General features: G+C 63.4%; 415 protein-coding genes, 1 tRNA gene, 26 pseudogenes and 1 riboswitch (2 of these 443 cut by a window edge). Of the genes and pseudogenes, 223 read left to right on the top strand and 219 right to left on the bottom strand.

From position 1 onward, the window contains the following. The 3 genes in view from RX327_RS09370 to RX327_RS09360 are tightly spaced (at most 11 nt apart) and all read left to right on the top strand, a layout consistent with a single transcriptional unit that may run on beyond the window. On the top strand, positions 1 to 2,518 hold the 3' portion of the coding sequence (locus RX327_RS09370; RefSeq protein ID WP_317250104.1) for an AAA family ATPase. The gene continues 1,370 nt to the left of window position 1, outside the view; the window shows 2,518 of its 3,888 coding nt (coding positions 1,371-3,888); its start codon lies off the left edge, out of view; the stop codon is at positions 2,516 to 2,518. After that, entirely contained in the window at positions 2,515 to 4,731 is a 2,217-nt protein-coding gene (locus RX327_RS09365; protein ID WP_317250103.1) for an NAD(P)-binding protein, read from the top strand. The genes RX327_RS09370 and RX327_RS09365 overlap by 4 nt, the downstream gene beginning before the upstream one ends. 11 nt (positions 4,732 to 4,742) lie before the next feature. Further along, entirely contained in the window at positions 4,743 to 7,796 is a 3,054-nt protein-coding gene (locus RX327_RS09360) for an NAD(P)-binding protein (protein WP_202814571.1), read from the top strand. Positions 7,797 to 8,265: 469 nt separating this feature from the next. On the opposite strand, the gene RX327_RS09355 is transcribed toward RX327_RS09360, so the two are convergent. Beyond that, positions 8,266 to 9,333: a reverse transcriptase domain-containing protein gene (locus tag RX327_RS09355; protein WP_317250102.1), complete on the bottom strand. Its 1,068-nt coding sequence runs from the start codon at positions 9,331 to 9,333 to the stop codon at positions 8,266 to 8,268. Positions 9,334 to 11,316: 1,983 nt separating this feature from the next. Between RX327_RS09355 and RX327_RS09350 the strand changes: the two genes are divergently transcribed. From RX327_RS09350 to RX327_RS09325, 6 genes and pseudogenes are all read left to right on the top strand, one after another. Then, a complete protein-coding gene (locus RX327_RS09350; protein ID WP_317250101.1) occupies positions 11,317 to 11,601 on the top strand; it encodes a hypothetical protein in 285 nt (94 codons plus the stop codon). Between the two features lie 402 nt (positions 11,602 to 12,003). After that, positions 12,004 to 12,186 (top strand): hypothetical protein, encoded by a 183-nt coding sequence (locus RX327_RS09345; RefSeq protein WP_028332771.1) that lies wholly within the window; start codon positions 12,004 to 12,006, stop codon positions 12,184 to 12,186. Between the two features lie 311 nt (positions 12,187 to 12,497). Next, complete coding sequence (locus RX327_RS09340; protein WP_317250100.1) at positions 12,498 to 12,761, top strand: hypothetical protein; 264 nt, start codon at positions 12,498 to 12,500, stop codon at positions 12,759 to 12,761. 230 nt (positions 12,762 to 12,991) lie between these two features. Beyond that, positions 12,992 to 13,528 (top strand): hypothetical protein, encoded by a 537-nt coding sequence (locus RX327_RS09335; protein WP_283089672.1) that lies wholly within the window; start codon positions 12,992 to 12,994, stop codon positions 13,526 to 13,528. Positions 13,529 to 13,735: 207 nt separating this feature from the next. Beyond that, positions 13,736 to 14,260, top strand: a pseudogene (locus RX327_RS09330) (SOS response-associated peptidase family protein). Positions 14,261 to 14,612: 352 nt separating this feature from the next. Further along, on the top strand, positions 14,613 to 14,810 hold the full coding sequence (locus RX327_RS09325) for a hypothetical protein (RefSeq protein WP_283089671.1): 198 nt from the start codon (positions 14,613 to 14,615) through the stop codon (positions 14,808 to 14,810). A gap of 1,707 nt (positions 14,811 to 16,517) precedes the next feature. Here the strand turns inward: RX327_RS09325 and RX327_RS09320 are convergent. After that, positions 16,518 to 16,730 (bottom strand): hypothetical protein, encoded by a 213-nt coding sequence (locus RX327_RS09320; protein ID WP_317250099.1) that lies wholly within the window; start codon positions 16,728 to 16,730, stop codon positions 16,518 to 16,520. A 732-nt stretch (positions 16,731 to 17,462) separates the two neighbouring features. Between RX327_RS09320 and RX327_RS09315 the strand changes: the two genes are divergently transcribed. Beyond that, positions 17,463 to 18,155, top strand: coding sequence for a Crp/Fnr family transcriptional regulator (locus tag RX327_RS09315; RefSeq protein WP_317250098.1), 693 nt, complete (start codon positions 17,463 to 17,465; stop codon positions 18,153 to 18,155). Here RX327_RS09315 and RX327_RS09310 read toward each other — a convergent pair. Next, positions 18,152 to 18,379 carry a DUF6894 family protein gene (locus tag RX327_RS09310; RefSeq protein ID WP_038378059.1) on the bottom strand — a complete coding sequence of 76 codons (228 nt, stop codon included), beginning with the start codon at positions 18,377 to 18,379 and terminating at the stop codon, positions 18,152 to 18,154. The genes RX327_RS09315 and RX327_RS09310 overlap by 4 nt on opposite strands. 214 nt (positions 18,380 to 18,593) lie before the next feature. Here RX327_RS09310 and RX327_RS09305 point away from each other — a divergent pair, with 214 nt between their 5' ends. Together RX327_RS09305 and RX327_RS09300 are read left to right on the top strand one after the other, a co-directional pair. Beyond that, complete coding sequence (locus tag RX327_RS09305; RefSeq protein WP_317250097.1) at positions 18,594 to 20,384, top strand: thiamine pyrophosphate-requiring protein; 1,791 nt, start codon at positions 18,594 to 18,596, stop codon at positions 20,382 to 20,384. 24 nt (positions 20,385 to 20,408) lie between these two features. Then, a complete protein-coding gene (locus RX327_RS09300; RefSeq protein WP_317250096.1) occupies positions 20,409 to 21,185 on the top strand; it encodes an SCO family protein in 777 nt (258 codons plus the stop codon). Here the strand turns inward: RX327_RS09300 and RX327_RS09295 are convergent. The 7 genes and pseudogenes from RX327_RS09295 to RX327_RS09270 form a co-directional block, all read right to left on the bottom strand. Continuing rightward, the gene (locus tag RX327_RS09295) at positions 21,139 to 22,224 is read right to left on the bottom strand and encodes a hypothetical protein (RefSeq protein ID WP_317250095.1); all 1,086 of its coding nucleotides are present in this window, start codon (positions 22,222 to 22,224) and stop codon (positions 21,139 to 21,141) included. The genes RX327_RS09300 and RX327_RS09295 overlap by 47 nt on opposite strands. Next, entirely contained in the window at positions 22,221 to 22,748 is a 528-nt protein-coding gene (locus RX327_RS09290) for a cytochrome c (RefSeq protein WP_317250094.1), read from the bottom strand. Before RX327_RS09290 ends, RX327_RS09295 begins: the two co-directional genes overlap by 4 nt. Further along, the gene (locus RX327_RS09285) at positions 22,748 to 23,275 is read right to left on the bottom strand and encodes a DUF3341 domain-containing protein (RefSeq protein WP_317250093.1); all 528 of its coding nucleotides are present in this window, start codon (positions 23,273 to 23,275) and stop codon (positions 22,748 to 22,750) included. The genes RX327_RS09290 and RX327_RS09285 overlap by 1 nt, the downstream gene beginning before the upstream one ends. Further along, positions 23,268 to 24,623, bottom strand: coding sequence for an NrfD/PsrC family molybdoenzyme membrane anchor subunit (nrfD, locus tag RX327_RS09280; protein ID WP_317250092.1), 1,356 nt, complete (start codon positions 24,621 to 24,623; stop codon positions 23,268 to 23,270). The genes RX327_RS09285 and nrfD overlap by 8 nt, the downstream gene beginning before the upstream one ends. Then, complete coding sequence (locus RX327_RS09275; protein WP_410712181.1) at positions 24,620 to 27,343, bottom strand: 4Fe-4S dicluster domain-containing protein; 2,724 nt, start codon at positions 27,341 to 27,343, stop codon at positions 24,620 to 24,622. The genes nrfD and RX327_RS09275 overlap by 4 nt, the downstream gene beginning before the upstream one ends. Before the next feature lie 15 nt (positions 27,344 to 27,358). Then, positions 27,359 to 27,505 (bottom strand): annotated as a pseudogene (locus tag RX327_RS39240) (TAT-variant-translocated molybdopterin oxidoreductase); the annotation flags it as partial. Continuing rightward, entirely contained in the window at positions 27,502 to 28,158 is a 657-nt protein-coding gene (locus RX327_RS09270; RefSeq protein ID WP_317250090.1) for a cytochrome c3 family protein, read from the bottom strand. The gene RX327_RS09270 and the pseudogene RX327_RS39240, both read right to left, overlap by 4 nt. A 120-nt stretch (positions 28,159 to 28,278) precedes the next feature. On the opposite strand from RX327_RS09270, the gene RX327_RS09265 reads away from it, so the two are divergent. The 5 genes from RX327_RS09265 (at position 28,279) to RX327_RS09245 (ending at position 32,115) form a co-directional block, all read left to right on the top strand. Then, positions 28,279 to 28,632 carry a hypothetical protein gene (locus tag RX327_RS09265; protein ID WP_317250089.1) on the top strand — a complete coding sequence of 118 codons (354 nt, stop codon included), beginning with the start codon at positions 28,279 to 28,281 and terminating at the stop codon, positions 28,630 to 28,632. A gap of 22 nt (positions 28,633 to 28,654) precedes the next feature. Continuing rightward, positions 28,655 to 29,596: a cytochrome c oxidase subunit II gene (gene coxB / locus RX327_RS09260; protein ID WP_317250088.1), complete on the top strand. Its 942-nt coding sequence runs from the start codon at positions 28,655 to 28,657 to the stop codon at positions 29,594 to 29,596. Further along, positions 29,593 to 31,200 (top strand): cytochrome c oxidase subunit I, encoded by a 1,608-nt coding sequence (gene ctaD, locus RX327_RS09255; RefSeq protein ID WP_317250087.1) that lies wholly within the window; start codon positions 29,593 to 29,595, stop codon positions 31,198 to 31,200. Before coxB ends, ctaD begins: the two co-directional genes overlap by 4 nt. Positions 31,201 to 31,288: 88 nt before the next feature. Further along, positions 31,289 to 31,837: a cytochrome c oxidase subunit 3 gene (locus RX327_RS09250; protein WP_317250086.1), complete on the top strand. Its 549-nt coding sequence runs from the start codon at positions 31,289 to 31,291 to the stop codon at positions 31,835 to 31,837. Further along, positions 31,834 to 32,115 carry a cytochrome C oxidase subunit IV family protein gene (locus tag RX327_RS09245; RefSeq protein ID WP_317250085.1) on the top strand — a complete coding sequence of 94 codons (282 nt, stop codon included), beginning with the start codon at positions 31,834 to 31,836 and terminating at the stop codon, positions 32,113 to 32,115. The genes RX327_RS09250 and RX327_RS09245 overlap by 4 nt, the downstream gene beginning before the upstream one ends. Positions 32,116 to 32,137: 22 nt before the next feature. Here RX327_RS09245 and RX327_RS09240 read toward each other — a convergent pair whose 3' ends face one another. Further along, entirely contained in the window at positions 32,138 to 32,290 is a 153-nt protein-coding gene (locus RX327_RS09240) for a hypothetical protein (RefSeq protein ID WP_283089654.1), read from the bottom strand. A gap of 11 nt (positions 32,291 to 32,301) precedes the next feature. Continuing rightward, positions 32,302 to 34,626 (bottom strand): FdhF/YdeP family oxidoreductase, encoded by a 2,325-nt coding sequence (locus RX327_RS09235; RefSeq protein WP_317250084.1) that lies wholly within the window; start codon positions 34,624 to 34,626, stop codon positions 32,302 to 32,304. A gap of 120 nt (positions 34,627 to 34,746) precedes the next feature. On the opposite strand from RX327_RS09235, the gene fdhD reads away from it, so the two are divergent. The 5 genes and pseudogenes from fdhD (at position 34,747) to RX327_RS09210 (ending at position 38,616) form a co-directional block, all read left to right on the top strand. Continuing rightward, positions 34,747 to 35,556 (top strand): formate dehydrogenase accessory sulfurtransferase FdhD, encoded by an 810-nt coding sequence (gene fdhD / locus RX327_RS09230; RefSeq protein WP_410712180.1) that lies wholly within the window; start codon positions 34,747 to 34,749, stop codon positions 35,554 to 35,556. Positions 35,557 to 35,742: 186 nt separating this feature from the next. Further along, positions 35,743 to 35,997: pseudogene (locus tag RX327_RS09225) on the top strand (SOS response-associated peptidase); the annotation flags it as partial. 55 nt (positions 35,998 to 36,052) lie between these two features. Beyond that, positions 36,053 to 36,250, top strand: a complete 198-nt coding sequence (locus RX327_RS09220; RefSeq protein ID WP_317250082.1) for a hypothetical protein — start codon at positions 36,053 to 36,055, stop codon at positions 36,248 to 36,250. A 258-nt stretch (positions 36,251 to 36,508) separates the two neighbouring features. Continuing rightward, the gene (locus tag RX327_RS09215; RefSeq protein WP_317250081.1) at positions 36,509 to 36,700 is read left to right on the top strand and encodes a hypothetical protein; all 192 of its coding nucleotides are present in this window, start codon (positions 36,509 to 36,511) and stop codon (positions 36,698 to 36,700) included. A gap of 1,769 nt (positions 36,701 to 38,469) precedes the next feature. After that, a complete protein-coding gene (locus tag RX327_RS09210) occupies positions 38,470 to 38,616 on the top strand; it encodes a hypothetical protein (RefSeq protein WP_244481699.1) in 147 nt (48 codons plus the stop codon). Positions 38,617 to 38,772: 156 nt separating this feature from the next. Here the strand turns inward: RX327_RS09210 and RX327_RS09205 are convergent. Together RX327_RS09205 and RX327_RS09200 are read right to left on the bottom strand one after the other, a co-directional pair. Continuing rightward, positions 38,773 to 38,958, bottom strand: a pseudogene (locus RX327_RS09205) (DUF3606 domain-containing protein); the annotation flags it as partial. A 267-nt stretch (positions 38,959 to 39,225) separates the two neighbouring features. Continuing rightward, the gene (locus RX327_RS09200) at positions 39,226 to 39,408 is read right to left on the bottom strand and encodes a hypothetical protein (RefSeq protein ID WP_028337866.1); all 183 of its coding nucleotides are present in this window, start codon (positions 39,406 to 39,408) and stop codon (positions 39,226 to 39,228) included. A 68-nt stretch (positions 39,409 to 39,476) separates the two neighbouring features. Here RX327_RS09200 and RX327_RS09195 point away from each other — a divergent pair, with 68 nt between their 5' ends. Then, positions 39,477 to 39,623: a hypothetical protein gene (locus RX327_RS09195; protein WP_317250079.1), complete on the top strand. Its 147-nt coding sequence runs from the start codon at positions 39,477 to 39,479 to the stop codon at positions 39,621 to 39,623. Between the two features lie 96 nt (positions 39,624 to 39,719). Here RX327_RS09195 and RX327_RS09190 read toward each other — a convergent pair whose 3' ends face one another. Together RX327_RS09190 and RX327_RS09185 are read right to left on the bottom strand one after the other, a co-directional pair. After that, positions 39,720 to 40,043 carry a hypothetical protein gene (locus RX327_RS09190; RefSeq protein WP_283089651.1) on the bottom strand — a complete coding sequence of 108 codons (324 nt, stop codon included), beginning with the start codon at positions 40,041 to 40,043 and terminating at the stop codon, positions 39,720 to 39,722. A 79-nt stretch (positions 40,044 to 40,122) separates the two neighbouring features. After that, on the bottom strand, positions 40,123 to 40,578 hold the full coding sequence (locus RX327_RS09185; RefSeq protein WP_283089650.1) for an Hsp20 family protein: 456 nt from the start codon (positions 40,576 to 40,578) through the stop codon (positions 40,123 to 40,125). Between the two features lie 887 nt (positions 40,579 to 41,465). On the opposite strand from RX327_RS09185, the gene RX327_RS09180 reads away from it, so the two are divergent. From RX327_RS09180 to RX327_RS09170, 3 genes are all read left to right on the top strand, one after another. Then, positions 41,466 to 41,603 carry a hypothetical protein gene (locus RX327_RS09180; RefSeq protein ID WP_244481700.1) on the top strand — a complete coding sequence of 46 codons (138 nt, stop codon included), beginning with the start codon at positions 41,466 to 41,468 and terminating at the stop codon, positions 41,601 to 41,603. A 1,347-nt stretch (positions 41,604 to 42,950) separates the two neighbouring features. Next, a complete protein-coding gene (locus tag RX327_RS09175) occupies positions 42,951 to 43,235 on the top strand; it encodes a hypothetical protein (RefSeq protein WP_283089649.1) in 285 nt (94 codons plus the stop codon). 321 nt (positions 43,236 to 43,556) lie between these two features. Beyond that, entirely contained in the window at positions 43,557 to 43,742 is a 186-nt protein-coding gene (locus tag RX327_RS09170; RefSeq protein ID WP_317250077.1) for a hypothetical protein, read from the top strand. An 8-nt stretch (positions 43,743 to 43,750) separates the two neighbouring features. Here RX327_RS09170 and RX327_RS09165 read toward each other — a convergent pair whose 3' ends face one another. Beyond that, on the bottom strand, positions 43,751 to 44,293 hold the full coding sequence (locus tag RX327_RS09165) for a hypothetical protein (protein WP_283089648.1): 543 nt from the start codon (positions 44,291 to 44,293) through the stop codon (positions 43,751 to 43,753). A gap of 770 nt (positions 44,294 to 45,063) precedes the next feature. Between RX327_RS09165 and RX327_RS09160 the strand changes: the two genes are divergently transcribed. From RX327_RS09160 to RX327_RS09150, 3 genes are all read left to right on the top strand, one after another. Further along, positions 45,064 to 45,246: a hypothetical protein gene (locus RX327_RS09160; RefSeq protein ID WP_283089647.1), complete on the top strand. Its 183-nt coding sequence runs from the start codon at positions 45,064 to 45,066 to the stop codon at positions 45,244 to 45,246. Beyond that, positions 45,246 to 45,431: a hypothetical protein gene (locus RX327_RS09155; protein ID WP_283089646.1), complete on the top strand. Its 186-nt coding sequence runs from the start codon at positions 45,246 to 45,248 to the stop codon at positions 45,429 to 45,431. The genes RX327_RS09160 and RX327_RS09155 overlap by 1 nt, the downstream gene beginning before the upstream one ends. A gap of 703 nt (positions 45,432 to 46,134) precedes the next feature. Beyond that, complete coding sequence (locus tag RX327_RS09150) at positions 46,135 to 47,172, top strand: PAS domain S-box protein (RefSeq protein WP_317250076.1); 1,038 nt, start codon at positions 46,135 to 46,137, stop codon at positions 47,170 to 47,172. 1,390 nt (positions 47,173 to 48,562) lie between these two features. On the opposite strand, the pseudogene RX327_RS09145 reads toward RX327_RS09150, so the two are convergent. The 8 genes and pseudogenes from RX327_RS09145 to RX327_RS09110 all read right to left on the bottom strand — a co-directional run. Continuing rightward, positions 48,563 to 48,733, bottom strand: a pseudogene (locus RX327_RS09145) (DUF3606 domain-containing protein); the annotation flags it as partial. Between the two features lie 1,487 nt (positions 48,734 to 50,220). Beyond that, positions 50,221 to 50,442 (bottom strand): hypothetical protein, encoded by a 222-nt coding sequence (locus RX327_RS09140; protein WP_028337184.1) that lies wholly within the window; start codon positions 50,440 to 50,442, stop codon positions 50,221 to 50,223. Positions 50,443 to 50,629: 187 nt separating this feature from the next. Continuing rightward, on the bottom strand, positions 50,630 to 50,821 hold the full coding sequence (locus RX327_RS09135) for a hypothetical protein (RefSeq protein ID WP_317250075.1): 192 nt from the start codon (positions 50,819 to 50,821) through the stop codon (positions 50,630 to 50,632). 20 nt (positions 50,822 to 50,841) lie between these two features. Then, positions 50,842 to 51,018 (bottom strand): hypothetical protein, encoded by a 177-nt coding sequence (locus RX327_RS09130; protein ID WP_283089644.1) that lies wholly within the window; start codon positions 51,016 to 51,018, stop codon positions 50,842 to 50,844. After that, positions 51,015 to 51,332, bottom strand: a complete 318-nt coding sequence (locus tag RX327_RS09125; protein WP_317250074.1) for a hypothetical protein — start codon at positions 51,330 to 51,332, stop codon at positions 51,015 to 51,017. Before RX327_RS09125 ends, RX327_RS09130 begins: the two co-directional genes overlap by 4 nt. A gap of 213 nt (positions 51,333 to 51,545) precedes the next feature. Beyond that, positions 51,546 to 52,001 (bottom strand): Hsp20 family protein, encoded by a 456-nt coding sequence (locus tag RX327_RS09120; RefSeq protein ID WP_283089642.1) that lies wholly within the window; start codon positions 51,999 to 52,001, stop codon positions 51,546 to 51,548. Positions 52,002 to 53,288: 1,287 nt separating this feature from the next. Then, positions 53,289 to 54,914: a chaperonin GroEL gene (gene groL / locus RX327_RS09115; RefSeq protein ID WP_028337190.1), complete on the bottom strand. Its 1,626-nt coding sequence runs from the start codon at positions 54,912 to 54,914 to the stop codon at positions 53,289 to 53,291. Between the two features lie 48 nt (positions 54,915 to 54,962). Continuing rightward, positions 54,963 to 55,272, bottom strand: a pseudogene (locus RX327_RS09110) (co-chaperone GroES). Between the two features lie 1,156 nt (positions 55,273 to 56,428). Here RX327_RS09110 and RX327_RS09105 point away from each other — a divergent pair. Beyond that, on the top strand, positions 56,429 to 56,899 hold the full coding sequence (locus tag RX327_RS09105) for a hypothetical protein (RefSeq protein ID WP_244481703.1): 471 nt from the start codon (positions 56,429 to 56,431) through the stop codon (positions 56,897 to 56,899). A gap of 129 nt (positions 56,900 to 57,028) precedes the next feature. Here RX327_RS09105 and RX327_RS09100 read toward each other — a convergent pair whose 3' ends face one another. The 5 genes from RX327_RS09100 to RX327_RS09080 all read right to left on the bottom strand — a co-directional run bounded on the left by RX327_RS09100 (position 57,029) and on the right by RX327_RS09080 (position 62,509). Continuing rightward, the gene (locus tag RX327_RS09100; RefSeq protein ID WP_283089641.1) at positions 57,029 to 57,385 is read right to left on the bottom strand and encodes a PRC-barrel domain-containing protein; all 357 of its coding nucleotides are present in this window, start codon (positions 57,383 to 57,385) and stop codon (positions 57,029 to 57,031) included. A 212-nt stretch (positions 57,386 to 57,597) separates the two neighbouring features. Beyond that, complete coding sequence (greA, locus tag RX327_RS09095; RefSeq protein WP_050382885.1) at positions 57,598 to 58,092, bottom strand: transcription elongation factor GreA; 495 nt, start codon at positions 58,090 to 58,092, stop codon at positions 57,598 to 57,600. 290 nt (positions 58,093 to 58,382) lie between these two features. After that, complete coding sequence (gene groL, locus RX327_RS09090) at positions 58,383 to 60,008, bottom strand: chaperonin GroEL (RefSeq protein WP_317250073.1); 1,626 nt, start codon at positions 60,006 to 60,008, stop codon at positions 58,383 to 58,385. A 520-nt stretch (positions 60,009 to 60,528) separates the two neighbouring features. Beyond that, positions 60,529 to 61,422 (bottom strand): RNA polymerase sigma factor RpoH, encoded by an 894-nt coding sequence (rpoH, locus tag RX327_RS09085; protein ID WP_317250072.1) that lies wholly within the window; start codon positions 61,420 to 61,422, stop codon positions 60,529 to 60,531. A gap of 736 nt (positions 61,423 to 62,158) precedes the next feature. Beyond that, positions 62,159 to 62,509 carry a response regulator gene (locus RX327_RS09080; RefSeq protein ID WP_283089638.1) on the bottom strand — a complete coding sequence of 117 codons (351 nt, stop codon included), beginning with the start codon at positions 62,507 to 62,509 and terminating at the stop codon, positions 62,159 to 62,161. A gap of 322 nt (positions 62,510 to 62,831) precedes the next feature. Here RX327_RS09080 and RX327_RS09075 point away from each other — a divergent pair, with 322 nt between their 5' ends. The 4 genes from RX327_RS09075 (at position 62,832) to RX327_RS39235 (ending at position 65,697) form a co-directional block, all read left to right on the top strand. Continuing rightward, positions 62,832 to 63,026 carry a hypothetical protein gene (locus tag RX327_RS09075; protein WP_028337198.1) on the top strand — a complete coding sequence of 65 codons (195 nt, stop codon included), beginning with the start codon at positions 62,832 to 62,834 and terminating at the stop codon, positions 63,024 to 63,026. Positions 63,027 to 63,432: 406 nt separating this feature from the next. Further along, positions 63,433 to 63,729, top strand: a complete 297-nt coding sequence (locus RX327_RS09070) for an NADH dehydrogenase ubiquinone Fe-S protein 4 (protein ID WP_317250071.1) — start codon at positions 63,433 to 63,435, stop codon at positions 63,727 to 63,729. A gap of 437 nt (positions 63,730 to 64,166) precedes the next feature. After that, on the top strand, positions 64,167 to 64,802 hold the full coding sequence (locus tag RX327_RS09065) for a MarC family protein (RefSeq protein WP_283089637.1): 636 nt from the start codon (positions 64,167 to 64,169) through the stop codon (positions 64,800 to 64,802). A 247-nt stretch (positions 64,803 to 65,049) separates the two neighbouring features. Beyond that, positions 65,050 to 65,697 (top strand): HWE histidine kinase domain-containing protein, encoded by a 648-nt coding sequence (locus RX327_RS39235; RefSeq protein WP_080667258.1) that lies wholly within the window; start codon positions 65,050 to 65,052, stop codon positions 65,695 to 65,697. 224 nt (positions 65,698 to 65,921) lie between these two features. Here RX327_RS39235 and RX327_RS09060 read toward each other — a convergent pair whose 3' ends face one another. Further along, positions 65,922 to 66,143, bottom strand: a complete 222-nt coding sequence (locus RX327_RS09060) for a hypothetical protein (RefSeq protein WP_082190450.1) — start codon at positions 66,141 to 66,143, stop codon at positions 65,922 to 65,924. 356 nt (positions 66,144 to 66,499) lie between these two features. Between RX327_RS09060 and RX327_RS09055 the strand changes: the two genes are divergently transcribed. From RX327_RS09055 to RX327_RS09045, 3 genes are all read left to right on the top strand, one after another. Next, positions 66,500 to 66,961, top strand: coding sequence for an Hsp20 family protein (locus tag RX327_RS09055; protein WP_317250070.1), 462 nt, complete (start codon positions 66,500 to 66,502; stop codon positions 66,959 to 66,961). 101 nt (positions 66,962 to 67,062) lie between these two features. Then, entirely contained in the window at positions 67,063 to 67,554 is a 492-nt protein-coding gene (locus RX327_RS09050) for an Hsp20/alpha crystallin family protein (RefSeq protein ID WP_317250069.1), read from the top strand. Positions 67,555 to 67,638: 84 nt separating this feature from the next. After that, entirely contained in the window at positions 67,639 to 67,968 is a 330-nt protein-coding gene (locus RX327_RS09045) for a hypothetical protein (protein WP_317250068.1), read from the top strand. A 111-nt stretch (positions 67,969 to 68,079) separates the two neighbouring features. Here RX327_RS09045 and RX327_RS09040 read toward each other — a convergent pair whose 3' ends face one another. The 3 genes and pseudogenes from RX327_RS09040 to RX327_RS09030 all read right to left on the bottom strand — a co-directional run. Continuing rightward, positions 68,080 to 68,244 carry a hypothetical protein gene (locus RX327_RS09040; RefSeq protein ID WP_160321696.1) on the bottom strand — a complete coding sequence of 55 codons (165 nt, stop codon included), beginning with the start codon at positions 68,242 to 68,244 and terminating at the stop codon, positions 68,080 to 68,082. A gap of 30 nt (positions 68,245 to 68,274) precedes the next feature. Next, the gene (locus tag RX327_RS09035; protein WP_410712179.1) at positions 68,275 to 69,015 is read right to left on the bottom strand and encodes an IS110 family transposase; all 741 of its coding nucleotides are present in this window, start codon (positions 69,013 to 69,015) and stop codon (positions 68,275 to 68,277) included. 39 nt (positions 69,016 to 69,054) lie between these two features. Continuing rightward, positions 69,055 to 69,790: pseudogene (locus RX327_RS09030) on the bottom strand (IS5 family transposase); the annotation flags it as partial. Between the two features lie 200 nt (positions 69,791 to 69,990). Between RX327_RS09030 and RX327_RS09025 the strand changes: the two are divergent. After that, a pseudogene (locus RX327_RS09025) lies at positions 69,991 to 71,428 on the top strand (IS1182 family transposase). Between the two features lie 116 nt (positions 71,429 to 71,544). Here RX327_RS09025 and RX327_RS09020 read toward each other — a convergent pair. Next, positions 71,545 to 71,622, bottom strand: a pseudogene (locus RX327_RS09020) (isoprenylcysteine carboxylmethyltransferase family protein); the annotation flags it as partial. A 925-nt stretch (positions 71,623 to 72,547) separates the two neighbouring features. Between RX327_RS09020 and RX327_RS09015 the strand changes: the two are divergent. Continuing rightward, positions 72,548 to 73,108 (top strand): DUF4142 domain-containing protein, encoded by a 561-nt coding sequence (locus tag RX327_RS09015; protein WP_283089631.1) that lies wholly within the window; start codon positions 72,548 to 72,550, stop codon positions 73,106 to 73,108. Between the two features lie 391 nt (positions 73,109 to 73,499). Here the strand turns inward: RX327_RS09015 and RX327_RS09010 are convergent, their stop codons facing one another. The 3 genes and pseudogenes from RX327_RS09010 to RX327_RS09000 form a co-directional block, all read right to left on the bottom strand. Then, the gene (locus RX327_RS09010) at positions 73,500 to 73,994 is read right to left on the bottom strand and encodes a ferritin-like domain-containing protein (protein WP_283089630.1); all 495 of its coding nucleotides are present in this window, start codon (positions 73,992 to 73,994) and stop codon (positions 73,500 to 73,502) included. 212 nt (positions 73,995 to 74,206) lie between these two features. Continuing rightward, positions 74,207 to 75,752, bottom strand: a pseudogene (locus tag RX327_RS09005) (FAD-dependent oxidoreductase). A gap of 273 nt (positions 75,753 to 76,025) precedes the next feature. Further along, entirely contained in the window at positions 76,026 to 76,418 is a 393-nt protein-coding gene (locus RX327_RS09000; RefSeq protein WP_244481709.1) for a hypothetical protein, read from the bottom strand. Between the two features lie 161 nt (positions 76,419 to 76,579). On the opposite strand from RX327_RS09000, the gene RX327_RS08995 reads away from it, so the two are divergent. Further along, a complete protein-coding gene (locus RX327_RS08995; protein WP_283089629.1) occupies positions 76,580 to 76,954 on the top strand; it encodes a hypothetical protein in 375 nt (124 codons plus the stop codon). On the opposite strand, the pseudogene RX327_RS08990 reads toward RX327_RS08995, so the two are convergent. Beyond that, positions 76,898 to 77,329, bottom strand: a pseudogene (locus RX327_RS08990) (alpha-amylase family glycosyl hydrolase). The gene RX327_RS08995 and the pseudogene RX327_RS08990 overlap by 57 nt on opposite strands. Positions 77,330 to 77,869: 540 nt before the next feature. Between RX327_RS08990 and RX327_RS08985 the strand changes: the two are divergent. Further along, positions 77,870 to 78,094 carry a hypothetical protein gene (locus RX327_RS08985; protein ID WP_283089628.1) on the top strand — a complete coding sequence of 75 codons (225 nt, stop codon included), beginning with the start codon at positions 77,870 to 77,872 and terminating at the stop codon, positions 78,092 to 78,094. 66 nt (positions 78,095 to 78,160) lie between these two features. Here the strand turns inward: RX327_RS08985 and RX327_RS08980 are convergent, their stop codons facing one another. From RX327_RS08980 to RX327_RS08930, 11 genes are all read right to left on the bottom strand, one after another. Then, positions 78,161 to 78,685, bottom strand: a complete 525-nt coding sequence (locus tag RX327_RS08980) for a DUF2269 domain-containing protein (RefSeq protein WP_317250067.1) — start codon at positions 78,683 to 78,685, stop codon at positions 78,161 to 78,163. Next, on the bottom strand, positions 78,685 to 79,269 hold the full coding sequence (locus RX327_RS08975; RefSeq protein WP_317250066.1) for a DoxX-like family protein: 585 nt from the start codon (positions 79,267 to 79,269) through the stop codon (positions 78,685 to 78,687). The genes RX327_RS08980 and RX327_RS08975 overlap by 1 nt, the downstream gene beginning before the upstream one ends. 41 nt (positions 79,270 to 79,310) lie before the next feature. Further along, on the bottom strand, positions 79,311 to 79,916 hold the full coding sequence (locus RX327_RS08970) for an NAD(P)H-binding protein (protein WP_317250065.1): 606 nt from the start codon (positions 79,914 to 79,916) through the stop codon (positions 79,311 to 79,313). Between the two features lie 213 nt (positions 79,917 to 80,129). Next, the gene (locus RX327_RS08965; RefSeq protein ID WP_283089626.1) at positions 80,130 to 80,537 is read right to left on the bottom strand and encodes a hypothetical protein; all 408 of its coding nucleotides are present in this window, start codon (positions 80,535 to 80,537) and stop codon (positions 80,130 to 80,132) included. 23 nt (positions 80,538 to 80,560) lie between these two features. Beyond that, positions 80,561 to 80,722 (bottom strand): DUF2934 domain-containing protein, encoded by a 162-nt coding sequence (locus RX327_RS08960; protein WP_080667266.1) that lies wholly within the window; start codon positions 80,720 to 80,722, stop codon positions 80,561 to 80,563. Positions 80,723 to 81,055: 333 nt separating this feature from the next. Then, the gene (locus tag RX327_RS08955) at positions 81,056 to 81,232 is read right to left on the bottom strand and encodes a hypothetical protein (RefSeq protein WP_283089625.1); all 177 of its coding nucleotides are present in this window, start codon (positions 81,230 to 81,232) and stop codon (positions 81,056 to 81,058) included. A gap of 147 nt (positions 81,233 to 81,379) precedes the next feature. Then, entirely contained in the window at positions 81,380 to 82,441 is a 1,062-nt protein-coding gene (locus RX327_RS08950) for an ROK family protein (protein WP_317250063.1), read from the bottom strand. A 157-nt stretch (positions 82,442 to 82,598) separates the two neighbouring features. Continuing rightward, a complete protein-coding gene (locus tag RX327_RS08945; protein ID WP_283089623.1) occupies positions 82,599 to 83,081 on the bottom strand; it encodes a hypothetical protein in 483 nt (160 codons plus the stop codon). Further along, entirely contained in the window at positions 83,078 to 83,425 is a 348-nt protein-coding gene (locus tag RX327_RS08940) for a DUF3147 family protein (protein WP_028337215.1), read from the bottom strand. Before RX327_RS08940 ends, RX327_RS08945 begins: the two co-directional genes overlap by 4 nt. Further along, positions 83,422 to 84,027 carry a cupin domain-containing protein gene (locus RX327_RS08935; protein ID WP_283089622.1) on the bottom strand — a complete coding sequence of 202 codons (606 nt, stop codon included), beginning with the start codon at positions 84,025 to 84,027 and terminating at the stop codon, positions 83,422 to 83,424. The genes RX327_RS08940 and RX327_RS08935 overlap by 4 nt, the downstream gene beginning before the upstream one ends. Beyond that, complete coding sequence (locus RX327_RS08930; protein WP_317250062.1) at positions 84,014 to 84,646, bottom strand: phosphatase PAP2 family protein; 633 nt, start codon at positions 84,644 to 84,646, stop codon at positions 84,014 to 84,016. Before RX327_RS08930 ends, RX327_RS08935 begins: the two co-directional genes overlap by 14 nt. Before the next feature lie 165 nt (positions 84,647 to 84,811). Between RX327_RS08930 and RX327_RS08925 the strand changes: the two genes are divergently transcribed. From RX327_RS08925 to RX327_RS39225, 3 genes and pseudogenes are all read left to right on the top strand, one after another. Then, positions 84,812 to 85,027: a hypothetical protein gene (locus tag RX327_RS08925; RefSeq protein WP_283089621.1), complete on the top strand. Its 216-nt coding sequence runs from the start codon at positions 84,812 to 84,814 to the stop codon at positions 85,025 to 85,027. 310 nt (positions 85,028 to 85,337) lie between these two features. Continuing rightward, positions 85,338 to 85,664: pseudogene (locus RX327_RS39230) on the top strand (hypothetical protein); the annotation flags it as partial. A gap of 40 nt (positions 85,665 to 85,704) precedes the next feature. Beyond that, a pseudogene (locus RX327_RS39225) lies at positions 85,705 to 85,902 on the top strand (YhjD/YihY/BrkB family envelope integrity protein); the annotation flags it as partial. A gap of 209 nt (positions 85,903 to 86,111) precedes the next feature. Here the strand turns inward: RX327_RS39225 and RX327_RS08915 are convergent. After that, positions 86,112 to 86,264 carry a hypothetical protein gene (locus RX327_RS08915; RefSeq protein WP_160321700.1) on the bottom strand — a complete coding sequence of 51 codons (153 nt, stop codon included), beginning with the start codon at positions 86,262 to 86,264 and terminating at the stop codon, positions 86,112 to 86,114. 370 nt (positions 86,265 to 86,634) lie between these two features. On the opposite strand from RX327_RS08915, the gene RX327_RS08910 reads away from it, so the two are divergent. Continuing rightward, the gene (locus tag RX327_RS08910) at positions 86,635 to 87,903 is read left to right on the top strand and encodes a DUF892 family protein (RefSeq protein WP_317250061.1); all 1,269 of its coding nucleotides are present in this window, start codon (positions 86,635 to 86,637) and stop codon (positions 87,901 to 87,903) included. A gap of 40 nt (positions 87,904 to 87,943) precedes the next feature. Here the strand turns inward: RX327_RS08910 and RX327_RS08905 are convergent, their stop codons facing one another. From RX327_RS08905 to RX327_RS08875, 7 genes are read right to left on the bottom strand one after another with little or no spacing between them, the layout of a single operon-like run. After that, positions 87,944 to 88,831, bottom strand: a complete 888-nt coding sequence (locus RX327_RS08905) for an NAD(P)/FAD-dependent oxidoreductase (RefSeq protein WP_317251226.1) — start codon at positions 88,829 to 88,831, stop codon at positions 87,944 to 87,946. Positions 88,832 to 88,860: 29 nt separating this feature from the next. After that, a complete protein-coding gene (locus RX327_RS08900) occupies positions 88,861 to 89,121 on the bottom strand; it encodes a GlsB/YeaQ/YmgE family stress response membrane protein (RefSeq protein ID WP_028337221.1) in 261 nt (86 codons plus the stop codon). 27 nt (positions 89,122 to 89,148) lie between these two features. Then, positions 89,149 to 89,613 (bottom strand): YidB family protein, encoded by a 465-nt coding sequence (locus tag RX327_RS08895; RefSeq protein WP_283089618.1) that lies wholly within the window; start codon positions 89,611 to 89,613, stop codon positions 89,149 to 89,151. Between the two features lie 25 nt (positions 89,614 to 89,638). Beyond that, entirely contained in the window at positions 89,639 to 90,409 is a 771-nt protein-coding gene (locus tag RX327_RS08890; protein WP_283089617.1) for a hypothetical protein, read from the bottom strand. Next, the gene (locus RX327_RS08885; RefSeq protein ID WP_283089616.1) at positions 90,406 to 90,801 is read right to left on the bottom strand and encodes a phage holin family protein; all 396 of its coding nucleotides are present in this window, start codon (positions 90,799 to 90,801) and stop codon (positions 90,406 to 90,408) included. Before RX327_RS08885 ends, RX327_RS08890 begins: the two co-directional genes overlap by 4 nt. Next, positions 90,798 to 91,340, bottom strand: coding sequence for a hypothetical protein (locus RX327_RS08880; protein WP_283089615.1), 543 nt, complete (start codon positions 91,338 to 91,340; stop codon positions 90,798 to 90,800). The genes RX327_RS08885 and RX327_RS08880 overlap by 4 nt, the downstream gene beginning before the upstream one ends. Further along, positions 91,337 to 92,305, bottom strand: a complete 969-nt coding sequence (locus RX327_RS08875; RefSeq protein WP_283089614.1) for a DUF3618 domain-containing protein — start codon at positions 92,303 to 92,305, stop codon at positions 91,337 to 91,339. The genes RX327_RS08880 and RX327_RS08875 overlap by 4 nt, the downstream gene beginning before the upstream one ends. A 1,242-nt stretch (positions 92,306 to 93,547) precedes the next feature. On the opposite strand from RX327_RS08875, the gene RX327_RS08870 reads away from it, so the two are divergent. The 9 genes from RX327_RS08870 to RX327_RS08830 all read left to right on the top strand — a co-directional run bounded on the left by RX327_RS08870 (position 93,548) and on the right by RX327_RS08830 (position 102,620). Then, complete coding sequence (locus RX327_RS08870; protein WP_028337226.1) at positions 93,548 to 93,907, top strand: PRC-barrel domain-containing protein; 360 nt, start codon at positions 93,548 to 93,550, stop codon at positions 93,905 to 93,907. Positions 93,908 to 94,125: 218 nt separating this feature from the next. Next, positions 94,126 to 95,217 (top strand): glycosyltransferase family 4 protein, encoded by a 1,092-nt coding sequence (locus RX327_RS08865; RefSeq protein WP_028337227.1) that lies wholly within the window; start codon positions 94,126 to 94,128, stop codon positions 95,215 to 95,217. A 48-nt stretch (positions 95,218 to 95,265) separates the two neighbouring features. Beyond that, positions 95,266 to 95,709 carry a low affinity iron permease family protein gene (locus RX327_RS08860; protein ID WP_028337228.1) on the top strand — a complete coding sequence of 148 codons (444 nt, stop codon included), beginning with the start codon at positions 95,266 to 95,268 and terminating at the stop codon, positions 95,707 to 95,709. A 106-nt stretch (positions 95,710 to 95,815) separates the two neighbouring features. After that, positions 95,816 to 96,112, top strand: coding sequence for a hypothetical protein (locus RX327_RS08855; protein WP_283089613.1), 297 nt, complete (start codon positions 95,816 to 95,818; stop codon positions 96,110 to 96,112). 521 nt (positions 96,113 to 96,633) lie between these two features. After that, positions 96,634 to 96,927, top strand: coding sequence for a hypothetical protein (locus tag RX327_RS08850; RefSeq protein ID WP_283089612.1), 294 nt, complete (start codon positions 96,634 to 96,636; stop codon positions 96,925 to 96,927). Positions 96,928 to 97,260: 333 nt separating this feature from the next. Next, positions 97,261 to 97,611 (top strand): hypothetical protein, encoded by a 351-nt coding sequence (locus RX327_RS08845; protein WP_317250060.1) that lies wholly within the window; start codon positions 97,261 to 97,263, stop codon positions 97,609 to 97,611. A 340-nt stretch (positions 97,612 to 97,951) separates the two neighbouring features. Next, complete coding sequence (locus tag RX327_RS08840; RefSeq protein WP_283089611.1) at positions 97,952 to 98,137, top strand: hypothetical protein; 186 nt, start codon at positions 97,952 to 97,954, stop codon at positions 98,135 to 98,137. Positions 98,138 to 100,166: 2,029 nt separating this feature from the next. Then, positions 100,167 to 101,126, top strand: coding sequence for a sensor histidine kinase (locus RX327_RS08835; protein ID WP_317250059.1), 960 nt, complete (start codon positions 100,167 to 100,169; stop codon positions 101,124 to 101,126). Between the two features lie 1,212 nt (positions 101,127 to 102,338). Then, complete coding sequence (locus tag RX327_RS08830) at positions 102,339 to 102,620, top strand: hypothetical protein (protein WP_317250058.1); 282 nt, start codon at positions 102,339 to 102,341, stop codon at positions 102,618 to 102,620. On the opposite strand, the gene RX327_RS08825 is transcribed toward RX327_RS08830, so the two are convergent. Both RX327_RS08825 and RX327_RS08820 read right to left on the bottom strand, forming a co-directional pair. After that, positions 102,617 to 102,823, bottom strand: coding sequence for a hypothetical protein (locus tag RX327_RS08825; RefSeq protein WP_283089608.1), 207 nt, complete (start codon positions 102,821 to 102,823; stop codon positions 102,617 to 102,619). The genes RX327_RS08830 and RX327_RS08825 overlap by 4 nt on opposite strands. After that, a complete protein-coding gene (locus RX327_RS08820) occupies positions 102,820 to 103,035 on the bottom strand; it encodes a hypothetical protein (protein WP_317250057.1) in 216 nt (71 codons plus the stop codon). The genes RX327_RS08825 and RX327_RS08820 overlap by 4 nt, the downstream gene beginning before the upstream one ends. A 570-nt stretch (positions 103,036 to 103,605) precedes the next feature. On the opposite strand from RX327_RS08820, the gene RX327_RS08815 reads away from it, so the two are divergent. Further along, positions 103,606 to 104,463, top strand: coding sequence for an SDR family oxidoreductase (locus tag RX327_RS08815; RefSeq protein ID WP_317250056.1), 858 nt, complete (start codon positions 103,606 to 103,608; stop codon positions 104,461 to 104,463). Positions 104,464 to 104,482: 19 nt separating this feature from the next. On the opposite strand, the gene RX327_RS08810 is transcribed toward RX327_RS08815, so the two are convergent. The 3 genes from RX327_RS08810 to RX327_RS08800 form a co-directional block, all read right to left on the bottom strand. Further along, positions 104,483 to 104,692: a formate dehydrogenase accessory sulfurtransferase FdhD gene (locus tag RX327_RS08810; RefSeq protein WP_283089605.1), complete on the bottom strand. Its 210-nt coding sequence runs from the start codon at positions 104,690 to 104,692 to the stop codon at positions 104,483 to 104,485. Between the two features lie 58 nt (positions 104,693 to 104,750). Next, positions 104,751 to 105,167, bottom strand: coding sequence for a hypothetical protein (locus RX327_RS08805; RefSeq protein WP_283089604.1), 417 nt, complete (start codon positions 105,165 to 105,167; stop codon positions 104,751 to 104,753). 883 nt (positions 105,168 to 106,050) lie between these two features. After that, complete coding sequence (locus RX327_RS08800; protein ID WP_317250055.1) at positions 106,051 to 107,322, bottom strand: hypothetical protein; 1,272 nt, start codon at positions 107,320 to 107,322, stop codon at positions 106,051 to 106,053. Positions 107,323 to 107,489: 167 nt separating this feature from the next. On the opposite strand from RX327_RS08800, the gene RX327_RS08795 reads away from it, so the two are divergent. The 4 genes from RX327_RS08795 (at position 107,490) to RX327_RS08780 (ending at position 110,158) form a co-directional block, all read left to right on the top strand. After that, positions 107,490 to 107,627, top strand: a complete 138-nt coding sequence (locus RX327_RS08795; RefSeq protein WP_160321702.1) for a hypothetical protein — start codon at positions 107,490 to 107,492, stop codon at positions 107,625 to 107,627. 1,160 nt (positions 107,628 to 108,787) lie between these two features. Then, complete coding sequence (locus RX327_RS08790) at positions 108,788 to 109,108, top strand: hypothetical protein (RefSeq protein WP_283089602.1); 321 nt, start codon at positions 108,788 to 108,790, stop codon at positions 109,106 to 109,108. Positions 109,109 to 109,122: 14 nt separating this feature from the next. Further along, entirely contained in the window at positions 109,123 to 109,752 is a 630-nt protein-coding gene (locus tag RX327_RS08785; RefSeq protein WP_283089601.1) for a hypothetical protein, read from the top strand. A 148-nt stretch (positions 109,753 to 109,900) separates the two neighbouring features. Continuing rightward, positions 109,901 to 110,158, top strand: a complete 258-nt coding sequence (locus RX327_RS08780; protein WP_283089600.1) for a hypothetical protein — start codon at positions 109,901 to 109,903, stop codon at positions 110,156 to 110,158. 159 nt (positions 110,159 to 110,317) lie between these two features. On the opposite strand, the pseudogene RX327_RS08775 reads toward RX327_RS08780, so the two are convergent. Continuing rightward, a pseudogene (locus tag RX327_RS08775) lies at positions 110,318 to 110,461 on the bottom strand (MgtC/SapB family protein); the annotation flags it as partial. A gap of 515 nt (positions 110,462 to 110,976) precedes the next feature. Between RX327_RS08775 and RX327_RS08770 the strand changes: the two are divergent. Beyond that, positions 110,977 to 111,414 (top strand): hypothetical protein, encoded by a 438-nt coding sequence (locus RX327_RS08770; protein ID WP_283089598.1) that lies wholly within the window; start codon positions 110,977 to 110,979, stop codon positions 111,412 to 111,414. A gap of 494 nt (positions 111,415 to 111,908) precedes the next feature. Here RX327_RS08770 and RX327_RS08765 read toward each other — a convergent pair whose 3' ends face one another. Both RX327_RS08765 and RX327_RS08760 read right to left on the bottom strand, forming a co-directional pair. After that, on the bottom strand, positions 111,909 to 112,190 hold the full coding sequence (locus RX327_RS08765) for a hypothetical protein (RefSeq protein ID WP_317250053.1): 282 nt from the start codon (positions 112,188 to 112,190) through the stop codon (positions 111,909 to 111,911). A 384-nt stretch (positions 112,191 to 112,574) separates the two neighbouring features. Beyond that, entirely contained in the window at positions 112,575 to 113,018 is a 444-nt protein-coding gene (locus RX327_RS08760) for a hypothetical protein (RefSeq protein ID WP_283089596.1), read from the bottom strand. A gap of 232 nt (positions 113,019 to 113,250) precedes the next feature. Here RX327_RS08760 and RX327_RS08755 point away from each other — a divergent pair, with 232 nt between their 5' ends. Both RX327_RS08755 and RX327_RS08750 read left to right on the top strand, forming a co-directional pair. Next, complete coding sequence (locus tag RX327_RS08755) at positions 113,251 to 113,511, top strand: hypothetical protein (RefSeq protein WP_410712149.1); 261 nt, start codon at positions 113,251 to 113,253, stop codon at positions 113,509 to 113,511. Positions 113,512 to 113,574: 63 nt separating this feature from the next. After that, positions 113,575 to 114,681, top strand: a complete 1,107-nt coding sequence (locus RX327_RS08750) for a DNA topoisomerase IB (protein WP_283089595.1) — start codon at positions 113,575 to 113,577, stop codon at positions 114,679 to 114,681. 298 nt (positions 114,682 to 114,979) lie between these two features. Here the strand turns inward: RX327_RS08750 and RX327_RS08740 are convergent, their stop codons facing one another. Together RX327_RS08740 and RX327_RS08735 are read right to left on the bottom strand one after the other, a co-directional pair. Continuing rightward, positions 114,980 to 117,499, bottom strand: a complete 2,520-nt coding sequence (locus tag RX327_RS08740) for an excinuclease ABC subunit UvrA (RefSeq protein WP_317250052.1) — start codon at positions 117,497 to 117,499, stop codon at positions 114,980 to 114,982. Between the two features lie 322 nt (positions 117,500 to 117,821). Further along, positions 117,822 to 118,619: an SDR family NAD(P)-dependent oxidoreductase gene (locus RX327_RS08735; RefSeq protein ID WP_317250051.1), complete on the bottom strand. Its 798-nt coding sequence runs from the start codon at positions 118,617 to 118,619 to the stop codon at positions 117,822 to 117,824. 120 nt (positions 118,620 to 118,739) lie between these two features. Here RX327_RS08735 and RX327_RS08730 point away from each other — a divergent pair, with 120 nt between their 5' ends. From RX327_RS08730 to RX327_RS08710, 5 genes are all read left to right on the top strand, one after another. Further along, positions 118,740 to 119,918 carry a zinc-dependent alcohol dehydrogenase gene (locus RX327_RS08730; protein ID WP_317250050.1) on the top strand — a complete coding sequence of 393 codons (1,179 nt, stop codon included), beginning with the start codon at positions 118,740 to 118,742 and terminating at the stop codon, positions 119,916 to 119,918. Further along, positions 119,915 to 121,018, top strand: a complete 1,104-nt coding sequence (locus RX327_RS08725; protein WP_317250049.1) for a DUF305 domain-containing protein — start codon at positions 119,915 to 119,917, stop codon at positions 121,016 to 121,018. The genes RX327_RS08730 and RX327_RS08725 overlap by 4 nt, the downstream gene beginning before the upstream one ends. A 93-nt stretch (positions 121,019 to 121,111) precedes the next feature. Further along, positions 121,112 to 121,390: a hypothetical protein gene (locus tag RX327_RS08720; RefSeq protein WP_317250048.1), complete on the top strand. Its 279-nt coding sequence runs from the start codon at positions 121,112 to 121,114 to the stop codon at positions 121,388 to 121,390. A gap of 80 nt (positions 121,391 to 121,470) precedes the next feature. Beyond that, positions 121,471 to 122,232, top strand: coding sequence for a DUF72 domain-containing protein (locus tag RX327_RS08715; RefSeq protein ID WP_317250047.1), 762 nt, complete (start codon positions 121,471 to 121,473; stop codon positions 122,230 to 122,232). Positions 122,233 to 122,935: 703 nt separating this feature from the next. After that, positions 122,936 to 123,340 (top strand): hypothetical protein, encoded by a 405-nt coding sequence (locus tag RX327_RS08710; protein WP_317250046.1) that lies wholly within the window; start codon positions 122,936 to 122,938, stop codon positions 123,338 to 123,340. A gap of 171 nt (positions 123,341 to 123,511) precedes the next feature. Here the strand turns inward: RX327_RS08710 and RX327_RS08705 are convergent, their stop codons facing one another. After that, positions 123,512 to 123,835: a hypothetical protein gene (locus tag RX327_RS08705; RefSeq protein WP_317250045.1), complete on the bottom strand. Its 324-nt coding sequence runs from the start codon at positions 123,833 to 123,835 to the stop codon at positions 123,512 to 123,514. A 452-nt stretch (positions 123,836 to 124,287) separates the two neighbouring features. Here RX327_RS08705 and RX327_RS08700 point away from each other — a divergent pair, with 452 nt between their 5' ends. Beyond that, entirely contained in the window at positions 124,288 to 124,758 is a 471-nt protein-coding gene (locus RX327_RS08700) for a hypothetical protein (protein WP_283089589.1), read from the top strand. Between the two features lie 47 nt (positions 124,759 to 124,805). Then, complete coding sequence (locus RX327_RS08695; protein ID WP_283089588.1) at positions 124,806 to 125,114, top strand: hypothetical protein; 309 nt, start codon at positions 124,806 to 124,808, stop codon at positions 125,112 to 125,114. Between the two features lie 43 nt (positions 125,115 to 125,157). Here the strand turns inward: RX327_RS08695 and RX327_RS08690 are convergent, their stop codons facing one another. Together RX327_RS08690 and RX327_RS08685 are read right to left on the bottom strand one after the other, a co-directional pair. Next, positions 125,158 to 125,502 (bottom strand): hypothetical protein, encoded by a 345-nt coding sequence (locus RX327_RS08690; RefSeq protein ID WP_317250044.1) that lies wholly within the window; start codon positions 125,500 to 125,502, stop codon positions 125,158 to 125,160. Further along, positions 125,502 to 126,539, bottom strand: a pseudogene (locus RX327_RS08685) (IS5 family transposase). Before RX327_RS08685 ends, RX327_RS08690 begins: the two are co-directional and overlap by 1 nt. 638 nt (positions 126,540 to 127,177) lie before the next feature. On the opposite strand from RX327_RS08685, the gene RX327_RS08680 reads away from it, so the two are divergent. Both RX327_RS08680 and RX327_RS08675 read left to right on the top strand, forming a co-directional pair. Further along, positions 127,178 to 127,420 (top strand): hypothetical protein, encoded by a 243-nt coding sequence (locus RX327_RS08680; RefSeq protein WP_283089585.1) that lies wholly within the window; start codon positions 127,178 to 127,180, stop codon positions 127,418 to 127,420. Positions 127,421 to 128,852: 1,432 nt separating this feature from the next. Beyond that, positions 128,853 to 129,029: pseudogene (locus RX327_RS08675) on the top strand (response regulator); the annotation flags it as partial. 67 nt (positions 129,030 to 129,096) lie between these two features. On the opposite strand, the pseudogene RX327_RS08670 reads toward RX327_RS08675, so the two are convergent. After that, positions 129,097 to 129,222, bottom strand: a pseudogene (locus tag RX327_RS08670) (erythromycin esterase family protein); the annotation flags it as partial. A 461-nt stretch (positions 129,223 to 129,683) separates the two neighbouring features. Between RX327_RS08670 and RX327_RS08665 the strand changes: the two are divergent. Beyond that, a complete protein-coding gene (locus RX327_RS08665; RefSeq protein ID WP_317250043.1) occupies positions 129,684 to 130,040 on the top strand; it encodes a hypothetical protein in 357 nt (118 codons plus the stop codon). On the opposite strand, the gene RX327_RS08660 is transcribed toward RX327_RS08665, so the two are convergent. Together RX327_RS08660 and RX327_RS08655 are read right to left on the bottom strand one after the other, a co-directional pair. Next, entirely contained in the window at positions 129,985 to 131,316 is a 1,332-nt protein-coding gene (locus RX327_RS08660; RefSeq protein WP_317250042.1) for a tyrosine-type recombinase/integrase, read from the bottom strand. The two genes, RX327_RS08665 and RX327_RS08660, sit on opposite strands and share 56 nt — an antisense overlap. Before the next feature lie 437 nt (positions 131,317 to 131,753). Then, the gene (locus tag RX327_RS08655; protein WP_050383067.1) at positions 131,754 to 132,086 is read right to left on the bottom strand and encodes a hypothetical protein; all 333 of its coding nucleotides are present in this window, start codon (positions 132,084 to 132,086) and stop codon (positions 131,754 to 131,756) included. Between the two features lie 178 nt (positions 132,087 to 132,264). Between RX327_RS08655 and RX327_RS08650 the strand changes: the two genes are divergently transcribed. After that, complete coding sequence (locus RX327_RS08650) at positions 132,265 to 132,636, top strand: DUF4118 domain-containing protein (protein ID WP_028338178.1); 372 nt, start codon at positions 132,265 to 132,267, stop codon at positions 132,634 to 132,636. 69 nt (positions 132,637 to 132,705) lie between these two features. On the opposite strand, the gene RX327_RS08645 is transcribed toward RX327_RS08650, so the two are convergent. Beyond that, positions 132,706 to 132,846, bottom strand: a complete 141-nt coding sequence (locus RX327_RS08645) for a hypothetical protein (RefSeq protein WP_167350374.1) — start codon at positions 132,844 to 132,846, stop codon at positions 132,706 to 132,708. A 171-nt stretch (positions 132,847 to 133,017) separates the two neighbouring features. On the opposite strand from RX327_RS08645, the gene RX327_RS08640 reads away from it, so the two are divergent. Continuing rightward, on the top strand, positions 133,018 to 133,254 hold the full coding sequence (locus tag RX327_RS08640) for a hypothetical protein (RefSeq protein ID WP_244481729.1): 237 nt from the start codon (positions 133,018 to 133,020) through the stop codon (positions 133,252 to 133,254). A gap of 247 nt (positions 133,255 to 133,501) precedes the next feature. On the opposite strand, the gene RX327_RS08635 is transcribed toward RX327_RS08640, so the two are convergent. The 3 genes from RX327_RS08635 to RX327_RS08625 all read right to left on the bottom strand — a co-directional run bounded on the left by RX327_RS08635 (position 133,502) and on the right by RX327_RS08625 (position 135,935). Further along, positions 133,502 to 133,654 (bottom strand): hypothetical protein, encoded by a 153-nt coding sequence (locus tag RX327_RS08635; protein WP_160321703.1) that lies wholly within the window; start codon positions 133,652 to 133,654, stop codon positions 133,502 to 133,504. Positions 133,655 to 133,707: 53 nt separating this feature from the next. Beyond that, the gene (locus RX327_RS08630) at positions 133,708 to 134,244 is read right to left on the bottom strand and encodes a hypothetical protein (protein ID WP_317250041.1); all 537 of its coding nucleotides are present in this window, start codon (positions 134,242 to 134,244) and stop codon (positions 133,708 to 133,710) included. Positions 134,245 to 134,387: 143 nt separating this feature from the next. Beyond that, positions 134,388 to 135,935, bottom strand: coding sequence for an acetolactate synthase large subunit (locus RX327_RS08625; RefSeq protein ID WP_317250040.1), 1,548 nt, complete (start codon positions 135,933 to 135,935; stop codon positions 134,388 to 134,390). A 326-nt stretch (positions 135,936 to 136,261) separates the two neighbouring features. Here RX327_RS08625 and RX327_RS08620 point away from each other — a divergent pair, with 326 nt between their 5' ends. After that, the gene (locus tag RX327_RS08620) at positions 136,262 to 136,837 is read left to right on the top strand and encodes a L,D-transpeptidase (protein ID WP_317250039.1); all 576 of its coding nucleotides are present in this window, start codon (positions 136,262 to 136,264) and stop codon (positions 136,835 to 136,837) included. 93 nt (positions 136,838 to 136,930) lie between these two features. Next, the gene (locus RX327_RS08615) at positions 136,931 to 137,731 is read left to right on the top strand and encodes a DUF2927 domain-containing protein (protein ID WP_317250038.1); all 801 of its coding nucleotides are present in this window, start codon (positions 136,931 to 136,933) and stop codon (positions 137,729 to 137,731) included. Positions 137,732 to 137,822: 91 nt separating this feature from the next. Here the strand turns inward: RX327_RS08615 and RX327_RS08610 are convergent. Then, positions 137,823 to 138,538: pseudogene (locus RX327_RS08610) on the bottom strand (IS5 family transposase). Between the two features lie 880 nt (positions 138,539 to 139,418). Between RX327_RS08610 and RX327_RS08605 the strand changes: the two are divergent. Further along, complete coding sequence (locus RX327_RS08605) at positions 139,419 to 140,414, top strand: LysR family transcriptional regulator (RefSeq protein ID WP_028334981.1); 996 nt, start codon at positions 139,419 to 139,421, stop codon at positions 140,412 to 140,414. A 14-nt stretch (positions 140,415 to 140,428) separates the two neighbouring features. Here RX327_RS08605 and RX327_RS08600 read toward each other — a convergent pair whose 3' ends face one another. Then, positions 140,429 to 140,641: a hypothetical protein gene (locus tag RX327_RS08600; RefSeq protein WP_028334980.1), complete on the bottom strand. Its 213-nt coding sequence runs from the start codon at positions 140,639 to 140,641 to the stop codon at positions 140,429 to 140,431. Positions 140,642 to 141,091: 450 nt separating this feature from the next. Between RX327_RS08600 and RX327_RS08595 the strand changes: the two genes are divergently transcribed. Beyond that, positions 141,092 to 142,240 carry an ABC transporter substrate-binding protein gene (locus tag RX327_RS08595; protein ID WP_028334979.1) on the top strand — a complete coding sequence of 383 codons (1,149 nt, stop codon included), beginning with the start codon at positions 141,092 to 141,094 and terminating at the stop codon, positions 142,238 to 142,240. Between the two features lie 106 nt (positions 142,241 to 142,346). On the opposite strand, the gene RX327_RS08590 is transcribed toward RX327_RS08595, so the two are convergent. Next, a complete protein-coding gene (locus tag RX327_RS08590; RefSeq protein WP_317250037.1) occupies positions 142,347 to 143,471 on the bottom strand; it encodes a M48 family metallopeptidase in 1,125 nt (374 codons plus the stop codon). Positions 143,472 to 143,475: 4 nt separating this feature from the next. Next, positions 143,476 to 144,627, bottom strand: a complete 1,152-nt coding sequence (locus RX327_RS08585; RefSeq protein ID WP_410712178.1) for a DUF898 family protein — start codon at positions 144,625 to 144,627, stop codon at positions 143,476 to 143,478. 266 nt (positions 144,628 to 144,893) lie between these two features. On the opposite strand from RX327_RS08585, the gene RX327_RS08580 reads away from it, so the two are divergent. From RX327_RS08580 to RX327_RS08565, 4 genes are all read left to right on the top strand, one after another. Then, entirely contained in the window at positions 144,894 to 145,268 is a 375-nt protein-coding gene (locus tag RX327_RS08580) for a hypothetical protein (protein ID WP_028334976.1), read from the top strand. Between the two features lie 242 nt (positions 145,269 to 145,510). Next, positions 145,511 to 146,782 carry a cytochrome P450 gene (locus tag RX327_RS08575; RefSeq protein WP_317250035.1) on the top strand — a complete coding sequence of 424 codons (1,272 nt, stop codon included), beginning with the start codon at positions 145,511 to 145,513 and terminating at the stop codon, positions 146,780 to 146,782. Between the two features lie 31 nt (positions 146,783 to 146,813). Further along, positions 146,814 to 148,088: a cytochrome P450 gene (locus RX327_RS08570; RefSeq protein WP_317250034.1), complete on the top strand. Its 1,275-nt coding sequence runs from the start codon at positions 146,814 to 146,816 to the stop codon at positions 148,086 to 148,088. A 492-nt stretch (positions 148,089 to 148,580) separates the two neighbouring features. Then, positions 148,581 to 150,422: a class I SAM-dependent methyltransferase gene (locus RX327_RS08565; RefSeq protein WP_317250033.1), complete on the top strand. Its 1,842-nt coding sequence runs from the start codon at positions 148,581 to 148,583 to the stop codon at positions 150,420 to 150,422. A gap of 35 nt (positions 150,423 to 150,457) precedes the next feature. On the opposite strand, the gene RX327_RS08560 is transcribed toward RX327_RS08565, so the two are convergent. Beyond that, positions 150,458 to 151,012, bottom strand: a complete 555-nt coding sequence (locus RX327_RS08560; RefSeq protein ID WP_244482533.1) for a MarR family winged helix-turn-helix transcriptional regulator — start codon at positions 151,010 to 151,012, stop codon at positions 150,458 to 150,460. A 61-nt stretch (positions 151,013 to 151,073) separates the two neighbouring features. On the opposite strand from RX327_RS08560, the gene RX327_RS08555 reads away from it, so the two are divergent. Further along, positions 151,074 to 151,973, top strand: coding sequence for an alpha/beta hydrolase (locus tag RX327_RS08555; protein ID WP_317250032.1), 900 nt, complete (start codon positions 151,074 to 151,076; stop codon positions 151,971 to 151,973). 67 nt (positions 151,974 to 152,040) lie between these two features. Beyond that, positions 152,041 to 152,844 carry an isocitrate lyase/phosphoenolpyruvate mutase family protein gene (locus tag RX327_RS08550; RefSeq protein ID WP_050386894.1) on the top strand — a complete coding sequence of 268 codons (804 nt, stop codon included), beginning with the start codon at positions 152,041 to 152,043 and terminating at the stop codon, positions 152,842 to 152,844. An 83-nt stretch (positions 152,845 to 152,927) separates the two neighbouring features. Here the strand turns inward: RX327_RS08550 and RX327_RS08545 are convergent, their stop codons facing one another. Together RX327_RS08545 and RX327_RS08540 are read right to left on the bottom strand one after the other, a co-directional pair. Further along, positions 152,928 to 153,881, bottom strand: coding sequence for an ABC transporter substrate-binding protein (locus RX327_RS08545; RefSeq protein ID WP_050386893.1), 954 nt, complete (start codon positions 153,879 to 153,881; stop codon positions 152,928 to 152,930). Between the two features lie 179 nt (positions 153,882 to 154,060). Then, positions 154,061 to 155,779 carry an adenylate/guanylate cyclase domain-containing protein gene (locus RX327_RS08540; RefSeq protein ID WP_050386892.1) on the bottom strand — a complete coding sequence of 573 codons (1,719 nt, stop codon included), beginning with the start codon at positions 155,777 to 155,779 and terminating at the stop codon, positions 154,061 to 154,063. Between the two features lie 314 nt (positions 155,780 to 156,093). Between RX327_RS08540 and RX327_RS08535 the strand changes: the two genes are divergently transcribed. Then, positions 156,094 to 156,654, top strand: coding sequence for a thiamine pyrophosphate-binding protein (locus RX327_RS08535; protein ID WP_317250031.1), 561 nt, complete (start codon positions 156,094 to 156,096; stop codon positions 156,652 to 156,654). Then, complete coding sequence (locus RX327_RS08530; RefSeq protein ID WP_050386891.1) at positions 156,654 to 157,247, top strand: thiamine pyrophosphate-dependent enzyme; 594 nt, start codon at positions 156,654 to 156,656, stop codon at positions 157,245 to 157,247. Before RX327_RS08535 ends, RX327_RS08530 begins: the two co-directional genes overlap by 1 nt. Before the next feature lie 13 nt (positions 157,248 to 157,260). Here RX327_RS08530 and RX327_RS08525 read toward each other — a convergent pair whose 3' ends face one another. Continuing rightward, positions 157,261 to 158,184, bottom strand: coding sequence for a LysR substrate-binding domain-containing protein (locus RX327_RS08525; RefSeq protein ID WP_317250030.1), 924 nt, complete (start codon positions 158,182 to 158,184; stop codon positions 157,261 to 157,263). Positions 158,185 to 158,345: 161 nt separating this feature from the next. Here RX327_RS08525 and RX327_RS08520 point away from each other — a divergent pair, with 161 nt between their 5' ends. The 6 genes from RX327_RS08520 to RX327_RS08495 all read left to right on the top strand — a co-directional run bounded on the left by RX327_RS08520 (position 158,346) and on the right by RX327_RS08495 (position 163,946). Next, positions 158,346 to 159,518, top strand: a complete 1,173-nt coding sequence (locus tag RX327_RS08520) for an acyl-CoA dehydrogenase family protein (RefSeq protein WP_317250029.1) — start codon at positions 158,346 to 158,348, stop codon at positions 159,516 to 159,518. 11 nt (positions 159,519 to 159,529) lie between these two features. Continuing rightward, the gene (locus tag RX327_RS08515; protein ID WP_317250028.1) at positions 159,530 to 160,630 is read left to right on the top strand and encodes a CaiB/BaiF CoA-transferase family protein; all 1,101 of its coding nucleotides are present in this window, start codon (positions 159,530 to 159,532) and stop codon (positions 160,628 to 160,630) included. Between the two features lie 27 nt (positions 160,631 to 160,657). After that, on the top strand, positions 160,658 to 161,509 hold the full coding sequence (locus tag RX327_RS08510) for a MaoC family dehydratase N-terminal domain-containing protein (RefSeq protein ID WP_317250027.1): 852 nt from the start codon (positions 160,658 to 160,660) through the stop codon (positions 161,507 to 161,509). 103 nt (positions 161,510 to 161,612) lie between these two features. After that, entirely contained in the window at positions 161,613 to 162,665 is a 1,053-nt protein-coding gene (gene hisC / locus RX327_RS08505) for a histidinol-phosphate transaminase (RefSeq protein WP_317250026.1), read from the top strand. A 94-nt stretch (positions 162,666 to 162,759) separates the two neighbouring features. Then, positions 162,760 to 163,650 (top strand): MBL fold metallo-hydrolase, encoded by an 891-nt coding sequence (locus tag RX327_RS08500; RefSeq protein ID WP_317250025.1) that lies wholly within the window; start codon positions 162,760 to 162,762, stop codon positions 163,648 to 163,650. Between the two features lie 107 nt (positions 163,651 to 163,757). Next, the gene (locus RX327_RS08495) at positions 163,758 to 163,946 is read left to right on the top strand and encodes a hypothetical protein (RefSeq protein ID WP_028334959.1); all 189 of its coding nucleotides are present in this window, start codon (positions 163,758 to 163,760) and stop codon (positions 163,944 to 163,946) included. A gap of 119 nt (positions 163,947 to 164,065) precedes the next feature. Here the strand turns inward: RX327_RS08495 and RX327_RS08490 are convergent, their stop codons facing one another. After that, positions 164,066 to 164,665, bottom strand: coding sequence for a VOC family protein (locus tag RX327_RS08490; protein WP_050386885.1), 600 nt, complete (start codon positions 164,663 to 164,665; stop codon positions 164,066 to 164,068). Positions 164,666 to 164,779: 114 nt separating this feature from the next. On the opposite strand from RX327_RS08490, the gene RX327_RS08485 reads away from it, so the two are divergent. The 4 genes from RX327_RS08485 (at position 164,780) to mdlC (ending at position 168,554) form a co-directional block, all read left to right on the top strand. After that, the gene (locus RX327_RS08485; protein ID WP_050386911.1) at positions 164,780 to 165,286 is read left to right on the top strand and encodes a winged helix-turn-helix transcriptional regulator; all 507 of its coding nucleotides are present in this window, start codon (positions 164,780 to 164,782) and stop codon (positions 165,284 to 165,286) included. A gap of 98 nt (positions 165,287 to 165,384) precedes the next feature. Then, the gene (locus RX327_RS08480; RefSeq protein ID WP_050386884.1) at positions 165,385 to 165,768 is read left to right on the top strand and encodes a tautomerase family protein; all 384 of its coding nucleotides are present in this window, start codon (positions 165,385 to 165,387) and stop codon (positions 165,766 to 165,768) included. Positions 165,769 to 165,896: 128 nt separating this feature from the next. Further along, entirely contained in the window at positions 165,897 to 166,784 is an 888-nt protein-coding gene (gene blaBJP, locus RX327_RS08475; protein ID WP_317250024.1) for a BJP family subclass B3 metallo-beta-lactamase, read from the top strand. A gap of 141 nt (positions 166,785 to 166,925) precedes the next feature. Further along, positions 166,926 to 168,554, top strand: coding sequence for a benzoylformate decarboxylase (gene mdlC, locus RX327_RS08470; RefSeq protein ID WP_317250023.1), 1,629 nt, complete (start codon positions 166,926 to 166,928; stop codon positions 168,552 to 168,554). Positions 168,555 to 168,634: 80 nt separating this feature from the next. Here the strand turns inward: mdlC and RX327_RS08465 are convergent, their stop codons facing one another. After that, entirely contained in the window at positions 168,635 to 170,188 is a 1,554-nt protein-coding gene (locus RX327_RS08465) for a 4-hydroxyphenylacetate 3-hydroxylase family protein (RefSeq protein ID WP_050386881.1), read from the bottom strand. A gap of 91 nt (positions 170,189 to 170,279) precedes the next feature. Between RX327_RS08465 and RX327_RS08460 the strand changes: the two genes are divergently transcribed. After that, a complete protein-coding gene (locus RX327_RS08460; protein WP_317250022.1) occupies positions 170,280 to 170,894 on the top strand; it encodes a helix-turn-helix domain-containing protein in 615 nt (204 codons plus the stop codon). Positions 170,895 to 171,008: 114 nt separating this feature from the next. On the opposite strand, the gene RX327_RS08455 is transcribed toward RX327_RS08460, so the two are convergent. Together RX327_RS08455 and trhA are read right to left on the bottom strand one after the other, a co-directional pair. Beyond that, entirely contained in the window at positions 171,009 to 171,803 is a 795-nt protein-coding gene (locus RX327_RS08455) for an SDR family oxidoreductase (RefSeq protein WP_317250021.1), read from the bottom strand. Between the two features lie 148 nt (positions 171,804 to 171,951). Then, positions 171,952 to 172,647, bottom strand: coding sequence for a PAQR family membrane homeostasis protein TrhA (gene trhA / locus RX327_RS08450; RefSeq protein ID WP_317250020.1), 696 nt, complete (start codon positions 172,645 to 172,647; stop codon positions 171,952 to 171,954). A 195-nt stretch (positions 172,648 to 172,842) separates the two neighbouring features. On the opposite strand from trhA, the gene RX327_RS08445 reads away from it, so the two are divergent. Both RX327_RS08445 and RX327_RS08440 read left to right on the top strand, forming a co-directional pair. Then, complete coding sequence (locus RX327_RS08445; RefSeq protein WP_317250019.1) at positions 172,843 to 174,306, top strand: YcjX family protein; 1,464 nt, start codon at positions 172,843 to 172,845, stop codon at positions 174,304 to 174,306. Next, positions 174,303 to 175,334, top strand: a complete 1,032-nt coding sequence (locus RX327_RS08440; RefSeq protein ID WP_317250018.1) for a TIGR01620 family protein — start codon at positions 174,303 to 174,305, stop codon at positions 175,332 to 175,334. Before RX327_RS08445 ends, RX327_RS08440 begins: the two co-directional genes overlap by 4 nt. Before the next feature lie 111 nt (positions 175,335 to 175,445). On the opposite strand, the gene RX327_RS08435 is transcribed toward RX327_RS08440, so the two are convergent. After that, the gene (locus RX327_RS08435) at positions 175,446 to 176,987 is read right to left on the bottom strand and encodes a glycosyltransferase family 39 protein (RefSeq protein ID WP_317251225.1); all 1,542 of its coding nucleotides are present in this window, start codon (positions 176,985 to 176,987) and stop codon (positions 175,446 to 175,448) included. Between the two features lie 229 nt (positions 176,988 to 177,216). Here RX327_RS08435 and RX327_RS08430 point away from each other — a divergent pair. The 5 genes and pseudogenes from RX327_RS08430 (at position 177,217) to RX327_RS08410 (ending at position 181,566) form a co-directional block, all read left to right on the top strand. Next, positions 177,217 to 178,952, top strand: a pseudogene (locus RX327_RS08430) (adenylate/guanylate cyclase domain-containing protein). 162 nt (positions 178,953 to 179,114) lie between these two features. Beyond that, the gene (locus RX327_RS08425) at positions 179,115 to 179,342 is read left to right on the top strand and encodes a hypothetical protein (protein ID WP_028334948.1); all 228 of its coding nucleotides are present in this window, start codon (positions 179,115 to 179,117) and stop codon (positions 179,340 to 179,342) included. Positions 179,343 to 179,550: 208 nt separating this feature from the next. Next, positions 179,551 to 180,758: pseudogene (locus RX327_RS08420) on the top strand (molybdopterin-dependent oxidoreductase). An 11-nt stretch (positions 180,759 to 180,769) separates the two neighbouring features. Continuing rightward, positions 180,770 to 181,081, top strand: a complete 312-nt coding sequence (locus RX327_RS08415; protein ID WP_317250017.1) for a cytochrome c — start codon at positions 180,770 to 180,772, stop codon at positions 181,079 to 181,081. 284 nt (positions 181,082 to 181,365) lie between these two features. Further along, a complete protein-coding gene (locus RX327_RS08410) occupies positions 181,366 to 181,566 on the top strand; it encodes a cold-shock protein (protein ID WP_016842427.1) in 201 nt (66 codons plus the stop codon). A 198-nt stretch (positions 181,567 to 181,764) separates the two neighbouring features. Here the strand turns inward: RX327_RS08410 and RX327_RS08405 are convergent, their stop codons facing one another. The 3 genes from RX327_RS08405 to RX327_RS08395 form a co-directional block, all read right to left on the bottom strand. Beyond that, entirely contained in the window at positions 181,765 to 183,855 is a 2,091-nt protein-coding gene (locus RX327_RS08405) for a tetratricopeptide repeat protein (protein WP_050386874.1), read from the bottom strand. 208 nt (positions 183,856 to 184,063) lie between these two features. Next, positions 184,064 to 184,687 (bottom strand): hypothetical protein, encoded by a 624-nt coding sequence (locus RX327_RS08400; protein ID WP_050386873.1) that lies wholly within the window; start codon positions 184,685 to 184,687, stop codon positions 184,064 to 184,066. 119 nt (positions 184,688 to 184,806) lie between these two features. Beyond that, positions 184,807 to 185,271 (bottom strand): Lrp/AsnC ligand binding domain-containing protein, encoded by a 465-nt coding sequence (locus RX327_RS08395; protein ID WP_317250016.1) that lies wholly within the window; start codon positions 185,269 to 185,271, stop codon positions 184,807 to 184,809. Positions 185,272 to 185,385: 114 nt separating this feature from the next. Between RX327_RS08395 and putA the strand changes: the two genes are divergently transcribed. Together putA and RX327_RS08385 are read left to right on the top strand one after the other, a co-directional pair. Next, positions 185,386 to 188,388 (top strand): bifunctional proline dehydrogenase/L-glutamate gamma-semialdehyde dehydrogenase PutA, encoded by a 3,003-nt coding sequence (gene putA / locus RX327_RS08390; protein WP_317250015.1) that lies wholly within the window; start codon positions 185,386 to 185,388, stop codon positions 188,386 to 188,388. A 303-nt stretch (positions 188,389 to 188,691) separates the two neighbouring features. After that, positions 188,692 to 189,897 carry a CoA transferase gene (locus RX327_RS08385; protein ID WP_317250014.1) on the top strand — a complete coding sequence of 402 codons (1,206 nt, stop codon included), beginning with the start codon at positions 188,692 to 188,694 and terminating at the stop codon, positions 189,895 to 189,897. 26 nt (positions 189,898 to 189,923) lie between these two features. On the opposite strand, the gene RX327_RS08380 is transcribed toward RX327_RS08385, so the two are convergent. From RX327_RS08380 to RX327_RS08370, 3 genes are all read right to left on the bottom strand, one after another. Next, the gene (locus RX327_RS08380) at positions 189,924 to 190,088 is read right to left on the bottom strand and encodes a hypothetical protein (protein WP_167350440.1); all 165 of its coding nucleotides are present in this window, start codon (positions 190,086 to 190,088) and stop codon (positions 189,924 to 189,926) included. A 99-nt stretch (positions 190,089 to 190,187) separates the two neighbouring features. After that, positions 190,188 to 191,735: a hypothetical protein gene (locus RX327_RS08375; protein ID WP_317250013.1), complete on the bottom strand. Its 1,548-nt coding sequence runs from the start codon at positions 191,733 to 191,735 to the stop codon at positions 190,188 to 190,190. Between the two features lie 91 nt (positions 191,736 to 191,826). Continuing rightward, positions 191,827 to 192,900: a hypothetical protein gene (locus RX327_RS08370; RefSeq protein WP_050386871.1), complete on the bottom strand. Its 1,074-nt coding sequence runs from the start codon at positions 192,898 to 192,900 to the stop codon at positions 191,827 to 191,829. A 204-nt stretch (positions 192,901 to 193,104) separates the two neighbouring features. Here RX327_RS08370 and RX327_RS08365 point away from each other — a divergent pair, with 204 nt between their 5' ends. The 3 genes from RX327_RS08365 (at position 193,105) to RX327_RS08355 (ending at position 195,130) form a co-directional block, all read left to right on the top strand. Further along, complete coding sequence (locus RX327_RS08365) at positions 193,105 to 193,479, top strand: Crp/Fnr family transcriptional regulator (protein ID WP_018273297.1); 375 nt, start codon at positions 193,105 to 193,107, stop codon at positions 193,477 to 193,479. Further along, positions 193,476 to 194,285, top strand: coding sequence for an MBL fold metallo-hydrolase (locus RX327_RS08360; RefSeq protein WP_050386870.1), 810 nt, complete (start codon positions 193,476 to 193,478; stop codon positions 194,283 to 194,285). The genes RX327_RS08365 and RX327_RS08360 overlap by 4 nt, the downstream gene beginning before the upstream one ends. Before the next feature lie 230 nt (positions 194,286 to 194,515). Further along, a complete protein-coding gene (locus RX327_RS08355) occupies positions 194,516 to 195,130 on the top strand; it encodes a glutathione S-transferase family protein (protein ID WP_028334938.1) in 615 nt (204 codons plus the stop codon). Between the two features lie 207 nt (positions 195,131 to 195,337). Here RX327_RS08355 and RX327_RS08350 read toward each other — a convergent pair whose 3' ends face one another. The 3 genes from RX327_RS08350 to RX327_RS08340 are packed head-to-tail and all read right to left on the bottom strand — an operon-like array spanning position 195,338 to position 197,361. Further along, positions 195,338 to 195,832: a TPM domain-containing protein gene (locus tag RX327_RS08350; protein ID WP_317250012.1), complete on the bottom strand. Its 495-nt coding sequence runs from the start codon at positions 195,830 to 195,832 to the stop codon at positions 195,338 to 195,340. Positions 195,833 to 195,834: 2 nt separating this feature from the next. After that, on the bottom strand, positions 195,835 to 196,722 hold the full coding sequence (locus RX327_RS08345) for a YgcG family protein (RefSeq protein ID WP_317250011.1): 888 nt from the start codon (positions 196,720 to 196,722) through the stop codon (positions 195,835 to 195,837). Positions 196,723 to 196,743: 21 nt separating this feature from the next. Beyond that, positions 196,744 to 197,361 (bottom strand): LemA family protein, encoded by a 618-nt coding sequence (locus RX327_RS08340; RefSeq protein WP_317250010.1) that lies wholly within the window; start codon positions 197,359 to 197,361, stop codon positions 196,744 to 196,746. A 160-nt stretch (positions 197,362 to 197,521) separates the two neighbouring features. Between RX327_RS08340 and RX327_RS08335 the strand changes: the two genes are divergently transcribed. Genes RX327_RS08335 through RX327_RS08325 form a run of 3 tightly spaced genes read left to right on the top strand, consistent with a single transcriptional unit; the run spans position 197,522 to position 200,740 of the window. After that, a complete protein-coding gene (locus RX327_RS08335) occupies positions 197,522 to 198,376 on the top strand; it encodes an enoyl-CoA hydratase (RefSeq protein WP_410712148.1) in 855 nt (284 codons plus the stop codon). A gap of 8 nt (positions 198,377 to 198,384) precedes the next feature. After that, the gene (locus RX327_RS08330; protein ID WP_317250009.1) at positions 198,385 to 199,530 is read left to right on the top strand and encodes an acyl-CoA dehydrogenase; all 1,146 of its coding nucleotides are present in this window, start codon (positions 198,385 to 198,387) and stop codon (positions 199,528 to 199,530) included. Between the two features lie 13 nt (positions 199,531 to 199,543). Continuing rightward, a complete protein-coding gene (locus RX327_RS08325; RefSeq protein ID WP_317250008.1) occupies positions 199,544 to 200,740 on the top strand; it encodes an acyl-CoA dehydrogenase family protein in 1,197 nt (398 codons plus the stop codon). Between the two features lie 100 nt (positions 200,741 to 200,840). Here RX327_RS08325 and RX327_RS08320 read toward each other — a convergent pair. The 7 genes and pseudogenes from RX327_RS08320 to RX327_RS08290 all read right to left on the bottom strand — a co-directional run bounded on the left by RX327_RS08320 (position 200,841) and on the right by RX327_RS08290 (position 212,647). Continuing rightward, a pseudogene (locus RX327_RS08320) lies at positions 200,841 to 203,169 on the bottom strand (xanthine dehydrogenase family protein molybdopterin-binding subunit). 159 nt (positions 203,170 to 203,328) lie between these two features. Continuing rightward, positions 203,329 to 204,417, bottom strand: coding sequence for a S1C family serine protease (locus RX327_RS08315; RefSeq protein WP_317250007.1), 1,089 nt, complete (start codon positions 204,415 to 204,417; stop codon positions 203,329 to 203,331). Between the two features lie 96 nt (positions 204,418 to 204,513). After that, positions 204,514 to 205,389, bottom strand: coding sequence for a dihydrodipicolinate synthase family protein (locus RX327_RS08310; protein WP_317250006.1), 876 nt, complete (start codon positions 205,387 to 205,389; stop codon positions 204,514 to 204,516). Continuing rightward, positions 205,382 to 206,338, bottom strand: coding sequence for an NAD-dependent epimerase/dehydratase family protein (locus tag RX327_RS08305; protein WP_050386862.1), 957 nt, complete (start codon positions 206,336 to 206,338; stop codon positions 205,382 to 205,384). The genes RX327_RS08310 and RX327_RS08305 overlap by 8 nt, the downstream gene beginning before the upstream one ends. Before the next feature lie 23 nt (positions 206,339 to 206,361). After that, positions 206,362 to 208,002 (bottom strand): phosphoglucomutase (alpha-D-glucose-1,6-bisphosphate-dependent), encoded by a 1,641-nt coding sequence (gene pgm, locus RX327_RS08300; protein WP_317250005.1) that lies wholly within the window; start codon positions 208,000 to 208,002, stop codon positions 206,362 to 206,364. Between the two features lie 247 nt (positions 208,003 to 208,249). Then, complete coding sequence (locus tag RX327_RS08295; protein WP_317250004.1) at positions 208,250 to 209,902, bottom strand: acetolactate synthase large subunit; 1,653 nt, start codon at positions 209,900 to 209,902, stop codon at positions 208,250 to 208,252. A gap of 78 nt (positions 209,903 to 209,980) precedes the next feature. After that, entirely contained in the window at positions 209,981 to 212,647 is a 2,667-nt protein-coding gene (locus tag RX327_RS08290) for a M1 family metallopeptidase (RefSeq protein WP_317250003.1), read from the bottom strand. A gap of 251 nt (positions 212,648 to 212,898) precedes the next feature. On the opposite strand from RX327_RS08290, the gene RX327_RS08285 reads away from it, so the two are divergent. Next, positions 212,899 to 214,353 carry a GH1 family beta-glucosidase gene (locus RX327_RS08285; protein ID WP_317250002.1) on the top strand — a complete coding sequence of 485 codons (1,455 nt, stop codon included), beginning with the start codon at positions 212,899 to 212,901 and terminating at the stop codon, positions 214,351 to 214,353. Here the strand turns inward: RX327_RS08285 and RX327_RS08280 are convergent, their stop codons facing one another. After that, entirely contained in the window at positions 214,354 to 215,421 is a 1,068-nt protein-coding gene (locus RX327_RS08280; protein WP_317250001.1) for a maleylacetate reductase, read from the bottom strand. Positions 215,422 to 215,441: 20 nt separating this feature from the next. Then, positions 215,442 to 216,422, bottom strand: a complete 981-nt coding sequence (locus RX327_RS08275; protein WP_317250000.1) for a helix-turn-helix domain-containing protein — start codon at positions 216,420 to 216,422, stop codon at positions 215,442 to 215,444. Positions 216,423 to 216,562: 140 nt separating this feature from the next. On the opposite strand from RX327_RS08275, the gene RX327_RS08270 reads away from it, so the two are divergent. Beyond that, positions 216,563 to 217,288: an alpha/beta hydrolase gene (locus RX327_RS08270; RefSeq protein WP_317249999.1), complete on the top strand. Its 726-nt coding sequence runs from the start codon at positions 216,563 to 216,565 to the stop codon at positions 217,286 to 217,288. On the opposite strand, the gene RX327_RS08265 is transcribed toward RX327_RS08270, so the two are convergent. Both RX327_RS08265 and RX327_RS08260 read right to left on the bottom strand, forming a co-directional pair. Beyond that, positions 217,285 to 218,778, bottom strand: a complete 1,494-nt coding sequence (locus RX327_RS08265; RefSeq protein ID WP_317249998.1) for an NAD(P)/FAD-dependent oxidoreductase — start codon at positions 218,776 to 218,778, stop codon at positions 217,285 to 217,287. The genes RX327_RS08270 and RX327_RS08265 overlap by 4 nt on opposite strands. Before the next feature lie 119 nt (positions 218,779 to 218,897). After that, complete coding sequence (locus RX327_RS08260; RefSeq protein WP_317249997.1) at positions 218,898 to 219,347, bottom strand: cupin domain-containing protein; 450 nt, start codon at positions 219,345 to 219,347, stop codon at positions 218,898 to 218,900. Between the two features lie 263 nt (positions 219,348 to 219,610). On the opposite strand from RX327_RS08260, the gene RX327_RS08255 reads away from it, so the two are divergent. The 4 genes from RX327_RS08255 to RX327_RS08240 all read left to right on the top strand — a co-directional run bounded on the left by RX327_RS08255 (position 219,611) and on the right by RX327_RS08240 (position 222,574). After that, positions 219,611 to 220,639 (top strand): AraC family transcriptional regulator, encoded by a 1,029-nt coding sequence (locus RX327_RS08255; protein ID WP_317249996.1) that lies wholly within the window; start codon positions 219,611 to 219,613, stop codon positions 220,637 to 220,639. A gap of 96 nt (positions 220,640 to 220,735) precedes the next feature. Then, positions 220,736 to 221,602, top strand: coding sequence for a S1C family serine protease (locus tag RX327_RS08250; RefSeq protein ID WP_317249995.1), 867 nt, complete (start codon positions 220,736 to 220,738; stop codon positions 221,600 to 221,602). Beyond that, a complete protein-coding gene (locus tag RX327_RS08245) occupies positions 221,599 to 221,973 on the top strand; it encodes a helix-turn-helix transcriptional regulator (RefSeq protein WP_317249994.1) in 375 nt (124 codons plus the stop codon). Before RX327_RS08250 ends, RX327_RS08245 begins: the two co-directional genes overlap by 4 nt. Before the next feature lie 388 nt (positions 221,974 to 222,361). Continuing rightward, positions 222,362 to 222,574, top strand: coding sequence for a hypothetical protein (locus tag RX327_RS08240; RefSeq protein WP_028334916.1), 213 nt, complete (start codon positions 222,362 to 222,364; stop codon positions 222,572 to 222,574). A 139-nt stretch (positions 222,575 to 222,713) separates the two neighbouring features. Here RX327_RS08240 and RX327_RS08235 read toward each other — a convergent pair whose 3' ends face one another. Then, positions 222,714 to 223,064: a hypothetical protein gene (locus RX327_RS08235; protein ID WP_050386850.1), complete on the bottom strand. Its 351-nt coding sequence runs from the start codon at positions 223,062 to 223,064 to the stop codon at positions 222,714 to 222,716. Positions 223,065 to 223,413: 349 nt separating this feature from the next. Between RX327_RS08235 and RX327_RS08230 the strand changes: the two genes are divergently transcribed. From RX327_RS08230 to RX327_RS08200, 7 genes and pseudogenes are all read left to right on the top strand, one after another. Further along, positions 223,414 to 224,505, top strand: coding sequence for a mandelate racemase/muconate lactonizing enzyme family protein (locus tag RX327_RS08230; RefSeq protein WP_317249993.1), 1,092 nt, complete (start codon positions 223,414 to 223,416; stop codon positions 224,503 to 224,505). A gap of 219 nt (positions 224,506 to 224,724) precedes the next feature. After that, entirely contained in the window at positions 224,725 to 226,143 is a 1,419-nt protein-coding gene (locus RX327_RS08225; RefSeq protein ID WP_317249992.1) for a M20 family metallopeptidase, read from the top strand. Positions 226,144 to 226,613: 470 nt separating this feature from the next. Next, entirely contained in the window at positions 226,614 to 228,404 is a 1,791-nt protein-coding gene (locus RX327_RS08220; protein WP_317249991.1) for a peptide ABC transporter substrate-binding protein, read from the top strand. Between the two features lie 279 nt (positions 228,405 to 228,683). Further along, positions 228,684 to 229,644: pseudogene (locus tag RX327_RS08215) on the top strand (ABC transporter permease). Continuing rightward, complete coding sequence (locus RX327_RS08210; RefSeq protein WP_317249990.1) at positions 229,610 to 230,527, top strand: ABC transporter permease; 918 nt, start codon at positions 229,610 to 229,612, stop codon at positions 230,525 to 230,527. Before RX327_RS08215 ends, RX327_RS08210 begins: the two are co-directional and overlap by 35 nt. Beyond that, positions 230,527 to 231,507, top strand: coding sequence for an ABC transporter ATP-binding protein (locus RX327_RS08205; protein WP_317249989.1), 981 nt, complete (start codon positions 230,527 to 230,529; stop codon positions 231,505 to 231,507). The genes RX327_RS08210 and RX327_RS08205 overlap by 1 nt, the downstream gene beginning before the upstream one ends. Then, a complete protein-coding gene (locus RX327_RS08200) occupies positions 231,504 to 232,472 on the top strand; it encodes a dipeptide ABC transporter ATP-binding protein (RefSeq protein ID WP_317249988.1) in 969 nt (322 codons plus the stop codon). The genes RX327_RS08205 and RX327_RS08200 overlap by 4 nt, the downstream gene beginning before the upstream one ends. Before the next feature lie 187 nt (positions 232,473 to 232,659). Here RX327_RS08200 and RX327_RS08195 read toward each other — a convergent pair whose 3' ends face one another. Further along, complete coding sequence (locus RX327_RS08195) at positions 232,660 to 233,622, bottom strand: LysR family transcriptional regulator (RefSeq protein WP_050386846.1); 963 nt, start codon at positions 233,620 to 233,622, stop codon at positions 232,660 to 232,662. Between the two features lie 100 nt (positions 233,623 to 233,722). Here RX327_RS08195 and bla point away from each other — a divergent pair, with 100 nt between their 5' ends. Beyond that, the gene (bla, locus tag RX327_RS08190) at positions 233,723 to 234,622 is read left to right on the top strand and encodes a class A beta-lactamase (protein ID WP_317249987.1); all 900 of its coding nucleotides are present in this window, start codon (positions 233,723 to 233,725) and stop codon (positions 234,620 to 234,622) included. 34 nt (positions 234,623 to 234,656) lie between these two features. Here bla and RX327_RS08185 read toward each other — a convergent pair whose 3' ends face one another. Continuing rightward, the gene (locus RX327_RS08185) at positions 234,657 to 236,075 is read right to left on the bottom strand and encodes an amidase (RefSeq protein ID WP_317249986.1); all 1,419 of its coding nucleotides are present in this window, start codon (positions 236,073 to 236,075) and stop codon (positions 234,657 to 234,659) included. 223 nt (positions 236,076 to 236,298) lie between these two features. On the opposite strand from RX327_RS08185, the gene RX327_RS08180 reads away from it, so the two are divergent. Then, complete coding sequence (locus RX327_RS08180) at positions 236,299 to 237,213, top strand: ankyrin repeat domain-containing protein (RefSeq protein WP_193395265.1); 915 nt, start codon at positions 236,299 to 236,301, stop codon at positions 237,211 to 237,213. Positions 237,214 to 237,512: 299 nt separating this feature from the next. After that, positions 237,513 to 238,331 carry a class I SAM-dependent methyltransferase gene (locus RX327_RS08175; protein ID WP_038377577.1) on the top strand — a complete coding sequence of 273 codons (819 nt, stop codon included), beginning with the start codon at positions 237,513 to 237,515 and terminating at the stop codon, positions 238,329 to 238,331. A gap of 352 nt (positions 238,332 to 238,683) precedes the next feature. Here RX327_RS08175 and RX327_RS08170 read toward each other — a convergent pair whose 3' ends face one another. The 11 genes from RX327_RS08170 to RX327_RS08120 form a co-directional block, all read right to left on the bottom strand. Further along, complete coding sequence (locus tag RX327_RS08170; RefSeq protein ID WP_244482525.1) at positions 238,684 to 239,250, bottom strand: c-type cytochrome; 567 nt, start codon at positions 239,248 to 239,250, stop codon at positions 238,684 to 238,686. An 89-nt stretch (positions 239,251 to 239,339) separates the two neighbouring features. Beyond that, a complete protein-coding gene (locus RX327_RS08165; RefSeq protein WP_317249985.1) occupies positions 239,340 to 241,049 on the bottom strand; it encodes a pyrroloquinoline quinone-dependent dehydrogenase in 1,710 nt (569 codons plus the stop codon). 406 nt (positions 241,050 to 241,455) lie between these two features. Beyond that, the gene (locus RX327_RS08160; protein ID WP_050386842.1) at positions 241,456 to 242,394 is read right to left on the bottom strand and encodes a carbohydrate kinase family protein; all 939 of its coding nucleotides are present in this window, start codon (positions 242,392 to 242,394) and stop codon (positions 241,456 to 241,458) included. Positions 242,395 to 242,403: 9 nt separating this feature from the next. Beyond that, positions 242,404 to 244,056: an FGGY-family carbohydrate kinase gene (locus RX327_RS08155; RefSeq protein ID WP_317249984.1), complete on the bottom strand. Its 1,653-nt coding sequence runs from the start codon at positions 244,054 to 244,056 to the stop codon at positions 242,404 to 242,406. 42 nt (positions 244,057 to 244,098) lie between these two features. Further along, a complete protein-coding gene (locus RX327_RS08150; RefSeq protein ID WP_317251223.1) occupies positions 244,099 to 244,872 on the bottom strand; it encodes an SDR family NAD(P)-dependent oxidoreductase in 774 nt (257 codons plus the stop codon). A 93-nt stretch (positions 244,873 to 244,965) separates the two neighbouring features. Next, complete coding sequence (locus tag RX327_RS08145) at positions 244,966 to 245,973, bottom strand: ABC transporter ATP-binding protein (RefSeq protein ID WP_317249983.1); 1,008 nt, start codon at positions 245,971 to 245,973, stop codon at positions 244,966 to 244,968. A 16-nt stretch (positions 245,974 to 245,989) separates the two neighbouring features. After that, a complete protein-coding gene (locus RX327_RS08140) occupies positions 245,990 to 246,820 on the bottom strand; it encodes a carbohydrate ABC transporter permease (protein WP_317249982.1) in 831 nt (276 codons plus the stop codon). 4 nt (positions 246,821 to 246,824) lie between these two features. After that, positions 246,825 to 247,697: a sugar ABC transporter permease gene (locus RX327_RS08135; RefSeq protein WP_317249981.1), complete on the bottom strand. Its 873-nt coding sequence runs from the start codon at positions 247,695 to 247,697 to the stop codon at positions 246,825 to 246,827. Positions 247,698 to 247,908: 211 nt separating this feature from the next. Continuing rightward, on the bottom strand, positions 247,909 to 249,222 hold the full coding sequence (locus tag RX327_RS08130) for a sugar ABC transporter substrate-binding protein (protein ID WP_317249980.1): 1,314 nt from the start codon (positions 249,220 to 249,222) through the stop codon (positions 247,909 to 247,911). A gap of 416 nt (positions 249,223 to 249,638) precedes the next feature. Further along, on the bottom strand, positions 249,639 to 250,592 hold the full coding sequence (locus RX327_RS08125; RefSeq protein ID WP_317249979.1) for a sugar-binding transcriptional regulator: 954 nt from the start codon (positions 250,590 to 250,592) through the stop codon (positions 249,639 to 249,641). A 9-nt stretch (positions 250,593 to 250,601) separates the two neighbouring features. After that, positions 250,602 to 251,267: an HAD family hydrolase gene (locus RX327_RS08120; protein ID WP_317249978.1), complete on the bottom strand. Its 666-nt coding sequence runs from the start codon at positions 251,265 to 251,267 to the stop codon at positions 250,602 to 250,604. Positions 251,268 to 251,381: 114 nt separating this feature from the next. Here RX327_RS08120 and ybaL point away from each other — a divergent pair, with 114 nt between their 5' ends. Next, positions 251,382 to 253,103 carry a YbaL family putative K(+) efflux transporter gene (ybaL, locus tag RX327_RS08115; protein WP_050386907.1) on the top strand — a complete coding sequence of 574 codons (1,722 nt, stop codon included), beginning with the start codon at positions 251,382 to 251,384 and terminating at the stop codon, positions 253,101 to 253,103. 61 nt (positions 253,104 to 253,164) lie between these two features. Then, positions 253,165 to 253,398, top strand: coding sequence for a hypothetical protein (locus RX327_RS08110; protein ID WP_050386837.1), 234 nt, complete (start codon positions 253,165 to 253,167; stop codon positions 253,396 to 253,398). 86 nt (positions 253,399 to 253,484) lie between these two features. Here RX327_RS08110 and RX327_RS08105 read toward each other — a convergent pair whose 3' ends face one another. The 5 genes from RX327_RS08105 to RX327_RS08085 form a co-directional block, all read right to left on the bottom strand. Then, on the bottom strand, positions 253,485 to 253,709 hold the full coding sequence (locus RX327_RS08105; protein WP_050386836.1) for a hypothetical protein: 225 nt from the start codon (positions 253,707 to 253,709) through the stop codon (positions 253,485 to 253,487). A 51-nt stretch (positions 253,710 to 253,760) separates the two neighbouring features. Beyond that, positions 253,761 to 254,036, bottom strand: a complete 276-nt coding sequence (locus RX327_RS08100) for a chaperone modulator CbpM (protein WP_050386835.1) — start codon at positions 254,034 to 254,036, stop codon at positions 253,761 to 253,763. After that, the gene (locus RX327_RS08095; RefSeq protein WP_050386834.1) at positions 254,033 to 254,935 is read right to left on the bottom strand and encodes a DnaJ C-terminal domain-containing protein; all 903 of its coding nucleotides are present in this window, start codon (positions 254,933 to 254,935) and stop codon (positions 254,033 to 254,035) included. Before RX327_RS08095 ends, RX327_RS08100 begins: the two co-directional genes overlap by 4 nt. A 125-nt stretch (positions 254,936 to 255,060) precedes the next feature. Further along, positions 255,061 to 255,243 carry a hypothetical protein gene (locus RX327_RS08090; RefSeq protein WP_050386906.1) on the bottom strand — a complete coding sequence of 61 codons (183 nt, stop codon included), beginning with the start codon at positions 255,241 to 255,243 and terminating at the stop codon, positions 255,061 to 255,063. Positions 255,244 to 255,326: 83 nt separating this feature from the next. Continuing rightward, on the bottom strand, positions 255,327 to 256,709 hold the full coding sequence (locus RX327_RS08085) for a YXWGXW repeat-containing protein (protein WP_082190770.1): 1,383 nt from the start codon (positions 256,707 to 256,709) through the stop codon (positions 255,327 to 255,329). 669 nt (positions 256,710 to 257,378) lie between these two features. Here RX327_RS08085 and clpB point away from each other — a divergent pair. From clpB to RX327_RS08060, 5 genes are all read left to right on the top strand, one after another. Beyond that, on the top strand, positions 257,379 to 259,991 hold the full coding sequence (gene clpB / locus RX327_RS08080) for an ATP-dependent chaperone ClpB (RefSeq protein ID WP_317249977.1): 2,613 nt from the start codon (positions 257,379 to 257,381) through the stop codon (positions 259,989 to 259,991). A 100-nt stretch (positions 259,992 to 260,091) separates the two neighbouring features. Then, positions 260,092 to 260,346 (top strand): DUF2171 domain-containing protein, encoded by a 255-nt coding sequence (locus RX327_RS08075; RefSeq protein ID WP_317249976.1) that lies wholly within the window; start codon positions 260,092 to 260,094, stop codon positions 260,344 to 260,346. A gap of 147 nt (positions 260,347 to 260,493) precedes the next feature. After that, a complete protein-coding gene (locus RX327_RS08070; protein ID WP_050386832.1) occupies positions 260,494 to 261,555 on the top strand; it encodes a Dyp-type peroxidase in 1,062 nt (353 codons plus the stop codon). Next, on the top strand, positions 261,548 to 262,363 hold the full coding sequence (locus RX327_RS08065; RefSeq protein WP_028334886.1) for a family 1 encapsulin nanocompartment shell protein: 816 nt from the start codon (positions 261,548 to 261,550) through the stop codon (positions 262,361 to 262,363). The genes RX327_RS08070 and RX327_RS08065 overlap by 8 nt, the downstream gene beginning before the upstream one ends. An 81-nt stretch (positions 262,364 to 262,444) precedes the next feature. Continuing rightward, positions 262,445 to 262,636 carry a hypothetical protein gene (locus RX327_RS08060; protein WP_028334885.1) on the top strand — a complete coding sequence of 64 codons (192 nt, stop codon included), beginning with the start codon at positions 262,445 to 262,447 and terminating at the stop codon, positions 262,634 to 262,636. Between the two features lie 118 nt (positions 262,637 to 262,754). On the opposite strand, the gene RX327_RS08055 is transcribed toward RX327_RS08060, so the two are convergent. Then, positions 262,755 to 264,044: an MFS transporter gene (locus RX327_RS08055; protein WP_050386831.1), complete on the bottom strand. Its 1,290-nt coding sequence runs from the start codon at positions 264,042 to 264,044 to the stop codon at positions 262,755 to 262,757. Between the two features lie 118 nt (positions 264,045 to 264,162). Between RX327_RS08055 and RX327_RS08050 the strand changes: the two genes are divergently transcribed. Next, the gene (locus RX327_RS08050) at positions 264,163 to 265,374 is read left to right on the top strand and encodes an amidohydrolase family protein (RefSeq protein WP_050386830.1); all 1,212 of its coding nucleotides are present in this window, start codon (positions 264,163 to 264,165) and stop codon (positions 265,372 to 265,374) included. 27 nt (positions 265,375 to 265,401) lie between these two features. Here RX327_RS08050 and RX327_RS08045 read toward each other — a convergent pair whose 3' ends face one another. The 3 genes from RX327_RS08045 to RX327_RS08035 all read right to left on the bottom strand — a co-directional run bounded on the left by RX327_RS08045 (position 265,402) and on the right by RX327_RS08035 (position 268,643). Then, entirely contained in the window at positions 265,402 to 266,427 is a 1,026-nt protein-coding gene (locus RX327_RS08045; protein WP_317249975.1) for a glycoside hydrolase family 5 protein, read from the bottom strand. Next, positions 266,424 to 267,713 carry an O-antigen ligase family protein gene (locus tag RX327_RS08040; RefSeq protein ID WP_317249974.1) on the bottom strand — a complete coding sequence of 430 codons (1,290 nt, stop codon included), beginning with the start codon at positions 267,711 to 267,713 and terminating at the stop codon, positions 266,424 to 266,426. Before RX327_RS08040 ends, RX327_RS08045 begins: the two co-directional genes overlap by 4 nt. A 75-nt stretch (positions 267,714 to 267,788) precedes the next feature. Then, positions 267,789 to 268,643, bottom strand: a complete 855-nt coding sequence (locus tag RX327_RS08035) for a WecB/TagA/CpsF family glycosyltransferase (protein ID WP_050386827.1) — start codon at positions 268,641 to 268,643, stop codon at positions 267,789 to 267,791. Between the two features lie 463 nt (positions 268,644 to 269,106). Between RX327_RS08035 and RX327_RS08030 the strand changes: the two genes are divergently transcribed. Next, positions 269,107 to 270,237 (top strand): GNAT family N-acetyltransferase, encoded by a 1,131-nt coding sequence (locus RX327_RS08030; RefSeq protein WP_050386826.1) that lies wholly within the window; start codon positions 269,107 to 269,109, stop codon positions 270,235 to 270,237. 24 nt (positions 270,238 to 270,261) lie between these two features. Here the strand turns inward: RX327_RS08030 and RX327_RS08025 are convergent, their stop codons facing one another. Continuing rightward, complete coding sequence (locus RX327_RS08025) at positions 270,262 to 271,482, bottom strand: NAD(P)/FAD-dependent oxidoreductase (protein WP_317249973.1); 1,221 nt, start codon at positions 271,480 to 271,482, stop codon at positions 270,262 to 270,264. Between the two features lie 618 nt (positions 271,483 to 272,100). Here RX327_RS08025 and RX327_RS08020 point away from each other — a divergent pair. Beyond that, entirely contained in the window at positions 272,101 to 273,426 is a 1,326-nt protein-coding gene (locus tag RX327_RS08020; protein ID WP_410712177.1) for a lipopolysaccharide biosynthesis protein, read from the top strand. A gap of 120 nt (positions 273,427 to 273,546) precedes the next feature. Here the strand turns inward: RX327_RS08020 and RX327_RS08015 are convergent, their stop codons facing one another. Beyond that, on the bottom strand, positions 273,547 to 275,652 hold the full coding sequence (locus RX327_RS08015; RefSeq protein WP_410712147.1) for a GumC family protein: 2,106 nt from the start codon (positions 275,650 to 275,652) through the stop codon (positions 273,547 to 273,549). A 279-nt stretch (positions 275,653 to 275,931) separates the two neighbouring features. Between RX327_RS08015 and RX327_RS08010 the strand changes: the two genes are divergently transcribed. Together RX327_RS08010 and RX327_RS08005 are read left to right on the top strand one after the other, a co-directional pair. Next, positions 275,932 to 277,122, top strand: a complete 1,191-nt coding sequence (locus RX327_RS08010; protein WP_317251221.1) for a glycosyltransferase family 4 protein — start codon at positions 275,932 to 275,934, stop codon at positions 277,120 to 277,122. A 15-nt stretch (positions 277,123 to 277,137) separates the two neighbouring features. Continuing rightward, positions 277,138 to 278,691 carry a hypothetical protein gene (locus RX327_RS08005; protein WP_317249971.1) on the top strand — a complete coding sequence of 518 codons (1,554 nt, stop codon included), beginning with the start codon at positions 277,138 to 277,140 and terminating at the stop codon, positions 278,689 to 278,691. 18 nt (positions 278,692 to 278,709) lie between these two features. Here the strand turns inward: RX327_RS08005 and RX327_RS08000 are convergent, their stop codons facing one another. The 12 genes from RX327_RS08000 to RX327_RS07945 form a co-directional block, all read right to left on the bottom strand. Next, positions 278,710 to 280,002 (bottom strand): ABC transporter substrate-binding protein, encoded by a 1,293-nt coding sequence (locus tag RX327_RS08000; RefSeq protein ID WP_244482523.1) that lies wholly within the window; start codon positions 280,000 to 280,002, stop codon positions 278,710 to 278,712. Then, complete coding sequence (locus RX327_RS07995) at positions 279,968 to 280,669, bottom strand: SDR family NAD(P)-dependent oxidoreductase (protein ID WP_050386821.1); 702 nt, start codon at positions 280,667 to 280,669, stop codon at positions 279,968 to 279,970. Before RX327_RS07995 ends, RX327_RS08000 begins: the two co-directional genes overlap by 35 nt. Positions 280,670 to 280,708: 39 nt before the next feature. After that, positions 280,709 to 281,515, bottom strand: coding sequence for a glutathione S-transferase (locus tag RX327_RS07990; protein WP_050386820.1), 807 nt, complete (start codon positions 281,513 to 281,515; stop codon positions 280,709 to 280,711). A 24-nt stretch (positions 281,516 to 281,539) separates the two neighbouring features. Then, positions 281,540 to 282,700 carry an iron-containing alcohol dehydrogenase gene (locus RX327_RS07985; protein ID WP_050386819.1) on the bottom strand — a complete coding sequence of 387 codons (1,161 nt, stop codon included), beginning with the start codon at positions 282,698 to 282,700 and terminating at the stop codon, positions 281,540 to 281,542. Positions 282,701 to 282,741: 41 nt separating this feature from the next. Next, positions 282,742 to 283,515 carry an enoyl-CoA hydratase-related protein gene (locus RX327_RS07980; RefSeq protein WP_317249970.1) on the bottom strand — a complete coding sequence of 258 codons (774 nt, stop codon included), beginning with the start codon at positions 283,513 to 283,515 and terminating at the stop codon, positions 282,742 to 282,744. A gap of 12 nt (positions 283,516 to 283,527) precedes the next feature. Continuing rightward, on the bottom strand, positions 283,528 to 284,538 hold the full coding sequence (locus RX327_RS07975) for a nitronate monooxygenase family protein (RefSeq protein WP_317249969.1): 1,011 nt from the start codon (positions 284,536 to 284,538) through the stop codon (positions 283,528 to 283,530). Positions 284,539 to 284,559: 21 nt separating this feature from the next. After that, the gene (locus RX327_RS07970) at positions 284,560 to 285,747 is read right to left on the bottom strand and encodes an acetyl-CoA C-acyltransferase (RefSeq protein ID WP_317249968.1); all 1,188 of its coding nucleotides are present in this window, start codon (positions 285,745 to 285,747) and stop codon (positions 284,560 to 284,562) included. Positions 285,748 to 285,762: 15 nt separating this feature from the next. Continuing rightward, positions 285,763 to 286,893, bottom strand: a complete 1,131-nt coding sequence (locus tag RX327_RS07965; RefSeq protein WP_317249967.1) for an acyl-CoA dehydrogenase family protein — start codon at positions 286,891 to 286,893, stop codon at positions 285,763 to 285,765. Positions 286,894 to 286,993: 100 nt separating this feature from the next. Further along, positions 286,994 to 288,175: an acyl-CoA dehydrogenase family protein gene (locus tag RX327_RS07960; RefSeq protein WP_050386816.1), complete on the bottom strand. Its 1,182-nt coding sequence runs from the start codon at positions 288,173 to 288,175 to the stop codon at positions 286,994 to 286,996. Between the two features lie 12 nt (positions 288,176 to 288,187). Next, on the bottom strand, positions 288,188 to 288,925 hold the full coding sequence (locus RX327_RS07955) for an SDR family oxidoreductase (protein WP_317249966.1): 738 nt from the start codon (positions 288,923 to 288,925) through the stop codon (positions 288,188 to 288,190). A 48-nt stretch (positions 288,926 to 288,973) separates the two neighbouring features. After that, the gene (locus RX327_RS07950; protein WP_028334863.1) at positions 288,974 to 290,488 is read right to left on the bottom strand and encodes a class I adenylate-forming enzyme family protein; all 1,515 of its coding nucleotides are present in this window, start codon (positions 290,486 to 290,488) and stop codon (positions 288,974 to 288,976) included. A 104-nt stretch (positions 290,489 to 290,592) separates the two neighbouring features. Continuing rightward, positions 290,593 to 291,231: a 2-hydroxychromene-2-carboxylate isomerase gene (locus RX327_RS07945; protein WP_028334862.1), complete on the bottom strand. Its 639-nt coding sequence runs from the start codon at positions 291,229 to 291,231 to the stop codon at positions 290,593 to 290,595. Positions 291,232 to 291,436: 205 nt separating this feature from the next. Here RX327_RS07945 and RX327_RS07940 point away from each other — a divergent pair, with 205 nt between their 5' ends. Further along, positions 291,437 to 291,943 carry a helix-turn-helix domain-containing protein gene (locus RX327_RS07940; RefSeq protein ID WP_317249965.1) on the top strand — a complete coding sequence of 169 codons (507 nt, stop codon included), beginning with the start codon at positions 291,437 to 291,439 and terminating at the stop codon, positions 291,941 to 291,943. A gap of 45 nt (positions 291,944 to 291,988) precedes the next feature. Here the strand turns inward: RX327_RS07940 and RX327_RS07935 are convergent, their stop codons facing one another. The 3 genes from RX327_RS07935 to RX327_RS07925 all read right to left on the bottom strand — a co-directional run bounded on the left by RX327_RS07935 (position 291,989) and on the right by RX327_RS07925 (position 296,358). Further along, positions 291,989 to 292,864, bottom strand: coding sequence for a PhzF family phenazine biosynthesis protein (locus tag RX327_RS07935; RefSeq protein ID WP_050386815.1), 876 nt, complete (start codon positions 292,862 to 292,864; stop codon positions 291,989 to 291,991). Positions 292,865 to 292,890: 26 nt separating this feature from the next. Then, the gene (locus tag RX327_RS07930; protein ID WP_050386904.1) at positions 292,891 to 293,934 is read right to left on the bottom strand and encodes an alpha/beta fold hydrolase; all 1,044 of its coding nucleotides are present in this window, start codon (positions 293,932 to 293,934) and stop codon (positions 292,891 to 292,893) included. Between the two features lie 102 nt (positions 293,935 to 294,036). Next, on the bottom strand, positions 294,037 to 296,358 hold the full coding sequence (locus tag RX327_RS07925) for a molybdopterin guanine dinucleotide-containing S/N-oxide reductase (RefSeq protein ID WP_317249964.1): 2,322 nt from the start codon (positions 296,356 to 296,358) through the stop codon (positions 294,037 to 294,039). Positions 296,359 to 296,775: 417 nt separating this feature from the next. Here RX327_RS07925 and RX327_RS07920 point away from each other — a divergent pair, with 417 nt between their 5' ends. The 3 genes from RX327_RS07920 (at position 296,776) to RX327_RS07910 (ending at position 298,067) form a co-directional block, all read left to right on the top strand. Further along, the gene (locus RX327_RS07920) at positions 296,776 to 297,438 is read left to right on the top strand and encodes a hypothetical protein (RefSeq protein WP_317249963.1); all 663 of its coding nucleotides are present in this window, start codon (positions 296,776 to 296,778) and stop codon (positions 297,436 to 297,438) included. Continuing rightward, complete coding sequence (locus RX327_RS07915; protein ID WP_050386813.1) at positions 297,435 to 297,701, top strand: HGGxSTG domain-containing protein; 267 nt, start codon at positions 297,435 to 297,437, stop codon at positions 297,699 to 297,701. Before RX327_RS07920 ends, RX327_RS07915 begins: the two co-directional genes overlap by 4 nt. A gap of 96 nt (positions 297,702 to 297,797) precedes the next feature. Beyond that, complete coding sequence (locus RX327_RS07910; RefSeq protein WP_152977842.1) at positions 297,798 to 298,067, top strand: hypothetical protein; 270 nt, start codon at positions 297,798 to 297,800, stop codon at positions 298,065 to 298,067. Between the two features lie 524 nt (positions 298,068 to 298,591). Here the strand turns inward: RX327_RS07910 and RX327_RS39220 are convergent. Next, entirely contained in the window at positions 298,592 to 299,020 is a 429-nt protein-coding gene (locus RX327_RS39220; protein ID WP_410712176.1) for a TetR family transcriptional regulator, read from the bottom strand. 141 nt (positions 299,021 to 299,161) lie between these two features. On the opposite strand from RX327_RS39220, the gene RX327_RS07900 reads away from it, so the two are divergent. Beyond that, positions 299,162 to 300,280, top strand: a complete 1,119-nt coding sequence (locus RX327_RS07900; RefSeq protein WP_050386812.1) for a hypothetical protein — start codon at positions 299,162 to 299,164, stop codon at positions 300,278 to 300,280. Between the two features lie 291 nt (positions 300,281 to 300,571). Then, positions 300,572 to 302,881 (top strand): tetratricopeptide repeat protein, encoded by a 2,310-nt coding sequence (locus RX327_RS07895; RefSeq protein WP_082190766.1) that lies wholly within the window; start codon positions 300,572 to 300,574, stop codon positions 302,879 to 302,881. A gap of 222 nt (positions 302,882 to 303,103) precedes the next feature. Here the strand turns inward: RX327_RS07895 and RX327_RS07890 are convergent, their stop codons facing one another. Continuing rightward, positions 303,104 to 303,292 (bottom strand): hypothetical protein, encoded by a 189-nt coding sequence (locus RX327_RS07890; RefSeq protein WP_050386810.1) that lies wholly within the window; start codon positions 303,290 to 303,292, stop codon positions 303,104 to 303,106. A gap of 459 nt (positions 303,293 to 303,751) precedes the next feature. Then, positions 303,752 to 305,095 (bottom strand): methyltransferase, encoded by a 1,344-nt coding sequence (locus RX327_RS07885; protein WP_317249962.1) that lies wholly within the window; start codon positions 305,093 to 305,095, stop codon positions 303,752 to 303,754. Between the two features lie 1,097 nt (positions 305,096 to 306,192). On the opposite strand from RX327_RS07885, the gene fabF reads away from it, so the two are divergent. Beyond that, positions 306,193 to 307,455: a beta-ketoacyl-ACP synthase II gene (gene fabF / locus RX327_RS07880; RefSeq protein WP_317249961.1), complete on the top strand. Its 1,263-nt coding sequence runs from the start codon at positions 306,193 to 306,195 to the stop codon at positions 307,453 to 307,455. A gap of 85 nt (positions 307,456 to 307,540) precedes the next feature. Here the strand turns inward: fabF and RX327_RS07875 are convergent, their stop codons facing one another. From RX327_RS07875 to RX327_RS07865, 3 genes are all read right to left on the bottom strand, one after another. After that, positions 307,541 to 308,722, bottom strand: coding sequence for a radical SAM protein (locus RX327_RS07875; RefSeq protein ID WP_028334848.1), 1,182 nt, complete (start codon positions 308,720 to 308,722; stop codon positions 307,541 to 307,543). A gap of 26 nt (positions 308,723 to 308,748) precedes the next feature. After that, a complete protein-coding gene (locus tag RX327_RS07870; RefSeq protein ID WP_050383776.1) occupies positions 308,749 to 309,129 on the bottom strand; it encodes a hypothetical protein in 381 nt (126 codons plus the stop codon). A 318-nt stretch (positions 309,130 to 309,447) separates the two neighbouring features. Further along, positions 309,448 to 309,522: transfer RNA gene (locus tag RX327_RS07865), tRNA-Glu, on the bottom strand. A gap of 565 nt (positions 309,523 to 310,087) precedes the next feature. Between RX327_RS07865 and RX327_RS07860 the strand changes: the two genes are divergently transcribed. From RX327_RS07860 to RX327_RS07850, 3 genes are all read left to right on the top strand, one after another. Continuing rightward, the gene (locus tag RX327_RS07860; protein ID WP_317249960.1) at positions 310,088 to 310,540 is read left to right on the top strand and encodes a (2Fe-2S)-binding protein; all 453 of its coding nucleotides are present in this window, start codon (positions 310,088 to 310,090) and stop codon (positions 310,538 to 310,540) included. A 1-nt stretch (position 310,541) separates the two neighbouring features. After that, positions 310,542 to 312,857: a xanthine dehydrogenase family protein molybdopterin-binding subunit gene (locus RX327_RS07855; RefSeq protein ID WP_317249959.1), complete on the top strand. Its 2,316-nt coding sequence runs from the start codon at positions 310,542 to 310,544 to the stop codon at positions 312,855 to 312,857. Positions 312,858 to 312,918: 61 nt separating this feature from the next. Further along, the gene (locus RX327_RS07850) at positions 312,919 to 313,191 is read left to right on the top strand and encodes a hypothetical protein (protein WP_028333164.1); all 273 of its coding nucleotides are present in this window, start codon (positions 312,919 to 312,921) and stop codon (positions 313,189 to 313,191) included. A 174-nt stretch (positions 313,192 to 313,365) separates the two neighbouring features. On the opposite strand, the gene RX327_RS07845 is transcribed toward RX327_RS07850, so the two are convergent. The 3 genes from RX327_RS07845 to RX327_RS07835 form a co-directional block, all read right to left on the bottom strand. Continuing rightward, positions 313,366 to 315,093: a methanol/ethanol family PQQ-dependent dehydrogenase gene (locus tag RX327_RS07845; RefSeq protein ID WP_317249958.1), complete on the bottom strand. Its 1,728-nt coding sequence runs from the start codon at positions 315,091 to 315,093 to the stop codon at positions 313,366 to 313,368. Between the two features lie 122 nt (positions 315,094 to 315,215). Continuing rightward, complete coding sequence (locus RX327_RS07840) at positions 315,216 to 315,863, bottom strand: ubiquinol-cytochrome c reductase iron-sulfur subunit (RefSeq protein WP_050383655.1); 648 nt, start codon at positions 315,861 to 315,863, stop codon at positions 315,216 to 315,218. A 126-nt stretch (positions 315,864 to 315,989) separates the two neighbouring features. Further along, entirely contained in the window at positions 315,990 to 316,325 is a 336-nt protein-coding gene (locus RX327_RS07835) for a hypothetical protein (RefSeq protein ID WP_018269854.1), read from the bottom strand. A 60-nt stretch (positions 316,326 to 316,385) separates the two neighbouring features. Between RX327_RS07835 and RX327_RS07830 the strand changes: the two genes are divergently transcribed. The 5 genes from RX327_RS07830 (at position 316,386) to RX327_RS07810 (ending at position 321,806) form a co-directional block, all read left to right on the top strand. Beyond that, complete coding sequence (locus RX327_RS07830) at positions 316,386 to 317,366, top strand: RluA family pseudouridine synthase (RefSeq protein WP_317251220.1); 981 nt, start codon at positions 316,386 to 316,388, stop codon at positions 317,364 to 317,366. Between the two features lie 218 nt (positions 317,367 to 317,584). After that, entirely contained in the window at positions 317,585 to 318,481 is an 897-nt protein-coding gene (rpoH, locus tag RX327_RS07825) for an RNA polymerase sigma factor RpoH (protein WP_317249957.1), read from the top strand. 449 nt (positions 318,482 to 318,930) lie between these two features. After that, a complete protein-coding gene (locus RX327_RS07820) occupies positions 318,931 to 319,338 on the top strand; it encodes a hypothetical protein (protein ID WP_028333159.1) in 408 nt (135 codons plus the stop codon). 436 nt (positions 319,339 to 319,774) lie between these two features. After that, the gene (locus tag RX327_RS07815) at positions 319,775 to 320,794 is read left to right on the top strand and encodes a hypothetical protein (protein ID WP_317249956.1); all 1,020 of its coding nucleotides are present in this window, start codon (positions 319,775 to 319,777) and stop codon (positions 320,792 to 320,794) included. 340 nt (positions 320,795 to 321,134) lie between these two features. Further along, entirely contained in the window at positions 321,135 to 321,806 is a 672-nt protein-coding gene (locus RX327_RS07810; protein WP_244481819.1) for an aminoglycoside phosphotransferase family protein, read from the top strand. A 1,489-nt stretch (positions 321,807 to 323,295) separates the two neighbouring features. Here RX327_RS07810 and RX327_RS07805 read toward each other — a convergent pair. The 6 genes from RX327_RS07805 to RX327_RS07780 form a co-directional block, all read right to left on the bottom strand. Then, entirely contained in the window at positions 323,296 to 324,156 is an 861-nt protein-coding gene (locus tag RX327_RS07805; protein ID WP_317249955.1) for a L,D-transpeptidase, read from the bottom strand. Positions 324,157 to 324,374: 218 nt separating this feature from the next. Continuing rightward, positions 324,375 to 324,752, bottom strand: a complete 378-nt coding sequence (locus RX327_RS07800) for a VOC family protein (protein WP_028333155.1) — start codon at positions 324,750 to 324,752, stop codon at positions 324,375 to 324,377. 199 nt (positions 324,753 to 324,951) lie between these two features. Then, positions 324,952 to 325,572: an N-acetylmuramoyl-L-alanine amidase gene (locus RX327_RS07795; protein WP_317249954.1), complete on the bottom strand. Its 621-nt coding sequence runs from the start codon at positions 325,570 to 325,572 to the stop codon at positions 324,952 to 324,954. Positions 325,573 to 325,658: 86 nt separating this feature from the next. Continuing rightward, entirely contained in the window at positions 325,659 to 326,861 is a 1,203-nt protein-coding gene (locus RX327_RS07790) for a GGDEF domain-containing protein (RefSeq protein WP_317249953.1), read from the bottom strand. 689 nt (positions 326,862 to 327,550) lie between these two features. After that, complete coding sequence (locus tag RX327_RS07785) at positions 327,551 to 328,162, bottom strand: LysE family translocator (RefSeq protein ID WP_317249952.1); 612 nt, start codon at positions 328,160 to 328,162, stop codon at positions 327,551 to 327,553. A gap of 115 nt (positions 328,163 to 328,277) precedes the next feature. Then, a complete protein-coding gene (locus RX327_RS07780) occupies positions 328,278 to 328,682 on the bottom strand; it encodes a response regulator (protein ID WP_028333151.1) in 405 nt (134 codons plus the stop codon). Between the two features lie 160 nt (positions 328,683 to 328,842). Between RX327_RS07780 and RX327_RS07775 the strand changes: the two genes are divergently transcribed. Next, positions 328,843 to 329,712 carry an SDR family oxidoreductase gene (locus RX327_RS07775; protein ID WP_317249951.1) on the top strand — a complete coding sequence of 290 codons (870 nt, stop codon included), beginning with the start codon at positions 328,843 to 328,845 and terminating at the stop codon, positions 329,710 to 329,712. Between the two features lie 261 nt (positions 329,713 to 329,973). On the opposite strand, the gene RX327_RS07770 is transcribed toward RX327_RS07775, so the two are convergent. From RX327_RS07770 to RX327_RS07755, 4 genes are all read right to left on the bottom strand, one after another. Next, complete coding sequence (locus RX327_RS07770) at positions 329,974 to 330,915, bottom strand: IS110 family transposase (RefSeq protein WP_317247665.1); 942 nt, start codon at positions 330,913 to 330,915, stop codon at positions 329,974 to 329,976. Between the two features lie 538 nt (positions 330,916 to 331,453). Continuing rightward, the gene (locus RX327_RS07765) at positions 331,454 to 332,302 is read right to left on the bottom strand and encodes an FRG domain-containing protein (protein WP_050384155.1); all 849 of its coding nucleotides are present in this window, start codon (positions 332,300 to 332,302) and stop codon (positions 331,454 to 331,456) included. Positions 332,303 to 332,517: 215 nt separating this feature from the next. Next, positions 332,518 to 333,324, bottom strand: a complete 807-nt coding sequence (locus RX327_RS07760) for a lytic murein transglycosylase (RefSeq protein ID WP_317249950.1) — start codon at positions 333,322 to 333,324, stop codon at positions 332,518 to 332,520. Between the two features lie 167 nt (positions 333,325 to 333,491). Further along, positions 333,492 to 333,902 carry an ester cyclase gene (locus RX327_RS07755; RefSeq protein WP_050384156.1) on the bottom strand — a complete coding sequence of 137 codons (411 nt, stop codon included), beginning with the start codon at positions 333,900 to 333,902 and terminating at the stop codon, positions 333,492 to 333,494. Positions 333,903 to 334,409: 507 nt separating this feature from the next. Here RX327_RS07755 and RX327_RS07750 point away from each other — a divergent pair. After that, on the top strand, positions 334,410 to 337,214 hold the full coding sequence (locus RX327_RS07750) for a CHAT domain-containing tetratricopeptide repeat protein (protein WP_317249949.1): 2,805 nt from the start codon (positions 334,410 to 334,412) through the stop codon (positions 337,212 to 337,214). A gap of 169 nt (positions 337,215 to 337,383) precedes the next feature. Next, the gene (locus tag RX327_RS07745; RefSeq protein WP_317249948.1) at positions 337,384 to 337,620 is read left to right on the top strand and encodes a hypothetical protein; all 237 of its coding nucleotides are present in this window, start codon (positions 337,384 to 337,386) and stop codon (positions 337,618 to 337,620) included. 53 nt (positions 337,621 to 337,673) lie between these two features. Here the strand turns inward: RX327_RS07745 and RX327_RS07740 are convergent, their stop codons facing one another. Then, positions 337,674 to 338,330, bottom strand: coding sequence for a hypothetical protein (locus tag RX327_RS07740; RefSeq protein ID WP_317249947.1), 657 nt, complete (start codon positions 338,328 to 338,330; stop codon positions 337,674 to 337,676). A gap of 433 nt (positions 338,331 to 338,763) precedes the next feature. On the opposite strand from RX327_RS07740, the gene RX327_RS07735 reads away from it, so the two are divergent. Continuing rightward, positions 338,764 to 339,555: a hypothetical protein gene (locus tag RX327_RS07735; protein ID WP_317249946.1), complete on the top strand. Its 792-nt coding sequence runs from the start codon at positions 338,764 to 338,766 to the stop codon at positions 339,553 to 339,555. An 83-nt stretch (positions 339,556 to 339,638) separates the two neighbouring features. On the opposite strand, the gene RX327_RS39215 is transcribed toward RX327_RS07735, so the two are convergent. The 3 genes from RX327_RS39215 to dnaG form a co-directional block, all read right to left on the bottom strand. Beyond that, complete coding sequence (locus tag RX327_RS39215; protein ID WP_410712175.1) at positions 339,639 to 339,818, bottom strand: DNA methyltransferase; 180 nt, start codon at positions 339,816 to 339,818, stop codon at positions 339,639 to 339,641. A gap of 135 nt (positions 339,819 to 339,953) precedes the next feature. After that, complete coding sequence (gene rpoD, locus RX327_RS07730) at positions 339,954 to 342,086, bottom strand: RNA polymerase sigma factor RpoD (protein ID WP_317249945.1); 2,133 nt, start codon at positions 342,084 to 342,086, stop codon at positions 339,954 to 339,956. Positions 342,087 to 342,339: 253 nt separating this feature from the next. Further along, the gene (dnaG, locus tag RX327_RS07725) at positions 342,340 to 344,361 is read right to left on the bottom strand and encodes a DNA primase (protein ID WP_317249944.1); all 2,022 of its coding nucleotides are present in this window, start codon (positions 344,359 to 344,361) and stop codon (positions 342,340 to 342,342) included. A gap of 210 nt (positions 344,362 to 344,571) precedes the next feature. Here dnaG and RX327_RS07720 point away from each other — a divergent pair, with 210 nt between their 5' ends. Further along, positions 344,572 to 345,126, top strand: a complete 555-nt coding sequence (locus RX327_RS07720; RefSeq protein WP_317249943.1) for a chlorite dismutase family protein — start codon at positions 344,572 to 344,574, stop codon at positions 345,124 to 345,126. A gap of 123 nt (positions 345,127 to 345,249) precedes the next feature. On the opposite strand, the gene RX327_RS07715 is transcribed toward RX327_RS07720, so the two are convergent. The 3 genes from RX327_RS07715 to RX327_RS07705 form a co-directional block, all read right to left on the bottom strand. Continuing rightward, positions 345,250 to 345,645 (bottom strand): gamma-glutamylcyclotransferase family protein, encoded by a 396-nt coding sequence (locus RX327_RS07715; RefSeq protein ID WP_317249942.1) that lies wholly within the window; start codon positions 345,643 to 345,645, stop codon positions 345,250 to 345,252. 109 nt (positions 345,646 to 345,754) lie between these two features. Further along, positions 345,755 to 346,567: a transglutaminase-like domain-containing protein gene (locus tag RX327_RS07710; RefSeq protein WP_050384158.1), complete on the bottom strand. Its 813-nt coding sequence runs from the start codon at positions 346,565 to 346,567 to the stop codon at positions 345,755 to 345,757. 2 nt (positions 346,568 to 346,569) lie between these two features. Then, positions 346,570 to 347,469: a transglutaminase N-terminal domain-containing protein gene (locus tag RX327_RS07705; RefSeq protein ID WP_050384159.1), complete on the bottom strand. Its 900-nt coding sequence runs from the start codon at positions 347,467 to 347,469 to the stop codon at positions 346,570 to 346,572. 104 nt (positions 347,470 to 347,573) lie between these two features. On the opposite strand from RX327_RS07705, the pseudogene RX327_RS07700 reads away from it, so the two are divergent. Together RX327_RS07700 and RX327_RS07695 are read left to right on the top strand one after the other, a co-directional pair. Further along, a pseudogene (locus RX327_RS07700) lies at positions 347,574 to 348,369 on the top strand (N-formylglutamate amidohydrolase). 253 nt (positions 348,370 to 348,622) lie between these two features. Further along, positions 348,623 to 350,398, top strand: coding sequence for an adenylate/guanylate cyclase domain-containing protein (locus RX327_RS07695; RefSeq protein WP_317249941.1), 1,776 nt, complete (start codon positions 348,623 to 348,625; stop codon positions 350,396 to 350,398). A gap of 190 nt (positions 350,399 to 350,588) precedes the next feature. On the opposite strand, the gene RX327_RS07690 is transcribed toward RX327_RS07695, so the two are convergent. The 5 genes from RX327_RS07690 to RX327_RS07670 all read right to left on the bottom strand — a co-directional run bounded on the left by RX327_RS07690 (position 350,589) and on the right by RX327_RS07670 (position 356,948). Beyond that, entirely contained in the window at positions 350,589 to 350,771 is a 183-nt protein-coding gene (locus tag RX327_RS07690; RefSeq protein ID WP_050384161.1) for a hypothetical protein, read from the bottom strand. Positions 350,772 to 350,778: 7 nt separating this feature from the next. Next, positions 350,779 to 351,867, bottom strand: a complete 1,089-nt coding sequence (locus tag RX327_RS07685; RefSeq protein WP_317249940.1) for a PepSY-associated TM helix domain-containing protein — start codon at positions 351,865 to 351,867, stop codon at positions 350,779 to 350,781. A gap of 239 nt (positions 351,868 to 352,106) precedes the next feature. Beyond that, positions 352,107 to 354,368, bottom strand: a complete 2,262-nt coding sequence (locus tag RX327_RS07680) for a TonB-dependent siderophore receptor (protein WP_410712174.1) — start codon at positions 354,366 to 354,368, stop codon at positions 352,107 to 352,109. A gap of 336 nt (positions 354,369 to 354,704) precedes the next feature. Continuing rightward, positions 354,705 to 355,910 (bottom strand): NAD(P)/FAD-dependent oxidoreductase, encoded by a 1,206-nt coding sequence (locus tag RX327_RS07675; RefSeq protein ID WP_317249938.1) that lies wholly within the window; start codon positions 355,908 to 355,910, stop codon positions 354,705 to 354,707. An 87-nt stretch (positions 355,911 to 355,997) separates the two neighbouring features. Continuing rightward, positions 355,998 to 356,948, bottom strand: a complete 951-nt coding sequence (locus RX327_RS07670) for an AraC family transcriptional regulator (protein ID WP_317249937.1) — start codon at positions 356,946 to 356,948, stop codon at positions 355,998 to 356,000. A 363-nt stretch (positions 356,949 to 357,311) separates the two neighbouring features. On the opposite strand from RX327_RS07670, the gene RX327_RS07665 reads away from it, so the two are divergent. After that, complete coding sequence (locus tag RX327_RS07665; RefSeq protein ID WP_317249936.1) at positions 357,312 to 358,241, top strand: AraC family transcriptional regulator; 930 nt, start codon at positions 357,312 to 357,314, stop codon at positions 358,239 to 358,241. 12 nt (positions 358,242 to 358,253) lie between these two features. Here RX327_RS07665 and RX327_RS07660 read toward each other — a convergent pair whose 3' ends face one another. Beyond that, complete coding sequence (locus tag RX327_RS07660) at positions 358,254 to 358,433, bottom strand: hypothetical protein (RefSeq protein ID WP_317249935.1); 180 nt, start codon at positions 358,431 to 358,433, stop codon at positions 358,254 to 358,256. 9 nt (positions 358,434 to 358,442) lie between these two features. After that, entirely contained in the window at positions 358,443 to 358,676 is a 234-nt protein-coding gene (locus RX327_RS07655) for a DUF6894 family protein (protein WP_028333132.1), read from the bottom strand. Between the two features lie 183 nt (positions 358,677 to 358,859). Between RX327_RS07655 and RX327_RS07650 the strand changes: the two genes are divergently transcribed. The 3 genes from RX327_RS07650 to RX327_RS07640 are packed head-to-tail and all read left to right on the top strand — an operon-like array spanning position 358,860 to position 363,132. Beyond that, positions 358,860 to 359,534, top strand: coding sequence for a TetR/AcrR family transcriptional regulator (locus tag RX327_RS07650; protein WP_410712146.1), 675 nt, complete (start codon positions 358,860 to 358,862; stop codon positions 359,532 to 359,534). Beyond that, on the top strand, positions 359,531 to 362,212 hold the full coding sequence (locus RX327_RS07645; RefSeq protein WP_317249934.1) for a molybdopterin-dependent oxidoreductase: 2,682 nt from the start codon (positions 359,531 to 359,533) through the stop codon (positions 362,210 to 362,212). The genes RX327_RS07650 and RX327_RS07645 overlap by 4 nt, the downstream gene beginning before the upstream one ends. Continuing rightward, positions 362,209 to 363,132 (top strand): FAD binding domain-containing protein, encoded by a 924-nt coding sequence (locus RX327_RS07640; RefSeq protein WP_317249933.1) that lies wholly within the window; start codon positions 362,209 to 362,211, stop codon positions 363,130 to 363,132. The genes RX327_RS07645 and RX327_RS07640 overlap by 4 nt, the downstream gene beginning before the upstream one ends. A 2-nt stretch (positions 363,133 to 363,134) precedes the next feature. On the opposite strand, the gene RX327_RS07635 is transcribed toward RX327_RS07640, so the two are convergent. The 4 genes from RX327_RS07635 to RX327_RS07620 form a co-directional block, all read right to left on the bottom strand. Then, positions 363,135 to 364,979 carry an adenylate/guanylate cyclase domain-containing protein gene (locus tag RX327_RS07635; protein WP_317249932.1) on the bottom strand — a complete coding sequence of 615 codons (1,845 nt, stop codon included), beginning with the start codon at positions 364,977 to 364,979 and terminating at the stop codon, positions 363,135 to 363,137. 149 nt (positions 364,980 to 365,128) lie between these two features. After that, positions 365,129 to 365,746 (bottom strand): LysE family translocator, encoded by a 618-nt coding sequence (locus tag RX327_RS07630; RefSeq protein WP_317249931.1) that lies wholly within the window; start codon positions 365,744 to 365,746, stop codon positions 365,129 to 365,131. A gap of 184 nt (positions 365,747 to 365,930) precedes the next feature. Next, complete coding sequence (locus tag RX327_RS07625) at positions 365,931 to 366,473, bottom strand: hypothetical protein (protein WP_050384169.1); 543 nt, start codon at positions 366,471 to 366,473, stop codon at positions 365,931 to 365,933. A gap of 7 nt (positions 366,474 to 366,480) precedes the next feature. Further along, positions 366,481 to 367,920, bottom strand: coding sequence for an LVIVD repeat-containing protein (locus RX327_RS07620; protein ID WP_050384170.1), 1,440 nt, complete (start codon positions 367,918 to 367,920; stop codon positions 366,481 to 366,483). 120 nt (positions 367,921 to 368,040) lie between these two features. Here RX327_RS07620 and RX327_RS07615 point away from each other — a divergent pair, with 120 nt between their 5' ends. From RX327_RS07615 to RX327_RS07600, 4 genes are read left to right on the top strand one after another with little or no spacing between them, the layout of a single operon-like run. Continuing rightward, positions 368,041 to 368,355 carry an ArsR/SmtB family transcription factor gene (locus RX327_RS07615; RefSeq protein WP_028343393.1) on the top strand — a complete coding sequence of 105 codons (315 nt, stop codon included), beginning with the start codon at positions 368,041 to 368,043 and terminating at the stop codon, positions 368,353 to 368,355. Further along, a complete protein-coding gene (locus RX327_RS07610; protein WP_050384171.1) occupies positions 368,348 to 368,812 on the top strand; it encodes an SRPBCC family protein in 465 nt (154 codons plus the stop codon). Before RX327_RS07615 ends, RX327_RS07610 begins: the two co-directional genes overlap by 8 nt. After that, positions 368,805 to 369,272 (top strand): SRPBCC family protein, encoded by a 468-nt coding sequence (locus RX327_RS07605; RefSeq protein WP_050384172.1) that lies wholly within the window; start codon positions 368,805 to 368,807, stop codon positions 369,270 to 369,272. The genes RX327_RS07610 and RX327_RS07605 overlap by 8 nt, the downstream gene beginning before the upstream one ends. A 32-nt stretch (positions 369,273 to 369,304) precedes the next feature. Continuing rightward, complete coding sequence (locus RX327_RS07600; RefSeq protein ID WP_050384173.1) at positions 369,305 to 369,820, top strand: SRPBCC family protein; 516 nt, start codon at positions 369,305 to 369,307, stop codon at positions 369,818 to 369,820. Between the two features lie 183 nt (positions 369,821 to 370,003). Here the strand turns inward: RX327_RS07600 and RX327_RS07595 are convergent, their stop codons facing one another. From RX327_RS07595 to RX327_RS07560, 8 genes are all read right to left on the bottom strand, one after another. Beyond that, entirely contained in the window at positions 370,004 to 370,441 is a 438-nt protein-coding gene (locus RX327_RS07595; RefSeq protein WP_050384174.1) for a hypothetical protein, read from the bottom strand. A gap of 3 nt (positions 370,442 to 370,444) precedes the next feature. After that, positions 370,445 to 370,813: a nuclear transport factor 2 family protein gene (locus RX327_RS07590; RefSeq protein WP_317249930.1), complete on the bottom strand. Its 369-nt coding sequence runs from the start codon at positions 370,811 to 370,813 to the stop codon at positions 370,445 to 370,447. Between the two features lie 80 nt (positions 370,814 to 370,893). Next, complete coding sequence (locus tag RX327_RS07585) at positions 370,894 to 371,364, bottom strand: MarR family winged helix-turn-helix transcriptional regulator (protein WP_317249929.1); 471 nt, start codon at positions 371,362 to 371,364, stop codon at positions 370,894 to 370,896. Positions 371,365 to 371,396: 32 nt separating this feature from the next. Next, positions 371,397 to 373,007, bottom strand: coding sequence for an acyl-CoA synthetase (locus RX327_RS07580; RefSeq protein WP_317249928.1), 1,611 nt, complete (start codon positions 373,005 to 373,007; stop codon positions 371,397 to 371,399). A gap of 276 nt (positions 373,008 to 373,283) precedes the next feature. Then, positions 373,284 to 374,804 carry an FAD-dependent oxidoreductase gene (locus tag RX327_RS07575; protein WP_317249927.1) on the bottom strand — a complete coding sequence of 507 codons (1,521 nt, stop codon included), beginning with the start codon at positions 374,802 to 374,804 and terminating at the stop codon, positions 373,284 to 373,286. 27 nt (positions 374,805 to 374,831) lie between these two features. Further along, entirely contained in the window at positions 374,832 to 375,449 is a 618-nt protein-coding gene (folE, locus tag RX327_RS07570; protein ID WP_028333118.1) for a GTP cyclohydrolase I FolE, read from the bottom strand. Positions 375,450 to 375,568: 119 nt separating this feature from the next. Continuing rightward, positions 375,569 to 376,024: a GatB/YqeY domain-containing protein gene (locus tag RX327_RS07565; RefSeq protein ID WP_239621397.1), complete on the bottom strand. Its 456-nt coding sequence runs from the start codon at positions 376,022 to 376,024 to the stop codon at positions 375,569 to 375,571. A 114-nt stretch (positions 376,025 to 376,138) separates the two neighbouring features. Continuing rightward, complete coding sequence (locus tag RX327_RS07560) at positions 376,139 to 376,840, bottom strand: alpha/beta hydrolase (protein WP_317249926.1); 702 nt, start codon at positions 376,838 to 376,840, stop codon at positions 376,139 to 376,141. A gap of 160 nt (positions 376,841 to 377,000) precedes the next feature. On the opposite strand from RX327_RS07560, the gene carA reads away from it, so the two are divergent. The 4 genes from carA (at position 377,001) to RX327_RS07540 (ending at position 380,654) form a co-directional block, all read left to right on the top strand. Further along, the gene (gene carA, locus RX327_RS07555) at positions 377,001 to 378,194 is read left to right on the top strand and encodes a glutamine-hydrolyzing carbamoyl-phosphate synthase small subunit (RefSeq protein ID WP_317249925.1); all 1,194 of its coding nucleotides are present in this window, start codon (positions 377,001 to 377,003) and stop codon (positions 378,192 to 378,194) included. A 144-nt stretch (positions 378,195 to 378,338) separates the two neighbouring features. Then, entirely contained in the window at positions 378,339 to 378,836 is a 498-nt protein-coding gene (locus tag RX327_RS07550; RefSeq protein ID WP_050384259.1) for a PaaI family thioesterase, read from the top strand. A 124-nt stretch (positions 378,837 to 378,960) separates the two neighbouring features. Next, positions 378,961 to 380,061 carry a mandelate racemase/muconate lactonizing enzyme family protein gene (locus RX327_RS07545; RefSeq protein ID WP_160321737.1) on the top strand — a complete coding sequence of 367 codons (1,101 nt, stop codon included), beginning with the start codon at positions 378,961 to 378,963 and terminating at the stop codon, positions 380,059 to 380,061. Between the two features lie 71 nt (positions 380,062 to 380,132). Beyond that, a complete protein-coding gene (locus RX327_RS07540) occupies positions 380,133 to 380,654 on the top strand; it encodes a hypothetical protein (protein WP_317249924.1) in 522 nt (173 codons plus the stop codon). Between the two features lie 3 nt (positions 380,655 to 380,657). Here the strand turns inward: RX327_RS07540 and RX327_RS07535 are convergent, their stop codons facing one another. Beyond that, positions 380,658 to 381,185, bottom strand: a complete 528-nt coding sequence (locus RX327_RS07535; protein WP_317249923.1) for a DNA starvation/stationary phase protection protein — start codon at positions 381,183 to 381,185, stop codon at positions 380,658 to 380,660. A gap of 123 nt (positions 381,186 to 381,308) precedes the next feature. Between RX327_RS07535 and RX327_RS07530 the strand changes: the two genes are divergently transcribed. The 6 genes from RX327_RS07530 to RX327_RS07505 all read left to right on the top strand — a co-directional run bounded on the left by RX327_RS07530 (position 381,309) and on the right by RX327_RS07505 (position 388,355). Then, complete coding sequence (locus RX327_RS07530; protein ID WP_050384182.1) at positions 381,309 to 381,998, top strand: class I SAM-dependent methyltransferase; 690 nt, start codon at positions 381,309 to 381,311, stop codon at positions 381,996 to 381,998. A gap of 478 nt (positions 381,999 to 382,476) precedes the next feature. Continuing rightward, the gene (carB, locus tag RX327_RS07525) at positions 382,477 to 385,941 is read left to right on the top strand and encodes a carbamoyl-phosphate synthase large subunit (RefSeq protein WP_317249922.1); all 3,465 of its coding nucleotides are present in this window, start codon (positions 382,477 to 382,479) and stop codon (positions 385,939 to 385,941) included. A gap of 197 nt (positions 385,942 to 386,138) precedes the next feature. Continuing rightward, positions 386,139 to 386,612 carry a transcription elongation factor GreA gene (gene greA, locus RX327_RS07520; RefSeq protein WP_317249921.1) on the top strand — a complete coding sequence of 158 codons (474 nt, stop codon included), beginning with the start codon at positions 386,139 to 386,141 and terminating at the stop codon, positions 386,610 to 386,612. Positions 386,613 to 386,793: 181 nt separating this feature from the next. Next, the gene (locus RX327_RS07515; RefSeq protein WP_050384184.1) at positions 386,794 to 387,198 is read left to right on the top strand and encodes a DoxX family protein; all 405 of its coding nucleotides are present in this window, start codon (positions 386,794 to 386,796) and stop codon (positions 387,196 to 387,198) included. 97 nt (positions 387,199 to 387,295) lie between these two features. Beyond that, entirely contained in the window at positions 387,296 to 387,700 is a 405-nt protein-coding gene (locus RX327_RS07510) for a DoxX family protein (RefSeq protein ID WP_152977537.1), read from the top strand. Between the two features lie 193 nt (positions 387,701 to 387,893). Continuing rightward, positions 387,894 to 388,355 (top strand): DoxX family protein, encoded by a 462-nt coding sequence (locus tag RX327_RS07505; protein ID WP_317249920.1) that lies wholly within the window; start codon positions 387,894 to 387,896, stop codon positions 388,353 to 388,355. A gap of 8 nt (positions 388,356 to 388,363) precedes the next feature. On the opposite strand, the gene RX327_RS07500 is transcribed toward RX327_RS07505, so the two are convergent. Continuing rightward, a complete protein-coding gene (locus RX327_RS07500; RefSeq protein WP_317249919.1) occupies positions 388,364 to 388,843 on the bottom strand; it encodes an Lrp/AsnC family transcriptional regulator in 480 nt (159 codons plus the stop codon). 282 nt (positions 388,844 to 389,125) lie between these two features. On the opposite strand from RX327_RS07500, the gene trxB reads away from it, so the two are divergent. The 3 genes from trxB (at position 389,126) to RX327_RS07485 (ending at position 392,463) form a co-directional block, all read left to right on the top strand. Next, the gene (trxB, locus tag RX327_RS07495; RefSeq protein WP_317249918.1) at positions 389,126 to 390,091 is read left to right on the top strand and encodes a thioredoxin-disulfide reductase; all 966 of its coding nucleotides are present in this window, start codon (positions 389,126 to 389,128) and stop codon (positions 390,089 to 390,091) included. Between the two features lie 4 nt (positions 390,092 to 390,095). Beyond that, positions 390,096 to 391,019 (top strand): LysR family transcriptional regulator, encoded by a 924-nt coding sequence (locus RX327_RS07490; protein WP_028178742.1) that lies wholly within the window; start codon positions 390,096 to 390,098, stop codon positions 391,017 to 391,019. 529 nt (positions 391,020 to 391,548) lie between these two features. Then, positions 391,549 to 392,463, top strand: coding sequence for a 4-hydroxy-tetrahydrodipicolinate synthase (locus RX327_RS07485; RefSeq protein ID WP_317249917.1), 915 nt, complete (start codon positions 391,549 to 391,551; stop codon positions 392,461 to 392,463). Positions 392,464 to 392,621: 158 nt separating this feature from the next. On the opposite strand, the gene RX327_RS07480 is transcribed toward RX327_RS07485, so the two are convergent. Beyond that, a complete protein-coding gene (locus RX327_RS07480; protein ID WP_317249916.1) occupies positions 392,622 to 395,015 on the bottom strand; it encodes a heavy metal translocating P-type ATPase in 2,394 nt (797 codons plus the stop codon). Between the two features lie 65 nt (positions 395,016 to 395,080). Between RX327_RS07480 and RX327_RS07475 the strand changes: the two genes are divergently transcribed. Further along, complete coding sequence (locus RX327_RS07475) at positions 395,081 to 395,356, top strand: metal-sensitive transcriptional regulator (protein WP_018269815.1); 276 nt, start codon at positions 395,081 to 395,083, stop codon at positions 395,354 to 395,356. 215 nt (positions 395,357 to 395,571) lie between these two features. On the opposite strand, the pseudogene ychF reads toward RX327_RS07475, so the two are convergent. The 4 genes and pseudogenes from ychF to RX327_RS07455 form a co-directional block, all read right to left on the bottom strand. Continuing rightward, positions 395,572 to 396,668 (bottom strand): annotated as a pseudogene (ychF, locus tag RX327_RS07470) (redox-regulated ATPase YchF). A gap of 123 nt (positions 396,669 to 396,791) precedes the next feature. After that, a complete protein-coding gene (gene pth / locus RX327_RS07465; RefSeq protein ID WP_317249915.1) occupies positions 396,792 to 397,403 on the bottom strand; it encodes an aminoacyl-tRNA hydrolase in 612 nt (203 codons plus the stop codon). A 55-nt stretch (positions 397,404 to 397,458) separates the two neighbouring features. Continuing rightward, a complete protein-coding gene (locus RX327_RS07460) occupies positions 397,459 to 398,178 on the bottom strand; it encodes a 50S ribosomal protein L25/general stress protein Ctc (RefSeq protein ID WP_317249914.1) in 720 nt (239 codons plus the stop codon). 335 nt (positions 398,179 to 398,513) lie between these two features. Then, positions 398,514 to 398,774 carry an accessory factor UbiK family protein gene (locus RX327_RS07455; RefSeq protein ID WP_317249913.1) on the bottom strand — a complete coding sequence of 87 codons (261 nt, stop codon included), beginning with the start codon at positions 398,772 to 398,774 and terminating at the stop codon, positions 398,514 to 398,516. 176 nt (positions 398,775 to 398,950) lie between these two features. Here RX327_RS07455 and RX327_RS07450 point away from each other — a divergent pair, with 176 nt between their 5' ends. From RX327_RS07450 to RX327_RS07420, 7 genes are all read left to right on the top strand, one after another. Further along, complete coding sequence (locus tag RX327_RS07450; protein WP_050384186.1) at positions 398,951 to 399,685, top strand: dienelactone hydrolase family protein; 735 nt, start codon at positions 398,951 to 398,953, stop codon at positions 399,683 to 399,685. 15 nt (positions 399,686 to 399,700) lie between these two features. Next, positions 399,701 to 400,543 carry a prolipoprotein diacylglyceryl transferase gene (gene lgt / locus RX327_RS07445; RefSeq protein WP_317249912.1) on the top strand — a complete coding sequence of 281 codons (843 nt, stop codon included), beginning with the start codon at positions 399,701 to 399,703 and terminating at the stop codon, positions 400,541 to 400,543. A gap of 99 nt (positions 400,544 to 400,642) precedes the next feature. Then, entirely contained in the window at positions 400,643 to 401,701 is a 1,059-nt protein-coding gene (locus tag RX327_RS07440; protein ID WP_317251218.1) for a class I SAM-dependent methyltransferase, read from the top strand. Then, positions 401,698 to 402,465 carry a peptidoglycan editing factor PgeF gene (gene pgeF, locus RX327_RS07435; RefSeq protein WP_317249911.1) on the top strand — a complete coding sequence of 256 codons (768 nt, stop codon included), beginning with the start codon at positions 401,698 to 401,700 and terminating at the stop codon, positions 402,463 to 402,465. The genes RX327_RS07440 and pgeF overlap by 4 nt, the downstream gene beginning before the upstream one ends. Before the next feature lie 136 nt (positions 402,466 to 402,601). Next, a complete protein-coding gene (locus tag RX327_RS07430) occupies positions 402,602 to 403,534 on the top strand; it encodes a MerR family transcriptional regulator (RefSeq protein WP_317249910.1) in 933 nt (310 codons plus the stop codon). 102 nt (positions 403,535 to 403,636) lie between these two features. Further along, complete coding sequence (locus RX327_RS07425) at positions 403,637 to 404,257, top strand: hypothetical protein (protein ID WP_317249909.1); 621 nt, start codon at positions 403,637 to 403,639, stop codon at positions 404,255 to 404,257. 179 nt (positions 404,258 to 404,436) lie between these two features. Continuing rightward, positions 404,437 to 405,390: a ribose-phosphate pyrophosphokinase gene (locus tag RX327_RS07420; RefSeq protein WP_317249908.1), complete on the top strand. Its 954-nt coding sequence runs from the start codon at positions 404,437 to 404,439 to the stop codon at positions 405,388 to 405,390. Positions 405,391 to 405,548: 158 nt separating this feature from the next. Here the strand turns inward: RX327_RS07420 and RX327_RS07415 are convergent, their stop codons facing one another. Further along, positions 405,549 to 406,355 carry an SDR family NAD(P)-dependent oxidoreductase gene (locus RX327_RS07415; RefSeq protein ID WP_050384189.1) on the bottom strand — a complete coding sequence of 269 codons (807 nt, stop codon included), beginning with the start codon at positions 406,353 to 406,355 and terminating at the stop codon, positions 405,549 to 405,551. A gap of 104 nt (positions 406,356 to 406,459) precedes the next feature. Further along, positions 406,460 to 407,041 (bottom strand): 6,7-dimethyl-8-ribityllumazine synthase, encoded by a 582-nt coding sequence (locus RX327_RS07410; RefSeq protein WP_317249907.1) that lies wholly within the window; start codon positions 407,039 to 407,041, stop codon positions 406,460 to 406,462. Positions 407,042 to 407,120: 79 nt separating this feature from the next. After that, positions 407,121 to 407,274: riboswitch (FMN riboswitch) on the bottom strand. Positions 407,275 to 407,716: 442 nt separating this feature from the next. On the opposite strand from RX327_RS07410, the gene RX327_RS07405 reads away from it, so the two are divergent. Together RX327_RS07405 and proC are read left to right on the top strand one after the other, a co-directional pair. After that, positions 407,717 to 408,217, top strand: coding sequence for a YbjN domain-containing protein (locus RX327_RS07405; protein WP_317249906.1), 501 nt, complete (start codon positions 407,717 to 407,719; stop codon positions 408,215 to 408,217). Between the two features lie 130 nt (positions 408,218 to 408,347). Then, the gene (gene proC, locus RX327_RS07400; RefSeq protein WP_317249905.1) at positions 408,348 to 409,226 is read left to right on the top strand and encodes a pyrroline-5-carboxylate reductase; all 879 of its coding nucleotides are present in this window, start codon (positions 408,348 to 408,350) and stop codon (positions 409,224 to 409,226) included. Positions 409,227 to 409,349: 123 nt separating this feature from the next. On the opposite strand, the gene RX327_RS07395 is transcribed toward proC, so the two are convergent. The 4 genes from RX327_RS07395 to RX327_RS07380 all read right to left on the bottom strand — a co-directional run bounded on the left by RX327_RS07395 (position 409,350) and on the right by RX327_RS07380 (position 412,901). Next, the gene (locus RX327_RS07395) at positions 409,350 to 409,760 is read right to left on the bottom strand and encodes a thioesterase family protein (protein WP_317249904.1); all 411 of its coding nucleotides are present in this window, start codon (positions 409,758 to 409,760) and stop codon (positions 409,350 to 409,352) included. A gap of 114 nt (positions 409,761 to 409,874) precedes the next feature. Then, the gene (locus RX327_RS07390) at positions 409,875 to 410,078 is read right to left on the bottom strand and encodes a tautomerase family protein (RefSeq protein WP_025033847.1); all 204 of its coding nucleotides are present in this window, start codon (positions 410,076 to 410,078) and stop codon (positions 409,875 to 409,877) included. A gap of 118 nt (positions 410,079 to 410,196) precedes the next feature. After that, entirely contained in the window at positions 410,197 to 411,711 is a 1,515-nt protein-coding gene (hisS, locus tag RX327_RS07385; protein ID WP_317249903.1) for a histidine--tRNA ligase, read from the bottom strand. A 107-nt stretch (positions 411,712 to 411,818) separates the two neighbouring features. Beyond that, on the bottom strand, positions 411,819 to 412,901 hold the full coding sequence (locus RX327_RS07380) for a branched-chain amino acid aminotransferase (RefSeq protein ID WP_317249902.1): 1,083 nt from the start codon (positions 412,899 to 412,901) through the stop codon (positions 411,819 to 411,821). A 331-nt stretch (positions 412,902 to 413,232) separates the two neighbouring features. Here RX327_RS07380 and RX327_RS07375 point away from each other — a divergent pair, with 331 nt between their 5' ends. The 3 genes from RX327_RS07375 to RX327_RS07365 are packed head-to-tail and all read left to right on the top strand — an operon-like array spanning position 413,233 to position 415,900. Further along, the gene (locus RX327_RS07375; protein WP_410712145.1) at positions 413,233 to 413,778 is read left to right on the top strand and encodes a MarR family winged helix-turn-helix transcriptional regulator; all 546 of its coding nucleotides are present in this window, start codon (positions 413,233 to 413,235) and stop codon (positions 413,776 to 413,778) included. A gap of 19 nt (positions 413,779 to 413,797) precedes the next feature. Continuing rightward, the gene (locus RX327_RS07370; protein WP_317251216.1) at positions 413,798 to 414,502 is read left to right on the top strand and encodes a response regulator transcription factor; all 705 of its coding nucleotides are present in this window, start codon (positions 413,798 to 413,800) and stop codon (positions 414,500 to 414,502) included. Between the two features lie 9 nt (positions 414,503 to 414,511). After that, entirely contained in the window at positions 414,512 to 415,900 is a 1,389-nt protein-coding gene (locus RX327_RS07365) for an ATP-binding protein (RefSeq protein ID WP_317249901.1), read from the top strand. Between the two features lie 169 nt (positions 415,901 to 416,069). Here the strand turns inward: RX327_RS07365 and RX327_RS07360 are convergent, their stop codons facing one another. After that, positions 416,070 to 418,049: a TonB-dependent siderophore receptor gene (locus tag RX327_RS07360; RefSeq protein ID WP_244481934.1), complete on the bottom strand. Its 1,980-nt coding sequence runs from the start codon at positions 418,047 to 418,049 to the stop codon at positions 416,070 to 416,072. A gap of 493 nt (positions 418,050 to 418,542) precedes the next feature. On the opposite strand from RX327_RS07360, the gene RX327_RS07355 reads away from it, so the two are divergent. Further along, positions 418,543 to 418,830 carry a hypothetical protein gene (locus RX327_RS07355; protein WP_152977540.1) on the top strand — a complete coding sequence of 96 codons (288 nt, stop codon included), beginning with the start codon at positions 418,543 to 418,545 and terminating at the stop codon, positions 418,828 to 418,830. Between the two features lie 46 nt (positions 418,831 to 418,876). On the opposite strand, the gene RX327_RS07350 is transcribed toward RX327_RS07355, so the two are convergent. Both RX327_RS07350 and RX327_RS07345 read right to left on the bottom strand, forming a co-directional pair. Continuing rightward, entirely contained in the window at positions 418,877 to 419,407 is a 531-nt protein-coding gene (locus RX327_RS07350; protein ID WP_317249900.1) for a DUF3617 domain-containing protein, read from the bottom strand. Between the two features lie 43 nt (positions 419,408 to 419,450). After that, complete coding sequence (locus tag RX327_RS07345) at positions 419,451 to 419,750, bottom strand: hypothetical protein (RefSeq protein WP_317249899.1); 300 nt, start codon at positions 419,748 to 419,750, stop codon at positions 419,451 to 419,453. Between the two features lie 166 nt (positions 419,751 to 419,916). Here RX327_RS07345 and RX327_RS07340 point away from each other — a divergent pair, with 166 nt between their 5' ends. The 4 genes from RX327_RS07340 (at position 419,917) to RX327_RS07325 (ending at position 422,751) form a co-directional block, all read left to right on the top strand. Further along, a complete protein-coding gene (locus RX327_RS07340) occupies positions 419,917 to 420,393 on the top strand; it encodes a hypothetical protein (protein WP_317249898.1) in 477 nt (158 codons plus the stop codon). Between the two features lie 114 nt (positions 420,394 to 420,507). After that, complete coding sequence (locus RX327_RS07335) at positions 420,508 to 421,194, top strand: ribonuclease T2 (protein ID WP_317249897.1); 687 nt, start codon at positions 420,508 to 420,510, stop codon at positions 421,192 to 421,194. A gap of 222 nt (positions 421,195 to 421,416) precedes the next feature. Continuing rightward, positions 421,417 to 422,277 (top strand): 23S rRNA (adenine(2030)-N(6))-methyltransferase RlmJ, encoded by an 861-nt coding sequence (locus RX327_RS07330; RefSeq protein WP_317249896.1) that lies wholly within the window; start codon positions 421,417 to 421,419, stop codon positions 422,275 to 422,277. 261 nt (positions 422,278 to 422,538) lie between these two features. Beyond that, complete coding sequence (locus tag RX327_RS07325) at positions 422,539 to 422,751, top strand: cold-shock protein (protein ID WP_317249895.1); 213 nt, start codon at positions 422,539 to 422,541, stop codon at positions 422,749 to 422,751. 272 nt (positions 422,752 to 423,023) lie between these two features. On the opposite strand, the gene RX327_RS07320 is transcribed toward RX327_RS07325, so the two are convergent. Next, positions 423,024 to 423,644: a porin family protein gene (locus RX327_RS07320; RefSeq protein WP_317249894.1), complete on the bottom strand. Its 621-nt coding sequence runs from the start codon at positions 423,642 to 423,644 to the stop codon at positions 423,024 to 423,026. Between the two features lie 265 nt (positions 423,645 to 423,909). Between RX327_RS07320 and uvrC the strand changes: the two genes are divergently transcribed. The 7 genes from uvrC to RX327_RS07285 all read left to right on the top strand — a co-directional run bounded on the left by uvrC (position 423,910) and on the right by RX327_RS07285 (position 430,950). Further along, the gene (gene uvrC / locus RX327_RS07315; protein ID WP_317249893.1) at positions 423,910 to 426,009 is read left to right on the top strand and encodes an excinuclease ABC subunit UvrC; all 2,100 of its coding nucleotides are present in this window, start codon (positions 423,910 to 423,912) and stop codon (positions 426,007 to 426,009) included. Between the two features lie 193 nt (positions 426,010 to 426,202). Next, on the top strand, positions 426,203 to 426,820 hold the full coding sequence (gene pgsA / locus RX327_RS07310; RefSeq protein WP_317249892.1) for a CDP-diacylglycerol--glycerol-3-phosphate 3-phosphatidyltransferase: 618 nt from the start codon (positions 426,203 to 426,205) through the stop codon (positions 426,818 to 426,820). After that, positions 426,817 to 427,068, top strand: coding sequence for a molybdopterin converting factor subunit 1 (gene moaD / locus RX327_RS07305; RefSeq protein ID WP_317249891.1), 252 nt, complete (start codon positions 426,817 to 426,819; stop codon positions 427,066 to 427,068). Before pgsA ends, moaD begins: the two co-directional genes overlap by 4 nt. Positions 427,069 to 427,076: 8 nt before the next feature. Further along, positions 427,077 to 427,544: a molybdenum cofactor biosynthesis protein MoaE gene (locus RX327_RS07300; RefSeq protein WP_050384198.1), complete on the top strand. Its 468-nt coding sequence runs from the start codon at positions 427,077 to 427,079 to the stop codon at positions 427,542 to 427,544. Beyond that, on the top strand, positions 427,544 to 428,503 hold the full coding sequence (prmB, locus tag RX327_RS07295; protein WP_317249890.1) for a 50S ribosomal protein L3 N(5)-glutamine methyltransferase: 960 nt from the start codon (positions 427,544 to 427,546) through the stop codon (positions 428,501 to 428,503). Before RX327_RS07300 ends, prmB begins: the two co-directional genes overlap by 1 nt. A gap of 164 nt (positions 428,504 to 428,667) precedes the next feature. Further along, positions 428,668 to 430,080, top strand: a complete 1,413-nt coding sequence (locus RX327_RS07290; protein WP_317249889.1) for an EAL domain-containing protein — start codon at positions 428,668 to 428,670, stop codon at positions 430,078 to 430,080. Positions 430,081 to 430,095: 15 nt separating this feature from the next. Next, entirely contained in the window at positions 430,096 to 430,950 is an 855-nt protein-coding gene (locus RX327_RS07285) for a TIGR01459 family HAD-type hydrolase (RefSeq protein WP_317249888.1), read from the top strand. Between the two features lie 454 nt (positions 430,951 to 431,404). On the opposite strand, the gene RX327_RS07280 is transcribed toward RX327_RS07285, so the two are convergent. Then, positions 431,405 to 431,800 carry a response regulator gene (locus tag RX327_RS07280; RefSeq protein ID WP_317249887.1) on the bottom strand — a complete coding sequence of 132 codons (396 nt, stop codon included), beginning with the start codon at positions 431,798 to 431,800 and terminating at the stop codon, positions 431,405 to 431,407. Positions 431,801 to 432,013: 213 nt separating this feature from the next. Between RX327_RS07280 and RX327_RS07275 the strand changes: the two genes are divergently transcribed. From RX327_RS07275 to arfB, 8 genes are all read left to right on the top strand, one after another. Further along, on the top strand, positions 432,014 to 432,985 hold the full coding sequence (locus RX327_RS07275) for a bifunctional riboflavin kinase/FAD synthetase (protein ID WP_317249886.1): 972 nt from the start codon (positions 432,014 to 432,016) through the stop codon (positions 432,983 to 432,985). Then, positions 432,982 to 433,533, top strand: a complete 552-nt coding sequence (locus RX327_RS07270) for a sugar O-acetyltransferase (RefSeq protein ID WP_028333068.1) — start codon at positions 432,982 to 432,984, stop codon at positions 433,531 to 433,533. Before RX327_RS07275 ends, RX327_RS07270 begins: the two co-directional genes overlap by 4 nt. Before the next feature lie 211 nt (positions 433,534 to 433,744). Further along, on the top strand, positions 433,745 to 436,759 hold the full coding sequence (gene ileS, locus RX327_RS07265; protein ID WP_317249885.1) for an isoleucine--tRNA ligase: 3,015 nt from the start codon (positions 433,745 to 433,747) through the stop codon (positions 436,757 to 436,759). A gap of 161 nt (positions 436,760 to 436,920) precedes the next feature. Continuing rightward, on the top strand, positions 436,921 to 437,418 hold the full coding sequence (gene lspA / locus RX327_RS07260; protein ID WP_317251215.1) for a signal peptidase II: 498 nt from the start codon (positions 436,921 to 436,923) through the stop codon (positions 437,416 to 437,418). A 101-nt stretch (positions 437,419 to 437,519) separates the two neighbouring features. Next, positions 437,520 to 438,251, top strand: coding sequence for a hypothetical protein (locus RX327_RS07255; protein ID WP_317249884.1), 732 nt, complete (start codon positions 437,520 to 437,522; stop codon positions 438,249 to 438,251). A 151-nt stretch (positions 438,252 to 438,402) separates the two neighbouring features. Next, positions 438,403 to 439,797 (top strand): pitrilysin family protein, encoded by a 1,395-nt coding sequence (locus RX327_RS07250; protein WP_317249883.1) that lies wholly within the window; start codon positions 438,403 to 438,405, stop codon positions 439,795 to 439,797. Beyond that, positions 439,794 to 441,158 carry a pitrilysin family protein gene (locus RX327_RS07245; RefSeq protein ID WP_317249882.1) on the top strand — a complete coding sequence of 455 codons (1,365 nt, stop codon included), beginning with the start codon at positions 439,794 to 439,796 and terminating at the stop codon, positions 441,156 to 441,158. The genes RX327_RS07250 and RX327_RS07245 overlap by 4 nt, the downstream gene beginning before the upstream one ends. A 161-nt stretch (positions 441,159 to 441,319) precedes the next feature. Then, positions 441,320 to 441,739 carry an alternative ribosome rescue aminoacyl-tRNA hydrolase ArfB gene (gene arfB, locus RX327_RS07240; protein ID WP_317249881.1) on the top strand — a complete coding sequence of 140 codons (420 nt, stop codon included), beginning with the start codon at positions 441,320 to 441,322 and terminating at the stop codon, positions 441,737 to 441,739. Positions 441,740 to 442,003: 264 nt separating this feature from the next. On the opposite strand, the gene RX327_RS07235 is transcribed toward arfB, so the two are convergent. Next, on the bottom strand, positions 442,004 to 442,309 hold the full coding sequence (locus tag RX327_RS07235; RefSeq protein ID WP_028333061.1) for a hypothetical protein: 306 nt from the start codon (positions 442,307 to 442,309) through the stop codon (positions 442,004 to 442,006). A 390-nt stretch (positions 442,310 to 442,699) separates the two neighbouring features. Between RX327_RS07235 and RX327_RS07230 the strand changes: the two genes are divergently transcribed. The 4 genes and pseudogenes from RX327_RS07230 to RX327_RS07215 all read left to right on the top strand — a co-directional run bounded on the left by RX327_RS07230 (position 442,700) and on the right by RX327_RS07215 (position 445,600). Next, positions 442,700 to 443,020 (top strand): c-type cytochrome, encoded by a 321-nt coding sequence (locus RX327_RS07230; protein WP_050384266.1) that lies wholly within the window; start codon positions 442,700 to 442,702, stop codon positions 443,018 to 443,020. Further along, entirely contained in the window at positions 443,021 to 443,416 is a 396-nt protein-coding gene (locus tag RX327_RS07225) for a VOC family protein (protein ID WP_317249880.1), read from the top strand. It abuts the gene before it with no gap. 53 nt (positions 443,417 to 443,469) lie between these two features. After that, the gene (locus tag RX327_RS07220) at positions 443,470 to 444,018 is read left to right on the top strand and encodes a gluconate 2-dehydrogenase subunit 3 family protein (protein WP_317249879.1); all 549 of its coding nucleotides are present in this window, start codon (positions 443,470 to 443,472) and stop codon (positions 444,016 to 444,018) included. A gap of 18 nt (positions 444,019 to 444,036) precedes the next feature. Then, positions 444,037 to 445,600, top strand: a pseudogene (locus RX327_RS07215) (GMC family oxidoreductase). 279 nt (positions 445,601 to 445,879) lie between these two features. On the opposite strand, the gene RX327_RS07210 reads toward RX327_RS07215, so the two are convergent. Further along, the gene (locus RX327_RS07210; RefSeq protein WP_317249878.1) at positions 445,880 to 446,200 is read right to left on the bottom strand and encodes a ribbon-helix-helix domain-containing protein; all 321 of its coding nucleotides are present in this window, start codon (positions 446,198 to 446,200) and stop codon (positions 445,880 to 445,882) included. 232 nt (positions 446,201 to 446,432) lie between these two features. On the opposite strand from RX327_RS07210, the pseudogene mutL reads away from it, so the two are divergent. Next, positions 446,433 to 448,252 (top strand): annotated as a pseudogene (gene mutL, locus RX327_RS07205) (DNA mismatch repair endonuclease MutL). A 183-nt stretch (positions 448,253 to 448,435) separates the two neighbouring features. Here mutL and rsmD read toward each other — a convergent pair. Further along, complete coding sequence (gene rsmD / locus RX327_RS07200) at positions 448,436 to 448,999, bottom strand: 16S rRNA (guanine(966)-N(2))-methyltransferase RsmD (protein WP_317249877.1); 564 nt, start codon at positions 448,997 to 448,999, stop codon at positions 448,436 to 448,438. A 6-nt stretch (positions 449,000 to 449,005) separates the two neighbouring features. Then, complete coding sequence (locus tag RX327_RS07195) at positions 449,006 to 451,021, bottom strand: pseudouridine synthase (protein ID WP_317249876.1); 2,016 nt, start codon at positions 451,019 to 451,021, stop codon at positions 449,006 to 449,008. Between the two features lie 128 nt (positions 451,022 to 451,149). Here RX327_RS07195 and RX327_RS07190 point away from each other — a divergent pair, with 128 nt between their 5' ends. After that, positions 451,150 to 451,608 (top strand): nucleoside deaminase, encoded by a 459-nt coding sequence (locus RX327_RS07190; RefSeq protein ID WP_317249875.1) that lies wholly within the window; start codon positions 451,150 to 451,152, stop codon positions 451,606 to 451,608. 139 nt (positions 451,609 to 451,747) lie between these two features. Here RX327_RS07190 and RX327_RS07185 read toward each other — a convergent pair whose 3' ends face one another. Next, on the bottom strand, positions 451,748 to 452,653 hold the full coding sequence (locus RX327_RS07185) for an alpha/beta hydrolase (protein ID WP_317249874.1): 906 nt from the start codon (positions 452,651 to 452,653) through the stop codon (positions 451,748 to 451,750). A 122-nt stretch (positions 452,654 to 452,775) separates the two neighbouring features. Between RX327_RS07185 and RX327_RS07180 the strand changes: the two genes are divergently transcribed. Further along, positions 452,776 to 453,911: the 5' portion of an acyl-CoA dehydrogenase family protein gene (locus tag RX327_RS07180; RefSeq protein WP_038388024.1), read on the top strand. Its footprint extends 97 nt past the window's final position; the window shows 1,136 of its 1,233 coding nt (coding positions 1-1,136); it begins with the start codon at positions 452,776 to 452,778; its stop codon lies beyond the right edge, outside the window.

Genomic DNA, 453,911 nt, shown 5'->3' with positions numbered 1-453,911 from the left:
GTTTGAAGGACCGGGCGACGGACCGCGGGTTCGACGCGAATTGTCGGAAGCGCTGCTCGAAAACGAGTCGCTGCTGAATTGGCTTCCGCTGCTCGAAGAAGTCATTCCACTGGGATTTTCCGAATTCGCCTTCACCGAACAGATCGTCGGCTCGGCTCGCGCGAGCGCGATCGAAGAACTCGTGATCTTCATCCTACGCCGATCGAGCGTTCGCATCCTCCTGATGGAGGACGTCCACTGGTTCGACGGCCCCTCGATCGAACTGCTTGGCGCCGTCGCGCGCCGGCTTTCGGACTTCCTGATCGTGGTTACTCAGCGGACCCAGACGACAGCGATCGCAGAGCAGCGTCTTGCCGTCGAACTCGCCTCATCGCTGCAGCTGCGGCTCGACCGGCTGTCGCGCGACGACGTGCGGCTGCTGGTGAAACGGCGCCTGAGATCGTCCGAGGTTCCGCCGGAACTGGTGCGATATGTCTACGGTCATGCCAGTGGAAATCCGTTCTTCAGCGAGGAGCTCGCGCTCGCGCTCAGGGACACTGGAAAGATTCAGGTTACGCGGGGGATATGTTCGTTCGATGAACAGAGCCTCGCCGATTCCAGTATCTCGCTCTCGACCAGCGTTGAACGCGCAATCGTCAGCCGGATCGACCTGCTATCGCTCGACGACCAGCTGGTGCTCAAGGCCGCCAGCGCAGTCGGCGACGCCTTCTCCTCCGAGTTGCTGGATCAAATCGTCCCGGAGTTGTCCGCTGCCACCAAGGCGGAATGCATCCGCCGATTGATCGACTTCGACTTCCTGCAACTCGATCGCGAGACGCGGCCACTTTCCTTTGTGTTTAGGCACTCCATAACGATGGAGGTTGCCTATCATGTCTTGTCTTTTGCGCAGCGAAAAACCCTCCATCGGCGGATTGCCGGCTTTATCGAGCAGCATCACGCCGAGGAGCTGCAACCGAATTATGCGCGCCTGGCAAGGCATCTCGAACTTGGCGGCGAGCCGTTGCGGGCGATCACTTACCTCGAGCTTGCGGCGCAACAGTCGCGCAACAACTCGGCAAACCGCGAAGCGATCCGTTACGTGGAGAAGCTATTCGATCTCACGCAGCGCGAAGCAATCCAGATCGGACGCAGCCGCAAGGCGGCTTGGGAGGTCATCCTCGGTGACGCTTGTCACGAATTGTCGGACTACGAGAGCTCCGCCAACCACTACCACCGCGCGATGGAGTTGCTTGGTCATCGTCTCCCGGCGAGCAAGACCGAACGAATCGGCGCGCTTATTCGCAACGCCGCAACCCAGTTGAGGTTACGGTTTACTTCGTCGAAACAAGTGGTCCTGGCTGAGCAGGACAGGTCCGACATGCAGCGCGTCGCTCATATGCACGAATTTCTGTCGGAGCAGTATTTCTACCAGAATGACTCGCTGGCCGTGCTCAACGGAACCCTGGCCTCGTTGAACCTGGCCGAAAAATGCGGCGCGACCCCGGAGACGATTCGAGGATACAGCGCGCTAGCGCTCGGAATGGGGATGTCCGGCATGGTGGGGATCGGCCGCAGTTACGCAGCGCGCGCGATCCAACTGGCGGAAGATTACGGCTCGCTGCCCGAGATCGCGCGGGTCCGACTCGTGCTCGGCGTTCTCTCTTACGGCCTCGCCGAATGGGACAATGCCGAGGCGCATGGCGAGCATGCAAGACGTTGTTACGAGCGCCTAGGAGACCGAAAACGTGCGCAGAACAGCGAGACGATGTTGATCTTCATAGCGCTGTTGCGGGGGTATATTTCGCTCGCCGACGAGCGGCTTGCCAGGCTGTTCGCGGAACTCTCCGACGATTCCCCGCCGCAGATTCGCGCTTGGAGTCTTTCCTTACGGGCATTGATCGACATCACCCGGGGCGGGGCCGATAACGGATGCCTCGACAAACTGAAGGCGCTGGCGGGCCAGCGGTTGATCCGCACCGAACAATTGCTTTGCACGGGCGTGGCCGCGGCCGGCTATCTCGAGCGTGGCGAGGCCGCGGTCGCCCTTGAGCTTGCGGAACGGGGACTTCCAATCTTGCGCGAATGCGGCGTTGTGTGGGGCGGATATGCCTTCGGACCGGCAGGAATCGCCGATGTCTTACTGAGCCATTGGGAGCAAGCTTCCGGCGCGGTCTCTTCGAACATTCAAAGCCAGGCGAAGCTGGCGTGCCGGGAGCTTTCCCGGCTCGCTCGAACATCGCCGATCTGCCGTCTCTACAGCTTGTTAATGAACGGCCGATTGTGCTTCCTGACCGGTCAACCGGCGCGCGCGCTCGAGAATTGGAAGCGCGCCGGCGAAGTGGCCGAGCTGCTGCAAACCCCCCGCGAGCAGGCGCAGGCGATCTATCGAACCGGCCTTGCGACCAGCGCGAGCGATCCTGAGCGTGAGTCTCGCCTGCGGCAGGCGGCCGACATCTTTGAACGCCTCGGCGCCGCCAAGGAGCTCGCCGAACTGAAACGTGTCCATCCATCGCCGTCGTCGCAATGGAGACAGGCTTGAGCCAACGCCGCATCATCATCGTGGGCGGCGGAATGGCGGGACTTTCCGCCGCCTATCAGCTCAGCCTTACACCGGAATTGCGCAAGCAATATCACGTCACGGTCTATCAGCTGGGATGGCGGCTCGGAGGCAAGTGCGCCAGCGGGCGCGATGCGCAGGGCCGCAACATCGAGCATGGCCTGCATATCTGGTTCGGCCACTACCTGAACGCCTTCCAGATGTTGGCTGAGGTCTACCAGAACTTGCCGCGGGAAGGAGCGAAAGTCGAATTAAACACCTTGATTCTCCCACAGGGTTACACGCCGATCGGCGATCCCGATGGGGCCAAGCCGAGGGTGTATGACGTCAACTTTCCGACATCGAAGAAGATCGGTATACCCGGCAGAGAACCGGCTGACCTCAGCATCGCCAATTGTCTGTCGCACGCGATAGGACTGCTGATAGACTTCCACGACTATGCGCTCGGGTCAAACTCGCCGATCGTCAAGCTCGACGAAGTTTCGATCGAAACGATCAAAATGCGCGACGATCCGCTGTTTCCACCCTCAAGACTACTCGGTGTGGTGACGGCAAGAACCTGTCTGGAGATTGCCTCGGCATGGCTGTCGCATCTCGACGAAGACATGATCTCGTTTGGCCGCGCGGACATGGAATTAGTCCGCCGGGTGCTTCAGGGCGCTGCTGGCGCTAGTTGTCATATGACCTTTGCGAATACCGCAGCTGGTCACTTGTTCGACCAGGCCTTGCGACTAGCGTGGCCGCTGGTGGACGGCATTTTCGACGACATCGTGATTGAGCAACGATCCATCCAGCAGATGGACGGCGAGGACTTTCGCCGCTGGTTGGTCCGTCATGGCGCCGAGCCCTCACTGGTCAGGCAGTCGCCAATGGTGAGAGCGCTCTACGACACGATGTTTCAGTATCCGGACGGAGACATCGCCAACGCGAGCTACGGCGCAGGAACCGCGGTGCAGGTCCTGCTTCGAGCACTCGGAACCTATCAAGGAGCCGTGGCGTGGGAGCTGCAGGCCGGTGCAGGCGAAGTGATTGTCGCTCCCCTGTTCGAGATACTCAAGCAGCGAGACGTCGAGTTTCGGTTCTTTCACAAACTGACCGATATCAGGGTCTCGTCGGATGGGCGATCTGTCGATTCACTGCACTTTGACGTGCAGGCGATACCGAAGTGCGGCTATGAATGGACCGTGCCGATTGGCCATGGACTGTTCGGCTGGAGCAGCCAACCCGACTGGCTTCACCTCGACGCGCCCCCGAACGGCTGCGTTGATTTTGAATCGTTCTGGTGCAACGAGCGGGTCGACACCGACGTAAAGACACGAGTCGACGATTTCGACGATGTCGTCCTGGCGATACCGCTCGGCGCTTTCAAGAAGTTCACGGGCAACAAGAGTGTCGAGCGACCGCCCGGACCAGGACCAGGCCTATTTAGCATTGAAGAAAAGCACGAGCCGTTCGACGACCTTTACAACTACAGCACCGGCTTCTGGAATATGGCGGCAAAGCTTCGCCTGGTGCCCAGCATCGCAGTTCAGCTCTGGAGCACGCGCTCGCTTGCCGGCCTCGGCTGGTCTGGACAAAAGCCCGCGCTGGTGTCAGGCCCCAATCCTCTCGACATCTGGGCGGACATGTCCCAGCTCCTGCGATATGAGCGCCGCGACCCTCCCTATTCGCTTCACTACCTCTGTGACGTCTTCCCTTCGAAATTGTACGCAGCGCCGCGGACAAGCCGGCATGCCCAGGAGATGGCAAATCTGCTGGCCTATCTCAAGACGTTGGATTGGCTCGAGCACAAGGCCAAATTCATCTGGCCGAAGGTGATGACGAACGGTGCGTTTGACTGGACCGTGCTCTACGACGACCAGGATCGCGACGACTATCGCCGGATCAGGGCGCAGCACGTCAAAGCCAATATCAGTCCCTGGGACTGCTGTGTCGCGACCGCGGCCGGCACCAGCGCCTGGCGCCTGAAGACCGACGAGTCCGGCTTCAAGCACCTGTACCTCGCCGGAACCTGGATCGACACCGGCTTCAACACCGAATGCGTTGAAACAGCCGTGATCTCGGGAATGCAGGCGGCGCGCGCGATCATCGGCGCAGAGCTCGAAATTCCCGGCGAGCGTTTCCTCCACGCTACCCGACAATATGTGTCTCTCTGTGATTTTATGCGCAGCTGCGCGCCCGCTCCCGCTGAATGAGGATCGGCCGCATGGCGCGCAGAAAGATTGCAATCCTGGGAGGCGGTGTCGCAGCGCTCAGCGCGGCGTTCGAGCTGACGGAGCAGGATCCCCAGCATCAGCTGTTCGACATCACCGTCTACACGATCGGCTGGCGGCTTGGCGGCAAGGGAGCGGTCGGCCGCGACAAGGAAAAAGGGTATCGCGCCGAAGAACACGGACTTCATGTCTGGACCGGTTTTTACGATAACGCATTCGAACTGGTCGACCGGCTTTATGCCGCGATGATCGATCTCGATCTCAGCCCGCCGTTCGGGTCACGCGAGAACGCCTTCGAGGGCCTCGATCGATCCGTGCTCATGGAGCCGTTCAATTCCGGTTGGACTTCATGGACTATCGACATTCCACCCCATGAAGGAATTCCGGGCACACCGCGTCCCGCATTATCGCTCGTCGATTTTCTGCGCTCACTGCTCGAATGCTCGGTGCAGCAGAGCCAGTCGATCGCTGGTTTCACCGACCAATGGCCGGCGGGGACCCAGCACTCCGCCGTGGCGGCCGGAACGACCGACGGTCCGTTCAGAACGGCGCGGGCGAAGATCGATATCCTGCCGCAGGATCCCAGGACGGTCAGCCCGAGTGACGCCGCCGAACTACAGACGATACTAAGGCATGCGCGGACTCAGCTCTGCGACAAGCCGGCGTCAGCCGCCATGTCTCGCGACCCGCGCGAGATCGTGGCGGAGGTCGCGCTGACGATCGCGATCGGCATGTTGAGCGACGGCGTGCTGTGGCAGGGCTTCGACTGCATCGACCATCAGGAGTGGACCGATTGGATGAGGTCGAACGGTTGCTCGGATTCGACGCTGGATTCCGCCATCGTCCGTGGCTGCTATGATTATGTGTTCGGGTTCTTCGGTAGCCACACGGAACACGGGAATGTCGTTCCCTGCAGGAATGTGGCGGCTGGCACCGGCACCCGCATCCTGTTGAAGCTGCTCTTCACATATCGCGGGTCGTTCTTCTACCTTCTCAAGGCGACCATGGGCGAGCTGCTGTTCGCTCCGCTCTACCAGGTCCTCACGAAACGCCATGTCAAGTTCGAATTCTTTACCAAGGTCGAGCACATCGGACTGTCTCAAGACAAAGCTTCGATCGAATTCATCGACACCACCGTGCAGGCGACCACCCACTCCGGCAATTCTTACGATCCGCTGATCTGGATCGGCGCAGATGGCACAATCCCGAGCTGGCCTTCCCATCCAGACTACTGTCAGCTGGTCCAAGGACAGGATCTGCGGGACCAAAGAATAGACCTGGAATCGGCATGGACGAAGTGGCCCGGCGTCGACCCTCCCCGAAAGCTGCTGCGAGGGAGGGATTTCGACGATGTCGTGCTCGGCATCGGCATCGGCGCATTTTGCACGATATGCAGCGACCTGATCTGCCACACGCCCGGCTGGCGAGAGATGGTCGATGCCATCAAAACGACGGCGACGGTAGCCTTTCAAGCATGGACAAGCGTCGGCATGCGAGAGCTCGGTTGCAAGCAGGATCGAACGGCTCTTTCGGGATTCGTATTGCCGCTCGATACCTGGGCCGACCTCAGCCTGATGTTGCCACTGGAAAAATGGCCTCAACCGTCTCCCAAGGGGTTGGCATATTTCGTTGGCTCCCTGGTCGACGATCCCCTGGATCCGCCGCCCCCGTTCTGCAAACACAGCTATCCGGCCAGGATGCTCGCGCGGCAAAGGCGAAGGATGCTGCGCTGGGTCGAGAGCGACCTTCACTTCCTATGGCCCGGAATTGAAGGCCCCGGCCATGCCATTCGTTGGGAGCGATTCTTCGACTATCGTGCTTATTCCCCACCCACTCGAAGGCGGTTCTTCGCGCAATATCCGAGGGTGAACATCAATCCCTCGGACCGATATGTGTTATCGGTTCCCGGCAGCGTGTTCAAACGCATGGAGGCCGGCAATTCGGGGGTCGACAATCTCTTTCTCGCCGGCGACTGGGTTCGTACCGGTATTAATGCGGGTTGTATTGAAGCATCGGTCATGGCGGGCCGCGCCGCGGCAGCCGCAATTGCAGGAGTAGATATTGCCATGCCAAACGCCAACGACTTCGACGACGTTTCGCTGCCAACCGCCTTGTTGCCGGCATTGGACCTGTTGCGCAAGCTTGCCACTAACGCCGTCGCCGGTACCGGCGAAATCGAGGCGTTCTGCGTCGTCCAACAACGGCCGCGCTGCGAACTCGAGAAAATGCTACCCGATGGGCTGACACTCCTCGAACCTCCAGCGCCCCACAGCACGATCAAGACAGCGCATCACGGCGCGTCGTCCGATGCAGAGGGCAAGACGGAAAAGACAGCGGGGAATATTCCCGAGCCACCGCATCATGTCGTCCTGATCTTTGCCCGGCAACGCAACGTGCGTCCGGGACCACTACCCTTCGGCGGCGCGCACTACCTCGAAATCGCCCAGCTGATTCCCGACGTTATCCATAAGAACGCACCTTCATTGCAGAACGTCCTGTTCAGCTACATGCCGCATTTGTTCGTGAGCTCGCTGGCAGCCACGTTGATCGGCCAGAATTTTTACGGCTTCAACAAACAGGTCGCACGAATCCAGGATGATAATGACTCCTTCTCCATGCGAAGCTCATCCGGCACCATAAGAACCTGGTTCGAGCGCGACGGCGTGCCCGGTGGTATCGACAGTTATCTCGTCATCAAGCAACTCCGCGACAAACTGGATCAGCCGCTGGTCGGCGTCCAGCCGGATGGCAATTTCGTCTACTCGATGCTGAAATACGGTCTAGGCGGCGCGGTCGTTCAACCCATCAAAGGCAAGATCGCGCTATCCTCGCCTTTCGCCCATAAGGCAGACGAGATCGAACTCGCACCGATCTCAAAGCCGCCGCAAAAGGACGACTCTTGGGGATTCCGGTTCATCGCGCCTTGGACGCTCAGCCTGCCCTTCAACTTTCCGGCCGGGCAGCCGAGTTCGAGCGCAAGAAATCTGGCGAGGGCCACCGGCGAGTACAGCACGGCATTGCTGGGCCGTATCTTGGTACGACGCTGACGGCCGGGAATTGGCGCCACTAATTCGCTCAATGGTCACCAAGACACTGCACTCGCACGAAGCCCTTAGGATGACGACAGCCATCAAAACGGCGAGAGTCGAGCATGAGGATGCAGCGCCCCGGACCCGACAGCCGAACGCCAGGCAGCCTTTCACTCGTTACTCGTGCCTTGGCCGCAGAGCGCGCCCGCCCCCGAGCCGGCGGACCGCGTGGAAAGTACCATCCCTTTGGAGGCTGGATAAGGCAATGAACCGCGACGGTATGACGAATGCCGCATGGTAGCGGGGGTCCGCTACATCGCTAGACCCACTATTTCCGAAGCCCTGTTTTCCTATCGCGGAGAAGCATAAGTCGCGACGTGAACCCTTGGTAGTTCGTCAAAAGTCGCCGTTCCTACGCAATCCTTCGCCCGCTTAGAGTGCTCCGCTACTAGGGTCGAGTAGAGGCGTCGATCGCTCGACGCCCCCCTCACAGATCCGGACGTGCAGCTTTCCCGCATCCGGCTCCTCTGACGAGTAACTTGATCAGACCATTTGGTGACGCCAGTCGCGTACATGCCCGATCGGTACCGGGAAGACCCTCAGGATCGCGTTGAACCGCTGCCACGACAGCTTCGGCCTTTGGCTTCGCCGTAGTAGGACCCGCCGCCACGCCTTCATTATCTGAAGACGGAAGCGACCGAGGCAGGTGCTGTTGCCGGGGATGCCGAAGTAGGCGTAGTGCCCGCGCAGCACCGCAGCCAGCCACCTGTGCTGGTCGCGGAGCCGTTGGTGCATTCGTCGCCTCATCTCCTGGCGCAGCTCCTTCAGCTTGCGGATCATCCGTTTCCTTTGGGTCTTCTGGCAGATGAAGACCGAACTTGGCCAGTCGCTCCGCCAAGGCCGCCGTCATCGTCTCCGCATCCTGCCGTCGCTGGAACAGGAGCAAGTAGTCGTCGGCATATCGGACCAGCCGTACCTGACCAGTCGCATGCCGCCGCTTCCACTGCTCCATCCAGAGATCGAGCACATAATGCAGGAAGATGTTGGCGAGCAGCGGGCTGATGCCCGCGCCCTGGGGCGTTCCTTCCACCGTATCGGCGTACACGCCATTCTCCAGAATGCCGGCGCGGAGCCATTGGCCAATCAGCCGCAGGACTCTCGGGTCGGCAATCCTGTGCGTCAGTATCCGCAGCAGCCAGTCGTGGTCAACGCTGTCAAAGTATCTGCGGATGTCGGCATCGAGCACCCAGTTCACCGGCTCCGTCGTGATGGCTTCGCGCACCACGCGTAGCGCCTGATGAGCACTGCGTCTGGGTCGGAAGCCAAAGGAGCAATCGAGGAAGTCGGCTTCATAGATGGCGCTCAAGACCTCCGCCACCGCGCCCTGGACGATTTTATCTTCCAGCGCGAGGATGCCGAGAGGCCGCTGACCGCCGTCAGCCTTTGGGATGTACGTCCGGCGAACCGGCAACGGCCGATAACGGCCGCTATGGACCCTGTCGGCTAGATCGCGAAGATTACCCTCGAGGTCTTGCCTGTAGGATTCCACTGTCACCCCGTCTACCCCGGGCGCCGCCTGCCGCCGCAGCCGTCGATACGCCCTTTCGAGCGCAGCGACGTCAACGTGGTGCAGCAGCGCCGTGAACCTGGTCTGGCGCGACCGTTTGGCCGCCTCATTCACCCTGGTGAGATTGGCTGACAGGATGATCCGGCTCTGTGTCCGGTCCCGTGCCTCTCACCGGAGTTTCCCATCAGTCGGGGCCTTCCCTCCGGTCGACTCGTTGCCTTCGCCGCCATCGATAGTACTACGCCCCGATCCGCCACCGTGCCGTGCCTGAGGAACGGCCTTTGCTTTTCGCTCGGCCAATTCCCTCTCCGGTGACGAGCCGGAGCACACGATAGGGCTTCTCAGGTTCCCATGATCTCTGTGCGCGCGTGATGTGGTCTCCGACCCCGGCGGCCCAGAATCTGCTCGCCTTTAGCGCAGATCCCGGTGTTGCCTTCGACTTTTGAAGCAGCCTCGGCGACCGCGACGATCCCATTACGTGGCCCAATACACACCCTGCACGCTTGCTGTCTACGCTTAGTCCTGCCGTTACCGGTTCGGACCCAAGACTCGCTACGAGGCGTCTGGCTAAGACCTACCTCGGCAGAACTTTCATCCACTAGACATCATGAGCTTCTCCTGACGCACTTCAAATCGGGGAGGCGCAACCACCGATACCGTCATTCGGTTCAAGTTGCGATTTGACCCGGTCCTCCCTACGTCCCGAACGTAATCAGCGGCCGAAAAAATCAACAAAAACAACGAAGCTCAGTCGTGACTGACCACCTTTATCGCTGTTTGTTCACGGGGTTTCGGTGGTCAATCGGTGGTTGACGAGGTTCGGTTCGCGAACCGAGTGGCAGATTTCGATTCCGCGGGTCGCAGGTTCGAATCCTGCCGGATCGCCAGTCAGGAGTTCATAGCGACCTCGGCGTTCCCCGCGCCGGGGGTCGTTTTCTGTTTTACCTGGTATTGCCTCTTGTTCCCGGCCTGTCATTCGGGAGTGCTCTGGCCCGGTCCGCCGAAAACCGATGTCGATTTCACCAGGGGTCGTTAGGAGATCAGCAATCAGAGCGGCGCACGCTTTCCTGTGGGACGGGACCGTTGGGGACGACACATGGCGGTCCTTTTCGGGAGGAGCTGGCGTGCGGCCCTGGCGCCGGCTCTTCTTCCAAACGTTTGTGTGAGCCAAGCAACAGTCGTTTGGCGCGAAGGCTGCTAGGTTACCGATACTGGGAATTTCAGGGCCCCAGCGCTGGGAATGACAGGGCGCCGCCGGGACAAACCATTTCGGGCCCGGCGGCGTACTTTTGAGATTTGGCGACTGAGCGCGAGGCGTCTCCAGGATGAATGGCAATAAGATCGCTACCAAGACCGTGATGGTCGCGCTGGCCATCGGCATTGCCGTATGGGCGACGATGGGCGCTCCCCAGCCGGGCACAAATTCGACCGTTCACCTCGCCAGCAGGAGATGAACCCAGCGGCACGGGCCATGCAGTCAGATTGACGCTGGGGATTTCAGTGTCCCAGATCAGGAAGGCAACGCCGCCGGGCGCGTATTTTTGAGACCGGCGGCGTCTTTTCTTGGAACTATTCCGATGATCCACACGGGTTTCGTGAAGGGCAGCAAAGACAATAGCTAGCCGCCTTCACCAAAACCCGATTCCGAAATCTTTAATAGATTCGGACCAGCCTCCATCCGCGACAGGGAGGTGTATCATGCATAACCATGACTTTGTGTCTGATGGACTCCTCGCGCTAATCACGACCTGCCTTGTGCTGTTGTGCTCGGGCCTGCTCGTTATCGCATTTAGCTAGTCTGGACCTTGGCACCCTCCTCGTTCCGGATGCTGCTAGGGGGCCGCTGGGGACATCCCGCGCAGAGCATAAGCGCGCCGCATTTTCGTCACGCAAAAACGGCCGGCCTGCTCATCCAGCATTCACATTCAACTTCCTACAGTTTGGGGGCCTTAGATTCCACGAGAGGAAACCATGAAACTTAAATTTGCACTTGTTGGACTTGCTGCGCTCGGCAGCCTTGCTGCGGCAGCAAGCGCGTCGGCGATGCCGCTCGCCACATTTTCTCCCGCTTCAAACGTCGAGAACGTCGCCGTAGTCTGCGGCCCGAACGGCTGTGTGCGCACGGCGCCCGTCTACAGGGGGTACGGCTACGGTTACGGCTATCGTGGCTACGGCGTCCGTCGTTACGGATACGTGCACAGGGGCTACGGCTATCATAGGGGTTACGGCTATCACGGCGGTTATCGCCGCTGGTGATTTCGCGCAAAAGCCCGTCGGTAGGATTGATCTGCATCACTCGCGTGTGTTGACCGCGCTGCTACCGCTGTGTTGCGGGGATTACAGGGCCAGCTGGAAGGCCGCCGCCGGGATGCAGCATTTCAAGCCCGGCGGCGTACTTTTTGGGATCAGATCCAGGCCGCCCCCCAGTCAGGCAGATGATCCGGAAGCGGCTTATCGAACAGCGGCACCCATCACAGCAAGCCCCGCGCCTTCGATAGCGCTCTTTGCATACTCGACTTTGCCTTCCCATTCGAAATGAAAGGCCGACAAAAGCTTGCCCCTTTCGGTGCGCGCTCACCGTCTGGGCCGGCTTCTGATTAATGGAACAGCAACGTCGTTTGCATAAGATGCAGTCCACTCGCTGCAGGACGCTCGAAAATGACCGAGTACGTCATCAGGGAAGTTGGCCTTCGCCAGTGGCTCGTGTTTGCCGATCGGCGAAGCATCGCTTTTTGCGCCGACGAAGATGAGGCGGTAAAGGCCATGACCGAGCATAGCGCGCGCCGCGGTCGACAGCCTGAAACAATGGAAATTGCGTTAAGGGGAAGTCCGCCGGCGTGAACCGGTGGGCTCCTCGCGCCTTCACGCTAGGCTAAGTTGACGGCTGCTACGGCCATCGTCTGCCTTAGCTTGTAGGCAACCTTCCTTGCCGATGCAGTCACTGTTGGGCCATTCTTCGCCTTCATCTTCGTACCGGTTCGGCTGCGGCATCGTCTATTCAGCGAGCCAGGAACGCCGCGCAACCCATACGAATACTTCCGGCATATTCGATTGCCGGCAATGCGGAAAGCTTGTTCGCCACTGGGCTGGGCTCTACGACTATAACGAATGGAGAATCGCTGCCCTGCCCTCCAAGCAACCTAAGATGAGAAATGAAATACGCCGGTGACCGTCCCTACTCCAACCCTGAGAAGGCCGCACGTCGGATCATGGAGCACGCTCGGGCATTCCAGCCAGTGCAGGACGGCCGGGTCTACATTGAGAAGATCAACTATCCGATGCTCTACCAGGACAAGGCGACGCCGGCCGAGTACTGGGCAGGCTTGGAGTACGCCAAGGATCAGGGCTGGCTCGAGTACCACGAGAGCGGGACGTTCGTGCGGATGACGCAAGCCGGCAAGGACTTGTTCGCCTGATGTGCAATCTCTTTTCGATCACCACCAACTAGGCGGTGTGCACTTTTGAACTTAAGCCTCAACTGTAGAGGTCCAGTTAAGTGACTACGCATCATAACGAACAGCTGTCGGCGGAGCCGACCTCAGATCGCGGACATTTTGTCCAACTTGCGCCGCCTTCGCTTGCCTAGCGCAAACCATACTCGATATTCAGAAGGGCAGAACCGTCCGGCTTTATCAATGCCAGTGCGGTGAGCGCATTTGGGACGATTAAGGCCGCCTCAGTTGGCGGCCTCTTTCATCGCCACGAAATCAACGCCAAGGGCGATCAGTACGTTTTCATCGGCATGGCCGGGACGCAAAAGGCGATCATTAGCTGGGCGTCGGCAAGCGTAACACCGAAAGCACGATGGACTTTCGGCTTTCTGCATGATCTGCGCGCCCGCGTGATCGGCCAGCCCGAGTTTTCAACGGGCGGCTTCCATCCCTACCGCACGGCGATCCGCGACGCCTTCGGCGACGGCGCGTCGCATATTTCGCATCTGCGAGTGGCCAGCTTCTCAATAAAAAGCCCCAGCGCTACCGGGGGGATAGACGCTGGGACATTAGGTGAATGGACTGGGCTGGCAGGGACCGGATCCATTCACCGGATGAACGCATCGCCTGAGGTGCCAAAGCGCGTCCAGCAGATGCCCAATTGGATCGTTCCTCGCAGAGGATTTTCACGCCCGCAAATGGCGGATCAAAAACGGTCCCAGCGCACCAGGGCAAGGTCGCGCTGGGGCTGATACAAACGAGTGCGCGTCTGCGGGGCAATTGGGGGGACTCAAACGCGCCTTCGCTGTCCGCTTCTCTCCCTTGCATAATTTTCTCGTTCTGGAGTCGTTCCAGTGTTGCGGCCTGTTTTGGTTTGGCGAGTGGCCTATTTCGGCCAGTACCCGACGATCGCCGGCCTCTTCCGTCTCGTCAACCGCTGTGTCGGCAACCTGCCGGCGATGCCGGGCGCGTTCCCGGATTATCCGGCGCCGGTCATTCGCGATGGCGCCGGCGGTCGCGAGATGGTTCTGATGCGCTGGGGCATGCCGTCGCCGCCGCAGTATGGCGGCCCGCCGGTGACCAACATCCGCAACGTCAAGTCGCCGCACCGAAAGCGCTGGCTGAAGCCGGAAAGCCGCTGCCTGGTGCCGTTCAACAGCTTCTCGGAATACGCACGGGAGCCGAACCCGGAGACCGGCGAGAAGGACGTCGTCTGGTTTGCGCTGGGCGACGACCGGCCGCTGACTGCCTTCGCCGGGATCTGGACCGAGTACGCCGGCGATCGCGGTGCCAAGCCGGTGCCCGGTCGTGGCACCGATCCGTCCCAAGGCGATGCCGGTGATCCTGACCACCGAGGAAGAGCGCGACGTCTGGATGCGCGCGCCGTGGGACGAGGCGAAGGCAGTCAGCGGCCGCTGCCCGACGAAGCACTCAAGATCGTGATGCGTGGCGCCGACAAAGAGGACCGTTTGTCGGCTGTCTAAAGGTCTCAATGGCTCAAGAAGAGCAAAAGACCAGCCGCGATCCACAGCGGCGACAAGCTCAACAGCATGGTAAGCCAGAACTGCAGTTCTCTCAGGACGCGGGCACTTCCCTGCATAGCGTTTTTCTCACTTCTTGAGGGGAAGCTAGCCTACTACGTGAGATGCGGTCCATCATTAACGCATATTATTTTTGCCTCGAGCCCGTCCGCCGGAGCGGCACATTCACTCGTGTGATTCAGACTAGCAAAGATCTGTTCGCAAGAACCTAAGGAACCAGCAGAGCTTCCACGTCGTTTGTCATTTGTCAGTGCAGCCTGCGAGTCGTAGCGCGACGATGTACAAAGATGCGATCATGGACGAGTTGAGGCAGATCGAAATCGATGTGATCGAAGGCGAAAGGCGGCTCGCGGAGCTTGAGGCGCTGCTGATTGAATTGAAACGGTTGAATGAAGACACCACTAAGGTCGAAGCTGAGCTTGAAGTGATGCGCAAAAATCAGCTCGACCAGGATCAGAACCGCCAACGCCTGCTTTCGCTTCTCCATCCCTAACGGAAGGGCAATTGCGGATGACTCCCAGAGAACGCCATGACATGCCTTGGATTATCGGAGCCGCCGCCTTCGCTTTCGTCCTAGCGATCGTGGCGGGAGGATTGACCTACTTCCATTAACCGCCCGTCCCTATCCTTGGCGGCACGTCGACCGACCGAATGATCGAGCCTCGCTTGCCGCAGACTGTGCAGGTGAACCGCGGCTCGAGATCTGACAGGCGCATCTCGTCCGGCCATTTCGACGCGTCCGTCTGGACGTTGTGCGAACATTGATGGTCTTTGCAAAAGACCATGATGCAAGTTGCGCCCGTTTCGCGCATTTCGCCGAACGTGATCTTGGTAGGGCATCCTTCATAGGAGCGCGATTTCAACGCTTATCGGCGTGATCAGCAATCCCACGAACCTTGGCGGCTGTCCTACCGTGGTGCCTATCATTGGTCGGTCAAGGGATTCGCAGACCTTGCCCATGGGCGTTGCGCACCACGAAGATCCTCCGCCATGAGCCCGCAATCGACCTGGTGGCCCGGAGAGCGGTGAGAGCTTCGGCGGCGCCGCAAGAAGATCCCTGCGTCTCGTTGGAACACAGCCCACAGGACAATTGTTGTCAGAGCACTGGCGGAGGCCGCGGAAGTGGCAGACGAACTTGAATATTCAGGACACCGGCTGTTGGTCGTCGAGCAACCCGGCGGCGGATTCTTAGTTGAGATAGCGCCTCTCAACGGCCGGCAAACCATTAGAACGATGACCTATCAAAGCTCGCGGGAAGCGATCACCGCGGCAAAGAGAACGATTGACAAGCACCCGGGACACAGGCGCGCCTCGTAGCGCCCATTGGGCGGTAGATCGATCCGAGGAACGGGCGCAAAGCTCTGCCGTTGGATCGGTCGATGGCCCCATCAATCACCATTCATTTTGCCTGCTCCAACTGCGGCGCAGTTTATTCGGCTCTTCAGGAGCGCAGCTCGATCCCGGTGAACACGTCCGGGTCTTTCGATTGTCGGCAATGTGGGAAGCTGGTTCATCATTGGGCCGGGCTCTATGACTATCGTGGTTGGAGATTCGTAGCCGCGCTTCACAGACAAAACGGAGGGAGCGAATGAGATACGCGGGAGATCGTCCTACTTGCGCGACGACAAGGCACGCCGGCCGAGTACCCGCTGGGCTAGGTGTGCGATCGCGCATGGCTGGAGGAGGTCGACAAGAGCGGTACGTTCATGCGGATTGACGTAGCCGAGCAAAGAACTCTTTGAATGACTTGAAGCATGCAAGAGGCCGCCACACTGAGGCGGCCGCTTCTCACAAGAATATCGCAATTGCTGCGATGGCTATGCGGCTCAGCCCCAACACGACGATGCTCGTCCTGTAAAGTAGGTCACCGTAAGTTGGAGTCTAGCGCGGGCCTAGAGGCCGGTGCTCGGGCCAGTCATCTATGATGAATTGCGGCGTGATCCGAGGTTCCGAAGCTAACACCCATATCAAAAATTGCCACTTCGTCCCGATGCGTCCAAGTGTCCAATTCTCGCTCCAGGCGCCTTTCAGTCCCGGCCAGGAACGAACCTGCCCCGGTTGGCTTAGTCCGATATGGGAAGGTTCTTAATTGGGATTATTCTGCTCAGCATCGCGATAATTGCCGCGATGTACTTCCACGTTCTCAGTCTCGGATAACCTTACCGACATCGGGCCCTTCGATACCCCTCCGCTCTGCTCATCAAGCAGCCTGAGGCGTGCGATTCCGACAAGCATCGATGGCGCGGTTGGCCAGCATGATCTTACGCCGCTCACCAGCAAGGGCCATGCGACCAACAGCATTCACGAGAAATCGACCGGTCTCATAGCCGTCAATGATCTCGCCGGAGGCTTCGAGAAAATCCCAAGCAATCTGAACTGCGTCTTCTACAAGGATATGTACACTCTCACCCATCGTTCTGAAACGCGTTGGGGAAAACACCGTTCCTAAAGCGCGAGCACCGCTCGGGAAACTCTCAGGACTTGGAGGGAGGAGATAACTCCAAGCCCTACACCGGCGGTCGGAGGCCAGGCGATGAGGCCCAATCATCAATATGAGCGGCCGTATCTGCCCTCCGTGCCCGTTTAATCAGGTCCTCGCGCTCCTGACCATCTGGCAGATTATTAGCCTGATCAAGGATATCGGCCGCAAACTTCGCAAGCCGTTCTTGTAGGGTTTCTGTCTGTTTGAAGCGACGCCGCTTCTTCATGGCGCGGATCTCTGTTTGCGTGGGGCGGGAGCGTTGTGATGGGCGATCTCATCACCGGTAGATACCTTGGGCCGCACGGTGACGGATCGAACGTAGGCCCGGAGCACGATAGATTCTACAACCTTAGTTACTTTCCCAAAATTCACCTCGACGCTCGGATTTCCGCGAACCGCGCCGTTGGACGAAGCCTCCACCCCACAGCGACTTTCGGACGTTGATAAACGGGCGAGATCACCCTTCGCCAATGACGAGGAACAATTTCGATTAACAATCGTTGGCCTTTGGCACCGGCGCAGAGGGTTTCGGGCGTCGGTAGTCGCGAGCTGTGATGCTCTCCCTCGATAGCTTGTGAAGAAAGCAAGCTCCTCGCCCGTTCCATGTTTTAAGTATGAAGAACGCGGATGCCCTCGACTCTACCGACGACGTTGATCACAAAGTTGACTGTCTCAAATCGACTAGACGGTCAGGACATCCGAGCCATAGAGCGGCTTCCAATCCGCGAGCAACAGCTGCCGGCCCAAAAGATCATTGTTGCCGACGGAAGTCGGACAAGGGAAAGTTGCCTGCTCGCCGAGGGCTTTGCCTTTCGCGCGAAGGTGACGCCCGATGGAAAACGGCAAGTTCTATCGCTACACGTTCCTGGCGAGATTCCCGACTTGCAGAGCCTGCACCTCAACGTCATGGATCATGACTTCTCGACGCTTACGCCTTGCACGCTAGGCTTCATTCCACACGAGGCGATCAAGAGCTTGAGCAGGGAGCGGCCTAACGTTGCGGCAGCTCTATGGCGCGAAACGTTGATTGACGCCTCGATTTTCAGGGAATGGATCGTGAATGTCGGCCGCAGATCAGCGGTCGAACGCATGGCACATCTTTTCGCCGAAATGCACAGGAGATTAAAGGCCATTGGCCGGACCAGCGACGGCAGCTTTGCCTTCCCCATCACGCAATCCGACCTGGGTGATTGCCTAGGACTTTCCACCGTACACGTCAACCGCGTGCTGCAAGAACTGCGTGAGAGCAACATAATGCAGGTCGAGCGCTCGCAATACCGTATCCTGGATCACGGCAGGCTGGAGGAGTTGGCCGGATTCGATCCGACCTACCTTCATTTGCAGCCCGCCAGCTAACTTGAGCCGAGGCGTTTGGCCGTGACCTCGATCTGAAAAACCGGCATGTCTTCTCGCTTGACCACAAGGGACCAGCGGTTTGACGCGTCGAGGCCAAGGTTGGACTCGATATCCCGAACAGTCAGGAGCGCCTGCTGCCAAGCGGCCTGCTCGTCCTGCAATTCCTCCCCGGCGGGATCGTCGAATGGGTGGCCGTTCGTAATGTGGAAATAGTATCTACTCATCGTCCCTCAATGCCCGAAGGAAGTCATGGTTCCTTACGAGCGGCGCTTGCGAAAGGTCGCTCGTGCTGCCTTAGGGAGACTCACGTTTACTTAGCCGACCTTTCGCTTTTGCATCATGGCGGCCAACCGCCTTCTACTTGAGGGACGGGTCGCTTTGGAACGGCTGCCAATCCCCGCCGTTCATCGCTCACAGTCAAGTTTTGGGATTTGCAAGATGTCCAAGACCGTTGGCGAGTTCGTAGTGCAGCGCCTCCAGGATTGGGGCGTGCGGCATCTCTTCGGTTATCCCGGCGATGGCATCAATGGCGTGTTCGGCGCGCTCAATCGCGCCGAAAGCAAGATCGACTTCATCCAGGCGCGCCACGAGGAGATGGCGGCGTTCATGGCGTGTGCGTATGCCAAATTTTCCGGCCGCCTCGGCGTCTGCATCGCGACGTCGGGCCCCGGTGCCTCACACCTGATCACCGGTCTGTATGACGCCTTGCTCGACCATCAGCCGGTGCTAGCCATCGTGGGCCAGCAGGCGCGGAACGCGCTGGGCGGGCAGTATCAGCAGGAGCTCGACCTGGTCTCGATGTTCAAGGACGTCGCCAGCGCGTATGTCGCGCAGGCCTCCTCGCCCGCTCAGGTCCGCCATCTGATCGACCGCGCCGCGCGCATTGCGCTCGCCCGGCGCACCGTGACCGCGCTGATCCTGCCGAATGATCTGCAGGAAGAGGATTACGAGGATCCGCCGCGCGCGCACGGCACGCTGCGGTCCGGCGTCGGATACACTCCGCCAAGGATCATTCCGGCGGAGGCCGATCTCGACCGCGCCGCGGAGGTGCTCAACGCCGGCAAGAAGGTCGCGATGCTCATCGGCGCCGGCGCGCTTCACGCCACCGACGAGGTGATCGCGGTTGCCGAGCGGCTGTCGGCCGGTTGCGCCAAGGCACTGCTCGGCAAGGCCGCGTTGCCCGACGACCTGCCGTGGGTCACAGGCTCGATCGGCCTGCTCGGCACCGAGCCCAGCTACAACATGATGATGGAGTGCGACACCCTGCTGATGGTGGGCTCGGCCTTTCCCTACGCCGAATTCCTGCCCAAGGAAGGCAGCGCGCGCGGCGTTCAGATCGACATCGACGCCAGCATGCTGTCGATCCGCTTTCCCATGGAGGTCGGTCTCGTCGGCGACGCCGCCGAGACGCTGCGCGCATTGCTGCCGCGACTGAAGCAGAAGAGCGACGGCAGCTGGCGAAAGACGATCGAGGACAATGTCCGGGCCTGGTGGAAGACATTGCAGGATCGTGCGCACCAGCCGGCCAAGCCTGTCAATCCTCAGCGCGTGACATGGGAGCTGTCGCCGCGCATTCCCGATTGCGCGATCATCACCAGCGATTCCGGCTCCTGCGCCAACTGGTTTGCCCGTGATCTAAAGATGCGTCCCGGCCTCAACGCCTCGCTGTCGGGCGGCCTGGCATCGATGGGCGCGGCCGTTCCCTACGCAATCGCCGCGAAGTATGCAGCGCCCGATCGTCCCGTCATTGCGCTGGTCGGCGATGGCGCGATGCAGATGAACAACATGGCCGAACTGATCACGGCTGCGAAATACTGGCGCACGTGGCGGGATCCGCGCTTCATCGTCTGCGTCTTCAACAACGAAGACCTCAACCAGGTCACCTGGGAGCAACGCATCATCAACGGTGATCCCAAATTCGAGGCTTCGCAGCGCATTCCCGATGTCTCCTATTCGCGCTTCGCCGAGCTGATCGGGCTGCGGGGGATTTATGTCGACGACCCCGCACAGCTCGGCCCGGCCTGGGAGCAGGCGCTGGCGAGCGAGATGCCGGTCGTGCTGGAGGTGAAAACCGATCCCGAGGTGCCGCCGCTGCCGCCGCACATCACGCTCCAGCAGGCGAAGAATTTCTCGCTCGCCCTTGCCAAGGGCGACCCGAACGAAGTCGGCGTCATCCGCGGCGCAGCGCGTCAGCTGCTCGAGACCATATTGCCCGGCAAGGAGAAATGAAGGCCAGGAGCGATGCATCGCCAGATGATGCTTGCCGTCTGTTTGGTCTGCGCAGCACTGGCGCCGGCGCGCGCCCAGTTGACCAGGTCCGATCTCGCCGGGGTCGAGGCATCACCCCGGCCCGGCGCCGTGCTACCGCTGAGCGTCCGCCTGCGGGACGAAAACGGCGTCGCACGGCCGATCCGGCAATGGCTCACCGGAGGACCAAGCGTATGGGTCCTCGCAGATTTCACCTGCGATACGTTGTGCGGCCCGGTGGTCAGCACCGTCTCCGATGCGCTCCGGCAATCCGGCCTAAGTCCCGGTCAGGACTTCAATCTGAACGTCGTGAGCTTCGACCCGCAGGATACCGCGGAGAACGCGAAGGAGATGAAGCAGGCGCAAGTCGGCCTCGAAGCGCTGGGCGACGCCACCCACGTCCTGCGCGGCGACGCCAGCAACATTGCGGCACTGACAAGAGCATTCGGATTTGAAGCGGTCTACGACCGCGACCACGGCCGCTACGCGCATCCCGCGGCAGCCTTTGTCGCCACGGCCGACGGTCGCATTGCGCGCGCCCTGCCCGGTTTCGGGCTCGATCCCGCCAATCTGCGCCTCGCGTTGGTCGAAGCCGGTCAAGGTCGCATCGGCGGATGGGCCGATCATGTCAGGCTGATGTGCTACGGATTTGATCCCGCAAGCGGTCTCTACACGCTCGCGGTCGGTCACCTGCTCAAGGCAACCGGTCTTGCGACCTTGGTCTTGCTAGGCCTGCTCATCGCCGCTCTGCTTCGGCGCGAACGCGAGGTGGCGCGAAGTTGAGCCATCTGGCATGGCGCAGGCGGAACGCTGCGCCCGAGGCCAACAGCCCCATAAGCAAGGCCAGACCAGCCACCAGCATGATGCCGGTGAGCCAACCATGGAGACCAGCAATGGCCGGGAATGCCAGGACCGACGCCTCGCAAATCCGCATCGCGAGCGTGAGGGCGCATAGTCCGAGTAGCCGACGGCGATCGGCGCGGACGCGACGGCTTACCAGTGCAAAGAACGGAACCACGAGCTGACCGACGGCCAGAAGGGCTAAGCCGAACTGCCAGCCCTCCGACGAGCGATCGATGTACCAGGTCACCTCGTCCGGAATGTTGCCCGACCAGATGACGATGTACTGCATGGCATGGAGATAGGCCCAGAGCAGGATCATCGACAACAGCAGCGCGCTGTAGCCGCCGGCTCGCCTTATGCCGCAGAGAAGTCCAAGGCCGATAGCGCCGGCGACGCCGTCCAGTAGCACCATACCGAGATACAGCAGGCCATAAATCGATGAATGAAACTGCGGATCCAGCGCTTCGATCCAATCCACACCGGCGAACGATACGGAGATCGCGTAGACGATCAGTCCACCGGACGCCGTCCTCGCCATGCGATTCGGGTCCGGCCAGGCCGCCTGCAACTTGAGGGCAAGCCAGGTCCAGACGATGAAATAGGCCACCGTTCGCGCCGCCACGAACCACGGAGCGAGATAGATCGTCTTGAAGGCCGGTAGCACCGCGTGAGGTCCGGCCGCAGGATAGAGCGTAGCGAGGTCGAGCAGGACCGGCAGGAAGAGCACGCCGAAAATAGGAAGGGTGGCGCAGATCGCCGTCATTGCCGGCTGCAATTCCTCCGTCCACGCCCGCCGCACCAGATAGCTCGCCATGAGCACGCCGAGCGTCCCGATCGGAACCGCACTGACCGCGATCCAGGCCACGAGATAGGCCGCGGCGGTCGAACGATGGTCCGCGAACGCACCAGCAACCAGAATGCCGGCCGTGCCGACGACGGCAATCATCAAACGGCGATCGCGCAGGCCGCGTCCGATCATGGTGGTTCCACAAGCTTGCCGCGCTGGTCGGCCGGCACATCGTCGATCGACGCATGACGGCTGAGCTGCAGCGCGCGAATATAGGCGACGATCGCCCAGCGATCCCGCGGCGGCACGCGCGCGCCATAGGAATACATCGCGCCGTAGCCGTTGCTGATAACGTCGAAGAGATGCTGGTCTTCGGCGTTCCGCAGCCGCTCGGCATGGTAACTGGTCGGACGCGGCATGCCGCGCTCGACGATGATGCCGTTGCCGTCCCCATTGGCGCCGTGGCACGGCAAGCAGAAGATGTCGAAGCGCTGATGGCCCCGCTCCAGCAGCGCCGCTGTCAATGGCGGCTTGTTCCGCACGGCGGCCTGTTCCGCCAGCGCGTCGCGGTCGACCGCGCCCGCTGGCGGGTTGCGCAATGCGCTGCCGCGAAACAGCGGCGCGCGGCCGTACTCATTGTAACGAGGCTGTGCGTCCATGTTCTGGTCGCACCCGGCGAGCAGCAAGGCCGACGCAAGAAGCCATGCGCCCTTCATTACGACACGAGCTCCACTGACAGCGCCCCAGCGCTCTGCAGGAAAGCAGCCGTCTTTTCGGAATCGAACGCTGCGTCCTCGGCCAACACGCACAGAAAGAACCGGTCCTTGCTGGCGCGGGCGATATGACGGGCGCTGAAGATCGGATGATTGAGCCGCGGCAGGCCGTTTTGCCAGAGCATGGCGATGATCATCGCGAGTGCCGACACGAGGATCGTCAGTTCGAACACCACTACGGCGAAAGCCGAGAGTGCGTAGAGCGGCCGCCCTCCGACATCGAGCGGATAGTCGTAATTCACATAGAGTTGCATCAGCAGCGCGATGGCGGCGCCCGCGAGACCACCAGCGAGACCAACGATGGAAATCCGGGGCGTTGGCAGACGGAGTACCTTCGCCAGCCCCTCAACCGGAAACGGCGTGAACGCGTCGAGCTTGCGATAGCCCACCTCGCGGGCCTTGCGCGCGGCCACGAGCAGCGCCTCTGGGGTAGCGAACTCGCCGAGCAGGCCGAAGGAGTGCTCAGCCATGAGGCTCCTCCTGCTCCTTGTGCAACAGCTCCTCGGTCTCAAAAATCGAAATCATGGGAATGAAGCGGATCGCAAGCAAGAACGGCACCAGGAACAGGCCGATCGTGCCGAGATAAGTCGACCAGTCCCAGAAGGTCGGAGTGAACGCGCCCCACGACGACACCAGGAAGTCGCGGTAGAGGCTGGTGACGAGAATCATGTAGCGCTCTAGCCACATTCCGATCACGACCGAGATGGAGATCGACAGGAGCATCCAGCCTCTGCGCCGCAGAGAACGCCACCACAGCCCCTGCAGAGGAATGAAATTGAAGACGACTGCGCCCCAATAGGTCCAGGCGTAGGCGCCGGTGAGCCGGTCCGTCAGCGTCTGCATCTCGTGCGGGCCGCCGGAGTAGAGCGCGTCAAACACCTCGAAGACATAGCCGTAGCCTGTCATCAGGCCGCAGGCGAGCAGCACCTTGCCGAGCAAATCAAGGTGGTCGTCGGTCACGAGATTGCCAAGGCCGAATAGTGATCGCAGCGCGATAGCGATGATCGCGACCATCGCGAACCCGGAAAACGCCGCGCCGAGCACGAAGTATGGCGGAAAGATCGTCGAGTGCCAGCCGGGGATCTGGCCGGCGGCGAACAGGAGCGACACCTCGCTATGCACCGAGACGACCAGTGGCACCGCAAGCCCCGCGGCGACGCGATAGGCTTGCTGCCAGCGCTGCCAATGCGCGGCCGAGCCGCGCCAGCCGAGCGACGTGATGCCGAAGAAAATCTGCCAGCCGCGCTTCCTCGACCGGTCGCGCGCGGCGGCGAGGTCTGGAATGAGGCCAGTGTACCAGAACGCCAGCGATACGGTCAGATAGGTCAAGACCGCCCAGATGTCCCATTCCAGCGGGCTGCGAAACTGCGGCCATACCCCCATCGTCGCGGGGTACGGAAACATCCAGTACAGATACCAGGGACGCCCAAGATGCAGCACCGGATAGATGCCGGCGCAGATCACCGCGAACAGCGTCATGGTCTCGGCAAAACGATTGAGGGAATTGCGCCATTCGCTGCCAGTCAGGAGCAGCAACGCCGAGATCAACGTCCCCGCGTGACCGATGCCCAGCCACCAGACGTAATTGTGAATCGCGAATGCCCAGTTGACGGGGATATTGATGCCCCAGATACCGACACCACGGGTGAACAGCGCGGTTATGGAGACTACAAGGAGGAGCAGCAGCGCCGATGCGATGATCATCGCAATCCACCAGCGCCGGCGCGCCGGGAAATGCAGAGGAATGCCGGTGAGCTGATCGCTGACCCGCCCGAGGCTCTGGTCTTGCGGCAGGATATCGGCGGTGCGATCGGTCATCCTTGGCCTCCCGCGGGTTTCCAGCGTGCCAGATAGGTCGTACGCGGTCGCGTCCCCTGCTCTTCCAGCAACACGTAATGCCGTCCGTCACCGCGCAGGCGCGATACCTCGGAGTCGGGATTCCTGATGTCGCCGAACACGATCGCCTTGGTCGGACACGCGCTCTGGCAGGCGGTTACCACCTCGCCGTCGCGGATCGGCCGGTTCTCCTTGTCGGCCGCGACATGCGCAGCCTCGATCCGCTGCGTGCAGTAGGTGCACTTCTCCATCACGCCGCGCGAGCGCACCGTGACGTCCGGATTGTGTGCCGCATGTTCCGGCGCATCGGACGCAGGGCGATAGTCGAAGAAGTTGAAGCGGCGCACCTTGTAGGGGCAGTAGCTCGAGCAAGTCCGGGTGCCGATGCAGCGGTTGTAGACCATCTGGTTGATGCCCTCCGGACTGTGCGTCGTGGCATGGACCGGACAGCCCATCTCGCAGGGGGCCTGCTCGCAATGCATGCAGGGCACCGGCTGGAAGAAACTGCGCGGCTCCTCGACGTCGCCGGTATAGTAGCGCGCAATCCGCAGCCATTGCATTTCGCGGCCGACCTTGACCTGCTCGCTGCCGACGACCGGCACGTTGTTTTCGGCCGTACAGGCGGCCACACACGCATTGCATCCGATGCAGGCATCGAGGTCGATCACCATGCCCCAGGCGTTTTGCGCCGAAGGCTTTGGCGGATAGAGGCTCGGTTGCGTCGTCTCCTGCTTGGGATGGTCGGTGTCGGCTGCATTGACTTCACGGACGAAGTCAAAGCCCTCCATGCGGTGATGCAGCTGCGTGACGGCCAGCGTCTCGCGGGTTCCCAGCTTGTGCAGGCTGCCCTTGGTCTGCCAGGGCTGGTCGATCGGTTGGACGTCATAGGCATTGTAGCCGAGACCATCGCCAACCCGACCCGCTTTGCTCCGGCCGTAGCCGAGCGTGAGCGCGACCGTGTTCGGGGCCTGGCCTGGCAGGACCCACACAGGTCCGGCGATCGATCGATCCCGGACCCTAATCCTGACGTGATCGCCATTGGTCAGATCCTTTCGCATGGCCAGCGCCGGGCCGATTGAAATCACGTTGCCCCAGGTCAGCGTGGTCAGCGGCTTCGGCAACTCCTGCAGCCAGGCATTATTGGCGAAACTGCCATCCCAGATCGTCGGATCGGGCCGGAAGACAATATCCAGTCCGTCATCCGGCAGCGGCGGGACCACGGCGGTTGCCGCCGCGTGGATGTTCGGTGGGGCCGCCCTCTGCTCCGGGACATAGCCGTCGTGCAGGCAACGCGTCCACTTCGTCTCGAAATCGTCGCCAAGCGCCGCGCGCCACGTGTCCCGAACCGGCGTTTCCGGCAACGGGTCCAACTGCCCCAGCAGCAGCGCCATGACCTGATGAACGGTGCGGACGTCGTAGAAGGGTGCAATCGTGGGCTGGATGATAGTGGCCGTTCCATCGATCGAGCGCGCGTCGCTCCAACTCTCCAGCGTATGCGTCAATGGCAGATGCCATTCGCAAAGCGCCCCTGTCTCGTCCCGATGGATGCCGATATGGACCGAGGACCTGACCTTCGCAACAGCGTTCCTGAAAGCCAGCCATGCCGGCGCAGTATAGGCCGGGTTGGCGTCAATTATGATAAGCGTTTCCACAGCGCCGCGGCCGATGTCGTTGACCAAATCGCTCAATCTCTTGGCGTTCGCGACATTGGGGACAGGCGCCGCAGCGCCGAGCAGCGCAGTCGCGCCGAGCGCCTCGTTCGTTCGCGCCACCCAGGACGCTGTCGCGTCGTCACCGAAGCGGCTGCAGGTCACGAGCGCTCGGCCTCGCGCCGACCGGCACGCATGGACCGCGCGATCGAGCCATCGTTGCTCCTTCTCCGAAAGATCAGGCTTTGCGGCGCCGGCGACGTCATATGAATTGGCGAGTCCTTGGGCGATGAGCCAGGTGCGGGAGGCATCGACCGCCACCCTCGCCTCGGCCATCGCTCCTGTCGTGGACGGCACGGCCTCCGCCATGTACAGCGCAAGTCCAGGCTTGTCGGCGGTGCGATGTCGCGCCGCCGACCAGGCGCGCGCGTTGGCGACCTGGTGAGGTCCCGCTCCCAAGAAATCGTCATCGAGACTGACGACGACGTCGCAGTTCTCGAATTGTGGGCGAAGTTGCAGCGGCTGACCATAGGCCGCTCTCGTCGAATCGAGTCCTCGTCCGCCGCCAACCGCGGCGTGCTCATAGATCTGGGCCTTGGGAAACTCGCGAACCAGAGCTTCAATCTGGCGAATGAGCGTCGGCGAAGTCGAATGACCCAGCAACAATGCGACCCCCTCGCCCTGGCTTTGCGTCCACTGCTGGCGCAACAGGCCGATGTGATGCTGCACGTCGCTCCACGTCACCGGCTCGCCGCGATGGTTAGGTGCTTGCGCGCGGTCAGGATCGTAGAGCTCGAGCACGGCGGCCTGCATGAATACGTCGCTGCGGCCCTGTGTCGCCGGATGATCCGGATTGCCGTCCAGCTTGGTTGGCCGGCCGGAATAGGTCTTCGCAATGACCGGCTGAGCATAGCCATCCAGCGTCACCGCGGTCGCATAGTATTTTGGAACTCCGACGTCCATACCCTGCGGTTGTTCGACATAGGGCAACGCCGCGACGAACGGGCTCTTCTCGCATCCTGCTAGTCCGGCAAGCGCAAAGGATGCGCCCATCAGCTTCAGAAACGTCCGCCGCGCCGTCGGGCCAAAGGTTGCGGCGACCGGATACTCTGCATCAACCCACGCTTCAAACGCGGGATCGCCCGACAACTCCTCGAGGCTCGACCAGAGGACGGGGCCACGTGGATGGTCCGGCTTTGTCGCGGGGCGCCTCATCGATGACAGACGTAGCAATGGGTGAGCTGCCCGAAGCGGATGCCCTCGTGCGCAGCGATCGCCTCGCCCTGCTTGCGTGCATCGCGGCCGGCCTGCCACGTCATGTCGGCAATATGATCTTTTGGACGCAGATGCGGCGCGGGATCGCGATGGCAATCGAGACAGAACTCCATGGTCAACGCTTTGGCGCGATAGGTCAGCGGCATGGTGTCGATGCGCCCGTGACAGCTCTCGCAACCCACGCCCTTTGCGATGTGAATGTCGTGGCGGAAGAAGACGTAGTCGGGCAGCTTCGCCACGCGGGTCCAGGCGATCGGCTTGTTGTCGGCGAGGCTTTCTCTGACCGGTTCAAGCATCGCGGCATTGGTCCAGATCTGCGAATGACAGGTCATGCAGGTCGCAGTCGGCGGCAGCCCTGCCTGCGGGCTCGTTTCGACGCCCGTGTGGCAATAGCGGCAGTCGATCCCGAGTTCGCCCGCATGGTGCTTGTGGCTGAACGGAACCGGCTGGTGCGGGCGGACATCGGTCGATGTCTCAAAGGCCGAGTGCGCAAATCCGATCACGCCGACCAGACCACCGCCCAGAACGGCCAGACCGGCTACCATGGACAGGCGCAGCCATGTATCCGCGGCAGGAGAGAATATCTGTGTCATCCGGTCGCCGGATCATCGTCATGAGCACGTCAGATCCCAATGCGGGCCAAACAGGATCGTTCCTGGATTGGAACATGCGCCCATGCTTGGCATTGGTCTCCGTGCCTTTCGGGTCCCCCAATGACTGACAGCCCCGATACCAACTACGAGCGGTCCGATGTCGATCCGGTCCTCGTGTGTTGGCTGGCGCTTGGCCTCGGACTGTTCGTCGTGGCGACACCGCTTCTCATGCCTTTCGCCTTCTCGCGGTCGATCGATCGTGGAAACCCCGTGACGCGCCCTGCGCTCAGTGCCGAGGCGCCGCCGCTTGCGCTCGATCCGGCGGCCGAACTGCGCCGGCATCGGGAAGCCGATCGCCAATTTGCGGACAGCTACGGCTGGATCGATCGCGGCCGCGGCGTGGTCCAGATCCCCGTTAGGCGTGCGATGGAGCGGCTGCTGGAAACCGGCCTGCCCGGATGGCCGTCCCGATGACCGGCACGGGCGGCTGAGCACGATGTGGCGCCAATGGATCCCGTTCTGGAGGCCCGGGGTCTCACCCTATGGCGGCGACGTCGATCTGTTGTTTGCAGGATTGCTCCTGGCGAGCGCCCTGGTGCTCGGCCTGCTGTTCTTCCTGCTCATCGTGTTCTGCGTGCGTTACCGGGCTGGCAACCCGACCGATCGCGGACATCGGGTCAAGAAAAGCTGGCACTGGGAGGTCGGTTGGACGTCGGCGTCGTTGGTGATTTTCCTCCTGCTGTTTGTCTGGGGCGCCAGCGTGTACCTCGAGATTTACCAGAAACCGCAAGGAGAGCTGTCGGTCTTTGTCGTCGCCAAGCAATGGATGTGGAAAGTCCAGCACCCCGGCGGACAATCCGAGATCAACAGCCTGCATATGCCGGTCAATCGCCCGGTCCATCTGGTGATGGCATCCCAGGACGTCATTCACAGCTTCTTCATCCCGGCGCTTCGTCTCAAGCACGACGTGGTGCCCGGCCGCTACCAGAGCCTCGAGGTCGAAGCGGTCACGGCGGGTCACTATCACCTGTTTTGCGCCGAATATTGCGGCACCGACCATTCCGGCATGATCGGCGAGATCGTGGCGATGGAGCCGGCGGACTATGCCAAATGGCTGAACGACCAGGGACCCGCCAACTCGCTGGCTCGTGAAGGCGGCGCGCTGTTTCGCGAGCTCGGCTGCAGCGGCTGCCACGCCGCCAACAGCAGCGTGCACGCACCGCTGCTGGAGGGACTTTACGGCAAGCCCGTGCCGCTCTCGGATGGTTCCGCGGTAACCGCCGACGACAAGTACATCCGGGATTCGATCCTGCTGCCGCGCAGCCAGGTTGCCGCCGGATATCAGCCGGTGATGCCGTCGTTCGAAGGCAAGGTCAGCGAGGACCAGTTGTTGCGGCTCGTCACCTACATCAAATCGCTTGCGGATCGTGCACCATGACCGAGCCCGACTATCTCAACTCCGCCTACACGCTGCGCTCCTGGTTCTTCACCACCGACCACAAGCGCATCGCAATCCTGTATTTCGCCACCCTGATTTTCTTCTTCTTCATCGGCGGCGCGGCCGCCACCGCGATCCGGATCGAGCTCGCTACGCCGCAGGCCGATCTCGTCTCGTCCGACACCTACAATCGGCTCTTCACCATGCACGGCGTCATCATGGTGTGGTTTTTCCTGATCCCCTCGATCCCGAACACGCTCGGCAACTTCATCGTGCCACTGATGATTGGCGCCCGCGATCTCGCCTTCCCGCGCCTCAACCTGATGAGCTGGTACCTGTTCGTCGCTGGCGGAAGCGTGACGCTGTTCGCAATCCTTGCCGGCGGCATCGACACGGGTTGGACGTTCTATACCCCGTTCTCGACGCTCTATTCCAACAGCTACGTCATCGTCGCGGTGACCGGTATCTTCATCGCCGGCTTCTCCTCGATCCTCACCGGCTTGAATTTCATCGTCACCATTCACCGGCTGCGCGCGCCGGGCCTGACCTGGTATCGCCTCCCCCTGTTCATCTGGTCGCTCTACGCGACGTCGGTGATCCTGGTGCTCGCGACGCCGGTGCTCGCCATCACGCTGGTCCTGCTGGCGACCGAACGTTTCCTCGGCGTCGGCATCTTCGATCCCAGGATCGGCGGCGATCCCCTGCTGTTCCAGCATCTGTTCTGGTTCTACTCGCACCCGGCCGTTTACATCATGATCCTGCCCGGCATGGGGGTGGTCAACGAACTGATCTCCTGCTTCTCGCGCAAGCCGGTGTTCGGCTACAAATTCGTCGCCTGGGCCAGCCTTGCCATCGCGGCCGTCGGCTTTCTGGTCTGGGGCCACCACATGTTCGTCAGCGGCCAGTCGCTGCTCGCAAGTCTCGTGTTTTCGTTCATGAGTTTCATCGTGGCGGTGCCTTCGGCGATCAAGGTGTTCAACTGGACCGCCACCCTGCACAAGGGATCGCTACGCTTCGACGCTCCGATGCTTTACGCCCTCGCCTTCCTCGGCCTGTTCACGATCGGCGGTCTGACGGGGCTGTTCCTGGCCTGCCTTGCCTTCGACGTACACGCGACCGACACCTATTTTGTGGTGGCCCACTTCCACTACATCATGGTCGGCGGCATGGTGACGGCCTACTTCGGCGGCCTGCATTACTGGTGGCCCAAGATCACCGGACGGCTCTACTCCGAATACTGGGCGCGGACGGCGGCGGTACTGATCTTCTTCGGCTTCAATCTGACCTTTTTCCCGCAATTCGTGCTCGGTGCCGAAGGTATGCCGCGCCGCTATCACGTCTATCCGCCGGAATTTCAGGTGTGGAACGTGCTGTCCTCCGGCGGCGCGACGATCTTGGCGGCGGCCTATCTGCTGCCGATGTTCTATCTCGGTTATTCTCTGTTTTTTGGCAGGCGCGCGCCGGCCAACCCATGGGATGCGCCGGGCCTGGAATGGCAGACCCCGTCCCCGCCGCCCGAGTTCAATTTCAAGTCACAGCCCGTCGTGACCCGTGCGCCCTATCAATATGGGCCCGACTTTGCCGCGGAGCCGCAGAATGCCTGAGCGCCGCGCCTTCGCTCCGCAATACGCCTCCGTTCAACATCGCGATGAAACCGCCGAGATCGGCATGTGGGTGTTTCTCGCAACCGAAGTGCTGCTGTTCGGCGGGCTGTTGTTTGCTTATTTCGTTTACCGGCACGCCAATCCGGCCGCGTTCGCGGAGGCCGGCCGCCACACCAGGATCGTCATCGGCACGGCGAATACGGCGATCTTGCTGACTTCCAGCTTCTTCGTCGCTTGCGCGGTCAATGCGCTGCAGGCCGACGCGCGCCGGATCTGTATCGCCATGCTCGTCAGCGCCATGTTGCTTGGCTTGCTGTTCCTTGGTCTGAAGGCAGCCGAATATGCCGGCGAATATCACGAGCACCTCGTTCCCGGCGTGGACTTCAGCTACGTTGCGCCGCTCGCCGATGGGGTCGAGCTGTTCTTCATCTTCTACTTCGTCGCGACGTCGATTCACGCCGTTCACTTGGTGATCGGCATCGCTGTTCTCGCGACGCTTGCCGTCCTGCTGCGCCGCTCCGCTAGCACGCGCATGCGCGCTGCCTTGCATTCCGCAGCACTCTATTGGCATTTTGTCGACGTGGTCTGGATCGTCCTGTTTGCCCTGATCTATCTGCCCGGACGGAGCGGCACATGATGAACTGGCGGCCACCGCTTAAGCTCGTTGGTTCCTGGCTTGCCCTGCTGGCACTGCTCGCGCTGACGGTCACCCTGGCCTATCTGCCGCTCGGTTCCTTCAATTTCGCAGCGGCGATTGCGATTGCCGCTATCAAAGCCACCATCGTCGCGGTGTTCTTCATGGAACTGTGGGATCGCGGCGCTCGGCTTCTGGTCTTCGCCGGAGCCGGGCTGTTCTGGCTCGGCATATTGCTGTGGCTTGGCTTGATGGATTTCATGACGCGAACACCGGCGTGATGCAGCTGCGATCCTGCCGGCCTCACTCCTGTGTCGGCGGATGCGTCGAACCCTGCCGCTTCAGCAGATCGGGCTGATCACCCTTCGGCTTGGGCTCCGGCTTTGGCATTCCCTTCTGCCCGCCGTGCTTGCCGCCCTGATCCTGCTGTCCTTCGAGATCGTTTTCCCTGGGCATGTCGCCTCCTCTCACTCGATCGTGGTGATCGGGATTTCATGGGTGTCGGTCAATTCGGGCACCGGATCGCGGCTGATGCGCACCGGCACCGACTTCGCCGCCGGGACCTTGCTGCCCTCGGCGAAATGCCAGAGCGGAACGAGGACGTTGCACTCCGGATAATATCCAACGATGCCACCGCGGGGAACGTCGTAGGGAACGACCTGAAGTCCACGGAGACGACGTTCGACACCGTCATCGGCGGCCGTCTCCAGTGTGACCAGATCGCCCTGGGTGAGACCCCATTCGGCCATATCGTCGGCGTTCATCAGCACGACCTCGCGGCTGCCGTAGATTCCTCGGAAGCGGTCGTTCTCGTTATAGATCGTCGTGTTGAACTGACCATCGGCGCGGGTAGTCATGAGTTCGAAGACGCCGTCCCCGGCCGGCGGCATGTCGAAAGCGGCTTCCGGAACCGTGAAATTGGCTTTGCCGTTCGGCGTCTTCCATTTCCGCTCGCGAGCGCCGAGTGGCCGCGGAAAGCCACCTGGCTCAAACATGCGCTTGTTGAAATCCTTGAATTGATCCGGATAGGTCCGCTCGATCGCGTCGCGGACCAACGCGTAATTGTCGACCCAGGCGTCCCAGTCGAGCTTGGGATTCGGCGGCAACATCGCCTTCGCCATCTCGGCAATGATCCGCGGTTCGGACAACAGCCGTTCCGCTACCGGTTTGCGTTGTCCTCTCGAGCCATGAATGCAGGCCGTGGAATCCTCCATGGCAACGGCTTGCGGGCCGTTCGCCTGCTGATCTATCTCGATCCGGCCGAGACACGGCAGCAGAAAAGTCACGTCTCCAGGGACGAGATGCGTTCGGTTCAGCTTGGTGGCGATCTGGACCGATAGTCGAAGCCTGCTCCAGGCCGGCTCCATCAGCGATCGTTCCGGAATGCAGCGGATAAAATTGCCACCGAGGCCGACGAAGCCGCGCACCTCTCCCTTGAGGATTGCTTTGCAGGCGTCCACCGTCGTCAGGCCGTCCCATCGCGGCGGCTCAAATGCGTAAAGCTCCTTCAGCTTGTCGAGCGGGACCAACTTGGTCTTTTCGGAAATGCCGACGGTGCGCTGGCCCTGGACGTTGGAATGGCCGCGGATCGGAGAGATCCCGGCGCCGGGCTTGCCGATATTGCCGCGCAACAGGAGCAGGTTGACGATCATCTTCACGGTTTCGACGCCGTGCCGGTGCTGGGTCACGCCCATACCGTAGTTCGCGATGACGGCGTTCGCAGCCATGTAGGTGCTGGCCGCCTGGAACATCGCTGCCTGGCGCAACCCGGACGTCTGCTCCAGATCAATCCACGACTGCGCGCGGCAGAAATCCGCGAATGCGTCGAACCCGCGTGTATGCTGTTCGATAAACGCGACGTCGACAACACGTTCGTGACCCTTCGACCGCGCCTCGTCGTCCGCTTCGATCACGGCCTTGCAGATCCCTATGATGGCTCCGGCGTCACCGCCAAACCTCACCTGATGGTATTGCGAACTGATCCGGGTGCCGCCCGCCACCATCTGGATCGGGTCTTGCGGGTTGGTGAAGCGCTCCAGACCACGCTCCCGCAACGGATTGAAGGTGATGATCGGGACGCCCCGTTGCGCCGCTTCTTGCAACGGATGCAGCATCCGCGGCGCATTGGTCGTCGTATTGTGACCAAAGAACAGGATGCAGTCTGTCTGCTCGAAGTCCGGCAGCCGTACAGTCCCGACCGGCACGCCGATCACTGGGGGCAATGCCACCGACGTGCTCTCGTGGCACATGTTCGAGCTGTCGGGGAAATGGTTGGTGCCGTACATCCGGCCAAATAGCTGATACATGTAGCTTGCCTCGAGTGAGGCGCGGCCGGAGGTGTACAGCACCACGGAACGCGGATCGAGCCCATTCAGTTCTCGGCCGATCTCCTGGAATGCCTCCGACCAGCTCACCGGAACATATTTGTCCAACGCCACATCATAGCGCATCGGCGCGGTCAGGCGCCCCTGCTCCTCGAGTGCATGATCGGACCAGCCGCGCAACTCCGAGAGCGTGTGCTTTGCAAAGAATCCGGCCTCGACCGTCTTGTTCGTCACCTCCCAGGCGGTGGCCTTGGCGCCGTTTTCGCAGAACTCAAACGGACGGGGTTTTGCCGGCTTCGCCCAGGAGCAGCTGACGCACATGTATCCGTCGGACTTGTTCTGTTTTAGCAGGATTTCGCTGCCGAGGATCGCGACCTCCTCTTGGGTCAGCGTACCCGCGACGGCCTTCACAGACCCCCAACCGCCAGCCGGTCCGGCGTATGGCTTCACTGTCACTTTTTGCTTCATGGCTGATCTCGCGCTCGACAAGTACCGACAGAAACCGACCGCTGAAGCGGAGGTTCCTCGCGCGCCAGGAACCTTGGCGTGTCCCGAGCGTCGTGCTGGCAAGGATCGTCCATGCAGAGAATGCCGATTTCCAACAACAGCTTTCATCACCTGCCAGACCCGACCGTCGAGATGCTGCGGAGAGATCAAGATGGCTTGGAAGCGCAGCGAACTCTCGCAGAGGAGTGTCCCGTCGCGTTTGTGTACACGGCCGCCGTCGTCATGGCGACTCCCGCTGACCTCAAGGATCTTGCGCTGGGCTTTAGCCTGACCGAAGGGATCATCGACAATGTCGCTGGCCTGAAATCCCTCGACATCATTCCAGAGCCGTCAGGCGTTGAGCTGCGCATGTGGCTTGCCGACACTAGCGAACAGCGTTTCAGACGGCGCCAGCGGCGCTTGGTGGGTCCGACCGGCTGCGGCCTTTGTGGCATAGAAAGCCTCGCGGACGCCACGCGTCCGGCGCCCCACTTGACGAGGTCTATCACTATTCGAACTCGGCAAGTCGAGAGCGCCTTGGTCGCATTGTCGGACGCCCAGATGCTCAACCGCGCGACGCGCGCCACGCATGCGGCCGGCTTCTTCCATCCCGATCAAGAACTGGTCGCAGTCCGCGAGGATGTCGGTCGCCACAATGCGTTGGATAAGCTCGCTGGCACGCTCGCCTCCACCAACATCTCCGCCGGCGAAGGCGCGATCGTCCTGACAAGTCGCGTCTCCATCGAGCTTGTACAAAAGGCTGCCGCGATCGGCTGTCCCATGCTCGTTGCGGTGTCGGCTCCGACGGCGCTCGCGGTCCGCGCGGCTGAGGCGTGCGGAATTACCTTAATTGCTGTTGCGCGTGGAAGCGCATTCGAAATCTTCAGCCATCCGGATGTAATTCGCGGGTAGTCTGCAATGACCGAGGTCCCCAGTCACGGAAAGCGTCGCGCCTGAAGCGAAGCTCGAGCAACGATCGGGCAGCCAGACATCCGGCCAACGAACCCGTCCGCGCCCGGCAGGTTGGGAAGAACTCAAAGGCACATGGCAGAATGAGAATGCACCACTTCTCGTCCCACCCATTCATTCCTAGCAATCCACCGCGGCACCAAGGCCAAACCGGTGCCCGGCCCGCATTTGGTCTACGGCTTCCTGACCACCGAGCCGAACAGCGTCGTGGCGACGCCGATTCACCCGAAGGCGATGCCGCTGATCCTGACCACCGCTGAAGAGCGCGACGTCTGGATGCGCGCGCCGTGGGACGAGGCCAAGGAGCTGCAGCGTCCCTTGCCCGACGAGCTGCTCAAGGTCGTTAGGCGCGGACCGGACAAGGAGGATCGATCGGCCGCCTAGCTAGCAACCTATGTTAGTTTGGCGCGTTATAACGTCATCACCGGAGAGCGTGACTATGCCGGTCAAATTTGTCCATCGCATCTATAGTGAAGCAATTACCAAGCAGATCGCGCTTGTTCAGGAGATCGTGGCGCGGGCGGTTGATCTACTCAAGCTGCCGGCAGACAGTTTCCTCGGCCGCAAGACGCAGGAGCCTTTCCCGCAAGAGGAAAGCAGATATGGCGAAGCGCAGGACCGTGGGCGTCCAACTTGATACCCCAGCCAAGCGGGCACGAGCCAGGTTGCGCCGACTGAGTGCCAGACTAAAGCTGATCAAATTGGAGGCGAGGAAGTCCGACAATCGCCCCGTTCCGCAAACAACAACGCGGAAGAGTCGCCCCCAGTTGGCGGCTTGCTAGAAAACGGCCCCAGCGAGGGAGCACCAGCTGAGGCCAAGGAAACCACTCTAGGAACGGCGCTCCTACCCGCTGGTTGACGCTCATTGTGACAAACCAAGAAACGGAGCTGCGCCATGAAGAAGGGCCGCCGCCGCGTGAGGCAGATCACTTCCCTCGAAGAGCGTCTTACCGAAGAGGCCAAGAGCCTGCGTCAAGAAGCTAAGACTCTTCCCCCAGGTATCGAGAAAGAGATGCTGCTGAAGAAGGCCCGGCAGAACGACGCTGCCGCCCAGATGACCGAATGGTTGCGCTCGCCTTTGGGCTGAGGCCGCTTCAGTTGGCGGCCTCTCCATTCTCCATCCATCGCCGCAGACAATCCCGGTCGCGTGAATGAGGTGCTGAAAGGCTCTCGACGTCGCGGCAGGCGAAAAGCAGCGCTATCTCGAAATTCGGCCTGAACTACGAAGTCCGGCGCGAGCCGGACTTTTTTCTTTGCTTGGATCATCCATGAGGAGTTACGCCAGTTCAGCCGATCAGAAGAGCCGTGACGCCGACGATGAGAGCGATAAACGATAGCGTCGCCAAGCAAGCTGGACTCAACACCATCAACGTGATCGAACCTGAACATGTGTAGTCTGTGCCAGCGCCCATGTTCCAGTATTTGCACAAGCGAATCGGCTGCCTAACAAAAAACGGCCCCAGCGGGAAGCCGGGGCCAAGTGTTCCTTTTTGATGTCGGGGGCGTGACCCCCGCGCCTCGATTAGCAATGCTCTTTGAAGTTTGCCACCCCGGTATCTTGCGGGTGAGGCCGGCTGGAGGTTTCCGCATTCACTTAAGCATGTCAGGGACCGTGTCATAAGAAACGGCCCCGGCGCCCGGGAGAGCGCTGAGGCCGGTAGGTTAGTCCCACTCCTCGTCGTACCGATCCTAAACTACGTTAGTTGCAAGTTGTTCCGAACCGAAAAGGCCCCAGCGCTTGGGAGCACGCTGGGGCCATGGGGCTTTCCACTCACACTGTCAGAATGCGGCTTGGTCGGGCTGATGTGCCGCATTCGTCAGATGAACAAGCTTCGGCCATGCTCGTTCCTAGCAGCCATAGAAAAGGCCCCAGCACCTTTGGGGGCCTTGAGGCCGGCGCTGAGGCCAGTGGGATGGTCGGGCGCGAACCCGACAAACCAACGTTAGCGCCTCCCTTTGCAATTGCCATTTTATTCTGTCGCCCGGAACCGGATAATATGGGTGGAGCCGAAGATTTGCAGGCCAGAGCTCATGCCAACTTTAGATGAGCAAATAACAGTCGCAGAAAAGCATGTTCAGGATGGGCGTCGCATTGTGGCAAACCAACGCGAGCGGATTGCGAGGGGCACGTGTTATAATGAGGCAGAGGCTCGGGAATTGCTCGAAATGTTCGAGCAAGCGCAGGCGCTATTCGAGAGCGCCCTTGAAACGGCTCTTGGCGCTGCGAAATTCAACCTGAGAAACATTCGAAGAAAAAGACCCCAGCGACTGTGGAAGCTGGGGCCAGTGGCTGGGCGTTCTCAATGCCGGTAGCGATGCGGCACCGAACAGGCCGATCAATGCCGATGCATCCGCTTCGTTCCTAATCGAAAAGGCCCCAGCATCCGGATCATGCTGGGGCCAAGTCGGATCGCCGAACCGCTGTCCGCCGAGGAGCAGCGATCGTCGTTATCAGGGCCGAAAAAATACGAAATGAAAATTACGTGCCCCGTTGCTAGGAGCCTCCCAAATGAGGCCCAGCTCCGGAAATAACGTCTGTGAATCTCGCTGGATTTTTTTCCCTGAACGCCCGGCGGGCAAGGAACCATCGAGACGGCATAGCGTCTAATTGACGCTTCTGGTCAGCCAAGGTGCCCCCCCCCCCGACTGCCAGAAGAAAACCCGTATCGCTCGGGTTGGCGGCCCCCGGTTGGGGCCGCTTTTGTTTTGATCGCCGCCAATTCACATAGTTCAATGAGTGTCATCTCATCACGGACAAATCGCGGGGCGAGTTTTCACAGGTGGTGGTTGCAAATGGAATTTATTGGCAGACCGATGCGAGGCCGGTACCTCGTTCGAAGAGGAAGCACTGGCTGGATGGTCTACGACAGCGAGCTCAAGGGGCCAGCGCAGATAAAGAAAAATGGCCGCTTTGCCGAGAAGCTCACCAAAGAACAAGCTGAGATTGTAGCCGAGGGGCTGACAAGTCAGAAAACGGAGCGATGCTGGCCTTCAACGCAATAGGTCAGATCAGGGCGCTAGACTGCGCCCCTTCTAACTGACGAAACCGCGCCTTTCGCGAACATGCCCCGAATCTTCGGGGGCAAGAGCCGGGGCACGTTCATTCGTCCGATGTCGCTCTGCCGAGGAGCGGCGCATTGCTAACGACGCATCGAAGGCGCCGTTCCTATGTTCAACTTGCTTGCGGTTGTTGCCGACCTTCTTGACGGCCTTCTTCACCGACGCTGCCGACTTCCGGGCTTTCTTCGCCTCATAGCTCACCTCGTAATCCTGCCCGCCGGCGACGCGCGCACGGTCCTGCTTGCGACCACGCGCGATCTGCTTCTTGCATTCTTCGCCATTCAGGCCTCCCAATCGCGCCGCAGTTCCGTCGCGGCAAATCGGGGAACAACGAGCCCGACCCGAGCAGCGTATTCAACCTGATGGACGCCTTGAAGCAGAGCATCCAGAGCGGTGGCAAGGCGCCGCCCGCGAAATCCACCAAGGCGAAGAAGGCGCCCGCCAAGCCGCGCCGCAAGGCCGACTGAGACACAGTCTGGTCATTTCTGCCCTGCCTGTCGAGCAGCGCTACAGTCGTGCCTACCGGCGCCAGCCCGGCGCGAACGCGATGCTTCACGCGGCGCATGTCGATTGAACGTCGCTATCGAGCAACCGGCCTAGTATCCGGCGTTCTTCCTCGATCCTCCGTCGATAGCGTTCGCGCTCTTGTTCCGAGGTCGCGCTATCCAGCAGGAATTGATAGTGACCGATGACTTTTTCGCTGCCTCTTATGAGCAGTTGTTGCAGCCCATTCATGACGTGATCTCCTCGCAAGCCGCGCGATCGAACGAGGAGGGAAGTGGCGGAATGTCGGCCGCGAGGCCTTGCATCGCCGTGACTTCTTCGGCGAGCCGTCTTTCAATGAATTCACGCTCAAGGTCGGAGAGCTGGGTCTGCAGCAGTCGCCGATACCGATGAATATTGTTGCGGTGAGCGCGCAGCTGTTCAAGCCGGTGGTCGAACAGTTCTGAGCTCCGGCGCTTTGCCTGTCCAAATCTTGACCGCCAGCGTCCCTCGAGGCGGTCGATGACCTGCTTCGGTAGCCTGATGTCTGTCATCTCGCGCTCCTATGCAGCCAGGCAGCGGTCGACGGAGCGCAGGCGGGCAGGCCGGCCGCCTGGCGGATGGCGCGGATCGCCGTCGAGCGCGCGAAGCGCGTCGAGGATGTCGCGGACAGGAACGGGCGATTTGAGCCCCTTGGGTGCCCGCAAGGCGGGATTGGACGCTACAGCGCTGGCGTCCGAGGCCCAGGATGCCAAGAAAGCGCGCCTCTCGGCGAGGCTCAGGCGAGGATCCCGCACCACATCGTGCGGGGTCTCATATTGGTGGTAATCGCCAATCGGCAGATGAAAGCCAATAACGTTATGAGCAGGCGCGGTCGTCGGCCGCATGGATGCCTCCGTTCGAAAGACGAGTTGCTGAGAAGACGAAGCCGCGTCCCGTTCGTCGGACGCGGCTTCGCCGTTTCGATCATGCGGCGACGCTTTCCAGCTGTCGGGGCGCCGTGTTTGATGCCGGATTGATGGCGATGCGTCGCGGCTTCATCGCCTCCGGCACCTCGCGCGCCAGCTCGATCCTGAGAAGCCCGTTGTCGAACGCCGCGCTCTTGACCTCGACGTAATCGGCCAGGCTGAACTGGCGCTTGAACCTGCGCGTCGAGATGCCCTGATAGATGTATTCGCGCTCGGCCTTTTCGACCTTGACGCCTTCGACAGTCAGAACGTTCTGCTCCGCCGTAACAGAAATTTCGTCGGGCGCAAAACCGGCGATCGCGAGCACGATCTGATAGCGGTCTTCGGACAGCCGTTCGATGTTGTAGGGCGGGTAGTGATCTTCGCCGGCCCGGTGGGCTGCTTCGGCGAGATCAAAGAGCCGGTCGAATCCGATGGTCGACCGGAACAGGGGAGAGAAGTCGTATGTGCGCATAGCCAAATCCTCCATAGAGCAAGATGGATATGGACGGCACCGGACACGACCGGTGCCCGTCTCGCCTGGCCCCGAGGGCGACCAGGCCCCAGCCTCCGCGATGGGGCTGGCGCGAGAAAAATAAAAATCGGAGATGCCCTGTCAAGAACCCGGTCGAAAAAATTTTTGCGGTTAGGACCGCTGGATACGTAAGCGCATCAGCCGAACGCGGACGTGAAAGCCGGGGGGCGCAAATTCGTCGGCACCGGCCGAAGGACTAAGGGCACCCCGAAAAGCGGCCCCGGCGACCGTGGAAGCTGGGGCCAGTTTACTGGACGTTCTCAGTGCCGGTAGCGATGCGGCACAGAACAGGGCAGCCAATGCCACTGCATCCACTTCGTTCCTAATCGAAAAGGCCCCAGCATCCGGATCATGCTGGGGTCAAGTCGGATCGCCGAGCCGCTGTCCGCCGAGAAGCAGCGATCGTCGTTATCAGGGCTGAAAAAATACGAAATGAAAATTACGTGCCCCGTTGCTAGGAGCCTCCCAAATGAGGCCCGGCTCCGGAAATAACGTCTGTGAATCTCGCTGGATTTTTTTCCCTGAACGCCCGGCGGGCAAGGAACCATCGAGACGGCATAGCGTCTAATTGACGCTTCTAGTCAGCCAAGGTGCCCCCCGACTGCCAGAAGAAAACCCGTATCGCTCGGGTTGGCGGCTCCCAGGTTGGGGCCGCTTCCAGTTCACTGCGAACTTGATCGCCGCCAATTCACATAGTTCAATGACTGGGCGCCCACACCCTAGACGTTAATTACCGGGTTGGTATTTCACGGATGGTAGTTGCAATGGAATTAATTGGACGCCCGATGCGAAGCCGCTTCCTCGTTCGGAAAGGAAGCACTGGTTGGATGGTCTACGACAGCGAACTCAAAGGGCCAGCGCAGATAAGAAAAGATGGCCCCTTTGCCGAGAAGCTAACCAAAGAACAAGCTGAGATTTTAGCGGAGGGGCTGGCGAACCAAGCGGCGCAGATTCGCAAAATCTGATACTTACCTCTCGGGCATGCTTAAATTCAATTTTTAACTGCCGACCGTTGGGCAATCTGTCGCGGGAGCATATGCATGACTCCGGGTACTGCCGCTTGTTCCCGACGAAGCCAATTTGCGTACGTCGCGAAGTCAGCTCGAAGAACGGTGCCTAGCCCCGCCATTTCTCTCGAAAGGAGCGACGGCGATGGGTTCACGGCGGATTCGCAAAGTACGCGTGCTGGTGATCGCAAATCTGGTGGCCTGCGCCGCCGTCCTTTTCGTATTGGCTGCGCCCCGTCCCGCCACAAGTAATGTTGCGCTCGGTGACCGGTGGCAATGCAGCAAGGCCAAGTTTGTCTTCACGACTTGCCGCCAGATCCCGCCAGCGCCGAAAACCGATGTCGATTTTACAGGGGTCGTTGGGAGATCAGCGACCAGAGGGTCGCACGCTTTTCTGTGGGACGGGACGTTGGGGATGACACATGGCGGTCCGTTTCGGGAGGAGCTGGCGTGCGGCCCAGGCACCGGCTCTTCTTCCAAACGTCTGTGTGAGCCAAGCAACAGTCGTTTGACGCAAAGGCCTGCTAGGTAACCGATACTTGGATTTTCAGGGCCCCAGCGCCGGGAATGACAGGGCGCCGCCGGGACAAACCATTTCGGGCCCGGCGGCGTACTTTTGAGATTTGGCGACTGCACGCGTGAGAGAGGCGTCTCCAGGATGAATGGCAATAAAATCATTACCAAGACTATGTTGGTCGCGCTGGCCATCGGCATTGCCGTATGGGCCACGATGGGCGCTCCCCAGCCGGACACAAATTCGGCCGTTCATCTCGCCAGCTGGAGATGAGCCGAGCGGGCACGGGCCGTGCAGTCAGATTGACGCTGGGGATTTCAGTATCTCAGATCAGGAAGGCAACGCCGCCGGGCGCGTATTTTTGAGACCGGCGGCGTCTTTTCTTGGAACTATTCCGATGATCCACACGGGTTTCGTGAAGGGCAGCAAAGACAATAGCTAGCCGCCTTCACCAAAACCCAATTCCGAAATCTTTAATAGATTCGGACCAGCCTCCATCCGCGACAGGGAGGTGTATCATGCATAACCATGACTTTGTGTCTGATGGACTCCTCGCGCTAATCACGACCTGCCTTGTGCTGTTGTGCTCGGGCCTGCTCGTTATCGCATTTAGCTAGTCTGGACCTTGGCACCCTCCTCGTTCCGGATGCTGCTAGGGGGCCGCTGGGGACATCCCGCGCAGAGCATAAGCGCGCCGCATTTTCGTCACGCAAAAACGGCCGGCCTGCTCATCCAGCATTCACATTCAACTTCCTACAGTTTGGGGGCCTTAGATTCCACGAGAGGAAACCATGAAACTTAAATTTGCACTTGTTGGACTTGCTGCGCTCGGCAGCCTTGCTGCGGCAGCAAGCGCGTCGGCGATGCCGCTCGCCACATTTTCTCCCGCTTCAAACGTCGAGAACGTCGCCGTAGTCTGCGGCCCGAACGGCTGTGTGCGCACGGCGCCCGTCTACAGGCGGTACGGCTACGGTTACGGCTATCGTGGCTACGGCGTCCGTCGTTACGGATACGTGCACAGGGGCTACGGCTATCATAGGGGTTACGGCTATCACGGCGGTTATCGCCGCTGGTGATTTCGCGCAAAAGCCCGTCGGTAGGATTGATCTGCATCACTCGCGTGTGTTGACCGCCCTGCTACCGCTGTGTTGCGGGGATTACAGGGCCAGCTGGAAGGCCGCCGCCGGGATGCAGCATTTCAAGCCCGGCGGCGTACTTTTTGGGATCAGATCCAGGCCGCCCCCCAGTCAGGCAGATGATCCGGAATCGGCTTATCGAACAGCGGCACCCGTCACGGCAAGGCCCGCGCCTTCGATAGCGCTGGGCCGGCTTCTGATTAATGGAACAGCAACGTCGTTTGCATAAGATGCGGTCCACTCGCTGCAGGACGCTCGAAAATGACCGAGTACGTCATCAGGGAAGTTGGCCTTCGCCAGTGGCTCGTGTTTGCCGATCGGCGAAGCATCGCTTTTTGCGCCGACGAAGATGAGGCGGTAAAGGCCATGACCGAGCATAGCGCGCGCCGCGGTCGACAGCCTGAAACAATGGAAATTGCGTTAAGGGGGAAACCCGCCGGGGCGTGAACCGGTCGCTAGGCTAAGTTGACGGCTGCAACGGCCATCGTCTGCCTTAGCTTGTAGTGCCAGCCCTCCGGGCCGATCGTGTCGGTGCCGGGCCATTCCTCGCCCGCGTCTTCGTACCGGTTCACGTACTCGAGAACCGCCGCGACGTTGGCCATGGTGGGAGTTGTTGGAGCCAGATTCCATGCCGCGTCTTTCTCCGCATGGCAGCATGCCGATTGATGGTCGTCGGCATCCCAATAGGCCTCGGAGCGATACTCAGTGGCATCGGTCGCCGTGGTGGATGCGCTGGGGTCTGCGGCGGCCTGTCGGTGCTTTGCGATACCTTCCAGCGCCGGAACAGCGGCGGAGCTGACGGCCCCGGTCTGATCGCGCCGCCTGCTTGAGGGCTGACGAGGCTGCCCGGTTGCCGGACAGCAATATAAGGTCGAATGCGACCGACCATCCACTGTGACGTTGTAAGAACAGCGGTAGTCTTTGCAGAAAACAATGACGCGCGTTGCCCCCGTTTCGCGCATCTCGACGAACGTGATCTTGGTGGGAAAGTCTCGCATGGGCTGAATTACTGCGCTTGCTGGTGCAGCCCGCAATAGCACGACAAATTGCGTATTAGCGGCCGCTCCAACGCAAGGCGTCGGTCAAGATCGCGCAGCCCGGGAAAAGACCTTCTCGTACCCGTTCAAGCGCGGCCAGCTTGTGGCATTGCGAACGAACTCCGCATTAAACCCGGCCGCAAGAAAGTCCCCGTGCATCGTCGGAACCCTGTCACCAGAACAATTGTTGTCTTGATGCACCGGCGGAGGCCGCCGAAGTGGCAGACGAACTTGAATATTCGGGTCACCAGCTAGTGGTCGTCGAGCAACCCGGCGGCGGATTCTTGGTTGAGATCGCGCCTCTCGACCGCAGGGGCCAAACCATTAGAACCATGACCTATCAAAGTTCGCGAGAAGCGATTGCCGCAGCAAAGAGGACCATTGACGAGCACCTCGGAGACAGACGCGCCTCGTAGCTCCCCAGCCGAGGATTCTCGGATCGGTCCCCACCGCTCTATCCGAACAGCTCATCATGCGCCGAACCGTGATCAGCGGCGACAGATCGAGAACGACTTCGTGGTGATCCAATCTCCAGTGACGTCTTCAACAGTAGTCCCTATGAACAAACAATACCTGTGCCCGGTGTGCGGTCAGGTTGCGGTGACCGTTTCTGCTCAGAGCGCCGCGTTTTTGTCTCGGGCGATATCTGACCTCACCTGCTCCAACGGACGCAGACTTATAATCACACCAGGTGGCAAGGTCGTGGTTGCCCGAAGCTCGAGAACAGACCAATGGTAGACCTCACTGCAGAAACGGCGCGCCTGATGAAGGTGACCGAGGCGATTGTTGCCGAGCTGGATCGACAAGGGGTCGCCAAGACTGTCGCCAACCTCGGCTGCGCCCCCCTTGAGGTGGCCCGCTTCGTCATCCGCGCAGCATACGTAGACGTGGTGCCCGTTTCGAAAGCAGCCTGATGTACCTGACAGATACCCAAGCTGAGACCGCACGACTGATGAAGGTCGCAGAGGCGATCGTCCACGAAATGAACCGTCAGGGTGTGACGTGCACGCTCGAAGACCAAGCTTTTGCCGTCATGGAGCTGTCCCGGGCGATGATCCGCGCAGCGGACGGCGACGTGGTGCCGTTTCCAAGGCCGTAGCCTGAGATGGAATTGTTTCTCCGCCCCACCGTCATAGTCGGCGAGACGAGCCGATACGGGTTTTCTTCTGGCAGTCGGGGGCGGTTGGTTGACCAGAAGCGTCAATCAGATGCTTCCGTCCTATGGTGAGTTCCTGCGTGCCGCGCACAAAGTAGCAGTCGGGGAGCGTGCTAACAATGGCTCGTCGGGTTCGCGCCCGATCTACAACTGGCCTCAGCACCGGCCCTAGGCCACCCCCAAAGTGCTGAGCCGTTTCTTCAGGACACCTGATGCCGGCGCACTTCTCCGATCGCCATGAGGATAGGGAGGTGATCGGCGGCGAGCTGTCGCTGAATGGATGAGGCTAACAGCCCATCCCTCCGGGATAGCGTCCAGCACTCGGTCAACGGCTTCTTCGCGCGAGGTCGCAGCGAGCCAGATTTGGACCTCGCCGTCATCGGTCGTCACGCGGACTAGATGAACCTCGGTCGCCTTTTGCATGAGCAATAAAAGCGGCATCGAGGGATTCGGTTTCAAAAATCTTCACATAAGATAAGGCCGGAACTGCAGTGGGACATGGCTCCTGACACGCCAAGTAAATGCGCCGGGCAGGCCCCGGTTGGACGCTTACGGAGTAGAAGGGATCGACAATTACCGCTGAAACCGTGCCAATGGAGACCTTCTTGCCTTTGCGTTCAGTGCTATGATTGGGGCACCAACGGCAGTGCAACATCTGGTTTTGGGGCTTATCTTGGCGCCAAAAAGAGAGTCGGGACTTCAACGCGAACTTCTCGTCAGCGAGCCGGCCCTGGAACGTGCCGAGCGCTTGGCCAATCTGCTGGCCGCCATAGTTGAATCCAGTGACGACGTGATCGTTAGCAAAAATCTCGATGGCATTATTACAAGCTGGAATAAGGCGGCAGAGCGCATCTTCGGCTACGCGGCCGCCGAGGCGATCGGCCGGCCTATTACACTTGTGATCCCGGAGGACCGACAAAGCGAAGAACGTCAGATTTTAACTCGCATTCGACGAGGTGAGCGCATCGACCATTTCGAGACTGTTCGGCGACGTAAGGATGGTAGCTCAATCATCGTTTCGCTGACCGTTTCTCCCGTCAAAGATGCCCACGGCAACATCGTTGGCGCATCAAAGATTGCTCGAGATATTACCGAGCAGAAACGAACTCAGGAGCAGATTAGCATTCTGGCTCGCGAGGCGGAGCACCGAAGCAAGAACATCCTCGCGAACGTACAGGCAATTATCAATCTTTCTCGGTCTGACAGCTCCGAGAGCCTCAAGGAAGTGATCAGCGGGCGCATCCAAGCGTTGGCAAATGTTCACTCGCTGTTTGTTGAAACGCGGTGGGTCGGAGCAGAAGTCTCGACGATCGCCAAGCAGGAGCTCGCCCCTTATCTCCAAGAAGGCCACGACAAGCGGATTGTGATGGAGGGGCTGCAAACCGTAATAGAACCCACCGCTGCGCAGGCGATTGCTGTGGTTTTACATGAATTGGCAACCAACGCTGCCAAGTATGGAGCGCTATCTAACGCTAAAGGCCGGATTAGATTGGCGTGGTCACGCACCGAGGATGGACAGCTAATGCTTCGCTGGACCGAATTGGGCGGTCCGAGGGTAACTGCGCCCGAACGCAAGGGCTTTGGTAGTCGCCTCATCGAAGGAACGATCGCCCCACTTGGCGGCAAGGTGCTCTTTGACTGGCGCGCGGAAGGACTAGTTTGCGAAATCGCCGTTGCGACGTAAATCCCAATAGCTTGGCTCCGCTGCTCTTAGCCGCCAACTCTCCTCATGGCCCATCGCGACATATTGCGCTGGCCCACGAACTTGGTCGCAATGGTCGCTATAGAAGTAAAGCGGACGTACTCACCAGTCACATGACGCCGCCGGGTTTATAGCTACACGGCCTAGCTAAACGCGTATGCGGTCATGCTGGCGATGAGAACCAAGACACCCAGCACCGTAACAGACGCAAATGTCCGCTCCACTCCGTTCATGTCTTCCATGGCTATCCTCCCTGTCAGGAGGGCGACCGTTGCAATGTTTCAGGAGCGGCGTCGTTAACCTTCGTGAATCGCGCGTCGTAATTTACGAAGTTCCCTCGTAGGTTCGACGGAGTGTCCAACCAAAATGATGGCCCCAGCACTCTGGGGGCCGACGGGCCAGTGCTGGGGCCGACGCTGCCAGATAGGCGCAACTATCCTGCCATGCCCAATTCGATTCGCAATCCCGGACTTAGATACCTCCAGCGAGGGTACCCGCTGAATCAAAAAGGGGCCGATCACGGGACGGCCCCTTGCCGGACAAATGAAAATTGCTTCGGCGTGAAAACTAGCCCCGGCACTTGAAATCCTAGAATCAGACCGATGTTGATTCCGTAAAATCACGGAGCGGCGAAGTGTCTCAGACGGAGGCCGCCGCCAGTTGGAGGCTTTTTAGGAAACGGCCCCAGCGAGGGGGTTACCCGCTGGGGCCGGGTCGACGTCATCCCCTAAGGGAGCGGCTATTAGAGGAGGAGCCAACGCCGACGACGAAAACGATATTGCATGTGGTGAGATGAAACACAGTTGCAGGATGCCACGGAAATGCTCTCCCTGCATTTGCATAGGCAAGTCAGATAGCGTGCCCTAATTCGCGAATGCCGCAGCAGCCCGATAAGGACCTGTAGCCATCAAGAAAAGATAAGATCCACAACCAACACTACGCCGATGACGCCCAAAACTACGATGATGAGAATCCACATCTCGGCGTTCGTCATGGCTGCGCTCAGAAAAGAAAACGGCCCCAGCGAGGGAGCACCAGCTGAGGCCAAGGAAACCACTCAAACCAAGCGGTGCCTAAACGTCGCCGATTGCAACTTTGTTCCCGAAAAGGAAACAGCCCAGCGATCGCAGAAGCCGGGGCTAGTGCGTAGCTGGGCGTCTCAGTGCTCCAAGATATCCGGCGTGAAATCCTAGCGGAGAAAGCAGCGCTTCATCCGGTCCACGGCGATGATCGCGAATGTGCCCCGGGTCTTCGGGGGCAAGAGCCGGGGCACGTTCATCGCTCCTATGCCGCTCTGCCGCGAGCGACGCATTGCTAACGACGCTTCGAAGGTACCGTTCCTAGCGACTTTTTCATCGCCATCCCGAGCCAGGCGCTCAACTCGCTTGCGGCTATTGCCGACCTTCTTGACGGCCTTCTTCGACGCCGCCGACTTCCGGGTTTTCCTCGCCTCGTAGCTCACCTCGTAATCCTGACCGCCGGTGACGCGCGCACGATCCTGCTTGCGGCCGCGCGCGGCCTGCTTCTTCGCTTTCTTCGCCATTCAGGCCTTCCAAATCGCGCCGCCAGATCCTATCCGGAAAATCGGGGAGATCTCATCGCATGAAAAGCCAAGTAATACTGGCGATGAGTACTGCAAACGACACCGCCGCAGCGCAGACGAAGGCGACTTCCACGCCATCGAAATGGTGGTGATCCATTTGCATGGTGTGGCCTCCTTAGATCGGCGCACGCGGGCTTGCGGACAGAAGCCACTCCGCCAAATGGGCAGTGGTTTCGTCGTGCCTCGCTCGTCTTAGCAGCGACTCGCGCTCTCGACCTGGGGGGAGTGCCTTAGCCCGTCTGCGTAGCTCTCTGGCTTCCTTGGTAAGGCGTTCTTCAAGGGGGTATATCTGCTTTACTCTGCGCCGCCGCTTCATAGCTCCTCTCTCCAAAGCTGACGTTGATGTACCAAAAATGCAGAAAACCGAATGAGCGGAAAAGTTCCAAGAGAGGACGGGGCTTAACTCGCAAAACTGTCCCTCAGCACCTAGCATGCTTAAATTCGTGACTGCTGACGTTGGAAACTGGTTCCGACCTGGCCCTAGTGGTTTCATGAGATCAAGTATGACGGCTATCGCCTGCGTCTCGTGCACGACCGAGATCGCGTCCAGGTGATCGCCAAGGGTGGCCATGATCGGACCAAGCGATTTCCATGGATCGTGAGTCCGCCCTGAAGACGGGATTACCCAGGTGATGATCATCGAAACTGGCTTGCACCTAAATCCGAAGCATCCCTAGTGCAATCGATCCGCCGTAGAAACTCTCATCTCGGCCGCGCAAGACCATGTTAGCGCCCACATAGAAGGTCTTAGCTCTATTCGGCTTGTTTCGACCCACGCGGGGAGATCTGACTCTCTGGTCACCGCTTTGTGGGCGGTCTGCCGGCCATGAGCGTGTTCAGCCCTCAGGTCGCACGACAGCGCATTTGCAGGCGCGTCAGCGATCACCTTCTGCACTACCCTTCCCGAGCTTAGTAATGTCCGTGCCTCCTTTTGCCGAGTGATGGCGCGTCACCTTCCTTCGTCGCCTCGCTGCGCGGGCAAGATTCAAGCGAGCCGCTTCGGTTCGAAATGGTATCGACCTCTTGCCCGTTCGCTGGAGCGAGATCTCCCGCTGCTGCAGTGCGTCGCCAGATCTCCCGCTGCTGCAGTGCGTCGAGGTCACGCAGATACTCCCGCTCGAGATTCTCTAGAGCTGTTCGCACGCTGCCTAGCGGAAGTTCTAAGGCGATAGCAGCGCATCGTTTGATGCGGCCACACAAGACTTCTCGTCGGATTGTCAAAATGCGTCGCTTGGCCATTAAAGTCTTGCATCCGAACAGAGCCAGCTGCGGACCAAGCTACGCAGTCGAACGATTTTCATCAACCATCAGCGTTACTGGGCGACAGTCGGCTTGGCTTAACGGAGCACATATCGGACAAGCCTGCATCGCCGAAGCGTGAGTAAGTATCATGCGGGACACTTCCCTTTGGTTCGGCTTCGCATCCACTACCGGATTTCCAGTACCTTGATCGCCCGGGCGGATATTTCCGAAGGGTCCGCAATGTCCGTTTGTGCGACCTTGATGACCGTCTTCGCGATCATTTCCGTCAGTGGGTCGTCGCCGTCTTTGACACAGAGTGCATGCAAAGTTCGTTCGTAAGCTGTCACGATACGGCTAATCTCTGTTGGCTTCATTTCGCGGATTTGCGTCTGCAGGTAGATCGACATCTTTTACTCCTGAGCCTGCGCAGGTCGATGATCAATATTCTCCGCCGCAGACCAACGATGCGCGCAGTTACTACTCCATCACAGTTGCTCGGCACCTTTGTATCTTTCCATACGACGGTTAGTAGCGAAGCAAGTGTATCTTTCAACCTCCGCAATCCGCTCATCGCGGAGGGTCAACTTTTGCATTTCAAATCTCAGCCATACCCGCGGCCGTCAGGACAGGGAGCGTATCCTGAATTTCGACAAACCCCATCTGATTGAGCTTCTGAACGTCGGCCGGATCCAGCGGACTGACGACAAAGCGTTTGGCGCGAATATCCCGCAAGACCCAGCGAAGTCGGATAGCCTCGTCCAAGGGTACACTCTTCAGCTCACTCATACTGCCGAACAATCCTTCCATCACGCCGCGCGGGCGCGCAGCTCAGGCTGGCGAAGCTTGTCCAGCAGTTGCTGCTCGTGGATGCGTTGGCGAAAGCCCTCGCGCTCCAGTTCCGAGGTCGCGGTATCAAGGAGATACTGGTAATGACCGATGATCTTCTCGCTACCGCGAATGAGTATCGCCTGAAGGTCGATCATGGGTGGTTTTCTCCCGATGTCTCGGCGGCCCGGATCGACATCGGGCGTGCGCCGAGAGGCGGGACGCTAGATGCCACACATTGCATGACATCAAGCTCCTCGGCGAGGCGCCTCTCGATGAACTGACGCTCCAAGTCGAAGAGCTGCGTACCCATAAGCCAGCGATAACGGCGGATGTTGTTTCGGTGCTCTCGCAGTTGTTCAAGGCGCTGGTCGATCAATCTGGAATGTTGCGTCTCCTTCGAGCAATACCTTGACGACCACCGGGCTTCAATCCTGTCCACGACTTGCTTTGGTAGCTTGATATCGGTCATGGCAGGCTCCTAGGCTGCAAGGCGACGCATTGTCGAGCGCATGCGAGGTGCTTACCTCCCAGCGGATGCTCGAACTTTCGTTGGTTTTGGAATGATGGCTTCAGATCATTCAGACAGGTAAGCGCGGTCGTCGGCCGCATGGCTGCCTCCGTCCTGTAGACGATATCGATGTGAAGGCTGCGTACCGATTTCCGGCACGCAGCTCGGGCCGGGTCAGGCCGCAGATTCGAGCTGTCGCGGCGGTCTCGTCTGCGCTGCATTGATCGCAATCCGCCGCGGCTTCATGGTCTCGGGGATTTCGCGCGCAAGCTCAATCTTGAGGAGCCCGTTGTCGAATGTGGCGCCTTTGACCTGGACGTAATCGGCCAGGCTGAACTGCCGCTTGAACCTCCGGGTAGAGATGCCACGGTAGAGGTATTCGCGCTCGGTCTTTTCGACCTTGTTTCCTTCGACGGTAAGTACGTTCTGCTCGGCCGTCACCGAAATCTCGTCGGACGAGAAGCCTGCGACCGCGAGTGCAATCTGATAGCGGTCTTCCGCCAGCCGTTCAATGTTGTAGGGGGGAAAGTTGTCCTCCTCACCCGACCGATTGGTCATCTCGGCGAGATCGAAAAGACGGTCGAAGCCGATGGTTGACCGGAAGAGAGGAGAGAAGTCGTATGTGCGCATAGCCAAATCCTCCAGGGAGCAAGATGGATATGAACGGCACCGGGGACACGACCGGTGCCCGTCTGGTCTGGGTCCGGATTGGCACCCAAACACCGCCCCGTTAAGTTGGGGTAGCGCGGCAAAAATTAGGCAGCAGATTGATCGCGTCAAGAGCCACTCAAAAAAAATTGGTGATCCTCGCCGGCCACTCATGATGATTCCGTTGGCGGCGCTCCAGAAACCTTGCCGCGCCGATCTACCGCGATGCAATAGGCCGCATGGATGCCGCCCCTTCCTGATCCGATCGATGCCCTGCTGAGAGCTGAAAACTTCCCTTCTCGATACTTCAGAGGTGCTCGCTTGCGCTCGGAGCTGGCGCGATCATGGCGACCGAGAAGAAGCATACCGGCCCGTCACAGCCAGCTACGGCTCGCTGCAAAGATCGGCATGACCAAGCGAAGGTTTTGGAGGCGATCATGCGCCTAGACGCGATCGCGCGAAACCATAAACAGCGACCAACATTCCTTTGCCAGCCTGCCAAAACACGAGGCGACAACATCGTCTAAGAGGACGATTTATCCTTGGCCGACCGCGAGGTTGCCAGCCGGCTTCGCAGTTCGTTAGCCTTCGTCTCGCAGTCCAAGGCGAGCGTCAACAACCGACCCTTGGCCGCGCTATCGCAATCTCAGAGGCTTGTCGCCAAAGCTCTTTGGCCTTTCAAAAGGCGCGCGACTTCTGTCGGCATCACCACAGGTTAATAGCACAGGGTCTTTGCCCAAAGTCCCTGCGCTACTTTCCACTTCAACGGCGGTCAGCTAAGGGTCGGACATCGTTGGGTCCGATCCTGCCCAGGTTGCAGGATGCTCCACGGCGTCACGTTGGGCGACATCAGTATGTCGATCCTCAGCCTTGGAGCTTTCGTTTCCCACTGCATTCAGCGGATTGACTCGAGGTACGCAATCGGCGGCGATGGCCGAACGTCAGCGGGTATTGCGGTCGTTCTGGGCGGACTATTCAGCCCCCAAGCAGCCAAAGATGGCATCGCCAGCGCCGATGCCAGCGACGCCGTCAGAAGACGGCGCCATAAGCGCTGTGTGGAGTTCTTGCGCTTCTCCGCACGAGCGGAGCCAATGGTGTGATCCATGATCATCTCATCCTCCTGTCGTTAATATTAACCCATGCGATGGTTACGAAGCTTGAGACCGCGTGCGAGCAGCGGCGTCTGTATGCCTTCCTATCTATCTTCGGTTTCCTTGACCGGCAAAAATCGCGCCCAGCCGCCACGCAAGCGGCCGGGCGCGGCTCCTGTCAGAAGTCCATTGGTGGCGCGGCCGTTGAAGCAAGCTCAGCTTTCTTGGGCTTGTCGGCCACCAGCGCTTCGGTAGTGATCAACAGCGAGGCCACCGAAGCCGCATCCTGCAGGGCGGTTCGCACGACCTTGGCCGGATCGATCACACCGGCTTTCACGAGGTCCTGATATTCGCCGGTCGCCGCATTGAAGCCCCAGCTATAGCTGCTGCTTTCGAGGAGCTTGCCGACGACCAGCGAGCCGTCCTCACCCGCATTCTGGATGATCTGCCTGGCCGGGACCTGGATCGCGCGACGAACGATGTCGACGCCCGCCTTCTGGTCCGAATTTGTCGTTTTGATACCATCGAGCGCCTTCAGCGCACGCAGCAACGCCACGCCGCCACCGGGAAGGATGCCTTCCTCAACAGCAGCACGTGTCGCGTGAAGGGCATCGTCGACACGGTCCTTGCGCTCCTTGACCTCGACTTCGGTTGCGCCGCCGACGCGGATGACCGCCACACCGCCCGCCAACTTCGCCAGCCGCTCCTGCAGCTTCTCGCGATCGTAGTCGGAAGTGGTCTCCTCGATCTGGGCCTTGATCTGCGCGACTCGCGCCTCGATGTCCTTCTTGGCGCCGGCACCGTTGACGATGGTCGTGTTCTCCTTGTCGATCACAACCTTCTTCGCGCGGCCGAGCATGTTGAGCTTTACGTTCTCGAGCTTGATGCCAAGGTCCTCGGAGATTGCGGTGCCGCCGGTGAGGATCGCGATATCCTCAAGCATCGCTTTGCGACGATCGCCGAAGCCCGGCGCCTTCACGGCCGCGACCTTAAGTCCGCCACGCAGACGGTTGACGACAAGCGTCGCAAGGGCTTCGCCTTCAACGTCCTCGGCCACGATGAGGAGCGGCTTGCCGGATTGGACCACCCCTTCGAGCAGCGGCAGCATCGACTGCAGGCCGGACAATTTCTTCTCGTGGATCAGGATGTAGGGATCTTCGAGCTCGACACGCATTTTCTCGGTGTTCGTAACAAAATAGGGCGAGACATAACCGCGGTCGAACTGCATGCCCTCGACCACCTCGAGCTCGGTGTTGAGGTGTTTGGCCTCCTCGACCGTAATCACGCCTTCATTGCCCACCTTCTGCATCGCATCGGCCAGGAAACGACCGATCTCGCTGTCACCATTGGCGGAGATAGTGCCGACCTGAGCGATCTCGTCATTAGACGTGACTTTCTTCGCGTGGGTCTTGAGGTCGTTGACGATGGCGTCGACCGCGAGATCGATGCCTCGCTTGAGATCCATCGGGTTCATCCCGGCCGCGACCGATTTCGCGCCTTCCTTGACGATGGCTTGCGCCAGAACAGTCGCCGTGGTCGTGCCATCACCGGCGAGGTCGTTGGTCTTCGACGCAACCTCGCGCACCATCTGGGCGCCCATGTTCTCGAACTTGTCTTCGAGCTCGATCTCCTTGGCGACAGTAACGCCATCCTTGGTAATGCGCGGCGCGCCAAATGACTTCTCGATCACCACGTTGCGCCCCTTCGGGCCGAGGGTGACTTTCACCGCATTCGCCAGCGTATCCACGCCCCGCAGCATGCGCTCGCGGGCCTCGGTTGAAAATTTGACTTCCTTGGCAGCCATGATCCTGATCTCCTTTCTATTCGATGACTGTCAGCTTCTTTTGCGACCTTACGCCGCCTTCTTCAGCTTGCCGTGGTGTTCGACGACGCCGAGAAGATCACTCTCCTTCATGATCAGCAGATCCTGGCCATCGATCTTGACCTCGGTGCCTGACCACTTGCCGAACAGGACTCGATCTCCGACCTTCACGTCGAGCGGGCCAACTGGCCTTGTTTCGCCCGCCGGGACCCGCGGCGATGACCTCGCCTTCTTGCGGCTTCTCCTTTGCTGTGTCGGGAATGATGATGCCGCCGGCGGTCTTTTCCTCGGCGTCGATGCGGCGCACGAGCACGCGGTCGTGCAATGGACGGAAATGCATGCACTTCCTCCTTAATGGGTGTAGCGATGTCATAGACCGGGGCCGGAACCGGCCCCCGGCGGGAAAGGAATTAGGTTCGTGGCAGGGGGCTTCAAGAGGGCGGTCAAAAAATTTTGGCAGTCCATTTGGTCGACTGCTAAACTACTATCGATGGCGACCTTCGACGCTTCGCGACGCCTCACCGCTGCCGCAGGTTCGTGCAAACTGTAAACGACCGTCATTCCAAGTAGTCCGGAGGGTCGGCTTGCCCGGCTTGAGAAGCTCAGGAAGCTTTCCGCACAAGTGCAAGGCGTGCCTGAGGACCGATGCGTGAAGTTGGGCGCCGACCCGGGCGAGCTTCATGGATTCGTCCAGAGGATCCTGCCATCAATCCGGCAATTCCGGCTGTGGACCGAGAGCAGGACAGAAACGGTTCGTCAACGTACTTCGTCCCCTCCGTGGATCTTCATGTGGTTTGAGCCTTGGACGAGGAGCATCTTCCTTGTCCTGACCGGCGGCACCCTTCAGGAGGTCGTGCTCCTCGATTTGCTGCCGGCGACGATCGGCAACAGTTGGGTCAAAAGCACCTCAACCTTGTTGGGGCGTCGTAGAGATGATCTGCCTCAGGCCGCGCGCCGCCGCCCGGCCAGACGCTCTACTGCGAGCCGGTCTTGAAAAATGGGCCAGCTCTCCTAAGTCGATCGCCGCCGAATCCCATGTGGAATTGGCGAGCTCCGAGGATTTGTTCCTCGCACAATGTTAGTTGCAGGAGGATGGGACAATGAAGACCCCTTATTTGCCGTCTTGGCCCCACTGGAACGAGATCATCCCAGGCATGGTGAGGCAGCTGAGCTGGCTCTCCAGTTCGTTCAAAGACTGGCTTACCAGGCTTCAGGCTTGGAAGAGCAAACGCTAACCGGGAGGGCAAGCTATGCGTCGTTGGCTCGTTGCGTCCGCCCTCTTGGCCGCAGCGTCTAGCATCACTCAGGTTGCGGGCAAGGGACGGGCGCTCCCGAAGCAGCAAGTTCAGCCCACCGCAACGCTTCGCGCCAGGCCGTCTGACGGAACGATCGCTCGCCGGAGGATCGATGCGAAGCGCCTCAACGGGACATCGGATTTCCGCGCGAAGGACCTGATCCGCGATATTTGCAGGGGGTGCTCGTCCTAAATTGCGAGCATGGGCAGCGCAGTTTCATCGCGCGGATTTGGTCGCGCGATGATCGTTCGAGATATTTGCAGGCGCGCCGTTGGAAGCGAACGATGTCCGTTCAATCTGCCGCTTAAACGCTCGTTCAAAAACGTGAAAAGTGGCCATCCGCTTGAACCTCCGGCGCGCGTCGGCGTTTGTAGCCTTTTTAGTCAGGAGGATCTTATGAAGGGGAAGGCTGCTCTGATCGCCATTGCGGCTTTGGCTTTCACGCCGAGCGCAATGGCAATGCCGAATGGCCTGCCGCAGGCGCATCAGATTGCCAAGAGCAAGCCCAACGCTGAGCAGGTCCGCTGGATCTGTAATCCGTGGGGCCGATGCTGGTGGCGTCCGACGTTCTACGGCGCCTACGCCTATTATCCGCCGCCCCCGGTTTACTATCGGCCCCCGGGCTTTTACGTCGGCCGGCCATGGTGGCACCGCCGCTGGCACCATTGGTAGTGACCGTCAACGGCACCGGAAGGTCTTTCCGGCCGTTGACGAAACAACGGCAGGATCGCCAACTCGAGTGCAATCCGGCACCACGCGCCGAGCTAGTTTGACATGGCTGGCGCAGGCCGAGGGGATGAGCTACGCTTTGTGGAAGCGGTGCAATGCCGCTTCCTGCGTGCGGTCACCCCAGTCAAAATCCTCGTCGGCTCGGAACGACGGTGCGCGCCTCAACTCGTCGTCCTCGATGTCGAGCTCGCAAGAATCGAGCTTTGGATTGTAGCGCAACCGGCCCCAAGGCAAGGGAATCAGGTTGGTGCGGGAGCCGAAAAACCCGCCAACACTGAGCACGGCATACAACAATTTCCCCGATGCCTTGTCGATCATCAACCACTCGATGTGACCAAGCACGGCACCATTGGGCCATCGCACTGCCATGCCCACGACGTGATCGCTTGCGATGAGTTGATGTGGTCCAGTCGTGGCCTTGACCATCATCTCGCCCTCCATCACTTGAGATGAAGCTTTGGCATGAGTTGGCTTCTGTTATCCTCGCCCATTGTCTTCTTGAGTTCAGTGGCGAACCCATAGTTTCGTGGCCGGCACCGCATCAGCCGAGGCCCCTTCGACAACAGCAGGCAGCACGACGGATTTTCGGCATCGATGCCGACAAATGCAGTCTGCAACTACGTAGTCGGTCATGCGCCGCTCTACTCGCTTCGACCGCCCTCAAGCCACTCGACCTTTTGGATCATATACGTCTTACCGCCGCCCGGTGTCTCAACGAAAACGGTTTCACCTTTGCTCTTACCGATTAGAGCCCTGGCGATCGGTGAAGTCACGGAAATCCTGCCAGCGCTTGCGTTTGCCTCGGGCTCGCCGACGATCTGCCAGATCCGCTTTTTGCCACTGTCCTCATCGATCAGCGTCACGGTGGCACCGAACTTGATCGCATGGCCGGACAGCTTCGATACATCGATAATGTCAGCGCGCGCGAGCTTGTCCTCCAATTCGGCGATTCGCGCTTCATTCAGTTCCTGTTCTGCGTGGGCCGCCTGATATTCAGAGTTCTCGATCAGGTTAGCATCGTCGGCAATCGCCTGCCGAATTCTCTGAACAAGGTCCGGGCGAGCCACTCGGATGCGGTGTCTGAGTTCGGCATCAAGGACAGCGTGACCCGCAGCAGTTATTGGAAATTTTGTCATCGCCTTGTTACTTGTGTCGACTAGTTCGCAGAACGCTTAAAGGAGGGATCCGCCAGCGCTCTTCCAAATGCGCTAACCATCGCCGCAGCCTCATGATCCCCGCGATCATCAAGGACGCGATAGAGCAATTCTGCGCTCTCTCGGAATGCTGCCAAAAGGGCTGGCTCACGTTCGCACAAGACGCCTGCAATGCAGAGAGCGAGTGCCTCCGTCCCCATTTTGACCTGCGCTAAGGGATCTGCCACGGATCTTCTCCCGACTTTGAGTTAGATGCCTGCACTGACTGACGCCTAGTAGTCCATCGGGGGCGCGGTGGGCGCGTGTGCCTCGGCTTTCTTGGATTTGTCCGCCACCAGTGCTTCCGTCGTGATCAACAACGCGGAGATCGAAGCGGCGTCCTGCAACGCCGTGCGAACGACCTTCGTCGGATCGATCACGCCGGCTTTCACCAGGTCCTCGTACTCGCCGGTGGCGGCGTTGAAGCCCCAAGTGTATTGATCATTCTCGAGCAACTTGCCGACGATCAATGAGCCGTCTTCGCCGGCATTCTGCACGATCTGCCGCGCCGGCATCTGGATCGCGCGGCGAATGATGTCAACGCCGGCCTTCTCATCCGGGTTTGCGACCTTGATACCCTTAAGCGCTTCCTGTGCCCTTAGCAGCGCCACGCACCCGCCGGGAAGGATACCTTCCTCGACTGCGGCGCGCGTGGCGTGAAGCGCGTCATCGACCCGGTCTTTGCGCTCCTTGACCTCGACTTCCGTGGCGCCGCCCACGCGGATAACAGCGACTCCTCCTGCCAGTCTGGCGAGCCGCTCCTGAAGCTTTTCGCGGTCGTAGTCGGAGGTGGTTTCCTCGATCAACGTTTTGATCTGGACAACGCGCGCCTCGATATCTTTTTTCGCGCCGGCGCCGTTGACGATGGTCGTGTTGTCTTTGTCTACAACCACCTTCTTGCCGCGACCAAGCATACTGACTGTGACGTTCTCAAGCTTGATGCCGAGATCTCCGGCGATCATCTTGCCGCCGGTAAGGATGGCGATGTCCTCGAGCATGGCCTTGCGGCGCCCGCCAAAACCCGGAGCTTTCACAGCGGCGACCTTCAGGCCGGCGCGAAGCCTGTTGACCACGAGAGTGGCCAGCGCCTCACCCTCGATATCCTCGGCGATCACGAGCAGGGGCTTGCCCGATTGCACCACGGACTCCAGCAGCGGCAGCATCGCCTGCAGTCCGGACAGTTTTTTCTCATGGATCAGGATGTAGGCGTCGTCGAGCTCCACCCGCATTTTTTCCGCGTTTGTGACGAAATAGGGCGAAACGTAGCCGCGGTCGAACTGCATTCCCTCGACGATTTCGAGCTCTGTGTTGAGGCTCTTGGCTTCCTCGACGGTGATCACGCCGTCATTGCCTACCTTCATCATGGCGTCGGCTAGAAACTTGCCTATTTCCGCATCTCCGTTCGCGGAAACCGTAGCGACCTGCGCGATTTCCTCGTTGGCGGTCACCTTCTTGGCATGCCCCTTGAGGTCGTCCACGACCGCATCGACCGCAAGATCGATGCCGCGCTTGAGGTCCATCGGATTCATGCCGGCCGCGACCGATCTGACTCCCTCTCTTGCGATGGCTTCCGCGAGCACGGTTGCAGTGGTCGTGCCGTCGCCCGCGACGTCGGACGTTTTGGACGCGACCTCGCGCACCATCTGCGCGCCCAGGTTCTCGAACTTGTCCTCGAGCTCGATTTCCTTCGCGACGGTGACCCCGTCCTTCGTAATGCGAGGAGCACCGAACGACTTTTCGATGACTACATTGCGCCCCTTCGGACCGAGCGTGACCTTGACTGCATTTGCCAGGATATCGATGCCCCGCAGCATTCGGTCGCGAGCTTCCGCAGCGAATTTCACCTCCTTGGCAGCCATGGCGAGATCCTCCTTTTTCTCCTCCGCTTCCAAAGATCCGTTTACAGCCCTCCGTCTCCTCCTTAGCGGCAATGCCACGCGTCGGCACGCGCTCCCACTGACGGAATGCACCTCCTCCTTCGTAGGTCTGCGATGTCTCACAGAACTGAGTCGGAACGGTCCCAGCGACAAACCACCTAGGGGAGGAAAGGTCGGTTTCAAGCCTCAGCACGCGAATATTTGGCGCGCGGGATGCGCCGCGAACGCGCAACACGGCTTCCGTCCGATTGGACAGCGCCGACCGGACGATTGTTGGACCCGAACGTACGTGTCACGTCGATCGAAAAGTCAGAAGCCATCATGGCGAAGTGCGGTAGGTGCCCCGCAATTGAATACAACGCACAACGCCGGCGATCATACCGAAGCCCCGATGTTCGGCATGGCACCAAGCACTTATTCCGTGAGCACGACCTCCTATTCGGGACGTTGAAGGGACCCCGATGCGCGGCTATTGAGATTCGCCATTTCCAACACGACCTTCTCACTGACAGCAGGTCGGCGCCGGAGCGTTTGTCAATCGCACCCGCACGGCGTACGTCACCCGCTGGAGTGCGCGCTGTTCAATTTGGCGGATCCGCTCGCGGGACAGTCGATACTGCCGTGCCAGTTCGTCCAGGGTCTTCGGCTCGTCCGTGAGCACCCTTGCTTGCAAAATTGCGCGTTCGCGCGCGGACAGCGTCTGAAGTGCCTCCGAGAGCGCGCCCAGCCGCCGGCGGTTATTATCCTCGTCCATCAGCAGGCGTTCCGGGCTCGGCGAGGGATCGATCAGGCGGTCCTGCCACTCAGCCAGCGTGTCCTCTTGGCCGATTGGAACGTTGAGTGAGAGATCGCCACGCAGCCGCCGATCCATCTCGATCACTTCCCGCGAAGTCACCTTCAACTGTTCGGACACATAGTTTACCTGGTCGGGCGCCATGTCGGCCTCCTCAAAAGCGGATATCCTGTTCTTGAGCCGACGAAGGTTGAAGAACAGCTTTTTTTGAGCTGCAGTGGTTCCCATCTTTACGAGCGACCAAGATCTGACGACGTAGTCTTGGACCGACGCCTTGATCCACCACAAGGCAAGGGTTGCAAGCCGAAAGCCTCGATCGGGTTCGAACCGCTTGACGGCCTGCATCAGACCCAGATTGGCTTCCGAAACGAGGTCCGCGATCGGCAGCCCGTAACGGCGGTACTTCATCGCGACCTTCGCAGCCAGCCGGAGGTGGCTGGTGACGAGACGGTATGCTGCGTCGCGGTCGCCCAGTTCGCGCCAACGCTTCGCGCAGGTAAACTCCTCCTCCGCGGAGAGAAGCGGGAACTTCCGAATTTCCACGAGGTAGCGAGAGAGCCCTTCCTCCGACGTGAGAAACGGCAGTGTTGCGACGTTCGACATGACGATCGCTCCTTCTCCAATTCGCGTGGCTATCGAGACGCGGGTGCGATTTCTGCGGCCATCCTGCCCGCAACAGACCTAAGTTTACTTCGCAATTTCGAAAGACGCCTAATGCCGCCTCTCGCGAAGCGATGGCCGGATTTCCAATAGAGCGAACCCAGCAGATGGTCGATCCGCTGGCCGCAGCGCCGGGAAGTGCTGATGGAGCCCATAGCCAAATCCCCCAAGAGCCGGTTGACAGTATCCCCGTACTGCTGCGCCCTAGGGACGAGCGACGGCAGGTAAGGCGATGCCAAAACTTCGATGAAATGAAATTGTTCCGGAGCTTCCAGTTAAAAGTCGGATCGAAGCCAAAGCATATCTGAGCGCTCCGCAAAACAGCTTCGGAGGAAAAGCCACGAAGTGGATTGCCAGCGCCTACGCTTTCGCGCCTGCCCTATCTGCGCTGGCTTCGGGCTCAAACGACGAAGCCGCTGCCACACGGGGCGCAGAATTCGGGGTCGGGCATCGCCGGTAAACCCAGGATGGGCCGGGCAGGCAAAGCCGGGCGATATGGTCGGTTCGTCGAGCGGCAGCCGCGCATGCAGGTCGCTCCCGGTCCAGGGCGAATAGACATGTGGTCGAGGGTACGGCCGGCGGAACGAAACGCCCGTGGCGGCCCAACCTAAGCCAGACAATATCCCACATGAGCGAGTTGGCTGCCGTTCGCCGGGTTTCCGGCCGTCTGGAGTGAGATCTAGTTCGATGCGGTAACGTCCCTCACGGCCTGCGCGAGTTGGTCGGGATGATAGGGCTTCTCCAAAATCAGGCTGCCGGAGACCGGGCGCGGCGTCACCGGAGAGGATCCCGTCGCGTATATCACCGGCAGATCCGGGTCGTTCTCGCGGCACCGCTCGGCGATCTGCCAGCCGTCAACCTTGCCAGGGAGCCGGATGTCGGTAATCAACACGTCCGCAATCTTACGGCTACACCAGACCAAGGCCTCTTCGCCGTCGGCGGCCTGGATGACGTTATGGCCTTCAGCGCGCAATACATCGACCACCAATTCTCGGATCAGGGGATCATCCTCGACGACCAGTATTCGCACCTATCGGTCCTCAACGCTTTCATATTCTCCGCAACGAGCAGAAACCGCCTCAGCGCTGCGCCGTTCCCAACAATACTCTGCTCTCCGCTCAAGAAGCACTTGAAACCGACCGGGACGTTTCTAATTTCTGCAGAACAAATCACATCGTCGGAGACTTTCGTAGACCGATCTGGCCGGATCGGTGGAACGAAGCCGGCACGCTGTCGGCGACATAGCCGCACAAGCCAAACGGTTGTGACTCGGGCATTTGCGGAGTTGGCGTCCGCGGCACGCCTCGCCGCTCTCCCGAACCGGAGTGTCTCCTTGATGATCTAGGTAGGTCATGGACAAGAAAAAGACTTCCAGCTTCGTCGGCGCCGCTGATATCGTCGCGCATGCGGAAACGGCAGCACGACATCTGAAGCGATTAAGCATTGCTTGCTCAGAAGGCGACAAAGGAGAGGCCCGCCAAGCGTTGCGTCAGGCCATCAGCGAACTCGAGGTGGCGCGAGCTCTATTGAGAAGCGGCATCGAGTGACGCCTCGGACGGTGCGAGGTGGAAGCTACCAAGCATTCCCGGATGACGCCGCCGGACCTACTCGGCGGCGGCCGTCATCCAGGGATGCCAATGCTGTCGATCCTGGTGACGAGACGCTGAAACAGAAGCCGCTGCGGAACTTGGTCAAATTCCACTTCACCGGCCGTGTCATTGATGCCAAGCGCTCGTTGCGCCGCGCTCAAACGAGTGTGACGGTCAATCAATTGATGGATCAGGCCTCGCAAGCGTTACCGAAACTTGAAACGTCGGAGGTCGATTCTAGATCGGCTCTGGCTTGAGTACGTTACTGCTCGACTTCAGTCCGAACTCGCGGACCTGACGCAAATAAAGATGTCTGTCGCATTCGAATACGATGTCGCGAACGCCCGCGTGCTGCGCTGCTGCCATGAATGAAAACGCACAAACCGACATATGGCTCAAAAATGACTTTGAGGAGAAAAACAAAATGCCGGGCTATGCATCATCTACACTTCTCGCTGGCGCTCAAGCGATCATATACAAGGCGGCGCCTTCGGTCATGACTTCGGCGCCCAAGCAAAAAAGGGAATGGAGGCTAAGGTTCGAGCGCCGCACGCCGCTTAGGATCGAGCCGCTGATGGGTTGGACGGAGGACGACGATCCGCTCGCTCAACTGGAACTCTCGTTTCCCTCGGCAGAAGCGGCAGTCGCCTACGCCCACTGACAAGAGCTGCAATACACACTCCTAGACTGTCCAGCCGACGGCGCAGAGGGCGGCCTATTTTCGCGTTGCAAGGTTGATTGCGCAGTGATTTCTAATCCACGTCGGAAACCTCTTAGATATGGGAGCGCTGGCCGACCTTACAGCATGCGCCGGATCATGCCCCGATCTTTGAGGAACTCAAGCCGCAGCAGGCTTTCCGGACCGACGTCTCTAGATCTTTTGAATTGCCGAGGGTCCGCTCCGAATCGTATGTGTGATGAGCGAGCTACACTTCGCTGAGAGGTTTCTCAAAGCACTTTGACCATGGATACGAAACGAGGGTCGAACGGGCGTCCCGCATCTTGCGACGCACTCCGAGGCGTCGGATCGGAGAGTTGTTGTCGAGCGCAGCTTGCGACGAGAAGTGCGGAGCAGAGCTTCTCGGGGTAGGCACAGCTATGCTCTGGAACCAATTCATTGGGATCACGATACTGCTTTACGCGTTGACCAATCCCGTCGGAGCCATTCCAATCTTTCTGACGATCACGCGACAGGCGGGAAGTGCCAGTATCCATCGCATCATCGTTTTGGCATGCACTGCGGTCGCGATCTTTTTTGTTGGAGCAGCCGTCCTTGGCAAGCAAATACTCAATTTTTTCAATGTTGGTCTCGACGACTTTCGTATCGCGGGCGGGTTACTCGCGCTGGTGATCGCGCTCGAGATGTTTCAGGCGCAGTATGGGAAGTTCATGCAGCCACCCAGCGGAGTCGACCGCAGTGAGGTGGATATCCACGGTCGGGCGATAACGCCCTTCGCATTTCCCTTGCTCGTCGGTCCGGCCGAAGTCAGCATCATCATCACACTCTCCAACGACAACCCTGGCTGGTCCTCCACCGCGTTACTTGGTGCAGCGTCGATCATCGCGACATTCCTGATCGGGTCGACACTTTGGACGGCCGCTGCTATCGAGCGATTTCTCGGCAAGACCGGAATTAACGTTATGACGCGCATCATGGCGCTGATTGTAGCGGCAATAGGCGTGAACTTTGTTATGACCGGCCTTCGGAGCGAATTGCCCGGATTAGCGGGCTGAGATGCTGCCAAGCCAGCTGCAACATTGGCTTCATGTCGGTCGCGGACGATCGGGCGGTAGGGAGGCCGGACGGATCCTGCCTTCTTTGGAACCCGGTAGGCGCTCTGGGGGCTATTGCTTGGGGGAAGCACTGACCCGCGCATTTATCCGTCTGCAATGCTCCCAGCTCCCCGGCGGCGCTGGGCTTCTAGACTAGTGCAGCGCTCGTAAACCCGAGTTGGCCTTGCGGAGAACTGGAAGGGACGCGATGCCGGCTGGTCGGCGCGGTCAACATGCTGGTCGACATTACCTCGCGCAAGCAAGCGGAGGAGAGGATGATGCTCCTCACCCACAAAGTCGACCACCGCGCCAACAATCTCCCTGCGGTGATCCAGGCGAGTTGCGTCTGGCCAAAGCGGAGACCGCCGATGAATTCCGGGCGGCCTTTCACGGTCGCCTCGCCGCGCTGACGAACGTGCGACGGCTGTTCTCGGCCTCGCGCTGGACCGGCGCCAGTCCGAAGAAGGTCGTCGAAGACGAGCTGCATCCATACGCTGGCGGAAAACTGGATGCAGCACCCGCGCGCTGCAGCCTTGACGATCCCTCGGGTCTCGGTCGGTCGGCCGTCCTCTCCAGCTCTGTTTTCCCCGACGACAGGCCATCCCGACCGTCGGGCTTCGATGTAGATCTCCCCGCCTCTCCGAGCTCCCTAGAGCTCGGATGCACCCATGCCTCCAGATGGGCGAAGGGTCCGACGCACAAGGCGCCGGGCCATCGCCTTGGACGCAGCGGCGGCCGCATGGGCCGAACGGAGCCTCTCGATATCTTCCGAGCACTTTCTCGGCTGGCGCAATCCTTCGATCGTGATCCGGCTCTGCGGCCTGCGAGCGCTCGCCTCGAAGATCTCCGATGCTGACGCAGGCGGCAACGCGGGAATACGCGAGGCACTGGCGCACAGCAGGAGAAAGAGCGCACTCTGTGCCTTGTACCGCGCGGCCGGGCGACTGCATTCCGACCCGCATAGGATGGTCTCTCCTCCGGCCGCACAGACGGACCATTTCCACCTGCCGCGGCCGCGCCTCTTCAGCACGATGTCGAATGCCGCGAAGCGGTCGTCTCCGGTTCGAGAGGGGAAGTTGGTCATAATGACGCCTCCGCGCTCGGGGGTGCGCCGAGATGTTTGGGCATGGTAAACGAGACAGGGAACGCTTCGGACCAGTGCCCCGAGGCGGCCCACTCCTCTGACAATCGACCTTCGATATACTGACGCTCGAGGTCCGAAAGCCTGGTCTTCAGCAGGCGTGCATACCTGCGGGTGTTACCGCGGCGGGCGCGGATACGGGCAATATCTTCATTGAACATTGTCGCCGCTCCAGACGGTCGTTGTTGTCCTTTTCGGTTTCGAGAAACGGAATGAATTCCCGGTGGAGAAAAATTATTCAGGTCGCTCCCGCTGTCAAGCGGCGGCCGCCTGCCTTGTAAGCAACCCTTAACGTCGCTGCGTTGCGCGAGCTCCATGATGCGGCGCGGCATCCAGGGCGTCGAAAAATTTTCGCGGTCCCTCTTGAATCGGCTTGTCGTTTTTCTAAGTCGTTTTTTGCCGCGGGAGCGGTGTATCGGACGCCGTCATGGGTCCGGTGCGGGCGCCGGGCGTCCGGTTTTCGGACCTGTCGTCTAGCGCTCCTTCGTATCCATCTTGCTCTCAGGAGGACTTGGTTATGAGGACCAGTTTTGATTTCGCGCCCCTGTGGCGCTCCACCATCGGCTTTGATCACCTGGCCGACCTCGTCGACAGCACGCTGCGCCAGGCGACCGAGGACAACTATCCCCCCTACAACATCGAGCGTTCCGGCGAAGACCATTACCGGATCAGCCTCGCGGTGGCAGGCTTCGGCGCCAGCGACATCACCGTGACGGCCGAGCAGAACGCGCTCACCATCGAGGGCAAGAAGCCCGAGACCGCCGCGCGCGAATATCTGTACCAGGGCATTGCCGCGCGACCGTTCCGGCGCGTGTTCAATCTCGCCGACTACGTCCAGGTGAAGCAGGCCTCGTTCCAGGACGGGCTCCTGATCATCGACCTCGTCCGCGAGGTTCCGGAAGCCATGAAGCCGCGCCGAATCAATATCGCGGCCGGCAACTCCTCCTCGCCGCAGATCGAGCAGAAGCAGGCGGCCTGACCGCGATCGAGGTGATGACGGTGGAACGCGGCGCGCCGATGCGCGTCCGCGCTCCCTCGCCGCATGCATGAAGGAGAGAAGACATCTGAAGGAGAAGAACCATGGCAATTCGTGATCTCGTTCCCTGGTCGAAAAGCCAGGAGCTTGTGCCCTCGCGCGGCACCTATGATCCGTTCATGACGCTGCACCGCGAGATGAACCGTCTGTTCGACGACGTCTTCCGTGGCTTCGGCGGGACTGGCCTGTCGCCGCTGATGGAAGGCCGGTTCGGCTGGCCGAAGGTCGAGCTCAGCGAGACCGACAAGACGCTGACCGTCTCGGCCGAGCTTCCCGGCCTCACCGAGAAGGACGTCCAGGTCGAGATCGCCAATGGCGTCCTGACCGTCCGCGGCGAGAAGAAGGCGGAGCGCAACGGCGAAGGCAGGTACTTCACCGAGCGCTATTACGGCGCCTTCGAGCGGCAGATCCCGCTGGAGGGCGTCGAGGAGGACAAGGCCGAGGCGTCGTTCAGGAACGGCGTCCTGACCGTGTCGCTGCCGAAATCGGAGAAGGCGCGCGAAGGCGTCAAGCGCATCGCCATCAAGGCCCAATAGGTACGATTACGGCCGGCGGCGTCGGCCGCCGGCTCATCGATCTGCAACACCGTCCCACGAAAGGAGCGTAAAGGGAGGCAACAGATGACCAATGCCAACACGAACTCCGGCAAGCTCGACTTCCTGTTTCATCCGGCCGCGCATTATGCGTCTCCGGACGCGGTCCTGAATGACGACAAGCTGTCCGCGCCTGAAAAGCGGGTCATCCTGTCGTCGTGGGCATCCGACATGTTCGCGGTCGAATCCTGCCCATCGCTGCGCGAGATCCCGGGCATGGATTACCCGATCCGGCTCGCCGACATCCTCGCGGCGCTGCGCCGCCTCGATGGCGAGGGCGACGATCCGCCGCGGGGCGGCGGCGTGCCGATGCGGCTGCGGCGGCCATGGGCCGCCGCATTGCGGAGATCGGCATGATGTTCACGCAAACCGTTCTGACCATGGTGCTGCTTGGCAATACGGCGGCGGCGTGGGTCGCGCCCTTTGTCGCCCTCTTAGGTGGAGCAAAGCCTCCGGCCGTCCGCTTAGCTAAGGGGTAGCAGTGGCCGGGGCCGTCAGGTCCTCGAGCCGGGCAAGCTCCTCGTTGATTTCCCTGAGCTCCCGTTCGACTTGGGCGAGGATGTTCGGTGCGGCGTCCTCGCGCCGGTCGAGCAGGACGCGCTTCCGCTCAAGTAGTTCGGCGACATCACGCATGACACACTCCAACACGCGTCACCCCCCGGTCTATCGTAAAAATGCACCTCGCGCCGCGATGTTCCTCATCGTTCCCAGGCCAGCCGCAATGCCGCCGCCATCTCGAGCTCGCCGCGCGACTTCCTTGTCAAGATCCGCAATCCTGTCGTTGAGGTCAGTGAGCACATCAAGCATTAAACGGAACATGGCGCGGGCCGCGTCGGGAAGCGAATTTATCACCTCTTCTTCCTCGATCAGATCGGCGAGCCTTGCCATATGGGAAGGCCCCTTCGGAGCGATCCAACCATATTCCGTGAGGTGTCCTCGTACGGCGTTGATGAGCTGAGTTCGCTGCCGCACCAACAGGTCGCGGGTTCGAAATACTAGACCTGCCGCCTGTTGTTCTTCACTCTTCACGGCAACGAACCGCATGTTCGGCCGCTGAGCGGCTTCGCAAATTGCCTCGGCATCGATCGCGTCGTTCTTTTGTCGCTTCACGAACGGCTTTACATAGGCCGGTGGGATCAACCGAACCTGATGGCCAAGCTGAGTAAGCTGGCGAGCCCAATGGTGCGCTCCGCCACATGCTTCCAGCGCGACAGTGCAGCTAGGCTGAGCCGCGAAGAAATCGAGCACCTTTCCCCGGCTGAGCCGCTTGCTGAACAACGCGAGACCGCGTCCGTCCACGCCGTGAGCGTGAAAAACATGCTTGGCAATATCCAGACCGATCGTGGTAACCTTTGACACGGACGCCTCCCTTAAGTGGTGCTCAACACCTCCACTTTGGCACATTGATGCCGTCGGCGGGGCGTCCACCCCATCATTAAGGCATAGCCATAGCCTGATCGACGCGAGTTGAACGAAGGCTAGGTAGTTGGCAGCGAGCCTGTCGTAGCGCGTCGCCACCCGACGACGTTGTTTGATCCTGTTGAAGAACCGCTCGACCTGGTTACGAGCGCGGTAGAGATAGGGGCTGAACAGATCGGATCGCTGCGATTGCTTTTCGGCGGGATGTTGACCCACGCGCCCTTCTTCATGGCAAGGTCCCTGATCCAATCGGCGTCATAGCCACGGTCGGCAAGCAACATTGACCCGACTTTCAGACGAGACAGCAGTTTCCTGGCAAGCCGCACGTCGTGGGCCTCACCGGGGCTCAGCGCCAGCCGCACCGGCAGACCATAGCTATCGACCACCGCATGAATTTTGCTCGTCAAGCCGCCGCGTGACCTACCCATCGATTGGCGCTGGTTTCGTGTGATGCAGGCTCCATGCTGATGCACGCGGACAATGGATGTGTCGATCAGCTGGACTGCGGAGTCGTGGGCGGCGGCAAGTGCGTCGATAATGCGGCCCCAGACACCAGCCCGCCGCCAGCGACGAAACGGTTATAACAGGTCGTGTAGGGGCCAAAATGATCCGGCAGATCACGCCAAGGTGCCCCGGATCGAAGGACCCAGAAGATGCCGTTGAGGACACGTCGGTCGTTTACCCGAGGAACGCCACGCGGCTTGTTCGGCAGCATCGGCTTGATGGCGAGCCATTCATAGTCGGCGAGTTCGTAGCGCATGATTCGACCCCCAATTTGAAGTTTGAATCATGGGGTCGGTCCAAACGCAACGCTTCTGGCCCGGCCCAGGTTCGGCCGTTTCGTGGCAAAGCGGACGTCAACAAGCCGACAACCCTCGTTGAATGTGTCGAAAATGACCCTGGCTGTGTGAAAACGCTGCCCGCTGTTATGATTCTCCCGCGATTCTTCGGGGGGAATTGATGAAGCGCTTCGTTGCGGGGGCGCCGCGGGCAGTCGACGCTACTGCCCGAATGCCTCGACGATTTCATTGACGAGAGCAACCCTGTTCGCGTGATCGACGTGTTTGTCGACACGCTCGATTTGGCCGAGATGAGCTTCGAAGGGGTGGAGCCGGCGACGACCGGTCGGCCGTCGTATCACCCCTCGGTTCTCCTGAAGCTCTACATTTGTGGCTATCTGAACCGGGTGCAATCGAACCGACGCCTCGAACGAGAAGCCGGCCGCAATGCTGAGGTGATGTGGCTGCTGGGTCGGCTCGCCCCCGATCACAAGACGATTGCCGACTTCCGTAAGGACAATGACCTGGCGCTACGCAAGGTCTGTGCGCGCTTCGTCGAACTCTGCCGTGAGATGGGCCTTCTCGCGACGGCGAGCGTCGCCATCGATGGCAGCAAGTTCAAAGCCGTGAACAACCGGGACAAGAACTTCACGCGGGCGAAGGTGCAACGGCGGCGTGCGCAGCTGGAGGAGAGCGTCTCGCGCTATCTGAGCCAACTTGACACGGCCGACCGACAGGAGCCGAGCGAGGCGCTGGCCGCGAAGGTGACGAGGCTCAGCGAGAAGCTGACCAAGCTGAAGGAGGAAATGGGCAAGCTTGCCGTCTACGAGAAGCAGATGCTGGCTTCGCCCGACCAGCAAATCTCCTTGACCGATCCAGACAGCCGTTCGATGGCGACAAGTGGCCGCGGTTCCGGCGTCGTCGGCTACAACGTGCAGGTTGCCGTCGATACCGAGCATCATCTGATTGTGGCACATGAGGTCACGAACAGCGGCTCAGATCGGGCCCAACTAGCCAGCATGGCCAAGCAGGCGAAGGCCGTTCTAAAGACCGAGACGCTCGAGGCCGTGGCCGATCGCGGCTACTTCAGCAGCCTGGAGATCCTCGCGTGCCACGAGGCCGGCGTCACGGTAACTCTGCCCAAGCCGCAAACGTCGGGCGCCAAGTCAGATGGGCGTTTCGGCAAGCAGGACTTTGTCTATTTGCCGGAGGAAGACGCCTATCGCTGTCCGGCTGGGGAGCAACTGCCATATCGCTTCACGAGCGAGGAAGATGGCAAGGAGATAAGGCGCTACTGGACCACAGCCTGTCAGAACTGTTCGCTCAAATCCCAGTGCACGACAGGGCCAGAGCGGCGGATTCCACGATGGGAGCAAGAGCATCTGCTCGAAGCTGTGCAGCAGCGCCTTGATGCAAATCCACAGGCCATGCGCCAGCGTCGAGAAACAGTCGAGCATCCGTTCGGCACGATGAAGGCCCGCATGGGAGCGACGCACTTCCTCACCAAAACCCTTCCGAAGGTCGCCGCCGAGATGGCACTCTCCGTCCTGGCCTACAACCTCACACGGGTCATGAACATCATCGGAACCAAGCCGCTGATCGCGGCGATCGCCGCCTGAGACACCCTCGGCTCTTGGCTCTCAGAACCGACCTCTCTTGAGACCGTTTTTACACGGCCAAGACCCAAAGGGGACGTTAGTCGGACCGTGCGGCCGACTGGTCAATTTTCGTGATTGGGCCCGTCGAAGCCGATCGCAAGGCCGGCATAGATAAGCGCCATGCCGAGATACATGGGATTGCGGGTCCACCGATAGATGACAGGCTCATCCGATCAACAGGGCGCCGACGCCTACGATGAGCGCTACGAACGATATCGCCGCCAACCCATGAAGCTGTATTCGACACCGTCATGATGAGTGAGCCTGAACATGCAAACAGGTTGCGCTCCGGTCTTGATCTCCGCATTTACTCAAGCGTGTCAGGAGCAGTGTCCCATTCCAGGTTCCAGCACTAGCTTATGTGAAGATTTTTGAAACGATTCCCTCGATGCCGCTTTTATTGCTTATGCAACAGGCGACCGAGGTTCATCTAGTCCGCGTGACGATCGATGACGGCGGGTCCAAATCTGGCTCGCTGCGACCTCACGCGCTAGCGACAGCTACCCCCTGAGCATATTCCGACGCTGAATATGACGACTGGGGAAGTGCGCCAGCACAAGCTGTCCTAATTTTCTCGCGCGCCTTAACTAGGACCACACCGGCTGGACGCGCGTCTTCATGCGCCATCTGGGTAGCGAGCGCCCTAAGCACTAGTTCGGCGGTCAGCGGCTCCTTATCCTCGCAAACGGCTCGTGCGATAGTCTCGATTTGCTCAGCCATGCGAGCCTGGATCGCCTCAATGCGCTGCGCGTGTTCCATTACGCGCCTCCCTTTTTGTGCAGGCGGGAGCGCGCTCGGTCTCTCAGCCACCAACGCCTACGGGCAGAGCCTGGCTGGTGATGGGAAATAACCTACACAGCAGGCCAACCAACGGGAGGAACTTTAGTCTGCCAGATCAACTTGCCGCAGGAGTAGGGATAGACGCGCGTGTAAGCGTTTTGCTTAGAATCAAAGATGCTATGGAAAAACAGAACTTCCCTGCCGCAGTGCGAACACCTCGGAAAGTTCTCTTTTCGCGCGTCATCACCTGGCGCTTCGCAAGGGCGTCAACTGAAAGACCGCAAGCTGATGGAGATACACATGAGACGAACCGTACTAGCAATCGCGTGCATTTTGCTGGCGACGCCGGGACTGGCGCAATCCGTCAGCGAGAAGGCCGGCATCAATTCCGTGCTCGGGGTCAGCCCCTCGACGGTGGATTTTGTCAAGCAGGTCGCGATATCGGATATGTTTGAAATCGAATCCAGCAAACTCGCACAACAGAAGGGCAATGAGGCGGAGAAGACCTTCGCTTCCCAGATGGTAACGGACCACACCAAAACCAGCACTGAGTTGAAGGGATTGGTTTCCAGCGGCAAGGTGAAAGCCGAACTGCCCAGCACGCTCGATTCATCGCATCAAAGCAAGCTCGACAAGCTCAACGGTGCCAACGGTAACGACTTCAGCTCCGAGTTCAATTCGATGCAGGTCAGCGCTCATAAGGATGCCGTCGACCTGTTCGAGCGTTACGCAAAGGGCGGCGACAACGCAGACCTCAAGGGTTGGGCCGGTAAGACCCTGCGCGCGCTGAAGCATCACCTTGAGATGGCGCAGGATCTCGACAAAAAGCCCGCCCCTACGGTCGGCGAGGGCAAGAAATAGCGGCAGAAGGGGACCGCTGTTCCGCAGCTCCCTCCCGGTTTTCTTGCCGATGCCGAGACGGCCGGTGACATTGTGAGGACTGAATACTCTAGGATTTGCGAGATCGTCGCTTGGCGGGGACAGCGGCGGCTCTCACCTTTTAGCGAGAGCTGCAACTGTATCGATGCCGCTATTTCGGCAGTGGCAAGCGCTAACATCAGCGGTTTGTTGCCCGCTTGCCCTTTGGCAAAGGTAACCAGCAGCGGTTGAAGAACTTCGGCCACTGCCAGCACCACGCCAAGCGGGTTCAATCGGGTTGGCGCCCCACAGAGAAGGACACGGCACAGCTATGCCGCCTCGACGACGCGTGCGCCACCTGGGCTGGCCCAGGAGCGGGCCAGCTGACTGGGGACTAAGCCGCCTTACGATTTATCGCGGCTTGCGCCAGCTTGTTTAGCACAGCGTCCGTTTTCTTTTCTTCCTCAAGCGTCTGCTCGAGGAGCTGGACTGCCTGCTTCATACCCAGCTGCTCAGCCCAGGCAATCAACGTGCCATAACGCGATATTTCGTAATGCTCAACCGCCTGAGCACCCGAGAGAAGGCCCGCATCCAACGCCGGAGAATCTTCGAAATCCTCCATCACTTCTTCGCCTTCCTCGACCAACCCGAGGATCGCCGGGCAGGTTTTGCCCTTGGGAGCCTGCTTCATCATCTTGAAAACTTGCTGCAGACGTTGAACTTGCCCCTCGGTTTCGCCGGCATGTTTTTCAAATGCAGCGCGCAGTTGGTCAGAACTCGCGGCCTTTGCCAATTTCGGCAACGCAACGAGTATCTTCCTTTCGGCGTAGTAGATGTCTTTGAGGGTCTCCAGGAAGAGGTCTTCAAGTGTCTTATTCTGGCCCGGCATGGATCCCTCCTTGTTTGTACACGAGCCAACAGCGCCTTTCGTCAAAGGTTCCGAGAGGCATGGTACTGCTAATCACTCACCAAAAGGCGGCACTAAAAAGGCCCCGTTTTTCGAGGGCCTTTCACTAAGGGGTTCATCCGCCCTTAGCACCAGAACAATGGTCGGAGACACCAGGCTTCCGCCACTAGAGTTCCTGCAGTGGCCGACCGGAGCTATTCCGCGGCCTGGTGGTGCGCCGGCTTCTCGAGCTCGGCAAGTGGAGATACTGCAGGTCCATTGAGCGCGGTGCCATCTGGTGCGAACTGCGATCCGTGACAGGGGCAATCCCAACTTGCTCCAGTGAATTCCAGTGCACAACGCACCCCAGATGCGTGCAGCTGGCGGAATGCAAGTGCAGCTGTCCTTTCTGGTCCCGGCATGCTGCGACTTTTTGCAATCCGCTACGCACCAAACAGCCCTCGCCAGAACGCAGCCGCTCGACGGAAGCGATTTCGCTCGCCGAAAGATACTCCGCGAAATTTTTCAACGGCGTGATGTTCTCGCTGATGTATTCACCGAGGGTTCTTGTAGATCTTCCGTGCCGGCGAGTAGACGTCCTCCCACGCATTGGAGCCGCTGGTGATCAGGTCCGCGATCAGGATGCCGGCGACAAGACCGTTGGGGATGCCTTGCCCGGAATCGCCGCTGACAATGAAAACATGCTCTTCGTCCGGCGAGCGGCCGATGAAGCCGACGAAATCTATCGGCTCCAGGACTTGTCCCGACCAGCGATGGGTTATCGCACCCAGGTCGGGCAATCGTTCGCGCGCCCAGTGCTCCAGGACCGCAAAGCGTTGCTCGCCGTCATCAGCCTCGCCGGCCTTGTGGTCTTCACCGCCGATGATCACGAGAACCTCATCGGTAGAGAGCGGCTGCAGGCGGACATAATGGTAGGGATCGAGCGTGTCCCAATAGAGCGCGTCGGCCAGCACGCCGCCCGGCAGCTTCCCCACGTTGACGTAAGTGCGATACGGCGCCTGTTTGGTGTGAATAGCGACTTCAAGATTGACCGGAGAGTTCGTCGCAACCACTACGTCGGTGGCCCGCACCTCGTGCCCGGACGAAACTTTCACCACGATATCGTCCAGCTTGCTCGATGCTCTCGACACAGCTGTCGGCGTAAAGTTTTGCGCCGGCGCGCTGCAGGGCGCTTGCAAGACCCGCGAGATATTTCATGGGATGAAAGCGCGCCTGCCCGGGGAAGCGCAACGAACGCACCATGCCATCGGAGTGAAACGGCGTCGGCGCCATGCGGTCCTCGACGGGAATTCCGAGCCGCTGGCAGCACTCGAGTTCCTCATCAAGCAGGGACCTCGGTGTCTCCGGTGCCGGGACCCAGAGACCGTCGATCCGGCAAAAATCGCAGTCGATGTTTTCGAGATCCTGGACTGCTTCGGCTCGGCTGATGGCGGCCATGACGCTCTGGTAATAGAGGCGCGCACATTCCTCGCCGCGCACGCTAACGAGTTCCTTGTAATAGTCGTCCAGCGCCGTAGCGAGATGCGCGGTCGTGCGCGCTGTCATGCCACTGCCGATGCTGCCGCGATCCAGCACGATCACGGAACGCCCGCGGCTAACAAGCTCATAGGCCACCGACAGCCCCGCAATGCCAGAACCGACCACAACCACGTCCGCCCGCTCGGATCCCGACAGGCTGGGAGCTTGGACTACCGGAACATCCATCCAGAGCGATTGCGTATATTCATCTCGCACGTTCATGACGCATCCTCTCAAAGAGGGCCAACGGGAGGGCGGAAAACGGGTTCCATTGGGAGGGTCGGCGGGATTGCACCACTTGGCCACAGCGGACAGCGTCTCCCCCGATCATATCTGTCCTCAGAACCTCTTTCACGACAGCATGCGGGGACGCCGCGAAAAGCGCTGAGGCGCATCTTCTGGTCGGTCCATGCATTGCCGGAATTTCAATTGCCTGACCGTCGGCTCCACGGCGGGCTCAACGACCTACTTTGACGATGACTCCTTGGTTCGGCTTCAGGTGGATCGGTCTCCCGCTACCTTCTCCTGCTTGCAGTCTAGCCCGGTAGATAACAATCGGACGCCGCAGCCTTCCCGCTCCCAAAGCCGTGGTTCTCCAACGAGGATTTCCGTATCGTTCATCCTGCGCCCGAACGAAAAGACGTCGTTCTTTGCGCGGCGTGGCAGATACTCTCCCTGCGACAGGCAAGGCTCCTCCCGACGCAATGCAATGAGTTCACGGTAGAGGTTCAAGAGCGAATTCCGATCGCTCTGTTGTCCTTTGATATTGCGGGTGCGATCCCGGCTTAACGGCAACCAGGGTTTGCCACCGGCAAATCCGCTTCCCTCCGTGTCATCCCGACGCAAGGGTGCCCGCTCGGGGTCGTGACCGAGGTCAAATCCCTTCATGAGCTTTTCGAAGGGGTCTTGGGTCCTCTCCTATGGAATCTGCACCTGCTCGGAGCCCATCTCATCCCCGGCGAGAAACGGCGTCCCTCTAATGGTCATTAACAGCATCGCAAGAATTGAGCCTGAGCCTGCCGCACCTTTCTGGCGACCCGGTGCTTGTCATGACCGCCGATCACGAAGGCCGGCCAGGCACCTTGCTGAAGCGCATTGAAATAGGCATCGATCGTAGCCTGAAGCGAGATCGCGCGCCATTCCGAGTCAAGCAGTGCGAAGTTCAATGGCAGGTGCAGGCGCGGCTTGCTGTTTCCGTAGAAATGGCCGATCCGATCCGTCTGCCCTGCAACTCGTCCAGAAACGCCCCTGATGTATTTGATGCAGTGCATCGCTTCCGGCCTGTCGTCCGTAAACACGAGCCTGCTGGCCTGAGGGGCGGCGTCTTGTCGTTGGCCTCCGGGTCAGGCGGATTGTCGCGCAGCAGGTCATCCGATCAACACAGCGCTGGCATCAACCCGGAAGCCATCGACACCGCGCTCTAACCAGAACCGCATCACAGCCGCGATCGCTTCCCGGAGCTCGGGGTTTCGCCAATTCAGGTCCGGCTGACTCGGCAGAAATGAATGGTAGTAGAACTGCCGGCGCTCCTCACACCACTCCCAAGCACTTCCTCCGAAGCGGCTAAGCCGGTTGCTCGGCGGACCACCGTGGGCACCGGGTTCCGCCCACAATTACCAATCCGCCTTCGGATTGTCGCGCGAGGCGCGGCTTTCTGCGAACCAGGCGTGCTGATCGGAGGTATGATTGGGGACAAGGTCGAGAATGAGCCGGATGCCCGAATCATGCAGGGCACGTAGCACGTTGTCGACATCTTCCAGCTTGCCGAAACGGGGATCACCCGAGCATAAATCGGCAATGTCATAGCCGAAGTCGTGATTGGGACTCTTGTAGGATAGCCGTCAGCCATACCGCGCCGATGCCAAGCCAAGTAGTCGACACGCTGCAGAAGGCCGACCAGGTCCCCTTGCTCGTCGCCGTTACTGTCCTGAAAAGACATCACGGCGATCTCGTACACGACCGCGTACGCCACCACGTTTCATTCGAAACAGGCGCGGATTCTTGGCGGCGCATCCCTACTCTCGCGGAAAGCAGACTCCTTGACGAGACCAGCAACGCACCCAATCTGGGCGGCTCTTCAATTTCCGGCGAGAGACGTTCGTTCCTAAGAGTACCGCGCAGCCAGCGCAGCTGGCTCTCGCATTGAACTTCCGTCCTTCGACTGCGGGAGCCGTTTTCTTGTAGCTGGGAGCGGCAGAAACGATGAACAGTTCGCTCCTATACGGCTGTGCCCTGTCGAATTAAAGGTCACATGAAGCACTGAAAGCCACCGGGGATCACACGCTGCCGCCGTTAGGAACGCATTTCCGTTGAACTGGTTGGCCAAGTGGGAGATCTCTATGTCCCTGAGCCGACAACGCAAGATCCATCAAAGTGAAAACGGCGATAGCTGGTGGCTTTGTCAGGACGGCAAGGGAGTATTCGTTTTACATGAAGCGAATGCACTTGCTGGGGGACACGTTACAAAAGTCGCACTTGCAGATTTTCTAGCCAACAATAAGGGTGCACCCGAGCACCAGGCGCTCCTGAAGATGATTGGCGAGCTAACAGGTATGCTCTCCTAGCACTCGACCATGCTCCGGCCTGCCTGCGCCTTGCCTCGGCGACCACTCCACTCTCGCGTGCCTACCCTACGCAACTGACTTGAGCGTCCAGGATAGCTCGGCAATCACTCCCACATCAAACAAAGCAAGTTGAGGTTTGGCTATCATCAGCCAGACTATAGCGGCCACGGCGATGAAAGCTGGAATGCCGAAGGCAAACCACAGCCAGAAAATCCGGTGATATTCAGGAGGCAAAGACGAGCCTTTTGTCGCCGCGATTGAGGCAAGATCCCTAAGGCGCATTTGCATCCAAACGACGGGCAACCAAAGTGCCCCCGTGATGACATACAGCACCATCGACCAAACGATCCATCCTTCCCAGAAGGAGTAGCCGACGTGCAACACAAGCAGCGAGCCTGTGATTGGCTGTGCAACGACGGCAGTGGCTGTGAAGATAAAGTCCGCAATCACAACGATTCGGGCAACGCCCGCGATAACGGAGGGTTTTCCGCCGAGGTGAGCTGCAAGCATGAAAAACGCTATGCCGGATCCTGTGCCAAGCAGGACCGCGGCGCCGACGACATGTAAGTATTTGAGAACGAAGTACAGCATTATCGATCATCAAGAACAGCAAGCCCTACGAAATGCAGGATGATAATCGGCCAGATTTTCAGCATCGGCCCCAGAGAATCGGCCCATAGGCGGGGCACAAGTATGGTCCCGATGATCGCGTAAGTGAAGGAGATAGCGATGGCTGCGTAGAGTCCGTACCGGCTGGTTGGCCGATAAGCAATGGCGAGTCCAATCACGAGGTCGGATAATGCGCCGGCGATCACCGTGAGCGCCGCGCTGGCTCCTTCGACGCCGCCCTCGCCCGTGAGACCCATACCGTAGCCCCAGCCCGGACCAAGGGAGACAAAGGCGGTGGAGATCCAGAATAGAGACAACACAATAAATATTGCTGGCTTGAGCAAATACATCCGCGCAAACCAGCGTTCCTGCATTGAAGCTGGCTCGGAGGCGAAGAACTCCGGGAGGCCTCTTGGACGCAGCCCAAGCCGCTGCATGCCTTCAAGATCGCCAACCGCCCCTCGCCTGATCTCCCGCTCGGCAGTACTTCGTACCGGAGGCCGCCAGCCCAACAGCGAAATCGTGTCACCGAATTTGTACATTACGATCGAAACAAAGTTCGGCAAACGGATCTCGTGCGCTGGAGGCCAGCGGTACCAACCCCGGATCAATGCAATGACTTCGAGGAAAGAATGGCGATGCGGGCCGACCAGTTCGACAACTGTCCGTGTGGGCGCTCCGGACTGTAAAAATGCTGCACGGTTCGAACGACGTCCTCAAGCAGGACTATCTGGAGCTGTCCCGTATTCGGCATCACCGGCAGCATTGGGAGGGCCGCCAAGCCTCGCATGAGCGCGCTAGCCCCATAGGCCGCTCGACCGATTACGACGGACGGCCGCAAGATGATCCAATCGAGGTCACGCGCTATCAGAGCCTTGTCGCCAGATAACTTCGTTTCTGAAAACGCACTGGGGGTTTGCCGGTCTACGCCAATTGCGGAGAAATGGATGACGCGGCGGATTTTGAGTTGCTCGCAGGCGGCAAAAAGATTCGCAATCCCCCGATGATGGACCATCGACGTGGAATCTTTTGGGCTATCTTGGAGCACCCCGGCGCAATTCACTACGGCTTCTACGCCGTCGAGATGGGGCAGCCAGTAAGAGGGCGACGTTGCCTCGTTGAGATCGATCGAGACCGCGCCCGGACACCCGATTCCGGCGCTTCTACTCATCGAAACAAATTGAATGGCCTTGCGAGGATAGGTCAGCCACAATAGCGGAACCCAACAGTCCTGTCGCTCCGATGACGGCAATCTTCATTGATGGTCCTCCGCGTTCGGAGTTAAGCCCTCTTCCGCGACCGTAAGCCTCGAACGAATTCCTCCATGTACGGAAGGACCTCAAACCGCAGGACTGCGAACAAGAACGTCGCCACGTATGCCCAAGGTAATGGCTCTCGCTTCAGAACGAGTTCGTAACGTGCGGGCTCAGATCCCAGCCCCCAAAGGCCGAGGAATTGTGGCCAGTTCAAGATAATGACGATAACCATCGCCATGAGAAATCAGCTCAAGAAAACTATGGACCTGCTGTTCGATCGGCGTGATGCGCCGCTTATGGCTGGCGAATGTTGTATCCCAGAGGGCTGTCAGCTGATGCGTAACAAAACCGACGATCATTACCGCAATAATGAGAGCGTTGATTTCCAAAAAAAATGCCGCCAGCAATGGTATCGCCAGTTCGATCAACATCAACAGATGAAGCAGGGTTTCCTTATAGCCGCTCGTCGTCTCAATCCGAGAAGCGCGATGGCAAAGGTAATCAGCAAAGCCGGCCAGTAACCAAAGAGGCAGCACAAAGTACAGCAATATGGTTTCGGCTGCTGCGGAATGAGACATCCGGTTAAGCGCTTCTTCTCTGTTTACAGGCTGTCTGGGGTGCGGAGGGGAGATGACTTGTCCTCGTTTCGCAACTCCTGCTCCGCCAACCGCCAGAATTCTTCCTCCCTGCCTTCGGGTTTGCCGCTTCGCTCCCATAGCTCATAGGCGCGCTTCTCAATTTCCTTTTCAGTCGGTTGGGTCACCACGTGCCTCCTTCAACTCTGTGGGATCGGGTGAGCGTCTGCGCCCTCTTCGTAGTTTGAGCCAGCGACGCCGTCTGCTACCGAACGCGTGCGTTCCGCCGAGCGCAAAATCCTTGCATCTCGTGATAAATCCGCGAAGTTCGCAGGGTTCCTTCGTTGAAACCTCGCTAACAAGCGGTAAGTCGACTTCTTTGAACCGAGCGCGAGATACTGATCGTCGCGGGTCCTCGCCGAGAGAAGGAACAGCCTGGCACTGCAAGATCGGCCGAGGTACTGGCCAGATCCAAACTTCCACGGTTTGCGTCAGGACATTTGCCCTATTTTGCCGCGGCCTTACTTGTCCTGACTCAGATCGGGCGCTGTCTGCTCCAAAACCCGCGTAGATTCAGCCAGCGTCATATAACTCCGGGCAAGCATTTCAAGTTGGTAGCGCGCGTGTATGTCGGCGGTGCTTGCAGCTGCTTTTCTGTAGTGCAGCGAGAGCTGAAGGTATTCGTCGACTGTTCTCATGGCGCTGGCACCGCATTCTGGCTGGTTTCAGGTCGCGCTTGCGCTTTCTCGGAGCGGAGAACAAGCTGCTCGTACTCAAGGGCAACCTTCAGCAGCTTAACCTTTGCTCGCCTGTTGGGGGCCTTCCGTAGCGTTCTCGCCATAGCTTCAGCGTTCGCGCCCATTTCGGTTTGTAAAGCGGGCGTTGCCGAGGCCGGTGCCGATCGTCAGTATGCCCCAACTCTTTACGTCCTGCATGAATGGGACCTCCGACAGTCCCTGCACAACGCCATCGTTGTGCATGATGACGACCGTGTCGTTCTCGCCGATCTTAGGGATCGCTTCGACGAGACTGGCCGGCAAATTGAACTTGCTGCTCTCCCAATTGCCCGGCAGGTTCTGCGCGCCCTTCTCGATCGAGCCGTCCGCGTTGATCACCCCGGGGCAGGCGATGCCGATGAAAGGCGCGAGCTTGAAACCCTCGTCTTCCGCCTTCGCGATCAGTCCTTTGAGCATCTTGACCAGCCGCTTCACGGCGTTCTCACGGGACGGCTCGTCGTCGGCATGCCGCCATAACTCGAACTTCCACACGCATGCCTTGGAGAGATCCGGCGCCTTCTTACGGCGTGTTTCCACGACGCCGCAGCGGATGTTCGTGCCTCCGATGTCAACGGCAAGGATGGAATCGTGAGCTTCGAAGATCCAGGAAGGAGCGAGATATAGTGCGCCGATAAGGCCCGCGTCATCTGGGTGACAATGGATCGGGAGCATCTCGAGCTTGAAGTTGTCGGCTTTGAGGAGGATTTCGGCGCGTGCGATGGCGAGTTCGCCAAGCCGGCTGTCCCGAAGCCCGCCACCCACGACGATGCGCTCGGTTTTGTCCCAGGCCCTGGTATTGAGGAAGCGGCGCGTTACCTGAGCGAGCTCCTGTGCGAAGTCCTCAACGGCGCTATGGACGACTACTGAGGCGTCAGGGTCGTCGCCGCCGAGGGCAGCGTCGAGCTCTTTCTTGCTGACGTCTTCAGAACGTTCCTTCCCGAATGGGTCTTCGCCGGATTTGCGCAACGGCTTTCGCCAGGTTTCGAGAGTTTCTCGAAAGGCCCCCTTGCTGGCGCGATCGCCTAAGAATTCTTCCTCATCTTTCAGTTCGAGGTTGAAGCTGTCGATCTCGACCCACGGGAGGCGAGAGGCGCCGTGAGCGGCGATGCCAGTGTTCTTTTCGTCCGCCATCCTGAGCCTTACAAGCCACGAGCAACTAAGCGGCTTAAACCAACACGCGCCACTGGCCACGGTTCCTCCCCCGTCGCCGGTTGCAAGGCAACGGCATCCCGATCGGGGGCGGCTCGAATACTTGCGGTCGCGTCATGCCAAGCTCGTAAGGTCAACTTCAGTGGCTTCGCGAAATCGGGGTGTCCTTAGCTCTTTGTTTGGTCCGCGCACTCCGCACTGAGCGCGTCTTGCGCCGTACGTACCAGGCCACCACCGAGCTAGCGAGCCACGCAAATGATGCGCCCAGGAAGGCCGCCGCGATGCTGATGTCCGCCGCCAAAGAAAATGCGACCGCAAAGGCCAGCATGCCAAGCGCACCGAGCGCAGCGCCAGCAGCATCGACGGCGGCCGCCATTTGCCCGCGGCGCTCACCAGCGAGACCCGCTTCGCGCTTGCGGCGGATTTCATGCTTCTCAATCAGCGTTGCGCTCGCGCAGAATATGGCTGGAAGGGCAAGAAAAACGCCACCGATGACTGCTCCATAGCGGCTGCTGACGAGGCCAGTAAAGACGGTCGCAGCGCCGCCGAGTGCGAAGCGGATCAGATATTCGTACCAGCGGCCTTCCTTGAGAGATGACGGCGAAAACCGGATCGGGCTCACGTCTGAACTCCAGCGAAGATGACCAGCCCGAAGGCGGCGACCAGCCAAGCAACGAGTGACAGCAACGTAGCCGTCACTGCTCGTAGCTTTGCGCGGACAAGCAGATGGCAGACGACCACACTGTAGATGGCGAGCGCAATCGCTCCCGCAATCATCGCCTGGGTTTGCAAGGCGGCGTAGTTGCCCCCGTGCTGGTACACCGCGATTCCAAGCGTGGCGAGCGCGACCGAGGGCGCTGCTCCGAACAGGCCGGCGAAGCTCTTGGGGCGCAGAAGGTCTCCGAGCATCGCGAAGGCTGATACGACGGCGCCCCCGAGGAGGAAGCGGATGACGTACTCGGTCATTTCGCTCGCTTCCAGAGTTTGGCGAGCGGCCCGCCGGCCCCGTAGACCGGATCTTTGCGCGGTGGCGGCACCTTTAGAATCGTCTTTAGCGCCCGCGGACGGTCTTCAACGGTCGTGCACTCGTCGTATGTGCCGGTCGGCGGGTAGGCCCCGATGACGAGAAACTCATCATCCGCTGCAAGGCCCTGATGGCCCATGCCGGCGGGGAGAACCGCGACGTCGCCAGCCTTCAGCGTGAAGATCCTCCCCTTGTTGCCGCCGAACCGAACGCGGCCCTTGCCGCGCGCGACGCCGAGCACCTCATGGATCCTGGAGTGGTAATGCACGTAGTCGTAGATGCCGTCCCGCCAGGTGTCTCCCCATCCGTTCGCTTCAAACAAGTCTTCGATCACCGCCGCGGCATCCAGGCGGTTATCGAAAGCGACAGCGTTTCGATAGATAATGAGCGGCCATCGCGGATGGTTCGGGACGAGACCGTCATCCCTGAACCTGACAGTGTGAGGTTTTCGCACCCGCTCGAGATCCATAACCTTGCGCTTCCCGGGACGCTGTAAACCGGTTGCGCGCTCCACGTATCCCTTCAGGTCTTCAAGAGTTGGCATGATCGTCCTCCGTTGAAACGCCGTTCGGGTAGCCGGTCCACAGCCGGAGGGCCCGTTCAAGCACCGCGCCAAGCGCGAAGCCGGCCACGACATCGCTCGCCCAATGCGCCATGATCACAATGCGCGTCAGCGACAGCGCGGCCGCAAGCGCCAGAAACGCCCGCCGGGGGCCAGCCGGCAACGCGCTGGCCCCCGATGCCAGCGCCCCCATATGCAGCGCGTGGCCTGAGGGAAAAGCATCCTCTCGTTTGCCGGAAATGGGGACGCCGTGGACGTGCCCAATCACCGTTCGACGGTCTGGCCGGGTTTGCTCAAACACAAGTTTCAAACCATGGGGCAGCAGTGACGCAGCAACTGTAACGAGCAAAGCGTGGTTACCTGCGCGCCGCAGCGGCGTCGCGCACCCGCGGGAGGCAAGCCACCCGACGGCTGCCAGGGCCAGCAGAACCTTCTCGTCGGCGCCCCAGGTCAGGGCGCGGGCCACCAGTTCCGGAGCCGGCGCGGTGTTGCGGGCGATAGAGCGCGCGACGACGACATCCGATCTGGTCGGCCGGACAGTGACCGGAAAGCCTGGCCTACGGCTAAGGCGCCTTGCTGACAAGCTAGCTATTTTGAACATGTCTCAAAGGATCGGAAAGGTAAGTACCCTTCCAACGCGTCACCTGCCGACAAGGTCCTCCCTTTGTCCTTTGGTCGAGATCCGGGCGCGCAAAGCGAAGCGGGAGCCGACAATTCGCGCCATGGCCGACCACTGCCGCGTAGACTCTCGAGCGAGAGACAGCGATTGAACAACGCCTTGATCGCGGAGGATGACCTGTTGGTGCGGCAGATGCTGGAGGACGCACCGATTGAAGTTGGCTTCGTTCCGGAAGTCCTTTCCTCCGCGGAGTACGCGGTCACGCTTCTCAACGGCGACGACGCCATATTCCGGGCGCTCGTGACCGACGTAAACCTCAGTGGCGCTATGACCAGCTGGGACTCGCTCGCGTGGTGTACATGACCGGAACGGCTGCGAAGGACCGGGCCAGGTTCGGCCTGGCCCACAGCATCCTTCTCACCAAGCCGTTCGCACTGACTCAGCTCGTCACCGCGTTGCCCAGCTTCTCAAACGCCAGCTGACCGCCAGCCTAGCTGTGGGTCGGAGGAACGGAACGTTCCGCCATGACGGCGGTTGCCCGAAGGGGCAGTCTTGGGCCGCGCCGAGCCAATGACGACTGCGGCCAAGATTGGAAGACACGTTGTAGCCGGCGAGCGAGAACGGTCGGCTGGGCCGGACAGGTGGACCCATCATCTCGGGGGTGGCTCTTCTGATGGCAGCGGCCCTGACTGCCGTACTGATCCCGGAAGAAAGCCGCCCTGTCGAAATCCCCGGAGGAAGAAATCCATCGCGAGACGGGTCCCGAGACACGGCTGCTCCCGAAACGGCAGGCGATAGCGACCGCGGCCGGCAGGCGAGTTCGCCCTCCGAGATCCCGGCGCGCGGATGGAAGGACATTCTGCTGTGGGTCTATTCCAACATCTCCGAGCACCGGATGTTGGCGCTGGCCGCGGGCATGACCTACTACAGCCTGCTGGCGATCTTTCCAGCGCTCGCGGCTCTGGTCGCGATCTACGGCCTGTTCTCGGATCCGACCGCCATCGCCGGGCATCTGGCCCAGGTTTCCGGATTCCTGCCCGGTGGCGCTGGCACTTATCTATCGTTACGGACCGAGCCGCGAGGCGCGGCGCTGGCGCTGGATCACCTGGGGCAGCGCTGCAGCCGCGGTGCTCTGGCTCGGTGCTTCCGCCCTGTTCTCCTGGTATGCGTCCAGTTTCGGGAAATTCAACGAGACCTATGGCTCGCTCGGCGCAGTGATCGGCTTTATGACCTGGCTCTGGATCTCCGCCATCGTCATTCTGATCGGAGCCGAGCTGGACGCGGAGATGGAACATCAGACTGCGCGCGATACTACGACCGGTTCGCCGAAGCTGATGGGGGCGCGGGCGCCAGAATGGCTGTCACGCTTGGAGCAGCGCGCAGCGACTGACGGCTTCCGGCTCTGCAGAGGATGGGCGGACCGCCACTCTTCGGGCGGATGGTGCCGTCAGCCAGCGGCTGGTATGTTCTGCCGCTTGCCACCGCCGGACTCCCACTCGGCGATCCGATCAAATGTTGGGACGTACTGACGCGGCCTGTCGCTCGTGCCCACGTACTCCATCGTGACCTTTACGAGATTGACATCGATCCAGGCGCTCATGCGCTCTTCCTCCGTCAGCGAGGTTCGAGCGGCACGCGGGCCGGATCCATCCCGGCCGTTGGACCGAACGTCAACGGCGACTTATAGGTCGGAAGTGCTCGAATCCGTTGTTCGCAAAAGTATTCTTCAAAATCTCGTCGCCGGCCTTGAAATGCGCCGTGGCTATGGCACCCGCGACGACTGAGCTGTGTCCCTGAGGTACTCTCACCATTCCCTCCAGGGCCAATGTTCCCGTCGAACTCTGCGCTACTCTTCGCGACCGCCGGCCGGTCTCGGCGCAAATCGCCGGAAGGGCAAATCCGTCGTGAGTAGGAACCAACGCCAGCGACCAATGTTCGGGCTGATATCCCCTCTCACTCCGAGGCCTTCCATGTATCACCACGTCAAGAAGCTGATGTTCACCGTGCGCGTCGACGAACCCGATCCGCGCTTCGGCAATATGCTCCTCGAGCAGTTCGGCGGCGCCAACGGCGAACTTGCGGCGGCGATGCAATACTCGATTCAAGGGCTGAATTGCGAGGATCCCGACCGCAAGGACCTGCTGATGGACATCGGCACGGAAGAGCTCAGCCATCTCGAAGTCGTCGGTTGCCTTGCCCGGATGCACCTTGCGCCTTCGAAGAACGACCGCCAGGCGGCCGAAGCCGATCCGCTGATCGCGATTGCCGGCGGCGGCGGCGTCAATCTGTTCAATTCGCAAGGCAATCCCTGGACTGCCGACTATCTCAAGATCACCGGCGAGCTCGACGTCGATCTCCGCAGCAACATCGCCGCCGAAGCTCGGGCAAAGATCGTCTACGAACGATTGATCAATTTCTGCGACGATGCCGGCAGCAAGGACGCGCTGCAGTTCCTGATGACGCGAGAGATCACGCATATGAAGGCGTTCGCGCGGGCGCTCGAAAGCCTGTCCAAGCCGGCCTTCAGCATCGGCAGGATCGCTCCGACGCCAGGCCTCGTGAACCAGTATTTCAACGATTCCACCGGCACGGGCGACCACGGCGAGATCGACGCCCGCGGGCCATGGAATGAAGGAAACGGCTGGGTCTTCACGGAATCCCCGGCGATTCAGGCCGACCCCGACGTCTCGACAGCGATCGTCGCGGAGAGTTCGTCCCCGAGCGAGCAGGCCGGCCTGAGTGACCTGTTGGTCGATGAGCTCCGCGACATCCTGCACGCAGAAAAGCAACTAACCAAGGCGCTCCCGAAGATGGCGGAGGCAGCTCGCTTCGATCAGCTCCGTGAGCTGTTCGAGCAACATCTCGTTGAGACCGAAAATCAGGTGAAGCGTATCAATGAGTGCTTCGAGCGGCTCGGCAAGTCCGCGCGCGCGAAACCTTGCAAGGGCATGATGGGGCTTGTCGAGGAAGGCCAGGAAATCATCGCCGAGGGCAGAAAGAAGGAGGACGCGGCCGCCGACCTCGCTCTGATCGGCGCGGCGCAGCGTGTGGAGCACTATGAGATCTCCGCTTACACGACAGCGAAAAACCTCGCCCAGCAACTTCGCCACAGCGCCGTCGTCGCGTTGTTGTCGAAGTCGCTGGCCGAAGAAGAGAATTCGGATCAGCTACTCAACCAGGTCGCCCGATCGCTGATGTCGGTAGCAAGAATGCCCGCCGCTCTCGAGCAGGCGGAATAGTATTGCCGGCCGGGGGCTAGACTTAGATACCCGCGGGCATCTACGAATAGTTCAGCGGCAGCTCATTATGGATGTGGCAGGCTGCGACGGCAGCGTGCCCGAAGGCGACGGATATCTGGTGCAAATCGCTGACGACGTCGCCAACGCCGTAGAGACCGCTGATCGTGCTCTGCTGCTTCTGATCCACGGTCAAAAATCCTTCCGCTGTATGATCTGCTCCCAACGCAAGCGAAAGCTCCGAACGAACCTCGCTCCCCATGGCGGCGTAGATCACGTCGAATTCAGCCGAAGAACCGTCGACCAACCGTGCAACAATTTGGCCGTCACGCGTTTCAAGGCGCGCCAAGGCTGCCGTGATTTGCACCTCTGCTTCGTGCGTCTTGGCAACCAACGAGCCCTTCCCCTCCTGGATGTCATTGATTGGAATGAGCACGACCTCCTCTGTGAATCCGCGAAGAAACCGCGCCTTGCCGATGGCATGATCCAGCGGCCCGACTACTCCTATCCTCTTGCCACACGACTCGAAGGCGTCACATATCGGACAATAACGGAGCAGGCTCTGCGCGACGGCACTCACCCAGTCCTTCATGGGAGGATGTCGATCGACGATACCGGTCGCGAGCACGACTTTGGTTGCTCGAATGTTGGTGCCGCGGACAGAGGCAACGAAGCCGCCCGTCTCTTTGGAGAGGGTATCTACCCTGCCCTCGACAAGGTGAATGCCGAGTGCCGCCACCTGCTCCCTCATGCGCGCGAGCAATTCGACACCCGAAATTCCGTGTGTAAATGCTGGCAGGTTGTGGCTCTCGGGAATCAACGCTGCACGGCTGGCGTTCGCGTCGATGATCGCGACCTTTCGTTTGAACCTGCCAAGGTAGATTGCGGTCATAAGCCCACCGGGGCCCGCGCCTACAATCAACGCGTCCACCTCTTCCTGCGAACGTGCGGCAGAGTTGCTCAAATGGTCCTGCGCCTTCCGGCGACAAACCCGTAGATCAGCAGCACGATGATCGCCCCGACGATCGCGCCGACGAGCCCAGCTCCCTCCCCAGGGCGGTACCATCCGAGCGACTGCCCAAGAAAAGTTGCAACGAATGCCCCGACGATGCCAAGGACGGTCGTGAGGATAAATCCCGACGGCTCATTGTCGCCAGGCATGATGAACTTGGCAACGACCCCCGCGACAAAGCCGATAATTATCGTCCATATCACACTCATCATGTGCTCCTCGCGATTCCTGGAAGGTTATGCATTCCGGTCGGGCAGGTGGCCACCGGGCGTGTACTTGTCCACGGCCGCCGGAAGCTCACGCGAAAGCCTCGCCAGCAGCTCTTCCTGCGGAAGGCCGGTCTGCTGCTCCAGCGCAGCTAAGATCTCCGGTCCAATCGCTTGCTTGAGCTGAGGCGGCGAGATGTCCTTGTTCGGCCCGTCGTTGATCCACGATTGAGCGGCATCCCCCTGGCCATTCTGCTTGAATCGGTCGAGGAGCTCTCCAAGCCCGCTATTCAATAGACCGCCCACGCCAGCGCCGCCCAGCATGCCCGATAGGTTGCCGAGCAGGCCTCCGCCCGACCCGGCTTGCGGCTGTCCACTGGTCTGGTTGCCAGATCCGATTCCGCTGAGAATTTCCGCAAGCTTGTCCCTGTTCTGGTAGCCAGCAATAGCGAGCAGACCCAGCAAAGCCGTCAAGGATGGCATTCCGCGGCTCATGGCTTTCTCCCTTAAAGGACCGATGTCAATTTTGTTGGCCAACTATGCGAACGTCGCTGTCGCGGTTCGGCGCGCCGCTCGGTTCGAGGTGCGCTGCGCTTACCTTCCCCTGCACTGCATCCATAGCGCTACGGCCTGTCTCCTGCAGACGCTCTAAGGCTTCGGATCCGACGTCACCGAGTTCGGCTTTAAGCGTGTCGGAGGCCTCGCGGACGCTTTGTGAAACGGCTCCGGCGCGCGCGTTGAGATCCTCTTTTACTTTGTCGCTGACTTCGCCGGCCCATTTGTCTTCGAGATCCGATGTGGCGAATGCGCCAGCGACGGCTGCGCCGAGGGCCAAACCGATGGCGCCGAGCATCAACGGTTGTCTCTCGATCAGGTCGGAAAAAGACGATTGCACTTGTGCAATGGTCTCCTTCCGAGGCAGCGCCTCACTTACCTTGGTGAAATTCTCCCGCGCGTAAGCGACGCCTTCGTCGAACCGGTCCTTGACCGTGTCTGCAGCGCCCGATACAGCGTCCGTCGCGGTTCTCGTGCTCTCGCGCAGGGCGTCGCCAACGTGCTGCGACAATCTGTGATCCATTTCCGGGGCAGTCGGCGGACTGTTCGTGAATTTGGATGCGTTCGACCGCAGATTGGCGCTGACGTTGGCGAGCGGTGCTGTCGCCGCGCTCTTCAGCTTCTCGTTGCCCATCAAGAGCCACAGCGCACCGCCGCCGATGAGGGCAGCAGCAAGCGGATTCTCGCGAACCGCTTCCCTGAGGTTTTGCATAAAATTGACTTCGGTAGCAGTCATCGGACCATTTCCTTCACGGTGTCCTTGTCCTTTTCGAGCTGCCGCATCGTTTCGCGAGGCGCCAGCTTCCGGGCGTCAAGGCGGTTCATGCCCACCGCAAACAGGACGCCCGCCAACACCGCGGCAACCACTGCTGAGACAAGGTAGGAAATCGATTGCGACCAGCCACTAGCGATCAAGGCGGCCGACAGCGCGAACAGGGCCATGACGAGCGCAGGAACAACCAGGACCGCCCCGGCTGCGAAGAAGCCGACCGCCCAACCAACCTGCTGAACGTTCTCGCCGAGCTCGGCTTTCGCGAGATCGACTTCGTTCTGGAAGAGCTTTGCAAACTGAGAAAGCGCATCACCCAAGAGGGTTGAGATGGTCCGAAGGTCGGATTGGGTGCTCATGACGCATCCTCGTCTTGTGAGGATGAGGTCGGTTTGCCAGAGGCTCGAAAGAAACGCACGGCTGCGAAGCCCGCGAGGACCGACAGTCCAAGGAAAGCGGCGGGCTGGCGCTTCGCAAAATCGGACGTCCCATCGACGAGATCGCGGAAGGTCCCATTGCGGATTTTCTCGGCCGCGTCTTCGACGTAGTCGGCGGCGGAGTTGATGCCGCGCGCGGCAAAGGGCGCATCGTTGTCAAATGCATGGGCGGCTTGCCGGATGTTTCCCGCGAGCCGGTTTACGAAATCCGCTCCGGAGCGCTGCTGCTCCTCGGCCTTGTCCTGGAAGCGATCCGCCGCTCCCTCCGCCACGTCCGCGGCAACGTCGGCCGCCTCCTTGAACTTGTCGCGCGCGGCGTCCGTTGAAGCCCGCAGCGCATCACCTGCGCGTTGCCTGACATCGGCGCCTGCATCGGCGATCTGATCCTTGAAATTTTGCGGCGAGGCCTCGTCCTGCCCCTGAGAAGCGGCTTGCCGGAAATGGGTATCAAATTCGCTCATGACGGTTTCTCTTCGGTTCGAGAAGGATTGAATGCCGCCGTGACGATATCGTCGGCCGCTTCCTTCAATTTTTCGGACATATCCTGGGTCATGCGACTGGCGTGTTTGCCGAGATCCGCCTGGGACACGCTCTTTGCGGCAGCATCGGCCGCAGAGAGCACACTATCCTTTGCAGTCTCGAATCCGGACTGGGCGGCCTTTCCGGCAGCGCGCTTGGCACTATCGCTGGCCTTACCGATTGCGGCAGCTTCCGCCTTGGTGTCAGGAAGGGAAGCTGCGATGATTGCGCCGATCGCAACCCCCAGGCCAGCGATCAGGGCAGCATTGTCATGGATCATCTGCCGGGCGGTTTCCGGAGCCGCGGCCGCCTTGTCGCAAACGGTCGAGCGAACTTGCTCGATCTTGTCTTTCGCGCTTTCCGAGGCGGCATCGATGTCGGCCCTCATTTTATCCGTGGTCCGCGCCGCCCGATCCTTCAGGTCGTCGGCCATTCCGGCCGCCCCTGCTTGAGCCTCCCCTGCGATGTCGGTGGCCTGCTCGCCAAAAGACTGGACACGTTCGGCAGCCTCACCCGCCACTTCCTTGACCGTTTCGACCGTCGGAGCCGCTGCCTCCGCTGCGCCGGCCCGCACGGTCTTCGAAGTTAGGGCGAGGCCCGTGCCAATCATGAGGAGGGGAAGCGGGAGGCCCCGTGCCAGCCGCAGGGCCGGCACGGCAACCGCAGTCCCAGCCGCGATCGCCTGCAGCGGGTTTTCCAGGGCTCGCTGCTTGAGGCTGTCGAGCCAGCCCTGGGTTTTGCGGCTGACAAACTCGGAGAGTTCAGACTTGATGGCTTCGGGCGAGACCTTGTGGCGGAGGTCTTCTGTGGTATCGCTGATCTGCTCTCTCAAGCGATCGACAGTCGCTGCAAGCTGCGCCCGGCTCCGCTCGGACTCGCGCCTTAATTCCTCAAGGGATCGTGTCATGGCTTCGCTGCTTTGTCGTTCTTGTTTGAAAGCGAACTCACGCTTTATTGAATCGTTCCTCCGACCCGCCAGCCGGCGAGCGCGGCTTGGTCAGCGCGGCGCCGAACAGGGTGATCTGGATCAGCGCCGATCGTGAAGAGAGCGGCAGTAGCGTCGGAGCGAGCTAGAGTCGCGGCAAACTCGCTACTACCTCATTGGGGTGTGCGGCGGGCATTGCAGCAGAAATACCCCCTCGACGGGTATGGTGGACGCTGCGAGTTAGTCCTTTGGTTTGGCTTCCTCGCCTTGGCCCTCGGAGTGGACGGGATCTTCCCGCGCGATCCGGAGCCACGCCTTGCGATCCCGATCAGTTGGAGCAGGTGCGCCTGTTTCTTGGCCTCCTTGACCGCGCGGCGGTAAAGAGCAGGACCGTCACTTTCCGGCTGGAGCATGAACGCGAAAGCTTGCTTAGGCGAGCTGGCGTTGCTGAGACGGGCACTCACCTGAGCGACTGGTTGCAATCGACCGGCTTGCAGCCGCCCAAATGACGAAAACCGCACTCGAAATACGCATCGAAGTACAGGCCGATCTTGGGAACTGAGGCGCCTCGCCCATGGCGGGACGCAGCTTGAGGAGCCGCGCGATGCTCGAAACGAATGATCTAGTGAACTGTCCGAAATGCGGTGCTTGGCCGATGGCCGTCGGCTCTCAGAAGGACATGCTCGCGCAGCCCCAGATCACCTTCAGATTTTCCAGGTGCGGCAGCGAGGAGACCGGGCGGCTCCGACGTGCTGCCTCGTTGTCGGTCTCGGCAAAGGCAATCTGGAGGCGGCCTGAGTGTGATCCCGGGCCGATCCTCTGGAATTCGTCTTCTTGCCGGGACTGGTCACCGACGATCCTGACAGCGGTGTGGCTCTTGACGTTCGCATCGATCGCCGGCGGAAGCAGGGCTGCATCAAGGGCGCAACCGTCGGGGAGTCGCCGGCCATATGGCCGGCATGGCAAACCTGGCGCTGCGTCTGGATGCGTGATCGGGCATCGCGAGGCCAACCGAAGAACCCGAACAACTCGAATGCCCAAGTACCCTCGGGTCGGAAGTAGCACCGGCACTAAGACGTGCAGCCGATGAAGATCCGCGCCGATTCCGGCAGCCAAATCCTCGAAGGCTGCATGGACTGCCCCGGGCGCACCCCGTCGCCGCCTTAGGAACGGATGCGATGTCGCTTCCGTTGACCGCGAAACAGCAAACTCCAGGAGGTCGACATGGCCATGGAAGATCGGGAGACCGCCAGTCTCATTGGAAGCGACAAGGTCGAAGGCACGGACGTGTACGGGCCCGACGGGCAGAAAGCCGGTTACATCGAGCGCGTCATGATCGATAAGGTCAGCGGCAAGGTGTCCTACGCGGTGCTCAGCTTCGGCGGCGTGTTCGGCATCGGGGACGATCATTATCCGCTGCCTTGGCAAACTCTGAAGTACGACACGAACCTCGGCGGATACGTCATCGGCGTCACCCAGGACCAGCTCCGCGGCGCTCCCAAATACGCCGACGAGAGCAATTGGAATTGGGACGCACAAACGAGGCGCTCGGTCGACGATTACTATGGGGTGCCGGTCGCCTAGCGAGGCGGTCGGACACCGCACGTTACGCACAGGAAGGAGCCGCCGCGTCACCGCGGTCGGTCTGCGAGGCACCATGAGAGCGGTTTTCGCGCGTCGCCGACGAGCGCACGGACATGCCCAGTTATCGGTGGCAGCGGTCCTGGTCGCGCTTGTCGCCGGCCTTCTGCTGCTATGCGCAACCTCGTGCAGCGCCGCCGAGAGCTGAGGGGCGGAGGCCGATGCGGATCGCCCAGATCGCTCCGTTGGCCGAAAGCGTGCCACCGAAACTTTACGGCGGCACGGAGAGGGTCGTGGCTTGGCTGGTCAACGAGCTGGTCGAGTTAGGCCACCAGGTGACCCTGTTCGCGAGCGGCGATTCCAGGACGCGCGGAGAGCTACATGCGGTGTGGCCGCGCGCCCTGCGGCTCGGGCGCCCGCGCGTCGACCCGAACACGGCGTGCACGCTCTTGATCGAAGCGGTCTCGCGTCGCGCCTGCGAGTTCGACGTTATCCATGCGCACATCGACTGGCTGCATCTGTCCGCCCTCAGCCGGTGCGGGATCCCTTTCCTCACCACCCTGCACGGGCGCCTCGACCTGCCCGGGATCGGCGAGGTGGTTCGGCAGTTTCGGGAGGCGTCCTTCGTCTCGATTTCCGACAGCCAGCGCGCTCCGCTCAAGGACGCGAACTGGTGCGGGACGGTTCATCACGGTTTGCCGGCCGGTCTGTTTCGGCCATCCTACGCGCCCGGGTCGTACCTCGCCTTCCTCGGACGGCTCACGCCGGACAAGGGGCCCGAGGAAGCCATCCGGATCGCGCGGGCGGTCGGCATGCCGCTGCGGATCGCTGCGAAGGTCCCTCGAGGCGAAACCGGCTACTTCAAAAAGCGTATTCAGCCGGAGATCGACGGGAATCGGATCCAGCTCATCGGCGAGGTCGATGAGTTGGGGAAGCAGTCGTTTTTGTCCGGCGCTGCGGCCCTGCTGTTTCCGATCGATTGGCCCGAGCCGTTCGGCCTGGTGATGATCGAAGCGATGGCCTGCGGCACACCGGTCATCGCCTATCGGGCCGGATCGGTGCCGGAGGTCATCGACGAAGGAGTGACCGGGTTCATTGTCGAGAACGAAGCGGAGGCGATGCGCGCGGTGAAGGAGCTGGCACGGATCGACCGGCGCAAGGTTCGGGCGCGGTTCGAAGAGCGCTTCACCTCAGACAGGATGGCACGGACCTACGAGGACCACTATGGGCGGCTTCTCGCCGCCGGCAGGCCTGCCTACCCGCCCGTCGCCTCCGAACGCCTCGGTACGCTCGCGTCTCCGCTCGTCCCGTGAGCGGCGCTGATCAGGGCGTTGGCTTGGGTTCGATAGAAGGAGGATTGCATGCGCTATCAAGAAAGCGAGCGGCACCCGCGGCGGTGGTTCGCGTCCATCGCAAACAAGGCCTCGCAGGCTGCCGGCCGTGCATCGGCCTTCATCTTGGCCTGCGCTGTAATCGTCATTTGGGCCGTCACGGGACCTCTGTTCCGATTCTCCGACACCTGGCAGCTCGTCATCAACACAGGCACGACCATCGTGACCTTTCTGATGGTTTTCCTGATCCAGAACTCACAGAACCGGGACAGCGCTGCGATCCAGGTCAAGCTGGATGAGCTCATCCGAACCGGAAGCGTCCAGAACTCGTTTGTCGGCATCGAGCACCTCTCCGCCGACGAATTGGAGGAGCTGCGCGCCCTCTGCGAGGAGCGGGCCAGGGTGGTCGCCGCAGGGAGAAGAGGCTCAGGCAGGCGCCGCCCACCCAGAGCCCAGGACGCTGCCGATGGCTAACGGTCCAGCGCAAGAAAGGACGGCCTCGCGGCCAATTCCAGGAACGCACGAGCCAATGCGACGTTCGAGCTGAAAGTAGCCGCAGAATTCAGAGGAGGAATTCACCATGAGGTGCATTGCGAGCGCACTGGTCTTTGCTCTGGCGCTTTCCGCCCCCGTCGCACTTGCCCAGACCACGAAGCCGGATGTCTCCGGCGATCCGAGCGCGCAGAACTCGGGTGCCGGTATAGCCGGCCAGCCGGGCAACAAGAATGGTCCAGCCGCCAAGCCGGGTGAGACCATCGGCGCCAACTCGAGCTCGAACCAGCAGGATCCGACCGTCCAGCATCAGGACACCTCCAACGTCAAAGGTCTGCCGGGAAACAAGAGCGGTCCGCCAGCCAAGGAGCCCGATCGCAAGTGATGCGGGGACGCTAGAGGGATCTTCCTCGTTCGTCGGCAAGCACTTTTCGCCACCGAACTCCCTCACCATCCGGACGATCTCGTCCAAATGGGCTTCTTCAGGGTGCGACCGCCGAGGTGCAGCGGGCGAATAGCCCCTGGGCTAGATCACCGGCAATTCCGCGATGACGAGATCAGGATTCTTGGCGGCCTCGATGGCGACGACTTGTCTTGGGATCGCCGGACCCGCCTCGCGCTCAAGTTCGATGGTTACCATGATGCGATCCCGGTGAGCTTCTCGCCGCTCTCCTTCGGCAAGACCTTGCTGACCTGCCGTCCAATGGTCAGCACCGCCTCGAAAGGAGCCATCGGAATCAAATGCGAACGCTAAGCCAAGCGCACCGCGGGCCACTTGTTTTTCAAGCCTATTTAAGGTATTGCACAAATACGAAGCGATCAATGAAAAAGGGAATACCTAAAAGGCGAGGCCGCCCGGCGACTGGCAAAGACCCGTCGCGTACGTTTCGCCTTTCTGATGAGTTCATGGCTCAACTCGACGACTGGGCTGCTCGGCAGGATGATAAACCGACCCGCTCCGAGGCCGTCCGCCGGCTGGTCGAGATCGGTTTGAGCGCAAAAAACGAGAGCCCTCGAAAGAGCGAGGACAGGCGACAGCGCAAAGATACGAAGCAACGCGCCCGCGAATTGGCCGGAGACGCGATCGGCGGGATGGCCGAGGCCGCAGCTAGTCCAGAGGACCAAGCCAGTCGTAAGCGTCGGCTCATTAAAGGACCGGCGGAATTTCAGAAGGTCAGACGCGACCGAAATTCAACTTGAGCCAGCGGGTCGAGAGTCGTGGTGGATATGATCAAGACCGCGATAGCATGGTTGGAGTTGCCGCATTGGCTTATACTTGCCGGAGCCATGCTGGTACTGATCGGCCTAATTGGCCTTGTGATCAGCCGTCGCCGCGGGATTGAAGCCGAGGGCGAACCTGCCGCCGAGACAAGTCCCGAACCGCGCCCCGAGCTAACACCGTTGCCCGACCTTCTGGACTGCCGGCCAAGAAAGGGCCGGCAATCACGTTAGCCTCAAGTAGCCAGCTAGGCCGACAGGATCGAAATCCCTATCTGAGCGTTGAGTTTGTTGAACCCGAAAAGGAGGTTCAACATGGTCAACGTTCGAGAGCGGAGGAGCACACCCTCAGGCGCGGAAAGAGAAGCCCGCAAGGTATTCAGAGAGGCTGAAGCGAAAGAAGCTTTGAGCGAATACGCTAAAGCGCAAAAGGCATTTTATGAGAACCGCGAAAGGTTGAAAGCGGAGCGCTTGGCCCGGGAGGCCAAGAGCCGCGAGACCGACGATCTGGCAAGTAAACTCGCTGAATGCGCGAGGGAGGCGCGCCACCAGGCCGCACTGTTGCCGCAAGGTCCAGTTCGCGATGCCTTATTTGAGAAAGCCAAGCAGTACGAAGCGCAGCTTCCCAACGACTCCACATACACTACTCCTGTTGTGCAGCGCTGATGAAAATGGCGATCAAGCTATCTGCATAACGCCGGCGCCCATTCCAGGCGGCACGTCTACGAACGAGTGCTCGAGTCTCACTTGCTACAGATGGCAACGTGATCCCGTTTCGATGGCCGTCGGTTTGACTTCCTTGCCGAACTAGGCATCGTTTGGGTTCTCTCACTTCGCAGGGCTTCCTTGCAGCTTTGTTCCCAAAAAGGCCCCCCCACGACCGGGGGGAGCTGGGCTAATCTTTAACTGGCCGTCTCAGTGCCGATAGCGATACGGCACCGAACAGGGCGACCAATGCCGCTGCATCTGCTTCGTTCCTGATCAAAGAGACCCCAGCATCCGGATCATGCTGGGGCCGAGTTGGATCGCCGAACCGCTGTCGGCCGAGAAGCAGCGGTCGTCGTTTCGGCTGAAAAAATATCGGATGAAAATCGCCTGCCCTGTACGCCAGATCATCACGCCCGTCGCGGTTTCAGAAGTAACTCGCGTGAATCATCCTAATATATTCGGCGAAGTATCCGGCCAAAAATAGGCCTCAGCACCTTTGGGCCTGGAGGCCGATGCTGAGGCCAGTTGTCTAGTGTCGGCGCGACCCGACAGGAGCCATTGTTAACGCTCTCATGTGCGATTGCCACCTTTTCCCTCAGACGCTTGGCAGGCAGGAACCATCGAGAAGCCAGGCGTCTATCTGTCGCTCCGGCTGGCCAAAGGCGCCCCCGACTGCCGGAGGAAAATCCGTATTGCCGGGTTGGCGGCTCCCTGGTTGGGGCCGCTTTCGTTCGTTGGGGAAACGCAAGCACTGCGTGACCAAGCTGATCGCCGCGATTCACATAGTGAAATGACGGTCGCCTACGTCCTGGACGCAAACTACCTCTCGGGCGAGCTAAAATTCGATTTACGCATCGTTGCTGAGAACGGGCATTGGATTCTCTGTCGAATACGAATGATCGCACGGCTCAGCATCAATCCCGCCTCCGAACGCACTTAATTTCTTGAAGGGAGAGATGGACAATATCGCATGCGAGCACCGGTCATCCAGATCAGCGCGGAGGTCGCGCACGCCCACGCCAAGCATAATGGCTCGCTCAGGAAGCGGGCATCACAAGCGCAGGCCCCAACATGCGACTCTTGTTACTGCAAGACGTGGGCAAGGCCGAGCGAAGCGGGAGCTTTAAGACGCCGTCATGACTTAAAGTCCATAAAACTCGGCACAATGCTTGCCAGTGAGCCGCCGCTTCGCGCCACCGCGTGGTCTGCGAGTGCAGTACACCCAAATCAGCACCACGACGATCGGAGGCTATCTCCTTGGCTGCGTTAGACGCTTCCTTGAGCTTGTCGCGGGCAATACCATCGACGCTCGCTGTGCATCTCCGGCGCGTTGCATCATCTCGGTGCGGGCGTCGGCCACCTGCACTTTCAGGGTCTGTGAAGAACCTGTGTTCTGGTTCTAGGTGAAATTCGTCTTCTGGTAGGTCTAAATTGCTAATGATATTTTCTCTGGAGCGTCTCGACCTGTTTTACGTCATGCGGCTGGCGTGATCGTCCAGATCGGCCTTTTGACGCTCTTCGCCTTTGCGTCGGCTGCGGACATCGTCGCTTCCTTGGCCGTTTCAAACCCGGATTGCGTCGCCTCCCCTGCCGCCTGCTTCGATCGCTCGCTTGGCCCGTCGCCTCGGCTCCGGTCTCGGGGAGAGAGCCGCGGCGATGGTCGCGCGATCGCGATCCCTAGTCACCCGCCGATCAGCGCGGCATCGTCGCCTACGATCTCACTGGCCTTTGCCGGCGCGATCGACGCCGTGTCCGTGTCGGCCGGCACGTCGCTCCTGAGCTTGTCGCTCACCGCGGTGGTGGCCTGCGCCGTTTGGTTCCTGAGATCGTTGGCTTTGCCAGCAGCCTTACCTTGCGCGTCGCGGGCGATGTCCCTGGCGCGGCTTTCAACCGAAGCGACTGGTCTTTGGCTTCGCTCCGCGGTGCCTGAGCGCGCTCGGCCGCCTTATCCAGCATTTCCTCTGTTGCCGGGGCGATGGCCTCCGCGGCTCCGTCGCGAGCTTTTGATTAAGGCAAGACCTGCGCCTATCGTCAGGAGTGGTAGCCGCTCGCCGAGCGCAGGAGCGGCACCATGACTGGGTATCCGCAGCGACTGCCTGCAGGGGATTATCCAAGGCCCGTTGCATCACCGCCTTAACCCCGCCCTTGGTCTTCCCTTTAACAAATCGAAGACTTTGGATTTGATGTGTTGCGGGGAAACCTTGTCTCGGATGCTTTATCCGATATCTGTTCCCTCAATCGATTCGACCGTCACGGCGAGTTCTGCGCGGCTGCGCTCGGACTCGCGCCTCAGCTTCTGCACTGATCGCATCATGGCGTTACCGTCTTGGAATTTGACGTTTTCTCGTCTGAATTTTCTTTCGAGACGAACTCACGCTTTACTGAATCGTTCCTAGGCGATTCGAACGCTGGCGCAGCGGCAAGACAACTCGTCGGCCTTTTAGTCCACGCTGCACGCTCACGCGCTGCGTCGTGCGACAGGAACACGTCGTCCAACCGCTTCGTTGCCTTTCATGGACCGGCTTCTGCTTCATTTCATTTCAGTTAAGCCCAGCTACCCGGTCTGGGTACGGTATCTTTTGAGCCTGGGGCTGGTCGGCTTGGCTTTCCTGACCAAGCTCCTGCTGGATGACCAGTTGAAGCCCTATCCGTTGGTGTTGTTCATTCCGGCCATCTTCCTAGCCTCAGTCATCTTCGATCGCGGATCCGGCTTCCTTGCCACTGGCGCGAGCGCCGCGCTTGCCCTGCGATACTTTATGCCGCCGCCTTTGAGCGCTGAGATCTTGCCGCTCTTGATTTTCCTGATAAGCGGGCTGTGCATCGCGGCAGTGACCGAAGCCTTGCGTACCACCTTGGAGAAGCACTCGGAAGCGAAGGCTTACGCGGACGTGCTGCTGATGGAGCTCGCGCATCGGACCAGGAACGACCTTGCGACAATCATGTCGATCCTGCGCCTGCAAGCGCGATCAAACTCCAACCCTGCCGTGCAAGCGGCGATCACCTCCGCCCTCGCACGCATCGAGGTGGTCGCTAAGGTCCATGACAGGCTGCGCGACACCTCCGTTAACAGCACGGTCGATCTCTCGGCCTATCTGGAGGCGTTGTGCGGAAGCCTCGCTGACTTCCACCGGGGCTTGCGCCCGATTGCGATACGGGTGACCAGCGAAGAAATCGCTGTGAAGAGCTCGCAAGCTGCATCGATCGGTTTGATCGTCAACGAGCTGGTGACTAACGCCTTCAAATACGCATTTCCGGACGGACGACCGGGCACCGTGGAAGTCGATGTCCGGAGCAGAAACGAGCAGGTCGCAATCACGGTACGGGATGATGGAATCGGATGCCCGTCAGAGGCCAAAAGTGGCCTGGGGACGCGCCTGATCAACCTGATGACCGCGCAGATGAAAGGCAGCATGATCAGGACGCCCACGGCGAAAGGTTGCGAGGTGGAAGTGGTGGTCATCCTTGAGGACTGATTACCGAGATCCGCGGATTGCCACGGGCCTTCAACTGACCGACCGCGGCCAGTGCTGTTTTGCCATTCACGTCGTTCAGAATACGACACGATCGAAGGGGAGGAAAGTGCCGGTCTGGTTCGCGTCGGATGCGAGCTCCTCGTCGCGTTCGCAAGCCTAGGGACCAACTGGACGAGTGTGAAAGCAAAGGAAAGCGAGGTTGCCATCGACGTCTATGGCTCTCTGACCTGCGATCCCAATGTCGAGATCGAACGTGTTCGTCCGAACGCGATGCCGGTGATCCAGACAACACCGAGGAACAATGTCTGGATTCGCGCGCCTTGGGACGTGCCGAGGCGCTGCAGCGTCCGCTCCCAGATGGTCCGCTCAAGGTCGTCGCAAGTGGCGAGAAGGGAGACTCCGCGGCGGCTGCCTAGGCTTATAGATAGGCCGGCAGAACAGTGGACAAACCGCAAGTATGGCATTTCGGAATCCCTGGTCTGAGTCAGCAGCTCGGGACGGGGAAGATGATGTTGAGTGAAAGGCGACCGGCGTTCCACGCTCTGCAGGGATGGACGATCTTCGTGTTGCAGGACGCCCGCACCATTCGCGAGTGCTCAGAGCAAAGCTGGATGTCTGACCGCGTCGATCCGCATGCCCGAGAGCGAGCGTTTGAGACAACCCGCCAGGATCCGCCGCGTGGCGTTTCTTCCGAAGACGCTGTGAACGAAAGATGCTCGACTCGATCGGCGACCCCCGTCCGGAGTGCTCGTCCGAGGACGGTTTATCCCGCGACTAGTCGAACACAAACTTCCATACTATTCGTATGCCGTCGGATCCGGAGGCAAGGCGTTTCAATCTCATCACATCCCATACGATTCGACGGTGGCCGGCAACCTCCACAGGCTCCGCTGGGTTAGATCCGGCGAGGCCGGTGCAGAAGCGAATGTCGACTCAGGGCCATGCTCAAATTCAAATTGAGCAAAATGCTTTCGCTTTCGCGGCAAATCGCGACCGCACCGTGGGCAAACACACGCGGACTCATTGAACCGACTGCCGCGTTATGTTTCCGATTTCAAACCGAACGGGTCGAATCATGCGCTACGAACTCTCCGACGCTGCCAAACCACGCCGCGCGGCGTACCACGGGCGACGTGACCTGCATCCTTTGTTTTGAGTGTCCTTAGGAACAAAGATCCCGATTTCGAGCCTAACGATGCAGGAGGATCGCAAATGGCAGTCGCATCGTGGAAGCGCCCGGGATCGCCAATCGGCAAGAAGGGAGCGCGCAAGGTAAACCCGAAGTACAAGCGCCGTTCGCGCGAACCATGGACGGATAAGGAAGTGAAGCAGTTGCGGTCACTGGCGAAGGCGAACACGCCGACAGGCGTGATCAGCCTGAAGATGCACAGACCAAAGGGCTCGATCGCAAGCAAGGCGCAACGCGAGGGCATTTCGCTGCGGCCCGTCAACCGCTCACCCTACAATCGGCGCAAGAAGGCAGCGCGACGCTAGCTCTCGGCGGGCGGGATCTCATCGAGCACCCCATTCACGTCGGGCTCTTCAACGCCCTTGTCGATGTCGTCGGACTTGTTGCACTCGCACGTCATCCCTGCCCCGCACTGACAGCCGTGCGGCTCCGCCGTCCACGCGAGGTGCGGATGATTTTCACACACCCAGCCCAGACCGCGGCAGATCGGACAATTGGGATTGATCATGCCGCAACCGCTCGCCTGTGCCTTCGATAGACCTCAATGGCACGGTTTGCGAGCATGATCTTACGATGCTCGCCGTTGCCAGCCATCTCGTCGATGGTCTTCGTCAGGAAGCGGCCTGCCGTGTAGGGGTCGCCGATCTCTCCCGAACGTTCGAGAAAATCCCAGGCGATTTGGATAGCGTCTTCGGCGAGAATTGAAATGGGCTCGATCATCCTGTCGCAACGCCAGGAGCAGGCATTCGTTCCTAGTGCGGAATAGCCCCGGTCGGCGGAGGCTCTTCCTGACCTGGAGGGAGGAGAGCGCTCCAAGCCTGTGGCGTCGGCGATTGAGATGCCGTCGAGGAGACCCGTTCGTCGACGTCTGCTGCAATCTCCGCCGTGTCAGCCCTCTTCAAGAGATGGTCGCGGTCGACCCCGCAGGCATTTGAGACGCTTGTTGGAAAATATCCGCGAACGCGGCGATTCGCTCCTGCAGCGACGTCGTTTGTTTGACCCGGTTTCTCGTTTTCTTCATCACGCATTCCTCGGAAGCCGGAGCTTCAGCTCCATCTTTCGAGCAAAGTACAAAGTCACGAAGGGCGTAGCGCTAGACTAAGTTAGTTGCGCCTCAATCCTTTGAATGAGCTTGCACGCAGCAGTCCTTCGGATTGAGGGTGAACGCGCTCGCGTGGCGAGGAAGGGAAAGGCCCGCCTGCCAATTCGCCTTGCCATTCGGTGGGGCCAACCTCCAGGAACACTTGCTCGGCTGCGCAATTGAAATCCAACAGCTTTGCGGAGAGAGCCATGCCGGACTATCCAAAGCCGCCTTATCCCGACCAGAAGCAGCCGATGCCCGGCGTCACCGCCAGAATGAACCCGCGTCCGGACCATGGCGAATCCAGCTATCGGGGCTCCGGCAAGTTGGCGGGCAAGCGAGCGGTTATCACTGGCGGCGACAGCGGCATCGGGCGCGCCGTGGCCATCGCCTACGCCCGCGAAGGCGCCGACATTCTCATCTCTTATCTCAACGAGCACGACGACGCGCATGAGGTGAAGACGCTGGTCCAGGCGGAAGGGCGTAGGGCCGTCCTAGTCGCCGGAGACCTTCGCAGCCCCGAGCATTGCCGCGCCGTGATCGAACGCGCGGTCGAGGATTTCGGGGGACTAGACATCCTCGTCAACAACGCCGCTCATCAGGCCAGTTTCAAGGATATTGCTGCTATCTCCGACGAGGAGTGGCGGCTCACCTTCGACGTCAATATCCACGCGATGTTCTATCTAGTAAAGGCGGCAGTGCCGCATATGCGGTCTGGCAGCGCGATCATCAACACGGCATCGATCAATTCGGGCATGCCGAATCCAATACTGCTCGCGTATGCCACGACCAAGGGCGCGATCCAGAATTTTACCGGAGGACTTGCCCAGATGCTGGCCGACAAGGGCATTCGCGTGAATGCCGTCGCGCCGGGGCCGATCTGGACTCCGCTGATCCCATCGACGTTGCCGGACGAGTTGGTCAGGCATTTTGGAAAGCAGGTTCCACTGAAGCGAGCAGGCCAGCCCGCCGAGCTTGCGACGGTCTACGTCATGCTCGCCGACCCGCGTTCGAGTTATACGTCGGGAACGACGGTCGCAGTTACTGGTGGAAAGCCGTTCATCTAGGACATTGACAGAGCGGCATTCAATCGCAAATCCGCCGCCGCGCGCGACCGCAACGATTGCATTCCGCGAGATTGAGCCGCGCTGCGAGCGCCGTCGGCGCCGATATGGCGACCAGCATGGAGCATCCCGATTGCCGCCGCCATTTAACCAGCTCGATCGAGACGCGGCTGGTGATTGCGCCGGCATCGCCCGGGACGCTGACCCGGCGAGCGCACCCGCAAATCTCCACGCGGTCGCGACCAAAGTATTATCCGGGAGAAATAGGCTGGCCGCATGCGGAACACGAGCTACGCATTCGAGGGATTGTGCAAAGCGCGCTCGATCTGGCCGGATCGAGAAAAAACGCGGCCCAGCCTGCGCGGAAGCGAGCGTGATGCCTCGGTGAGGCTCTCGATGCCGCACAGGCCGCAACCAGTCGTGCCGACCAAGGCGGCGGTGGCGGTGCCTGAAGCGCTCCCCGAATCAAGCCAGATCAGTAGCTCAATGCCTGCATCTCGCGGCACACCTCGAGTGACGCGAACGACACTTGTATGAGGAATTTGCTCTGCGCTGCCCCTTTGCCGATCGTCGGCCGGGCCGCTTCCATGTTGCTCTTGCCATTCAAGTCCTCCTGTAAAACGTTCTTGAACGAAGGCCTCAGCAATTCGGTCCCGATGAGCAGGAACGGCAAGATCGGCGGGACGTTCTTCGTTGACCAGAGTCAACAGAGGCTTCAGTGCGCGTCCGACTTGCATCGATAATTCTTGTGCTGTCTTGTGGATTGGCAACCGCACAGCCTGCTAAGCCGGCGGACGATATTCAGGCGCCGACCGGGCGTTCGGCGCCTGAAGACAAAGGTCAATTGCAACCGCAAGGCTGGACCGGGCCCGTCAACACGGGGTCGGGTGGCGCTCCTCCGGAAAGTCCCCAAGGTCAAAGCCCGCCGAGGATGCAGCCCGCGCCGGACGGATCGACAAAGACCACGGTCATGCCTCCCAAATAGCTCCAAGCGCCAGCGCGGGTGCGCGAGCGGCACCAGGCCAGAAAAAAGGGCAAGGAACAAACAATTCGGGTTACGTTTGCAGACCCATGACGAACCTAATTAAGCTCCCCTGGCGGGCCCGCGTGACACCGCCCCAAGCGGCAACCACGCGAATGGACTGCCTTTGCGTCGTACCAGTCAAAGCCGATCGACAAGCGGAGTAGGCGCATCGGCCTGTACTACTTTTTCCCGCGGCCGTAATCGCACGGACATGCTTCGAAAATTTGCATCGTGCTACGACCGAATCGGGGTCAGCTATTTCACTCAGCACGGGAAGCCCGGTCTAAAGCTTGCCACTCGCCACCGCTTGCGGTTGTTGCTGACTGTCTTGACTGCCTCCTTCACTGAGACGGCAGACGTGCCTGTCTTCTCCGTCTGGTGACCTCATATTTCTGCCCGCTCGCGAGGCGTGGCCTGCATCGTTCCGCAGGCACAACTTCATGGAAAAGGCCAGATATCGAATTCGCGCAAATACCGCGCGGCTTTTTTCATCGGGCCGGGATTACTAGCGATTCGTGGCCGACCCTAATCTTGCCCAGGGGCCGCGAGCAAGTGTCCCGCATGCTTCATGCTCGGCAGTCGTGTTCGTTCCACCACCGAGCTATCGCCCGGGTTTGCTCGTCCCATATTTCGGTGGGCAGGTCCGGGACGGCAATGCGGACGCTGAAGGCCCCGCTCGTCATGTCGTGAAACCATTCCGTGGCAGCGAAGTCGAACCCGAAGCTTCCGGCATGACGGATCGGAAAACCGGCCAGGCCAAGATCTCTGCTCATCTCCGACGCCGCTTGCCTTGCCTCTTCTTCGTCCAAGGGCCGCCTGCATTTGAGCAACACGTAAAGGCCATGCGCGAAATTCGTTTGTCTCACCAGATCGCCGAGCGTCTGACGGAAGAAGCGAGCAGTGCGGCGGCTGTTGCGGATGATCGCAGCCACTCTCCTTGTGGTCAGCGACCGGTATTCGGGGCTGCCGACATAAGGCGGGAAGTGGGCGGGTAGCGCTGCGCCGCCGAGCAGCCTGATTGCATTCCGCATCTCATCGGGCAGCTTTCGGAGAGGCGAGCGAACCCAGAGATCCGCCTCCGCGGAGCGGACGAAAGTCGTAGAGCCCAATCGTCCATACTCGACACCCAGGGAATCCAACTTCGTATGGCTTCGGATCATGGCCACGGGCACTCCGCAACTGCGGGCCTTCCGTAACGCCCGGGCGATCTTGCCGGAGCCACCGGCGAGGCAACTGTTATCGAAGATGCAGAGGTCGAATTGCGCCCAGGGTGACCGCAGACAGGCCTCGAAATCCTTTGCCGATGCGCAGGAATCTAAAAGAAGGATGCGGTGCGACGCGCCTGAAGCGGGCGCGCCCAGGACTTCCCCGGCTGTGATGCTCTTCAGGTGCCGAGCGTACGCTTCAATGAACTCCAGGGTCTCTCCGTACGTCCCTGGCAGCGACACGATATCCGCTCGATCGAACAAGTGCGACGACGCCAAAAGCAGGGCAGATATGGAGGCCATGCCAGAAGACGTGTAGACGGTCTCCCAATCGATGTCATCGCCGAGATCATAAAACGACGGGCCGGCCACGTCGAGATCGGCGCGCTGGTAGTCGTACCGGAAGTCGAACGGGCTATCGGACGATTGCCTGCGATGCGACCAGGCGGTTTCGGTCGTGGTCCAATCTTTCAGATCGTGCTGGGCTCTGATGGCCGCCGTGAGCTTGAACTTGAGTGCGATCGCTTCATTGATCGATTTCGGCGTTGGCGGCGCAAAGGACTTGTCAAGACAGGCGTCCAGCAACTGAACCTCTTCATGCTTCCGACGGAGGTAGGCTTCCATGGTCTCCATGAGCCTTCAACGTCCGGCATTCACCTTGGCTCCTATTGCGCGAGCTGCTGCAGAGGTGGTCAATTTCTGCAGCAAACGGATAGGTTACAGGCGGCGCTTTGTTTCACCTGCTCCATTGTGCATTGCGCACGCTTCTTGTCTGAACGCCATCTGGGGATGGACGACCCATGACCGAGTCGAGCGCGCTGGATCGCCAAGGCGTCGCCGATGCGCTTGTTAAGCTTAGGTTCGATGTGCTCGAGATAGCAAGGGTGGCCATTCGAGCTGACGGCGGCGTGGTGCCGCTTCGAAGGCTATGGACCTGAAAGACCTCCCCCCTGCCCGACTTTCATAGACAGGACAAGTTGGAGAACGAAGTGACGAACAGTCGACGGTGGTGTCGCTCGCTTTGCTTCTGCTGCATTGCATTCCGCCGGCCCCGCTGACGTTCAGCCAGATCACGCTCGGCCGTCCGTCGCGACGACGGCAGAGATTCGCTCTCCGCCGAACAAATAAGGTGACGCGGGTTGCGCAGCGTGGCGCGCGGCCGCCCTATCCAACGAGGCCACGACTTGCACCGATGTGGTGTAGCTCTTCGTTCGAACGATGAAGAAATTGGTTATCCAACTTAGCTCTAGTTCCACGAGCGGGTACCTCTCCCGCTTAAATTTAGGTTGTAGGCAACCGACCGGACGATCCGCAGACCGCATCCCCATTTTGGGCTTCTCCCGGGCTTTGAGATCAATCTTGCCGCCGCCGTACTGCTCGTCATCAGGATCACGATGTCAACAACGTCGGTCAACGACGCGATGGCGCTTTGGTTGCTTCGCGCCCACATCGTGCAATCGTTAATTCACCTATCTCGACGCGCCCTATGGCAGTCAGCTCGCGCATTACTGCTTTCGCCGTTCGGACAGTGATGGCCGTGTACTGGTGCTGGCAATTGCTTAGCATGTAGCCAGCAGGGGCGAGAGTCGGGGGCTTGCTCGACGCAGAATGGATTTGGCCTGGTCAGGCCGCCAGATCGCAGTTCCGCTCATCCTCCGCGATCGGCCGCAACGCGCCGAAATCGATTAGCATCGCCCACTTTCATTGTCACGCAACACAAGACGGTCAAAGCGACGGTGGCCGGTGCCTAAGTGACCAAAAGCCAACTCACACAGATGGGTTGATTTTGACGAGCAACTATACCACGGCCAATTCGAAGAGCTGGTCCCCGACAGGATTCCAGTGACACGAGAGCAGCACCTTCGCGAGAATGTCGCAAACCGGCAAGGGTCTGTTCGCCTTCGCTTCCCAAGGAACGGACCAGCGTAACTTGCGGCACCGCCCAACTGCTGCGAGAAACAAATCAGAGCTGATCTATTAACCTGCGATAATTCAAAAGCAACGAAGTCAGTCTGCCTGCGGTTGAGTAACGCACTTAGCAACCAACCCAATTGATGTTCATTTGTCCTCGGCAATTACCCAACCAGAGGACAAACAGATGTTGCGAGTCTTTGCTATCATATCCACGGCAGCTCTGCTGAGCTCAGCGCCTGTCTCGGCGCAAACGCCACCAGCGCAGAGCGGCCCAAGCAATAGCGCCGTCAATCGTTCGGGTGAAAACAACTCGAACGTACCCGTGGCGGGCCGAAACAGCTTTACCGAGGGGCAAGCGAAGTCACGGATCGAAGCTGCCGGTTATTCCGGCGTTTCCGACCTCAAGAAGGACGATAATGGCGTCTGGAGAGGAAAGGCCACCAAGGGAGGCAACCAGACCGAAGTCAGCCTGGACTTCCAGGGCAACGTGAACCCGGCGAACTAGAAAGGAAGACCAGCATGACCACTACAATTTCTCGCCTCTATGACAACTATGCCGACGCTGAGCGTGTCGTCCAGCGACTCGAGCAGAGCGGCGTGCCCTCCTCCGATATCAGCGTCATCGCAAACAATGGGGAAGGCTGGCACGGCCGGGATGGAAAAGTTGATCGAGACCGCGACGGCGTTGACGACCGAGCAGAAGGAGCAGGCGCAGGTGCGGGCATCGGCGCAGGTCTGGGCGGAGCTGCAGGATTGCTTGCGGGTCTCGGCTTGCTCGCAATTCCTGGCCTCGGCCCGGTCGTCGCCGCTGGATGGCTCGTCTCCACCGCGGCCGGTGCTGTCGCAGGCGCCGCAACGGGCGGCGTCATCGGCGCGTTGACTCAAGCGGGCGTTCCGGAAGAAGAAGCCCAGCGATATGCCGAGGGCGTGCGTCGCGGCGGAACACTCGTCTGTGCACGTGTCAACGAACAGGATCGCGGTCGAGCAGAGGCTGTGCTCGATCGGTCGTCAGTCGACATCAGCAAGCGCACAGCGGCATGGCAACAGTCTGGATGGAAGGGCTTTGATCCTGCGGCAGAGCCACTCAGCAGCGATCAGATCCAGCGCGAGCGCGAACTCTATGGCGAAGGAACCGGAATAGGTCGCTGACGCACAAATTCCGTTTCCCAATTCGCCTACTGAAGGCCCCGACGCATGTCTCCTCAGCGTCGGGGCCTTTTCGCTGCAGTAGGAGGAACGATCTCAAACGCGTTCTGTTTCCCTGTCTGTTCACTAAAAACAGGAAGGAAGCGATCAAATGAAAATCGCAAAAATCGCCTTGACCACCGTGTTCGTGGTCGCCTCAATTGCTGCAGCCAGCGCACAGGGTGGCGGCGGTGGTGGCGGCAGTGGCGGCGGCAGCGGCGGCGGAAACTCACCGGCGGCGACCACCGGTCAGGGCTCGTCCAGCAGTCCCAGCGCCGCGAATCCCGGCGCAACCCAGAATGACCCAAAACTGAAGGAAGGCACGACGGACAAGAGTGGCGCGACGTCGAAAGATCACATGAAGAAGTAAACTGTGGCTCGGAAGTAAAGCAGCGGTCCCAGCATGCCTTACTGGGGTCGCTTCTTTGCTTCCGACGACCGAGTCCGGCGTGGCCGGTGGCGCCGATCCATCCCAGACTCTTCGCGAGAGCCGGCCTTAAATACTTAATGAGGATCGTCCTCGTCCTTGACCAGGGTTGGCCAGCGCGACCGGCGGAAAAGTGCGCAGCCCCGCACTGCGCGCCCGGTTCTCGCGATCCCATCCAATCGGCACAGCGAGCGCAAAAGCCGCCGCCAGCGTGACGAAATGAATGCCTATCTCAAATCTGTTCAAGGCAATCCCTGAATGAAAGCCAAGCGTCATTAGATCAAGCAGCCGGCACCTCGGCAATGCGGCGTAAGGTTTCATCGCAAGCCGCCGGATCATCGAGCACGCAGGGACGTTTGAGTCGACTCAAGCTGGCCGGATCTACATCGAGAAGATCCACTTTCTGCGGGGACAAGGCGACGCCGGGGATCCTCCGTGAGCCGGTCCTCGGAGACGAGCACTCGAGAGGCACCGCGATGGCCGCCAGGCTATCGGCGGCCCGAGAATAGGCTTTTGCCCGGTAGGGGTTTCAGCGCTCGGCTGCTCTGAAAACTTGTTCGGCGTGCCCTTCTTGCAGCCGCCGGTTTTGATGCGTGCGCCATCTATTTCTCTCTACTTTGGAACGTCTTCTGCCGTGCTCGTTTGAAAACACGCTCGGCGGTGTCGGGCGGGCGCATCTATCCACGCAAGCTGATTTGGGAGCAACGATCGGCTGCGTCTAAAGTCAATTCGACCTATGGAGACGGATAAGGGTGTAACAAATGAGCGTCATCGGTCTAGCCATTGCGCTCGTTATCGGCCTAGCCACTGTGATGGTCGTTTACCTGCTGGCGCGGAAAACCCGGCGTGATCGCGATAGCCAAAGTCGACATATCGCCGATGAACGTGACGAGCACGCTAGCCCGCCAAGCAATCTCTCCACAATCGGCGACCGCGAACGCGATAAGGAGGCTCGATCTCGTACAGCGGTCGGGAGCCGATACAGCCACCTTGAAGATGATCCGACCTATGCGACGAGCGTAGAATTGGGCAACGTTTTGATGGACCTGAGCGAGTTAGAGACGGACCTCGCCCTGGCTAAGCAAAGAAAGGACACGGATTTAGCTCTCAAAATCCGACTCGAGATGGATGACTTGGAAAATCGCGCTTCCGAACTAGAGAGCCAACTCGTGAATGGTTCCAATAGTCGCCCGGGCTAGCCGTAGACCTGCCGCTACCGGAAGTACGTCATGCCGCCGGCAACGATCGACACGACAAAAGCCACCCGGCGTTCATTGGGCGTCATACAGCTTTGTCTCAAAATCGCATCGCTTCGCGCAAAGGAAGGGCCTCAGCACGAGACGGTCAGGTGCCCAGACCGAGTTTTCTACGTCATCCCTTGTTCAACGCCGATGACGGTCGGCACTGAACAGACCATCAACCGACCGGGATCGTTCCCTATTCCCGGCGTTGCCGTATTAGCTGGTCGTGCCATGCCATGGCTGCCAACGAGCGAATGCGCACCGAGGCCAGTTCGACCGCTGCTGTGGCCGTTTCAGGCTCAACCACGAACCATCCCCCGCCCTTGCATGGAGGGCCAGGTCGCATTGAACCGGCTTGGCGGTCGTCGCTATGCCTCGATCAGGCATCCAGAGAGCGCTCTCGACCGTTACCGCAGCGGGCGCCGAGCGCCGCAGCCTAGCAACGGTCGGCCTCAGATTTCAGCTGATCCCGGATCGGCTTCGTGTAATCGGCAAGGTCGACCATCGGCGCTCCTCAAATTGGCCCGCTTTGTCGCGCCGCCGTGCCACGGCTTGCCATCCTTCATCCAACCGACGCCGCAAAATTCAGACCTTGCCGTGCGGATTAACGACCGAGTTAATCCCGCCCAAACCGCGCTCCTCCACAACGTTTGGCAGATGTGCAGGCAGAGCCCCTCGTCGATCACCGGCAGATCGAGCCCGGTGTCGCCGAAATGGCCGAGGATCAGAGCCACAGACCGGTCGAGGGCCGGCCGCAAATGCCCAAAGCCCGAGGGTGCAGGCCGATATGACCCGGACGAGATTGCGCAAATCCTGCCAGCTGCTATGGGACCGATACGTGGATCGTGCGCTCACTGCAGCGCTTGCCGCTCAGCCATCCGCCAGATCGGCTCATCGCGCGCCAATACCACCAGACCGCGGAACGCCACCGTGGTGATGCCGAGCAATGCCAGCCAATCCGCAACGGTCTCGGCCTGAGGATCTCCCGAGCCGTCGGCACGATCCGGACTAGCGGTTCATTGTAGCCGGACGCCAGCGCCGCATCCTGGTCGCCCGGCTCCAGACCTGCGACACGTTGAGGAATCGGATTCCGCTAACGAGTTGGCGTCATTCGTCACTCATCCTTCACAAGCGGTCATAGGAACAACGTCCTTGCGATCCGAGTTATTCCCCGCCTCGTATGGAGTACTGCGGTGGTCACCACGATGATCTCTGCAAGGGATCTGGAGCTGGTAGCCCTTCGAGAACTTCGAAGCGTTCCCAGTGGCGAATACGTTATCGATGTCGAAGTCTATCCGAGAGACCGGACTTGGCGGCTCAACGTCACCGTCCGGGACGGCGCCGACGTCGATCGCATCCAAGATGCCGTAAAGACCACGACGAGCAGGCTTAAGGAGCGATATTTCCTTCGGGCTGATTGGTGAAGTGCCGTGCGCTGTTCCGATCTCGGCAATGGCGAGCTCGCCGGCTGGCGTTAAGAAGCAGCCGCCCTCACCAAGCGTCGGCGATCTGCAGATCAAGGCACGCCGCTTCAGATCGGCATAGACGACAGTGGCAGCCAATTGCTCATCTGTCTCGATGAAACAACCTCCTCGCCTGGATTGCGCTTCAGGAGAGCGGGCGCCGCCAGTTCAGGTCACGAAGCTCCGTCATTGTAGCCGGCGCACTGGAGTCAAACGTCACAACGATCGAGAATAGCTACGCATCCCGGTTCCTCACAACTCGATGCATGGCGTAGCGCCACGGCTTCAAGCGCTCCAAGTGTAGACTTCCCGCGCTGCGCGATGCAGCCGGATGGCGATGGCCTACTTCGGCACCCTGGTCCTGGCGGTGCGTGAAGAAGCTGCGTGGCGGTACATCGGGCATGTCGGCACTGGCTTCAGCCATCAAACCTTGGAAGAGTTCCATGGAAAGCTCGCGGAGTTGAAGGCGGCGAAGCAGCCGTACTGCACCAACCGGTGCCCAAGCCTTCGCTCTGATAAGAAGACAACGGACATGACGCGCGAAGGCCCGCGGGCCCGGTTAAACGTACTTCTTTACGCGGCTGGGAACTAAAAGACCGATCGAACTTTTCTTGTCCGAGGCCTCGGATTCCGCGCTTACGGCAAGGACGTACAAATGCTGCGAGTAAGTAAGGACGAAGGGCTAGACCGCACGGCCGATGTCGCCGCCGCTATCGCGGAGGAAGGCTTGCGATATGTGAGCAATGCGGCTCCGGGCTACCGGCGCAAGCGGACCGGGACTTCGTTCACTTACTACGATAAAGACGGCAAGCCGATTATCGATCAAGCGGTCATCCGCCGCATCAAATCGATCGGCATCCCTCCGGCGTACGAGTTCGTCTGGATATGCCCGTCTCCCTACGGCCACATCCAGGCAACCGGATTGGACGCACGCGGGCGTAAGCAGTACCTGTATCACCCGAAATGGCGGGAGCTTCGGGAGCAGAACAAGTACGAGCAAATCATGCAGTTCGCGGCCGCGTTGCCACCCCTGCGTGCGCGTGTCGTATCGGACATGAAGCTGAACGGTCTCCCCCGCGATAAAGTGCTGGCAACCATCGTTAGTTTACTTGAAAAGACGCTCATCCGTGTAGGCAACGCCGAGTACGCCGAGAAGAACAAGTCGTATGGGCTCACCACAATGCGGCGCAAGCACGTGGCAATCGGCCGCGGCGTGCTGCGCTTCGACTTCACCGGCAAGTCGGGCAAACAATGGAAGCTTCAGGTCGAGGACAGACGGATCGCTGCGATCGTGAAGCGGTGCGCAGAGATACCAGGGCACGAACTCTTCAAGTATCTCGATGACGACGGGACGTCCCGAACGGTGGACTCCGGCGACGTCAATGGCTACATCAAGGAGATTACGGGACAGGATTTCAGCGCCAAGGACTTTCGGACCTGGGCCGGCACGGTACTTGCGGCCCTCGCGCTGTCTGAGTTCAAGAAATACGATAGCCAGGCAGAGGCCAAGCGGAACGTCGTCGCGGCCATTGAGAAGGTGGCAAAGCAACTCGGCAACACGGCGGCCATCTGCCGAAAGAGCTATGTCCATCCTGAGATCCTGAACGCCTACATGTCCGGCGATCTCGTCAAGATGGTCGACGCCAAGATCGCGCAGAAGTTCAAGCGTCAATACAGCAAGCTCACCTCGGACGAGATCATGGTCCTTGCCTTCCTCCACAAGCGGCTTCGAGCCTCACTCGATGCCCGATGCCAGCTATAATCAGATGGACGTCTTACCTCCGGCGACGGCAACCTTCGTGCAGGAGGTGTGGCTCGACAGAGGATCTGCGAGTAGGTGTGGCAAGCTCCGCCGGTTGACCGACGCGCTTCACCGGCACTTGCTCGCCTAAGTTCTTCATCGCGTCATCCGGCATCGTCGATGGGATGGTTGGCGTTCCAGATCGGTCCGGACACCACGGCATTCACGCGTATTTCTTTCGGCCAGCATCCGCTGCTAGGCCGCTGGTAAACTCGAATGAAGCCGGTCGACTTCCTCTGCATCTCTATCTCCGTTGAGGTTAGAGGGCCTTTACCAGATAGGTAGCTGTCAGGCTTCCGGACTCGGCCACCTGCTTCGGCGGCCCTGACGCCACGATCCGGCCACCGTCGTCGCCTGCTCCGGGTCCCACGTCGAGAATCCAGTCGCTTTTCGCCGCGACCGACATGTCGTGTTCGACCAGGACCACGGTGTTGCCAGCGTCGACGAGGCCTTGAAGCTGCCTGCTCAACTTCCGAACGTCTGATGGGTGCAGGCCGGTCGTCGGTTCGTCGAGAACATAGAGTGTCCCGCCGCGCTGCGGCCGCTGCAACTCGGTGGCGAGCTTAACGCGCTGCGCCTCACCTCCAGAAAGCTCGGTCGCCGACTGACCGAGCCTAATGTAGCCCAGTCCCACCTCTCGCAGCACGCCCAGCGACCGGGAAAGCGTCTCGTCTTCTGCGAAGAATGCGAATGCCGCGTCGACCGTCATCACCAGCACATCTGCGATCGACTTGTCGCGAATTTTTATCTCGAGCGTCTTCGCGTTGTACCGAGCGCCCTTGCAGGCCGGGCACGGCGTGTAGACGCTAGGAAGGAAAAGAAGCTCGACGCACACATATCCTTCGCCCTCGCAGGTCTCGCAGCGGCCCTTGGGGACATTGAACGAAAACCGGCCGGCGTCGTATCGCCGGGCGCGTGCCTGCTTCGTCGCGGCGAAGAGCTTGCGCACGTGATCGAGCAACCCGGTGTAGGTCGCCAAGTTGGACCGCGGCGTTCGTCCGATCGGTTTCTGGTCGACGACGACGAGCCGCTTGACCCGATCGAGACCCTCGGCAATCTCGCCGCCCAGCGTACGCACCGTCGCGTCGAGTACGCCTTCATCCGTATCCGCCTCCCGGCGTTGGCCAAGCCGCTCGGCAACGGCCTCGACGAGAAACTGGCTGACCAGAGTGGACTTACCCGAGCCCGAGACGCCGGTGACGCAGGTGAGGACGCCGAGAGGGAGATCGGCATCCAGGCCGTCGAGGTTGTTGCGCGTGACTCCCCGCAGCTTCAGCCAGCCGCTCGGCTCGCGAACCTTTCGTGTTGGCTCGGCGGTTGCGCCAAAAAGGAAGCGCCTGGTCTGCGACAATTCTACTTCCGCCAGTCCCGCAAGTCGTCCGCTGTAGAGTATCTCGCCGCCCTGCTCACCCGCGGCCGGCCCGACATCAACAATCCAGTCGGCCTTGCGCACCAGGTCGAGCTCGTGTTCGACAACGAAAAGCGAGTTGCCCGAGGCTTTCAGACCCTGCAACGCCCGCAGCAACGCTTCGGTGTCCGCCGGGTGCAGGCCGGCCGACGGCTCGTCGAGCACATAGACGACGCCGAAAAGGTTCGATCTGACCTGCGTCGCGAGCCGAAGCCGCTGCAATTCACCGGGAGACAACGTCAGCGTACTCCGCTCGAGCGTCAGATATCCAAGGCCGAGATCCAGCAAGACTTCGAGACGTCCCGCGAGGTTTTCGACGATCCTTTGCACGACAAGCGCCTTCTCGGGATGGGCCTCGTCTGGCTCGACGCGAGCGATATACGGCTTTACCAGCGCGTTTAGCTTATTCAACGGCAGACGCGACATCTCAGCGATGTCCAGGCGGGCGAACTTGACGGAGAGGGCGTCCGGCTTGAGCCTCTTGCCCTTGCAGACCGGGCAGTCGTCGCTTGACAGGAACTGGGCCACGCGCCGCTTCATCATCGCGCTTTGCGTGGTGGCATAGGTTTGAAGAACATACTTGCGAGCTCCGGTGAAGGTGCCCATGTAGCTCGGTTCTTCCCTTTTCTTCAGAGCCCTACGTGTTTCCGCAGGCGTGTATCCGGCGTAAACTGGAACGGACGGTTGCTCCTCGGTGAAGAGAATCCAGTCGCGATCCTTCTTTGAGAGTTCGCGCCACGGCCTGTCGACGTCGTAACCCAGCGTTACCAAGATATCTCTGAGATTCTGGCCCTGCCAAGCCGACGGCCAGGCCGCGACCGCCCGATTCCGGATTGTCAACGTGTCGTTTGGCACCAGCATTTGTTCGTCGACCTGATGGACGCGTCCGATACCGTGACAATTGGGACAGGCGCCTTCCGGCGTGTTGGGGGAGAAGGATTCCGCGTAAAGCAACTCTTGGCCGCGCGGATAGTCGCCAGCGCGTGAGTAGAGCATCCTTAGCAAGTTGGATAATGTGGTGACGCTACCCACCGAGGATCTGGTCGTCGGCGATCCACGTTGCTGCTGCAGCGCGATGGCTGGCGGCAGTCCTTCAACGCCGTCGACGTCGGGAACCCGCATTTGGTGGAAGAGCCTACGCGCATATGGCGACACGGATTCGAGATACCGACGCTGCGCCTCCGCGTATATGGTTCCGAACGCCAGCGAGGACTTGCCGGATCCGGAGATGCCGGTAAAGACCACGAGTTCGTTGCGAGGAATGTCGAGGCAGACATCCTTGAGATTGTGCTCGCGCGCCCCTCTGACGCGAACAAAGCCGTCACGCGCTTCGGGCGGCGGTTCTTCCGGTCTTTTTGCTTTGGCATCCATCCAGGAAAGAAGCTCTGCCGGGGCGCAGAGTTCCGTGCACCGCCACATGCAATTACCGGCCGTGGGTTGCCCTTGCATCTGCCGTTGAGCATCCTGCGATGAAGTCGCCGTATTCTCGCTCGCCTTGTTCATCACTGACTAGGTGGATGCCCCTTGGCGTTGGTTGACGCGGCATCCGTCGCTTCATTGGCCTTTCCGGTCGTCACAGGGCCGGATCCCGCATCGCGGCCGGCCGTGTTGCGGGACCTGCAAGAGCGACTGCTGGACTGACGGCGAGAAGCGCGGCCAGCAATATCGATTTCGAAATCATAAGGTTCTTCTCCTACTTTGCCGGCTCGTGCTTGGCCGTGCCGGGTTCGGCCACCTTGCGATGCTGCTTTGCAAGCAATTCAGACGGAGTCACGTTGGCGATGGCCGACTGCATCTTGTTCTTGAAACCCGTAACGACGTCGCCCTTAGCATTCATCATCGCGTCAAATCCTGCACGGGCGACCAATGCGGGATCGTCCTTCGGCTCGGAACCAACCTTGGTGTCGAGCATATCGGCCCGCTCGAAGAATGCGGTCTCCGTGGCACCAGGCATCAGGCAGGTCACGGAGACCTCGGTATCCCGAAGCTCTTCGCGGAGCGCGAACGAGAGTGAGTTCAGGTAAGACTTGCTGGCATTGTAGACGGCCTGGAAGCTTCCGGGCGTGAAACCGGCGATAGACCCTGTGATGAGAATGCGCCCCTTGTTGCGCCGACGCATCTCATTGCCGACCTTATGAAGTAAACTTGTCGTTCCCGTCACGTTGGTATCGATTACTTCGCGGATTCGGTCCAGGTTCTGGTCAAGAAAGGCATGCCCAAGCCCACGTCCAGCGTTGGCCATGAGGACGTCGACCGCCCGTCCCTTCGCGGCCGCATAAAGCTGAGCAACGCCCCCTTCAGTCGCGAGATCGACATGGAGAGCATCAACCGCGGCCGCCCCGGGCTCGCTTCTCAATTTGGCGGCGGCCTTTTCGATTTCGGGTTCGTCTGCGGCTATCAACAGGTCGAAGCCCTGCTGTGCGCAGATGCGAGCGAGCTCGTAGCCGATACCGGTCGATGCGCCGGTGACAATCACAAATTGTCTTTCCATTACCGTTCTCCGCTCATTCGATCTCGCCTGTCAATCGCGGAGCGCTGGGGCCGTTCCTAAGGCAATAGGAACATCGAGCGAAGCCTGCGCTTAGCCAGCATCTTTGGCTAGGAGTTCCCCATGAAGGCTCTCACGTGGCACGGCAAGGGCGACATTCGATGTGAAACGGTCGCCGATCCCAGGATCGAACATGGTCGCGACGCAATCATCAAAGTTTCGGCTTGTGCGATTTGCGGCTCGGATCTTCATCTGTTCGACGGCATCATGCCCAGCATGGAAAAGGGTGACGTGCTTGGCCACGAGACGATGGGCGAGGTCGTGGACGTCGGCAAGGAGAACACCAAGCTGAAGGTGGGCGATCGTGTCGTCGTGCCGTTCACGATCTCCTGCGGGGAATGCTTCTTCTGCAAGAACGGCTTCTACTCCGGATGCGAGCGATCCAATCCGAACGCCAGGCAGGCGGAGAAGATGTGGGGACATTCGCCTGCCGGACTGTTCGGGTATTCGCACATGCTCGGTGGCTTCGCTGGCGGGCAGGCGGAATACATGCGCGTCCCCTACGCCGATGTCGGGCCGTACAAGGTCGCTCCAGGCCTGTCGGATGAACAGGTGCTGTTCTTGTCCGACATCTTTCCAACCGGTTACATGGCGGCTGATTTCTGCAACCTGAAAGGCGGAGAGACGGTCGCCGTTTGGGGTTGTGGCCCGGTTGGACAATTTGCCATCAAAAGTGCCTTCCTGTTGGGCGCAGAACGGGTGCTGGCAATCGACGGGGTTCCCGAGCGGTTGGCACTGGCCGAACAATCCGGGGCGACTACACTGAATTTCCAGAAGGAAGACATTTACGACCGAATTCAGGAACTGACCAAAGGACGCGGAGCCGACGCTTGCATCGACGCCGTGGGCACCGAGCCCGAGACCACAGCCAGCATGGATTCCGTAATGGATCGCATCAAGGTTGCGACATTCATGGGAACGGACCGTCCGCACGTGCTTCGTCAGGCCATCGAGTGCTGCCGCAACTTCGGAACCGTTTCGATCGTTGGCGTCTACGGAGGCTATCTAGACAAGATCCCGATGGGCAGCGCGATCAATCGCGGCCTCACCCTCCGGATGGCCCAGACGCCGGTCCAGCACTATATGCCCAAGCTAATGGAGCGCATCGAAAATTGCGAGATCGATCCCTCCTTCGTCATCACCCATCGCGCCACGCTCGCGGAGGGACCGGAGCTTTATAAAACCTTCCGAGCCAAGCGAGATGGCTGCATCAAGGTGGTGATGAAGCCGTTCGCCGCATGACGCCTGCGAAACCACGCTGGCTCGCGGCAGCCCAGCTCGGTATCTTCAGCAGCAGCTTCTCGACGCTGCTCAGCCAGGTGACGGCCGGTCAGCTTGGTCGCGACCCGCTGGTCGATTGGATGACGGTCGCGGCCATTCCGGCGCGCGACGGCGTGCTCTCGTCCGATCCCAGCACCGCCGCAATCGCGATTGGCATCGCCTTTCACCAATGGGCGGATTTCTCCTGGACGCTCTTGTTCTTCGGTCTGCTCGGCGGCTGCACCGAGCGCCTGCATCCGGTCGCACTTGCAGCTCTGGCAGCCCCCTGGAGTCTGCTGACCTCGGCTACCGAGTGGTTCGTGCTGGTCCCGCTGTTCCCCTTCTGGCAACCCATCTTCACATTGCAGCAGCCCTACTGGATCGGCTTTTTAGTTCATCTGTCATCGGCTGCGATGTACCCGCTGTTCGCTTGGTTTCGATGGCCGATCGGTCACGCTCCGGCAACGACAGCCGTGCGGTTCGCACAACGGTGGGCACTTGGGGCCGGCTGCGTTCTGACCCTCTCGGCCGGACTCGGATTGGCCGACGCGCTCTCCGCGCCGCTCCCGCTATTCAGCAGGGAGCGGGATGCGGATCAGCGCTATATGCGCCACATGACCACACATCATCAGCAAGGAATTATCCTTGCGCGCCTTGCAGTCACACGCGCACGGGATTCCCATCTGCGCAACTTGGCAGCCCTCATGGTGGCATCCCAGTCGGGCGAGAACATGATCTTCGCGCGTTGGTGGGATGGGTGGTTTGGCGAGCCGATGCCGATGTGCTCAGACAACGAACGGTCATCGATGCCCGGCTATCTGAATTTGGCGCAGATGGCAGAAGCGCGCGTTGCCGCGGATGGCGGCTTCGATTCGACGTTTATCCGGCTCATGAGCCTGCATCATGCCGGCGCAGTGCAGATGGCAGACCAGGAATGGCATTCAGGTGGCGATCCCCGGCTTCGTCTCATGGCCCATGCGATCCGCCATGAGCAACAGGGACAGATCGCCCTGATGCATGGTGTCGATGGAATAGAAGCGGTGCGTCAGGCGACACGCAACATGTTTGCGAACAATCTTTGATCAATTTGGTTCGGCCTAACGCAGCAATCGAAAAGGAACCAAGGTGCTCATTCGTGCCTTGAGATTAAGGAGGATCAACATGGCGCGTACAACATGGAGCGGCCCGGCTCACCGATCGGCAAGAAGGGACCGCGCAAGACGAACCCTTCGTATAAGCGTCGCTCGCGTGAGCCGTGGACGACGGCAGACGTCGGGCTGCTGCGACAGCTCGCCAAAGGCAACACGCCGACCGGCGTGATGAGCATCAAGCTTCAGCGGCCGGTCGCGGCCATCCGCAGCAAGGCGCAACGCGAAGGGATTTCGCTGAGGCCCGTCAACCGCTCGCCCTATAACCGGCGAGTGACCAAGACGCGCGCAGCGAAACGGCGTTGACGAAGTCGGCCCAGCCCTCCACGGGAGGCGGGGTCTCACCTGTGTTCGGCGCTACAACGCCTCAACTGAACATTTGTAACATGGCGCGTATCCTGATCGGCACCTCCGGCTGGCATTACGACTCCTGGCACGGTCTCTTCTTCCCGGGAGGTCTGCCGTTGAAGGATCAGCTCCGTTACTACGCTGAAAACTTCGAGACCACGGAGCTAAACAGCGTTTTTTATCGCACTCCGACACCGAGCGCCGTGAAGGCATGGCGAGATCAGACCGGCGTCGATTTCGTCTTTGCATGGAAGGCATCCAAATTCATTACGCACTGGAAGCGCCTCTCCAACCGCTCCCGGAACAGTCTCGATCTGCTTGAGGACCGCGCTTCATTCTTGCGAGGCAAGGTAGGGCCGATCCTGTTCCAGCTGCCGCCGCAATTCGAGGCGAACGCGGACCGGCTCGCCTCCTTCTTCAAGCTGTTGTCGCGAAAGCGGCGTTACAGTTTCGAGTTTCGCCATCCGAGCTGGTATCAGCCGCGCATCCTGCGGATGCTGGCCGACGAGAACATCTCGCTGTGCCTGTCCGACCATCACGATGCGCCGGCGCCGTGGAAGCGCACGGCGGATTTCGTCTATGTGCGCGGACACGGTCCGAGCGGACGCTACCGCGGTCACTACAGCCGACCGACGTTGAGACAATGGGCGAAGCGCATCAAGTCCTGGAAGCGGCAGGGCTGCGACGTCTACGTCTACTTCGACAACGACCAGAAGAGCGCAGCGCCGGCCGATGCGCTGAAGCTAAAGGCGCTCCTGACCGGCGGTACTGAGGGCAAGCGGCAACGGAGCCGGCGATAGCCATAACGAGCTCGACTTCCAAAGGTCCGTCAACGACTGCCTCCGGTTAGCCGCCTGACGTTTGAGTTCGCTGATGATGGAGAAACTCGAGCAAGCTCAATGGAATTTATTGGACGCCCGATGCGAGGCCGCTTCCTCGTTCGGAAAGGAAGCACTGGTTGGATGGTCTACGACAGCGAACTCAAAGGGCCAGCGCAGATAAGAAAAGATGGCCCCTTTGCCGAGAGGCTGACCAAAGAACAAGCTGAGATTTTAGCGGAAGGACTGGCGACTAAGCTAGCGATGGATGCTGTCGCAGTAGGACACCCGCAGCGGAGATTTAGGACATCGTGAAAATCTAGCAATTCCTGACACCGGTGTTAACTTCGGACTTCTCGGGTCACGTCCCGATTCATCTTAGGATGACTGGGCCCCAGCACCGGCCTCCAGGCCCCCAGAGGTGCTGGGGCCTTTTCTTTCAGCCTTCGGTCTGGCCCCGGGATTCTACGGAATCCACATCGGGGATGTTTGATTCTAGTTTTTGGATGCCGGGGCTAGATTTCATTCCGAACAAATTTTCATTTATCCGGTAAGGGGCCGAGCGTTACGGCCCCTTTTGATTCAGCATGTACGCCCTCGCTGGGCCTTTTTCTTCGGATTCGCCAAACCGGCCCAGATACCTATCTTCCGGGTATGCTTAAATTCGATTTCCGCCTGCCAACGGTTGGGAAAGTGGTTCCGGCCGGACGAGAGTGGTTCCACGAGCGGCTACCGGCTGCGCCTCGAGCGCCACGGAGATCGCGTCCGGCTGATCCCCAAGGGCGGCCATATCAGGACCAAGCGGTTCCCCTGGATCGTCGAGGCCGCGCTGAAGAACCGCCAGAAGCTGTTCGTGATCGACGGCGAGGCCGTCATCCGCGGCATCGACGGCTATTCCGACTTCAACGCCCTGCACTCGGGCAAGCACAATGCCGAGGTCGAGATGTTGGCGTTCGATATCCTTGCCATGGACGGTGAGGACCTTCGTCCCCTGCCGTTGTCGATGGGCAAGACCAATTTGCAGCGGCTGCTGGCGCGCCGGCCGGAGGGCATTTATATCGGATTACGAGCACGGCGAGATCGGCCCTGACCTCTTCCGGAAGGCCTGCGAGTTCGGGCTCGAGGGCCTGGTGTCAAAGCGCGCCGATCGGCCATACCGCGCCGGGAAGGTGCCCGCACTGGATCAAGGTCCAGAACAGGACGCATCCGGCGATGTCGCGAGAGTTCCAAGTGAACCGCTTTGTCTCGGACGGGAACCCTCTCAAGACAGTTTAAGGAATTCCACTATTTCGCGCGCTTCATCCATTTGTCGCGCCTTTCGCAAGAGGACCTGGCGCTCATCGGATAAGGTAGCTTGACGGGCCTGGTCTCTGAGGCGCTTGCCTTCCAAAGCCAAGCGATCTTCCAAGATTAGGATTTGCTTTGCGCGGTTGCGACGCTTTTTCTCCATGAGAGCCCTCGCAAGGTTATTGTACAGATCGTCCAATAATCCCCATGCAAATTGAGCTACCTCATTGATCGCCGGTCCCGGTGTGAATGTCTCTAAAACCTCGCCTCTAAGCGCCTTCCAGTCGATCGTGCGCATGGGATGTCCTCCTTGGCGCACCGCCTTGCCTATGTTCCCCTTTTGGCCCATCCATAGGCCGTGCACCTCTCCCTCCGCCCCGCCACCAAAAGCCGACGCTGATACAAATGACCGAAGCTGAGACCGCCCGACTCATGAAGGTGACCGAGGCAATCGTCCGGGAGCTTGATCGCCAGGGCGTCGCTGATGAGCTGGTTAACTGGCCCGGGTGGCGATCGGGGCCGCGGACGGCGAAGTGATCCCGTTTCGAAAGCCGCGGACCTGATGCACCTGACAGACACCCCAGCTGAGACCGCGCGACTGATGAAGGTCGCAGAGGCGATCGTCCACGAAATGAACCGTCAGGGCGTGGCGGACACGCTCGAAGACCAAGATTTTGACGTGATGGCGCTGGCCCGGGTGGCCATTCGAGCCGCTGACGGCGACGTGGTGCCTTTTCGGAGGCCCTACACATGGTCGAGCCCAAGATCACCCCGGGCGAGATGCGCCAGTCCGGCGCCCGCGGCCTCCTCGTCTTCTGCTCGGACCACCGCTGCAGCCATTCCGTCGAGCTGCCGCCGGGCAAGGTCGATCAGTGGCCGGACCGCGTGCGCCTCTCCGACCTCGAGCCCCACTTCACCTGCATCGCCTGCGGCAGGCGCGACGGCCGCACTTCTTGCGGCGAGGATGGGGACGCGCTGAGGCATGCCAAGAAAGATGCAGTTGAAGGGCGGTTTGGGCAACCGAGGAACACTAAGCGGGCTTTATTGTTGTGCTGCCATTATGGCGCCAACCGTCACTGTTCATTTCACCTGTCCCGGCTGCCGCATCGTCTATTCGGCGAGCCAGGAACGCAGCGCAATCCATACGAATACTTCTGGGAGCTTCGATTGCCGGCAATGTGGAATGCTTGTTCACCACTGGGCCGGGCTCTACGACTATAACGAATGGAGAATCGTTTCCCTGCCGACCAAACAACCCAAGATGAGAAATGAAATACGTGGGTGATCGTCCCTACTCCGACCCTGAGAAAGCCGCCCGCAGGATCATGGAGCACGCCCGGGCATTCGAGCCCGTGCAGGACGGCCGGACCTACATCGAGAAGATCAACTATCCGATGCTCTACCAGGACAAGGCCACGCCGGCTGAGTATTGGGCCGGCTTGGAGTACGTCGAGGATCAGGGCTGGCTCGAGTACCACGAGAGCGGGACGTTCGTGAGGATGACGCAGGCCGGAACGGACCCTGTTCGCATAAGACGGCCCCAGCGCCCGGGGAGAGAACTGAGGCCGATAAGTTAGTCCCACATCCTCGTCGTACCGATCTAGCAGGCTGTTGAAGAACTCAGCCGCGTTCGCAAACGAAGCCTGAATCGTCGCCATTGTGGATGTAGAAGTGGCCAACGAGCCTGCCAGCAGTGCCGATCATAACCCACCCGCGACCGCAGACGGGGTCATTCTCGTCGTGCCCTTCCCATGAGAACTCCGCGCAGGCCGAACCGTCTCGCGCGCCGTAGCGGACGTCGAGAAAGCCCTTTAGCGCACCGAAGGCAATTTCACCGTCGGACTTACCCTCGAAGGTGAGATGCGCCTCTTCGACAAGATCGAGAAACTCTCTGTCCCGGTTGTCCATGTCGGCGATGCGCCAGCGGCCGGCAAAGGCCTTGGCGAAGCCAGGCACCTTGGCCATCAGGCGTCCTCCGCTATCAGCTTGGGCAGCCGCACCAGATTGTAGGCGGCAGAAGCGAAGGTAAAGGCCCATGCGACGCGATCACGGCCCCAGAAGCAGGTCTTTTCTTGCCCGGCGACCGTCTTGATCCAGCCGAATGCCTCCTCGATGCGCTTGCGGATGCGCTGGCTGACGGCATAGCCGCTGTGCCGGGTCGTTCGCCCGTCGATCGCGGAGCTACGGCCGCTGGTATTCTGTGAAACATGCGCGTCACGTTCATCGAGCGCGGCTCATTGACGAACTCTTCCGCATCGTGGGCTTTGTCGGCGCCAAGTGTGATCGCTGTCGGCCGGTCGGCACGCGGCTCGATCATGTGCAGCGCGGCCACCCGTTCGGCATGCCCGTTCGCCAGCGTCAGGCAGGCGTCGACCAGCAGGCCGTGGCGGTTCTCCATCAGCCCATGCCCGATGAAGCACAGCTTCGTCTCCTTGCCTTTACCCTTGCGGTACAGCCTGGCATCGGGATCGGTGGTCGAAGCATGGGTGTCGTTGGAGCGTTTCTGGCCGTGGAAGTCCGCTTCAGCATTGCGCCCGCCGCCTGGCGCCGGCGGCTCGTCAGAGCCGTCCTTCGGCTTCACGCTCTTCATCGAGGCCCAGGCCTCGATCAGCGTGCCATCGACCGAGAAGTGATCGCTCGACAGGAGCTTCGTCACCTTGGGCTGCGCCAGCACCGCCGCCAGGAACTTGGCCGCGATGTCGCCTTCCAGCAGCCGGTCGCGGTTCTTCGAGAACACAGAATGGCCCCAGACTGCGTCGTCGATACCGATTCCGACGAACCACCGGAACAGCAGATCGTATTCCAGCCGCTCTTCACAAGCCGTTCCGCGCGGATCAAATAAAACGCCTGCAACAGCGTCGCCCGCAGCAGCTTCTCCGGCGGGATCGACGGCCGTCCGATCGGCGCATAAAGCGCGGCAAACTCCCGCTCCAACGCCGACAGCGCCTCGTTCACAATCGTTAGAATCGCGGCGGATGATCACGCCGCACCCGCGTCTCCAGATCAAGCTAGCTATACAGCTCGCCCATTCGATTATCGCCGCGGCGCACGCATGATCTCCGAATCCCGTCGGAGCCAATGAATCACGGTCACGGGTCCACGGCGAGCGCCTTTTTCAACAGCCTGCTAGAACTGCGCTAATTGCAAGTTGTTCCGAACGGAATGGCCCAGCGCTCGGAGCACGCTGGGGCCATCTGCTTTCCACTCACACTGTCCGAATGCGGTTTGGTAGGGGGATGGTGAGCTGCATTCGAATGACCGACGAACAAAGCTCGGCCACGTTCGTTCCTAGCTGCCGTGGGAATGACGCTAAAGCTCGTCCTCTTCGGCGCTTCGCCTCCTGATGATCGTCAGCCGCGCGCTGACTGCAGCCTCCGTTCGCCCGAGCTTGTACGCAATCTCGCGCTGCGTCAGATTTGTGCTGCGAAGCAACTGCAATAGGCGCTGCTCGTCCTCTTGAGACCACGCTGGCATTCAAGTCCTCCGAAATTGCCCGGTCGTAAAATGCCAGTACGGGATTGCAAGTTTCTGGATTGCCGTCTGTCCGGTGTTTCCCGGTAATCAGGCGGGATCGTGCAGTCATCCCAAGGGTGCGACTTTTTGCGGATGCCCTCGACATTAACATAGGTTAGGTTAGGCTGTGGCCTTTGCCGCTTTGGACAAGGCTGTCGCCGAAACCAATTTCGACATTCAATTGCTTGAGGCCAGATCGCAAAGCAGATCGAATTGGTCGCGCAAGATTTGCGAGAAGAAGAGCGCGGTTGAAGCAGAGCGGGAGCTTGAACGGCTCGAAAGGCAACTCGTCGAGGAAAGTATGCGCTCGGTCGGTCGCGCAAAAGCGCTTCTTGGGTGGTTTACTCTCGATCGTCGCGATAGGCTTTAATCTGTGTCCGGATCGAAGAGCTTTCGTAGATGGAACGCCTAAGCTCCACCATCAGCGCGTCATGATTACCGAGAAGCTGACGCCTTTGATCGCGCAGCCTCTGCCCTTCTTCAATGGCAAGATGCGCCCTGATTAAGAGTGAATCGGTCATGGGCGAAGGTTTGCACAAACATCCAATGCGCGCCCTGTCATAAGTTGCGTCGCCACGCCGACCTGCGTGCCACGGTTTCATTTTGCGAACCGGTTCCGCGCGGAACGGGCGTCGAGGCAAAAACGTAACCCAACATCACCGCACGGCCCCGAGGTATCCATCGGTGATGAGAACGCAAAGGCGCGCTCCCGCCTTCCCCGGAACGGAAAGGACAGCGCAATGGCCACCAAGCGTCGTCGTTTCAAACAAACGCAGAATCTTGAAGAGCGCCTTGCCCAAGAGGCACGCGACCTCCGCGAGACGACGAAAACCCTTCCACCCTGTCCCGAGCGAGAGGCCATGTTACGCAAGGCCCGTCAGGACGATACAGCCGCCCGCATGGCAGAATGGCTAACGTCGCCTGGCCTGAGGCCGCCGACCTAGCTGCGCAAGCTGATCCCATGCGCCTAAAAAAGAAACGGCCCCAGCGAGAGGAAGCCGGGGCCAGTGTCTGACTGGGCGTTCTCAGCGCCGGTAGCGATGCGGCGCCGAACACGGCGACCAATGCTACTGCATCCGCTTCGTTCCAAATCGAAAAGGCCCCAGCAAATGAGGGGCTCCGGAATACCCCTCGTGACTCTCGGGAGAGAAAATTGCCGCTTTTTTCCTGAACGCCCGGCGGGCTAGGAACCATCGAAACGGCATAAGCGTATAATTGGCGCTTCTGGCCAGCCAACCCTCACCCCCCCTGCCAGAAGAAAACCCGAGTGTCAGGTTCGGGTTGGCGGCCCCCAGATTGGGGCCGCTTTAAGGATGGGCCCTTATCGCCCGTACACCGCCGGCTCCGACGTTTCCGTGTGGCCACAGTTGAAGCACTCGAACACGCACCACTCGCGACCATCGTCATCGGCGTCATGCTTAATCTTGGCCATGCCCTTCCCGCACGCCGGACAAGGCGGCCAGCTCGGCGCGCCCCTGATCTTAAGATCCATTCTTCGGTAATCCCAAAATTGCTTTTATCCGATAATACTGTCGAGAATTGCCGTTTTTCGTCGATTCGCAAACCCCGCCCCGGATGTTTAAATATTCGATTTCCTACCAAGGGAACGAACTTAGCCGATCAGCGCTCTCCGCCCCGTTCGAGATATGTGGGGGTACGCATGATCACTGAGCGCGTATTCGAAGTTGCTGTTGCAGGCCTTTTTGTCTTCTTGGTTATCCTTCTGTCCATGCTAATCTTCAATTAGTCGCCGGACGGCTGCTCAAGCGGCTCACAGCCGCCATGTCTGCAAGGAGCTGCCGGTGAGCGTACTCCTTGTCGAGGACGCCCCCCTTATCCGTAAATTCGTTGTCGAGGCGCTGCGCGATGCGGGCTACCACGTCATCCACGCGATCACCGGGGAAGAGGCGCTGGACCGGTGCAAGCGCCACGTCGCGGACGCGCTGATCACCGATGTCAGGCTGCCCGGAACCATCGACGGCTGGCAGATCGCGGAGTGCTGCCGCGAAAGCGATCCGGAGCTGCCGGTGATCTACGCCAGGGGCTATGGCCGAGAGTCTCGAACATGTGGGTGCCCCGCAGATTCCAGGAGTCGGCGCCGCCGTAATACATGATCCGGTAGTAGCGCTCAGCCGACGCGATCAGCCGGGCGTTCTGCGCCGCATCGAGGAAGCCATTCACCCTTAATGGCGAAGTTGATGAGCGAGGTCATGAGGTGCTGCGCGATTTGCAGGCCTCGAACACCATTCCAGACCTATTGGTACATAAGCGATGATGTCCTGGGGTGCGAAGCGAGATAGCGACACCTCGCAAGCTGGTTATCGGGGTGGCGACACGGTGGCGAAACGGCACAAAACAAGAAAGCCGCCCCAAAGGGCGGCTCTCAAAAGCTGATTGCAAATCAGTATCTTGTTTGGTTGCGGGGATAGGATTTGAACCTATGACCTTCAGGTTATGAGGCCGAAGGTCGAATGAAAGCAATTTGCGCATCGAGAGCTTCCTAGGCCAACTGAACCGGTTCGTCCTATTTGTACGCCACAGCCGCCCAGCAGCCCTAGCTGCGCGCTTGATTTCTTTCTCGCTGGATCAGCCTACGATCTTATCGCGTCAGACCGATCATTGGTCCGGAGCGCATGAACGACGACCAGAATCGGAACGAGGCATTTGGGTCGCCAAGCAAAGCGCCGCGTAACGCGAAGCGCCGTCGCAAGAGTCGTGGCATGCCGCCCCCCGCGACGTTCGATATCGATACGCTGCCAGGCGGCTCCAATTTGACGGCGTTGGAAACGGCCGCCGTCATCCGGCGCACGCCCGGAGCGCTGGAGCAATGGCGGCGCGATCCGAACCATCCGCTGAAATGGCGCTACGTCGACGGCCGCCCACTCTATCGTGTCGATGCGGTGCGCGACTATTTGGCCGGATCCGACCAGGCCGCTAAGCCGTCTCAGCCGCATAGTGCTCGCGGAGACGACCCAGCAACTCGGCCTTAATGGGGTCGAGCGGATTCGTCCGCTGCAGGCGTACGACCTTACCCACCCGTTTCGCGCCGACCAGCTCCGCGATGTAATCATGGGCCGCTTCGAATGCCATTTTGCGGATGATCCACTGTTCGTCGTGATTGTAGACCTGATCGATTCCGCTTGGCTTTTGCCCGACACACAGCCGCTGGATCTCGTTGTCGTAGCCGCAGCGCGACATGATGGTACGCAGACTGCGCCTCAAGTCATGCATGGTGAATTTTGCGACGCCCGCGTCCTTGACCAAACGGTTGACCATCTTGGTGAAGCCCGACATCTGGCCACCGGTCTTCGGTGACGGGAAGACATAATCGGACCTGGCGCGCTGAAAATGTTTCGCGGCCGCGAGCACCTCATCAACGAGGTGGGTGCGCGGTACATCGTGGTGCAAGCCCATCTTGGTCCAAGCCGCATCGAAGGTGATGCGATCATCCATAATGTGCTTCTGCCATTCGATCAGGGTGGGTTCGCTCCGGCGCGGGCCACCGAGTAGGCACACCCTCGTCAGGAGCCCAAAGGTGCCGAGCTTGCCGGACGCATGCCAAACCTTGACGATTTCGTCATCAGTGAGTGCACGGCCCTTCGTTCGGCGCCCCACCCTCTGTGCACGGGTCTCCTTGGGCTCGCGATAGCCAGCCAGCACATTGTGCTCGACATACCCCTCGCCAACGCACCACTCGAGGAACGTGTGGGTGTGCTTACGCAGGTCCTTGGCCGCCCCCCGCTTACCGGTCTTCGCAACCTTGTCGACTGCCGCCATGATTTGCCGCCGCGTCAGGTCCGCCACGCCACTCTCGGCACTCTCTTTGAGTCCGCGCCGCAACGCCGACATCGCAGGCCTCCAGTTGACGACCTGCCGTCCGGTCAGTGAGGCCTGGTAGGGACCATCTTCGACAATGAGGTCCGCTAGCGTGGTACGCTGCTTCTCGGCCGCCTGTTGCCGCCTCGCCTCGCGTTTCGCGTCGTTGGGGTCCATGCCCTTGACCACCTCGCCCACGGCGATGGTGGCGGCTTTGCGGGCGAGCTTCTCATTATACTTGGGCCACGGGCCGAGCGTCTTGCGCTGGGTCCCTCTCACCCCTGGCTTGGTGAAGAGGTAAACCCAGGTCCGGCCGCCGGTAGCGCGCATGCGTAAGGCCAGGCCGGGCAGCTTATCGTCGTGGAGATAATGCTGCGCCTTACCGGGTGGCATCGTGGCGCTGCGGATCACCGCGTCGGTCAGTGTCAGTTGGTTGCTCGGCTCCGGCATGATCCCGACGCTCCTCCTCACGGTGTGCCCCCGCGGGCGCCCGGATCATTCAAGTGGCGGGAAAGCAGCATTGAGTTTGCTTTGCTTTTCCGCCCCAGGGCACACGAGCATGGAAGGACCGCGCCTTCGAGAACAAACGAGGCACAGACCCTTCCACGAATTGTGTGCCCCACGGGAAAATCTGCGGCGGGCACAACAGGGGCACACAAAATGCAGTACGGCCGCTTATGGCCAACTGAGGTCAAATCAGCCATAAGCCACTGCAATAAAACGAATTATTTCGACAGAACTGTGGCTGCGTGTGGCCAACCTGGATCTACGGATTGTGGTTCACACGGGAGAGGTCCAAGGTTCGATCCCTTGTGCGCCCACCATTCCCCTTCGGGACCGCCTCATCAAAAATGTCGAAAACAACCCCATGCAAAGCAGCCGACGCGTTAGTGGCGGCGGCCCGGCGCTTCCCCCTTACTGCCGGCGGCGGTGCGGGCGGGTGACGGGTTGCCGGTGCGCCGGCTGAGTTGGCCGAGCAGGTCGCGAACGGCGCCGTCGAGTTCATCGGGTGGCGGGATGGCGTGATCGGCGCTTTGAGTGCCGGTCGGCCGATACCAGCCGCGGGCGGAGCTGTCGTCATTCGCGGCGCGAACCTGCGGCGCGCGAACGCGAACGCGCGGGGCGGACCGCCGTCTGCGGCGAGAGATCAGTTCGCGCACGCCGTACCCCGATACGAACCCGATCCCGGCGACGAGAACGACAATCAGAAGTTCGAGCATCGTGTTGTCCCCAATCGCCGTGCCGCAACGCAATATGCGCGACAATACGGCGGCGGCTTGACCGGGCCGGTTCCTTTTCACTGTATCGAGCACAACCCTGCCCCTCGGAATCGTACGGGGTTTTGTTTGCAGGCCTCCTCGGCTACCTTCCCGGAACTCGCTGGGGCCGGGAGTCTCGATGCGCAAGGGCAACGACTACATTTTGAAGCTGCGGCCTTGGTCGTTGTCGACATTCGTCGTCGCCCTGCTTGCGGTGGTGCTGGCCACCGCGACCCAGGAGATGTTCGCGAGCTTCGGCATGCAGTTCTATTTCGCGGGCTTCGTGCCGGCGATCCTGATCGCCGGCCTGATGGGCGGCGCGCCCGCCGGCGCGTTTGCCACCATCATCACGGTACCGATCGTCTGGTGGGCGTTCATGCCGCCCTATTTCGAGTTCGCCTGGCCGACGGCCGGCGACTATGACAGCCTGGCGATGTTCCTGCTGTCGAGTGCGCTCTTGGTCTGCTTCTCGCAACTCTATCGGGAAGGGCTGGCAATTCTGCGGAAGTAGCGGACGACGCAGGCCGCGACCGGCCGCCAGCGACAGCGCGCCGGCTGCCTTGTCGTGGATCGTTCAACCTCAGATCCCGAACATCCAGATCGCGACGATGGTGGCCAGCGTCGCCACGCCGCTGATGGTCCAGCCCGCCGCGTAGAAGGTATCCTCGGGGGCGGTGTCGAGCACCGTATTGGTGGTTTCCGTCACTGACCGCCAGCGCATGGCGTCTCTCCTCGGAACTCCTGCCCGGCCAGATAACGCGGCGCCCGGTTCCCGGTTCCGCGGTGGCCATGCCGTTCACGCAGAGCTCACGGACTGATGATCGGCGCCGCGGAACCCTGCGACATTCTGTCCCGTTGAGGCTCGCCGGAAACCAACTTGGGAGAACATCCGATGCGAACACTGATCCTCGCCGCCACCGCCCTTGCCTTCGTCTCGTCCACCGCGCTCGCGCAGGACAAGGCGGGCGGGAGCCCGGCCCCCGCCGCGCAAAGCGGCGACACCGCGACCAAGAGCGAGGCGGCCAAGGCGCCGAAGAAGAAAGCGAAGAAGACCGCCAAGAAATCGAGCGCCAAGACCGGTGCCACGACCGGTGCCGCCACGACCGGCAGCGATGCCACCAAGCAATAAATAGAAACAATCGCGCCCGGTGATCCACTTGGCGATCACGGACTTCGCGATCACGGACTTGGCGATCACGGACTTGGCGATCACGGAAAAGGCCGCCCGAAGGCGGCCTTTTTACTGTCTCGGTGCGGATGTCGCCTCGGCCCGTCGCGTCGCAATCAAGTGCGCCGACCACCTCAGGCCGTGGAAGTTGGGGCGTTGGAAGTTGGGGCAGTGGAAGTTGGATCAGTGCAAGCTGGACCAGCGAAAGTCAGACCAGCGAATTCAGGTGCGGGAGGGGGAGCGAAAGAGTTGCGAAGCTGATAATCCGCACCGCCATCGGATCGTTCTGAAAATTGACCACCAGCTCCAGGAATTGCTCCACCTCCCGCACCTTCTGTTGTGCCGCGCGCGCAGGGGCCACGCATGATCCAAACGGGCTATCACTGCAACGCGGAGAAAGATTCATCGATAGGCTTAATGCGGAGCGCCATTGTCGCGCCTGTTCGCGAGCCCGCTCTCGCGGAGCCGCTCGGCAAACCAGAGCGATGTCGCGCTATCGATGGCTCCGCCGGCATAGACCTCGGAAAAGCTCACCCCGCTGTGTCCGACGATCACCAGCACGCCCATCGCATAGGCAAACCAGACGTTCGGATCGGTCAGCGCCCGCAGCTTGTGCTCGTCGTGCTCGAGCGGCGTGTGATTGCTTGCCTTGCGGATCTCGATCGCGAGCAGATTGTTCGGGATCTCGCGCTGATGCACGACGACATCGGGGTAGATCGACTTGCCGAGATGGTCGTCGGTCGAGATGATGGTGCCGTGCGGCAGATGCAGCGTGCGCTCGCCGAGCCTGTCGTAGTTGCAATCGACCTGCCAGCCGGAAAATTGCCGCTCGACGTAGACCGCCAGCCGGTGAGTGAGCGTTCGCTCGCCGAGATCGCGCTCGAGCAGGAACATCTCCTGCGCATAGAATTCCTCCACGGCGGCGATCACCTTGTTCAGTTCGGTCTGCATCGACGCCTCCGACTGGACTAAAGCGCGATGCGATCAGGATGAATCATCATCGCGCTTCAGGTTGTTGTTTGAGCATGATCTTTTCGGAAAACCGCTTCGCACTTTTCCGGATCATGCTCTGGGCCGCCGCCGCAACTACGCCCCTACATCTGGACTTCGATCAGCCGCGGTCCGGGCTCGGCGACCGCTTCGGCCAGCGCCTTGTTGAACTCGTCGGCCGTCGTCACCGCCCTGCCCGGCACCCCCATACCCCGGGCGAGCGCGACGAAGTCGAGCGTCGGCCGGTCGATCTTCAGCATGTCCTGCGCCCGCTTGCCCGGTTCGCCGGCGCCGACATTGTCGAACTCGCCGCGCAGGATCTGGTAGATGCGGTTGGCGAACACGATGGTGACGATGTCGAGGTTCTCGCGGGCCTGCGTCCACAGCGACTGGATCGTGTACATCGCGCTGCCGTCGCCGACCATGGTGATCACCTTGCGATCCGGGCAGGCGATCGCAGCGCCGATCGACAGCGGCGTGGAGAAGCCGATCGAGCCGCCCATGTTCTGGAGCCAGTCGTGCGGGGCGGCCGCCGCCGTCGGCGGAAAGAAGCCCCGGCCGGTGGTCAGGGATTCGTCAACCATGATTGCGTTCTCGGGGATCGCACAGGCGATCGCCTGCGCGATCGAGGCGAAGGTGAGCGCGCCGGTCGGCTTGACCAGTTCTTGCAATTGCTGCGGCTTGACGTCCTGCGCGGTCGCATGCAGCGCACCGGCGAGCGCCTCCAGCGCCGCGACCGAATTCTCGCCCCAGGAGGTCATGCGATGGACCTCGCAGCCTTGCGGCTTGAGCATGCTCGGCTTGTTCGGATAGGCGAAGAAGGCCACGGGATCGTCGGACTCGACCAGCACGATGTGACGGAACTTTGCCAGCATCGGCAGGGCCTGATCGATCACGTAGTGGATGCGGTCGATCGAGAAGCGGCCGCGGCCGCGCGCCATCTTGGGGCGGAAGGTCGGGCCCATCACGGTGCAGCCGGTCTTGCCGGCGATGCGCTCGGCAAGCGCCAGGCCCTGCTCGCTCAACGCGCTGCCGGTGACGAGCAGCAGCGTATGCGCGGCATCGCCGTGCAGGATTTTCGCCGCGGTATCGACCGCCTGCGGCGAATAGCTCGCGCGTTGCTGCTCGGCCGGAACCTCGGCGATGCCGTCGGCCTCGTTCCAGGCGGTGTCGGCGGGCAGGATCAGGGTCGCGATCTGCGGCGGAGCGCTTTTGGCGGCGGCAATCGCCGCGGCACCGTCGGCGGCGACCGATTTGGCGTCCGGCGAGGTGCGGACCCAGGATGACATCGGCCGGGCCAGGCCCTCGATATCGGACGTCAGCGGCGCATTGTAGCCGATATGGTAGACGGCGTGCTGGCCGACGATGTTGACGATGCCGGAGTTCGCCTTCTTGGCATTGTGCAGATTGGCAAGCCCGTTGGCGAGGCCGGGGCCGAGATGCAGCAGCGTCGAGGCCGGTGTTCCCTTCATGCGGAAATAGCCGTCGGCAGCGCCCGTCACCACGCCCTCGAACAGGCCGAGCACGCAACGCATGCCCGGCACGCGGTCGAGCGCTGCGACAAAATGCATCTCGGAGGTACCGGGGTTGGTGAAGCAGACGTCCACCCCACCCTTGACCATCGTCCGCACCAGGCTTTCCGCACCGTTCATGCTCTCGCTCCCATTTCGAGATGTTCTTGAGGTCGCTCAGAGCACGATCCGATCCGATTGAATCGGATCATGCTCTCATCCTTTTGTTTGGTCGCGTTTTCTTGACGCGAACCGGTACCCACTTCGCTCGAAAACGCTCCAGATCAACCATTCTTCAGCGGCTTCGTCAAAGGCTTGGCCGGACAATGCAGGTATCGCTTCCGATCTGTTGCCTTTTTAAACCGTGTTGTTCGAAAATGCCTGAGGTCACGGCTTCGTCGCTTGCGAAACGCAGGTAATTGTGGCCTCTCTGACTGCATATTTGATTGTTCGCGAGGACGACGACCATGCGCCCGATTGCCTTGATGTTTGCCGCGCTCACGATCCTGGCAGGTGCCGGCCAGGCCCACGCCCAGTTCTTCGATTCCCGCGGCTATCAGTCCGAAGCCCCGAGCTTCTTCGGCGGCGGCGGCGCAAGCCCGATCCCGCGCACCACCGTCAACTACCCGACCAGCTACGCCCCCGGCACCGTCGTGGTGAACACCAGCGAGCGCCGGCTCTACCTGGTTCTCCCCAACGGCCAGGCCCTGCGCTACGGCATCGGCGTCGGCCGCGACGGCTTCCGCTGGGGCGGGGTGCACAAGATCACCGCCAAGAGGGAATGGCCGGACTGGACGCCCCCGTCGCAGATGCTGGCCCGCCGGCCCGACCTGCCGCGCCACATGAAGGGCGGCGTCGACAATCCGCTCGGCGCCCGCGCGATGTATCTGGGCTCGACGCTGTACCGCATCCACGGCTCCAACGAGCCGGAGACGATCGGCCAGGCGGTCTCCTCGGGCTGCTTCCGCATGACCAATGACGACGTCACCGACCTCTACAGCCGTGTCGCGGTCGGCACCACGGTGGTGGTGAAGAACAATTGATCGCGTCGATTTCAACGGAACCAGGCGCCGCCATTCGGCAAGATCGCTGATCCCGCCTTGCGCTGCCGCAAACCTTGCGGCAGCGTTGTCACAATGCCCCAGCACCGTCCTTCGATCCTCGTCCTTATCGCCGCAACGCTCGCCGCTTGCCTCGCTGATGCCGCGCTGCCCGCGGCCGCCACCGAGGTACCGGCGATCGCCGCGCGCCAGCGCGCCGAGAAGAAGAGCTTCACCGACGGCGAGATCATCGAAGGCTTCCTGAAGACGGCATTCGGTGCCGAGTATCACCTCGCTGGCCGCGTCGACCGCATCCGCAAGTTCGACGGGCCGGTGCGCGTGTTCGCCGAGAGCGACCGCGCCGATCGCAAGACGCAGCTTGCAAAAGTCGTGGCCGATATCGCCCACCGCGTGCAGCATCTCGACATCGCCATGACAGACACCAACGAAGCGGCGAATGTGCGGGTCAAGCTGGTGCGCGACCGCGATCTCTACCGCACGATCGCGACCTTCTACGGCCAGGATCGCGCCAGGGAGATCCGCACCTCGCTCGACCCACAATGCCTGTCCGGCTTTCGCAAGAACGACGATTTCGAGATCGAGCATTCCGACGTCATCCTCACCGTCGACAACGGCGATTTCGTCTTCCTCGACTGCGCCTATGAGGAGCTCCTGCAATCGCTCGGACCCATCAACGACACCGCGAGCGTGCCGTGGACCATGTTCAACGACAACGTCTCGATGGGCTATTTCGACGTCTACGACCAGTACATCCTCAACCTGCTGTACGACCCCCGCATCAAGGCAGGCATGACCGTGGCCGAGGTCAAGGCGGTGCTGCCCGCCGTGCTCGCCGACGTCCGCGCCTGGGTGGCGAAGGTGAACCATCTGGAGTGAGTTGCGGCTTTTTTTGGTGCGCAATGCTCGTCGCGCACAACACCGTCGTCCCGGCCCCCGTGCGCAAGTGCGCACTAGGTGGTGTTGACACTTATCGCATCCATAGGACGATTGCAGCGAGCGTGACGATGGCTCGGTAATTTCGGGCGGTCTTTTCGAAGCGGGTTGCGACGCGACGGAACTGCTTGAGCTTGCTGAAGCAGCATTCCACGAGGTGGCGCTGGGCATAGAGATGCTTGTCGAGCGGATGTTTGAGGGCTCGCGAGGGGTTGTTGGGGATGACGGCGATCGCGCCTTTGGCTGCGATGGCCTGGCGCAAATGATCGGCGTCATAGGCTGCATCGGCCATGACGACCTCGGCGGGCAATCCCTCGATCAACGTGGCGGCTTGCGGGGCATCGCCCTTCTGGCCTGCGGTGAGGGTGAACCGCACGGGACATCCCAAACCTCGAACGGCCATATGTATCTTGGTGCTCAAGCCGCCGCGCGAGCGCCCGATCGCTTGATCTTCAGACCCCCTTTTTTTGCCCCGGCGGCGTGCTGATGCGCCCGGACGATGGTGGAATCGACGATCAAATATTCGAAGTCCGGATCATCGGACATCGCCTCGAAGATCCGCAACCAGACACCCTTGGTGCTCCATCGACTGAAGCGCCGGAACACGCTGTTCCAATCCCCAAACGCCTCCGGAAGATCACGCCAGGGAGAGCCCGTGCGAACGATCCAGAGCACCCCTTCCACGAACATCCGGTTGTCGCGTCCGGTCGAACCTTTCTGGTCGGGCCGGCCAATGATGAGCGGCGCCATGCGCTCCCAAGCCGCGTCGCTCAACACCAAACGATCCATCACACCCAAGGCCGCCTCCCAAAAGAAGCCTTGAATCTGATTTGGCCTCAAAAGGGAATCCCTAGAGTCCACAACGCCTAGGCCGGGACGACACTGGGTTTGTTGCGCCGCTTGTGAATCACGCAGCCGCGTTCTCGCGGCATGAGCGTGCGCTCTCCCCAATCGTCGTCCTGGCGAAAGCCAGGACCCATAACCACCGCACTTGATAATGAACGAGATCGCGGCCACAGCATCGCGCAACGATTGACATTTGGGGTAATGGGTCCGGCTTTCGCCAGGACGACGGCGGTGGATGGTCCTCGATTCATAATGACGAACACGCGGTATCATTACCCGCGCATGCACGTGATCCAGTATTCCAGAGGCCTCTGAGTTCAATCCGATAGACTGCGGCGTAGTGGACAACCCGGACAAGCCGGGCGATGACAGATGAGGATGAGCATATAGCTTCGCATTTTCGCGACATGTTTTGCCCGAGCTTTGCATCTCGTTCCGCCCTCTCCTCAAGGAGGGCGCAGGGAAAGCCGGGTCCCGATCGCACCCATGGGTCCCGCGTAACAAAAACGCGGGAGGTAGGACCACAGGTGCAACCGGGAACAACCCGGCCTTTCCTGCGCGATGGGTTACGGCTTATACGTGCTCTCCCCGGTGAGACTGGGCTTTGTGGTCACCGTCTCGCGAAGATGCTTCGTGCCTCGCTTCGCCCGAGGTCCGCGCGCGCACCGAAGGCATGGTCGCGTGGCGGCCGTCCTGACTTCTCGCATTGGTTGTATTATAATCGCATGACAATGCACGACGCAGGTCGGATGCGCGCCAAAAAAGTGTGCTATAAGCGTGCGCGATGATCGAGCTTCCCCGTACCCAGGCCTTGCGTTGCTTCATCACGGTTGCCCGTGAGGGCACGGTATCGCGCGCAGCGGCGATGCTGAAACTGACCCAGCCCGCGGTCAGCCTGCAACTGAAGGCACTCGAGGAAAGCACCGGGCTGCAGCTGTTCAACCGCACCCCTGCCGGATTCACCCTGACCGAGGCCGGCGCCGCGCTGCTGCCGCTGGCGCACCGGGCGGTCGCGGCCGCCTCCGATTTCAAGGCGATGGCGGACTCGCTGAACGAGGCACAGCGCGGCACGCTGCGCGTCGGCACCATCCTCGACCCCGAATTCACCCGGCTCGGACCGTTCGTGCGCAGCCTTGCGATGTCCTCGCAGCGCACCGAAGTCTTCCTGCGCCATGGCGTGAGCGACGACGTGCTGGCGCAGATCGGCCGCGGCGAGCTCGACGTCGGCTACTATGTCGACGCCACGCCTCAGGACCAGCTCGTCCATCACAGCTTCACCGAACGGACCATCGCCGACGGCCGCTACCAGCTCGCCCCGCTGCTTTGCTACGACTACCGGGTGATCGCACCGATCGCCTGGCGCGACCGGGTGATGGGCAAGGGCTGGGTCGAGCTCGCCGAGCTGCCCTGGCTCGCGACACCGCCGCACTCCGGCCACCGGCGGCTGCTCGACGACATCTTCCGCCCGCTCGGCGCATTGCCGAAGCGAATCGGCTACACCGACCAGGAAGAGGCGATGATCGACTTCGTCGAATCCGGCCTCTGCCTCAGCCTCGCCCGCGACAACGTGCTGGCGCCGCGGATGGCGCGGCCGCATCAGTTCGTGGTCGCCGACAAGGTGAAGCTGACCTGCGATCTCTCCTTCGCCAGCCTCGCCGCCCGCCGCCAGGAGCCGGTGATCGCGCACGCCTTCGCGAGCGTGCGCGCGGTGTGGAATATCAAGCCGGCAATCGCCGGCGCCGGACCGACGCGGACACGGAAGGTTGCGAAGAACGTGTGACGCGGACGCTCGGCTTAGGCCGCGACGACCAGCGGTCTCGTCATCTCCGCCATGGTCGGCACCAGCGACGGCGCTTCGCAATCCTGCAGAGCGAGCTCGTCGACGAGCTTGCGCAGCCTTGGCGGCAGATCGGCGTAATCGCCGCGCAGGGCATGGCGCAGCCGCTCGCCAATCTCTTCGCAGATAGCGCGCGCGTGCTCGGACGCAATCGGATGAGGCTCAATCATGGACGTGGACCGCCGGCGATGACTGCGCGCCGTCCCACCGCACTTCCGCAACCACGGATCCCGCATGTGCACATGCGATCAAGACGAGGATCCGAACAATGCTGAACATGGTTCGTACTCCCTTTTCCTGTCCTTCAATAACAGCAGGTCGTTGCCGCCCGATTAGGGAAACTGGTTCTCACGGCCTTTAAGGGATTGGTAAACGCGAGGTTCATGGCGGGCGGAGCCCGTTCAAGAGCTCCGGACGGCGTCGGCCTCGCCATTCCCGTTCGCCGTTCCGGCACTCCAGCCGATCAGGGCTGAACTCGAGCAGGCGCAGACCCTGCCCGCGTCGCCCAATGTCCCCAATCAGGGGGACAGACGGATCGGGCGGAATCGATATGATGCGCGAGCGGACGGCGGTCGGCTATCATCGGCCGCAGATAAAAAAACCTGCTGGGAGGATTTGTAATGAAGCTGGCCATGGCCGGACTGTTGACATTTGCGAGCGCGATCCTGGTCGCGCCGGGCGCGCGTGCCGACATCAAGGTCGGCGTCGTGGTGTCCGGATCCGGACCGGGCTCGGCGCTCGGCCAGCCGCAGATGCGCACCATCGCCGCGCTGCCGAAGGAGATCGGCGGCGAGAAGGTGACCTATATCGCGCTCGACGACGAGTCCGACCCGACCAAGGGCACGCAGAATGCGCGGCGCCTGGTGATCCAGGACGGCGTCGATATCCTGATCGGCTCCTCGCTCACCCCGGTGACCATGCCGATGCTCGACGTCGCCGTGGAGAGCAAGACGCCGATCATCTCGCTCGCGGCGGCGACCGCGATCGTGCAGCCGATGGACGACCGCCGCCGCTGGGCGTTCAAGGTGGTGCCCAATGACGACCTGATGGCGGCGGCCGTCCTGAAATACATCGCTAAATCCGGCATCAAGACGCTCGGCTATATCGGCGTCTCCGACGGCTATGGCGAAGGCTATTACAAGGAGGTGTCGCGGCTCGCCCCTCAGCTCGGCCTCACCGTGACGACGCATGAGGTCTATGCGCGCGCCGACACCAGCGCGATGGGCCAGGCGCTGAAGGTAATCGCGACCAATCCGGAAGCGGTGTTCATCGCCTCCGCCGGCACGCCCGCCGTGCTGCCGCAGGAGGCGCTGCGCAGCCGTGGCTATGCCGGCAAGATATTCCAGACCCATGGCGTGGCCTCGGAGGAGTTCATCAAGCTCGGCGGCGCCAATGTCGAGGGCGCGATCTTCACCGGCGAGGCCTTCACCATCGCCGACGATCTGCCGGCGAACGATCCGTTCCGCCAGGTGCGCGACGAGTTCGTGTCGTCCTACGAGAAGGCCAACGGGCAGAAGCCGAACATCTTCGGCGCGCATCTGTGGGACGCCGTCACGCTGTTCAAGCGGGCGGCGGCGAATGCGCTGAAGACCGCAAAGCCCGGCACGGCGGAATTCCGCGCCGCGCTGCGCGACGAGCTCGAGCGCGGCAAGGACGTCTACCTGAACAACGGCCTCTCGACGATGAGCCCGACCGATCACAACGGCTATGACGAGCGATCGGCGTTCCTGATCAAGGTCGAGGGCGGCAAGTTCCGGCTGGTGAAGTAGGACGTAGGCCCGTCAGCCAGCAAAGCCGTAGCCCGGATGAGCGAAGCGACATCCGGGGCGACTTACCCGCATGTCGCTTCGCTCATGCGGGCTACGTGCTTCGCCGTCACACCTTGCCCTTGCCAGATCCGCAGATGCCCTTCAGCGCCTGCCATTCGGCCGAGGACAACAGCGGCGGACCGTCGGGCCGGCTGGCGGCATCGGCCTTGTCCATGCGCGCGAGGCGGTCCTCGGTCAAGGGGTGGCTGGAGACGAGCGAGAGCCCCTTGCCGCCCTCCTTGCCGGTGACGCGAAACATCAGTTCGCCCATCGGCTTGGCCGGACGGCCGAGTTTGTGCATGGTCTCGATCGCGAAGCTGTCGGCGTTGGTCTCGGCGTCGCGGGAATAAGACGACGTCACCAGCGAGCGCGAGGCGAAGATCAGCGCGCCGGAGCCGGTGACATCGCCGAACAACAGCCCGATCAGGAACGAGGTGCCGCCGTTGTGGATCAACTCGCGCATGCTGTCGCGGTGCCGGAGATGGCCGAGCTCATGCGCCAGGACGCCGGCGATCTCGTCGGGGTTCTCGGCTTTCTCCAGCAGCCCGTCGAACAAATAGACCTTGCCGCCGGGCAGCGCGAAGGCGTTCGGCACCGAGGTCGGCAGCACGCCCGACTGCACCGACGTATCGAAGCCTGCGGACTGCCGCAACTTGCCGACCAGCTTCGCGAAGGCCGCCTGGCCGGCCGGATTGCTGCACGGCTTGCCGTCGAACAGCACCTTGACTTGCGCCTCCGCGACATCGCCGATGCGACGCTCGAACGAGTCGGGCACCAGCGGCGTCAGCCGCTCGGCGGCGAGCGGCACGCCGAACAGCACCACCAGCACAATCGACACCGCGGCCGCGAGCGACCAGCCGACGATCGCGGCGACACCCCTGCGGTTCGGCAAATCCGCCTCGAGCGTGTCGCAGCGCGCGACCAGCGCGGCGATCAGCCCGGCGTCGCGGATGTCGAGCCGCGCCAGAGGCGGTGCGGTCAGGCAGCTCAGCCGCAACAGGCCGGACGGGCTGTCGGCGCGGCGGATGTCGTGAAACGCCCAGCGCGCGAGCAGCGCGCCGTCTTCACGGATCTCCAGTGAGTCGGACAGTTTGAGCGCGACGATGCGCCGCCGGTTCGACACGCCGTCGAAGAAGACACCGCCGGGAGCCGGCGCCGCTGCAGAATTGGTCTGGCCGGAATCGGATTCCATGTAGCTAGAAGCCCCCGACGTCGAGGCCGTCGGCAAAGCCTTCGCCGAGCGCGTTGGCGAGCTCGCCGCGCGCGGTGACGTTGGCCGCCGCCCCGATGTTGTGCACGATTGTCGAGGACAGCACCCGGACCCAGAGATCGCGCATCAGATAGACGCGCAACACCACGTTCAGCGCCAGCGCAAAGGCGAGATAGCCGATGCCGAGCAGCACGATCAGCGGAATGCTCCTGGCGAACGCCTCGGTCCTGAAGAAGTCCGCGATCGAGGAGCCGTCCATGCTGGCGACCAGCAAGGTGCCGAGCGCGAGATAGGCCGCGAACACGACGCCGAGCAGCACGACCCAGCCGATCACCTTCCAGTACAGGCCGATCAGCGCGCCGCGGCGGAGGGTGGATTCCAGCCTCACTTCGCCGAAGCGGATTCCCGACAGCCACCAGCGCCACTCGACCGCCTTGAACGCGGCATAGGCGAACGGGGCGAAGATCGTGCTGTAGAGCGCGAACGGCATCAGGACCCAGAGCCACCAGCCCCGCTTGAAGAACTCCCAGCCGCGGCCGTCGAACGAGCCTTGCAGATCGCCGTAATAGGAGTGCCGCATCTTGTAGCGTTCGAGCGCCGCCTCGCGCCACGGCAGCGCGAGGCCGAGCGTGATCACGACCAGCACGCCCCAGAGCGAGGCCTTGAGCGAATAGGCCCAGCCCGAGCCGTCCATCCAGAACCGCACGCCGCGCCAGACCGTACGCGTCAGCCGGTAGCGCCGCGCGCGAAAGATCGCGAACTGGCCGAACAGGTAGAAGAAGGCGACCAGCGGCAGCGAGGCGAACGCCTTGAAATGCTCGGACTCGATGCCGATCAGAAAGTAGGCGAGGTAGATCGGCACCAGGATCGCGAGCGCGACCAGGAAGCCGATCAAAAGCTCCTTGCCCCGCCCGGTATATTCGGCTGCATCGCCGTCGATCGCAGTGTTGGCCCACAGATGGCGGCGAATGTCGGTGACCAGCCAGAACCGGTAGAAGCCGAAGGTGACGAGCTCGAGCCCGGCGCCGCGCGCGACCAGGCGGAAGAACTCCTTCCGGTTCCCTGAAAACGCCACCGGCATCGGTGGCGGAGCCGGTTGCGGAGGCGGCTGCGGCGGCCCCAGCGGGGTCCAGCTCATGTCGTTCACGGGATGGCTCCTGGCGGGACAATCTCTGGGTATCAAAAGCACAGATTTGTCGTCGCGAGTGTGATCCAGGTTTCACACAAGGTCGAGATCGCGGGGCGATTTTTGGCGGGATGCGGTTGGCCATGCCTTAACGGCAATGCCGGAAAGCGCGCAGTCCTGGATCGACCGCCGGCGTCGAACCCCAGGGCTGCAATGACATACTTAACGATCAGGCGATCGAGGCGAAGACGCCGCCGCAAAGCGAGGAAACCGGAGCGATGACCAGATGGATCTTGTCGGCATGCTTCCTGGCGCTCACGGCAGCTCCGGCTGCTGCCGTCGACGTGCGGCTGGATTCCTATCGCAATCCCAAGAGTGAGAATTTCCGCATCTTCAATCATATGTACCTGGACGGGGTCAGGGGCGGCCTGATGGCCTCCAATGCCTGGCTGAAACGGCATGGCGGCCAATTGTTGTTCTGCATGCCCGACGACCTCGCACTGAGCAGCGAGCAGACCGAAGAGATCATGCTCAAGTCCGCCGACAAGCGCTCGGCGAAAGGTGAGATGGTGATCGCTCTCCTGCTGCTGTGGGGCATGCAGGACACCTACCCCTGCGAAAAACCCGCCGGCGAGAAAACCGGCAGTCAATAAACGGCGCCCGCACCATTCGCAGGCCGCCGCCCGCCCCAATCAAACGCCGTTTCAAAAGGGCGTGGTCGCGGCCGCGGCCCCTTCCCCACCGGAAAAGCCCGGATTCGGCCGCTTTGGCCTGACATCAATGCGGCCAAATGCGCGTCGAGAGCCCTTGCGCAAACCGCGGAATGAGAATGTAATTCGGTAAAACATGCCGCGCCGGCCATGCCCCGGCAGCTCAAACGGTTGAGGAGCCGCTCATGCACGGGACCATCGATCTCGCCGACAACACGAATCTGGACGCCGCACGCGAACGCGCCAATTCGCTTGCGCTTTCGGACTACGATCCCGGCAATCCCGAGCTGTTCAGGACGGATGCGTTCTGGCCCTATTTCGATCGCCTGCGCCGGGACGATCCGGTGCACTACTGCAAGGACTCGATGTTCGGGCCGTATTGGTCGGTGACGCGCTACAACGACATCATGGAGATCGAGACCAACCATGCGGTGTTCTCCTCGGCCTCCGCGCTCGGCGGCATCACCATCCGCGACATCGATCCGGATTTGCGCCGCGAAAGCTTCATCGCGATGGACCAGCCGCGTCATTCGGCGCAGCGCAAGACCGTGGCGCCGATGTTCACGCCGACGCATCTGGACAATCTCGCGATCAACATCCGCAAGCGCTCGGCCGAGTGCCTGGACAACCTGCCCCGCGGCGAGGTGTTCGACTGGGTCGACCGCGTCTCGATCGAGCTGACGACGCAGATGCTGGCGGTGCTGTTCGACTTCCCCTGGGAAGACCGCCGCAAGCTGACGCGCTGGTCGGACATCGCCACCACCATTCCCGGCCCCGACGGCCTCGTCGCCACCGAGGACGAACGAATGACCGAGCTGACGGAATGCGCGGCCTATTTCTCCCGCCTCTGGAAGGAGCGCATCGAGCAGCCGCCGAAGAGCGATCTGTTGTCGATGATGGCGCACAGTGCCGCCACGCGCGACATGGACGCCAGGAACTTCCTCGGCAATCTCATCCTTTTGATCGTCGGCGGCAACGACACCACCCGCAACACCATGTCGGGCTCGATCTACGCGCTGAGCCAGCATCCGGAGCAGTATCGCAAGCTGCGCGAGAACCCTGATCTGCTCGACAGCTTCGTGCCCGAGGTGATCCGCTGGCAGACGCCGCTCGCGCATATGCGGCGCACGGCGCTCTCCGACTTCGAATTCCGCTGCAAGCAGATCAAGAAGGGTGACAAGGTCGTAATGTGGTACGTTTCGGGCAACCGCGACGAAGAGGTGATCGAAAAGCCCTATGATTTCATCATCGATCGCGCCCGCCCACGCACGCATCTCTCCTTCGGCTTCGGCATCCACCGCTGCGTGGGCCTCAGGCTCGCCGAACTCCAGCTCAAGATTATTTGGGAAGAAATTCTCAAGCGTTTCGACACCATCGAGGTGGTGGACGAGCCGCAGCGGGTGTATTCCAGCTTCATCAAAGGCTACGAGACGCTGCCAGTGCGCATCGCCGCCTGACGCGTCGCGAGCCAACCGGGATCGAACAACCATGAACGTCCAGACCGCCATCCGTGCCGACCGGGCCGAGTTGCTGCGCCAGGCCCGCGAGGAAGCGTATTCGACACCGCTCAAGGACTTCCACCCCGGCGCGCCCAGGCTGTTCCAGGACGACACGCTGTGGCCGTGGTTCGAGCGGCTGCGCAAGGAAGAGCCGGTGCATTACTGCACCAACGCGCCGATCGAGCCGTACTGGTCGGTGGTGAAGTACAACGACATCATGCATGTCGACACCAATCACGGCATCTTCTCTTCGGATTCGAAGCTCGGCGGCATCTCGATCCGCGACGTGCCGGAAGGCTACGATTATCCAAGCTTCATCGCGATGGACCAGCCCCGGCATTCGGCGCAGCGCAAGACGGTCTCGCCGATGTTCACCCCTCAGCATCTGGACGAGCTGGCGAGATTGATCCGGCAGCGCTCGCAGACCGTGCTGGACAATCTGCCGCGCAACGAGACCTTCAACTTCGTCGAGCGCGTCTCGATCGAGCTGACGACGCAGATGCTGGCGACGCTGTTCGACTTCCCCTGGGAAGAGCGGCGCAAGCTGACGCGCTGGTCCGACGTCTCGACCGCGCTGCCCAAGAGCGGCATCGTCGCCTCCGCCGAGGAGCGCCGCCGCGAGATGGACGAGTGCTACGCCTACATGTCGAAGCTGTGGAACGAGCGCGTCAACTCCGCGCCGCGCAACGACCTGCTGTCGCTGATGGCGCACAACGAGGCCACGCGCCACATGGACCCCGACAACCTCATGGGCAACATCATCCTGCTCATCGTCGGCGGCAACGACACCACGCGCAACACCATGACCGGCTCGGTGCTGGCGCTGAACGAGAATCCCGAGCAGTACGACAAGCTCCGCGCCGATCCGGCGCTGATCGATTCCATGGTGCCCGAGGTGATCCGCTGGCAGACGCCGCTCGCACATATGCGGCGCACCGCGCTTGCGGACACCGAGATCGGCGGCAAGCACATCAGGAAGGGCGACCGCGTCGTGATGTGGTACGTCTCGGGCAACCGCGACGAGGAGATGTTCGAGAAGCCGAACGAGTTCATCATCGACCGGCCCCGGCCGCGCACCCACCTCTCCTTCGGCTTCGGCATCCACCGCTGCGTCGGCATGCGGCTTGCCGAATTGCAACTGCGGATCGTCTGGGAAGAGATGCTGAAGCGGTTCGACCGCATCGAGGTGGTCGGAGAGCCGAAGCGGATCTATTCGAGCTTCATGCGCGGCATCGAGAACCTGCCGGTGCGAATCCCGGGCTGACGCGTCCGACGTCGGATATTCTGCTAATGTCGGAAAAGCGAGGCGCTTGGCCACAAACGCGATCAGTGCGCGTCTGTTGGAAAGCGGTTTCCCGCCGCGATGCATGAGCCGCAGCGCAGACCTGCACGGCGGATCCCCGGCGCCCGCCTCACCGTCGTGCCGAACGCCAAGCACCTCGTGCAGGAGGACGCTCCGGAGGCGATTGTCGGAGCGGTGCTCGACTTCTGGCAAGAGCAGCGGAGCCGTCACGCACGCTAGCTCGCGCACGGTCGTCTGAATGCAGCTCCGGACTATCTGGGAAGAATTGCTGAAGCGACGCATCAAGGCGGCCGGGCCGCCAATGGGGCTCCTGCGGCTTCATGCGCATAGAGAACCCTCCGGTGCTGATCCTTGCTGAACCTAGATAGTTCTTGGCCACCACCGCGATCGGCCCTATGTCTTTGCCGGGCGGTTGATGCGCCGCGTCTTGCAGTATGGGCCAGTTGACGGAACATGAACCGAAAAGAGCGGCGTGCGGCCGGTAAGCAACGGGACGCGTCCAGCAAAAACGCACCAGCCTTCGTCTCTGCGGGCGTCAGCATTGCCGATCTTGCCATCGAGGCCAGCCGCTTCTACGGGATGCGCCGCTTCAACGAAGCGCAGGAGATCTGCCGGCAAATTCTCGCCCGTGAGCCGGCCCATGTGCAGAGCCTGAATCTTCTCGGCCTGATTGCGCAGGCATCCGGCGAGCACCGCGCCGCGGTGAAGATGTTCGCGAAGGCGATTGCTGCGGACGAGGTGAACGCCGCCTGCCACTACAATGCCGGCAACTCGTACCAGACGCTGGGCAACCGCAGCAAGGCGGCCGCGCATTTCAGCAAGGCGCTTGCGCTCGGCATGGATGCGAGGGCGGTCGGCTTCATCCTGCAGAGCCCGACCGTCACCAGCTATGTCGGGCGGATTGCCGGCAAGTGGCCGCTACCGGTCACAAGCGCCGAATTGTTCGGCAGCGAGGGCGTCGCCCCGCTCGCGAACGACCTGTTCCTGCGCTGCGCGATGGAAACGACGACGCTGGCGAGCATGCAGCTTGAGGTGCTGCTCGGATATGCGCGGGCCGAGCTGTTGCGGCTCGCGAGCAGGCCGGATCAGGATGAAGTCGACGACGATATCGTAGCCTTTGCGTGCGCGCTCGCGCGGCAATGCTTCATCAACGAATATGTCTATGCGCAGACCGCGGCGGAAAGCGAAGGCGCGAGCGCGCTGCGCGACCGGTTGCTGCCGGACCTGGCATCAGCCGCTGCGATCACGCCGCTCACGCTGGCCGTTGTCGCCGCTTACTTCCCGCTTCATGCCCTGCCCGCGGCGGACGCGCTGCTGCGCCGGGATTGGCCCGCGGCCACGGCCGGCCTGCTCAAGATGCAGCTTCGCGAACCCCGCGAGGAGATGGAAGAGCGCTGCGCTATTGCAGCGCTCACTCCGATCAGGAACGACATATCCGTCGAGGTGATGCGCCAATACGAGGAAAATCCCTATCCGCGCTGGACCGTCAACCCGTTGACGGCCTTCGCAGCGGATCGGGCGCAGGGACGGACCGTCGCAACCGCGGACCAGCGAGCCGAACGGGATATCCTAATTGCCGGCTGCGGCACCGGCTCGCATGCGATCCAGATCGCGCAGGTCTATCCCAACGCCCGCTTGCTCGCGGTCGACATCAGCATGACCAGCCTCGCCTATGCGCGCCGCAAGACGCGGGAGCTAGGCTTGTGCAACATCGAGTATGCGCAGGCGGACATCCTGGAATTGGCCTCGATCGATCGCAGCTTCGACAGCATCGAGTTGGTCGGCGTGCTGCATCATCTTGCCGACCCCTTGGCCGGCTGGCGCGTTCTGGTCTCGCTGCTGCGGCCGGGCGGCGCGATGCGCATCGGGCTCTACAGCGATCTGGCGCGCCGCGTCATCGTCGAGGCTCGCGATCGCATCGCGGCGCGCAATTATCGCGCCACCGCCGACGACATCAGGCGTTGCCGGCAGGATATCTTCCGTGAAGCTGACAAATGGAAACCCCTGATCGGCGCCAAGGATTTCTACAGCATGAGCGGCTGCCGCGATCTGCTGTTCAACGTCATGGAACATCGGCTGACGATTCCGGCGATCGCGGCATTCCTGAACGAGCATGGCCTGTCGTTCGAGGGGTTCGAGCCGTTTGACGATCCGGCGGTGCTCGAACAATTCCGCAAGCAGTTTCCGGGCGCGGCCGATGAGGCCAATCTCGATCAGTGGCACGGCTTCGAGGTCGATCATCCCGAGACGTTCTGGGACATGTACGTGTTCATGGCGAGCAAGAGCACGCGATGAGGGCAAGGTGCTGGAGCGTGAGGAGAGTAACCTCTCTAGCGAGCGTGCTGGCCCTTGCTGGTCGGCAACGGGCATTTGGTGCAGACCCTGTCGTCGCACATCCGGCAGATCGTGAAGCGATCCATCTCGGATGTGTCCTGCCTTGCCAGCAGCTCATGGATCAGCGTCGCAAGCTGCTTCCGTTCGGCGGCTGACAGCACGTCCAGCAGCGACGTCACGGCTGAAATCCGCGACGCCAACAATTCGTTCCGGGACGCGGCGCCTGACGCCGTCAGGTGCAACGCGACCTCGCGGCCGTCTTTGCCCGGACGGCGTTCGACAAGCCGATCCGAAACCAGCCGATCCACCAGGCGGACCGTTCCGGAGTGTGACAGGCCAAGAATCCGCCTCAGCTTGTCGTTGGTCATGCCCTGACCATAGCCGATGACGATGAGCGCCGCGGGCGTTTCGCCGCCACGGCCGACGACCTCGCGCGCGCCTTGCTCGATACGATCCATGACGGCGAGCGACAGCGCGCCCAGCAGATTGGCGATTCCGTTTTCCATGCCGGGAATAATATGTGCGCTGCGCACAAAAAACAACTTGACCATATATGTGCGCTACGCACATATTTAACCGGGAGAGCAACGACGACATGAATGGAGAGCAGCGATGACGACCCGAAGCACCGCACTGGCAACGCCTGACGCCGCCGGCAGCGAACCCGCCCTGAAATACGTGCAGGCCAACGGCGTGCGATTTGCCTATCTCGAACAGGGCAGCGGACCACTCGTCATGTTCATGCATGGCTTTCCCGACAACGCCTGGTCGTACCGAAAGCAGCTGCAGGTGTTCGCGGATGCCGGCTATCGCGCGGTCGCGCCGTTCCTGCGTGGCTATGCGCCGACCGAGATTCCCGCCGACGGCATTTTCGATCCGATCGCGCTCGGAAAGGATCTCGAAGCATTGATCGCGGCGCTGAGCGACGACGGACAGGCGCGCGTCGTCGGCATGGATTGGGGCGGCACGTCGACCTTCCAGGCGCTTGCCACGGCGCCATCGGCGATCAAGGCCGCCGTGGTGATGAACACCGCGCACCCCGTCACGTTCTCAAGCATCAGGAAGGATCCCGACGCCGTTCGATCGCTGTTCCATTTCTATTACTTCCAGCTCCCCGGCGCCGACTCGTCGGTCAATGTCGAGGGACTGCCGTTCGTCGATTATCTCTGGCAGCTGTGGTCGCCGGCGTTCAAGGACGACGCGCATCTCCGCTCGATCAAAGAGACGCTGTCGTCTCCCGGCACCATGACGGCGGCGCTCAAATATTATGGCGGCCTGTTCCACGCGGGACGCGAGCGCTGGCTGCCAATGAACGAGATGCATACGCCGACGCTGACCATCTATGGCAGCAACGATCCGACGGCCAGATATGCGGCGAAGGAAGAGCCGTTCTTCAAGGGCCCCTATCGACGCATCGTCCTGACCGATGTCGGCCACTTCCCGCACCTCGAGCGTGAGGCCGAGGTCACAGGTCTGATCATGGACTGGTTCACAACGCACGCCGCCGACTGAACGGACGCCGCCACCTGCGGCCGCGTCAGCCACCATCTTTCGAATTCTCTGACCAGGAGTGCGCGCAATGGACGCCACGACACAGCAGCACTACGCCGAAGCGTTTCACCTACTTCACAAGCGGGGCGATCCGCTTGTCCTGTTCAACGCCTGGGACGTCGCCACCGCCAAGGCGATCGCGAAAACCTCGCCGGCGGTGGCGACCAGCAGCGGGGCGGTCGCGGCCGCACTCGGCTACGCCGACGGCGAAAATGCCCCGCTCGACATCGTGGAAAGCCTGGTCTCGCGGATGACCGCGTCGGTGCCGGTTCCGGTGTCGATCGATCTGGAGGCGGGATATGGCGACACTCCGGATGCCGCCGCGCATTCGGCGGCGAGGATCCTGAAGGCCGGCGCGATCGGCATCAACATCGAGGACGGGCTTGTTGGCGGAAAGCGGCAGCTCGTCGCTCCGGAGCAGCATGCCGCGAAGATCAGGGCGGTGCGGGACGCCGCGCAGAAACTCGGCGTTCACCTCTTCATCAATGCGCGAACCGATCCGTTTCTGCTGAAGTTCGGCTCGCCCGAGCAATGCCTGAATGAGGCGGCGAGACGTGCGAAGGTCTATGCCGATGCGGGCGCCGATGGAATTTTTGTGCCGGGGCTCACCGAGCTTGCGCTGATCGAGAGATTCGTTCAACTGACGCCCCTGCCCGTCAACATCATGGTGACGCAAGGCGTGCCCGAAATCGGCGAGCTCGCCCGCGCGGGTGTTCGCAGGGTGAGCCTTGGACCATGGCCCATGATGGCGGCAATGCGTGTCATCGGACAGGCGGCCGCCGCGTTCGCCACGAGCAAGCAATACGGCGCGTTTCTACAGCCCAACAGTTGAGCCCGTGAGCGCATGCGATGCCACGGTCCGGCCGGACCATTCGGTCCGTGCCGGCCGGACTACCAGGTTCATGAGCGAATGGCTCATTCGATCACTTCGTCTGCGCCGCTGACGACTGAAGGAGAGAACTCGTGGCCGAGCAGTTTGGCGGTCTTCAAGTTGATGACGAACTCGACCTTGGTGACCAGCTGGACCGGAAGATCAGCAGGCTTCTCACCTTTCAGAACCCGGCCGGCGTAGATGCCGGCGCGTCGATGCGACTGCACGAAATCTCCGCCATAGCTCATCAAGCCTCCGGCTGTCGGGAAATCCCGGGTCTGCGTGACGGCGGGAACACGATACTTCAGTGCGAGATCGGCCAATCGCCGGCTGCGAAATGCAAAATAGGGATCGGAGGTGAAAACAAGCGCGTTTGTCGACTCTCTCGCTACGGAAGAGAATACGGATTCAAACTCCTCTTCCTTGCTTGCCCTCAATATCTGCAGATGGACCCCCAAAGTTTCGGCAGCGGCCTGAAGCCTCTGCAGTTGCGAGCCGGCGGTTGGACTTGTCGGGTTGGTCACGACCCCCAACGTTTTCGTCGCCGGCAGGAGTTCGTGCATCAACTCGAGCCGCTTCGGCGACACGTCGACGCTCAGGCTCGAGATTCCCGTGATGTTGCCTCCCGGCCGCGACAGGCTATCCACCACACCCAGCTGAACGGGGTCGCCGCCCATCTCGAAAACGATTGTCTTGGTGACGCCGGCCGCCTTGGCGGCAAGCGCGACGGGCGCGCCGCCGGGTGCAACCACCACATCGACGTCGCGCGCGATCAATTCGCCGGCCAGTGCAGGTAACTGGGCATATTGCCCATTGGCCCATCGATACTCGATCGCAACGTCGCGGCCCTCGACAAAGCCGGCTTCACGAAGTCCCTGGTGAAAAGCCTTCAGCCGGCTGCCGAACAACTCCGGCGATTCCGGACAAAGATAGCCGATCACAGGCATCGACGGCTTCTGCGCCCGCGAGGATGTGGTCCAAGCCGCGGCGGCGGCCATCAACAACAGGACCTCACGGCGGCTGCCGCGTCCGTGGGATGTGGCTGCACGAGAATGAGCGCAACTCATGCTCTATCGACCCGCTGGCGTTCGCCGTCGGCGGAAGTATATCCCACGATCCGAAACCAGTCGCCAATGGACTGCACCGAACCGCTCCGGCCGGCATCGGCCGACGCACATCAAAAAGATATTCCGAACACCGGAATGGCGTCATCGAAACCCTTGATTTGTCGACTCCCGATATCCTGCAGGGAGCGTTTGCCTCTGACGCTTGCGGCGGTCCCTGCGTCCATCAGGATTTCCCCATCTGCGGCAGATGCGCACAGGCGGGCGGCGAGATTTACGACACTGCCGATGGCCGTGTAATCGAGCCTGTCTTCGTAGCCGATCCGCCCGACCGTCGCCGATCCACTCGCAAGCCCTATTCCAAAGCCAACCTGGTAGCCCCGCGACCGCCAGCCGCCGATCAAGCCCTGCACGCGCTTCTGCATTTCGGTCGCAAGATCGACGGCTCTCAGCGCCGGCTCTTCGACCGGCACGGGTGCGTTCACCAGCACCATCAGCCCGTCTCCCGAGAAGCTGATGAGCGTTGCTTCGAACCGCGCAATGACCCTGCCCAGAACCTCATAATATTCGGACAGCACGCTCATGACTTCCTCGGGGGCGACGCCCGCGGAAAACGCGGTGAACCCGCGCAAGTCACAGAACACAACGACGACGTCAGTGCGGCGGCCGTCCAGCACGCTGTCATCGCCGGCACGGTCGACGAGATCGGCGACTTGAGGCGCGAGAAACCGCTTGAGCTTCGCGATCCGCTCCTGGTGCTGCTGCGCCAGGGCGAGTTCGCCAGCCATCCTGTTGAAGCTGCTTGCCAGACGCTGAAATTCGTCACCGGTCTGGATCGAAATGCGGTGCTCGAACGATCCGGCGCCGATCCGCTCCGTCCCCTCCTCAAGCAGCCTGATCGGCTCGGTCATTCGGTGCGCGAATGCATAGGCGAGCAGCCCAGCAAATACGGTGCTGCCTGCGAGAAGCACTGTGGTCCGTCGCAACGCGGCGTAGATCGGGGCGTAAGCCTCGGAGAGCGGCTGCGCCACCACGACGGTCCAATCGGGACCCGCCACCGGAGCCGCTCTGGCGGCAACCGGACGTCCCTGTCCGTCCCGGCCCGTCGCAAAGCCCGCTCCCGGGCCGATCGCGTCGCGCATGGTGCGAAACGGCTGAGAGGTTGTTTCTTCCAGCCCGCGGAGGACGAGGCTGATGTCGGGATGGGCAATGAGACGGCCCGGCCGGTCCAGCACGAAGGCGAGGCCGGTCTCTCCCACCTTGATCGCCGATACGACATCCCAGATCAGCTTGAGATTGACTTCGGCGATGACTGCGCCGACCGCGGATCGGTTACCCACGAGCGCAATGGTCAAATACGGTTCTGAGCCTCTGTTGTAGCTGACATCGCTGAACCAAACCTGGCGCGCATGGGCGCCGACCAGCGCAGGTTCAGCCGATCGGTCGGTCCGACTTTCAATTCGATTGAGGCCGACCCGTGAGACGTAGAGACGCTCCAACCCATTGTTGTCGATGAGTGTCAGGCTGACGACGGCCGGCGCCTGGCGAAACAGACGCAACGCATCGGTTCGGCGCCCCTCGTCGGCCTCGTCGGTCCAGGGAAGCTGGACCAGCCAGCCAAGCTGGCTTGCAATGTCGGAGATGAAGTTATGGATTTCAGCGGCCGCGGAAGTCGCCTGAACGCCAAGCAACTGGTCCAGCCTTGCGCGCTGATCGCGGTAACCGAACCAGGCTTCGATCGACCCGTTGATCACGAGCGGAAACGCGACGGCCAGAAACAGTGCGAGAAAATACTTTGGGAAGAGGCCGCGAAACCGATCTCGGACAATCATGCCCTGATCCCTGAAAATGCGACGGATATATCGATATGCGAAATGAAGCCTTGAAAATGTAGCCCCGGCGCTGCCGCCAATCGGCATGTTCTAGCATAGAGCGTCGTTTTAGGCCGTAATGGGGCTGTTGTTCGACCCGACCAAAGGACGCAGCCGGCTCCGGCCGCCATTTCGCTTGCGTCGGCCCCTGCAAAACCCTGGCCCTATAAAATTCCGGCATAGCTGGGCGAGCCAGATGCGAAGAGAATAAACCCCTGACCTGGCTTAAAGCCAGCGCTGTGAGGACGCGCCCATGCGCGTCCCGTACCGAGGCCATGATGGACCAGATTGCCGTTCACCAGGACAGCGCGACCAGCCGGGACTGGCCGGTTGCGATCTACCGCACGCTGAAGAGCTTTGGCGTGGCGCAGGTGTCCTACGTTCCCGATGCGGGACATTCCAAGCTGATCAAGCTGTCGCACGCGGATGCCGATATCAAGACCACGGTGCTGACGACAGAGGAAGAGGGCGTGGCGCTTTCGGCCGGCGCCTGGCTCGGCGGCGACCGCGCGGTGCTGCTGATGCAATCGAGCGGCGTCGGCAATTGCATCAACATGCTGTCGCTGATGGCGAGCTGCCGTTTCCCGCTGCTCACGCTGGTGACGATGCGCGGCGAATGGGCCGAGTTCAATCCCTGGCAGATCCCGATGGGCCGGGCGACGCCGCAGGCGTTCGAGATCATGGGCACCACCGTGCTGCGGCTGGAGAACCCCGATGACGCCGAGGAGGTGATCTCGGCCGCCGCCTCGCTCGCCTATGACGGCGACCAGCAGGTCGCGGTGCTGATCTCGCAGCGGATGATCGGCCGCAAGAAGTGGACCAAGGAGACGCACTGATGTCGGCATCAACAGGCACTCTCGATCGCCGCGCCGCCGTGAAGGCGCTGCTCGCCGAGCGCGGCGATTTGCTCGTGATCTCCGGGCTCGGCTCCTCCTCCTACGACGTGTTCGACGCCGGCGAGCATCCCGGCAATTTCTATCTGTGGGGCGCGATGGGCGGCGCGGCGATGGTCGGGCTCGGCCTTGCGCTGGCGCAGCCGAAGCGCCCGGTGCTCGTGATCACCGGCGACGGCGAGCAGCTGATGGGGATCGGCAGCCTGCTGACGATCGCGACCAAGCAGCCCGGCAATCTCTCGATCGCGGTGCTCGACAACGGCCATTTCGGCGAGACCGGCATGCAGCCGAGTCACTCCGGCCTCGGCGCCAGGCTCGAAGTGATCGCCGATGGCGCGGGCATCGGCAATGTCTGTGAGATCGCCGACATGGCCGGCATCGAGAAATTCCGCACCAGCCTGCGCGATCTCGGCGGCGGCCCGCGGCTGGCGCGGATCCGGATCGCGGCCGGCGAGGTCGAGCGCGCGCTGCCGCCGCGCGACGGCACCTACCTGAAGAACCGCTTCCGCGGCCATCTCGGCTTCAAGGTGAGCTGATGCGAAGCCGCGCTCAGGCGAGCTGGATATCCCAGAGCCCCTCGGCGCGCAGCGCGGCGACCTCGTCGCGCAACAGCTTCGCGATCAGCGTCATCGCGTTGGAGCCGGGATGCTCGACCGGCGAAGCCAGGGTCAGCTCGCGCCGCGGCGCCGGCCGCGCGATGGCGGCGGTCTCGAGCCGGCCCTCCGCCACCTCGGCGCGCACCGAGGACGGCGGCAGCAAGGTATATCCGAGCCCCTCCTCGACCAGGCTGGTCAGCACGCGAAACGAATCCGCCTCGAGCTTGACGTCGAGATCGATCTTCTTCTTGGCCGCGGCATGTTCGAGCAGCGCACGGAGGCCGTGCGAATGACTTGGCAGCACCAGGCGCTGGCGCATCAGCCAGCCGAAGTCGACCTGCTTCTTCGGCTTCAGCCCGCAGCCGCGCGGCCCGACCGCGACGATGTTGTCGCGCCCCAGGCTCTGGACATTGAGATGCAGATCGGCGGACCGGCCGTAGAGGATGGCGAGGTCCATCTCGCCGCGATGCAGCCATTCGACCAGATGGCCGCTGTAGCTCTCGACGATGCGCAGCGAGATGCCGGGATAGCGCTCCACCGTGCGCCGCGCCAGCCGCGCCGACAGCACGCAGCTCACCGTCGGCACCAGCCCGAGCACGACGCGCCCGGACGGTGCGCCGCCGGCGGACTGGATGTCGTCGCGGATCTGGTCGATCTGCCGCACGATGCCGGAGGTGCGCGCCAGCAGCAGCCGGCCGGCCTCGGTCAGCACCATGCCGCGGCCGTTGCGGGTGAAGAGTTCAATGCGCAGCTCGTGTTCCAGCAGCTTGATCTGCCTGGAGAGCGCCGGCTGCGCCACGCGCAACGTGTCGGACGCCTTGGAGAGGCTGCCGAGCTCCGCCACGCAACTGAAGGTCCTGAGCTGCCGGAAATCCATGCTTGCCAATCCTGGAAGGCTACTTCATACGCTATAACAAATGAGCATAGGGGGTTTACCGGGGCCCCACAACAGCGAGCGATTTGCCCGCAACCAGAGCCATTTCCGTTCCCCGCTTCGCTCGAACACGCTCTGGCGCAACCTCTCGGCAAGACGAAACAATGACCGCACACGATCAACACATCGACGACCATTCCGACATTCGCGAGGCCGTCGCCAAGCTGTGCGCGCAGTTTCCCGGCGAATACTGGCGCAAGCTCGATCGCGAGATGGCCTATCCCAAGGCGTTCGTCGATGCGCTGACCGAGGCCGGCTATCTCTCGGTGCTGATCCCCGAGGAATATGGCGGCGCCGGCCTGAAGCTTTCTGCGGCCGCCGCGATCCTCGAGGAGATCCAGCGCGCGGGCTGCAACGGCGGCGGCTGCCACGCCCAGATGTACACGATGGGCACGGTGCTGCGGCACGGCAATGCCGAGCAGAAGGCGAAGTACCTGCCGAAGATCGCCAGCGGCGAGCTGCGCCTGCAAGCCTTCGGTGTCACCGAGCCGACCAGCGGCACCGACACCTCCTCGCTGAAGACCTTCGCGCGCAAGGACGGCAACGACAGCTATATCGTCAACGGCCAGAAGATCTGGACCAGCCGCGCCGAGCATTCCGATCTGATGATTCTGCTGGCGCGCACCACGCCGAAGGATCAGGTCAAGAAGCGCACCGACGGCCTGTCGGTGTTCATCGTCGACATGCGGGAGGCCAAGAACAACGGTCTCGAGATCCGCCCGATCCGCACCATGATGAACCACGCCACCACGGAAGTGTTCTTCACCGACATGAAGGTGCCGGCCGAGAATCTGATCGGCGAGGAAGGCAAGGGCTTTCGCTACATCCTCTCCGGCATGAATGCCGAGCGCATCCTGATCGCGGCCGAATGCGTCGGCGACGCCAAATGGTTCATCGCCAAGGCCACCAACTACGCCAAGGAGCGCAGCGTTTTCGGCCGGCCGATCGGCCAGAACCAGGGCATCCAGTTCCCGATCGCCAAGGCCTACGCCTCGATGCGGGCGGCCGAGCTGATGGTGAAGGAGGCCACGCGCAAATACGAGGCCGGCCTCGACTGCGGCGCGGAGGCCAACATGGCCAAGATGCTGGCGGCCGATGCGTCCTGGGAAGCGGCCAATGCCTGCATCCAGACTCATGGCGGCTTCGGCTTCGCCGAGGAATACGACGTCGAGCGCAAGTTCCGCGAGACGCGGCTCTACCAGGTGGCACCGATCTCGACCAACCTCGTGCTGTCCTTCGTCGCCGAGCACGTGCTCGGCATGCCTCGCTCGTACTGAGTTTCTTGATCATGCTGCCGCTTGAGGGATTGACCGTCATCGCCGTCGAGCAGGCGGTCGCGGCGCCGTTCTGTTCCTCGCGCCTGGCCGATGCCGGCGCCGAGGTGATCAAGATCGAGCGGCCCGAAGGCGATTTCGCACGGGGCTATGATGCGGCGGCCAAGGGCCAGAGCAGCTATTTCGTCTGGCTCAACCGCGGCAAGCAGTCGGTGGTGGTCGACCTTGCAACGAAAGAAGGTTGCGCCGAACTGGAGAAGCTGATCGCCAGCGCCGACGTGCTGATCCAGAACCTCAAGCCGGGCTCGATGGACAAGCTCGGCTTCTCGCGCGAGCGGCTGTTGAAGGACTATCCGAAGCTGATCTCGTGCACCATCACCGGCTACGGCGACGACGGCCCCTATGCGCATCGCAAGGCCTATGATCTGCTGATCCAGGCCGAGAGCGGGCTTGCCTCGATCACCGGCAATCCCGACGGCGCCTCGCGCGTCGGCATGTCGATTGTGGACGTGGCGACCGGCGCCACCGCCCATGCGGCGATCCTGGAAGCGCTGATCGCGCGCGGGCGCACCGGCAAGGGCGCCGATATCCGCATCTCCATGTTCGACGTGATGGCGGACTGGTGCACCGTGCCCCTGCTCAACTCCGAAGCCGGAAACCCGCCCAAGCGGATGGGCCTGCGCCATCCCTCGATCGCGCCCTATGGCGTGTTCACCTCCAAGGACGGCAAGGACATTTTGATCTCGATCCAGAGCGAGCGCGAGTGGAAGACGCTGTGCGCCAAGGTGCTGGACCAGCCCGATCTGCCGGCCGATCCGCGCGTTGCCAACATGGTCGAGCGGGTGCGCAACCGGGTGCTGACCGACGGAATCGTCAGCGACAGCTTCGGCAAATTGACGCGCGAGGAGCTGCTGGCGAAGCTTGCCGAGGCCGGCATCGCCTTTGCCGAGGTCAACACCATGGCCGATCTCGCCAAGCATCCGCATCTGCGTCGCATCGAGGTCGACACGCCGAACGGCCGTGTCAGCTATCCCGCTCCGGCCGCGATCGTGGTCGGCGAGGACAGGCACTACGGCAAGGTGCCCGCGATCGGCGAGCGCACCAGACGTTCCTGAAATCCCTCCTGCCCGGGCAACACAATCATGAGCGACAAACTCGACCTCGATCATCTCCGCCAATGGATCGGCAAGACCACGGAGGCCTCCGACGTCGTCACCAAATATCTCGTGATGGGCTTGCGCGCAACGCTGTTCCAGGAGGTCGGCGAACCCAAGAAAGGCGACGCCGCGCCGTTCACGGTGCATTGGTGCCTGGCGCAGCCGGTGTTTCCGATGTCGATGCTCGGGCCCGACGGCCACCCGACCCGCGGCGGCTTCCTGCCGCCGGTGCCGCTGCCGCGCCGGATGTGGGCCGGTGGCGAGATCGAATTCCTCGACAGCCTGCGCATCGGAGATGAGGCCAAACGCACCTCGAAGATCGTCGACGTCACGGTGAAATCAGGCTCGACCGGCACGCTGTGCTTCGTCTCGGTCGATCACGAGGTGACGACCCCGCGCGGCCTTGCCGTGCGCGAGCGGCAGGACATCGTCTATCGCGAGATGACGAGCAGCGCGCCGGCGAGCACCAAGGCTCCGCCTCCGCCGCCGAAGGCGCAGCACCGAGAGACGCACGTGTCCGATCCCGTGCTGCTGTTCCGCTACTCCGCGCTGACTTTCAACGGCCACCGCATCCATTACGACCGCGATTACGTCACCAAGGTCGAGGGTTATCCGGGCCTGATCTTCCACGGACCACTGCAGGCGGCGCTGATCATCGAGATGGCGGCGAAGCTGCACGGCGGCAAGGCGCCGAAGAAGTTTACCTATCGCGGCCTGCAGCCGCTGTTCGAGGGCAGCGAGTTCTCGGTCAATGCCAATGAGACCGCTGATGGCATGGAGCTGTGGACCGCGAACGCGGAGGGGCAGCCGACGATGAAGGGCACGGCGACCTGGTAACGCGCGAGCACGACGCGCGTCATAATGCGAGAGAGTAAAGAGGCGCTTTCATCGGCGCCTCGTATTCCTTATTGTGATCGCGTTCATCCCTGGATCGCAGATCATGAGTCGCTTCTGGAGTTCGGTCGTCCACAATCTGTCGCCATACGTGCCCGGCGAGCAGCCGAAGATCGACGGCCTCATCAAGCTCAATACCAACGAAAATCCCTACCCGCCGTCGCCGCGCGCGGTGGCGGCGATCACGGCGACCACGGATCGCCTGCGGCTCTATCCGGACCCGCGCGCAACCGCGCTGCGTGAGGCGATCGCGAGGCGCTACGGCGTCACGGCGGACGAGGTGTTCGTCGGCAACGGCTCGGACGAGGTGCTGGCCCACGCTTTCCCGGCGCTGCTGAAGCACGATGCGCCGCTGCTGTTTCCCGACATCACCTACAGCTTCTACCCGGTCTATTGCCGCCTCTATGGCGTCAGCTACGAGACCGTGCCGCTCGACGCAGCGATGCAGGTGAACCTTTCCGACTACCGGCGGCCCGGCAGCGCCATCCTGCTGTGCAATCCGAACGCACCGACCGGCACCGCGCTGCCGCGCGCCGCGATCGAGGCGCTGCTCGCCGAGCATCCCGACCGGCTGGTAGTGGTCGATGAGGCCTATGTCGACTTCGGCGCCGAGAGCGCCGTGCCGCTGGTCGCGCACCACGACAATCTGCTCGTGATCCAGACGCTCTCCAAATCGCGCGCGCTGGCCGGTTTGCGGATCGGCTTCGCCATCGGCCAGCGCCCGCTGATCGAGGCGCTGGAGCGGGTCAAGGACAGCTTCAACTCCTATCCGCTGGACTGCTTCGCGCTCGCAGGCGCGGTCGCGTCCATCGAGGACGAGGCGTGGTTCGAGGAGACGCGGCAACGCATCATCAGGAGCAGAGAGGCGCTGGTCCGTGGCCTCATTGAGCTGGACTTCGAGGTCCTGCCGTCGCAGGCGAATTTCGTGTTCGCCCGCCATCCCAGCCATCGCGGCGCCGATCTCGCCGCGCGGTTGCGCGAGCGCGGCGTGCTGGTGCGGCATTTTCAGAAGCCGCGGATCGAGGACTTTCTGCGCATCACGGTCGGCACGGACGATGAGTGCGGCCGCCTGATCGGCCTGCTGCGCGGCATGGTCTGATAGCCGTTCACAAGCGACGCAACTTGCGATCGATGGCTCCAACCTGCATAGTGACCGTGCGGCAAGATGCACGGTTCTCCGGGAAGGAGCGGTCATGCGATTTGCGATCGGCGACGCCACAGTCGACGTCATCGTCGACGACGACGATTTCGGCCTTCCGCTCGCCGAATTCCTGCCCGGCTACGATCGCGACTTGATCGAAGCGCATCGTGCCACGCTGGAGCCGGTGTTCATCGACCTCGCCCGGGGCGTCGCGAAACACGCGATCCAGAGTTTTGTGGTGCGAACCGGCGGCCGAACGCTGCTGATCGACGCTTGCATCGGCGAGCACAAGGACATCCCCGAGATTCCGGCATGGCATCGGCGGCGCGGCAGCGGCTTCCTCGATCGGTTGCGCGCGTGCGGCGTCGACCCGGCCGGCATCGACGTCGTATTCTGCACCCATCTGCATGTCGATCATGTCGGCTGGAATACCCGCCAGGACAACGGCCGCTGGCAGCTGACCTTTCCCAACGCGCGGTATCTGTTCGGCCGCCGCGAGCTTGCCGACTGGATGACGCAGCATGATGCCGGGTGTGCCCCGCCGATCCATGCCCGCGCCCTGGAGCAGAGCGTCATACCGATCGTCGAGGCAGGCCGTGTCGATCTGGTCAACGATGGCCATCAGTTGGGACCGGGCCTGCGGCTGGTCCCGCTGCCGGGCCACACCAGCGGCCAGATGGGGCTGATGGTGGACTACGCACAACATCGCGCGATCTTTTGCGGTGATGCCGTGCACAATCCGGTGCAGGTCTTCCAGCCCGATCTGTCGACATCATCCTGTGCCGACCCACAGCTTGCGCGCGAGACGCGGATGAAGATCCTGGCGGAAGCCGCGGACAGCGGCCGTCTCGTCATACCGGCCCACTTCCGCGGCCCGCGCTGTGCTCATATTCGTCGAGACGGCGGTGGCTACGCGCCGGTGTTCGACGCGCGGCATGGGTAAGATGCAACACCCGGAGCCACAGCTCACCGGGTGAAAGCCGGGTGTATCATCCGGCCCCTTGGAACCGAATGCCGGCCTGCGCGTTCCCCGCCCTGACGGAGGACGCCATGCTTAGAGATGAACAGGTCGCGGTTCTCTGCGACATCGCCCAATCCATTGCCTTCGCCGACGACGTGCAAGGCGAGGTCGACCGGCTCATCAGGGAGGGGTACGTCGCCAAGGACGGCGACCTCTACGAGCTGACGCCGAAAGCCGAGAAGGTTTTGTCCGAGCGCGGTGCCAGCCTCAAGGCGTAACGCTGCCTACCAGGCCGGCATACATCACGTCCCGGCAACCTTGACGCCGAGCGCGGCGGTCTGTTCGCGAAACTGCGCGATCGATCGCGCCGCCATGACGGATACTCCTGTTTAATCGCTCACTCCGGCAGCGGTTTGCCCGCCTGTTCACGCACGATGTAGTCGGCGTACCAGTCGGGCCAGTTCACATCATGGCCGCCGGTCCGCTTCTCGTGATCGCCATGGGCTGCGGCTGCGCGGCGCAGCGCGGCGGCGAGATCGGCCGATGAAGCGAAAGTTGTGCTGTTTCCGTCGACGCGACCGGGCAGACGCTGCGTGACTTGCTGGAGCAGCCAGACATTGCCGTCGGGATCGTTGAAGGTGGCGAGCGAACCGTAGCTCGGCCGCTCCGGATCGGGTCCCTTGACGCGGCCCGCCGCCCCGCGATGAAACACCTCGCTGACATCGACGCCACGCGCGATCAGATCGGCACGCGCCGCCTCGATGTCGCTCACGATCAGGAAGCGCGGCAGCGCGGATCCCTTGTCGAGATGGAGCGAGGTCGGCGAGCCCGGCGGCGTCAGTTGCAGCGCCCGGGATCCGTCCGCCCTGACGAAATCGGCGTCGAGCCGCCAGCCGAGATTTTCATAGAAGCGCTTGGCGCGGTCGACATCGGACACCGGAATCACCACGACCTCGAGCTTCATGTCGATACTCGGTTTCTTGCCTTCGGTACTCATGGCGCGCTCCTTGAAATGTGAGGGACCGGGCCGGAAACGCCCGTTGCACCCACATTGACGATAGTCCATATTGCTATGAAAATCATAGCAACAATGCCGGATGAAGAAAACGTGATGGCAAGGCCAAAGGGCAACCCTGCTGACCAAACGCTGTGTCCGGTGGCGCGCGCCGAAACCGTGGTGGGCGACCGCTGGACCGTACTGGTGCTGCGCGAGCTGTTCGCCCGCAACCATCGTTTCGAGGAGATTCAGGCCCATACCGGCGCGACCCCGCAGATGCTCACCGCGCGGCTGAAGAAGCTCGAGGCGGACGGACTGATGACGCGGCGCGTCTACAACAAGCGGCCGCTGCGCCACGAATATCATCTGACGGAGAAGGGCGCGGCGTTCTTCCCCGTCATGTTCGCGCTGCGCGCCTGGGGCGAGACCTGGTGCAAGTCACCCAGGGACGGTCTTTCCATGAACTATACGCATCTCAGCTGTCGCAAGCCGGCGGGGCTCGGTCCGATCTGCCAGTCGTGCGGCAAACCGCTGCATTGGGCGGACATGGTCGCGGAGCGAACGCCCAAATATCAGAAAGAGCGCGATGCGCGCTGGGAGGCCTTTAAGGCGGCCCGCTGAACGCACCGACGCCGCCGGCGCAAGCGAACAATGCCCATTTGCACTGTCGCACATCCCGATCACGCGGGGCCGAGCCCCGCATCACACAGGAGACCACCATGCCATTCGTTCGCATCGATCTGAAGCGCGGCAAGTCCGCCGAATATCGCAAAACCCTTGGCGAGATCGTCTACAAGGCGATGCGCGACGTAATCAACGTGCCCGAGAACGACAAGTTTCAGGTCATCACCGAGCACGACCGCGGCGATCTGAACTACGCCGACAACTATCTCGGCAACACCTACAGCGACGACCTCATCTTCATCCAGATCACCATGAATGCCGGGCGCACCGTCGAGATGAAGAAGGCGTTCTACAAGCGGATCGTGGACGACTATCAGAGCCAGCTGCAGGGACGGCCGGACGATGTTGTCATCAACCTCGTCGAGGTCGCCAAGGAGAACTGGTCGTTCGGCCACGGCATCGCCCAATACGCGAGCTGAACGCAGAACAGGAATGCGCCGGACGGACGGCCGCCTGCCCGGCGGCTTGCGGTCCGCAGCTTGCGCCCGGCGTTGCCGGCACGCATAGTGCCGCCCGTGCACGAACAACAACAAGCAGGGAGGCAACCATGAGGACGATCGCAGCCGCGCTGTGCGCGCTCACGCTGATCGCAACCGGTGCGCAGGCTCAGACGCTCAAGGACTTCATGGCTGTTGTCATGAAGAAATGGACCGCGCCGTTCGAACCGTTCCAGCTCATCGACAATATCTACTACGTGGGCACTGACGGGATCGCGGTCTACGTCATCAAAACGTCGCAAGGGCTGATCCTGATGGACACGGCGATGCAGCAGTCGACCGGCATGATCAAGGACAACATCGCCAAGGTCGGCTTCAAGGAGGGCGACATCAAGATCATCCTCAACACCCACGCCCATCTCGACCACACCGGCGGCTTTGCCGAGATCAAGAAGGAGACCGGCGCGCAACTGATCGCCGGCGAGCGTGACAAGCCGCTACTCGAGGGCGGCTATTATCCGGGCGACGAGAACAACACCGATCTTGCCTTTACGCCGGTGAAGGTCGATCGCACCGTCAAGGAAGGCGACAAGGTGACGCTCGGCGACACCACGCTGACCGCGCACACCACCCCCGGCCATTCGCCCGGCTGCACCAGCTGGGAGATCACGGTCAAGGATGGCAGCCAGGCGCGCAACGTGCTGTTCTTCTGCAGCGGAACGGTAGCGCTGAACCGGCTGGTCGGCCGTCCGACCTATCCTGGTATCGTCGACGACTACCGCTCGACCTTCACCAAGGTCAAGGCGATGAAGGTCGACGTGCTGCTCGGGCCGCATCCGGAGGTCTACGACATGCAGGCCAGGCGGGCGCAGATGAAGGACGGCGCGCCGAACCCGTTCGTCAAGCCGGGCGAAAATGCCACCTACGTGGCCGGGCTGGAGCAGGATTTCGACAAGCAGCTCGCCAAGCAGACCGCCGCGCTGCAGAAGGCCAACTAGCCGCAATTTGCAGCCGTTGCCGCAGCAACTATGGGCCCAGCGGCTTGACATCGTCAGGCAATCCATCGACAGGTGGATTGCCTTTCCGCTTTTGCCGCCCGCAATGACGGAACGTAACAAGACAGAAATGGGAGCCGCCCGATGTCGTCGCGCAAACCCGCCGCCAGCAAAGGCAAGACCGTCACCGTCAAGGACGCCACCTTCGGCCTGCTTCGCGCATGGGGCATCAAGAAGGTGTTCGGCAATCCCGGCTCGACCGAGCTGCCGTTCCTGAGCGACTGGCCCGACGACATCGACTATGTGCTGGCGCTGCAGGAGGCGTCCGCGGTCGGCATGGCCGACGGCTATGCGCAGGCGACGCGCAATGCCGGCTTCGTCAATCTGCATTCGGCGGCCGGCGTCGGCAATGCGCTCGGCAATATCTACACCGCGCATCGCAACCAGACGCCGCTGGTGATCACCGCGGGCCAGCAGGCGCGTTCGATCCTGCCGCTGCAGGCGTTCCTCTATGCCGAGCGCGCGTCGGAATTCCCGCGGCCTTACGTCAAATACAGCGTCGAGCCGGCCCGGCCCGAGGACGTGCCGGCCGCGATCGCGCGGGCCTATTATACCGCGATGCAGCCGCCATGCGGGCCGACCTTCGTGTCGATCCCGATCGACGATTGGACGCATGCGACGCAGCCGCTCGACGCGCGCCAGGTCAGCCGCGAGATCGGGCCCGACCTGTCGGCGATGCAGGCATTGGTGGCCGCGCTCGGCGAGGCCAAGCGCCCTGCCCTCGTCGTCGGCCCCGGCGTCGACCGCGCCGGCGCGGTGGACCTGATGGTGCGCGTCGCCGAGAAAGCGAAAGCCAGCGTCTGGGTCAGCCCGTTCTCGGCGCGCTGCTCATTCCCCGAGCGTCATCCGCAATTTGCCGGCTTCCTGCACGCTTCGCCCGCGCAGCTCTCCGACGCACTGCGCGAGCACGATCTCGTCGTCGTCATCGGCGCGCCGGTGTTCACCTTCCATGTCGAGGGCCATGCCGCGATCTTCGATGGCGGGACGACGATCTTCCAGATCACCGATGATCCGGATGCCGCCGCCGTGACGCCGGTCGGCACCAGCATCATCGCGACGATGAAGCCGGCGCTGACCATGCTGCTCGAGTTGCTGCCGGAGAGCAAGCGCGCGGCGCCGACCGGCCGTGTCCTGCCGCCGGCGCCGGCCACCGGCGACCCGATCCCCGCCGAATATGCGTTGCACGCGCTCTCGGCCGCGATGGGGCCGCATGATGCGCTGATCGAGGAAATACCGTCCCACCGTCCGCTGATGCAGAAGTTCATGCCGATGCGCGGCCAGGACAGTTTCTACACCATGTCGAGCGGCGGGCTCGGCTACTCCCTGCCCGCCGCCGTCGGCATGGCGCTGGGCAAGCCGAGCAGCCGCACCGTCTGCCTGATCGGCGACGGCTCGGCGATGTATTCGATCCAGGCGCTGTGGACCGCGGCGCAGCGAAAGCTGCCGCTCACCGTCGTCGTCATCAACAATTCCGGCTACGGCGCGATGCGCTCGTTCAGCCAGGTGATGCAGGTGAGGAATGTGCCGGGCCTCGATTTGCCCGGCATCGATTTCGTCAAGCTCGCCGAAGGCATGGGCTGCGACGCCTTGCGGGTGACGAAGTCGGCCGAGCTCGCAAGCGCCTACACGCGCGCGCTGTCGCATCAGGGCACCAGCCTGATCGAGGTGATGGTGGATTCCGCGGTGCCGCTGCTTTACACACAGAAGGCGTGAGCAAGGGTCCGTAGGATGGTGGAGCGAAGCGATACCCATCGTTCTGCCCGCGGATAGGATTTGGTGGGTTTCGCTTCGCTCTACCCATCCTGCAAGAGTGCGTGTTGCTGCTCCAGCGCCGCCGCTGACGGCGTCGGCACCTCGCAGCCGGTTGCGCAGCAGCGTCCTGGCTGCTTCGAGACCCGTTGTCGCTGGTCGACAAGGCCGCGGCCGAGCAAATTCTCGACCAGTTCGGCCTTCTCCATCACCGGATAGTTGCGCCAGATCTCGCGCTTCATCGCCTCCGGTGAGCCGCCGCCGTGCAACGAGATCACCGAATACCAGCCGGCTTCGTGCGAGACGGTGAGGTCCTCGATCAGCCGCGCCACCTCGGCGCGCTGCTCGGCCGGGATATCGGGACGTCCGCCCATGACAGCGGCAAGCGAGGCGCGCGTTTCCGGATTGTGATCCTCGTCGGGACCCGGCAGCGCGACGATCAGCCCGCCGGAGACGTAGTGCGCGACGCGGTGCATGTCGTAGATCCTGGTCGCGAGCAGCAGCTTGCCGATGTTGGAGAACACCGCATCCGGCATCACCGAGCCCGCCGGATCCTTCGTGCAGTAGACCGAGGAGGCGACGCCGCAGGCGTAAAAGCTTTCGGTGATGGTGATGAGCTCGACCATCGCCTCGCGGATATGCGCGTGCTTCTCGGCATCGAGCCCGTTGGCCTCGATCATCAGCGCGCCGGCGCCGATCAAGAGATCGCCGAAGCCGGCGCGGGCGCCGATGCAGGAATGCCGGTGATGCGTGGCGTAGGACGTCGTCAGGAAACCGCCCTCCTCGGTCTCGCCGGCGAGGAACACCCGATCATGCGGCACGAACACGTCGTCGAACATCACGACGCCGACCGACTGGCCGTACTTGGCGGAGAATTTCGCCGCGGTATCACCGGGCCGGCCGGCCGGACGCGCGACGATGGTGACACCGGGCGCATCGACCGGCACGGCGCAACAGACCGCAAAATCCTTGTCGGCAGGCACATGGGTGCGGCACGGCATGACAAGGAATTCGTGCATGTAAGGTGCGCCGGTCACGATCGCCTTGGTGCCGCGGATCACGATGCCGTCGGGCCGGCGTTCCTTGATATGGACGTAGACGTCCGCATTGGCCTGCAGGCCGGGACGCTTCGAGCGGTCGCCCTTCGCATCAGTCATGGCGATGCCGAGCGTCAGATCCTGGTCCTGCACCTCGTGCAGATAGTTGAGGAAGCGCTGGCTGTAATCGGTGCCGTGGCGATCGTCGGTCAGCCTGGTCGCCTGATAGAGACCGTTCAGCGCATCATGGGTCAGGTAGCGCTGCGCGCAGCCCGACGTCCTGCACACCAGCCGCACCGCCTCGAGCTTGTCGAGCAGGTCCTGCGAGCTCCGATTGATGTGGAGCATGCGGTTGACGGTCTTGCCCGAGGTGCCCTGCCGCGCCGTCATGATCGGCACATGCTCGGGTTGCAGCGCGAAATCATAGGTTACGCCGACGCCCGCCACGCCCGGCGCCAGCAACGGCTCGTCCGCGACGCTCGCAACGGCCGCGCCGTTGACGAACACACGCGGCTTATAGCGGCGCAGGGATTCCCGGTAGTCCGCAGCCGTCATCAGCATGGCGCTTCTCCCTTGCTCATTTATTCTAACACTGTTAAATTATCTAACGCTGTTAGAATTGAGTCAAGAACGGATTCGCCTGAACATGCAGATGCGCGAGAGCAGGAAGGAAGCGGTCAGCCGCCACAAGCGGGAGCTGATCCTCGACGCGGCGCGCAGCGTGTTCGCGGAGGAAGGCCTCGAGGGCGCGAGCCTGCGGGCGATCGCGACGCGGGCCGGCTACACGCCGGCGGCGCTGTACTTCCATTTCGATTCCAAGGAAGCGATCTACGCCGAGGTGCTGCGGCAATCGCTGGCTTCGCTCGGCGAAGCCGTCAGTGCGGCAGTCGCGACGACGCGCGGCGCCAGGCAGAAGCTGCACGCCGCAGGCATGAGCTTCTTCCGCTATTACGCGGACAACCCGCGCGACCTCGATCTCGGCTTCTATTTGTTCCGCGGCGGCATGAAGCCGGCCGGGCTCGGCCATGACCGCGATCACGCGCTGAACGCCGCGCTGGAGGCGGCGTTGCATCCGATCGCCGAAGCTGCAGAGGCGCTCGGCGCCTCCAGGTCGAAGGCGAACACGGTGATGGTGGACTGCTTCGCGCATGCGACCGGCCTCCTGCTGCTGTTGCACACCGGCCGCATCAGGATGTTCGGCGCCTCGGCACCCGATTTGATGGATGCCTATCTGCGCGACAAGATCGCGCAGATCGCAAAGGATTGAGGCCGCCTCAGTTGCGCGGGCGATATCGTAGCCCGGATGAAGCGCAGCGAAATCCAGGATTCACGCGCGCACGTTCGACCCGGATTACGCTTCGCTCATCCGGGCTACGGGACCTCACTTCCCGAACTCTTCCCGCATCTTCGCCTGGATCTTGGCCATGCCGCCGATCCAGCGGTCGTAGTTCTCGGTCTTCTTGCGCATGTAGCCGAGCACCTGGGGGTGCGGCAGGATCAGGAACGTTTCCTGCTCGAGGCCGGCGAGCACGTCTTTCGCCACTTGCTCCGGCGTCAGGTCGCCGTCGCCGGATTGCGGGCCCTTGGGGATCGAGCGCAGCATGTTGGTGTCGACGCCCTGCGGGCAGAGGATCGAGACCTTGATGTTGTGCGCCTTGTGCGAAATCGCGAGATTTTCGGCAAAGCCCACCGCGGCGTGCTTGGTCGTCGAATAAGCGGGGCTCCCAACCTGCGACAGCAGGCCTGCGGCCGAGATGGTGTTGAGGAAATAGCCGCCGCCGCGTGCCTTCATGCGTGGAACGAGATGCCGCGCCGCGTAGACGTGCGCCATGACGTGGATCGCCCAGCTGCGCTGCCAGGGTTCATCCGAGGCGCCGCCGGCATTTTCCGACATCGGATCGAAACCGCCGCCGATGCCGGCATTGGAGCAGAACAGCTCGATCGGCCCGAACATGCGCTCGGTCTCGTCGATCACATGCAGAATGTTCTTCTCCTGCCCGACGTCGCATTTGAAGGCGGCACCGCCGACCGTTGCCGCGACCTTCTCGGCCGCGCCATGATCGAGGTCGACGACCACGACCTTCGACGCGCCCACGGCATGGAATGCCTCGCACAGCGCCTTGCCGATGCCATTGCCACCGCCGGTGACCACCACAACCTTACCTGCCACCTGCATGGCCATCCTCCCGATATCTTGATTTCAGCGCATGATCCGGAAAGCCGGTCTCATGTTCAAACAGAGGGATCATGATATCCCATCTTTTGCCGATGCATGATCTTTTCGCGAGGCCGGCCCGGCCCTGTGCGTAACGCCGGCGGACCGCTCAGCTCGCCAGCACGACGTCGAACACGGCCGTGTAGTGGCAGGCGGCCCCGAGCAGCACGAAGCAGTGCCAGATCGCGTTCTGGAAGCGCAGCCGCCGCCAGGAGTGGAAGATCACGCCCAGGCTGTAGAGGATGCCGCCGGCCAGCACGAAGCCGAGCGCCATCGCCGGCAGCGCCTTCACGACGCGGTCGTAGAGCATCATGCCGCTCCAGCCCATCGCGAGGTAGATGCCGACCGAGACGCGGTCGAACCGGCCGGGATAGAGAAGCTTCAACACGATGCCGAGGATTGCCACGCACCAGACCCCGACCAGCAGCGCGATCGCGAAGGTGCTGTCCTTCACCTCCAGGATGAACGGCGTGTAGGTCGCCGCGATCAGCAGATAGATCGCCGAATGGTCGAACCGGCGCAGCAGCCATTTGGCCGGTGAGACCGGCCAGAGATTATAGGTCGCCGACAGCACCAGCATCGAGAGCAGGCCGGCGACGTAGATCGAGACGACGGCGATGTCGAACGGACCGGCATAGACCGCGGTCAAGACGATCAGCGCGGTGGCGGCCACCAGCCCGAAAGCGACGCCGACCAGATGAACGACGCCGTCGGCGATCAGCTCGGCACGGTCGTAGTTCCACAGCGCGGCGCCGGCCGCGTGGATCGAGGTCGAGGCAAGTTGCTTGAGGCGGAAGACCGTCATGCAGGCTTTCCCGTAGGCCGATGGACGATGGGGAGCGCGGGCGGTGTGACGCGTTCAATTCCCGTGCCCCCGACAATCCCCTCGCCTGCAAAGGCGCCGGAAATGTGAAGCTTGATTTTGGCCCGATAATCGCCACCTTGCGGGTGATCGCCCGCCCCTTTTGGTCCCTCCTGCCGGGTTTATCGTTAACCCTCCATGCCCCCCAGCTTCACTGATATCGTCGAGGAAGCCCGTCTCTCGGCAAGGGCGCTGATCGACTATGGCGAGCACTTCTTCAACCCGACGGTGCGGCTCGGCGTCACCGGGCTGTCACGGGCGGGTAAGACCGTATTCATCACCGCCCTGATCCACGGCCTGACGCGCGGCGGCCGGTTTCCGGTGTTCGAAGCCTATGCCTCCGGCCGCATCGCGCGCGCCTATCTCGCCCCGCAGCCTGACGATGCGGTGCCGCGCTTCGCCTACGAGAACCATGTCCGGACATTGGTCGAGGAGCGGCACTGGCCGAGCTCGACCACCGACATCTCCGAACTCAGACTCGTGATCGAGTACCAGCGCCCGAACGGCGCGGACCGCATGTTGACGCTCGACATCGTCGACTATCCCGGCGAATGGCTGCTCGATCTGCCTCTGCTCCAGAAAAGCTATGAGCAATGGTCGGCGGAAAGCCTGGCGCTGTCGCGTGAGACACCCCGGGCACATCTCGCGGCGGACTGGCATGCGCATCTCGCAACGCTCAAGCCAGAGGGCAAGGAGGACGAGCAGGCCGCGCTCACCGAAGCACGCCTCTTCACCGATTATCTGCGCGCGTGCCGCGAGGAACGCTTCGCGATGAGCCTCCTGCCGCCCGGACGTTTCCTGATGCCCGGCAATCTTGCAGGCTCGCCCGCGCTGACCTTTGCGCCGCTCGATCTGCCCGCTGGCGGCGGCGCGCCCGACGGCTCATTCTGGGCGATGATGGTGCGGCGCTACGAGGCCTACAAGGATGTCGTGGTGCGGCCGTTCTTCCGCGATCATTTTGCGCGGCTCGATCGCCAGATCGTGCTGGCGGATGCACTGGCCGCATTCAACTCGGGCCCCGAGGCGCTGCACGATCTCGAAGCCGCGCTTGCCGGCATTCTCGGCTGCTTCAACATCGGCCGCAGCACCTTCCTCTCCAGCCTGTTCCGGCCGCGCATCGACCGCATCCTGTTTGCGGCGACCAAGGCGGACCATCTGCATCATTCCAGCCACGACCGGCTCGAGGCCGTGCTGCGGCGGATCGTGGCCAAGGCCGCCGAGCGCGCCGAATATGCCGGCGCCGACATCGACGTCGTCGCGCTCGCCGCGGTGCGCGCCACGCGCGAGGCGCAGGTCCAGCGCGGGCGCGACCGGCTGCCGTCGATCCTCGGCACGCCGGCGCCGGGCGAGGTCGCCAATGGCGAGCCGCTTGACGGCGAGACGGAAGTTGCGACCTTTCCGGGCGACCTGCCCGACAATCCGGAGGAGCTGTTCAACGGCGGTTTCCGCGGTCTCTCAAGCTCGGACACAGAGGCCGCGGACTTCCGCTTCCTGCGCTTCCGCCCGCCCAAGCTCGAACGCGAGGGCAACGACGAGCCCGCACTGCCACACATCCGCCTCGACCGTGCCCTGCAGTTCCTGATCGGAGACAAGCTGCAATGAACGAGAAGACGCCCCCGCGGCGGCCGGCGACGTTCAAGCTCGACGATCCCGGCGTGGTCGTGATGGATCCGGACGACGGCGGCCGCCTCACCCGCGGCACGATCCAGATCGTGCCCGAGGCCGAGCCCGCGCAGCTCCCGGTGCCGGTTGATACGCCGCTGGTGCCGACGCGCCGCGGCTTCCGCTGGGGCACACTGTTCTGGAGCGCGGTCGCCGGCCTCGTGGTGCTCGGCACCGGACTTGGCGTCATCAATCTGGTCGAGGACCTGTTCGCGCGCAATGAAGGCCTCGGCTTCCTCGGGCTCGCGCTCGCGGTCGTCGCCGCGGTGGCGCTCGCGGTCGTAACCACGCGCGAGCTCGTCGGCCTGGCAAGGCTTGCGACGATCGAGAAGCTGCATCTGCGCGCCGCCGAGGTGCTGATCAGCGACGACCGGGCCGCGAGCCGCGCGATCGTTGCCGATTTGCTCAAGCTCGCGCACCAGACCCCGCAGCTCGCCCGCGCCCGCAGCGCGCTGCAGAGCCACACCGACGACATCATCGACGGCGCCGATATGATCCGCCTCGCCGAACGCGAGCTGATGACGCCGCTCGACGAGGAGGCGCGACGGCTGGTATCGACCGCCGCGCAACGCGTCTCGGTCGTCACCGCGGTCAGCCCGCGCGCGCTGTTCGACGTGCTGTTCGTGTTCGTGGCGAGCTTGCGGATGATCCGCCAACTGGCGCGGCTCTATGGCGGTCGCCCGGGCGCGCTCGGCATGATCCGCCTGCTCCGTCACGTCATCGCCCATCTCGCCATCACCGGCGGCATGGCCGCGAGCGACAGCCTGGTGCAGCAGATGCTCGGCCATGGCATCGCGGCGAAGCTGTCGCAACGCCTCGGCGAAGGCATGCTCAACGGCCTGTTGACCGCCCGGCTCGGCCTCGCCGCGATCGACGTCACCCGCCCGCTTCCCTTCAACGCCCTGCCGCGCCCGGCGCTGACGGATCTCGCGAAGGACCTGATCCGCAAGCGCGAGGAAGAGGAATGAGGTGCTTGCCTCGCCCCGCTTGCGGGGAGAGGCCGGAATTTGCGAAGCAAATTCCGGGTGAGGGGGACTCTCCGCGAGTCCAACTCTCACCGTCCCCGCGGAGACTCCCCCTCATCCCAACCTTCGCAGAGCGAGCTCTGATCGTCTCGTCCCCGCAAGCGGGGAGAAGGAGGCGGCCAGCACGCGCCAGCGGAAGAAAGTGGTGTCCGGCGGCGGCGACAGATCGGGCGTCCAGCCGCTGATCTTCTCCAGCGAATAGGTGTCCATCGCCATGCCGCGCCAGCTGCGCGTCACGCGCTCCAGCGGCTGGCGCACCGCTGATGTCTCGCGCCACAGCGGCAGATTGTTCTCGGGCTCGCGCCCGACATAAATGCCGGCGTGATCGCGGATCTTGCTCATGCCGGGATCGGCAAAGCCCTGGAAGCGGCCCCGCTCGTTGATTTCGATGACCGTCACCTTCCCGCGCAGCAACCAGCGCAGCATCGCATAGGTGCGATAATCTGTTGTCGCGACCCAGGTCGCGCCGGTCGCCTCAACCTGCGTCAGCGTGCGCGCGGCCACCACATCGTAGCCTGCCTCGGTGCCGATCGGATCGGTGCGCCCGATCAGATTCCACGGCGCGAACATGTAATAGAGGAAGACGCAGACGACGAACACGATGCCTGATGTGATCGCGGTCCGCGCCCAATAGACCGTCGATTTGACGAGCCCGACCGACCAGCCCTCGAACGGCATCCGCGTGACGTTGATGGCAACCGCCGCGAAGCCGACCGGCCACATGAACATCGGCCAGGTGTCGCCGACCCGGAGCGTCATCGACTTCGCAAGGAAATAAAGAAACGGCACCAGCACGGCGGTCGACAGCAGGATCGCGACCGGCTCGCGCGTGCGATAGCCGCGCCATACCGTCAGCGCGGTGCCGAACAGCGTCACCGGCAGCAGCACGAAGCCGACCAGGCCGAACTGCATGCCGATGAACTCGCCGACGGTGCGCAGCGTGAAGGCGCGCTCGGCAGTGGCGCGCACGCCCTGGAAGCGGAACGAGGCCCAGTCGTGCTGCGCATTCCAGATCAGCACCGGCGAGAACGCGGCGATCGCGATCAGCACGGCGAGGTAAGGATAAGGGCTCCGCAGCCAGCGCCAGCGCCAGTCCGGCACCAGCAGAAAGGCGGCAACCGCCGGCGCGAACATGATCGCGGTGAATTTCGACAGCATCGAAAGGCCTGCGAACAGGCCCGCCGCGAGCCACCAGCGGCCGTCGCCGCCCTGTGCGAGCCGCACCAGCGACCACATCATCGCGATCGCAAACGGGATCATCGCGACATCGGGCGCGACCTTGGCCATGAGCAGGCCGTAATAGAGCGCGGCCTCCGGCATCAGCACCGCCAGCATCACCGCGCGGATGTTGTTGGCCGTCACGCGCCGGACGATGTCGGCGAGCAGGAGCTCGGTGGCCAGCATCGCCACGATGCCGCCGAGGCGGACGCCGAGATTGGTATCGCCGAGGATCGCGGTCCCGAAGCGGATGAACCAGGCGACCATCGGCGGATGGTCGAGGAAGGACAGCACATTTTCTTTCGACCAGGTCCAGTAATAGGCCTCGTCCGTGCGCAGCTCGATCGCGGAGGCGTAGACCAGCCGCATCGCGGTCATGGCAACGATCACGGCGATGACGCCCCGCCAATCCGGCGCGCGCGAACGGGCCGGCTTAACGCTGTTGTTATCGGCTCCAGGTTCGGTTTGGGCTATCGTCACGGCGCGCTTTTTGTTCGACTCTTAACGGAGTGTCAACGTGCCGCGCGGCCTGCCCTCACGGCTCGTGCGGACCCGCGGTGGTGTTCAGCGCGGGAATTAACCACTAGACTTGCCGATCATGAGTCACATGGCCTCCCCCTCGCGCGAGCACTTGCAGGACATGGCCCGCAGTATCGGCCTGCGGCAGGTCCGCATCGTCACGGGGGCGATCATGTTCGCCTATGTGATCAGCCATTTCCTCAACCATGCGCTCGGCAACATCTCGGTGGATGCCATGGAGGTCGGGGTCTACTATCATACCCTGTTCTGGCAGTTCCTCCCCGTCGCGATCGTGTTCTACAGCGCCTGCCTGGTGCATACCGGGCTCGGCATCTGGGCGCTCTACCAGCGCCGCGAGTTCCACTGGAAGGCGATCGAGCCGCTGCAACTGACGCTCGGCCTCAGCATCCCTATGCTGATCGTCGCCCACGTCGTCGGCGTACGGCTCGGCCAGACCCTGTACGGGCAAGAGAAGCTCTACCCACAGGAGCTGTACACCTTCTTCATCGCCTCGCCGAACCGGCTATGGCAGATGCTGGCGGTGCTGGTGATCGCCTGGGTGCATGGCTGCATCGGCCTGTATTTCTGGCTGCGGCTGCGTCCGTTCTTCAAGCGCGCCGCGCCGTTCCTGCTCGCCGGAGCCGTGCTGATCCCGACCCTGGCGATGCTCGGCATCTACCAGGGCGGCCGCGTTACGATCGCGGATTATCAAGATCCCGACTGGCGGCGCGAGGAGCTGTCGGTGCAGAAGCTCGGCACGGCGGCGCAGGGGACCACGCTCGAGAAGATCACCGACGGCCTGACCATCGGCTATCTCGGCCTGCTCGGCCTCGTGCTGCTGGCGCGCGGCGCGCGGGCCCTGCTGGAGCGGCGCGGCGGCATGATCGCGCTGTCCTACGGCAACGGCCGCACGCTGCGGGTACCGAAGGGATTGAGCGTGCTGGAAGCGAGCCTGCGCCACAACGTGCCGCATGCCAGCGTCTGCGGCGGCCGCGCGCGCTGCTCGACCTGCCGCATCCGCATCATCGGCGATCATGAGGCCCTGCCCGAGCCGTCGCAGCGCGAGGCCTTCGTGCTCACCGGGTCGGCAATGACGATCCGTCGATCCGGCTGGCCTGCCAGTTGCGGCCCACCGCCGACCTGAACTTCTTCCAGCTGTTCCTGCCGAGCACGACGTCGGCCAACGCGCACGCCGCCAATCCGGCACGGGTCGGCCAGGAGCGCTATCTCGTCAGCCTGTTCGTGGACATGCGCGGCTCGACGCAGCTGGCCGAGAAGCGGCTGCCGTTCGACACGGTCTTCATCGTCAACCGCTTCCTCGGTGCGGTCTCGCAGGCCGTCATCGAGAATGGCGGCCTGCCGAACCAGTTCGTCGGCGACGGCATGCTGGCGCTGTTCGGGCTTGCCACCGACCGGCAGGTGGCCTGCCGCCAGGCGTTGCGCGCGGCTGCGCTGATCGCAACCCATATCGACGAGCTCAACGAGCTCCTGAGCCACGATCTTCGCCAGCCGATCCGCTTCGGCATCGGCATCCACGGCGGCGAGGTCATCATTGGCGACATCGGCTATCGCGACCACATCGTCTTCACGGCGCTGGGCGATGCCGTCAACGTCGCCGCCCGCCTGCAGGACATGACCAAGACCCTGGCCTGCGAAGCGATCGTCTCGGAGGAGGTGCGCGTCACCGCCGGGCTAGCCGACGACGCCCTGCCGGCGCAGGAGGTCGCGATCCGCGGCCGCAACGAGCCGATGACCGTGCGCACGGTCGAAAAGACGCAGCTCCTGTCGACGCTGGTCGACGACCGGCGTGCCGTCGCGGCCTGACCGGTTCATCTCCGCTTTAGCCCAATGTGACCTGCCGCACATCCGACGGTGCGTTCAGCAGAGATGCTCGAACGTGCCCGGTGCCGGATGCGACTGACTGGCGATGGGTAACACTGCAACCGCGCCGCGACAGAGCTCAACGCGCATCCGAAGGAGAAGACCATGTTTCGCAAAGTCACGCTCGCTCTCGCCACTGCCGCAACCCTCGGTGCCGCCGCGCTGGCGCCGACCGCAGCTTCCGCCAAGCCGTTCTTCTGGCATCCGCATCACCATCACTTCTGGGGTGGCCCGGGCGTTGCCGTCGGCTTCGTCGACTCCGGCTGCTACGCCACCCGCCTGGTGCTGACGCCTTACGGCTATCGCTATCGCACCGTGAATGTCTGCTACTGATCGAACCTTCTACTTGGATGGAAACGCCCCGGTCGTCCACGCGACCGGGGCTTTTCGTTGTTGCGACGCAACGCTGCGAAAGCTCAATTGACTCGCGGTTGTCAGGTGCGACATTTGGACCGCGCGCATTCCATGATGCGAAGGCGCGCAAGGCAATCTGGGCCTGGTGATGACCGGCTCACGACAGAACAGCTTCGGAGGAAGCGGAATGCTCGATCGACGAGACTTGATGAAGCGCGCCGGATTGGCCGCTTTGGTGGCGGGGCTGGGATCAAGGGGCGCATTCGCGCTCGACACCGTCACCCTGCCCTTCGCCAATGGCGAACGACCGCTGGTGAAATATCCGCAGAAGCGACCGATGATCGGCCTGACCAGCCGGCCGCCGCAGCTCGAGACGCCGTTTGCGGTGTTCAACGACGGCCCGATCACGCCGAACAATGCGTTCTTCGTGCGCTATCACCTCTCCGACCTGCCCTACGATCTCGACCCCGACAAGTTCACGCTCGAGGTCAAGGGCAAGGTCGACAAGCCGCTGAAACTTTCGCTGAAGGACATCAGGAAGATGAAGGCGACGGAGATCGTCGCCGTCAACCAGTGCTCCGGCAACAGCCGTGGTTTCTTCGAGCCACGTGTCGCCGGCGGCCAGCTCGCCAACGGTGCGATGGGCTGCGCGCGCTGGCGCGGCGTGCCGCTGAAGTCCGTGCTGGCGATGGCCGGCGTACAGAGTGGCGCCAAGCAGGTGACGTTTGGCGGCATGGACGGACCGGTCAGCGACAAGACGCCCGATTTCGTCAAGGCGCTCGATCTCGATCACGCCCGCGACGGCGAGGTGATGCTGGCCTATGGCATGAACGGCGAGGACCTGCCGTTCCTCAACGGCTTCCCGCTGCGCCTGATCGTGCCCGGCTATTTCGGCACCTACTGGGTCAAGCACCTCAACGAGATCACCGTCATCGACAACGTCTATGACGGCTTCTGGATGAAGTCGGCCTATCGCATTCCCGATACGCCCAACAACGCGGTCGAGCCGGGCACCGCGCCGAAGGCGACCATCCCGATCAACCGCTTCACCATCCGCTCCTTCATTACCAGCGTCCCCGATGGCGCCAGGCTGAAAGCGGGAGCGACGACCGCATCATGCTGCGCGGCATCGCCTTCGACGGCGGCAAGGGCATCAAGGAAGTCCAGGTCTCCACCGACGGCGGCAAGACCTGGACCCGCGCAAAGCTCGGCAAGGACCTTGGCAAATACGCCTTCCGCGAATGGAAGCTGCCGGTGAAGCTCGCTGCCGGTCCCGCAGAGCTGAAGGTGCGCGCCACCAACAATGCCGGCGACACCCAGCCGATGGATCCGTTGTGGAATCCGGCCGGCTATCTGCGCAACGTCGTCGAAACCGTGCGCGTCACCGCAGCGTGAGGAGAAGCATCATGACCAGCAAGCTGCTTCCATCCCTCGCCGCGATCGCCGCGCTGTCGATCGGCGCCGCCATCGCCGCGCCCGTGAACTACACGGTCCCCGAGGAGACCGCGGCCTTCAAGCCGGGTCCCAACCTCGAGGTGGTGCAAAACAACTGCACCGCCTGCCACTCGGCCGACTACATCAAGACCCAGCCGCAGGGCGAGAAGTTCAAGAAGGATTTCTGGCAGGCCGAGGTGACCAAGATGATCAAGGTCTATGGCGCACCGATCGACGATGCCGATGTCAGCAAGATCGTCGACTATCTCTCCGCGACCTATTGAGACGCGGCCGGTCGATCCCCGCGCGCCGGCCGAAAAGGCAGCGCGCGGGACGATCGATCCAGTTCGGTACACTGGAACCGATCCGTTTCTTGCAGCGCATCAATTGACCGCGAAACGGGCAATCCGGCGTAAAACCCCCGCAAAGCGGGTTGTTTCCGGCCGAAAACACACCGTCGTTTGATCTACCCAGCTTTTTTCAAACTGCTATCCTGTCATCGCGGACAAGCCGGTTTTTGCGGGGACCGACTGGTCTGTTTTCGATTGATTCCGCGGAGACGACTGGAATGCCCAAAGGTACAGTGAAGTGGTTCAACCCGACCAAGGGTTATGGATTCATCCAGCCCGCAACGGGCGGCAAGGATATTTTCGTGCATATTTCAGCCGTTCAGAAGGCTGGCCTTCAGACCCTCAACGAAGGTCAGTCGGTTGAATACGAAGAGATTGCAAATCGCGGCAAGACGTCAGCCGAAAACCTCAAGGTCTAGCGTCACAGCGCCAGATCCGGCGGCGCACTCTCGGACGCCATCCGGGAGTGGGGGCCGATCCACACACCAGACAACGTGACGTTCGGCGGGGCGGGCACGCTGCCCGCGCGCCACGGCGTTGAACTATTTCGGCGGCCACCGCTCGCGCGCCGACGACTACCTTTTGCGCCGGGAAGCGCGCGGCTGCGCTTTGCAGCATCACAGGCAGGTGCCGCTCTGGCCGTTGCCGCACGGCACCCTCTTCGACAGCTCCTGGACCTTGCGCTTCGACTCGGCCTGCGCCAGCACGTCGAACACGCTTGACGGCGTGAGCCGAGTTGCCTTGCGGAAGTCCTCGGTCGCCTTGTCGGCATGGTTGAGCGCCTCATGCGCCTTGGCGCGGGCGAACAGGCCCTCAACCGTCTCCTTCTGCGCAATCGCCCGGTCGAGATCCTCGACCGCCTTGTCGTAGTTGCGCAACGCCGACCAGGTGATGCCGCGCAATGTCAACGCCGGCTGATAATCGGGCCGCGCAGAGAGGATGAAGTTGAGATCCTTCATCGCGTTATCCGGCTTCTTCAGCCCGAGATAGGCCCGGGCGCGCAGCACGTGCGGGAAGGCATCGTTGGGCGCCCGCGTGATGATCTGGTCGAAGGCCGCAATGGCGCGGTCGTACTGGGAGGAAGTCAGCATCGCGAGCCCGCGGCCGAGCTGTGCCGTCGGATTGTTCGGGCTTCGCTCCAACACAGCGTCGATATCGACCAGTCCCTCATCTGCGCGGCCCTTGAGCATCAACGCGAGGCCGCGCCACGATTTGGCGATCAGATTGGTCGGCACCAGCGCCAGGGCCTGATCGAAATCCAGGAGCGCCTTGTCGAGCTGGTTGAGGCCGATATGAGCGAGCCCACGCTCGGTGAAAGCGAGCGTCTCCTTGGGATTGAGCGAGATCGAATGATCGTAGTCGGCGAGCGCGTCCTGCACCTTGCCGGTGCCGGCCTTGACGAGGCCGCGCGCCAGATAAGCCAACGAATTGTTCTGATCGAGCGTGATGGCACGGCCGGCGTCGGCCATCGCTTCATCGAACCGCCGCATGCCGGCGGCATTGAGCGCGCGGGACGCCAGCAGCTGCGGATCGTCCGGCTTGAGCTTGAGCAGGGCATTGAGATCGTTGCGCGCGTCCGCCGACCGGCCGAGCTTTGAATAGGCCAGTGCACGCAGGCGCAGCGCAGCCTCGTTGCGGGGATCGCCGCCCAGCACCTGGGTGAGATTGGCAACGGCGCCCGCATAGTTGCCCTGTGCGACGAGCTGCTTGGCCTGCTCGACCTGCTGGTTACCCGCCGCCGGCGCCTGTGTGGCGGTTCGCGGCGCCGTCGCGCCTGGAGCTGGCGTCGCCGGTGTCGGCGCGGCATGCGGCGGCGTGCCGCCGCCTGCCTTGGCCAGCTCGGCCTGCATCGCCAGCGCCTGCTGGCGCTGCTGCTGGATCTCCTTGTTGTCGGGAAGCATTGTCAAGAGCCGGTCGAAGTCGCCAATGGCCCTGACATAGTCGCCCTTGGCGCTGTAGAGCTGGGCACGGGCGAAATAGGCGTTACGCTCGGCCTGCGGCGCCTGCGCGATCGCGCGCGAGAAATCCTCGATCGCTTTATCCATGTCGCCCTTGCGGCGATAGGCCTGACCGCGCCAGTAGAATGCATTCGGCGTGCCGGCGTTGACGGCAATCGCGGTGTTGGCGTCGGCCAGCGCCAAATCGGGCTGTCCGGTTTCGACATAGGCCCGCGCACGCCCGACATGCGCCGCGGGGAGATCCTGCCGCAACGTGATCGCCTGGCCGTAATCCGAGATCGCATCGCTCCAGGCGTGCTGGTCGGCGCGCAGATTGCCGCGCGCCAGGAAGCCGAACGGGTTCTTCGGTTCGAGTTCGATCGCGCGATCGAAATCGGCGCGGGCCCGATCCAGGCTGCCCTTGCGTTGCTGGACATAGCCGCGCGCGATCAGCGCCGGCACGAATTGTCCATTCAGCTGCACCGCGGCATCGGCATCGCTGAGGGCCTGATCGATCTTGCCGCGCGCGATGTCAAATCGCGAGCGGCCGGTGAAGGCTTTGGTACGGTCCTCCGTGGAGCGTGCGGTATCGTTGATGATGCCCGTGCACGCCGCCTCGGCCTTGTCCGTCGGCGGCCCGCCGCAATCCTCGACATCACCTGCGCGGGCCGGGCCGGCAAGCGCTGGCCAAAGCAGCAGCGCAAGCGCCAGCAGCTGTGGGAAACGAACGCCGCCGCTGGCGGCATCAATGCAGATCGAACGTGAACGCATGTGGTAGCCTCGGGTTGACCGAATGCTGCCGGTGTTAACGCGTCACTTGGTTCTTATGGTGATCGGCGCTGAACGTATTTTTTGGAACCATATCATTCGAAGCTATTGTTCGAGTCTTGGAATTCGGTTCCCAGCGTCACGCGGAACGCTATCCTGCGATCAATAAGGACGGAACAGCGCGGAACGCGCAGCTGCGACGCTCAGCCGTTCAATCTTCCGTCACCCATTTCGCGACCGTCATGACATCAGGCGGTTGCAGATAGCCGCGGGGCCAGAGATCGACCGCCCATTCCACCTTTGTCGCGCGCTCGACGAGAACGGCGGTGTTGTGCGGCGTTTGCGCCAACGAAAATCCGCGGTAGTGGGGATCCCCGACGTCATGAAACTTGAACAGGTTCCACGCCTGCATCACCAGCATCAGGCTGGTCGTGTTCCGCGTCGTGTCCCAGCAATCATAATTGTGCTTGTCGTCGTTGGCGCGGAAATCCGCTTTCGCCACGCGCTTGTCGGTGCCGAGGATCGGCCCCATGCGCCGGTCGAACCAGATCACGGCCTTTTGCACGGCCGCGCGTTCGGCGGCGGCATTGGCGCGGCCCGTGGCCATGATCTTGGCCAGGGCCGCCCGGTCGGCTGCGCTGAAGTCGAGCATCTCGCGACGCCGGCAGACGAAGCCGTAACAGACGGTCATCCCCGTCGCCGACGGCGGATAGATCGAGACCGAGGTGTAGAGCTGCATGATGCCGGAGCTGAGCTCGGCCGCGTGGGCCGGCATGGCAGATGGCAACGACAGCATGAGCACAGCAAGCGCGCCGGCAAATCCGGCCCGCTTCATTCGTATCGGCTGATCAGCATCTTTCATGAACGACTGCCCCAACTCGACCAAAGGATTATCGCGGGCGTGTCGCGATGCCAAGACATCCGGCGCATGGCTGTGGATCGGATCGGGGCATATCAGCCTACCGGCAACGGTGCGTCGCGCTTGATCTCCTCCATCACCGCATAGGTCCGCGTCTCGCGCACGCCCGGCATCGACAGCAGGGTCTCGCCGAGAAAGCGTCGATAGGCGGCCATGTCCGCAAGACGCGCCTTCACAAGATAGTCGAATCCGCCGGCAACCATGTGACACTCCAGCACCTCGGGTGCGGTCTGCACCGCCCTGGCGAACTTCTCGAATACATCGGGCGTGGTCTTGTCGAGCAGCACTTCCACGAACACCAACAGGCCAAGTCCGAGCCGGTGCGGGTTGAGCCGCGCACCATAGCCTTCGACAAAACCCTCGCGCTGCAAGCGCTTCAGCCGTTCGCCGATCGACGTTGGCGACAGCCCGATACGTTCCGCCAGTTCCACATTGGCAATCCGGCCATCCCCTTGCAGGATCGAGAGGATTTTCCGGTCAGTCTTATCGATCTCTGTCATATCTACGGCAATTCTCGAATTGATCCTGATTTTCTAAGGCAAATCTGCTAATTTGTCTATCGAACTACGGTTCGCTAGCGCGTACGTGTTCCCACACAATCTCAAGGGACCGCCATGCCAGACCCGTTGCCGCCCCCGTTCAGCGCACCCTACGCGCCCGACGACGCCGTCATCGCCGCCCGCCTGCGCCAGGATGCAACGCTCGGCGCGGAGGCGGAGGCGCGGATCGACCGCAGCGCAACGCGGCTGATCGAGGCGATCCGCAAGCGTGACGACCGGCTCGGCGGGGTCGAGGACATGCTGCGGGAGTTCGCGCTCTCGACCAAAGAGGGGCTCGCGCTGATGGTGCTGGCCGAGGCGCTGCTGCGCGTGCCGGACGCGCGCACCGCCGACCAGTTCATCGAGGACAAGCTCGGCGAAGGCGACTTCATCCACCACGAGACCAAGTCCACCGCGTTCCTGGTCAACGCCTCGGCCTGGGCGCTCGGCCTCTCCGCGCGCGTGATCCAGCCCGGCGAGACGCCCGACGGTACCATCGGCCGGCTCGTGAAGCGGCTCGGCGCACCGGCCGTGCGTACCGCCACGCGCCAGGCGATGCGGCTGATGGGCAATCATTTCGTGCTGGGCGAGACCATCGAGCAGGCGCTGTCGCGCGCGCAAGCGCACACCGCGCGCGGCTCGCGTTATTCGTTCGACATGCTGGGCGAAGGTGCGCGCACCGCCGACGATGCCCATCGCTATTTCGAATCCTACGCCCGCGCCATTGAAACGATCGGCAAGGCGGCAGGCAGCCATCCCCTGCCCGACCGACCCGGCATCTCGGTCAAGCTCTCGGCGCTGCATCCGCGCTTCGAGGCGATCAGCCACGCGCGGGTGATGACCGAGCTGGTGCCGCAGCTGATCGATCTCGCGCGCCGCGCCAAGGCGTTCGACCTCAACTTCACCGTCGACGCCGAAGAGGCCGACCGTCTGGAGCTGTCGCTCGACGTGATCGCGGCGACGCTCGCCGACCCCTCGCTCGGAGGCTGGGACGGATTTGGCCTGGCCATCCAGGCCTATCAGAAGCGCGCCGGCGCGGTGATCGACTATGTCGATGCGCTTGCCCGCGCACATGATCGCAAGCTGATGGTGCGGCTGGTCAAGGGTGCCTATTGGGACACCGAGATCAAGCGCGCGCAGGAGCGCGGGCTCGGCGGCTATCCCGTGTTCACGCGCAAGGCGATGACGGATCTGAACTACGTCGCCTGCGCGACGAAGCTGCTGGCCTTGCGGCCCCGCATCTTCCCGCAATTCGCCACCCACAACGCGCTGACGGTCGCGACCGTCCTCGAACTCGCCGATGATCCCAATAGCTTCGAATTCCAGCGGCTGCACGGCATGGGTGAAGCGCTCTACGCGCAGCTCGGCGAGGACAGGCCCGAGATCGCCTACCGCACCTACGCGCCGGTCGGCAGCCATCGTGATCTGCTCGCCTATCTCGTGCGGCGGCTGCTCGAGAACGGCGCCAACTCCTCCTTCGTGGCGCAGGCCGCCGACTATCGCGTGTCCATCGTGGACCTGCTGCGCCGCCCGGCCGAGATCATCGGCGCCGACAACAAAGCGTCTCACGTCGCAATTCCGTTGCCGGCCGAGCTTTATCGGCCGCAGCGCGAGAATTCGCACGGCGTCGAATTCGGCGAGCGCAAGGCGCTGGGCGCGCTGACATCGGCGATCGCGGCCGAGCAAAAGGCTTCGCCTTCCGTCACCCCATCAACAACCGAGCAGGCGAATGTCGCCGTTGCCGCGGCGCGCCGGGGCTACAAGGCCTGGAACGCCACGCCGGCCACAAACCGTGCGGCGATCCTGGACAAGGCCGCGGGCCTGCTCGAGCAGCGCCGCGCTCACTTCATCGCGCTGCTGCAAGCCGAGGGCGGCAAGACGCTTGACGACGCGCTATCGGAGCTGCGCGAGGCCGCCGACTTCTGCCGCTACTATGCCGCGCAGGGCCGCAAGCTGTTCGGCGAAGGCGAGACGATGCCGGGGCCGACCGGCGAAAGCAATGTGCTGGAGCTGCACGGCCGCGGCGCGTTCGTCGCGATCTCGCCGTGGAATTTCCCGCTCGCGATCTTCCTCGGCCAGGTGACGGCGGCATTGATGGCGGGCAACGCGGTGATCGCAAAGCCGGCCGAGCAGACGCCGCGGATCGCAGCCGAAGCCGTCGCCCTGCTGCATCAGGCCGGGGTACCGCCATCGGCGCTGCATCTGATCCAGGGCGACGGCGCGGTCGGCGCCGCGCTGGTGGCGAATTCCGCCATTGCGGGCGTGGTCTTCACCGGCTCGACCGAGGTGGCACGCTTGATCAACCGGACTCTCGCCGCCAAGGACGGGCCGATCGTGCCGCTGATCGCGGAGACCGGCGGCATCAACGCGATGATCGCGGATGCCACCGCGCTGCCCGAGCAGGTCGCCGACGACGTCGTGACATCGGCCTTCCGTTCCGCCGGCCAGCGCTGCTCGGCGCTGCGGCTGCTGTTCGTGCAGGAGGACGTCGCCGACCGCATGATCGAGATGATCGCGGGCGCCGCGCGCGAGTTGATAATCGGCGATTCCTCTGACGTCGCAACCCATGTCGGGCCGGTCATCGACGAGGAGGCCAAGCAGCGCCTCGACGCGCACATCGCGCGGATGAAGCACGAGGCGCGCGTGCATCTCGCCGGCGAGGCGCCGTCAGGCAATTTCGTCGCGCCGCACATCTTCGAGCTGTCGGCGGCCGGGCAACTGAAGGAAGAGGTGTTCGGCCCGATCCTGCACGTCGTGCGCTACCGCGCCGACAAGCTCGGCGAGGTGCTGACCGCGATCGAGGCGACCGGCTACGGGCTGACCCTCGGCATCCATTCCCGCATCGACGACACGATCGAGGCGATCATCGACCGCGCCCAGGTCGGCAACATCTACGTCAACCGCAACATGATCGGCGCCGTGGTCGGCGTGCAGCCCTTCGGCGGCAACGGCCTGTCCGGAACCGGCCCGAAGGCCGGCGGCCCGCATTACCTCGCGCGCTTCGCCAGTGAGCAGACGATCACCATCAACACCGCCGCCGCGGGCGGCAACGCGGCGCTGATGGCCGGCGTGGAGTAAAGTGCGCACCCTCCCCTGGAGGGGGAGGGTCGACTCGCATTGAGCGAAGCGAAATGTGAGTCGGGGTGGGGTGATCTCTCCGCACGGGCAACACACGAGTGGAGAGACCGTCACCCCACCCCGCCGCTCATTTCATTCGCGTCGACCCTCCCCCTCCAGGGGAGGGTAAAGGGGAGGGTAAGAAAGTGCCGTTGCATCGTGCCCCCCAGATGGGTCAAATGGCGGTCCGATCGGGATCATCGCTTTGCGATAATTCCAGCTACCGGAAAAAACACCAACAAGCGCCACGGGAGCAACGCCGCGATGGACAAGGGCATTTTTGCGGGGCTGAAGGTTCTGGACTGCGCAAGCTTCATCGCTGCGCCCGCGGCCGCGACGGTGCTGTCGGATTTCGGCGCCGACGTCATCAAGATCGAGCCGCCCGGCACGGGGGACCCCTACCGCAATCTGCCGAACCTGCCGGGCTATCCGACCGGCGAGCACAATTTCGCCTGGCTGCTGGAGGCCCGCAACAAGAAGAGCATCGCGCTCGACCTGTCCAAGAGCGAAGCGCAGGCCGTGCTCTACAAGCTGGTGGCGGAGGCCGACGTCTTCATCACCAACATGCCGCCGCCGGTGCGCGCCAAGCTCGGCATCACCTACGACCATCTCGCCCATCTCAACGACCGGCTGATCTATGCCTCCTTCACCGGCTATGGCGAGAAGGGCGAGGAAGCCAACAAGCCCGGTTTCGACAGCAATGCCTATTGGGCGCGGTCGGGCCTGATGGACCTCGTGCGCGCCGACACCGACACCACCCCGGCGCGTTCGGTCGCCGGCATGGGCGATCATCCCTGCGCCATGGCGTTCTACGGCGCCATCGTCACCGCGCTCTATCAGCGCGAGAAGACCGGCAAGGGCTCGCATGTCTCGACCAATCTCATGGCCAACGGCGTCTGGGCCAATGGCGTGCTGGCGCAGGCCAAGCTCGCCGGCGCCAAGTTCAAGAAGCGCAAGCCGCGCGAGGAGGCGCTGAACGCGGTCGCCAACCACTACCAGTGCAAGGACGGCCGCTGGTTGATCCTGTCGCTGCTGAACGAAGACCGGCAATGGCCGACGCTGGCGCGCTGCATGGGTCGCGAGGACCTCATCGCCGATCCCCGCTTCGCCACCAAGGCCGACCGTCACGCCCGCTCGGTCGAGCTGATCAAGATTCTGGACGACACTTTCGCCACCAGGGACCTCGCCGAATGGCGGCAGATCCTCGACGGCAACGGCCTCGTGTTCGGTGTCGTTGCCATTCTCGACGATATCCCGAACGACAAGCAGATGCTCGACAACGAGGTGCTGGTGCCGTTCGAGAACGACACCATGCTGACCATCAACAGTCCGATCTGGATCGACGGCGCCAGGAAGGTGCAGCCGCGCAAGCCGCCCGCCGTCGGCGAGCACTCCGACGAGATCCTGCGCCAGGCCGGCTACGACGAAGCCACGATCCAGAAGCTGCGCGCGTCAGGCGCGGTGGCGTAGCGGATCGATCTCCGTCGAGCGTCGCTTCAGCGCTTCATCCAGGCCCAGACCAGGGCCACCGCAATGATGCCGATGACGACCGCGAGCCCGATCGCCCAGCTGCTGACGCGGACGGCGCTGACCGCCTGGCGCTCGGCCTCGTTGGCTGCAATCTCGCGGTCGAGCTGCTTGTCGTCCTCGGGAGCACTCATCGGCCGGTCTCCGCTCAAGGCTGGGCTGTTCGGGGCGTGGTCGCGACGCGGAATGTAGCATCAAATAATGACGCGCAGCCGCTTCGGTTCCGGCCGAAATCACCGGCCTTTCACGAAGCACATGCCGATGTGTGAAGTCTTCCCGGCCACCTGGCAGGCAAGGCCCTCGGCGCAGGTCCAGCCGCGGAAGCTGCGGTCGCTCTCGGCGGGCCTGGCGCCCGGCAGATAGCAGTGCGCGCCCCAGCCGTCGCTGTATTCGGTGCCGGCGAGCTCGGTGCTGCCGCGCAGCTGCGGCCGGTTGGAGAAGCCGCGCGAAAAGTCCGGCGCCTTGCCGTCGCGGAAGCTTGCAAGGATATCGCGGCGGCGGAGCTGGTCGCCGAAGAAATGCGGCGAGGCCGGCACGATGGCGGAATTGGACGGGTTGTCCGCGAGCCAATCGACGCCAGGGAAATGAAAGCCGCCGATGCCGCGGGTCTGGTGGCAGCCGGCGCAGGTGACGTCGTTGAGGCGCCGTTCGAAGCCGGCCAGCGACTGGATGTTTTGCAGCTTCGTTCCGTCGGCTGCAGCCTTCTGCAGGGCGCCGACGACGTCACCATCCGAGAACACCGCATTGCCGGCAGTGCCCTCGCCCTGCACCATGCCGAACTCGGGCTCCAGCTCGCTGACATCGAAACCGGTCGGCGTTGGCGCGACCGCTGCGGTCGCGAGGAAGCGATCGGGGATCAGCAAGGTGCCGCGATCGAGCTCGGCAAAATGCTTGGGATCGAGCAGCCACGCCTTGAAGTCGCGCCTCAGTGTTCCGTCCGCCAAAATGCGGTCGCGATCGATCTGGTTCTCCAGCGGCGCTTCGGCAAGCCGCTTTGCCCCGCCGTCATAATCGAACACTTTGAGCAGATAGTCGGTGCGGAAATCGCGCACCGCGGATTTCGGCGCGTGCGCGATCTGCAGATTGGTCTCGATGCGATCGATGTTGCGCGCATCGATCAGGTCGAGCGGACCATCCTTGCCGAGCAGTTTCTCCATCACCGGCGGTGCACTGCCGGTCGCGAGCCAGCGCCGCGCGATTTCGCGGCAGCCGAGCGATGCGTCACTGCCGTCACCCCTCGCCTTCAGCACGAGGTTCAGTGTCATCGGCAGCCGCTGCGACACCGCGTTCTCGCCGATCGGCGGCACATCGGTGCGGGTCAGCCGATAGATCAACCGGATCTCGCCGCAGTCTTTCGGCGCCACATAGGCGCGGTCCATGCGGTTGACGATGCCTGCGAGAACGAAGCGGACGTCGGGGGATTCAAGCAGCGCGCGATCGAACAGCTGAAACGCAAAGCCGTCGCCGACGCCAATGCTCTCATTCGGCAGGCTTGCCTTATGCTTTGCGACGTAACGATCGAGCTCTCGATCGAGCGCCTCGCGCACCGGCGCCATTGCAGCGAGCCCGAACAGATCGCGGTTGGACAGCGGCGTGTCGGCGGAACGCTCCGGCGCGAGCATCCGGCCGAGGCTGAAGCGGCCGTGATCGAGCTCGCGCAGGATGGCGGGATCGATGACCGCCGCGCCGCGCTCGAGCGCGCGATCCTCGGCGGCACGTGCCGGCACGGCGCCGCAGAGCAGAACGGACATCACCAGAAGGCATTTCAGCGCACGGCTCATGCCCCCACTAACACCGCGCGGCAAACCCTATTCAAGAAAAAAGGCGCTTCACATCGCGGTGAAGCGCCTTGGTATGGTCGTGTTTCGCCGATCAGCGCGAGACGATCAGGCCCTTGCTGGTAACGACCACCCAACGGCCGTCCTGCTTGCGGATGGCATCGACGCGGCCGAGACCCGGGACGGGGTCGCCGGCGTAAACCTCGTAGATGCCGCCGCGGCCTTCGATCAGCGCGCCGCCATTGCCGACGTCGCGCAGCGACCAGCCGTCGACCACCGGCAGGCGGCCGACCTCGGGCCTGGGGGCGGCCGGCGCCGCCGCGGCAGTCGCCGGGGTGATCGAGCCCGTGACCTCACGGGCGGGCGTCGCCGCGGCGACGGTCGTCTGCGGCGTGGCGCGGAGCTTGTCGACCGCCTCGCTGAGCTTGTTGAGCTTGGCCATCGGCTCGGCCTGGGCCTTCTCGACCTTCTCGATCCGGTCGCTGGCCTTGCTGAACTGGGCCTGGCCGGCCTTGGCGGTCTGCTCGACGCTGGCCTTCAGCGCGGCGACCTCGGATTCGATCCGGGCGAGCGCTGCATCGGCCGCCTCCTTGTTGGCGGCGGCGTCCTTGGCAGCTACATCCCTGACGGAAGCAGCGGCGGGGGCGGCAAGATGGCCGAGCCCCGCGGTCGCGAGCGCACCGCCGATGGCGCCGGCCACGGTCGCCAGCGCGATCACCGCGGCCATCGCGCCGATCCGGCGCGTGCCGGCCGGCTTGCCCGCCGCCTTGGCCGCCTGTTCGGCACCCGGCCTGGATGCCGTCGCCTCATGGTCCCAGGTGCGGTCACCCGGCGCCATGATCATCAGCTTGCCCGGAAAATGCGGCTCTTCCCGCTTGCCGGTCTCGACCTCAGGCACGTCCATATTGGTCGGCTCGATCTTGGCGTCGATCTTGGCATCGATCTTGGCCTCGATCACAGGATCCAGCCGGGACGGCTCAACCTTGGGGGCTTCGGCCTTCGGCGCGTCCATCCGGGGCACGTCCGCCTTTGGCGACGTCTCTTCCTGCTCGGGCGCAAGCCGGGGAGCTTCGACGCCGGCCGCGGCCATCACGGGCTCGCTCTTCGCCGCCACTTCGGCGCCGGTTTGACCGCTGACCGGCTCGCTCTGCTGCTCACTCACGTTCAAAGTCTCCAGGCTAGGTTGACAATTCGGTAACTTTTATTGCTTGCGAAATGGTTACCCCGCTCCGCCATTACCTAAATTTTAGGGAGTTTTCCGGGCCGGATTTGGGCGATGCTGCCCTGCGGCAATCTGCGTCGCTTCCGTTTGCGCGCGGCGCTTTCCCGATTAACATACCGTCATCTTCCAGCCAGAAGGCAGGAGAGCACCATGACGATCGAGAAATGCATCAAGGAATTTGGTGTCGATGACGTCATCTTTGAGGAAGGCTCGACCGGCCGCGAGCTGTTTGTCGTGCTCGACGGCAAGGTCGACATCGCCAAGATCGATCGCGGAAACAAGACTGTTATCGTCAGCCTCGGCAAGGGCGAGTTCTTCGGCGAGATGGCCGTCATCGACGGCTCGGCGCGCTCGGCGACCGCGATCGCCTCCGCGCCCGCAACGCGGGTGATGCGGATCAACCACGCCCGCTTCGTCTATCTGGTCAGCCAGCAGCCGGCGTTTGCGCTGATGGTGATGGATGCGCTCTCGAAGCGCCTGCGCGCATCCAACGCGGTTACTTACCGGACGGCGGCAACCCCATGAGCGACCGCAAGCCAAGCCCGTTCAAGACGCTGTTCGACGCCGAGGTCGCAACGCTGATCCAGGCCGCCGACGACGTCTATCAGATCCGCTTCAAGAACCGTGCGGCGAACGCCTATCTGGTGCGCGGCAGCAAGCGGACAGTCATGATCGACGTCGGACTGTCGAGCAATTATCCGTCGCTCGTCGCCTGTCTCAACCATCTCGGGGTGACGCCCGAGATGATCGACATGGTGGTGCTGAGCCATGAGCATCTCGACCACATCGGCGCCGCCTATCATTTCCACGGCAGCGCCTATATCGCCGCGCACCGGCTCGCCGCCAACAAGATCATGCTGCGCGACGATTTCTCGATGCTGCGCAAGATGTTCAACGAGCCGAACGTGCCGATCGATATCGACATCTGGCTCGAGGAAGGCAACCTGATCGACCTCGGCAATTTCCGCCTCAATGTGATGTACACGCCCGGCCACACCTCGGCCTGCATCACGCTGTTCGACCAAGACAAGGGCCTGCTGTTCGCCGCCGACACGCTGATGCCCGGCGGCGTGATGGGCGGTGTGTTCGGCTCCGGCTCGATCGCCGACTACATCCAGTCGCTGGAGCGGCTGAAGGGCCTCAACTCGAAGATCCTGCTGTCGGGTCATGGCCGGCTATCCGACACGCCGCAGGACGATGTCCGGATCGCGCTGCAGCGCTCGCACGGCCTGCTCGAGGACACCGCGCAACTGTTCGATGCACTCGATGCGCGCTCGAATTTCGAGCCGATCATGCAGTCGGTGCGCGACCTCAACAAGCTCGACGATTGAGCTTCGCCTCCTTCGTCGTTGCGAGCCACCGGGTCGCGCGAACGCGCGGCCCGATGACAGGCTCCGCGAAGCAATCCATGGCTCTGCATAGCTGGAAGGATGGATCGCTTCCTCGCAAACGCTCCTCGCAATGACGTTTTGAGGGCTGAACACCTTCACATTTGACAAATCCGCACGCGGCCTGTTCAACAGCTGCAATAACAACGCCTAGGAAACAGGGAGCGAGGATCATGAAGCTTTACGACTCGATCGGACCCAATCCGCGCATCGTGCGCATGTTCATGGCGGAGAAGGGCATCGAGATACCCAAGCAGACCGTCGACCTGCGCAAGGGCGAGAACCGCGAGACGGAACACCTGAAGCGCAATCCGCACGGCCAGATGCCGGCGCTCGAGCTCGACTGCGGCAACTACCTCTCCGAGATCACGGCGATCTGCGAATATCTCGAGGAGAAGCACCCCTCGCCCGCGATGATCGGCACCACGCCGGAAGAGCGCGCGGAATGCCGGATGTGGACCCGCCGCGTCGATCTCAACATCGCCGAGCCGCTCGCCAACGGCTACCGCTTCGGTGAAGCGCTGAAATTCTTCGAGAAACGCATTCCCGTCGCGCCCGAAGCCTCGCCCGGCCTGAAGATGATCGCCGCCAACCGCATCAAGTGGCTGAACGACCAGATGGCCGACGGCCGCGAATACATCTGCGGCAAGCGCTTCACGCTCGCCGACATGCTGCTCTATTGCTGGCTCGATTTCGGCAATCAGGTCGGCCAGCCGCTGGACCAGTCGAACGCCAACATCGTTGCCTGGTTCAACCGCGTCGGCGCGCGGCCATCGGTGAAGGCGTAGGCTCTCCCTTATCCTCCCCTGGAGGGGGAGGATCGGTTCGCATGCAGCAAAGCGGAATGCGAACCGAGGTGGGGTGAAGGTCTCTCGTTACGGGCGGCGTCCGAGTGGAGAGATCACCCCACCCCGCTGCGCATTCCGCTTCGCTGCATGCACAGCGACCCTCCCCCTCCAGGGGAGGGTGAAAAGACACTGAGCACACCCAGCTCCTCAAATCACCACCGGCTTATCTGGCAGCTCGTTCGGGCCGGCCGGAGGCGGGAAATGCCTTGCCAGCTCCCGCGACACCGCCTCGATCCCCTTGATCACGCCCTGCTCGAAGCGGCCGGAACGGAAATCCGTTTCCATCGTGCGGCAGATCGCCTCCCAGCCGGCATGGCCGACCTTCGCATCGATGCCGCGATCGGCGACGATCTCGACATCGCGGTCGGCGAGCAGCAGATAGATCAGGACGCCGTTGTTGTGCGCGGTGTCCCAGATGCGCAAATGCGAGAACACGTCGAGTGCGCGATCGCGCGCCGGCTGGTTTCGGAACAGCGGTGCTCCGTCAAGCGCGCCTTCGACGACGAAGCGGACCTGACCGGAATGGGTGGCCTCGCCGCGCTTGATCGCCTGCTCGATGCGGTCGAGCACGGGCGGCGGAAAATCACGCCGCACCCGCCAGCGGTGTTCGATCAGATGCCTGGCAATGCGCTTGATGCTCATGCCTACCAGCTCCCCGAGGCGCCGCCGCCGCCGAAACTGCCCCCGCCGCCGCTGAAGCCGCCGCTACTCGACGATCCGCTGCTCCAGCCGCCGTCGCCGGACCAGCCGCCGGAATAACCGCCGCCGCGCCGGTACGGTCCCGAGCCTGCCGCCGGACCGCCGAAGTTCAATCCGCCGAAGATCAGCGCCGCGACGGCGGCGAACAGGCCGACCACCAGCGCCGTGGCGAGCGAGCCGGCCACCATCCAGGTGAAGACGCCGACAACACCGCCGGTCGCGACCGAGCCCAACAACCGTCCCAGTATCCCACGCAACACGCCGGCCACGATGATGACGATAAAGATCGTCACCGGATTGGCGAAGTCGACCAGGTTCGGCCCTTGCCAATGCTCGGGCTCCGGCGCCGGCAATTGCTCGCCATTGATCAGGCGGATCATCCGGTCGACGCCGGCCGAGATGCCGCCGGCGAAATCGCCGGCCTTGAATTTCGGAGTGATATCTTCGTCGATGATGCGGTGGGTGACGTCGGTCAGCGCGCCTTCGAGGCCATAGCCGACCTCGATGCGCAAGTGCCGGTCGTTCTTGGCGACGACGAGGATCGCGCCGTCGTCGATCTTCTTGCGGCCGATCTTCCAGGCCTCCGCGACCCGGATCGAGAATTGCTCGATCGTCTCCGGCTGCGTGGTCGGGACGATCAGGACCGCGATCTGACTTCCCTTGCGGGCTTCCAGATCCTTCAGCCGGCCGGTGAGCGTCGCGACATCGCCGGCGGACAGCGTCCCGGTCTGGTCGACGACGCGGCGGGTGAGCGGAGGCACCGCGACTTCGGCCCACGCCGGGCACACGAAGCCCAGCAGGAAGGCGAGCAGGATGACGCGTGCGGCGGTCATCGCGATGCGCGCACGCCGGCGCTATTTCGACGGCGCGGGGGCCGGTGACGGATTATTGAAATCGACCTTCGGCGCGGTCGAGATCGCCTTCTCGTTCTCGACCGTAAAGTTCGGCTTCTCCTTGTAGCCGAACATCATGGCGGTGAGGTTGCTCGGGAACGAGCGGATGGTGACGTTATAGTCCTGCACCGACTTGATGTAGCGGTTGCGCGCCACCGTGATGCGGTTCTCCGTCCCTTCGAGCTGCGACATCAGGTCCTTGAACAAGGCATCGGACTTCAGCTGCGGATAGTTCTCGGTGACGACCAGCAGTCGCGACAGCGCGCTGGAGAGTTCGCCCTGCGCGGCCTGAAATTTCTGAAAGGCGGCGGGATCGTTCAGCACCTCGGGGGTCGCCTGGATGCTGCCGACCTTGGCCCGGGCGTTGGTGACGCCGAGCAGCACGTCCTTCTCCTGCTGGGCAAAACCCTTCACCGAGTTGACGAGGTTGGGCACGAGATCGGCGCGGCGCTGATACTGGTTCACGACCTCGGACCAGGCGGCCTTGATCTGCTCGTCCTCGCTCTGGATCGCATTGTAGCCGCAATTGGTCAGGCTCAGTGTCGCCAGCGCTGCGAGCACGGTCCAAAGCTTGCGCATGAAGATGGTCCTCCCCGGGTGGATTCCGCATCAGCTTAACAGATTTTCGCCGGATAATCCCGTGCGGCGGATTTCGCGGCTCCTTTTGCGGATGATGACGCTTGCCTATCCCTGCCCGCGCCGTTCATCATGGCGAAAAAATCGATCGCGGGAGGATCCATTGGCGTCTGAACAATTCGAGACGATTGTTGTCGAACGGCCCGAGCCCGCGATCGCGCGGATCGTGATGAACCGCCCCGAGGCCCGCAACGCCCAGAACCTGCAGATGACCTACGACCTCAACGCCGCCTTCGACCGGGCGGTGCAGGACGACGCGGTCAAGGTCATCATCCTCGCCGGCAACGGCCCACATTTCTCGGCGGGTCACGATCTCAGGCCAGGGGCCAAGAACCAGGCCGGCGCTGATTTCCCGCCAGTCGGAAATTGGGGCGGCTTCGCCGAGCCGAACGCCCATGGCCGCTTCGCCCGCGAGCAGGAAATATATCTCCAGATCACGCGGCGCTGGCGCAACCTTGCCAAGCCTGTCATCGCCGAAGTGCATGGCAAGTGCATCGCCGGCGGGCTGATGCTGGCCTGGGCCTGCGACCTCATCATCGCCAGCGACGATGCGCAGTTCTGCGACCCCGTCGTCACCATGGGCGTCTGCGGCGTCGAATGGTTCGTGCACCCCTGGGAGCTCGGCCCGCGCAAGGCCAAGGAATTCCTGTTCACCGCCGACGTCTGGAGTGCCGACGAGGCGCATCGCCTCGGCATGGTCAATCACGTGGTGCGACGCGGCGATCTCTCGTCGTTCACGCTGGCGCTGGCGCGGCGGATCGCCGCAAAGCCCGCCTTTGCGCTGAAGCTTTCCAAGGAGGCGGTGAACCGCTCGATCGACATCATGGGGCAGCCTGCCGCGATCGATCAGGCCTTCGCGCTGCATCAGCTCTGCCACGCCCACAACCTTCAGGAATTCGGCATGGTGGTGGACCCCGCGGGTCTGCATCCCTCCGTCAAGAAAACCGCCAACGTGTAGCAAGCCAGATGGACCTCACCCTCAGCGACGAGCAGCGCCTGCTGCGCGAAAGTGCCGACCGCTTCGTGGCGGAAACCTTCAGCCCCGAGCATCGCAAAAAAGCGGCGAACGATCCGCTGGGCTATTCGCCCGCGATCTGGAAGCAATTCGCCGAGCTCGGCTGGCTGGCGCTGCCGATCAGCGAAGCCCATAGCGGGCTCGGCGGCGGCGCGATCGAGATCGGACTGTTGATGGAAGCGTTCGGCCGCGGGCTGGTGTCCGAGCCGTTCCTCTCCACGGTCGTGATCGGCGCCGCGCTGGTCGCCGAACGCGGCTCCGAGGCGCAGAAGCAGGCGATCCTGCCTGATGTTGCCGAGGGCAAGCTTACGCTCGCCTTCGCGCATTCCGAGCGCGCCGCGCGCTTCGATCTCGCTCATGTCGACACGACGGCCGGCAAGACGGCCGATGGTTGGCGTCTGAACGGCAGCAAGATCGCCGTACTCGACGGCGCGGCAGCCGACCAGATCATCGTCTCGGCCCGTATCGCCAACGCCAATGGTGCGTCCGGCAAGCTTGGCCTGTTCCTGGTGCCGGCGGGGACGCCCGGGCTCACTCTGCGCGACTACGCGCGGCTCGGCGGCGGGCGCGGCTGCAATCTCGATCTGAAGGATGTGCAATTGCCCGCCGATGCGCTGCTCGGCGACGGCAGCGATACGCTGCCCGCGATCGAAACCGTGGTCGACCGCGCGATGGCCGCGCTCGGCGCCGAGGCGGTCGGCATCATGCAGACGCTGCTGGACACGACGCTGGAATACACCAAGCTCCGAAAGCAATTCGGCCGGCCGCTTTCCGCCAACCAGGTGATCCGCCACCGCCTCGCCGACATGGCGATGCAGGTCGACGAGGCCCGCTCGATGGCGCTGCGGGCCGCGCTGATGGCCAATGCCGAGCCTGTGGCCCGCAGCCGGGCGGCGTCGGGCGCGAAAGCGAAGATCGGCCGATGCGCGCGCTTCGTCGGCGAGCAGTCGATCCAGCTCCATGGCGGCATGGGCGTCACCGAGGAGCTCGAGGTCGGCGCCTATTTCAAGCGGCTCGTCGCCTTCGACACGCTGTTCGGCGGCAGCGCCCATCACTACGGCCGCCACGCCCAGCTGAGCGGCCGCGCGCACGCCTAACGGAGAGCGCACCATGGATCTCACCTTCAGCGCCGAGGAACGCGCTTTCGAGCAGGAAGTCCGCGATTTCATTGCCGGGAGCCTGACGCCGGAGATGAAGCGCGCGACCGCGCTGACGCCGTCGGTGTTCTCCGACCCTGACATCGGCATGGCCTGGCAGCGCGCGTTGCACCGCCAGGGCTGGGGGGCGCCCGGCTGGCCGGTCGAACATGGCGGGCCGGACTGGACGCCGGCACAGCGCTGGATTTTCGAGACCGAATGCGCGCGCGCCGGCGTGCCCAATGTCAACGTGATGGGCGTGAAGATGGTCGGTCCCGTCATCATCGGCTTCGGCAGCCCCGAGCAGAAGAACTTCTACCTGCCTCGCATCCTCTCCGGCGAGGACTATTGGTGCCAGGGCTATTCCGAGCCGGGCTCCGGTTCCGATCTCGCCTCGCTGAAGACCCGCGCGGTGCGCGACGGCGACGACTACATCATCAACGGCACCAAGATCTGGACCACGCATGCACACCACGCCAACCGCATGTTCGCGCTGGTGCGCACCAGCGACGGCCCGCGACAGCAGGACGGCATCAGCTTCATCCTGATCGACATGAAGACGCCGGGCATCACCACACGCCCGATCCTCACCATCGGCGGCGACCACGAGGTCAACCAGGTGTTCTTCGACGACGTGCGCGTGCCGGTCGCCAACCGCGTCGGCGAGGAAGGCAAGGGCTGGACCTACGGCAAATATCTGCTCGAATTCGAGCGCGGCTCGGGGATTGCGTCGGCCAAGCTGCGCGAGGGGCTGAAGGCGATCACCGATCTCGCTGACTCCGAGGTCACCGGCCGCGCCATCGAGGATCCCGACATCGCGATCCGGATCTCCGAGGTCGAGGTCGACATCGACGCGCTGGAAATGACCGAGCTGCGCGTGCTCTCGGCGCTGCAGACCGGGCAGAATCCCGGCGCAGTGTCGTCGATCCTGAAGCTGCGCAATAGCGAGATCCGTCAGGCCGTGACGCGGCTGGGCGCCGACGTGATCGGCCACGACGCGCTCGCCGTCGAGCCGATGCGCCCGCTCTACAAGCTCAACCACGAGCCGGCGACACCCGAGGAGATGCTGACGGTGATGCCGGAATATCTCAACGGCCGCGCCTACACCATCTTCGGCGGCACGTCGGAGATCCAGCGCGACATCATCGCGAAGATGATGCTGGGACTGTAGGGCACCATCGTTCCGGGGCATCGCAGAGCGATGAACCCGGAACCTCGAAGTTGTGGCGCGAGATTCCGGGTTCGCGCTTTCGCGCGCCCCGGAATGGCGGCTAAGCAGCCCCCGCCTTCGCGTCCCGGATCGCCTGCCAGATCTTCTGCGGGGTCAGCGGCGTATTCAGCTGGGTGATGCCGAGCTCGGCGAGCGCGTCCATGACGCCGTTGGTGACGCAGGGCGGGCCGCCGATGGCACCGGATTCGCCGCAGCCCTTGGCGCCGAGCGGGTTGGTCTTGCAGGGCGCGGAATCATCCAGCGTCACCTCGATCGGCGGCACGTCGTCGGCACGCGGGATGCAGTAGTCCTGGTAGCTGGCGGTGAGGAGCTGGCCGTCGGCATCGTAGGACACGCCTTCGTACAACGCCTGGCCGATGCCCTGCGCCACGCCGCCGTGGATCTGCCCCGTCACCAGCATCGGGTTCACGGCGACGCCGACATCGTCGACCGTGGTGTAGCGCACCACCTTGGACACACCGGTCTCGGGATCGATCTCGACCTCGCAGATATGCGTGCCGTTCGGCCAGCTCGGACCATCGACCTCACCTTCGGAATCGACGCTGAGCCTGGCGCCGTTTTCCTTCTCGGCGAGATCGAACAGGCTGATGCGACGGTCCGTGCCGACCACGGTGAGCATGCCGCCCTGGTACTCGATGTCCTCGACCGAGGTCTCCAGCACGTTGGCCGCCTTCTCGCGCGCCTTCTGGATCAGATCATTGGAGGAGACCGCGACCGCCGTGCCGCCGACGAACAGCGAGCGCGAGCCGACGCTACCGAAGCCCATGGCGAGATCGGTGTCGCCCTGGACCACGTCGATCTTGTCCATGGGAACGCCGAGCGTGTCGGAGATCATCTGCGTGTAGGTGGTCTGCAAGCCCTGCCCCATCGCCATGGTGCCGGAATGCAGCACGACGCGCCCTTGCGAGGTCGCGTGCAGGCTGACCTTCTCGGTGTGCGCGCGGCCGCCGGTCCACTCGATGTAAGAGGTGAGTCCGCGGCCGTAGAGCAGGCCCTTCTTCTTCGCCGCCTTCTTGCGCGCGGCAAAGCCGTCCCAGTCGGCGAAATCAGACGGCCCGATCGAGCATGTGGGCGAAGGCGCCGGAGTCGTAAACCTGGCCCGCCGCATTCGTGTACGGCAGCTGCGCCGGCTTGATGTAGTTGGCCTTGCGGATCGCGCGCGGATCCATGCCGATCTTTCGTGCGGCCGCGTCGAACAGACGCTCGACGATGAAGACAGCCTCGGGACGGCCCGCACCGCGATAGGCGCCGACCGGGGCGGTATGGGTCATCACCGATTTCACCTCGAAATGCACCAGCGGCAGATCGTAGACGCCGGTCTGCACGAAGGGCCCGAGCACCAGCGGGATGATGTTCGCGGTGCCCGACGAATAGGCCCCGGTGCCGCCGATCGAGCGCACCCGATAGGCCAGCACGCGGCCCTTGGCGTCGAGCGCGAACTCGCCGGTCGAGGTCAGGTCGCGGCCGTGGGTGCCTCCGACGAATTCGTCGGTGCGGTCGCCGCGCCAGCGGATCTTCTTGTTCAGCTTGGTCGCGGCATAGGCGACGATGCCGTCCTCCGGATAGAGGTTGGTCTTCTGGCCAAAACCGCCGCCGATGTCGCCGACCAGCACGCGCACGCTGTCCTTCGGACGCTTCAGCACGGCTTCCGCCAGCACGTCGCGGGTCGAGGCCGGGGTCTGCGACTGCACATGCAACAGGAGGCGGCCGGACTTCTTGTCGATCTCGGCAATGGTCGAACGCGGCTCCATCGCGGACGGCACGAGGCGCTGGCTGACGAGATCGAGTTCAACGGTGTGCGCGGCCTTGGCGAAGGCCTCGTCGACCTTGGCCGCATCGCCATAGCTCATGGCGCCGACGATGTTGTCGGGTGCCTCCGGCCAGACCGCCGGCGCGCCCGGCTTGATCGCCTCGACCGGATCGACCACCGAGGGCAGCACCTCGTAATCGATCTCGATCGCCTCGGCCGCGGTCTGCGCCAGCACGCGCGAGGTCGCGACCACGGCCGCGACGCCCTCGCCCGCGTAACGCACCACCTCATGCGCCAGCAGGCGTCGTGGCGGCACGGTCATCGGCGAGCCGTCGGGCCGCTTGAAGATCGCAAGCGTCGGCAGCGTGCCGATATCGTCCTTGACGAGGTCGGCGCCGGTATAGACCGCCTTGACGCCCGGCATCTCCAGTGCCGCCTTGGCGTTTATCGACTTGATGTTGGCGTGGGCATGCGGCGAGCGCAGCACGTGCAACCACAGCGCGCCGTCCTCCGGCTTGTCGTCGATGAACTGTCCCTTCCCGGTGAGCAGCCTCTGGTCTTCCAAACGCTTGACGGGCTGACCCGCTCCGAAACGCAAATTGCCGGGAAGAATGTTCATCAGAGGGTCCTTCGAGCTTCCAAGAATTTCCAGAGAATTTGGCGGGGGTTTTAGCGGATTTTGGCGGCCTGACAACCACACGCCGGCCGAAGGACAGGCATCTCGTCGCGCGGCGCGTGGAAGCACAATCCGGCGGCACGCGTCAGGGCAGTGACGACATTATTGCGCCCGGCCGATATCGACGATGGCGACCTCGACATCGCGCGCCGAGCCGTCGCGGTTCACGCTGAGCCGGACCTTCTTGCCGACCCCGATCTGCTCGAGCTGGTCGGCCAGATCGGAGAGCCGGTGGACCGGCTTGCCGTCGACCGCGGTGATCACGTCGCCGAGCTCACCGGTCGACATGTCGACCCCGCGTATCCCGGCGCGCTCGGCCGGCGACCCCGGTGTCGTGCGCACCACGATCAATCCTTCGGCACCGATACGGGTGGCGACGGCCTCATTCGCGGTGACGATGCCGATCCCCGGCGTCGGCACGCGGCCGGTGCGGATCAGCTCGGGTACCACGCGATTGACGATGTCGACCGGGATCGCGAAGCCGATGCCGGCGTTCGAGCCCGACGGCGACAGGATCGCCGTGGTCACGCCAATCAGCCGGCCGGCGGAATCGAGCAACGGGCCGCCCGAATTGCCGGGATTGATCGCGGTGTCGGTCTGGATCACGTTGGAGATTTCGCGGCCGCTCGAGGTCGGCAGCCGGCGCTTAAGCGCGCTGATGATGCCGCTGGACATCGATTGATCGAGCCCGAACGGGTTGCCGATCGCATAGGCAAACTGGCCGACCTTGAGATCGGACGAGCTGCCGAGCGCCAGTGACGGCGGCAGCTTGCGCGCGCTGCGGATGCGCAGCACGGCCAGATCGTAGTTCGGCGCCGTGCCGACGATTTCGGCGCGCACCGCCTCGCCGGAGGCAAAGCGGATCGCGACCTGGCTCGCATTCTGCACCACGTGGTTGTTGGTGACGACGTGGCCATCATTGTCCCAGACAATGCCGGTGCCCGACGCCGCGCCGCCCTCCTGCTCCTCGCTCAGCGGATTGGCGGCGGTTTGCGTCACCACCTGCACGACCGACGGCGAGACCTTCTCGAAGATCTCGACATTGGCCTTTTCGGCATCCGACAGCGCGCCGCGCTCGGCGACCGCGCGGGCAGCCGGGCCGCTCCACGGCGCCTGACGGATGCTGCCGGCCGCGAATATCAGCAGAACGGCCGCGATCACGGCCAGGACAAGGACGGTACGCCGATTCATTGGTGTGCTCCACGCAACAAACGCGCTGACCAAGCGGAGGTTTCCGGCATAGCCAAGTCGGATTGCCCGGCATTTTGCCGCGCAGCCCCGACGGCTTCAGGCCAGATCGCGCAACGCCGCCTCGACCACACTGCGCTGCTCGGCCGTGAGCGGCGCCTGCGGCGGGACGGGATCGCCGACGGCGTAGCCCTGGATCGAAAGCCCCGCCTTGATGCAAGCGGCGAGGTTGAAGCGGGCGAAGGCTTCGTTGATGCGCCACAGCCGGCGCTGCAGCGCCATGGCCTCGTCCCAGCGGCCGGCCTTGCAGAGGTCGTACAGCGCGACGCTCTGGCGCGGGATGATGCAGGCCGGGCCCGCCATCCAGCCGCGGCCGCCGATCAGCATCACTGCGGTGGGGATATGAGCCGAGGCCGAGAAGACCTGCAAGGCATCGCCGCAGCGGTTCATGATCGAGAGCAGCCGGCCGGTGTTGGTCGAGGCATCCTTGATGTAGCCGATGCGCGGATGTTCGGCGAGGCGCGCAATGACGTCCAGGGTGAGATCGGAACGCTGAAATTGCGGATTGGTGTAGATGACGACGGGGATGTCCACGGCATCGGCGATGGCGCGGAAGTAGGATTCGACCTGGGCATCGGCGAGCGGGAAATAGGCTTCCAGGATCGCCAGGATGCCAGCGGCGCCGAGCCTCTGGTAGGCTTTCGCCTGCGTCACCGCATCCGCCGTCGAGGTGGAAGCGACGCCGGCAACGACGGGCACGCGGCCCTGCGCGGCCTCGATCGTGGTCTGCACGATCGCCGTGCGTTGCTCGGCGTTGAGATAGGCGAATTCGCCGGTCGAGCCCAGCGGCGTGAGGCCGTGCACGCCGGCCTTGACCAGATCGTCGCAGAGCCGGCCCAGCACCTCGGTGCGGACATGGCCGGCAGGGTCGACCGGGGACACCAGATACGGAAAGACGCCGTGGAAGTCAGCCATTTGCGAGCCTCGTTGACGGCGAGACATAATCGGGATCGTGCGCAAAGGGAAGCGGCGTGCCGCTGCGCAAGGCGCCGAGCACCGCTGCGAAATCCGTGCCGGCGCGGAAACCGAGCAGCCGTTCGGCCTTGCTCGCGTCGTAGATCCGGCCGATCGATTTCGGCAGGTGCCAGCCGCGCCGCGCGAACAGCGCCGGCGCATCGGGGAAGGTGCGCGCGATGACCCCGGCCGCGTCCGTCTTCAGGTCGGCGACATCGCTGCGCGCAAACGGCGTCGGCGCGCTGATGACAAAGACCTCGAAGCCGCGGATCTTGTCCAGCGCCGCGACATGAGCATCGGCGGCGTCCTCGACGGTGAGGCGGCGGTACAGCAGCTCGGTCGCCTTCAGGTTCTCGCCATGGATGTCGCGGATGGTGTCGTCATCCTCGGGGAAGAAGCGGCTGGTGCGCAGCACCGCGCAGTTCAGCCCGTGCTCGCGGCTGTACAGGCGGCACAGCCCTTCAGCGGCGAGTTTTGTCACTCCGTAGATGTTGCGCGGCTCGAGCGGCCCTGTCGTCTCGTCGAGCCACACCGCAGCATGACCTTCCTCGTCGCGGATCGCCTGCGAGATCATCAGCGAGGTCGTCGAGGTGAAGACGAAGCGGTCATGGCCGGCAGCCACTGCTGCCTGCAGCAAATTGAGCGTGCCTGACACGTTGACGTTGACAAAGGCCTGCGGCGCGAACCGCTCGAGATCGGGCTTGTGCAGCGCGCCGCCATGGATCACGGCCTCGATGCCGTAATCCGCGAACACGCGCTCGACCACCGATCGTTCGGCTACCGAGCCTGTGACATCGGTCGCCTCGCCCGGGACGACGTCGAGGCCGACCACATCATGGCCGGCCTGTCGAAGCCGCGGCGCGAGGAAACGGCCGAGCCAGCCGGAGGAGCCGGTCAACAATATTCGCATGAGGTCCGCCCGGCCCGCGCCTTTCAGAACACCTTGGCGATCGCGGCCTGCGCGTCGCCCTGGATCTGCTTGAGATGATCCGGCCCGCGGAAGCTTTCGGCGTAGATCTTGTAGACGTCCTCCGTCCCCGACGGCCGCGCGGCGAACCAGCCATAGTCGGTCTCCACCTTGATGCCGCCGAACGGCTGGCCGTTGCCGGGTGCCTTGCTCCTGACCGCCCGCACGGCATCGCCGGCGAGCTGCGTCATGTTGAGCTGATCGGGCCCGAGCGCCTTCAGCGCGTTCTTCTGCTTCGGCGTTGCCGCCACATCGATGCGCTCGTAATAGGGAACGCCGAGTTCGGCAGTCAGCTCGCCAAACAATTCGCTGGGATCGCGGCCGGTCTTCGCCACGATCTCGGCAGCTAACAGGCCGAGGATGATGCCGTCCTTGTCGGTGGTCCACACCCCGCCGTCGCGGCGCAGGAACGAGGCGCCTGCACTCTCCTCGCCGCCGAAGCCGAAGCCGCCGGTGAGGAGGCCGTCGACGAACCATTTGAAGCCGACCGGCGTCTCGACCAGCTTGCGGCCGAGCTTTTTCGCGACGCGATCGATGATCGAGCTCGACACCACGGTCTTGCCGATCGCGGCATCCTTGCCCCAGTGCGGGCGGTGCGCGAACAGATAGGAGATCGCGGTCGCCAGATAATGGTTCGGATTCATCAGGCCGCCGGTGCGCGTGACGATGCCGTGACGATCGGCATCGGTGTCGTTGGCAAACGCGACGTCGAAGCGGTCACGCATCCCGATCAGGCTCGCCATGGCGTAGGGCGAGGAGCAATCCATGCGGATCTTGCCGTCCCAGTCCACCGTCATGAAGCGGAAGGTGGGGTCGATCGCCTCGTTCACCACCGTGGCCTTCAGGCCGTAGCGCTCGATGATCGGATGCCAGTAATGCACGGCGGCACCGCCGAGCGGATCGATGCCGATGGTGACGCCGGCGGATTTGACGAGGTCGAGATCGACGACGTTGCCGAGATCGGCAACATAGGGCGTGATGTAGTCGTGCAGATGCGTGGTCGCTGCCTTGCGCGCGCGATCATAGGGCAGCAGCGCGACGCCCTTGAGGCCGGCCTCGATATAGCGGTTGGCGCTCTTCTCGACCACGGCGGTGACATCGGTGTCAGCGGGGCCGCCATGCGGCGGATTGTATTTGTAGCCGCCGTCCTCCGGCGGATTGTGCGAGGGAGTGATGACGACGCCGTCGGCGAGGCCGCTGGCGCGGCCCTTGTTGTAGGTGAGGATGGCGTGCGAGATGACAGGCGTCGGCGTGTAGCCGCCGTCCTTGTCGATCATGACATCGACGCCATTGGCGGCGAACACCTCGATGGCGCTGACGAGCGCCGGCTCGGCCAGCGCGTGGGTGTCGATGCCGATGAAGAGCGGGCCCGTCAGCCCCTTTTCTCGCCTGTAATCACAAATGGCCTGCGTGGTCGCGAGGATGTGCCCTTCGTTGAACGTGTTCTTGAACGAGGTGCCGCGATGGCCCGAGGTGCCGAACGCCACGCGCTGCGCCGGATCCGATGCGTCGGGCTTGCCGGCGAAATAGGCCGTGACCAGCCGCGGCACATTGGCGAGCGAGGCGGGATCGATGGGTTTGCCGGCGGCAGGATTTGGTGCAGTCACGTGACCTCTCAGATCTGGTATCGCCGGCCATCAGCACAACGAGTGATGCCATCGCGTGATATCTTGGCGTGCTACCATGGCGGCTTACGTTCAATCAAGCCGAGGGCTTTTCGTTCCTTGCCCACCGCAGCCATGCTTTAACGTCTTGTTTGAGCATGATCTCCGCGCAAACGCATTTTGCGTTCGTCGCGAGGGAAAACCGCTTCGCACTTTGCGCTAACGCGGCCCTTCGGGTCCGGATCATGCTTTACGACACATCGATCTGCTGCACCTTCTCGCGCAGTTCGTCGACCAGCACCCGCTTGTTCTCGGTATAGTCGATCGGCACCACGACAAGATGCACGCCGCCGCCGGAAAACGCCCGTTCCAGGGTCGGAACGATCGCATCCGTGCTCGCGATCCGCGAACCCCTGGCGCCGTAGCTTTCGGCGTATTTGACGAAATCCGGGTTGCCGAAGGTCAAGCCGAAATCCGGGAAGTTGTCGACCGCCTGCTTCCAGCGGATCATGCCGTAGGCGGAATCCTCCAGGATCAGGATCACCAGGTTGAGCTTGAGACGGACCGCGGTCTCCATTTCCTGGCTGTTCATCATGAAGCCGCCGTCGCCGGCGACTGCAAGCACGCGGCGATCCGGATAGAGCATCGCGGCCATCATCGCCGACGGCAGGCCGGCACCCATGGTCGCCAGCGCATTGTCGAGCAGGAGCGTATTGGCGACGCGGGTGCGGTAGTTGCGCGCGAACCAGATCTTGTACATGCCGTTGTCGAGCGCGACGATGCCGTTCTCGGGGATCACCTGGCGGACGTCGTGCACGATCCGCTGCGGCGTCGGCGGCCAGCGCGACTCGGTGGCGCGGTCGGCGATCTTCGCCAGAATGCTCTCGCGCAGGCTGAGCAGCGCGCTGGCATGCGGCAGCTTTCCCTCGACCCGATCAGCCAGCAATTCGAGGCTCGGCCCGACGTCGCCGATCACCTCGCATTGCGGGAAGTAGACCTGCTCGACCGTTGCCGGCATGTAGCTGACATGGATCACCTGCGGCCCCTTCGGGCCCATGATGAACGGCGGCTTCTCGACCGTGTCGTGACCGATCGCGATGATGAGGTCGGCGCGGTCGATCGCCTCATGCACGTAGTCGCGCTCGCTCAGCGCGGCGGTTCCCATATACTGATTGGTACCGCCGGATACCGTGCCCTTGCCCATCTGCGTCGTGATGAACGGGATTTTCGTGCGCCGCACGAAGTCGCCGATCCCGGCAGTCGAACGCGGACGCGATGCCGCAGCACCAAGCATGATCAGCGGGCGCTGCGCCTTCAGGATCATGTCAGCGGCGCGATCGAGCGCGGCCGCGTGCGCGATCGGAATTTCGATCGGGTGCGGCGGTATCATTTCGACCGGCGCAGTCTCCTCGCCCGCGATGTCCTCCGGCAGTTCGAGCAGCACCGGCCCCGGCCGTTCCTGCGTCGCAATTCGGAAGGCGTCGCGGACCAGCGTCGGAATGGTCGCGCCGCTGACGATCTGCAGCGACAGCTTGGTCAGCGGACGAAACGTGTTGACGATGTCGACAATCTGGAACTTGGCCTGCCGGCTGCTCAAAATGCCCTTCTGGCCCGTCAGCATCACCATCGGCATCGCGCCGAGATGCGCATAGGCGGCGCCGGTAGACAGGTTGAGCGCGCCGGGGCCGAGCGTCGACAGACAAACACCGGGCTTGCCGGTCAGCCGCCCATGGGTCGCAGCCATGAAGGCGGCGGCCTGCTCGTGGCGGGTCAGGATCAGCTCGATCGAGGATTTGCGCAAGCTCTCGACGACGTCGAGATTCTCCTCGCCGGGAACGCCGAACACCCGCTCCACGCCCTCATTCTCGAGGGCAGCGACCAGCAAATCGGAACCTTTGACCATCTCAGCCTCGCATCGTTGATTGCATGCCGCGCACGGAGCATATCCGCATCGCGCGCCGCCGGAAACTCCCTCGCGATCTCACGGCTTGTGCACCCTGATCCAGGCGTCAGCGGTGGGCAGCACGCGCGCGGCAAGATCGGCCGAGATTGCGATCGCCTGCACCGATCGCGCCACCATCACCCGTCCGCCGGCGGTCGATTGCGACGGAGCAAACGCAGCCAGTTCCGCCGCGTGCGCCTCATCGGTAAAGTTGGTCATGAAGTTCGGCACGAACTGGTCGCGGAAGTTCGGCCCCTGCCTCGCCAGCAACGTATCGAAATTGGTCCGGACGAAGTTCCAGGCGAGCTGCGGCTGCTCGCCGGCGGACGCAACCGCGTTGATCATCCCCGTCACGATCGTGTCGGGCAATTCGTTGGTCAGCGTCAACGCCAGCGTTGCCCGCGCCAATTCAGCATCGCGGGCACTTGCCGCCGCGAGATAATAACGCAGCCGTTCATTGGTCGCCGTGCTGCTACGTGCCAGCGCCAGCAGCTGGTCGTAGGTCGCCCGATCGGCGGTCACACCGACAACATGCGTGACGGCATCGCGCAATGCGGTCGGAAGCGAATTGGGATCATCGACGAATGCCGCAAAGCGCCGCTTCGCTTCCGCCAGAATAGCCGCATCCCCGAGGTCGCCAAGCGTCGAGATCAGGCTTGCACGCAGCAATGCAGTGTCATCGTCGCCTGAACCAGCACCGTCCCATCCGATCCGATCGAAAACCGGGCGCAGCTTGGCGCGGGCATAGGCCTGGATCACCGGCCGCTCGGTGCGGTCGCGCGCCAGGCGGTTCAGCGCAGCGAATGTCGAGATCACCTGGTCCCACACCGCGCGATGGTCACCGGCATCGAGCGCATCGAGCAGCGCGAGATAGGACGGCGCCTCCGCGCGGCCCGCCTGCACCAGCGCCCAGCTGTCGGTGACGACATTGAGACGGTCGGCGACCTGCATTTGCGGGAATGCGTTCAGCAACGCCGCACGGTTCTTCGGGCCGTACTCGACCCTGAAGTAACCGACGTCGCCGAGGTTGACCTTGATCGCATCGCCGCAGGCGCCGGCCGGAATATTGCCGCTCCCCTTCAACAATATCTCGTCGTACGGCTTGCCATGCGCCGGTCCAACCGCAACCGGGATCTGCCAGTTGTGGCCCGGCAGCGGCGGATTGTTGGCCGGCGCGATCACGAAGCGATCCTGCCGCAAGGTCAGCCGTTGCGCCACGCCATCGCAGGCCGCCTCGGCCACGACCAGCGGCACGCCGTCCTGCTCGGTGAAGGAGGCGGCGATACCGGTGATGGTCTTGCCGCCGCTACTCTCGAGCGCCTGCCAGAGGTCGGCGGTCGTCGCGTTGCTGTAGGCATGCGCGGCCATGTATTTGCGGATGCCGTCGCGGAACGCCGATTCGCCGAGATAGGTCTCGAGCATGCGGATCAGCGCCTGCCCCTTGTTGTAGGTGATGGCGTCGAATGCCGTGACTGCTTCACTGTGATCGGCAATTGGCTGCTGCACGGGATGCGAGGTGCGCCGCGCATCGAGCGCCATGGCAAACTGCTTCGCGCCGTAGCCGTTCAGCCAGCCCTGCCATTGCGGATAGAACTGCTCCGAGGCCTTGGTTGCCATCCAGCTGGCATAGCCCTCGTTGAGCCAGAGATTGTCCCACCACGCCATGGTGACGAGAACGCCGAACCACATATGAGCCATCTCGTGCGCGATGATGGCGAAGATGCCGCGCCGCGCGGTCTGCGCAGAGGTCGCGGGGTCGAACAGCAGCCGGCTCTCGAAGAAGGTGATGCCGCCCCAGTTTTCCATCGCGCCGCCGAACCCGCCGGGAACGGCGATCAGGTCGAGCTTCGGCAGCGGATATTTGACGCCGAAATAGTTGTTGTAATAGCCGAGCAGCTTCACCGCGCTGTCGAGCGCAAACCGGCCCTGCCCGCTCTTGCCCTCCGTCGTCACCACGCCGACCGTGACGCCGCCGGCATCTGCTGTGACGCGCTCGAGCTCGCCAACCGTGAGCACGAACAGATAGCTCGACATCTTCGGCGTCGGTGCGAACGCAACCTTCTTGAGATCGCCGGTGACCGGCTCTTCGCTGGTCACGGGCATGTTGCCGACCGCGAGCAGATTGCGCGGAATGACGACGGTCAGCGCGAAGCTCGCCTTGAACGACGGCTCGTCCCAGCACGGGAAGATCCGCCTGGCATCGGCCGGCTCCAGCTTGCTGGAGATCATCCGCTTGATCCCGGTCCTGGTCGGGTAGTCGACCGAGAACAGGCCGGTGCCGAATTTATTGATCTGCGCTGTGAAGGCGATGCGCAGCTTGTGGCGGCCGGCCGCAAGCGGCCTGGCGAAGGTCAGCGTTGCGGTCTGCGCGGCGGCATCGGTCGCGACCTCCGCGCGCTGCGCTCCGTCATCGATCGTAACCTCTGCGAATGTCGTGTTGACCGCGTTCAGCGTCAGCTGCGCGGTCGCCTCGCGCACCTCGATGTCGACGGTTTCGACGCCTGGCAGAGCGAGGCCCGCGATATCAGGCGTCAGCTCGATCGTGTAATGCAACGGGACGACCGTCTTCGGCAACTTTCCGGGCGTGCGGTCGAACGAAAATGTCTGCTCGGCCTGCGCGCTTGCGGCCATCGCCAAAGCCAAGCCGATCGCAGTGGCAAGACGACGCAGCAGCGCCCTTCGGACATGGGTTGCAGGCTTGTTCATCGCGCGCAGCTCACGGGAATCTCGGGGATATTCGGATGTCATTGCGGAAGGACGTAGCAGGCAATCTAGTAGAGAAAATGTCGCCACAAAACTGACAACTCCGCGACATTGACATCACAATGGTTCGCATTGATTGGTACGCCGGTCGCCACGGCGCTTTGGCCCCGCCGACCCTTGTTGCTCAACGGCCGGATGGAAGGTTAACCTACGGCTCGCATTCCAGCCGCAGCGTTCGGCGACGGGAGACAGCAATGTTCGGAAAGTTCTCGCGCCGGCAGTTTGCGGGCCTTGCAGGCCTCTCGGCGCTCGGTTTGAGCGGCCCTGCCGAGGCTGCAAACCGTGCGCCGCGGCCGGACGGCACGAACTTTCCGTCGGGCTTCGTCTGGGGCACGGCGACCTCGTCCTATCAGGTCGAGGGCGCGGTCAATGAGGACGGGCGAGGGCCGTCGATCTGGGACAAGTTCGTGCGCATTCCCGGCAAGATCGAGGACGGCACCACGGGCGACCGCGCCAATGAGCACTATCACCGCTACAAGGAGGACGTTCGTCTCATCAAGGATCTCGGCGCCAAGGCGTATCGGTTTTCGATCGCCTGGCCGCGGGTATTTCCCGACGGCTCCGGCACGCCGAACCCGAAGGGCCTCGACTTCTACAACCGCCTGGTCGACGAGTTGCTGGCGAACGGCATCGAGCCCTACGCCACGCTCTATCACTGGGACCTGCCACAGGCGCTGCAGGACCGCGTCGGCGGCTGGCGCTCCCGCGACACCTCGAAGGCATTCGGCGACTATGCCGGCTATGTGGCACAGCGACTGACCGACCGCGTGAAGAACGTCTTCACCCTCAACGAGGTCGGGCGTTTCCTCCCCTTCGGCTATGCGCTCGGCGTCGACGCCCCGGGGCTGAAGCTGCCGGCGCGCGAGGTGAACCAGGCGCGCCATCATGTGGCGCTGGCGCACGGGCTCGCGGTACAGGCGATCCGCGCCAAAGGCCGTGCCGGCACGCGGGTCGGGCCGGCCGAGAACATCACCGCCTGCGTGCCCGCCTTCAACACGCCGGAGAACATCCGCGCCACCGAGATCGCGACCCGCGAGCTCAACGCAGGTTTCCTCGGTGTCGTCCTTGAAGGCAAATACACCGAAGGCTTCCTGCAATATGCCGGCGCGGATGCGCCCAAATTCACCGCGGACGAGCTGAAGATCATCTCGCAGCCCAATGATTTCGTCGGGCTGAACATCTACGCGCCGCAATGCTACATCCTTGCCACCGAGCATGCCCCCGGCTGGAAGCCGCTGCCGATGCCGGCTTCCTTTCCGCACATGAGCTCGGAATGGCTGCGGATCGCGCCGGAGACGATCTATTGGGCGCCGCGGATCGCCGCCAAGCTGTGGAACATCAAGAGCATCTATATCAGCGAGAACGGCACGTCCGGCGAGGACAAGGTGCATCCGGACGGGCAGATCTACGATCTCGACCGCATCATGTTCCTGCGCAACTACCTTGCGCAATTGCAGCGCGCGACCGCCGACGGGGTCCCGGTCCGCGGCTATTTCCTCTGGAGCCTGATGGACAATTTCGAGTGGATCTTCGGCTACGAGAAGCGCTTCGGCCTCTACCGGGTGGATTTCGAGACCCAGGCCCGGGTGCCGAAATTGAGCGCGGCATTCTACCGCGACGTGATCGCGCGCAACGCGATCGGGGTCTGATCATCCGGCCTGCGGCCGCGCACCGGACCACGCGCGCTTCAGCAGGTCGCGGATGCCGCTCTCCTCGATCGGCCGCGGATTCCAGTAAGGATTTTTGGTGGCGAGCGCAGCGGCCTTTGCGATGCCGTCTTCGGGCATGCCGATCTCGGCGAGCGAGCGCGGCGCGCCGAGCCTTGCCGACAGATCGAACAAGCCGTCGGCGGCGCTGGCCGCTCCAAGCGCCCTCGCCGCGCGGCTGACTGGATCGCGCGCGGCCGGCGTATTGTAGGCGATGGTGTGCGGCAGCAGCACTGCATGGGTCTCGGCGTGCGGCAGGTCGAACAACGCGCCGAGCGTGTGGCAGAGCTTGTGATGTAGCGCCATGCCGACGGTGCCAAGGCAGACGCCGCACAGCCACGCGCCGTAGAGAGCCTCCGCGCGCGCATCGAGATCGCGCGGCCGCGCGATCACGTCGGGGAGCGATGATGCGAGCTTTGCGATCGCCTCTTCCGCCATCAGCGAGGTGATCGGGTTGCCGTCCCGCGCGTACAGCGCCTCGGCAGCATGCGCGATCGCATTGAGGCCGGAGATCGCGGAGAATTTTGCCGGCATCGAGATCGTCAGGTTGACGTCGTAGATCACGGTCTCGGGCAGTATCCTCGGCGATGATTGCGTGGTCTTGACGCCGTCGACAGTCTCGCCGAGCACCGGCGTCATCTCGGAGCCGGCATAGCTGGTCGGCACGATCAGTTGCGGCAGGTCGGTGCGCAGCGCAATCGCCTTGCTGAGGCCGGTCGCGGCGCCGGCGCCGATCGCAACCACGCCGTCGGGCTTGAGCTCGCCGACGATCTCCATCGCATGTTCGGTCACCGCCACCGGCGTATGCACCACTGCACCGTCGAACAATCCGGCCGCACGGCCGCCGGTCAGATCAGCGAGATCGCCGAGCTCGGCCTGCTGCCGCCGGCTTGCCAGCAACAGCGCGCGGCTGATGCCGAGCCGGTCGAGCTCGTCCGCCAGCTGCGCGACGGTGCCGACCCCGAACACGACCCGCATCGGGCTGACCTGATAGGTGAACGGCTGCGCCATGGCGATTTCCGAAGCGTTGGTCAGCCGCGGCGCCAGTCGCGCGGCCGGCAGCCGAAGCGCTGCTTGAAACGCCGCGTGAAGTGGGAGAGGTCCGAAAAGCCCCAGTCGAACGCGATGGCGCCGATCGCGCGCCCGGCGAGCGCGGGATCCCTCAGATCGCGCGCGGCGCCGTCGAGACGGCGGTCCATCACATGGCTGGCGAATGTGGTGCCGGCGCGCTCGAACAGTTTGTGGACATAGCGCTCGCTGATGCCGACCGCAGCCGCAATGGCGGCAACGCCGAGGCCGGGCTCGCGCAGCCTGCGGTCCACGGCACGGCGCAGCACAAGCCACGTCGCATCGGCAAGGCTTGCGCTCTCCGCGACGCCTGCGCGACCACTGCGCGACAGGCTGAGCGCGACCAGATCGAGCAGCACGCCGAACAGCCGCGCGTTGTCCGCATCCGAGGCACGGAGCGCGGATGTGTTCAGAACCTGCGCCGTCTCGGTGATGAGATGGCCGACGAAGGGATCATCCGAGACCCGCGCCGGCGCGACCTCGGGCGCCGACGGCAGCCGTTCATCCAGCGCCTCGGCCGGCACCCAGAACGAGGCGACCTGCAGCGCCGGGCCGCGGTCGTGCAGCAGCGCGAAGCGCTGGCCGCTGTCGAAGATTCCGACCTGCCCCGGCGACAGGCTGATCTCGCGTCCCGCCTGCTGGATCCGGCAGCGGCCGGCGAGCTTCAGATTGAGGTAGTAGCAGCGCCGGCTGGACGCGGCGATGTCGGCAGCCGAGCGCCGCACGACATGCTCCGGGAAGCTGACCCGGTTGACCGCGCCATCACCGAGCCCAACGGTCTCGACGCGGGCGAGGAAGCCGGGCGTGGCCGCCGGCTCCGGCGTCAGATTCATGAAGGCCTGGCAGATCGCCTCGCGATAATAGGCGAATTGCTCGCCGGGCCTCGTGTCCGCGGTATTCCAACTCAGCCTGCGCGAGCGATCCGCGGCGGCGATTTGCTGCATCAGTTCACTCCGAGCCCAGTCCGGTTCGCTCACAGCCAAGCGCGTTCCGCGGGTCCAGGTCAATATCCATCAGGAAGCGGATGAATCTTGCGCGTATCCCGGGCCGTCCGGACGCGGCAATCCAGACAGGGAGGTACAACATGTCGACCTATGTTCTCGTCCATGGCGCCTGGCATACCGGCGCCGAGTTTGAGCCGGTTGCGGCTGCCATCCGCAAGGCCGGCCATGTCGTCCACACCCCGACCATCAGGGGCAACCGCCCCGGCGACCGGAAGGACTCCGGGCTCGCCGAGGCGATCCAGTCGATCGTGGATTATCTAGCCGAACATAATCTGAACGACATCGTGCTGGTCGGCCACAGCTATGGCGGCATGGTCATCACCGGCGTTGCCGACGCCGCCGCGAACCGAATCCGCCGCCTGGTCTACTGGAATGCCTTCGTGCCCAACGACGGCGAATGCCTCAACGACATGGTGCCGCCGCATTATATCGGACTGTTCGACGCGATCGCAGCCGAGCGAGGCGACGGCTCGGTCGTGTTGCCATTCCCGGTCTGGCGCGAAGCCTTCATCAACGATGCCGATATCGCGCTGGCGCAACGCGCCTATGACAAGCTCAACCCGCATCCCCTGAAGACCTTCCAGGACAAGATCGCGCTGCGCACCAATCCTGCCGAGATGCCGATCGCAAAGTCCTACGTGAACTGCACGGAGGACACCGCGATGCCGCACAGTCTGCCCTGGCACCCGCGATTGTCGGAGAAGCTTGGGCTGTTCCGCCTGGTCCAGGTGCCCGGCAGCCACGAGCTCTGCTTCTCCAATCCCGAGCGGCTGGCACAAGCCTTCCTCGACGCCGGCCGCGATTAGGCCACCGCTCTGTACGCGGGCGCGGTCGCGAGGAAGCGGGCATAAGCGTCCGCATCCGGCGGGGTGAACTTTTCGACGAGCGGGTTGCGGCGCGACGCCTTGGTGCCGATGTCGGCCATCAGCTCGTCGAAATGACGGTAGTGATAGGGCGCGACGCACAGGCCGCCATAGACGCCCGCGGCCGGCCGCTCGACGCGCTTGAAGTGCAGCATCATCTCGATGTTGTCGCGCATTGCTTGCGCCGTCGGCTGGTTGGCGAGCTGGCCGTCGGCATAACGCACCAGCCAGTTGGCGGCGAGGTCGGCGCAGAGCACGGTGCAGAAGGACGAGTTGAAGCCGACGAAACCGAGCTCAGGCAGATCGGGATTGGCGATCAGGCGATAGAGCCGGTACTGTCCGTCGGCATCGACCAGCTTCTGCCTGTAAGCTTCGGGAAGGAACGGCACGCCGAGCTTGTAGCCGATCGCGAGCACCGCGACGTCGGCACCGACGCGCTCGCCGCCGCTCATCACGATGCTGTCTCCTTCATAATGGTCGAACGTGCCGAACACCGCCTTGATGCGGCCGTCGGCGACCATCGGATAGAAGCCCGGCGTCGCGATCGGCACCGAGCAGTTGACGCCGTCCTCGATCCGCTCCTTCGGCACCATTTTGCATTGCTTGAGCTTGAGCTGCGCCTTCAACAGGCTCTCCAGCCCGCGCCAGTTCGCCCACACGAACGGCTTTGCCACGACATGCGCGAGCCGCGCCATCGGGCCGATGCCCCAGCCCGGAAACATCTCCTCCTGCGCGCGGATGTAGAGGATGCGCTTGAAGTTCACGAGGCCGCCGATGAAATAGGGAATGCGCCAGACCGGCTCGCGCATCACGATCGTCACCTCGCGCGCGCCCGATTTCACCGCGTTCACGGCGATGTCGGTCGCCGACTTCGAGCCGCCGAGCACCACCACCTTGCGGCCCTTGGCAAGCGTTGGATCGCCGTATTGCGATGAATGCAGGATCTGCCCGCCCTGCGCCTTGAAGCCGTCCTCGCCGGCCAGCGGCAAGGTCTGTGGCTCGTTGAACTGGCCGGTGCAGACCGCGACGAAATCGAAATCCTCGTGGCCGGTGGCGCCGTCGGTCGAGCGCAGCGGCAGCGTCCAGCCCGGCCTGCCGTCGGCGCGGCGCTTCATGCCTTCGACCTTGGTGTCGAACCGCATCGCGCCGTCGAGCCCGTGGCTGCGAGCATAGTCGCGCAGATAGGCATGGACCTGCGGTCCGGTCGGCCATTCCGGATAGGCGTCCGGCATGGCGCGATCGGTGTAGCGGTAGAGCTCCTTCGGGCTCTGGGTCTGCACGTCCGGGTAGGAGCGCGCGGCGTCCCAGACGCCGCCAAGATCGCCGCTGCGCTCGATAATGGTCACCTTGTGGCCGCGACCGGCAAAGGCCTTGCCGGCGGCAAGCCCGGAAATGCCGGCGCCGATGACGCACACATGCTTCTGCTTGACCATGAAACCGCTCCGAATTGAATGAACAGGTCCAATTTCGTTAAGCGCACGCGTCCCCGTCATCGCCGGAGCCCAGCTCCAGCGATTGCCGCCTCGTGTGCGTATTGTCTTGTGTCGCTGGCCTAGTCGTTGGCTTCCGGCGGCAGGAAGTCCACCTCGTGCTCGGCGGAGATGCGCACGACCTCGGCAGGGTCGGTCAGATTGTGCAGCTGCTCGAACAGCGCCTCCAGCTTCTGCATCGGCGAGACCCAGAACAGCGCGCGGCACGGCTTGTCGGACTTGTTGAAATAGCCGTGGGGGATGCCGCGCGGCATGCGGACGAGGTCGCCGGCATGGGCCTTGACCCATTGACCGTCCAGCTTGAGGTCGAGCGTGCCTTCCTGCACCAGGATGAACTCGTCCTGGGTCGGATGGATGTGCACCGGCACGAACTGGCCGGGATCGCTGTTGGTTTCGAACGCGAAGGTGGAGTCCGTGACGGCCTTCGGGAAATAGACCTGGCCCAGGATGTTCCAGCTCTTCCCGCCATAGCCCGTGCCGTTTCGGGTAATGCCTTTTTCGAGCGTGCCCATGTCAGCCTCTCCAGTTTTGATGCGCAGTGCCGACACGGAGCCTGTCGCCGGCCGGTGAGGCTGTCTAGCCGATAAACGAATCCGCACCCGGCACCTTCATGCTGCAATGCGGGAGCATTGCGCTGGCCGGCTGCTGCCCAATGCCGCCGCATCGTCCTGACCGCCGATCGGGCAGATTGCACGACGAAACGGCGTTCCCCTTTGCCGCGGGATGCTCTAGGCTGCCTGATGTTTTAGACCTCAAACAACTCCGGACGGCCGGCGTGACTGCTGTTGGCAACGAGGTTTCGGCAAGCGCGAATTCGGCAAGCGCAAGGCTCAAGGATTTCGCACGCGTCGCGACGGCGCGCGTCGATGACGCGGCGGAAGCGATCGGCCGCATCTTCTGTCCGCACGATCTGACGCCGGTCGATCACTCCGCGAGCGATTTCTCCGCGCATCACAATTGCGCCGACTTCGACGGCTTCTCCGTCAGCTATGTCGCCTATGGCGGGTCGGTCGCGATCAATCCCGGCTGCCTCGACCGCTTCTTCCTGTTGCAGATGCCGCTGTCCGGCTCGGCCGCGGTGCGGACCGCCGCGCGCGAGCTCACCACCGGACCACGGCACACCGCCTCGCTGCTGTCGCCGACCATTCCGACCGAAATGACCTGGCGCGGCGACTGCGCCCAGCTGATTTTGCTGCTCGACCGCAAGCTGGTCGAGCATCGCGCCGCGGCGCTTGGCGGCGTGGCGGTGAGGCCGGTCGAGTTCGATCCGGCCGTCGCGTTGGGCGGGCCGCTCGGGCAGACGCTCTCGGCCAGAATCGAGCAGCTTGTCACGGCCGCCGAGCAGCTCGGACCGCGCAAGACTTTGTCGGCGGTCGCAGCGGCCGATTGGCGCGAGCCGTTTCTCAACGTCCTGCTCAACGGGCAGCGGCACAGCCTGAGTTCGGCGATCGATATCTTCAACGGCCGCTCCGAGGCCCAGCCGGCCGCCTTGAAACGCGTGCGCGCCTATCTGGAAAGCCGCGCGACCGAGCCGCTGGACCTCGCCGAGCTTGCGGCGATCGCGGGCACCGGCATCCGCGCGCTGCAACTCGGTTTCCGCCGTCACTTCGGCACCACCGTGTCCGAGATGCTGCTCGACATCCGCCTCGCCCATCTCAACGCCCGCCTCAAGACGGCGCGGCCGCGCGAGCGTATCGTCGATATTGCATTCGACCTCGGCTTTACCCATCTGAGCCGGATGGCGAGCGCCTACCGCGCCAAGTTCGGCGAGAGCCCGAAGGCGACCCTGCAGCGGCTGAGCTGAGCGGCGGTTCCGGCGGCCCGGCCACGCCCTGCCCATCCGGCCAGTATCGCCGTCAGCCGCGACATCCCAGATTGAGGGAAGCCAACGGAGTTTCCCATGACCGAACCGAATATCCTGTCCTCGCTGTCATCAGCCCTTGCGGAGACCATTGCGCGCGCTGCGCCCGCCATCGTCTCCGTGCATTCGCATCGCGCGCGCGCCTCCGGCTTTGTCTGGAAGGCGAGCTTGATCGTCACCGCCGACGAAGCGCTGGCCGACGAGGGCGAGATCGAAATCCAGTTCGCCGACGGCAGCCGCAGGCCGGCGACCGTCGTCGGACGCGACCACACCACCGACGTCGCGCTGCTGCGCGTCGAAGGCGATGTCGCCCCCGTCAAGCTCTCGACCGGGAGCCCCGCGCTGGGATCGCTCGCGGTGATCGTCGCCGCCGACCGCGGCGCGCCGACCGCGCGGCTCGGCATGGTCGCCCTGTCGGGCCCGGCCTGGCGCTCCCTGCGCGGCGGCGACATCGATGCCCGGATCGAGCTCGACGTCCGTCTGCGCGGCAGCCAGCAGGGCGGCCTCGCGCTCGATGCATCGGGCGAAGCTTTCGGCATGGCCGTGCTCGGACCGCGGCGCGTCCTGGTGATCCCGACGGCGACGATCGAGCGCGTCGCGGGCCAGCTCGAGAAGCGCGGCCGCATCGCGCGGGGATATCTCGGCCTCGGGCTCCAGCCGGTGCGGCTCGACGACGGCATCGGCGCCATGGTGATGAATGTCGACAAGGCCGGCCCCTCGGCCGCAGCCGGCATCCGTCAGGGCGACGTGATCGTCGCGGTCAACGACCAGAGCCTGTCCGGCGTGCGGGCGCTGTCGCGCGGCCTCGGACCGCAGAGCGTCGGCACGGTGGTCGAGCTTACCGTGCATCGCGGCGGCGAGCCGCTGAACTTCAAGGTGACAGTCGGCGAGAGGCCCGAGACGTGAGCGGTGAGCCGGCCAACGACATCGTCATCGCGCTCGAGGTCGACGACGCCGTCCTCGCCGACCGGCTGGCGACCCTGCTCGGCGGCGTCGCCGGCCTGCGGCTCGCCGCGCCGGGCGAACAGGTCACGGCGGCGGTCGTCGCGCGCAACCGCGAGGCAGCGGGCGCCGGCGACTTCGCGCTGACGCAGCGCGAGCTCGACGTGCTGGCGCTGATGGCGGAAGGTGCCTCGAACAAGGTGATCGCGCGTCAGCTCGGCATCTCCGTGCACACCGTGAAATTCCATGTCGGCTCGCTGCTGGACAAGCTGGATGCCACCGGCCGCACCGATGCCGTCGCCCACGCCGCGCGGCGCGGGGTGATCAATTTGTGAGCGGTGGGATGACTGTTGTAGTGACGCTGAGCCGAGATCTCTCCACCCGTCGTCCCTGCGAAAGCAGGGACCCATACGCCGCGGCGGATGTTGCAGGCGAGACTCATCATTGTAGTCCTGGCGAAAGCCAGGACCCATAACCACAGCATTTGACGGTGAACCCCAGCGTCGCGCAACAATGCGCACTTGGGGTAATGGGGTCCTGGCCTTCGACAGGACGACGGCGAATCTTCGTGCGCACTCGTCAGTTGCACGCAGCCACTGAACAGCGACCGCAAATCAGCGATTTGGAAAATTCCGCCCTGCGGACACCCGACTCAGTATTCGACCGGATACAGACGCCTTCACGATCTGGCTATGCAATCTTCAGCCAACAAGAAGAAACGGCATGAAGAAGCTGATCGGTCGTCATCGGGACATTCAATACACACTCACCAACATCGAACCCGACCTCTGGGCTTGGTCGTTCGACATCAACGGCAAGACCAGGCAAGGCAGCACGCGCGCGCGGCTCGACCTGCTGGCGCGGCGGCGCGTCTGCACGCTGATCGATCGCGAATTGAAACGCGCGGAACGTACCAGGCCCAACCAGCCTGACTAATCGCTCTCCCCGGTGAAAGTCCATTGGACGGGCCGCGCCTATCAGAAATGAAAACTCCCGCAGCGCCGGCTGCGGGAGTTGTTGGCATCGGTGACCGCGGGGAGGTCCAACCACCGCTACCGACATTCGCTGACCGTGGTCAGGCTGTTTTGGCGAACATCGTCAGCACGCCATCGGCAATGTTGATAGCGACGACCTGCGACGAAGTCAGGCCCTTGGCCTTGAGCGCGGAGACCGCCTGCGGTGTCGCGTCAATCGACTTCCGAAGCGACTGGATGTCGTCATCCTTGGTCTTTGCCATCGCATCCTCGATCTTCGATCGCATCTCGGGCTTGAGGTCCTTGATGTCGACGACCTGTATGCTCCGAATGACAGTGGATTGATCAGATGACTGCGGCGGCGCCTTGGGTTGCGCGCCTTGCGCTTGCACCAGGGCGGGCGTTCCGAGGGCGAGCGCGGCAACAGTGACGAATGCTGTGAGATTGCGCATGGTCAATTCCTTTTCGAGGTCAGCAAGCGATAAAACCTACGCGCGAAGTTTGGCTGGCGTCTGATTTTTCCGTGGCCATTCATTGGAGCCAATGCGACCGCAATGCGGGCGTCGCGGCCCGCTCAGCCGCAGCGCCGACGTCCAGCGCGTGGCATCGCTCGTCGCCACGACACCCGCACGGTCCCAGTCCGTTATGACCGCCGATCTACATAGCGGTCATATGCCTTGCATCTCCGAAGGCACGCCGATCGCTCAAGGCAGACATTCGCAGGCGCAAGGTTGCAGGCAGCCGGCGCTTTTGAGATCGTGTGTCACGCGTTGCATTCGTCCCATGACAAGGAGTTCCGGCGTGGCCATCCTCAAGGACCTCAGCATCGGATTCTACAAGATCCCGCTCCCGGTGGTGCTGAGCGACAGCACGCATGGCGAGATCAAGGCGTTCGAGCTCGTCACGATCCGCGCCCGCGATGCCGACGGCGCGGAAGGCACCGGCTACACCTACACGGTCGGCCGCAATGGCGGCGCCATCGCCGATATCCTGGGCCGCGAAATCACCGAGATCGCGCGCGAGATGGAGGCCGACGACACCGAGCAGCTTTGGCACAAGGTGTGGTGGGCGCTGCATTATGGCGGCCGCGGCGGGCCGACGGTGCTGGCGCTCTCCGCGCTCGACATCGCGCTGTGGGATCTGAAGGCGCGGCGGGCATCGATGCCGCTGTGGCGGCTGCTCGGCGGCTTCGACCGCCGCGTGCCCTGCTATGCCGGCGGCATCGATCTTGATCTGCCACTGGATGGTTTGCTGACGCAGACCGACGGCAATCTCGCCAAGGGCTTTCGCGCCATCAAGATGAAGGTCGGCCGGCCGAGCCTTGCGTCCGACGTGGCGCGCGTGAAGGCGATGCGCGGCCATCTCGGCGACGGTTTTCCGCTGATGGTGGACGCCAACATGAAATGGACGGTCGAGGAAGCGATCCGGGCCGCCCGCGCCTTCGTTCCCTATGACCTCACCTGGCTCGAGGAGCCGATCATTCCCGACGACGTCGCGGGCCACGTGCGCATCATGCAGGCCGGCGGCGTGCCGATCGCGGCGGGCGAGAATCTGCACTCGCTGTGGGAGTTCAAGAACTACATCGCCTCGGGCGCGGTGTCCTATCCCGAGCCCGACGTCACCAATTGCGGCGGCGTCAGCGCCTTCATGAAGATCGCGCGGCTCGCGGAAGCGTTCAACCTGCCCGTCACCAGCCACGGCGCGCACGACATCACCGTGCATCTGCTCGCGGCCTGTCCGAACCGCTCCTATCTGGAGGCGCACGGGTTCGGGCTCGACAAATATATCGAGCATCCGCTGGTGCTGGAGCAGGGCATGGCGATCGCGCCGGACCGGCCGGGGCACGGCATCGCCTTCGACTGGACAGGGCTGGAGCGGCTCGGCGCCGCCTGACGCAGAAACATTTCTGCACACCAAGACGTGACATTCGGAAAAGCAGGTCTGCCGGCGCGCGCTAGGCGGCGTCGCGACAAGCTGCTAGCGTTTCGCGCTTCAGATTGCCGAAAGCGCGATGAGATCATCGCGCTTTGGCTCATTGTCTGAGCACGATCTTTTCGGAAAACCGCTTCACACTTTTCCGGATCATGCTCTAGCGTTAAGGGATCGGAGCAAATGGACAACCGTAGTGATGTTTGGCGCGGCGTCGACGCGATCAAGACACGTTTCATCGACCTCAGCGACAGGGTCTGGGGCATGCCTGAGGTCTGCTACACCGAGGCGCGGTCCGCCGCCGAGCATCTCGCCGAGCTGCGCCATCAGGGATTCCGGATCACCGAGAACGTCGCCGGCATCCCGACCGCGGTGATGGGCGAGTGGGGCGAGGGTGGTCCGGTCATCGCCTTCATGGGTGAATACGACGCGCTGCCGGGCCTCAGCCAGGAGGCGGGTGTCGCCGAGCATCGTCCGATCGAGACCGGCGGCCATGGCCATGGTTGCGGTCACAATCTGCTCGGTTCCGCCGCGCTGCTCGCCGCGACCGCGGTGAAGGACTGGCTGGCCGAGAACAAGGTGCCGGGCCGCGTGCGCTATTACGGCTGCCCTGCGGAAGAAGGCGGCGCGGCAAAGGCCTTCATGGTGCGCTCCGGCGCGTTCGAAGACGCCGACATCGCCATCACCTGGCATCCGCACAGCTTTTGGGAAGTCGCGGTGACGCCGTCGCTCGCCAACACGCGCGCGGATTTCATCTTCACCGGCCGTACCTCGCATGCGGCCGCCTCGCCGCATCTCGGCCGCTCGGCGCTCGATGCGGTGGAATTGATGAATGTTGGCGTGAACTACATGCGCGAGCACATGCCGAGCGATGCCCGCGTGCACTACGCTTTGCTCGACACCGGCGGCATCGCGCCGAACGTGGTGCAGGCGCATGCGCGCGTGCGCTATTCGATTCGCGCCCGTGACCTTCCCGGCATGAACGAGCTGGTCGAGCGCGTCTCCAAGATCGCGCAGGGCGCCGCGTTGATGACCGAGACCAAAGTCGAGATGAAGATTATCTCCGCGGTCTCCAACATCCTGCCGAACGCGCCGCTGGAGCAGGCGCTGCACCAGCTGATGGAAGAACTCGGACCGCCGCATTTCGACGACGCGGACAAGAGCTTTGCCAGCCAGATCCGTGCGACGCTGAGCGACAAGGACATCTCGTCGGTCTATTATGCGATCGGCATGGAGCCGACCGACCGGCCGCTGGCCGACTTCCTGGTGCCGCTCGATGCCAAGCGCAACCCGCTGGTCGGTTCGACCGATGTCGGCGACGTGAGCTGGGTGGTGCCGACCGTGCAGGTGCATGCACCCACGGTTGCGATCGGCACGCCCTTCCACACCTGGCAGGTGGTCGCGCAGGGCAAGAGCCCACATGCCCACAAGGCCATGGTGCAGGCGGCCAAGGCGATGGCCGGTCTCGGGATCAAGGCGCTGATGGAGCCGGAGCTGATCGCGGCCGCCAAGGCCGACCTCAAGAAGCGGACCACAAGAACGCCGTATGTCAGTCCGCTGCCGGCGAATGTTGCACCGCCGTTGAACATGTCGATCGCCTGAGAGCCACATTGAGCGGGCCGGGCCTGCTCTCCGGGATCAAGCAATCGCTTACCCGCATCGTCATGGCCGGGCTTGTCCCGGCCATCCACGTCTTTCTCACGCGGAAACGGAGACGTGGATGCCCGGCACAAGGCCGGGCATGACGAGTTTGTGGACGGATCGAGCGCATATGCGATAGCTCGGCCTTCAGACGCGAACTCCGGCCTGCGTGGCAAAAAAGCATCTCGGAACAAAGGATAACGAACAAATTTTCCGCACTGCGAGGCGCGCTAGGGAGCGCTTTTGGCGCCGATCTGCTGAACCGATGTGCGGCAAGGGGAGGTTCTGCACAAGCGATAGCCAAAAGACCTAGGCGCTGAACGGCGGGAGCCGTTGACCTTCGCGGTCATTCGGTGTGCCATCCTGCCGCCAACACGGCGGCCGGTTCCACGGCCCGCCGCAATAACCAATTGAGCCGGACCGAGGGGACAATGTTCGACAAGAATCTGCGTGGCATGATCGACGAGGTGAAGGACGGGCGGATGGATCGCCGCGCCTTCATCCAGCGCATGGCCGCCGTCGGCCTGACCGCACCGCTGGCCAACCAGATCCTCGCGCTCGGCGGTGTCGCCATGGCCCAGGGCGCGTCCACCTACAAGCCGACCAAACGCGGCGGCGGCGGTGCGCTGAAGCTGTTGTGGTGGCAGGGCCCCACCCTGCTCAATCCGCATTTCGCCACCGGCACCAAGGACCAGGACGGCTCGCGCCTGTTCTACGAACCGCTGGCAAGCTGGGACGTCGACGGCCACCTCAACCCGATCCTCGCCGCCGAAATCCCCTCGATCCAGAACGGCGGGCTTTCCAAAGACGCCAAGACGGTGGTCTGGAAACTCAAGCCCGGCGTCAAATGGCATGACGGCAAACCCTTCACCGCTGACGACGTCGTGTTCAACTGGGAATATGCCACCGATCCCGCGACCGCAGCCGTCTCGAGCGGCACCTATTCCGGCATGACCGTAGAGAAGGTCGACGACCTCACGGTCCGCATCAAGTTCAAGGATCCGACGCCATTCTGGGCCAACGCGTTCGTCGGCGCCTATGGCTGCATCATCCCGAAGCATTTGTTCGCCGAATACAAGGGCAGCAAGTCGCGCGAGGCGCCGAACAATCTGAAGCCGGTCGGCACCGGGCCCTACAAGTTCGTCGAGTTCAAGCCGGGCGATCTCATCCGCGGCGTGATCAATTCCGACTATCACATGGCCAACCGGCCCTATTTCGATACGCTCGAGATGAAGGGCGGCGGTGACGCCGTCTCGGCGGCACGCGCCGTGATCCAGACCGGCGAGTATGATTTCGGCTGGAATATCCAGGTCGAGGACGACGTGCTGCTGCGCCTGGAAAAGGGCGGCAAGGGCAAGACCGTCTATGCCGTCGGCGGCGATACCGAGTTCATCGCGCTCAATTTCACCGATCCGAACGTCGAGGTCGATGGCGAACGTTCGTCGATGAAGACCAAGCATCCGCTGTTCTCGGATCCCGTCGTGCGCAAGGCGCTGTCGCTGCTGGTCGATCGCGAGTCCGTCAAGAAGGCGATCTACGGCCGCGCCGGCCGCACCACGGCGAACTTCCTCAACGGCCCTGAAAAGTTCGTCTCCAAGAACACGAGCTGGGAATTCTCGGTCGAGAAGGCGAGCGCGCTGCTCGAACAGGCCGGCTGGAAGCCCGGTGCCGACGGCATCCGCGAGAAGGACGGCAAGAAGCTGAAGATCCTGTACCAGACCTCGATCAACGGCCCGCGCCAGAAGACCCAGGCCATCGTCAAGCAGGCCTGCCAGAAGGCCGGCATTGAGGTCGAGCTGAAGTCGGTGGTAGCTTCGGTGTTTTTCTCCTCCGACGTCGCCAACCCCGACACCTATCCGAAGTTCTACGCCGACATCGAGATGTTCCAGATCCCGCTCAGCCAACCGGATCCGTCGCAGCACATGCGCCGCTACCTGTCCACCAGCGTCGCGACCAAGGAGAACAAGTGGCAGGGCACGAACTTCCCGCGCTGGGTTAACAAGGATTTTGACGCCGCGATCGAGGCGGCCGACACCGAGACCGATCCGATCAAGCGGGCCGAGCTCTACATCAAGTGCAACGATCTGATGTGGCAGGACACGGTGGTGATCCCGGTGATGCACCGCCTCGCGGTGGAAGCCTGCTCCAACACGGTGCGGCCCGCGCTCTCCGGCTGGGCCAACCAGACCGACAATCTGCAAGACTGGTATCGTGAAACCTGAGACACGGGGACAGGTTCGGAGTTGAGTAGGTGCATCTTCTCCCTCTCCCCGTTCTTACGGGGTCGAGACGAGCGGAGCTCGCTCTTGGAGGGTTGGGGTGAGGGGCTTTCGCAGCAAATACCGTGAAAGATGAGTTCGTGGAGACTCCCCCTCACCCGGAATTCAAGCTGTGCTTGAATTCCAACCTCTCCCCGCACGCGGGGCGAGGTGAAGCTCGCCTTTCGACTGGAAGCAAGATCAACGTGCTCAAGGTGCGAGCGTTAGTTAGATGATCTCTCGATGAGTCAATATATCCTGCGTCGCCTGATGATCGCGATTCCGAGCCTGCTCGGAATCTCGGTCGTGCTGTTCGTCGTGCTTGCGCTCGCTCCCGGCGATCCGTTCTCTGAACTGGCGACCAACCCGAACGTTCCGCCCGAAGTGCAGGCCGCGCTTCGGGCCAAGTTCGGCCTCGACGATCCGATCTACCTTCGTTACCTGCACTGGCTCAACGCCATGCTGCACGGCGACTGGGGTTTCTCCTTCGTCAGCCGGATGGACGTCGACCAGTTGATCCTCCAGCGCCTGCCGGCCACGCTCTACGTGATCGGCTCGGCGCAGATCCTGGCGCTCTTGATCGCGATTCCCGTCGGCGTCTACGCCGCGACGAAGCCCTATTCGCTGTTCGATCAGGTCGCGAACACGCTCGCCTTCGTCGGTTTCTCGCTTCCGACCTTCTTCACCGGCATTCTGTTCATCCTGATCTTCTCGATCACGCTGGACTGGCTGCCGTTCGTCTATACCACCGACATCAAGGCGACCGGTATTCCGCTGGGTGCTGGAGATGATCAGGCAGGCGATCATGCCGGTGGCGGTGCTCGGCCTGTTCCAGGCGGCGTCGATGACGCGCTTCGTCCGTTCGGCGATGCTCGACGTGATCCGGCTCGACTACGTCACCACGGCGCGTGCCAAGGGGCTTGGCCAGGCCACGGTCATCGTCAAGCACGTGATGCGCAACGCCATGATCCCGGTCGTGACGCTGATCGCGTTGCAGATGCCCGCGGTGTTCGGCGGCGCCATCGTCACCGAGCAGATCTTCCGCATTCCCGGCATCGGCTCGCTGCTGATCTCCTCCATCCTTTCCAACGACACGCCGGTGGTGATGGCCGTCACCTTCGTCTTCGCGTGCCTGGTCGTGCTGTTCAATCTCATCGCGGACGTCCTTTATGGCTGGCTTGACCCTCGCATCTCCCTCCGCTGAGCGGCGGGTCTACTCGCCCTGGCGCGAGACGTGGCGGCGCTACAGCCGCCACCGGCCGGCCGTGGTCAGCGCTGTGCTGCTGCTGCTGCTGATCGCGGCCGTCGTGATCGGCCCGTTCGTCTGGCGCGTCTCGATCAGCGACATGGACGTCGTGGCCGGCCTGCAGGGGCCGTCGCCGGCCCATCCGTTCGGCACCGACGATCTCGGGCAGGATATCCTCGCCCGCATGATCTATGGCGGGCGCATCTCGCTCGCCGTCGGCCTTGCCGCGATGCTGGTCTCGGTCTTTATCGGCGTGCTGATCGGCGCGCTGGCCGGCATGTCGCGCGGCGCGCTCGGCCATGGCCTGATGTGGCTCACGGATCTGTTCCTGTCGCTGCCGCAGCTGCCGCTGCTCTTGCTGCTGATCTATCTCTTCCGCGACGGGCTGAAGCAGGTGTTCGGCCCCGAGGGGGGCATCTTCATCCTGATCGTGCTGGTGATCGGGGGGCTCCGCTGGATGCCGGTCGCGCGCCTGGTGCGCGCGCAGTTCCTGTCGATCCGCGAAAAGGAATTCGTGGAGGCTGCACGTGCGCTCGGTGCAAGTCCGCTGCGGCAGGTGGTCAAGCACATCCTGCCAAATGCGCTCGGTCCGGTGATCATCGCCGGCACCATCGACGTTGCGGCCGCCATCATCGCGGAATCGACGCTGTCCTTCCTCGGCCTCGGCTTTCCGCCTGATACCCCGACCTGGGGCCGACTGCTGTACGATGCCAAGGATTTCCTCGATATCGGCCCGCACTGGGCGCTGTTTCCGGGCGGCGCGATCTTCATCGCGGTGGTCGCCATCAACTTCATCGGCGACGGCCTGCGTGACGCGCTCGATGCACGACGGGTGATCTGATGGCGCCGCTGCTCGAGATCAAGGGCCTGAAAACCCACTTTTCCACCGACGACGGCATCCTCCAGGCCGTCGATGGCGTCGACATCTCCATCAACAGGGGGGAGACGCTCTGCGTCGTCGGCGAGTCCGGCTGCGGCAAGACCGTCACCGCGATGTCGATCCTGAAGCTGATCGCGATGCCGCCGGGCCGGATCGCGGCGGGCCAGATCATTTTCGAGGGGCGCGATCTCGTGCCGCTGACCAGCAATCAGCTCGACGAGATCCGCGCCAAGGAGATCGGCTTCATCTTCCAGGAGCCGATGACCTCGCTCAATCCGGTGCTCACCATCGGCGAGCAGATCGCCGAGAGCCTGCGCCGCCACGAGGCGGTGACGAGAAAGCAGGCCCTGGAACGCACCATCGAGATGTTGAAGCTGGTGCAGATCCCCAATGCCGAAGGTCGCGTGCACAATTATCCGCACCAGTTCTCCGGCGGCATGCGCCAGCGCGTGATGATCGCGATGGCGCTCGCCTGCAAGCCGAAGCTGATCATCGCCGACGAGCCGACCACCGCGCTCGACGTCACCATCCAGGCGCAGATCCTCGACCTCTTGCAGGACATGAAGGAACGCTTCGGCATGGCGGTGATGTTGATCACCCATGCCATGGGCGTCGTCGCCGAGACGGCGCAGCGCGTCGTCGTGATGTATGCCGGCAAGGTGGTGGAGGAGGCGGCCGTCGACGAGCTCTTCGGCGATCCCCGCCATCCCTATACGCAAGGGTTGATCCGCTCGATCCCGCGCATCGACCTCGACAGCGAGCACAAGACGCGGCTGGAGGCGATCGGCGGCTCGGTACCGATCCTGATCAATCCGCCGGTCGGCTGCCGCTTTGCCCCGCGCTGCAAGTTCGCCATGAACGTCTGCACCGAGAAGGAGCCGCTGCTGCGCGAGGTCGCGCCCGGCCATCGCATGGCCTGTCACTTGGGAGACGTGTCATGAGCGAGCCGCTGCTGCGCGTTTCCAATCTGAAGAAACACTTCCCCGTGCTCGGCGGCCTGCTGTCGCGCCAGGTCGGCAGCGTCTATGCCGTCGACGGCGTGTCGTTCTCGGTCAATCGCGGCGAGACGCTCGGTCTCGTCGGCGAATCCGGCTGCGGCAAGTCGACGACGGGGCGTTGCGTGCTGCGCCTGATCGAGCCGACCGACGGCGAGGTCACCTTCGACGGCCAGGACGTGCGCAAGCTCGGCGGCAACGATCTGCGCGCGATGCGGCGGAACATGCAGCTGGTGTTCCAGGATCCGTTCGCCTCGCTCAATCCGCGCATGACGGTCGGCGCCATCCTCGGCGAGGCCTTCACCATCCATAATCTCGCGACCTCCGCCAAGGAGCGCGAGGAGCGCGTCGCGAGCCTGCTGGTCAAGGTCGGGCTCAAGGCCGAGCACATGCGGCGCTATCCGCACGAATTCTCCGGCGGCCAGCGCCAGCGCATCGCGATCGCGCGCGCGCTGATCACGCAGCCGAAGCTGATCGTGTGCGACGAGCCGGTCTCCGCGCTCGACGTCTCGATCCAGGCCCAGGTGATCAACCTCCTGGAAGACCTCCAGGCCGAGTTGAACCTGACCTATCTCTTCGTCGCGCACGATCTCTCGGTGGTCGAGCACATCTCCGATCGCGTCGCGGTGATGTATCTCGGCCGCATCGTGGAGCTGGCGAAGGCGAGCGATCTCTACCGCAATCCGCAGCATCCCTACACCAAGGCGCTGCTCTCGGCGGTGCCGGTGCCGGATCCCAAGCTGAAGCGCGAGCGCATCCGCCTCAAGGGCGACGTGCCGAGCCCGATGAAGCCGCCCTCGGGCTGTCACTTCCACACCCGCTGCCCGATCGCCCAAGAGCGCTGCCGGCAGAGCGCGCCGGAACTGCTGGAAGGCAGGAACGGGCATTCCGTGGCGTGCCATCTGGCGTAGGTCGCGCGCCAGATGCGATAGCCAGCCGGCGCGGGAGCGCACCGCCAAAATATCGAAAACAACCCCATGCAAAGCGGCCGGCGGCTGCGGGCGTTCGACACGGCACTTGACATGTCGGGCAAATCAGCGGCATTATTCGATAATTCCGAAATAGTGGCGACGATAGTTGAAATCACGTCGTCAGACGTTAACGCCGCTTGGTGTTGGTCCGCGGCTTCGGTCCGGCCTTTGTCTTGATCTTCCGCCGCGGTGCGGGCGCGACGGCGTCCTCAACCTCATTCACCTCCGTCCGCAGCGTCTCGAGCAGCCAGTCGCGAAACGCGCGCATGCCCGGCGTCACCTCGCGCGATTTCAGCCAGGTCAGCCAGTAGGATCCCGCCGGGACCTCGGCCGCGAACGGCCGCTTGAGCCGGCCGGAGGCCAGCTCATTGTCGAACATCGCGATCGGCACCAGCCCGACGCCGACGCCGCGCGCGGCGGCCTCGGCCATCGCGACCGAACTGTCGAAGATCGGCCCCTGGATTTTCGGACACGGCGCGCCGGCGACCGCAAACCATAGCGGCCACTCCTCGGCGCGGTAGGAGCGCAGCAGGAATTCCTGCGCGAGATCGGACGGCTTGCGCAGCCGGTCCGCCGCGTCGGGGCAGCACACCGGCGAGAGCGGTGCGGACAACAGATGGATCGCCTCGGTGCCGTGCCACGAGCCGTCGCCGAAGCGCAGCGCGAGATCGAGCCCGTCGCCTGCGATGTCGACGCGGTTGTTGTTGGTGAGCAGACGCAGATCGATATAGGGATGCGCGCGCTTGAAGCGGTCGACCCTTTGCAAGAGCCATCCGGTCGCGAACGTCGTGACGCAGCCGACGGTCACGACCTCGCGCGTGCCCTTGGCCTCGATGCGGTCGATCGCGGCGCCGATCCGGTCGAGCGCGTCCGACAGCACCGGCAGCAGCGCCAGCCCCTCGTCGGTGAGCACCAGCCCGCGCGGCAGCCGGCGGAACAGGCTCGTACCCAGGAGGTCCTCGAGCTGCTTGACCTGATGGCTGATCGCGGTCTGCGTCACGCGCAGCTCCATCCCGGCGCGGGTGAAGCTGAGCAGCCGCGCCGAGGCCTCGAAGGCGCGCAGCGCGTTCAGCGGGAGGTGCCGGCGCACGGCGTCATGACCAAGTTTTCCTCATGCCTCGCTGTATAAATGATTGTTTGTGCGCCGTCACGCCGCCCGGCAGGTTCGCGCCGCCAACGGGAGATTCGACATGCTGACGAGACGGACATTTGGATTGCGCGCGCTGGGCCTTGCGGTGTCCTGCACCCTGCCGCGGCAAGGCGCAGCGGCAGGACCAGGCGAGCCGGCGCAGCGGCTGCAGCAGGAGTTTGCGCGCATCGAGCTCGCGACCAGCGGCCGGCTCGGCGTCGCCGTACTCGACATGGAGACGGGATTGCGCGCGAGCCGGCGCGGCGACGAGCGGTTCCCGATGTGCAGTACCTTCAAGGCGATGGCGTCGGCCGCGGTGCTGCACCGGGTCGACCGCGGCGAAACCAGCCTCGAACAGCGCGTGCAGATCGAGGCCAAGGATATCTTGGCCTACGCGCCGGTCACCAAGGGACGCGTTGGTTCGGCCATGACGCTGTCCGAACTCTGCGCGGCTGCCATCACGCTCAGCGACAACACCGCCGCCAACCTGCTGCTGCGCGAGATCGGCGGGCCGGCCGGCTTCACCAGCTTCTTCCGCACCATCGGCGACAATGTCAGCCGGCTCGACCGCTGGGAGGTGGAGTTGAACGAAGCCGTGCCCGGCGACCCGCGCGACACCACGAGTCCTGTCGCGATGCTGAAGGATTTGCAGCGCGTGCTGCTCGGCGATGTCCTGTCCGCGGCCTCGCGCCAGAAGCTGGTGGACTGGATGGTCGCCAACAAGACCGGCGACGCAAGGCTGCGTGCCGGCGTGCCCCGCGACTGGCGGGTCGGCGACAAGACCGGCACCGGCGAGCGCGGCACCTACAACGATATCGGCGTGTTCTGGCCGCCCGGCCGCAAGCCGATCGTGGTGACGGTCTACCTGACCGGGGCAAGCGCACCCATGGAGACGTGCAACGAGGTGATCGCCAATGTCGCGCGCGCCGTCGCGAATGCGAGCACCGGGCAGAGCGGCTAAACCTGCGACGCCGCGATCAGCGTCGCCGACAACATCAGGTCGGCCAGCGACCAAGCAAGTCGCTCGCCGCCTCGAACAACGCCGCAACGCGCAACAATTCCGCATCGGCGCGGAAGCGGCCGACGAGCTGAATCCCGATCGGCAGGCCGTCGCGGCCAAAACCCGAGGGCAGGCTGATCGCGGGATGGCCGGTCATGTTGAAGGGCATGGTCCAGGGGAACCAGTGCGGCCGGACGCTGTCGAAATGCCGACCATCGATCTCGATGCTGCCGAACAGATCCTGCTCGATCGGCAGCGCCGACCGGGTCAAGGTCGGCATCGCCAGGAGATCGCCGCGCGCAAACAGCGACTGCACCCGGCGGAACAGCACGGTGCGCTCGAACATCGCCCGCTGGTAGTCGACACCGCTGACCTGCGCCGCCAGCGCGAGCTTCAGGAAGGTTGCGCTGAGATCATTCGGATGATCGGCCGCGAGCTTCTCAAAGCGCGTGCGCCAGACCGTGTGGTTGATGGCGCGCCAGATCGGCTCGATGTCGAAACCATCGCCGGAGAACTCCTCGAGCTCGGCACCGAGCCCGGCCAGCCGGTCGAGGCTCGATTTGAACGCCGCGGCCACATCGGACGTGACCGGGCGCCCCGGCGGCGACACGCAGAACAGCACCCGCCGGCCCCTGAGGTCGCCGCGCGGCGCGGCAAGCCCGAGATAGTCGGGCACGGGCACGCCAATCGACCAGGGATCGCAGGCATCCTCGCCGGCCATCGCCTGCATCATCAGCGCGGTGTCGGCGACGGTGCGGGTGGTCGGCGTGACATAGGTCTGGTTGCCGAACGCATCCAGCGCCTGGCTGTGCGGGACGACGCCGTTGCTCTGCTTCAGCCCGACCACGCCGTTGCAGGCGGCCGGAATTCGCGTCGAGCCGCCACCGTCGGTCGCGATCGCGAGCGGTGCGATGCCGCTGGCAACGGCGACCGCCGCACCGCCGCTGGAGCCGCCGGAGGACCGGTCGGCACTCCACGCATTGCGGGTGCGACCGAACAAGGGCGAGTCGGTCAGGCACTTGCTGCCGAACTCCGGCGTCGTGGTCTTGCCGATCAATATGCCGCCCTGGGCACGGAGGCGGGCCACGGCGACGGCGTCATTGTCGGGCACGTTGTCCCGGTACGGCACCGCGCCGAAGGTCGTCCGGACGCCTTTGGTGTTGACGATGTCCTTCACCGTGAAGGGGATGCCGTGGAGCAGACCGAGTGGCTCGCCAGCCGTGATTTGCCGCTCGGCGGCTTTCGCCTGCGCCATCGCCGCATCGCCGCACAGCGTGATGAAGCAGTTCAATTCGGGTTGCAGCCGCTCGGCACGGGCGAGCACCGCGCGCGTAATCTCGACAGGCGAGACCTCCTTGCGGGCGATGCGCCCACGAAGCTCAACGGCAGACAGCAGACACAGATCGTCGCTCATTTGGGCGTGGACTCGCGTCAAAGATGGTCGACGGACGCATCGTGCCGCGTGGCATGCCGCAAGTCCATCGGCTCGGACGCATGGCGTGCCGCCACGGAGCCGCGACGGCGCATGGCCTGCCGAATCGGCGGGCCCTTCCCTGCCGCGCGGCTTGGCAGCGACCGAGGATCATGCGACGCTCGAACCGAATGGCGCTGCTGTCAACATGACGGAGGACCACGCCTTGTATCGCCGCATTGCCCTCGCCGCGCTGATCGTTGCCGGCAGCGTGCACGGCAGCCTCGCGGGGCCCGATCCGGCGCGGTGCCGCGAGCTGATCCGCAAATACGAAACCGACAAGGCCCAGCTCAGCGCGGTCGAGATCTCGCTGTCGCTGTTTGCGGCCGCCAACGCCGATTGCATCAACCTTGCCACCGAGCTGCTCGATCACGGCGCCTCGGTCGATGCGCGGGACCGGCTGGGCGCAAGGCCGCTGAGCCACGCCGCCCGCTCCGGCCATCTCGCGATGGTCGACCTGCTGCTGGCGCGCGGCGCGCCGCTCGATGCGCGCAACCTCGCGGGATCGACCGCGCTGTACTTTGCCGCCGAGCGCGGCCATGTCGCGATCGTGCAGCGCCTGATCGACCGCGGTGCCGACGTCAATCTCACCGGACGCAGCGGCGCCTCCCCGGTCGCGGCCGCGGCCTATGCCGGCAGGGACATGGTGGTGCGCATGCTGCTGGCGCACGGCGCCGACGGCCGCAAGGCAGACGACACCGGCAAGCCGCCGGTCGTCTATGCCGCGGCGGGCGGCCAGCTCGGCATCGTCAAGCAGCTGCTCGCGCGCGAGATCGAGATCAACGCGCGCTACGCCAACGATCTGACACTCCTGATGTGGGCCGCCGGCCCTGACGAGACCGTGCCGGAGGCGCAGGCACTGGAGGTCGTCTCGTACCTGCTGGACGCCGGCGCCAAGGTCGACGACCGCGATGCGCGCGGCCGCACGGCACTGATGATCGCCGCCGAGGGCAATCATCCTGCAATCGCGAAGGCATTGCTCGCTCATGGCGCCGATGCGGCGCTGGCCGACAAGGCCGGCAAGCATGCCGCCGATCTCACCATCCTGTCGGCGCTGCGCGAGGAGCTGACGCCGCGTTGAGGCATGATGACCGTGCTCCCTCTCCAGAGAGCTGGGGTGAGGGTCTATCACCGCGTACACAGCAAGAGACGGGTTTGCGGAGACTCCCCCTCACCCGGATCGAGTCTCACGATGCGACATAGCCGAAGCTTTGCTTCGGCGTTCCAGGGCATGTACTCATTAAGCGGCAGCGGCTGAAGAGCGGACATTCCCTGAGGTCGCAGATGGGCCATAAGCAGACTCCCTTGCAGCTTGCCATCCAATAGGCCAGCATCAACACTCAAGACGTTCGATACTTTCCACTCGCGGTAGGGGAAGTCATGTCGGTCCACGAACATTGGCAAATGGATGCCAGCGCGCCGGAACTCTACGAACGCTATCTTGTACCAGCCATTACTTCGGTATGGGCGAGTGACCTGCTCGACCGCATCGCACCTAGGCAAGGCGAAAGCGTGCTCGACGTCGCCTGTGGGACCGGCATAGTCGCGAGGTCGACGCAGCAACTAGGCTTGGCGGGACGAGTGGTTGGCCTTGACCTCAACACTGCGATGCTCGCAATTGCGCGCTCGAAATCTCCAAAAATTGAATGGGTTGAGGGGAGCGCGCTTGACCTTCCGTTTGAAGCAGACTGCTTCGACGTGGTGCTTTGCCAACTTGGGCTTCAATTTTTTCCAGACCGGCTTCTTGCGCTAAAGGAAATGGTGCGGGTGCTGAAGCCCGCAGGACGCGCTGGGTTCAGCGTCTACAGCGCAATTGAGAAAACTCCAGCAGCACACGCTTTTGTGCAGGCACTCGATAAGTGCCTGGGAAAAGAGGCGTCGCGCACCAAACGTTCCGAGCACCTCTCTTGCGATGCTCAGGAGATTGCCGATTGGACGAAACAGGCGGGCTTTGATTTTGTCGATGTGGCCGCTGTGACCCAACAGATTAAGTTCCCGTCAATGTTGGATTATGTCCGCTTTCAGCTCACGGCAACGCCGATGGCTGGCCTCTTGAAGGACAAAGAGGCGCTTGAGCGGGAGCGGCTAATCATCTCGATTTCCGAGGATGCTGCCTCTCGTCTCGACCATTCGATGCTGGCAGGTGGCAAGCTGACATTTCCGCAGCAATCGTTCGTAGCGATTGCTTCCCTCCGCTAATGTCTGTTTTGGGTTCACTTTTGGACGCCGCGCGAGCGAGCGCCAAGGTTAGCAACGGGCCAAGAACCAGTGAGGCTGAGCGGTCTGACGGCAGCTGGCTCGACCTCCCCCGCAAGCGCATGGCAATCGCATATGGGCTCGATAGCTCCACAAAACTCGTCATGCCCGGCCTTGTGCCGGGCATCCACATCTTGGTTTCCGCGAAAGACGTGGATGGCCGGGACAGGCCCGGCCATGACGACGCGGAAACACCGGTGCTGGATCCATATGCGATTGCCCTGCCCGCAAGCGGGAGAGGGAGCGCACCTCCATCGCGCGCTATCCGACCTCATCCCATTAGCCTGCCCGCCGCTCACAGCCCCGCCAGATACTCCACCAGTGCGGCAAGGTCGTCGGGCGACGTTGCCAGCATCAGGTCGGACATGCCGGGATTGTTGCCGCGCGCACGGGTGCGGAAATCGGCGATGGTCTTGGCGAGGTAATCCCGCCCCATCCCGGCCAGCCGCGGCACCGTGCCGTCGCCCTGGAAGCGATCGAGATGGCAGGCCGGGCAGCCGACCGAGCGGCTGGCGCTGACCGCCTTCTCCGCCACGTCCTTGGGCGCACGCGGCTGGCCGAGGTCAGGCCACGGCTTCTGCGAAAAATATTCCGCGATCGCCAGCATGTCGTCGCGCTCGAACTGGGCCGCGATCGGCTGCATGATCTCGCTCTTGCGATCGCCGCGCTTGAAATCGCGCAGCTGGATGTAGAGATAGCCGGCCTGCTGGCCCCAGATCGTCGGAATGGTCTTGTCGACCGGCTTGCCGCTCTCGCCGTGGCAGCCGGCGCAGACCTGTACTTTTTCCTCAATCGTCTCTGCGCGCGCCTGCGCCGCCATCAGCAACAGCGCGACGCCGCAAATCATCCATCTACTGAACATCTGCTCATCCGTAGAAAACAGAGGCGGGACCGAACCGGTCCCGCCTCGCCGTCAATGTTTGCACGCGTAATGATGCATCAGCCCCAGGCTCAGTCGAGCGTGAAGGCGATGATGTTGTTGCCGCGCTTGTAGTCGAGCTGGGTGTTACCGCCCGCACCGACCACGATATATTGCTTGCCGCCGACCATGTAGCTCGACGGCGGCGCATTGACGCCGGCGCTGGCGCGGAAGCTCCACAGCTCCTTGCCGTTCGACGAATTGTAGGCCGCGAACTTGCCGTTGCCTTCGCCCGTGAAGACCAGGCCGCCGGCGGTAGCGAGGATGCCGCCGATCATCGGCTCGGGCGTGTTGACCTGCCATTTGATCTTGCCGTTGTTGTAGTTCACCGCGGTGATGTTGCCCGCCTGCTTCTCGCCCGGGATCACCTTGAAGGCGCCGCCCAGCCACAGCTTGCCGTTCGGATAGGCCGAGCTCTCGACGTGGTAGGTCATCGGCTGGTGCAGGTTGATCGCGTAGGCCAGCTCCTGTCCCGGATCGGTCGCGATCGGCGACCATTCGACGCCGCCATTGGCGCCGGGCAACATGCGCGCGCCTTCCTTGGTCGGCAGCACCCACATGTTCTCCTGCGGCACCATCGCCTCGGAGAAGCGGATCAGGCTGCAGTCCTTGCGATCGTGCACATAGATGTGCCCGGTCTTGCCGGCATGGATGACGCCGGGAATCGTCTTGCCGCTCTTGTCCTTGACGTTGACCAGCACCGTCGGGCTGACCGCGTCGAGGTCCCAGACGTCATGGGCGATGTACTGGAAGTGGCAGACATACTTGCCGGTGTCGAGATCGAGCGAGACCAGCGAGTTGGTGTAGAGGTTGTCGCCGGGCCGGTTCGAGCCGTCGAGGTCGGGCGACGGGTTGCCGACGACGAAGTAGATCCGGTTGGTCGCGAGATCGACCGACGGGTTCTGCCACACGCCGCCACCGAGCTTGGCATAGGGATCGCCGATCTTGGCGAGCATGTCCTTCTCGGCCTGGATATTGCGATGCATGTCGCGGCCGGTGGCGTCCTTGGTCGCCCAGACACCGACGGAGTTCTCCGGAATGGTGTGGAAATTCCAGAGTTGCTTGCCGGTCTTGGCGTCATAGGCGCGCACGAAGCCGCGGATGCCGTATTCGCCGCCGTTGGTTCCGATCAGTACCTTGTCCTTGACCACGGTCGGCGCCATCGTCTCGCTGTAGCCGAGCTCGGGATCGGCGATGTTGGTGGTCCAGACCACCTCGCCGGTCTTGGCATTCAGCGCCATCAGCTTGGAATCGAGCGTCGCCAGATAGACCCGGTCGCCGAGCACCTGGACGCCACGATTGTTGGGACCGCAGCAATAAACCGTGATCGGGCCCATCTTGTGGGCATAGTGCCAGAGCTGCTGACCGGTCTTGGCGTCGAGCGCATAGACATGGCTGAACGACGTCGTGACGAACATCACGCCATCGACGACGATCGGAGATGTCTCAAGCGATTCCTTGACGTCGGTCTGGAAGATCCATGCGACGTGCAGGTTCTTCACATTGTCCCGGCTAATCTGCTTGCCCGGATAGAATCGCGTCTGGGCATAGTTGCCGTTGGTGAGCAGGAAGTCCCTGGTGCTCTTGTCGGCGGCGTTGAGCTGCTCCTGGGTCACCGGAGAAACATTGGCGTTGCCGAGGACCGACTGCTTCTCCTGCTTGACTTCCTGCGCGATGGCGGCGCCCGACAACAGGCCAACGCCGAGTGCGGCGGCGAATGCCGCAATCCCTTTCACATACATATCTTCCCCCGTTATTTCTCGGTTGCAATATTAGGGATGCGTGTCTGCTACTTCCCTTCGAGGCCCGGTCGCCCTGGCGAGCCCGCAACCCGTTGCGTGGCCTGGTTGCGCTGCAATAGACGATCAAAAAAAGACGACGACAGGTATCGATGGATGGGTTCCATGTTAGCGCGGTCTTTCACAAAGACAACCGATGCGCTCAAAGCGAAGCCGAAGCAGCATGACTTCGCACGCTCGAAACGCAGCGATCGCGGGTTGGCATCAAATCCGAGCGATATCGGGTGCTTCGGACGCCTTCACGCATCGTCGGGCAGACTTGCCTTCGCAGGCGCAGCACGCAAAATGAGACTAAGCGTCAAGCGACGGCATCGCGCGGGACGTCGCGCCGGCTGAGGCCGCGCATGCCCTACCAATAGTCGGCCGGCAACTCCCGGCTCCGTGGCGGATCGGCGCCGGGCCGCGTGCAGGTGAAGGCGGCGCATTTGCAAGCAAAGGACAGCGCACGGGTCAACTCGGCCGCGGAGACGTCGCGCAACCGCGGCTGCGCGATCCGGTCCAGCCGATGCAACGCGGCGAGCATCGCCGCCTGAAAGCTGTCGCCGGCGCCGATCGTATCGACGACGTTCACCACCGGCGCTTCGGCCGCGATTGATCCGGCCTTGCGATGCCAGGCACAGGCGCCATCATTGCCGCGCGTGATGACGACGAGCGATGCGCCGCCCGACAGCAGCGCCTCGGCCCGCGCAGCATGGGCCTCGTCACCGAACAGATAGGCGAAGTCGACGTCGGACATCTTCACGATGTCGGCCTTGCCGCAGAACGCAAGCATGCGCGCGCGATAGGCGTCCTTGTCCTTGACGAGGTTCGGCCGGCAATTCGGATCGAGCGAGATCGTCACGTTCGGCCGCGCATCCTCGATCAAGGCCAGCGTCTCCGCAGCACCCTTGTCATGGACCAGCGTGGTCGAGCCGGTATGCACGCAGGTGACCTCGTCAAGCGCGACCGCATCGCGCCGATAGGTCCAGTTCCGCGACGCTGTGTCGGCGTCGTAGAAGGCGTATTGCGTCTCGGTGCCGGTGACGCGCGCAAACGCCAGCGTCGCCTGGTGATCGCTGCGCGTCGCCCGGCTGAGATCGACGCCTGAGGCTACGGCATGATCGGCGATCATCCTGCCGAATGTGTCGGCCGAGATGCCGCCGACAAAGCCGGTGGGAACATCGAGCCGGGCGCTGCCGATCGCGATGTTGAGGCAGGAGCCGCCGACCGCGGGCGTCATGGCCTCGCGTCCATCCGCCGTCCGCGACGGCAGGAAATCGATCAGTGCATCTCCGCAACTCAGCAGCATGGGGAAACCTTACGTCGGCGCTTCGCCGGGCGCCCGCCTCATCGCCTCGCGGCTGTCGCGGTCAAGCTCCCGCAGCATCTTGTGCACGCCGCGCTTCTTGCGGTGGAACTCGGCAAGTTCCGGCCTGGTCGGCTCGCTCAACCGCCCGAGCGCCGACATGCCGGCCATCGCCGCATTGATCGAATCGTGCGCACCGCTGGCGACCGCGCCCAGCATCGCGGCGCCGAGCAAGACGGGTTCTTGCGTCTGCGGCAGCGCCACTGTGTAACCTGTCGTGTCGGCCATGATCTGGCGCACCAGGGGGCTGCGGCTCGCGCCACCGCCGATCACGATGGTCTTGCCGTTGACGCCATGCGCCTGCAAGGCGTCGATGACGTCGGCAAGGCCATAGGCCAGCCCGCACAGGCCGGCGATGAACAGCCGCTCCAGCGCCGACACGTCGGTGTCGAGATCGAGCCCCGCGATCACCGCGCGCGAGCCGGGATCGGCATAGGGCGAACGGTTGCCGAGAAATTCCGGCAGAACATGAACGTTGCGCGCGAGCAGCACCGCAGCACCGGCATGGCCGCTGCGCGCCAGGATGCGCCTCTCGAGGTATTCGATGACGTCGACGCCGTCGGTCTTCGCCGCGAGCGAAACCTCGGCATGCGCCGGATGCGACTTGAGCAGGTGATCGATCGCAGCGCCGGCCGCGGATTGGCCGCCCTCGTTCAGCCAGAAGCCGGGCACCATGCCTTCGAAATAAGGCCCCCACACGCCGGGGACGAAGCACGGCTCTTTCGTCGTCGCCATGATGCAGGCCGACGTTCCCATGATGTAGGCGAGACGGTCGCTGACGTCGCCCGCTCCGCCCGCCCCATCGCGGCCGCCGATCGCGCCGACACCGCCGGCATGCGCGTCGATCAGCGAGGCACCGACCGCGGTCCCCGGCACGAGGCCGAGATCGCGCGCGGCATCCTCAGACAGCCCGCGGCCGAGCGGCGAGCCGGGCGGCACGATCTCGCTGCCGATCCGCCCGAAGCGGTCGGCCGCCAGTGCCTCGAGTCCGACCCGCTTGAAAAAGGATTCGCTCCAGCCGCCCTCGCCCGCGACATAGGTCCATTTGCAAGTGACCGTGCAGGTCGAGCGCGCCAGCGAGCCGGAGGCGCGGAACGTCAGATAGTCGGCCAGATCGAAGAAGTGACCGGCGGCGTCAAAACTCGCGCGCAGATGCCGCTTCAGCCATAGCAGCTTCGGCATCTCCATCTCCGGCGAGATGGAGCCGCCGACATAGCGCAGCACCTTGTCGCCGGTCGCGTTGACGAATTCGGTCTCGTCCATCGCGCGGTGATCCATCCAGACCACGACATTGCGTACGGGATCGCCGGACGGGCTGACGGTGAGCGGCCGGCCCGCTCTGTCGAGCACGACCAGCGAACAGGTCGCGTCGAAGCCGATGCCTTTGACGTGTTCGGCCGCAATTCCAGCCTCCCGCATCGCTTTGCCGACGGAAGCGGCGCAGGCCGCCCAGATGTCATCGGACGATTGCTCGACGATATCGCCGGGCTCGTGCCAGACCCGGATCGGATGCCGGGCCGACCCGAGCAGCTTGCCCGACTCGTCGAACACGCCCGCCCGGGCGCTGGTGCTGCCGACGTCCACCCCGATATAGGCTTGCCGCATGACCGCTCTATCTTCCGTTGAGCATGATCCCCGGGCGCAAGCCTACCAGCAAGTGTAACCGCCATCCACCAGCACGATGCTGCCGGTCATCAGGCTCGCGGCTTCCGAAGAGAGGAACAGCACGACGGAGGCGATCTCCTCGACCTGCCCCATCCGCGCCATCGGGGTTCCGCCGATCCAGGCGTCGTACATCTTCGGATTGCTCTTCACGAAGGCATTCAGCGGCGTCTCGATATAGGTCGGCGCCACCGCGTTGACGCGGATGCCGCGCGCGCCCCATTCGGCGGCGAGCGACTTGGTCAGATGGTGCACGCCGGCCTTGGAGGCGTTGTAGAAGCATTGTTCCTGCGGCTTGTTGACGATGAAGCCGGACATCGAACCAACGTTGACGATGGCGCCGCTCCTGGCCTTGAGCATGTGCTTGCCGAATTCGCGGCAACACCAGAACGTGCCATTGAGGTTGACGTCGATGACGTTGAGCCAGTGCTCGTCGGTCACGGTCTCGGCCGGGGTCTCGCTGCGCGCGATGCCGGCATTGTTGACGAGGATATCGACCTTGCCATACTTGCCGACCAGTTCGTCGGCGACCGCGGCGACGCGAGCGGAATCCGTCACGTCCATCAGCGCGATGTCGGCGTCGAAGCCCTTGGCCTTCAGCGCCGCCTGCGCGTCATTGGCGACCTTGCCGTCGCGGTCTCCGATCACGACCCTGGCGCCGGCCTCGGCCAGCGCTTCGGCGCAGGCGAGGCCAATGCCCTGGCCGCCGCCGGTGATGAACGCGGTCTTGCCGCCGAGCCTGAATTTCTCGAGATACATTTTCTTCTTCCTTAGCTTCTTTTTGAGCATGATCTGTTCGGAAAACCGCTTCGCGCTTTGCGCTAACGCGGCCCTCCGGGTCCGGATCATGCTCTACGCGTGAATCGATTTTCCGCTGTCGTCGAAGCGGTGGATCCGCGCCGGATCCGGCAGCAGCGACACGCGGTCGCCGGCATGCAGGCTCAACTCGCCGATGTAGCGCGCGGTCAGCATGCCGAGCGGGCCGGCATCGACGTAGAGAAACGTGTCGCTGCCGAGATGCTCGGCGACCGCGATCGTCCCCTGCCAGCCGCCACCGCCGTCACGCTCGATCTTGAGGTGCTCAGGCCGCACGCCGATGGTGGCGGCGCCATGCTGCAAGGCGAACTCGCCGGTAACGAAATTCATCTTGGGCGAGCCGATGAAGCCGGCGACGAAGAGGTTGGCGGGCTTCTCGTAAAGCTCAAGCGGCGAGCCATATTGCTCGATCTTGCCGCTGTTGAGCACGACGATCTTGTCGGCCATGGTCATGGCCTCGACCTGATCGTGGGTAACGTAGATCGCGGTGGTGCCGAGCTGCTTCTGCAGCCGCGTCACCTCGATCCGCATCTGCACGCGCAGCGCCGCATCGAGGTTTGAGAGCGGTTCGTCGAACAGGAAGGCCTTGGGCTCGCGCACGATGGCGCGGCCGATGGCGACACGCTGGCGCTGGCCGCCGGAGAGCTCGCGCGGCTTGCGGTCGAGATAGGGCGTGAGGTTCAGCGTCGCCGCTGCCGCCTCGACCTTGCGGTTGATCTCGTCCTTCGGCAGCCCTGCCATCTTCAGGCCGAAACCGATATTCCCGCGCACGCTCATATGCGGATAGAGCGCGTAGGACTGGAACACCATCGACAGTCCGCGCTTGGCCGGGGGCGTATCGACCACATTCTTGCCGTCGATCAGGATCTTGCCGCCAGAGACGTCCTCGAGGCCCGCGATCAGGCGCAGCAGCGTGGTCTTGCCGCAGCCGGAGGGACCGACGAACACCACGAAGGAGCCGTCGGAGATGTCCAGGTCGGCGCCCTTGATGATGTGCACGGGGCCGAAGGATTTTTGCACGCCCTGGAGTGTGATCTGACCCATGGCGAAAGCCTTTCTGCTACTTGACCGCGCCGAAGGTCAGGCCGCGGACGAGCTGCCGCTGACTGAACCAGCCGAGGACGAGGATGGGCGCGATCGCCAGCGTGGAGGCCGCCGACAGCTTCGCCCAGAACAGCCCTTCCGGGCTCGAATAGGACGCGATGAACGTGGTGAGCGGCGCGGCGTTCGAGGTCGACAGATTGAGCGTCCAGAACGCCTCGTTCCAGGCCAGGATCAGGTTGAGCAGCAGGGTCGATGCGAGCCCCGGGATCGCCATCGGCGTCAGCACATAGACCAGCTCACGGCCGACGGTGGCACCGTCCATGCGCGCGGCCTCCAGGATGTCGCGCGGGATCTCCTTGAAATAGGTGAACAGCATCCAGATCACGATCGGCAGATTGCCGAGGCAGAGGATGAAGACGAGGCCGATGCGGGAATCGAGCAGGCCGAAGGACTTGTAGATCAGATAGATCGGCACCAGCACGCCGACCGGCGGCATCATCTTGGTCGAGAGCATCCAGAGCAGGATGTCCTTGGTGCGCCTGGTCGGCGAGAACGCCATCGACCAGGCCGCGGGAATGGCGATCAAAAGCGCTATCAGCGTCGAGCCACCGGCGATGATGATCGAGTTCATCGCGTGGTGGAAATAGTCGCTGCGCTCCTGCACGGTCGCGTAATTCTCCGTGGTCCAGTGAAAGAACAGGAAGGACGGCGGTATCGCAAACGCCTCGAGCTCGGTCTTGAAGCTCGCCAGCACCATCCAGAGGATCGGGAAGAAAATCAGGAAGCCGACCAGCCAGGCCGCCGCCGTCGAGATCACCTTGCGCCGTGTCGTGACCATCCGCGCCATGACGTTACGCCTCCAGGTTGCGGCCGACGATGCGGACGAGGAAGAAGGCGACGACGTTGGCGATCACCACGGCGACGAGGCCGCCCGCGGAGGCGGTGCCGACGTCGAACTGGATCAGCGCCTGCGAATAGATCAGGAAGGCGATGTTGGTGGTCTGCAGGCCAGGCCCGCCGCCGGTCGTGACGAAGATTTCGGCGAACACCGTCAGCAGGAAGATGGTCTCGATCAGGATCACCACGGTGATCGGACGCGCGAGGTGCGGCAGCGTGATGTAGATGAAGGTCGAGATCGCGCTGGCTCCGTCCATCTCTGCGGCCTCCTTCTGCTCCTCGTCGAGCGATTGCAGTGCGGTCAGCAGGATCAGCGTCGCGAAGGGCAGCCATTGCCAGGCGACGATCAGGATCACCGCGAGCAGCGGCGCGTCGGTGAACCAGTCGATCGGCGTCAGGTGAAACAACTGGGCGAGCCAGGCGAACAGGCCCGAGACCGGGTGCATCAACAGGTTCTTCCAGACCAGCGCGCTCACGGTCGGCATCACGAAGAATGGCGCGATCACCATCAGCCGGACGATCGAGAGCCCGACCACCTGCTGGTCGAGCAGCAGCGCCAGCGGCACGCCAAGGATGATCGTGATCGCGAGCACCGAGCCGACCAGCACCAGCGTGTTCTGGAGCGAAGCGAGGAATGCGGGATCGGTGAGGAAGTAGCGGAAGTTCTCCAGCCCAACGAAGGCTTCGGAGCCGGGATCGAGCAGGCTGTAATGCAGCGTCGAGAAGTAGATCGTGAGCGCCAGCGGCACGATCATCCAGATGAACAGCAACGCCACCGCGGGCGTGAGCAGCGTGCGTGCGAGCAGTTGGGTCTGCTGGGTCGCCATCCCCGCCTCCTTCTCAAGGAAAGGAGCGACCATCCCGCTGCGGGACAGGATGGTCGCAAGTGGCCCAGCTCGGGAGGTCTAAGCTGGTCGGGCGGCCAAGGCGGCTGTCGCGCCTTGGCTATCGAGTCGCGGCTTTGTTTTTGGAGCATGATCTTTTCAGAAAACCGCTGCACACTTTGCGCTAGCGCGGCGCTTCGGGTCCGGATCATGCTCACTTGATGTAGCCCGCGCGCTTCATTTCGCGCTCGGTGGCGGACTGCGCCGCGGTGAGCGCCGCATCGACGGAGGTCGAGCCGGACAGCGCCGCCGAGAACTGCTGGCCCACCTGCGTGCCGATACCCTGGAATTCGGGGATCGCGGCGTATTGCACGCCGACGTAAGGAACCGGCTTCACGGTCGGCTTGTTCGGATCGGCGGCATCGATCGAGGCCAGCGTCAGCTTGGCGAAGGGGGCGACCTTCAGATATTCAGGATTCTGGTAGAGCGAGGTGCGCGTACCCGGCGGCACATTGGCCCAGCCGTCTTTGGACGCCACGAGCTTGGTGTAGTCCTTGCTCGTTGCCCAGGCGATGAATTTCTCGGCCGCTTCGGTCTTCTTGGAGCCAGCGGGGATTGCGAGATTCCAGGCCCACAGCCAGTTGGCGTTCTTGCCGAGCCCGGTGTTCGGCGCGAGCGCGAAGCCGACCTTGTCGGCGACCTTGGAGTCCTTGGGATTGGTGACGAAGGACGCCGCGACCGTGGCATCGATCCACATGGCGCATTTGCCCGCGTTGAACAGCGCCAGGTTCTCGTTGAAGCCGTTGGAGCTTGCGCCCGGAGGGCCGGCCTCCTTCATCAGATTGACGTAGGTCGTCAGCGTCGCCTTCCATTCCGGCGTGTTGAACTGCGGCTCCCACTTCTCGTCGAACCAGCGCGCGCCGTAGGAATTGGCCATCGCCGAGAGGAACGCCATGTTCTCGCCCCAGCCGGCCTTGCCGCGCAGGCAAATGCCGTAGGTGCCGGCGCTCTTGTCGGTGAGCTTCTTGGCGGCATCGATGACGAAATCCCAGGTCGGCTTTTCCGGCATCTTCAGACCGGCCCTCTCGAACAGATCGGTGCGATACATCACCATGGAGCTCTCGCCGTAGAAAGGAGCGGCATAGAGCTTGCCGTCGGCGGAGACCGAGTCCCTGATCTTGGGCAGGAGGTCGGCGATGTCGTAATCGGCGCCGAGATTGGCGAGCGGCACCAGCCAGCCCTTCTTGGCCCAGATCGGCACTTCATAGGTGCCGATGGTGAGCACGTCGAACTGACCGCCCTTGGTGGCGATGTCGGTGGTGACGCGCTGGCGCAGCACGTTCTCCTCCAGCGTCACCCATTTCACGGTGATGTCGGGGTTCTTCTTGATGAACTCACCCGTCAGCCCCTGCATACGGATCATGTCGCCATTGTTGACGGTCGCCACCGTCAGCGTGGTCTGGGCGATCGAGGGGGCAGAGATCAAAACAGCAGCCGCGCCCGCAACGGCGCAAAGGACGTTTTTCAAGGTGACCTCCCTTATGTCACGTTGAGCATATGCTCACGTATTGAGCGTATGTTCATCCCGTCGCCAAACTTTGTCAAGCGCGCGGCAGCGCCGTCCCGCGCGATAGCGGGTTCCACTGCACGCTGGAATGGAGTTGCTTGCGGAGGCGAAGAGAGCGGCTGAGCGCCTGAGAAGTCGAACTGCGACCACGACGGGACTGCACTCCCTCGCCCCGTTCTTACTGGGAGAGGGTAGGGGTGAGAGGCTCTCTCCGCGCATACGGACCACAGCAATGCGTGGAAACTCCCCCTCACCCGCATCGCATCTGGCGATGCGACATAGCCGAAGCTTTGCTTCGGCGTTCTTGAGAACGGCCGCCAAAGGCGGCCTATGCCTCTCCCCGCAGGCGGGGCGAGGTGAAGCCCGATCCGTGGCGCCTAGCGATCCAGCACCGCGCGGGCGGTGGCCTCATCGGTGATGAGGCCATTGACCACCCGGCCCGCCAATGCGGCCTTGATCGACGGCACCTTGGCGGCGCCGACGGCTGCCGCGATCGTGGTCGCTTCCGCGGGGATCTGCGGCGGGATGCTGGTCAGGCGCTTGTTGGTGCCGGCCTTGAGCAGACGGCCCCTGGAATCATAGGCCCAGCCGGTGATCTCGCCGATGGCGCCGAGCCGCATCATCTCGAACAATTCGTCGCGGGTGACGAAGCCGTCGATGTGGACCTGCGCCTTCTGGTCCATCTGGCCGATGCCGACGAGACGCAAATCGGCCTTGGCCGCGACCGCCTTCACCTTCGCGATCGGCTCGATGCGCACCATCCTGTTGCGCTCGTCTTCCGACGACATCAGGAACGGCAGCGGCATCGGATAGTGCCGCGCGCCGGTGCGGTCGGCGAGCCGGCCGACGGTGTCGTAGAAGCTCGCCGAACCGTCGGCGGAGATGTTGCCGACCAGCGAGACGATCTGGTGATTGGGCCGGTCGATCGGCGTGACGCGCTCGACCGCGGCGCGCACCGCGCGGCCGGTGCCGAGCGCGACGATCACGGGCGTCTCCGATCGCAGCGTCGCGTCCAGCAGGTTGGCGCAGCGCTCGGCGATCCCTGCATTGGACAGCAGTGCCGCCGGATCAGCCGGCACCACCTCGCAATGGACGAGATCGAACCGCTCCTTCAGCCGCGCCGCCAATTCCATGCAGGCGGCGATGGGATGCTCGAGCCGGAAGGTGATGAGACGTTCGGCCAGGCACAGCGACACCAGCCGCTGCGCCGAGGCGCGCGAGACCTGGAGCATCCTTGCGATCTCGTCCTGGGTATGGCCGGCAATGAAATAGAGCCAGCCGGCGCGGGCGGCATCGTCGAGACGAGACTTTTCGTTGTCGGGCGCAGCCATCGTCTTGCGTCAGCCTTCCATCCAGAAATCCGTCATCGCGGCGAAGATTCGATCCGCCCCGGCCTGCCGCAGCAGAGCACTGCCATCCGCCAACCGATAGTGGGCGCCGCCGACAAATCCCCACACTTTCATGCCCGCCGCCTTCGCGGCCATCACGCCGCTGACGCTGTCCTCGATCACGAGCGTGCGGCGCGGCGCAGCGCCCATTGCGCCTGCCGCATGCAAGAACAGATCGGGGGCCGGCTTGCCGTGCTTGACCATCTGCGCGGTGTAGAGCCGCGGCCCGAAGCTGGCGGCGAGGCCGGTCAGCTCCAGCGAGAACTTCACCCGATCGAGATCGCTCGATGAGGCGACACAATATGGCAGCCGCAATTCCTTGAGCAGCGCCGCGATGCCGGCGGTCGGCTTCAGCCGGGAGCGGAAGGTCTCACGGACCTGCAGCGCCAGGTCAGGCAGAAACGTCTCGGGCAACGGCTTTCCGACGCCCCGGCAGTAGTCGACCACGGCCGCGGTGCTGCGGCCGAGGAAGAGTTCGAGCGCCCGCTCGGTGCTCATCTCGATGCCGGTCTGGACCATCGCCTCGGCAAGACAACGACAGCTCAAAAGCTCGCTGTCGACGAGCACGCCGTCACAGTCGAAGATGATCAGATCAGTCTCGGGAAGCCGCGGATCCATCCCGGTATGAGATCATATGCTCACGTTATGAGCAATAGATCACAATTTTCGCGCGGAATGCCGCGCCTCAAATGGTCGCGGTGCACCGCCAGGGATGCTGTGCGACAAGGCGAAATGCCGCATGACACACCTCTGATCGCGACCGTCGTCGCGGGCCTCGGCCTCGCTTTTGTCTTCGGAACCATCGCCCAGCGCTTTCGGGTTCCGCCACTGGTCGGTTATCTGCTCGCGGGCGTGGCCGTCGGTCCCTTCACACCCGGCTTCGTTGCCGATCAGGCGCTGGCAACCGAGCTCGCGGAGCTCGGTATCATTCTCCTGATGTTCGGCGTCGGCCTGCATTTCTCGCTCAACGACCTGTTGTCGGTGCGCGCGATCGCGGTGCCCGGCGCGATTGCGCAGATTGCGGTCGCCACATTGATGGGCCTCGGCCTCGCGCTATTGATGGGCTGGACCGTCGGCGCCGGTCTGGTGTTCGGTCTCGCGCTGTCGGTCGCAAGTACCGTCGTGCTGTTGCGCGCGCTGCAGGAGCGCCGTCTGATGGACACCGAACGCGGCAAGATCGCGGTCGGCTGGCTGATCGTCGAAGACCTCGCCATGGTGCTGGCGCTGGTGCTGTTCCCGGCGGTGGCGAGCTTGCAGGGCGGCGATGGCGCGGCGCTCACCTCCGATCCGCTCGCCGCCCGTTTCGGTCTCGGGCTCACCGGCGTGCTGGTGCTGACGCTGATCAAGATCACCGTGTTCATCGCGCTGATGCTGGTGGTCGGGCGCCGGCTGATCCCGTGGGTCCTGCACTACATTGCGCATACCGGCTCGCGCGAGCTGTTCCGGCTGACCGTGCTTGCGATCGCGCTCTGCATCGCGTTCGGCGCGACCAAGCTGTTCGGCGTCTCGCTGGCGCTCGGCGCCTTCTTCGCCGGGATGATGCTGCGGGAATCGCCGCTCAGCCAGCGCGCGGCCCAGGAAACCCTGCCGCTGCGCGATGCGTTCGCGGTGCTGTTCTTCGTCTCCGTCGGCATGCTGTTCGATCCACTCAGCGTGGTTCGCGAGCCCTGGCCGTTCGCAGCGACTTTGTTCGTCATCGTGGTCGGCAAGTCGATCGCCGCCCTTCTGATCGTCGTGCTGTTCCGTCATCCGATGACAACCGCCCTGATGATCTCGGCGAGCCTCGCCCAGATCGGCGAATTCTCCTTCATCCTGGCCGAACTCGGCGTTGCGCTCAATCTGCTGCCGAAGGCCGGCCGCGACCTGATCCTGGCGGGTGCGATCTTCTCGATCATGCTCAACCCGCTGGTGTTCGCGGTCGTCGACTGGCTGACATCGCGACTCGAGAAGCCGCAGGCTTCCTCGCCAACTGCCGCAGCTTCTGAACCGATCCCGGTCACCGAATTGCAGGATCACACCATCCTGGTCGGCTACGGGCGGGTCGGCAGCATCGTCGGCGATGCGCTGCATCAACGCAGCGCGCCGTTTCTCGCGGTCGAGGCGTCCGACGACATGGTTGCCAAGCTCAAGGAGCGCGGCATCGAAGCCCTGATGGGCAACGCAGCGCGCGCCAGCGTGCTTCGCGCGACCAATCCGGCCGCCGCGCGATCGCTGGTCATCGCCATTCCCGAAGCCTTCGAGGCCGGCCAGATCGTCGAGCAGGCGCGCGCCGCGAATGCCGAGATCCAGATCATCGCCCGTGCGCATTCCGACGCCGAGGTCGATCATCTCAAGGCACTTGGCGCCGACATCGTGATCATGGGCGAGCGCGAGATCGCCCGCGGCATGATCGAGGAGCTCGACAGGGCGCGTCCGGCTGCGATGCGAACGGCCGAGCAGGATTCGGCAGCTTGAGATAGATTGCGCCCGCCGTACCGATGCGCGCCGCGCGTCACGCGATGAGGGAGATCGAGCGATGGCCTTCAAGAGCCCGCATGTTTCGCTGGTGTCGTTCTCGGTCGAGATCGGCGCCACTGACACGACAAATATCATGCAGATCGAGACCGACCTGCATCTGAACACCCGTCATCCGAGCTATGACGCGGCCGCCGTGGAGCGGCTGGTGCGTGACGCACAAGCCTATCTCGCCGGCAACGCCGGCCAGGTCACCCGGATCCGGCTGGTCTCCACCCGCGGCGGCCAGACCTGAAGCCTCCTTATTTGAGCATGATCTCCGCGCAAACGCTTCGCGGTTGCCGCGAGAGAAAACCGGCTTCCACTTTTCCGGATCATGCCCTAGCCGACAAGGAATGCCGGCGCCAGATCTTCCTGCACGATGATGTTGGCGGCTTCCGTCGTCAGCTCGCTGCCGACCAGGTCAAGATTCTTGGCGGCCTCGAACAGCATCGAGCGGACGTCGTCCGGCGTCAGCACGCCTTTCGCGATCAGCTTGCGCACCAGCGCCTGCAGGATAAGAACGTCGATCTCGCCATGCGCCAGCGGCGTCGGCTTGTCCGTCATGATCGTCTCCCAGGCTGATCCCAAGGCTGAGGTTCGTCGCAAGTGAGGCGCCTAGCGCTGTGGTGACGCCATGTCCTTGTGCAATTGTTCGAACGCGCGGCGCAGGCCATGCAGCTGATCGACCAGATGAAGGATGACGTCGATGCCCTCGTCGTTGACGCCGAAGTCGCCCTTCAGGTCGCGGATCAGATGCGCGCGCGCTACGTCGGTGTCGGAGAAGCTGATCTCGCTGGCGGTCTCGTCCGGCACCAGCCATTGCTGCTCGATCCAGAACTCCAGGGTCCGCACCTCCAGACCCGCATCGATGAGGAACTGCTGCTTGTTCATGATGCACCATCCTCGCGCGGATCGAATGCCTTCCGATCCCAGTTCGACACAAACGCCTCGAGCTCGGGATCGGGTCCCTTGGGCAGGACCACCTTGAGCTTGACGAGTTCGTCGCCCTGGCCACCGCCAACGCGGGGCGCGCCCTTGCCGCGCAACCGCATGGTCGTGCCGGTGTTCGATCCCTTCGGAACCGTCATGGTCACGGCACCGGTCGGCGTCGGAACGCGAACTTTTCCGCCGAGCACCGCCTCGGACAGCGAGATCGGCAGTTCGAGCGTAATGTCGTCACCCTCGCGGGTGAAGCGCGGGTCGGGGCGAACTTCCACCTCGATCAGCGCATCGCCGGGACCGCCCTTGCCGCTGCCGGGCATGCCCTTGCCGCGCAGACGAATGATTTGGCCATCGACGAGCCCCGGCGGGATCGTCACGTCGAGCGTACCGCCGTCGGGAAGCGTCAGGCGCTTGCTCGCACCGGCGATCGATTCCGCGAAGTCGATCGCGAGAGCGTAATGCAAATCGCGGCCGCGCCGGTTGGCGCGCGCCTGCTCGCTGCGCCGGAGCAATTCGGCGAAGGCGTCGTCCTGGTCCATGTAGTCGGCATAGCCGGAGCTGTCGGCATAGGGATGCCCCGCATCGGCGGTGGCGAAATCCCGGTAGTAGCGATGCTGCGGTCGCTCGGCGCCATCCGCATCGATCTCGCCGGCGTCGAAGCGCTTGCGCTTCTCGGCATCCGAGAGCAGATCGTTCGCAGCAGCGACTTCCTTGAATTTGTCTTCGGCCGCCTTGTCGCCCGGATTGAGATCCGGATGCAGCTTCTTCGCCAGCTTTCGATAGGCCTTCTGGATATCGGCCGCAGACGCCGTCGGGGCAACGCCAAGGACCTCGTACGGATTTCTCACAACCTGCTCCGCAACACCGTGAGTGCACCTGCGATCATGAGGGCGCAAAAGCAGGCGATTTGCAAGTGCGCAGGCGCGCCGCCCGGAAGCGGCCGACGCAGCATGCGCTCACGTCACATGACGAGTCAGGATGTATGTCCGGGGTCCAGATAGTTCGGCATGTTCTTTTGCTGCTGCGGCGTCATCTTGGCAGTATCCGGCTTACCCGGCACGCCCCGCGGACCGAGCAGGGCCCGCTGTATGTCGTCCTCGCTCAAACGCGGCTTCCCATCGTCGAGCTGTCCATCGCCGCCGTGCCTCTGTGCCATGACCAACCTCCAGTGATGATCGCTTGCACAGGTGGAACAATACCGCGCTCCGTCGGAACGAGCCAGCGGAGCGCGGTCGTGCCTTAGTGTTGCTCCTGCCGCTTCTCCTCCGCGGGGTGACCTGCCGCGGGCGCAGCATGCGGAGCGGCGTGCGGCTCCGGCCGTGCCACCGGCTGGGGATGGGCGGCCTGCGGCTGCGGATGCGGCTCAGGGCGCGCCATCGTCTCCGGTCGCGGTTCGGGCCTCGCTGGCTCGGGCCGCGCGACGGGCTTCGCGGCAGGCTCGGGACGCGGCTCTTCCTTGCGCACCTCTTCTGGCCGCTTCTCCTGCACGGCAGGCCGCGCCGCTTCTGCAGGATGCGGCTCGAGCTTCGGCTCGGCGGCAGGCGCTGCGCGCTTCTCTTCGACCGCGGGCCTGTTCACTTCGGCGGGCGGATGCGCCGCAACGCCCTTCTCGGGAACCGGAAGTGCATGGGATCCGGCAGACGCCGGCGCAGCAGGATGCGGCTCGGCCTTGGTCTCGGGAGCAGGTGCCGCGCGCTTCTCCTCGGCCGCGGGCTTGTTCGCCTCGACGGGTGGATGCGCCGCCGGAAGCTCCTTTCCCGGGACCGGGAGCGCATGGGAAGCAGCCGGTGCGGTTGCGGGTGCGGCTGCAGCTCCCGGGTGCCCCGGCTCCCCGGTCGCCGGCCGTGCGGCGTTGGCAGGCACCGCCTCGCCGGCCGGCCGCGCGCGAACCACGCCCGGTCCCTTCAATTCGCCGGGACGCGCCGTTGCGGCGACTGCGGGCACGCCATTGTTGGTCCGGTTGAACAGGCTCGGATCCTGGCTTGCGGTCTCGACCTGCTTGCGTTGCAACGGCGTCGCCGCGAAGTGCTGCTCCTTGGCGACCGCGCGCTCGGCCGGCGTCGGCCGCACCTCGATGCCGCCGCGGCCGCCATTGTAGCTGACGTTGTTGACGGTGGTCTGATTGATCGTGACGTTCTTCTCGTAGACGTTGGTGATCCGCGCACCCTGCAGATTGTTCACGGTGCGATTGTAGAAGAAATTGCCGTGATCCCAGCGGCCGCCTTCATAGCCTGCGCCGCCGTAGCCGAATCCGTAGTTGATGCCGCCATAGAAGCCGACGCGATCACCCCAATAGCCCTGATGGAAAATGAAGCCGCCACCGAATGCGCCCCAGTAGCCGGGCGTCCACAGCAGTCCGACCCGCGGCGGCTGCACCCAGGTGCCCGGCACCCAGTAGTAATCGCCGCGATCCTCGTCCCACGACCAATTGCCCGGCGACCACATGTAGCCGGGACCAGGCACCGGCGGCTGATCGTAGGTCGGCAACGGCGGCGGCGCAGTCTCGACGGCAGAGACCGGCGCGCATGCCGCATCCTGCGCGATTGCGGGCACCGCAGTCGCAGAGAACAGCGCCGTGGCAATCGCTGCACACGACACGGTCGAAAGGAGACGAGTTGTCATTGGGAGCCTCTTCGATGAGCACGTTCGACGTGAGACGGAACAAAAGTTCCGTGCGTCGGCAATGCACCGACACACTTCATCGCTAGCGCCTTGACCTTACACCAGCCTGAAACGCATCGACGCGACAGGAAATGCGCTGATGCAGCTATTCATCGTCAGTTCAGAGTGCGCCGTGATGCAACGCTGCGCGATTCAATCGAACATCGCGTGCCGCTCGACTGCATCATCGATGCGAGCTCGCGAAACGCGACGTCATCGATTTCGAATCGCGTGTCCGAACATGAATTTGGTCTTGTTCGATCACGGCGATCTCTGCTTGTCCGACGCTCGCTTCGCGAGCACAGCGATCCATCGAGCCGCTAGCAGCGCGACGCGCGCATCCGGCTTGCTGGCGCGGCCGTAGCAGTGCCTCCCGATGAGTGCTAACGACGAACATCAGCGGTCGCAACGGCTTATCTGCGGCATCCCAGCGGGCGCGCTCCGCGATTGACACTCTCCGGAAACGACCACACGATGCGAGGCGCGACAGCCTCAGGCCCGCGGTTTTTCCGCCGGCGCGATCGCACGAGGCCATCGCATGATGGATGTCATCGTTCCGCCATCTGTCGCTCGGCGGGACTGCGTGGCATGACTTGATCTCGACGAGCTGCGTTGCCTGAGGGTGCCACGATGAACATAGAAAAATATACCGATCGCGTTCGGGGCTTCATTCAGTCTGCGCAGTCGCTCGCGATGCGCGAGGGGCACCAGCAGTTTTCCACCCTGCACCTCCTGAAGGTCCTCTTGGACGACAATGAGGGGCTCGCTGCCGGCCTGATCGATCGCGCTGGCGGCAATTCCCGTGCAATCCTGAAGGCGACCGAGGACGCGCTGGCGAAGGTACCGAAGGTCAGCGGCGCCGGCTCGGGACAGATTTATCTGGCACCCGAGACCGCGCGCGCCTTCGCGGCGGCGGAACAGGCCGCCGACAAGGCCGGCGACAGCTTTGTCTCGGTCGAACGCCTGCTGCAGGCGCTCGCAGCCGACAAGGACAACGAGGCCGGCAAGCTGCTCGCCAAGGGCGGCGTCAATCCGCAGAACCTGAATGCGGCCATCAACGCGCTGCGCAAGGGCCGCACCGCCGACAGCGCATCGGCCGAGAACGCGTATGACGCGCTGAAGAAATATGCCCGCGACCTGACCCAGGCCGCGCGCGACGGCAAGCTCGATCCGGTCATCGGCCGCGACGAGGAGATCCGTCGCACCATCCAGGTGCTCTCGCGCCGGACCAAGAACAACCCCGTCCTGATCGGCGAGCCCGGTGTCGGCAAGACCGCGATCGTCGAGGGCCTCGCGCTGCGCATCGTCAACGGCGACGTGCCGGAAAGCCTGCAGGACAAGGCGCTGCTCGCGCTCGACCTCGGCGCACTGATCGCCGGCGCGAAATATCGCGGTGAGTTCGAGGAGCGGCTGAAGGCGGTGCTCCAGGAAGTGACCGGAAGCGAAGGCACCTTCATCCTCTTCATCGACGAGATGCACACGCTGATCGGTGCCGGCAAGGGCGACGGCGCGATGGACGCCTCCAACCTGCTCAAGCCCGCGCTCGCCCGCGGCGAGCTGCACTGCATCGGCGCGACCACGCTCGACGAGTACCAGAAGCACGTCGAGAAGGACGCCGCGCTGGCGCGGCGCTTCCAGCCGATCTTCGTCAGCGAGCCCTCGGTCGAGGATACCATCTCGATCCTGCGCGGGCTGAAGGACAAGTACGAGCAGCACCACGGCGTGCGGATCACCGATTCCGCGCTCGTGGCCGCCACGACCCTGTCCAACCGCTACATCACCGACCGCTTCCTGCCGGACAAGGCGATCGATCTCATGGACGAGGCCGCGGCGCGGCTGAAGATGCAGGTCGATTCCAAGCCGGAAGAGCTGGATTCGCTCGACCGCGAGATCATCCGGCTCAAGATCGAGCAGGAGGCGTTGAAGAAGGAAAGCGATCCCGGCTCCAGGACCCGGCTCCAGACCCTGGAGAAGGACCTTGCCGACCTGGAAAAGAAATCGGCGGACATGACGTCGAAATGGCGGTCGGAAAAGAGCAAGCTCTCCGATGCGCAGAAGATGAAGGGCGAGCTCGAACAGTTGCGTACCGAGCTTGCCAATGCGCAGCGCAAGGGAGAATTCCAGAAGGCGGGCGAACTGGCCTATGGCCGCATTCCCGAGCTCGAGAAGAAGCTCGCGGCGGTCGAGGCCAGCGAGACCTCGTCCGCCAGCGAGACCGTGACTGCCGACAATATCGCGCAGGTGGTGTCGCGCTGGACCGGCGTGCCCGTCGACAAGATGCTGGAAGGCGAGAAGGAGAAGCTCCTCAAGATGGAGGAGCAGCTCGGCAAGCGTGTCGTCGGCCAGGCCGAGGCCGTGCGTGCGGTCGCGACCGCCGTGCGCCGCTCGCGCGCGGGCTTGCAGGACCCGAACCGCCCCACAGGCTCGTTCATGTTCCTGGGGCCCACCGGCGTCGGCAAGACCGAGCTGACGAAAGCTCTCGCGGAATACCTGTTCAACGACGAGACTGCGATGGTCCGCCTCGACATGTCCGAATACATGGAGAAGCACTCGGTCTCGCGGCTGATCGGCGCGCCTCCGGGTTACGTCGGCTATGACGAGGGCGGTGCGCTCACCGAAGCGGTGCGGCGCCGGCCCTATCAGGTGGTGCTGTTCGACGAGATCGAGAAGGCGCACCCTGATGTCTTCAACGTCCTGTTGCAGGTGCTCGACGACGGCCGCCTGACCGACGGCCAGGGCCGCACCGTCGACTTCCGCAACACGCTGATCATCATGACCTCGAACATCGGCGCCGAATATCTGGTCAACCAGCCGGAAGGCCAGAGCACGGGCGCGGTGCGCGAGCAGGTGATGAACATGGTACGGGCGCACTTCCGCCCGGAATTCCTCAACCGGATCGACGAGATCATCCTGTTTCATCGGCTGCAGAAGAGCGACATGGGCCGCATCGTCGAGATCCAGTTCTCGCGGCTGCGCAAGCTGCTCGAGGATCGCAAGATCGAGCTGGAGCTCGACCCGAAGGCGCGCGACTGGCTGGCGGAGAAAGGCTGGGACCCGGCTTACGGCGCCCGCCCGCTGAAGCGGGTGATCCAGCGCAGCGTGCAGGATCCGCTGGCGGAGATGATCCTTTCCGGCGACGTGCGCGACGGCTCAGAGGTAAAACTCTCGGCCACCAGGGCCGGCCTCACCTTCAACGGCAAGAAGCCGGAGAACGCAGCGGCGGACGAATTCGAACCGGTGTGAGACAGGCCCGATTGCCCACGACGCGCTGTCATCGCCGCGTCGTCTGGGCGCATCATATGCAAGCCGAATATACCAGCTGACCTGCAACCAGGAGAGCGCCATGACGCAGCACAAGATCAAGGACAACATGGAGGTCATCGGCGCCGATGGCGTACATGTCGGCACAGTCGATCGCGTCGAGGGCAATCGCATCAAGCTCAAGAAAAGCGACAGCGACGGCTTCCACAAGGGCCATCACCACTTCATCGAGCTCGGCTTCGTGGCGGGTGTCGAAGGCTCCAAGGTTCGGCTCTCGGCCAACGCCGCGATTGCGGTGACCCTCGAGGAAGAGAAGTCCGGCAAGCCCGTCGATTGAGGCAGGTACCTCTGCAAGAGCGTGAGCCATTCGAGCCCTTGTAAAGGTTCCACTGGCATGCTCCTCTGCCGCTGTCTGGACGCCGATCCGGCGTCCAGCGCCTGCCTTTTGTCGTCGTGGAAGTGCCGTTTAGTCAAGGAGACATGCGTGCCATCAGCCGTTCCGCAACCGGTCGCTGCGAAGCTGACGCGCGCGGCCATCTTCCTTGCGGTCACGCTCAAGCCCAATCCGGAATATGATGCGGTGGTGCGGTCGCTGTGCGCCGACCTGGGCGCGCTCCTGCGTGCCGTGGGCTTCCGCGATCTCGAGGGCCGGCTGTCATGCGTCATGGGCATCGGCTCCGACGCATGGGACCGGCTGTTCGGTGCGCCGAGGCCGAAAGGCCTGCATCCGTTCCGCGAGATCAATGGCGTCCACCACGCCGTCGCAACGCCGGGCGACCTGCTGTTTCACATCCGCGCCGTGCCGATGGATCTGTGCTTCGAGCTGGCGACCCAGATCATGACGCGGCTCGGCGATGCGGTTGCGACCTCCGACGAGGTGCACGGCTTCAAATATTTCGACGAACGCGACCTGCTCGGCTTCGTCGACGGCACGGAGAATCCGGAGGACCAGGCGGCCACCGACGCCACCATCATCGGCGAGGAGGACGCGGCGTTCGCCGGCGGCAGCTATGTGATCGTGCAAAAATACCTGCACGACCTGAAGAAGTGGAACGAGCTGCCGGTCGAGATGCAGGAAAAGATCATCGGCCGAACCAAACTATCCGACATCGAGCTCGACGATGCGGTGAAGCCGAGCTATGCGCACAACGCGCTGACCACGATCATCGAGAATGGCGAGGAGCTCGATATCGTCCGCGACAACATGCCGTTCGGCAATATCAGCAAGGGCGAGTTCGGCACTTATTTCATCGGCTATGCCAAGTCCCCGCAGCGGATCGAGCAGATGCTGGAGAACATGTTCGTCGGCAAGCCGCCGGGCAATTACGACCGCCTGCTCGACTTCAGCCGCGCCGTCACCGGCATGCTGTTCTTCGTCCCGTCGGCGACCTTCCTGGAGGATGTCGCGAGCGAGGCGCCGGCACCTTCCCCCGCCGAGCCGTCGCTGGACGACGCCGGGGCCGACAACACACCTGCACCAGGAATACCGCCGTCCGACGGCTCGCTCGGGATCGGCTCACTGAAAGGAGAGGCTGGACATGAATAATCTTCATCGGGGACTCGCCCCTATCTCGGACGCGGCATGGGCCCAGATCGAAGAGGAGGCCTCGCGCACGTTGAAGCGCCATCTGGCGGCGCGCCGTGTCGTCGACGTCGACGGTCCGAAGGGAACGGATTTCTCCGCGGTCGGCACCGGTCATCTCAAGAAGATTGCGGCGCCGGGCGACGGGGTCGAGGCGACGCAGCGCGACGTCCGCGCGCTGGTCGAGCTGCGCGTGCCGTTCGAGCTCTCGCGCCAGGCGATCGACGATGTCGAGCGCGGCGCGAATGATTCCGACTGGGATCCGCTCAAGGATGCCGCGCGCAAGATTGCCTTCGCCGAGGATCGCGCGGTGTTCGACGGCTACGCGGCCGCCGGCATTGAGGGTATCCGTCAGGGCACCAGCAACCCGGTGCTGACGCTGCCGTCGAGCGTCAAGAACTATCCCGCCGTGGTCGCGCAGGCGGTCAGCCAGTTGCGGCTTGCCGGCGTCAACGGTCCCTATACGCTGCTGCTCGGCACCGAGCCCTATACCGCGATCGGCGGGGCGACCGACGACGGCTATCCGGTGCTGCAGCACATCCAGCGCCTGATCGACGGCAAGATCATCTGGGCGCCCGCGATCGAGGGCGGCGTCCTGCTGACCACCCGCGGCGGCGATTTCCAGCTCTCGATCGGCCAGGACCTTTCGATCGGCTATCTCAGCCACTCGGCGAAATCGGTTCAGCTGTATTTCCAGGAGACCATCACCTTCCTGATGCTGACGAGCGAGGCGTCAGTGGTGCTTGCGCCGGAGGCGAAGAAACCCGCCTAGCCTTACCGGCGTTGACTCATCCGGGAAGTCTCCGGCCGTGGCCGGAGCTTCCGTTGACCTGCAACGGAGAGGAGGCGCGCAATGGACTACGATCTCTACATCAATCCGAAGAAGACATCGGTCGGTCTTTATGTCCGCAAGGGCGCCGGCCTTCCCGACCTTGCCGATGCCAAGGACTGGGTGTTCGACGGCACCTCGGCGCAGGCCAATCTGCCGCCGCAGCTCGTGAAGGAAATCGAGGCCAACGGCCACGCCTTTCGCGACATGGATTGAGCGCGTCTGCCGGCGCCTTGAGCCTCATCCGTTCCGATTGAATCCGAAGGGGAGCTCAAGATTTTTGTTGGACGCGTTTTCTTCACGCGAACCGGTATCCACTTCGCTCGAAAACGCTCTATTTCTCGCCGAGCTTCACCGGGGCGGTCTCGGGCATCAGGCTCATGGCCACGATGCCGACCGCCGCCGCGAGCAGAAGGTACCAGGACGGCGCCAGCGGATCACCCGACACGTGCAGCAGCCACGTGACCACGAGTTGCGCGGTGCCGCCGAACGTCGCGATGGCGACCGCGTAGATCGTGGCGAACACGCCGCCGCGAATGCTCTGCGGCAGCGCTTCGGTGAAGGCGGCATAGAACGCCGTGAACGGCAGCGATCCGATGAACGACAGGATGCCGAAGCCGAACAGCAGCGACCACGCGCCGGGGTCCTGGACGATCCACAGGAAGGCCGGATAGGTCAGCACCAGCACGACCAGCTGCGGCCAGATCATGATCGGCTTGCGTCCGAGCCGGTCGGCAAGCCAGCCGCCCAGCACCGCGCCGATGATCTGCAGTCCGTTGCTGACCAGCGATACCGTGAACGCCAGCGACGGCGACACATGCAGCGTATTCTTGGCGTAGGTCGTCATGTATTGCGTCACATAGGTAGAGATCGTGCCGCTGGCCAGGATCATCACCGCCAGCACGATGACGCGAAGATGCCGCCGCGCCAGCGCCACATGGCTCGAGCGTTCGACCTGCCCGGCGACGTGCTCGCCGTGCGAGACCGTTTCCGGCAGCGTGCGGCGCATCCAGATGCCGAACGGCAGGCACACGGCCCCGAGCAGGAACGCGACGCGCCATCCATAGGCCTGCAGCATGTCGGGTGCCATCGCGCTGCTCAGGATGACACCGACAAGCGCGCCGACCGTCGCCGCGATCTCCTGGCTGGCGGGCTGCCAGGCGACCACGAGGCCGCGGTTCCTCGGTGCAGCGATCTCGATCAGATAGGCCGTGGTCGGCCCGACCTCGCCGCCGAGCGCAAATCCTTGCACCATCCGCGCCAGGATCACGATGATCGGCGCCACAATGCCGATCGCGGCATAGGAAGGCGTCAGCGCGATGGTCAGGATCGCGCCGCCCATCAGCGCGAAACTCAGCAGCATCGCCGGCCGCCGCCCAACGCGGTCGGAGAAAATGCCGAGCACGATGCCGCCGATCGGCCGCGTCAGGAAACCGGCGCCGAAGGTCGCAAGCGACAGCATGAGGCTGCCGTATTCGCTGTGCGCGGGGAAGAAGGTGCGCCCGATCTCGGTCGCAAAGAAGCTGTAGGTGATGAAGTCGTAGAACTCCAGCATGTTGCCGATGGTCGCGGCAAAGGCTGCGCGCTTGACATCGAACTCTTCCCTGCTTGCAATCTCCGGCAACGCTCTCGGTTCCTTGTCTGCTTGTGCGAGCGGAGTATTATTCCTCCGACCATGTTAGGCAAGGCATGGAGAGCCGCGCGATCTGCATGCGACGCAAGCGACAAGAGGAACAGATCCGATGCCAGCCGACAAACTCTTCATCAATGCCAGGTTCGGTGATGGTACCAGCCGCGATATGCTGGTCCGTGGCGGCCGCATCGTTGCGATCGAGGCGAAAGGCGAACGCCCGAACGGAGTCGAGATCGTCGATCTCGGCAATGCGCTGGTCGTGCCCGGCTTCGTCGAAGGCCACATCCATCTCGACACCAGTTTTTACGGCGATACCTGGCGGCCGCACCGCCCCTGCACCGACGGATTCGACGTCCATGAGCGGGTGGCGTTTCAGGCCGAGAACCTTGCCGCCGCCGCGCCGATGGACGTGCGCGCGCGGAACCAGCTCGACCTCTGCATCGGCCATGGCACGACGCAGATGCGCAGTCACGTCATGGTCGACGGTTCCGTTGGGCTGAAGTCGCTGGAGACCATCCTCGGGGTTCGCGAGGAATACAGGGACTTGATCGATATCCAGCTCGTGGCGTTCCCGCAGAACGGGATCCTCACCAGCCCGGGCACGCCGCAACTGCTCGACGAGGCGATCAAGCTCGGGGCCAATGCCGTCGGCGGGCTCGATCCCGCAAGCTTCGACCGGGATGTCGAGGGCCATCTCGACGTCGTCTTTGGCGTCGCGCAAAAGCACGGCGTCGATGTCGATATCCATCTTCATGACGGCGGCATGCTCGGCGCCTTCGAGGTCGAGCAGATCGCGGCGCGCACGCGTGCGCTCGGCATGGCGGGCCGCGTCACCGTCAGCCACGCTTACGGGCTCGGCGACATTCCCGCCGATGCGCAGAAGAAGACCGCCGACAGTCTGGCGCGCTCGGGCGTGGCGATCATGACGAATGCGCCGGGCAGCCGGCCGTTCCCGCCCGTCGCCCTGTTGAGGAAGGCCGGCGTCACGGTGTTCGGCGGCAACGACAACATCCGCGACTCCTGGTGGCCCTATGGCGACGGCGACATGCTGGGCCGCGCCATGATGATCGGATACCGCTCGGGCTTCTACACCGATGAGGAGCTCGCGATCGCGTTCGACATGATCACCGCGGCCGGCGCCAAGGCGCTCAGGCTCGAGGACTACGGCCTGCATGTGGGGGCCAGGGCCGATTTCGTGACCCTGAACGCCGTGCATATCCAGGAGGCCGTGGTGGCGCGGCCGTCCGGGCGTTCAGTCTACAAGGGTGGCGTACTCGCCGCGCGGGACAACCGCGTCGTCAAGGCGGCCGGCCGATCCTGAATCGGACGTTGCGTCCAATCGAAGGGCTTAGCGGACGGGAGGGATGATCGCGCGGAGGATATCCGCCTTCCAGCGTTGCCGGGCGCCGTCGAAGGCCGCGAAATCGTGGTCGAACTGCCAGTAGGCCCATGCCCAGCCATTGCGTTCCGCGCGTCTCGCCATGAACGACAGATACTTCGCGCGGCTCTCCGCGGGCGCGCGCTCATAGACGCCGAACTCGCCAAGATAGATCGGGCGCTGCTCCTTCTCGGACCAGGATCGGATCTTGTCGAACTCGGCCGAGGCCGTGGCCAAGTCTTCCGCGGAGCCCCAGCTCAACGGACCGATCTTCGAGAACGTCGGCGACCACGGCGCGCCCTGATGGGTGAAACGGATCGGCGCGTAATAGTGAAACGTGACGATGAGGTTTCGGTCGTCCGGCGGCAGGACCAGCTGATCGATCGGCAGCTCCTCGGTGTTCAGGATCGCGACCACGACGTTGCGCTTCGGGTTCGCATCCCGGATGATCGCAAGACAATCGCCGAGCAGCGCATTCCATTCGGCCGAGGTCATGTTGCCACCGGGCTCGTTCAGGATCTCGAACACCAGCGCCGGGTATTTCCCCGCATAGCGCGATGCGATCTGGCGCCAGAATGCCTTGAGCTTCACGCCGCATTCGGCCACGTCGCGTTGGCAGAGCTCGGTGTCATGCTCATCGAGGATCGGAACCAGCCTGCTGGCCAGCACCTGCTCGATCATGGCATCGAGGCGCCGCAGGACGGCATCATCGAGGATGTTGCCGGAGTCCATATGCCTGAAGCCGAAGAAATTGATCCGGACATGGGAAAAGCCGGCCTTGCGAATCGCGGCGAGGTTTTCCAGGCGGAACGGCGCATTCTGGTAGCCTTCCCAGATGCCGTCATAGCCGAGAATATTGATTCCGCGCCCCAATGCCACGGCGACCGGCGATGCCCCCTGCCCCGCCGCCTTCGCCGGCGCGATCAGCGGGAGTGCAAGTGCCGCCGCCGCCAGCATGACGAAGGCTCTTTGCAGAAGCAATCGGAACGCGGTCATGGCTGCTCCAATTCGCCCGGCTCTACGCGCGACGACGGCACCGGCCGGCAAATGGCGAGGAAGAATGCGACCAGAAGCACCGACGTGAACATCGTCGAGCGGAGGAACATCGTCTCCGTGAAATTGGTCTGGCAGTTGAGGAAGACGAACCCGATGATCAACGCACAGTGCAGACGGTCGATCGCCCGCCCTGCGATCAGGCAGAGCACCTTGTAGGAAAACAGGAAGACGCTCGCCGTGAACAGGAAATAACCCAGGAATCCGGTCTCGACGAGAATGGCGATGTAGCCGCTGTGATAGTTGTCGAGCACCCAGCCATGATTCTGGTTGAAATAGTCGTAAATCGCAGGGCGCGTCCAGAATCCGTTGATGCCGAAGCCCAGCAGGGGCGCATCGTTGAAATGGCTGATGGCGTACTGCCAGATGAAGGTCCGCTCCGTGAAGTCGATCGTCGTGTCGAAGGCATGAATCGAATCGTATCCGGTCGTATAGAAATACAGGATCAATAGCGCTGCCGCGACGCACATGACACATGGCAGGATCGCGTAGACCTGCATGCACCGGACCGACCACAGGGAGGTGAGCAGCAGCGCGCAGGCAACCAGCGACAGGGCGCCGGCGCCGCGCGACTCCGAGAGCATGACGCAGGTGGAGGCCAGCATGAACGTCACGATGAACGGCAGCCATCCCTGCCCCGTTATCTTTCGATAGCAGGCGAAGAACATGAGATAGGCGCCGGCGAAGCCCAGGGTTTGCTTCGACTCGAAGACGCCCTGCCACTGTCCCTTGTGCATCCAGGTCTGATCGACCCCGATGTCCGGGAGGATCACCGCGCAGAGCGCAGAGGCCGCGATCAGCAAGGACAGGCCGCGGGTGGCCGATGTCACGATGTCGTCGATATCGACGCGGGTGATCATGCAGAACGCGCCAAGCGTCGTGATTGCGAGCGCCGCGGCCTTCATCAGGGCAGCCACGCCGAGGTTGGTCCACAGCACGGAGACAGTGGCGAACGCATAGAACGCGACGATCACGAGCGTGTCGAGATTGGGGGCCAGCCGCAGGCAGGGACGGACGAACAGGCTTGCGTAGATCAGGACGCCCCACATCAGCAGGGCGACGGCCTGCTGCACCAGGGTCAACTCGGTCGGAAGCAGCGCGGCGTGGAAGGTCCCCATCGACATGATCACATTGATGGTGATCGACCAACCGACGACGGTCCTGGCGAAATGTTCCGCCCCGACGCCGGGCGCCTGCCAGATCGAACTGTCGATCGCACGTCCGTCCATTCGGTTGTACTCCGCTCATGGAATGAGCTTGCTGCTCCGGTGGATCGGAGCGGCACGTTGCACTCGTTAGAGGCGTCAGTCTTTGGTTGCCGAGGATCGGGTCCGGTTGAAGAGCAGATAGAGCGCGTGCGGATTGGTCGTCAGGTAGCGCCAGAACAGCCGCCGCGGCTCGAGCCACAGGCGCCAGGCCCACTCGAGGCCGATGATCTGCATCCATCTCGGCGCACGCGGCCGAGAACCGGACAGGAAGTTGAAGAGCCCGCCCGAGGTCTTGATGACGCCGACATTGCCGAGCCGAGGCATGAATTCGTCGACGAAAGCCTGCTCATAGGGCACGCCGAGCGCGACCCAGAGAAAATCAGGCGCCAGGGCGTTGATCTCGTCGACCTTGGTCCGCAGCGCGTCGCCGCGCAGATAGCCGTGCGAATGGCCGACGATCTTGAGTGCCGGATAGGCCCGGCGGACATTGGCGATGGCAGCCTTGTTCTCGGCTTCGTTGGCGCCAAACAGGTAGAAAGTCAGCCCGAGCTCTTCCGCCTTGCGCGCGACGTCGTGAAACAGATCCGTGGTCGCGACGCGCTCGGGAAGCGGATTCGGCGACCGTAGCTTGGACACCATGACCAGCGGTTGCCCGTCGGCGTTGATCAGGTCAGCGGTACGGAACAGCCGGTCCGTCATCGGCTCGGTCGAGCAGCGCGACAGCACCTCGCCGTTGGCGGAGGTCAGATACAGCGGACGATTGGCGCGCCGGTTCGGATGCACAGCCTCGACCATGAACTCGGCGGTCTGCTCCCGATCGAGCACGGCGAGCCGCAGCCCACCGATGGTCGCCCGGGGGACACCGGCCGTCGCAGCCCTGCCGACAGGATTGATACGCCGCTCCCGCCCGCCGTGCGGCAATGATCCGATCTGCGCCGGGGCCGGGGACATCTGCTCGGCCCGCAACGTGTCGCAAATCCGGACAGGCGGAGCAGCCATGTCCGAATTGGGACGCCGAGGCGGCTTGCGGTCGGCCTGCGGGAACGAAATTGCGTAGGAAGCGCGGGTTTTTTGGCTGTGACTCAGCATTTCGGCGGGACTCCAGGACTTGCGAGCCCTTAACTGCAATATCCGGTCCAGACCGGGTGCGATATCTCACCACGGCGCGATTGAACGCATCCTTAAGGGATTGTTAACGATGCTGATCCCTCAGACGCGGCCACGTCGAGATGACAGCCGCTCGCAGTCGATGCGATGAAGGCAATGGCTCGACCCAGCAACAATGTGCAAAGGTCGACGCATTGCATTAATACAAATCGTATTCTGCCGCTGCCCGAGCCGATCGACCTTTGCTATAAGGGCGGCGTGCCGGATACAATCGGCGCTTTGAAACTGTCGTTTTGTTTGGTCTCACATGAATAAGAATGATGACGCGTTCGATGTCAGCATCGACGACGCATTCGACTTCCTGTCTGAAGAGTACGTGAAGTTATTTGAAGGCTCGGACGCGACCGCCTTCCAGCATCCGCTATGGCTGGACAGCCTTTATCGCAAGCTCGCTCCCGCCGCGTCGGCCAAGCCGCTGGTCGTCGCCATCCGCCATCGTGCGAACAAGTCGCTTGCGGCCGTGCTGCCGATGCTGCGCGTGCGGCGCGGCCCGATGCGCACCATCGAATTCGCCGATCTCCGCGTGTCCGACTATCTGTCGCCGGTGTGCAGCATCGCGACCTTCACCGACCTGCTGCAAGACCAGCGCGCCTGCGAAAGGCTTCGACAACTGCTGCGGCCGTTCGACCTGCTGCGCATACCCAAGCTGCTCGATGCGAGGATGCCGATCGAGAATCTGCTCGGAGCGCCCCACCGCAGCCTGATGGACACCAATGCCTACGCGACGGTTCTCGTCGCGCCGTTCGAGCAATGGCAGATCAATGCAATGGGAAAGTCGTACCAGAAGGAACTGGCAAAGAAATGGCGCCAGATCCACAGGAAAGGCATGCTCACCTTCTCATGCTGCGACGATAGCGCTTCGATCGGCGAAGCCATGGAGACGATGAGAAAGTTTCGCGGTCCGCGGTTTCACGAACAGGGTGATGGCGACCTGTTGCAGCGACCGGAGTATTTCGATTTCTACTCGAGCGTGGCGCTTCGCGGCATGGGCTCGTTTGCCCGGCTCTACTCCATGAAGATGGACGGCAACGTCATCGCGGCGGCCCTCGGGCTGGTTCACCGTGACAGCGTCCTTGTCGTCATGACGGCGTTCGATGTCGACGGGTACAAGAGCCAATCGATCGGCGCGCTGACATTCGAGAGCGTCGCCAGGGATTGCATCGAGCGCGGCGGCCGGGTGCTGGACTTCACCATCGGTGACGAACCCTACAAGATGCAGTTCGGCGGTCAGCCGACGCCGATGTCGGCCGTGACGCAGGCCGGGAGCGCGGCCGGCTCGTTCGCGTTGTTTGCCTTGAAGCAGGCGCCCTGGATCAAGCAGGCCGCCAAGCGTGTGACCGATTTCAGGCCGGTCCGCACCTCGACCGGCACGCGCTAGCGCCGCCCGGCGCTGGCAGCCCGATCAGCGGAGCGCGCTGCGGACGCGCATCACCCATCCCGGACGAATCCGGTCCACCCGGTGCGTGATCATGCGGCGCAGGAAGTGCAGCTTCCGCCGCAAGTTCCAGCGCACATCGGTGTTCGACGTCAAGGCCTGGCGGAAGTTTGCCAATTGCAGCGAGTGGTGATCGGCGGCGAGCTTGTCCCGATCGGAATAGAACTGCGCAATCTTGTCCACGCCCATACCGGCGGTCTCCAGCCAGCGCGGCACATAGTCCGTGCAAAGACGTTCGACATCCACCAGCAGGCGGCCGACGCCGGTGCCGGCCGCGGGACAATTGGTCTGAAACGCGTCGCCGATCAACACGACGCCGGGCTGCAGATGGCCCTCGGTCACGGTCAGATCCATGACCCAGTTCTGCACCCGGCCGACCACCTCGAAATCGCCGAGATAGGGCTGCAATCCCGGCATCAGGCGAAGCAGCGTCCGTCTGGTGTCGCGACGCAACTCGCGCATGATCGGGTCGGTCGGATCGCGGAACATGAAGAGATTGGCCCGCATGCCGGCACGGACGGGAAACAGGCTGAGATAGTCGATGCCGTCCGCCGTACGTTCGCCATAGCAGGTCAGCGCCTCGAAATCGAACGGCGCGTTGTCCGGCCGTGCGATCGTGAAGCCGAACGAGACAGAGTGGCGCGCAGCAAGCATCTGCCGGCGCATTCCGAGACTGTGGCCGAGCACGTTCGCCATGCCGGTCGCCAGAACGACCAGACGCGAGACGACGCGTTTTCCCGAGGCCAGCGTCAATTGCTGACGTTCCTCGCTGCAGCTGACATTGGTCACCTGGTCGAGCAGCAAGCTCGACGCATCGGGCGTCAGGCCGCGTGCCATGTTGACGAGGTTGGCATAGGAAATCCCGTAGGACCGGCCGACGCCGATATCGACCAGCTTGCCGCTCCTGATGTTGAGCACCCGGTCATAGGGCGCGGCAATGGCCTCGACGTCGTCGATGAAGCCGAGGCGGCGCAGGATATCGATCTGCCGTCCGGCGATCTTTTCGACCCGGAATTCGTCCGGCGGGATCGATCGCTTGTCGATCAGGACGACGCGGTATCCGGCTCGGGCGAGCACAGCCCTTGCAAGCGACCCTGCCAGACCGGCTCCGACAATTGCGACGTCCGCTTCGATGACCTCGGTCTCGCAGGCCACGATCGGCTTGGTCGCATTTTTCTCGGCAATCATGTTTGTCCGCTCCGACGGCTAGAGCGTTTTCGAGCGAAGTGGATACCGGTTCGCGTGAAGAAAACGCGTCAAAACAAGAATCTAAAGCGCCGTTCCGATTCGATCGGAACGGGAAAAGCTCTGGTTGGCCGCAGAACTGCAATTTCCTTGCCTGCGGTGTCGCCTTGCCGATCGAGCACGGCGAGTTCCAGAATCGAGGTTAATGAAAACGTCCGGACCACGATCAGTGGTCTCTCGGCACATGGCTTGCACCACGGTCAGCCATGAAACTGAACTTTTGCAGGCTCCGCAGCGGGATGGCGAGGCGATTGCCAGGCCATCGAGCAGCGACAGACGGCGTTGACGCGCAAACGCAGTCTCATCCGGCTAGGTCCGCGCCACTGGACCGGACGCTCGAGGTAAATCCAACCTGCGCCGTTTGGAGACAGGGCAGACGGCGCCGTTCCAGAATGGAGCAACGCGACCTGGCCCTGTTCACAACTGCGTTGGGCCCGGCAGCCATTCGAAAGGAACGGAATCTTAGCAAGAGAACATTAACACTCCAGGCTTCACCGATTGCTGCGGTCAACAGCCCCACTGGATATTGAGACGTCTCTGGTGATTGCCTCCGTGCTCCAACTGTTACGGCGCGACGTTACGCGCGGCGTTGCCGGGACCATCCTGCTCAAGGTTGGTAGCGGCGGGCTCGCATTCGCGTTGTTCTCGCTCGCCGCGCGGGCGATGACGCCCGACGCGTTTGGAAACTTCGCAACCCTGCTCTCCGTCGCCCAGATCGCCTCGGTGGTGGGCCTGGTCGGCCAGGAGCTGCTCCTGGTTCGGTTCCTCAACGAGTATGAGGTGCGCGGCCAGACCGAGTTCACCAAGGGTGTGCTGCTGTCGAGCCTGAAGAACTCCGCCATCGGGATGCTGATCTCGATCGCCGCGATCGCCGCGGTGGCAAGCATTCGCGGCGAGTGGTGGCTCTTGATCCTGTCGGTCTCGGCGTTCACCGCAATCAATGCAGGGCTCATGCTCGGCAGCCAGATCGCGCGATCCCTGGTCAGCATCCTGATGGGCGAAGGCAATCGGGAGTTCTTCTGGCGCGTCGCCGTCGTCCTGTTCCTGATCGCGGTGCTGTTCGGCCACCGGCAGCTCACCCCCGCCGAGCTGTTCAGCGCGATGTCGGGCGCGATGGCCCTCGGGCTCGTCGTGCAGATCGTATCGATCGTGCGCGTGCTGCCGAACCTGCGGTCGGTCACGGCGCGCTTCGAGGCCTCGCGCTGGAACAAGAGCGCATTCCGGTTCTGGCTCGCATCCATCCTCGAAGCCGCCAACCAGTATTTCGACGTCATTCTGGTCTACTGGATGCTGGATCCGACGACCGCCGGAATCTACTTTGCCGCCTCGCGCCTTGCCAACATCTTCGCCATGTTGTCCGCAGCGCTGTACACTTTCGGCGCGCGCCGGCTTCCGTTACTGTATTTCAGCAAGAACCACCGCGAGCTCGAACATACGTTGAAGCTGATGGCTGAGGTGACCGCGCTCTGCGTGCTCAGCGGGCTCGTCATTGTCTGGGTGGGTGCCCCCTATCTGCTCGGCCTGTTCGGGCCGCACTTTGCGGCGCAGCAGTGGGTGCTGATCGTGCTCGCGATCGGAACGGCCTTCCAGGCGGCGGGCGGGCCCTCTGCCGCTGTTCTGCAGCTGACAGGCCATGAGCGCGATTATGTTCCCGTCGTCGCAGCCAACGTGGCGCTACGGCTGCTGGGATTTGTCGTGCTGATCCCCTGGCTCGGCGTGCTCGGCGCCGCGATCGCGGCGACGGCTTCGCTGGTCCTCGCCACCATCGCGCTCAACGTGTTGTGCCGGCGGCGGACCGGCGTCGACCCATCCATTCTGGTGCTGTCGCATCTGTGGCCGTCGAAAGGTGATGCCTACGCGGTCCGCGTTGCGGACAGCAACGACTAGAGCGTTTTTCGAGCGAAGTGGATACCGGTTCGCCCGAAGAAAACGCGTCAAAACAAGAATCCGGAGCCACGTTCCGAAACTATCGGAACGGAAAAGGCGCTAGCTTCAGCTGAACCGCCTTCAGCTCGCCAGGCCGAGCGCCTCGCCCTGGCGACCGCGAACGGCGTCATTGACCGCCACGCGATTGACGACCAGCGCGGTTGGGACCGAACCATACCCGGATAGATCGGCCCGCGCCTTGCCGATCGCGGCCGAGTTGGCGGTCCCTTCGCGAATCACGAGGATCACCAGGTCGGCATGGGCAGCCAGCGCCACCGCGGCAGGCTGCAGCGCAAGCGACGATGCGTCGACGATGATCAGGCCGAAATCGGCGCGAATATCGTCCGGCGGATAGGGCGGCGCCTTGCTGCTGGCGCCCAGCAGTTCGACGACCGACGGCAGGTCGGCCTTGATGATCCCCGAGCCTTGCGGCGGCGCGGTCTCGGCGCGCCTTGATTCCATCTCGATCAGCACGCTGAGCATTCCGTTCTTGAGCGCGGATCGGTTCAGCGACCGTGCGACGGTGCTGCCGCCGGCACCGGCCTCGACCGACAGCAGCAGTGCCACCTTGCCGTGCTCTCCCGGAAGCTGCTCGATGTTCTCGATCAGCAGCTCAAGATGCGGACTGAGATCAGGCTCGGCCGTCGACGAGATCGGGGTCTGCCAGACGCTCCTGACCGCGTCCAACGACGCGATGTTGGGAATGCGGGCCAGCACGGGCAATCCCGGCGGCAGCGCAGGTTGCGGCGCGGCCGGCGCAAGTGCGGGCGCCTCGGCCTGACGCAGCGGCGGAATGGCCTTGATCGGGAGCTGCTTCAGATTCAGACCGGGAACGGCGACGATCGCCGTCGACGTCAGCAGCGAGACGATCGCGAGCGCGACCAGCAACAGCGGAAGCGGCGGCAGCGTCGAGCGCACCGGCGGCGTCGCAGGCGATGCGACCTTGGTCTGCGAGCTCTGCAGCAGCCGCTGCTCGTCGGTGGTCTTGTAGCGCGAGAGGAACTGCTCGTAGATATTCTTGTTGGCATCTGCGTCGCGCTGCAATTCCTGCAGCTTGACCAGCGCCTGACCGTCGATCAGGATTTGCTGTTCGACCGCCTTCTGCTGATCCTCCAGCGCGTTCTGCTGCTCGCGCTGGGCCTCATATTCGGACTTGGCGGTGTCGATGTTCTTCTTCCGCTCGATCTCGATCTGCCGGTTGAGATCGCTGAGCTGGCTGAGGGCCATCACGAGGTCCGGATGACGATCGCCCAGCACCCCGCGCTTTTGTGCGATCTGGTCGTTGAGCGCGGAGCGCTGCGCGCGCAGCATGCTCAGCAGATCCTGCTTCACCGGCCCTTCGACATTGGCCTTGAGGTCGCGCTGCACCTGCTCGTAGCGTGCCTTGGCCTCCTCGGTGCGCGCGCGGGCCGCGGAGACCTGCTGGGTCAGATCGGTCACCCGCAATTGCTGCGTGGTGGATTCCTTGCCGGCATTGACGATGTTGTGCTCGAGCTTGAATTTCGCAACGGCATCTTCCGAAGACCGCAGGCGGTCGTTCAACGTCTTGAGCCGGCTCTTCAGCCAGTCGGCGGCTTCGTCGGTCGCCACGCTGCGCGTGCCGCGCTGGCTGGCGACGAACGCCTCAGCCACCGCGTTAGCGTAGTACGCCGCGCGCTGCGGGTTGTTGGACGTGAACTTGATGGCGATGACATAGGTCAATCCGCGCCGGGAGATGTCGAGCCGGTTGCGAAACCTGTCGAGCAGGCGCGTCGGGTCGGTCCTGCCGCCGGAGATGTCGCTGTCCTCGGCGACCTTGAGTTGCTCGATCAGCGGCCCGAGAAATCCGTCGGATTTGGCGATCTCGACATAGCTCTGCAGTGCTGCGGCATCCTGACCGATGCCCGGCAGGACGTCCTGATCGGTGGTCACGCGCTGCTCGCGCGGGTCGACCACGACGAGCGCGGTCGCGGCATAGCGCGCCGGAATCAACATCAGCAGAATGACGCCGACCGCGAAGATCACCGCGGCGAGCATTAGAATGCGTTGACCGTTCTCGCGGAAAAAAGCCACCACGCCGGGAATGCTAAGCACGCCTTTGGTGGTTTCCGCAGAGGATCGGCTGGTCTGCACGCCGGCAGTTTCCCACGACGCGGCGGGTTCCGTGGCTTCGGAACGTCTCGGGCCTACGCGGCTACCGAACTTCATGGGGCTGTGACTCGAATTCAACTGACAGTACTGCTCCAACGTAAATATCTATGGTTAATCCACGGTTACCCCCTCCTCATGCGGACGTAACCAATTAGTTAACGAGCCACCTGTACCCTATGTGTGAAACAATGGCTCACGATTGCTGGCAATGTCTGATCGCACGAAATGAGCAGTAACCTCAACACGCGCTACTCGGTCTACGAGCGCGCCTCGCGTGATAAGTACGCGCGCGATAGCGAGGGGGACGATTCCACTCCTTCGACGGGTGAGGAAGCCGTGCTCCACTACAGGCCAAGCGCAGAATTGCGCGAGGCATCGACCGCATCACGCGATCGATCGAACGTGGGCAAGCCAAAGCTGCGTGTCGTCCTGGTGCAAACCCAGGCCGAGAACGCCGGTGCGCAGGAAATCTCGCGGCTCCTCGGCGCCGGGCTCACCGCTCGCGGCTACCGGGTCACCAATCTATTCTTCTTCCGCAAATCGGACTCCTTCGATGAACCGCCGGATACGCTCTACTGCGCGCAGAGCCGGCCGGGCAATCCGGTGGCGCTGCTGCGGATGCTGCGGACGCTCGCCGGTCATCTCAGGACCCTCAGGCCCAATGTCGTGCTGACCTTCCAGCACTTCGGCAATGTGATCGGCGGAGGCGTCTCGCGCTTCGTCAGCCGCGCCCCGGTGATCGCCAACCAGGTGTCCTCGGCGATGTCGATGAGCATGCCGGTGCGAGCCGCCGACATCATCATGGGCTCGACCGGCTTCTTCCAGTGCATCACGCTGAACTCGCGCGACATGGAACGTGAATACGCGCGCTATCCCGCGACCTATCGCGCGCGCATGACGCACGTCCCCCATGGCTTCGACGACAAGTCGCACAGCCTGCCGAAGAACGTCGCGCGGCAGCAGTTCAAGCTACCCCCGGATCGCACGCTGCTCGGCTGCGCGGCAAGGCTGCACCCGCACAAGCGGCTCGATGCATCGATTCGCCTGCTGGCCGCCGACCAATCCTGGCATCTTGCCCTCGCCGGGCAAGGCGCGGATGAGGAACGGCTGCGAGCCCTGGCGAACGAGCTTGATGTCGCGGACCGGCTACACTTCATCGGCGAGATTCCACCGCGCCAGATGGCCGAATTTCTGGCGTGCCTCGACGTCTTCGTATTTCCGACGCAGGCCGAAACCTTCGGCCTCGCCGCGGTGGAAGCCGCGAGCGCCGGCATCCCCTGCGTCGTCAACGATCTGCCGGTGCTGCGCGAGGTGCTGTCTTACCAAGGGCAGCCTGCCGCGGTGTTCGTTGACGCTGCGAACGAGGCGGAGTTTTCGGCCGCTGTATCGAAAGTCCTGACCGATCGTTTGTTGAGCGACCAGCTGCGGCAAAGCGCCGTAGGCCTGAAGTCGCGTTATTCGTTGGATGCCATGATAGAGGAATACGTCCGGATTCTCGGCAATGCCGTAGGAGTGGACGCGCACTAGGAAATTGGGCTGGACATGATTATCGAGTTTCGCTGCGATCGAGCGCAGGCGCGGCTCTGGATGCGTCGCGAGACGCTGCGCGTCAACGATCAGGATATTCCCGTTCAAATCGCCTGGACGACGACGCCGGGGCCCAGGCCCGCCGGCCTCGACATGCTGTTCGAGCTCGAACGCATCGTGCTGCGCAAGGGCAAGGCGGGCGAGGCCGACAGGCTGAAAACGATTGCGGAACGACCGCGCATGGGCAACCCCGATGTGGTGGTCGACTTCACCACTGCCGCGCGGGACCCGAACTGCTCCGCCGGGCTCTACCTCCGTCCACGCTTCAACGGACAGGCGGGCGAAGCCGCCGCCCTCGCCGCCATTCTCGCCGGCGACCTGCCCGTGATCGACATCGTCAACGAGGTCGATGGTTCGGTCCTCGACCGCGGCCATCCATCCGGAGAAATTGCCGCGGGCCTCAGCGGCGCGCTCGAAACCGTCATGGCACGTACCTTGTCCATGCTGCCGCCGATCCTGTCGAGGGCTCCGCGACTGGTGCCGCAACTGGCTGTGCCGGCGGCCAGCGCGCCGCGAAATCCCGCGCCCTTTGTCCTGCGCGGCGTCGCGACCTCGATCGCGAAGGAAATCTACCGTCTCTGCTGCTACGCGCCGCATTGGCATGTCGGATGGCGCTACGCCGACAACGCGGATGTCTGGCGGACCGGTGACCTGTCGGGACCTGCCTGGAACGTGCTCGGCGATCCTGGCAATCACTTCTATGCCGATCCCGTCCCGGTGAAGTGGCAGGGCAGGACCTTCGTGTTCTTCGAAGACCTCGACCACCGCACCGGCAAGGGCATCATCTCCACGATCGAATTCGACGGCAAGGGTCCGGTTGGCACGGTGCTGCCGGTGCTCGAAGAGCCCTGGCACCTGTCCTACCCGTTCCTGATCGAGAACAACGGCGAACTGTGGATGATCCCGGAAAGCACCGCGCATCGGGACGTCCCGATCTACAAATGCGTCCGCTTTCCCGACAAGTGGGAACGGCAAGGCACGCTGCTGTCAGGGCTCGAACTCGCCGACGCGACCATCACGCAGCATGACGGCCTCTACTACATGTTCGGCGCCTGGCGCGACGGCACCGGCGGATATTCCGACACGCTGGCGATCTATTACGCCGAGCAGTTGTTCGGCCCCTGGCGTCCGCATGCAAGCAATCCGATCCTGATCGATCGCGCGACGACGCGGCCGGCCGGCAATTTCGTGACCATCAACGGCAAGCTGTGGCGGCCGGTGCAGGACTGCAGCAACGGATACGGCGCGGCGCTCGGACTTGCGGAAGTGCTCGAACTGTCGCCGACGACTTACCGGCAGGCCGTGCGCCATCTGCTCAAACCCGGGCCGCTGTGGACCGGACGCAAGCTGCACACGCTCAACCGCTGCGGCCGGCTCGAGGTGATCGACGGCTCGCGGGTTCAGCCGAAGACCACAGCCTTGCTGAACAGCCTGCGGTCAAGCGACCAGTCGGCGCAGCGGGAATGGCAAAACACGCTGGCGAAGCCGATCGCACGTCGGCTCCACTAGCGCCTCGGTCGACCCGGTTCAGTTCAGGTCGGCACTCAGCACGCCGCCGAACTGCTCCCATGAGCTTCCGGTCCAGCGTTGCAGCTGAAGCTGCGTATAGGCCATGCTGTTGTCGGGGCCTGTGTTGATGGTGATGCCCGGCATCAGCGTCGGCAGCACGAGCCCTCTGATGTTGCGCGCCTGCTTCACGATGTTCTCGCGCGACAGGTCGTCGCCGCACTGCTTCAGCACCTGCTCCAGAATCCGGCCCTGCTGGGTGCCAAACAGATAATTGTTGTCGCCGATATCGGCGCCGGGAAGATACTTCTCGAAATGGGCGCGATACCATTTCATGCCGGGATCGTCGGCCCACTTCCTGTCGTTCGGGTCCTTGGTGATGGTCGCCACCACAACGCCCACCGCCTTGTCCGCCCCCGCCGGCACGATGGTCGCGGAAACCGAGCTCGACACGTAGTTGACGATGGTCAGCGGCGACCATCCGATCTCGTTCGCCTTCTTGATCGCTTGGGCCGCGAATTTCGGCGTGCCGGCGATCAGGAACGCCTGCGCACCCGACGCCTTTAGCGTCACCACGCGGGATTCGATGGTCGGCTCGGTGACCTCATAGGGAGACGTCACCACCTTCCTGTCGAAATCGGCCTTCAGCACTTCCTTGAACGCGGCCACGAAATCGCGGCCGAGATCGTCGTTCTGGTAGAGGATCGCGATCTTCGCATCGGGCGCCGTCTGCGTGACGTATTTTGCGTAGATCTTCCCTTCGGTGTTGTAGCTCGGCAGCCCCGTGGTGGTCAGCGGAAACTCGGTGAAGTTCGCAAACTTCGTCGCGCCGCTGACGACGAACAGATGCGGCACCTTCTTCGCGGTGACGTATTTGACGGTCGCGCCGATGCCGGGCGTGCCGAGCGGGCTGAACAGGAACGCCACCTCGTCGCTCTCGATCAGCTTGCGGGTCTGCTCCACGGCCTTGGGCGGCGTGTAGGCATCGTCATAGGTGATGAGGTTGATCTTGCGGCCGTTGATGCCGCCGCGGTCGTTGACGGAATGGACGTAGGCGATCAGGCCCTTGCCGGTGTTGCTGAGCGGCGATGCCGGCCCGCTGAACGGGAACGTCGCACCGACCTTGACCTCCGACTCCGAGACCCCTGGTGTTTCGGCGCGGACTGGAGCTGCGGCAGCGCCGCAAGCATCGCAACGGATACGGCAAACGTCTTCAACAACATGAAATTCCCCCTGAGCTTTTATGAATTGACCAACTCTTGCGACCGGCGCGCGGCGCCTACCAGGCTTCGCCGAACGGCCTGATCTCGACATTGAATGACCACGCGCTGCGATCCTGATGGGCGACGTGCCAGACCTCGTCGGCGATCGCTTTCGGCTTGATGAAGAAATCGTCCGGCCGATCCGGCCAGCGCTTCCGCGTCCACTCCAGATCGATCACGGCATCGATCACGAGATAGGCGACGTGAACGCCCTGCGGCCCAAGATCGCGGGCCATCGCCTCGGCGAGAATCCGCTGCGCCGCCTTGGTCGGTGCGAACCCCGCGAAGCCGGCCTTGCCGCGCAATGCCGAGGTGTTGCCGGTCGCGACGATGGCGCCCTTGCCGGCAGCGATCATCGCCGGGGCGAACCGCCGCGCCAGGTACAACAGTCCCATCGTGTTGACCTGGAAGTTGCGATTGAGAATCTCCGGATCGATCTCGCGGAAGGTGCCGAACGCGCCGCCGACGGCGTTGTGTATGACCACGGCGGGATTGCCGAGATCGCGCTCCACGGCCGAGGCCACCGCCTCGATCTGCGCGGGAGCGGACACATCGCACCGATAGGCCTTTGCGCCCGGCAGCTGCTGCTCGAGCGCGGCGAGACGCTCCGCGTTCCTGGCGAGAAGCGCGACGCGATAGCCGCCCTCGGTGAATCTTCTGGCGAGCGCCGAACCGGTGCCGGGCCCAACGCCGGATATCAGACAGACAGGTGCGGTCATACGATCAACCCTCCGCGTTGCGGCCGATGGCCTTCATGGTCAGGCGGCCGCCTTCGACAGCAGCTTCTCGACGTAAGGCTTGAGGTCCGGTCTGACGTGCTCATGCGTGATCAGGCGGTCAAAGTGAGCAAACATCAACGGATACTCATCCTGCGCGCCCGGGTGCAGGATTTTCGTCAATCCCTGCTTTTGCAGCTGCTCGGTCCGCGCATGTTCATTCATGAACAGCGCGAGTTCGGCGGCAAAGCAGATGTCGGCAATCGAGACACCGTTCCCGACCAGCGCCTCCCGCCGCGGCGACAGCGCCTGCTCGATGCCGGACGCATAGATCGCGAACGCATCCTTGGCCCGCGCATGAATGGCCGCATCGACGGTGCCGCCCGAGAGCGCCAGCAGATAGATTTGCGAGTCCCGCGCGAACACCAGGCTGACATCGAGAAAACTGTCGATCCGCGACGCCTCATAGGCGTCGCGCCCGTAGAGCGGGAATGCTGCCGCGCCGAGCCGCGCCACCGCGCGCATGATGCTGTTCGATTCGAAGATCCCGACCTTGCCGTCGGCGCCGAACGCCGCCGGCACATTGCCGAACGGCTGTGCCGCCATGAACGCATCGGTCTTGAAGAGCTGCGCGCCGGTCAGTCCGACCCGCCCGGTGCGCGCCAGCGACGACAGCGAGGCGCGCTCGCGCTCCGCCAGCGGGCGGGCATCATAGTCCCACAACCAGTCCCGCAGCTCCTTGCCCGAGGCGCCCCTGACCTCGACATCGACACCGCAGAACCGCGCCGCGATGGTCGCCTTCCAGACGCGCGGGTTCGGCAGATAGGAGAAGATGCGCAAGGCGGCCATGGCGGCTGCTCCGGTGCTGATGCCTCAGGCGGCGAGCTTCAGGATCTTGACGACGTCGCCGGGCTCGCGGATCGGCTGCGGGTTGGCCCGCGTGAAGATCGACAGCATGGCGTTCCGGCCGATCAGCTCGAAGCGGTCTTCGCCGACGCCGACATCGGCAAGCCGCCGCGGCAGGCCGAGCTCCGCGATGAACGCCGCAAACGCCTCGCCGGCGTCGCACCCCGGTGCGCCGAGCGCGGCGGCGATCGATTGCTGGGCGGCCTCCGTCGCCGGGCGATTGTAGCGGAGCACGCTCGGCATCATCACCGCCGTGCAGAAATAATGCGGCACGTCGCAGGTGCCGCCGAGCACATGGCCGATGGCGTGGCTGGCGCCCATCGGCACCCGCGACTGCAATCCGAACGCCGACAGCCAGGAGCCGAGTTGGCAGCTCAGCCGCGCCGCCGCGTCGTCGGGGTGGGCCTTGGTGCGCAGCAGACCATCGTGCAGATAGCGCAGCCCCTGCTGGCACACTGCATCGACCAGCACGTTGGGGCGGCTGGAGCAGATCGCCTCGATGCCGTGATCCATCGCCCGCGTCCCGGAGCCGAGCCAGAGCTTCTCCGGCGTGTATTTCGTGATCGCGGGATCGAGGATGATGCTGCGCGGCATCATCATCGGGTGGTTGAAGATCTGCTTCAGCTTGCGGCTGGTATCGGTGACCAGCGCGCCGGAATTGTATTCGCCACCGGACAGCGTGCTGGGAATCGCGATCATCCGGACCTTCGGCGAGCGGAACGGCCCGAAGCGCCGTTCCGGCGTGGTCTCGAAGCCGTCGAGCCCGGCCGGCTCGAAGATCGCGTGCTCGATGCACATCAGCACGATCTTCGCCGCATCGACCACCGAGCCGCCGCCGATCGCGACGACGAGGTCCGCCCTGGCCTCGCTGGCCTGCCGCGCGATCCGCGTCACAACGTCCCGCGTCGTATGCTGCGGCACGCCGTCAAAGGTCACGGCATGACGATCGCCGAGTGCTTGACGGATTTTCTCGATCTCGTCGGTCGTGGTGTTCAACGTCCGGCTGGCGATCAGATAGACGCGCTTGGCGCCCAGCCGCTCGGCCTCTTCGCGCAGAGCCTCGGCCGCCGGCTTGCCGTAGATCACGGATTCCATGGCGGGATATTGATGGCTGCCGGTGACGCCCATGCTGTTCACTCCCTCGATGTGTCCGTGAGTTACGCCGCCGGTCAGGCCGACAGCTTGGTGAAATCAGGTTGACGCCGTTCCGCGAAGGCAGCAAAGGCCTCGCGCGCCTCGGGCGTCGCCAACCTCTCCTTGAACAGCACGCCTTCCTCGGCGATCTGCGCCGCGATCCGTTGCTGCTCACGCATCAGCTTCTTGGTCATGCCGAGCGAACCCGCCGGTCGCCTGGTCAGCGCGATCGCCACGTCATGCGCCCTCTGGCGCAGATCGGCCTGCGGCACCACAGCATTGGCGAGGCCCGATGCCAGCGCGCCCTGCGCATCCATCGGCTCGCCGAGCGCGAACATCGCATAGGCGCGCGCGTGCCCGATCCGCAGCGGCAACAGCCAGCTCGACGCCGCTTCCGGAACCAGAGCGAGGTTGACGAAGGGCGTGATCAGCCGGGCGTTCTCGGCGAGATAGACCAGGTCGCAATGCAGCAGCATGGTGGTACCGACGCCGACCGCATTGCCCTGCACGGCCGCGACCAGCGGCTTGCCGACCTTGCTGATGGTTTCGATAAAGCGATGCGCGGGGCTATCGACTTCGCTTTCGCCGCGCGCCTGGCTCGCAAAGTCGGCGAGGTTGTTGCCCGCGGTAAAGCTGTCGCCGTCGCCCTGGAACAGGACGACGCGGACGGCCGGGTCGGTCTCAGCCTGCTTCAGCCCCTGCGACATCGCGTTATACATGGCGCCGGTCAGCGCGCTCTTCTTCTCGGGCCGCTGCAAGGTCAGCGTCATGACGCCGGCGGCGATCTCAACCTTGACATGCTCGGTCATGGCACTCTCCCGTCAGGCGACCGCGCGGGCCGGCGTGGTTTCGAACTTGCCGTCGAGGAAGCCGGTCAACCGCTGCCGGATGATGGCTTCGGCTTCAACCATGATGCGATCGATGAGCTCCTTGCAGGACGGGATGTCGTGGATCAGGCCTGCGACCATGCCGCAGCTCCAGGCGCCTGCGTCCATCTGGCCGTCCAGCATGATCCTGGGATAGACGCCCGCGACCTGATCGTGGATGTCGTCGATCGTGAGCTTGTCGCCCTTCTCGCGCTCGATCTCGAGCAGCTCATCGACGCCCTTGTTCTTCAGCACCCGCTCGGTGTTGCGCAGCGCGCGCATCACGAGACGGGTGTCGAGTTCGTCGGCGTCGAGCAGCGCCTGCTTCACATTAGGATGCACCGGAGCTTCCTTGGTGGCGATGAAACGTGTGCCCATGTTCATGCCCGCCGCGCCCAGCGCGAGCGCCGCGACCAGGCTGCGTCCATCGGCCATGCCGCCGGAGGCGACGAACGGGATCTTCAGCTCCTCCGCCGCGCGCGGCAGCAGGATCATGTTGGGAATGTCGTCCTCGCCGGGATGTCCGCCACACTCGAAACCGTCGACGCTGACGGCATCGCAGCCGATGCGTTCGGCTTTCAGGGAATGGCGCACCGAGGTGCATTTGTGGATGACCTTGATGCCGGCCGCCTTCAGGGCCGGCATGTAGGCTTCCGGGCTGCGGCCTGCGGTCTCCACCGCCTTGATGCCACCTTCGACGATGGCCGCAATGTACTCGGGATAGGGCGGCGCCGAGAAGGTCGGCAGGAAGGTGAGGTTCACGCCGAACGGCTTGTCGGTCAAGTCGCGGCAGCGCGCGATCTCCTTCGCGAGCAATTCCGGCGTCTTCTGCGTGAGACCGGTGATGATGCCGAGCCCGCCGGCATTGGAGACGGCGGCGGCCAGTTCGGCAAAGCCGACGAAATGCATGCCGCCCTGAATGATGGGGTGTTGGATACCGAACAGTTCAGTGATTGCTGTCTTCACAAGTTTCTCCCGCGTTTCCGCTCAGTGGACGATCTCGAACAGGCCGGCCGCGCCCATGCCGCCGCCGATGCACATGGTCACCACGCCGTATTTCGCCTTGCGCCGTCGGCCCTCGATCAGGATATGGCCGGTGAGCCGCGCGCCGGTCATGCCGTAGGGATGGCCGACCGCGATCGCGCCCCCGTCGACGTTGATCTTCTCGGGGTCGATGCCGAGCTTGTCGCGGCAATACAGCACCTGCACGGCGAAGGCTTCGTTGAGCTCCCAGAGGCCGATGTCGTCGATCTTGAGGTTGTGCCGCTTGAGGAGCCGCGGGATCGCGGCAACCGGGCCGACGCCCATCTCGTCCGGCTCGACGCCGGCGGCGACGAAGCCGCGGAAGATGCCGAGCGGCTTCAGCCCCTTCTGCGCGGCGATCTTGTCGCTCATGATCACGCAGGCCGAGGCTCCATCCGAGAGCTGGCTGGCGTTGCCGGCGCTGATGGTCTTGCCCTCGAACACCGGCTTGATCTTGGCGAGTCCATCCGCCGTGGTATCCGGCCGCGGCCCCTCATCCTTGGCCAGCGTCACCTGCTGGTAACTGACTTCCTTGGTGTCCCTGTTGACCACAGCCATTTTGGTCGTGATCGGCACGATCTCGTCGTTGAAGCGGCCGCCCTGCAGCGCGGCGCCGACGCGGCGCTGGCATTCGAGGCTATATTCATCCTGCTTGTCGCGGCCGATCCCATAGCGCTCGGCGACGACTTCCGCCGTCTCCAGCATCGACATGTACATCTCGGGCTTCATCGCCATCAGTTCGTCGTCGACGGCATGGAACCTGTTCATGTGCTCGTTCTGCACCAGGCTGATCGACTCGATGCCACCGCCGATCGCGATCTCGACGCCGTCTGATATCACCGAGCGCGCGGCGACCGCGATAGCCTGCAGGCCGGAGGCGCATTGCCGGTCGATGGTGGTCCCGGCGACCGTCACCGGCAGCCCGGCGCGGATGGCGCCCTTACGCGCGACATTCATCACCATGGTGCCCTGCTGCATGGCGCAGCCCATCACCACATCCTCGACCTCGCCGGGCGCGATGCCGGCGCGCTTCACCGCCTCGGCCATCACATGGCCGGCCAAAGTCGGGCCGTCGGTGTTGTTCAGCGCGCCGCGATAGGCCTTGCCGACGCCGGTGCGCGCGGTGGAGACGATGACTGCATCCTGTGACATGCTTACCTCTCTGAATCAGGCGGCCGCGTCGAGCTGCGCATAGCGCAGCACGTGATAGGCGGGATCGCCGAATTGGATGTTGATGGAGGAAATCCGCTTGAAGTAGTGGCCGACATTGAGCTCGTCGGTCATGCCCATGCCGCCATGCAGCTGCACCGCCTGGTCGGCGACGAACTTCCCGGCATAACCGATCTTGGATTTTGCGCCGGCGGCCAGCCGGGAGACTCCGGCCTCATCCTCGCTGAGACTGAGGCCGAGATGCTGCATCAGCGACAACGCCTCCTGATGCGCGATGAACATGTCGACCATCCGGTGCTGCAGCACCTGGAAGCTGCCGATCGTGACGCCGAACTGCTTTCGCGTCTTGGAATAGTCCAGCGTCGCGGCGTTCAGTTCGCCGATCGCGCCGACCGCCTCGGCGCAGAGCGCGCCGATGGCGCGGTTGCGGCAGGCTTCCAGCGCGGCGACGCCCTCGCCTTCGCTGCCCAGCAATTCCGCGTGCACGCCGCGCAGGCTGATCTCGGCCGCCCTCCGACCATCGATCGTCCTGAAGCTTTGCAGGTCGAGATTGGCGGCGCGGCGATCGACCACGAACAGGCTGACGCCACCGCGATCGTGACGATGACCCGAGGTGCGCGCGGAGATGATCAGATGATCCGCCCATGGCGCGGCCATCACCGCCGTCTTCTCGCCGGTGAGGACGTAGCCGTCGCCGTCGCGGCGTGCCGTGGTGGTGACGGTGGCGAGGTCGAAGCGCGAACCCTTCTCGGTCCAGGCCAGCGCCCAAAGTTTCGTGCCTGCGATGATGTCGGCAATGAACGCTTGCCTCTGCGCGTCGGAACCTGCCTGCTCGATCAAGCCACCCGCAACGACGACCGTCTCGACGAACGGCTCGACCACGAGATGGCGGCCAAACTCCTGCATGATGATCATGGTCGACAGCGGCCCGCCGCCGAGCCCGCCGACCGCTTCCGAGAACGGCGCGCCAAGCAGGCCGAGTTCGGCGAATTCAGCCCATTGCTTGCGGCCAAACCCCTCTTCGCTCGCGACGATCTTGCGGCGGGCGTCGAAATCATACTGATCGCGCAGCAGCCGCTGGACGCTGGACCGCAACAATTCCTGCTCTTCCGTGAACTGGATATCCATCCGATCCTCGTTGCCGCTAAAGCGCGATGAAATGCGCCTTAGCTCCTTGTTTGAGCATGATCTCTTCGGAAAACCGCTGCACACTTTTCCGGATCATGCTCTAGAGACCAAGCACCGCCTTGGCGATGATGTTGCGCTGGATCTCGTTCGATCCGCCGTAGATCGAGAGCTTGCGCGAGTTGAGGTATTTCTCCGACGCGGTGTGGCCGTAGTCCGGGCCCGGCATGAAGTGATTGGCGCTGACGGGATGCTCGCGGATCGCAAGCCCGTAATTGCCGATCGCCCGATGCGTCAGCTCGGTGATATCCTGGAAGATTTCGGTGCCGCGGATCTTGAACAGCGAGGCCGCCGGTCCCGGGTCGATGCCGCGCGCCATCTGGGCGACGACGCGAAGCTCGGTCGCCTCCAGCGCCAGCACGTCGAGCTCGACGCGGGCGATATCCCTGATGAATTCCAGATGCGCCGGATCGTCTTCCGGAATCTCCGCCTTGACGATCTTCTTCAACCGCTCGATATAGCGTGTCGAGCGACCGATGCCGGCCATGCTGGTGCGCTCATTGCCGAGCAGGAATTTGGCGTAGGTCCAGCCCTTGTTCTCCTCGCCGATCAGGTTCTCGGCGGGGACGCGGACGTTCTCCAGGAAGACGTCGTTGACCTCGTGCGAGCCGTCAATGGTGATGATCGGGCGCACGGTGACGCCCGGCGACTTCATGTCGATCAAGAGGAACGAGATGCCGGACTGCGGCTTGGCCGTCGGATCGGTACGAACCAGGCAGAAGATCCAGTCGGCGTGCTGCGCCAGCGTGGTCCAGGTCTTGTGGCCGTTGACGATGTAATGGTCGCCGTCGCGCACCGCCTTGGTGCGGACGGTAGCGAGGTCGGAGCCGGAGCCCGGCTCCGAATAGCCCTGACACCACCAGTCCTCGCCGGACAGGATACGCGGCAGGAATTTCCTTTTCTGCGCGTCGTTGCCGAACGTGTAGATGACCGGGCCGACCATGGTGACGCTGAACGCCAGCGGCGGCATCGTGCCGGCGCGCGTCGTCTCCTGTTCGAAGATGAAGCGGCGGGTGATCGACCAGCCGGGCCCGCCATATTCCTTCGGCCAGAGCGGCGCGATCCAGCCCTTGTCGTGCAGGATGCGATGCCACAGCAGCATCTGCTCCTTGGAGAGATCAGTCTCCGGATTGGCGACGCGCATCTCCGCCGGGTAGTTGTCCTTGATGAAGGCGCGAACCTCATCGCGGAACGCCGCATCTTCAGGGGATAGCGCGAGTTCCATCTGACCGGCTCCCTACCATTTCTCTCCGAACGGGCGGATCTCCATCTCGAAGGTCCAGGCGCTCTTCGGCTGCTGGTAGAGCTGCCAATAGGCGTTCGCGACCGACGACGGCGGCATCAACAGATCGGGATTGTCGAGCGCATTCGGCCCGAGTGCTTCGAGCCTGCGCTGCCGCACCCATTCGGTGTCGACCCCGGAATCGATGATGAGATGGGCGACGTGGATGTTCTCCGGCCCGAGCTCGCGCGCCATCGCCTGCGCCACCGCGCGCAGGCCGAACTTGGCGCTGGCGAAGGCGGCATAGCCGCTGCCGCCGCGCAAGGAGGCGGTGGCGCCAGTGAAGAAGATGTTGCCGCCGCCGCGCGGCAGCATGAGCCGCGTCGCCTCGCGCCCCGCAAGGAAGCCGGAATAGCAGGCCATCTCCCACACTTTCCGGAACACGCGCTCGGTGGTCTCGAGGATCGGGAAATTGACGTTGGCGCCGATATTGAAGATGCAGACCTCGAGCGGCGCATGCTTGTCGGCGTCGTTGAGGAAGGCCGTGATCTCCTCTTCCTTGCGCGCATCGAGCGAGCGGGCGTGGATCTCGCCACCGGCGGCCTCGATCTCCTTGACCAGCGGCGCCAGCTTGTCGCCGTTGCGGCGGCCGGCAAAGATCGTAAAGCCTTCGGAAGCGAACTTCTTGGCGATCTCGCCGCCGATGAAATCACCGGCACCAATGACCGCCACCGTCCTGTTTCTCTTCTGCATGGTGTACTCCGGTTCCGTTTGAGTGAACTGGCTTGCGGCGGCTGGGTCTCAGCCGCGCAGCGACTCCGCCAGCTTGTGCTTCAGCAACTTGCCCGTCGATGTCGCGGGCAGCGCGTCCATCAGGATAATCTCCGACGGACGCTTGTACGAGGTGAGTTGCGGGGCAATATGGGCCATCAGGTCCTGCGCGGTGGCGGTCGAGCCCTTGATCAGCTGCACGAAGGCGACCACCTCCTCATTGCCCTCGACCGGCCGGCCGACCACCGCGCACTGCACCACGGCGTCGTGCGTGCTCAGCACCGCCTCGATCTCGGCCGGATAGACGTTGAACCCGGAGCGGATGATCATCTCCTTGGTCCGCCCGACGATATAGAGCGCATCATTCTCGAAGCGGGCCAGATCCCCGGTGTTGAACCAGCCATCGGGATCGATCGCCTTGGCGGTCAAATCGGGCGCGCGGTAATAGCCGCGCATCACGTTCGGACCGCGGACGTGAAGCTCACCGACTTCCCCTGCCGCAACCGGCTTGAGGTCACGGCCGACTAGTTTTGCCTCGAGGCCCGGCATGACGGTGCCGACCGCATGATCCGCACGCGGATTGTCGGGCCGGACGCCGGAGATGCCCGGCGAGCATTCGGTGATGCCATAGCCGTTGAGCAGCGGCAGCCCGAGCTCCTGCTCGACCCGTGATTTGAGATCGAGGTCGAGCGGCGCGCCGGCCACCGAGATCACGCGCAACCGGCCGCGATCGAGCTTCGGCAGGCCGGCATTGCGCCGGTATTCGAGCAGACGCTGATAGGTCGCGGGCACGCCGTTCAGGATCGTGATGCCCTCTTCAGTCATCGCCTTGACCAGCGCGGCCGGATCGTATTTCGCCACCAGACGCACGGTGGCGCCGATCATCAGGGTCATGGTCAGCAACGAGATGCCGACGATATGCGAGATCGGCAGCACGCAATACTGGACGTCATCGGCCGCCATCTTTCGGAAGCTTGCCGTCGCCCGGGCGCTGAACAACAGATTGCGATGGGTCAGCATCACGCCCTTCGGGGTGCCGGTGGTGCCGGAGGTGTAGATGAGGACCGCGACCTGGTTGGCGCCGTCGGCCTCGACCGGCTCCGCCACGGTTGCCAGGTTCAGGCCGGTGACGGCGATGCCGCGGAGCGGGCCGACATCCTGCACGGCCGCCTCGTAACGCGCGGCATGCGTAGCCGCCTCCTGCGAGACCTCGGCGGTCAGCAGCACGCGGCGGGCGCCGCTGTGATCCCTGATCTGGTCGAGCTCACGCGGCGACAGCCGCGGATTGACCACGATGGACCAGACATCGAGCCGGCTCGCCGCCAGCAGCAGGCAGGCTAGCGGAATCGAATTCTCGCTCACGATCATCATGCGGTCGCCGGCACGGATGCCGAGTGCCCGCAACGCCTCGGCGACGCGACCGACCGTCCGATCGAGCTCGCGGTAGGTCAGCCGCATCTTGTCGTCGATCAGCGCCGGCTGATCCGGCGTCGCCCCGACGTGGTGATCGATCACCTCGTGGATGCGGTTCGGCAAGCCTTCCACACTTCCTTCAGCAACTTGTTCAACAACTTGGGTCGACGCCTGCACTGAAACCTCCCTGTGGCAGCCCTTTGGGCTTGATTTGTTGTCTTGAGGAATTTTCCCGCTCAGGCGGTCCTGCGCTGCGGCGCAGCCAGCTGCGCGACGATCTCCTCTTCGATCTCGCGCAGCTTGTCCTTGCCGAAGAAGATCTCGTCACCGACAAAGAAGGTCGGCGAGCCGAACGAGCCGCGCGCCACCGCGTTGCTGGTGTTGTCGATCAGCTTCTTCTTCACCTCGTCCTGCTGGGCGCGGGCGATGATGCGGTCGATATCGAGGCCGGAAGACAGGAACGCTTCGCGGAACACCTGCGGATCGTCCATCTTCTTGGGCTCGGACCACATGTGGTGATAGGCGGCGCGAAAGTACGGCTCGAACAGCCCTTCGAAATCGGCAGCGACGACGCCGCGCATCAGCATCAGCGTGTTGACTGGAAAGAACGGGTTGGTCTTGAACGTCGTGATGTTGTAGCGGCGCAGGAAGCGCTCGGTCTCGAGCACGTTGTATTCGGGCTTGTTCTTGATGCCGCGCAGCGACTCGCCGGGCGACATGTTGCCGGTCGCCTTGTAGACGCCGCCGAGCAGCACCGGGATGTAGTCGAATTTCACGCCGGTACGCTTCTCGATGTCGGGCAGCGCCAGTTCCGCCAGATAGGCGTTCGGACTTCCAAAATCGAAATGGAATTCGACCTTGAGCGGAGCAGCCATAGAACGCCCTTCCCTTTGAGTGCCAGCGGCCGTCAGCCGCCGCGTTGATCGAGCCGGGACCTTAAGTTCTATTTTAGAACTGTCAATATGATATTTGTCATCTAATGACTAAGTCGCGGCTCCAAGCGACGCATCCTATTGAAATGACGTTAGTTCTGTTTTAGAATTTAATCGGTGATGTCGGCGCAGACCGCAGGAGATGCTGATGAAATGGGATGCCCTCGAGGAGGAGCCGTGCTCGGTGGCCCGCACGGTGGCTGTCATCGGCGACCGCTGGAGCCTGCTGGTCCTGCGCGAATGTTTCCTGCGCATTCGCAGGTTCGATGACTTCCAGGCCTCGCTCGGGATCACGCGGCATCTGCTTGCCGACCGGCTGAAGAAGCTGGTGCGGTTCGGGGTGCTGCGCAAGATCCCCTATCAGGAAGCGCCGAAGCGTTACGAATACATCCTCACTCAGAAGGGGCTCGACCTCTACCCCATCATCATGGCGATGGTGCACTGGGGCGACACGCATATGGGCGACGAGCGCGGCCGGCCGCTGCTGCACGAGCACAAGATCTGCGGCAAGCTGTTCGATCCCGTGATGGTGTGCTCGGAATGCGGCGAGCCGCTGAGTGCGAAGGCGGTCCACGTGCATCCGGGCCCCGGCGCCCGGAAATCATCACCGGTGCACGCCAAGGCGCAGGAGCGAGCCAAGCGAGCCGCTGATTAGACCTGGATGCTGTTTACGAAGCCGGCGCCTCGCGCTGGCGGCTACTCAGCCTGACGGCGCAGCCATCAGCGCGACATTGCCGCCAAGCAGGCAACCGACGGGACGGCCGCCGGCGAAGCCGATGCGGACGCGGATCTCCGACAGCCGCCCCATCGCCCTGCCCTGCAGGATTCGGATCTCGTCGTCATCAGGAGCGACCAGGCCATAGTCGAGCAGGCCGAACGCCAGCGCGGCGGCCGCAATGCCGGTCGCGGCATCCTCGCGATAGCCGGAGGAGCGCGGGAATTGCCGGGCCTCGAACAGGCGAGCCTTTCGGTCGATCACGGCGAATGGATAGAGCCCGGTCGATCCGATCCGGCCGCAGACCGCCTCGACATGCTCGCCCGCGGGATCGAGCATATTCAGCGCTTCGGGGGAGCGCATCGGAACGAGTGTCTTGATCCGCGATGTGACGGCATTGCACGGCGTTACCGCGTCGATCGCTTCCGGCCCGACCGCGAGCGCCCGCAGCACGTCATCGCATTGCCCCGCGGTGAGCGGAACGGTCTTTCCGGCCGGCTGGGTGATCTCGACACTGGGCTCGCCGTGACGATCACGGCTGATGAAGCCGGTGACCGGACCGCTGCGCGTCGAGATCCGGATGGTGTCGCCCGGCAGCCTTCCATGGCGTGCGAGCAACCAGAGCGCGCCGATGGTCGCGTGGCCGCACATTTCCATTTCGTGATTCGGAACGAAGAAGCGGAACGTGGCGTCGAAATCGTCGCTCTGTGCCGGCAGCACGAAGCCGGACTCGTGACCGTGGCGGCGGGCGACGTCCTGCATCTCGGATGCGCTCATGCCGCTTGCATCCACCACGATCGGACAGGGATTGCCGCCCTGCCCATCGACCGTGAACACGCTGAACAGTTCCGCTGTCGTCATGATGTCGCCCGCGTGTCTCGCCGTCCCTACTTGACCAGCGTCGCGCCGGTCTCCGGATGCTGCAGCCAGCCGAGCAGCGCCTCGTGGAAGCGCGCCGGCGCCTGGATCTGCGGCGAATGGCCGAGGTCGGGGAATTCGATCAGCTGCGCATGCGGGATCCGCTTCGCGGCCTCCTTGCCGAGCACCGGATAATTGCCGAGCGTCTTGCGAATCTCCGGCGATGCGGTGTCCTTGCCGATCGCGGTGGTGTCCTTGTCGCCGACAAAGAGCAGCGTCGGCGGCTTGATCTGCTCGAACTCGTAGAACACCGGCTGGGTCGCGATCATGTCGTAGAGCCGCGCCGAGCTCGATGCCACGGCGGCGCGGCCCGGGCCGCGATACATGCCGGCCAGCATCTGCACCCACGTCTCGTAGGACGCATCCCAGGTGTCGGCGTAATAGGTGGCGCGCTCATAGGCGCGGATGCTGTCCGCGGTGACGCGCGTCTCGCGCTGCATCCAGCCGTCGAGGCTGAGCCACGGCACGCCCTTGGCCTTCCAGTCTTCGAGCCCGATCGGATCGACCAGAACCAGGCGGTCGGTGGCCTCCGGATACATCAGGGCGTAGCGCATCGCCAGCATCCCGCCGGTCGAGTGGCCGACCATGATCGAATGCGCGATGCCGAGCGAGGCGACCAGCGCGCGGCTGTTGCCGGCCAGTTGCTGGAAGGTGAACTGATAGCGCTCCGGCTTGCTGGACTTGCAGAAGCCGATCTGGTCGATCGCGATGACGCGATAGCCGGCGCCGCTGAGCGCCTTGATGGTGCCGTCCCAGGTCGCGGCACAGAAATTCTTGCCGTGCAGCAGCACCGCGGTCTGGCCGTTCGGCGTCGCCGGCTTGACGTCGAGGTAGGCCATGTCGAGCTCCTGCCCCTGCGAGCTGAAGCGATAATGCTCCACCGGATAGGGATAGTCGAAGCCCTGCAGCTCCGGTCCATAGGCCGGCTCGGCGGCCGATTGCGCCAATGCGTTGGACGAACCGAGCACAACGGTCGCAGCAACGGCAAGATGAAACAGGGTTTTCAGGGGCATCTCGGCAAATCCAGAACTCAGGGGCGATCTCGTGATGCCGTAGCCGAACGCGTGGGCGCCATCCAGCGCCATCAGATGATTTGTTCGTGATCCCGCGCGAAATTACGCCGGATCGAACGCCCGGATCGGCGGCAGATTGCCGGTGAACTTCTCCACCTCGACGGTCGTCAACTGGCCGGTGCAACCTTGCGCCAGGGCGGAGGTGCCGATGTCGCGGGTGAGCACGTTCGGATTGCCGTGGACACAGAGCGGCGCCTCGTCTTCGGGATCCATCGGATCGTACCAGGCGCCGGTCGGAAGCTGGACCACGCCGGGCGCGATGCCGTCGGTGACGTGGACGGCAGCGAGGCATGCGCCGCGCGCGTTGAACAGGCGAATGATGTCGCCGTCGGCAATGCCGCGCGGCTTGGCGTCGCGCGGATTCATGCGCGCGACCTCGCGGCCGCGATGCTTTGCGGCAAGCGAATGTCCGCCGAAATCGAGCTGGCTGTGCAGGCGCGTCGCCGGCTGGTTGGCGACGAGGAAGCACGGCGCCCCGGGCTTGGGCGTATCGGTCTTGTCGAGCCAGACCGGATGGCCGGGACAATCCGCATCGCCATGACCTGCGATCTTGGCCGAGAAGATCTCGATCCGCCCGCTCGGCGTCGGCAGCGGCCGCGCCACCGGATCCTCGCGGAAGCGGCGCAGCCGGCCACCGTCATCGGGCTGCTGGGGCACGACCAGGCTGCCGCGCGCCCAGAACTCGTCGAAGCTCGGGGCTTCGAGCCCGCGCGCGGCGAGCGCCTTGCGAGTCGGCTCGTAGAGATGTCTTAGCCACTGCCGCGACGTACGTCCTTCGGTGAAGGGTTCGCGCGCTCCGAGACGGTCGGCGAGATCGGCAAAAATCTCGTAGTCGTCGCGCGCGAGCCCAAACGGCTCGGCGATCCGGTGCATCGCGACCATCAGGGGATCGTTGCTGGAATAGCCGATGTCCTCGCGCTCCAGCGTCATCGTCGAGGGCAGCACGATGTCGGCGTGACGGGCTGTGGCGGTCCATGCGAGCTCGTGCACCACCAGCGTGTCGAGCCGCGCAAACGCCCTGCGCAAGCGGTTGATGTCCTGATGGTGATGAAAGGGATTGCCGCCCGCCCAGTAGACCAGACGAATGTCCGGATAGGTGCGCGTCTCGCCGTTGTAGCGATAGGTGCTGCCGGGATTGAGCAGCATGTCGGCGATGCGCGCCACCGGAATGAAGTCGGCAACACCGTTACGGCCCTGCCCCAGCGTCGGCCCCGGCACGTCGTTGACACGGCGGCCGTAATAGCCGATCGCACCCAGCGAATAGGCGTAGCCGCCGCCGGCAAGACCAATCTGCCCGAGCGCCGCCGCCAGCACCATGCCCATCCACACCGGCTGCTCGCCATGCTCGGCACGCTGCAGCGAATGGGAGACGGTGATGAGCGCTCTGCGGCCGGCGAGCCGGCGCGCGAGCGCCTTGATGGTGCCGGCATCGATGCCGCAGATCGCCGCAGCCCATTCGGCGCTCTTGGGCTGACCATCGCTCTCGCCGGTGAGATAGCGCAGGAAGACCGGCCAGCCCTCGGTGTAGCGATCGAGGAAGGCCTGGTCGTGAAGGCTTTCGCTCACGAGCGTGTGGACGATGCCGAGCATCAGCGCAGTGTCGGTGCCGGGCACGCAGGTGATCCACTCGGCGCCGGCCTCGACCGGCAGATCGTCGCGGAGCGGGCTGACCAGGATGAACTCGCAGCCGCGCCGCCGCGCAGCCGCCATCGCGCCGCGCTCGACATGCTTGCTGATCGAGCCGCCGGCCACCACGGAGTTCTTCAACGCCATGCCGCCGAATGCCAGCACGACCTCGGTGTGATCCGCGATCTGCTCCCAGGTGACGTTGCGCTTGGTGATGTCCTCGTAGCCGGCCAGGACCTGTGGCAGCAGCACCGAGGACGCACCCGATGAATAGGAGTTGACCGAGCGCACGTAACCGCCCATCGCGATGTTGAGGAAGCGATGCACCTGGCTCTGGGCGTGATGGAAGCGGCCGGCGCTCGACCAGCCATAGGAGCCGCCGAACACGGCGCCCGGCCCGCGCGTGTCGCGGATGCGTGCCAGTTCGTCCCCCAAGAGATCGAGCGCCTTCTCCCAGCTGACGGAGACGAACTCGTCGCGGCCGCGGCGATCGTCGGGACCCGGCCCGCGCTCCAGCCAGCCGCGGCGGATCGCCGGCTGGGCAATGCGCGCCTGGTGGCGGAGCGCGCCGGGAAAATTGTCGATGATGCCGTTCGGATCGGGATCGCCCGCATAGGCCCTGACCTCCAGCCCGGCCGCGCCCTGACGCGCGGAGAAGACGCCCCAATGCGAGGTATGCGGCTTGAATCCGTCCGACAGGTCGAGACCGGGGTCGGGGTGGCCAATGGTCTCGCTCATCGATGCTCCTTCATCCCAGGCCGGCGACCGCGCCACGCCTGTCGCAACGTGCCGGCCAGTATAATGATCCAATCGGCGCACGGTACCCGCTAACACGGATCGCACCGTGCCTTGCCGGCATGACTGCGGGCGACGGCGGCGGAACTCCCCACCGGGGCCGCGCCGCCAAAATATCGAAAACAACCCCATGCAAAGGAGCCGGCGGCCGGCGGCGCTCGAATGGCGACTTGACACGTCGGGCAAATCAGCGGCACACTTCCAATATTCCGAAATCGTCTAACCGCCCCCCTCGCCCGCAACAGCCGGCGCGCGGATGGCGCTTGCCGCCCAAAACCCTCCCCCAATCGACATCGCACCGGCTGCCGCAGCGAGCGATCGTCTGCGCGCTTGCCGCGCGCATTCCAGGGAATACCCGACATGGATACTGCACCCGACATCGCCGTGCCGACGATGGCCGCCGCAACCGGCCAGACCCAGGCCGCCGCAGCCCCGCGGATCAAATTCTCCTCGCACGGCTTCCGCATCGACCATCCTGATCCCGAGCTCGGCGCGCAGCTGATGGCGAACGCACTGGGGGTCGCCGACCGCGACGCGATGGACGGCATCCTGCGGCAATTGGTCAAGGCCAGCGTGAGCGGCGGCAAGCCCTGCGAGGTCAATCTCGCCTTCATGATCTCGATGATGAAGAGCATCGCGCCGAGGGATTCGCTCGAAGCCATGCTGGTGGCGCAGATGGTGTCCGTTCATGTGATGGCGATGCGATGTGCCCATCACCTCGCGCATGCCAAGGACCTCGCCCAGCACGACAGCGCCGCGCGCGCATTGGGCCGGCTCGCCCGCACCTTCCCTGCCCAGATCGACGCGCTGAACCGCCACCGGAGCCATGGTGAGCCCGCCATCACCGTGCAGAACGTCAACGTGCAGGACGGCGGCAGCGCAATCGTCGGCAACGTCACGCAGCATGCCAATGTGATCGTGTCCGACAACAGCCCGGCATCCGCGGCGCGGAATGCGCCGAAGGCCGTGGGCTCGCGGCGACGGCGGAATTCCGCCGATGTCGGGCGGGACGCCAAGGCATGAGCGGCCACATCCAAACGACCGGCCCTATGCTGGCCAGCCGGCGTTGCGGCGCCAGGACCCGCTCGGGCAGCGCGTGCCGCGCGCCGGCGGTGCGCGGCAAGACGCGCTGCCGCATGCACGGCGGCGCAAAGGGATCCGGCGCCCCACGAGCGAACCGGAATGCGCGCAAGCACGGCCGGTTCACTCGGGAAGCGATCGCCGAGCGGCGGCAGATACGGGCGTTGCTGGGAGACGTGCGGAGGATGCTGGAGGGGATGAAGTGATTGCGTTCCGCAAATGGCCGCGCGCAAAAAACGGCATTTAGGAACGCCGATCTTCGAGGCGTGTTGCACCAGCTCGAGAGCAAAGGAAACGTTCAAATGAAAATTGCGAAGATCGCACTGGCAACGGCATTCATATTCGGGTCAATCGCAGCAGCGAGCGCTCAAGGCGGTGGTGGGGGTGCAGGCGGCGGTGCCGGTGGAGGCGGTGGCAACTCTCCCGCTGCGACCACTGGTCAAGGTGCATCCAGCAGCCCCGGTGCGGCAAACCCGGGCGCGACGATGAACGATCCGAAGTCGAAGGAAGGCAGTGGTAGCGGCGGCGCCATGAAGCATGAGACGATGCCGAAGGACCACATGAAGAAGTAGATCAAAGCCGAACTGATGGTCGTTCGCCCACACACCTCAACGACCAATGGGCCGCCGGGCGTGAAACCCCGGTGGCCCATCCTCGCTAATGGATCACAAGGGCGGCGGCGATGCCGAACGCCGTGAGCGTTGCAACGGCCAAACTCATCAGGGTTATCGCTACAGGTCTGGGCATGACAATTAAACCCGCTGACGCAGTGAAAGGCTGCTGATTGCGGACATCGCCGCGTGCCGAAGACGACAACGCGCCCGGTTGCGGCCCCGCCAGCAAAGATCCGGATTCCCGGCGGTCAGTGCACGAAGGCCATGATCAGCGCAATGGTGACCAGCGCGTAAGTGCTGGTAACGGCGATGCCCAAATACAAGCGCTCCATTGCGGCCTCCTGACCTCAAGGCGCCGCCCCCGCGCCATCAACCTAGCGCCCGCTCCGGCGCCGAGCAGCTGGAATTCAGGGTCATGGTAAATCTACGGGACCGTCCATCCGGGCTAGCCCCTGTAAGCTGCCGGCGGCAACCCTATGGGCTCATTGCATCCGACTGAGGAAGTAATCCTCTCTCTCCATTGCCGGCCTGTTGGGCTTGCCGTCTAATGTGGGGGCGAGAAGGGCTGGATTGGCTCTCCAATCGCGCCCCTCGAAGAGCGGGCCACCTGCTTCGGAAGCACAGGCGGGTGGCCCGTTGCCGGGCGCGATCGCGGCAAGTTCTCGCCCAACGCCCAGATGAATGCGTCGCGATGGCCGAATGCAACCGCTGCGGCGACTTGCCGCGCAGGATTGTCCCGCGAACTTCTCCCGGAAATCCAGGTCGTGGTCGCGCATACAGGCGGCTGCGAGATCGTCCTTGGCCGCGAAGCTGCAATATAGACTCCGCTTGGTGACGCCGGCCCGCTCGACGACCGCATCGACGCCGGCGACGCGGCAATATCGATGGCGCGTGCAGCCCGGTAACCGAATCTGCCGGCTTGTCCTAGCGCGTCTCCATATCTGGTCTGCTCGTCATTTTCAGAAACAAATTTCCGGGCGAAACGGGCGCCCGAGTGTGTCATCACAGCAGAATTCCTTGCTCAATAGACAGGACGACCTAGGAACAATTTCATGATTGTGCGGGGGCTTCTTTTTGCCGTCCTCACCATTTTCCCGGCAAGCGCAATTGCCAGAAGCTGGTTTCTCAATGGCCTCGGGAGCAGCGGCATTTATCACATCTGGGAGTTCGGCGACGACGGCCTGGTGTCGAGCCTGACGCCGGCGCTGTCGCCGCCCGATGGCGTCCTTCACCTCGCATGGCCATCCGCGATCGCGCCGGATGCGCACACGCGGCGTCTTTATGCGTCAGCCTATACGACGGGCTGGTTTCAGCTGCGGCTCTGGACGTCGACAAACGAAGGAGCCTGGATACCGCAAGGAATCGCCTTTCAGTCGGACACGTCCGAGCCCGGCGGGATCGGCCCGGCGCAGGTGGTGTATGAGCCCGGAGCAGCCGAGCCGTACATGATCTATTACCTCGACCGCGCGTCGAACCAGATCAAGCTGGCGACCAGCGTCGACGGCATGACATTCACGCGCCACGGCGCCGTGATCACGCCCTCACTGCCCGAGGAAGCGTCCGGGCTGTCGATCAGCTATGCCTGCCGGCGCGCGAACGGCGAGTATGTCATCTTCTATCACGGCTACTACAACAACACGCAGAACGCCGTCGCGCTGGTTGCCACGGCAGATAGCCCGCACGGCCCGTTCACGAAGAAGACCGTCATTGCGCGGCCCGATGGTTTTGCATCGACGCTTTCCGCCCACCGTCTCAATGCAACCGCCACCGCTGATGTCGCGGTGCCGCTGGGGATTCCCCTGCTGGTGGGTGGCGGCACGGCACGACAGGAGGCCAATGTCGCAATCAAACAGGACGAGACGACGATCTGGTTCGAGCGGCCATTCGTGTTCGATCACGTTTCGGATCGTCTGGTTTCGGTCTCGCGAAACAAGGTGGAGCTGTCCTACGCCCAGGAGCAGCCGGACGGCAGCTGGCGCGGAGTCTTCTCGCTCTACAATCCAGACCCTGGCGTCGCTTCAGAATATACGACGGAGGGCAGCGCCCGATCCCTGACCGCGCCATGGTCGTATGCGAGAACCGGGTTTCGTTTCAAGCCATGGTATCGCGGCGGGGAAAATTCGACCGAGAACCCGACGCCGCTGCTCAGCAGCGACGCGTGTTCGAGCTAGAATGGCAGGCGCATCGTGACTGCGACTTTGATGCTCCAGACGATGCCCCCGCTTCCGTCGTGACCGTCCACGGTTCGGCTGCGGCCGACGAGGCAGCCGCAGGGCTGATCGAGGACCATCCGCTTCAGCCCGACTATTCGCGGAGCTGTTCCTGGAGGCCGTTGCGCAATCGAGGACGATCTGCCAGTTTTCAACCTTTAATAGACGGGCGATCCTTATCGTGGGCACAGGATGCGACATGTCTGCCAGCGTGAGGCCAGGACCCGGACACGGAGCGCGTGAAGACGTCTGATGCCCGAAACAGGTGAATTTCAAAGATCCAGTTCGACCGCCTTGCAGCGCGCCTTCGCGCAGGCTGTCGCGCTGCATCAGCGGGGTCAGTTGGCGGCAGCAGAAAAGATCTATGAAGACATGCTCCGACAGCAGCCCAACAACTTCGATGCACTGCACCTGTTGGGCCTGATTTCCGCGCAGACTGGCCGCAGCGAGCGCGGCGTCGACCTGATCCGGCGAGCGATCAGGCTCAACGGCAACGTCGCGGACGCGCACAGCAACCTCGGCAATGCGCTGCGCGCGTTGCGTCGCTTCGACGAAGCGCTCGCGAGCTTCGACAGGGCGGTCGCGATCAAGCAAAACCTTGCGCCGGCTCTCTACAATCGCGCAATCACGCTTGCGGACCTCGGGCGCAACCAGGAGGCGCTCGCAAGCTACGATCGCGTGATCGCGCTCGTACCCGACCATGCAGATGCCCATCGAAACAGGGGCACCGCGCTGAGAAAGCTGGAGCGGCCCGAGGAAGCGCTGGCGAGCCTGGACAGGGCGATTGCGCTCAAGCCCAACGATGCCGGCGCACACAACGATCGTGGCAACGTGCTCAACGACCTCAAAAGATTCGATGATGCGCTCGCGAGCTACGACCGGGCGCCGGGAATTGCCGGCGCGTGCTACAATCGCGGCAACGTGCTGATCGAACTGGATCGTCTCGAAGAGGCAATTGCGAGTTACGACAGAGCGATTGCGTTGCGGCCCGACTATGCCGAGGCCTACAACAACCGCGGCTCGGCGCTGTTCAGGCTCCGGCATCATGAGGCGGCGCTCGCCAGCATCGACAAGTCGATCCAGCACAAGGGCGACGATGCGGCTGCCCACGCCAACCGCGGCAAGGTTCTATCCACTCTGGCGCGCTACCACGAGGCACTCGCCGCCTATGACAAGGCCGTCGCGCTCAAACCGGACCAGGCCGACATCGAAGGCTATCGTCTGCACGCCAAATCCCACATGTGCGACTGGGCCGACCTTGACGCCGAGTGCGGCCGACTTATCGAGTCGATCAGAAATCGCAACGCGACGACGCCGCCATTTCTGTTTTGTAGCGTTCCTTCATCGACCGCCGATCAACTGCTATGCGCCACGCGATGGACCGCGAAGAATCATCCGCCGTCTGCAAGCCAGCGCTGGCGGGGCGAGCGCTACCATCACGATCGAATTCGCGTCGGCTATTTCTCGTCGGATTTCTGCAACCACGCGACATCGCTCTTGATGGTAGGGATGTTCGAGTGCCACGACCGGTCGAAATTCGAGACGGTGGCAATCTCATGGTCGCCCAACGCCCCCTCGGAGATGCGTCGACGGCTGGAGGCGTCGTTCGATCGATTTGTCGAGGTCCGGGACATCAACGACGATGAGGTCGCCGACCTGATCAGACGATCGGAAATCGACATCCTGGTTGATCTGAAAGGCTTTACCGGGGGATCCCGCACCAGGGTCCTTGGCCGCCGGCCTGCCCCCATCCAGGTCAATTATCTGGGCTATCCGGGAACACTCGGCGCCCCGTTCATCGACTACATCATCGCCGATCGTACCGTGATCCCGGATCATCATCGCGAATTCTACAGCGAAAAGGTGGTCGCCCTGCCCAACAGCTATCAGGCCAACGACGACAAACGTGTCATTGCCGATCGCTTGTTCACGCGCGGCGACGTGGGGCTGGCGCCGACGGGCTTCGTGTTCTGCTGCTTCAACAACAACTACAAGATCACGCCTGACATGTTCGACCGGTGGATGAGGATTCTCGGCCGGGTCGAAGGCAGCATGTTGTGGCTCCTCGAAGCCAATGCCGAATCTGCCGCAAATTTGCGCAAGGAGGCGGTCGCGCGTGGCGTCGCTGCGGAGCGCCTTGTGTTCGCACCGCGTATGTCGTTACCCGACCATCTCGCACGCCATCGCCTCGCCGGCCTGTTCCTCGACAGCACTCCCTACAATGCCCACACGACCGCCAGCGATGCGCTATGGGCCGGCCTGCCGGTGCTGACCATTCTCGGCGACACGTTTGCCAGCCGGGTCGCGGCGAGCTTGCTCCATGCGATCGGCCTGCCCGAGCTTATTGCGGAATCGCCGGAGGCTTATGAACGCATGGCGGTCGATCTTGCGACCCATCCTTCGAGGCTCGCGGCGCTCAGAACCAGGCTGGCGGCCAACCGGCTGACGGCACCGTTGTTCGATACCAAACGTTTCACCCGGCATGTCGAGGCCGCCTATACCGCGATGTATGAGCGTCACCAGGCGGGCATTGCGCCGGACCATATCGTCGTCCCGGCGTGATCGTTGCTGGCTACTCGCCGCCTCAGCGACGCGAGACGCTTGGTCCAACCATAGCCGACTTTCGTGAGCAGCCGGACGCGATCTCCGTCGCGCTCGAGGCGCAGGCGGTAACCGTTGTTCTTGATCTCATGGACCACTCGGGAACGGCCGGGACCACCTATCCGACGGCCGGTAGGAAAAACTCGAACTTGGGCATAGCCCAGAGGGTATCGTGGTTCGCTTTTACGAATCTGGCTGGTTCGTTAGGCCCTTCGCTAAAATCTCAGCTTGTTCCTTGGTCAGCTTTTCGGCAAAGGGGCCATTTTTCCTTATCTGAGCTGGCCCTTTGAGTTCGCTGTCGTAGACCATCCAGCCGATGCTTCCTTGCCGAACGAGGAACCGGCCTCGCATCGGGCGTCCAATAAATTCCATTGCTACCACCACCTGCAAAATACGAGTTCGACATTAGCTCGCGGGATGGAGCGCGCGGCATTGAACTATGTGAATCGTGGCGATCGAACAATGCTTGCGCTTTCCCGTCGAATTGAAAGCGGCCCCAACCTGAGGGCCGCCAACCCGAGCAATGCGGGTTTTCCTCCGGCAGTCGGGGGGGCCTGGCTGACCGGAAGCGTCAATTAGACGTCCTGTCCGCTCGATGGTTCCTACCTGCCGCGCATTTTGGGAAAAAGCGGCAATCGCCGTCGCGATTAGCACCGGTTATTTCCGGAACGAAGGCGACCACTTTGAAATGGCGGTCGGGGATGACGACCTTGGGGCTCCACGGCGTAGCGGCCGTTTGCCCAGCTGCAGGATAACTCTTCTCACGATCGATAAGATCGATGCTGTACTCGACAGCGTACGCTACGGGCTGTTCGGCAATAGTCCAGCAGGTCACCCGTAGGCATCGTGATCGGCAATGACGCTGCAACTTCCGTCCTCTCGGAAGAACAGGCCATTGCCTGCGACTTCCTTCCACCAACCCCGGCCAATCCGAGATCGACGCATACTCACCACGCCAAAGCGCCACGCGCTCATATCACCCTGGAATGGCTGCTCGGAGAGCAAATCTTGATATCCCGGAACAGGCCAGGTGTGATCCAGCACATCCCACTCGGTGAGATTGCCCCCAAGCCAAGCATCGAAATGATCCCTGATTTTCGTCCCGGGAGGATTCGGAAACAGGGAATTGATGCAGGCTGTTCCGTCCGCGTCCAACCTCGTGGGAAGAGCCTCGACGACCCTTTGCAGAAGCTCGGTACCGTCTATTCCACCGCTCCAAAAATTGTCGCTCGCCTTGGCGGCAGTGTCCGGTGCGTAGGGAACGTTGGATACCAGCAGATCACATGTTCCGGCGATCGAATCGAAGAGATCGCTTATGATAAAATCGATGTTGGTCTTTTCGTTTAGCGCTGCATTGAAGTTGGAGAAGGCGATGGCGCGCGGACTGACGTCTGCGCCCACTACCCTCGCGGAATGGTCGCTTGCCAGAATAGCGTGCACGCCGGAGCCTGTTCCCAGATCAATGGCGCGCCTGCGGGCGATCCTCTTGACCATGCCGCCGAGTATAAAGCTCTCTCCCCACAGCCACATGACTTGATTGATTGCGGTGTTCTTCTCTCCATGATCCGTCACGAGGTATTTCCCATAACATGGGAACAGACTGAAGTCCGACCGCAACACGTCGCCGTCTTTTTCAACCAATCCCATTTCGAGCGCCGCATCAACAAAGAGCGACGAAATCCGTTTCGCGACGATGTCTGCGCTCACCTGCTGGCCATCGATGAAGAGCGTAATGAGATTGTCGATTGGATCTTCCTTTCGAGGAGTCCAAGACGTTCGCATTTTTTGCCAGAAATTCACTCCGATGCGAGGAAGGACCTCGAGGCGTTCGGCACAGCTTGCAAGGTCGTAGCCGCAACCCCGGAGTTCCTTAACGAAGCGGCTCATGCATTCGCGCTGTGCCGGGATTATCGGCAACGGAACTTGCCTGGAAATTGTCGGCAGGAGCGCTCCTGTCCCATCCTCGCGCTCGATGGGTAGGGAATCGGCCGGACCGCTCTTAGGCGTCTCCGCCTGCCGCAACCAGGCGAGCAGATCTTGCTTTCGGTCCGCCAGTGTCGCGCGCAACTCTGCGTCAAGAGCGCCAGCGGGTGCGCTGCACTTAAGGCGTCCCCCTTCGATCCATACTCTGACGTTCCGCTCGCGGAGAATCGATAAAAGCGTGGCTGTTTCCATGTCAGGTGCCTCGCCTTGGGATAGCCCGACCTGAGCCGGGCAGACGCTATCCCAAGCTCTCGGCGCCTGGTCAATTATCCATATGGCCGAGAACGCCCAACGCCGCCCGCTTAAAATGCATGCGGGCGGCGTCGGCCTTGCCCCAGGAGGAAGTGCAAATTCCTGATGATTATCGGTACGTTCGAAACGCAAAGGGTTGATGACGATGGGGCCGCAATACGGGGGAACCCAGAGGTGGGTGCTGTTCTACGCGAACGAGTCTTTGCCGGCCTGCGTTTTGCGTCCCATCAGGATACGCGCATTGACCGATATACGTTAATGCGGTCACTCGGAACCTGGGGCAGGCTGGCTTCCATATTCAGGACCGATCTCGACGGCGTTGAGTTCAGCCTCATCGGCTTAGCGGGGATATCGCTGATCGCGCTTATCATCTGCTTGGGCTGGCTATGGTCTGCTGAACCTGCCGTACCTCATGGATGACATGTCGGCTTGGCCTCGGTGTCGATGCCTCTCGCGCGGCCATTTCTCTTGACGTCAGGGTTTCAACTGGCCGCCAACTGAGGCGCCCCTTACTCTTTCGCCGCCGGATGGAGTGATCCTTCTCGGCTTCGTGTTCTTCGATCAGGCATGCGATGCCGTTTTGGTGCGCTGCTGGTCCGTGACTCGCAAGGCTATCGACTTGTGCGATCCGATCATCCAGCTCGGCGCAATTCTCACACATCGAATCGATCATCGCCTCCTCGATCGTCGCCTCCTGAATGGATAGCCGCGGACCTCCGAGCAATCCTTGCAGCGCATGTAGCGCTCGAGCTCGCGCACGGGCGTAGACTTCGGCCGGCGGACGATGACAGTCTGGTGGGTCTCACAGCCGATGCATTTCACTTCGAGGCGGCGGTACATGGGTTTCGGCCGCAATCTACTGACCACGATCCTAATCATTGAGCCCGCCAGACGAACGGAGCGCTGAGAGCGAAGTCAATCCCTTGACGGCCGGCCGGTCGAGACAATAGATGACAATCATCATATAACGACCCGACGCCCGGGCAGGTTCGGATTCCGGCCATGCCGGTTCGCACCAAGGGCGCGACAGGAGAGCCATGCGTCGAATTGTTGTGACGGGCCTGGGGACGGTGTCTCCGCTGGGCTGTGGCACCGAACTGGTGTGGTCGAGGCTGCTTGCGGGGCATTCAGGGCTTCGCACATTGCCCGAGTGGGCGGCCGTGCTGCCGGGGCGCGTCGCTGGACAGGTTCCTGACAAGGCGGGGGATGCCGAGGGCGGGTTCGATCCCGATTCCGCAGCCCCGCGCAAGGACCAGAAGAAGATGGACCGGTTCATCCTGTTCGCGCTGCTCGCAGCGGCCGAGGCCGTGGCGCAGGCCGGCTGGATGCCGGCCGAGGCGCTTGCGCAGCAGCGCACCGCCACCGTGATCGCGTCCGGGATCGGCGGGTTTCCCGCGATCGCGGACGCCGTGCGCACCGCGGAGAAGAGCGGCCTGCGCCGGTTGTCGCCGTTCACCATTCCATCCTTCCTGGCCAATCTCGCGGCCGGGCACATCACGATCCGCTACGGCTACAAGGGTCCAATCGGCGCGCCGGTGACCGCCTGCGCCGCGAGCGTTCAGGCGATCGGCGACGGCGCGCGCCTGATCAGATCCGGCGAGGCCGATGTCGCGATCTGCGGCGGCGCGGAGGCCTGCATCGACATCGTCAGCCTCGGCGGCTTTGCCGCGGCCCGCGCGTTGTCGAGCGGCTTCAACGACGAGCCCGCGCGCGCCTCGCGCCCGTTCGATCGCGACCGCGACGGCTTCGTGATGGGCGAAGGCGCCGGCATCCTGGTGATCGAGGCGCTGGAACATGCACTGGCGCGCGGCGCAACGCCGATCGCGGAGATCGTCGGCTACGGCACGACCGCGGACGCCTACCACATGACCGCAGGCCCGGAGGACGGCGACGGCGCCCGGCGCGCGATGGAGGCGGCGCTGCAGCAGGCCGGGTTGCGGCCCGACCAGATCCAGCATCTCAACGCGCATTCGACATCGACGCCGGTCGGCGATCTCTCCGAGCTCGAGGCGATCAAGCGCGTGTTCGGGCGCGAGGGAGGCATTGCCGTGAGCGCGACCAAATCGGCCACCGGGCACCTGCTCGGCGCCGCCGGCGGGCTGGAGGCGATCTTCACCGTGCTGGCTTTGCGCGACCAGATCGCGCCGCCGACGCTCAATCTCGAGAACGCCGATTCCGCGGCGCAGGGCATCGACCTCGTCGCGAACGTTGCGCGGCGAATGACAATCGAACACGCGATCTCGAACGGCTTCGGATTTGGCGGCGTCAACGCCAGCCTGGTGTTTCGACGGTGGTCTTGAGACAGTCGGGCTTTGCTCGCAATGGAACGATACCGCGCGTGTCGCGTCATCTACAAGAGCGGAGCTGCCGATTGATCCGAATTGCCTAACCGCCCGCCGCTGCGTTGCGCACGCCAATCCGTTCCCCGTCCTGCTTGCGGACGTAGAGATGACGTTCCAGCACGGACTGCATATTCTCGAACATCGAATAGAGATCGTCGCAATAAACCGACGGATTGTCGAAACCGTTCTTCGTGGAGAAGCGGTGCGGAAGATAGCCTCCGCCGCAGGCGTTCATGAACTTGCACTGCCGGCACTTCTCGCAAAGATTGACTGACGCATCGCGTGCGGCTTTCCAGCGCGGCTCGTTCCTGACGTCGTCGATCGCGTGATCGAAGATGTTGAACCTCGTGTTGGTGAAACCGTCACCCGCAATTCGCAACACGTCGTGGGCCTCCACCGTGCCGTCGGTCATGACCGTGCAAAGCTCGACCGGCTTGTGGCCCACGCCTTCGGTCGGCGCGTTGTTGCCGATCAGGGCCGCGACCATGTCGGAAATGATGCGGACATTCGATGTCGGCGTCGTGCGATTGGCTTCCAGCCACAGGTCGAAGAGGCCGTTATAGAACGGGGCAATGGACGACGGCTTCTCGTCCACCGTCGCGTCGGGAATCATGATGTCGTAGTTGGCGATGCCGCACGCCGCGAAAAAATCCGCATACTCCTGCGGCGCGTAGGCCGGGTTGCAGACTGCGAGGGCGATCACGCCAATGTCGCGCGATACCAGCATGCGGGCGGCGCGTTCCACGGCGGCATGGGTGCCGGTACCCTGAAACGTCTTGCGGTGAGCGTCGTGAATATGTGCCGGCCCATCGATACTGATCGCCACCGAAATATTGCGGGCCTCGAAGCAGTCGAGCCATTCGTCGTCAATCAGGACGCCGTTTGTCGTCACCGCGATGGGGATCTCACAGCCGGTCCGGGATGAAATGCCCTCGCAGCCCTCCGCAAAACGGTGAAAATTATCGACGCCCCAAAGCAGCGGCTCACCGCCGTGCAGGATCACGGGAAAGTCGACGAGGGAGTATCTGGCGACGTGCTGTTCGAGGCGCAGCAACAGCTGCTGCAGCACCTCCGCGCTCATCAGCTTGGGCTTGTCATAGACGGCCGCATCGCGAAACCAGTAGCAATAGGAGCAATCGATGTTGCACCTCGCCGCTACCTTGACCAGCAACTGCGTGATCGGCTGCTCCTGGAACGCGACGGAATTTGAAGCGTCAACCGACATGCGGATACCAGCAAGCTGCGATCGGCCTAGTAGCCCCTGACGAAGCCACCTCGTCGGAACGCGCCTGCTCCGGGATAATATCCGCCGGCCCTGCGAAATGCGCCGGCGCCCGGATAATAGCCGCCGCCCCTGCGAAAGCCGCCCGCATAGGGCCCCCTGGCAAAGGCCCCCCGCCTGAAATAGACCTGAGTTGCCTGGGGCTGGTCGGAAACCACCCCCAACTGCAAGCTCTCTACGTCTTGAGGGCTCTGTTCTTGAAAGCTCTGTTCCTGAGCGCTCTGTTCCTGAAGGCTCTGCTCGCGCACACCACTCAGCAATGCGTCGATACCCTGATGATCGCTTTCGATTGTCGCACCCGGCCCGTGCAATTGCAGCAGGCTCGCCAAGACCGTCAGCGTAATCGCCATCGTCGAGCTCCTTTTCGCGATATGACAATCGAACGAAATGTCGGCGCGTGCTTCACGCCGGTCGAGCAACTGAAAGTATAGCAGCGGATTTGCAGCGGAGTCTAGGCATCGCGTCTGCGCCGATCAGCTCGCACGGGGTGAACGACCAGGGCACGCTCTCGCGCGAGCCCGTTCCGAAAGACCTGCGCAATCGCTCATGCCGGTGATCGCGGCCCACGGCACCGCGCAATTTGAATCGAGAGCCGCAGGCACGTGCTCGAAATCGCGGCTTTTGCGTGCCGAGCGGGTCAGTTCCGGGTTTGCGGATGAGGGCTCAAATGGCGCTCCCTAGGGGAATCGAACCCCTGTTTCAGCCTTGAGAGGGCCGCGTCCTAACCGCTAGACGAAGGGAGCGTTGAGAGGGAAGGCAATAGCCTCGAAATCCGGCGGCCGCAAGATGCCTTGTGCATTGCGGCGGGGATTTTGTCAGCCATGCTTTACGAACCCCGGGGGCATCCGGCGCCATACCTCTGGATTCCGGGTTCATCGCCGCGCAATTGCGCACCGGGGAAGACGGTGCCGGGCGCAATGCCGCGCGTGCCTTGCCCGAGCGCGTCGCACCTGCACGCTACAGTGGCACCGCCCTCGCGATTGCATGATGGCCACCCTGAGATGTCATGTCGTCGTCGTGCACGGCCCTGCTTTCGCCAAATGGCAATGCAAAACACCTGGCTGTGAAGTCACCCGGCGTCCGTCTCTGCTAACATCGCAGCCCTTCACCATGCTGCGCCCCGCACGGCGCCGGACAAGCGAGAGGAGTGCTTGGAACAAAGCGCAAGCGCTTGACGGCCTTGGCGCACGGCAGATTTGGCTCACGAATATCTTGGCACAACAAACATCAGCGCGGTCGCAGGCCATGGAAGACGTTCCGCACCTCGCGCCGCACAGGTCAATAGCTTAAGCAGAGCGAGGACAGACCATGATCAAACTAAAGATCAACGGCCAGGAACAGAGCTGGGACGGCGACCCGGACCTCCCGCTACTCTGGTTCCTGCGTGACGAGGCCGGACTGACCGGCACCAAATACGGCTGCGGACAAGCCCTGTGCGGCGCCTGCACCGTCATCGTCGACAAGGAGGCCGTGCGGGCCTGCATCACGTCGGTGAACGACGTCGCCGGACGCGAGGTCACCACGATCGAGGGATTGCATCCCAACGGCGATCACCCGGTGCAGAAGGCCTGGCGTCAGGTCAACGTACCCCAATGCGGCTTCTGCCAGGCCGGCCAGATCATGCAGGCCGCGGCGCTGCTGGATCAGAACCCGAAGCCAAGCCATGACCAGATCCGCGAGGCGATGTCGGGCAACATCTGCCGCTGCGGCTGCTACCAACGCATCGAGAACGCCGTCCATCTCGCATCGACGGGAGTGTGACATGAACTTCATCGACAATGCCCGCAAGCTTCGCGGCTTCGAGAAGCATATCAGGGTCGAGAAGGTCTCGCGCCGCAGCATCCTGAAGGGGCTCGGTGTCACCGGCGGCTTCGTCCTCGCCGCCCCCGTGATGTCGCGCCAGGCGTTGGCCTATGAGACCGGCGCCGGCCAGATGCCGCACGGCGTCGTGGTCGACCCGCGCGTGTTCGTCGCGATTGCCCCGGATGGCATCGTCACCATCATCGGGCACCGTTCGGAAATGGGCACCGGAGTGCGCACCAGCCTGCCTCTCATCGTGGCCGAGGAGATGGAAGCCGACTGGTCCAGGGTCAAGGTGCAGCAGGCCCATGGCGACGAGGTCAAGTTCGGCAACCAGGACACCGACGGCTCACGCAGCACGCGGCACTATCTGATACCGATGCGCCAGATCGGCGCTTCGGCGCGCTCGATGCTGGAAGCCGCCGCCGCCAAGAAATGGGGCGTGCCGGTCACCGAGGTGAAGGCGCAGAACCACGAGGTGGTGCATAGCGCGAGCGGTCGCAAGGCCGGTTTCGGCGAGCTCGCCGCGGACGCAGCCAAGGAATCGGTGCCGAGCATCGAAGGTCTCAAGCTGAAGGATCCCAAGGACTTCCGCTATCTCGGCAAGGGTCAGGTCGGCATTGTCGATCTTCACGACATCACAACCGGCAAGGCGCTTTACGGCGCGGACGTCCGCTTGCCCGGCATGAAGTATGCCGTGATCGCGCGCCCGCCCGTCACGGGCGGCAAGCTGAAGTCGTTCGACGACAGCGCGGCCAAGAAGGTGCCCGGCGTCGAGAAGGTGATGCAGGTGCGCGGCTGGCCGTGGCCCTCGAAGTTCCAGCCGCTCGGCGGCGTCGCCGTGATCGCGCGCAACACCGGCGCGGCGATCAAGGGCCGCGACGCGTTGAAGCTGGTATGGGACGACGGTCCGAACGGCAAATACGACTCCGTCGCCTATCGTGCCTCGCTCGAGGAGGCCTCGCGCAAGCCCGGCCTCGTCCTGCGCAAGGAGGGCGATGTCGATGCGGCCTTGAAGAGCGCCGACAAGGTGATAACGGGCGAATACTACATCCCGCATCTCGCCCATGTCGCCATGGAGCCGCCGGTCGCGGTTGCCAACGTCAAGGGCGACAAGGCGGAGATCTGGGCGCCGGTGCAGAGTCCCGGCGGCACCCGCGAGGACGTCGCCAAGACGCTGGAGATCCCCGAAGGCAACGTCACCGTCAACGTGACGCTGCTCGGCGGTGGTTTCGGTCGCAAGTCGAAATGCGACTTTGCGCTCGAGGCCGCCCTGCTGTCCAAAGAACTCGGTGCGCCGGTGAAGGTGCAGTGGACACGCGAAGACGACCTCCACAACGGCTTCGTGCACACCGTCTCGGTCGAGCGGATCGAGGCCGGCCTCGACAAGAGCGGCAAGGTGATCGCCTGGCGCCACCGCAGCGTGGCTCCCAGCATCGCCTCGACCTTTGCCGCCGGTGCCAATCACGAAGCGCCGTTCGAACTCGGCATGGGCCTCGTCGATATGCCGTTCGAGATCGCCAACATCTCCTGCGAGAACCCGGAAGCAGCCGCGCACACCCGCATCGGCTGGTTCCGCTCGGTCTCGAACATCCCGCGGGCCTTTGCGGTGCAATCGATGGTCGGCGAGATTGCGCAGGCGACCGGCCGCGACCAGAAAGACATGCTTCTCGAGCTGATCGGAAGCCCGCGGATCGTCAACCTGTCCTCGGTGAAGGACCTCTGGAACTATGGCGAGCCCCAGGACAGCTACCCGATCGATACCGCGCGCCTGCGCAAGGTGGTCGAGCTGGTCGCCGAGAAGGGCGAGTGGGGGCGCAAGATGCCGAAGGGCCACGGTCTCGGCATCGCCGTGCACCGCAGCTTCGTCAGCTACATCGCGACCATCGTCGAGGTCGCCATAGACGACAAGGGCAAGATGACGGTGCCGCGGGTCGACACCGCGATCGATTGCGGCACCTACGTCAACCCCGAGCGAATCGCCTCGCAGATCGAGGGCGCGGCGATCATGGGCCTGAGCCTCGCCAAATACGGCGAGATCACCTTCAAGGACGGCAAGGTGCAGCAGAAGAATTTTGACGACTTCCAGGTTGTCAGGATCGACGAATCTCCTGCGGTGACCAACGTCTACATCGTGCCGCCGGGGCCCGACACGCCGCCGAGCGGCGTCGGCGAGCCCGGTGTTCCCCCGTTCGCGCCGGCCCTGATCAACGCGATCTTCGCGGCGACGGGAAAACGCATCCGCTCGCTTCCGATCGGCAAGCAATTGGAGACCTGACGCTGGAACGTTAGACGAGACGGGCCGTTCTCATCGATCGCGCTTTAGAGGAAGCAGATCGATGAGAACCCCGCCTCAGACATTCGGGACGCTCGCGGCAGCCTTGTCCGCGGGCGTCTTTCTTTTTGCGACACAGGCTGCACTCGCACAAACCGCCTCGCCGCCAAACGCAACGGCGACGCGTCCGGCGCGGGTGCTGCCCGACCAGAACTCGGTTCCAAGCAGCGGCCCGCCAGCGACCACCGGCCAGACCACCGGCGAGGCCAGCCGCGATCCCACGATCAAGCAGATGAACGACGACGAGAAGCGGAAGGTCGACACCAAGGGCAAATAGCGCAAGCGCGGACCGGGAAGCGGCGGTCTCCCCATCCGCCGCTTCCCGATCGCATCGCCCCCTATTGGTAAGAAGCGTTTTCGAACGAACGAACACCGTTTCGCTTGCAGAAAACGCGTCATGAGAGCCGGAGCTTCGGTCCTTCAATCAGGACCGAAGCTCGGATCACGTGGCTTACTTCTTGTCGAGCGCGAACACCCAGATCACGCCGCCTTGCGGGACGTTGTTCTCGAAGCCCTTGACCTTGCCGGCCAGAGCATCCTGGATGCGTTGCGCGTCGACGCCCCAACCCGACTGGACCGCGATGTATTGCGTTCCGTCGACCTCATAGGACATCGGCATCGCCATGATGCCGGAGTTGGTCTTCTGTTCCCACAGAAGTTCGCCGGTCTTGGCGTGGAAGGCTCGGAAGTTACGGTCGTTGGTCCCGCCGACGAAGACCAGATCGCCCGCCGTCGCCGTGACCGAGCCAAACAGCTGCGACTTCGGGAAGTTGTGCTGCCAGACCTTCTTGCCCGTGGCGGGATCCCAGGCCTGGAGCTCGCCGAAATGATCCGCGCCCGGCCTCGTCTTCAGGCCGATGTCTTCCGGCTTGGTTCCGAGCCAGAGCTCGCCGGGTACCAGCGGCTGCTTCTCGCCGGTGAATCCGCCGCAGAAATTCTCATTGGCAGGCACGTAGACGAGGCCGGTCCTCTGGCTATAGGCGGCCGACGGCCAATCCTTGCCGCCCCACAGCGACGGGCAGAACTCGACGCGCTTGCCGATCACCGGCTTATGCGCGGGATCCACGATCGGCTTGCCGGTCTCGTCGATGCCCTTCCAGACGTTGGTCTTCACGAACGGCCAGCCGGACACGTAGTTGATCTTGTCGGGCTTGTTCTCGAGCACCCAGAAGATCGCGTCGCGTCCCGGATGGACCAGGCTCTTGATGGTGCGACCGTTGCGTTGCAGATCGATCAGCATCGGCGCCTCGACCTCGTCCCAATCCCAGGAATCGTTCTGGTGATACTGGTGATAGGCCTTGATCTTGCCGGTGTCGGGATCGAGACCGATCACCGAGCTGGTGTAAAGGTTGTCGCCGGCGTGAGCCGAGCCCGGCCACGGCGCCGCGTTGCCGACGCCCCAATAGATCGTCTTGGTCTCCTTATCGTAATTTCCGGTCATCCAGGCCGACCCACCGCCGTTCTTCCAGTCGTCGCCCTGCCAGGTGTCGTGACCCGGCTCGCCTTCGCCGGGGATGGTGTAGGTCCGCCACAGCTCCTTGCCGTCCTTGGCATCATAGGCCACGATATAGCCGCGTACGCCGAACTCGCCGCCGGACCCGCCGACGATGACCTTGCCGTCCACGATCAACGGCATCAGCGTCAGATACTGGCCCTTCCTGTAGTCCTGCACCTTGGTATCCCAAACCACCTTGCCGGTCTTGGCGTCGAGCGCGACCACATGGTCGTCCGTGGTGGCGAGGTAGAGTTTGTCCTCCCACAGGCCGACGCCCCGGTTGGTCGGATGCAGCTGGAACAGATCGTCAGGGAGCTGCCGCTTGTAGCGCCAGTATTCGTCGCCGGTCTTCGCGTTCAGCGCGATCACCTGCCCCATTGGAGTCGTCACGAACATCGCGCCATTGTTGACGATCGGCGGCGCCTGGTGGCCTTCGACCACGCCGGTGGCAAAGGTCCAGACCGGCGTGAGGCTCTTCACGTTCGAGGTGTTGATCTGGTCGAGCGGACTGTAGCCCTGCCCGTCATAGGTGCGCCGATAGAGCATCCAATTGCCGGGTTCGGGATTTTCGAGACGCGCTGAGGTCACCGAACTGTAGTTTTCGATCGGCCCCGCGACGGCATAGGTCGAAATGAGGCACGTGAATGCGACACAACTCGACAATAACCACTGCTTGCTTGTCATGAGATGCTACCTCCCTGCTCTGTTTTGATTTTTCAATTTTATTTTGAGCATGATCTTTTCGGAAAACCGCATCGCACTTTTCCGGATCATGCTTTAGGTCGTGCAGAAATCCCGATGTGGCCTCATCCTCCTTGCTGAGCACCCACCTTTCCGACGAATGGCGCTGCGACCGTGATCGCGCCGTCGGCAACCGTCAGCGGCAATGCCGCGAGGCGACGTGGCGCCGGCCCGAACACGACCTGCGCATTCTGCCGCGGATCGTATTCGGAGTTGTGACAGAGGCATTTCAGGACGTTCTTGTCGCCCTGCTCTTCCTTCAACCAGGCGGTGATCGGACATCCGGCATGCGTGCAGATGACCGAGTAGCAGACGATGCCGTCAGGGGCGCGGGCGCGCGTCGCATCGTCGAGTTCGTTCGGATCGAGCTTGACCAGCACGACCTCGTTCAGCCGCGAGCCCTTGCGGACGACCGAGGTGTTCGGGTCCTGCGGCCAGGCGCGAATGGGCGGGCCGCCCAAGGTCAGATCTTCCGACTTGATGACCTGGCCGGCCTTGTCGCCCTCGGCGCGCACGAGCCGATCGGCTTTTTGCGGCCGCTCATTGGCGCCGGGTTGTTCGTCATCGTCGGCGGCCGCAGGCTCGATCGCGGCGAGACAGGCGCAGCTCGCGAGCGCGGTCAACACCGCGCGGCGCGTCGGGTCGGCGCACGAGCCCGATACATCGGACTCACCAGACTGTTCGATGGAAGCGCTGGGGTTGGATCGCGACATGGCGCAAGCTGAACGTGCAACTCGGCCGAAAAGATGGCGGCACACCTTCTCGATGCGCGAACGCATGCGCAAAAAATGCGCTGCAGCTTTTGGTTGATCGATGGCGCGGCTTCGCGAGCGCTGCGATCAGGGCTCGTTGACGAAGCTCAGCCTGCCGACAGGTTTCAGCGTCTTTGCATCAAATGTGCGGATCTCTGTTGCACCGCCCACATCAAGCGTGAGGATCAAGCGCTCGCCGGCGACACCGGTGGCGACGATGCGCGCGCCTTTCGGCAGCGCAGCAGTGACGTCGGAAACGGAAACGGGGCTTCCCTCGCTGCGATAAAGGCGGTAGCCGATGGCAATCAATACGACGGCCACGGCCAGTGCCGAGGTCAGGCCCGCGATCAGCATCATGCGCCGCACCCGCGCGATCAGCGCGGCCTGGTCGGGGGTCGGTTCGGTCACAGCGGTGTCGGTCATCACAAGGCTCTATCTTTGCAAGTGTCTTCGCAACAAGTCTCTTCGAATGGCGGTCGGAAGCTGGAGGTCGTGGTCGCCGGCGACGAGGGCTCGGCCCGGCTTGACCGCGTGCTCGCGCAGCGCAGTCCCGAACTGTCGCGGTCCCGGCTGAAGGCGCTGATCCTCGCCGGTTCCGTGACCGTCAAGGACGCCGTCGTCTGCGACCCCGCTTATCATGTCGCCAAGGGCGATACGATCATAATCGACGTGCCGGAGGCGGCGCCCGCCGAGCCCAAGGGGGAGGAGATCGCCCTCGATATCGTGTTCGAGGACGACGACATCATCGTCATCAACAAGCCGAAAGGGCTGGTGGTGCACCCCGCGGCCGGGCACGAGACCGGCACCCTGGTCAACGCGCTGATCGCCCATTGCGGCGCCTCGCTGTCGGGCATCGGCGGGGTGCGCCGGCCCGGCATCGTGCACCGGCTCGACAAGGACACGACGGGGCTGATGGTGGTCGCCAAGAACGACCTGGCCCATCAGTCGCTGACCGCGCAATTCGCCGACCACGGCCGCACCGGCGAGATGCGGCGCGGCTACATGGCCTTTGCCTGGGGGGTGCCGAACCGGCATCGCGGTACGGTGGACGCGCCGATCGATCGCCACCCGCATGCGCGCGAGAAGATGGCGGTGCGCCAGGGCGGCCGCGAGGCGGTGACGCATTGGGAGATCTTGGAGAGCTTTGCCGGACGCGACGGCAAGCCGGTCGCCGCCCTGCTCGCCTGCGAGCTCGAGACCGGCCGCACCCATCAGATCCGCGTCCACCTCGCTCATATCGGCCACCCGCTGCTCGGCGACAGCGTTTACGGCGCCCACTTCAAGACCAAGGCCGGGCAGCTCGGCGCGGAAGGTAAGGACACACTCACCGCCCTCGGCCGGCAGGCCCTCCACGCCTATCTGCTGGCATTGGAGCACCCCCGGACCGGGGAATTTTTGCACTGGGAAGCGCCCTTGCCGGAGGACTTGCTTCTCCTGCAACGGGCGCTGGAAGCGGCGGTATGACGCACCCCTTCCGGAAAAGCCGCGTTATGACAAAAAGTTATAGCTGCCACACGGGGACGTGACGTCAGCAATCCTTCCCTTTCACGGACAGTTTGGTGTATGTTGCACCTGCGCTGAATATCCAACGCGGAACATCGCAGCTACGGCCGGCTTTAACACAGCGGTCGTCTGCCTGGCCCGCCGCTATCGGGGGCCTGAACCTTTTTGGAGGGCGCACTATGGCCCGTACCGCTGCTTTGCCGGTCCTCAATGGAGAATCCGGCCTTTCTCGCTACCTCGCCGAGATCCGCAAGTTTCCGATGCTGGAGCCCCAGCAGGAATACATGCTCGCCAAGCGTTGGCGCGAGCATGACGATCGCGACGCGGCGCACCAACTCGTCACCAGCCACCTCCGCCTCGTGGCCAAGATCGCCATGGGCTATCGCGGCTACGGCCTGCCGATCTCCGAGGTCGTCTCGGAAGGCAATGTCGGCCTGATGCAGGCGGTGAAGCGTTTCGAACCCGAGAAGGGGTTCCGTCTCGCCACCTACGCCATGTGGTGGATCAAGGCGTCGATTCAAGAGTACATCCTGCGTTCCTGGTCGCTCGTGAAGATGGGCACCACCGCGAACCAGAAGAAGCTGTTCTTCAACCTGCGCAAGGCGAAGAGCAAGATCAACGCGCTGGACGAAGGCGATCTCCGCCCCGACCAGGTGAAGATGATTGCCAAGCGCCTCGGCGTCACCGATCAGGACGTGATCGACATGAACCGCCGCCTCGGTGGCGACGCGTCGCTCAACGCTCCGATCCGCGACGACGGCGAAGCCGGCGAATGGCAGGACTGGCTGGTCGACAACACGCCCAACCAGGAAGCCATGATGGCGGAGCACGAGGAGTATGATCACCGCCGTGACGCGCTGAACGGCGCCATGGGCGTGCTCAACCCGCGCGAACGCCGCATCTTCGAGGCCCGCCGCCTCGCCGATGAGCCGATGACGCTGGAAGACCTTGCCGCCGAGTTCGGCGTGTCGCGCGAGCGCGTCCGCCAGATCGAGGTCCGCGCCTTCGAGAAGGTGCAGTCCGCGGTCAAGGGCACGATCGCCCGGCAGGAAGCCGCGCTCGAAGCCGCGCACTGATCGCGCAGCGATAAAGCCAACAGACACGAAAGCCGGCGGCAACGCCGGCTTTTTTGTTGTTTGCAAAGTGGTCCTCGGCACGCACCTCGATCCGGGGCGTGTCGCCATCAATCCGCCTGCCGACGAATGTCCGCATCAGCCCTCGGGTGCGGACACGCGAGGCGCACTCGGTCATGTCGGCTAACGGGCCAGTTTCGGACCTTCCCGACAGGCTGCAGTGTCTTCGTGCAACGCCACCTGTTCCCCGGATGCGTCAGGTGGCGTAGAATGTCACGGCCCTTGAAGCGGGACGTGCCGAAATCACCGTCCGGGCAAACGAGCAGCACTGGTGCTATCGGCAGGCACGCTCTCTTAGAGGCCGTTCTTTTTTCGGTTTCGCACCACCGTTCACCACGAACCTTGCGCGCTGCATTTGCGGCCGCTCGTTCGGTAACGTCGGGAGAAAAGCGATGAGGAAGGTCGATCGAAGGTCCGCACTGGGAATCGCATTGGCAGCGGTTTCGACTGCCATGATCAAGCCCGCCGCGGCTCAAGCCACGGGCTACAAGGATACGGCACCTTGGCCAGGTGTCGTGGTGCGTGAATATGAAGGCGAGACACCATCCCTGATCCCAGGATTTAAGACGGTCTCAATGCGCGATGTCATTATGCAGCCGGGATCGAAGACCATGGGCCCCCCGATGATGAATGCCATGATCTGCCATATCACTGAAGGGGAGCTTCGGCTTGAACAGGAGGGAAAGACCTTTACCGGCAAGAAGAATTTTGTCTGGACCTGTAACAAGGAAACAAAAGAGCAGGCGTACAACGATGGGAATGTGGTCGCGATCATGCGGATCACGGACCTGAAGGCCTAGGCTCTTTTTTCTTCGCAAGGGATAGCAAGAGATAGATTGTAGGAGCGGATGGCGCGCGCGACGACGCGCCATCCGCGTGCCGGACCGCTTCGGGTCAGAACGCGATATCCCCGAACTCGGATCGGGTTTCCGCTTCGTCCCCGAAAGCAGGCGTCCTGGATTTTAATGGAGTACGTGGCCCTGCTCGCCCACTGCCGCGCTATGCCGCGACATCGCGATGAAACCCAAGCCGCCGTACGCTCATTCCGCCGAAAACCACGGAGTGTCTTATGGCTTCGCCTTCACCGACTTCGACGGCACCCTTAAAGTCGCTGACGGGAAATCTGAGGGCGACGATGAACCGACATAACGTCCAGGGCGACCCATCAATCGACGAATCTTTCGATCTGAGTTCCACCCGTTCCGCAGTCGGTCTCTCCGTTGGGAGATAATCAACATGGCATCACCCGGGAAACTCCAGGAGTACGGATCGCAGGCACCGGATACGATTGCCGCGAAGCTGTTCAACTTTGACGTCGGCAAGTTCGCCATAAAGCCGGAACATTCCAATTGGCTGACTAGTGTCGTCGCTCCGAAATTGAGGGATGGAGGAAGCCTTACGATCATCGGACTTGCAAGTCGTACCGGCAGCGACGAGTTCAACATGCTGTTGTCGCACAACAGGCTGCGGGCCGTAGTTGATTTGCTTCGCAAGCAAGTGCCCAACAACTTCAAAGTTGCGTTCGAGGTCGCGAAAGGGGAACGAGCGGCCATGTATGCAGGTGAAAGGGACGGGGTGGAAAACGAAACCTGGCGTGGTGTCATCATCTCGGTTTGGAATAAGCCAAACCCGCCACCACCGCCGCCGCCGCCGCCACCTCCACCGAAACCTCAATTCTATCCGGCGGAAACCAAATTCTTCAAGCGCTGGCTCGGCTTCGGCGTCAAGTCTGGCGGACAGTTGTTGATCGGCGGCGTCGAGAGCACCACCGCGTACGTCGTGAACCTTGGAGATTTGGAGACCTTTGACCTCCAGATTGTCAGCAGCCGGTGGGGACTGGGTCTTGGAGGCAGCGGAGGGGCCGTTGCTGTCATCGGCTTTGGTTTCAGGGTTCCATATGAGCTGGACCATGAATCCTTGAATGACTGGGGCGTCAATGTCGCATTTACCGAGAAGCTGATCTCGAAATCGGCACTGCAATCGATCCGTCACAGCAAGCACTTCATCGATGGCTTGAAAAACGGCAAGTACGTGGCGCCCACGCTGAATGCGCGAAGCACCTTTACGGCGATCGGCTTACTTCAGAACCTGAGAAATGCACTCCACACGCTGTACGGAGGACTCGAGGCAGCCAAGGGCTCTGGCGTCATTGTGCTTGACTTGCCGCTTTTGGGTCTGGGACTTGAATTGTCCGCTTTCGTAACGCGGGGAAAGATGTACGTCTCGAACCCTTCCCATTGGATTGAACCGAGCTAAAGGCCTCGGACGAGATTCGCCAAAGCCTTGCCGCTAGCGCAGAGAATTTCGAGCCCACGGTTTGGTGCCGCTCCACGAACGGTCGACCAGCCGGGTGCTCGCCGAGTTCTGATCCACAGCAGAAGAGGGTGAGCAGGCATCGTACCGGTTTAACCGGCTACGTTGGCAGGGCTGAACCACGTGCGACATCGCAGCATGCGATGCTCTTTGATGTCGCAGTTTGCGGAGTGGACGAAGGTCTCTGCAGGTTACAAGGCGATCATGGTGTCCGGCGGCCCCGCGACGGAGGGGTTTCTTTTTGCTCGCCGCCGGTGTTTCCTCTGCACGGCGGAGAACGGGCATGCAGGGATCGCTGGGGGAAAAGATCGGCCAAGGCGTCTTCGCTGATGTCCACGCCTGGGCACCCGGTCAGGTCGTCAAATTGTCCAGGCCAGGTATCCCGCAGTGGGTCGTCCGGCACGAGGCGCAAATGACCCGCGCGGTCTTCGCCGCCGGCGGCCCAGCGCCGGAGGTGCTCGGCGAAGTCACCCTGGACGGCCGCTTTGGCATCGTGCTGCCGCGGTTCGATGGGCCGACCCTGACGCAGGCTACGCGCACCGGCGCCATCACGCGTGAACAAGCGGGCGAAATCCTTGCGACGCTCTGCCGTGCCGTCCACAAGACGCGACCGCCGCCGGACGCACTCTCGCTGCGCGAGGCGATGGACGCCAGATTGCGGTTCGGCGGCAGCGTGCTTCCGGAGCGCATCACCACCGGCGTCCTCGCGCTGATCGAGCACCTCGCGCCCGATGACGTGCTGTGCCATTCCGACCTTCACCCCGGCAACGTGATCATGACGGCGCAGGGTCCGAGACTGATCGACTGGCTCGGCGCGGCTCGTGCGCCCGCCGCCTATGAGATTGCACAGTGCCATGTCCTGATTGCCGAGCTTGCCCGGAACATGCCGACGATCCGGAGCGGGCCACGGTCAATTCGGTTCTGCAGGCGGAGTATGCGCGGCTGGCCGGCATAGCCCCTGCGGCGTTGACGGCGGCGATGCAGCCCTATTTGCCGATCGTCCGCGTCTTCCTCCTGCTCGGCGGGGCCATGCCTGAGATGCGGGAGCGGCTGATCCAGCGCGTCGAGGCGGCCCTGCGCTCGGAAGACTGAATTGTCTTGGTCGCGCGTATGGCTCCGGTCTGGCCGCCAGATCGGAGCCATTTCATTTTGCCGGTCCGTGCGTTTGATCGGCCAACATGATGGTGACCTCTCCGTACGCTTCACAGCCCAAGAATAGGGCCGTTCCGTCCTAGCTGGTAAACATCGTTATTTAACCAAGGAAAATCTCTCGGGGGGCAGTTCTCAAACTGACCTACCGCCGCCTCAGCTGGCGGCCTCTTTCAACCGCAATTCTTCGAACGGCGCTCAATTGCCTGGCGTTTTCGAACCTTGCTTGGGCCTCTGAGAGGGCACTGTCGATGGCGAGTCCCAGTCAATCATTTTCAAGCAAATGAGGAGTTCGACATAGCTTTGTACTTGCCCTGACCCCGCCTCGAGTTCGCAACTTTCTCGCGGTCCTGCCGGGACAGTTAGCCAGATCGAGTTTAGCTGCTGCCGCGCAACCGCCTCGTCACTCACGCACTTACTCGCGTCCTGGGGAAGTCCCGACGCTTTATCGTCAACGGAAACGTCCGCGCAAAGCGCGTTGATATCGAAGTTGGGAACACTGTCTGAAATTTGTACGGGCGGCTGACCAACGAGCGATAATGCCAAGAGCGCTGCCTTCATGAGATCTCCCTCCCCGTCCGGTGCGCCCAGCTGGAAGGCGGATTGAGCTGGAACTGACGCGGCTTCGGAGGCTGTGGCGGCCGCCCTCCGCCCACGACGCTACATTGCGCCTTTTTCCCAGTTTCTATCCACTGCCAACCGCAATGCTGCGGCGCGCTACTACTTTTGCGCACGCGATTTGCCTGCCCGTCTGTTGGTTAGGACTAGTTCGGGATGGCAATTGCCGCGGGCATTTGCCGATTTACGATGTGCTCAGTCGTGCGGATTTGGCCGACGTTCCACCACACCTCGACCATGCGATAAGGCATGCTGGTGCTCTTGGCCATCGCGATGGTGTGGGGGTTGTAGCGCTGATCATCCGAGCAGAAGAGCGCCCCCGCCGACGACGAATAAAACGATCGCTAGACCTATCAGGCCGTACTCGACGTCATCCATCTCGATCGACCATCGAACGAGGAACGGGCAAGCCCCAGCTCAGGGGGTGAGCTGGGGCTGCCGGGGCTGGAAGGCTGTAGCGGCACAGCCTCTACTCACGACGCTACGACTTTCCCGAATTTGATCCACAAGAAACCGCTGTTGCTGCAGCGCGCTACTACCAATGCCCCACGCACGCGATCATACGGTCTCATACAGCGCACCGACGCCTGGCATGCCGCAAGTTCCGGTGCGGCCACCTAGCCCATTTTGATCAGGGGCTGCTTCTCAAGTTGTAGATCTGGGACAGAGGAATTGAGTTACTGGGCGTCGGCCATCTTCGGTCGAGATGACTGCGGTTGCGCGTTGGCTGCCGAGGGCCGGCTCGACGGCGACGCCGGTTCCTGCGATGAGACGGCAGCGTCGGGCGGCGCGCCCGGGAATGGTCGATGGGCGGCTTGTGCCGGAAGCACGATCACTTTCGCTCCGACCTTCACCCGCTCGTAGAGATCCGTGACGTCCTCGTTGGTCAGCCGGATGCAGCCAGACGACACCTTCTTCCCGATCGTCGCGGGATTGTTGGTGCCGTGAATTCGATATTCGGTCTCGCCCAGATACATCGCCCGGGCGCCGAGCGGGTTGCCGGGGCCGCCCGCCATGAACCGCGGCAGATAGGGCTGACGCGAGACCATCTCCGCAGGCGGATGCCAATCCGGCCATTCGGCCTTGCGGGCCACGGTCTGCTCACCGGACCATGTGAAACCTTCGCGGCCAACACCGATGCCATAGCGCATCGCCTGCCTGTCGTTCAGGACGAAATAGAGGAACGTGTTTCCGGTATCGATGATGACGGTGCCCGGGGCCTGGTGACTGACGTAGTCAACCACCTGCCGAACAAATTTTCCGGGAGCGTCAGCGACGGCTGGTGTTTCGATCCGGGGCGCGGGGACCGGGATTGGAACCGGAGCTTGCGCTGGAACCTGAACCGGTGCCGCTACGTGAATAGGAGTCGATGGCGCCGGGGCCTGGTGCGCGGCTTGCTTCCGTATCGGTTGGACGCTCGCCGGGCGCGACAGCAAACCGTACCCCAATGCGGCAGCGGCTACTGCGCCGATTGCAACTCTTCCGGCCACCGGTAGCGCGAGCGTCTCGGTCTTTCCACGTTTGGCTCGCTTACCCATACCTCTCCCCTGATCGCTATGCCCGGAAGGGGTATCCGGCAAATTTTAACAAGCTTCGAAGCGATGTCGCTCAAGCTGGAAATCGCCAAGCGTCGTTAACGCCAGTCCTTGTTCTGCAACACCCATCGTCCACATTCGATCGCCGGCTCCACCCATCCGACGAAGCGGACAAAGCAGGCGCTCTTGGCTATGTCGGCTAGGGGCCAAAAGCAGACGAATTATTGCGCTCCGGTGCGGAGGCGGGTTGGCCAACCGACACGGACCAGCGTTTCATCTGGATCAGAGACCGCAAATTCGTACATCCCCCACGGCTTGTCTTCGGGCGATTGCTGAAATTCGCGGGCCGCGGCATCAACACTCTCGAGATAAAGATAAAGCCCAAAAGGGTTTCTGCCCGGCGTCAGCCATCCCTCGACCGCGTCCGTCAGATGCAGATATCCGCCCTTCCCGTTCGACAGCATGCGATAGGTGTCGGGCTCTCCCGGAGCAGGCCTTTCGCCGTCCGGGCGCGCAAAGCCCAGCCGATTGTAGAACCGCTCCGACGCATCAAGGTCATTGCACGGCAGGATCGCGATCAAAGCTCCGGAAGGGCTCATCTTGGTGCACTCCGACGTCACGCAGCAAACTTTCGCCTGCTCTTCTCAATGTCTGAAAATTTGTCACCTTTAAGGTGGGAGTCGGGGTTGGGACAGCCACATGACCGCTTCGGGTCAGAAGGCGGTATCCCTGAGGTCGGGTCGGGTTGCCGCTTCGTCCCCGAACGCCGGCGTCCCGGATTTTGATGAGTACGCCGCCCTACTCGCCCCACTCTCGCGCCATGGTGGCGAGCGTGCAGCCCTCGCAGTAGCGGGCATCCTTGAAGTCGATCCAGTTGTGGGCGTAGACGCGCTCCGGCGGAATGCCGTAACGCGCGCGCAGCAGCTTCACCAGCACCCGCCAGGCCGCGACCTGGGCTTCGGTCGGGCCCGCCGTCACGTCGGGATAGTTGCCGGCGAACTCGACGCCGATCGAGTTGTCGCGCACGACCTGGCGATAGGTCGAGCGGTTGTCGATGTATTTGTTGTCGTTGCGATTGGCGCCGTCGCCATGGGTCGGCACCAAATTCTCGGCGACCGCCCAATAGACCGTGCCGTCGGTCTCGACCCAGACCGTGACACCGCGCCGCGTCGGGTTCTTCTGCTGCGCCTCGGCGCCATATCGCGCCGAGCCCTGCGGCCCCTCGGTCTGGTGCACGATGATGTTGCGCCAGGGCTTTGCGTTGCGGACATCGCCCCACGGCGCCAGCCAGACGATCTTCAAGCCGGGAATGTCGGGTGTGCCGTGCGATCGCGCGATGGTCGCGAGATCGGGCGTTTCGGCTGACGCGGCAGCGGACAGGACCAGTGCAACGAGCGCGGTGAGCAGGCGAAGCATCATCACGGAAGATCCGGTGTCGTCTCTCTATTCAGCATGATCTTTTCGGAAAACCGCTTCGCACTTTTCCGGATCATGCTTTAGCACCCTCAGGCGCGCTTGCGCAGGCTCGCCTCGACCGTCTCGGGCAGCTTCGGCTCGTAGGTCGCGTAGCCGTTCTTGCCGCCCTTCTTGGCATCGTAGAGCGCGTGGTCGGCGGCGGCGACCAGGCGATCGGGATGCAGGCCGATCTCGCGGGTCCATTGCGCGACGCCGATCGAGACCGCGATCGGGATGTCCCTGCCGGTGCACTGCTCGGCATCGGCGCGGCAGACCTCGAGCACGCGGCGCGCGATTATCGCGCCCTCGCGCAGGGACGAGGACGGCAGCACGATGCAGAACTCGTCGCCGCCGGTGCGGGCGAGCATGTCGCCGGGCCGGAGGCGCGTCTGCGCCATCAGGGTGAAGTGCTTCAGGCACGCATCGCCGGCGGCGTGGCCATGGGTGTCGTTGATGGTCTTGAAGCCGTCGAGATCGATCAGCAGCAGCGAGAACGGCGTGCCGCTGCGCGCCGAGCGGGCGCATTCCTCGGTCAGGCGCTGCAGCAGATGTCGCCGGTTGGCGACGCCGGTGAGATCGTCGAGCAGCGCGAGGTCGGCAACCTCGTTGCGCAGCCGCTCGATCGCCATCAGCAGACAGGCGAAATTGAGCGCCATCGACAGGAACACCATCAGCAGGATCACCAGCGACTGCCCCGCAGAGAAGCGGACGAAGGAGAACTCGCCGGGCTGCAGCAGCGCGCCGACGGCGCGCAGCGCATAGATGCCGATCAGCACGGAGGCGACGATGCCGGCGAGCCGGGCACCGGGGCTGACGCGGCCGTTCTCGGACGACAGCAACAGCTTCAGCGTCAGCGCGAACGGCGTGACCTGGGCAATGGTGTAGACCAGGATGCGCATCGGCATGCTGTCATAGGCGAAGATGAAGGTGCCGAGACCGGCGAAGGCCAGCGCTGTGGTCAGCAACGTGGCGCGCCAGGTCGCGGGCTTGTCGTAGAACCGCTCGATGCCCATCGCGGCAAGGCCGGCGGCGAACACCATCAAGGTCCCCGCCGCAAGCAGCGGCAGCAGCGAGTCCGTCAGCATCACGCGAAGCATCGCGCAGCTGGCGCCGGCGGAGGCGACGAGCGCCGACGCGGTCCAGAACCGCGCCGCGCCGAAAGCAGGATAGCTCCGCGCGACATAGGCCCAGATCAGCCCGAGCGCGAGAAAATTGATAATGAATACCGTCCAAAGCGTCGGAACGCTCAACATCGCCCCTGTTCGAGAGCCGTATCGGCCTCGCCTCTCCTGAAATGACCGTCTGCCCCCTCCGGGCGCTTCCTCAAATGACAATCCCCGTTGTCTTGCGGAACAGCATGCGGCCGCGCCGCTTAACGGAGCGTCACCCACAACGTGCCAATCCGCGCTGTGGTTTTGAATCGATGAAGATCTGCGCATCCGCCGTTTGCGCATCGTTAAGCATGACGGATGCGACGACGCCGCGACGCGCGACATGCGCAACGCTTTGCGAAAAAGCTGACGAAAACGCGTAACAGTTGTGGATAACACGATGACGGCGCCGTGACAGCGCGGGGCAGCCGGCTCCGAATCTGCTGAGCTTGTCATCGAGGATGTTGCGAGGCTGGCCCTCCGCCGAGCATCCCTCGTGTCGCGTTCCACCATTAACCCTTGAGAGGATACTATGGCTAAGAAAGCGAAGAAGGCGGCGAAGAAGAAGGCGAAAAAGGCCAACAAGAAGAAGGCCGCCAAGAAGTAACGAATTCCAGCCCGGGTAGCGGCTCTCGCCCTGCCCGGGCACCCGGACCGGGACGACCGGTCGCAGCGACGTCAACCTCGAATTCACCACCCTACATCGATCGGCCCCGAACTGGCGGGGCGCATGGCAGCAGGCGCAACGCCTGCTTTTTTATTGCCTGCATCAGGGCCTGACGGCCGCGACGTCAGCGCTCCGCCAACGCGAGCCTGGCGCCGAGCGCGGCAAATCCTGCGGCGAAGCTCCGCCGCAGCCAGGCCATGACGCGGGGGCGGGAGATGACGCGCTCGCGCACCGAGGCGGCGCAGAGGCCGTAGAGGACGAACACCGCGAACGTCATCGCCATGAAGACACAGCTGAGCTCGACCATCCGCGCCAGCGGATGCGGCTCGTCCGCCGCAATGAACTGCGGCAGGAAGGCGAGGAAGAAGATCGACAGTTTCGGATTGAGGATGTTGATCAGGAACCCGGTGACGATGACGCGGCCGCTCGACCGCTCCTTGATCTCGCCGTCAACCGCGAGCGTCCCCGTCTCGCGCAGCGCCTGCCAGGACATATAGAGCAGATAGGCGACGCCGCACCATTTCAGCACGGCGAAGGCGAGCGCGCTGGTGTGGAGCACGGCGGCAAGGCCGAGCATCGCCGCCACCATGTGCGGCACGATTCCGAGCGTGCAGCCGAAGGCGGCCGCCATGCTGGCCCGCGAGCCGCGGGTCAGCGCCGAGGCGAGCGTGTAGAGCACGCCGGTGCCGGGCGATGCGACGACGATGAGCGAGGTGAGCAGGAAGGACAAGGTCACTTCAAATCCGTCACTTCAAATCCTCGGCGAGCGGGACATCGTCCGCCAATATCACGGCGACGGGGACGGCGGAAGCGGCTGCCGGCCTCCGCCCGGCGCCGGCGCCGGCACCCCGTTATGACGACCTGCGCCATCCGCGATGCGAAAGCTCCGACGCCTTCATCTCGGCGACCCGGATCACGTCCAGCGGCGCCCAGGGCTTGGCCCAGAACAAGGCGCCTTCGGGCAGGCGCTGCCGCAGCGGCTTGCCCGAGGTGACGATCACGTCGAGATCGGGCCTGTATTTCTTCGCGGCATAAGCGAGCTCGATGCCGGTCATGTGTCCGGCCAATTCGACGTCGGTCATCATCAGCACGACGTTGTCGCCGTTGCCCTGCAACACCAGTTCGGCGGCCTCGGCGCTCTCGCAGGCGATGACGTCGAACTCGCTTTCCTCCAGCAGCAGCCCGATCATCTCGCGCTGCATCGGGTCGTCCTCAACCACCAGGGCCTTCGCACGATAGGGCTTTGACTGTCCCATGGGTGTGGCTCCCTTGGTTTGAATGCTTCGGTTCGAGCGCGTAACATAGATTAAATGCCCAAAATCACTGGATGGTTCAGTTCCAATTTGAGAAAAGCGTGGAAATGCCGTGTTCCTCGCCTGGCAACCACCACCCCCGTTGAGATGGAGCTCACCCGACATGACCGCGATCCCTGGATCCGCCGCTGCCGTGACCGGAGCCGCCAGCGGCATCGGCCGCGCGCTCGCGCATGAACTGGCGCTGCGCGGCTGCGATCTGGCGATCGCCGACCGCGACGAGGCCGGCCTGCAGGCCGCCGCCGCGGAGATCGCGAAAGCGAGCCCGCGCAAGGTCACCGTGCACCGCCTCGACGTCAGCGAGCCGGACCAGATCACGGCATTCGCGGAGGCCGCCGTTGCGGCGCATCCCTCGCTCAACATCGTCGTCAACAATGCCGGCGTGGCGCTCATGGGCTCGTTCGAGGAGATCGACCAGGCGCAGATGGACTGGTTGTTCGACATCAATTTCTGGGGCGTGGTGCACGGCACGCGCGCCTTCCTGCCGCAGCTTTCGCGGCAGCGCGAGGCGCACATCGTCAATCTCTCCTCGATCTTCGGCATCATCGCGCCGCCGGGGCAAGCGGCCTATGCGGCGGCAAAGTTTGCGGTGCGCGGCTTCTCCGAGAGCCTGCGGCACGAGCTTTCGGCGGCAGGAAGCCCGGTGAAGCTGTCGGTCGTCCATCCCGGCGGCGTCGCCACCGCGATCGCGCGCAACGCGCGCACCGGGGTCGGCGTCACCGACAATGCCCGCCGCGCGCAATCGATCGAGCGGTTCGAGAACGCAGCGAAGACCACGCCGAAGGATGCCGCGCTGCGCATCATCAGGGGCATCGAGAACAACGAGCCGCGCATCCTGATCGGCAACGACGCCCGCTTCATGGACCTGTTGCAACGCTTCCGCCCGGGAACCTACTGGAAAACCATGCAACGGATGATGGAGAAGACGGCGGCGCGGCGGATCGCGCGCGATGCCGCGAGGGCGAGCCAGTAGCACAATGGCGCGGAGCAACCCGCGCATCACCCTTCGTCCTGGCGAAAGCCGGGACCCATAACCACAGGATCGGGTTGGCGAGACACGCGGGGGCCACAGCGTCGTGCAACCAACCGACATTTGTGGTTATGGGTCCCGGGTCAAGCCCGGGACGACACCGGGGATGTTGCACGAGCAGTGAGCGAACGCACAACGCCGCGACGTGAGGCCCTGCGGCGCCGACACGCATACACCTGTCGTCCCGGCGAAAGCCGGCAACTGTTATGTCGGCTTGGTCTGCAGGTAGGGCTTTCTGTCGCGCATCATGGCGTTGAGGACCGTTAGGAGCTTCCTGGCGACGGCAATGAGAGCGAGCTTGGCTGGTTTGCCGACCTGTCGCAGCCGCGCGTAGAAGGCCTTGAATGGATCGGCCCGACGAACCGCGTTCAGAGCCGCCATATAGAGGGCGTCACGAACGCGCTTTCGGCCGCCGGCGATCTTGCGTTTTCCACGGAAGGCGCCGCTGTCGACGTTGAAGGGGGCAAGGCCCGCGAGCGCGGCGATCTGCTTCGCTCCAACATGTCCAAGTTCCGGCATCTTCGCGATCAGCTGCATGCAAGCCACGGGACCCACGCCCGGCAGTGAGCGCATCAACCGCGCATCGTCCGCGATCTCCGGCTCGGCCTTGGTCAATGCGTTGATATCGGCCTCGATCTCGGCGATCTCGCCGTCGAGAACCTCAATGAGCCGACTGATCCGTTCGGCCATGGCGCAGTCGTCGGCCTCGCTGCGCCGGTTCTTCTCCTGCGCGCGCATGAGAACCAGTTGGTCCCGCCGTTTTGCAAGCCCTGCCAAAGCGTTGCGGGCGGGATTGGCGGCCCGCTCGGCTGCCGGCTGCATGACCCGGCCAAAGGCCGCCAGCATCCGTGCATCGATCGGATCGGTTTTGGCAAGTTGGCCGCTGGCCCGCGCAAAATCGCGAGCTCGAGCTGGATTGATCCGAGCGAAGCGGACACCGGCCTGGCTTAGGGCCTCGCGAAGCGCGAGGTCATAGGCGCCCGTGGCCTCGAAGACGACCAGCGCATCGCATCGCCAACGCGCCACCTGCTGTGTGATGGCCTGTGCCGCGTTGGCGATGCGCCTGGACACGCCGTCAGCTTCATCAAAGATATCGAGATGCTTCTTGGAGACGTCGATTCCGACATAACGAGGGGGTATGATCACGGTGCCTGTCCCTGTGATGCGAGGTCTGTTGGCGCAGCCTCGTGCAACTGTTCAGGTTGGTAATGGAACGGGCGGGAGGCCGAGCCGGCTCACGGCGTCAAGCGCCAAGGACCCAACGGCTTCCCGCCCAACCCATCATGACAGACTTCCAAGACACAGGGACCCATAACCACAGGATCGGGTTGGCGAGACACGCCGGGGCCACAGCGTCGTGCAACACCGACATTTGGGGTTATGGGTCCCGGGCCAAGCCCGGGACGACACCGAGGATGTTGCACGATCAGTGAGCGAACGCACGACGCCGCGACCCGAGGCCCTGCGGCGGCGACGCGCATACAGCCGTCGTCCCGGCGAAAGCCGGGACCCATAACCACAGGATCGGGTTGGCGAGACACGCCGGGGCCACAGCGTCGTGCACTCAACCGAAATTTGTGGTTATGGGTCCCGGGCCAAGCCCGGGACGACACCGAGGATGTTGCACGACCCGCGGGTCATACTATGCCTGCGAGTCACACCTGCGCGTCATCGCGAAACGAGATTACCCGCCCAGCTGCCTCTTCACCCCGAGCGCCAGCCGGAACAGCGGATCGCTCCGCTCCGACGGATAGAGCGCGCTCCTCGTCACCTGCGGGAAATTGTCGTTCTTCCAGAACGACGCCGGCGTGAACAAGAATTTGGCGACCAGCCGCCGGCCGAAATCCATCTCGTAGGGAAAGTAGTTTTCCTTCTGCTCGGTGCCGGACATCTCCGGATACTCGCCGAGCAGATAGCCCTCCTGGATGTGCGGGCGCACCGCAGACGGCGGGCAGACGCTGGAGAGGCGCACGATCTGCAGGCCGGCCTCGGCGCTCGCGGTGATCGCGCCGCTCAGATTCGGCACGCCGAGCACATAGAGGAAGGCCGTGCCGGTCTCCGCCAGCGAGGCAAAGGAGGCGGCGATCCGGATCGAATGGGTGACGTCGAGCAGCGGCGTGGTGCAGACCTCGTAATGCTGCAGGATCGACCAGCGCAGGATGCGATGCCGCTTCAACCGCTCGAGCCCGAGCAGCTTTTCCTTGGCATATTCGGCGATCAGGATCCGCTCGGCGCGTTGCAGCGCATCGAATCGCCCGACCAGCGTCGCCTGATCGGGATTGCCGCGGCCGCCGCGAAACAGCGTCGGCTTCAGCGACGAGTTGCGCTTGATGTTCCTGAAGTCGGCGCCCTGGCCGCGAAACAGCAGCACATGATCGCGGTTGAGGAATTGCAGCTCGGCGATCTTGGTGGCGAGCTCGAGATAGGAGCCGACGCGATGGCCCGGCCCCTCCCGCACCGCCGAGTTCTTCGCGACCTGGCATCCGCGGCGGTCGAAGAACGACCAGATTTTTTGGCTGCCGATGGTTTCCATGGAGACACCAGAATTCTCAACCCGTCATTCCGGGGCAGCCTGCAAGGCTGAACCCGCAATCCATTTTTCCATGCGTGATGCGGCCCGATGGATTCCAGGCCTGCGCCACTCGGCGTATCCCGGAATGACAGCAGATATGCGGCTCGAGATCCCGGGTTCGCGCCGAGGCGCGCCCTCTGATGCGCAATTGCGCATCGGGGATGACCGCAGAGCGGTCACCGCCCCACGAGCCGATCGGCGAAATACCCGATCGTCTTGCGATAGACCACCGCCCTGTTCCACTCCCGCATCGCCTCGAAATTCGGCGTGCCTTCGCCATAGGGCTGGCCCATCTTGAAGCCGTTGGTGTGCAGGAGGTTCGCAGTCGAGGCGAGCACATCGGGAACGCTGTGGCGGAGATCGACGTGGCCGTCGCCGTCGAAATCGACGCCGTACTTGATGTAGGACGACGGCAGGAACTGGGTCTGGCCGATCTCGCCGGCATAGGCGCCGATGAGGTCGCGCAGCGGCAGGTCGCCGCGCTGCACGATCTTGAGCGCGGCGAGCAGCTCGCCCTGGAACAGGTCGGTGCGGCGGCAATCATGCGCGAGCGTCGCCAGCGTGCGGACCACCGGCAGCTTGCCGGTGTCGCCCTTGCCGAAATCGCTCTCCAGCCCCCAGATCGCGACCAGGATATGGCGGGGCACGCCGAACTGCTGCTCGATGCGGGAGAGCAGCGCGGCGTGACGCTGGAGCATCGCGCGACCGCCATTGATGCGGCCGGGGCCGACACGTGTCGAGACGTACTGCTCGAAGCTCTTCTTGAAGGTGTAGCGCTGGCGCCGGTCGAAGGCGAGCACCCCGCCATCCTGCTGCACGCTGCCGAGCGCCGCCGAGATCACGTCCTGCTGGATGCCGGCGCTCGCCGCCTCCTGCGAGAACGACTGGACGAAGCCGGGAAAACTGCCGCCGCAGCGCGCGGCGTAGGAGGGGGTGGCAAGCAGCAAGGCGCCGAATACAACCGCCAAACGACACCTGAGCATGCAAAAATCCCCCTGCTTCGATTGGCCGATCATGCCATGGAGCAAACAAGGCAGTCAAAGTGTCGGCACGACGCTCCATCCTCGGCAGGCAGCTACGCGCCTCAATCCATGTTCGCACGCTGAATGACCACGGCGCATCCATCCATCGATCGGCACGTAGCTGAAGCTCAATCCCTGAGCTGCCGCTCCAGCCCGACAAAATCGATCTCCGCCCAGCGCTCGGAGATCTTGCCGTCCCTGATCCGCCAGAACGTCATGCCGCGGAATTCGACGTGGCGGCCGGTCGGCGCAATGCCGCGCCATAGGCTGCGGTGCCGGCCGCGCCAGACGAAGCGGCCGGCGACGATGTCGCGCTCGGCCACCAGGCATTCCGCCACCGCCGACAGGTCGGCGAAGGTCTCGTGCATCGCGGCCGAATGCGCGATCACGTCCTCGGCGCTCAGCCGCTTGCCCGCCGCATGGTCGAAGAAGTCGGGCGCCAGCTGCGCGCGGATCGCCTCGGGATCGTGGCGGTTGGTCACGGCGTCGTAATGCGCGAGCACGAGCGCCTTATTGGCGTCGATTGTGGCGTTGGACATCGGCGGTGGGTTCTCGAAGGGATGGTTGTAGAAAGAGAAGGATGCGCCTCATACGCGAATCGGACGGCATGGCGCAAGTGACGATGGTCAGAAAAAGCTCGGCTTTCGGCCGTCGCTCGTTTGCGCGCCAATACGAAAGAAGGCTGCCGGGAAACTGCGCCGGCGTGCGCGGCTCCGCCGCCAGCCGTTCCCTCGCTTCTGCGCGAACGGCCGGCCTACCGGCGGTAACATCATCCGTTGGCTTGACTGCCGGTGGCATGCAAGCGGCGGTGCCCGGGGCGAGCGACGCACCGCACGGCAGCATTTGAGGACGCGACGCATGAACGCCGAAGCCGCCGGCCGCGACCAAAAGCACGGGCTGGGCAAGCCGCTTCCGCCGCCAGGCGGCCGGCCGCGCTGTCTTGTTCATGCAAAGCCGCGCCGCTAAAGCCAGGCACGCCGGCTGCAACGCCGCCTTCACTGGGGACACCATCCGATGACGCGTCTGGGGATGAGGATGTGCTGCCGATGACGATCGCCGGGGGTTTCGCACGCGCGCGCAGGGCTGCCGCTTCGATCGGTGTCGTGCTCGCGCTCGGCGCTATTTTGAGCGCAGCGATCGACACCGCCGCCGCGCAGAACGCCCCCGCCAAACGCGCGCCGGTGCAAGGCGCCGGCAGCACACAGGCGATCGCCGCGCAAATGAAGAACGCCGGCGCGCTGACGCGCGGCGGCAAGTTCGACGCGGGCTATGCACAGCTGCTTGCAGCACTGGATGCCGCAGACAAGCTCGACGACGCCCAGTTCGTCATGGAGCAGTATTTCGACGCGACCGCGACGCTGCGCGCGGTCAAGCGCGACGATCTCGCCGAAAAACTGTTCGTACGCGCGTTCCAGAGCAAGGCGGCGGCGCAGAGGCCGCCCGGCAATGCCGACGTGCTGCTGATGTACGCGATCCTGCTGTCGGACCACGCCAGGATCGCCGAAGCCGTTCCGCTCTACATGAAGGCGATCGCGGCGTTCAACGCCTATTGGGGCGAAGGCTCCGAGGAATCGCTGATCGCGAGCGACAAGCTCGCGGTCGCGCTGTCCGCCAACGGCTCGGCGGCGTCGGCGACCAATTTGGGCCGGCACAATTTCGAGCGCGCGGAGAAGGCGCTGGGGCCCGACCACCGCACCACCTGGAAGCTCGCCAACAATTATGCCGACATGCTGCGCGAGATCGGCGCGCCGGCGAAGGCGCTCGAGCTCGATCTGTTCGCGATCGAGAAGCGCGCCAGACATTATGGCGAGAACCATCTCAACACGCTGGTGACGGTCAACAACGCCGGCCAGGATTTCCTCAACCTCGGCCGCTTCGACGACGCCCGCCGCTATTTCCGCCGCCACCGCGCGATCGCGGTCGCGATGGCGCCGAAGGATCCGAGCTTTGCCGGACAGGCCGACGCCTGGCTGTTCTACACCGACATGCTCGCCGCCGGCGACGCCGCGATCGCGCCGGCCGACTTGGCGCGGCTGGAGGCGATTGTCGCCAATGACGCGAATTTTGCGGACTTCCTGCGCATCAAATCCGCGGTGCTGGCTGCCGGCCGACGCGAGCAGCGCGGCGAGCGGGACAAGGGGATGCGGCTGCGCGAGACCGCGCTGGCGATTTCGACCCGCGCCTTCACGGCGCAGCATCCGATCAGCTTCGAGATCAAGCTCGGCATCGCGGCCGCGCTGATCGCTGATGATCCGACCCGCGCGGTGCGGGCCTTCGCCGCGCTCGACCGCGAGATGTTCGACTGGATGAAGCGCGAGGTCGGCACATCGGGCGATCGCGCCGTCGCCGAAGCGATCCGCGCCCATGCCGACCATCTCTTGTTCGCGTTCGGCCGCTTCGCCACCGGCGCCGGCTCCGCCGTGGCGCAGCCGGCCTTTGCCGCCGCCGTGCTGCGCTGGAAGACACTCGGCGGCGCCGACGCCACGGCGCTGCGCCAGCTCGAGACGCAAATGGCCGGCAAGGACGAGGAGACCGCGACGCTGCTGCGCACGGCGCTCCGGCTCAACGGCGAAAAGCAGGAGCTGTTCTCGTCGGGCAATATCGACGACTGGGCGCGATCGGTGTGGGGGCGGCAGGACGCCGCCGAGAAGGCGCTGCAGAAGCGGCTCGATGCGATCGGCGCGAAGCTGCCGCAGGACCCGATCCGTCCGTCACAGCTGCTCGCGGCGCAGGAAGCCGTCGTCAACTATTTCATCACCCGGCAATGGAAGGCGGATCGCCAGGCGAGTGCGCCGCTGGCGGCGACGGTGCTCTATGCGATCGTCGAGACTGCAACGAGCGAGCCGCGCGTGATCGATCTCGGCGATCCCGGCCGGATGGTCGACGCCGGCGTGCGCACCGAGATCGCGCGGCTGCGCGCGACGCGGGCCACCGTGCCCAATCCCGACGCTCACGCGCCCGACGTCAAGGGCCGCTTCCAGAATCTCCGGGCGCGGCTGTTCGCGCCGCTCGAGCCGCTGCTGCAGGACAAGACCACGCTCTATGTCGTGCCCGACGGCTTCCTGTTCGCCGTGCCGTTCGCGCTGCTGCCCGGCCGTGACGGCGGCCTGCTGGAGGACAAGTTCACGATCCGGATGCTGACCAGCCCCGATGCGCTGATCGCGATCCATACGCGCGAGACGCTCGATCAGCAGGGCGCGATGCTGCTCGCCGGCGGCATCGAATATGGCGAGCCGGGGCCGATGCCGCTGCCCGCAACCCGAACCGAGATCGAGGCGATCGCAAAACTCGCTCGCGCCCGCGGCGCGCCGGTCGAGATGCTGACCGGGCGCGGCGTCAGCGAAGGCACGCTGCGCGCGGCGATCGGCAAGGCGCGCATCGCGCATCTGGCGACGCACGGCTTCTATCACGACAGCACGGCGTCGGGCCTCGATACGCTGTGGCAGAGCGGCATCGTGCTGTCGGGCGCCGGCGACAGCCGATTTCCGCTGCGCGACGAGAATGACGGCTACCTCTATGCCTTCGAATTGATGGACTGGGACCTGTCCGGGCTCGACTTGCTGGTGCTGTCGGCCTGCGAAACCGGCCGCGGCGACGAGAGCTTCGTCAGCGGCCTGCGCGGCCTGCCGACCGCGCTCGGCATCGCCGGCGCGCGCCGCGCGCTGCTGACGCTGTGGCCGGTCGCCGACGAGGGCACCGCGAACTTCACCGTGCGGTTCTACGAGCACCTCGCGGAGGGCCTGACCTATTCCGATGCGCTGCGCCAGACGAGGCGCGATGCGCGCGACGGCAAGCTCGCGGGCGCGAGCGACGCCAGCGTGTGGGCGGCGTTCGTGCTGTTCGAGGGCTGAGCCGTATATGTCGTTGATGTGACCGGACGAGCGCCGCGAGCGCATGCCGGGCCGAATTGCGCCCGGCGTTGCGCAAGGGCCGCACGCAACCCGATCGCGCAGGGCAGACCGGCGCGCGGGCACAGGCGATTTGCTTTGACAGCGGCGCCCCGATCGACGACAAGCCGCCATGGCCAAGAAACCCGGAACCAATCCCAAAGGCGAATTCGCCTTCTTCAACGTCGTCTATGAAGACGATTCCCAACGCTCCAATCGCCGCGTGCCGTCGGAGCTCATTGGCGGGCTCGACGGCGACGAGCCGGTGCGCGCCTTCCTGCGCGAGCAGGACCGCGAGATCGCCGAAAAGAGCGGCCGCCCGGCGCTGGAGATCAAGCGGCTCGAGCGAGTGGGGGCGAAGAAGAAGTAGCGGCGGTAAAACAAGTCCTGACCTTCAGCTTGTCGACCGAACGAGCCAATACCCTATTGCAGCGCAAAGTCGAAGAATAGTTCGGCGTCAGTCAACCACTCTGCTATTACACTTGCGCTCGATGATGGATGCCGATAGCTCAGCAGTTCGGCTCCATTCTTAAATCGGGGGTAAGCGCGTCGCGTCACAAAATAATCGCTCGCTGCTCGCCACGTGTCGCGGTTTCGATGAGCATAGAAGTTCCGAAGGACGGCTATATCTGAAAACAACGTCGTATTTAGCGAAAGCGCAGTATCCAGTTCGGAAAGATTGCTACCTCCCAACGACGCCAATACTCTGCGGACATCGCGAGGATTGCGAAATTTGTGCTCGTCTCGCCGATCGATTGTGACTGGTCGGCCAAGTTTCCTGTACTTTACGCTATTCACTATGGACAAAGCCTGCGCACTTAAATGCGCATCACTCGGGAACGGTGGGACGGCTGTAAAAGTCCAGCGGCCAGACAAAGTCTTAGCACCAAAGTTCGAAGAGACCAAAAATTCGCGAAAGGTCGAAATGATTAAGTTGTCTAACTCGATAATGACATGCGCCCCCCATGCGTTCGAAGCGCGATCGTTGTCAATCAATAGCTTCGCTTGGCATTGGCGAAAGAAGGAAATTCGGCGATTGAATGCGCCTTGGATCTTGTGAAATCGGGAAGCTGCACGCATGTGGCTGCTAAGCCTCTGCCCCCCTTAGAGCCGAATTGAAGTATAGCATTCGTACGGCCCTAGTCGTATCAACGTTGGTTTTCGTTACTGTTTGCGTGAATTCAAGCAACTGTGGCGATCCTTCGGGATCACCGAGGGCCACCATCAAATCATCTCGAGTAACTGGTGAAGTATCCAGTTGCTCCGCAACTGCGGGCGCCAGCCGCTTCGCTTGATCGAGCAAGCCAAGATTATACTTGCGATCAAGCAATACAGAAATGATCGAATAGCTTTGGAATCGGAAACTCGAGGAGGATCGATTCTATGAAGTAGGATTGCGACCCCAGGCGATGTCAATGCTGCCCGTCAGCTCCTAAAACAATGTAGTCGCCGTTTGTCGCAGGCCTTTCTGAGAGAGGCATGCGATTCACCATACGAGTCGGCGACGCAATCGATGCTGCTTCTAGCGACATTTCGTCTCACCAGGAGAAAACTTCGAGAGCGAGATCTGATCGCAACTAATCCGACGTGGTGGCATTTGGGGCAATCCGACGTCAGCAGCGCCATTGCCTCGATAACAAGGACGCAGTTGGACGCGGAACTTGTCGAGCTAAGATCGAAAGTCTCAATTGCGAACGGAGGCAACAACGAGGTATCCCTCGTTAGGGGAGATTTACTTTCGGAGAATCTGCCGCAGATAAAGGCTGACGTGATCATAACGTCACCGCCGTATCTCACTCGTATCGACTACGTTAAGGCGACCCTACCTGAGCTTGTAGTTCTTTCACGCTTGGATGAAGAGTTGTCGATCGAGCAATTGCGTAAAGCGATGATCGGTTCACCCGTGGTTGGTCGTGGCCCGGATTGTATGCCGAGCCACATTGGAGAATACGCAAAATCGATTCTTACGCAGATTGCTTCGCATGAATCGAAAGCGTCGCGGACGTATTATTTGGCTTTTTTTAGCGCATATATTTCTAGAATGATCAGTGCCTTGGAGAAAATTGGCGGGATGTCTCGCCCTGGAGCGAGGATGGTTCTTGTGGTGCAGGGGTCTCACTACAAGGAAATATTCGTCGACTTGGCGCACCTTGCGACCGACTTTGCAAATTTTGCTGGCTTTGAGCTAGTAAGTCGGGCAAATTTCAACTTTAAGCAGAGTTTTGCGCAGCTCAACCCTAGGGCGAACGGCTACAGTTCGGAGACTGCACAGGAAACCGCGCTGCTCTTTAAGCGCTCGTACTGACCGGAAGTTGAATATGCTTGCTAATGCCTCACCGATGTCCGTCGGCGATTTTTGCAACGATCTCAAGGCTAACAAAATCACAATTAACGACGACTATCAGCGTAATTCAGGTCTTTGGTCGTCGTTGGCGAAAGCCGAGCTTTAGCCACGACAGCCATTGCAGGATTTATGTCAATACCGACCGCCGTTAATCCTGCTCCATTTGCGACACTTGTCGTAGTACCAGAGCCATTCCAAGGATCCAGCACCACCTGTCCGCTCACTACTTCGAGCGCGTCCAAAACATCTCGCACGAACTTCTGCGAGAAGCCCGCATAATACGGAAATAAAGACGATTGCCGCTCGAACGTCGTCTGCTTCGGTGACGAGAGCGCCGCCCCTCCCAGCGCTAGCACTGGTCAGTTGTCCAGGAACGACCGCAGCTTCCGCGACCTCGACGGATGCTTCAGCTTGCGCAGCGCCTTCGCTTCGATCTGGCGGATGCGCTCGCGCGTCACGCTGAACTGCTGGCCGACTTCTTCCAGCGTGTGGTCGGTGTTCATGCCGATGCCGAAGCGCATGCGCAGGACGCGTTCTTCGCGCGGCGTCAGGGACGCCAGCACGCGCGTGGTGGTCTCGCGCAGGTTGGACTGGATCGCGGCGTCGATCGGCAGGATCGCGTTCTTGTCCTCGATGAAATCGCCGAGATGCGAATCCTCCTCGTCACCGACGGGCGTCTCCAGCGACAGCGGCTCCTTGGCGATCTTGAGGACCTTGCGGACCTTCTCCAGGGGCATGCCGAGCTTCTCGGCGAGCTCTTCGGGCGTCGGCTCGCGGCCGATCTCGTTGAGCATCTGGCGGCTCGTGCGCACGATCTTGTTGATCGTCTCGATCATGTGCACGGGGATGCGGATGGTGCGGGCCTGGTCGGCGATCGAGCGGGTGATCGCCTGCCGGATCCACCACGTCGCGTAGGTCGAGAACTTGTAGCCGCGGCGATACTCGAACTTGTCGACCGCCTTCATCAGGCCGATGTTGCCTTCCTGGATCAGGTCGAGGAACTGCAGGCCGCGGTTGGTGTACTTCTTGGCGATCGAGATCACGAGACGGAGGTTGGCTTCCACCATCTCCTTCTTGGCCTGGCGGGCTTCGCGCTCGCCCTTCTGCACGGAGTGCACGATCTTGCGGAACTCGACGATCTCGAGGCCGGTGAGGGCAGCTAGCTGATGCACCTCGTGGCGAAGGTCCTTGATGCGGTCCTTCTCGTGGTGGACGAAATTCTTCCAGCCTTTTGCGGAAAGTTTCGAGACGCGGTTGAGCCAGCGCGGATCGAGCTCCGAGCCGGTGTAGTTGCGCAAGAAGTCCTCGCGCGCGACGCCGTGGCTGTCGGCAAGGCGCATCAGGCGGCCCTCATGCGAGACGAGGCGCTTGTTGATGTCGTAGAGCTGCTCGACGAGCGAGTCGATGCGCGCCTGGTTGAGGCGCAGCGACTTCACCTCGACGATGATCTCGTCCTTGAGCTTCTTGTACTTGCGCTCCTGGTGCGGCGAGAGCGACTCGTTCTGGAGCTGGTTCTGGATGTCCTGCTCCTGAAGCTTGCGCAGCTTCTTGTAGCTGTCGGCGATCTTGTCGAAGATCTCGACCACCTTCGGCTTGAGCTCGGCCTCGATCGCCGCGAGCGACATCTGGTTCTCGAACTCGTCGTCGTCCATGTCGGCTTCGGCGGCGGCCTCGCCCGGATCCTTCTCCTCGCTGGCGGCTTCGCCACCGGCGGGCGCGGCGCGGAACGGGGTCGGCGACGGCGGGGCGGCCGGCGGCGCGACGTGGGCTGGCGCGCTGCCTTGCGCATCGCCGCCATTGCCTTCAGCGGCGGCGCCCTCGGCGCCGTTGTTGCCGATCAGGTTCGGATTCATGCCGCCCTTGGCGTCCGGGCCGGCATAGGTCGCTTCGAGATCGATGATGTCGCGCAGGAAGATCTTGCCTTCGTTGAGCTCGTCGCGCCAGATGATGATGGCCTGGAAGGTCAGCGGGCTTTCGCACAGCCCTGCGATCATCGCCTCGCGGCCGGCCTCGATGCGCTTGGCGATCGCGATTTCGCCTTCGCGGGAGAGCAGCTCGACCGTGCCCATCTCGCGCAGATACATGCGCACCGGATCGTCGGTGCGCTCGCCCGGCTCGCTCTTCTTGACCTCGGTGACGGCCTTCTGGGTGACCTCGACGAGTTCGTTATCGGTCTCGTCGTCGGCCTCGTCCTTCTCCTCCTCGCCTTCGGTGTCGTCGGCTTCGGTGACGTTGATGCCCATGTCCGAGAGCATCGACATGATGTCCTCGATCTGTTCGGGCGAGGTCTGGTCGGACGGCAAGACTTCGTTGAGCTGATCGAAGGTCACGAAGCCGCGCTTCTTGGCCTGCTTGATCATCTTCTTCACGGCGGCGTCGGACAGGTCGAGCAAGGGCGAGGGCGCGTCCTGGGAGTCCTTCTCCGGCGCGTCCGCTGCCTTGTCGTCCTTTTCCTTGTCCTTCGCCTGCAGCGTCTTTGCCTTGGTGGCCATCCACTAAGCTCCCGAAACGCGGTCGTGCAAAATGGCGCCACGCACGCGCATCCGCACGAAATCTAGATTTACTCTCTCGACGCACAAAGGGCGGCGCATAATCTCGCCACCCCTGTCATCCGTCTCGACGGTTTCCAATCTGCAATAGCCGCGAGGCTATTAAGTTTCGCTTAACCCTGTTTTTGCAGCCAAACCATAGATTTGGCGAGTCTTTTTGCGGGTGCGACCAGCGCCGTCCGCAGCATTTTTGTTATCAGACATTACGCTGGAACCGGCCCGATAATTCGCCGAACCCTTCAATCAGGGCTTCGGTCCCGTCGGCTTCTGCCATCCGGGCCTGGATATCCTGCAACCATGCCAGATTGGCCTCGCTGGAGTCTTCAGCCAAAGCCGCTTCCGCATCTTTTCTTTCCCTAAGTAAGGCGTGGGTTTTCTGATGCAAGGCAACGAGTTGACGCCAGGTTGATAAAACGTCCTCGCGCGCCGCGCCGACCTGCGCGCCCCACACCGCCTGGGTTGTGATCGCCCGCTCAACCCTTTGAAGAATCTGGGATAATCCGCCCGCTTCGAGGTCGGCGCGCATCTTCTCGGCCTGCTCCTCGGCGTCGGGGGAGTGGTGGTGGTCGTTGGCGAAGGCGGCGATGATGCCGGCCCGGAGCTTATGGGCCTCGGGATGGGCCAGTTCCAGGGCGGCGACCTCCTCGAGGTGCTCATGCAGCAGCCAGGGGTGGTTGATCAGGCATTGCAGGATCAGGGCTTCCCGGCGGGACATGGCGCTGCGCTGGCCCTTCATGATCGGGCTGTTGGCCAATTGGGGGCTGGCGGCCTGATAGGGACCCCGTGAAAACCCGGGGGTGACACCGAACCGGCCGCCCTGTGGGCCTCCCTGTCGGCCGTTTTGGGCAGGTCCCCGGGGGGCAAACTGGCGGGGTGATTCGCCGCCGCGGCCGCCGCCGAAATTGCCCCGACCGTAGCCGCCGCGGCCATAACCGCCGCGTCCGCCCTCGGGCGCAAAATTGCGCTGCAGCCGCTCCTGCAGGTCCTGCCGGTAATAGCGCCGCACCACCTCGTCACGGATGCCGTTCGTGAGCTCCTTGATGCGCGCTTCCAGCGCGGCGCGGCGCTCGGGCGTGGCGAAATTGCCGCCTTCGAGCTCGCGCGACCAGATCATGTCGGCGAGCGGACGGGCAGCTCCGATCACCTCCTCGATCGCGCCGCGCCCGCCGGAGCGCACGAGATCGTCGGGGTCCTGCCCCTCAGGCAGCAGCGCAAAGCGCAGGCTCTTGCCGGGGCTGAGGAACGGCAGCGCGAGGTCCGCGGCACGGTAGGCCGCCTTCTGCCCGGCGCGGTCGCCGTCGAAGCAGAGGATCGGCTCGTCCGCCATCTTCCAGAGCAGCGCGAGCTGGCTCTCGGTGAGCGCGGTGCCGAGCGGCGCCACCGCACCTGCAAAGCCCGCGGTGACCATGGCGATGACGTCGACATAGCCTTCGACCACGATCAGCTGCGCGCCATCATGCGCGGCCTGCCGTGCGGTGAACAGATTGTAGAGATTGTCGCCCTTGTGGAAGAGCGGCGTCTCCGGCGAGTTCAGGTATTTTGCCGGAACGTCCTTCTCCAGCGCGCGTCCGCCGAAGGCGATGACGCGGCCGCGCAGATCCGTGATCGGAAACATCACCCGATCGCGGAAGCGGTCGTACGGCACGGGCTTGTCCTCGCCGGACACCAGAAGCCCGGTCTCGACCATGTCGTCGACGGAGATGCCGAGCTTGCCGAGATGCTCCTTCAGCGCGAAGCGATCGGGCGGGGCATAGCCGAGGCGGAACTGCAATTGCGTCGCCGGCGAGATGGCGCGGTCGGCAAGGTAGCCGCGCGCCTTGGCGCCGAGCCGCGAGGCCAGCGTCTCCGCGAAGAACTTCGTCGCCAGTTCCATCACGTCGTGCAGGGTGCGGCGGTGCTGCTCGTGCCGTGCGGCATCGGGCGTCACCGCCGGCAGCGGGACACCCGCCATCGCGGCGAGACGTTCCACTGCCTCGGGGAAAGTCACGCCCTCGGTCTTCATCAGGAAGTCGAAGATGTTGCCGTTCAGCCCGGACGAGAAGTCGAACCAGGCCTGCTTCTGGTCGTTGACGTAGAAGGACGGCGTCTTCTCCTGCTGGAACGGCGACAGCCCCTTCCACTCCCGCCCCGCCTTCTTCAGCTTGACGCGCTTGCCCACGACTTCGGAGACCGAAAGCCGGGCACGAAGCTCGTCGAGGAACTGGGGCGTGAAGCGCATCAGTCAGGATTTTGGGCTCGGGCGGCGAATCGCGGACAACCGGTTAGCCATATAGCGGCACGGCCCGCCATGCCGAACAATGTGGGGCTTTTCCGGGCTATTCACAGGTCTGGCCGGTCAGGGCTCCGTCGAGCGGGCTACCCCCAAATCCACGGTGGAGAGCCTGTGCGGCCACCTTGCCCCCTCCCCGCTTCCGGGATTGGATAGGCCATGTTCACGACATTCAGAGGCGGACAGAGCGGCGGCTGGCAGGTCACGTCCATCACACGGGTGAAGGGCGAGACGCTGCCGAAGGTCGCGGCGCTGTCGATCGTTGCGAGCGAGTCGATCGCGCTGCCGCTGCTGCCGGCGCAGACCTCCTGGCGGCTCGCCGGCGTCGCCAGCCATCTGCGCTACACCGAGAAGGAGGAGCGCGAGAAGCTCGTCGCCGTGCAGGCCGGCCTTGGCCGCATCGAGGCGACCAGCGCGGCGCTGATTCCGATCCGCAAGTCGCAGGCCTGGTGGGAGCTGACCCAGGAGGAGCGCCGCAGCATCTTCGAGGACAAGTCGCACCACATTGAAGGCACCCTGAAATTCCTCCCCGCGATCGCCCGCCAGCTGTTTCATTCGCGCGACCTCGGCATGCCCTTCGACTTCCTGACCTGGTTCGAGTTCGCCCCCGACCACGTCACCCTGTTCGACGAACTGGTCGGCATGCTGCGCGAGACCGAGGAGTGGACCTATGTCGAGCGCGAGGTCGATATCCGCGTGGTGCGGGAGGTGTGACGTACCCTCTTCATCGTCATGCCCGGGCTTGTCCCGGGCATCCACGTTCTTGCGCGCGGCAACGAAGACGTGGATGGCCGGGACAAGCCCGGCCATGACCTCATATGCGGTTACGTCCGAGCGCTAATGCTCGAGAAACTTTCCTGACGCGATCCGCGGCAGCTCGGTGACCGGCCAGTTGTAGAGATAGGTCCACGCCTCACGCGTGCTGCCGTCGGCGAGCGTGACCTCGAGCATCTCGCGGACATATTCGGTCGGCGGCGGAAAGCCTTCGCCGCAGGCTTCGTACATGTCGAATTCACGCAGCATGGCCTCGCGCTCACGCAAGCGAAACAGCTCACCATGCACGATGTCGGCCGGATCGTCCGACACGACCAGACCCGGATAATGCTTCACCAAATAGAGCCGGCCGCGGCACTGCGCCGGCCCGAGGAATTCGGCATGGCCCGCGAGCAGCCGCGCCATCGGATGGTCGAAGCCGCGCATCAGGGTGCCGTAGACGAAGAGAAGGTCGGTCATGGGTTCAGTTGTCATTCCGGGATGGTCCGAAGGACCAGACCCGGAATCTCGAAATTCCGGGTCTGGTGCTAACGCACCATCCCGGAATGACAGAAAATCCCGAGGGACGCTAGGCCGCCACCACTTCATCCGTCACCACGACGAACTTCGTCAGCGTCATGCGGCCGAAGCTCGTGGTGAGGGCGACGTCGGCGGCGTCGCGGCCGGTCGCCATCAGGATGCGGCCGATCCGCGGCGTGTTGTGGCGGGCATCGAAGGTGTACCACTGGCCGGACAGATAGACCTCGAACCAGCCGGAGAAATCCATCGGCGCGGGGTCCGGCGACACGCCGATGTCGCCGAGATAGCCGGTGCAGTAGCGCGCCGGAATGCCCATGCAGCGGCAGAAGGTGAGCGCCAGATGCGCGAAGTCGCGGCAGACGCCGGCGCGGCTTTCATAGACGTCGTGCGCCGACTTCATGTGATGGGCGTGCTGGTAGCCGAACGTCACGTGGTGGTGCACGAAATCGGTGATCGCCTGCACCCGCGCCCAGCCCTGCGGTGTGTTGCCGAACAGCGACCAGGCAACGTCGGTCAGCTTGTCGGTCTCGCAATAGCGGCTCGGCATCAGATAAAGCAGCATGTCGTCGGGCAATTGCTCGACCGGCACTTGCTGCGCCGCCGGATTGACGATGTCAGGCAGTCCGGAATCGCGCACCAGCGCGCTGCCGCGGAAGGTGACGCCACCGCTGGGGGCAACCAGCCGCCCGCAGACATTGCCGAAGCCGTCGCGATAGAGGCCGATCGGCACGTCCGGCTCAGTCGAAAGGCGCTCGGTGCCGACGATGTCGGCGTAGCGCGACGGATGGATCGACAGCATGATCACCATCGGGGTCGACTGCGCCGCCGTGTAGGTGATCTCGAAGCCGACCTTGATCTGCATCGTCAGGCCGTCTCCTGCTCCGCATTCTCGCCGACCGAGACCACGTTGATGTCGACATCCATGCCGAGAAAGGCATCCGCCACGCCGAGATAGACGCCGTGCAGCGGGATCGCCTGCCGCGGGTCGCGGGCCACCGCGACGCGGATCAGATCGCGCGTGCCGACGATGCCGTTGGTCGGATCGAACTCGATCCAGCCCGCGCTCGGCAGATAGACCTGCACCCAGGCATGGGTCGAGCCGCCGCCGACATAGCCATGCGCGCTGCCGGGCGGCATGGCGAGATAGCCGGAGACGAAGCGCGCAGCGATGCCGAGCCGGCGCAGCGCCTCGATCATGAACAGCGCATAGTCGCGGCAGGTGCCGGACTGCGTGCGCAGCGTGTCGAGCGGATGTTGGGTGCCCTGCTCATAGCGCTTGCGATAGCTGAACGCCTCGCGGATGCCGTGGGTCATGCCGCTGAGGATCTTGAAAGTCGGCGTCGGCGCCTCGACATCGAGGAAGCGCCGCGCCCAGGCCGACAGTTCGCCGTTCGGGTCGCCATATTGCGGCGTGATGAACTGCTGCAGGTCGGGGAATTCCTCATCGTCGTAGAGGAACGGATAGAAATAGGCGGGATCGTCCGGCGTCAGCGCGAACGTATCGGCCGGATTGTGCTCCACCGTCGCGGTCGAGACGAAGGACAGCGTGTCGGCGCGCTCGTCGAAGGCGGCGACCGCGACGCTGTTGCCGAACACGTCGTGGATCCAGCGCAGCGACATCGGCTGTGGATCGATCACAAGTGCGCTGTCGAGCACGCGCAGATCATGGCCGTCACGGGGGCGCAGCATGATGCGGTGTTCGCCGAACGCCACCGGGCGCGCGTAGCGATAAACGGTCTTGTGATGAATAGTCAGCAGCGGCATCTTCAAACAATCATCGTGATTTCGGGCCGCATAATCTATAGAGAAAGCTGCCCGATTCCAGATCAGCATGCCCCCTGAATAGGCAAAGTCGAGGAAAAAAGCCCTTGAATTACGGAGGCGGTCCATCGTTCCTGCTCGCGAGCACCGACGCTTCACCGGTTCTTGAACACAATGCCGGCGGCCGCTCGCCGTTCCTGTTCACCTGCGACCACTACGGCAGGCTGATTCCCTCTCCGCTCGGCGACCTCGGCCTGCCCGACAGCGAGCTCGTGCGGCACATCGCCTGGGACATCGGCATCGCCGGGGTCGCAACCCGGCTCTCGGAGCGGCTCGGCGCGCATTTGATCGCGCAGCCCTATTCGCGGCTTGTGATCGACTGCAACCGTCCGCCGCATGTCGCGAGCTCGATCCCGCTGATCAGCGAGGCTACCACGGTGCCGGGCAATGAAGGCCTGTCGCGCGAGGCCGCCGAGATGCGCCGCGCAGATCTTCGATCCCTATCACAAACGCATCGACGAGATCATCGGCGCGCGTGCGCGTCGGGGCCTGCCGACGGTGCTGGTGTCGCTGCACAGCTTCACGCCGGTCTACGCCGGCATCGCACGGCCCTGGCACATCGGTACGCTCTACCACCGCGACACGGTGCTGCCGCCGCTGCTGCTGAAGCACCTGCGCGCCGAGGGCGATCTCGTGGTCGGCGACAACGAGCCCTATGCGGTCAGCGACGAGACCGACTACACGATCCCCGTGCATGGCGAGACGCGCGGCCTGATGAATTCGGGCATCGAGATCCGCCAGGACCTGATCTCCGACCAGGCCGGCGAGACGGCGTGGGCCGAGCGGCTGGCGCGCATCCTCGGCGAGATCGAGGCGACGCTGCGCACGGAAGCGCTGATCTAGTGTCCCGCATCCGAAGTTCGCATCATTTGCCGCACCTTCGGAGCGAGCTTCGGATTCGATAAGGACACTAGCAAACTTATGATTCTAGTGTGCTTTATGAATGCGAAGTTCGTGAAAGTGGCTGCCGCGAAATCGCACGAACTTCGCATTCAGCACACTAGCGACTAACGGTCAGCCAGGGCGTGGCCTCTAGCCCGAAGCCAGCTCGACGTGCTTTAATTGGCTGGGTTGAACTTCCAAGTTAGGGTAGTCCGTGGCGCCCGAGCGAGTGGAAAGGCGACTGGCAGCAGTGCTGGCGGCAGATGTCGCCGGCTACAGCCGCCTGATGGGAACGGACGAGGAAGGCACGCTCGCGCGGCTCAAGGCGGCCAGAAAGAATCTCATTGATCCAACGATCGCCGCTCATCGCGGCCGTATCATCAAGACGACCGGCGACGGCATGCTGGCCGAATTCCACAGCGTCGTCGATGCCGTGCTCAGCTCTGTAGAGGTTCAGAGCAGGATGGCGGAGCTTAATGCATCCGCACCGCAACAGCAGCGGATCGAATTTCGCATCGGCATTCACGTCGGCGACATCATCATCGACAACAACGACATCTTCGGCGACGGCGTCAACATCGCCGCGCGGCTGGAGAACATCGCGGACCCGGGCGGCATATGCCTGTCTGACGACGCCTACCGGCAGATCCGGAGCAAGGTCGATGCGGCCTTCGAAGACATGGGCCAACAGAATCTGAAAAACATCACTGAACCGATCCGCGCCTGGCGCATAAAGATTGGCGCCAGAACTTCGGCTGAGCGCCATCCGACTCCTGCCGAATCCCATCGCGTGCGCCCGTTTTCGGGAAAGCCCTCCATCGCGGTGCTGCCGTTTCAGAACATGAGCGGCGACAGCGAGCAGGAGTATTTCGCGGACGGGATCGCGGAAGACGTCCTTACGACCCTGTCAAAGATTCAGGAATTGATGGTAATAGCTCGCAACTCGAGCTTCGCATTCAAGGGGCAGAACAGGGACATTCGCGAAATCGGGCAGATCCTGGGTGCTCGTTATCTGCTGGAGGGGAGCGTTCGAAAGATCGGCAATCGCATCAGGTTGACGGCGCAGTTGATTGATGGTCGAGACGGCGGTCATCTCTGGGCGGATCGCTTTGACGGAGACCTGGACGACGTGTTCGATCTCCAGGACCGAATTACGCAAGAGATCGTCGAAGCGCTTGAAGTCCAGTTGACCGTCGGCGAACGCGCAAGGGTGTGGAGAAAACGCTCGGGCAGTCCGCTGGCTTATGAGTATGTCTTAAAGGGACGCGCCCTGTACGTTAATTTCGCAAGGCAAACCCACGCACAGGCGCGGAAGCTTTTTGAACAGGCGGTCGAGATCAATGCCTCGTTTATGCCGGCGCTCTACTTGTTGGGTCTTACCCTGACTGACCAGGCGCGCTTCGGTTGGATCAAGGATGAAAATGAAGCGTATCAAGCCGCACTGGGCTGCGCTGATCGGGCTCTCGCCGCCGACCCTAGCTTTGGGGAAGCATACCTGGTGATCGGCTATGTTCGTATCTATCAACACCGTCATGATGAAGCTGTGGCAGCAGGAGAAACGGCGATCAGCCTCGCTCCCAGCAGCTCTGACGCCCATCACATGGCGGGCATGTACCACGGCTACGCCGGCAATTTCCGAAAAGCCGTCCTCTACGAGGAACACGCCCAACGGCTCAGCCCGATTGAGCGCAACGAATCCATGGTGGACGAAGCGCGCGCAAGATTTCATCTCGGAGATTTCGCGGCGGCGCACGATATAGCCTCCCGCGTCCTGAGGCAGCGGCCGCTCTGGCTGACCGCGCAGTCGACACTCATAGCGGCGCTCTGGAATCTCGGCCGGCAAGATGAAGCGCGCAGCATCTCAACCGACCTGCTGGCGGGCCACCCCAGTTTTAGCTTGGCCCGCTGGGCCAGGCTGCTGCCGTATCGTCGACAGGGCGACCTGGATGCATTGGTCAACCCGCTACGCATGGCGGGGCTCCCGGAGTGAAAACCCGTCATCTTACAATGCCGGCGCGACGCCACACGCAGGCACCTGCGCGGCCGCGACTGCTTGTTCGATTGCCGGTTCGGCTTCTCGCGCATCTCCGCGGATGAGACACCGCAGGGATCGGCATATTCCGATTGGATCGGCTTTGCTGAATGCGCGACCGGTTCGAGGCGCGATCAGGCCAACCCGATCAATTCGGCTGGCGCCGCCAGATGAAGTGCACGTAGAGTAGTACAGGCAGGCCGAGCCCGGCCCACGAGACCGCATCCCACCAGCCGTCGCCGACCAGCGCGCTGATCAATCCGACCGTGCTCACGATCGCGATGACGAGCGGAGCGGTGAAGATCTGGGTCAATGAACGATGCGAGACCATGCTGACGTCACGACGATAATGCGGGGTTGTCGAGGGAGGCGGCGTTGGCGATCGCGCGTTCCTGGCTCACGCCGGCCCTGCGGCGTCGCATCCACAGATACACACCGGTCACGAGGATGAAGATGGTCAGGATGTCGAGCAGCGCCCAGACGATCTTGAGCGGCATGCCGCCATAGTCGCCGAAATGCAGCGGCTGCGAGACGAACAGGGTCGTCACATACCAGGGCATGTCCCTTGTATCGGTCAGCTTGCCGGTTTCCGCGTCGATCAGCGCCGGCTTCAGCAGCCGCGAGGTCAGCGGCGTATCGCCGTGCAGGAACACCGCGTAGTGACTCTTGCTGCTGAACAGGGTTCCCGGGAAGGCGACGAAGCTCGGCGTCATGCCGGGCACCGCGTGGGTGGCCACTTCGACCGCCGCATTCAGCGAGGTCAGCTTCGACGGCACCGGCCGGTCCTTGTACTGCGCGGTCATTTCGGCGAGCTGGCCGAACTGCCACATCTTGAGGACGAGATCGGCCCAGGTGTTGATGACCCCGGTGAAACCGACGACCAGTGTCCAGGCGACGAGCAGGATGCCCGCGAGATTATGGACGTCGAGCCAGCGCACGACGCGGGTCCGCTGCGCGCGGTAGGCGCCGAAGCGCAGCTTCCGCATCGACGGCGCGTAGACCACGATCCCGGAGATGATCGCGACGCAGAACAGGATCCCCATCAATCCGAGGAACAGCTTGCCGGGCAGTCCGGCAAACATGTCGGTGTGCAGCTTCAGCATGATGTAGGTGAAGCGGCCGGTCACATCGGGCGCATCGAGATAGGCGCCGGTATGGGTGTCCATCCGGATCAGCAAATTGTTGGTCGGATCGGCATCGATGGTCGGACCGACGCTGACGAACATCGCGCTCGGATCGTCGCGATCCCAGATCAGGAAGTGAGGGACCTTTCCGGACGCCTGCTCCAGCGCGCTGCCGAGCAGACGGTCCAGATTGGCCGGCGGCGTGCCTGGCGGCACGTCGGCCGGCTTGACCTGGCTGTGCAGCAGATCGTCGATTTGCTCGTGGAAGATCAGCGGCAGGCCGGTGATGCAGAGCAGCAGCATGAACAACGTGCAAATCAGGCTGGTCCATTTATGGACAGCGCCCCATCGCCGCAAGGATCTGGTCGTCGCAGTCAATTTCGTCACCTAAAGTGCGATGAGATCAGGTTGGATCGTCATCGAGCTTTAGCCTCTTGTTGAAGCACGATCTTTCCGAAAAACCGCTTCGCACTTTTCGGGATCATGCTTTTGTTGAAGCATGATCTTTCCGAAAACCGCTTCGCACTTTTCGGGATCATGCTTTAGTTCCAGGTGTACTTCATCGTGCCCAGCACCGTGCGGCCATTGCCGAGGCCGCAATAGGGAAGCCCGGTCAGGCAGGACGCAACGTAGAAATGGTCGGTCAGATTGGTCACGTTGACCTGTGCCTTCCATCCCTTCAGGTCCGGCCGCAGATAGGCGAAGTCGTAGCTGACCGACGCATCGAGCAAGGAATAGGAGGGAATGACAAAGGTGTTGAAGTTGTCGCCGTAGGTCTCGCCGACATAGCGCACGCCGAGGCCGAGCCCAAGGCCCGCGAGCGCGCCGTCATACCAGGTATACTTGCCCCAGACCGCGACCTGGTCCTGCGCCGTGTTCATCATGTACTTGCCGGCATAGCCGGCAATGCTCGTCGTCACCCGCGGATCGAGATGGGTGTATCCCGCCGTGATCTCGAGCTCGCGCGTGAGATTGCCCTTCAGCTCGAGCTCGAAGCCGCGGACGCGCACGGCATCGGTCTGCACGTTGAACAGCGGATTGAGGGGATCGGCCGTCAGCACGTCCTGCTGACGGATATCGAACGCCGCCGCCGTCGCCATGAAGTTCGAGCCGTTCGGCTTGAACTTGACGCCGACCTCCGCGCCCTCGCCCGTCGTCGGCCTGAACGACCGGCCGGCGCTGTCGGCGCCGAGATTCGGTGTGAACGAGGTCCCGTAGCTGACATAGGGCGCGAGGCCGATATCGAACAGGTAGCTCAGGCCGATGCGCCCGGTTTGCGCCGAGTCGTCGCGCGAATAATGCCCGGCGGGCGGATAGAACGCCATGCTGGTGAAGCCGGAGCTGACCCAGTCCTGGCGCCCGCTCATGGTCAACGTCCAGCGATCGAGCTTGATCTGATCCTGCAGATAGGCGCCGAGCTGCGACTGCCTGTCGTCGCGAAGAATGAACGGCACCAGCGAGCTGGCTGACGGAACGGCGGTGCCGTAGACCGGACTATAGGCATCGATCGGCGCAATCGGCGTGGTGCGATAGTCGGTATTCGCCCACAGATCGAAGTAGTCGACACCGGCCAGCACCTTGTGGACCAGCGGCCCGGTCGCGAAATCCGCCTGCAGCTGATTGTCGAGCGCGACATTGGCGGCATTGGCCTTGACGTAGTTGTAGCTGCGCGCGACCAGACGATCCGTCACCATGCCCTCGGTCCGCACCGATGCGAGGTTGTTGCTGACCTGGGTGTAGCGCAGGTTTTGCCGGAACTGGAAGATGTTGTCGAAGCGATGCTCGAACGCGTAGCCAACCGCGAACTGCTCGAGATGATAGCCATCCAGCCCGGGCTCGCCGAGGTAACGACTGTAGGGAATATGTCCGTTGGGGTTGGGCAGGAAGGACACCTGTCCCGGGACGTATTGCTGGTAACCCTTGTTGTCGACCTTCTGGTACTGCGAGAGCACGGTGAAGCTGGTGTCGTAGGTCGGCCGCCAGGTGAAGCTCGGCGCGATGAACAGCTTGTTGTCCTGAACGAAGTCGGTCTGGCTGTTGCTGTCGCGGCCAAGGCCGACGATGCGGTAGAGGAACCGGCCGTCCTTGTCGGCCGGACCACCGATATCGAAGGCGCCCTGGAAGCGATCGAACGAGCCGAACGTGCCCTCGAACTCGTAATGCGGCGTCTCGGTGGGCCGCTTGCTGACCAGGTTCAACAAGCCGCCCGGATCGGACTGTCCATACAGGCCGGATGACGGGCCCTTCAGGACCTCGATCCGCTCGAGACCATAGGTCTCGATGCGCGGGACCGCGAAGGTCGTGGTGTCGGTCGGCAGCCGCAGCCCGTCGAGATAACGCGGCGCGGTGAAGCCCCGCAACTTGAACTCGTCGAAGAACGCGTTGGCGCCAAAACTTTCGATCGTCACGCCGGGCGTGTAGCGCAGCGCTTCGGTGATGTTCTGCGCACCCTGTGCCTGGATCTGATCCTGGGTGACGATCGAGATCGACTGCGGCGTCGTCAGCACCGGGCTGTCGGTCTTGGTTGCCGTGACGCTCTGGCTGGCGAGATAGCCGGTGACCGGCCCGTTGCCGCGCTCTCCGCCGCCACTCGCCCCCGGTGCTGGAACGTTCTGCGCGGGCGCCCGGTTCGCGATCGATCGCGGCGTCGTGCGTGCAGGACGCGCCGCGCGTCGCGCCGGCTGCGTTCGTCGCGCCTGCTGCTGTTGTTTCGGCGCTTCGACCGTCACCGGCGGCAGCGCCGATTGCGCAACGCTTTCACGCGGCATCACCACACTCAGCACGAACAAACCGCTGCCGGCCATGTACCCGGCCGCCAGCGCAGTGCGACGAAACATCCGACCCCCGTCAACTCACATCGCCTTCATCTTCGCCGTCACTAACACGATGAAAGACGTATGCAGCCGATCGGTGATTAGAACACGTCCAGTGTTGGGCTTATCGCCGATGGTGTTGCGAACTCGCAACGTGAACGCAGCGATACTGCGTCAATGCGCCTCAGATTTTTCGAGCACTTCTAAGGACGATTCTAAACTGCGTTTCGCTCCGCGATACTTCGAGTCGCTTCCGCGCACAGCGATCGAACGACGCCGCGCGCGGAAGCGATGATCGCAGTTGCGGTGCTCTCGCCGAGCCGAGCCTCAGACTTCGGTGACGTGCTCCGGATCAGCGGACGCAAGAGCGGCGGCACGCTCGGCTCGCGGCGGATAGATCCAGACGGTATTGATATCCCTCTTGGTCTTCTTGGCTTCGTCGCCTACCATTTCGACCTTGCGCTCCCAGCCGCGCGTGAACAGCGCGCCGGCCTCGCCGAGGTCGAGGCAGGTGACGTAGGCCCTCTGGTGGTACCGTTTGGTGGGGACGCCGAGCAGCTCGGCGGCCGCATTGTTGCCAGCGAAGGCGCCCATCCGTGTGGCGTGCTGGCAGGACATCAGTGCGTAATTGCCCTCGTCGTCGCAGGCGGCACGGGCCGCATCGCCGGTCGCGAAGACGCCCTCGACGCCCGGCACCCGCAAGCAGCGATCGACCAGCAGCCGGCCGAAATTGTCGCGTTCCGCCGGGATCTGCTCGGTCAGCGGCGCGGCGCGAATGCCCGCCGCCCAGACCACGGTCGCGGCCTCGATATGCTCGCCGTTGGAAAGCGTGACGCCGGACTTGCTGACCTCGGCGACGCCGGCGCCGAAGCGGCCTTCGACGCCGAGCTTGCGCATCGCGTCCTCGATGATCGGGCGCGGGCCCTCGCCCATGTCGGGCGCGATCGCCACGTTGCGATCGACGATGATGACGCGCGGTTTGGTGTCGCTGCCGAGGATTGCGCGGAGCCGCGCCGGCATTTCGGTGGCCGCCTCGATGCCGGTGAAGCCGCCGCCGGCGACGACGACCGTGTCGCGCGCCGCTGATGCCGGCTGCCTGGCGAGGTCGTGCAGATGACGGTCGAGCGCGATCGCGTCCGCAAGATTGTCGACACTGAAGCCATGCTCGGCGAGGCCGGGCACGTTCGGACGGAAAAGCCGGCTGCCGGTTGCCACCACAAGGCGATCATAGGGTAGCGTTTTGCGCGCGTCCTTGGCGGTGACGATCTGCACGGTGCGGGCCTTGGTGTCGACGGCTTCGGCGCTGCCCTGCACATAGACGACGTCGATCGCGTTGAAGACGTCGAGCAGCGGCGCGGTCAAGGTCTCCGGCTTCTTCTCGTAGAGCCGCGGGCGGACGACCAGGGTCGGCTCGGGTGCGACCAGCGCGATCTCGAGCTCCTCGGGCGAGACGCCCTGGATGTCGCGCAGGCGGGCTGCGGAAAGGGCGGCATACATGCCGGCGAAGCCGGCGCCGATGATGACTATTCGCATATGATGTCTCCTCTGGATGGCAGTGATGTAGCGAATTGGATTTGCGAGTGCCCCAGAGCGATTGCGCGACCTGAAGAGCGATTGCGGCTACCGCAGACGCCGCCGCCATTCGCTCGGCGTTTCGCCGGTGAGCTTCCTGAAGGCCGCGGCGAACGCCGTCTGCGAGGAATAGCCAAGCGCCGCAGCGATCGAGACGACCGGGTCGTCGGTGTCGCGCAGCATGTTCATGGCCTGCTCGAGCCGGTGCTGGCGCAGCCAGGCATGCGGCGAGAGCCCGGTGCTTTCCTTGAAGGCACGGCAGAAGTGAAAGCGCGAGAGGTCGGCATCGGACGCCAGCGCATCGAGGGAGACGTCCGCATCGCTGTCCGAGCGCAACCGTTCGATCGCGCGGAGCAGGACCTTCGGCGACAGCCCGCCCATTGTCGGCCCGATCGGGGTGGGAGAGCCGGTATGCGCGGCCAGGAGACGCGTGGCGAGCAGGTCCGTCAGTTGCTGTCTGAATAGCGTATCCAGCGCCGCACTGCCATCCAGGACGTCGGCCGCGCTGAGCAGCAGGCGGGATGTGATCGGATCGGGATGCGCCGTCCGCTCCAGCAGATCGATCGGAGCGCCGCCGCCGGCTTGGTCGGCCACGCGCTGAATCGTCTTGCGGGGAAGATAGAGAACAACGATATCAGCGGGCTTCGGGATATCCCAGCGGGAGCTTGATCCCTCGGGGATGATGATCACGACGCCGGGACGGAAGGTTCCGATCGCGACCGATCGTCCCGTTCGCCGCTCGATCCGCTGCATCGCGCCGCTATAGGCCATGATGACGTGATGGGTCATCGGCTCGACGACGTCGTGCAACGGCTTGTGCTTCCAATGGGCGATTCCCGCTCCGGATGAATCCAGAGCCATGCGAAAGGGCGTGGTGCCGAGCACGCGGGCCATCTCCGCATCTGGACGCCCTTCGGCAACTGGGACGGTGTTCTGGTAAGTGCCAGTCGCGGCGGGCGGAGGCTCGCGCAAAGGATGGTGCAGGACAGGCTTGCTCATGAGGCGTGCTCGCGTTTGAAGGCTCATGCGCTCCCTCCCTGCGGGCCGCTCCGTCGACCGATGAGGCGCGGAACTGTCGGAGCGTACTAAACGCGACGCGGCTCGAGCGTCTTTCCTGAAACCACCATGCTTTGTCCGTTTCTGCGCCGCGCCGGAGGTGCGGCATTTCGTGGCCCCGACGGATCAAACCGTCAAAACGCCTTGAAATCATTTTGAAATAATTGCCGCGGCGGAGTCGGCCGGCCGTTCATCATCGCGTGATGCGCCGAACGGCGCCTTGCCGATTTTCGCTAATGAGCTATCACCGCGCAGGATGCCGGTCACGGCAGACCCGGTCGGGTTCGCAGGCGGAAATTTTCGAGAATGGCACAGGCGGGCGTCTACGGACGAAGGCTCGGAGAGCCCTTGCAACTGAAGGACGCGCCCTCGCTGATCACGCGAACGCTGCGCAGCGCCGAGCTGGCGGTGACCGAAACCCGAAACGACGACCCGGTGCGGGATATGTCCGGCTCGCTGCCCGCCGACGACGCCTACCTCGTCAGCCTCAAGTTTCGCGATTACGACGATTGCGAATGCTGGGAGCAGGGCCGGTATGTCACCAAATCGAACATCCGCCGCGGCGCGACCTATCTGTACGACCTGAAGCGCGATCCGCGCTACGTGATCGACAAGCCGTTCCATTCTCTGTTCTTCCATCTGCCCCGTTCGGCATTGGACGACATGGCGAGGCAAAGCGGCGCGCCGCGGATCGGTGAGCTCGCCTATCAGCCCGGCGTCGGCCACGACGATGGCGTCATCCGACATCTCGGTGCCTCGCTGCTTGAAGCGTTAAAGCGGCCGGAGGAGACGAACCAGCTTTTCGTCGATCACATGATGCTCGCCTTCACTGCGCATGTCGCGCAGACCTATGGCGGATTGCGGCGCATCACCGCGCCGGCCCGTGGAGGCCTTGCCGCATGGCAAGCGAAGCAGGCCTGCGACAGGCTTGCGTCCGACCTCGGCGGGAAAATCCGGTTGCAGCAGATCGCAGCCGAGTTCGATCTCTCGGTCAGTCATTTTTCACGCGCATTTCGCGTCTCGACCGGCCTGCCGCCGCACCAATGGCTGCTGCGCCAGCGCGTGGACACGGCCAAGCAATTGATGACGGTGCGCGACCTGTCGCTGGCGGAGATCGCGATATCGGCCGGGTTCGCCAATCAAAGCCACTTCACCCGGGTGTTTTCCTCGGTGGTCGGCATCAGCCCGGCGGCGTGGCGGCGCGAGATGCACCGCCCGGCGAGAAGCGAGAGCTGAACAGCGCCGCGTTCAACCGGCCGGCGCGGCTCGCACGGCATGCTTGGCGCGCCATTTCGGGCCGGGCCCGCGCATGTAGTGCAGCTCGGGGCGGTAGGGATCGCGAATTCGCGCGATCAGATTCTGCAAGCCCGTCGTGATCGCGTTCCAGCTGTCGCGCAGAGCGAGCAATGATGCGTGCGGTGACAGCATGGCGCCCTCTCAGTGCGGCTTGCCGAGCACGGATGCGAAGGACAGGATCACGATCTCCTCGCCGGACTCGTCGCTGACATGCACGACCCAGTCGCGCCAGTCTTCCAGGCTGACCGTTGCGACCAGCGATCGCATCATGCACGTCGCCGCCTCGCATGCCTCCGAGAGGCTGGTCACCGAGGTGCCGCGGCGATCCATCAGCACCCCGTGCGTGGTCGAGCAATGGAAGAAGACCTGGGTCATGTGCGTATCCTCGCAAGCTCCGGACGAGAAGGTCGTCTTTGGAGCTCCACGTTTCTTCGACGCGACCATTCGCAAGGCGGTTCACATGGGCGCGGGCCTCGCGGAATGGTGATCAAGCCCCCAGCACAGCCTCCTCACCAAATCGCGATTTGACAGTTCTTCTATATTTGTCAAAATCGTCAAATGGGACCGAAAACCCGCATTCTCGATGCCACCATGCTGGTGTTCCGCCGGCACGGCTTTCGCAGCTCCTCGATCGAGCAGGTCGCCGAGGCGGCCGGCCTGACGCGGCAGGCGCTCTATCACCACTTCGAATCCAAGGAAGCGCTGTTCCGCGCCGTGATCGAGCGCGTGCATGAGAGCGCGATCGCGGCCGAGGAGACCGCCGTTGCCGCGGCGGAGACCGCGGGCGGTGATCTCGGCGACATCCTCGCCGCGGGCATGACCGCGCGGATGTCGACCATGATCGGCTCGCTGGACGGCTCGCCGCATCTCGAGGAGTTGTATTCCGAGCACCTCGTGCACGCGCGCGACCTCTACCAGACCTACGCCGCGCGATATGCGGAGCGCATGGTCGCGACGATCACGCGGATCGTGCGCAAGCAGCAGTTCGCGCTGCCGCAGGACCTCCCGCCGGCCGAATTCGCGCGGCTGGTCGAGATGGCGATGTACGCAGCGAAGTCGCAGTATCCGGCGATGCAGCCGGCGGATGCGTTCCTGAAGGACATGGCGATCATGGTGCGGACGCTCTGCGCCGGCGCCAAGCCGAAACCTTTGCCAAAATCGCAAAAACCGCCTGTCAAGAAGGCGGCAATCCCCAAGAGGCCGACACGCAGGACAAGCGGAGGACATCCATGAGCACGACGACCGTCAATGGCCGCGTCGAATCCCTGCCCGATGATCCCGATGCGCTCTTGATCGACATCGTGCGCGACCAGTTCGAGCTCACCGGCACCAAGCTCGTGTGCGGCGCCGGCGTCTGCGGCGCCTGCACCGTGCTGCTCGACGGCGTGCCGGCAGCAAGCTGCCTGATGCCGGCACACGCCGCCGCCGGCAAATCGGTGACGACGGTCGAAGCCATCGGCGCGTCCGGTCTGCATCCGGTGCAGAAGGCGTTCATGGCGCATGACGCCCTGCAATGCGGCTTCTGCACGCCCGGCTTCATCGTGGAAGCGACCGCGTTCTGCGACCATTGGCGCTCGACCAGGGGAACGGCGGTGCCGTCGCGCGAGGAGATCGGCGCGGCGCTGTCCGGCCATCTCTGCCGCTGCGGCGCCTATGACGGGATCTTCCGTGCGGTGGCGGATGCCTGCGCCGGCCGCTTCGACGGCGATCACGTCACGGCGCCTCGCATCGAGGCGCGCGACAAGGTGACGGGCGCGGCGAAATATACCGTCGACATCCATCATGACGGCCAGCTCGAAGGCCTGATCCTGCGCTCGCGCGAGGCGCATGCGCGCATCACCACGCTCGATCTCGCGCCGGCGCGCGCGCTCCCCGGCGTTACCGCGGTGTCGCTGCTCGGCGACGACCGGATTGTGCGTTATGTCGGCGAGCCTATTGCGGCGGTCGCCGCAAAGGACCGTAAGAGCGCGCTTGCCGCGCTGGCCGCGATCAGGTTGATCAGCGAACGCCTGCCCGCAGTGGTCGGGCTCGACGCCGGACGCAAGGACGACGCGCCCGTGGTGTTCGACAAGGCGAGCCGCAAGCGGGCCGGTAACGTCTCGGAAGCGGCCGGCGGACCGGCGCCCTGGAAGCAGAACATCCGCGGGCCGACCGCGGTGTTCTCGACACGCGCAAAAAAGGCCCGCAACTGGGTCGACGAGGCGCGCCAGGCCAACAACAAGCTACTCGTCGAAGCCACCTTCCGCACCGCCACGCAGCAGCATGCCTGTCTCGAGCCCCACGCCGCGGTGGCGCGCTTCGACGGCGACCGGCTAACCCTGCACGCCTCGACCCAGCAGGTGTTTCACCTGAAGGAGCAGATCGCAAAACGCTACAAGTTCGATCACGACAAGGTCCGCGTGATCGCCGAGCATGTCGGCGGCGGCTTCGGCTCGAAGGCGAGCCTGGGGACCGAGGCGATTGCCGCGATCGAGCTGGCGCGCATGGCGAAAGCGCCGGTGCGGGTCGCCTATGATCGCCAGGAAGAACTCTCGGTCGCCGGTTATCGGCCGGCCGCGGAGTTGAAGGTCGCGCTGCTGCCTTCCGAGCAAGGCGGCCTGAAGGCGCTCTCGGTCACCGCGCATGCCGATACCGGCGCCGCGACCAACTCGACCATCGCGGGACTGGCGCGGCTGATCTATCCGGCCGAGGCGAAGGATCTTTCGGATTTCGACGTCATCAGCAATCTGCCGCCCGGCGCCGCCTTCCGCGGCCCCGGCGGACCGCCGATGGCGTTCGCCGTGGAACAGGCGATCGACGAGGCCGCGCTGCGGCTCAACGTCGATCCGATCGCCTTGCGCAAGCGCTGGGATCCCGATCCCAACCGGCAGCGGCTCTACGACTGGGCATCCGCGCTCGAGATCTGGCGCAACCGCAAGCCGACGCAGAACGGGCGCTATCGCCGCGGCATCGGAGTCGCGACGGGCTACTGGCTCTATCTGTGGCAGCCCAAGGTGAAGGTCGAGGTCGCGGTCAAGGGCGGCCGCATCGTCGCCAGCACGGCGACCCAGGACATCGGCACAGGCACCCGCAGCGTGCTTGCCGACGCGATCGCGCGCGAGTTCGATCTCGAACCCGGTGAGATCGATGTGCGGATCGGCGATTCCTCGCTGCCCGAAGGCCCCGGCTCCGGCGGCAGCCGCGTCACCGCCTCGGTGATGCCGCCGACGCTGCAGGCAGTGCGGAAGCTGAAGGCCGCGATGCTCGAACAGGCCACGCGAAAGCCGGCGCCCGGCTCGAACGCGCCCTGGCGCGAGCTGATCGCACGCTCGCCCGACATCGCGGTGGTGGAGACGCGCGGCGAGGACGGCAAGAACACCGCGCCCGGCATCCGCTCGCCGCTGCGCGAAGTCGGCCTGATCGGCTTCGTCTTCGGCTGGATGATGCGCCGCTTCTCGAACATCGCGGTCGGCGCCGGCGTGCCGAGCTCGGTGCAGGTGATCGAGGTGGAGGTCGACACCTGGCTCGGCCATGTCCGCGTGCTCAACGTGCATACCGGCATCGCGGTCGGCAAGATCGCAGCGCCCGCGCTGGCGCGCAGCCAGGCCTGCGGCGCGGTGATCCAGGGCCTCGGCTACGCACTCTATGAGGCGCGCGAGCTTGATCCGAAGACCGGCGACGTCCTGACCGCGGGGATGGAGGATTACCGCATCCCTGGGATCGCCGACACGCCCGAGATCGACGTCCATTTCGACGAAGCGGGCTTCGACCATGTGCTCGGCAACAGCGTCGGCATCGGCGAGGCGTCGACGGTGCCGACCTCGGCCGCCGTCGCCAACGCGATCCACAACGCGATCGGCGTCCGCCTCACCGAGATTCCGATCCGGCCCGATCGCATCGTCGCCGCGCTGAAAGGGAGGGATGCCGCATGAGTGTCGCGACTGCAGACGTCATATTCGCGCCCGAATTCCGCGCCGCCGGCACCGATCTGTCGGAGCGCCGCCGCAGCGGCCTGTCGTGCGGCGCCATCATCGATCTCGCCGCCAGTCCCGACACGATCGGCGTTACGTGGAATGCGGACGGTTCGGCCCGCATCGGCGCCCTGACCACGATCGCTGCGATCGCATCCGATCCGCGGCTCGCCGAGGCTTATCCCGGCATCACCGCGGCCGCGCAGGGCCTCGCCACGCCGCAGATCCGGCACATGGCGACGCTCGGCGGCAACCTCGCGCAGCGCTCGCGCTGCTGGTATTTCCGCAATCCGCAGATCGCCTGCTTCAAGAAGGGCGGCGCCGACTGCCCGGCGCGATCCGGCAACCATCTCTATCACGTCGCGTTCGATCTCGGCCCATGCGTCGCGCCGCATCCGTCGACGATGGCGATGGCGCTATTGGCCTATGACGCGAAGATCACCACCGACCGGCGCAGCGGCTTGTCGATCTCCGAGCTGCTCGGCGACGGCAGCAACGGCGCGGCCGACAATCTGCTTGCACCGGGCGAACGCATCGAGCGGATCGAGCTCCCCGTTCCGCTGGCCGGCGAGCGCGCGCTGTACAAGCGCGCCATCAGCCGGACGCATGCGGAATGGCCGCTGGTCGAGATCTGCGTGCGTGCGGTGATCTCCGGCGGCGCGTTCCAGCAGGTCCACATCACCGCCGGCGGCATCGCTCCGGTCCCGCTGCGTCTGACCGCGTCCGCGGCGGCGCTGCAGGGTAAGCAGATTAACGCGGCGACCATCGCGCAAGCCACCGAGCTGGCGATCTCGGGAGCCAGGCCGCTGCCGATGACCGGATACAAGCTCGAGCTGCTGACGGGCCTGGTGCGCGACGTGGTCGAGCGGATTGTGGCGTAGGATCAATCGCCCATTCGCGGCCTCGAGGCAACGTCGCGTCTGGAATGCATAGATCCAGGAATTCCTACGCCGGAATGCCGGCCTCGCACAGCGGCGACGATGCGGTCGCCCCATTCGACTGCCCTGGTCGGAAAATTCTGCCGCGCGTAGGACGCGCGGAAATCGGGCCGCAGTTCGAGCAGGCGGCCAGCGATGACGCGCGCCTCGTCAAGGCGCCCCGAGCCGACTTCGTTCATGATCAACGCGCTGAGCGTGTGTGCGTCTTCGCCGATCACCAGCGCCTTGGCGGCGGCCGCACGGCCCTGCTCATACTGACCGAGCATGAAATGCGCGAAACTGATTCCGTTCCACATGGACGCCCGCCCGGGATCGATCGGGCTGAGCCGGAGTCTGTGCTCAAAACTTTCGATCGCGCGTGCCGGCTCGACGCACATGAGCGAAATCCAGCCGCGATATCCCCACGCCGCAGCATCGTTCGAATTGAGCGAGATCGCCTCTTCGATCATGGTCTCGGCGCGATCGTAGTCGTGGCCGAGATAGGCAAACATGTGAGCCGCGCGCGCCAGCACGAACGGATCGTCGCTGGCCAGCGCGCAGGCGAGCCCGGCGATCCGCAGCGCCTTCGCCAACTCCTGCGCGCCGAGAGGCGTGCCGCGCGTGGTCTGTTTCAGCAGCGACGAATAGGCCAGCATGACCTGAGCGGCCGCATAGTTGGGATCAAGCGCGCAGGCCTTGTTGAACCACTCGCCGAGTTCGGCGTCGCCCCACCTGGAGCGATCTGCATAGGCCGCAATGCCTCTCAGAAAGAGATCGTAGCTATCGAGACGGTCGGTCGGCTTGGTTCGGGTTCGTTCGATTTCGCTCTGCTGGATCTTCGGAGCTATGATGCTGACGACGTTCGCGGTGACCTGGTCCTGCAGGTCGAACACGTCCCTCAGTTCGCCGTCGAACCTATCCGCCCAGAGATGCGTACCGCTGCCGGCCTCGATCAGTTGCGCGGTGATCCGAACGCGGCCGCTCGACTTGCGCACTGATCCCTCCAGCACGTATCGCACACCGAGCTCGTGCCCGACCTGCTTGATGTCGACGGACTTTCCCTTGTAGGTGAAACTTGAATTGCGCGCGATCACAAACAGCGATCTGAAGCGCGACAGCGCGGTGATGATGTCCTCGACGACGCCGTCGGCAAAGTATTCCTGCTCCGGATCGCCGCTCATATTCTGGAACGGCAGCACCGCGATGGAGGCTTTCTCGGCAATCGCGGGTGGGGAAGCCGGGGCAGTAAACGCGTGCTTCGCGACCGCGGCCGCGGAGGCGCCGCCGACGCGAACTCTCCATGTACGAATAGGCTCGGCAATATTCTTCAGGACCTGCGGCCCCATATCCTCGAAGGTCGCATCGACCTTGCCGCGAATGTGCCGTTGCACGTCATCGGAAATGCAGACGCCGCCCGGCTCGGCAATCCCCTCCAGGCGCGCTGCGATGTTGACGCCGTCGCCAAAGATATCGTTGTCATCAAAGATGATGTCGCCGACGTGGATTCCGATTCGGAATTCGAGCCGCTGTTCCGTTGGCACGGCAGCATTCTGATCCGCCATTCGGCGCTGCACTTCGACGGCACTGCGCACCGCGTCGACGGCGCTGGCGAATTCAACGAGTATTCCGTCGCCGGTCGTCTTGACGACGCGGCCGCGATGCGCCGCCAGCGCTGGATCCAGCAACGCCCGCCTGACCGACTTCAGCTTGGCCAGAGTGCCTTCCTCGTCGATTCCCATCAGCCGGCTGTAGCCGGCGATATCGGCCGCCAGAACCGCTGCCAGACGCCGATCCAAGCTATCGGTGGTCAAAGACATGCCCCCAGACGAGGGGTTAATTTTCGTCGCCGATCAAAGCACGGCTGACGGCCTCCGGGCTAGAGCAAACGTCTGCGCTGCTTGCCCAGGCTGGAGATCGGCGGCTTTGTCAACGACGATCTTGAGGCTATCGCCCAGCGGGTCTATCGCGCCCGTGTCAGCGCCAGCCAGATGCCGCCGCCGATCATGAAGCCGCCGGAGACGCGCGACATCATCCGCGTCCGCTCCTTGGAGAAGAATTTGCGGGCGCGGCCGGCCGCCAAGGCGTAGGCGGCGTCGGTCAGCACGGCGGTCACCATGAAGGTGGCGCCCAGCAGCGCGACTTGCGGAAAGTGCGGCTGGTTCATGTCCATGAACTGCGGAATGAAGGCGCCGAAGAACACCAGCACCTTGGGGTTCGACAGCAGCACCAGGAATCCCTGCAGGAAGAAGCCGCCGCGCGGCGGCGGTGGCGGCGCCTCGAGATCGACGCCCTCGACCGGCGCCCAGATCAGCCTGATTCCGAGCCAGATCAGATAGGCGGCGCCGGCAAAGCGCACCCAGTCGAACCAGTATCCCATGGTTGCCATCAGCGAGGTCAGGCCGACCGCGACGATGCCGATCACGATGGCAAGGCCCGCTTGCGCGCCGGCAACGTTGGTGAGCGCCGCGCGCGTGCCGTGGCGCAGGCCGTTGGCGATGACGAGCGTGACGATCGGCCCCGGCAGCAGCGCAAGCGCGATACAGGCGGCGACGAAGGCGAGATAGGCTTGCATGGACATGGGGAGCTCACTGACGTTCAAACTGAATTATGCACATAGGACGGGCGAAGAGGAAGCGGCTCCTGATCATCTCTGTTATGCCACGCGAAAGCGGGGCATCCAGTACGCCGCGGCCTGTCAACCAAGCATCAGCGTCTCTGGAATACTGGGCCACCCGCTTTTTCGCATGCGAGAGACGGACTCCTCAATGTCCCTCCATTGCCACAATCATCCATGCTCTAATCTCTCGCGATTCCAGAAACTTCAACGTCGCCCGCTGCACCCCTGAGGCATCTCCCCTGCCCTGCGCCGCGACCGCCATCAGGTCGCAGCGATGTGACACCGCGATCCCGATCGCGATGCGCTTCCCCTTGGGCATCTCGAGATCATAGACCCTGATCCGCCCCGGCATGTCCGCGACATCGACGACATCGCCCGCCTTCAGCGGTACGAAGCGCGGGCCGATCATGTCGACATCGGCGACGCGGTCGACCTCGTCGTCATCGGCGACGCCGCCGTCGCAATTGCAGAAGCCGAGTTTTGGCCTGAGATAAACCTCGACGTCGTCACCGCACTCCGCCGCGCCGCAACGGAAGGCGCGGCCGGCAGGCCAGCCGTCGCGCGGGAACGGCCAGGCGATCTCGCGCCACGCGGCCGCGCGCGGCGGCGCCATCTCGTAGCCCGCAACTGCGGAGAGCCCGCCGAGCACGAGGACCATCGCCGCGATGACCGACCAGGAGCGCATCATCGCGCGCTCACGGCAGACCGGCGATGGCGCCCGCCGCGCCGGTCAGTTCGAGAATATGCAGGCCGGTGTTGGCGCGGTCGACCGCATAGATGTAGCCGCGCTCGTCGGTCTCGACATTGTTGGTCTGGATCGCGACCTTGCAGCGGTCCTTGCCGTCGATGGTGACACAGCGCTTGTCGGTCGCCGCCGTGATGGAGGGAATGAAGTACCCCACTTCCTTCGGATGATAGGGATCGCGGATGTCGATCGCGCGGACGCCGGCGTTGAAGAAGGCGATGAAGGCCAGCTTCTTATAGTAGACCGGCGCCATGCTCTCGTTCGACGAATGCGAGCCGAACCGGCCGCCGCGCTCGCAGAACGCCCCGGAGGCCTCGGGCACCGTATAGCTCGAGATCAGCATCGGCCGCGCCTCGGTGGTGACGTCGGCAAACCACACCATCTGGCGCGCCTCGCCGCATTCGTTCTGGATCGCCTCGTCGACGATCATCACGATGTCGCGGGTCTTGCCGTCCTTGTCATGGGCGAATTCGGCGATCGGCATGCCGGGCAGCGGAAACACCGTATGCGCGCCGTTCATGGCGGACAGCGGCATCCGCGCGATCTCCGGGAATTTCAGATTGTCCGGGGTCGGCTCCTTCGGTCCGTTCAACAGCTTGTCCCGGTCGACGATCTGCAGGAAGCCGCCCTTGTTGGTGCCATAGCCGAAATAGACGCGGTTGCCCGTTGGCCCGGTCGAGATCGGCCCGTGCAGTTCGGTCGGCACCGCGCCGGTCGCGCCCGGCTCCTGCCCGGGCAGGCCGAAGTCTCTGATCTTCACGGGATTCGCGGGATCGGAGAGATCATAGACCTGCGTCATGCGCCGCGTGCGCCAGTCCGGCGCGCCCGACACCAGGAAGGCGATGCCGGTGCCGCATTCCCAAAAACTCTTGTGCGTGTCCTTCAGCCCGCCGATCCGGGTGACGAACGCCGGATTGGCGGGATCGGCGACGTTCCAGATCTCGTGCGCCTCGCTGCCGAAGGTGCGCAGCATGTAGACTGCGTTGCGATCGCCCTTCGGCAAATCCTTGCCGTCGCAGATCCGCACCATCTGTGCGCCGCCGGATTCGTATTTGCCTTCCTGTCCGGGAATGTGCCGCAGATATTTCGGGTGCGCGGGATCGGTGACGTCGACGATCGAGGTGCCGTTCGGCTCGGCCTTGCCGGTCATCGGGTTGACGGGATCGGGAATGTCGTCGGTGCCGCCGTGATGACCGATATAGGCGATCCATCTGTCGCCCTGATGATGGATGGTCGGCTGATAGGCGCTGCGCGCCTGCAAATCGTTGGTTCCAACCAGCCTCATGTTGGAGGCTTCGGGCGGATCGCCGATCTTCTGCTGGGCGCTCGCACCATTCGCGAGCAGGACAAGAACCAACGTGCAGCAAACTGCCGTAACGCGACCGCCCATGCGCACCACCCAATGTTCCACGCCAATCTGCGTTGGCTGCCGGCGAGGCTAGCACGGCGCTGCCGATGCCAAAACACACGCTCTTGACATGCAACCATTTGGTTGCCTATTATCCAACCCATGGATGAAGTCTTCAAAGCCCTCGCGGATGCCTCACGGCGAACGCTGCTTGACCGGCTTCACGATCAGAACGGGCAGACGCTCGGTGAGCTCTGCGACGGCCTCGACATGACGCGTCAAGCCGTCACCAAGCACCTTGTGATTCTCGAGGAGGCCAACCTCGTCACCACGATCAAGCATGGCCGCGAGAAGTTGCACTATCTCAACCCGGTTCCGATCCATCAGATCGGCGAGCGGTGGATCAGGAAGTTCGAGCGCGGGAAACTCGCCGCGCTGAGTGAGTTGAAAAGACAATTGGAGAAGCGTGATGAGTAAACCGGACTACGTCTACGTCACCTATATCGAGACCACCGCCGACAAGCTGTGGCATGCGCTGACATCGAGCGACTTCACCGAACGCTTCTGGTTCGGCTATCGCGTCAGCTCCGACTGGAAGATCGGCTCGCTTTATTCTCTCACCAAGGACGGCCGCCGCAGCGTGCAGGGCGAGGTGCTGATCGCCGATCCCTCGAAAAAGCTCGCCTACAGCTGGGATGTGGTGAAGGAAGGCGTCGAGCGCGAACAGGTCTCGCGCGTGACCTTCGACATCGAACCGCACGGCACGGTCGTCAAGCTGACCGTGACGCACGACAATCTCGGCCCGAAGACGCTGCGCGACATCTCCGGCGGCTGGCCGATGGTGATCGCAAGCATGAAGAGCTTCCTCGAGACCGGACGCGAACTGCCGGCCGACCTGCTCACCAGCGGCGCCAGGGAGGCCTACCATGCCTAAGCCCGAATTCGCCTACGTCACCTACATCGAGACCACGCCGGACAAGCTGTGGGACGCGCTGACCAAGAGCGCGTTCACGCGGCAATACTGGTTCGACACTGAGCTGCAATCGGACTGGAAGGTCGGCTCGCCGCTCGCGCTGGTGATGGGCGGCAAGACTACCGACACCGGCGAGATCCTCGAGGCCGACCGGCCGCGGCGTCTCGCCTACACCTTCAAGCACGTGCTCGACGAGGACATGCGCAAGGAGCCGGCAACCAAGGTGGTCTTCACGCTGGAGGCCCATGGCAAGATCGTGAAGCTGACCGTGATCCATGAGGGCTTCGGTGCAGGCAGCAAGCTGCTCGACGGCATTTCCAAGGGCTGGCCGGCGATCCTGTCGGGACTCAAGAGCCTGCTCGAGACCGGCAAGGCGGTCACGATCCCGCCGGCCGCGCTCGGGATCGACGGCTTCGAATGACAATGAAAATCTATCGACGGGTGCGTACAGACATGAACATCGAGAAATTCAAACCGGCAATCGTCTACGCGATCTACATCGCCGCCACGCCCGAGAAGGTGTGGCAGGCTTTGACGACTGCCGAATTCAGCCGGCAGTATTTCTCCGGCAACGCGGTCGAGGTCGACCTTTGGATCGGCGGCGCCTACGTCGTGCGGACGCCCGACGGTGCGCTGCACATCTCCGGCGAGGTGATCGAGTGCGATCCCCTCAAGCGGCTGACCGTGACCTTCAACGTCAACTGGCCGCAGCTGGTCGAAAAGCTCGGGCCGACGCTCGTCACCTACGAGATCGAGCCCGCCGGCGACGGCGTGAAGCTGACGCTCTTGCAATCGCATGACCGTCCGATCAGCGACGACATTCTCGCAGGCGGCCGCACCGGCTGGCCGGCGATCCTCTCCAGCCTGAAGAGCCTCGTGGAGACCGGCAAGGCCATGGTGATCCCGATGCAGCCGCCAGCGCGCATGATGGCCGCGCTGAAGGAATTGGGAATCCCGATGCCGACGTGAGGTTGGCGATACAGCCATCCCAGATTCCGCCGTCGTCCCGGCGAAAGCCGGGACCCGTTACCACCGCTCTCAGCGGCTAGAGTTCGCTGGGGCCACAGCGTCGCGCAACAATAAACGGGCGTGGTTATGGGTCCCGGCCTTCGCCGGAACGACGGTGGGAGGGTTGCGCCCAGCACCCGTAGCTCACGCCACAAGCAGCAGAGCAACGATCAGATTCGCCACGAACAGGGTTGCGTCGATGGCGAAGATCCTGAGCATCGGGCCCTTCAGCACCGGCCAGTAAGCGACCCCGACGCGCCCGCCTCGCATCAGCACAGGCAAATTGTAGGCGAACTGGCTGAAGTGACACGCGGCGAAAAACAGGAACAATGCGAGCTGCGCCTCAGCGCCCTGAAAGAACGGCGGCCTTGCGACCAGGAAATACAGCGACAGCAGCCCGATCGGCAGATTGATGCCGCCGAGGAACGCGACGCTGGCCGACAGGGTCGGCGCAATCGGGTTTCCACGCTCCTCGCGTGGGACCAGGATCTTCAGCGTGTTGCGCTGGGCGATGCTGAACTGGACGAATGCGGCGCCAAACCACAGCGCGTTGAGCAGCAGGACGACATCCAAAAATCGCATGGGCTATTTTCCATAGAAGGCTTCGCTGCGCACGACGCGGCCGGCATCGTCGAAATCCATGAATTCGCTGGCGCGCGTGTCCCCCAGCTGCCACCACACCGTCAGGCGCGCGATCGCCTCGTCCCAGCTCCAGCTCAGGATCTTCAGGTCGGCGCTTTCGACGTGGCCATAGGCCTTCCGCCAGTAGGCGCGGATGTTCTCGGCGCCGGTGACCACGGGTGAGTCCGTCAGTTTGAGCGCCAACGGGCTGCGCATCTCGGCACCGTCGGCGAAGTGCGCGACGACGGCGTCGATATCGACCCTGCACCAGTTCGCGCACCACGCCTCGACAAAGCGTCCGGCGGCCGCCCGGTCCATGATCTCTTCGCCCATGCGACTGCCCTCCCCCCGCGTGACTGCGGGGCAGACTGGCACGGCGAGATCTTCACGTCAACTATGTTGACTTGAGGAGGCTAGTTGTTGTCGGCGATCACTCCCATCACCGCCATCCATGCGGCGGCGCCGGGCGCCCCGACGCGATCGAACGCCTCGCGCAGCACCTTGCGCTCGTGGTCGGAGGCCCGCTGCTCGATGCGCCGCCCCGCTTCCGTCAGGCGCAGCAATTTCGAGCGGTGCTGCTCGGGCGAACGCTTCGACGTCAGGAGCTTCCGCTCCACCAGCAGATTGAGCGGCCGGTTGAGGGCTTGCTTGGAAATGCCGAGGATCTCGATCAGCGCGCCGATCGCGATGTCGGGCCGGCGCGCCACCACGTAGAGGATACGATGGTGCGGACGCGACAGGCCCTGCTTCGCAAGATATGCGTCGGCCTCCAGCGTCATCCCGCGCCAGCCGTAATACATGAGCTCGAGCGCCGCATCCAGATCGTGCAGCTTCGTGAGCGAGGCGCGATGCAGGCCGGGGACCTGCGAGGCAGTCTTTTGCATGTGCGTATCGTGACGAACTTGCCCGAGAGAATCTAGCCCAGCGCCCTCAGCTCCCGCCGCAGCACCTTGCCGGTCGCCGTCATCGGCAGCGTCTCGGCAAACTCGACGAAACGCGGATATTCGTGGGCTGCGAGCTGCACCTTGACGAACTCCTGGATCTCGCGCGCGAGCGCATCGCTGCCGGCAAAGCCGGGCCGCAGCACGATCCAGGCCTTGATCGATTCGGTGCGGATCGGATCGGGGATGCCGACGACGGCGGCCATCGCCACCGACGGATGCTTCATCAGCGTGTGCTCGATCTCGGACGGGCCGACGCGATAGCCGGCGGTGGTGATGACGTCGTCCTCACGGCTGACGTACCAGAAATAGCCGTCCTCGTCCTGCACGCCGAGATCGCCGGTCAGCAGGAACTCGCCGGCATATTTCTTCGCCGTCGCCTCCGGATTGCGCCAATATTCGAGCATGGTGACGGGGCATGGCTGGCGCACGCCGATGATGCCGCGCTGCCCGCGCGGCAATGCCTCGCCCTTGTCGTCGACGATGCGGACGTCGAAGCCCGGCGTCGCCTTGCCCATCGAACCGGGGCGGATCGGAAACAGGTTCGAGTTGCTGCCGATCACGAGATTGCACTCGGTCTGGCCGAACACTTCATGCGCGTCGATGCCGAACGTCTCGCGCACCCAGCCGAGCAATTCACCGCCCAGCGACTCGCCGCCCGTAAAGATGCTGCGCAGCTTGGCGCCGGAGTGCTTCACGCCGGCCTGCCGCATCAGCTTCAGCGCGGTCGGCGGCAGGAAGACGTTGCGCACGGAAAGATCGGCCATCATCTGCATCGCCGCCTGCGGCTCGAATTTGCGTGCGCGGTGACCGACGAGGGGAATGCCGTGATACCAGAACGCGAACAGGCCATTGATGAGCCCGCCGATCCAGGCCCAGTCCGCCGGCGTCCACATGAGATCGCCGGGGCGCGGCAGGAAGTCGTGACACATCTCCACGTTCGGCAGATGACCGAGCACGACGCGGTGCGCATGCAGCGCCCCCTTCGGATTGCCCGTCGTGCCCGAGGTGTAGATGATCAGCGCGGGATCATCGCACGAGGTGTCGACGGTCGCGAACTCAGGCGGCGCCGACTTGATCGCGCTCCAGAACGGTCTCGTCCCCGCCGGCGTCTTTTCGCCGACGATATAGATGCTCTTCAGGTCGGGCAGACGATCGCGAATTTTTGCGAGCTTCTCCCAGCCACCTTCGTCGGTGACGATGGCCTTCGCCTCCGAATTCGACAGGCGGAACTCCAGCGCGTCCTCGCCGAACAGCGCGAACAACGGAATCGAGATCATGCCAGAGCGGAACGCCGCCATATGCGCGATCGGCAATTCCCGGGACTGCGACAGAAACACCGCGACGCGGTCGCCGCGCACCAGTCCGTCGCCGGTCAGCACATTGGCGAAGCGGCGCGAGGCCTCCGCGACCTCATCGAACGAGGTGCGCATGGTGCCGCCGTTCTCGTCGACATAGATCAGCGCAAGGCGCCCCGTCCCGTCAGCATGGCGATCGCAGCACGCTTCCGCAATGTTGAAGCGCGCGGGGATGTCCCAGCGGAAATTGCGATAGAGCTCGTCGTAGGTCGCGGCTTCGGTGAGCATGGTGTGTGTTGCTTCCGTCCCTCGTCATGGCCGGGCTTTTCCTGCCATCCGCGTCTTTGGCAGATTGTAAAGACGTCGATGCCCGGGACAAGCCCGGGCCGACGAAGAAAGTGATGCCCGGATGAACAATGCGTAGCCCGGATGGAGCCAACCGGTCGCGCGAACGCGCGCCCGATGACAGGCTCCGCGCAATCCGCGGTTCTCATCGAGTGGACAGACTCACCCGGATTTCGCTTCGCTGCATCCGGGCTACGAACTTCCTTGAGGAGAAAGCCGTCAGGCGGCCGCCCGCTCCATTGCGACCTCGGCCTTGAGGCTATCGAGGTCGCGATAGATCGATGCGACCGCGAGCACGTGCCCGCCGCGCTTGTAGCGCAGCACGCAATCCCTGCCGGCAATGCTGCCATCCACCGCGATCTCGTCCCACTGCTCGGCATGGCCGACATAGTTGATCGGCACGTCGTAATGCTGACTCCAGAAGAACGGCACCGCGTCGAACACCTCGCGCTGCCCAAGCATATTCCGCGCGGCGGTCTGGCCCTGGCGCTCCGCCACCACCCAATGCTCGACCCGGATCGTCTCGCCGCTGTGCGGATCGGGCCAGCGCGCGATATCGCCGGCCGCATAAATGCCGGGAACACTGGTCTCGAGATAGGCATCGACTGTCACGCCGCGATCGATCGCGAGCCCGGCCGCTTCCGCCAGCGCCAGCCGCGGCTTCACGCCGACACCGACCACGACGAGATCGGCATCGAGCACTGGCCCGCTCTTCAAGCGGGCGCGCTTGCCCTCGATCGCAGTCACCGTGTCGCCGAGGTGGAATACGACACCATGCTCTTCGTGCAGCGCGCGGACGAAATCGCCCATCTCAGGCCCGAGTACGCGCTCCATCGGCCGCTGTTCCAGCCCGACCACGTGGACCTCGATTTCCCGCGCGCGGAGCGAGGCCGCCACCTCGAGGCCGATGAAGCTCGCACCGATCACAACCGCGCGGCGCGCTCCGCTGGCCGAGGCGATGATTGCCCGGCAATCGTCGACGGTGCGCAACACGTGAACGTGGGGCTGATCCGCGCCCGGGATCGGCAGCCGCACCGGCTCCGCGCCGGTCGCCAGCAGCAGCCGGTCATACGGAATCGTTTCGCCGCCGGCGAGCACGACATTGCGGCGGCCGGTATCGATCGACTTGACCTCGGTCCTGAGCCTGAGATCGATCGCCGCATCACGATAGAAATCGTTCGGTTTCAGCGGCAGCCAGTCTTCCGGCGCGCTGCCGGCGAGGAAGTCCTTCGACAGGTTCGGACGATCCACCGGCGCCGCGGCCTCGCCGCTCAACATGACGATGCTGCCGCGATAGTCCTGCCGCCGCAGCGTCTCGGCGGCGGCGAACCCTGCCCCGCCGCCGCCGACAATCACGATCCTGCCGGGCGCATCGACCGGGCCCTTGACGCGGAGTTTCGGTTGCGCGCGCCTCTCGCGCACGACGACGCGATCGCCCTCGCGCTCGACCTTCCAGACAGCGAGCGCGTTGAAGGCGGGCGCGGCGGTCGCTTCACCGGTGCGAATATCGAAGCAGGCGTGATGCCAGGGGCAATGGACGGTCTCGCCCTCAAGGAGGCCTTCGGCGAGCGGACCGTGGTAATGGCTGCAATGCGCGTCGATGGCGAAGATATCCGCCCCCGAGCGCACCAGCAGCACGTCCTCGTCGCCGACATGGCCGAGCAACATCGCGCCAGAGAAGTCGGAGAGGGCAACGCCTTGTGTCAGATCCGGACCGGAAGGAGCTTGCTGATCGGCCATATCATTCCTCCATCGCCCTGTGACGCTCTAAACCGCTATGCCGAGGAATTCCTGGCGGGTTAGCGCATTGTCGCGAAAGCAACCCAGCATGCGGCTGGTCACGAGATCGGTATCCGGCTTGTGCACGCCGCGGGTCGTCATGCAGTGATGCGACGCTTTGATGATGACGCCCACGCCCTGAGGCTTCAAGACGTCGTTGATGGTGTTGGCGATCTGCGCCGTCATCTTCTCCTGGATCTGCAAACGCCTGGCATAGATGTCGACCACCCGTGCCAGCTTGCTGATGCCGACCACGCGGCCGTTCGGGATGTAGGCAACCCAGGCCTGACCGATGATCGGCGCCATATGATGCTCGCAATGGCTCTCGAAGCGGATGCCCCGCAGGGCAATCATTTCGTCGTAGCCTTCGATCTCCTCGAAGGTCTTTTCCAGGATCTCCGCTGGACGTTGGTCGTAACCCGCAAAGAATTCCTCGAACGAACGCGTCACACGCGCCGGAGTTTCAAGCAGACCATCCCGCTCCGGATCGTCGCCGGTCCAGCGGATGATGGTGCGGACTGCGGCCTCGACTTCGGCCCGGGTCGGCTTGTCGGATTCGGTTTGAGCGGCTCTTGCACGATCCAGCGCATGCACAATCGGGTTCATCGGGGCCTTTCCTTTGCGGAGTCATCGCGAGGTCATGCCCGTCAGATGCTCCGTCAGCAGAAAGGTTCCCGCAATTCGGCCCGCGGCACTTTGCGCCGCAAGCCAGCCGGGACGAACGGCTAGCCCGACAGCGCCGCCTTCACCAAGCCGCTGGCCTTGCCGAAATCCATCTGGCCGGCGTATTTCGCGCGCAGCACGGCGATCACCTTGCCCATGTCCTTCATGCCGGCGGCGCCGGTCTCGGCGATCGCGTCCGCGATCGCCTTCTTCACGTCATCCTCCGACATCTGCTTCGGCAGGTAGGCCGAGATCACCGCGATCTCCTCGCGCTCCTGCGCGGCAAGCTCGGCGCGGCCGCCCTTGTCGTAGAGCTCGACCGCCTCCTGGCGCTGCTTGATCATCTTCTGCAGCACGGCGAGGATGTCGGCGTCCGACAGCGGCGGCTTGCCGCTGCCGCGGGCATCGATGTCGGCATTCTTGATGGTCGAGTTGACCATGCGCAGCGTGGACAGCTTGCGCTCGTCCTTGGCCTTCATGGCCTCCTTGACCGCATTGTTGATGTCGTCGCGCAGCATTTCGTTGTCCTTGAACCAGCAATCCCCTCATCTAGGCAGTTTGCACCGGCAGAACAACTCTTGTTTGCCGCGTTTTCCGGCGCGAACCGGGTGTCCACTTCGCTTGAAAACGCTTTAGTTCCTCAGCCATTCGACCAGCGCATCGGCGCAGGCCTGCGGCTGTTCCAGCTGCGGCAGGTGACCGCAATTGGCGAGCACCACAAGTTTTGCGCCGGGAATGCCGTTAGCCATCTCGTCCGACAGCGAATTCGGCACGGTGTTGTCGGTATCCGACGTCAGCACCAAGGTCGGGCACTTGATCCAGGCCATGCTCGGCCGCGAATCCGGCCGGCTGAGCACCGCGTTCTGCTGGCGGATGAAGGCCTCGGCGCCAACGTCCTCGCTCATGTCGTCGACGATCCGGCGCAGGCTTGCATCGCCCTGCCGCGACGGATGCACGAAGCCCGGAAACAGCTCATCGACCACGCCGCGATATTGGCCGGTTCTGGCACGCTCGATCATGCCGCGGCGACGCGCGGTCGCTTCCGGCGTATCGGCCCGCGCCTGGGTGCTCATCAGCGCCAGCTTCGCAACCCGGTCCGCCGCCTGGCGCATGATCTCGAAGGCGATGTAGCCGCCCATGGAATGGCCGGCGAGGGCGAAGCGCGGCGGCGCCTCGGCGAGGATGCGGCGGGCGATCGCCCCCATATTGTCGTCCCTGACATGGTTGGCGACCGTCACCGGCCCGCATCGCCACAGCGCCGGGATGACCGGGGCGAAAATCCGCGGCGAGCAGATGAGGCCCGGGACGAGCAGGATCGGCATCGTATTATCCATGCGGGAGCTCCGGACGGGTCATTTTCGGCAAGCAAACGGCTGCTTCAGGGAACTTTAGATTAAAAGGCCGTTCGGGCCTGTCAAATCGGCCGGTATTGCCGTGTGAATCCGTGCCCTTTCGCTTTGACGCCGCAGGGTGCGGCGTCTATTTAAAGGGCTCATGACAACATCCGAAAACGATACCGCTTGGCCGGACCACAAACCGACCGCGCTCCTCGTGCTTGCCGACGGCACGGTGCTCGAGGGCTTCGGTCTCGGCGCCGAAGGCCACGCCGTCGGTGAAGTCTGCTTCAACACCGCGATGACCGGCTATGAAGAGATCCTCACCGATCCCTCCTATGCCGGACAGCTCATTACCTTCACCTTCCCGCATATCGGCAATGTCGGCACCAACGAGGACGACATCGAGACGGTGAACATGGCGGCGACGCCGGGCGCGCGCGGCGTGATCCTGCGCACCGCGATCACCGATCCCTCGAACTATCGCGCCACCAAGCATCTCGACGGCTGGCTGAAGGCGCGCGGCATCATCGGTCTCTCCGGCATCGACACCCGCGCGCTGACCGCCTTGATCCGCTCCAAGGGCATGCCCAACGCCGTGATCGCGCATTCCAGGACCGGCGAGTTCGACCTGCATGGTCTGAAGGAAGAAGCGCGGGAATGGCCGGGCCTCGAGGGCATGGATCTCGTGCCGCTGGTCACCTCCGGCCAGCGCTTCAGCTGGGACGAGACGCCCTGGCTGTGGGACAAAGGCTTCGGCCGCCAGGAGAATCCGGAATTCAACGTCGTCGCCATCGACTACGGCATCAAGCGCAACATCCTGCGCCTGCTCGCCGGGGTCGGCTGCAAGGTGACGGTGGTGCCGGCAACGACCTCAGCCGAGGACATTCTGGCGATGAAGCCGGACGGCGTGTTCCTGTCCAATGGTCCGGGCGATCCGGCCGCGACCGGCAAATATGCCGTGCCTGTGATCCGGGACGTGATCAAGTCGGGCACGCCGACCTTCGGGATTTGCCTCGGCCACCAGATGCTGGGCCTCGCCGTCGGCGCCAAGACGAAGAAGATGCATCAGGGCCATCACGGCGCCAATCATCCCGTCAAGGACGAGACCACCGGCAAGGTCGAGATCACCTCGATGAACCACGGTTTTGCCGTCGACGAGACGACGCTGCCGAAGGGCGCGACGCAGACCCACATCTCGCTGTTCGACGGCTCAAATTGCGGCATCCAGCTCGACGGCAAGCCGGTGTTCTCGGTGCAGTACCACCCGGAGGCCTCACCGGGCCCGCGCGACTCGCACTATCTTTTCAAGCGCTTCGCCGACCTGATGCGGAAGAACAAGCGCGCGGCTTAGAGCCCGATCGTCATTGCCGGGCTTGACCCGGCATTCCATCCCTCGAAGAAAGATGGATGCCCGGATCAAGTCCGGGCATGACGGACTGTGCTGTGAGCACCGATGGACAACGCGCCTTCGCATCAGATCACGGGAAATGCCGACATGACCGTCCCCGCCACCCCGAAGCCCGTCTACGGCGTCTCCTCGATGGCGGTGATGGCATCGATGTCCGGGCTCGACTTCGTGCGCGGCATCTTCGCCCGGACCCTGCCGGAGCCGCCGATCATGGAGAATGTCGAGCCGTTCGACTGCTCCGCCGAGACCGGCCATGTGGTGATCCACAGCATCCCGGGCCTGCGCCACTACAACCCGATCGGCTCGGTGCATGGCGGCTACGCCGCGATTCTCTTGGATTCCGCGATAGGGCTTGCGGTCCAGACCATGCTGCCGCAGGGCTTTGGCTACACCACGCTGGAGTTCAAGATCTCCTTCGTTCGCGGCATGAGCCAGGACACCGGCAAAATCCGCACCGAGGGCCACGTGCTCAACGCCGGGCGCCGGGTTGCGACCGCGGAAGCGCGGATTACCGACGGCAAGGGCAAGTTGCTCGCGCATGCCACCACGACCTGCCTGGTGTTCGAGCTGCCCAAGAATACCTGAGGGCAATCGCGTTTTCGCGCATTGGAGGCATGACGAAGCGCGCTGGATCGCGGCCTGCGCTCTGTGATTGAGTTTCCCTGTCCGAGATCAGGCAAACATGATCCGGCCTGGAAAGGGAGCGCCGATGATTTCAGCCCATTCAGACATGACCATCCGCGACATCCGCGTGACGATGCTGCGGCTGCCCTGGGCCGACGATCCCTGGCTGAAAGGCGCGGCGCTCGGCGCGACGCGCGACATTCTGATCTGCGACGTCGAGACGTCCGGCGGTGTCACCGGCATGGGCTATCTGTTTGTGTTCAAGCCGGCGATGAAGTCGATCGCGGCCTGTCTCGAGGAATGCATCATCGCGCGCGTCATCGGCAAGGACGCCACCGCGATCGAGGCGATCTGGCGCGATCTGTGGACGGCGACGATGACCTACGGCCGCGGCGGCATCGCCGCGATGGCCATGTCGGCGCTCGACATCGCGCTGTGGGACGCGGTGGGGAAACGGGCCGGACTGCCGCTGCACCGGCTGTGGGGGCACTATCGCTCGGAAATCCCGATCTATGGTTCCGGCTGCTTCCGGGGCGCCGGCGGCGACGGGATGATCGAGAAGGCGCTGCATTTCGTGAAGCAGGGCTACAAGGCGATCAAGATGCAGGTCGCGCACGTCCACACGCCGGCGCAGGACCTCGACAATGTGCGCCGCATGCGCGAGGCGCTCGGGCCCGACATCGACATCATGATCGACGTCAACATGGGCTGGAGCGCCGATGTCGCCATCGAGATGGGACGCAAGTTCGAGAAGTACGACATCTACTGGCTCGAGGAGCCAGTGCCGGCCGATGATTTCGCCGGCTATCAGCGGATCGCGGCGGCGCTCGACATGCGCGTCGTCGGCGGCGAGACGCATTTCACGCGCTACGATCTGCGGCCGTTCTTTCTCAATCCCTGCCTGCCAATCCTGCAACCCGACCCGATGCGCGGCGGCATGACCGACCTGCGCAAGATCGCAGCGCTCGCGGACACGTTCGGCATCACCATCGCGCCGCATCTGTTTCCCGAACTCAATGTGCACCTCTTGGCTTCGATTCCGAACGGCATCTGGTGCGAGAACATGGCGCTGATCGACGATCTCTGGGTCGACCCGCCCGAGATCGCCAACGGCATGATCACCGCGCCGGAGCGGCCCGGGCACGGGCTCAAATTCAAGGAAGACGTGTTGAAGTTCAAAATCTAGCTGGAACGGTTTGCGGACCGACGGTTTGTTGGTCTGGAGACCACGGCACCTCGCAGCGCTGGAGAGCCACCATGTCGGTCGTCCGTACCGATATCGAACCCCTGACCATCGTCTTCCAGGACGACGGCCTGGTGCCGAACAACCCGATGCCGTTCCTGGTCTACAAGGCCACCGTCGACGTCAGCAGCAATCCCGAGGCCATCATCGAGCGGCTGTTCGGCAAGAACGGCTGGGGCGCGATGTGGCGCAACGGCGTCTACGACTTCGCGCATTACCACGCCACCGTGCACGAGGTGCTGGGCGTCGCGCGCGGCCGCGCGCGCGTGCAGTTCGGCGGCGACCATGGGCGGGCGCTGGAGATCGCGGCCGGCGACGTCGCGATCCTGCCGGCCGGCACCGGGCATCAGTGCACCCAGGCGAGCGATGATTTCTGCGTGATCGGCGCCTATCCGCCGGGCCCGCCGATGGATCTGCAGCGGCCGACGCCGGAGAACCACGCCATGGCGCTGAAGACGATCCCACAGGTCGCGATCCCCGCGACCGATCCGGTGATGGGCAAGGACGGGCCGCTGGTGCGGCTGTGGAAGCGCTGACGCCTACGCCGCGTTGCTGCCTTCCTGGCGGGTCGCCTCGAACAGGAACCAGGTGCGGCGCTCGGTCTCGTCGATGAAGTTTTCGAGGAGGCCTGCGGTGCCGGAGTCCTCCTGCTCGTCAGCCAGCTTGTGCGCCTTGCGCATCGCAGCCGCCATGTGCTTGTTGTCCTGCATCAGCTCGCGCAGCATCTCGCGCGGCGGGACGTAGTCCTCGTTGTTGTCCTTGATGGTCTGGAGCTTTGCGACCTGGCCGATCGACTTCAGCGTGGCACCGCCGATCTTGCGGACGCGCTCGGCGAGCTGGTCGGTGGTGGCGAAGATCTGGTCGGACTGCTCGTCGAGCAGCAGATGGTAGTCCCGGAAATGCCGGCCGCTGATGTGCCAGTGGAAATTCTTGGTTTTGAGGTAAAGCGCGAACGCGTCGGCCAGAAGCACGTTGAGCGAGACCGAGATCGTGTCCACCGCAGCCTGCGGCAGGTCGCTCGGCGTGTCGAGATCGGGCGAGATCTTGTCAGTCTTGGCTTTGCTCACGTTGGACCTTCCTGTTAGGAACCCGTATTTCGGCGCATTGAACATTGGCCGCCGGACCGCTAACGCATCATCAGCCCACCCGTTCCTGAGGCCAGGAACCCGTTCTGCCGGATACCAAACGCGATGGATGAATGGATCGATTATTACGATTCCACGCATACGATCTATGCGAGCCGACTGCACCGTGACCTGCATTTCCAGATCATCGCAAACGACATCATCGGCTACATCGCTTCGCCGGATGCCGTGGTGCTCGACTATGCCTGCGGCGAGGCGCTGTCGGCGGCGAAGGTCGCCAATGCCTGCGCCCAGCTCTATCTGGCGGAGCCGGCGCCCGGCGTACGCGGCCGTCTGGTCGCGCGCTTTGCGCCCGACACCCGAATCCGTGTCCGCTCGCTCGATGACCTGAAGCACATGGACGCGGACTCGATCGACCTCGTGATGATGAACTCGGTGGCGCAATACATGACGCCGCAGGAGCTCGATTCCGCGTTCGACGTGATCCACCGCCTGCTGAAGCCCTCGGGCCGGTTCGTGCTCGGCGATATCCTGCGGCCCGAAGTCGGCATGGCGAGGGACGTCGTGGCCCTGCTGCGCTTTGCGGCGACCCACGGCTTCCTGCGCGATGCGCTGGTCGGGCTGGCTTCGACCGCACTGTCCGACTACCGCCAGCTGCGCACCAGGATCGGACTGCAGCGCTACCGCGAGGACGAGATGATCGCGAAGCTCGGCGCCGCCGGGTTCAGCGCTACGCGCGCGCCGCGCAACATCGGGCACAATCCGTGGCGGATGACGTTCGTGGCGCACCACTGATCCTGGGTTGCGCCGGCCATTAACGTTACCCACCAGTAAACGTGGCGGCCACTGAAATAATCAGCAATGATCCGCTCGGCCCGGTGGCGGAAGCTTCGACGCGGCAGTGGTGCAACACTGTTCATCCTGGTTCAAATCCAGGCCGGGTCTCCAGCCTTCGCTGGCTCCGCCAGCTTCGGCTCGGCAAGCCCTTTCGTAGCGAAGGCTGCCGCGGCGTAGCCCAAAGGGCGAAGCCGGGCCGGTAGCCCCTCCCCACATCCCGAGCACCCCCAACCGGGCATATGCCGAATGCGGATTTTCCCCCAGAATCGCGGTTGATTGCGCGTTTTTGGGGGTTTCGCGGGTGCGGAAACTGGTCTAAAGACCACCCGCGCGCGAGGGATCGCGCTTCCGGCGCTACAACATGTAGCGCATGGCTCGAGGGACGCGCGGCAAGCGCGCCCTTTTTTTGTGCCCAGATTCCAGCCCGTGAGCGGTGATGCCCAAACGAACCGACATCTCGACCATCCTGATCATCGGCGCCGGTCCCATCGTGATCGGCCAGGCCTGCGAGTTCGACTATTCGGGCACGCAGGCGGTGAAGACGCTGAAGGAAGAGGGCTATCGCATCGTCCTCGTCAATTCCAACCCGGCCACCATCATGACCGATCCGGAATTGGCCGATGCGACCTATATCGAGCCGATCACGCCCGAGATCGTCGCCAAGATCATCGAGAAGGAACGTCACGTCATTCCCGGCGGCTTCGCGCTGCTGCCGACCATGGGCGGACAGACCGCGCTGAATTGCGCGCTGTCGCTGCGCCGCCAGGGCACACTGGAGAAGTTCGACGTCGAGATGATCGGCGCCACCGCCGACGCGATCGACAAGGCCGAAGACCGCCAGCTGTTCCGCAACGCGATGGAGAAGATCGGGCTGCAGACGCCGAAGTCGCGGCTCGCCAACGCGTCCGAGCTGAAGAAGTCCGACCGCGACAAGTACCTCGCCGATCAGGCCAAGCTGTCCGGCCCCGAACTCGAAGCCTTCGAACGGCAGTGGGAAGGCGGCGAGAACGAGCGGCGCAAGCGCTACCAGCAGCAGGCCTTGGCCGAGGCGATGATGGCGCTGTCCGAGATCGGCCTGCCGGCGATCATCCGCCCCTCCTTCACCATGGGCGGCACCGGCGGCGGCATCGCCTACAACAAGGAAGAGTTCCTCGACATCATCGAACGCGGCCTCGATGCGTCTCCCACCAACGAAGTGCTGATCGAAGAATCCGTGCTCGGCTGGAAAGAGTACGAGATGGAGGTCGTGCGCGACAAGAACGACAATTGCATCATCGTCTGCTCGATCGAGAACCTCGATCCGATGGGCGTGCACACCGGCGATTCCATCACGGTGGCGCCGGCGCTGACGCTGACCGACAAGGAATACCAGATCATGCGCGACGCCTCGCTGGCGGTGCTGCGCGAGATCGGCGTCGAGACCGGCGGCTCCAACGTGCAGTTCGGCGTCAATCCCGAAGACGGCCGCATGGTCGTCATCGAGATGAATCCGCGCGTGTCGCGCTCCTCCGCGCTGGCCTCTAAGGCCACCGGTTTTCCGATCGCCAAGGTCGCCGCCAAGCTCGCCGTCGGCTACACCCTGGACGAGATCGCCAACGACATCACCGGCGGCGCCACGCCCGCCTCGTTCGAGCCGACCATCGACTACGTCGTCACCAAGGTGCCGCGGTTCGCCTTCGAGAAATTCCCGGGCGCCTCGACCACGCTGACCACGTCGATGAAGTCGGTCGGCGAAGTCATGGCGATCGGGCGCACCTTCCAGGAAAGCCTGCAAAAGGCGCTGCGCGGGCTCGAGACCGGGTTGACCGGCCTCGACGAGATCGAGATCGAGGGCCTCGGCCGCGACGACGACAAGAACGCGATCCGCGCCGCGCTCGGCACGCCGACGCCGAACCGGCTGCTCCAGGTCGCCCAGGCCATGCGGCTCGGCTGGTCGAACGAGGACATCTTCAAGTCCTGCAAGATCGATCCGTGGTTCCTCGGCGAGATGCGCGGCATCGTCGACATGGAAGGCAAGGTCCGCAGCAGCGGCCTGCCGACCAATGCGTTCGCGATGCGGATGCTGAAGGCGATGGGCTTCTCGGACGCGCGGCTCGCCGTGCTCACGGAGGCCACTGAGGCCGACGTTACCGCGAAGCGGCACGCGCTCGGCGTTCGCCCCGTCTACAAGCGCATCGACACCTGCGCGGCTGAATTCGCCTCCCCCACCGCCTACATGTATTCGACCTATGAGGCGCCGTTTGCGGGCGCGCCAGCGGACGAAAGCACGCCGTCCGACAAGAAGAAGGTCATCATTCTCGGCGGCGGTCCCAACCGCATCGGCCAGGGCATCGAGTTCGACTATTGCTGCTGTCACGCCTGCTTCGCGCTGCATGACGCCGGCTACGAATCCATCATGGTCAACTGCAATCCGGAGACGGTGTCGACCGACTACGACACCGCCGACCGGCTGTATTTCGAGCCGCTCACCGCCGAGGACGTGCTGGAGATCATCGCGAAGGAGCGCAGCAAGGGCACGCTGCACGGCGTGATCGTGCAGTTCGGCGGCCAGACGCCTCTGAAGCTGGCGCGCGCGCTGGAGGCCGCCGAAGTGCCGATCCTCGGCACCTCGCCGGACGCCATCGACCTCGCCGAGGACCGCGACCGCTTCAAGCGCGTGCTCGACAAGCTTCGTCTCAAGCAGCCGAAGAACGGCATCGCCTATTCGGTCGAACAGGCGAGGCTCGTCTCCGCCGACCTCGGCCTGCCGCTGGTGGTCCGCCCGTCCTACGTGCTCGGCGGCCGCGCCATGCAGATCATCCGCGAGGAGAACCAGCTCAACGACTATCTGCTCGGCACGTTGCCGGAGCTGGTGCCGGCCGACGTCAAGGCGCGCTATCCGAACGACAAGACCGGGCAGATCAACACGGTGCTCGGCAAGAACCCGCTGCTGTTCGACCGCTATCTGTCGGACGCGACCGAGATCGACGTCGACTGCCTCTCCGACGGCAAGGACACGTTCATCGTCGGTATCATGGAGCACATCGAGGAAGCCGGCATCCATTCCGGCGACAGCGCCTGCTCGCTTCCGCCGCACTCGCTCGAGCCTGAGATGATCGAGGAGCTGGAGCGGCAGACCCGCGAGCTCGCGCTCGGCCTCGACGTCATCGGCCTGATGAACGTGCAATATGCCATCAAGGACGGCGAGATCTACGTGCTCGAGGTCAATCCGCGCGCTTCGCGCACGGTGCCGTTCGTCGCCAAGGTGGTCGGCACGCCGGTCGCCAAGATCGCCGCGCGCATCATGGCGGGCGAGAAGCTCGCCGATTTCAAGCTGAAGAAGGCCAGGCTCAAGCACGTCGGCGTCAAGGAATCGGTCTTCCCGTTCGCGCGCTTCCCCGGCGTCGACACGGTGCTCGGCCCCGAGATGCGCTCGACCGGCGAGGTCATGGGCATCGACCGTTCGTTTGCGGTGGCCTTCGCCAAGAGCCAGCTCGGCGGCGGCACGCGGGTGCCGCGCAAGGGCACGGTGTTCGTGTCGGTGCGCGAAAGCGACAAGACGCGCATCGCCGAAGCCGTTCGCGAATTGCACTCGCTCGGCTTCAAGGTGCTGGCGACATCGGGCACCCAGCGCTTCCTGACCGACCAGGGCATCCCGACCGAAAAGGTGAACAAGGTGCTGGAGGGGAGGCCGCACATCGTCGACGCCATCACCAACGGGGACGTCCAGCTCGTCTTCAACACCACCGAAGGCCCGCAGGCCCTGGCCGACAGCCGTTCGCTGCGGCGCGCGGCCCTCTTGCATAAAGTGCCGTATTACACCACTCTTTCCGGGGCCGTGGCGGCCGCGCAGGGCATCCGCGCCTATTTGGGCGGGGATCTTGAGGTTCGTACCCTGCAGAGCTACTTTTCGGAAACCTGATCGCTGCCCGGGCTGAAGACCCGAAGCGGTCAATTAGCCGAATGGCTGGAACTCACCGCGCGATTGGATGTTGTCACGGCCCTTAGCGGGGCCGAATATCACTGGGCTTCCGGGCGCGTTGGCGCCCTGATTCCTGCGTTAGCTGAACTGGATATTCGTGCACGGCCGCCGGGCGCGCGCGATGAAGGACGAAGATGATGGATAAGGTTCCGATGACCGCGGGCGGATACGCCGCGCTGACGGACGAATTGAAGCAGCGCCAGTCCGTGGATCGTCCGCGGATCATCGAGCATATCGCGGAGGCGCGCTCGCACGGAGACCTGTCGGAAAACGCGGAATATCATGCCGCGAAGGAAGAGCAGTCCCACAATGAAGGCCGCATCGCCGAGCTCGAGGACAAGCTCGCGCGCGCCGACATCATCGACATTTCCAAGCTCTCCGGCGACACCATCAAGTTCGGCGCCACCGTGACGCTGGTCGACGAGGACACCGAGAAGAAGACGGTGTGGCAGATCGTCGGCGAGGTCGAGGCCGACGCCAAGAAGGGCCGCATCTCCATCACCTCGCCGCTCGCGCGCGCGTTGATCGGCAAGAAGAAGGGATCGACCGTCGAAGTCAACGCACCCGGCGGCGCCAAGGCCTATGAGATCACCAAGGTGGAGTGGCGGTAGTTTTAGCCTAAGCCGGAGCTACAAAGGAGCCGCGTTTTCCAACGCGGCTTTTTTGCTGCATGGGATATGCGACATCTCTTCACGGTCGCTGACACGATTGTGACTTGGCAACGCTGATTAACTTGTTAATGAATCGGCCCCGGAATGGTTATAGAGCATAACTATCTGGGGACCCAGCAACATGATCAGCACTTTGGCTGCGCGATATTCGCCAAGCCTTCTCAGCATCCTTCGCATCTACGTCGGGCTCAGCCTGCTGCAGCACGGCACCGCGAAGATTCTCCACTTTCCGACCGTTCCGATGTTTGCCAACGTCGAAATCGGTTCGCTGATGGGCGTCGGCGGACTGATCGAGCTTGTCGGCGGCGCGCTGTTCATCCTTGGTCTGTTTACGCGTCCGGTTGCGTTCATCCTCTCGGGCTTCACGGCAGTCGCCTATTTCATGGCGCACGCGGGCAAGAGCTTCTATCCGATCCTGAACGGAGGCGAGCTCGCCGCGGTCTACTGCTTCGTCTTCCTCTATTTCATGTTCGCCGGCCCCGGCCCGTTGAGCCTGGACACGATCCGCGAAGGCAAGACCGCATAGCGCTCCGAATGAATTGCACGCGGAGGGCGTGACAGCGTCGCCTCGTTCTCCATAATGCGCGCCGGCAACGGCGCGCATTATCATTTTGGAGGATAGCATGGACCTGGACCGCCTCAGCGCAACCGCTCAGCCCGTTTTGCTGAGCATTCTCCGTTTCATCACCGGGCTGTTGCTCTTCCAGTTCGGTGTCGCCAAGTTGTTCAAGTTTCCGCATGTCGAGATGTTCGCGCAGGTGACGCCGTTCTCGCTGTTCGGTATCGCCGGCATGTTCGAACTGGTGCTCGGCGGGATGCTGATGCTGGGCCTGTTCACCCGGATCGTTGCCTTCATCCTCTCCGGCGAGATGGCATTCGCCTATTTCATCGAGCACGCGCCTGTCAGCTTCTTTCCGCTGCTTAGCGACGGCACGCTTGCGATACTGTTCTGCTTCGTCTGCCTCTACCTCGCCGCGGCAGGCGGCGGACCGCTCGGCCTCGAGGCCTTGCGAAAGCGCAGGCCATAGCACGCCAACGGCAGAAGCGTGCTGACATGACGGACCTGCAGCAGGCAGCGCGAGTTCCATTCCGCCGGCGCGCAACGAAGAGGGCGAAGATGCGCCCCGCGCATGTATCCACGAAATTGTGAGGAGGTTGCGGTCTCGCGATCTCGCAACCCCTTGAACCAAACAGCTCCGCCATTGTTGACGCTGGGGACTAATGGTGGAGAGCGCAATGAATGTGGACCGACTTGCGGCGAGCTTTCAGCCGTATCTCTTGAGCCTGTTCCGGTTCATCACCGGCCTGCTACTGTTCCAGTACGGCGTTGCAAAAATCTTCAAGTTTCCGGCGCTCGCGTACTTCGCTAACATCCCGCCGTTGATCCAGGCTGCGGGCTGGCTTGAACTGGTGCTCGGCGCGCTCTTGATGATCGGACTGCTCTCGCGGATATCTGCGTTCATCCTCTCGGGTGAAATGGCCTTCGCCTACTTCATGGGCCACATGCTGAAGACCGGCGAGCCGGTACTTCTGCCGCTCAACAACGGCGGAACAGCTGCAATCCTGTTCTGCTTTGCCTGTCTTTACCTCGCAACGGCAGGCGGTGGGCCGGTGAGCGTAGACACGGCGATCTGGCGCGCTTCGCGCGATGAGGAGCCGCACTTCAGACAAGCTGCGGAATAGCGCAAACCTCAGCCCGCCACCTTCACATCCAGCGGCACGGCCGCCTCGTACTTCGAATTGTGCAGCACCAGCGAGGTCCGCACGTTGCGGACATGTGGCGCGGCAGTCAGGTGCGTGACGAAATCCTGGAAAGTCGCCATGTCGGGCGCGACGCATTTGAGGATGAAATCGACCTCGCCCGACAGCATCCAGCATTCCCGCACCAGGGGCTCGGCGCGGACGAAATCCTCGAAAGCGCGCAGGTCGGCGTCGGCCTGGCTCGACAGATGCACCGAGGCGAACACCGTGACGTCGTAGCCGAGGCGGCGCGGATCGAGCAGGCCGCGGTATCCCTGGATGTAGCCTTCCTCCTCCAGCGCCCGGACCCTGCGCAGGCAGGGCGGCGGCGAGATACCGACGCGTTTGGCCAGTTCCACATTGGTGATTCGGCCATCGGCCTGGATCTCGGCGAGGATTTTGAGGTCGATCTCGTCAAGGTTCTTCGACACGCGACTACAGTTCCCTAGGGGTTTGGAAGGCTTGGCGGGTCCGCCGGCAACTCTCATAGCGCAGCCAACCGGCGTTGCGCAATTTTATTGCGCGTGCAGCGCACGATTTCGCGAATGTGACTTCAGTTCCGGGGAAAAATCGCTGCCATGGATTGCAAATCTTGCATAGCTTCCCAGATATCCTAGACTTGGATTTGACACTTTTAGCACCGCCGTGACCTGCTTCCGGGGTGCTTCCCACACAAGTCCCCGTCAAAGTCCCCAGAAGAGAGGGATCAGCTAATGTCCGCTCCTGTTCATGCAAAGGTCGTCATTATCGGCTCCGGCCCTGCTGGCTACACGGCAGCGATCTATGCCGCGCGGGCGATGCTCGAGCCGATCCTGATCCAGGGCATCCAGCCCGGCGGCCAGCTCACCATCACCACCGACGTCGAGAATTATCCGGGCTTCGCCGACGTGATCCAGGGCCCCTGGCTGATGGAGCAGATGGAGAAGCAGGCGGTCCATGTCGGCACCAGGATCGTCACCGACCTCGTCACCAGGCTGGAGACGGCGCAGCGGCCGTTCCGCCTCACCTGCGACAGCGGCGACGTTTATCTCGCCGACACCGTGATCCTCGCCACAGGGGCGCAAGCGCGCTGGCTCGGGCTGCCGTCCGAAGCCAAGTTCCAGGGCGGCGGCGTGTCGGCCTGCGCCACCTGCGACGGCTTCTTCTACCGGGGCAAGGACGTCATCGTGGTCGGTGGCGGCAATACCGCTGTCGAGGAGGCCCTGTACCTCACCAACCATGCCTCGCGGGTCACCATCGTGCATCGTCGCGATCACTTCCGCGCCGAGCGCATCCTGCAGGAACGCCTGTTCAACCACCCGAAGATCAAGGTGATCTGGGACTCGGCCGTGGACGAGATCTGCGGCACCGAGAACCCGAACAAGGTCACCCATGTCCGGCTCAAGAACGTCAAGACCGGCGCGCTCACGGACGTGAAGGCGGACGGCGTCTTCATCGCCATCGGCCACGCGCCGGCGACGGAGCTGGTCAAGGACCAGGTCAAGCTGAAACCGTCGGGCTATGTCGAGGTCGCCCCGAACTCGACCGCCACCTCGGTGCCCGGCCTGTTCGCCGCCGGCGACGTCGCCGACGAGACCTTTCGCCAGGCCGTGACGGCCGCAGGCCTCGGCTGCATGGCCGCACTCGAAGCCGAACGTTTCTTGGCCCTTCGCGCCAGCGAGCGCGCGGCAGCGGAATAACATCATGCCTCGAACACGCGACGGATTTACGGATATGGATTGGGACAAGCTGAAGGTGTTTCACGCGGCGGCGGAAGCGGGCAGCTTCACGCATGCGGGCGAGCAGCTCGGCCTGTCGCAATCGGCGGTCTCGCGCCAGGTCTCGGCACTGGAGCAGGAGCTCTCGGTCTCGCTGTTCCACCGCCACGCCCGCGGCCTGATCCTCACCGAGCAGGGCGACCTGCTCTTCCGCACCGCGCATGACGTGTTCATGCAGCTGCAGGCGGCGCGCGCCAAGCTGACCGACAGCCGCGAGCGGCCGAGCGGCGATCTCAAGATCACCACCACGCCCGGCGTCGGCATCAACTGGCTGATCCCGCGGCTCGGCGAGTTCACCGCGCTCTATCCGGAGATCCGCATCTCGCTGATCGTCACCGACGAGGAGCTCGATCTGTCGATGCGCGAGGCCGACGTCGCGATCCGCACCCGCAAGCCGACGCAGCCGGACCTGATCCAGCGCAAGCTGTTCGCGATGGGCTTCCACGCCTATTGCTCGCCGGAATACATCAAGCGCTTCGGCACGCCGCGCACGCTGGAGGAGCTCGACTCCCACCGCATCATCACGCTCAGCGACGGCAGCTTCGCGCCGCATCTTCAGAACCGCAATTGGCTGATCGAAGCCGGGCGCAACGGCTCCGGCCCGCGCGAAGCCTATTTCAAGGTCAACAACATCCTCGGTCTCGTGCGCGCCTGTCAGCAGGGCCTCGGCATCGCCGCGCTGCCGGACTATCTCGTCGAGGAACAGAACAAACTCGTGCAGCTGTTCGGCGAGTCGGATTCGATCCAGCTCGATACCTACTTCGTCTATCCCGAGGAATTGAAGACGGTCGCGCGCGTGCAGGTGTTCCGCGACTTCGTGGTGAGCAAGGCGCAGCGCTGGCCGTCCTGATTAAGCCGCCCTTATAGGGCTGGTTTATAGGGATATCCGTGCTGCCCCCGGTCTCCGCATGACTGACATGCGACCTGGATAGTTGCTGCAGGCCGTCGATGGGGATCATATTGTTTGCACGCTGAGCCTTCGCGTTGCGCATTTGTCCCCCTCCTCCAGTGGCGCGGGAGTTCAGTAATCCCTCTTGGAAGGTGATTGTGTCGGCCTCACGTGGCCAATACCTAAGCCGGGCTCACTTGAGCCCGGCTTTTTTTCATCGCCGTGCCCTTTCACCTCCACGTCATGCGCAAAACGCGCCGCACGCGCCGATCAGCATGTGCATTGACAACAACCTCGCAGCGCAGCATCATTGTCCCATGATCACGACTTCGTGCGCCGTTCTGTCGTCGAAAAAAGCTCCCCTCCCGGGGACACGAGATCGCGCGCGATAAGATCACCTTCGCATTCAAACCGATCCCGAAACCCCGCCGCCTGGACGGGGTTTTTTGTTGGTCCCGTCTCCGGCTTTGCCTTCCCCAGGAGATGGAACATGACCGATCTACACCAGCAATTGCAGGGCCTCTGGCTGCCTCTGATCACGCCATTCCGTAACGGCGAACTCGACGTCACGTCGCTGCGGCGTCTCGTACGGCACTACGCCAGCGGCCCCGTCGACGGGTTCATTCTCGGCGCAACCTCCGGCGAGGGCATGGCGCTCAGCGTGGACGAACTGGAGGGGCTGGTGAGCGTCGTGCTCGACGAGCTCAGTGCCAGCTCCCGCCATTTGCCGGTCTGTCTCGGGCTCTCCGGCGCCTCGACCGCCCGGATGAAGGAAGCGCTGGATGATACGGCCGACTGGCCGATCAACGGCTATCTGATCGCCAGCCCCTATTACATCAGGCCCTCGCAACGCGGGCTCGTGCAGCACTTCGAGGCGCTCGCCGATCACGCGGCATGGCCGATTGTGCTCTACAACATCCCCTATCGCACCGCCGTGAACATCACCAACCAGACGCTGCTGCGGCTCGCGGACCATCCGAACATCGCCGGCATGAAGGATTGCTGCGCCGACCGCGCGCAGTCGATCGACTTCCTCAACCGCCGGCCGGCCGGCTTCCGCGTGCTGACCGGCGAGGATGCGCAAACCTTCGATGCGCTCTCGGACGGCGCCGACGGGGCGATCCTGCTGTCCGCACATCTGGAAACAAACACCTTCGCTGCGATCCGCACGCTGCTGCAGCAGGGCCAGCGCGACACGGCGCTGGCCGCCTGGCAGAGCGTCGTCGGCCTGACGAGGCTGTTGTTCGCCGAACCAAGCCCCGCGCCGGCCAAGCACTGGCTGTGGCGGCAGGGGCTGATCGACAGCCCCGAGGTGCGGCTGCCGATGGTCGAGATCAGCGAGGATCTCGCAACCTGGCTCGATGCCGAGATGGAGCGCCGCGAACAGCTGCTGTTGCCGGCGTGATCGCGTTTTCTCCCCGTTCTTACGGGGAGAGGGCTGGGTGATGGGCTGCTTCCGCACAAAAAGGCGAGAGACAAACTCGTGGAGCGTCCCCCTCACCCGGATCGCATCTTGCGATGCGATCCGACCTCTCCCCACACGCGGGGCGAGGTAGGAAACGTCTAGTCCAGCTTCACCCTGCCGAGCCTAAGCGCATTGCCGATCACGCTGACCGAGGAAAGCGCCATCGCGGCGGCGCCGACCATCGGCGACAGCAGGATGCCGAACAGCGGATACAGCACGCCGGCTGCGATCGGCACCCCGGCGGCGTTGTAGACGAACGCGAACGCCAGGTTCTGGCGGATGTTGCGCATGGTCGCGACCGACAGCCGCCGCGCGCGCACGAGGCCCATCAGATCGCCCTTGAGCAGCGTGACGCCGGCGCTCTCCATGGCCACGTCGGTGCCGGTGCCCATGGCGATGCCGACCTCGGCCGCCGCCAGCGCCGGCGCGTCGTTGACGCCGTCGCCCGCCATCGCGACGCTGCGCCCCTCGCCGCGCAGCCGCTGCACCACCTCGCTCTTGCGCTCCGGCAGAACGCCGGCCTCGACCTCGTCGATGCCGAGCGTCTTCGCCACCGCCCGCGCGGTGGTCTCGTTGTCGCCGGTCAGCATCACGATGCGCAGGCCCTCGGCGCGCAGCGCCTGCAGCGCGCTCGTCGCAGACGGCTTGACCGGATCGGCTATCGCGATCACCCCGACGACGCGGCCATCGACCGCGACATAGATGGCCGTCGCGCCGTCCCGCCGCGCCGCCTCGGCCGCCTCGTCGAGCGCTGCCGTCGCGATCTTCAGCTCGGCCATCAGCACCGCATTGCCGAGCGCAACTTGCCTGCCCTCGACGGTGCCGGTCGCGCCCTTGCCGGAAGGCGAGGCGAAATTGCTGACGGCGGCGGATGCGAGCTTGCGCTCCCTGGCAGCGGCGATAATCGCCTGTGCCAGCGGGTGCTCGCTGCCCTGCTCGACACTGGCCGCCAGGCGCAGCAGATCGCTCTCGTCGAGTCCTTCGGCGGCAATGACGTGCACCACCTTGGGCTTGCCCTCGGTCAGCGTGCCGGTCTTGTCGACCACCAGCGTGTCGATCTTCTCCATGCGCTCCAGCGCCTCGGCGTTCTTGATCAGCACGCCTCCCTGCGCGCCGCGGCCGACGCCGACCATGATCGACATCGGGGTCGCGAGGCCGAGCGCACAGGGGCAGGCGATGATCAGCACGCTGACGGCTGCGACCAGGCCGAAGGCCAGCCGCGGCTCCGGTCCGAACACCGTCCAGGCGATAAAGGCGAGCACGGCGGCGGCGATCACCGCCGGCACGAACCAGCCGGCGACGCGATCGGCGAGCCGCTGGATCGGCGCGCGTGAGCGCTGCGCCTTCGCCACCATGTCGACGATCCGCGACAGCATGGTGTCGCGGCCGATCTTCTCGGCGCGCATCACGAGGCCGCCGCTCTGGTTGACGGTGCCGCCGATCACGTTCTGGCCTTCGGCCTTCGTGACCGGCATCGACTCGCCTGTGACCATGGACTCGTCAATGACCGCACTGCCCTCGACGACGACGCCGTCGACCGGCACCTTCTCGCCCGGCCGCACGCGCAGGCGGTCGCCGACCTTGATCGCGTCGATGTCGATGTCCTCGTCGCCATGTTCGGTGATGCGCCGCGCGGTCTTCGGCGCGAGGCCGAGCAGCGCGCGGATCGCGCCCGAGGTCTGCGCGCGGGCGCGGAGCTCCAGCACCTGGCCGAGCAGCACGAGCACGGTGATCACGGCAGCCGCCTCGAAATAGACGGCGACCGCGCCATGCATGTCGCGGAACGCGGGCGGGAACAGCTGCGGCGCCAGCGTCGCGACCACGCTGTAGACATAGGCGACGCCGGTGCCCATCGCGATCAGCGTGAACATGTTGAGGTTGCGCGTCAGCAGCGACTGCCAGCCGCGAACGAAGAACGGCCAGCCCGCCCACAGCACCACGGGCGTCGCCAGCACGAGTGAGACCCAGTTCGACCAGTGCTGCGGCACCAGCTGCATCAGCCCAAGATGGCTGCCCATCTCGAGCACGAACACCGGCACGGTCAGCGCGAGGCCGATCCAGAACCGCCGCGTCATGTCGATCAGTTCGGGATCGGGACCGTCGTCGAGCGAGATCTGCTCAGGCTCCAGCGCCATGCCGCAGATCGGGCAGGAGCCCGGTCCGACCTGGCGGATCTCCGGATGCATCGGGCAAGTGTAGATGGTGCCCGCGGGCGCCGGCGGCTCGGGTTCACGCGGCTTGAGATACTTCTCAGGGTCGGTCTCGAAACGCTCGCGGCAGCGGCTGCTGCAGAACAGGTACTCCTCGCCCTGGTAGCTGAAGCGGTGCTTGGCGGTCGCCGGGTTGACCTTCATGCCGCAGACCGGATCGATCGCGAACGCCGCCTCGGCCGGCGGCGTGTCGTGACCATGCTTGCCGCCGCAGCAGGAATGCGCGGCCGCGCCATTGTGGTGATGATCCGCGTGCGAATGGTCGTGCTTTGCGTGTGCCACGAAACTCTTCCCGGCCGGTAACCCGGCCTCTTGATTTGTATACCCTAGGGGGGTATATGAGGCCTATGAGAGACGAGGTCAAGACATCCTGCTTAAAACGGCTCAAACGGATCGAAGGTCAGATCCGCGGGTTGGCCGCCATGGTCGAGGACGACCGCTATTGCATCGACGTGGTGACGCAGATCGCGGCCGCGCGCGCGGCGCTGCGCCGCGTCGAGGAAGAGGTGCTGCGCGATCATGTGGCGCATTGCGTCGAGCATGCGATCTCGTCCGGCGACAAGGCCGACCAGCGGCGCAAGATCGCCGAGCTGATGGACGTGATCGGGCGTGCGGATCGGTGAGGCGAGCGCCGCCCCATACTCGATGTCGTCCCTGCAGAAGCAGGGACCCATAACCACAGGACGTGGGGATGGAGCGAGCTGGGGCCACAGCTCGTTTCAACAACGCGACCCTGTGGTTATGGGTCCCGGGTCGCGCTTCGCTTGCCCGGGACGACGTGGGGAGAAATCGAGGCTCAGTTTGCCGGCGCCGTTGCGCGCAGCTCGCGATCGCCTGCTTACGTATTGAACCTGAAATGCATCACGTCGCCGTCGGCGACGACGTATTCCTTGCCTTCGAGGCGGAGCTTGCCGGCATCGCGCGCGCCGGCTTCGCCGCCGAACGCGATATAGTCCTCATACGCGATGGTCTCGGCGCGGATGAAACCTTTCTCGAAGTCGGTATGGATCACGCCGGCCGCGGCCGGCGCCTTGGTGCCGCGATGGATGGTCCAGGCGCGCGCTTCCTTCGGGCCGATGGTGAAGTAGGTGATGAGGTCGAGCAGCGTGTAGCCGGCGCGGATCAGGCGGTCGAGGCCGGCCTCTTCCAGACCCAGTGTCTCCAGGAAGTCAGTGCGTTCCTCACGCGACAGCGTCGCGATTTCGGATTCGATCTTGGCGGAGATCACGACCGCGACCGCGCCCTCCTCCTTGGCGCGCTCGAACACCGCCTTGGAAAAATTGTTGCCGTCCTTGGCCGATCCTTCCTCGACGTTGCAGACATAGAGCACGGGCTTGGACGACAGCAGGCCGAGCATGGAGAAGGCGCGCTCCTCCTCGGGCTTGCGCTCGACGCACGCGCGGGCTTGCCCTCGCGCAGCAGCACCAGGGTGCGGTTGACGAGATCGAGCTGCTCCTTGGCGTCCTTGTCGTTGCCCTTGGCTTTCTTGGTGAGATTGTCGACGCGCTTCTCGAGACTGTCGAGATCGGCGAGCATCAGCTCGGTCTCGATGGTCTCGATATCGGCGAGCGGGGCGATCTTGCCCTCGACATGGGTGATGTCGGAATCCTCAAAGCAGCGCACCACATGCGCGATGGCATCGACCTCGCGGATATTGGCGAGGAACTGGTTGCCGAGGCCTTCGCCCTTGGAGGCGCCGCGCACGAGGCCCGCGATGTCGACGAAGGTCAGCCGCGTCGGGATGATCTGGCCGGACTTGGCGATAACGGCGAGCTTCTCCAGCCGCGGATCGGGCACGGCGACCTCGCCGACATTCGGCTCGATGGTGCAGAACGGATAGTTCGCGGCCTGCGCCGCGGCCGTCTCGGTCAGCGCATTGAACAAGGTCGACTTGCCGACATTGGGCAATCCGACGATCCCGCATTTGAATCCCATGTCTTCCTCAACATTCTCTGATCCGTCATGGCCGGGCTCGTCCCGGCCATCCACGTCTTACGGTGCACGCGGCAGGTAAGACGTGGATGCCCGGCACAAGGCCGGGCATGACGACAAAGGAGGTCAGGCCGGCTTCTCGCCGCCGTTCTCACCCTTGTCGAACCCCTTGGCCTGCATCGTCAGATGCACCTTGTTGGCGAACGACGCGTCGTGGCCCGTCGCCAACAGGCCGGCACTGTCGGCGACGGCCTGGCACAGGGCCTCCACCCACGCCCGGTCGGCCTTGGCGAAGTCCGACAGCACGTGGCCGTGCACCAGTTCCTTGACGCCGGGATGACCGATGCCGAGCCGCACCCGGCGGTAGTCGTTGCCGATATGCGTCGAGATCGAGCGCAGGCCGTTGTGGCCGGCGATGCCGCCGCCGATCTTCACCCGCACCTTGCCCGGCGGCAGCTCGAGCTCGTCATGGAACACGGTGACGTCGGAGGGCGTGAGCTTGAAGAAGTTCGCCGCTTCCTGCACCGCGCGCCCGGACTCGTTCATGTAGGTGGTCGGCTTCAGCAGCACGACCTTCTCGCGATCGACGACGCCCTCGGAGGTCTCGCCCTGAAAGCGGCGGCGCCATGGTGCGAAACCATGACGCCGCGCGATCTCGTCGACGGCCATGAAGCCGATATTGTGCCGGTTACGTGCGTATTTCGCGCCGGGATTGCCGAGCCCAACAAAGAGTCGCATGACGCGGCATCCCGCGTCGGCGCGCCATCAGACGATCGCGCGCCGACCTGATCGATTACTTCTTCTTGTCGCCGCCGGCGGGAGCCTTGGCAGCCGCCGCCGGAGCAGCAGCAGCCGGAGCAGCCGCACCAGCCGCCGGAGCCGCCGCAGCGCCCGGAGCCGCGCCACCGGCAGCCGCCGCAGCCGCGGCCTTCTGCTCTTCGGCGTAGCCGGACGGCGGCACGATGGTGACGAGGGTCGCGTCCTCGCGGGTCAGCGCCTTCACGCCGGCCGGCAGCTTGACGTCCGACAGATGCAGCGAATAGCTGATCTCGAGGCTGCCCACGTCGGCTTCGATGTATTGCGGAATGCTCTCGACGCCGCATTCGAGTTCGATCGCGTGGGCGACGATGTTGACGGTGCCGCCGCGCTTCACGCCCGGGGAGGTTTCAGCCTTCACCACGTGCAGGGGAACGCTGATGCGGATGGTGGCGCCTTCGCCGAGCCGCATGAAATCGACATGGATCGGGAAGTCCTTGACCGGATCGAGGTGGTAGTCGCGCGGAATCACGCGGTGCTTCTTGCCCTCGAGGTCGATGTCGACCAGCGTGGTCAGGAACCGGCCGGCGAGGATGCGCTGGCGCAGTTCGCGATCCGCAATCGAGATCGTCAGCGGGGGCTGGTTGTTGCCGTAGATCACTCCGGGCACTCTGCCGGCGCGACGCTCAGCCCGGGCGGCCCCCTTGCCGCTCTTCGGACGTGCGGTCGCCTTCAATTCCTTGACGGTCGTCGCCATATCGTTAAGTCCTTGTTTTTGCAAAAGTTAATGGGCCGCAGCGCGGCCCATGGCATCATCCGCAGCAAGCCTCCAGGGGTGCGGGGGCCGCGAACGTGGCGGGCTTTTAGCCCCAAAGGGCCGAAATGACAAGGAAATGAAGGAAATTTTCTTGCTTCACCCTCCCCTGGAGGGGGAGGGTCGGACCGCATGCAGCGAAGCGGAATGCGGGTCGGGGTGGGGTGATCTCTCCCTACGGGCAGCGTTCGATGCGGAGGGACCTTCACCCCACCCCGTCTCACATTATCGCTGCGCTCAATGTGAGCCGACCCTCCCCCTCCAGGGAGGGTGGAAGATCAGCCGGCCGTCCCGCCGAGCTTGGCCTCCAGCGCCGCGATGCGGGCCTTCAGCGCCTCGTTCTCCTCGCGCGCGAGGCGCGCCATGTCCTTGACCGCCTCGAACTCCTCGCGCTTGACGAGGTCCATGTCGCGCAGGAATTTTTCCGCCTGGGTGCGCATCACGGTGTCGAACTCGCGCTTGACGCCCTGGGCGGCACCGGCGGCGTCGTTCATCAGGCGGCCGATCTCGTCGAACAACCGGTTGCTGGTCTGGGTCATCTCGCAAAACTCTCCGCGTTCCTGCCTCGCGCCAAAGACAATGGCGATCTCAGCCATCCGGTTCAAGTCCGCCGCGAATGGCAGGCCTCCCGAGGCTTGCCTTGTCATGCTCCGGTTTCCTTGCAATCGTATGAACTCACAACAGAAATCGCACACATAACGCGAGCAGAAACGCCATGATCGACCAGACCGTCGAGATCCCGACCAAGGACGGCAAGACCACCACCTTCATCACCCATCCCGAGCGCGGCGGCCCCTTCCCCGTCGTCATCTTCTACATGGACGCGCCGGCGATCCGCGAGGAGTTGCGCGACATGGCGCGCCGGCTCGGCACGTCAGGTTATTATGTGATGCTGCCCAACATGTATTACCGCGCCGGCGTGATGGAGCTCGGCCCGATCAATCCCGATCCGGAATCGCCCGAACGCAAGCGCATGTTCGAGCTGATGCACTCGCTCAACATTCCGCTGGTCATGGAGGACACCAAAGGCCTGCTCGCCTATGCCGAGACGCAGAAGGCGGCCAACACCACGATCATCGGCACCGTCGGCTATTGCATGAGCGGCCGCTATGCGGTGAACGCGGCGACGCATTTCGGCGATCGCGTCAAGGCCGCCGCCTCGGTCTACGGCACGCATCTGGCGACCGACCAGCCCGACAGTCCGCATCTTGCCGCGCAAAAGACAAAGGCCGAACTCTATTTCGCCTGCGCCGAGACCGATATCTACGCGCCCCAGGACATCATCGAGCAGGTGAAGGCCGGCATGAAGGGATCGAACAACGAGGTCGAGATCTATCCCGGCACACATCACGGCTTTGCGTTCCCCAAGCGTCCGGTCTATGACCGCGACGCCGCCGAACGCCATTGGGAGCGGCTACTCGCGCTTTACCGGCGCAACCTCGTGAGCTGAGTCTCAAGACGAACGATGCCGTTCCTGCTGATCGACTTTCCGGTGTTCAATCCCGTAGCGCTCTCGCTCGGTCCGTTCGCGATCCGCTGGTATGCGCTGGCCTATATCTGCGGCATCGTATTCGGCTGGCTCTATGCGCGCTCGCTCCTGAAGAACCAGCGCCTGTGGGGCGGACCAGCGCCGATCTCGCTGGTGCAGATCGACGACTTCATCCTGTGGGTCACGCTCGGCATCATCCTCGGCGGCCGCACCGGCTACGTGCTGTTCTACAATCTGCCCTTCTTCATCGATCATCCCGCCGCGATCTTCAAATTGTGGGAAGGCGGCATGTCGTTCCATGGCGGCTTCCTCGGCTGCGTCGTCGCGGTGATGTGGTTCGCCTATCGCAACCGCATCTCGATCCTGTCGCTCGGCGACATCACCACCGCCGTCGCCCCGGTCGGGCTGCTGCTCGGACGAATCGCCAACTTCATCAACGGCGAATTGTGGGGCCGTCACGCCGATCCGGACCTGCCCTGGGCCATGATCTTCCCCAATGGCGGGCCGCTGCCGCGGCATCCGAGCCAGCTCTACGAGGCCGGGCTCGAGGGCATCGTGCTGTTTGCAGCGCTGGCGATCATGATCCGGATGGGCGCGCTGAAGCGTCCCGGCCTGATCCTCGGCAGCTTCATCACGATCTACGGCGTTGCCCGAATCATCGGCGAGCACTTCAGGGAGCCCGACCCGCAACTCGGATTCCTGTGGGGCGGACTAACCATGGGCATGCTGCTGTCGGTGCCAATGATCATTGTGGGCGTTATCATCATCACGGCCGCCGTTCGCCGCCGGGCGAACGGCCCGGCGCCGAGTTCAACCTGAACAAGTTCAATCCAAAGCAAGTGCAATCCAAGGAAGGCCGTGAACGAACCCTCCCCGCTGCTGGATGAGATCAGGAAGCTGATCAAGCTGTCCGGCCCGATGCCGGTCTGGCGGTACATGGAATTGTGCCTGATGCATCCGCGCTACGGCTATTACGTGTCGCGCGATCCGCTCGGGCGCGAGGGCGACTTCACCACCGCCCCCGAGATCAGCCAGATGTTCGGCGAGCTCCTGGGACTGTGGACCGCCTCGGTCTGGCGCGCGATCGGCTCGCCGGCGACGCTTCGCCTGATCGAGCTCGGCCCCGGCCGCGGCACCATGATGGCGGATGCGCTACGCGCATTGCGCGTGCTGCCGCCGCTCTACCAGGCGCTCAACATCCACCTGGTCGAGGTCAATCCCGTCCTGCGCGAACGGCAGAGTGCGACGCTGGCGAACGTGCGCAACATCGCCTGGCACGACAGCATCGACGACGTACCGGACGGCCCCAGCATCATCCTCGCCAATGAATATTTCGACGTGCTGCCGATCCGCCAGATGGTCAGGCTCGAGAACGGCTGGCACGAGCGGACGGTCGGGATGGATGCCAATGGCAATCTGTATTTCGCTCCCGCGCCCGAGCCTGTGCCGCATTTCGAGGTGCTGCTGCCGCCTCTGGTGCGCGCGGCGCCCATCGGGGCGGTCTTCGAGTGGCGGCCCGACGGCGAGATCATGAAGCTCGCCACGCGCGTGCGCGACCAGGACGGCGCGGCGCTGATCATCGACTACGGCCATCTGCGCAGCGATGCCGGCGACACCTTCCAGGCCATCGTGCGCCACAGCTTCGCCGATCCCCTGAAAGCCCCGGGCCAGGCCGACGTCACCGCCCATGTCGACTTCCAGGCGCTGGCGCGCGCGGCCGAGGATGTCGGCGCGCTCGTCCACGGACCGGTGACGCAGGGCGACTTCCTCAAGCGTCTCGGCGTCGAGGCCCGTGCGGCCGGGCTGATGGCGAAAGCAAGCCCCGAGGTCTCCGCCGACGTTGCCGGTGCGCTCAAGCGCCTGACCGATACCGGGCGCGGCGGCATGGGCTCGATGTTCAAGGTGATGGCCATCTCCGACCCACGCCTCACCTCGATCGCCGGATTGAGCGATCAGCCTGACGAGACCGAACAATGACATTGGGATCACCGCTGCTGTCGGCCATTCCGGGCCTGCGCCATGCCTTCTTCTCGCGTGAAGGCGGCGTGTCGGAGGGCATCTATGCCGCCCTCAATGGCGGGCTCGGCTCGCGCGACGATCCGGCCAAGGTCGCGGAGAACCGGCGGCGGATGGCGGCGCAGCTCGGCGTGCCGCTCGATCACCTCGTCAGCGTGCACCAGATTCACTCGCCTGACGTCGTGGCCGTGACCGGTCCATGGAATGGCGGCGCGCGCCCGAAGGCGGACGCGCTCGTCACCCGCACCGAAGGCCTTGCGATATCGGTCACGACTGCCGATTGCGGCCCGGTGCTGTTCGTCGATCCCAATGCGCGCGTGATCGGCGGTGCGCATGCCGGCTGGAAGGGCGCACTCACCGGCGTGCTGGAAGCGACGATCTCGGCAATGGAGGAGCTCGGCGCAACGCGCGGCGGCATCATCGCCGCGATCGGCCCCCTGATCCGGCAGGCGAGCTACGAGGTCGGCAACGAGTTCGTCGAACGCTTCATCGAGGCCGATGCGGAGAACGGCATGTTCTTCATGCCCGCCGAACGCGAGGGCCACGCGATGTTCGATCTCGCCGGCTTCATCCGCAAGCGGCTGGACATGGCGGGCATCCTGATGATCGACGATCTCGGCCTCGACACCTATGCCGACGAACGCTTCTTCAGCTATCGCCGCTCGGTGCATCGCAAGGAGCCCGATTACGGCCGACACGTTCACGCCATCGCGCTGGAAGGGTGACGCCGGGCATCCAGAGCGTTTTCCCGCGAAGTGGATACCGGTTCGCGGTGAGGGAAACGCGTCAGAATAAAATCGGGCGATTCTTGTGCGACAAGCGTCTTGACTCTCCACCTGCTGGAGACCGGACAAGCGGCGCATGACACAACGCACCTACAGCATCGGCGAGGCGGCGCGGCTCAGCGGAATTTCCGTCCGCAAGCTCCGCTTCTATTCGGACCAGGGGTTGCTGCCGCCGGCCGGCCGCACCGCGAGCGGCTATCGCGTCTTCACCGACGACGAACTGGTTCGCCTCGACCTGATCCGCTGCCTGCGCGATGCGGGCCTCGGTCTCGACGCCATCCGCGAGGTCCTGACCAAGCAACTCTCGCTGGTCGAGGCGCTGCAGCTTCGCCTCGAGACGCTGGAAGCGGAGATCGCGGCACAGCGCCGCGTCGCCTCGGCCCTGCGGGCTGCGTTGCGTTCACCGCAACTCACCGAAGCAGATTTGAGGAGATTCCTGACCATGACGCAGCTGTCCCGCGCCGAGCGCCGCAACGTCGTCGAACGCTTTTTCGAGAAGGTGTCCGACGGCATCAACATCGACCGGAAATGGATCCGGCAGATGATCGAGACCAGCGTGCCCGAATTGCCGGACGAGCCGACGCCGGAGCAGTGCGATGCCTGGATCGAGCTTTCGGAGATGCTCAACAACCCTTCCCTCGTCGCCAACATCCGCGCCAACGCGGAGGACGTCTGGAATCACCACGTGCTGGATCTCGCCGCCTGGCAGGCGGCCAACCAAACCGTGCTGGCGAGAGCCAGGGAGATCATCGCGCGCGACCTCGGCCCGACGTCGGAGGCCGGCCAGGCGCTGGCGCGCGACTGGCTGGAAACATCGGCGCGATTGCTGAAGCGAAAACCTGATCTGGAATTCCGTAACTGGATCCGCGGCAAATATGCCCTGCACGACGCCCGTGCGGCGCGCTATTGGGAGCTCGTCGCCATCATGCGCGGGCAATCGCCGGACGCGAGCCCGAACCGCGAATGGGCCTGGATCACTGCAGCCATGCGGCACCATCTCTCTGACTGAGCAGGGAAATCCGAAACCTCGCGGCGCGCCGCCCGGATCGGTTAAGTGCTGTGGCCGTCCTGCCCTAGACGTTAAGCCGTTTTAACGATATCGCAGGACGCAATGAGGGAAGCGTCGAACCGCCAGTTTCAAACTGGGACAGCCGTGCGTGCCGCGATCGCATGCTCGTGGCTTGCGATCGCGTGCGCGCTTGGCGGCTGCGCGGCCGGCGGCAACGTGGCAAACTCCTATGCCATGGCCACGCCGGCAAGCAGCGGCGCCACGGTGGCGTTCGAATCCATCGACGGACCGCCGCCGCAGGTGTTCGACCGCATGGTCGGGGTGCTCGACAGCGAATCCAAGCTGCGCAGCCTGTCCGTGGTCTCCCGCGAGGGCACGGCCGCCTACCGCGTGCGCAGCTACCTCTCCGCCCAGGTGGTGCGCGGCAAGACGGTGATCGCCTGGGTCTGGGACGTCTACGACGCCAACCAGCAGCGGGCGCTGCGCCTCTCCGGCGAGGAGCCCGCCGGCAAGGCCGGCCGCGACGCCTGGGCCGCCGCCGACGACCTGGTGCTGCGCAAGATCGCCCAGGCCGGCCTCAGCGGCCTGTCCGGCATGATCAATGGCGGCGCGGCGGACAGCCCCGCGACCGCCCCGGCACCGGACCTCCGCGGGCCCACGGTGGCAAGTGCCCCGGCCCCCGTCGCGCCCGAGACCGTGGCGCTCGGCTATTCCGCCGACTAAACCCCGTTATCGCCCGGGGAAATGCGTTTTTTGCCCAGGAAAACGGCGGCCAAAGCCGGCTAATGGGTTGCCATCGGATGCGCCTGCCTGATATTCCCTCGCGCACCGAAAACCCGCCGGTTCTGTAAGGACTTGTGATGTTGAACGTCGTATCCAGCAAAGCGCGGGAGGAAGCGTCCATGTCGGGCAAGAACGGCTCCATCAAGCTCGTCGCCGGCAACTCCAATCCGGCGCTGGCGCAGGACATCGCCAAGGGACTTGGCATCGAATTGACCAAGGCGGTGGTGCGGCGCTTCGCCGACATGGAGATCTTCGTCGAGGTCCAGGAGAACATCCGCGGTTCGGATGCCTTCATCATTCAGTCGACCTCGTTTCCGGCGAACGACAATCTGATGGAGCTGCTGATCATCACCGACGCGCTGCGCCGCTCCTCGGCGCGCCGCATCACCGCAGTGATCCCCTATTTCGGCTATGCCAGGCAGGACCGCCGCTCCGGCTCGCGCACGCCGATCTCGGCCAAGCTCGTCGCCAATCTGATCACCCATGCCGGCGTCGACCGCGTCATGACGCTCGACCTGCATGCCGGCCAGATCCAGGGCTTCTTCGACATCCCGACCGACAATCTGTTCGCTGCCCCCCTGATGGTGCGCGACATCCGCGAACGTTTCGACCTCGGCAAGGTGATGGTGGTCTCGCCCGACGTCGGCGGCGTGGCCCGCGCCCGCGGCCTCGCCAAGCGCATCAACACCCCGCTCGCGATCGTCGACAAGCGCCGCGAGCGTCCCGGCGAGTCCGAGGTCATGAACGTGATCGGCGACGTCTCCGGCTACAGCTGCATCCTGGTCGACGACATCGTCGACTCCGGCGGCACGCTGGTGAACGCGGCCGACGCGCTGATCGCCAAGGGCGCCAAAGACGTCTACGCCTACATCACCCATGGCGTGCTCTCCGGCGGCGCGGCCGCCCGCATCGCCTCGTCGAGGCTGAAGGAGCTCGTGATTACCGACTCGATCCTGCCAACCGAGGCGGTGAGCAAGGCGCCGAACATCCGCACGCTGCCGATCGCCAGCCTGATCTCGGACGCGATCGCACGCACCGCCGCGGAAGAGTCGGTGTCGAGCCTGTTCGACTAAATCGATATTTGCTGGCGTCCCTGCGAAAGCAGGGACCCATACCCACAGGCCTTGTTATTGCGAAGGCTGTGGCTCCGGCGTTGTCAATCAATTCGCATTGGTGGTTATGGGTCCCGGCTCAAGGCCGGGACGACACCGAATATGCTGCAGCCACCCCGCTAAAACCCCGGCCGTGGCACGTGGCTCATCAGCGTCCGCGCATAGCCGCCATCGACGATGATCTCCTCACCATTGACGTATGACGAGCGATCGCTGGCCAGGAACAGAGTCGCGTTCGCCATGTCCTGCGATGCGCCGATCCGGCGCATCGGCACCACGGCGGTGCGCCGCTCGGTGACCCCAGGCGTGTCGTAGAAAGCCTGGCTCATCGGCGTCACGACAAGGCCGGGGCTCACCACATTGCTGCGGATGCCATGCGGTCCCCATTCGGCTGCGAGTTGCTGCGAGAGCATCACGACGCCAGCCTTGCTGACGCTGTAGGCGCCGCTCTGCCCCTGCGCATTGCTGGCGGCGATCGAGGCGACGTGGATAAGGCTGCCGCGTCCAGCCTTGCGCATCTGGCGGCCGAACGCCTGGGCGCAGATGAAATAGCCGGTGAGATTGACCGCCAGCACCGCATTCCATTCCGCGAGCGGCAGCGTGTCGAGCCCGCCCGGGCGCAGCACCGCCGCTGTGTTGACGAGGATGTCGCAAGCGCCGAGCCTGCGCGCGACGGCATCGGCGGCTGCCGCGACATTGTCCTCGCTGGTCGTATCGCAGGTCGCGACGAGATGACCGTCGCCGAATTCGCGAAGCTCTGCCTTGGTCTCCGCAAGGGAGCGCTCGTCGCGATCGAGTGCGGCGACCCTGGCGCCGGACCGCGCGAAACTGACCGCGGTGGCGCGGCCGATACCGCCGCCTCCGCCGGTGACGACGGCAACGCGGCCTGACAGGCCGAGCCAGTCGGAGGAATGTTGTTCGGTCATGGGGTGCCTCCCGCGCGTTTTGGTTTTATGCCGCAAGCATAACCGAACGCGCCGCAGGCGAGAGCGATCCCGGCACGCATGCCGGAATCGCTTTTCCGCCGATGCTAGCCCGGGATTCCCGCCGCGACCTGGCCGCGCAGACGCTCGAGGCTGAGCAGCGTGTTGGCGCAGGCTTCCGCAACCTCGGTCCCCTTGATGGCAAAATGCTTGCGGAAGAAGTCGTAGTGCACCTCGGTCTCGTGGAATTGCTGCGGCGTCAACACGGCCGAGAACACGGGCACCTCGGTGCGGAGCTGCACATCCATCAGCGCCTTGATCACGGTGTCGGCGACGAATTCGTGCCGGTAGATGCCGCCGTCGACGACGAGGCCAGCCGCAACGATCGCGGTGTAGCGCCGCGTCTTGGCGAGGACCTGCGCGTGCAGCGGGATCTCGAACGAGCCCGGCACCTCGAACACGTCGACATGGGTGAGGTGACGCGCCTCGGCCTCCTTCAGGAAGGAGATGCGGCACTCTTCCACCACCTCGCGGTGCCAGGACGACTGCACAAAGGCAACGCGCTGCGGCTTTGCGAAGTGCGGATGCTCCGGCGTCGGCGGAACGGCCGGCGTATCGGGAGCGCTTTCTGCTTGGGAGGTTTGGATTTGAGAAGCTTGAACGTCTTGGTCTTGCAACATCTGATTCATGGCTTTCCTCAGTTAAGGACCAGAATCAGGGCACACGGACAACAACACGAGCCCACGCGAAAATCGCGTTGGCCGCCGCAACCGTTCTCTTTCATCCGGACTTTAACCGTCGGCTTCGGAGTTGCACCGAATCTGCTGACCCTTCCCCCGGCTTCGCGAAGGAAGGCGCTCGCGGGCTTGGGCTCATCGCCCTTACCGCCGGTGGGGACTTTCACCCCGCCCTGAGAACATCGGCACGCCCGGAATGGACGTACCTGAGGCGAAATATGACCAAAGCGCGACAGCCGGGCAAGGCCTTTGGCATGGGGAAACGGCATGTCCCCATGAGCGCGTTGCGGCTCTGCGAGCTTGATGTGAGCGCCCGGAGGCTGATTCACAGGCGCGGCGAAGCGCCGGCAAATGGTTAACAAAGCGTTACGCGAACGCTTAGATTCCGATTTGTTCTCAAAATCACAGATGTGGCGGAGATCAGCTGTGGACGATGCGCGCTTTGGCTGTGGACGGACTCGGCGTGCGGTTGCGCGGATTCCGCAAATCACATCACTTCATCGGCGTCAGGTCCAGGGGCATCCGGAAGCCCGGTCAAGGAACTGCACTCGGCCACGACGCAGTATGTCGCAAGTGCCGGCTTCCGTGTGCGTATCAAGCGATCATAAGAACAAGGTCCGAGACGGCATGTCCCTCGTCGAAAGCATTATCGATTCCCGGAACAACCCGCTTGCGGTGGTCGAAGATATCGCCACCGACAACAACTGGCCGTTCGAACGCTCCGGCGAAGACGAACTCACGATTGTCTCCAAGGGACAATGGACCGACTACCAGCTCTCCTTCACCTGGATGGGCGAGATCGAGGCGCTGCATCTGGCCTGCGCCTTCGACATGAAGATTCCATTGCCGCGGCGGAGCGAGGTGCAGCGGCTCGTCGCAGCGGTGAACGAGCAGCTGTGGGTCGGCCATTTCGACCTGTGGACCAACACCGGCATGGTGATGCATCGCCAGGCCCTGGTGCTGCCGGGCGGCCTCATCGCCTCGACCGCGCAGTGCGAAGCCATGCTCGCCGGCGCCATCCACGCCTGCGAGCGCTACTTCCCGGCGTTCCAGTTCGTGGTGTGGGCGGGCAAGACCACCGCGCAAGCCATGGACGCGGCAATGTTCGACACGGTCGGCGAGGCGTAAGGGTTTCGTTTCGGTCCATCCCCGCCCTCAGCGTCGTCCCTGCGAAAGCAGGGACCCATACTCCGCGGCCCCAGTGGTTGAGCAAACTGCTTGTGGCTCGCTTCTCGCTTCACTAGAACCGCTTGTGGTTATGGGTCCCTGCTTTCGCAGGGACGACACAGAGTTTGCGGAGCCACCTGTGAGCACATCCAGCAGCGCATTGACGAATACTTCCGGCACCATCGCGCTCGCGGGCGCGGGCAAGATGGGCGGCGCCATGCTGACCGGCTGGCTCGCGCAGGGCCTTGCCCCCGAGCGCGTCGCGGTGATCGATCCGCATCTCTCGCCGGAAATCTCCGCGCTTGCCGCAAAGGGCGTGCGACTCAATCCGCAAGCCAAGGATCTCGGCACGGTCGACACGCTAGTCGTCGCGGTGAAGCCGCAATCGTTCCGCGATGCCGGCGCCGCGCTGAAATCCTTCGTCGGTCCCTCGACGCTCGTCGTCTCGATCATGGCCGGCACGACCATGTCAGCGCTGGAAGAGGTTGTCGGCGGCGCCGTGGTGCGCGCGATGCCGAACACGCCGGCTGCGATCGGCCGCGGCATCACGGTCGCGGTGCCGTCGAAGCGCGTCACCGCCGCGCAGCGCGCGATGACCGATGCGCTGCTGAAAGCGACCGGGCTCGTCGAATGGGTCGAGGACGAGGGCCTGATGGACGCGGTCACCGCGGTGTCGGGCTCGGGGCCGGCCTATGTGTTCCTGCTCGCCGAGGAGCTCGCGCGCGCCGGTGTTGCGGCCGGCCTGCCCGAGCAGCTCGCGACCACGCTGGCGCGGGAGACCGTCGCCGGCTCCGGCGAACTGCTGCACCGGTCGGAGCTTCCCTCGGCCACGCTGCGCCAGAACGTCACCTCGCCCGGCGGCACCACGGCCGCGGCGCTCGGCGTGCTGATGGCGAATGACGGCATGCAGCCGCTGATGACCCGCGCGATCGCCGCTGCGACAAGGCGCTCAAGGGAATTGGCGAAATAGCGCATGCACACTCATTGCCGGGCTTGACCCGGCAATCCATCGAACAAGGACGCTTTCTTCCTTGATGGATGCGCGGGTCAGGCCCGCGCATGACGAGTTCGCCGGACCAACAACACAGGCCGCCTACTGCGCCGAACCCGACGTCCCGGCCAGCCGCTTGTTGAACGTCTCGACATTGACGAGACCGCGGGCATGGCGGCCCTCGCCGAGCTTGCGCGTGTCCTCGAAGGCCTCGACCTCGAAGCGGATGACGCGGCGCTCGACCGCAACCACCTTCGCCGTGGTCCGCACCGTCGCGCCGACCAGCGCCGCGGCCAGATGGCGGATGTCGACCTCGGTCCCTACCGTGACCCAGCCCGGCTGAAGCGCAGCGCGGATCGCATCGCCCGCCGCCATCTCCATCTCGAGGATCATCATCGGGGTCGCATAGACAAACGGCATGCCGGGCACGAAATGCCCGACCGTGCGCTCCGCCGGGACCACCAGCGTGCGCTCGGCGCTCATGCCGATCGTGATGAAATCGCGTGCGTCCATGGTGCTTGCTCGTCATTCCGGGGCACGCGACGCGTGAACCCGGAATCTGGAGATTGCTCATCGAGATCCCGGGTTCGCGCTAATGCGCGCCCCGGGATGACGCGCTTTCGCGCGTCACTTCTTCGCCGCCGCCGCGCGCTCAACAAACGTCTTGCCACCCTTCATCTTGTGGCGGAGCGGGGCTTCGTTGATCTGGATGACGACGGCATCGGCATCGACGCCGAGATTCTTCACCAGCGCCTGGGTGATGTCGCGCATCATGCCGGCCTTCTGCTCGTCGGTGCGGCCTTCGGCCATGCTGATGGTGATCTCAGGCATCGTTGTCTCCCTGCTGCTGTCGCGATGACCGGGCACGCCCCGGTCCTTCATGAAGGTGCGCATCAAACAGGAGGTGGATGCCCGGGACAAGCCCGGGCATGACGTCACAAGCGAATGGCTATCCCCACGCCACGTCATGCCGCGCCAGGACCTCGCGGACCTTGGCGACGAGATCGGCCTCGCTGCAGGAGAACTGCGCCGGCCGGGTCTCGCGCCATTCCTGGTTGGAGGCGATCGCGGCGGCGGCCTTCGCGCCCTCGATCAGGTCCTTGACCTGCACCTCGCCGCGCGCCTTTTCATCCGATCCCTGGATGATCACGCAAGGTGAATTGCGGCGATCAGCGTATTTGAGCTGGTTGCCCATGTTCTTGGGATTGCCGAGATAGAGTTCGGCGCGGATGCCGGCGGTGCGCAAGGCAGCCACCATCTTCTGGTAGTCGGCGACACGGTCGCGGTCGAACACGGTGACGACGACGGGACCGAATTCGGGCCGCGTGTCGAGCTTGCCGAGCAGCGTCAGCGCGGCCTGGAGCCTGGACACGCCGATCGAGAAACCGGTCGCCGGCACCGGCTCGCCGCGGAAGCGCGAGACCAATCCGTCGTAGCGCCCGCCGCCGCCGACCGAGCCGAACCGCACCGGGCGGCCCTTCTCGTCCTTGGTGTCGAGCAGGAGCTCCACCTCGTAGACGGGGCCGGTGTAGTATTCGAGCCCGCGCACGACGGAGGGATCGATCTTGATGCGATCCGCGCCATAACCCGACGCCGTCACCAGCCTGGCGATCTCTTCAAGCTCGCTGACGCCGGCCTGACCAACTTCGCTCTTCGCCAGATAGGTCTCCGCCGCAGCAATCGCCTCTCGCCAATCGTCGCGCTGCCGCGTGACGGCCAGGACGATATCGGCATCCGCGGGGCTCAGGTTGGCGCCCTTGGTGAAGTCGCCCTTGCCTTCTTCACCGCCGTCCCATCGTCCGGGACCGAGCAGCTTGCGCACTTCGTCGGCGGAGAACTTGTCGAGCTTGTCGATCGCGCGCAGCACGGTCAGCCTGCGGCCTGCGTTCTCGTCACCGGCGAGCCCGATGGCTTCCAGGACACCGTCGAGCACCTTGCGGTTGTTGACCTTCACGACGTACTGGCCGCGCGCAATGCCGAGCGCCTCCATCGTGTCGGCCGCCATCATGCAGATCTCGGCGTCCGCGGCCGGCGTCGCCGAGCCGACCGTGTCGGCATCGAACTGCATGAACTGGCGGAAGCGGCCGGGGCCGGGCTTCTCGTTGCGGAAGACATAGCCGACGCGGTAGGACCGATACGGCTTCGGCAGCGCGTCGAAGTTTTCCGCGACGTAGCGCGCGAGCGGCGCGGTCAGGTCGTAGCGCAGGCTGATCCACTGCTCGTCGTCGTCCTGGAACGAGAACACGCCCTCGTTCGGGCGGTCCTGGTCGGGCAGGAACTTGCCGAGCGCGTCGGTGTATTCCATCGCCGGCGTCTCCACCGGCTCGAAACCGTAGAGCTCGTAGACGGCGCGGATCTTCTCGACCATCTCGCGCGTCGCCCGGATCGCAGCGGGATCACGATCCTCGAGCCCGCGCGGCAGGCGCGCCTTCAGTTTCTGGGGTTTTTTGGGTTTCTCGGCCATGCGCGGCGTTTACCAGTGGACGCGCAAGGCGGCAACCGCCGCCATCGGCTTCCGGCTGTCATTCCGGGGCGCGTCGACGACGCGAACCCGGAATCACGTTGCGTCCGTCACTCGACGTTCCTAATCCAGTTATGTGGATCGTTGGTGCGGCCGTACTGGATGTCGACGAGCTGCTTGCGCAGGCCCATGGCGACAGGGCCGGCGCCGCCGCCCGAGATCTCGAAGTCGCCGCTCACCGAGCGCACCTTGCCGATCGGGGAGATCACAGCGGCGGTGCCGCAGGCGAAGGCCTCTTTCAGCTTGCCGCTGGCGGCGTCAGCGCGCCATTGCTGGATCGTATAGGGCTCCTCGCGCACGGTCTTGCCGGCATCCTTCGCGAGCGTGATGATGGAGTCGCGGGTGATGCCCGGCAGAATGGTGCCGAGGGGCGGCGTCGAGAGCGAGCCGTCGTCGAACACGAAGAACACGTTCATGCCGCCGAGCTCCTCGATGTAGCGGCGCTCGACCGAGTCGAGGAAGACGACCTGATCGCAGCCGTGCTGGATCGCTTCGGCCTGGGCGCGCAGGCTCGCGGCATAGTTGCCGCCGCATTTGACGGCGCCGGTGCCGCCGACCGCGGCGCGGGTATAATTCTCGGACACCCAGATCGAGACCGGCGCAGGCCCGCCCTTGAAGTAGGAGCCGACCGGCGAAGCGATCACCGCAAAAATGTAATCGGACGACGGCTTGACGCCGAGGAAGTTCTCGCTCGCGATCATGAAGGGGCGCACGTAAAGGCTGCCCTCGCCGCCCGGAATCCAGGCCCGGTCGATGCGCACGACCTGCTCGACCGCCTCGATGAACAAATCCTCGGGCAACGGGGCCATTGCCATGCGGTCGGCCGAGTCCCTGAAGCGCCGCGCATTGGCGTCGGGGCGGAACAGGTTCACCCCGCCGTCGTCGCGCTTGTAGGCCTTGAGCCCCTCGAAGATTTCCTGGGCGTAGTGCAGGACCGCGCCGGCCGGATCGAGCTGGAAGTTGGCGCGCGCCTCGATCCGCGCCTCGTACCAGCCGCCCTTGGCCTGGCTGTAGCGGACGATCGCCATGTGATCGGTGAAGACCCGTCCGAAGCCGGGGTCCACCAGCTTCGCCGCGCGATCCTTGTCGGACGTCGCATTCGGCGAAGGCTGGATGTCAAACTTCAAAGTCATTTTTCTTGCTTTCCGCTGTCGGAACCGGCGCGATACCCGGCGCCGGCCTGTTTCCCCCGGAGCCTTCCGGCTCGGCTGGCCCGAACTTCACCACCGCCGGCCGCGCCGCCGGCTTCCATCGCCAACATGCCGTTTAGACATGCTTTTGCGGAAGGCGGAAGTCCAGTATGTTTTGCCGAAATGCCGCTCGACAATCGCACGGTAGTCCAATTTGCGGCCCAAACCGCCCCACAGGCTCGTTCAGGCCGCCTTAAACGCTGTCGAGGACAAAACGACCTAATGTTTCGTCGTGACAGGCAGTTTTGTAACATTGAACCCAAGATACGTCAATATGCCTGACATAAATTTCTCAGGCATGGCTGCCAACCCCGATTCGCAGGGAGACGACCACGCTCCGGCGGCGGGGCGCGACCTGCGCTGGGATATCATCGAGCTGCTGTTCTTCGCCTACCGCGACTTCGTCGGCGATCCCGACCAAGAGCTGGAGGCGTTCGGCTTCGGCCGGGCCCACCACCGCGTCCTGCATTTCGTCTACCGCTATCCCGGCCTCAAGGTAGCCGACCTCCTCGACGTCCTGCGCATCACCAAGCAATCGCTCGGCCGCGTGCTCAAGCAGCTGCTGGACGAGGGCTACATCGTGCAGAAGACCGGCGACAATGATCGCCGCCAGCGCCTTCTCTACGCGACGCCGAAGGGCGAGGCGCTGGTGGCCAAGCTCGCGGGGCTGCAGACCGACCGCATCAACCGGGCGGTCGCCGGCATCGATCCGGCCGGCGTCGAGACGGTTCGCCAATTCCTCCGCGCGATGATCGACCGCGACGATCCCGACAAGGTGCTCGAAGCGATCTTCGGCGGCGGCAGAAAAACGAGGGAGTGAACCGGTGCAGGCTGCAACCATGATGCGCGCGCCGGTCGAGCCGGCCGACGACGCCCCGCATCTGCTGCTGGTCGACGACGACCGCCGCATCCGCGATCTGCTCTCGCGCTTTCTCGCCAGTGAGGGCTACCGCGTCACCACCGCAGCGAGCGCCGGCGATGCACGCTCGAAACTGCTGGGCCTGCATTTCGACCTCCTGATCCTCGACGTCATGATGCCCGGCGAGACCGGCTTCGATCTCGCCCGCTTCATCCGGACCTCCTCCTCGGTGCCGATCGTGATGCTGACGGCGCGCCACGAACCGGAATCCCGCATCGAGGGCTTGCAGATCGGCGCCGACGATTACGTGGCAAAGCCGTTCGAGCCGCGCGAGCTCGCGCTCCGGATCGGCAATATCCTCAAGCGCACTGCGCCGCCGCAGGTCGCGGTCGTCGAGCAGATCGCGTTCGGCCCCTATATTTTCCACATCGAGCGCAGCGAACTGCGTCAGGGCGAGGAGATCATCCATCTCACCGACCGCGAGCGCGAGATGCTGCGCATCCTCGCCAGCGCGCCCGGCGAGACCGTGCCGCGCGCCGAGCTGACTTCCGGCGGCAGCGTCAACGAGCGCGCCGTCGACGTGCAGATCAACCGCCTCAGGCGCAAGATCGAGACCGACCCCGCCAATCCGCTATTTCTGCAGGCGGTGCGCGGCATCGGCTACCGGCTGGTGGCTTCGCCATAAGATGCTGCCATGAGCACGCTCGACTCCGGCCTGACCCTGATCCGCAACGCCTCGCAACGCGTCTCGAAGGCGAATGGCTGGATGGGCAACGCGTTCAAGGGCTGGATGCCGACCGGCCTCTACGCCCGCGCGCTCCTCATCATGATCGTGCCGATGGTGGTGCTGCAATCGGTCGTCGCCTTCGTGTTCATGGAACGGCACTGGAACACGGTGACGCGCAGGTTGTCGGCTGCGGTGGTGCAGGACATCGCCGCGCTGATCGACGTCTACAAGGGCTATCCGCAGGACAAGGACCGTGACCAGATCCGCCGCATCGCCCAGCAGCGCCTCGGCCTCGTGGTCGATTTCCTGCCCGCCGGCGACATGCCGCCGCCGGGACCAAAACCGTTCTTCTCGCTGCTCGACCAGACGCTGTCGGTGCAGCTCGGCCGCCAGATCGGGCGCTCGTTCTGGATCGACACGGTCGGCCGCTCCAACCTCGTCGAGATCCGCATCCAGCTCGACGACGCCGTGATGCGCGTGTTCGCGCAGCGCAGCGCCGCCTATGCCTCGAACTCGGAGATCTTCCTGTTCTGGATGGTCGGGACGTCCTCCATCCTCTTGATCGTCGCGGTGCTGTTCCTGCGCAACCAGATCAAGCCGATCCTGCGCCTTGCCGATGCCGCCGAGAGCTTCGGCAAGGGCCGCGAGGCACCGAACTTCCGCCCGAGGGGCGCGCGCGAGGTGCGGCGGGCGGCTGTCGCCTTCCTCGAAATGAAGTCGCGCATCGAGCGCACGATGGAGCAGCGCACCGCGATGCTCGCCGGCGTCAGCCACGATCTGCGCACCATCCTGACCCGCTTCAAGCTCGAGCTGGCGCTGATCGGCGACAGTCCGGAGCTCGAGGGCATGCGCAAGGATGTCGACGAGATGTCGATGATGCTGGAGGATTACCTCGCCTTCGCCCGCGGCGATTCCGGCGAGCAGTCGCAGCCGACCGACATGGCCCAGGCCCTCGAAGAGCTGCGCAGCGATGCCGAACGCCACGGCCACAACGCGACCGTCGCGTTCCACGGCCTGCCCGTGGTGACGGTGAAGCCGGCCTCGTTCAAGCGCTGTCTCGCCAACCTCATTACCAACGCGGCGCGCTACGGCAGGAACATCGCGATCACCGGCCAGCGCGATCACCGTTATTTGACCGTCACGGTCGACGACGACGGCCCGGGCATTCCCGCTCACTTGCGCGAAGAAGTGTTCAAGCCGTTCCTGCGGCTCGACAACGCCCGCAACCAGGACGAAGGCGGCACCGGCCTCGGCCTTGCCATCGCCCGCGACATCGCCCGCTCGCATGGCGGCGACATCACGCTCGGCGACAGCCCGATGGGCGGCCTGCGCGCCGTCGTGCGGGTGCCGGTGTAACGTAGCGTTTTCGAGCGAAATGGACGCCGGTTCGCGTGAAAAAAACGCGTCTAAAGCGCGATGAGATTAGGTTGAATCGTCATCGCGCCTTAGCTCTTTGTTTAAGCATGATCTTTTCGGAAAACCGCTACGCACTTTTCCGGATCATGCTTTAAACAACAAATTCGAGCTACCAGCGATAGGACAAGGTCCCGATGACCTGCCGCCGCTCGCCGGCGTAGCAATAGCCGGACTGGCAGGTCTGGTAGTGCGTGTCGAACAGATTGGTCGCGTTCAGGCGCGCGGTGGCGCCGAGGAAGCGCCGGTCCAGCTTGCCCAGATCGTAATCGATCACCGCATCGAACAACGTCGTCGCCGCGTTCTGGAACGTGTTCTGGTCGTTGCCGAAGTTCGTGCCGATATAACGCACGCCGAGACCAAGCCCGAGGCCCTCGACGGGCACGCCGGACTGGAACGTATATTTGCCGAAGGCGGCGAAGGAATTCCTCGGAATGCCGGAGAGCTCATTGCCGGTCGTATCGGGATTGCCCTGCGTGATCACGACGTTGAGATGGGTGTAGGCGGCGGTGAGATCAAATCCCTGCTTGAGCGCCAGCTTCGCCTCGAGCTCCACGCCCTTGGATTCGACCTGCCCGGTCGCTGCCTGGAACGCCATGTTGTTCGGATCGGTACGCAGCACGTTGTCCTGCGTGATGTCGAACACCGCGGCGGTCAACAGCACCGGAACGTTCGGCATCTGGTACTTGATGCCCACTTCCTTCTGCTCGCCGGTGGTCGGCTTGAACGGCAGTCCGGATGCGTCGACGCCGACCTGCGGGGCGAATGCCGTCGCGTAGCTGATATAGGGTGCAATGCCGTTGTCGAAGACGTAGCTCAGGCCCGCACGGCCCGTGAAGGCAGTCGCTTTCTGCGTTGACGGCACGCCGTCGAGACCCGCGGTCGTCGTCTGCGACACCCAGCTCTGGCGGCCGTTGAGCGTCAGAATGAAGCCGCCGAGCTTGGCCTGGTCCTGCGCATAGACACCGACCTCGTCGGTCGACTGCTTGTTGAAGATCGAGAATGCCGGCGTCGCGATCGCCTGGGCGCCGTAGTTCATGGTCTGGAGATTGAGATCGGGCGCCGGCCCGTAGCCGATCTTGTCGTTGTAGTAGGAGTGGCCGTAGTCGACGCCGAGCAGCACGGTATTCTTGATCGCGCCGAGCATGAACTTGGCCTCGGCCTGATTGTCGAGCGTCACCGTGTTGAAGCTGTCCAGGATCCGCCAGGCGGACCGCGACGCCAGATTGGTGCTGCTGTCGATCGAATCGATCTGGGTGTATTTCGCGTCGACGTCGACCTGGTAGAAGCGGAAGTTCTGCCGCACCGTCCACACATCGTCGACATTGTGCTCGAACGCGTAGCCGATGCGATATTGCTTCTGATCCATGGCGCTGAACGCCGGATCATTCGAGTAGATGTTGGTCAATTGTCCGTCGGGCGTGCGGAAATTGCCGATGCTCGCGGCGGTTCGGCTGCTTTGATATTCGCTCAGGATGGTGAAGGACGTGTCGGCGTCCGGCCGCCAGGTCAGCGCCGGCGCGATGTAGGCGCGATCGTCGTCGTTGCCGGGATACCAGGTCTTTGCGTCACGAAGCAGACCCGTCAGCCGGTAGTACAGCTGATCGCTGCCGGGCACCGGACCACCGACATCGAAACTGCCCTGGTAACGGTCGTAGGTGCCGCCCTGTAGCTGCACCTCACCGAATGCCGTCAACGGCGGCCGCTTGGTCGTGACATCCACGATCCCTCCCGGAGAGCCGAGGCCATAGAGGCCCGAGGCTGGTCCGCGCAGGATCGACACGCTGTCGAGACCGTAGGGTTCGATCTTGGGAATTGCGAAGTTGCCGCCGCCCTGACGCAGGCCGTCGCGATAGATGCCTGTATAGGTCGCATCGAAGCCGCGGATATAGAAACTGTCGAACCTTGGATCATAGCCGAACGCCGTGGTCGTCACGCCCGGCGTATAGCTGACGGCGTCCTTGAGCGTCTGAACGTTGCGATCCCTTAGCTCCTTTTGCGTGACGACCGAAAGCGACTGCGGCGTTTCGATCAGCGCTGTGCTGGTCTTGGTGCCGGCAGTGCTGGCGGTCGCGACGTAACCGGTCGTCATACCGATCGCGCCACCTGTGCCTTGCGACCGCGGAGCCTGACTCTGGGCGGGCGCAGTCGCATTGCGGCGCCGGTTCGCCGCGACCGCGCGCGAAGTCCTGGTGTTCTGAGTTGAAACGACGGCACCGCGCTTCTTTGCGGCGCCAGGTTCATCCACCGTCACTGCGGGAAGTTCGCTGACATTGTTCTGCGGAGGACTTGTCTGCGCCTGAGCGTAGGCGACGTCTGTGCCCATTGGCACAAGTATGACCGAACCGAGTAGCGCTGCGTTGATCGCAGCCGTTGATGCAAGCAAGCCGCGCTTGCTCCGCAACGAAGCCATTCCCACCGAACAAATCCCCGCATTGCCTTGCGCCGACATCGATCGAGCCGCGTTTGCGACAAGGCCGACATCGATTGGGGCGGACTTCTATCGGCGGGATGATCGAAATTCCACACGCGCAAAATAGAATCGATGGAAGCAGCAACGAAGCGCAACACTGGAGTGATTCAAGATGCGCAACGCTGGAACGATTCAAAACGACATGTTGGCGCGTCAGGCGTTCGACACGACGAAGGCGATGCGCGTCGTCTCTCCAGAGAGTCTCGAACGCGAGGCACGCGGCGATCATTCAGTGATGTTGCATCCCGTCGACGTCATCGCGCGCCGAGGAGCACACGAACGCAGTGACGCGGAGGGATCGGATGTATTGCACATCGCCTCGGCGCAAGATTGCTCCGCATTTTCGTCGCGAACTGCTCGCAATGACGGTGATGCGAAGTGTCACAGCCTCTCAGCATGAGAGGCGATGCATTCAGGCGCGCCGCAACGGCCGAATGCGCTGCGCGCTACTTCTGCTTGGGCAGGAGGCCCTTCAGCTTTTCCATGTCCTTGACGTTCATCTTCATGCCGCCGGGCATGATGATGTCACCGGCCTTCTGGTCGCTCTTGCAGGCGCCGAGCCATTTCGCCTCGATGGTCATCGTGGTATCGCGCGAGCCGGCCGCGCCGCCCTCGGCATGCGAGGTGCTCTTCACCGTGTAGGCGGAATTGAAATCGCCGACGATCTCGGCATGGCTCTGCATCGTCATGCCGGCGACGCTGCAGACGCTGTCGCTGACATAGCCGGTCGCGGTCTTCTGGATATCCTGCTTGGAGCAGACTTCCTTGGCCATCGGCGAGGCCGCCGCGCTCATCTCCCTGTCGACGGTCTCGTCGGTGCAGTGCTGCATGGTCATCTCGGGCACCGGCGAGCCGGTCGTGACCAGCTTCATCTCCCAAAGACCGGCCTTGCGGATCGGCAGGTCGACGGCACTTGCGGCGCCAGCGGACAGGACAAGGCACACAGCCGAACCAAACAAGGCAAGCTGTCGGGTCATGCGGTCGGCTCCCGGCTGAACGATCGAAAGATCTGGTACGCGCTCAGTAGAGCGTGCGCAGCGGCCTCTGGGCCGCGCCATAGGGCACCCAGCGACAGGCGAAAGAGATGTAGCCGCCCGGATAGTTCTGCACCGCGAGGAATTTGGCGACCTTGCCGTAGCGTGCGCAGTGATCGACCGCGACCTGACGCGCGTCGACCTGGGTCGCCATCGAATAGGCGATGATCCCGCCGGTGTCGTTGCCCTTGAACGGCGGCACCGGCTGCATCCAATCCGCTCGCGCCGGCACAACGGCCAGCATCCCGCAAACGGCAACCAGGCACGCGGCCAATTTCCTTCGCATCGCAGACTCCATTTCGCTTCGAGCCAACATAGAGTGCGCCGGCGACCGTGAAAAGAACGAGCCGGCTCCCCAAAGTGGACTTCTCCGCAGGTGTTGCCGCCCTGCACTTGACCTAGCCGGGGCTTCACGGCACCGTCCGCGGCATCGGATAATCGGGTGGATTCCCATGCGCAACCTGTTCAACTCCCGCAATAAACTCGGCCGCAAGCTCGGCCTCGGCGCCGCACTCGTGGTCAGCCTGCTGGCTTTCGGGGGTACGGCCCAGGCCGCCAATCCGCTCGAAATGAACTTCTGGCTGTCCGGCCCGCGCTATGACGGCAATGTGGCCCCATGCGAGAAGGCCCTGACGGTCATCAGCACGCAATTCCAGGAAAAGGAGGCCACCTTCTGGAATTCGCCGCTCGTGATCACCGGCTTCAACGGGATTCACGAAACCGCCTTCCGACCCTGGCAGTCCGACAACATTCCGCGCCGCTTTTGCACCGGCGAGGCCCTGCTCAATGACGGCAAGGTGCGCAAGGTGCACTTCTCGATCATCGAGGACGGCGGCTTTGCCAGCATCAATCAGGGCGTCGAATGGTGCGTCGCGGGGCTCGACCGCAACTGGGCCTATAACCCGTCCTGCAAGGCCGCGCGGCCCTGATCTCCGACCAGATTGCTAATGCAGGAGCCGCCGCCATTTGGACGGCGGCTTTTTGTTCTTGAAATGTTCTCGCGGCCTGCTAGGCTCCGGGCGGTCGAGTGAGGGAGCGGGTTGATGCCTCGGTTGGACACAATTTCCCGATTTTTGATTTCGGTTGCCATTATTCTGTGCAGTGCGGTTGGAGCCTCGGCCCAGGATCGCCGCCAGAATGCGCCGGGCGAATTCGACTTCTATGTGCTCGCGCTGTCGTGGTCGCCCTCGTTCTGCGAAGAGGCGAGCGAGCGCGGCAACAACGGCCGCGGCACGCAGGCACAGTGCGGCGGACGGCCCTATTCCTTCGTGGTGCACGGCCTGTGGCCGCAATATGAGCGGGGCTTTCCGGAATACTGCCAGCGGCCCTCGCCGCGACTCGCCCGCAGCATCATGAGCTCGATGCTCGACCTGATGCCGGCGCCCGGGCTGATCTACAACGAGTGGGACAAGCACGGCACCTGCTCCGGTCTCGGCGAGCGCGCCTATTTCGAAGCCATCCGCAAGGCTCGCGCCACGGTGAAGATCCCCGAGGAATTCCTGCAATTGTCGGAGCCGAAGACGGTCGCGCCCGACGAGCTGGAGACGGCGTTCATCAAGGTCAATCCGGGCCTCAGCAACTCCGCGATCTCGGTGACCTGCGACAGCAAGCGGCTCAGCGAGGTCCGCATCTGCCTCAGCAAGGACCTGCAATTCCGCGCCTGCGACGAGATCGAGCGCCGCGCCTGCCGCCGCGACCAGGTGACGATGCCGCCGGTTCGCGGCGGCTGACGCTCTGCGTCATGGCCGGCAGACCCGCGCCGCGCGTCGCCGCGCAGAACGTCCCCGCCACCTGCGCCGTCGCGAAACAAGCCAGATAAGGCGCAGATGCCCGGGAGCCGGCTTCGCCGAGCTCGGATGTCAACCCCGCCGACGCTTTAGCGAAGGCCGGGACAAGCCCGGGCATGACGAGTACAACATGCGCACCCTTTGGGAGCGTAGCACGATCATCACATGAACTACCGCCACGCCTTCCACGCCGGCAGCTTCGCCGATGTCATCAAGCACATCGTGCTGGCGCGCATCCTCACTTATCTGCAGGACAAGCCGGCGGCGTTCCGCGTCATCGACACCCATGCCGGCGCCGGCCTCTACGATCTCGACAGCGACGAGGCGCGCCGGGGCGGCGAATGGCTGACCGGCATTGCGCGGCTGCTGCAGGCGCGGCTCTCCGACAAGGCATTGCCGCTGATCGCGCCCTATCTCGACATCGTCAGAGCATTCAATCCGAAAGGCGAGCTGAAAGCCTATCCCGGTTCGCCGTTGATCGCGCGGGCGCTGCTGCGTCCGCAAGATCGCCTCACCGCCTGCGAGATCGAACCGACGGCGCGCAAACAACTGATCGACGCCTTGCGACGCGACGCGCAAGCGCGCGTCGTCGATCTCGACGGCTGGATGGCGCTGCCCGCATTCGTGCCGCCGAACGAACGGCGCGGCCTGGTGCTGATCGATCCGCCGTTCGAAGCGAAGGACGAGTTTGAGCGGCTGGCCAGTGCTTTCACGGAAGCGTACGCGAAGTGGCCAACCGGCTCGTATCTTTTGTGGTACCCCGTAAAAACCCGGAGAGCCACCGATGAGCTAACGCGCAGTGTGGCTGCTGCAGCAGCAAGCAGCCGGCCCGCCGGCAAATGCCTGCGATTGGAATTCAGTGTGGCACCGCAAGAAGCAGGCGCAGGCCTCGTTTCCACAGGTCTTTTGCTGGTGAATCCGCCGTGGACGCTGGCGAATGAGTTGAAGATCATCCTGCCCGAACTCGAGAAGCCGCTCGGTCAAGGCGGCGCGGGACGCTTCAAACTCGAGACGCCTAAGCCATGATCGACACCTCCTACTGAAAAGTTCAATTTTGAGCATAGGCAATTTGCGCGGAACCGTATTATGCTCATCCTGTTACGACTGGCTTTACGTTCCGCTTCCGCGAATGGTTGCGGCGGAGTGACAAGGCCGAAATAAAATCCAGGCAGACCGGCGGCGTGACGCCGGGCTGTTCAGGTGGCCAAGCTTCCGACAAGCGAATGTCGGTCAACCGCTACGCGGCGTGCGCGTGGCGGTGGAGCAATACGGGGGGGGAGTTTCCCGATGGCCATGACGGGAACGGTCAAGTTCTTCAACGGCGAGCGCGGCTACGGCTTCATCAAGCCTGACGACGGCGGTCGCGATGTCTTCGTTCACATCACCGCTGTGGAGCGGGCGGGACTGAAGGACCTTGCCGAAGGACAGCGTATCACTTTCGAAGTCGAACCGGACAAGAAGGGGAAAGGCCCGAAGGCGGTCAACCTGGTGGTCTCATGACGAGCGCTCGCGATGCGCGGGCTCGGGATGAACACCGAATGAGGCGTTGCGTGTGAGCTGACTGCCGAGCGCGGCTGGCGCTCGCTGGATGACCACCTGCATGATGCGGACGCGACTGGCGGTGCCGCATATCCCATACGTGCGGCCCACCGATTGGATTCGCGGACGCCGCGGCGTGTATACGGCCGTGCGCGACGTTGAGATCATCAACACAAAGAAAACCCGGCCGCGCGAGGCGCGGCCGGGAGTTAATGGTCGACGTTTTCTTGTTCTCAGAAGTGATAGTTGATGCCGGCGCGAACCAGGCTGAAGCTGTAGCCGTTCGACACGCCGCCGGTGATCGTGAAATTGCTGTTGGCAAGATCGACGTAGAGATACTCGATCTTGGCGCTCCAGTGCGGGGCAAAGCCCATTTCGGCGCCGGCACCGACGGTGAAGCCCGCATTGGTGTGGCTCTCCGTGATGCCGAACGTCTCGCCGCGCAGTTCGCCGAAGGCGAGACCGCCGGTCGCGTAGAACAGCACGTTGTTGACCGCATAGCCGGCGCGGCCGCGCAGGGTGCCGAACCACGGATTGGAGAATTTCCACGGCGCGAAGGTGTCGTCGGCGCCGGCGGCCTGGATGTCGCCCTCGACACCGAACACCCACGGGCCGTTCTGGAAATTGTAGCCGGCTTGCACACCGCCGACGAAACCCGACGGCTTCGAGGGGTTGTTGTCCACCGAGCCCCATTCATAGCCGATGTTGCCGCCGAGATAGGGACCTGCCCAGCTATAGGCATTGAGCGGCTGGTTGACGGTATAGGGCGAACCGTAGTTGAGATCGGCCGACGCCGCCGAGGTCGTCCAGCCTGCAACGATCAGTGCCAGCGCACGCGCAACAAACCGGGTCATTGGTACTCTCCACAACGCAACTGCCGCAGCCCGCCGGCCAGGGCCGGCGTGGTTACGGAATTCCACTTTTCGCGTAGGATTTATCGAGAGTTTTAAGTTAAAGGGCTGTTAAGTCGGGTTACCGGCCCGCTCATCAGTCTTAACAAGGTGTTACGCAACCCCTCCCGGCGCCCGCGCGGGGCCGGTAACCTCCTGCAATCGAGGTGCTTTTTGTTGGTGCCGTCAGCGCTGGCGACCGGTCGCCCAAGCACTTAGTTTACGGCCCATGGTTCACGATTCTCCCGAGCGCCCGACGCCGGCCCCCAAGGTTGACTCCAAGGCTGACCCCAAGCCACGGCGCGGTTCAAAGTCCGACCTGCCACAGGACGATCTGGCGCTCGATACAAGCGACGTCGATCCCGAAACCTCCGCCGCCGAGGAGGAGGACGAGGCACGCCTGCCCGAGGCTTCGGAGGACGCCGCCGAGGCGGTCGCCGAGGGCACGCTCTCGGTCGGACATGCCGCGATCGAGAACGCGGTCCGGCTCGCCCCCACCTCGCCCGGCGTCTATCGCATGCTCAATGCGAATTCCGACGTGCTCTATGTCGGCAAGGCCAAGAACGTCAAAAAGCGCCTGTCCAGCTATGCGCGCCAGAGTGCGCCGCTGCCGGCCCGCATCCTGCGCATGATCGCCGCCACCGTCACCGTGGAGATCGTCTCGACCAACACCGAGACCGAGGCGCTGCTGCTCGAGGCGAACCTCATCAAGCAGCTGCGGCCGCGCTTCAATGTGCAGCTGCGCGACGACAAGTCGTTTCCCTATATCCTGATCACCGGCGACCATTGGGCGCCGCAGATCCTGAAACATCGCGGCGCGCAGACCCGGCCCGGGCGTTATTTCGGCCCGTTCGCCTCCGCGGGCGCGGTCAACCGAACTATCACGGCGCTGCAGCGCGCATTCCTGATCCGCTCCTGCACCGATTCCTTCTTCGAGAGCCGCACCCGGCCCTGCCTGCTCTACCAGATCCGCCGCTGCGCCGGCCCCTGCACCCGCGAGATCGATTTTCCCGGCTATACGACGCTGGTGCGCGAGGCGACCGACTTCCTCTCCGGCCGCAGCCACGCCGTGAAGGAGCTGCTCGCGGCGGAGATGGAGAAGGCGGCCAGCGAGCTCGAATTCGAGCGCGCCGCGCTCTACCGCGACCGCCTTGCTGCGCTCTCGGCGATCCAGTCGCAGCAGGGCATCAATCCGCGCACGGTGGAAGAAGCCGACGTGTTCGCCATCCACCAGGAGGGTGGCTTCTCCTGCGTCGAGGTGTTCTTCTTCCGCACCGGCCAGAACTGGGGCAACCGCGCCTATTTCCCACGCGCGGAAAAGACCTTTACGCCGGAAGAAGTGCTCGGCTCGTTCCTCGCCCAGTTCTACGACGACAAGCCGCCGCCGAGGAACATCCTGCTGTCGCACGAGATCGAGGAGAGCGAGCTGCTCGCCAGTGCGCTGTCGATCAAGGCCGGCCACAAGGTCGAGGTCACGGCGCCCAAGCGCGGCGAGAAGAAGGAGCTCGTCACCCACGCGCTGACCAATGCGCGCGAGGCGCTCGGCCGCAAGCTCGCGGACACCGCGACGCAAGGCCGCCTGCTGGACGCCATGGCCGCGACGTTGAACCTGCCGCACCCGCCCAAGCGCATCGAGGTCTACGACAACAGCCACATCCAGGGCACCAATGCGGTCGGCGCCATGATCGTCGCGGGGCCCGACGGCTTCGTGAAGAACCAGTACCGCAAGTTCAACATCAAGTCGGAAGGACTGACGCCCGGCGACGATTACGCCATGATGCGCGAAGTGCTGGAGCGCCGCTTCAAGCGCCTGCTGAAGCCGCCGGAGGGCGAGGCCGCTGCCAAGACGAAAGCGGATGACGATTCGTTCCCGCAATGGCCCGACCTCGTGATCATCGACGGCGGCCGCGGGCAGCTCAACGCCGTCCGCGAGATCTTTGCAAATCTCGGCCTGACGCAGGTGTCGCTGATGTCGGTCGCCAAGGGACCGGACCGGGATGCCGGCCGCGAGACCCTGTTCATGCCGGAACGCGAGGCCATCAAGCTCGAACCGCGCGATCCCGTGCTCTATTTCATTCAGCGCCTGCGCGACGAGGCTCACCGCTTCGTCATCGGTTCGCACCGCAAGCTGCGCAAGAAGGACATCCGCGAGGCCGGCTTGCAGGAGATCCCGGGCATCGGCCCGTCCCGCAAACGTGCCTTGCTACATCATTTCGGGACCCTGAAGGAGATCGAGCGGGCCTCGATCGCCGATCTCGGCAAGGTTCCGGGGGTGAGCGCCGAGAGCGCCCGCAGGATTTTCGAGTATTTCCATCCCCAGCCGGGTTAAACCAAAGGCGAGTCATCAGGGCGTCGCCTGCGACAGGGCATCTAGGGCATGATGCGGAAAAGTGTGAGGCAGTTATCCGAAAAGATCATGCTTAAACAACGAGCTAAGGCGCTATGACGATGCAGCGCAATCTGGTCGCGCTTTACGCGTCCGCACGGTTGACCTTCTCGCTTCAGCGGTATTGGTAGGACGGATGAACATCGCCACGACACGAGGGACGACGAGGCGCGCGATGTCCCTCCCGAACATCCTGACCTATGGCCGGATCGCCGCGATTCCGGTCGTGGTCGGCTGCGTCTATTGGCAATCGATCCTGGACGGCCCGCTGTGGCTGCGCTGGGTCGCGGTCGCCATCTTTATTGCGGCTGCGGTCACCGACTACCTCGACGGCTATTACGCGCGGATATGGAATCAGCAATCGGCATTCGGCCGGATGCTCGATCCGATCGCCGACAAGCTGCTGGTCGCCTCCTGCCTGCTGATGCTCGCCGCCGACAATTCGATCCACGGCTGGTCGCTGTGGGCCGCCATCGTGATCCTGTGCCGCGAGATCCTGGTCTCGGGCCTCCGCGAATACCTCGCTGCGCTCCGCGTCAGCGTGCCCGTGACCAAGCTTGCGAAGTGGAAGACCACGGTCCAGCTGGTTGCGATCGGCTTCCTGCTCGCCGGCGAAGCGGGCGAGCAGGTCTTCCCGGCCACCACCCTGATCGGCATCGTGTTGCTCTGGATGTCGGCGATCCTCACCATCTACACCGGCTACGATTATTTCCGTGCGGGCATCCATCACCTCATCAAGGAGGACGAGGGATGAAGGTGAAGTATTTCGCCTGGGTGCGCGAGCGCGTCGGCAAGGCCGAAGAGATCGTCGAGCCGCCGGCCGAGGTGCGCACCGTCGGCGACCTGATCGGCTGGCTTGCCGCGCGCGACGATGCTTATGCGTATGCATTCGAGAAGCCAAAGGTGATCCGCACAGCGATCGACCACGCCCACGTCAAATCAGACGCCGCGATCGCGGGCGCCCGTGAGATCGCGTTCTTCCCGCCGATGACCGGCGGCTAAATCCTAACATGACCGTCGCAGCGACCATCCGTATCCAGCAAGCCGACTTCGACGTCGCGCAGGAGATCGCGGCCTTAAGCCGAGGCCGCACCGATGTCGGCGCGGTCGTCAGCTTCAGCGGCATCTGCCGCGGCAGCGAGCAGGGCGAGCCGATCGCGGCGCTGACGCTCGAACATTATCCTGAAATGGCGGAAGCCGAGATTGGACGCCACGCCGACGAGGCGCTGTCGCGCTGGCCGTTGCAGGGCCTCACCATCATCCATCGCTTCGGCCGTATCACGCCGGGCGAGAACATCGTGCTGGTCGTGACCGCCTCGGCGCACCGGCAGGCCGCGTTCGAAGCCGCCGAGTTTCTGATGGACTATCTGAAGACCAACGCACCGTTCTGGAAGCGCGAGGAAAGCGCGCGCGGCACGAGCTGGATCGAGGCGCAGGGCCATGACGACGCGGCCGCCGCGCGCTGGACCAAATCCTGATGGCCAAGCGCAGCAAAGTGCCCACCAAGCGCAGCCCCGCCGTGCCGAAAGCGCCGAAAGTCGGCGCCGGCGAGCTGCACACCCTGTTCGATTTCCTGCGCTATGCGACAAGCCGCTTCAACGCGGCCAAGCTCGTGCTCGCGCACGGCACCACCGATCCGGTGGCCGAGGCCGCGTTCCTGATCTGCGAAACGCTGCACCTGCATCCCGACCAGTTCGAGAACTTTGCCACCGCGCGCGTCACGATTGCCGAGGGCAAGCAGATCCTCGACCTGATCGAGCGCCGGATCGCGACGCGGAAACCGGCCGCCTATCTCGTCAACAAGATCTATATGCGCGGCCTGCCCTTCTATGTCGACGAGCGCGTCATCGTTCCGCGCTCCTTCATCGGCGAGCTCCTGGATTCGCATTTCGGCGGTGACGAGGAGGGCACCTCGCTGATCGGCGATCCCGACGAGGTCGAACGCGTGCTCGATCTCTGCACCGGCTCCGGCTGCCTCGCGATCCTGGCGGCCCGGCATTTCCCCAACGCCGCGGTCGATGCCGTCGATATTTCAAAGGACGCGCTGGAGGTCGCCGCGCGCAACGTCGCCGACCACGGCCTCGACGATCGCCTGACGCTCCATCGCGGCGACCTGTTCGCCCCGCTCGCCGACAACAGATACGACCTGATCATCACCAATCCGCCTTACGTCGATGCCGAAGGCATGGCAGCGTTGCCGCCGGAGTGCCGGGCCGAGCCGAAGCTCGCCTTCGACGGCGGCGCCGACGGTCTCGACATCGTCCGCCGCCTGCTCGATGAGGCGAGGCAACATCTGACCCCGCAGGGCGGGCTGCTTTGCGAGATCGGCCGCGGCCGCGACAATCTCGAGGCCGCCTATCCGGAGCTGCCGCTGCTCTGGCTGGACACCGAGGATTCCGAGGGCGAGGTGTTCTGGATCGCAGCCGCCGATCTCTGACCGGCGTGCCGCCGCCGGCTCAGGCGATTTACGGAGCCCGATCTGGCCGAAACGAAAATCGTGCGTAGTTCCAGCCGGTTCCGAAGATCGCTGGCCCGTCGAATCAACAATGGTGCTAAGGTCGCAGTCTGGGGACGTTCGGACAGAGGGCGCGGGCGCGCGGCATGATTCGCATTTCGACGATCTTCATCGCCATCTGCATGGTCCTGGTCGCGGCCTCGCTCGGGCTCGTGCTCTATTCGGTCGCCGGCATCAGCGGAACGGAATCGGCCATCGTCGCGCTGACCGCGCTGACGTTCCTGATCCTCTACAACGCGGTGTCGATGCGGCTGCGCGACCGCAGCGACGTCGGCGGGCAGATCGCCGACCTCTCGCGGGGCACCGCCGACCTCGCCCGACAGGTGGCCGAGTTCGGGCGCCGGCTTGCCGCGGTCGAGGGCCGCATCGCCTCGTCCAACTCCACCGGCGCCGACCGGATGCAGGGCATGGCCGGCGAGATCAGCGAGCTCGGCGGACTGGTGCGGCAGCTTGCGGCATCCGTCGCCCATCATGAGGATCTGCTGGCAGCGGCTCCGGCGATGCAGCCGGTCACCTCCCCGCGCGACGATGTGCTGCAACGGGTTGCGCCGGCGCCGACGGTCGTGGTTGCGCCTCAGCCGACACCTGCGGCTCCGCCGGAGGTCTCGCGCAGCCAGACCCAGCTGATCGGCGCGATCAAGCAGGCAATCGACGAGAACCGCATCGACATATTCCTGCAGCCGATGGTGACGCTGCCGCAGCGCAAGGTGCGGTTCTACGAGGCGGTGACGCGCCTGCGCGACGAGCGCGACCAGCTGATCGTCGCCGAGGAGTTCATCAGCATCGCGGAAGCTTCCGGCCTGATCGGGCGCATCGACAACATGGTGATGCTGCGCTGCGTGCAGGTGCTGCGCCGCCTGATGATCCGCAGCAAGGATGTCGGCGTGTTCTGCAACGTCTCGGCGGCGACGCTGTCGAGCCCGGCGCACTTCACCCAATGTCTCGACTTCCTCGAAGCCAACCGGGCGCTGGCGCCCTCCCTGGTGCTGGAGTTCAAGCAGTCGACGTTCCGCAATCTCGGCCCCGCCGAGACCGAGAATCTCGCGGCGCTCGCCCAGCGCGGCTTCCGTTTCTCGATCGACCATGTCACGGATCTGCGCATCGAGCCGCGCGAACTGGCCGATCGCGGGGTGCGCTTTATCAAGGTGCCGGCCACACTGCTGCTCGATCCCAGGCAGGCCTCGACCTCGGACATCCACCCATCCGATCTCTCCGACCTGCTCGGCCGCTTCGGCATCGACCTGATCGCCGAGCGGATCGAGGGCGAGCGCGCGGTGGTCGACCTGCTCGACTACGATGTGCGCTTCGGACAGGGGTTCCTGTTCGCGCCGCCGCGGCCATTGCGGCCGGAGGGGCCATCTGCTACCGCCGGGGCTCCGCAGACCAACCCCCAGGATCTTAATGGCGCCAGCACTTCAGCCCCTGTCTCCAGCCCCGCAGCTCCGCCGCGCGCAACCGGCAGCGCCGCGCTGGCGCGCCGCGCCCTTGGTCCAAATTAGCCGGCAATTCGCATCATGACCTCACTGCGTTTCGTGGAACAGCTGCGCGACCTCGTCGGCGGCGTCGATGTGGTGCTGTCGGACATCTGGGGCGTCGTGCACAACGGGCTCGAGTCCTTTCCCGAGGCCTGCGAGGCGCTGCATACGTTCCGCCAGAGAGGCGGTACGGTGATCCTGATCACCAACGCGCCGCGCCCGGCCGACTCCGTACAGCGGCAATTGCGCAAGCTCGGTGTCCCCGATGAGACCTATGACGCGATCGTATCTTCAGGCGACCTGACGCGCCACTTCGTGGCCGATCATCCCGGCCAGAAGATCTTCTGGATCGGCCCTGAGCGCGACAGCTCGATCCACCGCGGCCTCGACGCCACGCTGGTGCCGCTGGAGCAGGCCGACTACATCGTCTGCACCGGCCTCTATGACGACGAGACCGAGACGGCGGAAGACTATCGCGGCATGATGCTGAAGGCACGCGAGCGCAAGCTGACGCTGGTCTGCGCCAACCCCGACATCGTGGTGGAACGCGGCGACCGGCTGATCTATTGCGCCGGGGCGATCGCGGAGCTCTACCGCGAGCTCGGCGGCGACGTGATCTTCTATGGCAAGCCGCACCGGCCGATCTACGAGCGCGCCATGTCACTGGCCACCGAGCGCCGCGGGCGTCCGACCGAGCTCAGCCGGGTGCTCGCGATCGGCGATTCCGTGCGCACCGATCTCACCGGCGCCCTTGGCTTCGGCATCGATCTGTTGTTCGTCACGCGCGGCATCCATTCCGAGCAGTTTGAGGGCATCGAGCAGCTCGATGCGGCCTCGATCAAGGAATTGTTCGGCCACCCGCCGCGCGCGCTGATGCGCGAGCTGAAGTGGTAGCCAAAAGGTCATCGGACTCCCTCGCCCCGCTCTTGTGCGGGGTCGAGACGAGCGAAGCTCCCTCTTGGAGGGTTGGGTGAGCGGCTGCCTCCCCAAGCGCTGGATGCCGAGAGACCAGTCCCCCTCACCCGGATTGCATCTTCGATGCAATCCGACCTCTCCCCGCAAGCGGGGCGAGGTGAAGGGCGCGCCTCCAAAAATATCGAAAACAACCCCATGCAAAGTAGCCGGCGGCGGCCGAACTTCGACAGCCGACTTGACACGTCGGGCAACTCACCGATATTCTTCTAGTATTCCGAAATCGCGCAACCACCCTCCCCTCGTCCTGCAAGCGGGGCGGGGTGAAGGGAAGCCTGATCAAATGCAAATGCCCGGGACATCTAGCGCGAAGACGCACTTCGCGCTTCTGCCCGGGCATGACGTGAATTTCAGTTGATGCGATCGATGTGGGCGGTTACGCCGTCGCCATGTCCGGGAAGACCGCCTCGATCTTGGTCTTCAGCGTCGCCGCATTGAACGGCTTGACGATGTAGTTGTTCACGCCGGCCTTTTTGGCCGCGATCACGTTCTCGGTCTTGGATTCTGCCGTGATCATGATGAAGGGCGTGGTGGCGAGGTTCGGATCCGCGCGGACTTCGCGCAGGAGGTCGTAACCCGTCATCGGCTCCATGTTCCAGTCGGAGATCACGAGCCCGTACTTCTTGCCACGCATCTTGTTCAGCGCTGCCGAACCGTCGCTGGCATCATCGATGTTCTCGAAGCCAAGCTGCTTCAGCAGATTCCGGATGATACGGATCATGGTGCTGTAGTCATCCACCACCAGAACCGGCATCGACAAATCAACCGCCATCTTTCCCCCCAAAACCACAAACGCAACTTGGCTTCTGCACAAACGCAGCTTTCCGCCAACGACTAACAGCAGGCGTTAAACAGCGCGTTAACCGGCTGAATCCGGATTGTTACGGATTTGACGCGATTTTCGTTAGCCTTGACTTCCACGCCGCCGCCGCGTCACGGTCCGGCGCGCACCATCATGCTTAAGAATCCTTGAAGAATACCACTCATGAGCACCGGCTTTACTGTTATCCGCGACAACACCCCCGCAAGCGCCATTCCGAAGGGCGCCGTGGTCGCGATGGGGAATTTCGATGGCGTCCACCTCGGTCACCGCGCCGTGATCGGCGCGGCGCTTGCGATGGGCAGAGCGCGCGGCGTGCCCGCGCTCGCCTTGACCTTCGAGCCGCATCCGCGGCGGTTTTTCAGCCCCAACACCCCGCAATTCCGTCTGACGGGCGAGCGGGCCAAGCTGCGGCTGTTGGCCGGCACCGGGCTGGCCGGCGCCGTGGTCATGACCTTCGACAAGGCGCGTGCCGGAACCAGCGCGCAAGATTTCATTCACCATGACCTGATCGGGCGTCTCGGCGTCAGCGGCATCGCGGTCGGCTACGACTTCCATTTCGGCAAGGGACGGGTCGGCTCGCCGAGCCTTCTCGTCAACGAGGCGCCCCGGCTCGGCATCGAGGTCGACGTGCAACCGCATGTCGATATCGACGAGCGGCCCGTCTCCTCCAGCGCGATCCGGATCGCCCTCGCCGAGGGCGAGATCGCGGATGCAACCACGATGCTGGGCGGACCGTGGTTCGTCACCGGCAAGGTGATCCACGGCGAGAAGCGCGGCCGCGATCTCGGTTACCCCACCGCCAATGTCCGCCTCGACAAGCATTGCGGGCTCAAGCACGGCATCTACGCGGTGCGGGTCGGCCGCGGTGCCGAGCGGCTCGACGGCGTGGCCAGCTTCGGCCGCCGTCCGACCTTCGACAACGGCGCCCCGCTCCTGGAGATCTTCCTGTTCGACTTCAAGGGCGACCTGTACGACGCGGTCCTTGATGTCGCATTCATCGGTTTCATTCGCGAAGAGCTGAAATTCGACACCATCGAGGCGTTGATACGCCAGATGGATGACGACAGCGCCAAGGCGCGCGCGGTGCTGGCCGCGGCGCCCGACGCGTTCCCGCAGCTCGGAGTGATTGGTTGAACAGGACTGAAAAGCAAAAAATGCTGGCGGGCGAGCTGTATCGCCCGGATGCAGAGCTCGCCGCCGACCATACCGCGGCGGAACAATGGATGGCGCGCTACAACGCGTCGGGCGCATCGTCCGCGGCCGAACTGCACGCGCTGCTCGGTGAGCGCTTCCGCAAGGTCGGCAGGGATGCCGTGATCCGCCCGCCGTTCTTCTGCGACTACGGCAGCAATATCAGCCTCGGCGACGGCGTGTTCCTCAACTTCAATTGCGTGATCCTCGACGTCGTCGAGGTCGTGATCGGCGATCGGACCCAGATCGGCCCAGCGGTGCAGATCTATACCGCCGACCACCCGCGCGATGCCGAAACCCGCCGCGCCGGGCTGGAATTCGGCCGCCCGATCCGGATCGGCAGCGACGTCTGGATCGGCGGAGGTGCCATCATCCTGCCCGGCATCACGATCGGCGACGGCGCCCTGGTCGGGGCCGGCAGCGTGGTCACACGGAACGTCGCCCCCGGCGCGATCGTGGCGGGAAATCCGGCCCGGGCACGGCCGGCCTGAGCCGCCCATGCGCGGCCCTGCGGGCCACCGGGGGGCTTTGCGATTTCCCCGTCCGGCTGCTATGGAGAGCCCATGTTTGCGCGGCGCATCATAGGGATTAGCGGCCCGGCTTCCGCCTGAGCCTTTGGCTCGGCGCAAGACCGGGATTTTGTCGTTTCACTCCCGCGATTGATCGCGTATCCGCGCCCGCACCTGCCAAATCAGAGCTTTCATGTCCGACAAGCCGCAAAAGACCGACGCCCAAAAGACTGACGTTAGGGACTATTCCAAAACCCTGTTCCTGCCGCAGACCGAATTCCCGATGCGTGCGGGCCTGCCGCAGCGCGAGCCGGAGATCCTCAAGCGCTGGTACGAGATCGGCCTCTACGAGAAGCTGCGCCAAGCTGCGAAGGGCCGCGCCAAGTTCGTGCTGCATGACGGCCCGCCCTACGCCAACGGCAACATCCATATCGGCACGGCGCTGAACAAGATCCTGAAGGATCTCGTCACCAAGAGCCAGCAGATGCTCGGCTTCGATTCCAACTACGTGCCGGGCTGGGACTGCCACGGCCTGCCGATCGAGTGGAAGGTCGAGGAGGAGCACTACCGCAAGAAGGGCAAGCAGAAGCCCGACTTCCGCGACAGCGCCGCAATGATCGATTTCCGGAAGGAGTGCCGCGCCTATGCCACGCACTGGCTCGGCGTCCAGCGCGAGGAGTTCAAGCGCCTGGGGGTGATCGGCGACTGGGACCATCCCTACGCCACCATGAGCTATCCCGCCGAAGCCCAGATCGCGCGCGAGTTGATGAAGTTCGCCGCCAACGGCACGCTCTATCGCGGCTCCAAGCCGGTGATGTGGAGCGTGGTCGAGAAGACCGCGCTGGCCGAAGCCGAAGTGGAGTACGAGGACCACACCTCCGATACGGTGTGGGTGAAATTCCCGGTGACCTCGCCCGCGCACGGTGCGCTCGCGTCCGCAAGCGTCGTGATCTGGACCACCACGCCCTGGACGCTGCCGGGCAACCGCGCCATCTCGTTCTCGCCGAAGATCGCCTACGGCCTCTACAAGGTGACGGACGCGCCCGCCGACAATTGGGCCAAGACCGGCGATCTCCTGATTCTCGCGGACGCGCTCGCGGAAGAGGTCTTCAAGCAGGCGCGCGTGACGGCTTATGAGAAGGTCCGCGATATTCCCGGCGACACGCTGGACGCCGTGGAATGCGCCCATCCGCTGCGCGGCTTCGGTGGCGGCTATGACTTCGTCGTGCCGTTGCTGCCCGGCGACCATGTCACCGACGACACCGGCACCGGCTTCGTGCACACGGCGCCCGGCCATGGCCGAGAGGACTTCGATGTCTGGATGGCGCAGGCGCGCGATCTCGACGTGCGCGGCATCAACACCGCGATCCCCTACACCGTCGACGAGAACGGCGCCTACACCGATCATGCCCCGGGTTTTGCCGGCAAGCGCGTCATCAACGACAAGGGCGAGAAGGGCGATGCCAACGAGGCCGTGATCAAGGCGCTCGTCGACAGAGGCATGCTGCTCGCGCGCGGCCGGCTGAAGCATCAATATCCGCACTCCTGGCGCTCCAAGAAGCCGGTGATCTTCCGCAATACGCCGCAATGGTTCATCGCGATGGACAAGCCGATCGCCGAGAATGGCCATGCGAAGAGCGGCGATACGCTGCGCGCCCGTGCGCTGCACGCGATCTCGGTGACGCAATGGGTCCCGCCATCGGGCGAAAACCGCATCAACGGCATGATCGAGGCGCGGCCGGACTGGGTGATCTCGCGCCAGCGCGCCTGGGGCGTGCCGATCGCCGTGTTCGTGCGCGAGAAGGGCGACGGCTCCGCCGAGATCCTCCAGGACGAGGCCGTCAACCAGCGCATCACCGAGGCGTTCATGGAGGAAGGCGCCGACGCCTGGTACATGGACGGCGCCCGCGAGCGCTTCCTCGGGTCACGCGCGTCGGAGAACTGGAAGAAGGTCGACGACATCTGCGACGTCTGGTTCGATTCCGGCTCCACGCACGCCTTCGTGCTGGAAGACCGCCAGAACTTCCCGCAGCTCGGCAACATCGTGCGCAAGGTCGACGGCGGCACCGACACGGTGATGTATCTGGAAGGCTCGGACCAGCACCGCGGCTGGTTCCACTCCTCGCTGCTGGAAAGCTGCGGCACGCGCGGACGCGCGCCCTACGACATCGTGCTGACCCACGGCTTCACCCAGGCCGAGGACGGCCGCAAGATGTCGAAGTCGCTCGGCAACACCATCGAGCCGCAGGCCGTCATCAAGGACTCCGGCGCCGACATCCTGAGGCTGTGGGTCGCATCCAGCGACTACACCGACGACCAGCGCATCGGCCCCGAGATCCTGAAGAACACCGTCGAGACCTATCGCAAGCTGCGCAACACCGTGCGCTGGATGCTGGGCACGCTGCATCACTACAAGCCGAGCGAGAAGGTCGCCTTTGCCGAGATGCCCGAGCTCGAGCGGCTGATGCTGCACGAGCTCGCCGGCCACACCGAGACCATCCGCAAGGCCTATGCCGAGTTCGACTACAAGACCGTCGTCGCGATCCTGTCCGCCTTCCTGAACAGCGAGCTCTCCGCGTTCTACTTCGACATCCGCAAGGACACGCTCTATTGCGATCCGCCCTCGTCGCTGACGCGCAAGGCGGCGCTGACGACCATCGACCTGTTGTGCGCCTCGATCCTGAAGTGGCTGGCCCCGATCCTCAGCTTCACCGCGGAGGAAGGCTGGCGCATGTACCGGCCCGACGCCGAGCCGTCCGTGCATCTGACGCTGTTCCCCGAAGGTCTCGAGCAATTGCGCGACGACAAGCTCGCCGCAAAATGGGAGACGATCCGCAACGTCCGCCGCGTCGTCACCGGGGCGCTCGAGCTCGAACGCGCCGCCAAGAACATCGGGTCCTCGCTCGAGGCCTCGCCGGTGATCTATGTCGCCGACCGCGACATGCTGATGACGCTGTTCGACACCGATCTCGCCGAGATCTGCATCACCTCGAACTACGAGGTGCGTGAGGGCGAGGCGCCGGCTTCGGCGTTCCGTCTCGATGCCGTACCCGGCGTTGCGGTCGTGGTGGAGAAGGCGGTCGGCACCAAATGCGCCCGCTCCTGGAAGATTTCGCCGACGGTCGGCGAAGACCCTGAATACCCCGACGTCACCCCGCGCGACGCGAAGGCGCTGCGCGAATGGAAGGCGCTGGGGGGCACGGCCTAACCGTCGTCCCTGCGAAAGCAGGGACCCATAACCACCGCTGTCTCGAATGGGCGAAGGCTGATGACCCCGAGTCATTCAAACAATACCCGGCACGGCGTATGGGTCCCGGCTCCGTGCGCAACAGCGCACTCGGCCGGGACGACGCCTTGGGCGGCAAGCCGATGACCTCTGCTGTTCGCGCCGGTGTGCTTGCGGCGGTGATCACCCTGATCGCCGACCAGGCCTCGAAGCTCTGGCTGCTCCATGTCCTCGACATCGTGCATCACGCCCCGGTGCGGGTGACGCCGTTCTTCGACCTGGTGCTGGCCTGGAATATCGGCATCAGCTTCGGCTGGCTCCAGAGCGAGACCCCGGCGGCCCAGATTCTGCTGATGGTGATCAAGGCAGCGGCCGTGATCGCGCTGGCGATCTGGATGGCGCGGTCGCGGACCTGGCTCGCGACGGTGTCGCTCGGCCTGATCATCGGCGGCGCCGTCGGTAACGGCATCGACCGCCTGGTCTATGGCGCGGTGGTGGATTTCGCCCTGCTTCACATCGAGATCGCCGGAAAAACCTATAATTGGTATGTGTTTAACCTCGCCGACGTGGCCATCGTTGCTGGGGTGGCGGCGCTATTGTATGATTCCTTCCTGGGGGTACCCGCCGCAAAAGCGCCCTGATCCCGGCCGATACGAGCCGGTCAGCGGCCCACACCTGTATCAAGCGGAACTGTGCCTAAGCCAGTGATCGCTTTGGCGAAATTTGAGATGGGAATGGCGCAATGCGCAACACCAAAGCCCGCGGTTACCTGATCGAGACGTCCCGGCTGCCGCTGATGCGCGGCCTGCGCCTGGCGTTCGTCGCAGCCGGGATCGGCCTTGTCATGACGGCCGGCCCGGTGCGCGCCGGCGACGATGAGGATGACGGCGACGATGGCCTGACCTTCGAAGAGAGGCTCATCGACAATCTGATGTCCGGCATCGGCGCCAAGAGCATGGAGAAGAAGGGCATCGAATACCGCGAGCGCTCGCCGCTGGTCGTGCCGCCCAAGCTCGACCTGCCCCCGCCGGCATCGACCGCCCAGGTCAACGCGCCGAACTGGCCGAAGGACCCTGATATCGCCGCGCGCAAGGCTGCGATCGCGGCGCGCAAGAAGGATGTCAAGAAGGAGCCGTGGCAGTCCGCGGTGGCGTTGACGCCGGCCGAGATCGAGGCCGGCCGCAAGCAGCAGACGGCCACCGATGGCCGCAAGGAGCCGCTGGAGCCCGGCGTGAGCACCAATCCATCGCTGATGCCGAGCCAGCTCGGTTACACCGGCGGCCTGCTCGGCATGTTCAAGGGGAACAGCAGCGAGTCCAAACCGTTCAAGGGTGAGCCGACGCGCGAATCCCTGACCGAGCCGCCGCCGGGCTACCAGACCCCGTCCTCGGGCTATGCCTATGGCACAGGGCCGCAGGCGCCGAAGGTGAACGAGGGCCAGTACGACGTCATGTCCGGAAAACCGGTACAGTGACGCTTGGCCTGCTCGCGCGAAGGCTGACATGAGCAAAGCTTAATGCGGGGCGGCGGGTGTCTCTCCGCTTCGTGACCGTCGGCACGGGAACGACCGTGTACGATAGCTTGCTTTCGCGCCCCGGCCGTGGGTCCGGGCTTTCATAAGGACCATGATGCGCTCTCGCCGATCGATCGCCCTGTTCGCTGCCGCATTCGTTTCCACCATCCCGCTGCCGGGTGCCAGCCTCCGCGCCCAGACCACCGTCACCTCGGAACGCCCCGCCAGCTTCACGCTCAGCAACGGCATGCAAGTCGTGGTGATTCCCGATCACCGCACGCCCGTCGTCACCGAGATGATCTGGTACAAGGTCGGCTCGGCCGACGAGACGCCCGGCAAGTCCGGGCTGGCGCACTTCCTCGAACACCTGATGTTCAAGGGCACCTCGAAGCATCCGGCCGGAGAATTCTCCCAGACCGTGCTTCGCGTCGGCGGCAACGAGAACGCCTCGACCTCGGTCGACTACACCAATTACTACCAGCGCGTGCCGAAAGAGCAATTGCCGACCATGATGGAGTTCGAGGCCGACCGCATGACGGGCCTCGTCCTCAAGGACGAGAACGTGCTGCCCGAGCGCGACGTCGTGCTCGAAGAGTACAACATGCGCGTCGCCAACAATCCGGATGCGCGGCTGAACGAGCAGATCATGGCCGCGCTCTATCTCAACCATCCCTACGGGCGTCCGGTGATCGGCTGGCATCAGGAGATCGAAAAGCTCGATCGCGAGGATGCGCTTGCCTTCTATCGCCGCTTTTATGCGCCGAACAACGCGATCCTGGTGATCGCCGGCGACGTCGACGTCAAGGATATCCGCCCGCTGGTCGAGAAGAACTTCGGCCCGATCCCGGCGCAGCATGCGATCCCCGAGAAGCGGGTCAGGCCGCAGGAGCCGACACCTGCCGCGCCGCGCACCGTGACGCTGTCGGATCCGCGCGTCGAACAACCCAGCCTGCGTCGCTATTACCTGGTGCCCTCGGCGACAACCGCCGCTGCAGGCGAGAGCCAGGCGCTCGATGTGCTCGCGCAGTTGATGGGCGGCGGCGCCAACTCCTATCTCTATCGCTCGCTGGTGATCGACAAGGGCCTCGCGATCTCGGCCGGCGCCGGCTACCAGGGCACCTCGCTCGATCCGTCGCAATTCTCGATCTCGGTGACGCCGAAACCCGGCGTCGAGTTCGCGCAGATCGAGGACGCGATCGACAAGGTGATCGCCGACCTCGCGCAGAACCCGGCGCGCGCCGAGGATCTGGAACGCGTGAAGACTCAGCTCATCGCCGAGGCGATCTATGCCCAGGACAACCAGGCGGTGCTGGCGCGCTGGTACGGCGGCGCGCTGACCACGGGCCTGTCGATCGAGGACATCAGGAGCTGGCCCGACCGCATCCGCGCCGTCACCGCCGAGCAGGTTCGCGCCGTCGCGCAGAAATGGCTCGAGAAGAAGCGCTCGGTGACGGGCTACCTGATCAAGGACACCGCTACCGCCAAGCGCGAGGAGAAGCGTTCGTGACCTATTTCCTCACCCGCCGTGCGGCCCTGATCGGCGGCGCCTGCGCCGCGCTGCTGACGCTGACGTCGGCGCCCTCGCAGGCCGCGGCCAAAATCCAGCGCCTGATCTCGCCCGGCGGCATCGAAGCCTGGTTCGTGCAGGACGCGACCGTGCCGCTGATCGCGATGGAATATTCCTTCGCCGGCGGTTCGTCCCAGGATCCCAAGGACAAGCCGGGCGTCGCCAATCTGGTCGGCGATCTCCTCGACGAAGGCTCCGGCGATCTCGATTCCAAAACCTATCATGAGCGGCTCGAGCGCCGCGCCATCGAGCTGAGCTTCCAGTCGAACCGCGATCAGTTCCGCGGCTCGCTGCGCATGCTCAAGGACAACAAGGACGAAGCCTACGACCTGCTGCGGATGGCGCTGACCTCGCCGCATTTCGAGCCGAAGGACGTCGAACGGATCCGTGCCCAGGTGATCGCCAATCTGCGCCGCGAATCGACCAATCCGTCCTCGCTCGCCGGCCGCAAGTTCCTCGAGCTCGCCTTCGGCGATCATCCCTATGCCAGGACGGCCACCGGCACGCTGGAAAGCGTGCCGACCATCCAGATCTCCGACCTCAAGGACTACACCCGCCGCATCATCGCCAAGGATACGCTGCGCGTTGCCGTGGTCGGCGACGTCGATCCCGATACGCTCGGCAAGCTGCTGGACAAGACCTTTGGCGCCCTGCCGGCGAAGGCCGAATTGACGCCGGTCCCCGACGTCGAGGCTGCGAAGCCCCCGCAACGCGCCTTCGTGACGCTCGACGTGCCGCAGACCGTGATCACCTTCGGCGGCCCCGGGATCGCCAGGCACGACCCGGACTTCATGGCGGCCTATGTGGTGAACCACATCCTCGGCGGCGGCGGCTTGTCCTCCCGGCTCTATCGCGAGGTCCGCGAGAAGCGCGGGCTGGCCTATTCGGTGTTCGAATCGCTGCTCTGGATGGAGCATTCGGCGATCTTCATCGGCAACACCGGCACCCGCGCCGACCGCGCCGGCGACACCATCGATGCGATCGAGAAGGAGGTGCGCCGCATCGCCGAGCAAGGCCCGACGCAGAAGGAGCTCGACGAGGCCAAGTCCTACCTCAAGGGCTCGCAGATGCTGGCGCTCGACACCTCCTCCAAGCTGGCTCAGGCGCTGCTGCAATATCAGCAGGACAAGCTGCCGATCGACTATATCGAGAAGCGCAACGCCATCGTCGACGCCGTGACGCTGGACGACGCCAAGCGGGTCGCCAAAAAGCTCTGGGGCAACGGCCTGCTCACCGCAATCGTCGGCCGCGCCCCGCAAGCCGCGGCGCAGCCGGTGTCGGCGCCGCCGAAGGCGAACTGACGCGTTCCGGCGCGCCACCTTCCCTTCATACGCACCACCGTTGTGGCCACACCTCTCTCCACCCCCCGTGTGGGGGTCCGCGACCACTGCATCAGCACCACCCAAGCACGATCAAACCCGCTATTCTGCGGCGGCCGATTCTTGCCTCCATGGGTGATGTCATGCTGCGGGTGTCCCGCGACCTTACGATCGACGAGAACGACATTGAGGTCGTTTTTGTCCGCGCCTCCGGCCCGGGCGGGCAGAACGTCAACAAGGTCGCGACCTCGGCACAGCTGCGCTTCGATACCAACAAGATTGCATTGCCGGCGGACGCCGCGCAGCGGCTGGCACGGCTCGCCGGCAGCCGTATGACCAAGGACGGCGTGATCGTGATCCACGCCTTCCGCTTTCGCACCCAGGAACGCAATCGCACCGATGCGATCGACCGGCTGCTCGAGATGTTGAGGGAGGCGATGGTGCGGCCGACACCGCGGCGGCCGACCAAGCCGACTTTCGCCTCCAAGCAGCGCCGGCTCGAGGGCAAGAAGCGCCGCAGTGACGTCAAGGCAGGACGCGGCGCGCGCCGTTTCGACGATTAAAGCATGATCGGGAAAAGTGCGAAGCGGTTTTCCGAAAAGATCATGCTCAAACGACGACCTGGAGCGCGATGACGATTCATCCCAATCGCATCGCGCTTTTGGGAACGCCGGACGCAGCGCACGCGGCACTGCATCCGGGATCCGGTCAGCGTCACCAGAAGCGTTTTCGCGCGAAGCGGATGTCGGTTCGCGCGAAGGAACGCGTCAGAACAAGAAGCCTGAGCCTTGGTTCCGATTGATCAGAACCGCGAAGGCTCTCGTACTTCAGTACTTCTTGGTTGCGGGCGCCATCTCGGAACCACCCGACTTCGGTGCCGTGCGTCCGCTGCCGACCGTTCCCTTGCTGCCTGACTTGGCGGCGGCACCGCTCTTCTGCGTCGTCGCGCCAGGTTGCGCCGCCATTTCTTCATCGCCGCTGCCGGACATGCCGCCGCCCTGCTGCATGGTACCTCTGCCCTGCGCACCGCCGCGAAGCTGGGTATCCGGTGCAGTCGTTCCCTGTGCCAGGACGGGGCCGGCCATCGCGGCCGAGATGGCAAGGGCGAGCACGCTGGTTTTTGCAAACGTCATCCATTTCTCCTGGGACTTTAATTGACGATGGAGGAGCGGCGCAGGTGGTGCGCCGTTTGCAGCGCCGACCCTGAACCCCATCGCGCAAGACTGAATTTTCCGCAAACGGCGCACGCGAGATGCAAGCTGCGTCGTGTGGTGATCGTGCAGGGATTTCGCGGTCATTTTGCGAAATTGTCGTCCGCATATGCGGCAACCAACGGTTCCGCGCCAGATCACCGCCCAGCTTTGTTCTGCTGTGAAACAGCCCGCTACTACCAACGGCGGATTTCAGCCTCCTACAGTCACCGCACAGAGGCGGTGATGTAGATGGCAAAGCTGCGCGCAGGGTGGTTGTTGGGGCTGGGATTTTGCAGCGCAATGCTTGCAGTGCAAATGACGGCTGCGCAGATGCCCCTGCCGGCGGCAAGGCCGCCGGATGGCGCGACGCTGTTCAAGCAGCAATGCGCGACCTGCCACACGTCAAACACGTCGGATGCCGTCCGGCAAGGCCCGTCGCTCTACAGGATCGTCGGCCGCCACGCCGGCAAGGCCGACGGCTTCAAATATTCCGCGGGCTTCAGCAAGGCCGACTTCGTCTGGGACGACGCCAGGCTCGATGCCTGGCTGACCAATCCGCAGGAGGTGATCCCCGGCGCCGTGATGGCCTACCGGCAGGCCAAGCCGGAAACCCGCGCCATGATCATCGCCTATCTGAAGGAGCTGAACTGAATGGCGAAACCCGTGCATTCGATGATCCGCGTGCTCGACGAAGCCAGAGCGCTCGACTTCTACAAGCGTGCCTTCGGCCTGGAGGTCACCGACCATCTGAGGTTCGCGGATTTCGCCCTGATCTATCTGCGTCACCCCTCCTCACCTTTCGAGGTCGAGCTGACGGTCAATTTCGATCGCAAGGAGCCGTACCAGCTCGGCGACGGCTACGGCCATCTCGCCGTGGTCGTTGAAGACCTCGATGCCGAGCATGCCCGCTTCGAGAAGGAGAAACTGTCGCCCGGGCCGCTGCGCGACTTCAAGCATGACGGCAAGACGCTGGCGCGCTTCTTCTTCGTCAGTGATCCCGATGGCTACAAGATCGAAGTGATCCAGCGGGGCGGCCGTTTCGGCTAGAGCATGCTCGAACAACAAGGCAATTGCACAAACAAAAATTGACGGAGGAACCCATGAGAGAAATCGATCGACGCAGCAAATATGACCGGCGTGTCTTTCTCAAAGGCGCGGCCGTTACCGCACCCGCAGTCGCGATCGCGACCTCGACGGGGCTCGGCATCACCGATGCGTGGGCCGAAGGCGCCTCGACGCTGACGCCCGCGACGATGAAGACGCTGCTGAAGGTTGCGCGCGACATCTATCCGCACGACGTGCTCGGCGACAGCTACTACATCACCGCGGTCAAGCCGTATGATGAGAAGGCCGCGAAGGATCCGGCGGTCAAGTCGCTGATCAATGACGGCGTCACGAGGCTCGATCAGGCGGCCAACGACCGCCACAAGATGCCTTATGTCCAGGTCGCCTGGGAAAACGATCGCGTCGCGCTGCTGCAACAGATCGAGCAAAGCGACTTTTTCCAGAAGGTGCGCGGCGATCTCGTCGTCTCGCTCTACAACCAGAAAGAGGTATGGCCGCGGTTCGGCTACGAGGGCTCTTCCGCCGAGCTCGGCGGCTACATCAACCGCGGCTTCGCCGACATCGACTGGCTGCCGAAGGCCTGAACGGGTCGGGAGGAAACAATGGCAAAATTCGATCTGAACGACTCCAGCGTCGTGGTGATCGTCGGCTCCGGCGCCGGCGGCGGCACGCTGGGCAACGAACTCGCGCAGAAAGGCGTCAAGGTCGTCATTCTCGAGGCAGGTCCCCGCATCGAGAACCACGACTTCATCAACGACGAATGGGAGAGCTTCTCCCAGCTCGCCTGGACCGATGCGCGCACCACGTCGGGCACATGGCGCGTCGCCAGGGATTTTTCGGGCCTTCCCGCCTGGATCGTCAAGGCGGTCGGCGGCTCGACCGTGCATTGGGCCGGCGCCTCGCTGCGCTTCGACGAGCACGAATTCAGGGTGAAGAGCACCTACGGCAGCATTCCCGGCGCGAACCTCCTGGACTGGCCGGTCACGCTTGCCGAGATGGAGCCGTGGTACGCCAAGGCCGAGAACAAGATGGGCGTGACTCGCACCAACGGCATTCCCGGACTGCTCGGCAACAATAACTTCAAGGTGCTGGAGGCCGGCGCGAAGAAGCTCGGCTACAAGACTGTGCACACCGGCAACATGGCGATCAACAGTCAGCCGCGCGACGGACGGGGCTCGTGCCAGCAGATCGGGTTCTGCTTCCAGGGCTGCAAATCCGGCGCCAAATGGTCGACGCTCTACACCGAGATCCCCAAGGGCGAGGCAACCGGCAATCTCGAGGTCCGTCCCGGCAGCATGGTGGTGAAGATCGAGCATGACGCGAGCGGCAAGGTCACCGGTGTCGTCTACGCCGACGAGCGGCGCGATGCAGCGTCAGAGGGCGCGCATCGTTGCGGTGGCCGGCAACTCCATCGAGAGCCCGCGGCTGCTGCTCAACAGCGCCTCGCCCATGTTCCCCGATGGCCTCGCCAACTCCAGCGGTCAGGTCGGCCGCAACTACATGCGTCACATGACCGGCAGCGTCTACGCGGTGTTCGAAAAGTCGGTGCACATGTATCGCGGCACCACCATGGCCGGCATCATCCGCGACGAGGCCGCCAACAACCCCAAGCGCGGCTTCGTCGGCGGCTACGAGATGGAGACGCTGTCGATCGGCTTGCCGTTCATGGCGGCGTTCCTCAACCCCGGCGCCTGGGGACGCTCGTTCACGTCCGCGCTCGACGGCTACCCGCGCATGGCCGGCATGTGGCTGGTCGGCGAGGATATGCCGCAGGAGACCAACCGTATCACGCTCGATCCGGTCGTGAAGGACAAGTTCGGTCAGCCGGTCGCGAGCGTGCATTTCGACGATCATCCCAACGATGTCGCGATGCGCGCGCATGCCTACAAGCAGGGCGCCGCGGTCTACGACGCCGTCGGCGCCACCGTGACCTATCCGACGCCGCCCTATCCGAGCACGCACAATCTCGGCACCAACAGGATGAGTGAGAAGCCCCGGGACGGCGTCGTCAACAAGTTCGGGCAGAGCCACGACATCAAGAACCTGTTCGTCTCCGATGGCAGCCAGTTCACCAGCGGCGCAGCCTGCAACCCGACGCTGACCATCGTCGCGCTCGCGATCCGGCAGGCGGACTACATCGCCGGTGCGATGCAGAAGGAGATTTGAAGCGAGATTCGGTCGAATAGCGGCCGCGACGACCCTGCGCTCCCTCTCCCCGTTCCTGCGGGGAGAGGGCTGGGGTGAGGGGCCGTCTCCGCGTATTCAGCGGTAGCTGCGTTTGCGGAAACTCCCCCTCACCCGGAACGCATCTTGCGATGCGTTCCGACCTCTCCCCGCAAGCGGGGCGAGGTGAAGCGGAGTGTGTTCCGGATTCCCTCTCACTGAAGCGGCCTTGCCTAACACGACAAGGCCGCTCTTCTTTTGCGTGATGTACTTGCGCGAAGCCTATTCCGCGGCATCCATGATCGCCGCCGCCCCGCGATAGTCGGGAACGACCGCCGGCGCATTCGCCTTGGCGCGATAGATCAGACAGGAGCAGCGCAGCAGCGAGGCGAAATTGTTGACCTCGCCATGATGGTCGAGCACCTCGTTGTAGAGCGTGGTCAGGAACTTGCCGAGGCTCATGCTCTCCTTGGCCGCGATCTCCTCCAGCGTGTCCCAGAACGCCATTTCCAGGCGGATCGACGTGCAGTGCCCACCGATCCGCAAAGACCGTGTCTGGGATTCGTAGTCGCGTTGGGGCTGATGCGCGAAGAGATGGCACATGGCGTCCCTCCGGCGAGAACTTATAATTTTTCTAAACGATATACCTGTGTGCGCGGCCCCACAATCGGGACGTAGGGCGTAACGCGCCGGCCGCCGAAGCCAAGCGTCTTCAAGGCGATAGGCTGGAATCATCCCCAACCTGCTTGCGGCCGCCAGATCGGTCCCATGCATTTGCCGGCGCGGCGACTTATAGTAACGGCCAGCCTCGAATCGCTCTCCGAACGTCCAATCCATGCCCGTCCGTCAATTGCCAGAACAGGTCGTCAACCGCATCGCCGCCGGCGAGGTGGTCGAACGTCCGGCGAGCGTGGTCAAGGAGCTGGTCGAGAACGCCATTGATGCCGGCGCGAGCCGGATCGACGTTTTCACTGATGGCGGCGGGCGGCGGCGGATCGGCATCACCGACGACGGCAGCGGCATGACCGCAAAGGACCTCTCGCTCGCGGTCGAGCGCCACGCCACCTCCAAGCTCGACGACGAGGACCTGCTCCAGATCCGCACGCTCGGGTTCCGCGGCGAGGCGCTGCCCTCGATCGGCGCGGTCGCGCGTCTCTCGGCATCACCACGCGGCATGCCAGCGAACCGCATGCCTGGGCTCTCACGGTCGAGGGCGGCGCGAAGTCCGGGATCATGCCGGCTGCGCTGGCCCACGGCACCCGCGTCGAGGTCAACGACCTCTTCTACGCGACGCCGGCGCGACTGAAGTTCTTGAAGACCGACCGCACCGAGGCGGAAGCCATCCGCGAGGTGGTGCGGCGCCTTGCGATGGCGCGGCCGGACATTGCCTTCACACTCGCGGGCGAGGAGCGCGCGCCGGTGACCTGGGCCGCCGCCCTGCCTGGCGCCGCCGGACGGCTCACCCGGCTCGGCGATATCCTGGGTGCGGATTTTCGTAGCTGTGCGATCGAGGTGCGCGCCGAGCGCGAGGGCGTCGTGGTGGAAGGCTTTGCCGCCGCGCCGTCGCTGACCAAGGCCAACGCGCTCGGGCAATATCTCTTCGTCAACGGCCGGCCGGTCCGCGACAAGCTCATTCTCGGCGCTGTGCGCGCCGCCTATTCCGACTACCTGCCGCGCGATCGCCACCCGGTGCTGGCGCTGTTCGTCACGCTCGATCCGCGCGAGGTCGATGCCAACGTGCATCCGGCCAAGACCGAGGTGCGCTTCCGCAACGCCGGCCTTGTGCGCGCACTGATCGTGCACGGGCTGAAGGAAGCCCTCGCGCGCGAGGGCCGGCGCACCGCCGCCAATACCGCCGACGGCGCCGCGCTCTCGGCCTTCCGCCCGGCCTTCACGCCGCCCCCCCCGGGCAATTGGGACTGGCGCGGCTCGCCGTCCTATCCGGCTGGCCCGATGCGCGCGTTCGACGGCGCGGCGGCGGCCGCCTTCGCCGAGCCCGGACAGGCCGCCTTCGACGTCGGCACGCCGACCGCCGATGTGCGCTTCGAGGCCGCGCCCGCGCCCGACCTCGTCGACCGCCCGCTGGGCGCAGCGCGCACGCAGATCCACGAGACCTACATCGTCTCGCAGACCCGCGACGGCCTGATCATCGTCGACCAGCACGCCGCGCATGAGCGCATCGTCTACGAGCGGCTGAAGGCCTCACTGGCTGCCAACGGCGTGCAGCGGCAGATCCTCCTGATCCCCGAGATCGTCGAGATGGACGAGGCGACCGTCGAGCGCCTGCTCGAGCGCAGCGACGAGCTGGCCTCGTTCGGCCTTGCCATCGAATCCTTCGGCCCTGGCGCGGTCGCGGTGCGCGAGACGCCGTCGCTGCTCGGCAAGACCAATGCGGGCGGACTCTTGCGCGACCTCTCCGAGCATATGGCCGAGTGGGACGAGGCGCTTCCGTTGGAGCGCCGCCTGATGCACGTCGCCGCCACCATGGCTTGCCACGGCTCGGTGCGCGCTGGCCGCAGGCTCAGACCGGAGGAGATGAACGCGCTGCTCCGCGAGATGGAGGAGACGCCGAACTCCGGCCAGTGCAATCACGGCCGGCCGACCTATGTCGAGCTGAAGCTGAGCGACGTGGAGAAGCTGTTCGGGCGGAGGTAGTGGCCACACATTCCGTCGTCCCGGGTGAGCCAACGGGTCGGCGCAAAGCGCCGCCCGATGACAGGCTCCGCGATACCCGGGACCATAACCACAAATGCCTCCGTTGACGAAGGCCGGGGCCCCAGCGTGCCTTCACAACACACTTTCGTGGCTATGGGTCCCTGCTTTCGCAGGGACGACAGACTAGATTGCGGCGACAGCTCGCAGAAACACGAACTCGGTATCGTCATACGCGCGCCGCTCCAGCTCCTCGTATCCTTCCGGCGTCACGAACTGCGCGGCCTTCGCCTCCTCCACCACCAGCAGCGCGCCCGGCGTGAGCCAGCCGCCGTCGCGCAGGCTCGCGAGCGCCTTCTCCGCAAATCCCTTGCCATAGGGCGGATCGAGGAACACCAGCGAGAACGGCTCGACGGGATGCGCAGGGCCGAGATCGGTGGCATCGCGGCGATAGACCTTGGTGACGCCGCCGAGGCCGAGCGCCTCGACATTGTTACGGAGCAGCGCACGCGCCTCGGCGCCGTTGTCGACGAACAGCGTGAACTTGGCGCCGCGCGAGGCCGCCTCGATACCGAGCGCCCCGGTGCCGGCGAAGAGATCGAGCACGCGCGCGTCCTCGATCGGATCGTCATAGGCGTGCACGAGGATGTTGAACACGGACTCGCGAAGGCGATCCGCCGTCGGACGAATCTCGCGGCCCGCAGGCGAAGCGAGATTGCGGCCCTTCAGCCTGCCCCCGACGACGCGCATCGACCGTTACTCGTCCCGCGGCGTCAGATCGCGCTTGCCGTGATAGCCGCGCTTGGGACGACGGGGCGGGCCATGGCCGGCCGCGTCCATCTCGTTGCGCTCGCGCGCCTCGTCGCTGCCGGTGCGCTGCACCAGCACGCGGCGGCCCTTGCGGTCGTTGATGGTTTCGCGCTTGCTCGGCTTCGGCTTCCTGGCCGGCGCATCGTCTCCGTCGGCTGCGTCACGCTGCTCCGGCCGCGTGAAGTCGGCACCCGCGATCCTGGCGATCTTCTCGCCGAGCTGCTCGCGCAGTACCCGCGTCTTGACTTCCTCGACCTTGCCTTCCTCGACCTCGCCGAGCTGGAACGGGCCGTAGGAGACCCGGATCAGCCGGTTCACCTCGAGCCCGAGATGGGCGCAAACATTGCGCACCTCGCGGTTCTTGCCTTCGCGGATTGCGAACACCAGCCAGACATTGGCGCCCTGGTCGCGCTCCAGCGTCGCCTCGATCGGGCCGTACTTGACGCCCTCGACCTCGATGCCACCCTTGAGCTGATCGAGCTGGCCCTGCGTCACCTCGCCATGCGCGCGCACGCGGTAACGGCGCAGCCATCCGGTGTCGGGATGCTCCAGCGTCCGCGCCAGGCCGCCGTCATTGGTCAGCAGCAACAGGCCTTCGGTGTTGAAATCCAGCCGGCCGATCGAGATCAGGCGCGGCAGGCCTTCGGGCAGGTTGTCGAACACGGTCGGACGTCCCTCGGGGTCGTCATGCGTCGTCATCAGGCCGCGTGGCTTGTGATAGAGGAACAGCCGCGTGCGCTCGCGCGGCGGCAACGGCTTGCCATCGACGGCGACGACGTCGTTCTGCGTCACATCCAGCGCCGGCGAGTTGATCACGCGGCCGTTGACGGTGACGCGGCCCTGCGTGACCATCTCCTCGGCGTCACGGCGCGAGGCAAGGCCCGCGCGCGCCAATACTTTGGCGATGCGTTCACCTGTCTTCGGCTTCGGCTCGGGACGCTCGCGCCGATCGTCGGTGGCGCGTTCGCGATAGGCGCCGCGGCCGCCGAAGGCGGGGCGCTTCTCGAAGATCCTGCCGTCGTCCTCGTTCTCGCGACGCGGACGGTCGGAGAAGCGGCCCTCGCTGCGCGGGTGCCCCTGCCAGTCGGTGCGACCTTCGGGCCGTTCGCGGCGCCGGCTGTCGCGGCCACCATCTTCATCATGACGATCCCAGCGCGGCCGGCCGAACTTCGGACGATCACCCTGCTCGCGGTCGTCGCGGGACCTGGAGAATCGCGGACGTTCGCTACCACCGCGATCGTCGCGCGACCGCGAAAAGCGCGGGCGCTCATCGCCGCCGCGGTCGTCGCGCGGTTTGCGATCCCGCTTTTGCCAGGGCTTCTCGTCGCTGCGGTCGCGGCCTTCGAAGTCGCGGTCGCGCTTGAAGCGCGGCCGATCGCCGAAATCGCGGCGCGGCGCATCGCCGTCTTCGCGGCGGCGGAACGGGCGGCCTTCGCCCTTGTCGCGGAACGAACCCTTGTCGCGATCGCCGCGCGAAAACTTCCGGTCGTCGAATTTGCGCTCGGCGCGCTCGCCGCGCGGCGCAAAGGTCCGCTTCTCGCCGTCACGCTCGCCACGCGGCGTGTAGGGGCGCTTCTCGCCGAATTTGCGGTCGGATGACCGGCCCTCCGAACGCGCGCCACTCCGCTGCGGACGATCGCCCGCATCAAAGTCCCGGCGCTCGCCGCGCGGTTTGAACGGGCGCTTTCCGCCCCCCTCGCCGCCGCGGTCGTCGCGCTTGAAGCGCGGCCGGTCGCCGAAATCGCGGCGCGGGGCATCGCCCTCCTCGCGGCGGCGGAACGAGCGGCCCTCGCCCTTGTCGCCGAACGAGCGCTTGTCGCGATCACCACCTTTGCCGCCGAAGCTGCGCTTGCCGAACGGCTTGTCCGATCCGCGGGAGCCGCCGGAACGGCCCTTCCCGGGCGCCCCCCGGTCCCGCCGGCCGCGCGGGGAATCGTTGTTTTTGTCGCTGTCGCGGGGCATGAATGTTCTCGCCTGGAGGTTCAATTGGGGCGCAGGGCAACCGGCGATACGCGCGCCATCTGGGCGCGACTGGCGCAAAATCGGTATCCACTCTTGCTGAAGGCGGAGCTAGTAGCAGGTTTCTGGCGATGATACGAGGCATGAAAGCCCCTTCTTTCATGGATTTGGCGCTTCTGACGGCCGAAAATGCCGGAAAGTCGGGCGAAGTTCCGATCGGATGCGTGGTCGTGCGGGGCTACGAGGTGATCGCGACCGCCGGCAACCGTACCCTGACCGACCGCGATCCGACGGCCCATGCGGAGATCCTGGCGATCCAGCAGGCCGCCGAGGCCATCGGCAGCGAGCGCCTGGTCGACTGCGACCTCTACGTGACGCTGGAGCCTTGCACCATGTGTGCGGGCGCGATCTCTTTTGCAAGAATCCGGCGGCTCTATTACGGCGCCGCCGATCCCAAGGGCGGCGCGGTGGAATCCGGCGTGCGCTTCTTTGCCTCGCCGACCTGCCACCACGCGCCGGACGTCTATGGCGCGGTCGGCGAGACCGAGTCCGCGCGCCTGCTGCGCGAGTTCTTCAGGGAGCGACGGTAAGTGACGCGATCGCGGACCCCACCGCTGTCATCATCCGCGAAGGCGGATGATCCAGTATTCCAGAGGCGGCCATGATCGCTCGATAGGACGCGGCGTACTGGATACCCGCATTCGCGGGTAAGACGAGTTTCTCTTGTGACTACCCCGCCAGGAAAAACTCCCGCAGCAGCTTCGCGGTCGCCTCCGGGGCCTCCTCGGGCAGGAAATGCCCCGACGCCACCGGCGCGCCGCTGACATTGGTGGCCCAGGTCTTCCAGGTGTCGAGCGGTGTTGTTGCCGCGCTGGCAACCCCGGCATTGCCCCACAGCGCCAGCATCGGGATCGTGATCTTCTTGCCGGCCTCGAAATCCGCCTTGTCGAGGTCGTAGTCGAAATAGGCGCCGGCGCGGTAATCCTCGCACATCGCATGCACCCGGGCGGGATCGCGGAACGGGGCGAGGTAGTGTTCGAGCGCGCGCGGGTCGATGGCGTCCAGCGTCTTCGACTTGGTCTGGCTCGCCATCTTGAAGCGCAGGAAGAACTCGCCATTGCTCGAAATCAGCGTCTCCGGCAGCGGATAAGGCTGCGCCAGGAAGGTCCAGTGATAGATCTTCAGCGCCGACAGGCGATTGAGCTTCTGCCAGTAATCATAGGTCGGTGCGATATCGAGCACGGCCAGACGCGACAGCCGGCCGGGATGGTCGAGCGCGAGGCGGTAGGAGACGCGGCCGCCGCGGTCGTGGCCGGCGAGCGCGAAGTGCACATGGCCGAGGCGCTCCATCGCCTCGACCATGGCTTTCGCCATCGCGCGCTTGCTGTAGGGCATATGGTCCTTGTCGCTGTCGGGCATGTCCGACCAGCCGTAGCCCGGCAGATCGGCGATGATCAGCGTGAAATGGTCGGCAAGCTCAGGTGCCACGCGGTGCCACATCACGTGCGTCTCGGAGAAGCCGTGCAGCAGCAGCAGCGGCGGGCCCTTGCCGCCGACGCGGGCGAAGATGCGGCCCTGCGAGGTGTTGATCCATTCGGACGCATAGCCGGGAAAAAGATCGGCGAGATCAGGCATCGGTAGCTCCTTCCCTGTCGCGGCCGCGCTGCTTCAAACTTTGTTCGGCGTTGCTGCTGGCTCAGGCCAGGTTTATGCCATCCTCAAGTCCTGCCAACAACAACATGAAACGAGGAAGTGCCATGTCGATCGATTTCGAAATTCCCGCCGAAGCCAAGGCGATCCGCGAGAAGGTTCGCAAATTCGTCCACGACGAATGCATTCCGGCGGAAAAGGAACTCGACACCAAGCCGCTTGCCGAGGTGCTGGGACCGCTGCGGAAGAAGGCCCGCGCGCAGGGCCTGTGGTGCCCGTTCGTGCCGAAGGAGTATGGCGGTATGGGCCTCGGCCCGCTCGCCAACGCCCTGGTGCAGATGGAGCTGGGCGAGAGCATGCTCGGCGCGCTTTCGATGAACACGCAGGGGCCGGACGACGCCTCGATGATGACGATCCTGGCGCATGGCACCGAGTACCAGAAGGAAAAATTCCTCAAGCCCCTGCTGAACGGCGAAAAGCGCATCTGCTTTTCAATGACGGAAAAGGCCGCCGGCGCCGATGCCACCGGCATGCAGACCACGGCGGTGAAGGACGGCAACGAGAACTACATCCTCAACGGCGAGAAATGGTTCTCCTCGTCGGCGAGCGTCGCCGACCTCGCGCTGGTCATGGCGAAGACCGATCCGAACGCGCCGCGCCACAAGCAATACTCGACCTTCATCGTCGAGCTGCCCAACCCCGGCTACCGCATCAAGCGCAACGTCGCCAACATGGCGATCGAGGGTCCGCATGACGACGTGATCCACGGCGGCCACTCCGAGATCGAGATCAAGGACCTGAAGGTGCCGGCCGACAATCTGCTCGGTGGCGAAGGCAACGGCTTCAACATGGGCCAGCACCGCCTCGCCTACGGCCGGCTGCGCCACGGCATGCACAACGTCGCCAAGGCGCAGCGCGCGCTCGACATGGCGGCCGCCCATGTGACAAAACGCTCGACCTTCGGCCAGTTGCTGGCCGACCGCCAGGCGGTGCAGTTCATGCTCGCCGACTGCGCGAGCGAGCTCTATATCGGCCGGCTGATGCTGCTGCACATCGCCTACAAGGCCGAGAAGGGCCTCGACATCCGCCAGGAGAACTCGATCGCCAAGATCTTCCACGCCCACATGGTGCACAAGGTGATCGACACCGCGATCCAGCTGCACGGCGCGCTCGGCTTCAGCCAGGATACGCCGCTGGCGAAATGGTACACCCAGGTGCGCTCGCAGCGCTTGGTCGACGGGCC

This window comes from Bradyrhizobium sp. BEA-2-5 (genome assembly GCF_032918025.1).
GTDB lineage: Bacteria > Pseudomonadota > Alphaproteobacteria > Rhizobiales > Xanthobacteraceae > Bradyrhizobium > Bradyrhizobium pachyrhizi.
Note: the sequence above shows the minus strand (reverse complement) of the source record. Positions and strands in the feature narration are given on the sequence as shown.

Excerpts from the sequence above, each read along its gene's own strand:
- RX327_RS07650 (WP_410712146.1), top strand. The coding sequence starts at position 358,860 with ATGGGACCGAAAACCCGCATTCTCGATGCCACCATGCTGGTGTTCCGC.
- coxB (WP_317250088.1), top strand. The coding sequence starts at position 28,655 with ATGTGGCGCCAATGGATCCCGTTCTGGAGGCCCGGGGTCTCACCCTAT.
- RX327_RS07210 (WP_317249878.1), bottom strand. The coding sequence starts at position 446,200 with ATGTGCCATCTCTTCGCGCATCAGCCCCAACGCGACTACGAATCCCAG.
- fabF (WP_317249961.1), top strand. The coding sequence starts at position 306,193 with ATGCGTCGAATTGTTGTGACGGGCCTGGGGACGGTGTCTCCGCTGGGC.
- RX327_RS08065 (WP_028334886.1), top strand. The coding sequence starts at position 261,548 with ATGAATAATCTTCATCGGGGACTCGCCCCTATCTCGGACGCGGCATGG.
- RX327_RS08590 (WP_317250037.1), bottom strand. The coding sequence starts at position 143,471 with ATGGAATCCGATTCCGGCCAGACCAATTCTGCAGCGGCGCCGGCTCCC.
- RX327_RS07925 (WP_317249964.1), bottom strand. The coding sequence starts at position 296,358 with ATGAGCGAGACCATTGGCCACCCCGACCCCGGTCTCGACCTGTCGGAC.
- RX327_RS08260 (WP_317249997.1), bottom strand. The coding sequence starts at position 219,347 with ATGGGCACGCTCGAAAAAGGCATTACCCGAAACGGCACGGGCTATGGC.
- RX327_RS07595 (WP_050384174.1), bottom strand. The coding sequence starts at position 370,441 with ATGCGATTTTTGGATGTCGTCCTGCTGCTCAACGCGCTGTGGTTTGGC.
- RX327_RS09265 (WP_317250089.1), top strand. The coding sequence starts at position 28,279 with ATGACTGACAGCCCCGATACCAACTACGAGCGGTCCGATGTCGATCCG.
- RX327_RS08660 (WP_317250042.1), bottom strand. The coding sequence starts at position 131,316 with ATGCCGGAGCCGAGCAACCAACTGACACTGACCGACGCGGTGATCCGC.
- ybaL (WP_050386907.1), top strand. The coding sequence starts at position 251,382 with ATGCCGCATGACACACCTCTGATCGCGACCGTCGTCGCGGGCCTCGGC.
- RX327_RS08645 (WP_167350374.1), bottom strand. The coding sequence starts at position 132,846 with ATGCGCTGGCGGTCAGTGACGGAAACCACCAATACGGTGCTCGACACC.
- RX327_RS09165 (WP_283089648.1), bottom strand. The coding sequence starts at position 44,293 with ATGCGAGACTTTCCCACCAAGATCACGTTCGTCGAGATGCGCGAAACG.
- RX327_RS07365 (WP_317249901.1), top strand. The coding sequence starts at position 414,512 with ATGAGCACGCTCGACTCCGGCCTGACCCTGATCCGCAACGCCTCGCAA.
- clpB (WP_317249977.1), top strand. The coding sequence starts at position 257,379 with ATGAACATAGAAAAATATACCGATCGCGTTCGGGGCTTCATTCAGTCT.
- RX327_RS08425 (WP_028334948.1), top strand. The coding sequence starts at position 179,115 with ATGTTTCGCAAAGTCACGCTCGCTCTCGCCACTGCCGCAACCCTCGGT.
- RX327_RS08955 (WP_283089625.1), bottom strand. The coding sequence starts at position 81,232 with ATGAGAACAGTCGACGAATACCTTCAGCTCTCGCTGCACTACAGAAAA.
- RX327_RS07675 (WP_317249938.1), bottom strand. The coding sequence starts at position 355,910 with ATGCGAATAGTCATCATCGGCGCCGGCTTCGCCGGCATGTATGCCGCC.
- RX327_RS07425 (WP_317249909.1), top strand. The coding sequence starts at position 403,637 with ATGAGGGAAGCGTCGAACCGCCAGTTTCAAACTGGGACAGCCGTGCGT.
- RX327_RS07475 (WP_018269815.1), top strand. The coding sequence starts at position 395,081 with ATGAGAGACGAGGTCAAGACATCCTGCTTAAAACGGCTCAAACGGATC.
- trhA (WP_317250020.1), bottom strand. The coding sequence starts at position 172,647 with ATGACGGTCTTCCGCCTCAAGCAACTTGCCTCGACCTCGATCCACGCG.
- carA (WP_317249925.1), top strand. The coding sequence starts at position 377,001 with ATGACAACATCCGAAAACGATACCGCTTGGCCGGACCACAAACCGACC.
- RX327_RS07755 (WP_050384156.1), bottom strand. The coding sequence starts at position 333,902 with ATGTCCAACGCCACAATCGACGCCAATAAGGCGCTCGTGCTCGCGCAT.
- RX327_RS09305 (WP_317250097.1), top strand. The coding sequence starts at position 18,594 with ATGTCCAAGACCGTTGGCGAGTTCGTAGTGCAGCGCCTCCAGGATTGG.
- RX327_RS08565 (WP_317250033.1), top strand. The coding sequence starts at position 148,581 with ATGAACCGAAAAGAGCGGCGTGCGGCCGGTAAGCAACGGGACGCGTCC.
- RX327_RS08575 (WP_317250035.1), top strand. The coding sequence starts at position 145,511 with ATGCACGGGACCATCGATCTCGCCGACAACACGAATCTGGACGCCGCA.
- RX327_RS08845 (WP_317250060.1), top strand. The coding sequence starts at position 97,261 with ATGGTCAACGTTCGAGAGCGGAGGAGCACACCCTCAGGCGCGGAAAGA.
- RX327_RS08135 (WP_317249981.1), bottom strand. The coding sequence starts at position 247,697 with ATGGCGACCCAGCAGACCCAACTGCTCGCACGCACGCTGCTCACGCCC.
- rpoH (WP_317250072.1), bottom strand. The coding sequence starts at position 61,422 with ATGTCGAACGTCGCAACACTGCCGTTTCTCACGTCGGAGGAAGGGCTC.
- RX327_RS09340 (WP_317250100.1), top strand. The coding sequence starts at position 12,498 with ATGAAATACGCCGGTGACCGTCCCTACTCCAACCCTGAGAAGGCCGCA.
- RX327_RS07545 (WP_160321737.1), top strand. The coding sequence starts at position 378,961 with ATGATTTCAGCCCATTCAGACATGACCATCCGCGACATCCGCGTGACG.
- RX327_RS07765 (WP_050384155.1), bottom strand. The coding sequence starts at position 332,302 with ATGGAAACCATCGGCAGCCAAAAAATCTGGTCGTTCTTCGACCGCCGC.
- RX327_RS08665 (WP_317250043.1), top strand. The coding sequence starts at position 129,684 with ATGAACGACGACCAGAATCGGAACGAGGCATTTGGGTCGCCAAGCAAA.
- RX327_RS08860 (WP_028337228.1), top strand. The coding sequence starts at position 95,266 with ATGCGCTATCAAGAAAGCGAGCGGCACCCGCGGCGGTGGTTCGCGTCC.
- RX327_RS08730 (WP_317250050.1), top strand. The coding sequence starts at position 118,740 with ATGAAGGCTCTCACGTGGCACGGCAAGGGCGACATTCGATGTGAAACG.
- moaD (WP_317249891.1), top strand. The coding sequence starts at position 426,817 with ATGAAGGTGAAGTATTTCGCCTGGGTGCGCGAGCGCGTCGGCAAGGCC.
- dnaG (WP_317249944.1), bottom strand. The coding sequence starts at position 344,361 with ATGCGCTTCACGCCCCAGTTCCTCGACGAGCTTCGTGCCCGGCTTTCG.
- uvrC (WP_317249893.1), top strand. The coding sequence starts at position 423,910 with ATGGTTCACGATTCTCCCGAGCGCCCGACGCCGGCCCCCAAGGTTGAC.
- RX327_RS08900 (WP_028337221.1), bottom strand. The coding sequence starts at position 89,121 with ATGAGTGTGATATGGACGATAATTATCGGCTTTGTCGCGGGGGTCGTT.
- RX327_RS07815 (WP_317249956.1), top strand. The coding sequence starts at position 319,775 with ATGGCATCACCCGGGAAACTCCAGGAGTACGGATCGCAGGCACCGGAT.
- RX327_RS07550 (WP_050384259.1), top strand. The coding sequence starts at position 378,339 with ATGACCGTCCCCGCCACCCCGAAGCCCGTCTACGGCGTCTCCTCGATG.
- RX327_RS08705 (WP_317250045.1), bottom strand. The coding sequence starts at position 123,835 with ATGCGCACGATCGACTGGAAGGCGCTTAGAGGCGAGGTTTTAGAGACA.
- RX327_RS07340 (WP_317249898.1), top strand. The coding sequence starts at position 419,917 with ATGCGCAACCTGTTCAACTCCCGCAATAAACTCGGCCGCAAGCTCGGC.
- RX327_RS08495 (WP_028334959.1), top strand. The coding sequence starts at position 163,758 with ATGCTTAGAGATGAACAGGTCGCGGTTCTCTGCGACATCGCCCAATCC.
- hisS (WP_317249903.1), bottom strand. The coding sequence starts at position 411,711 with ATGGCCGAGAAACCCAAAAAACCCCAGAAACTGAAGGCGCGCCTGCCG.
- RX327_RS07195 (WP_317249876.1), bottom strand. The coding sequence starts at position 451,021 with ATGCCCCGCGACAGCGACAAAAACAACGATTCCCCGCGCGGCCGGCGG.
- RX327_RS08720 (WP_317250048.1), top strand. The coding sequence starts at position 121,112 with ATGGAGCGGCCCGGCTCACCGATCGGCAAGAAGGGACCGCGCAAGACG.
- RX327_RS09185 (WP_283089650.1), bottom strand. The coding sequence starts at position 40,578 with ATGCGCACATACGACTTCTCTCCCCTGTTCCGGTCGACCATCGGATTC.
- RX327_RS08595 (WP_028334979.1), top strand. The coding sequence starts at position 141,092 with ATGAAGCTGGCCATGGCCGGACTGTTGACATTTGCGAGCGCGATCCTG.
- RX327_RS07640 (WP_317249933.1), top strand. The coding sequence starts at position 362,209 with ATGAGTGTCGCGACTGCAGACGTCATATTCGCGCCCGAATTCCGCGCC.
- RX327_RS09060 (WP_082190450.1), bottom strand. The coding sequence starts at position 66,143 with ATGTTCAATGAAGATATTGCCCGTATCCGCGCCCGCCGCGGTAACACC.
- RX327_RS08980 (WP_317250067.1), bottom strand. The coding sequence starts at position 78,685 with ATGCTGTACTTCGTTCTCAAATACTTACATGTCGTCGGCGCCGCGGTC.
- RX327_RS08005 (WP_317249971.1), top strand. The coding sequence starts at position 277,138 with ATGATTATCGAGTTTCGCTGCGATCGAGCGCAGGCGCGGCTCTGGATG.
- RX327_RS08890 (WP_283089617.1), bottom strand. The coding sequence starts at position 90,409 with ATGACTGCTACCGAAGTCAATTTTATGCAAAACCTCAGGGAAGCGGTT.
- RX327_RS07800 (WP_028333155.1), bottom strand. The coding sequence starts at position 324,752 with ATGAGCCCTTCCGGAGCTTTGATCGCGATCCTGCCGTGCAATGACCTT.
- RX327_RS08605 (WP_028334981.1), top strand. The coding sequence starts at position 139,419 with ATGATCGAGCTTCCCCGTACCCAGGCCTTGCGTTGCTTCATCACGGTT.
- RX327_RS08540 (WP_050386892.1), bottom strand. The coding sequence starts at position 155,779 with ATGATTGTCCGAGATCGGTTTCGCGGCCTCTTCCCAAAGTATTTTCTC.
- RX327_RS09360 (WP_202814571.1), top strand. The coding sequence starts at position 4,743 with ATGGCGCGCAGAAAGATTGCAATCCTGGGAGGCGGTGTCGCAGCGCTC.
- RX327_RS08410 (WP_016842427.1), top strand. The coding sequence starts at position 181,366 with ATGCCCAAAGGTACAGTGAAGTGGTTCAACCCGACCAAGGGTTATGGA.
- RX327_RS07810 (WP_244481819.1), top strand. The coding sequence starts at position 321,135 with ATGCAGGGATCGCTGGGGGAAAAGATCGGCCAAGGCGTCTTCGCTGAT.
- RX327_RS08855 (WP_283089613.1), top strand. The coding sequence starts at position 95,816 with ATGAGGTGCATTGCGAGCGCACTGGTCTTTGCTCTGGCGCTTTCCGCC.
- RX327_RS08935 (WP_283089622.1), bottom strand. The coding sequence starts at position 84,027 with ATGCCAACTCTTGAAGACCTGAAGGGATACGTGGAGCGCGCAACCGGT.
- RX327_RS07985 (WP_050386819.1), bottom strand. The coding sequence starts at position 282,700 with ATGGGCGTCACCGGCAGCCATCAATATCCCGCCATGGAATCCGTGATC.
- RX327_RS07715 (WP_317249942.1), bottom strand. The coding sequence starts at position 345,645 with ATGACCGACCTTCTCTTCGTCTACGGCACCCTGATGCGCGGCTTCGAC.
- RX327_RS08235 (WP_050386850.1), bottom strand. The coding sequence starts at position 223,064 with ATGCGCAATCTCACAGCATTCGTCACTGTTGCCGCGCTCGCCCTCGGA.
- RX327_RS08770 (WP_283089598.1), top strand. The coding sequence starts at position 110,977 with ATGAGCGTCATCGGTCTAGCCATTGCGCTCGTTATCGGCCTAGCCACT.
- RX327_RS09190 (WP_283089651.1), bottom strand. The coding sequence starts at position 40,043 with ATGCGGCCGACGACCGCGCCTGCTCATAACGTTATTGGCTTTCATCTG.
- RX327_RS08865 (WP_028337227.1), top strand. The coding sequence starts at position 94,126 with ATGCGGATCGCCCAGATCGCTCCGTTGGCCGAAAGCGTGCCACCGAAA.
- RX327_RS07960 (WP_050386816.1), bottom strand. The coding sequence starts at position 288,175 with ATGGAACTCGCGCTATCCCCTGAAGATGCGGCGTTCCGCGATGAGGTT.
- RX327_RS08380 (WP_167350440.1), bottom strand. The coding sequence starts at position 190,088 with ATGAGTGCTCCCGAGGACGACAAGCAGCTCGACCGCGAGATTGCAGCC.
- RX327_RS09320 (WP_317250099.1), bottom strand. The coding sequence starts at position 16,730 with ATGGGTGAGAGTGTACATATCCTTGTAGAAGACGCAGTTCAGATTGCT.
- rpoH (WP_317249957.1), top strand. The coding sequence starts at position 317,585 with ATGGCCCGTACCGCTGCTTTGCCGGTCCTCAATGGAGAATCCGGCCTT.
- RX327_RS09160 (WP_283089647.1), top strand. The coding sequence starts at position 45,064 with ATGGTAGACCTCACTGCAGAAACGGCGCGCCTGATGAAGGTGACCGAG.
- RX327_RS08265 (WP_317249998.1), bottom strand. The coding sequence starts at position 218,778 with ATGGTCAAGCAGAAGCATGTGTGCGTCATCGGCGCCGGCATTTCCGGG.
- RX327_RS09125 (WP_317250074.1), bottom strand. The coding sequence starts at position 51,332 with ATGACCGATATCAAGCTACCAAAGCAAGTCGTGGACAGGATTGAAGCC.
- RX327_RS08875 (WP_283089614.1), bottom strand. The coding sequence starts at position 92,305 with ATGACACGATCCCTTGAGGAATTAAGGCGCGAGTCCGAGCGGAGCCGG.
- RX327_RS08025 (WP_317249973.1), bottom strand. The coding sequence starts at position 271,482 with ATGATTGCCGAGAAAAATGCGACCAAGCCGATCGTGGCCTGCGAGACC.
- RX327_RS08155 (WP_317249984.1), bottom strand. The coding sequence starts at position 244,056 with ATGCGGCAAGCCTATATCGGGGTGGACGTCGGCAGCACCAGCGCCCGG.
- RX327_RS09215 (WP_317250081.1), top strand. The coding sequence starts at position 36,509 with ATGAAGAAGGGCCGCCGCCGCGTGAGGCAGATCACTTCCCTCGAAGAG.
- RX327_RS07360 (WP_244481934.1), bottom strand. The coding sequence starts at position 418,049 with ATGACGACCGGTTACGTCGCGACCGCCAGCACTGCCGGCACCAAGACC.
- RX327_RS07645 (WP_317249934.1), top strand. The coding sequence starts at position 359,531 with ATGAGCACGACGACCGTCAATGGCCGCGTCGAATCCCTGCCCGATGAT.
- RX327_RS09105 (WP_244481703.1), top strand. The coding sequence starts at position 56,429 with ATGGGCAGCGCAGTTTCATCGCGCGGATTTGGTCGCGCGATGATCGTT.
- RX327_RS08570 (WP_317250034.1), top strand. The coding sequence starts at position 146,814 with ATGAACGTCCAGACCGCCATCCGTGCCGACCGGGCCGAGTTGCTGCGC.
- RX327_RS07440 (WP_317251218.1), top strand. The coding sequence starts at position 400,643 with ATGCCGGTCTGGCGGTACATGGAATTGTGCCTGATGCATCCGCGCTAC.
- RX327_RS08375 (WP_317250013.1), bottom strand. The coding sequence starts at position 191,735 with ATGAGCCGTGCGCTGAAATGCCTTCTGGTGATGTCCGTTCTGCTCTGC.
- RX327_RS08045 (WP_317249975.1), bottom strand. The coding sequence starts at position 266,427 with ATGACCGCGTTCCGATTGCTTCTGCAAAGAGCCTTCGTCATGCTGGCG.
- RX327_RS08755 (WP_410712149.1), top strand. The coding sequence starts at position 113,251 with ATGGCGATGGCCTACTTCGGCACCCTGGTCCTGGCGGTGCGTGAAGAA.
- RX327_RS08225 (WP_317249992.1), top strand. The coding sequence starts at position 224,725 with ATGGACAACCGTAGTGATGTTTGGCGCGGCGTCGACGCGATCAAGACA.
- RX327_RS09075 (WP_028337198.1), top strand. The coding sequence starts at position 62,832 with ATGGACAAGAAAAAGACTTCCAGCTTCGTCGGCGCCGCTGATATCGTC.
- RX327_RS08365 (WP_018273297.1), top strand. The coding sequence starts at position 193,105 with ATGACGATCGAGAAATGCATCAAGGAATTTGGTGTCGATGACGTCATC.
- RX327_RS08295 (WP_317250004.1), bottom strand. The coding sequence starts at position 209,902 with ATGGTCAAAGGTTCCGATTTGCTGGTCGCTGCCCTCGAGAATGAGGGC.
- mdlC (WP_317250023.1), top strand. The coding sequence starts at position 166,926 with ATGTCGTCGCGCAAACCCGCCGCCAGCAAAGGCAAGACCGTCACCGTC.
- RX327_RS08165 (WP_317249985.1), bottom strand. The coding sequence starts at position 241,049 with ATGTATGTGAAAGGGATTGCGGCATTCGCCGCCGCACTCGGCGTTGGC.
- RX327_RS09170 (WP_317250077.1), top strand. The coding sequence starts at position 43,557 with ATGACCGAGTACGTCATCAGGGAAGTTGGCCTTCGCCAGTGGCTCGTG.
- RX327_RS07345 (WP_317249899.1), bottom strand. The coding sequence starts at position 419,750 with ATGCGAAGGAAATTGGCCGCGTGCCTGGTTGCCGTTTGCGGGATGCTG.
- RX327_RS09240 (WP_283089654.1), bottom strand. The coding sequence starts at position 32,290 with ATGCCCAGGGAAAACGATCTCGAAGGACAGCAGGATCAGGGCGGCAAG.
- RX327_RS07420 (WP_317249908.1), top strand. The coding sequence starts at position 404,437 with ATGTCGGGCAAGAACGGCTCCATCAAGCTCGTCGCCGGCAACTCCAAT.
- RX327_RS08485 (WP_050386911.1), top strand. The coding sequence starts at position 164,780 with ATGGCAAGGCCAAAGGGCAACCCTGCTGACCAAACGCTGTGTCCGGTG.
- RX327_RS08395 (WP_317250016.1), bottom strand. The coding sequence starts at position 185,271 with ATGACAGAGATCGATAAGACTGACCGGAAAATCCTCTCGATCCTGCAA.
- RX327_RS09245 (WP_317250085.1), top strand. The coding sequence starts at position 31,834 with ATGATGAACTGGCGGCCACCGCTTAAGCTCGTTGGTTCCTGGCTTGCC.
- RX327_RS07870 (WP_050383776.1), bottom strand. The coding sequence starts at position 309,129 with ATGGCGATTACGCTGACGGTCTTGGCGAGCCTGCTGCAATTGCACGGG.
- RX327_RS08210 (WP_317249990.1), top strand. The coding sequence starts at position 229,610 with ATGGCTGGCTTGACCCTCGCATCTCCCTCCGCTGAGCGGCGGGTCTAC.
- RX327_RS08620 (WP_317250039.1), top strand. The coding sequence starts at position 136,262 with ATGCGCCCGATTGCCTTGATGTTTGCCGCGCTCACGATCCTGGCAGGT.
- RX327_RS08305 (WP_050386862.1), bottom strand. The coding sequence starts at position 206,338 with ATGCGAATATTGTTGACCGGCTCCTCCGGCTGGCTCGGCCGTTTCCTC.
- RX327_RS07485 (WP_317249917.1), top strand. The coding sequence starts at position 391,549 with ATGACCGATCTACACCAGCAATTGCAGGGCCTCTGGCTGCCTCTGATC.
- RX327_RS09135 (WP_317250075.1), bottom strand. The coding sequence starts at position 50,821 with ATGAGTGAGCTGAAGAGTGTACCCTTGGACGAGGCTATCCGACTTCGC.
- RX327_RS08640 (WP_244481729.1), top strand. The coding sequence starts at position 133,018 with ATGCGAACACTGATCCTCGCCGCCACCGCCCTTGCCTTCGTCTCGTCC.
- RX327_RS08545 (WP_050386893.1), bottom strand. The coding sequence starts at position 153,881 with ATGGCCGCCGCCGCGGCTTGGACCACATCCTCGCGGGCGCAGAAGCCG.
- RX327_RS07620 (WP_050384170.1), bottom strand. The coding sequence starts at position 367,920 with ATGGGCGGTCGCGTTACGGCAGTTTGCTGCACGTTGGTTCTTGTCCTG.
- RX327_RS08525 (WP_317250030.1), bottom strand. The coding sequence starts at position 158,184 with ATGGATTTCCGGCAGCTCAGGACCTTCAGTTGCGTGGCGGAGCTCGGC.
- RX327_RS08800 (WP_317250055.1), bottom strand. The coding sequence starts at position 107,322 with ATGGAGACCATGGAAGCCTACCTCCGTCGGAAGCATGAAGAGGTTCAG.
- RX327_RS08290 (WP_317250003.1), bottom strand. The coding sequence starts at position 212,647 with ATGAACAAGCCTGCAACCCATGTCCGAAGGGCGCTGCTGCGTCGTCTT.
- RX327_RS07565 (WP_239621397.1), bottom strand. The coding sequence starts at position 376,024 with ATGCTGCGCGACGACATCAACAATGCGGTCAAGGAGGCCATGAAGGCC.
- RX327_RS08480 (WP_050386884.1), top strand. The coding sequence starts at position 165,385 with ATGCCATTCGTTCGCATCGATCTGAAGCGCGGCAAGTCCGCCGAATAT.
- ileS (WP_317249885.1), top strand. The coding sequence starts at position 433,745 with ATGTCCGACAAGCCGCAAAAGACCGACGCCCAAAAGACTGACGTTAGG.
- RX327_RS08780 (WP_283089600.1), top strand. The coding sequence starts at position 109,901 with ATGAAAATCGCAAAAATCGCCTTGACCACCGTGTTCGTGGTCGCCTCA.
- RX327_RS08100 (WP_050386835.1), bottom strand. The coding sequence starts at position 254,036 with ATGAACAAGCAGCAGTTCCTCATCGATGCGGGTCTGGAGGTGCGGACC.
- RX327_RS08735 (WP_317250051.1), bottom strand. The coding sequence starts at position 118,619 with ATGGAAAGACAATTTGTGATTGTCACCGGCGCATCGACCGGTATCGGC.
- RX327_RS07380 (WP_317249902.1), bottom strand. The coding sequence starts at position 412,901 with ATGACTTTGAAGTTTGACATCCAGCCTTCGCCGAATGCGACGTCCGAC.
- RX327_RS09000 (WP_244481709.1), bottom strand. The coding sequence starts at position 76,418 with ATGAAGGGATTTGACCTCGGTCACGACCCCGAGCGGGCACCCTTGCGT.
- RX327_RS09295 (WP_317250095.1), bottom strand. The coding sequence starts at position 22,224 with ATGATCGGACGCGGCCTGCGCGATCGCCGTTTGATGATTGCCGTCGTC.
- RX327_RS08400 (WP_050386873.1), bottom strand. The coding sequence starts at position 184,687 with ATGAAGCGGGCCGGATTTGCCGGCGCGCTTGCTGTGCTCATGCTGTCG.
- RX327_RS09180 (WP_244481700.1), top strand. The coding sequence starts at position 41,466 with ATGGTCTACGACAGCGAACTCAAAGGGCCAGCGCAGATAAGAAAAGAT.
- RX327_RS07320 (WP_317249894.1), bottom strand. The coding sequence starts at position 423,644 with ATGACCCGGTTTGTTGCGCGTGCGCTGGCACTGATCGTTGCAGGCTGG.
- RX327_RS08145 (WP_317249983.1), bottom strand. The coding sequence starts at position 245,973 with ATGGGTCAGATCACACTCCAGGGCGTGCAAAAATCCTTCGGCCCCGTG.
- arfB (WP_317249881.1), top strand. The coding sequence starts at position 441,320 with ATGCTGCGGGTGTCCCGCGACCTTACGATCGACGAGAACGACATTGAG.
- RX327_RS07530 (WP_050384182.1), top strand. The coding sequence starts at position 381,309 with ATGGATGAATGGATCGATTATTACGATTCCACGCATACGATCTATGCG.
- RX327_RS09015 (WP_283089631.1), top strand. The coding sequence starts at position 72,548 with ATGAGACGAACCGTACTAGCAATCGCGTGCATTTTGCTGGCGACGCCG.
- RX327_RS08815 (WP_317250056.1), top strand. The coding sequence starts at position 103,606 with ATGCCGGACTATCCAAAGCCGCCTTATCCCGACCAGAAGCAGCCGATG.
- RX327_RS08850 (WP_283089612.1), top strand. The coding sequence starts at position 96,634 with ATGGCTCAACTCGACGACTGGGCTGCTCGGCAGGATGATAAACCGACC.
- RX327_RS07660 (WP_317249935.1), bottom strand. The coding sequence starts at position 358,433 with ATGCTGTCACCGCACGCATCATTGCTCGCTCTGCGCGACAGCTGGAAC.
- RX327_RS08510 (WP_317250027.1), top strand. The coding sequence starts at position 160,658 with ATGAGCGACAAACTCGACCTCGATCATCTCCGCCAATGGATCGGCAAG.
- RX327_RS09120 (WP_283089642.1), bottom strand. The coding sequence starts at position 52,001 with ATGCGCACATACGACTTCTCTCCTCTCTTCCGGTCAACCATCGGCTTC.
- RX327_RS09270 (WP_317250090.1), bottom strand. The coding sequence starts at position 28,158 with ATGACACAGATATTCTCTCCTGCCGCGGATACATGGCTGCGCCTGTCC.
- RX327_RS09140 (WP_028337184.1), bottom strand. The coding sequence starts at position 50,442 with ATGTCGATCTACCTGCAGACGCAAATCCGCGAAATGAAGCCAACAGAG.
- RX327_RS08750 (WP_283089595.1), top strand. The coding sequence starts at position 113,575 with ATGCTGCGAGTAAGTAAGGACGAAGGGCTAGACCGCACGGCCGATGTC.
- RX327_RS08205 (WP_317249989.1), top strand. The coding sequence starts at position 230,527 with ATGGCGCCGCTGCTCGAGATCAAGGGCCTGAAAACCCACTTTTCCACC.
- RX327_RS08170 (WP_244482525.1), bottom strand. The coding sequence starts at position 239,250 with ATGTTCAGTAGATGGATGATTTGCGGCGTCGCGCTGTTGCTGATGGCG.
- RX327_RS07910 (WP_152977842.1), top strand. The coding sequence starts at position 297,798 with ATGAAAATTGCGAAGATCGCACTGGCAACGGCATTCATATTCGGGTCA.
- RX327_RS07665 (WP_317249936.1), top strand. The coding sequence starts at position 357,312 with ATGGCACAGGCGGGCGTCTACGGACGAAGGCTCGGAGAGCCCTTGCAA.
- RX327_RS07845 (WP_317249958.1), bottom strand. The coding sequence starts at position 315,093 with ATGACAAGCAAGCAGTGGTTATTGTCGAGTTGTGTCGCATTCACGTGC.
- RX327_RS08950 (WP_317250063.1), bottom strand. The coding sequence starts at position 82,441 with ATGGCGGACGAAAAGAACACTGGCATCGCCGCTCACGGCGCCTCTCGC.
- RX327_RS07940 (WP_317249965.1), top strand. The coding sequence starts at position 291,437 with ATGAAATGGGATGCCCTCGAGGAGGAGCCGTGCTCGGTGGCCCGCACG.
- RX327_RS07980 (WP_317249970.1), bottom strand. The coding sequence starts at position 283,515 with ATGACCGAGCATGTCAAGGTTGAGATCGCCGCCGGCGTCATGACGCTG.
- RX327_RS08340 (WP_317250010.1), bottom strand. The coding sequence starts at position 197,361 with ATGCGCAAGCTTTGGACCGTGCTCGCAGCGCTGGCGACACTGAGCCTG.
- RX327_RS07740 (WP_317249947.1), bottom strand. The coding sequence starts at position 338,330 with ATGCGTGCAGCTTCCCGATTTCACAAGATCCAAGGCGCATTCAATCGC.
- RX327_RS07330 (WP_317249896.1), top strand. The coding sequence starts at position 421,417 with ATGAACTACCGCCACGCCTTCCACGCCGGCAGCTTCGCCGATGTCATC.
- RX327_RS07705 (WP_050384159.1), bottom strand. The coding sequence starts at position 347,469 with ATGCCGCTGCTGACTATTCATCACAAGACCGTTTATCGCTACGCGCGC.
- RX327_RS07225 (WP_317249880.1), top strand. The coding sequence starts at position 443,021 with ATGGCGAAACCCGTGCATTCGATGATCCGCGTGCTCGACGAAGCCAGA.
- RX327_RS08555 (WP_317250032.1), top strand. The coding sequence starts at position 151,074 with ATGACGACCCGAAGCACCGCACTGGCAACGCCTGACGCCGCCGGCAGC.
- RX327_RS07690 (WP_050384161.1), bottom strand. The coding sequence starts at position 350,771 with ATGGTCTCGCATCGTTCATTGACCCAGATCTTCACCGCTCCGCTCGTC.
- RX327_RS08345 (WP_317250011.1), bottom strand. The coding sequence starts at position 196,722 with ATGACCGCCGCACGCGTCATCCTGCTCGCCTTCCTGCTGGGCTTCGTG.
- RX327_RS07515 (WP_050384184.1), top strand. The coding sequence starts at position 386,794 with ATGATCAGCACTTTGGCTGCGCGATATTCGCCAAGCCTTCTCAGCATC.
- prmB (WP_317249890.1), top strand. The coding sequence starts at position 427,544 with ATGGCCAAGCGCAGCAAAGTGCCCACCAAGCGCAGCCCCGCCGTGCCG.
- RX327_RS08060 (WP_028334885.1), top strand. The coding sequence starts at position 262,445 with ATGGACTACGATCTCTACATCAATCCGAAGAAGACATCGGTCGGTCTT.
- RX327_RS09040 (WP_160321696.1), bottom strand. The coding sequence starts at position 68,244 with ATGCGTGATGTCGCCGAACTACTTGAGCGGAAGCGCGTCCTGCTCGAC.
- RX327_RS08795 (WP_160321702.1), top strand. The coding sequence starts at position 107,490 with ATGACCGAGTCGAGCGCGCTGGATCGCCAAGGCGTCGCCGATGCGCTT.
- RX327_RS07575 (WP_317249927.1), bottom strand. The coding sequence starts at position 374,804 with ATGGCCGATCAGCAAGCTCCTTCCGGTCCGGATCTGACACAAGGCGTT.
- RX327_RS07335 (WP_317249897.1), top strand. The coding sequence starts at position 420,508 with ATGCCTCGGTTGGACACAATTTCCCGATTTTTGATTTCGGTTGCCATT.
- RX327_RS07590 (WP_317249930.1), bottom strand. The coding sequence starts at position 370,813 with ATGGGCGAAGAGATCATGGACCGGGCGGCCGCCGGACGCTTTGTCGAG.
- RX327_RS08630 (WP_317250041.1), bottom strand. The coding sequence starts at position 134,244 with ATGCAGACCGAACTGAACAAGGTGATCGCCGCCGTGGAGGAATTCTAT.
- RX327_RS08275 (WP_317250000.1), bottom strand. The coding sequence starts at position 216,422 with ATGCAGCAAATCGCCGCCGCGGATCGCTCGCGCAGGCTGAGTTGGAAT.
- RX327_RS07990 (WP_050386820.1), bottom strand. The coding sequence starts at position 281,515 with ATGGCCGCCTTGCGCATCTTCTCCTATCTGCCGAACCCGCGCGTCTGG.
- RX327_RS09275 (WP_410712181.1), bottom strand. The coding sequence starts at position 27,343 with ATGGGCGCATCCTTTGCGCTTGCCGGACTAGCAGGATGCGAGAAGAGC.
- RX327_RS07885 (WP_317249962.1), bottom strand. The coding sequence starts at position 305,095 with ATGGAAACAGCCACGCTTTTATCGATTCTCCGCGAGCGGAACGTCAGA.
- RX327_RS08040 (WP_317249974.1), bottom strand. The coding sequence starts at position 267,713 with ATGGACGGACGTGCGATCGACAGTTCGATCTGGCAGGCGCCCGGCGTC.
- proC (WP_317249905.1), top strand. The coding sequence starts at position 408,348 with ATGGGTCCCTGCTTTCGCAGGGACGACACAGAGTTTGCGGAGCCACCT.
- bla (WP_317249987.1), top strand. The coding sequence starts at position 233,723 with ATGCTGACGAGACGGACATTTGGATTGCGCGCGCTGGGCCTTGCGGTG.
- RX327_RS07185 (WP_317249874.1), bottom strand. The coding sequence starts at position 452,653 with ATGCCTGATCTCGCCGATCTTTTTCCCGGCTATGCGTCCGAATGGATC.
- RX327_RS08600 (WP_028334980.1), bottom strand. The coding sequence starts at position 140,641 with ATGATTGAGCCTCATCCGATTGCGTCCGAGCACGCGCGCGCTATCTGC.
- RX327_RS07255 (WP_317249884.1), top strand. The coding sequence starts at position 437,520 with ATGCGCAACACCAAAGCCCGCGGTTACCTGATCGAGACGTCCCGGCTG.
- RX327_RS08325 (WP_317250008.1), top strand. The coding sequence starts at position 199,544 with ATGGATCTCACCTTCAGCGCCGAGGAACGCGCTTTCGAGCAGGAAGTC.
- RX327_RS08035 (WP_050386827.1), bottom strand. The coding sequence starts at position 268,643 with ATGTCCCCGGCCCCGGCGCAGATCGGATCATTGCCGCACGGCGGGCGG.
- RX327_RS08160 (WP_050386842.1), bottom strand. The coding sequence starts at position 242,394 with ATGCTGCTGAGTTGCGGAGATGCACTGATCGATTTCCTGCCGTCGCGG.
- nrfD (WP_317250092.1), bottom strand. The coding sequence starts at position 24,623 with ATGACCGATCGCACCGCCGATATCCTGCCGCAAGACCAGAGCCTCGGG.
- RX327_RS09300 (WP_317250096.1), top strand. The coding sequence starts at position 20,409 with ATGATGCTTGCCGTCTGTTTGGTCTGCGCAGCACTGGCGCCGGCGCGC.
- RX327_RS07390 (WP_025033847.1), bottom strand. The coding sequence starts at position 410,078 with ATGCCTGAGATCACCATCAGCATGGCCGAAGGCCGCACCGACGAGCAG.
- RX327_RS08405 (WP_050386874.1), bottom strand. The coding sequence starts at position 183,855 with ATGCGTTCACGTTCGATCTGCATTGATGCCGCCAGCGGCGGCGTTCGT.
- RX327_RS08490 (WP_050386885.1), bottom strand. The coding sequence starts at position 164,665 with ATGAGTACCGAAGGCAAGAAACCGAGTATCGACATGAAGCTCGAGGTC.
- RX327_RS09070 (WP_317250071.1), top strand. The coding sequence starts at position 63,433 with ATGAATGAAAACGCACAAACCGACATATGGCTCAAAAATGACTTTGAG.
- RX327_RS07405 (WP_317249906.1), top strand. The coding sequence starts at position 407,717 with ATGTCCCTCGTCGAAAGCATTATCGATTCCCGGAACAACCCGCTTGCG.
- RX327_RS09325 (WP_283089671.1), top strand. The coding sequence starts at position 14,613 with ATGGACGAGTTGAGGCAGATCGAAATCGATGTGATCGAAGGCGAAAGG.
- RX327_RS08885 (WP_283089616.1), bottom strand. The coding sequence starts at position 90,801 with ATGAGCACCCAATCCGACCTTCGGACCATCTCAACCCTCTTGGGTGAT.
- RX327_RS07720 (WP_317249943.1), top strand. The coding sequence starts at position 344,572 with ATGTTCACGACATTCAGAGGCGGACAGAGCGGCGGCTGGCAGGTCACG.
- RX327_RS09285 (WP_317250093.1), bottom strand. The coding sequence starts at position 23,275 with ATGGCTGAGCACTCCTTCGGCCTGCTCGGCGAGTTCGCTACCCCAGAG.
- pgeF (WP_317249911.1), top strand. The coding sequence starts at position 401,698 with ATGACATTGGGATCACCGCTGCTGTCGGCCATTCCGGGCCTGCGCCAT.
- RX327_RS08840 (WP_283089611.1), top strand. The coding sequence starts at position 97,952 with ATGCTGGGGCCGAGTTGGATCGCCGAACCGCTGTCGGCCGAGAAGCAG.
- RX327_RS07560 (WP_317249926.1), bottom strand. The coding sequence starts at position 376,840 with ATGGATAATACGATGCCGATCCTGCTCGTCCCGGGCCTCATCTGCTCG.
- RX327_RS07935 (WP_050386815.1), bottom strand. The coding sequence starts at position 292,864 with ATGACGACAGCGGAACTGTTCAGCGTGTTCACGGTCGATGGGCAGGGC.
- rsmD (WP_317249877.1), bottom strand. The coding sequence starts at position 448,999 with ATGCGCGTCGTCGGGGGCAGGCTGAAGGGCCGCAATCTCGCTTCGCCT.
- trxB (WP_317249918.1), top strand. The coding sequence starts at position 389,126 with ATGTCCGCTCCTGTTCATGCAAAGGTCGTCATTATCGGCTCCGGCCCT.
- RX327_RS07285 (WP_317249888.1), top strand. The coding sequence starts at position 430,096 with ATGACCTCACTGCGTTTCGTGGAACAGCTGCGCGACCTCGTCGGCGGC.
- RX327_RS09055 (WP_317250070.1), top strand. The coding sequence starts at position 66,500 with ATGAGGACCAGTTTTGATTTCGCGCCCCTGTGGCGCTCCACCATCGGC.
- RX327_RS08725 (WP_317250049.1), top strand. The coding sequence starts at position 119,915 with ATGACGCCTGCGAAACCACGCTGGCTCGCGGCAGCCCAGCTCGGTATC.
- RX327_RS09345 (WP_028332771.1), top strand. The coding sequence starts at position 12,004 with ATGACCGAGTACGTCATCAGGGAAGTTGGCCTTCGCCAGTGGCTCGTG.
- RX327_RS08315 (WP_317250007.1), bottom strand. The coding sequence starts at position 204,417 with ATGAATCGGCGTACCGTCCTTGTCCTGGCCGTGATCGCGGCCGTTCTG.
- RX327_RS07685 (WP_317249940.1), bottom strand. The coding sequence starts at position 351,867 with ATGCTGCTGCTCTGCATCACCGGCCTGCCGCTGATCTTCCACGAGCAA.
- RX327_RS08440 (WP_317250018.1), top strand. The coding sequence starts at position 174,303 with ATGAACGAGAAGACGCCCCCGCGGCGGCCGGCGACGTTCAAGCTCGAC.
- RX327_RS08350 (WP_317250012.1), bottom strand. The coding sequence starts at position 195,832 with ATGAGCATCAAGCGCATTGCCAGGCATCTGATCGAACACCGCTGGCGG.
- RX327_RS08895 (WP_283089618.1), bottom strand. The coding sequence starts at position 89,613 with ATGAGCCGCGGAATGCCATCCTTGACGGCTTTGCTGGGTCTGCTCGCT.
- pth (WP_317249915.1), bottom strand. The coding sequence starts at position 397,403 with ATGCGACTCTTTGTTGGGCTCGGCAATCCCGGCGCGAAATACGCACGT.
- RX327_RS07710 (WP_050384158.1), bottom strand. The coding sequence starts at position 346,567 with ATGCAGATCAAGGTCGGCTTCGAGATCACCTACACGGCGGCGCAGTCG.
- RX327_RS09220 (WP_317250082.1), top strand. The coding sequence starts at position 36,053 with ATGCCGGTCAAATTTGTCCATCGCATCTATAGTGAAGCAATTACCAAG.
- RX327_RS07615 (WP_028343393.1), top strand. The coding sequence starts at position 368,041 with ATGGATGAAGTCTTCAAAGCCCTCGCGGATGCCTCACGGCGAACGCTG.
- RX327_RS09100 (WP_283089641.1), bottom strand. The coding sequence starts at position 57,385 with ATGATGGTCAAGGCCACGACTGGACCACATCAACTCATCGCAAGCGAT.
- RX327_RS07580 (WP_317249928.1), bottom strand. The coding sequence starts at position 373,007 with ATGCTCACCGAAGCCGCGACCTACGACGAGCTCTATCGCAATTTCCGC.
- RX327_RS08460 (WP_317250022.1), top strand. The coding sequence starts at position 170,280 with ATGCGCGAGAGCAGGAAGGAAGCGGTCAGCCGCCACAAGCGGGAGCTG.
- RX327_RS08715 (WP_317250047.1), top strand. The coding sequence starts at position 121,471 with ATGGCGCGTATCCTGATCGGCACCTCCGGCTGGCATTACGACTCCTGG.
- RX327_RS08515 (WP_317250028.1), top strand. The coding sequence starts at position 159,530 with ATGCTGCCGCTTGAGGGATTGACCGTCATCGCCGTCGAGCAGGCGGTC.
- RX327_RS07510 (WP_152977537.1), top strand. The coding sequence starts at position 387,296 with ATGGACCTGGACCGCCTCAGCGCAACCGCTCAGCCCGTTTTGCTGAGC.
- RX327_RS07745 (WP_317249948.1), top strand. The coding sequence starts at position 337,384 with ATGGCCAAGAAACCCGGAACCAATCCCAAAGGCGAATTCGCCTTCTTC.
- RX327_RS08700 (WP_283089589.1), top strand. The coding sequence starts at position 124,288 with ATGGTCGAGCCCAAGATCACCCCGGGCGAGATGCGCCAGTCCGGCGCC.
- RX327_RS09045 (WP_317250068.1), top strand. The coding sequence starts at position 67,639 with ATGACCAATGCCAACACGAACTCCGGCAAGCTCGACTTCCTGTTTCAT.
- RX327_RS09035 (WP_410712179.1), bottom strand. The coding sequence starts at position 69,015 with ATGTGCCAAAGTGGAGGTGTTGAGCACCACTTAAGGGAGGCGTCCGTG.
- RX327_RS08995 (WP_283089629.1), top strand. The coding sequence starts at position 76,580 with ATGACCGCCGATCACGAAGGCCGGCCAGGCACCTTGCTGAAGCGCATT.
- RX327_RS07955 (WP_317249966.1), bottom strand. The coding sequence starts at position 288,925 with ATGCAGAAGAGAAACAGGACGGTGGCGGTCATTGGTGCCGGTGATTTC.
- RX327_RS07290 (WP_317249889.1), top strand. The coding sequence starts at position 428,668 with ATGATTCGCATTTCGACGATCTTCATCGCCATCTGCATGGTCCTGGTC.
- RX327_RS08110 (WP_050386837.1), top strand. The coding sequence starts at position 253,165 with ATGGCCTTCAAGAGCCCGCATGTTTCGCTGGTGTCGTTCTCGGTCGAG.
- RX327_RS07585 (WP_317249929.1), bottom strand. The coding sequence starts at position 371,364 with ATGCAAAAGACTGCCTCGCAGGTCCCCGGCCTGCATCGCGCCTCGCTC.
- RX327_RS08250 (WP_317249995.1), top strand. The coding sequence starts at position 220,736 with ATGACCGAACCGAATATCCTGTCCTCGCTGTCATCAGCCCTTGCGGAG.
- RX327_RS07415 (WP_050384189.1), bottom strand. The coding sequence starts at position 406,355 with ATGACCGAACAACATTCCTCCGACTGGCTCGGCCTGTCAGGCCGCGTT.
- pgsA (WP_317249892.1), top strand. The coding sequence starts at position 426,203 with ATGAACATCGCCACGACACGAGGGACGACGAGGCGCGCGATGTCCCTC.
- RX327_RS07840 (WP_050383655.1), bottom strand. The coding sequence starts at position 315,863 with ATGTCGCGATCCAACCCCAGCGCTTCCATCGAACAGTCTGGTGAGTCC.
- RX327_RS07680 (WP_410712174.1), bottom strand. The coding sequence starts at position 354,368 with ATGGCCGGCAGCGGTTTGTTCGTGCTGAGTGTGGTGATGCCGCGTGAA.
- RX327_RS09235 (WP_317250084.1), bottom strand. The coding sequence starts at position 34,626 with ATGAAGCAAAAAGTGACAGTGAAGCCATACGCCGGACCGGCTGGCGGT.
- RX327_RS07540 (WP_317249924.1), top strand. The coding sequence starts at position 380,133 with ATGTCGGTCGTCCGTACCGATATCGAACCCCTGACCATCGTCTTCCAG.
- RX327_RS07250 (WP_317249883.1), top strand. The coding sequence starts at position 438,403 with ATGATGCGCTCTCGCCGATCGATCGCCCTGTTCGCTGCCGCATTCGTT.
- RX327_RS08915 (WP_160321700.1), bottom strand. The coding sequence starts at position 86,264 with ATGAGCGCCTGGATCGATGTCAATCTCGTAAAGGTCACGATGGAGTAC.
- RX327_RS08085 (WP_082190770.1), bottom strand. The coding sequence starts at position 256,709 with ATGACAACTCGTCTCCTTTCGACCGTGTCGTGTGCAGCGATTGCCACG.
- RX327_RS07230 (WP_050384266.1), top strand. The coding sequence starts at position 442,700 with ATGCCCCTGCCGGCGGCAAGGCCGCCGGATGGCGCGACGCTGTTCAAG.
- RX327_RS09290 (WP_317250094.1), bottom strand. The coding sequence starts at position 22,748 with ATGAAGGGCGCATGGCTTCTTGCGTCGGCCTTGCTGCTCGCCGGGTGC.
- RX327_RS08625 (WP_317250040.1), bottom strand. The coding sequence starts at position 135,935 with ATGAACGGTGCGGAAAGCCTGGTGCGGACGATGGTCAAGGGTGGGGTG.
- RX327_RS07375 (WP_410712145.1), top strand. The coding sequence starts at position 413,233 with ATGCCTGACATAAATTTCTCAGGCATGGCTGCCAACCCCGATTCGCAG.
- RX327_RS09350 (WP_317250101.1), top strand. The coding sequence starts at position 11,317 with ATGAAACTTAAATTTGCACTTGTTGGACTTGCTGCGCTCGGCAGCCTT.
- greA (WP_050382885.1), bottom strand. The coding sequence starts at position 58,092 with ATGACAAAATTTCCAATAACTGCTGCGGGTCACGCTGTCCTTGATGCC.
- RX327_RS09010 (WP_283089630.1), bottom strand. The coding sequence starts at position 73,994 with ATGCCGGGCCAGAATAAGACACTTGAAGACCTCTTCCTGGAGACCCTC.
- RX327_RS08465 (WP_050386881.1), bottom strand. The coding sequence starts at position 170,188 with ATGCTGATGACGGCTGCGGACTACCGGGAATCCCTGCGCCGCTATAAG.
- RX327_RS08825 (WP_283089608.1), bottom strand. The coding sequence starts at position 102,823 with ATGATCAATCCCAATTGTCCGATCTGCCGCGGTCTGGGCTGGGTGTGT.
- RX327_RS07220 (WP_317249879.1), top strand. The coding sequence starts at position 443,470 with ATGAGAGAAATCGATCGACGCAGCAAATATGACCGGCGTGTCTTTCTC.
- RX327_RS08285 (WP_317250002.1), top strand. The coding sequence starts at position 212,899 with ATGTTCGGAAAGTTCTCGCGCCGGCAGTTTGCGGGCCTTGCAGGCCTC.
- RX327_RS07900 (WP_050386812.1), top strand. The coding sequence starts at position 299,162 with ATGATTGTGCGGGGGCTTCTTTTTGCCGTCCTCACCATTTTCCCGGCA.
- RX327_RS08445 (WP_317250019.1), top strand. The coding sequence starts at position 172,843 with ATGCCCCCCAGCTTCACTGATATCGTCGAGGAAGCCCGTCTCTCGGCA.
- RX327_RS07965 (WP_317249967.1), bottom strand. The coding sequence starts at position 286,893 with ATGGATATCCAGTTCACGGAAGAGCAGGAATTGTTGCGGTCCAGCGTC.
- RX327_RS07915 (WP_050386813.1), top strand. The coding sequence starts at position 297,435 with ATGAGCGGCCACATCCAAACGACCGGCCCTATGCTGGCCAGCCGGCGT.
- RX327_RS07460 (WP_317249914.1), bottom strand. The coding sequence starts at position 398,178 with ATGGCGACGACCGTCAAGGAATTGAAGGCGACCGCACGTCCGAAGAGC.
- RX327_RS07600 (WP_050384173.1), top strand. The coding sequence starts at position 369,305 with ATGAACATCGAGAAATTCAAACCGGCAATCGTCTACGCGATCTACATC.
- RX327_RS07280 (WP_317249887.1), bottom strand. The coding sequence starts at position 431,800 with ATGGCGGTTGATTTGTCGATGCCGGTTCTGGTGGTGGATGACTACAGC.
- RX327_RS08785 (WP_283089601.1), top strand. The coding sequence starts at position 109,123 with ATGACCACTACAATTTCTCGCCTCTATGACAACTATGCCGACGCTGAG.
- RX327_RS08270 (WP_317249999.1), top strand. The coding sequence starts at position 216,563 with ATGTCGACCTATGTTCTCGTCCATGGCGCCTGGCATACCGGCGCCGAG.
- RX327_RS07505 (WP_317249920.1), top strand. The coding sequence starts at position 387,894 with ATGGTGGAGAGCGCAATGAATGTGGACCGACTTGCGGCGAGCTTTCAG.
- RX327_RS07970 (WP_317249968.1), bottom strand. The coding sequence starts at position 285,747 with ATGTCACAGGATGCAGTCATCGTCTCCACCGCGCGCACCGGCGTCGGC.
- RX327_RS08790 (WP_283089602.1), top strand. The coding sequence starts at position 108,788 with ATGTTGCGAGTCTTTGCTATCATATCCACGGCAGCTCTGCTGAGCTCA.
- RX327_RS07775 (WP_317249951.1), top strand. The coding sequence starts at position 328,843 with ATGACCGCGATCCCTGGATCCGCCGCTGCCGTGACCGGAGCCGCCAGC.
- RX327_RS09130 (WP_283089644.1), bottom strand. The coding sequence starts at position 51,018 with ATGATCGACCTTCAGGCGATACTCATTCGCGGTAGCGAGAAGATCATC.
- RX327_RS08240 (WP_028334916.1), top strand. The coding sequence starts at position 222,362 with ATGAAGAAGCTGATCGGTCGTCATCGGGACATTCAATACACACTCACC.
- RX327_RS08185 (WP_317249986.1), bottom strand. The coding sequence starts at position 236,075 with ATGAGCGACGATCTGTGTCTGCTGTCTGCCGTTGAGCTTCGTGGGCGC.
- RX327_RS09210 (WP_244481699.1), top strand. The coding sequence starts at position 38,470 with ATGGTCTACGACAGCGAGCTCAAGGGGCCAGCGCAGATAAAGAAAAAT.
- RX327_RS07630 (WP_317249931.1), bottom strand. The coding sequence starts at position 365,746 with ATGTCCATGCAAGCCTATCTCGCCTTCGTCGCCGCCTGTATCGCGCTT.
- RX327_RS08105 (WP_050386836.1), bottom strand. The coding sequence starts at position 253,709 with ATGACGGACAAGCCGACGCCGCTGGCGCATGGCGAGATCGACGTTCTT.
- RX327_RS07930 (WP_050386904.1), bottom strand. The coding sequence starts at position 293,934 with ATGCCCCTGAAAACCCTGTTTCATCTTGCCGTTGCTGCGACCGTTGTG.
- RX327_RS08175 (WP_038377577.1), top strand. The coding sequence starts at position 237,513 with ATGTCGGTCCACGAACATTGGCAAATGGATGCCAGCGCGCCGGAACTC.
- RX327_RS08310 (WP_317250006.1), bottom strand. The coding sequence starts at position 205,389 with ATGGCTGACTTCCACGGCGTCTTTCCGTATCTGGTGTCCCCGGTCGAC.
- RX327_RS07450 (WP_050384186.1), top strand. The coding sequence starts at position 398,951 with ATGATCGACCAGACCGTCGAGATCCCGACCAAGGACGGCAAGACCACC.
- RX327_RS08090 (WP_050386906.1), bottom strand. The coding sequence starts at position 255,243 with ATGGCACAGAGGCACGGCGGCGATGGACAGCTCGACGATGGGAAGCCG.
- RX327_RS08655 (WP_050383067.1), bottom strand. The coding sequence starts at position 132,086 with ATGCTCGAACTTCTGATTGTCGTTCTCGTCGCCGGGATCGGGTTCGTA.
- RX327_RS07890 (WP_050386810.1), bottom strand. The coding sequence starts at position 303,292 with ATGGAATTTATTGGACGCCCGATGCGAGGCCGGTTCCTCGTTCGGCAA.
- RX327_RS08455 (WP_317250021.1), bottom strand. The coding sequence starts at position 171,803 with ATGCAGGTGGCAGGTAAGGTTGTGGTGGTCACCGGCGGTGGCAATGGC.
- folE (WP_028333118.1), bottom strand. The coding sequence starts at position 375,449 with ATGAACCCGATTGTGCATGCGCTGGATCGTGCAAGAGCCGCTCAAACC.
- RX327_RS07605 (WP_050384172.1), top strand. The coding sequence starts at position 368,805 with ATGCCTAAGCCCGAATTCGCCTACGTCACCTACATCGAGACCACGCCG.
- RX327_RS08615 (WP_317250038.1), top strand. The coding sequence starts at position 136,931 with ATGCCCCAGCACCGTCCTTCGATCCTCGTCCTTATCGCCGCAACGCTC.
- RX327_RS08000 (WP_244482523.1), bottom strand. The coding sequence starts at position 280,002 with ATGTCGAGATCAGGCCGTTCGGCGAAGCCTGGTAGGCGCCGCGCGCCG.
- RX327_RS08880 (WP_283089615.1), bottom strand. The coding sequence starts at position 91,340 with ATGAGCGAATTTGATACCCATTTCCGGCAAGCCGCTTCTCAGGGGCAG.
- RX327_RS07895 (WP_082190766.1), top strand. The coding sequence starts at position 300,572 with ATGCCCGAAACAGGTGAATTTCAAAGATCCAGTTCGACCGCCTTGCAG.
- RX327_RS07945 (WP_028334862.1), bottom strand. The coding sequence starts at position 291,231 with ATGGCTGCTCCGCTCAAGGTCGAATTCCATTTCGATTTTGGAAGTCCG.
- RX327_RS07835 (WP_018269854.1), bottom strand. The coding sequence starts at position 316,325 with ATGACCGACACCGCTGTGACCGAACCGACCCCCGACCAGGCCGCGCTG.
- RX327_RS09200 (WP_028337866.1), bottom strand. The coding sequence starts at position 39,408 with ATGAATGGGCTGCAACAACTGCTCATAAGAGGCAGCGAAAAAGTCATC.
- RX327_RS08360 (WP_050386870.1), top strand. The coding sequence starts at position 193,476 with ATGAGCGACCGCAAGCCAAGCCCGTTCAAGACGCTGTTCGACGCCGAG.
- RX327_RS08520 (WP_317250029.1), top strand. The coding sequence starts at position 158,346 with ATGACCGCACACGATCAACACATCGACGACCATTCCGACATTCGCGAG.
- RX327_RS08695 (WP_283089588.1), top strand. The coding sequence starts at position 124,806 with ATGAAATACGTGGGTGATCGTCCCTACTCCGACCCTGAGAAAGCCGCC.
- lspA (WP_317251215.1), top strand. The coding sequence starts at position 436,921 with ATGACCTCTGCTGTTCGCGCCGGTGTGCTTGCGGCGGTGATCACCCTG.
- RX327_RS07780 (WP_028333151.1), bottom strand. The coding sequence starts at position 328,682 with ATGGGACAGTCAAAGCCCTATCGTGCGAAGGCCCTGGTGGTTGAGGAC.
- RX327_RS07275 (WP_317249886.1), top strand. The coding sequence starts at position 432,014 with ATGAGCACCGGCTTTACTGTTATCCGCGACAACACCCCCGCAAGCGCC.
- RX327_RS08835 (WP_317250059.1), top strand. The coding sequence starts at position 100,167 with ATGGACCGGCTTCTGCTTCATTTCATTTCAGTTAAGCCCAGCTACCCG.
- RX327_RS09065 (WP_283089637.1), top strand. The coding sequence starts at position 64,167 with ATGCTCTGGAACCAATTCATTGGGATCACGATACTGCTTTACGCGTTG.
- RX327_RS09050 (WP_317250069.1), top strand. The coding sequence starts at position 67,063 with ATGGCAATTCGTGATCTCGTTCCCTGGTCGAAAAGCCAGGAGCTTGTG.
- RX327_RS07325 (WP_317249895.1), top strand. The coding sequence starts at position 422,539 with ATGGCCATGACGGGAACGGTCAAGTTCTTCAACGGCGAGCGCGGCTAC.
- RX327_RS09175 (WP_283089649.1), top strand. The coding sequence starts at position 42,951 with ATGAAACTTAAATTTGCACTTGTTGGACTTGCTGCGCTCGGCAGCCTT.
- lgt (WP_317249912.1), top strand. The coding sequence starts at position 399,701 with ATGCCGTTCCTGCTGATCGACTTTCCGGTGTTCAATCCCGTAGCGCTC.
- putA (WP_317250015.1), top strand. The coding sequence starts at position 185,386 with ATGCCAGACCCGTTGCCGCCCCCGTTCAGCGCACCCTACGCGCCCGAC.
- RX327_RS07875 (WP_028334848.1), bottom strand. The coding sequence starts at position 308,722 with ATGTCGGTTGACGCTTCAAATTCCGTCGCGTTCCAGGAGCAGCCGATC.
- RX327_RS08930 (WP_317250062.1), bottom strand. The coding sequence starts at position 84,646 with ATGTTCAAAATAGCTAGCTTGTCAGCAAGGCGCCTTAGCCGTAGGCCA.
- RX327_RS08910 (WP_317250061.1), top strand. The coding sequence starts at position 86,635 with ATGTATCACCACGTCAAGAAGCTGATGTTCACCGTGCGCGTCGACGAA.
- RX327_RS07655 (WP_028333132.1), bottom strand. The coding sequence starts at position 358,676 with ATGACCCAGGTCTTCTTCCATTGCTCGACCACGCACGGGGTGCTGATG.
- ctaD (WP_317250087.1), top strand. The coding sequence starts at position 29,593 with ATGACCGAGCCCGACTATCTCAACTCCGCCTACACGCTGCGCTCCTGG.
- RX327_RS09310 (WP_038378059.1), bottom strand. The coding sequence starts at position 18,379 with ATGAGTAGATACTATTTCCACATTACGAACGGCCACCCATTCGACGAT.
- RX327_RS08015 (WP_410712147.1), bottom strand. The coding sequence starts at position 275,652 with ATGAAGTTCGGTAGCCGCGTAGGCCCGAGACGTTCCGAAGCCACGGAA.
- RX327_RS07920 (WP_317249963.1), top strand. The coding sequence starts at position 296,776 with ATGGATACTGCACCCGACATCGCCGTGCCGACGATGGCCGCCGCAACC.
- RX327_RS08280 (WP_317250001.1), bottom strand. The coding sequence starts at position 215,421 with ATGGCGCAGCCGTTCACCTATCAGGTCAGCCCGATGCGGGTCGTGTTC.
- RX327_RS08385 (WP_317250014.1), top strand. The coding sequence starts at position 188,692 with ATGGACAAGGGCATTTTTGCGGGGCTGAAGGTTCTGGACTGCGCAAGC.
- RX327_RS08740 (WP_317250052.1), bottom strand. The coding sequence starts at position 117,499 with ATGGATGCCAAAGCAAAAAGACCGGAAGAACCGCCGCCCGAAGCGCGT.
- RX327_RS07410 (WP_317249907.1), bottom strand. The coding sequence starts at position 407,041 with ATGAATCAGATGTTGCAAGACCAAGACGTTCAAGCTTCTCAAATCCAA.
- RX327_RS08820 (WP_317250057.1), bottom strand. The coding sequence starts at position 103,035 with ATGATCGAGCCCATTTCAATTCTCGCCGAAGACGCTATCCAAATCGCC.
- RX327_RS07395 (WP_317249904.1), bottom strand. The coding sequence starts at position 409,760 with ATGGACGCACGCGATTTCATCACGATCGGCATGAGCGCCGAGCGCACG.
- RX327_RS08985 (WP_283089628.1), top strand. The coding sequence starts at position 77,870 with ATGTCCCTGAGCCGACAACGCAAGATCCATCAAAGTGAAAACGGCGAT.
- RX327_RS07820 (WP_028333159.1), top strand. The coding sequence starts at position 318,931 with ATGAGGAAGGTCGATCGAAGGTCCGCACTGGGAATCGCATTGGCAGCG.
- RX327_RS07355 (WP_152977540.1), top strand. The coding sequence starts at position 418,543 with ATGCGCAACGCTGGAACGATTCAAAACGACATGTTGGCGCGTCAGGCG.
- RX327_RS07610 (WP_050384171.1), top strand. The coding sequence starts at position 368,348 with ATGAGTAAACCGGACTACGTCTACGTCACCTATATCGAGACCACCGCC.
- RX327_RS07300 (WP_050384198.1), top strand. The coding sequence starts at position 427,077 with ATGACCGTCGCAGCGACCATCCGTATCCAGCAAGCCGACTTCGACGTC.
- RX327_RS08150 (WP_317251223.1), bottom strand. The coding sequence starts at position 244,872 with ATGTATCTCGAGAAATTCAGGCTCGGCGGCAAGACCGCGTTCATCACC.
- RX327_RS08415 (WP_317250017.1), top strand. The coding sequence starts at position 180,770 with ATGACCAGCAAGCTGCTTCCATCCCTCGCCGCGATCGCCGCGCTGTCG.
- RX327_RS08030 (WP_050386826.1), top strand. The coding sequence starts at position 269,107 with ATGAATAAGAATGATGACGCGTTCGATGTCAGCATCGACGACGCATTC.
- RX327_RS08075 (WP_317249976.1), top strand. The coding sequence starts at position 260,092 with ATGACGCAGCACAAGATCAAGGACAACATGGAGGTCATCGGCGCCGAT.
- RX327_RS39235 (WP_080667258.1), top strand. The coding sequence starts at position 65,050 with ATGCCGGCTGGTCGGCGCGGTCAACATGCTGGTCGACATTACCTCGCG.
- groL (WP_317250073.1), bottom strand. The coding sequence starts at position 60,008 with ATGGCTGCCAAGGAGGTGAAATTCGCTGCGGAAGCTCGCGACCGAATG.
- RX327_RS08140 (WP_317249982.1), bottom strand. The coding sequence starts at position 246,820 with ATGGCGCGGATGGTCACGACACGGCGCAAGGTGATCTCGACGGCGGCG.
- groL (WP_028337190.1), bottom strand. The coding sequence starts at position 54,914 with ATGGCTGCCAAGGAAGTCAAATTTTCAACCGAGGCCCGCGAGCGCATG.
- RX327_RS07625 (WP_050384169.1), bottom strand. The coding sequence starts at position 366,473 with ATGATGCGCTCCTGGTCGGTCATCGCGGCGATGGTCCTCGTGCTCGGC.
- RX327_RS08220 (WP_317249991.1), top strand. The coding sequence starts at position 226,614 with ATGTTCGACAAGAATCTGCGTGGCATGATCGACGAGGTGAAGGACGGG.
- RX327_RS08330 (WP_317250009.1), top strand. The coding sequence starts at position 198,385 with ATGGACCTCACCCTCAGCGACGAGCAGCGCCTGCTGCGCGAAAGTGCC.
- RX327_RS07235 (WP_028333061.1), bottom strand. The coding sequence starts at position 442,309 with ATGACGTTTGCAAAAACCAGCGTGCTCGCCCTTGCCATCTCGGCCGCG.
- greA (WP_317249921.1), top strand. The coding sequence starts at position 386,139 with ATGGATAAGGTTCCGATGACCGCGGGCGGATACGCCGCGCTGACGGAC.
- RX327_RS07805 (WP_317249955.1), bottom strand. The coding sequence starts at position 324,156 with ATGGGTAAGCGAGCCAAACGTGGAAAGACCGAGACGCTCGCGCTACCG.
- RX327_RS09155 (WP_283089646.1), top strand. The coding sequence starts at position 45,246 with ATGTACCTGACAGATACCCAAGCTGAGACCGCACGACTGATGAAGGTC.
- RX327_RS07750 (WP_317249949.1), top strand. The coding sequence starts at position 334,410 with ATGACGATCGCCGGGGGTTTCGCACGCGCGCGCAGGGCTGCCGCTTCG.
- RX327_RS08585 (WP_410712178.1), bottom strand. The coding sequence starts at position 144,627 with ATGAGCTGGACCCCGCTGGGGCCGCCGCAGCCGCCTCCGCAACCGGCT.
- RX327_RS08650 (WP_028338178.1), top strand. The coding sequence starts at position 132,265 with ATGCGCAAGGGCAACGACTACATTTTGAAGCTGCGGCCTTGGTCGTTG.
- RX327_RS08200 (WP_317249988.1), top strand. The coding sequence starts at position 231,504 with ATGAGCGAGCCGCTGCTGCGCGTTTCCAATCTGAAGAAACACTTCCCC.
- RX327_RS08690 (WP_317250044.1), bottom strand. The coding sequence starts at position 125,502 with ATGGCCAAGGTGCCTGGCTTCGCCAAGGCCTTTGCCGGCCGCTGGCGC.
- RX327_RS08830 (WP_317250058.1), top strand. The coding sequence starts at position 102,339 with ATGGCAGTCGCATCGTGGAAGCGCCCGGGATCGCCAATCGGCAAGAAG.
- rpoD (WP_317249945.1), bottom strand. The coding sequence starts at position 342,086 with ATGGCCACCAAGGCAAAGACGCTGCAGGCGAAGGACAAGGAAAAGGAC.
- RX327_RS07790 (WP_317249953.1), bottom strand. The coding sequence starts at position 326,861 with ATGTTGAGCGTTCCGACGCTTTGGACGGTATTCATTATCAATTTTCTC.
- RX327_RS08125 (WP_317249979.1), bottom strand. The coding sequence starts at position 250,592 with ATGGCTGCGCCCGACAACGAAAAGTCTCGTCTCGACGATGCCGCCCGC.
- RX327_RS08870 (WP_028337226.1), top strand. The coding sequence starts at position 93,548 with ATGGCCATGGAAGATCGGGAGACCGCCAGTCTCATTGGAAGCGACAAG.
- RX327_RS07760 (WP_317249950.1), bottom strand. The coding sequence starts at position 333,324 with ATGCTCAGGTGTCGTTTGGCGGTTGTATTCGGCGCCTTGCTGCTTGCC.
- RX327_RS08120 (WP_317249978.1), bottom strand. The coding sequence starts at position 251,267 with ATGGATCCGCGGCTTCCCGAGACTGATCTGATCATCTTCGACTGTGAC.
- RX327_RS07350 (WP_317249900.1), bottom strand. The coding sequence starts at position 419,407 with ATGACCCGACAGCTTGCCTTGTTTGGTTCGGCTGTGTGCCTTGTCCTG.
- RX327_RS08535 (WP_317250031.1), top strand. The coding sequence starts at position 156,094 with ATGATGGACCAGATTGCCGTTCACCAGGACAGCGCGACCAGCCGGGAC.
- RX327_RS07370 (WP_317251216.1), top strand. The coding sequence starts at position 413,798 with ATGATGCGCGCGCCGGTCGAGCCGGCCGACGACGCCCCGCATCTGCTG.
- RX327_RS07735 (WP_317249946.1), top strand. The coding sequence starts at position 338,764 with ATGCTGCTTCTAGCGACATTTCGTCTCACCAGGAGAAAACTTCGAGAG.
- RX327_RS07490 (WP_028178742.1), top strand. The coding sequence starts at position 390,096 with ATGCCTCGAACACGCGACGGATTTACGGATATGGATTGGGACAAGCTG.
- RX327_RS08530 (WP_050386891.1), top strand. The coding sequence starts at position 156,654 with ATGTCGGCATCAACAGGCACTCTCGATCGCCGCGCCGCCGTGAAGGCG.
- RX327_RS07850 (WP_028333164.1), top strand. The coding sequence starts at position 312,919 with ATGAGAACCCCGCCTCAGACATTCGGGACGCTCGCGGCAGCCTTGTCC.
- RX327_RS08435 (WP_317251225.1), bottom strand. The coding sequence starts at position 176,987 with ATGACCGCGATGCGGCTGGTCTACGCCTCCGCGATCGAGCTGCGCACG.
- RX327_RS08050 (WP_050386830.1), top strand. The coding sequence starts at position 264,163 with ATGCCAGCCGACAAACTCTTCATCAATGCCAGGTTCGGTGATGGTACC.
- RX327_RS07190 (WP_317249875.1), top strand. The coding sequence starts at position 451,150 with ATGATACGAGGCATGAAAGCCCCTTCTTTCATGGATTTGGCGCTTCTG.
- RX327_RS07860 (WP_317249960.1), top strand. The coding sequence starts at position 310,088 with ATGATCAAACTAAAGATCAACGGCCAGGAACAGAGCTGGGACGGCGAC.
- RX327_RS08940 (WP_028337215.1), bottom strand. The coding sequence starts at position 83,425 with ATGACCGAGTACGTCATCCGCTTCCTCCTCGGGGGCGCCGTCGTATCA.
- fdhD (WP_410712180.1), top strand. The coding sequence starts at position 34,747 with ATGCCGATTTCCAACAACAGCTTTCATCACCTGCCAGACCCGACCGTC.
- RX327_RS07670 (WP_317249937.1), bottom strand. The coding sequence starts at position 356,948 with ATGAGCAAGCCTGTCCTGCACCATCCTTTGCGCGAGCCTCCGCCCGCC.
- RX327_RS07455 (WP_317249913.1), bottom strand. The coding sequence starts at position 398,774 with ATGACCCAGACCAGCAACCGGTTGTTCGACGAGATCGGCCGCCTGATG.
- carB (WP_317249922.1), top strand. The coding sequence starts at position 382,477 with ATGCCCAAACGAACCGACATCTCGACCATCCTGATCATCGGCGCCGGT.
- RX327_RS08965 (WP_283089626.1), bottom strand. The coding sequence starts at position 80,537 with ATGTCTCATTCCGCAGCAGCCGAAACCATATTGCTGTACTTTGTGCTG.
- RX327_RS08580 (WP_028334976.1), top strand. The coding sequence starts at position 144,894 with ATGACCAGATGGATCTTGTCGGCATGCTTCCTGGCGCTCACGGCAGCT.
- RX327_RS07995 (WP_050386821.1), bottom strand. The coding sequence starts at position 280,669 with ATGACCGCACCTGTCTGTCTGATATCCGGCGTTGGGCCCGGCACCGGT.
- RX327_RS07795 (WP_317249954.1), bottom strand. The coding sequence starts at position 325,572 with ATGATGCTTCGCCTGCTCACCGCGCTCGTTGCACTGGTCCTGTCCGCT.
- RX327_RS08560 (WP_244482533.1), bottom strand. The coding sequence starts at position 151,012 with ATGGTCAAGTTGTTTTTTGTGCGCAGCGCACATATTATTCCCGGCATG.
- RX327_RS07855 (WP_317249959.1), top strand. The coding sequence starts at position 310,542 with ATGAACTTCATCGACAATGCCCGCAAGCTTCGCGGCTTCGAGAAGCAT.
- blaBJP (WP_317250024.1), top strand. The coding sequence starts at position 165,897 with ATGAGGACGATCGCAGCCGCGCTGTGCGCGCTCACGCTGATCGCAACC.
- RX327_RS08355 (WP_028334938.1), top strand. The coding sequence starts at position 194,516 with ATGAAGCTTTACGACTCGATCGGACCCAATCCGCGCATCGTGCGCATG.
- RX327_RS07430 (WP_317249910.1), top strand. The coding sequence starts at position 402,602 with ATGACACAACGCACCTACAGCATCGGCGAGGCGGCGCGGCTCAGCGGA.
- RX327_RS08500 (WP_317250025.1), top strand. The coding sequence starts at position 162,760 with ATGCGATTTGCGATCGGCGACGCCACAGTCGACGTCATCGTCGACGAC.
- hisC (WP_317250026.1), top strand. The coding sequence starts at position 161,613 with ATGAGTCGCTTCTGGAGTTCGGTCGTCCACAATCTGTCGCCATACGTG.
- RX327_RS08550 (WP_050386894.1), top strand. The coding sequence starts at position 152,041 with ATGGACGCCACGACACAGCAGCACTACGCCGAAGCGTTTCACCTACTT.